Raw genomic sequence first — 461,373 nt, 5'->3', positions numbered from 1 at the left:
CGATCGCTCAGGCGCTGCTCGCTGAGCTGGGTGAGCCACTGATGAGCGTCAGTCTCATTCTGCCTGGGGAGACCGAGCCGATGAGTGATCCTTATGAAATGCGTGATGCGCTGGAGCATCAGGTAGACCTGATCATCGACGGCGGTTACGGTGGCATCGAAGCTTCAACGGTGATCAGTCTGGTAGATGGCGATCCAGAAGTGCTGCGTGTCGGTTGCGGCGATCCCGCACCCTTTATCGTCTGACCCGCTTTTTTCGAAATTTACGAAGGAAACCCTTTTGAGTTCCATGGAATCGCAGCGACGTGTGGTGTCCGGTATGCGGCCCAGCGGCCGTCTTCATCTCGGTCATTACCACGGCGTGCTGAAGAATTGGGTAAGGATGCAGCATGAGTATCAGTGTTTCTTCTGCATCGTCGACTGGCATGCCCTGACCACCGACCACGCGGCGGGTAGCGATATCGCGCGCAATGTGCAGGAGATGGCGATCGATTGGCTGGCGGCGGGCGTCAGTCCAAGCTCGGCGACCATGTTCATTCAGTCCCAAGTAGTCGAGCACGCCGAGTTGCATCTGCTCTTGTCGATGATCTGCCCGTTGCCTTGGCTGGAGCGCATACCCTCCTACAAGGAGCAGCAGCTCGATTCGCAGCAAAAGGATATCGATACGTACGGCTTCCTCGGTTACCCGCTGCTCCAGGCTGCAGACATTCTTGCGTACCGCGCCGGAGTCGTGCCGGTGGGGGCGGACCAGCTGCCGCATATCGAATTCGCTCGTGAGGTCGCGCGGCGCTTCAATCACCTCTACGGCAGCGAAGAAGATTTCGAGGTAAAAGCTGAAGCGGCGATTCGCAAACTCGGTAAAAAGAGCTCCAAACTCTACGCCAGCCTGCGCAGGAGTTATCAGGAGCAGGGCGATCTCGATGCACTGAACACCGCCCGTGCGCTGCTCAAAGACCAGCAGACCATCACCATCGGTGACCAGGAGCGTCTGTTTGGATATCTGGAGGGGAGCGGCCGACTGTTGTTGCCCGAGCCCCAGGCGTTATTGAGCGATTCCCCCAAGCTGTCGGGCCTGGACGGCGGCAAGATGGCCAAATCGGCCAGTAATTCCATCTTCCTGCGTGACACGCCTGCCGAGATCGAAGAAAAGATCAAGCGCATGCCTACCGACCCGGCACGGGTACATCGTCACGATCCCGGTGAGCCGACGCGTTGCCCGGTGTGGTCGATGCATCTTTCGCATTCGGCGGAGGATGTCTGTCAGTGGGCCGAACAGGGCTGCCGCAGTGCGGGTATTGGCTGCCTGGAGTGCAAGGCACCGCTGATAGAAGCGATCAAACTCGAGCTGGCGCCGCTGCAGGAGAGGGCTCAGGACTACGAGCAGAATCCGGATCTGGTGCGAAGCATCCTTGCCGAGGGCGCCGAGCAGGCCCGCGATGAAGCCCGCGAAACCTTGGTGGTCGTGCGTCAGGCAATGGGTCTGAATTACCGCTAGAGCACAACAGGACGGCCGGCATAAGCTTGCGCCGCTTCCGATGTCGTACATTTCATGGAGAGAGCATGCAGGACCCCCAGGCCGAGGTTGCGATCGATCCGCCCGGCGAGCAGCTGCGGCTGGCGCTTGTCTACGGCGAGGCTTTCAACGACCTGCCGCAGGACCTCTACATTCCGCCGGATGCGCTGGAGGTTTTTCTCGAGGCGTTCGAAGGGCCGCTGGATTTGCTGCTTTACCTGATACGCAAGCAGAACATCGACATCCTCGATATCCCGGTGGCGGAAATCACCCGCCAGTACATGGGCTACGTCGAGCTGATGAAAGCCGTGAGGCTGGAACTGGCGGCTGAGTATCTGGTGATGGCGGCGATGCTGGCTGAGATCAAGTCACGCATGCTGCTGCCGCGTTCGGCCGAGGTCGAGGAGGACGAGCTCGACCCGCGTGCCGAGCTGATACGCCGCTTGCAGGAGTACGAGCGCTTCAAGTCTGCTTCGGAGGATATCGACGAGCTACCGCGAGTTGGCCGCGAGCTGCACGTGCCGCGGCTGGATGCGCCGGACGCACGGGCGCGCAAACTGTTGCCCGAGGTCAGTCTGGAGGAACTGCTGATTTCCATGGCCGAGGTGCTGCGTCGTGCCGATATGTTCGAAAGCCATCAGGTAACGCGCGAGACGCTGTCGACTCGCGAGCGCATGAGCGATGTACTAGAGCGCCTCAAGGGCGGGGTATTCGTGCCTTTCGTCGCGTTGTTCACACTAGACGAAGGCCGGCTCGGCGTGGTGGTGACGTTCATGGCCGTGCTTGAGCTGGTCAAGGAGTCGCTGGTTGAGTTGGTGCAGAATGAACCCTTCGCACCCATTCACGTTCGGGCTCGGGTCGAATAATGTCGCGCACGGATGAGTCGAGGTAATTCAGGTTGAATCTTTCCGATCCCAAGGATCTCGCTTCGCTGCTCGAAGCTTTCCTGCTGGCTTCCGGCAAGCCGATGTCCATCGAGCGGATGTCCGAGCTGTTCGATGAAGCCGAACGCCCGTCGCCATCATTGCTGCGCAAGGCGCTGGGCGTGCTGGAGAAATCCTGCAAGGACCGTGCTTTCGAACTCAAGGAAGTCGCCAGTGGCTATCGCCTTCAGGTCCGCGAGCGTTTTTCGCCCTGGGTGGGTCGGCTCTGGGAAGAGCGGCCGCAGCGCTATTCGCGCGCGCTGCTGGAAACGCTGGTGTTGATTGCTTATCGCCAGCCAATCACGCGTGGCGAGATCGAAGACGTTCGTGGCGTCGCGGTCAACAGCCAGATCGTGAAGACGCTGCTGGAACGCGAATGGGTGCGCGTGGTTGGTCATCGCGACGTGCCGGGGCGGCCGGCGATGTTCGCTACTACCAGGCAGTTTCTCGACCACTTCAATCTGAAGAGCCTCGATGAGCTGCCGCCGTTAGCGGTGCTGCGCGAAATGGAACCCGCCCCGCTGCCGGTCGATGTCGAGGAAGCGCCCGTGCCTGATGCGTTGCAGGCGCGCGCCGATCTGGAGCTGCAAGCTGAAGCGCCGCGCGAGCAGACCAGCTTCCGCAGCCTGCTGGCAGAGCTCGACAGCATGGAGACTGGCCTAAAGACGGACTTCGACGACCTGCGCGACGCTGCCGAAGTCGATGAAGATCAGCGCATTCCAGACGACAATCTGTAGGCTTGATGAGCCTATAACTGGCGCCCTGCCAGGTAGCTGCTGTAGTCCGGAATCCTCAGGCTGTGGGCCTGATTGAGCAGCGGGCTGGAGAGCAGATAGTCGGCACTGCTCTCGTTGGCCGCCAGCGGAATGTTCCACACCGCGGCGACCCGCAGCAGCGCTTTGACGTCCGGGTCGTGCGGCTGCGGCTCGAAGGGATCCCAGAAGAACACCAGTACATCGATTCGTCGTTCAGCAATGCGCGCGCCGATCTGCTGGTCACCGCCTAGCGGACCGCTGATCATGCACTCCACCGGCAGGCCCAGGCGCTGCCCGAGCAGCAGTCCGGTGGTGCCGGTCGCGAGCAACTCGTGCTTCGCCAGCTGCTCTTTCTGCCGCTTCGCCCAGTCCAGCAAGCGCTCCTTGCAGTGGTCGTGCGCGACCAGCGCAATGCGCTTGCGGGCGGGCAGTGTCGCGGTGACGAAATCGATGCGATTCATTTTCTTCTCTGGTCTACCGAGTCGATGCTGAGATCTGGTCGCTGATCATGCTGCTTCGTAGAGCGCGCGGCAGGTGTCCAGCATCCGGTTGGAGAATCCCCATTCGTTGTCGTACCAGGCCATCACTTTCAGCAGGCGTCCGCTAACCTTGGTGTGGTTGGTGTCGAAGATGGAGGACATCGGGTTGTGGTTGAAGTCGCAGGAAACCAGCGGCAGCGAATTACAGGCCAGTATTGGCGAGCGCTGACTGGCGTCCAGCATCAGTGCGTTGACCTCGTCCACGCTGGTTTCGCGGCTGAGCTCCAGGGTCAGGTCCACCAGCGAGACATTGATCACCGGCACACGTACGGCCATGCCGGTCAGCTTGCCTGCCAGTTCCGGCAGCACCAGGCCAACGGCTTCGGCGGCGCCGGTCTTGGTTGGAATCATCGACTGCGTAGCCGACCGCGCACGGTAGGGGTCGCTGTGGTAAACGTCGGACAGATTCTGGTCGTTGGTATAGGCATGGATGGTGGTCATCAGGCCATGCTCGATGCCCAGCTCCCGTGACAGCACCTGGGCGACCGGAGCCAGGCAGTTGGTGGTGCACGACGCGTTGGAAATGATCTGGTGCGACTGACGCAGAATGTCATGGTTGACGCCATAGACGATGGTGGCATCGGCGCCGGAGGCCGGAGCGGAAATGATGACCTTGGCGGCGCCGGCTTCGAGGTGAGCGCTTGCCTTTTCGCGAGAGGTGAAGAGACCGGTACACTCGAACACCACATCGACCCTGTGCTGGCGCCAGGGAAGCTCGGCCGGGTTACGGATCGCGGACACGGCAATCGGATCGCCATTGACCACCAGACGATCTTCGCCGACCTCGATTTTTGCGTCGAAATGGCCGTGAACGCTGTCGTACTGCAAAAGGTGGGCATTCATCGCCGAGCTGCCGAGGTCATTGATCGCCACGACCTGCATATGTTCGCGGTAGCTCGAGCTGTAAAGAGCGCGAAGAACATTGCGTCCGATACGACCGAAGCCGTTGATGGCGATGCGAATAGTCATAAATGGGTCCTGATGGGAATTTGTTGTGGGAATGACAAGATTATTCCTGTCAGAATAGAAATCAAGCCCGTATTCACGTTGTTTTGTTGATAAAACCAAAGATTAATATGCAGGAGTGATGGCATGCACCCGCGGATTCAAGAGGTTACCGAACGTTTGATCGAGCGCAGCCGGCCAACCCGGCAGCGCTACCTTGCCCAGATGGCCGGCGCGGCGAGCGATGGGCCTCAGCGCGGCAGACTCCAATGCGCCAACTTCGCACATGGTGTGGCGGGTTGTGCATCCGCTGGCGACAAGCAGAAGCTGCGCCTGATGGACGAGGCCAACGTGGCGATCGTCTCGGCCTACAACGACATGCTGTCTGCGCACCAGCCGTACGAGCACTTTCCTGAAATCATCAAGCAGGCGTTGCGTGACGTCGGTTCGGTCGGACAATTCGCCGGCGGCGTGCCGGCCATGTGCGACGGCGTCACCCAGGGCGAGGCGGGGATGGAGCTGAGCCTGGCCAGTCGTGAAGTGATCGCTATGGCCACTGCCATCGCGCTGTCACACAACATGTTCGATGCGGCGCTCTACCTGGGTATTTGCGACAAGATCATCCCGGGCCTGATGATCGGCGCCTTGCGCTTCGGTCATCTGCCGGCGGTATTCGTGCCTGGCGGGCCGATGCCATCGGGCATTCCCAACAAACAGAAGGCCGAGGTTCGTCAGCGTTACGCCGAAGGCAAGGCCAGCCGCGAGGAGCTGCTAGAGTCGGAAATGCTTTCCTATCACAGCCCCGGCACCTGCACCTTCTACGGCACGGCGAACACCAATCAGGTGGTGATGGAAATCATGGGCCTGCACTTGCCGGGCTCGTCCTTCGTCAATCCCTACACGCCGCTGCGTGACGAGCTCACCCGCGAGGCGGCGCGCCAGGTGACTCGCCTGACGCCGCAGTCCGGCGACTACCTGCCGCTGTGCAAGATCGTCGACGAGAAGGCGATCATCAATTCGGTGGTGGCACTCAATGCCACCGGTGGTTCAACCAACCACACGCTGCATATTCCCGCATTTGCCCAAGCCGCCGGCATTCAGCTGACCTGGCAAGACATGGCTGACATTTCAGCGGTGACGCCGACCTTGGCGAAGGTCTATCCCAATGGCCAGGCCGACGTGAACCATTTCCATGCATGCGGCGGCGTGCCGTTCATGGTTCGCACGTTACTCGACGCCGGCTTGCTGCATGAGGACGTTTACACGGTCGTGGGTCAGGGGTTGAAGCGCTACACCCAGGAACCTTTCCTTGAAGGCGATGCGCTGGTTTGGAAGGAAGGTCCGGCTAACAGCCTCGACGAAGCGATCTTGCGCCCGGTTGAACGTGCCTTCTCTCCCGAAGGCGGCCTGCGTGTGCTGGAGGGCAACCTCGGCCGTAGCGTGACCAAGATATCGGCGGTCGCACCGGAGCACCGCGTGGTTGAGGCGCCGGCTCGAGTGTTCAGCGACCAGAGCGAACTGGCCCAGGCGTTCATGAACGGCGAGCTAGAAAAAGATTTCGTTGCCGTGGTGCGCTTCCAAGGACCCAAGGCCAACGGCATGCCGGAGCTGCACAAGCTGACGCCGTTCCTCGGTGTCTTGCAGGATCGCGGCCACAAGGTGGCGTTGGTTACCGACGGTCGCATGTCTGGCGCGTCGGGCAAGGTGCCGGCAGCCATTCACGTCAGCCCCGAGGCGCTCGATGGCGGACCGCTGTGCCGCTTGCGTGACGGTGATGTCATCCGGGTCGACGGCGAGACGGGCGAGTTGCGCGTACTGGTTGATCAGGTTGAGTTCGATAGCCGTGAGCCTGTGACGGCGCCCAGTGATCTGGGGATCGGCTGTGGTCGCGAACTGTTCGGTTTCATGCGGGCGGCCTTCAGTCCGGCTGAGAAAGGCGCGAGTGCGTTTACCGAAGGGCTGGAGGTGCTCAAGTGACGGCACTGGTAGGCGATATTGGCGGCACCAATGCCCGCTTCGCACTCTGGCGCGACCAGCGAGTCGAGTCGGTGCGGGTGCTGCCGACCGTTGAGTATCCGCGTCCGGAAGACGCCATTCGTGCTTACCTGCACGGTGTCGGTCAGAGTGTCGAGGCGCTTCAGGCGGTTTGCTTGGCCTGTGCCGGGCCGGTTTCTGGCGATGAGTTCGCATTCACGAACAATCACTGGCGTCTGAGCCGCAAGGCTTTTTGCGAAGATCTTGGGCTGAGCGATCTGCTGCTAATTAACGATTTCACGGCCATGGCGCTGGGCATGACCCGCCTGCGCGATGGCGAACTGATCGAGGTGTGCCCCGGGCAGTCCGAGGCGGGCCGTGCACGCCTGGTCATCGGACCCGGCACCGGGCTCGGAGTCGCCACATTGTTGCCATTGGCAGATGGAGACTGGCGAGCGCTGCCGGGGGAAGGCGGGCACGTCTGCCTGCCGATCGGCACGACCCGTGAGGCCGCATTGTGGGCGCACCTGCATGAAAAGCTCGGTCATGTGAATGCCGAGGCGATCCTCAGCGGGGGCGGGTTGTTGGAGCTCTATCGAGCCAGTTGCGCGCTCGATGGTGAGGCGCCTCGTCTGACTACACCCGCCGAGGTTACCGCCGCTGCGCTGGCGGGCGATGCATACGCCGAGGCGGTGCTGGAACAATTTTGTGCCTGGTTGGGTCGGATCGCCGGTGACAACGTGCTGACGACTGGCGCACGCGGCGGTGTCTACATTGCCGGGGGCATCGTGCCGCGCTTCGTCGAGTTCTTCGCGCGCAGCGGCTTTAGCCAAAGTTTTCGCGACAAGGGCTGCATGAGCCGGTACTTTGACGACGTTCCGGTCTGGGTGGTGACAGCCGAATACCCGGGACTGGAAGGCGCAGGCGTTGCCTTGCAGCAATTGTTGGGGGACACACCGGGCGAGCGCTGAGCCGCATCGAAACGAGAACAAGAGAAGGGACGCAGAGTGAACCAGGCCGGACGATCCATTTTGCTGGTCGATGACGACCAGGAAATTCGCGAACTGTTGGACACCTACCTCAGCCGATCTGGCTTTCATGTGCGCACCGTGGCCGATGGCGCGCAGTTTCGCGAGGCGATGGCCGACGATCCGGCCGATCTGGTCATTCTCGACGTGATGCTGCCGGATGAAGATGGCTTCAGTCTTTGCCGCTGGGTTCGGGGTCACCAACGTCTGGCCCAGATGCCGATCATCATGCTGACCGCCAGTTCCGATGAGACCGATCGGGTCATCGGGCTGGAGCTGGGCGCCGACGATTACCTGGGCAAGCCTTTCAGTCCTCGTGAGTTGCTGGCACGAATCAAGGCGCTGCTTCGCCGCGTCAACTTCGGCCAGGAGCGCACTGGCGACGTGCTCGCATTCGACGAGTGGCGGCTGGATATGGTCAGCCACCGGTTGTTTCATCAGGACGGGGAAGAGGTGTTGCTGTCCGGCGCTGATTTCGCATTGTTGAAACTCTTTCTCGATCATCCGCAACAGATTCTCGACCGCGACACCATTGCCAATGCCACGCGCGGTCGTGAAGTGCTGCCGCTCGAGCGCATCGTCGACATGGCGGTCAGTCGCCTGCGCCAACGGCTGCGCGACACCGGCAAGTGCCCTCGATTGATCCGTACCGTTCGCGGTAGTGGTTACCTGCTCGCCGCCCAGGTTGCGCCGCATCATGACTCGCTTGGCTAAGCGCCGATGGTTGCCCGTGCCGCGCTCGCTGCTCGGCCGGATGCTCTTTCTGACACTGCTGGTCGTGCTGGTGGCGCAGGCGTTGTCGAGTTTCATCTGGGTGTCGCAGCTGCGTGCAAGCCAGATGGAAGGCTTGCTGACCAGTGCTCGAAGCCTGGCGCATTCCATGTCCGCCAGCGTCAGCTATTTCCGCTCGCTGCCGCTGGGCTATCGACCGCTGGTGCTCGATCAGTTGCGCAGCATGGGCGGTACGCGCTTCTTCGTATCGCTGAATGACAAACCTTTGGACATGCGGATTCTGCCGCCGACCGAGCGCAAGCAGGCGGTGCTGGCGGAGGTGGACGCCGTGCTTCGCGAGCGCCTCGGCAACGACGCGGACATGTCGGTCAACTTCGTCAGTCCCAATGATCTGCGGATTTTCAACGGCGGGCTGAAGCTCGACGAGTTGCCGCGATCCTGGGCGCATTACGCGCTGAGTCTGGAACCCCTGAATCCACCCGTGCTGGTGACGCAAATTCAAATCGCGCCTGGCGAGTGGCTGTATCTCGCGTCGCTGATGCCGGCGCCCTACGTCAGCCTGGAAGACGAGGGCATCCCGAACCAGCAGCTCTGGTTCATCTTTCTCACTACCAGCTTTCTGTTGTTGTTCATCGGCATTCTTGTGCACTGGCAGAGCCGCCCGCTCAAGCGACTGGCGCAGGCGGCGCGGGAGATGTCGCTGGGCAGCGAAGTGGAGCTGCTGCCCGAGGCGGGCGGCAGCGAGGTGGTAGAGGTCAGCCGGGCATTCAACAGTATGCGCGAGCGCATCGGGCGTTACCTGACCGAGCGCGCCCAGCTGTTCAGCGCCATCTCGCATGACCTGCGCACGCCGATCACCCGGTTGCGTCTGCGGGTGGAATTGCTGGAGAACCCGGCCCTGCAGCACAAGTTCAGCCGTGATCTCGATGAGCTTGAATTGCTCGTCAAGGGTGCGCTGCAATGCGTCAAGGACACCGACATACACGAAAATATCGAGCCGCTGGATCTGAACCTACTACTCGATTGCGTCACCGAACCTTACCTCGCGCCCGCTGGCAACGGCCGTGTCACGGTGCACGGCCAGGCGGTCACCGCCTATGCGGGCAAGCCGCTGGCGCTCAAGCGCTGTATCGGCAACTTGCTGGATAACGCGCTGAAATATGGCGAGCGAGCGCACCTGCGTATCGACGATGACGGCGAGACCTTTGTGCTGCATGTCGACGATGAGGGGCCCGGCGTTCCGCAGGCATGGTTGCAGCAGGTGTTCGAGCCGAATTTTCGTCTAGCGGCCAAGCAGCCTGGGTATGGCCTCGGTCTTGGCATCGCCCGCAACATCGCACACGCCCATGGCGGGGAAATCGGCCTGCGCAATCTCCCCGAGGGTGGGCTTCGCGTGACCTTGAGCCTGCCGCGACATGCTGAGTGAGCCGCCTTCAATCAACGCTTGTTGCGGTCGTTACACAGGCAACCGCTTTGTAACCAAGCGGTGACCATTCGCTATCCCTTCGTTACCTGCCGCTCTCTCTGGCGCGCCTAGAATCGGTGCAGCGCAAGCAGAGACTTGCACCGAAAACAAAAAGAAAAAGGAAGACAAATGAACACGATCCATCGTCTGGTTACCGCTGTTTCCCTCGCTTCTCTCGTTCCCTTCGCTCACGCCGGTGAGGTCGAAGTCTTGCATTGGTGGACTTCTGGAGGTGAGAAGCGCGCCGCCGATACGCTGCAGCGACTTGTCGAAGAGCAAGGCCATACCTGGAAGGATTTCGCTGTCGCCGGTGGCGGTGGTGAGGCCGCCATGACGGTGCTCAAGACGCGCGCCGTCTCCGGTAACGCACCGGCTGCCGCTCAGATCAAAGGGCCCGATATTCAGGAGTGGGGCGAACTGGGCCTGCTGACCGATCTAAACGATGTGGCCGAGCAGGCCAAATGGGATGAGCTGCTCCCCAAGCAGGTCTCGACTGCAATGAAGTACGACGGTGACTACGTGGCGGTGCCGGTCAACGTACACCGGGTCAACTGGCTGTGGATCAACCCCGACGTCTTCGAGAAAGCCGGTGCGAAGCCGCCGCACAGCCTCGATGAGTTTTTCGCTGCTGCGGACAAGCTCAAAGCCGCCGGCTTCATGCCCCTGGCTCATGGCGGCCAGCCTTGGCAGGACGGCACCGTTTTCGAAGATCTGGCATTGGCGGTCCTCGGTCCGGAGGACTTCCGCAAGGCGTTCGTCGATCTGGACCGTGATGTGCTAACCGGCGACAAAATGGTCGAGGCGTTCGCCGCGCTGAAAAAGCTGCGCAGCTACGTCGACAACAACGCCGCGGGCCGCGACTGGAACAGCGCCACCGCGATGGTCATGAACGGCAAGGCCGGCATGCAAATCATGGGTGACTGGGCCAAGAGCGAGTGGAGCGCGGCGAACAAGATCGCTGGTGACGATTACCAGTGTCTACCGTTCCCCGGTACCGAGGGCAGCTTTACCTACAACATCGACTCGTTGGCGATGTTCAAGCTCAGCAAGGACGAGGATCGCCAGGCGCAGAAGGATCTGGCACGGACGGTTCTGGAACCTGAGTTCCAGCAGTTCTTCAACCAGAACAAGGGCTCAATCCCCGTGCGTCTGGACCAGGACATGAGCGAATTCGACGTCTGCGCCCAGCAGTCGATGAAAGACTTCAAGGACTCTGCGCAAGGTCCGGGTCTGGTACCGAGTCTGGCGCACGGCATGGCGGCCTCCAGCTATGTGCAGGGTGCGGTGTTCGACGTGGTCACCAACTTCTTCAACGATCCGTCTGCCGATCCGAAGAAAGCGGCGCAGCAACTGGCTGCGGCGATTCAGGCAGTTCAATAGCGTATTGGCCGCTTCGGCGGCCTTTTTTCCTGACGCATCGAACCTCACGGCCAGCCCCTCGACTGGTCGTGACGGGCAAGTCGTGCCCATGAACAACGATTGGAGCCGCTTTATGGATCCTGTACCCCCACGGAGCCAGACATGAGCTCAACTGCTGTCTTCACCAAAGCCTCACCGCTGGATGCCTTGCAGAACTGGCTGCCCAAACTGGTGTTGGCGCCGAGCATGCTGATCGTGCTGGTCGGGTTCTACGGTTACATCTTCTGGACGTTCCTGCTCTCGTTTACCAACTCGCGTTTCATGCCCAGCTACAAATGGGTTGGGCTGGCGCAATACGAACGTCTCTGGAACAACGACCGCTGGTGGGTGGCCAGTAAAAACCTGCTGGTGTTCGGCGGGTTGTTCATCACTATTAGCCTAGTCATCGGCGTACTGCTGGCGGTGCTGCTGGATCAGCGCATTCGCCGCGAAGGCTTCATTCGCACCGTCTACCTATACCCCATGGCCTTGTCGATGATCGTCACCGGTACGGCCTGGAAGTGGCTGCTCAATCCCGGGCTCGGGATCGACAAGATGCTGCGCGATTGGGGCTGGGAAGGGTTTCGCTTCGACTGGTTGGTGGATCCGGATCGCGTCGTCTATTGCCTGGTAATCGCCGCGGTCTGGCAAGCTTCCGGCTTTGTCATGGCGCTCTTTCTTGCCGGTTTGCGTGGTGTCGATCAATCCATCGTTCGGGCTGCGCAGATCGACGGGGCGAGCCTGCCGAGTATCTATCTGCGAATCATTCTACCGAGTCTGAGGCCGGTATTCTTCAGCGCCTTGATGATCCTCGCGCATATTGCGATCAAGGCATTCGATCTCGTGGCGGCAATGACTGCGGGCGGCCCAGGCTATGCCTCTGATCTGCCGGCGATGTTCATGTACGCCCATACCTTCACCCGCGGGCAGATGGGGCTGGGCGCGGCCAGTGCGATTCTCATGCTCGGTGCGGTGATGGCGATCGTCGTGCCCTATCTCTATTCGGAACTGAGGAACAAGCGCCATGACTAGCCTCGTAGGGCGAAAGCGCCTGACATTCAGCCGGGTGGCGATCTACGCGACGCTGTTGGTGGCGGTGGCGATGTATCTGGTGCCGCTGGTGGTCATGCTGCTGACCAGCTTCAAGACGCCCGATGACATCCGGACCGGCAACCTGTTGTCGTGGCCGGATGTGATGACGGTCATCGGCTGGGTCAAAGCCTGGGACGCGGTTGGAGGCTATTTCTGGAACTCGGTAAAGATCACCGTGCCCGCCGTAATCATCTCCACGCTGCTTGGCGCGCTCAATGGCTACGTGCTGGCGATGTGGCGCTTTCGCGGGTCGCAGCTGTTCTTCGGCTTGCTGCTGTTCGGATGCTTTCTACCGTTCCAGGTGATCCTGCTGCCGGCGTCCTTCACGCTGGGCCAACTCGGCCTGGCCAACACGACGCCGGGGCTGGTGTTGGTGCATCTGGTCTACGGCCTGGCGTTCACTACGCTGTTCTTCCGCAACTTCTACGTCAGCGTGCCGAACGCCCTGATTCGCGCCGCACGGCTGGACGGGGCGGGTTTCTTCACGATTTTCGGCAGGATTCTGCTGCCCATGTCCATCCCGACCATCATGGTCTGTCTGATCTGGCAGTTCACTCAGATCTGGAACGACTTTCTGTTCGGTGTGGTGTTCGCCAGTGGCGATACCCAGCCGATTACCGTGGCGTTGAACAACCTGGTTAACACCAGCACGGGTGCCAAGGAATACAACGTCGATATGGCTGCGGCGATGATCGCCGGGCTGCCAACGCTGGTGGTGTACATCCTCGCCGGCAAGTATTTCCTGCGCGGGCTTACGGCCGGCGCGGTCAAGGGTTAGGAGAACGACCATGGCTGCACTTGAACTCAGCAACGTTCGCAAGAGCTACGCCGGAAGCAACAATGACACCCTGAAGGATATCGACCTGAAGATTGGCGATGGAGAATTCCTGATCCTTGTTGGCCCTTCGGGTTGCGGCAAATCAACCTTGATGAACTGCATCGCCGGGCTGGAGGACATCACGGGGGGCGAGATTCGCGTCGATGGCGCTGACATCAGTACCGCCAGTCCCAAGGATCGGGACATCGCCATGGTGTTCCAGTCCTATGCGCTGTATCCGACCATGACGGTGCGGGAGAACATCGCCTTTGGCCTGAAGATGCGCAAGGTGCCGGCGGCCAAGATTGAAGAGGAAGTGTCGCGCGTTGCCCAGTTGCTACAGATCGAGCACCTTCTGGAGCGTAAGCCCTCGCAGCTGTCCGGCGGTCAGCAGCAGCGTGTGGCCATGGGTCGCGCATTGGCGCGGCGGCCGAAGATTTATCTATTCGATGAGCCGTTGTCCAACCTCGACGCAAAACTGCGGGTCGAGATGCGCACGGAGATCAAGTTGATGCATCAGCGATTGAAGACGACGACGGTCTATGTCACTCACGATCAGATCGAGGCGATGACGCTCGGCGACAAGGTCGCGGTGATGAAAGATGGTGTCGTCCAGCAGTTCGGGACGCCGAAGGACATTTATAACAACCCGGCCAACCTATTCGTGGCGAGTTTCATCGGTTCGCCGCCGATGAACTTCGTGCCGCTGCGCTTGAGCAAGCAGAGCGGTGGCTGGAGTGCGCTGCTGGAAAGCGGTCAGGATCGCTGCGAACTACCGCTGAAGCTTGCCGACGGCGAATCGCTGGAAGGGCGGGATGTGATTCTGGGTATCCGGCCCGAGCAAATCGGCATTGGTGCCGCAGGTGATTTGCCTTCGCTGCGTGCAGAAGTGCAGGTGATCGAGCCGACCGGGCCGGACACCATGATCTTCGTAAGCCTTAACCAGACCAAAGTATGTTGCCGCCTGGCACCGGACGCGGCGCCAAACCCCGGAGAAACATTGACGCTGCAGTTCGAGCCGGACAAGGTCCTGCTGTTCGATGCGCAGACGGGTGAGCGGCTGGGCGTCGCGCCGGGGAATGGAGCGGCGGGGCGCAACGGAACGGTCGCACGGTTGGTCGCCCGCTGAGTGGGCGCTTTGCTCGGATGAAAAAAGCCCGGTGGCGGGGTGTCTGCGTACCGGCGCCGAACGCGTCCAGATGGTATTCATGCATTGCTCCAGCGGTTGCAGCGAACACCGCTGGGCATGACGACTCGAACCGCAGTGAGCATGAGGCTGACATGCGGGTCGGAAAGGAGAGCCTTCACCGGCTCAATCCAACGGCAGTAACAACAATAAGAGCTAATTGGAGCGGATATGAAAAAAACCACACGCCTGGGTCTCGCGGTAGCGCTGGGCAGTCTCGCCATTCCGTTTACCGTTCAGGCACTGGATTTCAATGGTTACGTGCGCAGTGGCATTGGAGAATCGAGCGGTAGCGATTCGCAAGCCTGTTTCCAGTTGCCTGGAGCCCCGTCCAAGTATCGCCTCGGCAACGAGTGCGAACAGTACGCGGAGCTGGGTTTGAGGCAGGACTTGTTCACGCTCGACGATGGTTCGGTGCTGAGCGTGGAGGGCATGGCGGCGCTCTACAACGAATATGACCATACGCCGAAATTCACCGGGGACCATGGTTGGGCGAGGTTGGTGCAGGCCTATGCCGAATGGAGCAAGGTGCCGGCACTCAACGGAGGTTCGCTGTGGGCAGGGCGACGTTTCTATAAGCGAAATGACATCCACATCTCCGATTTCTACTACTGGAACCAGAGCGCCACTGGTGCCGGCATCGAGGATATGGAGATCGGCGGGCTGAAATACAGCTACGCCTTTTCACGCAAGGACAGCGTGTTCCAGGACAACTACATCAATCGCCACGATTTCAACGTCGGCGGCTTCGACAGCAATCCGGGCGGCGAACTGGAGTTCGGTGTCAGCTATATCGACGAGCCGGACCGTGACGACGCCAATAGTGGCTGGGCCGTTACCGTGCAGCACAAGCAGATCGGATTCCTGGGAGGCAGCAATACCTTGGCTGTGCAGTACGGCGAAGGGCCGGGCACGGGTCTTGGGTATACCGGCGACGTGACGCTGGGCAGCAGCGACACGAGCTGGCGAGTGGTCGAGTTCTTCGACTGGCAAGTGACGCCGCGTTTCGGTGGGCAGTTCCAGGCGGTGTACCAAAAGGACAAGCGCCAGAACGGTGGCGATCAGGACTGGATATCGGTTGGCGTGCGCCCGGTCTATGCCTTGACTGAGCAATTCAAGCTGGTCGCCGAAGTCGGACATGATCAGATCGACGCACCGGAAGGCACCCGAAAGCTAACCAAATTCACTGTGGCTCCGACCTGGTCACCGGCAGGTCCTGAGTTCTGGGCTCGTCCGGAGGTGCGCCTGTATTACACCTATGCTCAGTGGAACGACGCGGCGCAGGATGCGGCCAATCTGATGGCTGCTAGCTCCGCGCTGTCGGACACCGGCGCTTTCGGCGGCGATCAGCATGGGTCGAACTTTGGCGTGCAGGTCGAATACTGGTGGGACTGATCACGCTGATAGCCTGATTTTGTTAGAACCTCTGGGTGAAGAGGGCTTCTACTGACCCGAGCGGTAGAGTCCTCAACTGAACCGGAGGTGGCTTTGAGCGACAAGGCGAAGAACCCTTGCATCAGCGTTTGTAAGCTCAAGGACGACATCTGCATTGGCTGCGGACGCAGCCGGGACGAGATGAAGGCCTGGAAGGGCATGAAAAACAAGGAACGCAAGGCGGTCAACGAGTTGGCCGCCGAGCGGCTGAAAGCGCTGGGGAAGGCAAGGAAGAAAAAGAAGTGATCAGCTCTCTTCGGTTGGATAACGGGTCGCCATCAGACTTTCCTTGATCTTTCGCAGGTGTGGCTGGAAATCGACACCCCGGCGCAAGGTCACGCCAGCGGCCAGCGCGTCGAGCACGGTCAGTTGAATGATCCGTGAGGTCATCGGCATATAGATGTCGGTGTCTTCAGGTAGAGGTATGTCCAGGCTCAGCGTGCAGACCCTGGCCAGTTGGGAATCCGCAGCAGTCATTCCCAGCACCGAAGCACCATTGTCGCGTGCGATCGTTGCGGCCTCCACCAGTTCGCGGGTACGCCCGGTATAGGAAATGATCACGAAAAGATCCCCGGTATGCGCTACCGACGCCAGCATGCGCTGCATGAGCACGTCGCTGTGGGCGGTCACCGGAAGGTTGAAGCGAAAGAATTTGTGCTGTGCATCCAGCGCGACGGATGCAGAGGCGCCGAGTCCGAAGAAATGAATCTGGCGTGCCTGAATCATCAAGTCTACGGCGTGGCTGATAGCCTGAGGGTCGATAGCCTGACAGGCGCTGTCGAGCGAAGCGATAGTGCTGCCGAAGATTTTTCGTGTATAGGCTTCTGGGCCGTCGTCGGCCTCCACTGCGCGACTGACATAGGCAGCGCCGCTCGCCAGGCTCTGAGCCAGTTGGATCTTGAGTGCGGGATAACCTGCTGCGCCGAACGAACGGCAGAAGCGGTTTACCGTAGGCTCACTGACCTTGGCCGTCTGGGCCAGCGCCGCAATGCTGTAACGAGTGGCCTGCTGCGGGTCGCTCAGTATCACCTCCGCGACTTTCCGCTCCGCTTTGTTCAGCTCGTCGAGCTGATTTTTTATCTGTTCCAAGAGATTTTTCATGCGATCCATGTCTCTTCTTTCAAGGGGTCGCGCCTTCAGCTCTTCAAAAAGCTGATACGAGGCGCGAAAAAATCGGGTTATGTTGTTTTAATGACAACATTATCTGCTTAAACTGCACTTACAAAACCTGTAACGCAGCCTAATTTGGTTAATACAAAAAACATGCCTGCTATTACCGTTGACGCAACTACCTTTGCTTTGTTCGGCGCCTTAGGCGACCTGGCGCTGCGCAAGCTGTTTCCGGCACTTTACCAGCTGGATCGAGCGGGACTCCTCAACAGCGATACGCGCATATTGGCGCTTTCTCGCGATAAAGGAGAGCCTTCGGCTCATCTGGAGCGGATTGATCAGGCGTTACGCCGATACATTCCTGCCGCACAGCTGGACGAAACGGCGCTCTCGCGGTTTCAAGCGCGGCTGGAGTACATCACGATGGACTTCCGCAGCGCCCAGGACTACGCAGCGCTGGCCGAAACGGTGTCGCGCGACATGCCGCTGATCGCCTATTTTGCTACGCCGGCGGCGGTTTATGGCGCGATATGCGAGCACCTCGCGGCGGTCGGACTGGCTGAGCAGACCCGCGTGGTGCTGGAAAAGCCGATCGGCCATGATCTCGAATCATCTCGGGTGGTTAACGACGCGGTTGCGCAATATTTTCCCGAAACGCGTATCTACCGGATCGACCACTATCTAGGCAAGGAGACGGTCCAGAACCTGATTGCGCTGCGCTTCGCCAACAGCTTGTTCGAGACGCAGTGGAACCAGCATCACATCTCGCACGTCGAGATCACCGTCGCGGAAACCGTCGGTATCGAAGGGCGTTGGGGCTATTTCGATCAGGCCGGACAGCTGCGTGACATGATTCAAAACCATCTGTTGCAGCTGCTGTGCCTGATTGCGATGGACCCGCCAAGCGACCTCACCGCCGACAGCATTCGCGATGAGAAAGTGAAGGTGCTCAAGGCGTTGGCGCCGATCACGCCGGAGCGTCTGGGTAAACAAGTGGTGCGCGGTCAGTATGTGGCTGGCTCGGTCGGCGGCAAGGCTGTGCCGGGCTATCTGGAAGAGGAAAACTCCAACGCCGAAAGCAGCACCGAAACCTTCGTCGCGCTGCGTGCCGATATCTGCAACTGGCGCTGGTCCGGTGTGCCGTTCTATCTGCGGACCGGCAAGCGCATGGGCGAAAAGGTTTCGCAGATCGTCATCCATTTCAAGGAACCGCCGTTCTACATCTTCGCGCCTGAGCAACGTTCGCTGATCAGCAACCGCTTGATCATCCGCTTGCAGCCGGATGAAGGCATCTCGCTGCAGGTTATGACCAAAGAGCAAGGGCTCGATAAGGGCATGCATCTTCGTAGCGGGCCGTTGCAGCTGAACTTCTCCGAGACTTACAAGAGTTCGCGGATTCCGGATGCATACGAGCGCCTGCTGCTCGAAGTGATGCAAGGCAATCAGAACCTGTTCGTTCGCAAGGATGAGATCGAGTACGCCTGGAAATGGTGCGATCAACTCATCGACGGCTGGTCGCGCCTTGGTGACGCGCCGAAGGCTTATCCTGCTGGGTCCTGGGGCCCGGTCGCGTCCGTTGCCCTGATTACACGTGATGGGAGGTCCTGGTATGGCGATCTCTGAACTGGAACTGCCGTCGGGGGTGGTTGCCCATAGCCTGCCCGATCCCGACCAGTTGGCACAGGTATTGGCTGACCGCGTTGCCGGGGCGCTGAGTTACGCTGTCGATACTCACGGCAGCGCTAGCCTGGTGATATCGGGTGGACGCAGCCCGATCGCGTTCTTCGAAGCATTGTCGACGCGTCGGCTGGACTGGGCGAAGGTGCAGGTCAGCCTCGCTGACGAACGCTGGGTCGATGTCGACGACCCCGATAGTAACGAAGGTCTGGTGCGGCGCCATCTGTTGCAGAACGCCGCGGCTGATGCGCAGCTGCTCGGCCTTTATCAGCCGGCCGAAACGCTGGAGCAGGCCGCGCAGTTGGCGAATCATCGATTGGCTGACCTCAGCCAGCCTATCGATGTGCTGGTGCTAGGCATGGGTAATGATGGGCATACCGCTTCGTTGTTTCCTAACAGCCCATTGTTGGAGCAAGGGCTTGAGCCCAGCGGCAGTGATCGTTGCCTGCCGATGCTCGCGCCCACTCCGCCGATGCAGCGCCTCAGCATGACCTACCCGTTGCTGGCATCTGCTCGGGTTCAGTGTCTGGCGATCCAGGGCTCGTCCAAGCTGGAGACGCTGCGTCAGGCAATGCGCCTCGAAACCATGCAAATGCCCATCCGTGCATTCCTGCATTCCCCTCTAGAGATCTATTGGTGCCCCTGAGGCCCGAGGACTTTCCATGACCATGGACCAAAAAAACGCACTGATCGAAAAGATCTGTACCGAAGCGCGCATCCTTCCGGTAATCACCATCGGCAGCGAAGAGCAGATCCTGCCGCTGGCCGACGCGCTCGCTGCAGGCGGACTGACAGCACTCGAGATCACCTTGCGCTCGAAACATGGGCTCACCGCCATCCGCCGGTTGCGAGAGGAGCGACCCGACCTCTGTGTGGGGGCTGGAACGGTACTCGACAAACGCATGATGGACGACGTCGAAGCAGCGGGTGCGCAGTTCATCGTCTCGCCGGGCTGCACGGACGAGCTGCTTGAAGCAGGCGTCAACTGTTCCGTACCGCTGCTGGCCGGGATCAGCAACGCATCGGACATCATGCGTGGTTATGCACTTGGTTATCGCCGCTTCAAACTATTTCCCGCTGAAATATGCGGAGGCGTCGCTGCCATCAAGGCGCTTGGCGGTCCCTTCGCTGATGTGCGCTTCTGCCCGACCGGAGGCGTCAACGCTGCCAATGCCGCCCAGTATCTGGCGCTCCCCAATGTAATGTGTGTAGGCGGCACCTGGATGATCGACGGCGCAGCGCTGAAGAACGGCGATTGGGCCAGCATTCAGCAAGCCACGGCTGATGCGCTAGCTGCGCTGGACAAACGCTAAGCCGCCTGACCGCACGGCGCGCCACGCTCCGTGCGCGCCTGGTTCTGGCTGCTAAGCTTCCTAGTGCTTTGGCGAATCGGTGCGCGTATAGTGCGCGGCCTTTCAATCGGAACTGCCACACCGGGAGGTGCCTAGATGACCGAACACGAAGATACGACCCCTCATATTGCCCACGGCGAAAAGCTGCAGAAGGTTCTGGCCCGCCTTGGCCTGGCCTCGCGCCGCGACGTGGAAAGCTGGATTGCCGCTGGCCGAGTCAAGGTTAACGGCACGATCGCAACCCTCGGACAGCGTGTCGATCTGCATGATGCGATCGCCGTAGATGGCCGTCTGCTCAAGCGCGAAGAAGCCACCGAGGTGGTCCGCCGCGTCCTGATTTACAACAAGCCGGACGGCGAGATTTGCACCCGCGACGATCCAGAAGGGCGTCCGACCGTATTTGATCGCTTGCCCCGTCCGAAAGAGGGGCGCTGGATCAATATCGGACGCCTCGATATCAACACGACCGGCTTGCTGCTATTCACTACGGATGGCGAGCTGGCCAACCGTCTGATGCATCCGTCCTATGAGATGGATCGGGAATACGCGGTGCGGGTGCGCGGTGAGGTCGATGACGAGATGATCGAGCGCCTGAAAACGGGCGTCATGCTCGAAGACGGCCCGGCGCGTTTCACCGATATCCAGCAGGCACCCGGTGGCGAAGGCTTCAACCACTGGTACCACTGCGTGGTGATGGAGGGTCGTAACCGCGAGGTGCGCCGTCTGTGGGAATCGCAGGGGCTCGTCGTCAGCAGACTGAAGCGTGTGCGGTTCGGGCCGGTGTTCATGACTTCAGACCTGCCCATGGGGCGCTGGCGGGAGATGACTCAGAGCGAAGTCGACATCCTCAGCGAAGAGGTCGGTCTCAAGCCGGTGGCGTTGCCGGGAATGAAGGCCAAAACCAAGGACAAGCTCGACCGCATGCAGCGCAAGGTGGCCAAGCCTCTCGGGCGCGGCGAGCGACGTCCAAGAGTTTTGCGTTCGGCCCATGACGCTGATGTGCCGAGTGGCGGCGAAAAAGGACGTCGCTCGCGCGATGACCAGCCTGCACGCAAGCCACGTGATGCAGATGAGCGCAGCAAACCTGGCCGCGGCACCCCAGTGGCGGAGCGCCCGAGCACTGTTGGTCGCAATCGTGGCAAGCCATCGCCAGCCAAGCGCAATGGCCCGTCCAATACCGAGGGACAGCGTCCTGGTTTTGGACGCGGTGACCGTCCCAAGCGTCCGTGACGAATAGAGCTTGAAGCGATGAAGGGTGAGATCGTAGTGACCTCACCCTTTTTTCGTTTGGTTGCCCGTGATTTTTGCTATACAGCAGCAGCGGCTCTGATCCGGTTGCGGCCGTCGCGTTTGGCCTGGTAAAGCGCTTGGTCGGCTCGCAGCAGCAATTCTTCGTGAGATTCGTATGGGCGATAGGTCGCGCAACCGAGGCTGGCCGACAGCCGAACCTGCTTTTCTCCGATGAGAAAGAAGAGGTTCTGAATGGCGGCTCGAATGCGTTCGGCTACGATGGCCGCTGCCTCGGGGCCGGTGCTGGATAGCACGAGCACGAACTCCTCGCCGCCAAACCGGAAAACCATATCGACGTTGCGCAGTTGTTCCTTGAGCAGCAGCGCTGTCGCTCTAAGCGCGGCGTCCCCAGCTTGATGTCCGTAGCGGTCGTTAAGATTCTTGAAATAATCCATGTCCAGCATGATGACCGACAGGGCTTGGCCATGGCGCCGGGACAGTTCGGCTTCCCGTGTCAGGCTTTGCTCCAGTGCTGCACGATTTCCCGTACCCGTCAGCGGGTCTTTGAGTGACGCTTGAATGGCACGCCGATACAGCAGCGCATTGCGCACCGGGAACAGCATGCAGTCAATTGCGCGTTCCAGCTCGCTCAGCGTCCACTCGCAAAAGGGCGCATGGTTGAACACGCGCAGCTCGCCGAGGCAATCACCTTGATTGGAAAGTGAATAGCTCATATCGAACTCCGTCGTCTCACCAAGCTGAAGGTGAAAGTCGGTGTCGGCGTGGCGGTAGCTAAGGGCACACGACGGGATCACATGATGGATTTCATCCAGGAAGAACTTCCATAGCCGATCGATTTCTAGACTGGTCTGCAAGCGTGCCGCTAGATTGTCCAGACTAAAAAGGTTGAGTCGTGGCGGAGAAAAGGTTTCGTTGACACTAATGTCCAGACGCCTTGCGCGGGCAGTCCCGATATCGACGGTGGTGTTGTTCTGCTTGTCTGCCAACATGAAAGGACCTCGGACGCAATCTGCGCTATTAGAGGTTCCATGCGAATTCAGTGCCAGAATGTAAAATCGTTATTTATCAGCAGGTTGCAAGTTTAACGCCTGCGCTGCGGTAATCATTTGCCAGCGAAACGGCAGGATGATGCCAATTTGGCATGCCTGCCGGTGCTGTTGCGACGGGAAACAGGCGCTATAGGCTAGTTCGAATCACTGAGCATCGAGTGCTTGCCCGTTGATGCCAGTGCTATCTGGCCCCATGAGGTAGAGATAGACCGGCATGATGTCGGCCGGTAAGGGATTGACGGCCGGATTCTCGCCGGGATAGGCCTTTGCACGCATGTCGGTGCGTGTCGCGCCCGGATTGATGCTGTTGCTGCGGATCGAGCCAGTGCCGTCGAGTTCATCCGCCAAGACCTGCATCAGTCCTTCGGTTGCAAACTTCGATACGGCGTAGCCTCCCCAGTAAGCCCTGCCTTTGCGCCCGACGCTGCTCGACGTGAAGATCACCGAGGCGTCATTTGCCAGTTTCAACAACGGCAACAGCGTGCTGGTGAGCATGAAGGCGGCGTTGACGTTAACTTGCATGACTCGCATGAAGTTATCGCCGGACAGCTGCTCGACCGGCGTACGCGGACCAACGATGCTCGCGTTATGCAGCAGGCCATCCAATCGTCCGAACTCTCGTTCGACGGTCGCCGCGAGTTCGTCGTACTGATGCGGCAATGCGGTTTCCAGATTGAAAGGGATTACTGCCGGTTGCGGCCAGCCGGCGGCTTCGATTTCGTCGTATACCCGGTTGAGGTTTGCCTCGCTTTTACCCAGCAGCAGAACGGTTGCGCCGTGCGCTGCGTAGGCTTTGGCTGCAGCTTCGCCTATTCCGCGTCCGGCACCGGTGACCATGATGATCCGATCCTTGAGCAGGTCGGGGCGGGCTGAGTACTCGAACATCTGAAGCCTCATATACAGGACGTGGGCAGTCGCCCATCGATAGTGATCGGAAGAAGGTAATCAGGCTTGAGCTGTTAATTACTCCAAGCCGTGCGATCCAGTAAGGCACATAGTTCCAGAGGATGGTCGACAACCACGTCCGCCCCCCAGGTGTCGGGATCGTCATCGGGATGGATGTAGCCATAACGCACTGCGGCCGTACGACTACCTGCCGCGCGTCCTGATTCGATATCGCGCAGGTCATCGCCAACGAACAGTACGGTGGACGGATCGAGATCTAGTTGACTGCATGCCAGAAGCATCGGCTCCGGGTCGGGCTTGCTCTTGCTGACATGATCCGGGCAGACAAGCACGGCAGAGCGCGATGCGAGACCTAGCTGATGCATGATTGGCTCAGCGAAACGCAACGGCTTATTGGTGACGACTCCCCAGATCAGGTTCGCTTGCTCGATATCGATCAGCAGTTCCGACATGCCGTCGTAGAGCTGACTTTCGACCGCGCAATGGTGCTGATAGCGATCCAGAAACTCGAGTCGCAACGACTCGAATTCATCCGATAGTGGATCGACGTCGAAGGCGCTGAGCACCATCGCCCGGGCTCCACCTGAAACGACATTGCGCACGTCTTGGTCCGGAACTCGAGCGAGGCCTCGTGCCAGGCGCATCGCTTGTGCGACAGCGATGAAGTCCGGAGCGGTATCGAGCAGCGTACCGTCCATGTCGAATAACACCGCGCGCAGACGCATCATGCCTCCCGGAGTGTCTGGATCATATAGTTCACATCTACATCCGGTGACAGCTTGTAGTGTTTCGTCAGCGGGTTGTAGGTCAGGCCTATGATGTCTTTGACTGTAAGTCCGACATCACGGCTCCAAGCCCCCAGTTCCGACGGGCGAATGAACTTGCGATAGTCGTGGGTGCCACGCGGCAATAATTGCAGCATGTATTCGGCGCCGATGATGGCAAATGCGTAAGCCTTCGGGTTGCGGTTGATGGTCGAAAAGAACACCTGTCCGCCAGGTTTTACCATTTTGTAGCAGGCCCGGATGACCGAGGCGGGGTCGGGTACGTGTTCAAGCATTTCCAGGCATGTCACGACATCGAATTGCTCCGGCATTTCCTCGGCCAACGCCTCGGCGGTGATCTGCCGGTAAACAACTTCCAGGCCTGATTCGAGTAGATGCAGTCTGGCAACGGAAAGTGGAGCCTCGCCCATGTCGATTCCCGTCACCGTGGCGCCGCGCAGAGCCATGGCCTCGCTGAGAATCCCTCCGCCGCAGCCGACGTCCAGAACACGCTTGCCAGCCAGCGAGATGTGCTCGTCGATCCAGTTGACCCGAAGCGGATTGATTTCATGCAGCGGCTTGAACTCGCTTTCGCGGTCCCACCAGCGGTGGGCGAGTGCTTCGAATTTAGCGATTTCGGCGTGGTCGACGTTGCTCATGATCTGTTCCGTTTGAAAGCTTGGATGAGAGGCTTGTCCGAGTTGCTGATGTTGCCAGCTTCGGTCAGCAAAGAAGCTCTGATGGCGCGCTTCGTATACGTCAGTTTGTCGCGGCGAGCGGTGGAAGCGTACCCGGCTCAATGCTTGGAACGGATTTTTTCTCCCCATTCCTTGGCGGTGGTGATTAGACGCTCTTCGTCCATACGAACCAGCCGACGATCATCGAGTAGCTGTTTGCCGCCCACCCATACATGGCGTACGCAGTCGCGACTGCTGGAATAGATTAGCTGAGACACCGGGTCGTAGACGGGCTGCTGCGCAAGGCGGGACAAATCGAATGCGACCATATCTGCAAACTTTCCAATCTCCAGCGATCCGGTGTGATCATCCAGCCCAAGCGCACGAGCACCATTGAGCGTGGCCATGCGCAGTGCACGGTGGACATCGAGGGCGGTAGCCGAATTCGCGACCGCCTTTGCAAGCAGGGCGGCAGTGCGAGTTTCGCCCAACAAATCGAGGTCATTGTTACTGGCTGCGCCATCGGTACCTATCCCGACATTAACCCCGGCTTCCCATAGGCGTTCGACCGGGCAAAAGCCGCTTGCCAGTTTCAGGTTCGATTCAGGGCAATGAATCACACTGCAGTTGTGTTCAACCAGCAGGGCAATATCTTCATCATTTATCTGAGTCATGTGAACGGCCTGGAAGCGTGGCCCTAGGAGCTGAAGGCGAGCCAGGCGGGCAAGGGGACGCTCGCCATGCTGCTTCAGTGCCTCTTCTACTTCATGTGCGGTTTCGTGGACGTGCATATGAATGCCGATATCCATCTCAGCCACTAATGTACGTATGTTTTCCAGCTTGTCGTCCGATACTGAATAAGGTGCATGCGGCCCGAAAGCGATGCTCAGGCGCGGGTGGTGCTTGAGGTCATCGAACAGTGATACCCCTTTGCGAAGCGCCTCATCGGCGTCGCGTGCTCCCGGGATAGGGAAGTTCATCACTGGGATCGTTATCTGCGCCCGAATTCCGTGCTTATGCACAAGTTGGCTGACCACTTCGGGAAAGAAATACATGTCGGAAAAGCAGGTAATGCCGCTCTGTAACTGCTCCGCGATTGCCAACTCGCTACCTGCCGTCACAAACTCTTCGTTGACCCATCTGCTTTCCGCGGGCCAGATATGCTCGCGTAGCCAAGTCATCAGCGGCAGGTCGTCTGCCAGCCCTCGAAACAATGTCATGGCAGCGTGGCCGTGCGCATTTACCAGCCCGGGCGCTAGCAACATTCCTGAAAGGTCGCGTGTCTCCTTGACGGCGTATTTGGCGGCGTCCTCGCGAGGAGCTATTAGGACGATGCGTCCGTCGCGGATACCTAGCGCGTGGTCTGTCAGGACAACGCCCGCTGGCTCGACTGGAACGAGCCAAGTAGGAAACAGCATCAAGTCGAGCTGGTCGGCGGGCGTATAAGGCATATCGTCCATCTGATGAGTTGAGAGGAGCGCCAGTGTAAAGCCTGTCGAACTTGGTTTGAAGAATGAAGAGAAACCACGACGCCGACAATATATACAAGCACTTCGCAGCGAGGGCCCTTAAAGCTAATAACCTGGAATACCTGTTGACATGCATTTCTGGGTGCCTATAATGCGCACCTTCTCCGGCGCAGGCCCTTGGCGAAACCTCTTTTAAATCAAGAAGTTAGCTAAATTTAGGGCTTGCACGGACGGCAAGTTCGAGTAGAATGCGCCGGGCTGGCAGGTGGTGGTTGGGTCCTGTTAGTGGCTTCGGTCAGGTTGATCGAAAGCGGTTTAACGAGGCGGTTGACAGCGGGTTTGAACGCTGTAGAATTCGCCTCCCGCTGACGAGGGGCTCTAGCTGATCGAAAGCGCAAGCGGTTGAGAAGAAAGAAAAACTTCTTCAAAAACAGCTTGACGAGAAACAAGGCTGCTGTAAAATGCGCGGCCTCGGTTGAGACGAAAGGCTTGATCGAAACGCTCTTTAACAACTGAATCAAGCAATTCGTGTGGGTGCTTGTGAGGTAAGACTGGTAGTCAGCAAGATTATCAGCATCACAAATACTCAACGAGAAATCATTGAGTGCTCTTCTTTGGGGTGACCTTGAGAAGAGATTGCGATTGCTGAGCCAAGTTTAGGGTTTTCTCAAAACCCAAGCAGTATTGAACTGAAGAGTTTGATCATGGCTCAGATTGAACGCTGGCGGCAGGCCTAACACATGCAAGTCGAGCGGATGAGGGGAGCTTGCTCCCCTGATTCAGCGGCGGACGGGTGAGTAATGCCTAGGAATCTGCCTGGTAGTGGGGGACAACGTTTCGAAAGGAACGCTAATACCGCATACGTCCTACGGGAGAAAGCAGGGGACCTTCGGGCCTTGCGCTATCAGATGAGCCTAGGTCGGATTAGCTAGTTGGTGAGGTAATGGCTCACCAAGGCTGCGATCCGTAACTGGTCTGAGAGGATGATCAGTCACACTGGAACTGAGACACGGTCCAGACTCCTACGGGGAGGCAGCAGTGGGGAATATTGGACAATGGGCGAAAGCCTGATCCAGCCATGCCGCGTGTGTGAAGAAGGTCTTCGGATTGTAAAGCACTTTAAGTTGGGAGGAAGGGCAGTAAGTTAATACCTTGCTGTTTTGACGTTACCGACAGAATAAGCACCGGCTAACTTCGTGCCAGCAGCCGCGGTAATACGAAGGGTGCAAGCGTTAATCGGAATTACTGGGCGTAAAGCGCGCGTAGGTGGTTTGTTAAGTTGGAAGTGAAAGCCCCGGGCTCAACCTGGGAACTGCTTTCAAAACTGGCAAGCTAGAGTATGGCAGAGGGTGGTGGAATTTCCTGTGTAGCGGTGAAATGCGTAGATATAGGAAGGAACACCAGTGGCGAAGGCGACCACCTGGGCTAATACTGACACTGAGGTGCGAAAGCGTGGGGAGCAAACAGGATTAGATACCCTGGTAGTCCACGCCGTAAACGATGTCGACTAGCCGTTGGGATCCTTGAGATCTTAGTGGCGCAGCTAACGCATTAAGTCGACCGCCTGGGGAGTACGGCCGCAAGGTTAAAACTCAAATGAATTGACGGGGGCCCGCACAAGCGGTGGAGCATGTGGTTTAATTCGAAGCAACGCGAAGAACCTTACCAGGCCTTGACATGCAGAGAACTTTCCAGAGATGGATTGGTGCCTTCGGGAACTCTGACACAGGTGCTGCATGGCTGTCGTCAGCTCGTGTCGTGAGATGTTGGGTTAAGTCCCGTAACGAGCGCAACCCTTGTCCTTAGTTACCAGCACGTAATGGTGGGCACTCTAAGGAGACTGCCGGTGACAAACCGGAGGAAGGTGGGGATGACGTCAAGTCATCATGGCCCTTACGGCCTGGGCTACACACGTGCTACAATGGTCGGTACAAAGGGTTGCCAAGCCGCGAGGTGGAGCTAATCCCATAAAACCGATCGTAGTCCGGATCGCAGTCTGCAACTCGACTGCGTGAAGTCGGAATCGCTAGTAATCGTGAATCAGAATGTCACGGTGAATACGTTCCCGGGCCTTGTACACACCGCCCGTCACACCATGGGAGTGGGTTGCTCCAGAAGTAGCTAGTCTAACCTTCGGGAGGACGGTTACCACGGAGTGATTCATGACTGGGGTGAAGTCGTAACAAGGTAGCCGTAGGGGAACCTGCGGCTGGATCACCTCCTTAATCGAAGACTTCAGCTTCTTCATAAGTTCCCACACGAATTGCTTGATTCACTAGCGAAAAGCGATTGGGTTTCGACCCGAGAGAGACGATTGGGTCTGTAGCTCAGTTGGTTAGAGCGCACCCCTGATAAGGGTGAGGTCGGCAGTTCGAATCTGCCCAGACCCACCAATTGTCATGGGATGTGGCCGATCTGTAGATGGGGCCATAGCTCAGCTGGGAGAGCGCCTGCTTTGCACGCAGGAGGTCAGCGGTTCGATCCCGCTTGGCTCCACCATTACTCGATAATCGCTGAAAGCTCAGAAATGAGTGCTCCGAACGGACGTTCGAGAGTATTGATTTCTGGTCTTTGCGCCAGAACTGTTCTTTAAAAATTTGGGTATGTGATAGAAATAGACTGAGTGATCACTTTCACTGGTGATTATTCAGGCTAAGGTAAAATTTGCGAATTGCTCTTTATGAGCAAGAATGCGGATTTTCGGCGAATGTCGTCTTCACGTTATAGACAGTAACCAGATTGCTTGGGGTTATATGGTCAAGTGAAGAAGCGCATACGGTGGATGCCTTGGCAGTCAGAGGCGATGAAAGACGTGGTAGCCTGCGAAAAGCTTCGGGGAGTCGGCAAACAGACTGTGATCCGGAGATGTCTGAATGGGGGAACCCAGCCATCATAAGATGGTTATCACACACTGAATACATAGGTGTGTGAGGCGAACCAGGGGAACTGAAACATCTAAGTACCCTGAGGAAAAGAAATCAACCGAGATTCCCTTAGTAGTGGCGAGCGAACGGGGACTAGCCCTTAAGTTGATTTGAGATTAGCGGAACGCTCTGGAAAGTGCGGCCATAGTGGGTGATAGCCCTGTACGCGAAAATCTCTTATCAATGAAATCGAGTAGGACGGAGCACGAGAAACTTTGTCTGAATATGGGGGGACCATCCTCCAAGGCTAAATACTACTGACTGACCGATAGTGAACCAGTACCGTGAGGGAAAGGCGAAAAGAACCCCGGAGAGGGGAGTGAAATAGAACCTGAAACCGTATGCGTACAAGCAGTGGGAGCCTACTTTGTTAGGTGACTGCGTACCTTTTGTATAATGGGTCAGCGACTTATTTTCAGTGGCGAGCTTAACCGAATAGGGGAGGCGTAGCGAAAGCGAGTCTTAATAGGGCGTCTAGTCGCTGGGAATAGACCCGAAACCGGGCGATCTATCCATGGGCAGGTTGAAGGTTGGGTAACACTAACTGGAGGACCGAACCGACTACCGTTGAAAAGTTAGCGGATGACCTGTGGATCGGAGTGAAAGGCTAATCAAGCTCGGAGATAGCTGGTTCTCCTCGAAAGCTATTTAGGTAGCGCCTCGTGTATCACTGCTGGGGTAGAGCACTGTTTCGGCTAGGGGGTCATCCCGACTTACCAAACCGATGCAAACTCCGAATACCAGCAAGTGTCAGCACGGGAGACACACGGCGGGTGCTAACGTCCGTCGTGAAAAGGGAAACAACCCAGACCGTCAGCTAAGGTCCCAAAATCCTGGTTAAGTGGGAAACGATGTGGGAAGGCTTAGACAGCTAGGAGGTTGGCTTAGAAGCAGCCATCCTTTAAAGAAAGCGTAATAGCTCACTAGTCGAGTCGGCCTGCGCGGAAGATGTAACGGGGCTCAAACCAGGTACCGAAGCTACGGGTTCATCGTAAGATGAGCGGTAGAGGAGCGTTGTGTAAGCCTGTGAAGGTGAGTTGAGAAGCTTGCTGGAGGTATCACAAGTGCGAATGCTGACATGAGTAACGACAATGCGAGTGAAAAAACTCGCACGCCGAAAGACCAAGGGTTCCTGCGCAACGTTAATCGACGCAGGGTGAGTCGGTCCCTAAGGCGAGGCTGAAGAGCGTAGTCGATGGGAAACGGGTTAATATTCCCGTACTTCTGGTTACTGCGATGGGGGGACGGAGAAGGCTAGGCCAGCTTGGCGTTGGTTGTCCAAGTTTAAGGTGGTAGGCAGAGATCTTAGGTAAATCCGGGATCTTAATGCCGAGAACTGATGACGATCCTTCTTTTAGAAGGAGAAGTGGTTGATGCCATGCTTCCAGGAAAAGCCTCTAAGCTTCAGGTAATCAGGAACCGTACCCCAAACCGACACAGGTGGTTGGGTAGAGAATACCAAGGCGCTTGAGAGAACTCGGGTGAAGGAACTAGGCAAAATGGCACCGTAACTTCGGGAGAAGGTGCGCCGGTGAGGGTGAAGGGTTTACCCCGTAAGCTCATGCCGGTCGAAGATACCAGGCCGCTGCGACTGTTTATTAAAAACACAGCACTCTGCAAACACGAAAGTGGACGTATAGGGTGTGACGCCTGCCCGGTGCCGGAAGGTTAATTGATGGGGTTAGCGCAAGCGAAGCTCTGATCGAAGCCCCGGTAAACGGCGGCCGTAACTATAACGGTCCTAAGGTAGCGAAATTCCTTGTCGGGTAAGTTCCGACCTGCACGAATGGCGTAACGATGGCGGCGCTGTCTCCACCCGAGACTCAGTGAAATTGAAATCGCTGTGAAGATGCAGTGTATCCGCGGCTAGACGGAAAGACCCCGTGAACCTTTACTATAGCTTTGCACTGGACTTTGAATTTGCTTGTGTAGGATAGGTGGGAGGCTTTGAAGCGTGGACGCCAGTTCGCGTGGAGCCATCCTTGAAATACCACCCTGGCAACTTTGAGGTTCTAACTCTGGTCCGTTATCCGGATCGAGGACAGTGTATGGTGGGTAGTTTGACTGGGGCGGTCTCCTCCTAAAGAGTAACGGAGGAGTACGAAGGTGCGCTCAGACCGGTCGGAAATCGGTCGTAGAGTATAAAGGCAAAAGCGCGCTTGACTGCGAGACAGACACGTCGAGCAGGTACGAAAATAGGTCTTAGTGATCCGGTGGTTCTGTATGGAAGGGCCATCGCTCAACGGATAAAAGGTACTCCGGGGATAACAGGCTGATACCGCCCAAGAGTTCATATCGACGGCGGTGTTTGGCACCTCGATGTCGGCTCATCACATCCTGGGGCTGAAGCCGGTCCCAAGGGTATGGCTGTTCGCCATTTAAAGTGGTACGCGAGCTGGGTTTAGAACGTCGTGAGACAGTTCGGTCCCTATCTGCCGTGGACGTTTGAGATTTGAGAGGGCTGCTCCTAGTACGAGAGGACCGGAGTGGACGAACCTCTGGTGTTCCGGTTGTCACGCCAGTGGCATTGCCGGGTAGCTATGTTCGGAAGAGATAACCGCTGAAAGCATCTAAGCGGGAAACTTGCCTCAAGATGAGATCTCACTGGAGCCTTGAGCTCCCTGAAGGGCCGTCGAAGACTACGACGTTGATAGGTGGGGTGTGTAAGCGTTGTGAGGCGTTGAGCTAACCCATACTAATTGCCCGTGAGGCTTGACCATATAACACCCAAACAATTTGATGTTTGCGTGTCAGACGGTTGAAGTCGACAAACAAACCGAAAAGACGCATCGCTCGCAAAGCGAACCAAAACACAGCAACACCATCACATGCCCGATTCGCTGCAGCGGCTAAATCCCGAGGCAGCAACCGAATTGCTTGACGACCATAGAGCGTTGGAACCACCTGATCCCATCCCGAACTCAGCAGTGAAACGACGCATCGCCGATGGTAGTGTGGGGTCTCCCCATGTGAGAGTAGGTCATCGTCAAGCTTCTACACCAAACCCCCGGCCCTCGTAAGAAGGTCGGGGGTTTGTCTTTGCGCCAGAGAAATTATTAAGCTGTAGAGACGGCTCTGTGCAAGGCCTGCGAAAACGTCACCAGCCATGCCGACGCCCTAGGTCCAACCCCAAGATCGAGTTTGAAAAGGTTCGCTTAGCAGGTACTGATCGTTCGGAATGCTTGAGAAATCGTTCCACTGTTGTTCAATCTGTTCACCGATAATGACGCGAGCAATCCTTCGAGAGAAATACAATTACTGCTAAATTGACGAACTCTGGCGGTCTCGGTGTGTTGGGGCTGCGGTTTTTGTTCAAGAGGTTCGCGTGGCCAAGAAAACCACATCATTCTCCAGTCTTGGCGGGCTGGTGTTTTCCACAGACGCAGGACGTCATTGCCCCGATTGCAATCAGCCGTTGAATGCCTGTATCTGCAAGCAGCAGGCGATTCCTGAAGGTGATGGTATCGCCCGCGTGCGTCGGGAGATCAAAGGGCGCGGCGGCAAGACCGTGACGACTGTTGCTGGCGTGCCCCTTGCGGAAGCGGAGCTCAAAGAGCTCGCCAGCGCGCTCAAGCGCCGTTGCGGTACTGGCGGCGCGCTCAAGGACGGGATCATCGAGATTCAGGGCGATCATGTTCAACTGCTGCTAGATGAGCTGATCAAGCTCGGATTCACGGCCAAAAAATCCGGCGGCTGAGTTCGATATCCGACTAATCAAATTTTGTGCTTATTACTTGGCGCACCGGCTGTCCAATCGGATAGCTTTCTGCCGTGCTCTACGCTCGGTAGGTAATCTCATATCAGGAGGCCTAGATGCCCGTACGACGCACACGTAGATGACGTCAACGCTCTTCCTGCTGGGCCTGTGGACGACTCGCTGACATTTACCGGCGACTATAGGAGAGATGAGCTTGTATGTGCGGCTGCTGTAGAGGGCTCATGCGGGAAACGCAGGAGAAGAGGTATCCATCGTATCTTTGAAGAGGCTTCGTTAAGCCTCCCCATACCAATGTGGCCCAGCAATGCAGGCTGTTCAGTTCCCGCTAGCTGCCTCGGTACTCACAGCCGCTAGTGCAAGTTTCATGGATGCGAATCCGAGACAATTCCGGTATCAGCGGCTTCAGCTTGTCCCATATCCATTTCGCCAGGTTTTCGCTGGTGGGGTTCTCCAGGCCTGGTAAATCGTTCAGATAGTTATGATCAAGCTGTTCGTAAATCGGCTTGAAGATCTGCCGTATCTCGCCAAAATCACGAATCCAACCAGCATGCGCGTCGACCTCACCCTCTAGGTAAATGGCGACCCGGAATGAGTGGCCATGCAGCCGACCGCATTTGTGACCCTCAGGTACATGCGGCAAACGATGTGCGGATTCGAACGTAAACTCTTTGAATATTTCCACTGGCCCATCCGAAGGTAAAAATTTCTGTGGCGGCATTTTACCGTTTTGTATCCAGGGTGTCAGTGAAACGGATCGAGTGAGCTTGCCTATAAAACCGGATGTCGTGAAAGGCCTTCGAGGCTCCAAACTTAATCGGCAGCTAGGAATATCAGAGTGACTTTTGCTAATGCTCCTTTAGTTCTTTGACACCACAGCAGGGTTGCGGCAAATTACCCGACTTTTTATCGGCATTCGCCGTTTCGGGGAGTTGAAATGAATGCAGTAGTGGCCGCAGTCGGCATTATGCTGATTCTTAGCCTGTGCAGAGTTCATGTTGTCGTAGCCTTGATTACTGGCGCTATTGCCGGCGGCATGTTGGGTGGGCTGGGAATCGAAGGTAGCCTTGCCGCCTTCAATAAGGGGCTCGGCGGAGGAGCGACGGTTGCGCTGTCCTATGCGCTACTCGGCGCGTTTGCGGTAGCAATCGGGAAAAGCGGGTTGGCCCATGCACTGGCCGATAAAGCGCTAGCAATCTTAGGGACGAGAGAGGTGCAATCGGGTGGTTCAGTCAAGTGGATGATGATCGGGCTGCTGCTTGTAGTCGCAGTGTCGTCACAGAATATCCTACCGATTCATATTGCATTCATTCCTCTGTTGGTTCCGCCCCTGTTGTACGTGCTAAGCAAGCTGCAGATCGACAGGCGATTGATAGCATGCGTGCTGGCGTTTGGCTTGATAACGCCTTACATGTTCCTTCCCGTTGGCTTCGGTAATATCTTTCTAACTGAAATTCTGCTCGCCAATGTCGCTAAGAGCGGTGTTGATATCACGGGGGTCAATGTAAGCCAAGCCATGCTGATCCCAGCTCTCGGTATGGCAGCAGGCCTATTGATTGCCATGTTTAGCTATCGCAAGCCGCGGGCGTACGTGCTGGCGAAGTTAGATCAATCGAAAGTGGAAAGCGTCAGCTATAGCCCTCTCACCTTACTGACTGCGGCGTTGGCAGTTGCGGCAGCGTTCATTGTCCAGTTGTGGCTGGACTCGATGATTATCGGGGCTCTGATAGGTTTCGTTATTTTCTCTGCCTCGGGGGTAGTGCGTTGGCGGGAGGCTGATGACCTCTTCACCGAAGGCATGAAAATGATGGCAATGATCGGTTTCATCATGATTGCTGCCGCAGGCTTCGCAGAAGTCATGCGTGAGACCGGTGAGGTGAAAACATTGGTCGATGCATCTGCAGAGTGGATAGGTAACAGCAAGGCCATCGGTGCGCTGATGATGTTGGTGGTGGGGCTGTTGGTCACCATCGGCATCGGCTCTTCCTTCTCTACGGTCCCAATCATTGCCGCTATCTTCGTCCCGTTAGGGGTGGAGCTCGGATTCAGTCCATTGGCTATCGTTAGCCTTGTAGGTACTGCGGGCGCGTTGGGAGATGCAGGTTCGCCGGCTTCGGACTCGACACTTGGCCCAACAGCAGGACTTAATGCCGACGGCCAGCACAACCATATCTGGGATACCGTGGTGCCGACATTCTTGCATTACAATCTGCCACTTCTTGCATTCGGCTGGGCTGCAGCCATGATCCTGTGACAGAGTGAGCACTAGCCTGTATATTTTTCAAACGCCGTCCTCGTAACGGCGTTTTGATTGTTTCTGCTCCATCGCCGAATCGGCACTCCTCGCGGCAATCGCTGACTAATAGACACAGCCGCAGCGAAAGGATGCAGACAGTGAATTCAACCCTTGAGCAAAAAGTGTTTCTCGCGCTGTTGCTCGTCGTCACTATCGCTTTCGGCTGGATACTTTTCCCTTTCTATGGCGCCGTCTTCTGGGCTGTCATTCTTGCCATCATCTTTGCTCCGCTTCAGCGACGCCTGCATCAATATCTGGGCAACAGACGGAATCTGACTGCTTTTATCACCTTGATGGTATGTCTGATCGTTGCGGTGCTCCCGGTTATTCTGATTACAGGGTTGCTGGTCCAGGAGGGTGCTTCGCTCTATAGGCAGATCGAAAGTGGTGAGTTGGATGTCGGTAGCTTTGTTGGAACTGCAAAGGAATTGCTACCCGCGTCATTGGAGCAGCAGTTGCGGCGGTTCGGGCTAGGTGATGTCGACCAGATGCGTGAGCGACTCGCAAGCTGGGCGTTAGAAGGCAGCCAGTTTTTGGCGACCAAGGCCTTCAGCTTTGGTCAGGGTACATTCCAGTTCCTGATCAGTTTTTTTCTAATGCTGTATCTGTTGTTCTTCCTCATTCGAGACGGACGAGACCTGGTCGTTCGGATTCGACGAGCACTACCTCTGAGCGATAATCAGAAGCGTAGGTTGTTCAGCAAGTTCACCCGTGTGGTCAGGGCTACGGTTAAAGGCAACATTGTGGTTGCAGCTATCCAAGGCTTTCTCGGAGGGGCGATCTTTGCAGTACTGGGAATTCCAGCGGCCGCGCTCTGGGGCGTTCTCATGGCATTCCTGTCGTTGCTTCCGGCAGTTGGGGCAGGGCTGATATGGACTCCGGCAGCACTCTATTTTCTGATGAAGGGCATGGTTCTGCAGAGCGTGATTCTTACGCTCTATGGAGTCCTTGTAATTGGCTTGGTCGATAACATCCTGCGGCCAATTCTTGTAGGCAGGGACACCAAGATGCCAGACTATCTGGTGTTGATTTCGACGCTGGGTGGGCTCGCTCTGTTCGGCCTGAATGGTTTCGTGATCGGCCCGCTCATTGCTGCCCTTTTTATGTCGACGTGGGGATTGTTCACTTCACCCGAGGGGAATCGCTAGTTAGCCGCGTCCGACTATGCCGGACGCGGCCGCAAACTAAATCACTCGACCGCCATCGTCACGGCTGATTATCACCGTGGCGGAACGTGGCCGGCGTCCCGCGCCATCGGGCCATGTGCTGGTGTACTCGGTGGAGGTTGAACCTTCGCCGGGATGTTGGATGTTGACGAACAACGTGCGGAAATCCGGCGTTGCAGTTATTCCCGTCACCTCGGCGCCTTGGGGACCCACAAGGAATCGCTTGGTTTCGCCTGTTCTGGGATCTGATACCAGCATTTGGTTGTTGCCAAACGGCCCGTCGCTCAGTTGGCTGCCGCTCATGTCGGTCTGTATCCAAAGCCGCCCGTCGTTGTCGAACCAGAGTCCGTCAGGGCTCGCCAGTATATTTTCCTCGGTCAACTGTTTGCCGCGAGGATCACGGCTGTCGTTTTGTGGGCCGGCGAGAAGATACAAGTCCCACTGAAACCGAACGCCGGTGTGGTTCCTCCCCCCTTCGCGCCAGCGAATGATATGTCCGTAAGGATTCGGCGCGCGTGGGTTTGCCGCGTCGGTGTCCCGCCGAGAGCTATTGTTTGTCAACGTGAAATACACCTCGCCAGTGTCAGGGTGTACGGCTCCCCATTCAGGACGATCCATTTTCGTCGCACCGACAATATCGGCAGCGAGGCGGGTATTGATCAACACCTCGCCTTGGTTGGCAAACTCAACATTGGCGGCAGCACAAGCCTGTTGAAAATCAGCGTTTTCAATGTCAAGCGGCAGCCAGTCACCGCTGCCGTCTGGGTTGAATCGGGCCACGTAAAGCGTTCCTTCATCAAGGAGCTGGCCGTCGCTGCGCAGCGGGCGATACCTATCGCGGCTTACATACTTATAGATGTATTCATTTTGCGAGTCGTCTCCTGAATAGCAGACCACCGGCCAGCCAGGCTTGACGGGCGCGAACACCAGTCCTTCATGTGCAAATCGGCCGAGTGCGGTGCGCTTTACTGGTGTGGAGTCGGGGTCGAACGGATCGATTTCGACGATCCAGCCAAATGTATTGGGCTCGTTGCGATAGTCGGCTCTGAAATCCTCTGCCGTTGCCGTTGCGTCGAAGCGCTGGAATTCATCACCCGGAATCGTTTCCCAGCCGTAACGGCTAGTCGAAGGAAGACCATAGCGCCGCAGGTGGCGGGGCAGTTCAGAATCGCGACTCGCGAAATAGCCCGCCCAGTTTTCCTCGCAGGTTAGATAGGTTCCCCACGGTGTGTAGCCGTTCGCGCAATTGTTCAACGTTCCTCGTGCAGATGTGCCGCTTGGGCTGTAGCGGGTCTTCATCAGATCATGACCTCGCGCGGGCCCTTCGATCCGCATGGGGGACGCGCCAGTGATGCGCCGGTTGCGGGCTGATGGCAATACCGCCCATTCGCCGCGGGCGTTGCGGCGAATCTCTACAATCGAAACGCCATGAGCGTTTATTTCCTTACGGACTTCATCGGCGTCGACGCGTTTGCCGTTGACGACAGTGGCGCCGTTGCGGTGTAGCAACGGTACATCTATGTATTCATGGTTAAGCGCGAGCAAGCCGTGATCGCTCTTGCGGCCCTTGAATTTGGCATCCATAGGGAAGAAATGCATGCCGTCGTGGTGCATGCCGGTCTGCTGTGCCTGATCTTCCGCGCTGTTGCTAGCGTCTTCGAGATACGCAGGATAGCTTCCGCAAATCGGCGTGCCCCAAGGAATGAACGCTGTTGCGGAGAACCCGGACGGCACTGTCACCGTGTCAGCTCTGGTAATGCTTACCGCACCAAATGGGAGTCGGGTCCGACGTTGGAAGGGCAAACCACGGTCAGTAGCTGGAGCTGCTGCGTTGGTAATCGCAGGTAGACCGCCGAGAAACGCAAGTGCGCCGACTGCCGCACCGCTGGTGAGCACCTTGCGCCGCCCCGCGTTGATGACATCCTGGATATGGGGATTGGCTGAACGATTGCTCGGCAATTCATCACCGTTGCCAAACATGAGGTTGTCGTTATTGTCAGTCACGATGCAGCTCCATAGGTAATCGACGGAACTGCGACGCTAGGCTGAACTCGCGACAGATTAATGACAATCCAACAGCGGCCGACAAGCGGTTCGCTTGATGATTTCCTGAACACAAACAAAAAGCCCCGGTATCTACCGGGGCTTTTTTCACACCACCAGCTCGGGCCGAGGCCCGAGCCAGAACCATTCTTAGTGGAACTGGTTCATGGTGTTGTCTTTACCGCTTGCCTTCAGAGCCGCTTCGCCAGCGAAGTACTCCTTGTGGTTGTCGCCAATGTCGGAGCCAGCCATGTTCTGGTGCTTGACGCAGGCGATGCCCTGGCGCAGTTCCTGACGCTGAACGCCCTTGACGTAGGCCAGCATGCCTTCTTCTGCGAAGTACCCTTTGGCCAGATTGTCGGTCGACAGCGCAGCGGTGTGGTAAGTCGGCAGCGTGATCAGGTGGTGGAAGATACCGGCGTGGACGGAACCGTCCTTCTGGAAGGTGCGGATCTTCTCGTCAGCTACCTGGGCCAGTTCGGTTTCGTCATACTCCACGCTCATCAGCTTGGCGCGGTCGTAGGCGGAAACGTCCTTGCCTTCGGCAACCATGGCATCGAACACCTGCTGACGGAAGTTCAGAGTCCAGTTGAACGACGGGCTGTTGTTGTAAACCAGCTTGGCATCCGGAATGGTCTTGCGGATTTCATTGACCATGGCCGCGATTTGCCCAACGTGCGGCTTCTCGGTTTCGATCCACAGTAGGTCGGCGCCGTTCTGCAGCGAAGTGATGCAATCCAGTACGCAGCGTGCCTCACCCGTGCCCTTGCGGAACTGGAACAGATTGGACGGTAGACGCTTCGGACGTAACAGCTTGCCTTCGCGCTTGATCACGACGTCGCCGTTGCCCAGTTCGGCTTCGGTGATTTCTTCGCAATCCAGGAAGGAGTTGTACAGGTCGCCCAGGTCTCCGGGCTCTTTGGTCACGGCGATCTGCTTGGTCAGGCCGGCACCCAAGGAGTCGGTACGCGCAACGATTACGCCGTTGTCGATACCCAGCTCGAGGAACGCGTAGCGAACGGCCGCGATTTTGGCGAGGAAGTCGGCGTGGGGAACGGTCACTTTGCCGTCCTGGTGGCCACACTGCTTCTCATCCGAAACCTGGTTCTCGATCTGGATGCAGCAGGCGCCTGCTTCGATCATGCGCTTGGCCAGCAGGTAGGTGGCTTCCGGGTTACCGAAGCCGGCGTCGATATCGGCAATGATCGGGACGATGTGAGTTTCGTAGTTGTCGATCTGGTTCTGGATTTCCGCTGCTTTGCCGCTGTCGCCAGCTTCGCGAGCGGCGTCCAAGGCGGTGAACAGCAGATCCAGTTCGCGGCTATCAGCCTGACGCAGGAAGGTGTACAGCTCCTCGATCAGGTCGGAGACGGCAGTCTTCTCGTGCATCGACTGATCCGGCAGCGGGCCGAACTCGGAGCGCAGCGCGGCAACCATCCAGCCGGAGAGGTAGAGGTAGCGCTTGTTGGTGGTCTTCAGGTGCTTCTTGATGGAGATCAGTTTCTGCTGACCGATGAAGCCATGCCAGCAACCCAGCGATTGGGTGTAAACGGACGAATCGGCATCATACTCAGCCATGTCCTTGCGCATGATGTCTGCGGTGTACTGAGCAATCTCCAGACCGGTCTTGAAACGGTTCTGAGCACGCATACGAGCAACGGATTCAGGGTTGATAGCGCTCCAGCTGCTTCCAGCTACTTCTTTCAGAGCGGCAACGGCCTTGATGTCGTTTTGATAAGCGGACATGGTCAATCCTTTCAAAAAATTCGTGTTTGGTTAAGCACCGACTGTTCCCACCGAAACCTACGTGCTAATCGCATGATGATGCGGGCGACACGCGGCAGAGCGTCGAAATACCGACCGGGACGAGGATTGAACCAAGAGAGGAGGGGTGTGCAGTTACGACCGCTGGAAGATTCGGCTAGCTGTGGAATGATCGTGGCATTCCGGCACACAGCGGCTTAGGCCGTTGGGCGACTCAGCAGAACTGGCGTCTTCGAGCTGATGCGTTAATCGCTTCCCCGTCCCTCAGGACGACTCGTTCCAGTCGCAACCTCGTCAGTCCGCCTTGTGGGCAGTACAGTCACGGATCCCTCAGCTGGTTGGCTAAGTATGACCCGGAGGCCCGTGACAGGGCCCCTGATTAGCGGGAGCGGGGCCATGATGCTCCGGCCAAAATGGTTCGTCAATTGTTTTGTAGTGAAATTTTCAGGGCACTACATTTTTTACAAATCATCGAATCTCTCTAAGCCGTTCTATTCCAGCATGTCGACTTTGAGTCGTAGCGACAGATTCTGGCGACCTTCAGTGGAGTAGCGTCGCAGCGTTGCGCTGTCATTGGAGCTGGCGGATTCGTCGATGCCGCCAAGCGATATCCACTCACCGAGTCGTCCGCTTACACGAGTATCGGTTTGCTGCACATTGATCGTATCCGGCCGATAGGCGCTTATCCGGTCGTTATGGCTGCTAACGGTGACCTGCACTTGATCACCATGAACCGTGGCAGTGGCGTAGAAGCCGCGCGTGACATTCCGATATTGGGTCTGCTGATAGATCTGGCCGTAGCCGTCGGCGCCAGTGGTGGTAATAGGCACGCTTTGGCCGACCTGTATCAAAGCAGGGTAGCCCTCGGTAACCTGAATCTGTTGAACGCCTCCGCCTTGGCTGTTGGTGCTGCGACGGATGATGCGGACCTGATCACTGCCTCTGGCTTCCCCGCGCCCGGTCTGGATTTCCACGTCACCGATACGGGCGGAGCCATCGACTCGATAGCCATTGTCACTACTCATCGCCGAGTTTTGCGTATCGACACTGATGAGCAATCGACGGGGCTCAGTATCGATCTGGGACAGCACGTCCTGCAGCTCAGCGATTACAGCGGAAGGCGCGTTCACGATCAGCTGATTCCCGTAAGCGTTTACCTTGCCTTGATTGCCGACTACCGATTGCGCGATTGGCAATACGTCTTCGGCCATACGGAATTCGAGAGGGATTACCTGTGTCGCGGCATGAAGCGAGAGGCTGACGAATGCCAGGAACACGGCGAGGAGATAGCGCTTCATAGCAGGAAACTCCGCAGGTCGGGGTCAGACAGGCTGTGGTCCCAGGCGTTGTCGAATAATCGCTGTCGCTGGCGGGCGCGACCGGGATCCCGGTATAGCGCATGGCCGGAAAATTGGTCTGGCTCAGGGCGAACCAGCACGCCACAGTTGTCGGCTATCAGGAAAGCGCACGCTTGCATCGGATAGTCCGGATGAAATTTGCGAATCGCCAGGTTGCTGGTCAATCGGCGCGCCAGCGTAACCAGACGATGCCCTTGCTTGACGGCGCGGGAGGAATCGCCGACCAGAATACGCAGGCGATTGCGTGGGTGTGCCAGAAGAAAGTGCGAGCAAGCCTGTTGAATACAGCTGTGGTTGTACAGCCAGGGCTCCAAGTCTGGCGTGTAAATATTCAGACTACGTCGGGCCTGTTCAATCAGCGCTAACGCATGCTGGCGAGCCTCAACCGCGCTGTTGAAGGCCTGAGCTGGGCTACTACCCAGAACGAATGAAGCAGAGCTCCATTGCTCCAGGCCTGTTGGCGATGCCGATGGGTTATTGATTTCGAAACGACCCGGTGAGTGAAAATCGATATCTGCCAACTCTGCGGAGGTGGCTGGTCGATCCGGGTCATTGCGATTCATGGTGGATCAGTTGCTCTTTCGAAGCATATCGACGTGGGGTAGGCCCGCTTCCAGGAACTCCTCGCTGATCACTTCAAAACCGAGGCGTTCATAGAACGAGGTGGCATGGACCTGGGCGGTCAGTCGTTGTTCGCGGAGACCACGACGTTCTGCTTCTTCGATCGCGGCCTTCATCAGCGTGCCTCCAACATGCATCCCGCGCCAGTCGCGTAGCACGGAGACGCGACCGATATGTCCATCATTCAGCAAGCGCGCCGTGCCTATGGGATAGCCACTTTCAAGGGCGAGGAAATGCACGGCCTCGGCATCGTCCGCATCCCATTCGAGCTCAGGCGGCACCGACTGCTCGGCGATGAAAACGGTCTCGCGAATTCGACGCAAATCGGCGTTGTCCTGCTGCCAGTCGGCGATGCGAACTTCTATATCACTCATCAGCAAACTCCAGACTTCCCTGCTTGACCAACTGCCACACCAGATTACGCCCATCTTCGTCGTTCAGCCACGGTGCGAGGTTTTCCGCATGTATCGCATCAGCCGAGCAGATCAGTTTCAAAAGATCTTTCAAATGCGAAGGCAGCAAGCGGCTCTGGCCGCTGGCGAACAGCAGAAGACCAATGTCGACCTCGCTCCAGGCCAGGCGCGCGCTGAGATTACGGATCAGGACCGCGCCATCTTTCAGCGCAACGAGTAGCGCATGCTCCTCTATGTCCGGGCCCTGCACGCGTTCCGGATAGCGAGGTTCGGTCATGAACTGGCCGAACCAAGTGAGCAGCAGGCGCTCATCGCCCATGTGTTCGGTGAGCATCGCCCGCAGCCGATCGAGCGCGTCGCCCTGGATCTGGTAGGGATCATCGGTGGGAGTGAGGTCAGCGTCGCTATAGCGTTCTTCGTCGGGTAGGAATTGAGCGAGAAAGTCGGTGAAGTGTGTCAGGACTTCAGCGGCGCTAGGCGCTCTGAAGCCGAGCGAATAGGTCATGCAGGCATCTTCGGCGGTGCCGAAATGCGCCAGCCGAGGTGGCAGATAAAGCATGTCGCCGGGTTCCAGAACCCATTCATCGGTGCCTTGGAAATCCGCAAGGATGCGCAAGTCGGCGTGTTGCTGCATGAGACTGTCGCCGTCACACATCTGTCCTACGCGCCAACGGCGTTGACCCTGAGCCTGCAGGAGGAAGACGTCATAGTTGTCGAAATGCGGGCCGACGCCGCCTCCCGGGGCCGCGAAGCTGACCATCACGTCGTCGATCCGCCAGTTGGGCAGGAAACGGAAATGTTCGATGAGCTCGGCGACTTCTGGAACCAGTTGATCGACCGCCTGGACCAGTAGCGTCCAGTCGCGCTCCGGAAGATGCTGGTAAGTATCTTCGCTAAACGGCCCGCGGCGCAGTTCCCAAGGGCTGTCGCCATGTTCGATGACCAGGCGCGACTCGACTTCCTCTTCCAGCGACAGCCCGGCTAGTTCGTCGGGCGAAACCGGACTTTCGAACGAGGGAATCGCCTGACGGATGAGCAGTGGTTTTTTTTGCCAGTAATCGCGCAGGAACTCGCGCGCGCTTATGCCGCCGAGAATTTGCAAAGGAGTATCGGAAGTCATACAGGTACCTTGCTCTGCTACAGAGCTGCAAATAAAAACGCCCGGCACAGCCGGGCGTGCAAAAAGAAGGCGTCGTTCAGATCCGCTTGGCCTGGGCGGCCGCGTTGCCGATGTAGCCAGCCGGGGTGAGCTTGCGCAGCTCGGCTTTGGCTTCGGCCGGTATATCCAGGCTCTCGATGAAAGTCTGCAGGGCCTCGGGGCTGATGCCTTTGCCTCGGGTCAGCTCTTTGAGCTTCTCGTAGGGATTTTCGATGGCGTAGCGGCGCATCACCGTCTGGATCGGCTCAGCCAGCACTTCCCAGCAATTGTCGAGGTCTTCGGCGATACGCGCCTGGTTGAGTTCCAGCTTGCCAATACCTTTGAGGCTCGCCTCGTAAGCGATGAGACTGTGGGCAAAGCCGACGCCAAGGTTACGCAGGACTGTGGAGTCGGTCAGGTCTCGCTGCCAACGGGAAATCGGTAGTTTGCTCGCCAAGTGCTGTAGCAGGGCGTTGGCGATTCCCAGATTACCTTCGGAGTTCTCGAAATCGATCGGGTTAACCTTGTGCGGCATTGTCGAGGAGCCGATTTCACCGGCAACGGTGCGTTGCTTGAAATAGCCCAGCGAGATGTAGCCCCAGATGTCGCGGTCGAAGTCGATGAGGATGGTATTGAAGCGCGCCACAGCATCGAATAACTCCGCGATGTAATCGTGAGGTTCGATCTGAGTGGTGTAGGGGTTCCAGGTCAGGCCCAGGTCATCTTCGATAAACGCGCGCGCGTTGGCTTCCCAGTCGACCTCGGGATAGGCAGACAGGTGCGCGTTGTAGTTGCCGACAGCACCGTTGATTTTACCCAGCAGCGGAACGGCTTCGACCTGTGCGATCTGTCGCTCGAGGCGATAGACCACATTGGCCAACTCCTTGCCCAGGGTGGTTGGCGAAGCGGGCTGGCCATGGGTGCGGGACAACATGGGAACATCGGCGTGCTCGACCGCCAGCGCGCGAATGGCATCGGCCAGCTGGCGCATCACTGGCAGCAGTACGTTGTCGCGGCCTTCACGCAGCATCAATGCATGGGACAGATTGTTGATGTCCTCGCTCGTGCAGGCGAAGTGGATGAATTCGTTTACTTTAGCCAGTTCTGGCAGTTGCTTGGCCTGCTCTTTCAGCAGGTACTCCACCGCCTTCACATCATGGTTGGTGGTGCGCTCGAACTCTTTGACCCGCTCGGCATGCGCCAACTCGAAGTTTTCAGCCAATTGATTGAGCAGCGCATTGGCTTCCGAGGAGAAGGGCGCGACTTCTGGGATACCGCTGTGCGCGGCCAGACGCTGCAACCAACGCACCTCGACCTGAACGCGGCAGCGAATCAGACCAAACTCGCTGAAAATAGGGCGCAGGGCGCTGGTTTTGCCGGCGTAGCGGCCATCGACGGGGGAAACCGCGGTGAGCGTGGAAAGCTGCATAAGAGGCATCTCGGCAGTCGAGCAACGAAAAGAGGGCGCAGATTATACACGAAAGCGGCGGGGTGACCGTCGCCGTGCCGCACCGATGGCGCTTATTCCGACCGGAGCATGGGGTACAGTGCATCAAGGAGTTTGCGGCGGCTGAACACCATTTGCCAACGATGTCCACCGAGCTGGCGCCACAGCCGCGCGGAACGAATTCCGGCCAGAAGAAGCGCGCGGATCTTGGCGGCATTGTCGGTTTGCTGAAGGTGACGCATGTCGCCTTGCACCTGGATGCGCTGCCGGAATGTGCTGAGCGTGTCCTGATAAAGACCGCCGAAGGAGGCGATCACATTTTCGTGAGTCAGCCCGAAATGGTCGGCCTGCTGTTGTATCTGATCGAGGCGACTTCCTATGACCTGTAGCAAGTCGCTGCGTTTATCCAGCTGACGCTCAAGGCCAATCATGGCCAAGGCATAGCGCAATGGCTCGCGCTGCAGGCTGCTGGTGTCGCGCTCCAGCGCACCGACGAGTGCTCGATAACCATCGCGTAGATTGAGGTCGTCGCCGCCATAGATTTCCCGTGCCGGCTTGTCCTCCCGAACGAGCAGGCTGCCTAGCATGCTGCCAAGCGCGGCGTTCGGGACCTGACCGGTGCGGGCGATCCGATCGACCAGTGCAGCAGCTTCGAATACCGCACCGAGCGCGACCAGCTGTTCCTGCAGGGGCGTCATGGGCGAACTCCGGCAAACCAGGGTTCGGCAGTTTCGATGACGCCACCACCGAGGCAGACCTCGCCGTCGTAAAACACCACGGACTGCCCAGGCGTGACGGCGCGTTGAGGGTCATCGAATATGGCTCGGTAGCCATTGGCTGTCTGCTCCAAGGTGCAGAGCTGATCGCTCTGGCGATATCGAACCTTAGCGGTGAGGCGTAGAGGTGCGGACAGCTCCAACGGATTGACCCAATACATCTCGGAGACGAGCAGGGCGCGGGAGAACAGCCAAGGGTGATCGTTGCCCTGTCCCACCACGAGTACGTTGCGTTCGAGATCCTTGCTCAATACGTACCAGGGTTCATCGCCGGCATCCTTGAGGCCGCCAATGCCCAGCCCCTGCCGCTGACCGATGGTGTGATACATGAGGCCGTGGTGGCGACCGATGGTTTCGCCGTCGATGGTCTCGATATCGCCGGGCTGGGCTGGCAAGTATTGCTTGAGGAAATCGCTGAACCGGCGTTCACCAATAAAGCAGATACCCGTCGAGTCCTTCTTTTTCGCCGTCGCGAGGCCATGTTTTTCGGCCAGGGCGCGGACGGCTGGTTTTTCCAGTTCGCCGACGGGAAACAATGTCTTGCTCAGCTGCTCGCCGCCCACGGCATGAAGAAAGTAGCTTTGGTCTTTGTTCGGGTCGAGGCCCTTGAGGAGCTCGCTGCGTCCGTCGGTGTCGCGGCGGCGTACGTAATGGCCAGTGGCGATCAGGTCCGCACCCAGCGCCAGAGCATAGTCCAGAAAGGCTTTGAACTTGATCTCGCGGTTGCACAGGATGTCCGGGTTGGGCGTTCGCCCAGCCTTGTATTCGGCCAAGAAATGCTCGAATACGTTGTCCCAGTATTCAGCCGCGAAGTTAGCGGTATGCAGCCTGATGCCGAGCCGATCGCAGACGGCCTGAGCATCGGCCAGATCCTCGCGTGCGGTGCAGTACTCGGTGCCGTCATCTTCCTCCCAGTTCTTCATGAACAGGCCTTCAACCTGATACCCCTGTTCGAGCAGAAGCAGAGCGGAAACCGAAGAATCGACGCCACCGGACATACCGACTATGACGCGAGGGTTTTCAGGAGCAACGGACATTGAATCAGACATAAAAACTCAGGGCTGACGGCAAAGAATCGAATTCTAACAGGCTGGCCAAGCCTGCGGTTAAGGCGGGTCAGTCGCGTACCACGGTCAGGTCGTATGTCGGCCCCGCCAGATAGTCGTCGATGCAGCGGAGGATGAGTTCGCTGCGCCAGCGTTCCGGCTGCGCTGACAATTCATCACGAGACATCCAGTGAGCGCCGACAATACCGGTGTCGAGTTCACGCTGCGGGTGATGATGAACCGGATTGGCCGCAAAGCAGACACGCTGATAGGTCACGCCATTGCTCGGCGCAGTGTAGAGGTAGATGCCAACCACGCCGTTCAGCTCGACCTCCCATCCTGTTTCCTCGAGTGTCTCGCGCACCGCTGCTTGCCGCAGCGTTTCGTTGGGTTCGAGATGGCCTGCCGGCTGATTCAGCACCAGTCGACCACCTTTCGATTCCTCGACCATGAGAAAGCGGCCATCTGCTTCGACGATGGTCGCGACTGTGATGTGGGGGTTCCAGGTCATGTTCGGGCTTGTCCTCTGGCTGAATAGAAGCGTCAGGGTGTGTTGGAAAAACGGAAAACCCCGGCACGAGGCCGGGGTTTCCATGTAACGCAACGGAGCTGGTTAGCGCCAGCCGTCTCAGACCATTGCGGCGAGTGCCGCGTTGAAGGTCGCGCTTGGACGCATTACCTGGCTGGTAAGCTCCGGGTTGGAGCGGTAGTAGCCACCAATGTTTACTGGCTTGCCCTGGACTTCTGCAAGTTCAGCAACGATAGCTGCTTCGTTTTCGTTCAGCTGCTTGGCCAGCGGTGCGAAGTGAGTCTGCAGCTCCATATCTTCGGTTTGTGCCGCCAGTTCCTGGGCCCAGTACAGCGCCAAGTAGAAATGGCTGCCGCGGTTATCCAGCTCGCCGGTGCGACGCGATGGCGACTTGTTGTTGTCGAGCAGCTTGCCGGTGGCGGCGTCCAGCGTTTTGCCCAACAGTTTAGCTTTCGCGTTGTCTGTCTTGATTCCAGTTTCTTCCAGTGATACCGCAAGCGCCAGGAATTCACCGAGCGAATCCCAGCGCAGATGGTTTTCTTCAATTAGCTGCTGCACGTGCTTGGGCGCCGAGCCGCCAGCGCCCGTCTCGTACATGCCGCCACCGGCCATCAGCGGGACGATCGAGAGCATCTTGGCCGAGGTGCCGAGTTCCATGATCGGGAACAGATCGGTCAGGTAGTCGCGTAGTACGTTACCGGTAACCGAAATAGTGTCCTGGCCGCGGACCAGACGCTCCATGCTGACGCGGATGGCTTCGTTGTAACCCATCATGCGGATATCCAGGCCGGTCAGGTCATGGTCTTGCAGATAGGTTTCAACTTTCTTCTGAAGCTCGCGATCGTGGGCGCGCTCCGGGTCGAGCCAGAAAATCGCCGGGGTATTCGACAGGCGGGCGCGGGTGACGGCCAGCTTGACCCAGTCGCGGATCGGCGCGTCCTTGGTCTGACAGGCACGCCAGATATCGCCTTCCTCGACTTCGTGCTGCATCAGCACGGTACCGTCGTTCAGCACGACGCGCATGGTGCCGTCGGCGATCATTTCGAAGGTTTTGTCGTGCGAGCCGTACTCTTCCGCTTTCTGTGCCATCAGGCCGACGTTGGGCACCGTGCCCATGGTGGTCGGATCGAATGCACCATTGGTTTTACAGAAGTTGATCATTTCCTGATAAATACGGGCGTAAGTGCTTTCCGGCATCACCGCCTTGGTGTCTTTCAGCGTGCCGTCCTTGCCCCACATCTGTCCGGAGCTGCGGATCATCGCTGGCATCGAGGCGTCGACGATCACGTCGCTCGGGATGTGCAGGTTGGTGATGCCCTTGACCGAGTCCACCATCGCCATTTCCGGGCGGCGGCTATAGCAGGCGTGGATATCGTCCAGGATCTCTTCTTGCTGCGAGACCGGTAGGCTCTTGATCTTGTCATGGACGCTGCTCAAACCGTTGTTCGGATTGACGCCCAGCTCCTTGAACAGGTCAGCGTATTTATCGAACGCTTCCTTGTAGTAGACACTGACGGCGTGACCGAAAACGATCGGATGGGAAATCTTCATCATGGTTGCCTTCACGTGCAGCGACCACATGACTCCGGTTTCTTTGCAATCCTGCAGCGTCTTCTCGAAGAACTCGCGCAGCTTCTTGCAGCTCATGAACATGCTGTCGAGGACTTCGCCCTCTTCGAGCGTGAGCAGCTTCTTGACCTCAACCTTACCGTCTTTGCCGACGAACTCGATGCGCACGTCACCGGCCTTAGCCATGGTGACGGATTGCTCGCTGGAGAAAAAGTCGCCGCCGCGCATGTAGTCCGCGTGGGATTGCGACGCCATGCTCCACTTGCCCATCGAATGCGGGTGCTTGCGAGCGAACGCCTTGACCGCGGCGGGCGCGCGGCGGTCGGAGTTGCCTTCGCGTAGTACCGGATTCACCGCACTGCCAAGCACTTTGCTGTAGCGTGCGCGTACCTCTTGCTCTTCGTCGGTCTGCGGGTCTTCCGGGAGGTTCGGGACGTTGTAGCCCTGAGCCTGGAGCTCGGCGATGGCGTTGCGCAGTTGCGGCACCGATGCGCTGATGTTCGGCAGTTTGATGATGTTGGCTTCTGGCTGAGTCGCCAGAACGGCCAACTTGGCGAGGTCGTCATCGATCCGCTTATCCGCGTCCAGTTGATCCGCGAAGGCCGCAAGAATGCGCCCTGCAAGAGAGATGTCACGTGTTTCGACGGAGATGTCAGCGGAAGCTGCAAAGGCTTCTACAATAGGCAGAAGCGAGTAAGTGGCCAGCGCCGGGGCTTCGTCGGTGAAGGTGTAAATGATCTTCGAGCGGGTGGACATGTAGAGTTAACTCTCTCTTGCTGAGCGTGCACAGAATCTCGAAACGCAGGTAGGCGGCCTGGCTACGTTCATTGAGCCAGCATCGAGATTCGCCGCGATGATGTTGGATGCAGCACCACTAGAGTGTTGAGTGTTCGATCCGTCCGGCTGCGGTTAGCAGCCTGGCGGTACAGGGCCAAGGGTCTCGTTGGCTCCTCATGACTCGTTAGTCACCTAAGCAGTATATCACCGCGGCTCGTTGTCAAAAAATGCCCGTGGCCATAGACCAATGAACAATATGGTTTCGGCTGATTCAACTGGGTTACTCTTCGGAGATGACCGCTGTTTAATGTTTAACCACAAAAACGGAGTCCAGCATGGGATACCAAAAGATCCAGGTGCCTGCCAACGGTGACAAAATCACCGTCAATGCCGATAACACCCTGAACGTTCCCGACAATCCGATCATTCCCTATATCGAGGGTGACGGGATTGGCGTTGATATCAGTCCGGTGATGATCAAGGTGGTCGACGCGGCTGTAGAGAAAGCCTATGGCGGCAAGCGCAAGATCGCTTGGATGGAAATCTATGCTGGCGAAAAAGCGACTCAGGTCTACGACCAGGACACCTGGCTGCCGAAGGAGACGCTAGAGGTCGTTCGCGACTACGTGGTGTCCATCAAGGGACCGCTGACCACGCCGGTTGGTGGTGGTATCCGTTCTCTCAACGTCGCGCTGCGCCAGGAGTTGGATCTGTACGTTTGCCAGCGTCCGGTTCGCTGGTTTACCGGAGTACCGAGCCCGGTCAAGAAGCCGGCCGATGTCGACATGGTCATCTTTCGCGAGAACTCCGAGGACATCTACGCCGGTGTCGAGTGGAAGGCGGGCTCTGCGGAGGCGGAGAAGGTCATCAAGTTCCTCACTGAGGAAATGGGCGTCAAGAAGATTCGCTTCACCGAAAACTGCGGCATCGGCATCAAACCGGTTTCGCTGGAAGGCACCAAGCGACTGGTGCGCAAGGCGCTGCAATACGCGGTAGACAATGATCGCAGTTCGGTAACCTTCGTGCATAAAGGCAACATCATGAAGTTCACCGAAGGTGCCTTCAAAGAGTGGGGCTACGAAGTCGCGCGCGATGAATTCGGTGCCGAGTTGCTGGATGGTGGGCCCTGGATGCAATTCAAGAACCCGACCACTGGCAAGAACATCGTCGTCAAGGACGCCATTGCCGACGCCATGCTTCAACAGATTCTGCTGCGTCCGGCCGAGTACGATGTCATCGCCACGCTTAACCTCAATGGCGACTATCTGTCAGACGCGCTGGCGGCGGAAGTAGGCGGTATCGGTATCGCCCCGGGCGCTAACCTATCCGACACCGTCGCCATGTTCGAAGCGACCCACGGCACCGCACCGAAGTATGCTGGTCAGGATAAGGTCAACCCCGGCTCACTGATTCTCTCCGCCGAGATGATGCTGCGCCACATGGGTTGGGTGGAAGCGGCAGATTTGATCATCAAATCGACCGAGCGCGCGATCGCTGCGAAGACGGTGACCTATGACTTCGAGCGTCTGATGGACGGCGCGAAACTGATGTCCTGCTCGGAATTTGGCGATGCCATGATCTCGCATATGTAACTGCGCAAGCGACACAAAAAGGCCGATCACAGATCGGCCTTTTTGTTGCCTGGGATCAGGCGTCTACGGTTGCGCTCTGTAAAACAGGTGCCGCTACATCCACAGTGGTCTGCAGCGACCTGATGTTGGTTGCATGCAGGCCCTTGGGACCTTGCAGAATATCGAACATGACCGCTTGCCCAGCTTTTAGAGTTCTGTACCCTTCCATTTGGATGGCCGAGTAGTGGGCGAACAGGTCCTCATCGCCGCCGTCTGCTACGATGAATCCATAGCCTTTGGCGTTGTTGAACCACTTGACCTTACCGCTTAGCATGCTGTTATCCCTCTGCAAAGGAGTCCATCACTGGAGTAACATCCATTTCATTCCGCGCTGATGCAGCACTTGGCCCATACGCGCAGCCCGTTGCCGTTGTGGCACATTACTGTTTGTATCATCGTTTTGCCGATAGTCAAGGCGACTCGTCAGGTGGCTGTGAAGCCTTTCCACTTACCCGGCCTCGGCGCCCCGATTTAGAACTGTCATACGCATGCGTGCATCTCCAACATTTCAACTAATATTCAATCAGGATCGTCCAAAACCGTTGGATGACGACTCTTCCGGCTTGGCGGTCGAAGAAGCCAAGCCGCAACTGAAGGCACCACCGATGTTCAAAGTTGTCATGTTTAATGACGACTACACGCCGATGGATTTCGTCGTGGAGGTGCTCGAAGGAATTTTCAATCACAATCGGGAGGTCGCCACCAGAATCATGCTGGCGGTTCATACCGAAGGACGAGCCGTCTGTGGTGTTTACACGCGAGACGTCGCAGAAACCAAAGCGATGCAGGTCAATCAATATGCAAGGGAGTGCCAGCACCCGTTGCTTTGTGAGATCGAGAAGGACGGTTAAACCCGACTGCTGGGTAAGAGGTGAAAGCTATGTTGAACCGTGAGCTCGAAGTCACTCTGAATCTGGCTTTCAAGGAGGCTCGTACCAAGCGTCATGAGTTCATGACGGTCGAGCATCTTCTGTTAGCTCTGCTGGATAACGAAGCGGCCGCAACGGTGTTGCGCGCTTGCGGGGCCAGCCTCGATAAATTGCGCCATGACCTACAGGAATTCATCGATTCCACCACGCCGCTGATTCCCCAGCATGACGAAGAACGCGAAACCCAGCCAACCTTGGGTTTCCAGCGAGTGCTTCAGCGGGCGGTTTTCCATGTACAGAGTTCTGGCAAGCGCGAAGTCACTGGTGCGAATGTGCTGGTTGCGATCTTCAGCGAACAGGAAAGCCAAGCGGTGTTCTTGCTAAAACAGCAGAACGTCGCTCGTATCGACGTCGTCAATTACATTGCTCACGGCATTTCCAAGGTGCCGGGTGATAACGGCAATCCTGACGGCGATTCGGAAATGCAGGATGAGGAGGGTGGAGAGTCCGCCACTTCGGGCAACCCGCTCGATGCCTATGCCAGCAATCTCAACGAGCTGGCTCGCCAAGGCCGTATAGATCCACTCGTTGGCCGAGAGCATGAAGTCGAGCGAGTCGCGCAGATCCTGGCGCGTCGTCGCAAGAACAATCCCTTGTTGGTTGGCGAGGCTGGCGTCGGTAAGACTGCGATTGCCGAGGGCTTGGCAAAACGCATCGTAGACAACCAAGTGCCGGAGCTGCTTGCCAACAGCGTTGTTTACTCTCTGGATCTCGGTGCCTTACTGGCCGGTACCAAATACCGGGGCGATTTCGAGAAGCGCTTCAAGGCGCTCCTGAATGAGCTGCGCAAGCGTCCCCAAGCCGTTCTGTTTATTGATGAGATTCACACGATCATCGGAGCTGGCGCGGCTTCGGGTGGTGTGATGGATGCCTCCAATTTGCTCAAGCCGCTGCTTTCGTCCGGAGAGATTCGCTGTATCGGGTCGACCACGTTTCAGGAGTTCCGCGGCATCTTCGAAAAGGATCGTGCTCTGGCTCGACGCTTCCAGAAGGTCGATGTGTCTGAGCCGTCCGTCGAGGACACCATCGGCATCCTGCGTGGCTTGAAGGGGCGTTTCGAGCAGCATCACAGCATCGAGTACAGCGATGAATCGCTCCGGGCTGCTGCAGAACTGGCTTCGCGCTATATCAACGATCGGCATATGCCGGACAAGGCGATCGATGTGATCGACGAGGCGGGAGCATTCCAGCGCCTACAGCCGGAAGATAAGCGCGTCGCTCGAATCGATGTGGAGCAGGTTGAAGATATCGTTGCCAAGATCGCGCGGATTCCACCCAAGCATGTCAGTACGTCTGACAAAGAGCTATTGCGCAATCTGGAGCGTGATCTGAAGCTGACCGTTTTCGGTCAGGACGATGCGATCGATTCGCTCGCCACGGCCATCAAGCTGTCGCGTGCCGGGCTGAAAGCGCCTGACAAGCCTGTGGGCTCATTCCTGTTCGCTGGCCCTACCGGCGTCGGCAAGACGGAGGCGGCGCGGCAGCTGGCGCGGGCGTTGGGTATCGAATTGGTGCGCTTCGACATGTCCGAATACATGGAGCGTCATACCGTGTCGCGGCTGATCGGTGCTCCGCCCGGCTACGTCGGTTTCGATCAGGGTGGGCTGTTGACCGAGGCTATCACCAAGCAACCGCACTGCGTGCTCCTCCTTGATGAGATAGAGAAGGCCCATCCAGAGGTATTCAATCTGCTGCTGCAGGTGATGGATCACGGGACGCTGACGGATAACAACGGCCGCAAAGCCGATTTCCGCAACGTCATTCTGATCATGACCACCAATGCTGGTGCGGAAACGGCAGCACGCGCTTCGATTGGTTTCACTCATCAGGATCACGCATCCGATGCGATGGAGGTGATCAAGAAGAGCTTTACGCCGGAGTTCCGCAACCGCCTGGACACCATTATCCAGTTCGGCCGCTTGAGTCACGAAGTCATCAAGAGCATCGTTGACAAGTTCCTCATCGAACTGCAGACGCAGCTCGAGGACAAGCACGTCACGCTTGAGGTGTCCGACGCAGCGCGTGGTTGGTTGGCCGAGCGTGGTTACGACGTCCAAATGGGCGCGCGGCCGATGGCTCGTCTAATTCAGGATAAGATCAAGCGGCCGTTGGCCGAGGAAATCCTTTTCGGTGAGTTGGCGGAGCACGGTGGTGTAGTGCACATCGATATTCGCGATGGCGAGCCATTCTTCGAGTTTGAAACCTCGGCTGAATTGGCTTAACGCATACTGGTATCGCAGCGCTGACAGAAACGCCCGGCATTGCCGGGCGTTTCTGTTTGGATCATCCGGCGAAATGCAGAAGGCGGGCGGGCCTGTGAGGACTGGTGATCGGTTGTGGCGGGCACAAACAAAAAAGCCCGGCATAACCGGGCATTCTTTCTCGCGTACCGTTAACGGGCGCGGTAGGTGATGCGACCTTTGCTCAAATCGTACGGTGTTAGTTCTACGCGAACCTTGTCACCGGTAAGAATCCGGATGTAGTTCTTGCGCATCTTTCCAGAAATATGCGCAGTAACGACGTGCCCATTTTCCAACTCCACACGAAACATGGTGTTGGGCAGGGTGTCGACGACAGTACCTTCCATTTCGAAGCTGTCTTCTTTCGACATTCAGTAAAGCCCTCGGTGTCCAATGATTGACCCGGCGCAAGCATGCGCGGGTAAAAGCGGCAAGCATTGTGCCTGAAAGGGCTCCGAGAGCCAAGGGTTCAGCTCAGAGTAATCCAGCGCTGATTGACCAGGAGTTCGATTGGACGGTACTCGGTTTTGTAATTCATCTTGCGGCAGTTCTTGATCCAATAGCCCAAATAAATAGCCTTCAAGCCTAGACGAGCTGCCTCGTGGACCTGCCAGAGAATAGCGAAGCGTCCCAGACTGCGGCGCTCCTCGTTGGGGTCGTAGAAGGTGTAAACCGCAGAGAGGCCATTGGGCAGCACATCGGTCACTGCCAGCGCCAGCAGGCGGCCTTCCAGGCGGAATTCATAAAAGCGGGAGAAGGGGAGGTCGCGGACCAGGAAGGTATGGAACTGGTCCCTGCTTGGCGGGTACATATCGCCGTCAGCATGGCGCTGCTCGATATAACTTGCATAAAGCGAATAATATTCTTCGGTGAACGAGGGGCGAACATCCGTCACGGACAAGTCAGCGTTGCGTTTAAGAATTCTTTTCTGCTGACGATTGAGTTGCAGCCCATCGGCAGGTATCCGTGCGGGGATGCAGGCGGTGCAGCGTTGGCAGTGTGGACGGTAGAGATGATCGCCGCTGCGGCGGAAGCCCATTTCGGACAGTTCTGCGTACACCTGTACGTCCATCGGCTGGCTGGGGTCGAGGAAGAGCGTCGTGGCCTGCTCGTCGGGCAGGTAACTGCACGCGTGAGGCTGGGTTGCGTAGAACTTGAGACGAGCCAGTGAAGTCATGGTCAGCTCTCGAAAATCTTGAACTCAGTGTAGGTCAGCTTGGCTTAGTCGACTAGGGCTCCCATCGGGCTGAGCTAGGTTCGTCCAGGTACTTGGTAAGCGTCTCGGCGAAGGCCTCGCGGGATATGGAGCGCGCGCCGAAACTGGCCAGGTGTTGCGTCGGCATCTGGCAGTCAATCATTTTGAATCCCCAATCTTGGAGGCGTTCCACTAATGTCACGAACCCAATTTTGGACGCATCGGTTGCCCGACTGAACATCGATTCGCCGAAGAATAGTCGACCCATGGCGAGGCCATAGAGCCCGCCGACTAATTGTTGGTCCTGCCAGACTTCAACCGAATGTGCGATGCCGAGTTGATGCAGCCTCACATAGGCGTTCTGCATCGTTGTCGTGATCCACGTGCCGTCGGCGTAGCTGCGCGGCGCGGCGCAGCCTTCGATTACTTCTCGAAATGCACGGTCGAAGGTGACACTGAATGGACCCTGGCGTAATTTCTTGCGCAGGCTACGCGAGAGATGCAGTTCCTCCGGATAAAGAACCGTGCGCGGGTCGGGTGACCACCAGAGCATTGGCTGCCCGTCCTGATACCAGGGAAAGCAACCATGCCGGTAGGCGGCCAGCAAGCGCTCCGGAGACAGATCGCCTCCAGCGGCGAGCAGTCCGTTGGGTTCGCGCAAGGCCTTTTCTAGCGGGGGGAACGACAAGTCGTCGCGCTGCAGCCAGGTCAGCATTATCGGTGCGTCACGAAGGGGCGGATACGCATACTATCCGCCCGGCTGTGGTCACTGATCCAGATACTTTTCGGCATCGAGCGCGGCCATGCAGCCGGCACCCGCGGACGTGATGGCCTGACGGTATACATGGTCGGCCACGTCGCCAGCTGCAAAGACGCCTGGGATAGTCGTGCAGGTGGCGTCGCCTTCGCTGCCGCTCTTGATCTTGAGGTAACCGTCCTTCATCTCAAGCTGACCCTGGAACAGATCGGTGTTGGGCTTGTGGCCAATGGCGATGAATACGCCCGACAGTTCAAGCTTCTGCTCTTCGCCCGATACCGTGCTCTTCAGCCGCACGCCCGTGACGCCGCTGGCATCGCCCAGAACCTCTTCCAACGTGTGATTCCAGTGCAGCCGGATATTGCCGTTGGCCGCTTTGTCCATAATCTTGTCCTGCAGGATCTTCTCAGAACGCAGCTTGTCGCGACGATGAATCAGATGCACTTCCTTAGCGATGTTCGACAGATAAAGTGCTTCCTCGACGGCCGTGTTGCCGCCACCGACCACAGCCACTACCTGATTGCGGTAGAAGAAGCCGTCACAAGTAGCGCAGGCCGACACGCCGCGGCCGGCAAACGCCTCTTCGGAAGGCAGGCCGAGATACTGAGCTGAGGCGCCTGTGGCAATGATCAACGCGTCACAGCTGTAGGTAGCGCTGTCGCCTTTGAGGATGAAGGGGCGTTGCTGTAGCTCAGCCGTGTGGATGTGGTCGAAAACCACTTCGGTATCGAAGCGCTCTGCGTGTTTCTGCATCCGTTCCATCAGCGCGGGACCGGTAAGACCTTCGACGTCGCCCGGCCAGTTGTCCACTTCGGTAGTGGTCGTGAGCTGACCGCCGGGCTGAATGCCGGTGATCATCACGGGCTTCAGGTTAGCGCGGGCAGCGTATACCGCGGCGGTATAGCCGGCCGGGCCCGAGCCGAGGATGATCAGACGTGAATGCTTGACTTCACTCATAAAAAGCCCTCATAAGCCTTTGTCGCAAATAGAGAAGCGTGCTCCAGTCGAGCCGCGCTGAAAAGCTGGGCGTTTATGCTACACCGAAGCATCGAGAAAAGCCCAAGCGGCACGGAACCGGAATGCCATCGAATCGACAAAGCCGTACAATGTCGGGGTTCAGGCTGACCACGGTTCATAGAGCGCGCCGCAGGCGCAGGAAATAAAGCGTTTTGAAGAATACCTCCTCTACCGCGCCGGCTTCCGTCTGGCGACAGCAATTGCATTACCGTCTCAAAGAGGGCGCGTTGATCGCGCTCGGCGCTTTGTGTGCCTATTTGTGGATGGCTCTGCTGACCTACGATCCGTCCGATCCCGGCTGGACGCACACCAGCAATGTCGAACAAGTTCAGAACGCAGCCGGCCGTGCTGGGGCCTGGTTCGCCGACGTACTGTTCATGGCGCTTGGCTATTTCGCGTTCCTGTTTCCCTTGTTGCTGGGCGTCAAGACCTGGCAGGTATTTCGTGCGCGTCATCAGCCTTGGACGTGGAACGGCTGGCTGTTTTCGTGGCGGTTGATCGGACTCGTCTTTCTGATTTTGTCTGGCTCTGCGCTGGCTTACATCCATTTCCAGTTCGCCAACAGTCTTCCTGCTTCGGCAGGTGGTGCATTAGGCGAGAGCCTCGGTCAGCTAGCCGAGGCCGCGCTTAACGTTCAGGGCAGTACGTTGTTGCTACTGGCTTTCTTCCTGTTCGGTCTCACGGTGTTCACCGATCTATCCTGGTTCAAGGTGATGGACCTGACCGGCAAGATCACGCTCGATCTGGTCGAGCTGATTCAGAGCCTTTTCAGCCGTTGGTGGTCTGCGCGCAATGAGCGCAAGCACATCGTTGCGCAGCTGCGTGAAGCCGATGAGCTGGTAAACGACGTGGCTGGTTCGCTACCCGACCATCGTGAGCGCGCAAAGGTGAAGGAGCGTTTGCTCGAGCGTGAAGAGTCGCTGAGCAAGCACATGAGCGAGCGGGACAAGCGTCCGGCTCCGGTGATTCCGCCGGCCGTTCCGCCGAAGCCGGTGGAGCAAAGCAAGCGTGTGCTGAAGGAAAAACAGGCCAATCTGTTCGTCGACCCCTTGATCGAAGGCAGTCTGCCGCCGATTTCCCTGCTCGATGCCGCCGAGAAGCAGCAGAAGCAGTATTCCCCCGAATCTCTGGAAGCCATGTCCCGGCTGCTGGAGATCAAACTGAAGGAGTTCGGCGTCGAGGTGATCGTCGAGTCCGTGCATCCGGGCCCGGTGATTACCCGCTTCGAGATCCAGCCGGCCGCCGGGGTCAAGGTCAGCCGCATTTCCAATCTGGCCAAGGATCTGGCGCGCTCGCTGGCGGTGATCAGTGTCCGCGTGGTCGAGGTGATTCCGGGCAAGACCACCGTTGGCATCGAGATTCCCAACGAGGACCGGCAAATCGTGCGCTTCTCCGAAGTGCTGTCGTCTGCACCCTATGACGACGCCAAGTCGCCAGTGACCATCGCGCTGGGCCACGACATCGGCGGCAAACCGGTGATCGCTGATCTGGCCAAGATGCCGCACCTGCTGGTTGCGGGCACTACCGGTTCGGGTAAATCGGTGGGTGTCAACGCCATGATCCTGTCGATCCTGTTCAAGTCCGGGCCGGAAGATGCGCGGCTGATCATGATCGATCCCAAGATGCTGGAATTGTCCATCTACGAAGGTATTCCGCACCTGCTGTGTCCGGTGGTGACGGACATGAAGGAAGCGGCCAACGCGCTGCGCTGGAGCGTTGCCGAGATGGAGCGCCGCTATAAATTGATGGCGGCCATGGGCGTGCGCAACCTGGCGGGCTTCAACCGCAAGGTGAAGGAGGCGGAGGAGGCCGGCACGCCGCTTACCGACCCGCTGTACCGCCGCGAGAGCATGGAAGACGAAGCGCCACTGCTGCAAAAATTGCCGACCATCGTGGTGATTGTCGACGAATTCGCCGACATGATGATGATCGTTGGCAAGAAGGTCGAAGAGCTGATCGCGCGTATCGCGCAGAAGGCTCGGGCAGCAGGCATTCACCTGATCCTCGCGACCCAGCGGCCGTCAGTGGACGTGATCACCGGTCTGATCAAGGCCAACATCCCGACCCGTATGGCATTCCAGGTCTCCAGCAAGATCGACTCGCGGACCATTCTAGACCAGGGCGGCGCCGAGCAACTGCTGGGCCATGGTGACATGCTCTATCTGCCGCCTGGCACTGGTCTGCCGATTCGCGTACATGGTGCCTTCGTGTCCGACGATGAAGTGCATCGCGTGGTCGAAGCCTGGAAGGCGCGTGGCGCGCCTGATTACATCGAGGAGATTCTGGTCGGTGCCGAAGAGTCCGGTAGCGGTTTCGACGGCGGTGGCGAGAGCGGCAGTGGCGAAGGCAGCGAGGAAGATCCGCTGTACGACGAGGCCGTGCGCTTCGTTACCGAAAGCCGCCGCGCGTCGATTTCCGCCGTGCAGCGCAAGCTGAAAATCGGCTACAACCGCGCCGCCCGGATGATCGAAGCTATGGAGATGGCCGGCGTCGTGACCTCCATGAACACCAACGGCTCGCGCGAAGTGCTCGCGCCGCCGCCTATGCGCGACTGAGTCGCACCGAGGAATTATGCAATTGATTCGTTTGCTGTTCGCCTCCGCTCTGCTGTTCGCTCTGGTTCCAGCCCAGGCCGATCAGGCTGCCTCCGTTCAGCGGCTCACCGGCCTGCTGCAGAAGGCCGAGACCCTGACGGGTCGCTTTTCGCAGTTGTCCCTCGATGGCACCGGCGCCCAACTGCAGGAAACATCCGGCGAAATGGCGCTGAAACGGCCGGGCCAGTTCCGCTGGAAAACCGACGAGCCGATGGCGCAGCTGCTGGTTTCAAATGGCAAGAAGGTCTGGCTGTACGACCCGGATCTGGAGCAGGTCACCATTCAGACCCTGGATCAGCGCCTGACCCATACGCCGGCGCTGCTGCTGTCCGGAGACGTTTCGGCCATCAGCGAGAACTTCCAGGTCTCGCACAAGGAAGCCGGCGAGGTCGTCGATTTCACGCTCGAGCCGAAAGCCAAGGACACGCTGTTCGATAGCCTTCGGCTGTCCTTTCGCAATGGCGTGATCAACGACATGCAGATGGTCGACGGCGTCGGTCAGCGCACCAACATCCTCTTCCATGGCGTCAAGCTGAACGAGCCGCTCAAGGCGGACCTGTTCACCTTCGAGATTCCCGAAGGAACCGATGTCATTTCCGAGTAAGTCGTAGAGCCTCGATGGACCTGTTCAGCCGTGCCCCCGTTGTCCAACCGTTAGCCGCACGCTTGCGTGCCGCCAGCCTCGACGAATACGTCGGGCAGGAGCACCTGCTGGCGCGCGGTAAGCCGCTGCGCGAGGCACTGGAGCAGGGCGCGCTGCACTCGATGATCTTCTGGGGACCGCCGGGCGTGGGCAAGACCACGCTGGCGCAGTTGCTGGCCAAGGTATCCGACGCCCATTTCGAAACCGTCTCGGCGGTGCTGGCCGGGGTGAAGGAGATCCGCCAGGCCGTGGAGATCGCCAAACAGCAGGCGGCCCAGTATGGTCGACGCACGATTCTCTTCGTCGATGAAGTACATCGCTTCAACAAATCCCAGCAGGATGCTTTTCTGCCCTATGTAGAGGACGGCACGCTGATTTTCATCGGTGCGACCACCGAGAACCCGTCCTTCGAACTGAACAATGCCTTGCTGTCCCGCGCGCGGGTTTACGTGTTGAAAAGCCTCGACGAAGCCGCCTTGCGCAAGCTGGTCGAGCGCGCGCTGAGCGAGCCGAAAGGGCTGGGCGACCTGCATCTGAGCCTGCCCGAAGAGAGTTTCCAGATGCTGGTGGCCGCGGCCGATGGCGATGGCCGTCGATTGCTGAACCTGCTGGAGAACGCCTCGGACCTGGCCGAAGAGGGCGGCGAGATCAGCGTCGAGTTGCTGCAAGATCTGCTGGGCGACAGCCGCCGTCGTTTCGACAAGGGCGGCGAAGCTTTTTACGACCAGATATCCGCATTGCACAAGTCGGTACGCGGCTCCAACCCGGACGCGGCGCTGTACTGGTTCGCGCGGATGCTCGACGGCGGTTGCGATCCGCTCTATATCGCGCGGCGCGTGGTACGCATGGCCAGCGAGGAAATCGGCAACGCCGATCCGCGAGCGGTCGGCCTGTGTCTTTCAGCCTGGGACGTCCAGGAGCGCTTGGGCAGCCCCGAGGGCGAGCTGGCGGTGGCGCAGGCGATCGTCTATCTCGCCTGCGCGCCGAAAAGTAATGCGGTCTACGTGGCCTTCAAGGCGGCCAAGCGCGACGTCGCCGAAAGCGGCTCGCAGGAAGTCCCGCTGCATCTGCGCAACGCGCCGACCCGCCTGATGAAGGAGCTGGGCTACGGCAACGAATACCGCTACGCCCATGACGAGCCGGACGCCTACGCGGCCGGCGAGGATTATTTTCCCGAGGCCATGGAGCCGCGCCAGTACTACCATCCGGTGCCACGAGGGTTGGAGAGCAAGATTCGCGACAAGCTGGAACACCTGGCCCGGCTCGATCGCGAAAGCCCACGGCAACGGAGAAAGACATGATCCGCCTGATGCTGGCCGTCGCCGCGGGCGGGGTGATCGGTACGCTGCTGCGCTTTGCCCTGTCGACCTGGGTATCGACGTACTGGCCGCGACATTTCCATCTGGCGACGCTTGCGGTCAACCTGCTGGGCTGCCTGTTGATCGGCTACCTGTACGCGCTGTTTCTCATGCGCCCGGACGTGTCGCCGGAACTGCGCGGTGGCTTGATCCTCGGTTTTCTGGGGGCGTTCACCACTTTTTCCAGTTTCTCTCTCGACGGCTTGCGGCTGCTCGAGAGCGGCCAGCTTGCCACGGCCTTCGGCTACATCTGCCTGAGTGTGCTCGGCGGCTTGCTGGCGACCTGGGCAGGCCTGGCCCTCGGCAGGTTATGAAGCTGGCCGCTATCGCAGTAAACTCCGCTTCCTCTTTGCCTTTCCTCAAAGCTTTCACAGACGAGACTCACCATGCTTGATTCGAAACTGCTACGCACACAGCTGCAAGACGTTGCCGATCGCCTGGCTACCCGCGGTTATCAGCTGGACGTGGCGCGTATCGAGGCGCTGGAAGCGCAGCGCAAGACCGTGCAGACCCGCACCGAGCAGCTGCAGGCCGAGCGCAACGCTCGCTCCAAATCCATCGGCCAGGCCAAGCAGCGCGGCGAAGACATCGCTCCGCTGCTCGCCGATGTAGATCGCATGGCTTCCGAGCTGGACGCTGGCAAGCAGGAGCTCGAAGGCATCCAGGCCGAACTGGACCAACTGATGCTGACGCTGCCGAACCTGCCGCATGAGTCGGTGCCGGTGGGCAAGGATGAGGACGAGAACGTCGAGGTGCGTCGCTGGGGTACGCCGGCCACATTCGATTTCCCCGTTCAGGATCATGTCGCCTTGGGCGAGCAGCATGGCTGGCTGGATTTCGAGACCGCCGCCAAACTCTCCGGTGCGCGCTTTGCCCTGATGCGCGGGCCGATCGCCCGCCTGCACCGTGCACTGGCGCAGTTCATGATCGACCTGCACACCCGTGAGCATGGCTACGAAGAGGCCTACACCCCCTATCTGGTCCAGGCGCCGGCGCTGCAGGGCACTGGCCAGCTGCCCAAGTTCGAAGAGGACCTGTTCAAGATCAGCCGCGAAGGCGAGGCCGATTTCTATCTGATCCCGACGGCGGAAGTGTCGCTGACCAACATCGTCGCCGGCGAGATTCTCGATGCCAAGCAGCTGCCCCTGAAGTTCGTCGCCCATACGCCGTGCTTCCGCAGCGAGGCAGGTGCGTCCGGCCGCGATACGCGCGGCATGATCCGTCAGCATCAATTCGACAAGGTCGAGATGGTACAGATCGTCGAGCCGAGCCAGTCCTTCGAGGCGCTGGAAAACCTGACGGCGAACGCTGAGAAGGTGCTGCAACTGCTGGAACTGCCTTATCGGGTGCTGGCGCTGTGCACCGGCGACATGGGTTTTGGTGCGACCAAGACCTACGACCTGGAGGTTTGGGTGCCGAGCCAGGACAAGTACCGTGAAATTTCCTCCTGCTCCAACTGCGGCGACTTTCAGGCACGCCGTATGCAGGCACGCTACCGCAACCCGGAAACCGGCAAGCCCGAGCTGGTGCATACGCTCAACGGTTCCGGTCTTGCGGTGGGTCGTACCCTGGTGGCGGTGCTGGAGAACTACCAACAGGCGGACGGCAGTGTACGTGTGCCGGAGGTGCTGAAGCCTTACATGGCCGGCATCGAGGTCATCGGCTGAAAGGCCGATTCCGGCGGTCCTGAGGTGCTGCCGGTGCGGTAAATTGCCCCGATATGCGCTGCTTCAGGGCTCGATCCGGACTCCTTGATTCCCGACAAGGGCCACCATCGGCGTAACGGCTGAGATGGCCCTTACCTTCATGGACACCAGGATTCACTGATGGATTTCTTGCCGCTGTTCCACAACCTCAAGGGCCGCTTGGTGCTGATCGTCGGCGGTGGCGATATCGCACTGCGCAAGGCGCGGCTGTTATCCGAAGCGGGCGCGGTGCTGCGTGTGGTGGCGCCCCAAATTGAGGCACAGCTGGCCAAATTGTTGCAGCAGAGCGGCGGGCATTCCTTCAAGCGTGGTTATGCGAGCGACGATCTAGCTGGCTGTGTCCTGGCGGTAGCCGCCACCGATGACGAGCCGCTCAACGCGCTGGTGTCACGAGATGCAAAGGCACTCGGCATTCCGGTAAATGTGGTGGATTCCCCCGAACTGTGCACGGTGATTTTCCCGGCCATCGTCGACCGCTCGCCACTGATGATTGCCGTCTCCAGTAGCGGCGACGCACCGGTGCTGGCGCGCCTGGTTCGCGCACGGATCGAAACCTGGATTCCCTCGGCGTACGGACAGCTGGCCGGGTTGGCGAAGAAATTCCGTGCCCAGGTCAAGGCGTTGTTGCCAGATGTGCAGCAGCGTCGGGTGTTCTGGGAGGACGTTTTTCAGGGGACCATCGCTGAGCGCGCGCTCGCCGGACAGGAACTAGAAGCCGAACGGCTGCTACAGGCCAAACTGTCAGGCGCGGCCCCTCGAAGCCTGGGCGAGGTCTATCTGGTCGGTGCCGGCCCAGGCGACCCCGATCTGCTCACTTTCCGCGCCCTGCGCCTGATGCAGCAAGCGGACGTGGTGCTCTACGACAGGCTGGTGGCACCCGCGATTCTCGACATGTGCCGGCGTGATGCCGATCGCATCTACGTAGGCAAGCAGCGCGCCGATCATGCCGTCCCACAGGAGCAAATCAACCAGCAATTGGTAACGCTGGCACTGCAAGGCAAGCGAGTGCTGCGTCTGAAAGGTGGTGACCCCTTCATCTTCGGTCGTGGCGGCGAGGAGATCGAAGAGCTGGCGGCCAACGGTATTCCCTTCCAGGTCGTGCCGGGCATTACCGCCGCCAGCGGTTGCGCAGCCTATTCCGGTATACCCCTGACTCATCGTGATTACGCGCAATCGGTCCGTTTCGTCACAGGGCATCTCAAGGACGGCAGTTGCGATCTGCCCTGGGCCGACCTGGTCGCGCCGAGCCAGACCCTGGTGTTCTACATGGGCCTGGTTGGCTTGCCGGTGATCTGTCAGCAACTGATCGCTCATGGCCGCGGCGCCGATACGCCGGCGGCGCTGATCCAGCAGGGCACCACCAGCAATCAGCGGGTGTTTACCGGAACGCTGGGTGATCTACCCGAGCTCGTCGCGAGCGAGCAGGTCCAGGCACCGACACTGGTGATCGTCGGTGAGGTCGTGACGCTTCGCGACAAACTGGCCTGGTTCGAGGGCATGGCCAAACCGGAGTAAATCAGCGCGACCAGATACCCTTGCCGGGCAGTCGTTCGCGATCATGTGCGCGGTCCAGCGACAGCTGCGGGCCCTTGGGAACGATGCCGTTGGCGTTGATTTGACGATGGCTTGCGTAGTAATGGCTCTTGATGTGGGTGAAATCGACGGTTTCGGCGATACCCGGCCATTGATAGAGCTCGCGTAGCCAGTTCGACAGGTTCGGATAATCCTCGATCCGCCGCAGGTTGCACTTGAAGTGGCCGTGATAGACGGCGTCGAAGCGGACGATGGTGGTGAAGAGCCGCCAGTCCGCCTCGGTGAGGAATTCACCGGTCAGGTAGCGCCGCTCCGCCAGGCGCTGCTCCAGCCAATCCAGTTCGCTGAAGACTTCGTTGAAGGCCGCTTCGTAGGCCTTCTGCGTGGTGGCGAATCCGGCACGGTAGACGCCGTTGTTTACTCTGGGGTAGATCCGCGCGTTGAGGTCGTTGATTTCCGCGCGCAGTGGTTCGGGGCAAAGATCCAGTTTCGAGCCGGTCAATCCGTCGAAGGCATTGTTGAAAATACGGATCAGCTCGGATGATTCGTTGTTGACGACCCGCTGCTGTTGGCGATCCCAGAGCACCGGCACCGTCACGCGGCCGGTGTAGCTGTCATCATCGATGATGTAGCGCTGGTGGAGATACTGCAGCCCATCGAGCGCATCACCGCTGGAGCCGGTGCTCCTGTCGAAGGTCCAGCCATGCTCGGCCATCAACCAACTGACCACCGATACGTCGATCAATGGTTCGAGCTGCTTGAGCTTGCGGTAGATCAACGTGCGGTGGGCCCAGGGACAGGCGAGCGAAACATAGAGGTGATAGCGCCCGGCTTCGGCCTTGACCGCCGGCCGACCATCGGGACCGGGCGAGCCGTCTGCGGTCACCCAGTCGCGACGTTGGGCCTGTTCGCGCTGGAACTCGCCGTCATCGCTGTTTTCGTACCACCGATCCTGCCACTGACCATCGACCAGAAGTCCCATGACTGCCTCCTCGTTATGAGCGTTAGGGGCACTCTAGGGGACAAGGTTCGATGGATGGAACCTAACAGACCGTTGAAAAACTACCTGCGTTGGCAATACTTCGTTAAAAACAGCCTCAGAATGCTCATTTACAACACCTAAACTCCGCTTCTTCGGCTGTTTTTGCCTCGTCTTGCCCGCCTCGCCTACGTTTTCAACAGCCTGCTAATGGCTGGACAAATCCATCGTTCAGTTCGATGAGTTCCTGTGCTGCCAATACTGCCTTGCCTGCGCGAATGCCTGTTCTCGAGTCTGACCCAGGCCGCGCAGGGCCAACGCCATGGTCGCCACGACGGCCAGTTCACCATAGGCGTCCTCGGTGCCATTCCACACAGCCAGCAGATGCTGCGGGTCCAGCTGTGCGGGCTTTACGTGACGCTGCGGCGACAGGGCCGGCCAGTCCTCATCCCAGCTGGAGCCGGTTTCGGTTCCGTACAGGTGAGCAATGCCGTCCGGGTTGACTTCGATTTCGCCGCCTTCGCCCTTGATGACGATTGCGGTGTCGCCCAGCAGGCGGCTGGCTTCGCGGTGATTGGCCTGGTAGCCGGGGTGGAAGATGCTCTGCAGGCCGCAACGGGCGCCGAGCGGGTTGAGAATGCGCGCCAGCGAGTGAATCGGCGAGCGCAGCCCGAGCACGTTGCGCTGATCGATCATTCGCTGCAGCACGGGCATCCAGGCACGCAACGGCATGAAGGCCACCTCGCCGCGATCCAACGTAGCGGCGACCGTTTCCCAGTCTTCGCAGCGGGTGATGCCGAGCAACTCGAGCAACTGCTCGGTATACATGCGCCCAGCGGTGTGGGCGCCGCCGCCATGCATCAGGATGCGAACGCCATTCTGCGCCAGACATTTCGCGGCAAGTAGATACCAGGGCAGATGCCGCTTCTTGCCGGCGTAGGTCGGCCAGTCGATATCCGTGGCAATGACGGGCGCCTGAATTCGCTCACGAACGGCTTCGGTGAAACCGGCGAGTTCTTCGGCACTTTCCTCCTTGTGGCGCAGCAGCATCAGGAACGCACCGAGCTGGGTATCTTCGACTTCGCCATCGAGTAGCATGCCCATGGCTTGACGCGCTTCCTCGCGGGTCAGGTCGCGTGCGCCGCGCTTGCCCTTGCCGAGAATCCGCACGAAAACGGCGAAGGGATGTTCTGCTGGCGTGACGGTGCTCATATGCAGTTGCTCGGTTTCGGCAGGCCTGCCAGCTTGGCTGCGAGCTTGGCGGGTGTGCCTTTGAATAGACGATTGAGGTGCATGCTGTTGCCCTTGTCGGGCCCCAGTTTCAAGGCGGTGTATTTGATCAGTGGGCGCGTTGCAGGTGACAGCTGGAATTCACCATAAAAGGCGCGTAACAGTTGCAGGATTTCCCAGTGCTCATCTTCCAGCGCCAGGCCTTCCTGTCGAGCGAGGGCCTCGGCCACCGGCTCACTCCAGTCGTTCAGGTCGGTCAGGTAGCCTTCCTGGTCGACCTCGATGGGCCGGCCGTTGACGATCAGAGCATTCATAGCCAGGCATTGGCCCTGTCATAGCGACAGCAGAGTTCGACGAAGCCGGCATAGTCGATCGTTTGCAAGCGCTCGGGCAGCGTCGCCAGGCCGCGCGCGACGACATCTTCCTCCAGTGCGAACAGCATAATGCTGACAGGCATCAAGTCCAGGGCCTGTCGCTGGGCCGTGCCGGCCTGCAGCGCATAAACGGCATCGCCACTGAGCAGCAGGGCATCCTCCGCCGAGAGCAGTTGCAGACAGCTGGCCAGGCGGCTATCGGCGAAAGGGGAGTGCGAAAGCAGGTGCAAGGTGGCCATTAGAGCGTTATCACCTGGTCGTAGCGGTTGATGAGGGCGCGCAGGGCGGTGTCGTCCAGTACTTCTACCGGTAGCGACAGCGCGTTCTGGTCCAAGCCGCGTTCCTGGAGGCTGCGCTGGGCTGCATACAATGAGTCGACGCCGAACATGGGCAATGCCTGCAGGTTGGCCGTTAGATCCTTCTGCTGCAGCTGCGCTGCTTGCTGTGCCTGCACCAGCTGAAACACACCATCGTCGAGAAACAGCAGGCCCAGGGGCAGCTCGAAGGCGCCGCCGGCCAGCGCGATATCCAGCGCTTCGCGCGCCGATGGCCCGGACCAGGGCGATTGCCGGGTGATGATCAGCATCGAGCGCGCCATCAGTGACCTCCGAAGCAGACGAGGCGATCGGCTTGTTGCGCCGCTTCGTGCAGCTGGCCCAGGCCGGAAAGCTCCCAGGCGGGCAAGAGGTTCGCAGCGGGGCGCGAATGGCGTTTGGCTTCGTGTTCGTCCAGTACGCCCCGGCGTAAGCCTGCGGCGATGCAGACGACGCCGTCGAGCGCATGGCTACGAACGAAACGCTCCCATTCACCGGCCAGGTCGAACTCATCCTGGGCAGTCACGATATTGGCCGAGGCACTGTGCACGCCGTCCTGATAGAGAAACAGCCGGGTTATCTCGTGCCCACCGGCCAGTACGGCCTCGGCGAAGCGCAACGCGCGCCGCGAAGCGGGGGAGTGGGCGGGTGAAAACAGAGCGATTACGAATTTCATGGTGCACCTTGCTAACTGGGCGACATGATACGCCAGCTGCAGAAACGAAAAAGCCCGCCGAAGCGGGCTGATTCGAAGAGCGACTATCAGTCGTCGCCACCCATGATACCCATCAGCTGCAGCAGGCTGATGAACAGGTTGTACAGCGAAACGTACAGACCGATGGTGGCCATGATGTAGTTGCGCTCGCCGCCATGGATGATGGCGCTGGTCTGGTAGAGGATGCAGACCGAGGAGAACAGTACGAAGCCAGCGCTGATCGCCAGCTGCAGGCCGCTGATCTGGAAGAAGAAGCTTGCGACCATCGCGCCCAGCAGGACGAAGAACCCGGCGGTGATGAAGCCGCTGAGGAAACTCATATCCTTGCGGGTGATCAGCACGAAGGCGGACAGACCGAAGAACACCAGCGCCGTCATCGATAGCGCCGAGGCGATCAGTTCACCACCGTTGGCGGTACCCAGATACATGTTGAGAATCGGGCCGAGCGTATAACCCATGAACCCGGTCAGCGCGAAAGTTGAAAGCAGACCCCAGGCCGAATTGCGCAGCTTCGCTGTGAGGAAGAACAGGCCATAGAAGCCGATCAGCACCACGAAGATGTTCGGGTAGGCCGCATTGGCCTGCATGGCCATGTAGGCGACCAGGGCGCTGAAACCGAGGGTCAGAGCCAGAAGGCTATAGGTGTTGCGCAAGACGCGGCTGACTTCCCGTTGTTCAACCTGCGTGTGCGTAGATGCGTACTGTTGCTTGAGCATTGCGACACTCCTGTAGATGTCTTCAGCCTGAGGCGAATTGACTCGGATCATAGCAGAGCTTTTGTTGCAGCCTAACAACAGAGTTTGACAGTGTGTTTCGTTCCGGTACTATTGCGCCCGCTCTCTGCGGAGGAGTGGCAGAGCGGTTGAATGCAACGGTCTTGAAAACCGTCGAAGGGGAAACTCTTCCGTGAGTTCGAATCTCACCTCCTCCGCCATATCGCACGTGAAGGCCCCGTTTCCGGGGCCTTCAGCGTTTCTGGGAAGAAGAAAGTAAGTGCTCCCATCTTCTTCCCAAGCAAGACAGAGCATCAGGCTGAATGCATCCTCGCCGGCTGTTCGACGTTAGCGCGGCAGGAATTCCGAAAGTCCGCATGGGGTTGCGGCGGGATGCGTGACAAATGTGACCCGCCATGGCGATATGCCGTCTAGATCGGACTGTAGGGAGGTAACCATGCGCGATCCTTTTGAAGAATCCTTGCGTGACATGCTTAACGCCCAGACCGCACATGATGACGACGCTTGTCTGGATCGCGTGTTGAAGACCGCCAACCGCCAGGTTGGCGCTGGCGACCTGTTCGGTCTGATGGGCCATTGTGTGCAGGCCGTGCTGATTGCTCTCAGCAGCGGTGCGCCACACACCTCGACTGTCGCGCGCCGCCGTTCTTCGTCCCATTCTTCTTCTTTCGATAGGGCTGACTGATCATGGAACTCGATCCCTGGAGCCAGAGCTTGCTGGGTGCGATGAGCGCGCTTTGGGCTCCTGTTGCTGCGTTCATACCGCGTTTGTTTGGCGCGTTACTGGTCGTAGCCGTCGGCTTTGTGGTTGCCAAGTTGTTGGACACCTTGCTATCCAAGGTTCTGGCGAAGGTGGGTGTGGACCGACTCGTTGCCGGCACCGGGGTAACCAAGTTGCTTGGGCGTGCCGGGATTCGCCTGCCGATATCGGCCCTGATCGGAAAGATCGTCTATTGGTTCGTGCTGTTGATTTTCCTTGTATCAGCTGCCGAATCTCTGGGTCTCGCTCGAGTTTCCGCGACACTCGATATGCTCGCGCTGTATGTCCCGAAGGTCTTCGGCGCAGGAGTGATTCTGCTTGTCGGCGTGCTGCTGGCCCAGTTGGTCAATGGCTTGGTTCGTGGCGCTGCAGAGGGTGTTGGTCTCGAGTATGCCAGCGGGCTCGCGCGGATCGCTCAGGGGCTGGTGATCATCATCATTATTTCGGTCGCAATCGGTCAGCTCGAAGTCAAAACCGAGCTGCTCAACTATGTGATCGCGATTGCTCTGATATCCGTTGGTTTGGCCGCAGCGCTGGCGCTGGGCCTCGGGAGCCGTGAACTGGTCAGCCAGATCCTTGCAGGCATTTATGTTCGCGAACTCTATGAAGTCGGCCAGCGGGTACGTCTTGAGGGATCGCAGCTGGAAGGCGAAATAGAAGAGATCGGCACAGCCAAGACCTTGTTGCTCACCGATGAAGGTGAGCTGGTCTCGGTCGCAAATAGAGTGCTGCTGGAGCAGCGCGTAAGCAGCCGTTAGGCCCGGTAATCTGCTAAAGTGCGCCGCCCCTTTTCGATGTCTACCGTGAACGGCGGCCACGACTTTTGCCGGTTCGAAGCGTCTTGACTAAAACCCATCCATCTACCACGAGCTACGATCCGCGCCAGCTTTCCGATGAAGAGCTGGTGCAGCGTGCCCATGCCGAGCTGTTCCATATAACGCGTGCTTACGAAGAGCTGATGCGAAGGTATCAGCGTACTCTTTTCAATGTATGTGCTCGTTACTTGGGAAACGACCGAGACGCGGATGATGTTTGCCAAGAAGTAATGCTCAAGGTTTTGTACGGTTTGAAGAACTTTGAGGGCAAGTCAAAGTTCAAGACCTGGCTGTACAGCATTACCTACAATGAGTGCATTACCCAGTATCGAAAAGAGCGGCGCAAGCGGCGCTTACTTGATGCGCTAAGTCTCGATCCGGTCGAAGAAGCTTCCGAGGAAAAAGCGCCGAACATCGAGGAAAAGGCGGGGCTAGACAAGTGGCTGGTTCATGTGAACCAAATTGATCGGGAGATTCTGGTTCTGCGTTTCGTAGCGGAGCTCGAGTTTCAGGAAATTGCCGATATTATGCACATGGGTTTAAGCGCAACGAAGATGCGATACAAGCGCGCACTGGATAAGCTGCGCGAAAAATTTTCGGGAATCACTGAAACTTAACGGCAACAAGCTGTCATATTGATAGCGAACAGCTTGGGCCTACAGACAGCCGGTTTCCTTAGATTGTTCTGATACTCACCACCAGATGGGGATTTACGGATGAAACTTAAAAACACCTTGGGCGTTGTAATTAGCTCTATGGTTGCAGCCACTTCGCTTAGCGCGCTTGCCCAAGGGCAGGGTGCAGTAGAGGTGGAAGCATTCGGCAAGCACTACTTCTCCGACAGCGCCCGTGGCTTCGAAGACGAAGGCGAGCTTTATGGCGCTGGCGTCAGCTATTTTCTCACCGACGACGTCTCCCTGGGCCTGTCCTATGGTGAGTATCACGACGTCACTTCGGACGATCCGGTAGCGGGCGGCGGCCACAAGAACATCAAGGGTAGCCTGACCTCCCTCGATGCGGCCTACCACTTCGGTCAGCCGGGTGTCGGACTGCGGCCTTACGTCTCCGCTGGTATGGCTCACCAGAGTATCGGCCAGGCTGATCGTAGCGGTCGTAACCACAGCACCTTCGCGAACATTGGTGCCGGTCTGAAGTATTACTTCACCGAGAACTTCTTCGCCAAAGCCAGCGTTGACGGCATGCACAACATCGATGCTGGTGACAGCGAGTGGATGGCTGGTGTAGGCGTTGGTCTGAACTTTGGTGGCGGTGCGCAGCAACAGGTTGCCCAAGTCGAGCCTACTCCTGAGCCCGCGCCGGCTCCGATCGTCGACAACGAGCCAGAGCCGGAACCAGAACTGGTTCGCGTTGAGCTCGACGTCAAGTTCGACTTTGACAGGGCCCGCGTACGCGAAGAAAGCTACAGCGACATCAAGAACTTGGCTGACTTCATGCAACAGTACCCGCAGACCAGCACGACCGTTGAAGGTCACACTGACTCCGTCGGTACCGATCAGTACAACCAACGCCTGTCCGAGCGTCGTGCTCAGGCTGTTCGCGAAGTCCTGGTCAATCAATACGGTGTTGAAAGCCAGCGTGTTGACTCGGTCGGTTATGGTGAAGCTCGTCCGGTTGCCGACAACAGCACCGACGAAGGTCGTCAGATCAACCGCCGTGTAGAGGCCGAAGTCGAAGCACAGGTTCGTTGATTCGTATCTGACTTCACGAAGCCCAGTGCCATAAGGCTGTTCCTCAGGTAGAACGGCCTTATGGTTCATCAAATGGGTATTCGGCTCTTCACCGTCCTTGGTCTTGAGGCCTTGGACGGTGACCAAACAGCACTCTGACTCCTCCCTCCTGCGCTGCCCAGTTCGGGCAACCATCACGATCGCTAAGGTGCTCGCTCATAGCAAAACCGCAGATCCTGCGGGCATTGCCGTCATCCTGTTCGCCTCCCTCAACTGCTCGCCCAAGCCTTTCTTGCGTTTCTGCAATGAGCGGCACGGTTGCTTCCAACGCCAGACCACAACGACGGTGCGTCACGTCTTGCTTCATCCCCGTTTCACATTGTTGAAAAGCCCGTAACTTCATGCGGAGACCAGGCTCAATTTAGATATGCGCCTCAACAACGAGCCGGTCTGCTTGCGAGTTTGGTGTCCGTCTGTAAGACCATTTTTGTATGAGCGAGACCGGGTCGGAATCGCTCACCAAGCCGAGCCTCAGTACCGATGATCCCTCCGGCTCGGCCAGGTGGCCGGGACGAACCCGGGAAACTGCACCGCTAAACAAAATGCTCTCTGTGCTTATTGTCCTCGCTGCGGCTATCTAGAATGGCTGCTCAAATGTCCGCGCCATGGTCGTTCTCATGTCTTCGCGCCGCTCATCGTTGTTGCTCGTGGGTGCTTTCCTCGCGCTCTATCTGATCTGGGGCTCGACCTATTTTGTGATCAAGGTGGGCGTGCAATCGTGGCCGCCGATGCTGCTTGCCGGGCTGCGTTTCGTCATTGCCGGTGGTTTGATGTTCGCTTGGCTGCGCTGGCGCGGTGTGCCTGTGCCGACGGCCAAAGAGTGGCGCTCATGCGCCATTGTCGGTTTCCTGCTGCTCAGCTGCGGTAACGGTGGCGTGACCATTGCCGAGCATCTGGGCGTAGCCTCGGCAGTGGCTGCGCTTGCGATCGCGACGGTGCCGCTGTTCGCATTGCTGTTCGGGCTGATCTGGGGCCAACGCACCGCTGGGCTGGAGTGGGGCGGCATTCTGCTCGGGCTGATCGGAATCGGCCTGCTCAATCTCGGTCATAACCTGCAAGCCAGTCCATTGGGCGCAATGCTGGTGCTGATCGCGGCGGCGAGCTGGGCGTTCGGCTCGATGTGGAGCCGGCATCTCAGCCTGCCGGGCGGCGCGATGGCGAGCGCTGCGCAGATGCTTGTCGGCGGAGTGGTATTGCTTCTCGGCAGCGCCGCGAGCGGTGAACGCATGCACCAGGCACCTGATTTCGCCGGCTGGCTTGCGCTTGGCTATTTGACGTTGTTTGGCTCCATCGTCGCGTTCAGCGCTTATCTCTACCTGCTCAAACACGTACGACCTGCCGCGGCCACCAGCTACGCCTATGTCAATCCGGTGGTTGCGGTACTGCTGGGCATCACCTTTGCCGGCGAGCGGATCGGTGCAGAGGAGTGGTTGGCGATGACGGTCATCGTAAGCGCCGTAGTGCTGATTGGATTGCCGCAATGGCGCCGACCGAGGGTTGCGGCGAGTGTGAAGTCTGCCTGACGCGCTGGTGTCACCAGCGCGCAACGGTTGTATGATGAGTTCGCTTTTCTGTGATTGAGCCTTCCGTGCCACTGTCTGGATAGCACTCCCGGCCTTGTCACCTAACTCGCGTTTCATCACCTCGACAGGCGAATCGATGCCCACTGCAAAATCTTCCGCCAACGACACGTTTTTCATCCTGTCGCTAGTTGTCTTCAACTTCATTTCCTTCATTTCGATCGGCATCCCACTCGCATCGCTGCCGGCCTATATCCACGAAAATCTAGGTTTCAGCACTGCCGTCGCGGGCATCGTCATCGGTGCTCAGTACCTCACTACCTTGCTCTGCCGTCCCTTGGCTGGGCGCCTTGCGGATGAGCGGGGCGCGAAGAAAACCGTGCTGACCGGCATGGTGTCCGGGCTTGTCAGTGGTGTGCTGCTACTGATTTCAGCATTGCTCGAATCCTGGCCGATGGTGGGTATCGGCGTGATGGTCATGAGCCGGCTCGTCCTGGGCTTCACGCAAAGCTTGATCGGTATTTCCGCTATCAGCTGGGGCATCACCCGTCTCGGACCGCAAAGCACGGCACGTATGATTTCCTGGAACGGTATCGCGGCTTATGGCGGCGTCGGTATCGGCGCGCCGCTGGGTGTGTTTCTTGCTCAATCGCTGGGGCTGTGGAGTCTGGGGGCGGTGACCATGCTGTTGGCTGCGCTCGGCTTGGCGCTGGCTTGGCGACGGGACGATGCGCCGCTCAATCCGGGGGAGCGGCTGCCGTTCGGTAAGGTGTTGTGGAAGGTCGCGCCGCCTGGCATCGGTCTGGCGTTGGCCACCATCGGCTACGGGACGTTAACGGCTTTCATTGCGCTGTATTACAACGCGCGAGGTTGGGATGGGGCCGCCTGGTGCCTGACGGCCTTCGCCTTCGCCTTCATCGGGACACGGCTACTATTTCCCAATCTGATCAACCGAGTGGGCGGCTACTCCGTCGCGGTGATCTGTTTAGCCGTGGAGATTCTTGGCCTGGTTATGCTTTGGCTCGCCGAGGCTCCGGGCGTTGCACTGGCCGGGTCGGCGCTGACCGGATGCGGCCTGTCCTTGCTCTATCCGGCGTTGGGCGTAGGGGTGGTGTCGCGTGTTGGGGTCGCCAACCGCAGTTCGGGACTCAGCGTGTTCGCCATGTTCTTCGATCTGGCACTAGGGTTGTCCGGCGCGATCATGGGGGCGTTGGCCGTTTACATCGGTATGCAGAGCATCTTTCTCGGTGCAGCGGCCATGGCATTTGCCAGCCTGGCGATCGTATGGCTGCTGCTGAAGCAGGAGCGCAGGCCACGGGCCGATTAGCGCCGGCTTCTCACGGCTCGCTGGCGGGTGCCGTCGATATATCGCCGTTTTCAATCTGTCCCAGGGCGATGGCTCCGAGATCGGCTTGCAGCTTACCCAGGTAGTGCAGAAAGTTGACGCTGTCATCGAAGCTGAAGCCCTTCAGCCCTTGCTCATAGAACTCCTGGATGCGTACCTGCAGTGTGTCCCAATAGGCTTGGCCTTGAGCGGTCAGTCTGACCAGCCGTGCGCGCCCATCGTCCGGATGCGGCACGCGCTGCACATGATGATCGCGCTCCATGCGCTTGAGTACACCGTCCAGGCTCTGGCGGCTGACCACCAGATACTCGGTGAGCTGATTGAACGAAATGCCATCCTCGTAGCCTGGCCGCGATAAAGCTCCAAGCACGGCCCATTGCACGGTGCTAATGCCCATCTCTTTCTGCACCTGTCGCTGCAATACGTTGCCGGTTTGAAACAACCGGAAGAAAAGCCGGTTGGGAATGCTCTTGGTTTCAATCGCGGTCATTTCGTTTCCTTGCGACCCATGGAGGAAGGCGGCGATGCGCAGCCGGCATGAGGGCGGGGTTATCGGGGCAGGTATTCGCGGGCGATGATATTTTTCATGATCTGCGCCGTGCCGTCACCAATCTGTAGCCCCAACACGTCACGCATACGCTGAGCGAAGGGCAGATCCTCGCCCCATCCGGTGTGGCCGTGGGCGAGCATGCACTGTTTGACCACATCGAACGCCAGTTTCGGTGCCCACCATTTGTTCATCGCGGCTTCGGCATTGTGCCGCTGACCGGAATCTTTCAACCACAATGCGTAGAAGCATTGCAGACGAGCCGCCTGCACGTAGGTCTGGTACTCGGCGAGCGGGTGAGTCAATCCCTGAAACGCCGCCAATTGCTGGCCGAACGCCTGTCTTTCGGTGAGCCACTGCCAGGTTTCGTCCAGCGATTGCTGAGCCACCGCGAGGCATTGCAGGCCAATCAGTGCGCGGCTGTAGTCGAAACCCTGCATGACCTGCTTGAAACCTTTGCCGTCGTCACCCAGCCGATGGCTGGCGGGCACCTCGACATTGTCGAAGAAGATCGAGCCACGTCCGATGGCGCGCTGTCCGGCATCTTCAAAGCGGGTGGTGCTGATACCGGGCAGGTTCATGGGTACGAGGAAAGCGCTGATGCCGTTAGCGCGCGACTCCTGAGTGCCGGTGCGGGCGAACACGACCGCGACGTCCGCTTGGTCGGCCATGGAAATGGAGGTTTTCTCGCCGTTCAGAATGTAGGTGTCGCCCCTGTTTTCGGCTTTCATGCGTAAGCTTGCCGCGTCGGAACCCCCGCTGGGTTCGGTCAGCGCAATGCAGACGATCCGACGCCCGGCAGTGATCTCGTTCAGCCATTCGCCAGCCAGTTCCGGGCTGGCGTGCTGGCTGATGATCTGGCCGTTGAGCGAGGCCAGCAACGGGATGTAGCCGACATTGAAGTCGCCACGGGAAATTTCTTCGATGATGATTCCGGCGGTCACGCAGTCCAGGCCGCTGCCGCCATACTGCTCCGGCAGCTCGCCGCCGAGCAGGCCCATGTCGCCCATTTGCTGGATGACTTCACGCTCGATGACGCCCGTCTGGTCGCGTTGGCGATAGCCGGGAGCGAGCACTTCGGCACTGAAGCGAGCGACGCTATCGCGGATGGCGTTTTGTTGTTCGTTGAAGGCGAAATTCATAAGGTTCTCCAGCACTGCTGCGCCGCTGTTCGATAGATTCGGCCGGGCGCCCCGGTTCCCGGAGCGTCCCGCGAGGCCGAATACGCCGCGTTATTTGTAGAACTTGCGGAAGTCCGGCTTGCGTTTTTCCTTGAACGCGGCGGTGCCTTCCTTGGCCTCGTCGGTGTCGTAATACAGACTCAGCGCCTGCATGCCGAGCCCGCCGATGCCGGCGATGTTTTCGCTGTCGGCATTGAACGAGCGCTTGGCGATGGAGAGGGCGGTGGGGCTCTTCTCGAGAATCTCGTTGCACCATTTCTGTACTTCCGCATCAAGCTCCTCGTGCGGCACCACGGCATTCACCAGCCCCCATTCCAGCGCCTGCTGAGCGCTGTACTTGCGGCACAGATACCAGATTTCCCGGGCGCGCTTTTCACCGATGACACGCGCCAGGTAGGCGGTGCCGAAGCCGGGATCGACCGAGCCGACTTTGGGCCCGACCTGACCGAAGACGGCCTGATCCGAGGCGATGCTGAGATCGCAGACCACGTGCAACACATGCCCGCCACCAATGGCGAAGCCGTTGACACGCGCGATGACCGGCTTGGGCACCTCGCGAATCAGCCGCTGCAATTCCTCGACCGGCAGGCCGATCAGCCCGCGGCCGTCGTACTGGCCCGCATGAGCGCTCTGGTCGCCACCGGTGCAGAACGCTTTGTCGCCAGCGCCCGTGAAGACGATAACGCCAACGGACTTGTTCCAACCTGCGCGGTTGAAGGCGTCGATCAACTCCATGCAGGTCTGGCCGCGAAAGGCGTTGTAACGGTCCGGGCGGTTGATGGTGATGGTCGCGACGCCGTCGTTTTCGGTGTAGAGAATGTCTTCGTAATTCATGATGAGTCTCCTGTTTAGCCGGCCATGGTCAGGCCGCCGGACACGCTGATGACCTGTCCGGTGATGAAATCGGCGTCGTCGCTGGCGAGTAGACAGACGATGCCTGGATAGTCTTCCGGCTGGCCGAGGCGACGCTTGGGTACGGCGTTCTTGAAGGCTTCGAGCAGTTTTTCCGGGTTGTTGGAAGTCGCCGCCACGCTTTTTAGCAGCGCCGTGTCGGTGGGGCCGGGGCAGACCACGTTGAAATTGATGTTCTTGCTCGCCAGCTCACGAGCTAGAGTCTTCGACAGACCAATCAATCCGGCCTTGCAGGCGGCGTAGACCGCCTCGCCGGACGAGCCGACACGCGCGGCATCGGAGGCGATGTTGATGACCTTGCCGCCGCCGGCTTCGAGCATCTTCGGTAGCACCACGTGGTGCATGTTGAGCGCGCCGGTCAGGTTGATGTCGATCAGTTGCTGCCATGTGCCGGGTTCGGTCTTGAGGAACGGCATGAAACGGTCGAAACCGGCGTTGTTGACCAATATGGTCGGCACGCCCAGTTCGCTTTCCACACGGTTCACCGTCTCGACGATCGCGGCGTAGTCGGTGATGTCGGCGGCGTAGGCCTTGGCCTGGCCAGCCGCTTCGACAATCAGTTCAGCGGTCGTCTGAGCGGCCGCTGCGTCGCGGTCGAGCACCGCGACACGGCTGCCCTCAGCGGCGAAACGCAGGCACAGGGCACGGCCAATTCCGCCGCCGCCGCCGGTGATGATCACGGTTTTTTCACGTAGGCCTTTCATGTGCGTACTCCAGTTGAAAACGTGTCAGGCAGGCCCGCCGAGAGGCAGATGCCCTTGGCCTGTTCGCGCAGTTTGAATTTCTGGATTTTTCCTGAAGGCGTGCGCGGCAATGCCGGGAGCACTTCAAGGTATTCAGGCAGGTAGTTGCGGGTGAGTTTTTGCTCGAGAAGAAAACTGACCACGTCCTGCAGGCTCAGTGATTGATGGCCTTCATGCAGCGTGACGTAGGCGCAAAGGCGTTCGCCCAGACGGGCATCGGGACAACCGACCAGCGCCACGGCGGAGATGGCCGGGTGCTTGTAGAGCAGGTTTTCGATCTCTACCACTGGCACGTTCTCGCCGCCTCGGATTACGACGTCCTTGGTACGGCCGGTGATGCGGATGTAGCCCTGTGTGTCCATGCGCGCCAGATCCCCGGTGGGAAACCAGCCGTGCTCATCCACGTCGTACAGATCAGGGCGTTTCAGATAGCCGATGAACAGACTGGCGCCCCGCACCAGGAGGTTGCCTTCCGTGCCGTGCGGCACCGGGTCGTTGTGTTCATCGACGACGCGCACCTCCATATAAGGCAGCGCCACGCCATCGGTGCCGATGGCACGTTCCGGGTCGTCTTCCGGGGGCGTCATGGTCACCGCGCCGTTCTCGGTCATCCCCCAGGCGGAAACGATCCGGGCATTAATGGCGGCACCGGCTCGCTCGACCAGCGCGCTCGGTATCGGCGCGCCGGCGGAGACGAAGATGCGTAGTGAAGCCAATTCTTCCCGATGCTTAGGCGCGACCTCGATCAGATCGGCCAGAAACGGCGTGGAGGCCATGGTGAAGGTTGGCCGCTCTGCCTTGGCGACCTGAACCGCGAATGCTGGGTCCCATACGTCTTGCAGTACGCAAGTGCCGCTCAGGTAGACGGGCATCATCAGGCCGTAGAGAAAGCCGGTCTGATGGGCCATCGGCGAGGCCATGAAGACGATGTCGTCCCGGCCCAGATGCAGCCGCTCGGCATAGGGGCGAATATTGCTCCACAGCGTATTGCTGCTGTGCAGAACGCCCTTCGGCTCGCCCGTGGTGCCGGAGGTATAGAGCAGCTGCACGACATCGTCGCCGTGCGGTCGCCGCTCGGCGAACAGCGCCTGGGTATCGAGTTCTTCTTCCCAGGCGCGATCCAACAGTACCTGTTGAAAACAGCGGTTTTCGTCCTGGCTGTCGATCACCAGCACATGTTCGAGCGCAGGCAGCTCGCCGCGCAGGCTATCCACCATCGCCGCATAGTCGAAACCGCGAAAGGAATGCGGGATGACCAGCACGCGGCTCTGGGCATAGCTGAGCATGAAGCGCAGCTCACGTTCGCGGAAGATCGGCATCAGCGGATTGAGCACCGCGCCGATGCGCACGCAGGCGAGGTGCAGCGCGGTCATCTGCCACCAGTTCGGAAGTTGGCAGGACACCACTTCTCCCTTGCTCACGCCAAGCGAGGCCAGGCCGGCAGCCATGCGATTAACGATTTGGTTCAGCTCCGCATAGCTGAGCGCGCGGCGCTCATTTTGATTCACGCGATAGGCGATGATGGCGGGGGAATCGGCTGCGCTGGCTACGGCTTGGTCTAGATAATCCGTAATGATCATGTCATTCCAGGCGCCGGATCCGAGCATCGATGCGCGGCGTTCGGCTGACACCGTTGCGGTGATATTCATGGATAAACCACCTCTTGTTTTGGGTAGCGTTGTTCTTGTCGTGGGCGAAGGGAACTGCTGATCGCTGAGATGGAAGATAAGATCGCATAGATAACTATGTCAATATGTTGTCTTTATTTTGGGCGTAGCTAGACTCGTTGCATACCGCTCAGCCACGCCCTGTGCAAAGCGGGACAACGGGAGAATGCTCTTGGAATACAACAACATCTTGACCGAGCGGCACGGTGCCGTTGGGCTCATTCGATTGAATCGCCCACAGGTACACAACGCCTTGAACGATCGGCTGATGACCGAACTGGGCACCGCGTTGCGCCGGTTTGAAAGCAATAGCGAGGTCCGAGCAATGGTCATCACGGGCAACGAAAAGGCTTTTGCCGCAGGTGCAGACATCGGCGAGCTGCAGCACAAGACATTCGTCGAGGCTTACCTGGAAGATGTCGTCACAGCCAACTGGGAGGAAGTCACGCGCTGTCGCAAGCCGGTCATCGCAGCGGTCGCCGGGCTGGCGCTCGGAGGCGGCTGCGAGTTGGCCATGATGTGCGACCTGATCATTGCGGCGGAAACGGCGCGTTTCGGCCAGCCCGAAATCAAGCTGGGCACTTTGCCTGGGGCTGGCGGGACCCAGCGACTGACCCGTGCGGTAGGGAAGGCCAAGGCGATGGACCTGTGCCTGACGGGCCGTACCATGGGTGCCGAAGAAGCCGAGCGTTGTGGGCTAGTCAGCCGAGTGGTGCCGACAGCCGCCCTGCTGGAAGAGGCCATGCAGATTGCGACCCTGATTGCCGGCTACTCGGAAGTAGCGGTGAAATTGAATAAGGAGGCCGTCAATCTGGCGTTTGAAACCACCTTGAACCAAGGGGTGAAATTCGAGCGCCGGCTGCTGCACGCAAGCTTCGCCACGGCGGACCAGAAAGAAGGGATGCAAGCGTTCACGCAGAAGCGAGAACCTCGGTGGGCTCACCGTTGATCGGTGCCGCCCGCTGCCCGAGCAATTGCAAGGCAGCGGATGCGGCAGGGCTATCTTCCCGTCGCGCACATGCCGAGATCCAGAGAGGCGCGTCTGGCCAGCGCTGCGGCGCTCGGGCGACAGCTGCTCTTGCCTCGTTGCAGTTGCTTCCAGAACTCAAGCGGCTGATTGACGCTCAGGTCAGACTGCTTCACCAGATTTTCCAGGGTTTTGCTGTTCATGCGGCCTCCAATAGCTCAATCCGAGTGGTTGGTGGTCCTTGAAAAAAGTCGCGTCCTTGCGCCAGCCGTCGCGGCTTTCCATTGATGCTGAGAATGCTTGCGGCGGGTTACAGCTTGTTGACAGCGTCATCGACCTCTTGGCCAAGGGACGAACGGTCCGTACGGAAGACGCCTATGCCACGCGGGGAAAAAGGAGGGTATACACGCAAAGGCTGATCAGTTCTGGTATTGCCGTTTCGTTGCTATTGAAATGCAACTAACAAAGTGTCATCGCATAGACATGTCTCGCCGTTTGGTTTCGTTTGGCTTATTTAAACCGTTCATCGTTTGTCGTGATTGTTTTCGAACTCTTAAGTGCGTGACGCCCTCCGAGATAGGGAGGCGACTGCACTGCGGACGTCAGTTTATTTAGCATTTATTCACACTGGAGATAGATCTCATGTCGAATGATAAGAGCGGAAATCCGGGTAACTTTGCAAACGATCGCGAGAAGGCTTCCGAAGCCGGTCAAAAAGGCGGTCATAACAGCGGCGGCAATTTCGCCAACGACCCACAGCGCGCTTCTGAAGCTGGCCAGAAAGGCGGCCAGAATAGCGGTGGTAACTTCGCAAACGACCGCGAGAAGGCGTCCGAGGCCGGCCAGAAAGGTGGCCAGAATAGCGGCGGCAATTTCGCGAACGATCGCGAGAAAGCCTCCGAAGCAGGCAAGAAGGGCGGCCAGAACAGCCACGGCGGTGGCCGTAACTCCTAGTATCAGCTAATAGTCGGTAAAGCGGAGCTCGTTAAGCGAGCTCCGCTTTTTTATGTGATTAAAAAGTTGGCATGGATTCCTGGGGCGAAACGTAATCCGAACTAACTGGCACTGATTGCGTTATTGTTTTTAAGTATATGCTTATGTCTATTAATTAATAGATCTAGTTGTATCGAAAGTATGTTGGGCAGTGCATGAAGGTTTCGCTCTTCTTGCAGATGGCTGGCCACGTACTATCCAAAGCAACGCGGCCAGCCAGTTTCAGCGACGTCTGTTACGGGCACTGGCCCGCTTCGTATAGACCTGGGCTGGATTCGCGAACCCAGGCATTGCTACCCGATATCTGACCCAGCGCGTCGTCACCACCCTGTGTGTAATAACCCATTTGGTAGTAGGCCCGGCCGGCTGACAAATGCTGAAGATTGGTGCTGTACCAGTCTTGGCAAGTGTGACCGTCGTTCCCGCCTTCGCCGGCACGACAGGCCTCCGGTTCTGCGGCATACCACGTGCCCGGCTCGCCCTGGTACAGCTTGACTGACGTCCAGGTATCGAAGGAACCACCGATGTCCTGACGGTCGGTCAGAGACAGCGCACGCAGGCTGGAAATACCTCCGGCGACGGCACGGCCGGCGCTGATATGAGCGTTGGGCGACGCGCTGGCAACCTCGCAGGTCGCGGTCGGTGCGTTGGGGTCGAACACCGAAACAGTGCGAGTCCGGGTGGCTGTATTGTTATCCGAATCGGTTACTTCATAGGTGCAGTTGTAGTCGCCAACGGTGTTGGTATCTACGCTGGAACAGTCGGCCGTAACCGTCAGGTCGCCGTCTTCGCGGTCGGAGGCCGTCGCACCCGGATCGGTGAAGGACCGGCCCAGTGCGACTTTCAGCGGGTTGTCACCCAGCACGGTAATCTTCGGCGTACCGTTCTCGCCGCCGCCATCACGGGCGTGGCGACTGAAGAAGTCCCAGATGATGTCTGGATAACTCGGGCCGGCGCGTACCGCCCAAGGGCCTTCGCTGCCGTTGGTTCCGCCGACCCAGTAATGTCCGTGGTTGGTGTCGGTGGTGTTGGCCGTGTTCTGCGGGCCGTTGAAGAACACCGTCTCGACGATGGACCGCCCGTCGCCTGTCCCGTAGCGGGTGTGCTGGCAGTTGTAGTTGTTCTGATGGTGGGGGCTGCAGGCTGCCTGGCTCTGCTGGGCCTTGGCCGGTGTGTCGTGACTGGTGCCGCCGAATACTTTCAGATGGGCGTCGCGAAGGTTGCGGCCGGCTGGCTGGATGACGGTGCAGTCGTTATTGCTCTGCAGCACCATCAGCGGAATCGCGTAGGTGTCGTTCAGCTCCGCCCGCATGTCGTTGGCGACCTGGTCGACATTATGAAACGTCGCATAGCCGGGGCACTGGCCGGACAACGAAACCGATGCGGCATCTTCACCATACGGCAGACCGGCGGCGCTCGCCGCAGCGGCCCAGTACTCGTTATGCGTCGTCGCCGCCACAACCGCCATCGCGCCGCCAGACGACAGGCCGGTGATGAATCGCCGGTTGGTGTCGATGCTGTGCTGCGCCTCGACCGCCTGGGCAATTCTCACCAAATCCTGCGGTTCGCCTGCACCTTCATGCTGGTGCTGGTCGAACCAGAAACCCCAGCAGTTCTGGTTGCGCAGGCCGTCGTAGCTGGTGATGAAGGGCGTCACCAGGATAAAACCATTTTGGTCCGCAGCCGCCTTCAAACCCCACTCGTCGAGCGCGTTGGCCTGGGTCTGGCGGCAACCGTGGAGCGCCATCACCATGGGGGCCGGTGTTGATAACCCGCTAGGGACATATACCTGGTACTGGCGCTCCCGCGAACCGGGATGACTGCCGGCCGGGAGCGAAGCGGAGGTGACGGTGCCCGCCTGTGCGGGCATTACGGCGGTATTCAGGGCGATCGCTGCGGTGATCGCAAGCAAACCTCGGATCTTCATAGCTTTTCCTTCCATCTTGTTTTTGTAAGGAATCGCGCGGACGGAACATCCCGCAGCGAAGCGGGCCATGCGCATGTTGTGCCATGAGCAGAAAGCATAGGAAAAACAAGGTGTTGCCATGCCCGTACCACGGGAGTGGCGAGCACGCTCCAATAATCTGGACATCGATGGGAGCCGCCCCATGCGCGGATGGTCGACCTAGAGCCCATCAGGCCATTTCATGGCCCGTCCGGATTTCCAGACACCGTCCGCTACGCTGGACAATTCGGCGCAAAGGCAACGACTGGAAATATCCTGACAGCCAATGCCTTTTGAAAACGACAGGGTTTATGAAACCTTACGGCGACATCCACGTAACGCAGAGAACCTTCTATGACTGAGGCCAAGCAGAGCGGGCAGGCGGGTCTGGAGCAGGTGATCGACGGGATCATCGAGCTTGGCAAGAGGCAGGACAAAGTCACCATCAGCGAGATTCAGGACAGCCTCGGGCGCCGTAGCTTTGGGCCTTTTCTGTTCGTTCCGGCAATCATCGAAATCAGCCCGGTCGGCGGGATACCCGGCCTGCCGACGGTGCTGGCTCTGATCGTTGCGTTGTTCTCGATCCAGATGCTGATGGGGCGCGACCATTTCTGGATGCCGGATTTCCTCGCCAAACGCACGGTCAGCGGCGCGAAGCTCGACAAGGGCCTGAACAAAGTGCGCCGGGTCGTGCGATGGTTGGACAAGATCAGCCGCGCACGCCTCGGTTGGGCCGTCCGCAAGGGGTTTCTGCGCCTGATCGCGGTGCTTTGCGTGTTGCTCGCTACTTCGGTTCCGCCGCTGGAGTTGATGCCGTTTGCCAGCACGGCGCCATTCGCGGCGATCGCGCTGTTCGGCCTCGGTATCACCACGCGGGATGGATTACTGGTGATCCTGGGACTGATCGTCACAGTCGGCGCGTTCGTACTGGTCGGCATGGGGCTGCTGGGCTGAGCATGGCCACGACAATCCAATGTGCCGCGCTCGCATGTCTCAATTGCGGGCGCGCCTCATGCAGGCCAGGTGCCGGTCGTTGACCCGGTTGGCGAACCAGGCGGTGGTCAGGTTGCGGGTGATTTTCGGACTCTCGAGACGGATGCCCGGAAGCACCGCTCGTGGCAGCGGTTTGCCTGCGCGCTTCTCCGCTAGCTCATACACGCGTTCGTAGAGCCGAGTTTTCTCGAAGCCGTGGGTGTCGCCACGTTCCAGCGCGTTGCGTATCGCGGTTTCGCTCATGTCGAGTTTGCCCGCCAGTGATCGTACCGCCGTCTCGGTCTGCCCAGCCTTGCTGCTGCCGTGAATGATCAGGTCACCATCGAGGGCCAGCTTGCTGCCGCTGGCCCGCGCCACCGCATTCTGGAACGCGGCGTTGCGGCTGGCGTACCAGCCGGCATTGAAGTCGGCGAAGCGATAGAGCGGCTGCGTGTAGCTGGTGGGATAGTCCAGCAGGTGAGCGATACCGAAGTACATGCCGCCCCGGCGAGTGAATACTTCGTCGCGGATCGAGCCCTTGTGCTCGAAGGGGTACTCCCAGCGGCGCGCTTCGGCGAAGGCGATGCTGACCTGCATAGGTCCGCCGGTCTTGACCGGGTTGAGCGTGCCGAACAACTGCTCGCCAAGCGGCACGATGCCAATGAAGTCATCGAAAATCGCGCTCAGTTGTTCTTCCGTGCGCACCGCATCCAAGCGCTCGTTGTAGGTCTTTCCGTTGGGCGAGCGTACATCCAGCGCAGCATTCACCACGAAGCGCGGAACATGCAGGCGTGCGGCGCGGCGATAAATCTCTTCACGCGAAATCTTGGCCAGGCCAGGCACTGGAGGCGTGGCCTGAAAAGTGGACTCCTGCACGGTAACCGCGAGCACTGCACAGAGATTTTCATCGCTCGGAAGAATTTCCAGCGCATCGAACGAGGCGTAGATGTCAGTGGCCCAGCCTTGGCGACCCGGAATGTCGCTGGGGATCAGACGGACGATTTTCGCCCGCACCTCATCGGGACGCGGTGCCGGTATTTCCGGCTGCCGGCTACCGCAGCCGGCCAGGCTCAAAAGTACGACGCTGCCCATAACGGCGAGCGCCCTATGCAAGGCTGCGGTATCGACCCGCCGCGCAAATGCAGTTAAGGATTCGATGGCCGCTGAAGCCTGCCGGTGAGGAAAGTGAAAAGCCATGCCGTTTCGTTCGTCTCGTGCTGTGGGGCTTGGACAATAAAACAGACGAAGCTGCTGACAAAAGCTGCGCCGCAAGGAAGTTTCCTACCAGCCGCTGAGCGTTATCCTGAACCCGGCGGCGCGACCCGCTACGAATGCTGGCTTTGATTTCAGTCAGATTTCTGCCGGAACTTGCCCTCTGCGCGTTGTCCCAACCAGACAGATCCGTCCGCACGCCGTGCCCGCACCCGTGCCAATAGAGCGTCTATTCATGAGCGAAAAGAACTTTGATATTCGGCGGCTTGAGCGCTACGGCAGCGATACCTGCGAGTACCTGCTGGCGATCATCACCGATGAGGACCATGCCTCTCTGGTGGAGCTGGACGACGGTGGAACCGGCTGGCAGTCCACGCTGCGTCACGATCGAATCTACCGCGAGGTAGATCCTCACACCGGCCGACCTCGTTATCGGTTCGAGGACATACCGGAGGATCAGGGCGGTCAGTATCGGCTGATCAGCCAGATCGCCGAAGGCGGGCGGGGCGCCGAGTTTTCCGAGCTTGTGATGTTCGGCAAACGCCTTGTGACCTTCGATGATCGTACCGGCCTGGTCTGCGAGATCCGCGATCAACGCCAGCTGGTGCCGCGGCAGATTCTGATGACTGGCAGTGGTGATGAGGCATTCAAAGGTTTCAAGAGTGAATGGGCGACGCTTTGGAATGATCGACTCGTCGTCGGCAGCCATGGCAAACGGCCGGCTGAAGAGTGGGTAAAAATGCTCGACCGCAACTATGGCGTGCGCAGCGTCGACTGGGCTGAGCGCTACCAGCGCATCCGCGATGCGCTCGGAGTAGGGCCGGACGGCTACGTCATTCACGAGGCGGTCGAATGGCATCCTTATCGCCGCGAATGGCTGTTCTTCCCTCGCAAGATTTCCACCTCGCCGTTCGATCAGGCGATCGACGAATGTGAACGCGGCGCCAATACCTTGATTATTGCCAACGAAGACTTCAGCGAAATTCGTACCGTGCAGGTAGGCGACTGCAATCCCGAACGCGGTATTTCTTCGTTCAAGATCCTGCCGGGGCATCCCGACGAATGCATCGGGCTCAAAAGCGTGGAGATCGGCGACCGCACCGAAAGCTACCTGTTCTGCTTTAACCTCGACGGTGAAGTGCTGCAGGACGACATATTCATCGGTGATTACAAATGCGAAGGGTTAGAAATTCTCTGAACTCCGGCTACGCTGATGCTTTCTCGAAGTAGCCGCAACAGACCGGATCATGAGCCTGCCGAACCGAACGCCCATAGCACCCATTTCCCAATTCTGGCGGGACGCGGCGCTGCCGTTTATCGAAGCACGCACCGTAGCTGACGGACGCCGCGTCTGCTACGCCCGACACAGCCATGAAACCTTTTCCATCGGTTTGATCGACAGCGGCTGTAGCACCTATATCAACCGCCATTATCAGTGCCGTATCGATGCAGGAACGCTGGTATTGATGAACCCGGGCGATGTGCATGCCTGCAATCCGATCGAGAACCAGCCCTGGGCGTATCGCATGCTGTACGTCGATGCCGGTTGGTTGGCTGGTCTGCAGGACGACCTGGAAATGGGCGGCACCGGCTTTCGCCGCTTCTCACCCATCCTGACGTGCGATCCGCTGCTCCAGGCGGGGTTTCGCCATTTCCATGGCGTCTTGACCGATGAGCTTGCCGAACCTTCGCACAAGCACGGCGCCGCGGTGGGGTTCTTCAGTCTGTTGCATCGGCGGTTGCGGCTGGACGTGGCCGTGCCGGTGAGCGACTCGAAGTTGCGGCGAGCTGCCGAACTCATTGCCGACAACTATCAACGCCCGCTCAGGCTCGACGAGATCAGCCATGCGGCCGGGGTGTCGCCGTCGAGCCTGATCCGCTCATTCAAGAAACACTTCGGGATGACCCCGCATGCGTATCTGACCAATCGCCGTGTGCAGTTCGCCCGTGCCGAACTGCGACGTGGCATACCCATCGCCGAGGTAGCGCTGGCGGCGGGTTTTGCCGATCAGGCGCATCTGCAGCGCGCTTTCAAGCAGTTGCTGGCGGCCACTCCTGGCCACTATCGCGGCGTACGTTGCGCTGATAGCGATCAGAACAACAGCAGATAAGCTGCGCAGCCCGATAGTAGTGCGGCCATGATGCGGTTGAACAATCGCACCCGCACGGGGTTGTTCAGGTAGTGCTGCAAAAAGGTCCCGGCATAGGCCCAGCAGGCCAGCGAGGCGTAACAGATCACGAAATAGATCGCCGCGAAGCGCCACACCGAGGGCGCATCCCCGGCCGCCGCGAACAAACCCATGCCGGCCACCGAGGCCAACCAGGCTTTGGGGTTGAGCCATTGCATCGCCGCGCCATAAAGCATGCTGGGCCGCACCGCCGGTTTGTCAGCGTTCAGACTCCCGTCGTCGATAGCCAGCCGAAATGCCATGTACAACAGAAACGCGACGCCGGCCAGCCGGATCGACTGGGTCAACCAGGGCCAGCGCAACAGCAGCTCGCTCAGCCCGAGGCCGATCAACAGCAGTAATAGGGTGAAGCCGATGGTCGCGCCACTGACGTGGCGCATGGCCTGACGCAGACCGAACTGCGCGCCGGCACTGAGGGCGACGATATTGACCGGGCCGGGCGAGATGGAAGAGGCCAGCGCAAAGGCCGCCATGGACAGCAACAGACTCATCGGTAACTCCTAGTTCACGCAGGGGATGTCAGCGCTAAGGCTAGGAGCGAACGCAGCGCTGGTATTGAACGAAATGCGCACGATGCTCGGATGATGGTGACTGGCGCAGCGAACGGCGTGCTGCAAGAACATTTGTCCCGGCTACCGGGCGCCGGTCGTCATTGGCCTCCGCGCCGATGCGGAAGAGTTGTCGGCATGCGCAACAGCAATGGATGCGACGCGCAATTGCCATCGAAGCGGCGTAAAACTCGGCATGCTTGGCGCAGTCCAAGCTGGCGCGGCGCTATTGCCGCGCGTCAATCACCAGGAGATCCGATGGCCACTATCGACCTGCTGATCAGCGATTGCGATGGCGTGATCGTCGACAGCGAGATCATCAGCCACCGCGTGCTGTTCGAGTCGCTGAGCCTCTATGTTCCGGCGGACCTGCTGGGCGATGCATTGGAAGGGACGTTCGGCCTGACGGTGCCGAGCATCATCGACCTCATCGAAAAGCGCTTCGATTTGAAGTTGCCGAAGACTTTCGATGAAGATCTGCGGCGTCACAGCGAGAAAGCGGTAGCCGAGCAAGTCCAGGCCATCCCAGGCGTACGTGACGCACTGCTTGCCATCGATCTGCCGCTTGCGGTGGCGTCCAACAGCCGTCTGCACAATGTCGAGTCGTCGCTGCGCCGCGCCGGGCTGACCGAGCGGGTTGCTGGGAATATCTTCTGCGCCGAAATGGTGGCTTCGCCGAAGCCCGCGCCGGATGTCTATCTGCTGGCTGCCGAGCGCATGGGCGTCGCGCCGGGGCACTGTCTGGTGGTTGAGGACAGCCCGACCGGTGTCCTGGCGGCACGCACCGCGGGCATGCAGGTGATCGGCTTTACCGGCGCGAGCCATATTCCCGCCGGGCACGATCAGGCGCTGCGGGAGCTGGGCGTGGCGACCGTGATCAACGACATGCGTGAACTGCCGGCTGCGGTCGCGGCGCTGGCGGGCTGAAACGAGACGGTCTACGAAGAAACCCCTTTTTTTCGCAACGGTGCGGTGACGCTCTTGTCTGTACTGAAACGGACCTGAGCGCGAGTCGCAGATGATCGAGCGTTGGAAGTGGTTTCTCATCCGCATCAGCAGGCGACCCTGGTTCAGGGCCAGCCTGTTTTCTGTCCTGGGCATCGCGGCTGCGCTGGTCGCATTGGCTGTGGCGCCCTATATCCCCGACGATGTCCCGACCAAGATCGGCTCCGATGCGGTCGATAACATCCTTGGCGTGCTGGCATCGAGCATGCTCGCGGTCACGACCTTTTCGCTGAGCATTATGGTGGCCGCCTACGGTTCGGCGACCAGCAACGTCACCCCGCGGGCCATCTCGCTGCTGGTGGAAGACCCCACGACGCAAAACACCCTGTCCACCTTCATCGGTTCGTTCATCTTTAGCCTGGTCGGCATCATCTCCCTGAGCACAGGGCTTTATGGTGATAAGGGCCGGGTCGTATTGTTCGCGGCGACAATCGTTGTCGTGGTTTTGGTGGTCTACGCGTTGTTGCGCTGGATCGATCAGCTGTCGGGGCTGGGTAGGGTCGCGGAGACCACGGCGAGGGTGGAGGACGCCGCAACCCGGTCGTTGTGCCAGCGCATGGAACAACCCTATTTGGGTGGCTGCCCGCTCGAGGTTGACCCCAAAGCACTGCCGGGCGCGCGTCCGCTGTACGCCCGGAAGATTGGCTTCGTGCAGCACATCGACATGCCGGCATTGGGCACGTTGACCGAGTCGGAGAGCAGCTCGGTCTATATCTGTGTGCTGCCGGGTACCTTCGTCGAGCCGACGCAGCCGATCGCCTGGTCCGTGGGTGTAGGCGAAGAGTGTGACGACGCACTGCGCGCGGCCTTCGTCATCGGCGCACAGCGAACCTTCGACCGCGACCCACGCTTCGGAATGACCGTCTTGGCCGAGATTGCGTCGCGAGCCTTGTCGCCTGGTATCAACGATCAGGGGACCGCAGTTGATGTAATCGGTCGCGGTCTGCGCGTGCTGTCGCATCTATCCAGGCCGACTCCACCGGAGGAGCCCAAATTTGACCGGATATTCGCACCTGGCCTGAGCGTGGCGGACATGCTCGACGACTTCTTTACACCCATCGCGCGCGACGGGGCTGCGCTGGTCGAGGTGGGCATATGTCTGCAGCAGGCGCTGGCATCGCTGGGGCGGCTGGGTGATGCAGCGGTCAGAATCGCGGCCGACCGGCATATCGAGCTGGCGCTTAAACGGGCAGAAGCCGCGCTCGTTTTGCCCGAGGATCATCTGCGTGTACGCCAAGCGGCCGAACAGGCCGGGTTCGAAACGACCGGCCTGGATGCGATCAGATAAACGATCCCTATCGGGAATTGCTGCGGCGAAACCTTACGGTTCCTTTACCTCCGCTTCACACGAAGCTGACTGTACAAGGCGTAGAGTTCTTCACAGGCTGACGGAACAGCTTGCTCCCTTGGGTGGGTTTGCCGTGGCCGGGCTGTTGAACAGCGTTCGAGCTCACGGCGGCCCGCTGCTTTTTTTTTTGGCTGGATGGCCACACTCAAGTTCGTTTAACCAATTTTCCATCGTGGGAGACCTGTCACCATGATCCTTCGTAAAGACCTTCTGGCAGTCGTAGCCGGCGTGGCGTTATTCGGACAGGCGCTGATCGCCTATGCGGATCTGCCGGATTTCACGCCGCTGGTCGAAGATGCCTCGCCGGCGGTCGTGAACATCAGCACCAAGCAGAACAAACCCGCGCGTGGCGCGCTGGCACAGACTCCGGATCTGGAAGGCATCCCGCCCATGTTCCGCGAGTTCTTCGAGCGTGGTATCCCGCAACGGCCCGAGCGCCGAGAGGCTCAGTCGCTGGGTTCGGGCTTCATCATTTCAGAAGACGGTTATGTGCTGACCAACAACCACGTGGTCGCCGATGCCGATGAAATCATGGTGCGTCTGCCTGACCGCAGCGAACTGCAAGCCAAGCTGGTCGGAGCCGACCCGCGCAGTGACGTGGCGCTGCTGAAAATCGAAGGGGACGATCTGCCGACGGTCAAGCTCGGTAGCTCCGAGGCGTTGAAAGCAGGCGAGTGGGTTGTCGCCATTGGTTCCCCGTTCGGCTTCGATCACACCGTGACGGCTGGCGTGGTCAGCGCGACCGGTCGCAGCCTGCCGAACGAGAGCTATGTGCCCTTCATTCAGACGGACGTAGCGATCAACCCAGGCAATTCGGGTGGCCCGCTGTTCAACCTCGACGGCGAAGTGGTGGGCATCAACTCGCAGATCTTCACCCGCTCCGGTGGCTTCATGGGGTTGTCGTTCGCCATCCCGATCGACGTCGCCATGGATGTCGCCAACCAGCTGCGTGAAGACGGCAAGGTCAGCCGCGGTTGGCTCGGGGTGGTCATTCAAGAGGTGAACAAGGATCTGGCCGAGTCGTTTGGTCTCGAGCGTCCAGCCGGTGCGCTGGTGGCGCAGGTCATGGATGGCGGCCCGGCAGCCAAGGGCGGCCTGAGGGTGGGTGACGTGATTCTGAGCGTCAACGGCAAGTCCATTGATATGTCCGGCGATCTGCCACACCTCATCGGCGCGATGAAACCCGGCACCACCGCCAAATTCGAGATCGTGCGTGACGGCGACCGCGAGACCTTGAGCATTGATGTCGGTGCCTTGCCCGCAGACGGCGATTTGCTGGCCTCGGCTGGTGGCGCGGGCGGTACTACCCATAGCGATAACCGCCTCGGTGTTTCGGTGACCGAGCTGACCGACGCACAACGTCAGGCGCTCGAAATCAACGGTGGTGTGGTGCTCAGTGAAGTCAACCAAGGCCCTGCGGCGATGATCGGCCTGCGTCCGGGTGACGTCATCACGCATCTGAACAACCAAGCCATCGACTCGGTAGAAACCTTCAGTCAGGTAGTCAAGGCGCTACCGAAGAATCGCTCCGTGTCGATGCGTGTGCTGCGCGACGGACGGGCTAGCTTCATTACGTTCAAGCTACCGAAATAACGACCTAGCCCTGAACACGAACTCCGGCCCGCTTCATGCGGGCCTTTTTCGTGCCCATGACTGTTTGGTTAGACGAGCGATGACGAAGATGCGCCGTTGGAACTTACCGAACGATAGGGGCCGGACTGCAACGTTGCGGCTTATATACGCGTTGTGTGGACGCCGGATTGTTAGCGAGTTTCGCAGCGGGGCGACGGGGGCGGGCCACCAGTTCGCCGCCGCAGTTGGGGCAGATGAAACCAAGTTTCGACTCTGCGCACTCCGTACAGAAGGTGCACTCGAAGGAGCAGATCAACGCTTGCGCAGATTCTGGCGGCAAATCAATGTTGCAGCATTCGCATCCAGGCCGAAGTTCTAACATGCAAATCTCCCAACGATTCAATTATCTGGCAGCGCCTTGCCACCTGAAGATGTGAATGAACTGGTCCGTAGCAAGGACCTCCAAGTGCTGATACTCGTCGCACGGATTGCTTAAACTAATGCGTGCCGCTCGGCGACGCACCGTTTCGCCGAGTTTTTTTACGCCTTGATTCCAATCAGGGTGTCAGGGGAAGAACTATTGAATCAGGCAAGAGCGAAACCGACCCGCTCGGTACCGTTGCGCAGCCGTCTGCTGACGATCGCGCTTGCCGGAATTCTGCCTCTGGCACTGGTCGCCGGGCTGGGTCTGGTATCGATAGTCAACGATCAGAAGCTACTGGCGAAGCAGCGCAGCCTGGAAGCCACACGCCTGGCCGCCACGGCAGTCGAGGTCGAACTCAGGCGCTCCCTGGACGTGTTGCAGGCGTTATCGCAATCAACGCTGCTCGATGAGGATGATATCGACAGCTTCGCCGGTATGGTCCATCGCGTATTGCCCTCGGTGCCTAGCTGGTATGCCCTGCTCGTCATCACACCGGAGGGCCAGGTCATCCGGCGTATTTCGCGGCACGACTCGCCCGCATCCGAGGCGATTGCCGAGCCGCGCAGTTTTGCTGAACTGATGCGCACCGGTGAGCCGCAGGTGGGCAATATGGGGCTGGGCCCCGGTGGGCTATGGGGGATTCCCATACGCGTGCCGGTCGATATCGAGGGGAACATTCGCTACGTCCTGACCGCGGTGCTCAAGCCTGAATCCATCGTCGAGGTCATCAGCGACCGTCGATTACCTCAGGGCTGGATCACCACAGTGCTGGATGCCAGAGGCATGCGCATCGCACGTTCTCAGCGGCACCAGGAAACCGTGGGGCAGCCGGCATCTCCGACTCTCCAGAGCATGCTCGTGGACAATCCCGCCGATGAAGGAGTGGGCATGGCCATGACGGTCGAAGGTGCTTCGGCGTACACCGCATTCGTCCGCCTGCGTCCGTCGAGGTGGGTCGTCGCCACGGGTGCGCCAACCGAAACGGTGGAAGCTGGCGCCGCTCGGGCTTTCACGCTCTATGGCGGCGGACTGTTGCTGTCCCTGATGTTTGCCGTCGCCGCGGCATTGTTCGCGACGCGGAGAATCAATGTGCCGATGCGTCAGTTGCGTCGGGCGGCGCAGGCCATCGGTCAAGGCCAGTCGTTACAACAGGTACCGGACAGCGAAATCGAAGAGGTGCGCGAGGTAGGCCAGGCACTGGCTGCCGCTGCGCAGGCGCGTAGGGCGAGCGAGGCCGAACGTGACAGCATGTTGTCGCAGCTGGAACTGGCTCAGCAGGACCTGACCGAGCAGATAAGCGATCTGAATTCACTGCACACGCTCGGTAACCGACTGCAGCAATTGCCGACGCTGGATGCTCAGCTGCAGGCGATTATCGATGTGCTGTGCGAGCTGCACGGTGCGACCCATGGCCTGCTGGCGCTAAGCGATGGCCAGTCGCCCTTGCGCATTCATGCGTCGAAGGGTTTTTCGCCGGCCTCGCTGGAACTCATGGACAACGTAGCGCCCGGACTCGGCGTTTGCGGCGCAGCGGTACAGGAAGGCTGTCGGGTGGTTGTGACGGACACCGAAACCGATCCGCGCTTCACCGAATTTCGTGCCGTGTCCCGTATCGAAGGGTTCCGCTCCGCTCACAGCACACCTATTCTGCATAGCGACGGCAGTGTCCTCGGCACTCTGACCGTGCAACTCAAAGAGACGCGGCCCCCGACCGAGCGTGAAATTCGCCTGGCCGATCTTGCGGCTGGCCTTGCTGCGGTATTCATCGACCGGGCACGGGCGCAGAGCAAGGCCGGCATGCTTGAGAGGCGACTGCAGGTGGCGCTGGATTCCTCCACCGTTCCGTTCGCCATTCTTTCCCCGCAGCTCAACGCTGCGGGCGAGTTACATGACTTCCGGCTGGACTTCATCAACCCGACCGGTGCCGAGAGCTTGCAGGGAACGGTTGTTGAACTGACGGGGCGGCGCATCAACGAAGTGCTCGGACCCAATGCCAATCCACAAGCGATCGACACCCTTGTGGCGGCGGCGACGCAGCAACAACCGCGTGACGTAGAGATGCGCAGCACTGCCTTTGCCAGCGAGCGCTGGGTGCGCCTGATCGCCACGCCTTTCGAGCACAGGCTCGCCGTCTGGTTCGCTGACGTGACCAAATCCAAACGTCAGGAGCAGGCGATCCTGGAGGCTGATCGGCGCAAGGATGAGTTTCTCGCGACACTGGCGCATGAGCTGCGTAACCCGCTGGCGCCCATTCGCCTGGCTGCTGGCCTTTTCGGCTCTCCCTCTGCATCCGAAGCCCAGAAGTTGCGTAGCCAGCAAATCATCGAGCGGCAGGTGCGACATATGGCCCTGCTGCTGGACGATCTGTTCGATATCTCCCGCATCACCCTCGGTAAGCTGGTGTTGCGCAAGGAATCACTGGATCTCCGAGCGGTGGTCGAGGCTGCCGTCGAAACTGCACGGGCCAAAATCGAGTCAAAACGACATGAGTTGATCGTCGAGCAGCCGACGGAACCGATCCTGCTCGACGCCGATCCCCTGCGGCTCGAGCAGATACTCGTCAATTTGCTGAACAACGCCGCCAAGTTCACCGCTCAGGGTGGACAGATCCGAGTTCGCGCCGCGTTGAAAGAAGGAATGGCAACGGTGTCGGTGGCCGATAACGGCTTAGGCATTGCTCGCGAGCATCTCCAACTGATTTTCGAACGATTCGCTCAGGTGCCAACGACCCAAACACAGGTCAATGCTGGCCTGGGCATCGGGCTGGCGCTGGCCAAGGGGCTGGCCAATCTTCATGGCGGCGACATCCGCGTGAGCAGCGAAGGGGTAGGGTTGGGGGCGGAATTCGAGTTGAATCTGCCGGCGCTGGCCCCACCGCAGCGCGACGCGCAGCCTGTGAAAGCCGGCGAGTCTGCGGCCCATACGCGGCGGGTTTTGGTCGCTGACGACAACCGGGATATCGCCGAAACCATGGCCGAAGTCCTCCGGTTGGAGGGCCACGAGGTACATCTGGCCTTCGACGGCGTCGAAGCCTTCGAGCGCTATCGGCAGCTCGAACCAGAAGTGGTGTTATTGGATATCGGCATGCCTGGCCTGCGTGGCGATGAGGTTGCTCGGATGATCCGCTCGTCGGATTCACGTGTTCGGCTGGTAGCGATCACCGGCTGGGGGCAGCCGAGCGACAAGGAAAATGCGCTGGCGGCCGGGTTCGATGTACACCTGACCAAGCCCGTCGATATCGCCCAGCTGATAGCACTGGTGGGCTCCTGAAATCATGCCTGTAACGCGGGTGATGGTTTCATGGCGCGCCGCTGAAGCGATCGACTGCATCGTTCCTTAGTCATACGGCAGAAAAAATTGTGTTGCAAAGGGGCCGTTTTCTGGCACCTTGAGCACGACTGCATCACTGGATCGATTTCGATCGGTCCGGCACATGAAGTATGTGGACTCGGGAGAGACTGCCGCGACATCGTCGCCGGCAGCGCCGAAGGAGCAACCGCCCCGGAAACTCTCAGGCAAAAGGACCGATTCCACAGGTTTGACTCTGAAGAGCCGTCGGGTGTCGTCGCCCGTCGCACCGAAGGAGCAAGCGGACTCCACTCGTTGGCGCTCGCGAAACTCTCAGGTCCAGAACAGAGGGGGCGTCTGATCCGCATGTCGCGGACGGACTCTGACCCTTGACGTTCTGGAGCGACACAATGAAAACAATCGCTGTCATTGGTGGCGGTATCACCGGCATCACCACCGCCTATGCGTTGGCCAAGCGCGGTTTCGACGTAACCCTTTTCGAAAAGCACCGCTACGCCGCGATGGAAACCTCCTTCGCCAACGGCGGGCAGCTCTCCGCCTCGAATGCTGAGGTCTGGACTCACTGGTCAACCATCCTCAAGGGCATGAAATGGATGCTCAAGAGCGACGCGCCATTGCTGGTCAACCCCAAGCCCAGCTGGCACAAGCTGTCCTGGTTCGCCGAGTTCATCGGTTCCATCCCGCAGTACCGTCAAAACACCATCGAAACCGCACGCCTGGCCATCGCTGCCCGTGAGCATCTGTTTGCCTGGGCTGAAGAAGAGGGCATCGACTTCGATCTGAAGAAAGCCGGCATTCTGCACATCTACCGCGACAAGGCGGGCTTCGAGCACGCTGGCACAGTCTCCACACTGCTGGCCCAGGGTGGGCTGCCGCGCCGCAGCGTGACGCCGGACGAGATGCGGGCCATCGAGCCAACGCTGGCGGGGCAGTACTACGGCGGCTATTACACCGAGTGCGATTCCACTGGCGACATCCACAGTTTCACCAACGGCCTCGCGGCGGCGGCCATTCGCCTGGGCGTCGAATGCCGTTACGGCCAGGATGTTAAAGCTGTGGCGACCAACGGCAGCCAGGCTAGCGTCATTCTCGGCACGCCAGGCGGCGACGAAACACTGGAATTCGACGGCATGGTCGTCTGCGCCGGTACGGCTAGCCGCGCGCTGGCTGCACAACTGGGCGATCGGGTGAACATCTATCCGGTGAAAGGTTATTCGATCACCGTCAACCTCAACGACGAAGCCAGCCGTGCCGCAGCTCCGACCGTGAGCCTGTTGGACGACGAAACGAAGCTGGTGACCAGCCGCCTTGGTGATAACCGCCTACGCGTCGCCGGGACCGCTGAGTTCAATGGTTACAACCGCGACATTCGGGCCGATCGTATCCGTCCGTTGGTGGACTGGGTCAACGAATGCTTTCCAGGCGTCAGCACTCAGAGCGTCGTGCCTTGGGCCGGACTACGCCCGATGATGCCGAACATGATGCCCAAGGTCGGCCGCGGCAAATCGCCCTGCATCTTCTACAACACCGGCCATGGCCACCTGGGCTGGACCCTGAGTGCCATTACGGCGGACATGATCGGTGACGTGGTAGGGCAATCGCTGGGCTCACAGGCGCCAATATCCACCGGAACCGGACAGGCTGCATTAGCCTGACCCCATACTGATAGTCGCGGCTAATGCCGCGACTATCACTCATCCCGAGTCAGCACTTCCAACAGCTCGATCTCGAAGAGCAGGTTCGAGTTCGGTTTGATGTGGTCGCCGATCTGTCGTTCGCCGTAGGCGAGATGGGCGGGGACGAAGAGTTTGCGTTTGCCGCCGACTTTCATACCCATCAGCCCGACGTCCCAGCCTTTGATGACGCGTCCGGTGCCGATTACGCATTGGAACGGCTTGCCGCGATCATAGGATGAGTCGAAGGTGGTGCCGTCTTCCAGCTGGCCTCGGTACTGAGTAGTGATGAGGGCACCCTTGACCACTTCTTTACCGTCGCCGGCCTGGATATCCTCGATCTGCAGTTCGTTGCTCATCGATTTCTCTTCTTATGCGTTTGACCAGCACCTGGCGGGCGCCGAGATGATCCTGCAGCGGGTGAACCTCATGTGCTGCCGGCGGGGGCAGGCATTGTACCGTCCTGCGTGGTGGATTCCTGCCCATCAGTGCTTTCACTGAGCGGGTGAATCGATGATGTCGTTCCAGTCCGGGTGCTTCTTCACATAGGCGGCGACGAATCCGCAAACCGGTACGATGCGCTTGCTGCGCTGGCGGGCATCGTCGAGTGACTGGCGAATCAGTACGCTGCCCATGCCTTGGCCTTCGAGGCTCGGATCCACTTCGGTGTGGGTAAACACCAGGCTGTCTCCGTCTTCGCGGTATGCGGCAAAGCCGAGTGTTTCGCCTTCGATGTCCAGCAGGTAACGCTGTTGATCTTTGTCGTGTCGAACCTTCGCGTTGTTATCGCTCATCGGTGGTTTCCTAGGATGGTAAGCAGGGCAGGGCGCGCCAGAAGGTGGCGGCCGATTCACTCTTGATCGACTTCGAACTACAGCTCATCGACCAGCCGTTTGCCCAATTCCGTGCCGTGCTCGAGCGCTTCGTCGAAGCTGCGGTAGTGCTGGGTCTGGTCCACGCTCACCGGGACGACGATCTCGCGATCTTTCACGACCTCGGCGCCCACCGCCCAAAGCGTCTCGCCAAAGGTTTCGTATTCATAACCGGTGAGATGCACGATTACGTCGTGGTCGCGATAGACCAGCCGGTGGCTGTGCGGAATCTGGTGATCGCTGCCGTTGGGGATGTGCGCAGGGGTTTCGAAGTAAGGTTGTTCGGCGTCCGGTTTGACTGCCTTGGTCATCGCTGGGCCTCCCATGGGTTGGCTAGGGTCTGTTGACGTTTCGTCGCAAGCCGCGTTGCTGCGCCAAATTTCGCCAGGCAAGGCGCGGGACGCAGGTAATGGTTGTTCCCTTGCCAAGTCCCGCAACGCCGCATGGCGATATTTGCCGCGCAACCCTTCGGGCCGGGCCTGTTTTTGCGCGATGCGGCGTTCCTCGTCGCTCATTTGGAACAACCAAACTTCACTCCTCGTGCCTTGCCTCGCGCAAAAACAGGCTCCGGCGCGGCCGCGACGAAACGTTAACAGACCCTAGATTGGGCCCGATATCGATGTGCATCGTTCCATCGTGAGGAGCGCGAGCGACGGGCGCATCGCTCTGCCGGCGTTTCCCCATCGCGGCAAGTGACCGATTAGTTCTGCAATAACGCATGAGCGATCTGCAGCATTTTCCTGTTGTTCTGCTGATTCATCCGGTTAGCATCGGCTGAACCGCCGCGCCGGATTGGCCGGAGCGACCCCCATTCAGCAGAAGAGAACCCCCATGACTGAACGCGAAATCGTCGTTGTCGGTGCGGTGCGCACGCCAATCGGCTCCTTTGGCGGCGCGCTGAAGGACATTGATCTGACCACCCTGGCGACGACCGTCTGCCGCGCAGTGCTGGAGCGCTCCGGCACGCCGGCGGATGCCGTTGGCCACGTGGTGATGGGCAACGTGATACCCACCGAGCCGCGGGATGGCTATCTGGCACGAGTCGCTGCGGTCGACGCCGGCATACCGCTGGAAACTCCCGCGTTCAACGTCAATCGCCTGTGCGGCTCAGGCCTGCAGGCAATCATTTCCGCCGCGCAGTCGATCCTGCTCGGCGATACCGATGTAGCCATTGGCGGCGGCGCGGAGAGTATGAGCCGCGGGCCGTTCATTGTGCCGAACATGCGTTGGGGCGCGCGCCTCGGTGATGGCGCTGTGATCGACTACATGAACACGCTCCTGCACGACCCCTGGGGCAAATTCCATATGGGCGTGACCGCGGAGAACGTAGCCGAGCGCTACGGCATCAGCCGCGAACAACAGGATGCCTTGGCATTGGAAAGCCAAGCGCGTGCCGCCCGGGCGCTGGAGAACGGCTACTTTCGCGAACAGATCGTTCCGGTCGAAATCCGCAGCCGTAAAGGCACCGCTTATTTCGACACCGACGAGCATCTGCGCGCCGACCTAACTCTGGAGCGCCTTGCGGCATTGAAGCCGGTGTTCAAGAAGGAGGGCGGCACCGTAACCGCAGGCAACGCGTCCGGACTGAACGACGGTGCCGCGGCGCTGATACTGGCCGAGGCGGGACGGGCGAAAGCACTCGGGCTGACGCCCATGGCGCGGTTGGTCGGTTATGCACATGCCGGCGTCGACCCGGCCTACATGGGCATCGGTCCGGTGCCGGCAGTGCGCAAGGTGCTGGAGCGTACCGGGATCAGTCTGGACCAGATCGATGTGATCGAGGCCAACGAAGCCTTCGCCGCCCAGGCCTGCGCGGTGATGCAGGAGCTCCGTATGGACCCGGCGCGGGTCAATCCCAACGGCTCTGGCATCTCGCTCGGGCATCCGGTGGGTGCGACCGGCGCGATTATCACCGTCAAGGCGATCCATGAGCTGCAGCGCATCCAGGGCCGCTATGCGCTGGTGACCATGTGCATCGGCGGTGGGCAGGGCATCGCGGCGATCTTCGAGCGCTGCTGACCGGGAGCGCGGTATTTAGCAGAAGCCGTTCAGATGACTGAAGATTTAGCCGTTCCAGCCGACAAGGCTCTAGCGAGGTGATATCTACGCCACGAGAACGGCTTTCCCACAGGATCATTCATGAATAACACATCCGCCACCGACTCCTTATCGCTTCTGCTGTTCACGCTGCGCAGCGGCAAGCAGATGGCGATCAACCTGTTGAAGGTCAGCGAGATCATTCCGACGCCATCGCTGACCCGGCTTCCAGAGTCGCATCCCCATGTGAAGGGCGTCGCCACGCTGCGGGGTCAGCCGTTGACGGTCATCGACCTGAGCTTGGCGATTGGCATGGCGCCGCTGCAGGACCCCAAGGGCGGTTGCCTGATCGTCACCGAAATCAGCCGCTCGAAGCAGGGGCTGCACGTTCAGGCGGTGGTGAAGATCGTCCACATCCAGTCTTCGAAAATCCTGCCGCCGCCGTACGGTGCGCGCAACAGCTCCTTCATTACCGGCACGGCTGAGGTAGACGGCGAGCTGATCCAGATTCTCGATGTGGAAAAGGTGATCCACACCGTCGCGCCTGCTCCCGCAGAGGCCGACATCTCCGACCTGGATGATCAGGACGCGCAGCTGCTTACCGAAACCCGCGCCCTGATCGTCGATGACAGCCAGGTGGCCGTGCATATGTCGGTATCGGCCCTGAGCAAGATGGGCGTCACCTGCCATGCGGTGCGCAGCGCCCGTGAGGCCTTCGAGAAGCTCGACAGCCTGAAGGACAGCTACGAAGCGATCAACGTGGTGGTATCGGATATCGAGATGCCGGAGATGGACGGTTACTCCTTCACCCAGGCGCTGCGTAAGCATCCCGACTACGCCTCTATTTACGTGCTGCTGCATACCTCGCTGGACAGCACCATCAGTACCGACAAGGCAAAGACGGCCGGGGCCAATGACATCCTCACCAAATTCTCCCCGCCGGAGATGGCCAAATGCATGTTGCGTGCGGCGCGGGTGATCCATCTGGGTGAGGACGTCGCGGCAGGCTGATCAGCCGTTCCGATGACGCCCGGCTGGTGATGGCGCTCCATCCGTAGCCCACCGAGCGGTTTTGCCGCTTCGGTGGGCTTCTCGTCAGCATCTGCCGTTCAATCCTCAGCATTTTGCGATGTATGAAATCCTGTTCTGTGCTCAAGCTTCATGGCTGGGCGCCGATACGGTGCGCGCGGGACCCAGGCTGGCCGCAAATAAAAACAATCATTCAACCTGAAAGACCCTGAATCGAATTTTTGAATGGACGTTTTTAATGAACAGCTGGTTTGGCAACATCGCGATCAACAAGAAGTTGGGGCTGGGCTTTGGCTCGGTGCTGATATTGACTCTGGTATTGGCCTGGAACGGTTGGGGTAGCCTTGGCAGCGTCATCCAGCGCAGCGGATGGATGACGGAAATATCCGCCTTGAATGACACGCTTACCGGGCTGCGGATTGCCCGGCTGCAGTTCATGCTGGCCAACGGCGATCAGGTTTCTACCGAGCGCCTTGACGACAAGCTCGAGATCTATCTGGCTCAGCAGTCGAAGCTCCTCGGCACCTTCAAGAACCCCATCAATGTGGAGATGCTCAAAGAGCAGAGCGGGTTCAACGACGACTATCAGCGTTCGCTCGACAAGATGCGCAAGGCCTACGTCGAAGCGAACGCCGCGCAAGGGGCGGTCAACGCCGCGGTGGGCGTTCTGGAAGAGCGGACGGGCGCGATCTATCAGCGAGTGATCGGCCTGTCGGACTATGACAGTTCCCGTTTTGCGCAACTGCAAGGCATCGCGCGGATAAGAGAAGAGCTGAAGCAGGTACGGTACTTATTCAGTGCCTATACCGCCAAGCCTACCGCCCAGAATGGCGATGCCATGATCGCTCAGCTGGATGCCGCGCAGTCTGCCCTGACTCAGTATGAACGGACGTTGGATGGCAGTGCGAATGATCTGAATGTGATCGAAACGACGCTCGGGCAGTACCGCTCGGCCCTGCTGAATTTCCGAACTGCGACCGACACGATTGCCGTTGCACGCCAGGAAATGACCGACGTCCAGGCCGAAATCGTCAGAATCAGCGACGCCTTGTACCAGTTTCAGCTGGATCGGCTAGACATCGAAAGCGGCGACGCGCGCACTCGCCTGATCGTCAGCACTCTGCTCGCGCTCCTGTTGGGCATCCTGGCGGCATGGGTGATCACGCGCCAGATCACACGTCCGTTGCAAGACACATTGAGAGACGTCGAACGTATTGCTGCGGGTGACTTGTCTGCGAGCGCGCCAGTGACGCGTCGTGATGAGATGGGCACCCTGCAAAAAGGTATTCAGCAAATGGGTTCGACGCTACGAGACCTCATCGGCGGGATCCGCGATGGCGTGACCCAGATCAGCAGCGCTGCCGAGGAGTTGTCTGCGGTTACCGAGCAGACCAGCGCCGGGGTGAACAGCCAGAAAATCGAGACCGACCAGGTCGCCACCGCCATGCATGAGATGTCGGCGACGGTTCACGATGTCGCACGCAATGCAGAGCAGGCAGCGTTTGCCGCGACAGAGGCCGACCAGGAAGCGCGAGCGGGTGATCAGGTGGTCTCGGAGGTTGTCACGCAGATCGAACGCCTGGCCGCCGAAGTGATTCGCTCTACCGAGGCGATGGCGGTTCTGCAAGGAGAAAGCGACAAGATCGGAAGTGTCATGGGTGTGATCAGGGCGGTTGCGGAACAGACCAACCTCTTGGCGTTGAATGCCGCAATCGAGGCGGCCAGGGCCGGCGAGGCGGGGCGTGGTTTTGCGGTGGTCGCTGACGAAGTGCGCGGCCTTGCACAGCGCACGCAAAAATCCACCGAGGAAATCGAAGGGCTGGTGGCTGGCTTGCAGAACGGCACCAAGCAGGTCGCGACGATCATGCTGAGCAGCCGTGAGCTGACGGACAGCAGCGTGGCTCTTACTCGCAGGGCTGGCGAGTCGCTGGAGAACATCACGCGCACCGTTTCGAACATTCAATCGATGAACCAACAGATCGCCGCAGCCGCCGAGCAGCAGAGCGCCGTGGCTGAGGAAATCAGCCGCAGCGTCTTGAATGTTCGAGACGTTTCCGAGCAAACCGCAGCGGCGAGTCACGAAACCGCAGCGTCTAGCGTGGAGCTGGCCCGCTTGGGTAATCACCTGCAAATGATGGTGAGCCGGTTCAGGATGTGACATCCGGCATCGGGCTGTTGCTCTCTATGAATTCTCGAAGGAGGGCGGCGATTCTGGGTTCAGCAAGAGCCTTGTGACATAACGAACAGCCCGAGCCGACAGGGTGGCTTTGCAGGCGCCACCCTGTCATTTTCGTCCTCTCAGGGCCTGGCCCCAGATATGCGCATGCCGAACGTAGCGTCTCGTGTATTGACGTACAGCGCGTAGATCGAATGGCTGCTCGCCATGAATAACCGATTGCCCTTGCTACCGCCGAAACAGAGATTGGCGCAGCGTTCGGGCAGCCTGATCTTGCCGATTGCGGTGCCCTGCGGATTGAAGATCATCACGCCGTCTAGCTCGGCGGTTTTCGCTTCAGGTGAGCCAGAACTGCCCCAGCCGCACCAGAGATTGCCATCCTCGTCGCATTTGATGCCGTCGAGCGCGCCGTGGATGGGGGCCTCGATGTGCTTGCGGCGCTCGCCTAAGGTGCCGTCATCGTTGACCGAGTAAGCCCAGACGAGACGATTGGGCTTCGCACGGCCTTCGACCACGTAGAGTTCCTTCTCGTCAGGCGAGAAGCAAATGCCGTTGGGGCCGGCAATCGAATCGATTACTCGGGTCACTGCACCGGTTTTTCCATCGATGCGGTAAACCGCGTCCGGCAGTTCGGTCTCGATCTTGTGCCCCTCGTAGTAATTGGCGGTCTGGAAGGGCGGATCGGTGAACCAGATCGAGCCGTCCCGTTTGATCGTCAGATCGTTGGGCGAATTGAAGCGCTTACCCTCGAAGTTGTCGGCTAGCACCGTAATGCTGCCATCCGGTTCGGTGCGGGTGACTCGGCGGCCCTGACCGTTGGTGGTCGAGCCTTCACAGACCAGTAGCCGACCCTGCAGATCGCGGTTCAGGCCGTTGGAGTGGTTCGAGGTCTCGCGATAGGCATCGAACGAGCCCGTGATTTCGTCCCAGCGCATGATGCGGTTCCCTGGAATATCGCTGACCAGCAGGTAGCGACCATCACCGACCCAGACCGGGCCTTCCGCCCAGCGCATACCAGTGGCGAGCTGCTCGACGCTGGCGTTGAACAGTCTGTATTTGGCAAAGCTTTCATCGAGGATCTCAACCAGCTCGTCTGGGTAACGCTGGGTCAGTGGCTGCGCAACCGCGAGTCGGGACAGGCCCAGACCGCCCATGGAGGCCACACCCGCCGACACCATCAGCGAGTTCTTTAGAAATGCACGGCGCGCGTTGCGCTGATCATCGGTAACGGAGTCATCGTTCGTAGTTGTCATGGCGGTGCGTCCTAACGTGAATGTCTTTTTATGGGCGAAGCAGCCCATACCCGCGAAATACAGATTGCGCGGATCGGGCGAACAGCGAGTTGCTAGCGGTTCAGACGAGGTGGGCTGTGTGCGTAGAGAAACTGAGACAGGAGCGTTTCCGGTTTCGGCATTAACGAAGGGGACATGGTGGATCCATTGTTATTGTTTGGCTTGAGTCATCGTACAACTTGGATGAGTATTGTTACCTTTTTAAGGTTGTCAAAGTAGAGACGCACTAAATAGCGGTTTCTAGCAGCCCTGCTTACCGAATGCCTACCCCTGTCATCGTATGACTTTCTCGGCTGCCGTTCCTCGCGCCTGTCCAGGCAATGCCACGTAGAATGAGCGCTTACGAGATAAATGGGGATGGCAAACGGTGGATTCACAGCAGGGCTTCGTCCTGACCCGGCACTGGCGCGACACGGCGGCCGGGACCGAGGTGGAGTTCTGGCTGGCGACCGATACGGGGCCGCGTCGGCTCCGCGTGCCGTATCAGCCTTCGGTTGCGTTCATTCCGGCGGCGCAACAGCGCAAGGTCGAACTGCTGCTCAAGGGCGAACGCGACGTCGAGCTGCGGCCGTTGAATCTGACCGATTTCCGTCATCGTCCGGTGCTCGGGTTCTATTGCAAGCAGCATCGGCAGCTGATGAATCTCGACAAGCGCCTGCGCGCAGCGGGCCTCGACGTCTACGAAGGTGATATCCGCCCGCCGGAGCGCTATCTGATGGAGCGCTTCATCACCGCGCCGGTCAGCTTCGTCGGCCAGCTGGACGCCGAGGGCATGCTGGTCGATGCGCAGCTCAAGCCCGCACCGGACTACCGGCCGCAGCTGAGGCTGGTCTCGCTGGACATCGAAACCACCATGCGTGGCGAGCTGTATTCCATTGCGGTGGAAGGCTGCGGGCAGCGTCAGGTCTATATGCTCGGGCCGGCCAACGGTGACGCCAGTACGGTGGATTTCCAGCTGGAATACTGCGACAGCCGCAAGCAACTGATCGAGCGGCTGAACGACTGGATGGCGTTGCATGATCCGGATGCGATCATCGGCTGGAACCTGGTGCAGTTCGATCTGCGGGTGCTGCGCGAACAGGCTCAGCGTTATCAGGTGCCGCTGCGGCTGGGGCGTGGCGGCGAAGAGATGGCTTGGCGCGAGCATGGCAGCCGCAACAATCATTTCTTCGCGGCGGCGGCGGGGCGGTTGATCATCGACGGCATCGAGGCGCTGCGCTCGGCAACCTGGAGCTTCCCCTCGTTCAGCCTGGAAAACGTCGCGCAGACGCTGCTCGGCGAAGGCAAGGCGATCGACACGCCATACCAGCGCATGGATGAAATCAACCGCATGTTCGCCGAGGACAAGCCGGCGCTTGCGCGCTACAACCTCAAGGACTGCGAGCTGGTCACGCGAATCTTCCACGAGACCGAAGTGCTGGCCTTCCTGCTCGAACGCGCCACGGTCACCGGTCTGCCGGCTGATCGCAGCGGTGGCTCTGTGGCCGCGTTCGAACATCTCTACATTCCGCTGATGCACCGCCAGGGCTTCGTCGCGCCCAATCTCGGCGAGCGCCCGCCCGAAGCCAGCCCCGGCGGTTTCGTGATGAATTCGCAACCGGGCCTGTACGAATCGGTGCTGGTGTTGGATTACAAGAGCCTTTACCCGTCGATCATTCGCACTTTTCTCATCGACCCGGTGGGACTGGTCGAAGGCATGCGGCACGAGGGTGACGATTCGGTGCCGGGCTTTCGCGGGGCGCGTTTTTCTCGAACGCGGCATTGCCTGCCGGCCATCGTCGAGCGTATCTGGGAAGGGCGCGAAGCGGCCAAGCGCGAGGGCAACAAGCCGCTGTCGCAAGCGCTGAAGATCATCATGAACGCCTTCTACGGCGTGCTCGGTTCCAGTGGTTGCCGCTTCTTCGATCCACGCCTGGCTTCGTCCATCACCTTGCGCGGGCACGAGATCATGCGCCGCACCCGCGAGCTGATCGAGGCCGAGGGCTACAGCGTGATCTACGGCGATACCGACTCCACCTTCGTCTGGCTCAAGCGCGCCCACGACGACGAGGACGCGGCACGCATTGGCAAGCGCCTGGTGCAGCGGATCAACGCCTGGTGGCGTGACCATCTGCAACAAGAGTACGGCCTGCAAAGCGCCCTGGAATTGCAGTACGAGAGCCACTTCAAGCGCTTCCTGATGCCCACCATTCGCGGTGCGGAGGAGGGCAGCAAGAAGCGCTACGCCGGGCTGGTCACGCGCCCCGATGGCAGCGATGGGCTGGTCTTCAAAGGACTGGAAACGGTACGCACCGACTGGTCGCCGCTGGCCCAGCAATTCCAGCAGGAGCTGTACCGGCGCATCTTCAACCGCGAGCCGTACCAGGACTACGTGCGCGACTATGTCCAACGCACGCTTGCTGGAGAGCTGGACGAGTTGCTGATCTTCCGCAAGCGATTGCGCAGACGGCTGGATGATTACGATCGCAACGTACCGCCACACGTGCGGGCTGCGCGGATCGCCGATGACTACAACCTGCAGCAGGGCCGCCAGCGGCAATACCAGAACGGCGGCTGGATCCAGTACCTGATCACCGTGGCCGGGCCGGAGCCGCTCGAAGTGCGGCGCGCGCCGATCGACTACGACCATTACGTGACCCGCCAGCTGCTGCCGATTGCCGATGCGATCCTGCCGTTCGTGGGTGACAGCTTCTCAGCGCTGATTGACGACCAGCTCGGATTGTTCTGAGTTGCGCTCTATCGTGATCAAAGCAAGCCAGTTTTATGGTCAGTTATACATATATGTATTTAATAGTTGAAATAATACATATGCGTAGTAATCTGTTGGCTATGCGATAACCAGGCAGAAGTAACGATGAAAACCGAACAGGCAATCAGCAAGCCGGACATCCATTCACCCGATGCGGGGCGAGTTGCGCTGACGTTCTTCTTCAACCTCATGCAACTGTGGGAGTGCAGCGCCGAGCAACAGCGTGTTCTGCTCGGTTCAGTGGGCAATACCACCTATTTCAAGTACAAGAAGCTTCCCGAAGTTCGTTTACCGCGCGATACGCTGGAGCGGATTTCCTATCTGATGGGCATCCACAAGGCGCTACGGATCATCTTCAGCAATCAGGCGGAGCGCGCGTACGAATGGGTGCACAAACCCAATGACGCCGCGCCGTTCAATGGCATGAGCGCGCTCGATTACATGCTCGGTGGGCAAGTGGTCGATCTGGCGGACGTACGTCGTTATCTCGACGGGGTTCGCGGCTGATGGCATGGCAGGAGGTTCTGCCGGCCTGGCGGCGGGCGTATCGCATCATCAATAGCTCGTTTCCGCCGTTGACGGTGTTCGAAGACACGCTCACCCCGGAGGATCTGGAGATCGCTTTTGCGCTTGAAGCCATGACCAACGACCGTTTGCGCGAAGAGGCGGGGCTATTGCAGCGCGTGGCGCCCGGTGACCGAGTCAGCGGGCCCGGCTCGACGCCGGTGATGGCAGCCTTTACCCATATCGGCAATGCCAGTCGGTTCAGCGATGGCAGTTACGGTGTCTATTACTGCGCCAGTTCCATCGATGCGGCTATCGCCGAAACCAAGTTCCATCTGGAACGTTTCCTGGCAGCCACGCGTGAGGCGAATGTGGAAATCACCATGCGCGCGTACGTGAACAAGATCGTCAAGCCGGTGATCGACATACGCGACATGCCTGAGTTGCATCAGCCCGATCCGGCCGCCTATGGCAACAGCCAGGCATTCGCCCGCGAACACCGTGACGGCAAGGCCTGGGGCCTGCTTTACCGAAGCGTGCGGTTGGACGGGCATGAGTGCGTGGCTGCATTTCGCCCGCAAACGGTCTCGCTGCCGGTGCAAGGCCCGCATTTTCGCTACGTGTGGGATACGCGTGCCGGCGCGATCACCCACATTCTGCAGATCAGCGAGGTACTGGTTTGAGCCTCAGCGGGGCGTTGTTGATCATAATCAAGTCCGCGCGGGGAATGGCCGAGTAGCCTGAGCGCTCAGCTAGCGCACAGAGGCCCGAACATGGCCAAGAAATTCCCGATGAATCCTCCACACCCCGAACGCATCTGTTGGGGCTGCGATCGCTATTGTCCGGCCGACTCGCTCGCCTGCGGCAACGGTGCCGGTCGTACCCAGCACCCGGCGGAAATGATGGGGGACGATTGGTACCTGTACGGCGATTGGGGTTTCGATCTGATCGCGACCGACAAACCGGACGAAAAGGCGGGTTGAGCGACCGAGCGAGTCGTGTCTGGTTTGTGTCGGTCTAGTTACGATTGAGCCGATTCGCCGAGGCCGTATCGAGCACTCGACGCACCTTGGCAAGTAGCTCGCTGATTTGAAACGGCTTGACCACCATATCCATACCTTCGGCCAGAAAGCGGTCGCGACGCACCGCATTTTCCGCATAACCGGTCATGAACAGCACTGGCAGGGCGGGACGATGGGTCCGCGCGACATCGGCTAGCTCGCGCCCCGAGAGCTGTGGAAGGCCCACATCCGTCAGCAGCAGGTCGACGCTTGGATCGTCCTGCAGCACCGATAATGCCGTCGCGACATCTCCCGCCTCGCTGCACCGATAGCCCGCTTCGCTGAGCATCTCGAGTACCAGCATGCGCACCGCCGGCATGTCTTCGACGATCAGCACATGCTCGCTGTTGCCCTTTGGCGTGTCGCCGATGGGGGCGGCGGTGTGGCCGATGTCAGTAGCTGCGGGCAATACCAGCGTCACTTCGGTGCCCTGGCCAACGACACTGTCGATCCGCGCCTCGCCACCTGACTGACGGGCGAAGCCATATATCGAAGACAGGCCCAGGCCGGTGCCCTGGCCGAGCGGCTTGGTCGTGAAGAAGGGGTCGAATACCTTGCCGATGACCTTTGCGGGGATCCCGGCGCCATCGTCCTTCACGCTCAGCGCGACGTAATTACCATCGGCAAGTTCGGTATTGCCTGTGGATCGCATGGATGCCGTACGGATGACGATATGGCCGCCGTCAGGCAATGCGTCCCGTGCGTTGATGACCAGATTCAGCACAGCGCTTTCCAGCTGATTGGCATCCACCTGTGCGATCGCTCCTTCCTCGCAGAGGTCTAGCTTCAGCTCGATGCGCTCGCCGATGGTGCGCTGCAGCAGCTCTTCGAGGGAGCGAATCTGATCGTTGATATTGGCGGGGCGGGCGTCCAGCGGTTGTTGGCGGGCAAAAGCCAATAGCCGATTGGTCATCGAGGCGGCGCTGCGTGCGGAGCTCAAGGCGGTGTCGGCGAAGCGCAATACCGCGTCGCTGCGGCCTTCCTGAAATCGCTGTTTGAGCAACTCGATGCCGGTGATGATGCCGGTCAGCAAGTTGTTGAAGTCATGTGCGATGCCTCCGGTCAGCTTGCCCAGAGCGTCCATCTTCTGTGCTTGCATCAGCTGCGCTTCGGTGCGCACACGTTCGGCCACCTCGCGTGCGAGTTCGCTGTTCACGCTGTCGATCTGTTGCAGTTGCGAGCGTTCGCGTTGGCGTTGCTCGGTGACGTCCTCGACGAACACGAGGCCAAGGTCAACGGCGCGATAGGGCGAAACCTGCCATTTGGTTTCACGCAGCTGACCGGCAACGTGCATGTTCAGCGTGCCCTGCCAGCGAGCACCGCTGGCCAAGCTTTGACGAAGCTGCTGCAGCTTGTCTTCCTGGTTATCGGCAAGGCGGGCGAGCAATGCCGAAGCACCGTCACGATCCCCCAGCAGCAGTTCGAATGCCGGGTTGCATTCATGGATCTGCAGCTGCGCATCGATCACGACAATCGGTGCGGCCACGCTGGTAAAGATTTCACGAAAGCGCGCTTCGCTTTCACGCAGCGCATGCTCGGTGTCACGGACGCGCAATAGCGTGCGCAGCGTGGCGAGCAACACGTCCGGGTCGACCGGATGAATGAGGTAGGCATCCGCACCGGCATCGAGCCCGGTGATGATGTCTCCGGTCTGGATCGACGCGGCAGATACGTGAACCACGGGCAGCAACTGGGTGCGCTCGTCGGCACGCAACTGCCGGACGATATCGAAACCGCTCATATCGGGCAGGTTCACGTCGAGAATCAGCGCATCGATTGCTTGCTCGGCGATGAGTGTCAGGCCTTCGTCGCCGGTTCCGGCTTCGAACACGTCATAGCCGTGCCGCTCCATCACCCGACGTATCGCGTAGCGCGTCGCGGCGTTGTCATCGACTACCAACAGTTTGCACTTACGCTCCATCAACCGGCTCCGTGGTAATAGATAGTGGAATGATGACGAAGAAGGTGGAGCCGACACCCGGTGTGCTTTCCACTCCGACTCGCCCACCGAGCAGTTCGGCGAACCGCTTGCACAGCGACAGTCCCAGACCGGTGCCGCGCAGACGCTTCTGCAGAGGCGTGTCGATCTGCACGAAATCTTCGAACAGGTTGCCGTGCAGGTCGTGCGGTATGCCGATACCGCTGTCGGTGACGGCGAAACAGACTTCGTGCTCGCCTTCGCGGCGTGCTGAAATGCGCACTTCTCCGCGCTGCGTGAACTTCAATGCGTTGGAAATGAAATTTCGCAGAATCTGCGCCAGCTTCTTGTCATCGGTATACAGCCGCGGGATGTCCTGTGGTTCTTCGAAGATCAGATCCACCGTCTCGGCGTCGACGATGGGGCGAAACATGCCGCGCAACGCGGCGAACAGATCGAGCATGTCGAACCACGCCGGCGAAATGCTGATTCGACCTGCCTCGATCTTCGCCAGATCGAGTAGATCGTCCACCATGTCGCTCAGCTCGGAGGCCGCACCGCTGATGAACAGGACTTGCTTGTGCTGCTCGCTGCTCAGCGGCCCGTCCAGCTCGTCGCTGAGCAAGCGCGTGATGCTGCGAATCGAACCCAGCGGAGTGCGAAACTCGTGGCTCATGTAGGACAGAAAGCGGCTTTTGAGATCGGAGGCCTGACGTAGCTGCTCGGCTTGAATGTCGAGTTCGGCATACAAAGCAAGAACGCCCTGATTGGTTTCGTCGAGCTCGGCGCGTAGCGACTCGTTCTCGCTGCGCAGCCGTTCCAGCTGGCTGAGGTCGGTATCGTTACCGCCGTTCGAATCAGTCACGCGTTGCCTCCAGAGCGATTACCAGAACGGTCGCATCGTCGCGTCCGCGACAATAATCACGGTGTAGTACCGTGGCAATGATGGCCGGGTGGCGGTGTGCCAGCCCCGGATAGTCGCGCAGATTCCAGCGAGATTGCAGGCCATCGCTATACATGATCAGCAGTTGAGCCCCCTCGACGGGATAGTCGAATGCGCGCGCTTTGCGAAACTGCGAACCGACTATTCCAGGATGCGAGGCCAAGCCCCGACTTTTTTCCGCGTTGAGCAGGCTGGCGCCAATGTTGCCAATCCCGGCGAAGCGCAATACCCCGAGGCGGGGGTCGAACAGCGCGACGGCTGCGGCGCCGCCGCGGGTTCCGTTCATTGCCTGATGCATATCGGCAATGCTGATTTCCGGCTCGGCGAAAGGCTCAGCGGCAAATACGCTGGCACCACATTTGCCGGCATGCTCCGCCTCTTCGCCGTGGCCGATGCCGTCGATCACCAACGCGCTGATTCGCTGTCCGTCGATAGCCACATGCCAGACGTCACCGCATGCGGGATCGTTATTTAATGAATGTTGGCTGACACCAAAGCGCACAGGCAGCGCTGCGACGCCGCGTCGGAATAGCTGTACGAGTACGACCGATCCTTTGTGATCCGAGTAGGCGTCGAAAACCTGCGCTTGGCGCATCAGCGCGCCCAGCCCTGTACCTTGCGTGCCGCCAGTGGAAAAGCCATCGGCCAGGCACTCGTTGAGTGAGAAGCCTGGCCCTCGATCCACCGCAACGATCTCGACACCACTTCCGTTTTCTGCCGTGATCGAGCGCAGGTGAAGGGCGCCCTGGCCGGCATGCTTGAGCAGGTTGGTGGCGAGCTCGGTAGTTGCCAGCGCGACACGTCCAGCATCGGTTTCATCGAAACCCAGGTCCGTGGCCAGGCGCTGCGCAACGCGGCGGGCATGGCCCACCTGGCTGCTGTCGTCGATGGGTAGCACCTGCGTCAGCGAGCCGGGGAGATTCATGCCCATCGGACGATACTGATTCGGGTACCGATGCCTGGAGTACTGTCGAGTTCGAACTCATCCACCAGCCGTTTCGCACCGGTCAATCCAAGACCGAGCCCACCGCCGGACGTCCAGCCATCGGTCATGGCCAGCTTGATGTCGGGTATTCCGGGGCCTTCGTCACGGAACGTCAGGCGAATACCGGTACGGGCGCTTTGCTCGATGATCTCCCAGTCCATATCGCCACCGCCGCCGTAGACAACGGTGTTACGGGCCAGCTCGCTGACTGCGGTTACCAGCTTGGTCTGATCGATCAGGCGCATGCCGCAATCCTGTGCGATCCGGCGGACCGCCTGACGCGCCAGTACCACATCCTGTTCGATGCGTACCGGCAGGCTGCCACTGGCGCGCACGGTCATTTATCGGCCATCCGTCTGTGCAGCAGTTGCATGCCTTTTTCGACATCCAGCGCCGTACTGACGCCCTGCAGGGTCAGGCCCAGTTCGACCAGCGTGATGGCGACGGCCGGCTGCATGCCGACCACGACGGTCTCGGCGTCCATGATGCTTGAGAGGCCGGAAATCGAGCTGATCATGCGGCCGATGAACGAGTCGACCATGTCCAATGCGGAAATATCGATCAATACGGCACGGGCCGAAGTCGCGCTGATGCGTTCGGCAAGGTCGTCCTGCAGGGTCATGGCCAGCTGGTCGTGCATGTCGACCTGAATGGTGACGAGCAGGAAGTCACCCATTCGCAGTATAGGGATGCGTTCCATCACACCGCCTTGGTTACAGTCAGGCCGGAGCGGCGCAAGGCCAATGCCAGTGCGTCGGCGAGGGATGCCTTGGTGACGATGCCCTGTAGATCGAGGCCGAGGTGAACGATGGTCTGAGCGATCTGCGGGCGCACGCCGCTGATGATGCAGTCAGCGCCCATCAGGCGGATGGCCGTGACGGTCTTGAGCAGATGTTGCGCCACCAGGGTATCGACGGTAGGCACGCCAGTGATGTCGATGATGGCGATTTCCGATCCGGTGTCGACGATGCGCTGCAGCAACGACTCCATCACGACCTGAGTCCGCTGCGAATCCAGCGTGCCGATCATGGGCAACGCCAGTACGCCATCCCATAGTTTGACGACCGGCGTTGAGAGTTCCAGCAGTTCTTCCTGCTGGCGCTTGATCACCGCCTCGCGGGACTTCTGGTAAGTGCGCACGGTATACAGACCGAGGTCGTCGATCAGTTCGGACAATGCCCAGAGCTGCTCGGCCAGCAGCGCCGGCTCGTCGGCGTATTCGCTCTGCAACAATGGCATCAGCGGGCGTTTGAGCGAAAAAATGAAGCCTGCGGTCTGCTGTGAATCGAAACCCAGCTGCACCCGGCTATGGGACAGTTTTTCCAGGTACTGACGCATCTCGTCCCAGCTGGCTGCCTTGACGTCACCCGACTCGGTTCTGCTGGCCCCAGCGATCAACAGGCGGATGAATTCTTCCGTTTGCTGGCGAAAATCTTCGGTTTTGATAGTGCGGTACAGGCCACTGGATTCCAGCTCGGCAGACCATTTGGTGAGCAGCTCTGACTGATTGCTGGCGATGACGTTGAACGTGCGTTGTTGCAATAGAGCCATTGGCGCTGCTTCCTGAGTAGACGCATGCTGGGGACGGCTGCGCATGCGGATATGATTCGAATGAATTGCTGACGTTCCGGCTGACGCGAGGAGTGTTGCCTCAGCGTTTGAACCGCAGCGATCCTGTTTGCCGGACCCTTCGAAACGCCGAATAGCCCGCATTTCGCCTCAAGTTGTGCACTGGGTCAAGGATTTTACACCCCTGATTCTGACTGGAAGGCTGGGTGTGGCTGCGCAAAACGCAAATATGGACTTGAGGGTTGTACCGAGGCCTATCAACTTGCCAGCGATGTCGATTGGCATAACGACCCACAGCAGCACGGCGTGCATTGGTCTGACCGGCGCTACCCGTTCGGCGGATATGTGTTGCCCGCTCTTCAGAAAACGTCTCAGCGAGCGATGAACTGGCATGTCGGTGAGGCCAGTGCAACGCAGCCCTTCGCAGGAACCCAAACCATGCTGGTTGGTAGCTATAACGAAATCCTGGTGTTCTTCTCGTTCCTCGTCGCTGTGCTTGCGTCCTACACCGCGCTCGACATGGCGGGGCGCGTTGCGACCGCTGAAGGTCGTGCGGCGCGCCTATGGTGGATCGGTGGCTCGTTTTCCATGGGGCTGGGCATCTGGTCGATGCACTTTGTCGGCATGCTGGCCTTCAGTTTGCCGATTCCGCTTGGCTACGACCCCTTGATCACCACGGCCTCGCTGGTCATCGCAATCGCGGCGTCTGCCTTGGCGCTCTGGCTGGTGTGCCAGCAGACGCTGCCCTGGCTGCGGCTCGCGCACGGCGCGGTTCTGATCGGCTGCGGTATCGCGGTCATGCACTACAGCGGCATGGCGGCGCTGCGAATGCAGCCGGGCATCGTGTATGACATGGGATGGTTGAGCGCTTCGGTGGCCGTCGCCATCCTGGCCTCGGCCGCTGCTCTCTGGCTCGCATTTCGCCTGCGCGCAAACGTTTTTCGCGTACGGTTATGGCGGGGCATCGCCGCAGTGATCATGGGGCTCGCGATCGCCGGCATGCATTACACCGGCATGGCTGCGGCGAGCTTTCCGGACGGGAGCTTCTGCGGCGCGTCCAATACCGGTCTGGATACCAACTGGCTGGCTCTGTTGGTGATCATGCTGACGCTGGCGGTCCTGGCAATCGCGCTGATCGTCTCGATACTGGACGGGCGCATGCAAAGCCGTACCTCGATGTTGGCCAGTTCGCTGGAAAAGGCCAACAGTGAGCTGATCCAGCTTGCCCTGCATGACAACCTGACCAGATTACCCAACCGTCTGTTGCTCGAAGATCGGCTAAGCCAGGCGCTCAAGGTCGCCCAGCGGGAGTCGTCCACCTTCGCCGTGATGTTCATGGACCTGGATGGCTTCAAGGCCGTGAACGACGCCTTCGGTCACCATATCGGCGATGAACTGCTGATGAGCGTTACCGAGCGGCTGCGCGCGTGCATTCGCGCCCAGGACACGCTGGCGCGGCTGGGTGGGGATGAGTTCGTGCTGCTGGCCGCCATCACCGGACCTGATGACGCCGCAACGCTGGCCGACAAGCTGGTGCAGTGCATCGATGAGCCCTTCGCGCTGTCCCGTTACCAGCTGCGGGTGTCGCTCAGCGTCGGCATTGCGGTGTACCCCAGCGATGGCGAAACCGAGCGCGACCTGCTGCTGCATGCCGATGCCGCCATGTATCACACCAAGAGTGCCGGCCGGAACGGCTACAGCTTCTTTGAAGCCTCGATGAACGCGAACGCGGCTGAGCAATTGCAACTGCTGCACGATCTGCGCATGGCTGAAGAGCGGAATGAGCTGCGCCTGCTTTACCAGCCGAAATTCGAAGTGCCGACCGGGGATGTGCAAGGCTTCGAGGCATTGCTGCGTTGGCAGCACCCGACGCGTGGCTTGCTCGCGCCCGACGTCTTTCTGCCGATGGCCGAGAAAACCGGCTTGATCATACCCATTGGAAAATGGGTGCTGGCCGAGGCGTGCCGCCAATTGCGCGAATGGCATCTTCAGGGGTTCAGCCATTGGAGTATCGCCGTCAACCTTTCAGCTGTGCAGTTCGAGCAACCGGGCCTGCTCGAGATGGTGGCCGAGGCGATCGACCGCCATTGCATCCCCGCTGCGAATCTGACCCTCGAAATCACTGAAACCGTAGCCATGCGAAACGCGGAAGCGACCATCGAAACCTTGAGGAGCCTCACCGATTTCGGCGTGAAAGCCTCCATCGATGACTTCGGTACGGGATATTCGAGTCTGCTTTATCTGAAGCGACTTCCAGCTAGCGAGCTGAAAATCGACCGTGCGTTCGTCAAGGAGATGAGCGTCGGTAACGAAGACTCAGTGATCGTCTCGGCGATCATTGCATTGGGTAAAGCGCTGGGCCTGGAAATTGTCGCGGAGGGCGTGGAAACGGCCGAACAGCGCGCGTTCCTCACCGAACTCGGTTGTGAAACGCTCCAGGGCTTTCTGCTCGATAGGCCAATGCCCGCCGCGCAAATTCTCGAGCGCATGATGCAGGCAGGGCCGGGTTGGTCATCGTCCGTGGCAGGCGTCACGAAGCGGATATCCGAACCCGGTTAGGTGGGCTAGAACCAACGGTCGTTGCGCTTGCGCCCGCGCGTCATGGCCGGAATGATCAACCCGGCCAGCAAGCCCGCGCCGGCGATGCTGCCGCCGTAAACCATGTAGCGCATCAGCACCTGATTGTTCTCGTCACCCAGCCGAGCCTGGGCGTCGCGCAGGTCCGACTCGGTAGCCGTGAGTGCTTCGTCGAGCGCTCTGCGGCGCGCTTCCAGCTCATCGATCAAGGCCTTGCGTGAGTCCAGGGTCTCTTGCATGCCTTGCACGCGGGCCTTCCAGTTGTCGTCGATTGTCTTCAATTCTTCACTGAGTTCGGCGACCTGCTGCTCGAGCTGCGGCAGACGCTCGGCCTGGCCGGGAATTTCTTGCAGATCACTGCTGCGGATCCAGACGCGATCGCCGTTCTCGCCGCGAACCTGGCTGTAGTCGCCCTGGGTATCGAGCAACTCGACTTTCTGCCCTGACGTAAGACTACCGACGATGCGATAGCCGTCGGTTGGGCCGCTGCGTACGTAGGTACTCAAGGTATCGCTGACCCAGCGATCGTTGGTCGCTTGCTGGGCTTGGGCCGGTGCGACGACGGCCAGCAGGGTGCCGAACACACCGACACGAACGACGCGGCTCTGAGTGGTCAACCAGGTGAAACGGGATAGAAGAGCGAGACGATGGCGAGATAAGGACATTGGCGGTCTTCGCGTTGAAAAATGAAGGCCCCGGTGAACGGGCCGAAAACAAACGACCCGGCGCTGGCGAGTTGACCAGCATGCCGGGATGGGCGAACAGCAGACGTACGGATGTGCCGATTGGGAGAATGTCTTATCCCAGGGGTTGGGCACGTGTCCCCCTGTAGGGCTGCAGACTGGACTGACAGCGGGACGCCTTGAGGGTTCATTAAATTTTCATCATTTCATGCAGTGCTTGGCGCGACCCGGCATGACGTTCGGCTCTGGCTTTAACCAAGCGGCGGGAAGGAGGCTGAACACCGTTATAGCCGCTCGACCGGATGCGCCTGGATCAACACCTGCTCCTGACGGAAGCGGGTTTCCAGCGAAGTTCGGTAGTCGCTCCACCAGGAGCGATTGAGTTCGGGCGTCAGCACTTCGTAAATGATCAGGTCGTCGCGCACGGCCGCGTTGTCATCCTCAAGCCACAACCCGTTGACTGGCGCGCGGGTGTGAGCGGTCAGGCCGCCGAACTGCTGCATGAGTTCGTCGCGCACCTCGGCGAACAGTGATTTAGGCAAGGCTTGCCCGTCATTGTCGTAAAGCGGGAGCAGTAGTTGGATCAGGTGCATGGGGCAGGTTCCAATGCGTAAGGGGATTTATCGTGTGCCGCCGGGACGGGATCGGGCCTCGCCGCCATTAGTGAGCGGAACGGACAAGCAGCCAGGCGCAAATCCAGCACTGTTCATCATCTGGCAGCCCATCGTGCGCGGACGTTCCGGCCAGGAGCCGAGCGGCAGTCGTCCTTAGAGGTTTGATGGCCTGGAATCGCCGTCAAATACCCTACCAGCGGCGCTGCGGTCTGATAGGCGGAGACGAATTCATCGACGCAGCCGGACTCCAAGCTAGACAAAATTCGCTGGAGGAGCCTGAAAAATGGAATCGTCTAACCCCTCGGTAACCGCCTTGCAACAGGCTCAGGACATCACATCGCGCTGGTCGGACGGGGAGTTGGGGGCCGAAGAAGCGCAGCAAGCCCTCAAGGCCGTGTTCGACAATTGGCAACCCGGCGTCCCTACGACCGAGGCCGAGCACGTTACGGAGGCGGCGCTGTCGGGCGCGCGGATCGCTTTTCAGGATTGGTTGCAGCGCGGCGAAAACTGCGAGGAGTTGGTCACCCAATTGCGCTGGATTCTCGACCCGTCGAAAGACGGCGTCACCGATCCTCAGCTCAACGTCTACGCGCCGCAGCGCTCCGAGTGAGGCATCGCAACGGGCCGAAAGTTTGCAGACCTCAACGCACCATCAGCACGACCACCGTAATGGCCAGCACTAGCGAAACGCTTTTCCAGAACAGCACCGGGTTGCGCTCCATCAGCGGCGGCCTGGCTTTGTTGAGAAAGGCCTGGTTGGGCTGGCGCAACTCGAACACGAACTCGGACAAGTCCTCGTAGCGCTTGTAAGGGTCAGGGTGCACTGCCTTGCGCAGTACATCATCGATCCACGCCGGTACCTCGCGGTCATGCTCGCGAATCGGGCTGTAGCTGAGCTTGTTCTGCGCCGCGCGGGTGCGACAGCGGGCGACCGCAGCGCCGTAGGGCAAATTGCCGGTGAGCATCTGATAAGTAATGACTGCCAGCGAAAACATATCCGAGCGGGGAGTGCCACTTTCGCCGAGGAAGTATTCCGGCGCGGTGTATTGAGCGGTGCCGAGCAGATCGCCGCGTTCGATGGGCGAAGCGATCTCCACGATGCCGGCGACACGGGTCGAGCCGAAGTCGATGATTTTCACCGTGCCGGTGGCGTCGATCATGATGTTCTCCGGCCGCAGGTCCTGATGCAGCATCTCCAGTCGGTGAAACGCGCGTAGCCCTTTGGCGATCTGCTCGACGATACCGCGAACCGTTTCCAGGTCCGGCCTGGGGTGGTCGATCATCCACTGGGTCAGCGTCTGGCCTTCGACGAACTCGGTCACGCTATAGAGAAAGTTGCGCTTGCGGGTCTGCAGGCATGGCTTGGCCACGTGGGCGCTCTCGATGCGCCGCGCGACCCATTCTTCGGTAAGAAAGCGTTCGAGGTATTGCACGTCCCGCTGCAGGTCGATCGATGGCGTCTTTATGATCACCGGCGTTTGGTTGTCGTCGTCGGTCGCCAGGTAAACATGACTGCGGCTGCTGGCGTGCACTTCGCGAACGATGGTGTAGCCGTCGAACGCAGCCCGTGCCTCGAGAATGGGCGGGAAGGGCAGTTCAGTGAGTTGCAGGTAGAGTTCGTCCGCCGCCCTGATCGGCAGCTCGTCGATACGCAGTATTTGAAGCGTGAGGTTGTCGTCGCTGCCCTGTTCCAATGCCTGGGCAACGATTTCCCGCGCGGCTGCATCGAGATCGTCCGGATTATCTGCGATGGCCTGAAGCATCGACGACGCGCTGACGAATTCGTAGACGCCGTCGGTTGCCAGGATAAAGGTATCGCCTACCTCGACCTGTTCGGCGCGATAGTCCAGATCCAGCTGTGGATGAATGCCCAGCGCCCGGCTCAGGTAGCTCTTGTCTTCCGTGACCCACATCCGATGATCGTTGGTCAGCTGCTCCAGCGCTTTGCCCTGGACGCGATAGATGCGTGAATCTCCGGCGTGGAAGAGATGTACGGTGGTCGACTTGATGACCATCGCGCTGAAGGTGCAGACGTAGCCGCGATCCTTGTCGTAACGGTACTGGCTCTGCTGGCTTTGCGCATGCAGCCAGGAGTTGGTCGCCATCAGTACGCGTTGCGCCGAGGTCTTTACCGTCCAGGCGTCGGAGGTGCAGAAATAGTCGGCAAAGAAGCCGGTGACCGCCGATTCGCTGGCGATATGACTGACGGCGCTGCTGCTGATGCCGTCGGCGAGCGCGATGGCGATGCCCTTGCTGCTCAGTTGGGGTTCTTTGGGAATGTAGACGCCGTGGAAATCCTGATTGCTTTCCTTGCGTCCCTTGTCGGTGTGTTGGCCCACCGAGACCTTGAGTCGACTGCCCATGAAATGCTGCGAACCTCGGACGTGTTGGGGTTCGCAGGGTTGCTCAGCGCAGCGCGCGCTTCGGCGCGGTCTTTACATGGGTGGTGTAGAGCGTCAGGCCAGTGAACGCCAAACCGCCCACCAGATTACCCAGCGCGGTGGGGATTTCATTCCAGATCATGTAATCCATGATCGAGAAGTCGCCGCCCATGATCATCGCCGACGGGAAGAGGAACATGTTCACCACCGAATGCTCGAAGCCCATGTAGAAGAAAAGCATCACCGGCATCCACATCGCGATGGCCTTGCCACCCACGGTGGTGGAAATCATCGCGCCCACCACGCCCATCGACACCATCCAGTTGCACAACATGCCGCGCAGGAAGATCGTCGCCCAGCCGGCCGCGCCGAACTCTGCATAGCCCAGGGTCCGTGCTTCCCCAATGTGAGAGATTTTTTCGCCGATCACGCCTGGATCGCTTGAAAAGCCGGTGGTGAAGACGAAGGCCATCATGAACGCCACGGTCAGCGCCCCAGCGAAGTTGCCGACGAATACCAGGCCCCAGTTACGCAGCACGCCGTTGACGGTGACGCCTGGGCGTTTGTCGAGCAGGGCCAGCGGTGCTAACACGAAGACGCCGGTCAGCAGGTCGAAGCCCATCAGGTAAAGCATGATGAAGCCGACAGGAAACATTACCGCGCCCAGCAGCGGTGAGCCGGTCTGGACGGTGACGGTCACGGCGAACACGGCGGCCAGCGCCAGGATCGCACCGGCCATAAATGCTCGGATCAAGGTGTCCCGCGTGGACATGAAAATCTTCGACTCGCCGGAGTCGACCATCTTGGTAACGAATTCCGAAGGAACGAGATAGGACATTTCTGATTCTCTGGTTGTGTTGGCAAAGCAGGTCTTGGCCTGCCGTTGGCGTATCGCTACTGGTTGTGTCGGGCCGCGGTCAGGCGGCGGCGATTTCCACCGCATCGCCGTTCAGGCGCACCGGCCAAACCTGCAGGTGCTGTTCTGGATATTCCAGACAGCTGCCGTCGGCCAGGCGGAAATGCTGTTTGTACAGCGGGGATGCGATCACCAGGTCGCCCTTGAGCTGGCCGAGGATGCCGCGGCCGATGACGTTGGCGCCGGATTTCGGGTCCTTATTGGCGATGGCGTACACCTGCTCGCCGGTCTCGGTGTCGGGCAGGTGGAACAGCGCCACCTGCTCGCCATCGATCCAGGCGACCACGCCTGAATTGGCGACCAGATCGCGGCGGCTGCATAGTGCCCGCCAGCTTGCGGATTCAATCGATTGCATGCGTACGGCGTTGGGCTGGCTCATCAGAGCACCTCCTCGGTTACGGGAATCAGGTGGAGTTCGGACGCGTGCACCGGACGGCGCTGGCCGCGTTCCTTGACGAAATGAATATCCGGGTCGCCGCGCTGGTCGTTGACGAACGTGCGGAAGCGCTTGAGCTTTTCCGGGTCATTGATGGCGTTGGCCCATTCGCATTCGTAGCGGTCAACCACCAGCTGCATCTGCGCCTCGAGCTCGGCGGCGAGATTCAGGCTGTCGTCGATGATGACGTCCTTGAGATAGTCGAGGCCGCCTTCGAGCGACTCGCGCCAGACCGAGGTGCGCTGCAGCTTGTCCGCGGTGCGGATGTAGAACATCAGGAAGCGGTCGATGTAGCGCACCAGGGTCTCGTCATCCAGATCGGTGGCGAACAGCTCGGCGTGGCGCGGACGCATGCCGCCGTTGCCGGCTACGTACAGGTTCCAGCCGTTCTCGGTGGCGATCACGCCGATGTCCTTGCTCTGCGCCTCGGCGCATTCGCGGGTGCAGCCGGAGACGCCGAACTTGATTTTGTGCGGCGAACGCAGGCCCTTGTAGCGGTCCTCCAGACGCAGCGCCATGCCGACGCTGTCCTGCACGCCGTAGCGGCACCAGGTGCTGCCGACGCAGGATTTCACCGTACGCAGGGATTTACCGTAGGCGTGGCCCGTCTCGAAGCCCGCTTCGATCAGCTCGCCCCAGATATCCGGCAGCTCGTGCAACTGAGCGCCGAACAGGTCGATGCGCTGGCCACCGGTGATCTTGGTGTAGAGATCGTATTTCTTGGCCACGGCACCCAGGGCGATCAGTTTGTCCGGAGTGATTTCACCGCCGGCGATGCGCGGCACCACCGAGTAGGTGCCGTTCTTCTGCATGTTCGCCATGAAGGTGTCGTTGGTGTCCTGCAGCGGAATCAGGCCTGGATCGGTGATCGGCTTGTTCCAGCAGGAGGCGAGGATAGAACCCACCGCCGGCTTGCAGATGTCGCAGCCGGTATGGCCGCGGCCATGCCTGGTCAGCAGCTCGTCGAAACTGATGATGCCCTCGACGCGGACGATGCCGTACAGCTCCTGGCGAGTGTGGGCGAAGTGTTCGCAGAGGCTCTTGTCGACCTCGACACCGCGGGCCATCAGCTCGTGCTCGAAGACTTGCTTGAGCAGCGCACTGCAACCGCCGCAGCCGGTGCCGGCCTTGGTGGCGGCCTTCAACTCGCCGAGGTCGGTGATGCCGGCGTCAACCTGGCAGCACACCGCGCCCTTGCTGACGTTGTGGCAGGAGCAGATGGTCGCCGTGTCGGGCAGGGCATCGGCGCCCAGGGTCGGCGCGCCGTCAGAGAGCGGCAGGATCAGGCTGGACGGATCGGCCGGCAGTTTGATGCCGTTCTGCGCGTATTGCAGCAGGGTGTCGTAGTAGCTGTTGTCGCCGATTAGCACAGCGCCAATGACGCGCTTGCCATCTTCAGACAGCACCAGGCGGCGGTAGCTGGCGTTGGCTTCGTCGATAAAACGGTAGCTCTTGGCGCCCGGCGTCGCGGCATGCGCATCGCCGATGGAGCCGACGTCGACGCCGAGCAGCTTGAGCTTGGTCGACATGTCCGCACCGCTGAAAGGCTGGTGCGGCTCGCCGGTGAGAAGCGCGGCGACGTTGCGCGCCATGGTGTAGCCCGGCGCAACCAGGCCGAAGACCATGCCGTTCCAGGAAGCGCATTCGCCGACGGCGAAGATCGAAGGGTCGCTGGTGCGGTAGTCGGCGTCGATCACTACGCCGCCACGCGGGGCTATTTCCAGACCGGCGCTACGGCCAAGCGCATCCTGCGGGCGGATACCGGCGGAGAACACGATGAGGTCGGTCTCAAGGAATTCGCCATCGTTGAAGTTCATCCGGTAGGCGTACTCCTCGCCGATGACGATCTCCTGCGTGGCACGCGAAAGATGCACGCCTACGCCCAGCGCTTCGATGCGGGCCTTGAGTGCAGCGCCGCCTTCTTCGTCCAGCTGTACCGGCATCAGGCGCGGGGCGAACTCCACCACATGGGCTTCGAGCCCGAGCGATTTCAGCGCATTGGCCGCTTCCAGACCGAGCAGTCCGCCACCGACGACTACGCCGCGTTTGGCGTTGCTGGCGGCGGCGCGAATGGCATCGAGGTCATCAAGGGTGCGGTAGACCAGGCGCGAGTTGCCTTCGGCACCTGGAATCGGCGGCACGAAGGGGTAGGAACCGGTCGCCAGGATCAGCTTGTCGTACGCCTTGCGGCCTTCGCTGGTGACCACTTCCTTGCGCTCTCGGTCGATCTCCAGCACTTGTACACCGAGGTGAATATGCACGCCGTGAGCGGCGTAATAGTCGGCTTCGCACATGGCGAGGGAGTCGGCATCCCGGTCGCCAAAGTATTCGGACAGATGAACACGATCATAGGCGCGCTGGCGCTCCTCGCCGTACACGTGCAGCTGGTACTGGCCCAGCGCGCCGCGCTCGATCAGTTGCTCGACGCAGTGATGACCCACCATGCCGTTGCCGATGATGACCAGCGTTTCACTCTTGATCGGGGTGACGATTGCGTTCATGACCGGTTCCTCCGTCGATGCCGCGTTGCGGCGCCGTCGTACAAAAACAAAAAAGGCGCCTGGAGCTGTCGGCAGCTCCAGGCGCCTTTGCCTGGTAATTCAAGAGTTGTGGGGGTGATGAATCGAGCGTCGTTGCCCGTAGCACCCGTCCCGTGCCTTTCGCGGCTGATGGTCATCGTTGACCGGCGGGAGGCTCTGCCGAATCGGTCGGCAGGCTTTGCATGTGGCATAGCAGGTTGCGTGCCAGCGACGGGTGAGATGTCAGGGCGGAGAGAGCCGCTGCCAAAGTGTTGGTGGGCTGAAGCCCACCCTACGGCACTGGAAGGCTCATGTAGGGTGGGCTTCAGCCCGCCGATAGCGCTAACGGCAGACACGTCAGGTTCCGCTTGCCAAAGCGCGGCGCTGACCCACAAGGGTGCGGTGCTCGCTCCACGTTCCCTTTTTTGGGGCGATACGCAGAGCGTTGTCATTTCGGCCGAGCTAACCTGGAGCGGATTCGAACCTTGCGCTGCGGGTTCGGTCAGTACCCACCTTAAAGCACTGCAGCCTAACCGCTGTTACATGTCCAATATCCGGTCAATCGTGGAGATCACTTGAACAAGGTCGTCGAACAACCCCTGTTGCTGGGCATGATGCGTCTGATGCAATACCCCGACCTGGCGCAGCCGAAAGCATTGCTGAGCTTTCTCGAGCGCTGCGTCGAACGTGGCGTGAGCGCTTTCGATCACGCTGACATTTATGGCGGCGGCGAATGCGAGGCGCATTTTGGTGCCGCTTTGAAATTACGCCCGGCGTTGCGCCAGCAGATTCAGTTGATTGGCAAGGCCGACATCGTGCCGGCAGCGCAGGACAGGTCGCGCTGGGGCGTCAAGCATTACAACACCCAGGCTGCGTATCTCACCGAGGCGGTCGAGGGTACCCTGAAGCGCTTGGGTGTCGAGCGCCTGGACGGCTTCCTGCTGCATCGGCCGGACCCTTTGCTGCAGGTCGATGAGGTTGCCCGGGCGCTGAACGACCTGGTCGGCAGCGGCAAGGTTGGTTGGCTCGGCGTATCCAATGCCGAGTTGCTGCACTGCCAAACGCTGGCGCGCGAACTGCCCCTGCGCTGCAACCAGATCGAGTTGTCGCTGCAAGCCCAGGAGACCGTATGGGACGGGCGCCTGCATGCCATGGAAAGTGAGGGCCTGCATGTGCTGGCATGGTCACCGTTGGCAGGTGGCCGTTTCAGCCCGGCGCTACAACAGGCGCTTGAAGAGGTCGGCGCGGCATCGGGCGCTACTGCCAATCAGGTCGCGCTGGCCTGGTTGCGCAAGCTGCCCGGCAAGCCAGTGCCCATCCTCGGCAGCCTGCGTTGGGATCGAATCGAGGAAGCCCTGGAGGGCGCCGAGCTGCGGCTGGATACTCAGGCCTGGTTCTATCTCGCTCAGGCGGCACGTGGACATGAGGTGGCCTGAGACGCCAGCTTGAGACCGAGTTGCATCGTGCAACTGAGTGGTCTAGCGTCAGCTTGCCGACGCTGCGTCAGTTTTAGCCATATTCCTGACACAGTCGCTTCCTAAGGTTGTTCTCCGATGCCAGAGCGTCGTGCATGTCGCGCGGCGCTGGCTCCGACCGGATGGAGACACTGACTCATGCGAATCCCGAAGCCGCTGGTCGTGGCGCTTGCCGCTGCGATCTCCGCCCCTGCGATGGCCGCCAACAACACCTTGGTAGGCTGGGCGATGATGCCCGCCGACACCTTTTCCGACGGTCCGACATCGGGTCAGATGGCCAGCGCCAACCCTTACGGCACCTTTGCGCCACCGTATGAGAATCGCCAGCCGGTGCAGGGCTTTTCCGCAGTGCTGCCGGGTGCGGATGAAAACAGCTTCATATTCATGACCGACAACGGCTTCGGTGGGCAGACGAACTCCGCCGACACGCTGTTGCGGCTCTACAGCGTGCGGCCCGATTTCCGTACCGCCAACGGCGGCAGCGGCAAAGTCAGTGCGAGCGACTATCTCAGCGGTGCGCCACTGGCTCGCTTCACCCACACGTCGCGCCTCACGCTTAACGACATCAACCAGAAGCTTGAGCTGCCGATCCAGGCCGATTACCGCTTTTATTACAACGACGGTTCCAAGCCACGCGTCGATAGTGCAATCGATTTCGGCCGCCTGCTGACGGGCGCTGACCTGGACATCGAATCGGTGCGCCGAGACAAGAATTGCGCGATGTGGTTTGGCGACGAGTTCGGGCCATACCTGATCAAGACCGATGCGTCGGGCACCGTCACTCGCAGCGCTATCTCACTGCCCGGTGTCTACGCGCCGCAGCATGCCGATGTGGTTGCGGGGCGAGCAACCGCCAACCTGGGCGGGTCCGGCGGTTTCGAAGGCATGGCGATCAACCCTCGCGGGGACCGGCTGTACGCGCTGCTGGAAAAGGCCGTCAGCGGTGATGCGGCCGGTACCTTGCGTATCAACGAGTTCGACATCGATCAGGAGCGCTACACCGGTAAGGTGTTCTTCTACCGCCTGCAGGAACCCGAACACGCCATCGGTGACATGACTGCGATCGATGAGACGCGATTCCTGATCATCGAGCGCAACAACGCAACCGCCACCAACGGCGCTCCGTTCAAGAAAATCTACCTGATCGAAACCCGCGGTGTCGCCAGTGGCGGGGAAGTGCGCAAGACCGAAGTCGTCGACCTCATGCAACTGGCCGATCCCGATGACCTGAACGGCGACGGGCAACGGACATTCACCTTTCCCTACGTGACCATTGAAAGCGTGTTGCCACTGGATTCGCGTACTCTGCTGGTGACCAACGACAACAACTTCCCGGGCGGCGGCGGGCGCGCACTGGCGGCGGACGTCACCGAGTTTCTGAAGATCCGCCTGGCTAATCCGATTCCTGGCGTCCGTCCGCCGCACCAGCAGCAGGCGAGAGATGCTCGCCGTTGCGATGTGTCGGCTGGGCTGAGCCAGGGCTGATTTGGTTTGAGGCGTAGGCGAGGGCTTTCCTGAAGACCACGCAGCGCTCAACAACAACTGTCCGGCGCTCACCGAGGCAGGGCGGACTTTTAGCTCACCAGGGAAAGCGCCGCGGCAGCAATGCCAGTTGGCAATGTCTAACGCGTAGGGTGGGCTTTAGCCCACCAAAATAAAGCGCCGCGGCAGCGGCAGGCTACTCAGGCATCGCCCACCTGCACCACCAGCTTGCCGAAGTTCTTGCCTTCAAGCAGCCCGATGAATGCCTCGGGTGCGTTTTCCAGCCCTTGCACAATCTGCTCGCGGTACTTGATCTTGCCCTCGGCATACCAGGCGCTCATGTCTCGGGCGAACTCGTCATAGCGATGGCCATAGTCGTTGAAGATGATGAAACCCTGCATGCGCATACGCTTTTTCAGGATGGTATCGAGTAGCAACGGCAGACGGTCCGGCCCGTCCGGCAGGTCGGTGCTGTTGTACTGCGCGACTACGCCACACACCGGCACTCGCGCGCTGGTGTTGAGCAGCGGTAGCACCGCATCGAATACCTTGCCACCCACGTTCTCGAAATAAATGTCGATGCCGTCAGAGCATCGCTCGGCCAATTGCTGGGCGAAATCGTCGGCGCGATGGTCGACGCACGCGTCGAAACCGAGCGTCTGCACGGCATGACGGCATTTTTCGGGACCGCCGGCAATGCCCACCACACGACAACCCCTCAGCTTGCCGATCTGGCCAACCGTGGCGCCGACTGGCCCGGTGGCGGCCGCCACCACCAGCGTTTCTCCGGGTTTCGGCTGGCCGATGTCGAGCAGCCCCATGTAAGCGGTAAAGCCCGGCATGCCGAGCACGCCCAAGGCATGGGAGGGGTGCTGCATTTCGCGACCGAGCTTGAGCAACCCTTCGCCGCCCGACAGGGCATAGTCCTGCCAGCCGTTGCCGCTGAGCACCCAGTCATCTTCCTGATAATCAGGGTGACGGGACTCGACGACCCGGCAGACCGTACCACCGACCATGACATCGCCCACTTCCATCGGTGGTGCGTAGGACGGCCCGGCGCTCATTCGGCCGCGCATGTAAGGGTCTAGCGAGAGATAGACGGTGCGCAACAACAGCTGACCGTCTTCGGGGCTCGGCACCGGGCTGGTTTCCAAGCTGAAGTTGTCCGGCGTGGGTGCGCCGTTAGGGCGTGAGGCGAGGCGAATGCTGCGGTTGTGTTGCGATTGCTGGGTCATCGCGGTCTCCAATGGATCGTCAGGGCAGTTCAAGGTGGGAGCGTGTGGGGCGCGTGATGTTCCATCGATACGGAGAACAGCAGCGGGTGTACGTAGAGGGCGAGGGGGATCAAGAGCCCCAAAATAGAACCGCCCCCATCGAGGGGGCGGCTACATCGCCGATAAAGCGCTACGCAGCGACGTCAGACGTCGAGCCAACCTTCATCGCGGAAGCTGTTGAACTCGTATTGGTTCCAGTCGCCGCCATTCGATTCACCCGGTGTCGCGGATTTGTGGTTTCGGCTGCGCGAGCAGGGTCAACGAAGCGAAGCGCCTTCGGGCTTGCACACCAGCAAGGCGATTGGTCCACCAGCGGAATATTTGCCCGGCACGCGCATGACCGCTTGCTCGTTAGGGCTGATCGAAACCGCCGGGGTCGCCGTCATCACGGTTTCTTCAGGCAAGGCGTGAAACTGGCACGAGGCTATTTCCTGGCTGCGATTGGTCACCTTGATGGCCGGGACGCCCTTCAGATCGACCTTGCTCGAGGACGCTTCCGGCACACCAAGTTCTTCCAGTTCGAGGTCCATGCCGTTCAAGCGTGTGGTTACCAAGGGTTCTTGCCCGAGGGCAGGGAGCGCGAACGCCAGACTGACCAAGGTCAATAAAGATCTTTTCATTCTGCTTCTCCGTCTTGGCTATCTATTTATGTGAACAGGGCTGACGCGTTGAGTTCGGGTCGCGTATGGGACGTCTGCGCGGAGTCCGTGTTGGCTGCGTCGAACGAGGCGTAACGTGATGGCGGCTTTGTGTAACCGAGTCCAGCGTGAGGGTTAGCCGGCCCGTTGCGTCTGCTGCTCAACAGGCCAGGCGTACGGCTGAAAGCGTTTGGCCACATTTCGTTGCACTTTACTGAACCCCGTTCTTCCTCCTAGGTCAGAGCTGAGCGCCATGGCCAAAGGCCCATGACGCCACCGCAGCGCACCCCTGCCGCTCATGCGATCGGGTCGTTGTTCGACTGTTCGGTTGGAATCCCCACCGCCTTCTTGACTAGATGCCGAGCGCCTCAATGGATCAGATATTCGCCGTCGTACTCTCGTACAAGCGCAAGGATTTGCTAGCGCGTTGCCTGGATGGGATCAATGCCCAGACCCGACCTTGCGACGGCATCATCGTCGTCGACAATGCCAGCAATGACGGGACCGAGGAGATGCTGCTCCAGACGGGGCTGGCGAACCTCAAGGTGTATGTCCTCTCGCACAACACCGGAGCATCGGGAGGCTTCAGTGCCGGATTCCGTCTCGCCTATCAGCAGGGCGCCGACTTCGTCTGGATGATGGATGACGATGTGATTCCCGAGCCGGACGCCTTGCAGAAGCTGCTCGAGGCCGATGAGCAATTGCGCGCTCAAGGTAAGCCGCACTCGTTTCTGGTCTCCAAAGCCCATACCAGCGAAGGGTTGTTGACCAACGTTCCGCGCATCGACGAACGGACCAATGAAATCGACTATGAAAACTGGCCGGAACTGCTCGACATCGGTGTGGTTCCGGTTCGTCCCGCAACCTTCGTCTCGATCCTGGTGCCCAGAGCATCGCTGCAACGCCACGGCTTGCCCATCGCGTCCATGTTCATGTGGGGCGACGATACCGAATTCACCATGCGTATCAGTCAGGACATACCCGGTTACTTGGTAACGGCGAGCAGGGTGCTGCATATGCGACGGGTCAGCGGCGCCATCGATATCCTTCGGGAAACCGACCCGAACCGGGTCGCGTTGCATCGGCATCTGGTGCGCAACGAGTTGTTCGTGGCGCGTAAATACTTTCGCAAGCGTCGCGTCCTGGGCTTGTTGTTTTCCCGCTTGGGGCAGGTGGCTCGCATGCTTCAGCGCGGTCAGTTCGCCAAGGCGAAGATCGTGGCGAAAGGTCTACTCGAAAGCGCCCGCTTCGCACCGGAGCCGGAAGCCGCCGATTCGCCGGTGGAAACGCTTGGCGTCAGCGTACGCGCGTTGATCCCAACGCCGAGGACCGTTACGTCGAAGGTCGTCGAGACTTCGCCGCTTCCGGCCATTGAATCAATCGAGGCTGATTGGGGCGCAATGCAATCAACCGATGCTGAATCGAAACAACCCCGATCGTTCAGAACGAACATGCGCGTGCTGGTATGCGGCGCAGGCGGGCAGGTGGGGCGCTGTCTGGTCAACCAAGCTCCGAGTTTTGGGCTGGAAGCCATCGGCCTGCTGCATAAGGACGTCGACATCACATCTTCTGAGCAAATTGCCCAGGCGATCGAGCGCTACCGGCCGGCGCTGATCATCAACGCGGCGGCCTATACCAATCTCGATCATGCCGAGGCGGAGGTCGCGCATGCCGAAGCGGTGAATCGCGACGGCGCTGGAAATCTGGCCCAGGCCGCCAAGCGGTTCGGCATTCCGCTGTTTCACCTGTCCAGTGAATATGTCTTTTCTGGTGATGGCTCGCAGCCTTATCGAGAGACCGACCCGGCCCTGCCGATCTGCGTCTATGGCAAAACGCGGCGGGCGGGGGAGATCGTCATCAGCGAAACCCTGGATCAATATCTGATACTGCGCACCAGCTGGATCTACGGCGAGCATGGCAACAACTTCGTGCAGACGATGCTTAATCTCGGCCGCAAAACGAACGAGATATCTGTCGTAAGCGATCAGGTCGGCTGCCCGACTCGCTCACGAAGCGTCGCCAGGGTATTGATCGAGCTCGCGCTGCGCTATTGCCGTGATGGTGATTTGGAATGGGGGCTGTACCACTACAGTGGATTGTCGTCGTGCTCGTGGGCCGAGTTCGCCGTCGAGATTTTCCGTGAAGCGGAACGGACCGGCTTGATAGACAAAGCGCCGCAGGTACTGCCGGTGACAAGCGGAAGCCTGCCGCGCGCCGCGGCCCGGCCGGCCTGGTCGGTTCTCGATTGCAGCCGGATCGAGGACACCTTTGGCATCAGACCTAAACCATGGCGCGAAGAGCTGCGGCATGTGATCAGACACATGAGTGACATCCCAGCGACGCTTTTCGGGCCGGCGCCAAGTCGCGTGCCGTTCCGGACTCACCCACAAAACGAGGCGGCTGGGCCATGCCTGACTCGCTTCGAGTGCGCGCAAGGAGCAAGCCAGCGGTAAAGCTACCCGTTTTAAACTTTTTCCAAATGTAACAGTCTGAGCTTCACGCAAAACCAAAGGGACTTTCGTTATGGGCGAATCAGCAGTTAGACGAGTGGGTGTTTCAGGCACAGGGATGATTTCGCATTGCTTCGTCCGGCTGATCATGCAGCACTGCAAGGATCTGCAGATCAGTCGGGTTCTGACTCGCAGGAACATTGGAACGCTGAGCGACTTCCCGCTGCGAGATACGTTAACCAACTCCGTTGATGAGCTCATTTCGAACTCGGACATCATCGTCGAGTGCACGGGCGACGTGTTCTTCGGGACGGAAGTCATCGAGCGCGCATTCGAAGCCGGGCTCCCGGTGGTCACGGTCAATGCCGAACTTCAGGTCACCACCGGTTCTTATCTATCAGGCAAGGGGTTGCTGTCCGAAGCCGAAGGTGATCAGCCGGGCTCTCTCGCTGCGTTGCGAGAAGACGCCTTGCAGATGGGCTTCAAGCCGCTCGTCTACGGCAACATGAAGGGCTATCTGAACCACAACCCGACACCCGAAGACATGGCCTACTGGGCCAAACGGCAGGGTATCAGCATCGAGCAGACCACATCCTTCACCGATGGCACCAAGGTGCAGATCGAGCAGGCGGTGGTCGGTAACGGTTTCGGCGCGACCATTTCCCGTCAAGGTCTGGAAGGGGTGGCTTCAACCGACCTGAACCTCAGTGCAAGCGTCCTTGGCTTGATTGCGGACGGCATCGGGCAGCCCATCGTCGACTACGTCGTGCCCAGCGGTTATCCGGCTGGTGGGGTTTTTCTGGTGTGTCGCCACGATGAAGCCCAGGCACCGGCGATCGAGTATTTCAAGCTGGGCCCCGGTCCGTATTACGTGCTGACGCGTCCTTTCCATCTATGCTCGCTCGAAGTCGGAAAAACTGTTCGTCGAGTGCTGGCCGGAGGCGGCGTACTGCTGAACAACGCGATCGAACCGACCCTGGGCGTCGCGGCGATAGCCAAGCGGGTCATGAAGTCGGGCGACGTGATCGGTCGTGGTATCGGAGGCTTCGATGTGCGTGGCGAAGCGGTGCGACTCGCCGATGAGCCTAACCATGTCCCCATCGGTTTGCTCCGCAACACGGTGCTCAAAAGAGCCGTCGAGCCTGGGCAGTTGATCACCTTCGACGACATCGACATTCAACCCAGCCGCGTGCTGGATATCGTGCTCCAGCAGCGCGAGAAAGTGATTCAGCGGATCGATGTATCGCCCGTGGTGGACGACATCCAGCAAGCACTCAGATGAGCAGGATGGGAGACGGAGCGCGCTGACAGATCGGCAACTGACCGGTTAGCTCGGCGCCGTTGCGCTCAGAGGGGCCGTGCAAAGCGCAGTCCAAACGCTCCGAGCAAGCTGAACGGCTGCGCCGCCAAAGGAGGCGGCTTCGTTCTGAGCTTCCTGCTCGTTATCGAACACCGCTAACACGCTGCCGTAGGAATAAACCACTCCCCAGTGTCCAGCTTCTTCGCCGTCGAGCTTTATAGCGTCCATTAGTGTCATCCTGAGAGTTTTACGAAATGTGACGAAATCACGTCGCATAAATACCATGCCGCCAAAATCCCGACAATTGCCGTTCGGCGGCGCTCTCGAACGCACTGGTGCGAAGCGGATTGCTGTAGCTTCAGTTAGAACTGCCCTTCCAAGTCGAGGACCCGTGCGTCAGCAAACTGGTCCGTCAACTTGAGCTGGCAGTGAATAACGATCGACCTGCCTGCGACGCTTTAGCTGGTGCGTTGCTCACCCGGGTGGGTTTCATGCCCCATCGGGGTGGTGTCCGGTAGCTTCACTTCGGGCTCTACGAAGTCTGGGCTGTGCACCTCCGAGTCGAGCGGCATATGGCTATAACGCTGTTTGTTGGCCAGGTCTTGAGTGCGATGCTGCTGTTCGGTCTCGGTCAGTATGCGCTTGGCCTCGCAGCGTCCGCTGATGCCACGTGCCAACGCCATGCCGCCCATTGCGAGCTGCAGCAAACCGCTGATGCCGCCGCGACGCAGCCCTTTGCCCAACAGCATCAAGCCGCCCGCCACTGACGCGGTGCGCTCCCAACCATGCACGTTTTGCGGAGCGGTCTTGTCGAAAAGCCGATTCATGGTGATCTCCTTTGCTCGCTTTCTCGTTGTGCTTTCGGCAACGCCACCCTGCGATTCGTTCTGGGCGGCGGATGAAAGGCTCGAGCGTTAGCGAAGGAGCAGGCCGATTGCTTTTTCGGTAGGCTCTGGCCCCTCCAATCAGGATGACTCGACATGTGGCATATCGATCCGGTATCGCTTCGGCTGTTCATCGCGGTGTGCGAAGAGGGAGCCATCAGCAAAGCCAGCGAGCGGGAGTTCATCGCGCCCTCGGCCGTCAGCAAGCGAATCGCTGACATAGAGGCGGATATCGGCACGCCGATGCTGTTGCGTAGCAAGAAAGGCGTGGTGCCGACCCCTGCTGGCCAGGCCCTTCTGCGGCACGCTCGGCAACTGTTGCGCAGTATGGAGCGCCTGCAAGGCGAGCTAAGCGAGTACGCCGAGGGCGCGCGTGGACACGTAAAGATTCTCGCCAACGTGTCGTCGATCATCGAGTTCCTGCCTGAGGAACTGTCGGATTTCATGCTGGAAAATGCGCATATCCATGTCGATATCGAAGAGCGCTTCAGTCCCGATGTGGTGCGTGGCGTTGCGGAGGGGCAGGCGGACCTCGGTGTGTGCCGCAAGTCCATGGTCGCTGGTGATCTCGAATTCATCGACTACCGCAGCGACCATCTAGCCGTCGTCGTCAACGGCGATCATCCCCTGGCCGGGCGCACTCAACTCGCCTTTGCCGAAACGCTGGATTACGACCACCTGGGCCTGTCCGCCTACGCCACGCTGAACGCCTACATGCAACAGGCTGCCGCCCAGGCGGGAGGCGAAGTGCGCTTTCGCACCCATGTGTCCTCGTTCGATGCGGCCTATCGCCTGATCCATGTGGGGCTGGGACTCGGCATCTTTCCGAGTGAGGCAGTGAGTCGCTACACGGACTTGTTCGATCTACGAGTCATTCCGCTGACCGATGATTGGGCACTCGGCCAATTCGTCATCTGCGTCCGCGATGCCGAGGCGCTGTCGCTATCGGCGCGTCGACTGCTCAATCACCTGCTGGCACGGGTACCCCGCTAGCAGCATGCCTGAGCTGGCCATCCATCGTGGTTTGCGATGGATAGAGGCTTGAATAACGTCTTTTCGCGGCGTGGCAGGCTTCTTAGTCTCTCCCTCAAGCGACATGCCTTGCGAGAGACCTCATGACAAAAATAATCATCAATGAGGTGGGATTGCGGGACGGCTTGCAAAGCCTCCAGCGCACCATGCCCACCGCCGACAAATGCAAGTGGATCGACGCGGCCTACGCCGCTGGCGTTCGCCACATGGAGGTTGCCTCCTTCGTGCCGGCCAAACTGCTGCCGCAGATGGCCGACGCCAGCGAAGTGGTGGCGCACGCGCTCACCTACACCGACCTCAATGTCACTGTCCTTGCGCCCAACCTGCGGGGTGTCGAAAACGCCCTGACTAGCGGTGCGCATCGGATCGTCGCGCCGATCTCGGTCAGTGCCGCCCACAGCCTCGCCAATGTACGCCGCAGCCCGCAGGAAATGGTCGAGGAATTCGGGCGGATGTGCGACTTGCGCAGCAGCTCCGGGCGTAACGGGGTTGTCATGGTTGCCGGTATGTCCACCGCCTTCGGCTGTACCCGCCAGGGTGAAGTGCCGCTTGCCGATCTTTGCGAGCTGGTTCGCCTGGTACTTGAGACCGGTTGCGATCAGGTTTCGCTGGGCGATACCACCGGTTATGCGACGCCGGGTCAGGTGGGTGAAACCATTGACGCCGTTCGCGCCATTGCCGGCGACAAGCTGCAAGCTGCGCATTTTCACGACACCCGCGGGCTGGCCCTGGCCAACAGCCTGGTCGCCGTGCAGCACGGCATCCGCGAACTCGATGCCTCGCTCGCCGGACTCGGCGGATGCCCATTCGCACCGGGCGCCTCGGGCAATACCGTCACCGAAGACATGGTGTTCATGCTGCAGAGCATGGGCTATGAGACCGGCATCGACCTGCAACGACTGATCGAGTCGCGCACGGTGCTTGAAGCCGCGTTACCCGGGGAAACCCTGTACGGCTACATCGCCCGTGCTGGCCTTCCGAAGAACTTCGTGGCGCCGCCTGCCGCCTGATCGCGCTTTCATTGCTGGAGTAAAGAAATGTCGAGTCTTCCACTTGACGGGATTCGTGTTGTCGAAATTTCCCACATGGTCATGGGCCCCACCTGCGGAATGATCCTGGGCGACCTGGGCGCCGAGGTGATCAAGATCGAGCCGACCAAGGGCGACGGTACTCGCCGCCTGCTGGGTGCCGGCGCGGGGTTCTTTCGCACCTTCAACCGCAACAAGCAAAGCATCGCGGTCGACGTCGATACGCCGGCAGGCAAGGATGCGGTCCTGAAGCTGCTCGACAGCGCGGATGTGTTTATCGAGAACTTCAAGCCTGGCCGGATGGATTCGCTTGGCTTCGGCTATCAAGCAGTCAAAGCACGCAACCCGAAGATCGTTTACACCAGTCTCAAAGGGTTCCTTGCCGGCCCTTACGACAAGCGCCTGGCCCTCGACGAAGTGGTGCAGATGATGGCCGGCCTGGCCTACATGACCGGCCCGGTTGGCCGCCCGTTGCGCGCTGGCAGCTCGGTCAACGACATCATGGGCGGCATGTTCGGTGCGATCGGCGTCCTCGCCGCGCTCAACGAGCGCAACCGCACCGGGCTCGGCCGCGAAGTGCAGAGCGCGCTCTACGAAAACTGCGTACTGCTCGCGGCGCAACACATGCAGCAGTATGTGGTCACCGGCGAAGCGGCGGCGCCCATGCCCAACCGCATCAGCGCCTGGTCGATCTATGACGTATTCACCTTTGCTGGCGGCGAGCAGATGTTCGTCGCGGCCACTGGCGATGGCCAATGGCGAGCGCTGTGCAAGCTGATCGGTCAGCAGGCGTTGCTCGATGATCAGAGCCTGGCTACCAACAACGACCGCGTACTGCAGCGTCCGCGGCTGCTGGCGCATCTCGGCGAAGTTTTCGCCACCTTCGACGCCCAGGCGCTGGCGCCGCAACTGGAAGCCAACGGCATTCCCTTCGCGCCGATCCGCAAGCCCGAGGAGCTGTTCGACGACGCGCATCTGATCGAAAGCGGCGGGCTTGCCAAGCTTCAGCTCGAAGACGGCTCCTACACCGACATGCCGCTGCTGCCCGTCTCCCTCGACGGCCAGCGGCTGGGCCCGCGCCGCTCCATCCCGCGTATTGGCGAGAACACACGCGAAGTCATGCGCGGGCTGGGTTACAGCAACGCACAGATCGACGAATTGCAGCATGCCGGCGTGTTCCGCGGCGAATGACTACCGCCGAGAAGGCAAGGAGATAGACATGGCGATTTATGAATTCGAAGGCCAGAGGCCGGAAATCCACGATAGCGTTTACGTAGCCGAGGATGCCACGGTAATCGGCAAGGTCGCGCTCGGCGAGGGCGCCAGCGTTTGGCCGCAGGCAGTGCTGCGCGGCGACAACGAGCTGATCGAGATCGGCAACGGCAGCAACGTACAGGAGGGCGCGGTGCTGCACACCGATCCGGGCTATCCGATGCGCATCGGCAGCGACGTGACCATCGGCCACCAGGCCATGTTGCACGGCTGCACGGTGGGCGAGGGCAGCCTGATCGGCATTCAGGCAGTGGTGCTCAACGGCGCGAAGATCGGCCGCAACTGCGTGGTTGGCGCTGGTGCGATCGTTACCGAAAACAAGGAATTTCCCGACAACTCGCTGATCCTCGGCGCGCCGGCCAAGGTGGTGCGCGAGCTGACCGACGAGGCCGCCGCTGCGTTTCGCCTCAATGCCAAGGATTACGTCGCCCGTGCGCAGCGACACAAGAACGGGCTGCTGCGCATCGGCTAACAGGCTCATGCCTGATGGCCAGGCATGCTCGGCTGCTTTCAATACGTTGGAAGCAGGCAACGCGTCCCCTTGGGACAAACCAATAATAAAAAAGGGTTGCACAACAATGATAAGAAAAGCGTCTCTTCCGCTCGCCGGGTCCTTACTGCTGTCATCGATGGTCGCCGTACCGTCCGCCTTTGCCGATTTCATTGGCGACGCGAAGGGCAGTCTGAACACCCAGAACTACTATTTTAGCCGCGATTTCCGCGACGGCGCGGGGCAGTCCAAGCGCGAGGAGTGGGCCCAGGGGTTCATCCTCAAACTCGAATCCGGGTATACCGAAGGCACCGTCGGCTTTGGCGTCGATGCGATGGGTATGCTTGGCGTCAAGCTCGACTCCAGCCCGGATCGCACCGGCAGCGGGCTGTTGGAGCGCGGTTCCGATGGGCGCGCCGAAGACGAATATTCAAAGCTCTCAGCCACCCTCAAGGCCAGGATGGGCGAGACCGAATTGCGGTTGGGTGGAGTCAGTCCAACCCTGCCTTTGCTGCTATCGAATAACAGCCGCCTGTTCCCGCAAATTTTCACGGGCGCTCAGCTTTTCTCGAACGATCTGGACAAATTCACATTTCATCTCGGACAGGTTCGGAAAGTAAAACAGCGCGATTCGGATGAGTCTGTCGACCTGACGACCATGGGCCAATTTGGCGCTTACGATGATTCGGTTACCAGCGACAGTTACACCTATGGCGGTGTCGACTTTGCCGTGGCCCCGCAAACGAAGTTGAGTTTGCACGCCAGTGAGCTGAAAGATTTCTACGTGCGGCAGTATCTGGGTTTCAAACATACCCATCCATTGAGCGAAAACAGCTCTCTCTTTGCTGAAGTTCGCTATTTCAACGCTTCCGAAACAGGCGCAGAGCGCGTGGGTGAGGTAGACAACCGCGCGCTTAGCACCTTGTTCGGTTATCAGTTAGGTGGTCATCGCATTAGCGGCGGCTATCAGAAACTCTGGGGTGACAGCCCGTTCCCTCTACTTAACGGCGCTGATACCTATCTTTTTGCACAGCAGAATACAAGTCTCTTCGCTCAAGCGAATGAGCGAGCGCTGCACGCACGATATGACTACAACTTCGCAGCCGTCGGCGTTCCCGGCCTGACGTTCACCCTGCGCTACGTCAAGGGCGACAATGTCGATCCGGAAAACATTGGTACGCCACAAGCTGCTGCACTACGTGCGGCCGGTGAAGAAGGGCGCGAATGGGAGCGCACCACCGATATCACCTACGTGGTACAGAGCGGACCGATGAAGGACGTCAGCCTGCGTTGGAGAAATGCCTCTAATCGTACTAACTACACCCGTAGTAACGACGAGAACCGAGTAATTATCGGATATGCCTTCAAGTTCTGATGATGAGGAAGGCCGCATTTATGCTAATTGCGCACCTGAGTAGGAACTCAATATGAAGATCATAAAAGAATACTTGCTGGCGGTTGTTGTTGGTTCTCTTACGGTGCCCGTGTTCGCAGCGGAGCAAAACATGGCGAGCGGTACTCGCGTATATACGGTAGGTACTGGCACGCCTGTACCTGAATCGGAACGTGCCGGTGCATCTGTAGCTGTGGTCTATGAGGATCGGTCGTTCCTGTTCGATGTCGGGTCGTCGGTTTCAAACCGTTTGATCAAGCTTGCCGAAGATGGCGAGAAGGCTCTGGCACCGCGAAACATTCAGCATCTGTTCATCACGCATATGCACAGTGATCACACCCTGGGGTTCGCCTCGGTAGCGCTAAATTTGTGGTGGTTGCGGGAGAAGCAGTTGCAGGTGTACGGCCCGGTCGGTACTCGTACTCTGGCCGAGCACATCATCAAAGCTTACGGACAGGACACTGAGATTCGCCAGGACACGGTTGTCGGAGGCGCCGGAAGAATCACCGAACCGACCCCTATGGTGAGCGAGATCACCGAGCCTGGTGTGGTTTACGACGATGGCGAGGTGAAGGTGGAAGCCTTCCTGGTTGACCATGGCGACATCGAGCCGGCTTATGGCTACAAGGTCACCACACCGGACAAGGTGACAGTGATTTCCGGCGATACCACATATGACGAACGAGTCGCCGCCCAGGCCAAGGACGCCGACTACTTGATCCATGAGGTGTACAGCGAAGCTGGCCTGCAGGCCAGCACCGATCCGAAGCGGCCGCAGCGTGCCGACTACCACCGCAACCAGCATGCTTCGGTTGAGCAGGTCGCGAAGATCGCTGAGCAGGCCCGGCCGAAGTTGTTGGTACTTTCCCACATCCTCAAATGGTCGGACTCCGTAGAGAACATGCAGGCGGAGATGGCGAAGCATTATGACGGCCATTTCGTTTTTGCGCGCGACGCCATGAAGCTGGAGTAGCCCGAACGACCCGTTATCGGACACCGGCTTGCGGGCGGGAGCTGGTCGGCCCGTCCACAGAACAAAACTACAAGAAGAGGCAATCATGAAAAAAACAGCCATAGCGTTAGCCGTCCTGCTCTCCGGTACGGCCTTGTCCCAGGCCCATGCAGCCGATTACACGATGCGCCTGAGCCATCAGTTGCCGGCGTCCCATCATGTCGCCAAAGCGCTCGAGCAGTTCGCCGAAGATGTAAAAACCAACACCAATGATCAGGTCGAAGTGCAGATCTTCGGTGGCGAGCAATTGTTCAAGGCAACTCAGAACCACGCCGCCGTAGCTCGTGGCCAGGTCGAAGCGGCCTCGGTGGTGAGCCTGCTGTGGGGCGGAACCGTGCCGGAGGTGCAGGTGTTCAGCATTCCGGGCCTGATGACGACCCGCGCCCAGATCGAGAATTTCTACGACTCGCCCGCCGAAACCTTTCTGAACGGCAAACTGCAGAAAAAAGGTGTGCTCAACATCGGCTGGCTCTTGGACGCCAACAACATCACATTCACCTCACAGAAACATCCGCTGATCGCGCCGGCAGATTTCGATGGCGTGAAGATCCGCGGCCTCAGTCGTCTCAGCGATGTCGGCTTCATTGCCTTGGGCGCGGCGCCGTCGACCATGCCGGGTTCCGAGGTTTACCAAGGGCTGCAGACCGGTGTGATCGACGCGGGCGCCAGCAGCGCCAGTGCCATCCATGCAAGGCGCTATTACGAGGTGCAGAAGTACGCCGTCGCGACGCCGTTGATCACCGTGTGGCAGAACCTGATCGTCAATCCGCGCTGGTGGGCATCCCTGCCGGCCGATGTGCAGGCGGGCATCGAGAAATCTGCCCAGGCTGCAGAGCGGCAACTGCTACCCGAGAGCGACCAGATCGATCCTGAGGGCATAGCCAAGCTCAAGGAGACGGGCATGGACGTGACGGTCGTTTCTGCGCAGCAGCTTCAGGAACTGGTGTCGATCATGCAGCCGCCCGTCGTGGAGGAATTCAAAAAGACCACCAAGGACGGTGAACAGCTGATCGAGATGATCAAGCAACTCTGACCGGTTGTGCGGGGGACGGGCGGAGCGTGGTTGGCTCGCGACGCTCGGCTCCCGCTCCTGTTGCATGCGTGCCGAGGTGAAGCCATGAATACCAAGCAAGCCTATCTGAGCAGCCAGATGAATGAGATCAACCCCCCGGCGTTCTGCCGAATCTTCAGCACGGCGGTGGCCGGGCTGTTCACCTTCGCCATGGCGCTCTCCGCCATCTGCGTGCTGGTCGCGTTGGCACTGATCGGCTACTCGATCGTGGTGCGTTATTTCGTTGGGCAGCCCTCGCTGTGGATCGACGAGGTGGTGGGCTTTCTAGTGGTCGGCATCGTCATGTTCGGTGCCGCCTGCGCCCTTCGGGAAGGTCGACACATCGGTGTGGACCTGGTAACCGAAATGATGAGCCCGCGCTGGCAGCGCTGGACGCAGGTATGGTCGATGTCCGTGGTGCTGGTGCTGTCGGTTTTTCTGATCGTCAACGGCTGGCAGACGGCGATGTTCTCCAAATCCATCGGCATGGTGACGCAGGGCTACCTTGAGCTGCCGATGTACCAGCTGCAGCTGTTGATTCCGCTGGGAGGCTTCCTGCTCGCGTTGGCGGCTATCGATAGCCTGTTGCGCCTGGCCTGTGGTGCCTCGGCCTTCGTGGCCCATGAAGAGGAGAAGCACTGATGCTCGCCATTTCCCTGTTGCTAGTGGGCTTGATCCTGCTGCTTCTCACCGGTTTGCCGATCTTCGCCGGGCTGTCGCTGTTCGGTGGTTTGCTGTTGATGGGCGAGCCGGGCGGCTTGGATATCGTTTCCGATATCGTCTTCGCCAAGACTGGTATGTATGTGTTGGTCGCTATCCCGCTGTTCGCCTACATGGCCCATGTGATGATTCGCGGGCGAATCGTCGATGACCTTTACAGCACGGCGTACACCCTGACACGGCACCTGCCGGGTGGTGTCGGCATCGCCACCATCATTGCTTGCATGATCTTTTCAGCGATTTCCGGCTCCAGTGTAGCGACAGCGCTGACCATCGGTGCGGTGGCGATTCCGCAGATGATTCGTTACGGCTATGACCCAAAAATCGCTTACGGGTTGGTCGCGGCCGGCGGCACCTTGGGCATCCTGATTCCACCGTCCGGGCCGATGATTCTCTACGGCGTGGCGACCGATACGTCCATTAGTGGGCTGTTTATGGCGGGCGTGGTGCCAGGCTTCATGCTAGCGGGAATCTTTTGCGTCTATTGCATGTTCCGTCAGCGCGGCGCGCAGCGTGAACCGCGTGCCAGCACCGGAGCAATGCTTGTCGCGATTCGCAAGTCCGGTTGGGCGATCACGCTCCCCGCTCTGGTGCTCGGCGGAATGTATGCGGGCGTGTTCACCGCCACCGAGGCGGCCGCGGCGGGTGCCCTGCTGGCCTTGGCGATTGCCGCGCTGATCTATCGCAGCATCGGCCTGCGCGACATCTGGGAATGTGCGAAAGACGCCGCGCGCACCTCGGCGATGCTGTTCATGATCCTTGCTTCGGCGGCAGTGTTCAGCTACGCGCTGACCAAACTGATGGTGCCGCAGCAGATCGTCGAGACGGTCACCGAGATGGATATGGGCGCACTCGGCTTCATCTTGGCGATGATGGTAATGATCTTCGTGCTGGGCATGTTTCTCGAGTCGATCGCGATCATCCTCATCACCTCGCCGGTGATCATGCCGGTAATGGCGCACCTGGGCATCGATCCGATCTGGTATGGCGTGCTGCTGGTGATCAACCTCGAAGTGGCGATGATCACACCGCCAGTGGGCATGAACCTGTTCACCATCAAGGCCGTTACCCAGTCGCCGATGGGGCCGATCATCCGTGGCTCGGCGCCATTCGTACTATTGATGCTGCTTGGCCTTGGGCTGGTGGTGGCGTTCCCGCAGCTGGCGACGATGTTGCCGCAAAGCATGATGAATCCAATGTGATAGCGCTTGATCGCCGTGCGGCCAGAACACGTTGGAGTAGTAGCTGATGCGCAACAGGAGTTGGCTGACGTCGCTGCCGCTGCAGTGGCTAGCACTGGTCCTTTGTGCCGGGGCGTTGGCTGGGCTGTTTCGGTTGATCGAGTTGCCGGCGGCGTTCTTTCTCGGGCCGATGTTTGCCGGGATCGCTTTCGGCGTGATGGGCAGTGCGGCGCAGGTGCCGTTGCGGGCTTATCAGTTTTCCATCGGCCTGGTCGGCGCGCTGGTAGCGCAGTCGATCACGCTCGGCGTGCTGGCATCACTGTTTCAGGATTGGCCGCTGATGCTTGGCGCCGCGGTGCTTACCGTGCTGTTGAGTCTGGTTGCAGGTTTGGCGCTCATCTGGCTTGGTCGGCTTCCGCCCAGCAGCGCATTGTGGGGAACGGCACCGGGTGCCGCGCCGGTGATGATGTCGATGTCGGAAAGCCACGGAGCCGATCCGCGCCTTGTCGCCACCATGCAGTATGTGCGGTTGATTTGCGTGATCGCTGTCAGCGCGCTACTCGGCCATCAGCTGGCGTCCGCACCGGATGTGGTCACGCAGGCTCCATCGACTCCGCCGAGTGTGCCTACTTACTTGCAGGATGTGGCGCTCAGCCTGGCGTTGGTGTTGGTGGGTGTCGTACTTGGATTGCGCGTGCCGGCGGGCTTGATGCTCTGTCCGCTCATGCTCGGCGTATTCGCTCAACTGAGTGGCGCGTTTCAGATCACGCTGCCAGGTGCGCTGATGGCGGTGGCCTATGCGTTGATTGGCGGTTACGTCGGGCTGCGCTTCGATCGCACCACGCTGGTTTATGTGGTGCGCAAGCTGCCGATGATGCTTGCAGCCGCGCTGTTGCTGATAGCGCTCTGCGCCGCTTCGGCGTGGTTGTTCGCGGCTTTGCTGGAGCGCGACTACCTGTCGATGTTTCTCGCTACCAGCCCGGGCGGCCTGGATTCGTTGTCAATCATCGCCATGGAGGCGGGCGGCGATGTTGGTCTGGTGGTGGCGTTGCAAACGCTGCGGTTGTTCGCCGTCGTGCTGCTCACGCCACCGCTGATCAAGCTCAGCCTGCGGCTATTCTTGCGTAAGGCCGAATCAGCTTCGGATCAGAAGGCTTGACAGTCGAATCTTGCTGACGCAGATTCCACTAAACGTAATTTGATTACGCAAAAACAATAATGCGCTCTGAAAATGAAGCGCGACCTTGCAAACAGCGTGGCCTCGAAATGGAACTACACACCTACTACCGCTCTACGTCGTCCTACCGGGTGCGCATTGCGCTTGCGCTGAAGGGCCTGGATTACCGCGCGGTGCCGGTCAACCTGATCCGTGACGGTGGCGAGCATCGCCAGGCGGCCTATCTCGCGCTGAATCCCCAGGGCAGGGTGCCGATGCTCCGCACCGACGAGGGCGAGCGGGTGATTCAGTCGCCAGCGATCCTCGAATATCTGGAAGAGCGCTATCCAGAACCGGCACTGCTGCCCCAAGACATCATAGCGCGTGCACGGCATCGTGCGGTGGCTGCGCTGATTGGTTGCGATATCCATCCGCTGCACAACGTCGCGGTGCTCAATCGCCTGCGCGGGCTGCAGGTTGGTGAAGACGAGGTGCTGGCCTGGATCGGCCACTGGGTAGGCGAGGGCCTCAAGGCGGTCGAAGCTTTGATCGGCGATGAAGGCTACTGCTTCGGCGAGCCCGGTATGGCCGATGTGTATCTGCTGCCGCAGCTCTATGCGGCGCGACGTTTCAATGTCGACTTGAGCGCACTGCCCCGCATTCTTCGCGTCGAGCGCCTGGCGCTGGTGCATTCGGCCTTCCAGCAGGCGCATCCAGATGTTCAACCAGACACGCCGCTGACATGAAAATTCTTGGCTTTCGACTGACCTTGGGCGACCACCTCGGGCGTAGCGTTCGCGGGATCTCCTGTGCGCCGCCGGGCTGACGTTCCCTTACGTCATTCCTAATCAATGCACAGCCAGTCAAGGAGCCAATCATGGCCGACCTATTTGAAAATCCCATGGGCCTCATGGGCTTCGAGTTCATCGAATTTGCCTCGCCCACCCCGAACGTCATCGAGCCGGTGCTGGAAAGCATGGGCTTCTCCCATGTCGCTAACCATCGCTCGAAGGATGTAGCGCTGTATCGACAGGGCGAAATCAACGCCATCGTTAATCGCGAGTCCAAGGGCTTGCCTGCGTATTTCGCCGCCGAGCATGGCCCATCGGTGTGTGGCATGGCGTTCCGCGTGAAGGATGCCCAAAAGGCGTATACCCGCGCGCTGGAACTGGGCGCTCAGGCCATCGAATTGCCTACCGGGCCGATGGAGCTGCGCCTGCCGGCGATCAAGGGTATCGGCGGCGCGCCGCTGTATCTGATCGACCGCTTCGGTGAAGGCAGCTCGATCTACGACATCGACTTCGTGTTCCTGGAGGGCGTCGATCGTCATCCGGTCGGTGCCGGCCTGAAGATCATCGATCACCTGACCCATAACGTGTATCGCGGCCGCATGGCCTACTGGGCGGACTTCTACGAGAAGCTGTTCAACTTCCGCGAGATCCGCTACTTCGACATCAAGGGCGAGTACACCGGCCTTACCTCCAAGGCCATGACGGCGCCGGACGGCATGATCCGCATCCCGCTCAACGAAGAATCGTCGAAAGGCGCGGGGCAGATCGAAGAGTTCCTCATGCAATTCAACGGTGAAGGCATCCAGCACGTGGCCTTTCTCACCGATGACCTGATCCAGACATGGGACAAGCTGAAAGCCAGCGGCACGGTGTTCATGACCGCACCGCCGGAGACCTATTACGAAATGCTCGAAGGGCGGCTGCCGAACCATGGCGAACCGGTCGATGAGCTGAAGTCGCGCGGCATCTTGCTTGACGGTGCGTCCGAGAACGGCGAGCAGCGTCTGTTGCTGCAGATATTCTCCGGCACAGTGCTGGGTCCGGTGTTCTTCGAATTCATTCAGCGCAAGGGCGACAGCGGCTTCGGCGAGGGCAACTTCAAGGCGCTGTTCGAATCCATCGAGCGTGATCAGATCCAGCGCGGTGTGCTCAGCACCGCCGAGTGATCGCATTGACGGCAGCCGGCTTCGGCTGCCGTTCGCCTTTAATCGGCTCGAATCGAGCCGCTACAACGGCCTGGGCGCGGCGGGTGCGCTTTCGAGCGCCTCCGCCTTGATGAAGTCGACGAAGGCCCGGAGCGGCAAGGGCATATGGCGGCGCCCATGGTAGTAGAGGTAGGGGCCGTCGAAGTGCTGCCACCAATCCTCGAGTATGGGCACCAGGCGTCCATCGGCGAGCGGCTCGCGCAGGAAATCCTCGAAGGTGTAGATGACGCCAAGGCCATTGATGGCCGAGCGGGTCTTCAGATCATGCGATGAGGTCAGCAGTTGCCCGCGTGGTGGAATGCGCAGGATGCGGCCGTCTTTCTCGAACTCGAATACACCCACCTTTCCGCTTTCGAAGCGATGGCCCAGCAGCTCGTGGCCTTCCAGCTCCTCGGGATGACGGGGCGTGCCGTGTGCCGCCAGATAGGCGGGGGCCGCGGCGGCGACGAAGCTTTGTCGGCGCGGCCCGATCGGCACGGCGATGGTGTCCTTGGCCAGGCTTTCCTCATAACGCACCCCAGCGTCATACCCACCAGCGTTCACGTCGATGAAGGTGTTATCCATCACTACCTCGACGCTGACGCCGGGGTAGAGCTTGAGGAAGCGTGCCAGCAGGTCCGGTAACAGGAAGCGCGCCACCGGCACCGGCACGTTCAACTTCAACGTTCCGACGGGGCGATGTGCTTCGTCGTCCAGGTCATTGAACGCGGCGTCGATTTGCTGCAGTGCCGGACGCAGGCGCTCAAGCAGCCGCTCGCCCGCGGCGGTTGGGGTGACGCTGCGTGTGGTGCGGTTCAGCAGGCGCAGGCCTACGTCACTTTCCAAGCGGCGCATGCAGTCGCTCAGCGATGAGGCCGAGAGGCCGCGCTTCTGTGCCGCAGCGCGAAATCCTCCGGCGTCCACCACGGCGGCGAACAGCGCGACATCGGTCAGGTTGGGTTGGCGCATGGCAGCTCCTCACTGTGGGTGAACTGTACGCCAGGCCGTACGGGGCATCCATGAATATCCGGCTTATCCTCGGATATCCGTACACCAATAATCCCTTCTAATCCGAATGCACCGGACATCCAAAAGACGAGAAGAGGATTTAGCCATGTGGAACCTACCCACCCTCCATTCGGCGAACAAGGCGAGCAGGTCTTGCCGCGTTTTGCAGATGGCCCGCGCGTTGATTGCAGGCGTCGCGCTGGCAGGGACTCTTGCCGCAGAGGCCACGAACCGTATCGCGCCAAAGCCCGACTGGTCGGCCAGCGACATCCCCAGCCAGCAGGGCCGCATCGTTCTGATCACGGGCGGTACCAGCGGCATGGGCTATGAAGATGCGCTGGCGCTTTCACGCGCTGGCGCCGAAGTGATCATTGCCGCGCGCAACCCCGAGCGTGGCCAGGAAGCGATCGCGAGCATCCAGCAAGCGGTACCCGATGCCCGCGTGCAGTTCGAAGCGGTGGATCTGGCCGATCTGGAGTCCGTACGGAGCCTGGCGAGCCGCTTGCAAGCGCGGCTCTCGCGGCTCGACGTGCTGATCAACAACGCCGCCATCATGGCTCCGCCGACTCGCGGCACGTCCGCTGACGGCTATGAGCTGCAGCTGGCGACCAACTATCTCGGGCATTTCGCCCTTACTGGCTTGCTGTTACCCATGCTGCGCGAAAGCGAGGACCCGCGAGTGGTCAGCCTGTCGAGCATCGCCAGCGCGCGGGGCCGCCTGAACTTCGCGGATCTACAGGCCGAACGGGACTACAACCCTTACGCCACCTACGCGCAGTCCAAGCTGGCCGTGCTCACGTGGGCTCTCGAGTTACAGCGGCGCAGCGATGCCGCCGGCTGGGGCATCCGCAGTATTGCCGCGCACCCGGGCGTCGCCGTCACCGGGCTGATCGCACGTGGCCCCGGGTTGAACAGCGAATTCGGCAAGCAATGGGCGCAAGACCGCGACGAATACCACTCCGCCGCGCAGGGCGCCTTGTCGACGTTGTATGCCGCTACAGCCCCTGACGCGTTCGGTGGCGGTTATTACGGGCCTACTGGCGAGGACGAGAAGCGCGGACCGCTGGGCTTCGCCCGGATGCCCCAGGCGGCAGCCGACTCCGATGCGGTTGAGCTGTGGCAGGTGTCGGAGCGACTCACCGGTGTGATCTATCCCTGAACGCCGCGGGTACGGCGATGTTCCATGCCCGCAACCACCGATCCTTCAGGAGCGCCCATGAACACGTCCTCTTTGATGCACCGTTTTAGCGTCATTCTCAATGCCGAAAATCACGAACTGCGCCCTGCGCTACATGGCTTCCTGCTGTTCGTCTGTCTTTTCGCGGGTTACTTCATGCTGCGCCCGATTCGCGAGTCCATGGGCATCTCGGCCGGGGTGGAGAATCTGCAATGGCTGTTCACCGCCACCTTCTTCGTCATGCTGGGGGCCGTGCCGCTGTTCGCCTGGCTCAGCTCTCACGTGCCACGGTTGCACTTCATCGACTGGGTGTACGGCTTCTTCTGCGTGAACCTGTTGGTCTTCGCGGTGCTGTTCCAAATGCAGAGCGACAGTCCGTGGATGGCTCGCGTCTTTTACGTGTGGATATCGGTTTACAACCTGTTCGTGGTGTCGGTGGCCTGGAGCCTGATGGCTGACGTATTCGACGGTGATCAGGCCAAGCGTCTGTTTGCCTTCATTGCCGCCGGCGCCAGTGTCGGCGGGCTGACTGGTCCGGCTCTCAGCGCCTTGCTGATCGGGCCGTTGGGCGAGTCCGGGCTGATGCTGCTGGCGGCTGTACTGCTTGGCATTGCCATGGCGCTCAAGCGTGTACTGATGCGCTGGAGGGAGGAGGGTGGTGCTGGCCGCCGCGGTGCGGTACCTACCGAAAGCACGCGCCGGCCCTTGCGCGGAAACCCGTTCAGCGGGCTGACCGCGGTAATGAAATCGCCCTATCTGCTCGGCATTGCAGGCTTCGTGGTGCTGTTGGCCACTGTCACTACTTTTCTCTACTTTGAGCAGGCGCGTCTGGTGGCTGAGCACTTTCCGAACCGCGAGGCACAGGTCCGCGTATTCGGCACCATTGATCTGGTGGTGCAGGCAGGCGCACTGCTGTCCCAGTTGTTCATCACCGGACGTGTCGCCCAGCGGTTAGGGGTGGGCGTGCTGCTGGCGCTGGTACCGCTGCTCGTCTGCGCAGGTTTCATCGGGCTCGCGCTCGCGCCCAGCTTTGGCTTGCTCGCGGCGCTGATGATCGTGCGCCGCATCGGTGAGTACGCCTTCGTTCGTCCGGGGCGGGAAATGCTATTCGCGCCGCTCGACGCCGAGAGCAAGTACAAGGCAAAGAACGTCATCGACACCGTCATCTATCGCGCCGGCGACGCCATCAGTGGTTGGGCGAAGAGCGCATTGGACATGCTCGGTCAGGGCATGGGCCTGGTAGCGTTGATCGGCGCGCTCTGCGCGCTACTGTGGGGGTATCTGGGCTGGGAACTTGGCAAAAGGGCTGACCAATGCAAGCGTGCGCCGGTGGTTGTGCCCGCGGTTACGTGATGGGCATTTTTTCACATCAGCGACCGGGCCACGATGTAGCGACTCCTTGATGGCTATCGCAAGGTTGGTCTCCGAAGTGACGGTGGGGTGTTGTCGGAGGCGCTTCCTCGCCACCTAGTCCTCAAAGCGACCAGTGGCGTCACGGTCGTGCTCATACCGTCTGGTGAGTGGAAACAGCGGCAACCAGGACTCGCGACGGACCGTCCAGCTCTCGTAGGTGGGCATCAGCTGGTCAGGGGCATCCAGGGATCCCAGGTTCACCTCGATTTCGTCCGCGGTGCGCGAGAAAACGGACGAGCCGCAGCGAGGGCAGAAAAACCGCCCGGCGTAGTGGTGTGTTTCGCCCTCGATCGTCACCGCATCCTGAGGGAACACCGCAGCAGCATAGAAGAGGGCGCCGTGGTGCTTGCGGCAATCGAGACAGTGGCAAAGGCCGACCCGGTACGGGCGTCCCGACGCCACAATTCGGACATTCCCGCAAAGGCAACCGCCAGTGAGTCGGTCCATGCTGCTTCTCCTCTGAGTCAAAGGTTCGGAATTATGCGAAGAGTCCCCGTCGGCACCGATGATGCGCCGCTCGTTCGTGCACGTCGCGAATGATCAGTATTTGGTGCTTGTGCAAATTCTGCTAAACGACTGCGAGATTTATTGCCGCGTTGGTTGATGAGCCTGCCCGGACTGGAACCGGCGGGCCGTCCTCACATGCGGAGGGGCAGGGCAGCACCGATCACGACGAAGACTCCCCCGCAGGCCTGGTTAAAGCGCCGCCCAACACGGGCCAGCAATGGCCGGACCCTGTGCGCCCCGCTCGCCAGCGCGAACTCGGTGATGATCTCGGTAGCCGCGAAGGTCGCGGCCACCACGGCAAACTGTTGCACCATGCTGCGCTGGGGATCGATGAATTGGGGTAGAAAAGCGCTGAAGAAGAGTAAGACCTTGGGATTGGTTGCGGCAGAGAGCAGGCCCTGACGAAACAGTAACCAGCCTTTCGCCTCGGCATATGCGCCGAGGGAGACAGAGATTGCAGGCGAACGCCAAACCTGGATACCGAGCCAGACAAGATAAAGTCCACCGATCCATTTCAAAGCCGTCAGCCAATGGAGAGAGGACTGAATCAAGGCCCCAATGCCAAACATGCACAGCGCGATGATCAGCACGAAGCCCAGCGCGCCACCGAGGATGGTAAAGCAGGTTTTGCGGCTGCCATGCATGGCGCCATGAGTGAGGGCGAGCAGACCATTGGGCCCCGGCGACAACGACAGGCCTACCGATGTCGCCAGAAAGACAAGCCAGGTTTCGAATTGCATATGTAAGAGCGTCTCTTCAGAGCCTGACGAGGAGGGCGGTTGGCGAAGTGTATGCCGGAACGCAGCCGCTGCTTGGGTGGTTAATGCTTTTGCCGAGACTTGGCATGCAAGGCCGCCAATGGCTGTTTCTGGCCGGGGCTGGGCAAAAAACGCTTCTGCCTGGACGCGACTAAATCGCGTCGTTACGTGCGTTGCCGGCATGAACAGAATATTGCGTTGCGCTGGCCCATTCCTGCAGTGCTTCTTCTGCCGAAGCATCAAATTTGATTTATACGACCCTCAACGGCGGCCGGTTCGATAGAAAGCATCGCTTCTCGCAGCTGCTCTATCAGTACTGTCACGGCCAGCGGCATTTCGCGCTCGGCATGGCAGCACAATGTCAGCTGAGCCTTCGCAATATGGCCATCGGCGAGTGGTTTGAACACCAGTTCTTCCCGAGCGAGCTCGCGAGCGATATCCAGCCGATTAAGAAACGCCACACCCAGCCCTGACCGAACCAGAGACTTGATGCTCAGGATCCGGTTGCACGCGGATAAAGAGGTAAGATCGACATCTGAACGCGCCAGCACCTGTTCGAGTGTCGAGCCGTGGAACATCTCGGTTCCCGGCAGGATCGTGGGATAAGAACTGAAATCCCGTAACCACACAGTCGGCTTTTGAGCCAACGGATGGGTGGGCGCCATGACCGCACCGAACTCTAGTCCGACCTGTTCGATAAACCGGACCCTGCGGGTTACTGGTGGGTTGATACAAATACCAATGTCAGCGTCGCCTATCAGCACTTGTTCCAGAATGGTTTCTGTCATTCCGGTGGCCAGTATCGAGCGTACACGCGGAAAGCGTTCATGAAACTTGAACAGGATGTCGGGCAGTAGCTGGTCAGTCAACGACTCCACCGTAGCGATCCTGACTTCAGCACACCCGGCACCCTTGATCTCCCCGAGTTGCTCCAGGAGTCGCCGTTCATCTCGCTGCCATTGCCGTACTTGTTGAAGTAATAGCTCGCCAGCCGGTGAGAGTCTCAGGCCTCGCGGGAGTCGTTCAAACAATGGCACACCAAGCTCATCCTCCAATTTCAGAATTTGGCGGTTGATGGCCGAAGCTGCCACATGCAGACGCTCCTCAGCCTTTCGTAGCGATCCCTGACGCGCCACCTCTTCGAAATAACGAAGCCCCGACATCAACAAATTCATCGTCCTGACCTTTCTTGACCGTTGCCGAATTGGCAACGAAGCAGCCGAAATATTGTTATAGACCAGAACAGTCGAGGCTACTAGGGTTCGCTCATAGGGCGGCTATGCCGCTCCCAGCGAGCTACCGAACACAAAAATAAAAGGACAGCTGCTATGAGAACGACCCAGACGCCTTTCGAAAAAAGCTTGGATCCAGTTGATGAGAGGCTTCCTTTACGAACCCTCATCATCTTCGGCCTGCAACACGTTTTGGTTATGGCAGCGGCGCCAATCACAGCGGCCTTTCTGATCGGTCACACGTTGGGGCTTTCTGATGATGTAACCATCAGTCTGATGAGCGCCATCTTCTTGGCCTGTGGACTCGGAACCATCCTCCAATCCACCGGTGTGGCCGGCTTCGGAGCCCGGCTTCCCTTCGTACAGGTGCCCGGCGGGGCACCTCTGGTGATTTTTCTAGGTATTGCCCAAGCCACTGACCTACAAACCGCCGCTGGTGCCGTCATCATGACTGGCTTGTTCTATTTTCTGGCGTTGCCATTTTTCACCAGGGCGCTGAGGTTCTTCCCGCCTATCGTCATAGGCACCATGCTGTTGCTGGTAGCCGTGAATCTGATCCGCATCTTCGGCGGCCTGATCACCGGCCGGCCGGGCTCGCCCGACTTTGCCAACATGACGAGTATTGCCTTAGCGCTGGCGACAATCGGATTCACCGTGCTCTTTGCTCGGGTATTTAAAGGGATGTGGCAGCGCATTGCGGTCATGCTCGGTTTGCTCGCAGGCGCCGCGGTTGCAGTAGCGACGGGAAGTATGACGGTTGAAAACGTGATGACCGGGGCCATGTTCGCGTTTCCCGAGCCGTTTCCGTTCGGCATGCCTAAGTTCGATCTTTTCGCTTCGCTTCCGTTGATCATCTTTAGCGTGGTTTCGATGACCGAAGCGACCGGTCAGACCATGGCCACCGCTGAGATCGTCGGCCGACATGGAGACCATCGCTCGATCGTACCGAAGAACATCCGCGCCGACGCGTTGGGGTCGGTATTCGGCGGCTGTTTCGGCACCTCACTGATCATTACCAGTGGCGAAAACATCGGAATCATCCGCGCAACAGGTGCTCGCTCCCGCTATGTCACGGTCGTGGCGGGCTGCATGCTCACGGTGATGGCGCTTTTCGTCCCGCTCGCCAGGCTGGCCTACGCAGTTCCGAACGCAGTAGTTGCCGGCACTGCCGTAATCGTCTTCGCCATCATTGGGGTGATGGGGATCAACATCCTGCGCAAGGTTGATTTCAACACCAACGGCAACTTGTTCACGCTTGCATCAGCGTTGGCCATGGGCCTGATACCGATTGTTGTGCCTGGCTTCTACAGCGCGTTTCCCTCCCACTTCCAGGTTGTCCTGGGCAATGGCTTGGCCATGGGAACCTTGACGGCCGTGCTCGTGAACATCCTTTTCCACCACATGGGCGGCAGCTCCTCTCTAGCTAAAACAGCCGAGGCAGATGTAGCGATGGCCCCCGCCGAACCTAATAAGGCTTCCGTCTCGGAATAGTCCCGCCTGCCTCCACATCCGAGCTAGCAGCGCCTGAAGCTTAGGCTGTAGGCCCGCTCGCTCAGAACTTGGATGACAACCGCGCTATTCGTGACAAGCACTTCACTGGCAACACGCAACTAATGATTCTTAAGGATTGATATGAACCCGGCGAAAGAACATCTACCGAACCAGGAGCAATTAATGGCTCCCGAACAATTGCTCGCGCCGGAGTGGCTATTGCTGCCTGAGGGCCCCCGCCAAGGCCACGCCGTATTGGTGACTGATGGATGTTTTACCGATGTAGGTCCCCTGGCATTGCTGCAGGGTCGTTATCCGGGTTTACCGGTACTACGCCTGGAGCGTCAGTTGCTGATGCCTGGGTTTGTCGATACGCATCACCACTTGAGCCAGAGCTTCGGCAAAGGACTTGTGTTCGGGGAGCCTTCCGAAATATTCAAGCGCATCTGGGTGCCGCTGGAAGGCAGCCTGAACGCTGAGCTGCTCTACCTCACGTCAAAACTGGCTGCCCTTGAGGCTCTGCGCGGAGGCTTCACAACAGTTTGCGATGCGGGAACACGCGCGCAGGAAGGGTTGGAAGCCATCGCAAAGGCTGCGAAGGAAACGGGCATCCGTTGCGTTCTGGCAAAAGCTTGCAGTGACCGTCGCGGCGAGGACGTCCTCGATTCCGCTCCCGTTCTTGCCGATGCCGAACGGCATCTATCTGCGTGGGACAACGACCCGCTGATCGTTCCGTCACTGGCAGTCCCGATCCCGGAAATTGCTACGGATGCCATGTTGAAGAGTGTGTATGGGTTATGCGCCGAAGCTGGGCGCGTGTTTCAAAGTCATGTCAATGAGCACCTGGTCGCAGTGGAACGGTCCCTCGAGCGCTTTGGCCTGCGTCCGTTGGAACATCTATACAAAGCCGGCGCTTTAGGCCCGCAGGCTTTGTTGGCTCATGCCACGCTGCTGACGCCTTCGGAGCTGTCCTTGCTGAGGAATAGCGGCGCGGCCGTTAGCTACAACCCTGTCGCTAGCGCATGGAAGGGCAACGCCGTCGCTCAGGCCCTGATGATGCACAGCCTGGGCGTGCCGTTAGGGCTTGGCACAGACGGAACACGCAGCGATGGATTCCGCTTGCTCGATTACGCCGAAGCAGCGCAGCGCTTCGCACATGGCCTCGCTGTCGGGGACTCGGTTTGCGGCTCTGGTCAAGTCTGGCTGGATGCAGGCACGCAAGGCGGCGCCAAGGTACTTGGTCTCGGTGAAGTGACCGGGCGCATCGCAACGGGTCTATCAGCGGACTTCCTGCTGGTCGATCTTGCTGTTCCAGAATTGCTGCCTTCATGGGACCTATCGTGGGAGCTGGTTCGCCTCGTCAACCGGGACCAGATCCAAGCGGTGGTCGTGCAAGGGCAGTTGCGGTTGTGGCAGGGGTGGCCAACGGACTGGGACGCGCAGGCGCTCATGTCTCAGGTCGATGCGTTGGCCAAAGACGTCATCGCTCGAGCGCCCATTCACAAGGTCAATCCCAGCCCTTTGAATCGGTGATCCCTTCCATCATTAACGTGTACGGATCCAGCCATGCCGATCGAATCGTTTTTCTTCATCGCAGTCGCCGTCGCCGTGGGTGCTCTCGTTCAGGGCACAACAGGTATGGGATTTGCCTTGATCGTAGCGCCGGTGATGGGGCTGTTAGAGCCAACATTGCTGCCCATCACCTTGTTGGCCTTGATGCTGCCGCTCAACGCCATCGTTGCGTGGCGTGAGCGTCACGCTATCGATCTGCGAGGCAGTTCGTGGATTACCTTGGGCCGAGTGTTCGGTACGTTCGGCGGGATATGGGTGCTCTTCTGGCTACCGTTGTCCCAGCTCAATGTGCTGATCGGCTTGTCGACCATTGCGGCTTGTCTTGCCACTTGGATGGCGCCGGTCTTCGTACCGGGTCGTTGCGCGTTCGTTTCCACCGGGCTCATAACGGGTATCACCGAGACGGCCACAGGTATTGGTGGCCCCCCACTGGCATTGGTTTACCAACATTCGCCGGTGGCTACCCTCCGCGGGTCCGTAGCCCTCTGCTTCCTGATAGGTGAAGTGATTTCCCTGGTCGTGCTCGCGGCAGGAAACCATCTGCATGTCGAGCAGTTCCCGCCCCTGTTGTGGTTGTTACCGCCGCTGGCGGTGGGCTTGGCGGCTAGCCACTGGGCTCGGAGTGTTCTCGACGATGCCCGTTTGCGTCGCTTCGTACTCCTGTTTGCCTTCGTCTCAGGATTGTTGCTCTTGGCTCAATAAGACGGCGTTGGCTTGAACGCGATGGTTGCTTGATTCCGGCTAGCGGTGGGAATCGAACAACACCAAGCCTTGATTAGTGCTGTGACTGACTGACCGCTACCGCAGACCTGTTTGCCGCCTGTGCGGCAGCACTACTCCCCCTCGCTTTCGACATCCGCAACGGCGGCGGGGAGCCCTCAACCTTGAAAAAGGAAAACAACAACAATGAAACACCACATCACCCAAGCAAGCCGCATCCTCGCACCCACCTCGCTCGCCGCAACCGTCGCCGCTTTTGTCCCGCTGACTGCCGGTGCCGAGGGATTCGCCGAAGACACTAAGATCACCGTGAACGCGCGCAACTTCTACATCGGTCGTGAGTTTCGCGACGACTCCATCACTCGCAGCAAGGCCGAGGAATGGACCCAGAGCTTCTTTCTAAATGCCCAATCCGGTTACACCCCCGGCCCGGTCGGCTTTGGCGTCGACCTGATTGCTGGTCTAGCGGTCAAGCTCGACGGCGGCCGCGGCACTACCGGTACGGCCCTGTTGCCGCGCGATAGCAACGGACGCCCGGTCGACGACTATGGTCGCTTGGGCGTAGCTGCAAAGGTCAAGATATCGAATACCGAACTGAGAGTTGGCGAAATGATGCCGGTACTTCCGATTCTGCGTTCGGACGATGGTCGCTCGCTGCCGCAGACCTTTCAGGGCGGCATGATCACTTCGCGCGAGTTCGATGGGCTGATGCTCTCTGCCGGCCAGTTCCGCCAGAACAGCGTGCGCGACGACGCGAGCATGGACGACATGAGCTTTGGCGGTGGCGTCTCAGACCGCTTCAACTACATCGGTGGCGAATACGCCTTCAATGACAAACGCACCACCGTGGGCCTGTGGACCGCTGAGTTGAAGGATGTTTACGAGCAGCAGTACGTACAGCTGCTGCATACCCAGCCGCTGGGCGCAGGCTTCGCTCTGACCGCCAACCTCGGCTATTTCCAGGGTGACGAAGATGGCAGCGCCCGTGCCGGCGAGCTGGACAACAAGACCTACTCCGGCCTGTTCGGCCTGAAGGCTGCCGGCAGCACCTTCTACGTCGGCTTGCAGAAGGTCAGTGGCGACGCATGGATGCGCGTCAACGGCACTAACGGCGGCTCGGTGGCCAACGACAGCTTCAACAACAGCTACGACAATGCTGGCGAGCGTTCCTGGCAGCTGCGTCACGACTACAACTTCGCCGCATTAGGCATCCCTGGCCTGACCCTGATGAATCGCTACATCAGCGGCGACAACATCAGAACAGCCAATACCGAAGACGGCGAGGAGTGGGGCCGCGATACCGAACTGGCTTACACCATCCAGAGCGGCCCGGCGAAAAACCTCAACATAAAGTGGCGTAACTCAAGCTTTCGCTCCGAGATTAACGCCCGAGACCTCGACGAGAATCGCCTGATATTCAACTTTCCGTTCTCGATCCTGTAGCTGCGGTTCTATTGCTCCCGCTGAACGAATTACTGCTGCGTGCTCTTGGCCCGCCATTGGCGGGCCTTTTTTCGTTCGCAAATCCGAATCAACCTAACCTAAATACAACCCGGTGCGCTTGCAGCGGCAGCACTCGCAGGCTGCCACGCAGCTTGAAGAAACCGCACAACCGCCTCGACGACAACCTCCGGTTGCTCGCGATGCGGGACGTGATGGCAATTATCCAGCAGCAATTTCTGCACGGGGCCGCGCCCTAGCTCGACGATGCGTTGTGGGTGCGTTTCGGAGCCGTATTCGTCTTCGAGACCATGAATGGCCAGCAGCGGGCAGGCGATGCTCGGCGCGGTTTCTTCCAGTGTCCAGTCGGCGTAGGTCTCGGACAGCCAGGTGTCGATCCAGGCCGAGAGCACCCATGCGGCCTTGTCGCCATGATATTTGCTCAGCCGTTCCATCTGGCCGGGTTCGGCGAAGGCCGCCTGGGCTTGCCGAATGCCCTCCAGCGTCCGCGCTTCGACGAAGGCTTGGGCCGACTCGGTGATCAAGGCGCGGCATTGGTGCGGGTAGCGCGCCGCGATGCTGGCCGCCATGGCGCCGCCGACGCTGTGGCCGAAGAGGATGAAGTGCTCAATGTCCAGCGCCTGCCTTACCGGCGGGAAAAAAAGCTCGGCCTCGTCGCGAATGAAGCGGTTCGACCAGCCGCCCGGATGCGGTGCGGAACGGCCGAAGCCCAAGCGATCGTAGGCGATGACATCGCGTGCGGTGGCCGCCGCGAGCCGCTCGGGAAAGTCGCGCCATAGTTCGACGCAACCGAGCGAGTCGTGCAGCAGGACGATGGGCGTCTTGCGCGAGTGGCTTGTACGCCAATGGCGGGTGAACACCTCGCCGTGCTCGGTCGGCAGGTAGCGATCTTCGGTCGAAACGTTCATGCATGTTCCTTACTACAAGTAATGCTCGCCCGATGCGGCCATGCCGGGCTGTGCGCCTACGGGGCGAGTGAGAAGCCTATTGCCAGACAGCTGAGGTGCTGGAAGGGGGAGCATTTAGCAGCTTGCGCGCAACCCGTCACGCCACGATGGCCAGCGTCTGCTCCCCGACCTCGGCTTCAGCTGGTTACCGTTGGCGATGGCTGTGTGGACTTTTCCCGATCACGCAACAGGAATCGCTGGATCTTGCCGCTCGGGGTTTTAGGCAGTTCGCTGACGAACTCGATCTCGCGCGGGTAGGCGTGGGCGGACAGACGCTGACGTACATGTTGCTGCAGCTGTTCGGCCAGCGCGGCGTCGCCCTCATGGCCGGCATGCAGCACCACGAACGCCTTCACCAGTTCGGTGCGCTCCGGATCGGGTTTGCCGATAACCGCCGCCTCGATCACCGTCGGATGCTCGACCAGCGCGCTTTCCACATCGAAGGGGCCGACGCGATAGCCGGATGTGGTGATCACGTCATCGGCGCGGCCTACGAAGCTGATGCTGCCGTCGGTATTCAACTCAACGGTGTCGCCGCTCAGGTAGTAGTCGCTAACGAAGGCTTTGGTTTTAGTGCCCACGTAGCCTGAGAACCAGAGCAACGGCGAGCGGCGACGGTCCAGCGCCAGCATGCCGGGCGTGCCTGGCTCCAACTCGCGCTGCTGTTCGTCCAGCACCACGACGCGGTGTCCGGGCATGGCGTAGCCCGCCGTTCCGATGCTGACCGGGTGGCTCAATGCGTGGTGATTGCACAACACCATGCCGAGTTCGGTCTGGCCGTAGTGGTCGTGGATGGTGCAACCGAGGCCGGTGCTGAACCAGCGGATGACCTCCGGAGTGAGCGGTTCGCCGGCACTGCTCACGGCACGCAGGCGGCCCTTGATCTGCGCTTCCACCTCGTTGCGAGCCGCCAGCAGCAAGCGGAATGCGGTAGGGGAGCCGGCCATGTTGGTGATGCCGTATTCGCGGACCACGCGGCAGGTGCTGTCTACGGTGAACCCGCCTTCATAGAACAGCGTGCTGTGCCCCATGGCGAGCGGGCCCGTGACGGCGTAATAAAGGCCGTACGCCCAGCCTGGATCGGCGATGTTCCAGAAGTTGTCTTCGGGCCGAAGGTCGACCGCGTCCCGCATGTAGGTGACGAATGCCACGATGGCCTTCAGCGGTACATGCAGTTGCTTCGCAGGCCCCGTGGTGCCGGAGGTGAACATCGCGAGAAAGGGTGCTTCGCCGCCCAGAAGCACCGGCTCGAACGCAGTCGACTGGTGATTCACCTGCGTCCAGAAATCATCAGCGCCGTTGCCCACGACAAGCCGGCGCGGCGCCGCTTCGATGGCGTCCAGCTTCTCGCTGTTGGTCGCGTCGGTGACGACCATTTTCGCGCCGGATTCCTTAATTCGATGTTCGACCGCTTTGGGGCCGAAGGCAGTAAATAGCGGCTGATAGATAGCGCCGACGCGCCAGGTACCAAGAATGGTGATCAGCAATTCCGGCGTGCGCGGCAGCAGACCTGCGACGGTGTCGCCCGGCTTGATGCCGTGGCTGTCCAGCAGATTGGCGAAGCGCGCGGCGGCTTCCTTGAGTTGCGCGAAGGTCCATGTGGCGCGCTGGCCGTCGCGGCCTTCCCAGACGAGGGCGACCTTGTCCGAGTCTGCGTGGCGGTCGCAGCACTCGACACAGGCATTCATGGCCGAGAGATCACCAGAAAGAATCGCCGCGACCGTTTGGTCGTAATCGAACTCGCTGGCCGCAGTGGCGTAGTCGCGCATGTCTGGCTCCTGGGTTTCTTGTTATTGGTCCTTGGATATTGGCTCCGCCTCGGCCCCGCAACAATGGCAAAAGCCATCAACCTCGATGAGCGGTTTGGACAAATATCACGGGCCCGACGCGGGGGGCTTCAGTGATCGATCACGCCATTGGTTGGGTCGCCCTCGGCAACCATCGCAGCGAGGCGCGCCCGTTCCTCGTTGCCCGGTATGACGCCGGTGGTTTCAGCTTCGAGGACGACTACGCCATCGGGATTGGTGGTGGTGACCTGTGCCCTGGCACGGCCGCGTTCGTCGATGTCAGTGATGATCCAGCGGCAGGAGAGAGCTTCGTCGGCATAGACCGGCCGCTTGAAGCGGAACGTCATGCCGGAGGCCAGCCAGCCGATCTGTCCGCCGATCTCGGTCAGCAGGCTGGCGGTCAGTAAACCGTGGGAAACCGGTGCCTTGAAGTTGCGTAGTTGTGCATAAGGTTCGTCGAGATGGACCGGATTGTAGTCCCGCGACAGGTGCGCGAACTGCAGAATTTCATCCGTTGTGAATGTGCGGGTCACGACGAACTCGTCACCTACTGCAAGGCCTTCGATGGCGCGTTGTCTGAGTTCTTTCATGACGTCTCCGGTTTGTCACTGCCATTTTTGGGCCGAAGGTTGTCGTTCCGATGACGAGCATAGCGGTTTCAGATAAATGGGCTGGCGGTGCGGGCGAGGTTGGCCGTCTCGTCGGGTCTGATGGGTACATCGGCCCGCTCAGGAACCTGACATGTTTGAAGATCTCGGCATTGAGACCTCGCTCTGGGAAATCGCCTTGCGCGGCTCGGCGGTTTACCTGCTGTTGGCCATAGTGTTGCGTCTGGCGCCCAAACGCCATTCGGGCAGCCTGTCGCCCAACGACATGATCGCGCTGGTGATCATCGGCAGCCTGGCGGCCGACGGCATCCGTGGGGATGCCATGTCGCTGGGTGATCTGCTGTTGATGGGGTTGGTGATCGTCGTCTGGGACTACATCTTCAATCTCGCCGAGTTCTATTTCCCGCGCCTGCGGCAGGTGACTCAGGATTCGCCGACTCTGCTGATTCACAACGGGCAGCTGCTACAGAACAATCTGCGCAAGGAAAAGCTGACCGAGCAGGAAGTCTCGGCAAATCTGCGCAAGCACGGCATCGAAGATATCGCCGAGGTGCGTTACGCCGTGCTGGAGGTCGACGGCCAGATCAGCGTGATCGAACATCAGTCGAAATCGGTTGAGTGACGAAGCGAGCCCTGACGCGCCTCAGCTATCGTGATTCGGCAGCCTTCGTCTAAATGACTCGCTGCGTTGGAAAGACGTACGCAGAACGCACCCGATTGCACAAGCCGCTATCGCCGAAACGACCACTACCGCACCGGCCGCGCCCCAGCCGAATGCTGCGGTTACGCTCCCCACGGCCACCGGGCCAAGCAGTTGCCCGAGATTGCTTCCTTGCATGATCAAGCCGACGGCGATCGGCACGAGCGCCGCGTTAGGGGAAAGCAGTGGTGCGGAAGCCAGCAACGTCGCGGGGATCAGCCCGCCCACTGCGGAAAAAAAGATGCACAACACGAACGTCGGTAATGCCGGGAAGAGGTCGAGAAATATGCCGAGCCCGGCCACCCCCATGACGCTGCTCGCACAGACGATGAGTGAAGCGCGGCCGACCCCACGCGCCATTAGATAACCGGCCGCAAGGTTACCGCTGGCGTTGATGGCGCTTGCCAGTGCGGCCAACAGCCCGGCGCTGTGGTGAGAGACGCCCATGCGCTCCATCAGCAAGACCGGCAAAAAGCTGAACAATGCGAAGAACATTAGGCTGTAGAGCGCAAAACAGAGTGCCAGCAAGGACGTTCCGCTGGAGGACAGCAAGCGGCGAATATCTTCAACCATGCGTCGCAGACGCTGGCCACCAGGCGTTGCGCCGCGCGGTACGCAAAAAACCACCACAAGTGCGACAGCCGCTGCGAGGCCCGCGCTCGACCACCAGAACGACTGCCATGTATGGAATAGCGGCCCGGTCAGCATCGCAATGGCCAGCCCGCATGGCATGAAGCAGCTCCAAAGCGAAAACGCCATATCGCGCTGCGAACCGGTCGTGAGACGCTGCAAGAGCGCCGGCCCGGCCACCGTGATCAGAAGAAAACCGAGCCCCTCCAAAAGCCGGGAGGCCAAGAGAATGGGATACGAAGGTGCGATCGCACCAGCCGCGCCTGCGAGGGTCATCACCCCCAGCCCCAGCAGCAACATTCTTCGATCACCGGCGGCCGTCACCAAGGCACCGGCCGGCACGCCGCCAAGCAGTCCCAGCACAGCGAATATCCCGGTAAGCCAGCCGACCTCGCCGAGGTTCAACTGCAGATCCACCTGAAGCATTGGCGTCGCGATGGCGGCCTTGCCTACATGCAAGGCCGCCACGACGCCACAACCCAGAATCACCCAGACGATTGCCCTGGTGGAGGCCTCGGCGTTCACTGCGGCACTCCGATGGGGGACGCCGCGAGCGCCGCTGCAACTCGGGCGACATGCCACCCCTGGAAACGAGCGCCGTCCAGCTCGTTGTCGCTCGGTTGACGGTTGCCACCGTTGCCGTCGTCAGCGAGTGTCGAAGCACCGTATGGCGTGCCTCCGGTAATCGCGTCCATCCGCAGTTGCCCTTTGAAGCTGTAAGGCAGCCCAACCACGACCATGCCCAGATGGAGCAGCACTGTGTGCGTCGCCAGGAGCGTGCTTTCCTGGCCTCCATGCTGGCTCCCTGTCGAAGTGAACGCGCCGCCCGCTTTGCCGACCAGTTTGTCCTCGAACCACAACCCGCCGCATTGATCGAGAAAGTTCTTCATCTGCGATGCCATGTTGCCGAAGCGCGTGGGCGTGCCGATCACGATGGCGTCGTAATCAGGCAGCTCCGACACGGTAGCTACGTTGGCAGGTTGGTTCAGCTTGTAGCCGGCCCGTTCAGTGACATGTTCGGGCACCAGCTCAGGGACGCGTTTGATTACCGCCGATGCGCCGGCCTGACGAGCACCTTCAGCGACCGCCTGGGCGAGCGTTTCGATATGGCCATAGGAGGAGTAATAGAGCACCAGTACTTTCGTCATGTCGGTCACCCGCTAGCGTTGTGGACTACGGGATTAGCCTATCCATTCCCAATGCTCTGCAAGAGTGATAAAAAACCGAACGTCTTGATCTACGGAGAAGATCATGCTGAACGGGTTAACGCTGGATCAGATTCGCACCTTCGTTACTGTGGTCGACAGTGGCAGCTTTCGTTCTGGCGCCGCGCGTTTGCTGCGCGTGCAGTCGGCAGTCAGCCATGCGATTGCCAATCTGGAGGGCGAGCTGGGTCTGCAACTGTTCGACCGCACCGGCTATCGGCCCGTACTGACGCCTGAAGGAAAAGCGTTGCTAGCCAATGCTCGCGACCTCCTTCTCAGAGCGGATGCCATGCGGGCACGTGCCCGCTCGCTGGGTGAGGGGGTCGAATCCGAATTGTCGCTGGTGGTCGACACCCTGTTCCCAATCGCTACGGTGGCGGCGGCGATGATCAGGGTGCGTGAGGACTATCCTGCAATCACCTTCAGCCTGGAGTCCTTACCGCTAGGCGGGCCGCTTGCAGCACTGGATGAGAAGCGCTGCACGCTCGCCGTCATTGTGGGGGAGGATTTCCGCAACCCGAGGATCGCTCTGGAAGCGATCGGCTCGGTGGCGCAGATTGCCGTGGTGCATCGCGATCATCCGCTCGCCACCAAATCGGCTGGCGGAGCGCTGCTAGGGTTACCGGATCTCGCCGACCATCAGCAAATCGTGCTAGCCGACCCGTCTCCATTGTCGGGAGGCCGAGCGTTCGGCGTCCTCTCGCCGTATACCTGCCGGGTAAACACGCAGGGCGTGAAGTTCGCGCTCATCCGCGCAGGCCTCGGCTGGGGCCGGTTGCCGGCATGGCAGGTGCAGGACGATCTCGACGCGGGCCAACTGGTACGCCTGGGTATTTCGGATCTCGGACGAAACAGCCAAGTGGCATATGAGGCCTACCTGGCGCACCGTCTGGACGAGCCGCTCGGTCCGGTCGCACAAGCCTTTCGCCGAGCCTTGGCCGAGCATCCAATGCCCTGAAGGGCTTATCTGCAGCCAGACACCCTCATTGAAAGGAAGCCCCCATCCGCTCACTGATCGCACGTGCCACCTTCAGCAACTGCTGCGCGGCTTCGCCATCCGCATCGGCCATGAAACCGGGCTCGGCGCCGACGATCGTGATGACGCCCGCCAATTGCTGATTGCCACTGAATATCGGCGCAGAGAGTGCATTGACGCCCGCCATCAGCAGGCCGTGCACGTGTTGAATGTGGGTGCGCTGCAGTTCTTTCATGGTCGCGGCCAGCGCTGCGGAGGAGGGCGCCGACGGCCGTTGCAGTTCCTCTTCGCGCAGCTCGGCAGTTTCCGCGTTTGGCATGAAGGCGTTGAACACCAAGCCGGTGGACGATCCCAGTAGCGGCAGCACCGAGCCGACCTGTGTCACCAGCGTGACGGCCCGCACCGCCTGCTCGACATGCACGACGGCCGGGCCGCGGTTGCCCCATACGGCGAGAAAGCAGGTTTCGTTGAGTTCGTCGCGCAGCTGCGCCAAGTGCGGGGTGGCCAGCTTCACGACGTCCAGCCGACCCAGTGCCGCCAGGCCGACGAACAGGGCGGCGCGACCCAGCCCGTAGTGATTGGTCAGCGGGTCTTGCTCGGCGAAGCCGCTGGCCATCAAGGCCTGCAGGTAACGATGGACCTTGCTGGCGGGCATGCCGACGTGTTCAGCCAGGCGCGACAGCGATGTCGCCGGGGCCAGTTCGGCCAGTGCCGTGAGGATGTCCGTGCCCACCTCGGCGGCCTGCACTTTCTGTCGGCGGGGCGCCGTGTCCGCGTTACTGTCTGCCATGAATGTGACTGTCCTTTCATTGCCAGCCTGGAGAAGGCGCTGTTTATAGCTTGACGCCTTGTCGACTTCAAATTACTTTTTGCGTAAACGCATTACGCTAAAAAGAGAGACGGCTATGCAACCACAACAAGAAACCTCTCGATACCTGTCCGGCTTCGGCAATGAATTCAGCAGCGAGGCGCTGCCCGGTGCGCTGCCGGTCGGTCAGAACTCACCGCAGAAAGTGCCGTACGGGCTCTATACCGAACTGTTTTCCGGCACCGCATTCACCGTGCCGCGCAGTGAAGCGCGGCGGACCTGGCTGTATCGCATTCGCCCCTCGGCCAACCACGGCCAATACCAGCGCCTGGGTCGCCAGCTCGGCAACGAGTTGGGGCCGGTCACGCCTAACCGGTTGCGTTGGAGTCCTGAGCCTTTCCCCGAAGCGGCGACCGATTTCCTCGATGGCCTGATGTGCATAACGGCCAACGCCGAACCCGGCCAGCCGGCGGGGGCGAGCATTTATCGTTACGCGGCGAACGTGTCGATGGAGCGGGTCTTCTTCAATGCGGACGGCGAGCTGCTGATCGTGCCGCAGCAGGGCGCGCTGAAGCTCGTCACCGAGCTGGGCGTGCTGAATGTTGCGCCGTTGGAGATCGCAGTGATTCCGCGCGGCATGCGCTTTCGTGTCGAGTTGCTCGAAGCGACGGCGCGCGGCTACGTTTGCGAGAACCACGGCTGCGCGCTGCGCCTGCCAGACCTTGGCCCGATCGGCAGCAATGGCCTGGCCAATCCGCGTGACTTTCTTACGCCGGTCGCCCACTTCGAGGAGCGCGACGAGCCGGTGCAGCTGGTGCAGAAATTCCTCGGCGAGCTCTGGATGACTGAACTCGATCACTCGCCGCTGGACGTGGTCGCCTGGCACGGCAACAACGTGCCCTACAAATACGACCTGCGCCGTTTCAACACCATCGGCACGGTCAGCTTCGACCACCCTGATCCATCAATCTTCACGGTGCTGACCTCGCCGAGCGCCATCCACGGCATGGCCAATATCGACTTCGTAATCTTCCCGCCGCGCTGGATGGTGGCGGAAAACACCTTCCGTCCGCCGTGGTTTCACCGCAACCTGATGAACGAATTCATGGGCCTGATCGATGGCGCCTACGATGCCAAGGCCGACGGCTTCTCGCCCGGCGGCGCATCGCTGCATAACTGCATGAGCGCGCATGGCCCTGATCAGGTTTCAACTGAACAGGCGATCAACGCCGAACTCAAACCGCACAAGATCGAGAACACCATGGCCTTCATGTTCGAGACCGGCCAGGTGCTTCGCCCCACACGCCAGGCGTTGGAGAGCCCGCAGCTGCAGAGCGATTACGATAGCTGCTGGGCCGGCCTGGCCAAGACCTTCGACAAGAATGAGAAATGACATGACCGGACACACAGAACTTTGCAGCTGGGTCGAGTCGGCCAACGGCCATTCGGACTTCTCCCTCGCCAACCTGCCGCTGGGCGTGTTCAGCCGTGACGGCGGCGAGCCGCGTGGTGGCGTCGCCATCGGCGATTTCATTTTCGATTTGGGCGCTGCCTGCGACGCCGGCTTGTTCGACGGCCAGGCGCTGGGGGCGGCGAAAGCGGCCAGTGGAAGCAGCCTCAACGCCTTCTTTGCCCTCGGTGCATCGGCTCGCAAGGCACTGCGCGGCGCGCTGCTGGAGCTGCTCGGTGAAGGCAGTGCGCAGCGTGAACGCCTGCAAGGCATGGGTGAGTCGCTGCTGAAGCCGATGAATCGCTGCCATATGCACATGCCGGCCAAGGTGGGCGACTACACCGATTTCTACGTCGGCATCCACCACGCCAACAACGTCGGCAAGCTGTTCCGTCCGGACAACCCGCTGCTGCCAAACTACAAGTACGTGCCTATCGGCTATCACGGCCGTGCCTCGACCATCGATGTGTCCGGCGCAACGGTGAAGCGCCCCAACGGCCAGACCATGCCGCCGGGCGCCAGCGAGCCGAGCTTCGGCCCGAGCAAGCGGCTGGATTATGAGCTGGAACTGGGCATCTGGATCGGCCAGGGCAACGCGCGCGGCGAGGCGATTGCCATTGGCGAGGCAGCCAGCCATGTCGCCGGTTTCTGCCTGCTCAACGATTGGTCCGCTCGCGATCTGCAGGCTTGGGAATACCAGCCGCTGGGTCCGTTCCTGTCCAAGAGCTTCGCTACCAGCGTGTCGCCTTGGGTAGTGACGCCCGAAGCACTGGAGCCTTTCCGCTGCGCCCAACCGACGCGCCCCGAAGGCGATCCGCGACCGCTGCCGTATCTGTACGACGAACAGGATCAGCAGCAGGGCGCGCTGGATATCGAACTGGAAGTCCTGCTGCTGACCGCGGCCATGCGTGAACAGGCCCTGCCGGCACAGCGAATCGCACTGAGCAGCACGACGAACATGTACTGGACCGTGGCGCAGATGGTCGCGCACCACAGTGTCAACGGCTGCAGTCTGCAACCGGGCGACCTGTTCGGCTCTGGCACCCTGTCCGGTGCGAGCGCCGACAGCCTTGGCAGCCTGCTGGAAATCACCCAGGGCGGCAAGCATGCGCTGGAACTGCCTAGCGGCGAGACGCGTACCTTCCTTGAGGACGGCGACGAGATCATCCTGAAGGCTCGTTGCCGTCGGGATGGGTTCGCCTCGATCGGCTTTGGCGAGTGCCGAGGGCGGGTGATGCCCGCGTCGCGTTGATGCCAAAAAGCGGGTAGGGGCTGAGCGGGCAAAGGGCTTCATCAATCCGAGTTCTGTCAAAAGCTTCGCCCCGAGGTCGGGCCTCCCACGAAAGTTAGAGGCGCGTCCCATACTTGTGGGAGGCGCGACTCGCGGCGAATGCTGTTGGAAGATTTCCGAAGGCCTATTGAAAGCCCGGTTGCCAGATGCGGCGACCGGGCTTTTCATCGTGACGGATCAGGGTGAGGAGGCGGTTTTCAGCATGGTTGGTGCCACCGGGCCGGCTTCGGCTCGGCGTATCTGCTCAGCCAGCGCCTCGGTAAAGGTCTGCGCAGCGGACCACCGTAGGTGCACCGCATCGACGAAGGAGCTCACCGGCGTGCTCCAGTCCTTGTCAGCGTTCCAGTAGGTGCCAGTGGCACCCAGCGCTGCGGCGATGCGTTTATCGAAGTCGGCGAGAAAGGTGCCGTCCGGATCGTATTGTTCTTTCCACTGCGGGTGCAGCGGGGTGGAGACGACCATCAGGCTGCGATCTTCGCGTTGCAGCCGTGCGCTCATTTCGCGCAGCGCATCGAAGCAGTTGTCGTCCAGCGCATCCGGACGGCCATACATCAGATGACGGGTGTTGCGGGTGATCAACGGACCATCACCGAAGCGATTGAATACCAACGGGTCCCATTCGATCTGGCCGGCGCGCTGCGCCTTGACGGTCAGGGCGTTACGCGCGAGGGATTTTGGCGCGAAATAGCGCATGTAATAGCCCCAGTGCGATGCGCCTTCATAAACGTAAGGGTCGACGTGCGCACGGTTGAACACCGCCGTCGGTACTTTCCAGCAGCCGGCGAAATCCTGCGGATCGGCGATCATGACCACGCTGCGGATGCTCGGCTCGCGGTCGAGCAGCCAATGCCCGACATAAACCGACTGGTTGGCGAACAGGCCGCAGAAGGCACCGTTCATGGGGCGTGTTTCTGGCAGCGCCTTGGTCAGGACATTGCCGTCCACATGCCGCCAGGCCACCGATGAGCCGATGATCAGCAGATTAGGCGAGCGAATCGGGTTGTTCCGCAGAAAATTAAGCTTCTCATCGACGCACAGGTTGTTGGAGAACGCCGGCGGCGGCAGGTTGCCGGTCCGGTCCAGGCCCAGCAGGCTCAGGCAGAACAGCGTCAGGGCACCGAATAGGCCGGCGAACAGCGACAGCAGATACCGCGAATTCACCCGCTCAGGTGCGCTGGCCGTGCTGCCTGCACCCTGTTGGGCGGTGCTCCCGTCCATGGATACCTCGGCGGTATGCGGCATTACCTACCTCCCTTCGAGCTTGGCGCTGATGATCTGGGCGAAGTGCCCGACGTTACGCAGCGACTCCAACTCCGCCGTGCGGAACTTGATGCCGAAGCGCTGTTCCGCAGCGACCGTGAGCATGACGTGGGTCTGGCTGTCCCAGCCCTCGATGTCATTGGCGGTCAGCTCCGGCGAGAGCACGATGCTGTCGTCGTCGAATACGTCGTGGAAAACCTGGGTGAGTGCGTTGATTACCTCTGCTTCGGTCATGCCTTTACCTCGATGAAGTGGCGGGGCGTGCGGGTGGAAGTGAGTTCGTAGCGCCAGAAGGTCGCCTCGCTGGCGGCATCGGCGGTAGATGTGTGCTGGACGAAGCCCAGCCGGGGATAGTGCTCGGCGACCATGCCGTTGCGTTCGGTGGCGCGGTATTCGCCGATCAGCGCGCGGTAGCCAGCCGCTTTGGCGGCCTCGGCGAGTACGTCGAGAACGGCTTCTTCGACCTGTCGACCGAGCACACGGCAGCTCATCAGCCAGCTGTCGATCAGCAGTTCGTCGTCGGCGACCGCCGCATCCGGTCTGGCCAGCACGACACTGATCAACCCGTTGTCGCCGAACTTGTCGGCCAGACGCATCGCTAATGCCACCGAGCGCGGGTCATTGGCGATGCGCTCGACCTCCGCCTCGCTGTAGCGGCGCGTCGTGAGGTTGAACTGGTTGGTCTTGTTGATCAGTTGCGTGCTGCGGGCGAGTTCGGCGGCGCCGATTGGCGTTGCGGTCAGCACCATTTCCAGGCCGCGCAGATAACCTTCCATGTCGGTGGCCTGGCTCATGGCCGCCTTGCGCTTGGCGTTCAGCGCGTAGTTGCGCCCGCGCGTGGCGTCGTCCGAGGTGAAGGAGGTCGCCTCGAAGTAGCCGGCCGCCGCGACACGCGCTGGATAATCGGCCACGTCGTCGGGCAATTCCGGGACGGCGACTTCGGGAAGTTCGCGACGCACGATGTCGCGCTCGGCCGGGTTGTCATCGACGAAGACCAGGCTGTCCAGCCCGATATCCAGCATCGAGGCGATACGCCGCAGGTTGCCGGCCTTGTCTTCCCAGTTTGCGACGAAGGCGGCGATATCGCTGCGCTTGAGCGCCATTTCTGGATGCTTGAACGCCGCCTCGGCGACGCTCGGATCGTTCTTGCTGCACACCGCGAGGATAATCCCGCGACGCGCCAGCAGCGCCGCGTAACGCTGGAAGGCGAGAAAGGCTTCGCCGTTGGGCGAGCCCTGGCCAAGATGAATGCCGTCGACGCCATCGTCACCGACCACGCCGCCCCACAGCGTGTTGTCCAGATCCAGCACCAGGCATTTGCGCGACAGGCCGATGCTGGCGGCAGCGATGCGCGCCAGTTGGTCGCCATACAGAGGCGCCAGGTTCGGGCTCACCAGCTGCTTGGCCTGATGCCAGCGCAGCGGTTCGGCCAAGCCATCGCCGTAGCTGCCGCGCGCCGCTTCCCAGGCGAGATCCATCAGCAGCACGCTGTCTTCTCGGGCGGCGCTGCGGATGGCTGCGTTAAGGCGCTCGACCAGAGCCCAGGGTGAGGCCGGGACCAAGGCTTCGAACGAGCCGAAGACCGGCGGATCGGCTGGCACGATGGTCTGCTGCACCACCTGTGCGGAATAGCGCTCGCGGGCGCGGCGCCAGAGCAGGCGCAGCTCGTCGACACGCTCGGTCACCGCTGCATTCACGTTCTCCGATGAGGCCTCCAGCGGCAGTTGCAGAGGCGCGTCGCGGGCATCCAGCGCCAGAACGATCAGTTGCGGAGCAAAGCTCGCCAGAGCTGGGTCGTCCATTAGCAGTGCCTGGCGGTACATGCCATAAGGCGCGACGTGAACTGAGGGTGCCAGCCGCCGTTGCAACCCGGCCACGCGAATCGCCGGCACCAAGTGATCGACCGTATGGGACGAGAGTAGGGCGATACGCAAAGGACGCAAGCCCGAGACGGACGCCTCGCCGCCGGCAACCGCTTGCAAGCCCTCGCTTGCCAACCTATCCAGGCGGGTCGTCAGGGTGAAGTCCCGCCGATACCCCGCGAGTCGTACAGCCGCTGCTAGGCGTGTGAGTGGGTCGGGTTCGCGCTTGGCCTCGCTGATCGCGGCGCTCAGGTCTGAATGTTCGGCTAGCCAGAGAAGCTGATCCATTAGCCATTAACTCCTTTTGCGTCAGCTGGAATGTCAGAACTGGAAGTAGAGAAACTCGGTAGGGGCGACGGAGAACGCCACGGCAAGGGCGAAGAAACCCAGCACGCCGATGGCGACGCCAATCACCGGAGTCGGATTCCAAGAGGCAATCGGTATCCAGCGCAGCAGCCAGCTTTCGTTCGGCTGTGCATCCAGGGTGGTGCGAAAGCGCGCCATCCACTGCTGCACGTTGGGCATGAACCAGACGAAGGCGAGCAGCAACGCGACGGTGAGATAGTCCGACTTGTCGAGCTTGGTATTCAGCTCGCTCAAGCCGGCCATGCCCGACAGGATCGCCATCGCCGCCGCAACGCTTTCGGCGCGGAAGAACACCATGGCCACGACCACGCAGAGGAAAGTCAGCAGCACGGCGCAACAGTGGTGCCAGAGCTTGTCGCTATCGAGCTGCAGGCCGCGGCGCGCCTTGTAGGCGCGAAAGCCATGGGCGACCACCAGGTAAAAACCATGCAGCAGGCCGAACACCACGAACTGCCAGCCCGCGCCGTGCCAGACGCCGGAGATGAACATGGTCAGCACGGTGGGATAGGCGACCAGCACGACGAAGGTGCTCAAGCTCATCTTGCCGCGACGAGGCAGCGGCTTGCCGATGGCCATCCGCGAGCGCGTGATCCGCATGACGATGGGGTTGTAGATATAGGCTGTGAGAAAGCGCGTCAGCGTCATATGCCAGCGCGACCAGTAGTCGATGAGGTTGTGCGCCTTGAACGGGCTGTTGAAATTCATCGGCAAGCGCAGGCCGAACATCAGGCCGAGCCCGATAGCCATGTCGCTGTAGCCGGAGAAATCGAAATAAATCTGCAGCGTGTAGGTGAGGGCGCCGAACCAGGCGTCGTACAGCGCCGGCACGGTGCCGTCGGCGGCAACGGCGAAGATTGGCGAGGCCTTGGCGCCTAGCGGGTCGGCGATGATTACCTTCTTGAACAGGCCGAGCAGAAACACCGTCAGTCCCAGGGAGAGGTTGTCCAGCCGAGGACGAAAGGTGCTGTGATCCTTGAACTGCTTGAGCATCTCGCTGTGGTGAGTAATCGGGCCGGCGATCAGCTGCGGGAAGAACGTGATGAACAGGCAGTAATTGACGAAGTCGTGCTCGCTCACTTCGCCATCATGGGCATCGACCAGATAGGCGATCTGCTGGAAGGTAAAAAAGGAAATCGCCAAGGGCAGGATGATGTCGCCCACCGACCAGCCCAGGCCGAAGGCATCGTCGAGCGTGCCGAACAGAAAACCGGTGTATTTGTAGTAGCCGAGCAACGCCACGTTGGCGGCGACACCCAGCACCAGTAGCGTGCGCGACGGCCGGCGCATCAGGTAGCCGCCGATCAGGTAGTTGAACGCCATGCTGCCGACCAGCAGCGGCACGTAAGCCGGGTTCCACCAGCCGTAAAACACCAGCGACGCCAGCGTTAGCCAGATGGCTGCAAGCCGTTGTCTACCACTGCCCGCAAGGAGGATGAAGCCAAGAAGAACCACCGGCAGAAACCCGGCGATGAACACCATGGAGTTGAAGAGCATCGTCCTTTTCCCTTTCCCTGAGTCTCTTCTGCTGCCCTTCGACATCAGGACAGCGACTGCCCGAGAGCTACCACAAAGCGGCTGCTATCGACGCGTTCGTCGAGGTATCCACACCTCATCCCAAACTCGACAGCCAATCCTTGCAGCTAGGATTTCAATCAATCGCTAGCGCAGGTGTTAAGCCTCGGTCCGTTAACTGCGACTCAGAGTTGTAAGAAAAAGTTGCACCGTTCATCTGTTCCGATCTTCAGGCAGACGAGCGGATATGACGGGGAAAAGAAGCGAAACGGTGATTCCAGAGCCTCTCCTAACGCCGGCAGCGTTCAATGTGCTCGTGATGAGACGGTAAGAAAGAAATCCAAGAAGACCAGCAGACGAAGCCGTGGAGGATTCATTCCTCTGACCCGGTCTCGCCATCGCCGAGTAGGGCCAGACGACTGTTCTGAACGTAGTATCGAACCCGTGGGGGAGAAGTTCAGAACCGGGTTGTCGGAGCCGCTTGGATTGCCGCGCGGTGGGAACCGAAAGGGCAGGGCCATTGCGGCGCCTGCCCTGTTTCTATCAGCCAAGGAAATAGAAGCAGCCGGAAATGACCAAGCCTGAGTACACCAAGATCAACAAGCAATAACCCATGATGTCGCGCGCGCCGAGGCCGACAATGCCGAGGATTGGCAGCGCCCAGAACGGCTGGATCATATTGGTCCAGGCATCACCCCAGGCGATGGCCATGGCCGTCACCGCCGGCGTCACACCGAGCGCCTGGCCGGCCGGCAGCATGATCGGTCCTTGTACGGCCCACTGGCCGCCACCAGACGGTACGAAAACGTTGACCAGACCGGCGCTGAGGAAGGCCAGCACCGGGAAGGTATCGGCCGACGACGAGGCGATGAACGACTCGGTGATCTGCTTGCCCAGCGACAGGCCCTCGGCGTTGGCGCCGACCATCATGCCCATGATTCCCGCGTAGAAGGGAAACTGGATGACGATGCCGCTGATCCCGCCAATACCGTCTTGCACTGCACGCATGTAGCGCTCGGGCGAGCCGTGCAGCAGCAGGCCGATGAAAAGGAACAGGCCGATGACGATATTGAGCGTCAGGGCGAAGCCGTTCTCGGCGAAGTAGTAAACGAAATACACCGCACCTAGCGCGACGATGATCAGGTTGAGGATGCGGCTGTCGTCCATGCGCTGGGCCAGCGTCTCGCGTGGCAGCGGCTGATGTTCCGGCTCCAGCAGCAGCGCGGGATCGGCAACTTTCGGCTGCTTGGGATGCATGGCCCAATTGAGGATCGGCAGGCCGATGACCAGCAGCGCGATGATGGTCAGGTTCAGCGTGGTGAACAGCGTATCGCCGACACCAATGGCACCGGTGATTACACCGCCGGTCATGCGCTCCAGGTCAGCGCCGCCAGTGGCGAGTGACAGCGGAACCGAGCCGGACAGGCCGCCATGCCAGATGAGGAAGCCAGAATAGGCAGCGGCCACCAGCAGTGGGTAGTCGACGCCTTTGACCTCACGGGCCAGCGCACGGGCGAAGACTGCACCGATCACCAGGCCGAAGCCCCAGTTGATCCAGGAACCGGCCAAGCCCACCAACGTGACCAGCACGATGGCGCGGCCAGGGGTGCGCGCGATGCGGGCAAGGCCCGCGAGTAGGCGGTGAATGGCCGGTGCGCTGGCAAGCGCGTGCCCGGTGACGAGAATCAGCGCCATCTGCATGGCGAAGGTGAGCAAATTCCAGAAGCCTGTGCCCCAGTGCTTCGCCATGGCCGGCAGGCCCTGACCGGTGACGAGCATGCTGGCGGCCAGCACGATGAGACTGAGAAGAATGGCGAAAACGAAGGGTGAGGGTAGGTATCGCTGTACGAGCTTTACGCTCAAAGAGGTAACGGCGCCGAGCATGGTTGTGATCCTGTGTTGTTTTCTTTGTTATGAGCGGCGCGCGTGCGTGGCGCGCGCCGTTATTTCATCGATGTATTCAGGCGGTTCTCAGGACCGCGGTTCAGAACCCTCCCTATGTGATTTGGTCTAGGGTCTGTTGCCGTTTCGTCGCGAGCCGCGTTGCTGCGCCAAATCTCGCCAGGCAAGACGCGGGACGCAGGTAATGGTGGTTCCCTTGCCAAGTCCCGCAACGCCGCATGGCGAGATTTGCCGCGCAACCCTTCGGGCCGGGCCTGTTTTTGCACGATGCGGCGTTTCTCGTCGCTCATTTGGAACAACCAAACTTCACTCCTCGTGCGATCTCCATGGATGGAGTGAATGCCGCAAGCCCGCCGGGAGCGGGCGCGGCCTTGCCTCGCGCAAAAACAGGCTCCGGCGCGGCCGCGCACGAAACGGCAACAGACCCTAGCGCCGTTCAGTTGCGTTCGATCGCCAGCGCAACACCCTGACCGCCACCGATGCACAGGGTGGCGAGGCCCTTTTTGGCGTCGCGGCGGATCATCTCGTGCAGCAGCGTCACCAGGATTCGGCAGCCCGACGCGCCGATGGGGTGACCGAGCGCGATGGCGCCGCCGTTGACGTTGACCTTGCTGGCATCCCAGCCCAATTCTTGGCCGACCGACAGCGCCTGTGCGGCGAAGGCTTCGTTGGCTTCGATCAGGTCGAGCTCATCCAGCGACCAACCGGCTTTGTCCAGGCAGCGGCGTGTTGCCGAAACCGGCGCGATGCCCATGATCGCCGGGTCGACGCCCGCATTGGCGTACGCCTTGATCCGCGCCAGCACCGGCAGGCCAAGCGCCTTGGCCTTGTCCGCGCTCATCAACAGCACGGCGGCGGCGCCGTCGTTGAGACTGGAGGCGTTACCGGCGGTGACCGAGCCGTCTTTCTTGAATGCGGCCCTGAGCTTGGCCAGCGCGTCGGCCGTGGTACCGGCACGCGGTTGCTCGTCGGTATCGAAGCGCAGCGGCTCGCCCTTGCGCTGAGGAATCTCGATTGGCGTGATTTCATCCTTGAAGCGACCGGCTTCGATGGCGGCGACGGCTTTCTGCTGCGACGAGGCGGCGAAGGCATCCTGTGCTTCACGGCTGATGCCGTACTTGTCGACCAGATTCTCGGCGGTGATGCCCATGTGGAAATCGTTGAAGGCATCCCAGAGACCGTCGCTGATCATCGAGTCGACCAGCTCGGCATGACCCATGCGCAAACCGGTACGGGCCTTGGGCAGGACGTAGGGTGCCAGACTCATGTTTTCCTGACCGCCGGCGATAATCACTTCGGCGTCGCCGCAGCGGATGGCTTGGGTGGCCAGGTGCAGCGCTTTGAGCCCCGAGCCGCAGACCTTGTTCAGCGTGAAGGACGGCACTTCGTGCGGCAGGCCGGCCTTGACCGAGGCCTGGCGCGCCGGGTTCTGACCGGCGCCAGCAGTCAGCACCTGGCCGAGAATCACTTCATCGACCTCGGAGGGATTCAGCCCAGTCTGTTCGAGCAGACGCTTGATCACGGCAGCGCCCAGGTCCGGCGCGGTGATGTTGGCCAGGGCGCCCTGAAAGGAGCCGATGGCGGTACGGGTGGCGGCAACGATGACGACGTCTTGCATGGCGAATCTCCTGGATTCAAAACGGGAAAAGCCCCGCGTGCGACCAGCGCACCGCGAGGCCCTGTTCGGCGCTTGATCAGCCGAAGGTCATTTCCGGTACATGATCAGGCACTACCAGTTCACCGGCGGTCTTGGCGATGATCTCCTCGACGCTCACGCCGGGGGCGCGTTCCTTGAGGATGAAGGCACCGTTCTCGATTTCAAGATAGGCCAGATCGGTCAGCACGCGCTTGATGCAGCCGGCGCCGGTCAGCGGCAGGGTGCACTTGGGCAGCAGCTTGGACTCGCCGTCCTTCGAGGCGTGGGTCATCAGTACGATGATGTTCTCGGCGCCAGCGACCAGGTCCATCGCGCCGCCCATGCCCTTGACCAGCTTGCCCGGGATCATCCAGGAGGCGATGTTGCCCTGTACGTCGACTTCGAAAGCGCCGAGCACGGTGAGGTCGATGTGCCCGCCGCGGATCATCGCGAAGGATTCGGCAGAGTTGAAAATGGAGGCGCCGACGCGGGCGGTGACGGTCTGCTTGCCGGCGTTGATCATGTCAGCGTCGAGCTCCTGCTCGGTAGGGAAGGCGCCCATGCCGAGCAGGCCGTTCTCCGATTGCAGCATCACTTCCATGCCTTCGGGCACGTAGTTGGCGACCAGCGTCGGGATGCCGATGCCGAGGTTTACGTAGTAGCCGTCCTGCAATTCATGAGCGACGCGCTGGGCCATTTGTTCGCGGGTTAAAGCCATGGTCTTGATCTCTTATTCTTTGAACCAAGGATGGATTTCAGCTGCGGACGGTGCGCTTCTCGATGCGCTTTTCGAAGGTGCCGCAGATGATGCGGTCGACGTAGATGCCGGGGGTATGGATCTGGGTGGGATCGATTTCGCCGGGCTCGACGATTTCCTCGACTTCGACCACGGTGATCTTCCCTGCGGCTGCGGCCAGCGGATTGAAGTTCTGCGCAGTGTGGCGGTAGATGACGTTGCCGTAGCGGTCGGCCTTCCAGCCTTTGACGATGGCGAAGTCGCCGGTGATGGCATGTTCGAGGATGTGCGGACGGCCATTGAATTCACGCACGTCCTTGCCTTCGGCGATGGGCGTGCCGTAGCCGGTGGCGGTATAGAAGGCCGGAATGCCGGCGCCGCCTGCGCGCATCTTCTCGGCCAGCGTGCCTTGAGGTGTCAGCTCGACTTCCAGCTCGCCATTGAGCAGCTGCTTTTCGAACAACGCGTTTTCGCCCACGTAGGAGGCGATCATCTTGCTGATCTGCCGGTCTTCCAGCAGCACGCCGAGGCCGAAACCGTCGACGCCGCAGTTATTGGAAACCACCGTCAGATCGCGAGTGCCCTTGCGCTTGATCTCGGCGATCAGGTTCTCCGGGATGCCGCACAGACCGAAACCGCCAGCCAGTACGGTCATGCCGTCCTGCAGCCCTTCAAGGGCTTCGGCATAGGTGCTGACGCGTTTGTCGAAACCAGCCATAAACCATTCCTTCTTGTTGTTGGTAGTCGTTGAATCCGAGTGTCTGCGTCGCGATTAGATTTGTTAAGTTGATTTTTAAGCGTTATTAATTGACTAAACAGAATAATCCAGCGGCTGCTGTTCGCTGCTGCACCTCGATCCGGATGCAAATCGATGACCATCAAACAGCTGCGCGCCTTTCTTGCCGTGGCGCATACCTTAAGCTTCGCGCAGGCCGGTGAGCGTCTACACCTATCGCAATCGGCGCTGAGCCTGACGATCAAATCCCTGGAGGACGGATTAGGCGGGCGGTTGTTCAGCCGCACCACCCGCGCGGTGAGCCTGACGCCGGAAGGTGAAGCCCTGTTGCCGCTGGCGCGTCGATTGCTGGCTGATTGGGATAACGCCGAGGACGAGCTGCGTCAGCGCTTCACTCTGAAGCAGGGGCGCGTGGTGCTGGCTTCGATGCCCTCGTTTGCCGGCAACCTGTTACCGGCCGTGCTCGGCACCTTTCGCCAGCAATATCCATCGATCAGCGTCACCGTGCATGACGTGATCAACGAGCAGGTGATGGACATGGTTCGCGACCGGCAGGTCGAGCTGGGCATCGCCTTCGAGCCCGAACCCACCACGCCGCTGAGTTTCACGCCGCTATACACCGATCGCTTCGTGGCTGTGGTGCCCGCCGACTCGGCGCTGGCGAGCCAGACCGAAGTGAGTTGGGAGGCGCTGCTGCAACAACCTTTCATCACCTTGCAGCGGCCCTCTACCGTGCGTTTCATGCTCGAGGATCATCTGCGGCAGCGCGGGCGTAACCTTCCGGTGCAGTTCGAAAGTCATCAGCTGGCAACGGTTGGGCGCATGGTCGCCAGTGGCTTGGGCGTGAGCGCCGTGCCGGCGCTGTGCCGCGAGCAGATGCTGGAAGTCGGGGCTTGTTGTGTCGCGCTGGGTGATCCGGTGATCGAGAAACCGGTGGGCATACTGACCAAGCCCGGCCACGAGCTCTCGGTCGCCGCCCAGGCCATCGCCGATACCCTGCGTGCCTCTACGAGTTATCCCGGCACGGCTTGAAGCGAGCGCTCCGCTGGTCGGGTAACGCCGAAAATGTGCGGTTACCGGCCGGTCGGCTGTTGGCCGTTGGTCCAATCACCTATTGTGCTCGGACGCGTTATCGTTGATTTGAATCAAGTCCGGGTGGCAGGGCTGCACCCATGGCTGGACTGGCGACCGGCAATCAATGCCGGCGTAACTATAAAAATAGCGAGTGCCTTGATGATGGATAGTCTGCTGAAAGAGCGAAGCATGATTTTCGATCGCGCCGATCCTCACGCGGTGTCCGAGTACGTCAATCAGCACGTCGGTTCGCATTGCATCCAGCTACCCCGCACCGGTAACCCCCAGGCCAGCCTGAGCCATTGCAAGTTCGGCAATCTCGACCTTTGCCAGTTGAGTTATGGCGGCAGCGTGCACGTTACCTCGCAGGCGCTGGAAACCATCTATCACCTACAACTGCTGCAGCGTGGGCATTGCCTCTGGCGTGGCCGTGGTCAGGAGCATTACTTCACGCCAGGTGAGTTGCTGCTGATCAACCCGGACGATCCGGTCGACCTGACCTATTCCGACGATTGCGAAAAACTCATCGTCAAAGTACCCGCATCCTTTCTGGAAAAGGCCTGTACCGAGAACCAGTGGCGAGCGCCGAGCGAAGGTATTCGTTTTGCCGCCAACCGCTACGAACTCAAGCAGCTCGATGGTATCGAAAGCCTGCTCGGACTGATCTGCCAGGAGGCCGAAGCCGAGCACTGCATCCCGCAATTGCAAGAGCAGTACAGCCGCATCATCGCCTCGAAGCTGCTGTGCACGCTGGCCAACAATATCTACCGCGAGCCCTTGAACGAGAGCTGCCCGTCATTCGGCCGCATTACCGACTATATAGACGAGCATCTGAAGAAAGACATTTCGGTCGAGCAGCTGGCGCAGCTGGCCAATATGAGTCCGCGCTCGCTGTACATGTTGTTCGATCGGAAGGTCGGCACCACGCCGAAGTCCTACATCCGCCAGCGCAAACTGGAGCAGATCCACGGACGGCTGAGCGACCCTTCGGACAAGGTGCGCAATATCACCGAGATCGCGATGGACTATGGCTTTCTGCATCTCGGACGTTTCTCGGAAACCTACAAGAGTACTTTCGGCGAACTGCCCTCCGACACCCTGCGCAAGCATCACTGAAGCGACTGCTCGGCTCCACAGGTGCGCCGAGGGCGCAGTTGAGCACTTTGGCTCGGCTTCACAACGTCACTCCTTTCTTTTAAATGCTTGGCTAACCATAATCCTGACCAAATCACTCGGGTGTAGGTACTTCCAATGCAAGGCATGGCATCTTCGGATGTGTCGATTACGGCGCCGGAGCGTTATCGGCTACTTATCGATGCAGTGACCGACTACGCCATCTATATGCTTGATGTCGACGGCAAGATTGCAAGCTGGAACACCGGTGCGAGACGCTTCAAGGGGTACGAAGAGGCCGAAGTGATCGGCCAGCATTTCTCCCGCTTTTATACCGACGACGACCGTGCCGCAGGATTACCTCAGCGCGCACTGGACATTGCAGCAGCCGAGGGTCGCTTCGAAGGGGAGGGCTGGCGTGTGCGCAAGGATGGCACGCGCTTCTGGTGTCACGTGGTGATTGATCCAATCTGGTCGCCCACTGGCAGTTTGCTCGGCTTTGCCAAGGTCACCCGCGATCTGACCGAGCGCAAGCTGGTCGAAGAATCGCTGAAGCAGAGCGAACAGCAGTTTCGCTTGTTGGTGCAGGGCGTCACTGATTACGCCATCTATATGCTTGATCCGACAGGGCGGGTGACCAACTGGAACATGGGCGCCCAGCGCATCAAGGGCTATCTGCCCGACGAGATTATCGGGCAGCACTATTCCGCTTTTTTTACTGCTGAAGACCGAGAGAACGGCGCCCCGCAGCGCGGTCTCGATACGGCTTTGCGTGAAGGGCGGTTCGAAAGCCAGGGCTTGCGTGTGCGCAAGGACGGCTCGCGCTTCTGGGCCAATGTGGTCGTCGACCCGATCCGCAGTGAGACGGGCACCCTTATAGGTTTTGCCAAGATTACCCGCGACATCACCGAAACCGTCGAGGCCCAGCGTGAGCTGGAAGAGGCGCGGGAGGCGCTGTTCCAGTCACAGAAATTGGAATCCTTAGGCCGATTGACCGGGGGCATCGCCCACGACTTCAACAATCTTCTGATGGCCGTACTGGGCGGGTTGGAGATTGTGCGCCGACGGGTGCCTGACGATCCGCGAATCGTCCCGTTGCTGGACAATGCCATTCGCGGGGCCCAGCGCGGCGTCTCCCTGTCCCAGCGCATGCTGGCCTTTGCGCGGCGCCAGGAACTCAATCTCGAACTGGTCGATGCGCCGGCGCTGATACGTGATATGGCCGATCTGCTCCAGCAATCGCTTGGCCCTCGGATTCAGATCGAAACCCGTTTTCCTCTCTCGCTCAAACCCGTCCTGGCGGATGCCAACCAGATCGAACTGGCGCTGCTCAACCTGGCGGTAAATGCCCGGGACGCCATGCCAGAGGGCGGCACCGTCACCATCTCGGCGCGTGAACACCGACTCGACTCAAAGGATGGCGGACTGGAACCCGGAGACTATCTCTGCCTGGCCTTGGCCGATGAGGGCGAGGGCATGGACGAGGCGACGCTCGAACGGGCAACGGAGCCGTTTTTCACCACCAAAGGCGTCGGCAAAGGCACGGGGCTGGGACTCTCGATGGTCCATGGGCTTGCCGCGCAGTCTGGTGGCGGTTTGGTGCTCAAAAGCGAGAAGGGGCGCGGCACCACCGCTGAGCTGTGGCTGCCGCTTGCCGCGGGTGGCGGTATGCCGGCTGAAGCTGAACAGTCGCAGACGTCCGAGTCGCATTGCCCTGTGGCGCTCAGCGTACTGGCGGTGGATGACGACCCCCTTGTATTGATGACGACCGGCGCGATGCTCGAGGAGCTTGGTTGCCATGTGTACGAGGCGGAATCAGCGAAGCAGGCGCTGGAAATCCTCGCGCAGAACAGGGTTCAGCTAGTGTTGACCGATCAGGCCATGCCGCAAATGACCGGCACACAACTGGCCGAAGTCATCAGGCAGCGGTATCCAGACCTGCCGGTGATCCTTGTCACTGGTTACGCCGACCAGCCAACCGGGTTGGCAGGCGACCTGCCCAGGCTCGGCAAGCCCTTCACTCAGGATGACCTGGCGCAGAGCATCGCTGCGGTGATGAGCCAATCCTGACGGTTAACCCTAGGGCCAGCCCTCACTGGGTTGGCCCAACGCCCCGCCTGTTTCACTCCTTCCGTTTATACCCCCCAGATTCTTCGCCATATCCGCTTACATGAGCGGATCGCTCCGCCTGTTGTTTTGCAGAAAACGGATAGAGGTCCTGCAGAAAACGGATATTGATACCCCTCCCAGCGCCTTAGCCTTCATCACGTAGAAACAATAACAATGGAGGCCCCGGCCATGGCTCTGGGATTCGATTACCTTGATTCGCTTGTTGAAGACGACAAAGAAAAAGGGATCTTCCGCTGCAAGCGCGAGATGTTCACCGACGAGCGCCTGTTTGACCTGGAGATGAAGCACATCTTCGAGGGCAACTGGCTGTATCTCGCTCATGAGAGTCAGATTCCCGAGAAGAACGACTACTACACCACCTACATGGGTCGTCAGCCGATCTTCATCGCCCGCAACAAGGACGGCGAGCTCAACGCCTTCATCAATGCCTGCAGCCATCGCGGCGCGATGCTCTGTCGCTTCAAGAGCGGCAACAAGGCCACCTACACCTGCCCGTTCCACGGCTGGACCTTCAACAACTCCGGCAAGCTGCTCAAGGTCAAGGACCCCAAGGAAGCCGGCTACCCGGACAGTTTCAACTGCGACGGCTCCCACGACCTGAAGAAGATCGCCCGCTTCGAGTCCTATCGCGGCTTCCTGTTCGGCAGCCTGCGTGAAGATGTCGCCCCGCTGGAAGAATTCCTCGGCGAGTCGCGCAAGATCATCGACATGGTGGTCGACCAGTCGCCGGATGGCATCGAGGTGCTGCGTGGCTCCTCCAGCTACGTCTTCGGCGGCAACTGGAAACTGACTGCCGAGAACGGTGCCGACGGCTACCACGTCACCGCCGTGCACTGGAACTACGCCGCCACCCAGAACCAGCGCAAGCTGCGCGAAGCCGGTGAAGAAATCCGCACCATGAGTGCCGGCGGCTGGGGCAAGAAGGGCGGTGGCTTCTATTCCTTCGAGAACGGCCACCTTTTGCTCTGGACGCGCTGGGACAACCCTGAAGACCGTCCGCTGTACAGCCGCCGCGACGAGCTGGTCGCCGAAGTCGGCGAGGCTCGTGCCGACTGGATGATCGGTAACTCGCGCAACCTCTGCCTCTACCCGAACCTCTACCTGATGGACCAGTTCGGATCGCAGCTGCGCATCGCCCGGCCGATCTCGGTCGACGAGACCGAAGTCACCATCTACTGCATCGCGCCTAAGGGCGAGAGTGCCGAGGCGCGTGCCCGCCGCATTCGCCAGTACGAAGATTTCTTCAACGTCAGCGGCATGGCCACGCCGGACGACCTCGAGGAATTCCGCGCCTGCCAGGCCGGCTTCCAGGGCCGCGCCATGGAATGGAACGACATGTCCCGTGGCGCCAAGCACTGGATCGAAGGCGCCGATGAGGGCGCCAAGGAAATCGATCTGCATCCCTTGCTCAGCGGCGTCCGCTCCGAGGACGAAGGCCTGTTCGTCATGCAGCACCAGTACTGGCAGCAGCAGATGATCAAGGCCGTGAAGGCGGAACAGGATCAGCTGATCCACGTGGAGGGCGCATAGATGACCATTTCCTATGAAACCGCACGCGATTTTCTCTACCGCGAGGCGCGCTATCTCGACGACAAGGAATGGGACGCCTGGCTCGAACTCTACGCGCCGGATGCCAGTTTCTGGATGCCGGCCTGGGATGACCGCGATCAGTTGACCGAAGACCCGCAAAGCGAAATCTCGCTGATCTGGTACGGCAACCGCAGTGGCCTGGAAGACCGCGTGTTCCGCATCAAAACCGAGCGCTCCAGCGCCACCATTCCGGACACCCGCACCACCCACAACATCAGCAACCTCGAGCTGCTCGAGCAGGCCGATGGCTTCTGCAAGCTGCGCTACAACTGGCACACCATGAGCTTCCGCTACAAGACGGTCGATCACTTCTACGGCACCAACTTCTACACCTTGGATGTGCGCGGCGAGAACCCGCTGATCAAGGCCAAGAAGGTCGTGCTGAAGAACGACTACATCCGCCAGATGATCGACGTGTACCACCTGTGAGGGCGCAGCCATGACCTACAACATCGCACTGAATTTCGAAGACGGCGTAACCCGCTTCATCGAAACCAACCTCGGTGAAACCGTGGCCGACGCCGCCTACCGCCAGGGCATCAACATCCCGCTGGATTGCCGTGACGGCGCTTGCGGTGCCTGCAAGTGCTTCGCCGAAGCCGGCCGCTACGACCTCGGCGAGGAATACATCGAGGATGCGCTCAGCGAAGATGAAGCCGAACAGGGTTACGTGCTGACCTGCCAGATGCGCGCCGAGAGCGATTGCGTGATCCGCGTACCGGCCTCCTCGCAGGTGTGCAAGACCGAGCAGGTCTGTTTCGAAGCCGCCATCAGCGGTGTCCGCCAGCTGTCCGAAAGCACCATCGCGCTGTCGGTCAAGGGCGAGGCCCTGAACCAGCTGGCGTTCCTGCCGGGGCAGTACGTTAACCTCAAGGTGCCGGGCAGCGATCAGAGCCGGGCCTATTCCTTCAGCTCGCTCCCCAGGGATGGCGAAGTCAGCTTCCTGATCCGTAACGTGCCAGGCGGGCTGATGAGCAGCTTCCTTACCGGCCTGGCCAAGGCGGGCGACAGCCTGACCCTGGCTGGCCCGCTGGGCAGCTTCTATCTGCGCGATATCAAGCGTCCGCTGTTGCTGCTCGCAGGCGGGACCGGCCTGGCGCCGTTCACCGCGATGCTGGAAAAGGTCGCCGAGCAGGGTAGTGCGCACCCGCTGCATCTGATTTACGGCGTCACCCACGATCACGATCTGGTCGAGATGGAGAAGCTCGAGGCCCTCGCCGCGCGCATTCCCAACTTCACCTACAGCGCCTGCGTAGCCAGCCCGGAAAGCGCCTATCCGCAGAAGGGCTACGTCACGCAGCACATCGAGCCCAAGCACCTCAACGACGGCGAAGTGGATATCTACCTCTGCGGCCCGCCGCCGATGGTCGAGGCGGTCAGCCAGTTCATCCGTGAACAGGGTCTGCAGCCAGCGAACTTCTATTACGAGAAATTCGCCGCCAGCGCCTAGTTCCCACGCTCCAGCGTGGGAACCCTGGTTGCGACGCACTGCCGGGACGTGGAGCGTCCGGGGCGGCATTCCACGCGGAGCGTTGGAACGATCAACGTCGCAGTTCAAATTTGTAGGGTGGGCTTCAGCCCACCAATGGGGTGCTGGCGGTGGGCTAAAGCCCACCCTACGGTACTGATTGAGACGCTCTGCGTCGGTTGCTAGAGAGCTGAGACGCGGAGCGTCCAGGGCTGGCGTTCCCACGCGGAGTGGGAACGATCAGCAAGCCGGCGGTGGCGTCAGCCGCGAAGATGTTACGAGCACTACGGATGTATCTGTTGAGGTAACCCAATGAACATGCGTTTCCAAAATAAAGTTGCGGTAATCACCGGTGCCGCCCAAGGCATCGGTCGGCGCGTTGCCGAGCGGATGGCCGAGGAGGGCGGATGCCTGCTGCTGGTCGATCGCTCCGAGCTGGTCCACGAACTGGCCGACGAGCTCGGCGCCAAAGGCGCGCAAGTCCTGACGATGACCGCTGATCTGGAGCAGTTCGCCGATTGCCATCGCGTGATGGACGCCGCCAAGACCCATTACGGCCGCCTCGACATTCTGATCAACAACGTCGGCGGCACCATCTGGGCCAAGCCGTTCGAGCATTACCAGGAGCACGAAATCGAGGCCGAAGTGCGTCGCTCGCTGTTCCCCACGCTCTGGTGTTGCCACGCCGCGCTGCCGCACATGCTGGAGCAGAGCAGTGGCGCCATCGTCAACGTTTCGTCCATCGCCACCCGCAGCCTCAACCGCGTGCCCTACGGCGCGGCCAAGGGCGGTGTGAACGCGCTGACCGCCTGCCTCGCATTCGAAAACGCCCAGCGCGGCATTCGCGTCAACGCCACCGCACCGGGCGGCACCGAGGCGCCACCGCGGCGCATTCCGCGCAATACGGCCGAGCAGAGCGAGCAGAGCGAGCAGGAGAAGGTCTGGTACCAGCAGATCGTCGATCAGACCATCGATTCCACGCAGATGAAGCGCTACGGAACCATCGACGAGCAGGCCGGCGCGATCCTCTTCCTGGCCTCCGATGACGCCTCCTACATCACCGGCGTGACCCTGCCGGTGGGCGGTGGGGATCAGGGCTGATCACGATTCCCGGCACTAACGACACGCAGTTTCTACAACAAAAACAATAGAGAGCCTTGCCATGCGAAAAGTAGATGTTCACGAAATCATCGATAACGCCCGCTTCAGCCAGTTTCACTGGCTGGTCATGTGCCTGTGCGCATTGCTGCTGATTTTCGACGGCTATGACCTGTTCATCTACGGCGTGGTGCTGCCTGTGATCATGCAGGAATGGGGGCTGACCCCGCTGCAGGCCGGCGCGCTGGGTAGTTACGCGCTGTTTGGCATGATGTTCGGCGCGCTGATCTTCGGCACCCTGGCTGACCGCATCGGACGCAAGAAGGGCATCGCGATTTGCTTTCTGCTGTTCAGCACAGCGACAGTGCTCAACGGCTTCGCCAGTACGCCGACCGAGTTCGGCATCTTCCGCTTTCTGGCCGGTCTCGGTTGCGGCGGGCTGATGCCCAACGTCGTTGCGCTGATGAACGAATACGCGCCGAAGAAGCTGCGCAGCACCCTGGTGGCGATCATGTTCAGCGGCTACTCGCTGGGTGGCATGTTCTCCGCCGGGCTGGGCATCTACATGCTGCCGCGCTTCGGCTGGGAGGCGATGTTCTTCGCCGCCGCCGTGCCGCTGTTGTTGCTGCCGGTGATTCTCTGGAAGCTGCCCGAATCGGTGGGTTTCCTGGTGCGCCAGGGCCGTACCGAACAGGCCCGCAAGCTGCTCAACCAGATCGAACCGAGCCTTGCTCTCAGCGCCAGCGACGAGCTGGTGATGAACGAAGTGAAGGGCAAGAGCGCTTCGGTGCTGGAGTTGTTCCGCGATGGCCGTGGCGTTCGCACGATCTCGATCTGGATCGCCTTCTTCTGCTGCCTGCTGATGGTCTACGCGCTGGGTTCCTGGCTGCCGAAGCTAATGGCCAACGCCGGTTACAGCCTGGGTTCGAGCCTGTCGTTCCTGGTGGCGCTGAATCTGGGTGGCATGTTCGGCGCGATTCTCGGCGGCTGGCTGGGTGATCGCTTCAACTTGGCCAAAGTCGTGGTGGCCTTCTTCGCAGTGTCGGTGGTGTCCATCAGCCTGCTGGGCTTCAAGACGCCGATGCCGGTGCTCTACGCGCTCATCACCATCGCTGGCGCCACCGTGATCGGCACACAGATTCTGCTGTACGCAGCCGCCGCGCAATTCTACGGCCTGTCGATTCGCTCCACCGGTCTTGGCTGGGCGTCCGGCATCGGCCGCAACGGCGCCATCGTCGGTCCATTGCTGGGCGGGGCGCTGCTGGGCATCAACCTGCCGCTGCAATTGAATTTTATGGCCTTCGCCATTCCAGGCGTGATCGCTGCGCTGGCCATGACCGTCTTCGCCGTTTCCGGGCAGCGCAACAGCGATGCCGTGCCAGCCGGTCTGTCGACGGCGAAAGCCTGATTACTGAACCAGAACTCCGGGAGCCGATATGAGCCACACCCTGATCGAAAGCATCGATGCCGTCATCGTCGATCTGCCCACCATCCGCCCGCACAAGCTGGCGATGCACACCATGCAGCAGCAGACGCTGGTGATCATCCGCGTGCGTTGCAGCGACGGTATCGAAGGCATCGGTGAGTCCACCACCATCGGTGGCCTGGCCTACGGCAACGAAAGCCCGGAGAGCATCAAGACCAACATCGACAGCCACCTCGGCCCGCTACTGGTCGGCCAGGATGCGGCCAATATCAATGCCGCCATGCTGCGCCTGGACAAGGCGGCCAAGGGCAACACCTTCGCCAAGTCCGGCCTGGAAAGCGCGCTGCTCGATGCCCAGGGCAAACGCCTCGGGCTGTCGGTCAGCGAGCTGCTCGGTGGGCGAGTGCGCGACAGCCTGGAAGTCGCCTGGACGTTGGCCAGCGGCGATACCGACAAGGACATCGCCGAAGCCGAGCAGATGCTCGACATCCGTCGCCACCGGATCTTCAAGCTGAAGATCGGCGCCAACGAAGTGAACGCCGACCTCAAGCACGTCATCGACATCAAGAAGGCGCTGGGTGAGCGTGCCAGCGTGCGTGTCGACGTTAACCAGTACTGGGACGAGTCCCAGGCCATCCGCGCCTGCCAGGTGCTGGGCGACAACGGCATCGACCTGATCGAGCAACCGATCTCGCGCATCAACCGCGCCGGTCAGGTGCGTCTGAACCAGCGCAGCCCTGCACCGATCATGGCCGATGAATCCATCGAGAGCGTCGAAGACGCCTTCAGCCTCGCCGCCGACGGTGCCGCCAGCGTTTTCGCCCTGAAGATCGCCAAGAACGGTGGCCCGCGTGCCGTGCTGCGCACCGCGCAGATCGCCGAAGCGGCGGGTATCGCCCTGTACGGCGGGACCATGCTCGAAGGCGCTATCGGCACCCTGGCGTCGGCCCATGCCTTCGTCACCCTTAAGCAACTGACCTGGGGCACCGAGCTGTTCGGCCCCTTGTTGCTCACCGAAGAAATCGTCACCGAGGCGCCGGTCTATCGCGACTTCCAGCTGGAAGTACCGCGCACGCCCGGCCTCGGCCTGATCCTGGACGAAGAGCGCCTGGCGTTCTTCAGCCGCAAGTAAAACGGAGGTTCGCAAGATGCTGTTCCACGTAAAGATGATCGTGAAGTTGCCGGTGGACATGGACCCGGCCAAGGCCGCCAAGCTCAAGGCGGACGAGAAGGAACTGGCCCAAGGCCTGATGCGCGAAGGCAAGTGGCGCCACCTGTGGCGCATCGCTGGGCAGTACGCCAACTACAGCCTGTTCGACGTGGCCAGCGTGCAGGAACTGCACGACACCCTGATGCAGCTGCCGCTGTTCCCCTACATGGATATCGAAGTCAATCCGCTGTGCCGCCATCCGTCCTCGATTCGTGACGACGACAGCTGATTGATTTTCCGGGCCGGGGTTTGCCCCGGTCGGTTATCGCGTAACGACAATTACAAAATGAGGCCTGAGCCATGACTGTGAAAATCTCTAATTCCGACCACGTCCAGAACTTCTTCAACGAAGCCAGTGGCTTTCAGAACGATGAAGGCAACAGCCGTCTGAAGACAGTGATCAACCGCATCCTGGTCGACACCGCAAAGATCGTCGAAGACCTGGAAATCACTCAGGATGAATTCTGGAAAGCGGTGGACTACATCAACCGCCTCGGCGGGCGTAATGAAGCGGGCCTGTTGGCAGCCGGGCTTGGCATCGAGCACTTCCTCGATCTGTTGGAAGATGCCAAGGATGCGCAGGCCGGCCTCACTGGCGGCACCCCGCGCACCATCGAAGGCCCCCTGTACGTGGCCGGTGCGCCGATCGTAGAAGGCGAGGCGCGCATGGATGACGGCAGCGAAGATGGCGTGGCGACCGTCATGTTCCTCCAAGGCAAGGTCACCGGGCCCGATGGCAAGCCGCTGGCCGGCGCCACCGTCGATCTCTGGCACGCCAACACCCAGGGCAACTACTCCTATTTCGACAAGAGCCAGTCGGAGTACAACCTGCGCCGGCGCATCGTCACCGATGCCGAAGGCCGCTACCGCGCGCGCAGCATCGTGCCGTCCGGCTACGGCTGCTCGCCGGATGGTCCGACGCAAGAAGTGCTCGATCTGCTCGGTCGTCACGGTCAGCGTCCGGCGCATATCCACTTCTTCATCTCCGCGCCGGGCCATCGCCACCTGACCACGCAAATCAACCTGGCGGGCGACAAGTACCTGTGGGACGACTTCGCCTACGCGACCCGTGACGGCCTGATCGGCGACATTCACTTCAACGACGATCCCGAAGCCGCCCATGCGCGCGGTGTGGAAGGGCGCTTCGCCGAGGTGGCATTTGACTTCCAGTTGCAGCAGGCGCCAGCGCCGCAAGCCGAGCAGCGCAGCAAGCGCCCGCGCGCATTACAGGAAGCCTGAGCCTGTCGGATGAGGCTCTTTACCATCCACTCTTCGCGGGCTCCGTGTGGTGGATGGGTGAAGCGATATCCACCCTACGCCAGTTCCGAGACTCGTAGGGTGGATGACGCTTCACCCATCCGCCGGCTCTGATGACTTCCCGCTCCACCGTTTAACCGCTCACCCAACAACAAGAGCGATCCGGACACCGTCACGGATAGCCAGGCCTGTCTTGCGAGGCGTCATGAAAACGCTACTCAGGGATTGCTCCCTATCCGCCGTGGTTGCCGGTTTCATCGCGACCATCATTTCCTACGCCGGCCCGCTGGTGATCATCTTCCAGGCAGCCAAGGCGGGCGGTCTGCCGCACGATGTGCTCTCGTCCTGGGTCTGGACCATCTCCATCGGCAGCGGTGTGCTCGGCATCCTGCTGAGCCTGCGCTACCGGGTACCGATCGTCATCGCCTGGTCGGCGCCCGGCTCGGCGTTGCTGGTGACCATGCTGCCGGACATCAGCATGAACCAGGCAGTGGGCGCCTACCTGGTATCGAACCTGATTATCCTGCTGGTGGGGCTGTCCGGCGCCTTCGACAAGGTGATCAGTAAACTTCCAGCGGCCATTTCGGCGGCGATGCTGGCCGGCATCCTGTTTCGCTTCGGTACCGACCTATTCGTGTCGGTGAAGGATCAGCCCTGGCTGGTGCTGGCGATGTTCGCCACCTACCTGCTGTTCAAGCGCGCCATGCCGCGCTACGCGGTGATGGCGGTGCTGGTGGTGGGTGTCGCGATGACGGTTGCCAGCGGCGAGCTGCGTAGCGAAGCGCTGGTGCTGGGCTTGGCCAAACCGGTATGGATCACCCCCGAATTCAGCTGGCAGGTGATGCTGGGCGTGGCGTTTCCACTGGTGATGGTGGCGCTGACCGGGCAGTTCGTGCCGGGCATGGCCGTGTTGCGCAATGCCGGCTACCAGACCCCGGCAAGTCCGCTGATCAGCGGCAGTGCACTGGGCACCTTGTTGCTCGCACCCTTCGGCTGCCACGGATTGAATCTTGCGGCGATCACCGCGGCGATCTGCACCGGCAAGGAGTCCCATGAAGATCCCGGCAAACGCTACATCGCCGGTGTCTCCGGCGGTGTGTTCTATCTGCTGCTGGGCATTTTCGGTGCGACCTTGGTATCGGTGTTCACCGCCTTTCCTTCGGCGTTGATCGCCGCATTGGCCGGGCTGGCGCTGCTGTCGGCCATCGGCGCCGCCTTGCATGGCGCCATGTCGGTCCCGGCGGATCGCGAGGCGGCGCTGATCACCTTTCTGGTCACCGCCTCGGGCATGTCGCTGCTGGGCCTATCCGCCGCCTTCTGGGGGCTGATCTTCGGTATCGCGGCGCACCTGCTGCTGACCCTGAGAAAACCGGCAAAGGCACAGGAGAACCAAGGCGCCAACCTCCAACGGGAGCAACCCGCGCGCTGAAGGCATTGCCTAGCGCACCAGCTAACGATCGAAAACTCTTGTCGCGCTCATCCGGCCACGCCGGAAGGGCCGGCAGCGTGCACCTTGAAAAACAACAACAATGAGGAAATCCATGAAAAACCAGACGCAGATATCACGCCTCTCGTTGGCGGTCGGCGTAGCGCTCAGCGCATGCGAAGTAGTTGCCGAAGACGGTTTCATCGAAGGTGCCAGCGCCACTCTGCAGGCGCGCAACTACTACTTCAGCCGGGATTTCTCCGACATCGTCGGCGCCAACCAGCAGTCGAAGTCGGAGGAGTGGGCGCAGGGCTTCATCCTCAACATCAAATCCGGCTACACGCCGGGTACGGTCGGTTTCGGCGTGGATGTACTGGGCCAGTTGGGCATCAAGCTCGACAGCAGCGCCGACCGGGTCAATACCGGCTTGCTGCCGACTGGCAGTGACGGCAAGGCGGCGGACGACTTCGGCCGCTTCGGCGCCGCGCTCAAGGCACGCCTGTCGAAAACCGAGCTGAAGGTCGGCGAGCTGACACCCAACCTGCCGGTGCTGACCTTCAGCGACATCCGCCTGCTACCGCCGACCTACCAGGGCGCCAGCATCGTCTCGCAGGAGATCGATGGGCTGACCCTGCAAGCCGGCCAGCTGCATTCCGGCAGCGTGCTCAACGAAGCCGGCGACGGCTCAATGCGTGCGAAGCTCGGCCATGTGCCGCAGCTGGGTGGCAACGCCGAAACCGACCGCTTCAACTATGCCGGTGCCGATTACGCCTTCAACGACAAGCGCACTTCGGCGGGCGCCTGGTATGCGCAGCTGGAAGATATCTACAACCAGCGCTTCTACAGCCTCAAGCACAGCGAGCCGGTGGGCGACTGGGTACTGGGCGCCAACCTCGGTTTCTACGACAGTAGTGAAGACGGCGACCGGCTGCTCAGCGATATCGACAACCAGGCGGCGTTCTCCCAGCTCTCTGCCAAATATGGTGGGCACACTTTCATGGTCGGCTATCAGGCCATGTTCGGCGAGGACGCTTTTCCGAGGGTGTTCAACAACGTCACGCCGCTGGGCAATGAAGTGCCCACCTATGAATTCGCCGGTGCCGACGAGCGCTCCTGGCAGGTGCGACATGACTTCGATTTCACTGCGGTAGGCATCCCCGGGCTGGTTTCCACGGTGCGCTACATCCGTGGCGACAACGTCGATACCGGCGCCGGCTTCGAGGGCGAGGAGTGGGAGCGCGACCTGGATATCGGCTACACCTTTCAGGGCGGTGTGCTGAAAGGTCTTGGCGTCCGGGTCCGCAACGTCACCGCGCGCTCCAACTACCGCAGCGATATCGACGAGAACCGGCTGATCTTCAATTACACCTGGCAACTGCTCTAGAACGTCATCGGCCTTGGTGATGTGCTTTGCGATTATCGAACTTGTGGACGATAATCGCCCATCGCTCTCGACAAGGCTGTCCGCCCATGAACGAAGAATCCCGCCCTAGCATCGCGCCCACCGCGCCGGCGATCATCGCGTCGCCGGCCAAACGCATCGAAGCCCTGACCGGCGACCCGAACTTCATGACCTCGCTGGCCCGCGGTCTGGCGGTGATTCACGCGTTCCAAGAGCGAAAACGCCATCTGACCATCGCACAGATCAGCCACCGCACGGAGATACCCCGTGCAGCGGTGCGGCGCTGCCTGCACACGCTGATCAAGCTCGGCTACGCCACCACCGACGGGCGCACCTATTCGCTGTTGCCCAAGGTGCTGACCCTTGGCCACGCCTACCTGTCATCGACGCCGCTGGCGGTCACCGCGCAGCCGATCCTCGACCGCCTCAGTGATCAACTGCACGAAGCCTGTTCCATGGCCACGCTGGAGGGCGACGAAGTGCTCTATGTCGCACGCTCAGCGACGCCGCAGCGATTGATTTCGGTGGATCTCAGCGTGGGCAGCCGTCTGCCGGCCTATTGCACCTCCATGGGCCGAATCCTGTTGGCGGCGCTTGATGACGCCGCTCTGGACGACTACCTGGAACACGCCAATCTGCAGATCAAGACCAGCCGCACGCTGCATACGCCCGAGGCCATTCGCGCGGCCATTGCCGAGATTCGCCAGCAGGGTTGGGTGATCATCGATCAGGAACTGGAGGTCGGCTTGCGCTCGCTGGCCGTCCCGCTGAAGGATTCTGCCGGGCAGGTGTTAGCCGCGTTGAACGTCGGTACTCATGCCGGTCGGGTGACACGGCAGGAGTTGGAAACGCGCTTTCTGCCGGTGTTGCTGGAGGCGAGCAAGGAGCTGAGTACGCGGCTGTTTCACTGACAGCGATGCCGCAGTCGGATCGGTGAAGCGTGCCCCGACTCTGGTCCAGCTGCCATCACCGGTGGGCTGAAGCGGAGCGCCGCCCGGCCCACCCTACGTCGCTGAACTCGAAGCGGACAGGCAGCCGGAGCGGGACCTTGGCGTGTTCTTCCGTAGGGCAATCCCGTCCGATTTCGCCTGCACGGGGTACGACCGTAGGGTGGGCTGGGCGGCGCTCCGCTTCAGCCCACCGCAGCGAGAACGGAGTCTTTACCCGCAGTAGAATCATTAACTCCTAGGCCATCATTCTGTTCGATTAACGAACGATTAATCGATTATCGGATTGTTCCAGGGCCTGGCGATGGTTAGTGTGGGTCGTAAGCACTCTCTAGCGGGTGCACCCACGACCACAAGAGACTGACCCATGGCCGAGCTTCTTTCCCTTGGCGAAGCAATCGATCGCTTCGTTAGCAATGGCGACACCGTCGCCCTTGAAGGCTTCACCCATCTGATTCCCACCGCCGCCGCCCACGAGCTCATCCGTCAGGACAAGAAGGATCTGACGCTGGTGCGCATGACGCCCGACCTGGTCTACGACCTGCTGATCGGTGCCGGTTGCGCAAAAAAACTGATCTTCTCCTGGGGCGGCAATCCCGGCGTCGGCTCGCTGCACCGCCTGCGTGATGCGGTGGAAAAGCAGTGGCCGCAGCCGCTGGAGATCGAAGAGCATAGCCACGCCGACCTGGCCAACGCCTACGTCGCCGGCGCATCAGGCCTGCCGTTCGCGGTGCTGCGCGCCTACCTGGGTTCCGACCTGCCGAAGGTCAATCCGATGATCAAGTTCATTGACTGCCCCTTCACCGGCGAGAAGCTGGCGGCGGTCCCAAGCGTGCGTCCGGACGTCACCGTGATTCACGCGCAGAAGGCCGATCGCAAGGGCAACGTGCTGATCCAGGGCATTCTCGGCGTACAGAAGGAAGCCGCACTGGCGGCCAAGCGCTGCATCGTCACCGTCGAAGAAATCGTCGACGACCTGCAGGCGCCGATGAACGCCTGCGTGCTGCCGACCTGGGCGCTGACCGCCGTCTGCCTGGTGCCGGGCGGGGCGCATCCGTCCTACGCCCACGGCTACTACGAGCGCGACAACCGCTTCTATCAGGATTGGGACCCGATTGCCCGCAGCCGTGAGTCCTTCACCGCCTGGATCGATGAATTCATCCGCGATACACCCGATTTCAGTGCATTCCAGGCCAAGCTGGCCGCGCAGCAGGAGGCCAAGTAATGAGCGCTCACGCCAATGACTACAGCACCAATGAGATGATGACCGTGGCCGCCTCGCGCCGCCTTGGCGATGGCAGCGTCTGTTTCGTCGGCATCGGCTTGCCGTCCAAGGCCGCCAACCTGGCGCGCCTGACCCATGCGCCGGAAGTCGTGCTGATCTACGAGTCCGGCCCCATTGGCGCCAAGCCCTCGGTATTGCCGCTGTCCATCGGTGACGGCGAGCTAGCCGAGACCGCCGATACCGTGGTGCCTACCGGCGAAATCTTCCGCTACTGGCTGCAGGGCGGGCGCATCGATGTGGGCTTTCTCGGCGCGGCGCAGGTGGACAAGTACGGCAACATCAACACCACGGTGATCGGCGACTATCACCAACCGAAAGTTCGCTTGCCAGGGGCGGGTGGGGCGCCGGAAATTGCAGGGTCGGCCAAGCAGGTGTTGATCATCCTTAAGCAATCGCACCGTACCTTCGTCGACAAGCTGGCGTTCATCACATCCGTCGGTTTCGGCGAGGGCGGCGAGCATCGCAAGCAGCTCGGGCTGCCGGGCAGCGGACCGGTAGGCATCATCACCGATCTGTGCATCATGGAGCCCGAAGCTGGGTCCAATGAATTCGTGGTGACTTCGCTGCACCCGGGCGTGACCCGCGAGCAAGTGATCGAGAACACCGGCTGGGCCATCCGTTTCGCCGACAATCTGAGCGAAACTGCGCCGCCCACCGAGACAGAACTGGAAGCTCTGCGTGCCCTTGAGGCCCGCACGGCCGCCGCCCACGGACAATCTGGAGGTGACGAGTGACACGCGAAGTCTTTATCTGCGACGCCGTACGTACGCCCATCGGCCGCTTCGGCGGCGCCTTGGCCGCCGTGCGCGCCGACGATCTGGCCGCAACCCCGATCAAAGCGCTGCTGGAGCGCAATCCACAGCTCGATCCGGCGGCCATCGAAGAAGTCTTCATGGGCAGCGCCAACCAGGCCGGCGAGGACAACCGCAACGTGGCGCGCATGGCCGCGCTGCTGGCCGGGCTGCCGGAAACCGTGCCGGGTGTGACCCTCAACCGTCTCTGCGCTTCGGGCATGGATGCGGTCGGCAGTGCCTTCCGCGCCATCGCCTGTGGCGAAATGGAATTGGCCATCGCCGGCGGTGTCGAGTCCATGACCCGCGCGCCCTATGTGATGGGCAAGGCCGATACTGCGTTTGGTCGCACGCAGAAGATCGAAGACACCACCATTGGCTGGCGCTTCATCAACCCCAAGATGAAGGAAATGTACGGCGTCGATGCCATGCCGCAGACCGCCGACAACGTGGCCGAAGAACACAAGATCAGCCGCGAAGATCAAGATGCCTTCGCTCTGCGCAGCCAGCAGCGTACCGGCAAGGCGCAGGCGGCGGGCTTCTTCGCTGAAGAGATCGTCCCGGTGGTGATTAAGGGCCGCAAGGGCGACACCGTCGTCGATACCGACGAGCATCCGCGCCCCGATACCAGTGCCGAAGCGCTGGCCAAATTGAAGCCGGTCAACGGGTCGGACAAGACGGTCACCGCCGGCAACGCCTCGGGGGTCAACGATGGTGCGGCCGCGCTGATCCTGGCCAGCGCCGAAGCGGTGCAGAAATACGGCCTCACGCCGCGCGCCAAGGTGCTCGGCATGGCCAGTGCCGGCGTTGCGCCACGGGTGATGGGCTACGGCCCGGTGCCGGCTGTGCGTAAGCTGTGCGAGCGGTTGAATGTGGCAGTAAGCGACTTCGATGTGATCGAACTCAACGAGGCCTTTGCCGCGCAGGCATTGGCGGTGACGCGTGATCTGGGGCTGGAAGACGACAGTCCGAAGGTCAACCCGCAGGGCGGTGCGATCGCTCTCGGCCACCCGCTGGGCATGAGCGGCGCGCGCCTGGTCATGACTACCGTGCACGCGCTGGAAAAGTCCGGTGGCAAGCTCGGCTTGGCGACCATGTGTGTGGGTGTGGGGCAGGGGTTGGCGCTGGCGGTCGAGCGGGTCTGACTTCTTGCGCGAAGGATGGTGGGCTGAAGCCCACCCTACGACAGTACTGAGTCTTTACGCTGCTGCGGTGGGCTGAAGCGGAGCGCCGCCCGGCCCACTCTACGAAGCCAACCCTTTGCGTGGAGGTCCGCTCCCGTAGGGTGGGCTTCAGCCCACCGTTACCCGTATCGCGGCACGCCGCAAGTCATCGTTTTTCGCTCGTTTGCGACTACCTTTAGACCGACTTCCTGGAGAGATTCCTATGCCCACCGTCAAACTCGCCGATGGCGAACTCAACTACCGTCTCGATGGCCCGGTCGATGCGCCGGTGCTGGTGCTGTCCAATTCCTTGGGTACCGACCTGCATATGTGGGATGCGCAGATTCCGGCGTTCAGCGAGCAGTTCCGCGTGCTGCGCTATGACACGCGCGGTCACGGCGGATCGGCCGTTACGCCGGGACCGTACAGCATCGAGCAGCTTGGGCAGGACGTCTTGGGCTTGGTCGATTCCCTCGGTATCGACCGTTTCGCGTTCTGCGGCCTGTCCATGGGCGGGCTGATTGGCCAGTGGCTGGGCATCAATGCTGGCGAGCGGCTGACGCGGTTGGTGATCTGCAATACCGGGGCGAAGATCGGCACTGACGACGTCTGGAACGAGCGCATCGACACCGTGCTCAAGGGTGGCGAGCAGACCATGCGCGACATGCGCGACGCCTCCATCGCACGCTGGTTCACCCCGGCATTCGCCGAGCAGCAGCCGGCACAGACGCAGCGCATCACACAAATGATCGCCAGCACCTCGCCCGAAGGTTATGCCGCTAACTGCGCAGCGGTGCGTGATGCTGATTACCGTGAGCAGCTGGGCGCGATCAAGGTGCCGACGCTGGTCGTTTGCGGCAGCAAAGACCCGGTGACCACGCCTGAGCATGGGCGCTTCATACAATCTCGCATCGAAGGGGCCGAGCTGGTGGAGTTCGAGGCTGCGCATTTGTCCAACGTCGAGGTTGGCGATGCTTTCACGCAGCGCGTGTTGGGGTTTCTTCGGGATTGATTTGAAAAAGGCAACGTTCATTGAGGGGGGCTTTGGGATTGAGCTTGAAGCCGGACTGGGAGGTTTATGTGTTCGCCCGTTTTGGCATTTGGTTGCCGCCTCGGCGTGTTCTAAAGCTCCTAGCTGCGCCCCTCAACCAGCTTTACCTCTCTCTGCTGAATGTTGTCATGGCGTCAGACGTGCGCTCAGTCGCCCCATCAGGAGGGTGAGCGGAATCGTTGCGCAGAGGGGCGAGCCGCAGGACGCGGCGAGAGTCGTAAAGGGCCATGGATGGCCCTTGTGCGACGGCCCTCGGAGCGGCGATGGAGTGAACGAACCCGGAGCGAAGCGCAGGGCCGGATGCAGGGGCAAGACTTTTTGGTTCCTTTTGGGGCGTTTGCCAAAAGGGACTCGCCCAGCAGGGCGAAACAGAAGTCATCGCGAAAACACGGCATAAGCATGTGCACCCGTAGTACCAAAACCAGAAACATAGTCAGTCCAACGGTTACACGCGTTCTATAACGCCAAAACCAAAAAAACCGGGCCATGGCAGGCCCGGTAAAACCAATGAGGAGCGGAGCGTTCAGTGCCGCTGCGCTGTTACCACAGCGCCATGGTGTAGCTGAGGATCAAGCGGGTTTCGTCCAGATCGCTGCCGAAGTTGCTGCGCACGGTCGCGTTGCGCACCTTCAGTCCGAGGTTTTTCAACGGTCCGCTCTGGACTACGTAGGCGACGTCGGTGTTGCGTTCCCATTCCTTGCCTTCGCTCAGCCCGGCACCGCGATCGACGTTGTCGCCGGTCACGTAGCGGGTCATCAGGCTCAATCCGGGGATGCCCATGGCAGCAAAATCATAGTCATACCGAACTTGCCATGACTTCTCATCTTCGTTGCCGAAGTCATTGATCTGCAACAGGTTGATCAGCGAATTATCGCCGCCACTGATGTAGGCAAAGCCGGTGTCGCCACTCATTTTCTGATAGCCACCGGTGAAGCCATGGCCACCGATCTTGTAGGTGAAGAGCGCGCCGAAGGCGTTGTTATCGACGTTGCTGCCGCCATCGTCGGTGGAGCGCACGTAGCGCAGATCGGTCTTGAAGCTCTGGTTATCACCGATCGGCAGCACGTGCACGACGTTGAAATTGTGCTGGTCGTAGATGCCATCCAGCCCGCCGTAGTAGTAGCTGCCGGTCAGTTCTGGAGTGAACTGGTAACGGCCGCCAGCGAACAGGAATTCGTCGCTGGTGGTCTTGTTGCCAAAGGTGATGTTGCGCAGACCGCCGTTGAAAACGGTCATGTCTTCGCTGTCCGACGAGTCGCGATAGCTGACATCGGTGAGCTTGCCGGCGTCGAGGGTGAGGCCGTCGATTTCCTTGCTCTGCAGCCAGGCGCCGCGATAGGTGTTGGGCAGCAGGCGGCTGTCGTTACGCATGATCACCGGCAGAACCGGCTGCAGCGTGCCGACATGCAGGGTGGTGTTGGACATCTTCGCCTTTGCCGTCAGGCCGGCGGAGCCGTAATCGTCCTGAGCGCGGTTAGGCGCCTCCCTGTCTCGCTGCAGGATTCCGGTACCCGTACGATCCGGGCTGGAGTCGAGCTTGACGCCGAGCAGGCCGAGGGCATCGACACCGAAGCCGATCGGACCTTCGGTGTAGCCAGATTCGAATTTCAGAATGAAGCCCTGAGCCCATTCCTCGGCCTTGGCCTGGGTGGACTCGCTGCCGCGAAAGTCGCGGTTCATGTAGAAGTTGCGCAGCTCGATGGCCGCTTTGCTGTCGTCGAAGAAAGCCGCGCTGGCGGGTCCGGCGACGCTCAGTGCGGCGCCTGCGCATAGCAGTTGGCAGATGGTCTTGCGGTCATGTTGCATGGGGTTTCCTCTTGTTGTTATGGGTGCAGCGTTGCGGATGAATCACTGGCAAAGTCGTACCGATTCAGGTCTGCGCCTATCTGGAACGATGGAACTGCTTGAGCGAATGCCGTGCCAGTCCCTTAAAACCAAGCGAAAAAAGATGAATGGAACCTGAAACAAGCGAGCCAGAGGGGTGCAGGCGGTTGGCCCGGCAGATGCGAAGAGGGCGAGGGGCGATCCATACTGTCCGCCATACTGGACATGTACTGAAATGGCGGGCCGCTGATGTCCAGCGAGTCGGACGCTTGCTGGTGATCGAGGGTGGATAACTGGAGCAGTCTGTGTCGCCGACAGGGGGCATCGTGCGCGCAGCCGGTGTCGCGCTCCATGCTCATGCAATGATCGCGACACCGGCTGCTTTAGTGAGATGGGCTCGCACCATCCCACGCTTAATTACCAGCCTTTCCGGCTTTTGACACAGGCGAAGCTCGAAGCCTTATTCACGTCGCGCTTGCTTACGTACTTCGGCCATGCCGGGTATTCGCACAGCGGACGGGTACGACCCGGCACTGCGGCGGTGTCGGTGACGATCTGCCGCTTGGGCACGATGCCCCGTTCGACCCAGTTCTCCAGCGCCGTCAACGAATCCCAGGAGGCGTTGAAAACCGTGCTGGCCGCATGGGCATAACCGGGGATTTCGTAATAGCGCATGAACCGTCGGGTCTGCCCAACGCCCATGTCTCGCTGCACGCGCTGGTAGTACTCGGCCGTAGCGCGGGTGCTGACCAGCTGATCCGAGGTGCCATGGGCCATGAGGATCTTGCCGCCGTTTTCGGCGAAGGCCGATAGATCGGTTTGGTTGACGTCCTGGCGCAGCGACAGCGCATCGATGCGTGCCTGCCAGGGGCCAAGGTTGGTCGGGTCCAGCGTCAGCGAATTGAAGGCCGGATTGCGCGTAACGAAGTAGCGCACCCACTCATCCCAGAATCCTGAAGGGTAAGGCGCGCCCTCCGCGAAACCGGTGCCGTGCACGGGCATCGGATAGTCCGGCTGCAATGTATTCAAGCCCAGCCGATTGACCACCAACTGCAACCCGTCGCCTGGACGACCCAGATCGGTGCCCCAGGTATTGAAGCCGGGATAGCCGCGCTCGCCGCTGGCCAGCGGCCGGCTGAAACGGATGGGCGTGTCGAACACCTTGAGCGCCTTGATCTGCGCATCGGACAGGCAGTCGTTGCCCGTATCGGCCCCGCCATGACAGCGCAGCGGACGGCCGTTGAGTTTGGCCTTGGCCGGATCGAACCGGGCATTGCAGGCGTTTTGATTGCTGATTACTCGGTCACGCGCACCGTCCAGTCCGTCGCAGGCCTGCATCGCGGCCTCCAGCAATGCCGCGCGTTTCTCCAGGCTGGGGAAGGCGCCAGGCGCCGCCAAGGCTCTGGTGATGCGACCGAATTGCAGATCCAGCGCCGCCGCGTTGTAGGCCGGGTAGAGCACGATTGCCCCCTGGAAGTCCTTTGGCCATTGCTGCACCACGGCCAGCGCCTCGCGCCCACCGGTCGAGCCGCCGGCGAAATAGCTGCGCAGCGGCTGGCGACCGTAACGCTGTTCGATCAGGTACATTGCGGTGTCGCGGGTTTTCTTCAGCGCATCGTGGGCATAGTTGGCCAGCGCTTCTTCGTTCCAAGCGAAATCACCGGGGTTAACCGGGTTGGCGACATGCCCCGAGTCGCTGGCGAATACGGCATAGCCACGGCCCAGCGGCGTCGGTTGGTCGATCGGTCCGGCCGGGACGTTGCCAGCCACGTTGGGGACGGTGCCGTTATAACCGCCACCGCCGTACATCATCGCCTTGTCGTTCCACTGCTCCGGCAGAACGATGCGCATCTTGATCGTCGGTGCGCTCGGGTCGACCGGGGCGATTTCCACGTTCAGGTCACAATGCGCGCCGAAGGTCTGCGGCGCATTGCCACCGCCAGCCACCAGGGTGGAGGACGTTACCCTGGCGCCGGATGTAGGTAATGCGATCGCCGCGCTTGGAATCTTGGCTCCGGAGAGTTCGTTGCAACTGGCGGCAAGAGTGGGTTGGGCAATTGCCGCTGCCAGTAGAGCGGGTGCGGCAAGCAGCAGACGCGACGACGCCGAGCGGCGTGCGTGGGTTGCACGGAGTGCTTTCATGGGGGCTTCCTTCTTCTTGTTGTCGTGCCCGCGGCAGACGCCACGAGGCGAGTGCGCCCGGGCGAAAGAATACGGCAGCGGCCAGGCGCATCAGATGGAGCCAAACGCGTGCCAGGCGCAAGCGCTGAGGCTCGGCTCCCGATAGCCGGTCGATCGTCTGGTGTCGCGCCGCTCTAGCTCGATGAAGATGAAATTTGGTTGGGGTGTTCGTCAGTGCGGATCGCTGTCCAGCGGAAGCGACATGCCGGGCTGTAATGTCCGCGTGAATGGACAGTCTGTCTTGCAGTCCGGATTGTTCGGCGGTGCGGTGCCAAGAGCAATCGGTTTCCGCCTGGCGAGTGACAGAAAGCCCTATTGGATGCAGTTCGCCTAGCAAGCTTCCGGCACTTATTGCGGGCTCTGGTGCTTCTGCCCAGGCAACGATTATTATCGCCGCCCATTTTTTTCATTTCGGAACATTGGAATGAATTGCCGTCCCGGTTGTGGTGCCTGCTGTATTGCCCCTTCGATCAGTTCGCCTATCCCTGGCATGCCTTTCGGTAAGCCGGCTGGAGCGCGTTGTTTGCATCTTTCCGATTCGAATCTGTGCGGGCTGTTTGGTCATCCTACGCGGCCGGCTGTTTGTGCTGCTTTCATGGCTGATCGTAGTGTCTGTGGCGATCATCGGGATGATGCGATTCGATTGCTTGGCTGGCTGGAGCAGGCGACTGCCTGATCTGTTCACCGGCTTGATCGTTCTTGCGCTCCCGCCTGGTTACGCCGATACCGATACTCGGAGTGTCTCTCCTTGGCTTTGTTGACCATTTGATCTCGCGTGAGGCCGCTACCTGATTGATGCTCTGAGTCAGCTGCGAGTGTCTAGCGCGCAGAGCGTCCGGAGCAACGACTCCCGCGCGGGAACATGGAGCGATCAAGATGGGTCAGGCTCTCTGGGGAGACAACAATTTACTTGCCCAGAAAAACGAAACCCCGCCGATTTGGCGGGGTTCGTTAGCAGTCCTGGACTGTATTTCCAGCTAACAACTCAGCGAGGTAGATCGCGCTGCGGGTGGCCGGTGTACAGCTGACGTGGGCGTCCGATCTTCTGGCCGGATGCGATCATTTCTTTCCAGTGCGAAATCCAGCCGACGGTGCGTGCCAGCGCGAAGATCACCGTGAACATGCTGGTCGGAATGCCGATCGCCTTGAGGATGATGCCCGAGTAGAAGTCGACGTTCGGGTACAGGTTGCGCTCGGCGAAGTAGGGATCGTTCAGCGCGATCTCTTCCAGCTTCATAGCCAGCTCGAGTTGCGGATCGTTGATGCCCAGCTCACCCAGCACTTCGTCGCAGGTCTGCTTCATGACCTTGGCGCGCGGGTCGAAGTTCTTGTAGACGCGATGGCCGAAGCCCATCAGTTTGAATGGATCATTCTTGTCCTTGGCCTTGGCCAGGAACTTCTCGATGTTCGATACGTCGCCGATTTCGTCCAGCATGGTGAGGACGGCTTCGTTGGCGCCGCCGTGTGCCGGCCCCCAGAGCGCTGCAATGCCAGCGGCAATACAGGCGAATGGGTTGGCGCCGGTGGAGCCGGCAAGGCGGACGGTAGAGGTAGAAGCGTTCTGCTCGTGATCGGCGTGCAGAATAAAGATGCGGTCCATAGCCTTGGCCAGCACCGGGCTGATCGGCTTCACTTCACAAGGTGTGTTGAACATCATGTGTAGGAAGTTTTCAGCGTAGTTCAGGTCGTTGCGCGGATACATCATCGGCTGACCCATGGAGTATTTGTAAACCATGGCGGCCAGTGTCGGCATCTTGGCGACCAGGCGCACCGCTGAAATTTCGCGATGCTTCGGGTCGTTGATGTCCAGCGAGTCGTGATAGAAGGCCGACAGCGCACCGACAACGCCACACATGATGGCCATGGGGTGTGCATCGCGGCGGAAGCCATTAAGGAAGGACTTGAGCTGCTCGTGAACCATCGTATGGTTTTGCACGGTGCTGATGAACTTCGCCTTTTCTTCGGCGGTAGGCAATTCGCCATTCAGCAGGAGGTAGCAGGTCTCGAGATAATCTGCTTTTTCGGCCAGCTGTTCGATCGGGTAGCCGCGATGCAACAGAACGCCTTTGTCACCGTCGATGTAGGTGATCTTGGATTCGCAAGAGGCGGTGGACATGAAGCCGGGATCGAAGGTGAAACGACCCGTGGAGGTCAAGCCTCGAACATCGATTACGTCAGGCCCTACGGTGCCGGTTAGAACGGGCAGTTCGATGGCGTCTGCGCCTTCGATGATCAACTGCGCTTTGTTGTCAGCCATGTATGGCCTCCTGTTTTATGCTTGGAATCATCATGGCCCCCCACGCAGGGCCCGCATCACTATAGTGAGATAAATCTCAAAGTCAATTTACGCGGGCGCCCTGTTACAGAGGGCTTTTACGGGTGAATTCGCAACCAGAAGATGCTATTTACGGCATTTGTAATCAGGGACGCCATGCGCCTTTAGTGGCACTTCACCACATTGTCATTAGCCACCTAACTGTTTATACTCGGCGACCGACCGGCAGGGGCCTAACAGGCAGTTTCCTGTGGGTTGTCACTCGTGGGTGGCGGGTACCGCTGCGTGCTCTTCCCAACAACTGCCCTGCGTTTTCGGGGGCTCTCAAGTGTGAAAAAAAGCCGTGAAAAGCCAACGACCTGTAAACCTAGATCTTAGGACAATAAAGCTCCCAATCACTGCCTACACCTCAATCCTTCACCGCATTTCCGGCGTGATACTGTTTGTTGGTGTGGCCATTCTGCTGCTTGCGCTGGATGTCTCGCTTTCTTCTGCCGAAGGCTTCGAAGAAGTGAAAGCGTATATCAGCAGTCCGCTAGCCAAGCTGGTGATCTGGGCGCTGCTTTCTGCATTGCTGTACCACCTGGTGGCGGGTGTGCGTCACCTGATCATGGACACCGGGCATGGTGAGACGCTGGAAGGCGGCAAGCTGGGCTCGAAAATCGTTCTGGCCGTTTCGGCGGTGCTGATCGTTCTGGCGGGAGTCTGGATATGGTAACTAACGTCACGAACTTCTCGCGTTCGGGTCTGTACGATTGGATGGCTCAGCGCGTCTCTGCGGTGGTTCTCGCGGCTTACTTCATTTTTCTGATCGGATACCTGCTTGTGAATCCGGGGCTGGAATACGCTCAGTGGCAGGGACTCTTTTCGTCCAGCTGGATGCGTATCTTCAGTCTGCTGGCACTGGTCGCCCTGAGTGTGCATGCATGGGTTGGTATGTGGACCATTTCCACTGACTACCTGACCAACATGGCAATCGGTAAGTGGGCTACCGGTGTGCGTTTCCTCTTCCAGGCAGTGTGTGGCATCGCCATGTTCACATTCTTCGTCTGGGGTGTGCAGATTCTTTGGGGTATCTGATCCATGGCTAGCATTCGTACTCTTTCTTATGACGCCATCATTATTGGTGGCGGTGGCGCGGGCATGCGCGCCGCGCTGCAGCTGGCCCAAGGTGGCCACAAAACTGCGGTGGTGACTAAGGTTTTCCCGACCCGTTCCCATACCGTTTCCGCTCAGGGTGGCATCACCTGCGCTATCGCTTCGGCCGATCCGAACGATGATTGGCGTTGGCATATGTACGATACCGTCAAGGGTTCCGATTACATCGGCGATCAGGACGCTATCGAATACATGTGTTCCGTTGGACCTGAAGCGGTGTTTGAGCTGGAGCACATGGGGCTGCCGTTCTCTCGTACCGAGCAGGGCCGTATTTACCAGCGTCCGTTTGGTGGTCAGTCCAAGGACTACGGCAAGGGCGGTCAGGCTGCCCGCACCTGTGCTGCGGCCGACCGTACCGGTCACGCGCTGCTGCACACGCTTTATCAGGCCAACCTGAAAGCCGGCACCTCTTTCCTTAATGAGTGGTACGGCGTCGACCTGGTGAAGAACCAGGATGGTGCCATCGTCGGCATCATCGCAATCTGCATCGAAAATGGCGAAACGGTTTATATCCGCTCCAAGGCCGTGGTTCTGGCTACCGGCGGTGCCGGTCGTATCTATGCATCCACCACCAATGCCCTGATCAATACCGGTGACGGTATCGGTATGGCGCTGCGTGCCGGTGTGCCGGTTCAAGACATCGAGATGTGGCAGTTCCACCCGACGGGTATCGCCGGTGCTGGCGTGCTGGTGACCGAAGGTTGCCGTGGTGAGGGTGGTTACCTGATCAACAAGCACGGCGAGCGCTTCATGGAGCGTTATGCTCCGAACGCGAAAGATCTTGCCGGTCGTGACGTCGTCGCTCGCTCGATGGTTAAGGAAATCCTGGCTGGCAACGGCTGTGGTCCGGACGGCGATCACGTGATGCTCAAGCTCGATCACCTCGGCGAAGAAGTGCTGCACAGCCGTCTGCCGGGTATCTGTGAGCTGTCCAAGACCTTTGCTCACGTCGATCCGGTCACTGCTCCGGTTCCTGTTGTTCCGACCTGCCATTACATGATGGGCGGCATCGCCACCAATATCCACGGTCAGGCAATGACCCAGGATGCCAACGGCAATGACAAGATTATCGATGGCTTGTTTGCCGTAGGCGAAGTGGCGTGCGTATCCGTGCATGGCGCCAACCGCCTGGGCGGCAACTCGCTGCTGGATCTGGTCGTATTCGGCCGTGCGGCTGGTCTGCATTTGGAAAAAGCGCTGAAGGACGGTATCGAGCATCGCGGTGCTACGGAAACCGATTTGGACGTGGCGCTGAATCGCCTGGCCAGTCTGAACGAGCGGACTGCTGGTGAAGATGTCGCTTCGCTGCGTAAAGAGCTGCAAAGCTGCATGCAGAACTACTTCGGTGTGTTCCGTACTGGCGAATATATGCAGAAGGGCATCGCCCAGTTGGCTGATCTGCGTCAGCGTATCGCTACCGTCAAGATTTCTGACAAGAGCCAGGCGTTCAATACCGCGCGTATCGAGGCGCTGGAACTTCAGAATCTGCTGGAAGTTGCCGAAGCGACTGCCATTGCTGCTGAAAACCGCAAAGAATCCCGCGGTGCGCATGCTCGTGAAGATTACGAAGAGCGTGACGATGAAAACTGGCTGTGCCACACCCTGTACTTCCCAGGTGAGAAGCGTGTAGCCAAGCGTGCCGTGAACTTCTCTCCGAAGACAGTTCCGACTTTCGAACCCAAGGTCCGGACTTACTGAGGTCGCCGATATGTTGCAAGTGAGCGTTTATCGCTACAACCCGGATAAAGACGAAAAGCCATACATGCAGGACTTCCAGATCAATACCGATGGTAAAGATCTGATGGTTCTCGACGTCTTGGCGCTCGTCAAGGAACAGGACGAAGGTTTCTCCTATCGTCGTTCCTGCCGCGAAGGAGTCTGTGGCTCCGATGGCATGAACATGAACGGCAAAAATGGCCTGGCCTGCATCACTCCGCTGTCGGCCGTGGTCAAGGGCAACAAGCTGGTGGTTCGCCCGCTGCCTGGTTTGCCAGTTATTCGTGACTTGGCCGTCGATATGGGCATCTTCTATAAGCAGTACGAGAAGGTTCGTCCTTATCTGATGAACGATACGCCTGCTCCGGCTATCGAACGTCTGCAGAGTCCGGAAGATCGGGAAAAGCTTGACGGTCTGTACGAGTGCATTCTGTGCGCTTGCTGCTCGACCAGCTGCCCATCCTTCTGGTGGAATCCGGACAAGTTCCTTGGCCCGGCTGCGCTGCTTCAGGCCTACCGCTTCCTGGCCGATAGCCGCGACACCGAGACTGAGAACCGTCTGACTGCGCTGGACGATCCGTTCAGTGTGTTCCGCTGCCGCGGCATCATGAACTGCGTAAGTGTTTGCCCGAAAGGGTTGAACCCGACCAAGGCGATTGGTCATGTGCGGAACATGCTGTTGCAGAGTGCAACCTGACGTGCCAAGGGTGGCCACGGTTACTTGAGTGACCGTAGGCCCCTAATGCTTTACCGCGACACCTGCGGCGCCGAAGTTCCAACGACGGCGCCGTAGTCTTAGTAGGAATCTCAGCTCACAAAGCCGGGATTTCGCTCTGAAAATTTGATGACCAGCAGGAGCATCCGGGGTGGTTCTCGGAAACTATCTGCGCGGTCCGTAGTGGCTTTACCTGGGTCGCTGCTTCAGAACTTGGGAAGTCATGCTGCGGTCTCCACGCTGGTGGTGTCTCCTTATCGAAGGTGACCAGACATGCAAGAAAGCGTAATGCAGCGCATGTGGGACAGTGCCCACCTATCCGGTGGTAACGCTGCCTATGTGGAAGAGCTTTATGAGCTCTACCTGCACGATCCCAACGCTGTGCCCGAAGAGTGGCGCACTTACTTCCAGAAGTTGCCCATCAGTGGCGGCGCTACGGCCGATGTTTCGCATTCGACGATTCGCGATCACTTCGTCCTGCTGGCCAAGAACCAGCGTCGCGCACAGCCTGTTTCGGCAGGCAGCGTCAGTAGCGAGCATGAGAAGAAGCAGGTCGAAGTCCTGCGTCTGATACAGGCATACCGGATGCGTGGCCATCAGGCTGCACAGCTTGATCCGCTCGGCTTGCAGCAGCGCCCGGCTCCGGCTGATCTTGCCATCAACAACTACGCTTTGACCGATGCCGACCTGGATACGGTTTTCCGCACCGGTGACCTTGCCATGGGCAGGGATCAGGCGACATTGCGGGAAATTCAGCAGGCGTTGCAAGAGACGTATTGTCGCACCATCGGTGCCGAATTTACCCATATTGTCGATTCCGATCAGCGCAACTGGTTCATCCAGCGCCTGGAAAGCGTCCGTGGGCGTCCCGTCTTCTCGTCGGAAATCAAAAGCCATCTGCTCGAGCGTCTGACTGCTGCCGAGGGCCTTGAAAAGTACCTAGGCACCAAGTATCCGGGCACCAAACGCTTCGGCCTGGAAGGCGGCGAGAGTCTGATTCCACTGCTCGACGAGATCATTCAGCGTTCCGGTTCGTACGGCACCAAGGAAATCGTCATCGGCATGGCCCACCGCGGCCGTCTTAACGTGCTGGTCAATACCTTCGGCAAGAACCCGCGCGACCTGTTCGATGAGTTCGAAGGCAAGAAAGTCGAAGGTCTCAGCTCGGGCGACGTTAAGTACCACCAGGGCTTTTCCTCGAACGTGATGACGCCAGGTGGCGAAATCCATCTGGCGATGGCCTTCAACCCGTCTCACCTGGAAATCGTTTCCCCGGTAGTCGAAGGTTCCGTTCGCGCGCGTCAGGACCGTCGTTCTGATTCGGTAGGCGACAAGGTGCTCCCGGTAACCATCCATGGTGATGCGGCGGTCGCCGGCCAGGGCGTGGTCATGGAAACCTTCCAGATGTCGCAGACCCGAGCCTATCGGACCGGCGGCACCATCCGCATCGTGATCAACAACCAAGTCGGCTTCACGACGAACAAGCAGGAAGACGCGCGCTCCACCGAGTACGCGACCGACGTTGCCAAGATGATCCAGGCGCCGATCTTCCATGTGAATGCGGATGATCCGGAGGCTGTTCTGTTCGTTACGCAGTTGGCTGTCGATTACCGCATGCAGTTCAAGCGGGACATCGTCATCGACTTGATCTGCTACCGTCGTCGTGGTCACAACGAGGCCGACGAGCCGAGCGGTACTCAGCCGCTGATGTATCAGAAGATCGCCAAGCAGCGCACCACCCGTGAGCTGTATGCCGATTCGCTGATGCAGTCGAAGGTGCTGGAAGATGCGCAGGTGCAGGCAAAGGTCGATGAATATCGCACCGCGCTAGACAATGGCTTGCACGTGGTCAAGAGCTTGGTCAAAGAGCCCAACAAGGAGCTCTTCGTCGATTGGCGCCCTTATTTGGGTCATGCCTGGACCGCGCGCCACGATACCCGTTTCGACCTGAAAGCCCTGCAGGAACTGTCCAGCAAAATGCTGGCTACTCCCGAAGGTTTTGTTGTTCAGCGCCAGGTTTCGAAGATTCTCGAAGACCGTCAGAAGATGGGTGCTGGCGCGCTGGCGATTAACTGGGGCTACGCCGAGACACTGGCTTATGCGACCTTGTTGTTCGAAGGCCATCCGGTGCGCATCAGCGGTCAGGACGTCGGTCGCGGTACCTTCTCGCACCGCCATGCGGCGCTGCACAACCAGAAGGATGGCAGCACCTACATTCCGTTGCAGCATCTCTATGATGGACAGCCGCGCTTCGACCTGTACGACTCCTTCCTGTCCGAAGAAGCGGTGCTTGCGTTCGAATACGGTTACGCCACCACCATGCCCAACGCGCTGGTGGTTTGGGAAGCTCAATTCGGCGACTTCGCCAACGGTGCGCAGGTCGTCATCGACCAATTCATCACCAGCGGTGAGCACAAATGGGGCCGTCTTTGCGGCCTGACCATGTTGTTGCCGCACGGCTATGAAGGGCAGGGGCCTGAGCATTCGTCAGCACGTCTGGAGCGCTATCTGCAGCTGTGCGCCGAGCACAACATCCAGGTTTGCGTACCGACTACGCCGGCACAGGTCTACCACATGCTGCGTCGTCAGGCGATCCGCCCGCTGCGCAAGCCGCTGGTGGCCCTGACGCCGAAGTCGCTGCTGCGCCACAAGCTGGCGACCTCGACGCTGGAGGAACTGACCCAGGGCTCGTTCCTGACCGTGATTCCGGAAATTGATCAGATCGAGCCGAGCAAGGTCGAACGTCTGGTCATGTGCAGCGGCAAGGTCTACTACGATCTGCTGGACAAGCGTCGTAACGAAGGTCGCGAAGATATCGTGATCGTTCGTCTCGAGCAGCTGTACCCGTTCCCGGAAGAGGATCTGGCCGAAGTGCTCGCGCCGTACCAGAACCTCAAGAGCATCGTCTGGTGTCAGGAAGAACCGATGAACCAGGGCGCGTGGTACTGCAGCCAGCACCACATGCGTCGTGTTGCCGTCGCGCACAAGAAGGAGCTCTTCCTGCAGTACGCGGGTCGTGAAGCTTCTGCTGCACCTGCGGTCGGCTATGCATCCATGCACGCCGAGCAGCAGGAGAAACTGCTGCAGGACGCCTTCACCGTTTAATCATTCTTGCAAGAGGCCGCGAAAACCGCGGCCTCGATGTAAAAACCGAATCAAATAGGACCCCAGCTAATGGCTATCGAGATCAAAGCCCCTCAATTTCCTGAATCGGTTGCTGACGGCACCGTTGCTACCTGGCACAAGCAGCCGGGCGATGCAGTCAAGCGCGACGAACTGATCGTCGACATCGAGACCGACAAGGTCGTGATGGAAGTACTGGCCGAAGCGGATGGCGTACTGAGCGAAATCGTCAAGAATGAGGGCGACACCGTACTGAGCGGCGAGCTGCTCGGCAAGCTGGATGCTGGCGCTACCGCCGCCGCGTCTTCGCCTGCTGCAGCCCCGGCTCAGGCCGCTGCCCCTGCTGCTGCGCCGGCACCTGCCGCGGGCGGTGAAGATGCCATCCTCGCTCCGGCCGCGCGCAAGCTCGCCGAAGAAAATGGCATCGATCCCAACAGCGTCAAGGGCACTGGCAAAGACGGTCGCGTCACCAAGGAAGATCTGGTTGCTGCCATCGAAGCCAAGAAGTCCGCACCCGCCGCTGCCGCCAAGCCCGGTGCAGCTGCTACCGCGCCCGTCGTTACTGCTGCCGGCGATCGCACCGAGAAGCGCGTCCCGATGACTCGCCTGCGCGCCAAGGTTGCCGAGCGTCTGGTCGAAGCACAGTCGAACATGGCGATGCTGACCACCTTCAACGAAGTCGACATGACCGAAATCATGGCCCTGCGTTCGAAGTACAAGGATCTGTTCGAGAAGACCCACAACGGCGTGCGCCTGGGCTTCATGTCCTTCTTCGTCAAGGCTTCTGTCGAGGCGCTGAAGCGCTTCCCGGCAGTCAACGCTTCGATCGACGGCACCGACATCGTTTACCACGGCTATCAGGACATCGGCGTGGCCGTCTCCAGTGACCGTGGTCTAGTCGTGCCGGTCCTGCGTAATGCCGAACTGATGAACCTGGCTGAAGTCGAAAGCGGCATCGCCACCTTTGGCAAGAAGGCCCGCGACGGCAAACTGTCGATCGACGAAATGACTGGCGGCACCTTTACCATCACCAACGGCGGTACCTTCGGTTCGATGATGTCGACGCCTATCGTCAATCCGCCGCAGGCCGCCATCCTGGGTATGCACAACATCCTGCAGCGCCCGATGGCCATCAATGGTCAGGTAGTCATCCGTCCGATGATGTATTTGGCGCTGTCCTACGATCATCGCCTGATCGACGGTAAGGAAGCGGTCAGCTTCCTGGTGACCATCAAGAACCTGCTGGAAGATCCGGCCCGTTTGCTGCTGGACATCTAATAGCAGCCGCAGGCTGCAGGTCGCGAGTTGCTAGTGATAGCAGTCCGTTCGATCTGTAGCTTGCAGCTTGCAGCTTTGCTTAAAGAGGATTCGTAATGAGCCAGAAATTCGACGTCGTCGTCATCGGGGCCGGCCCCGGCGGTTATGTAGCAGCGATTCGCGCCGCTCAGTTGGGTCTGAAGACCGCCTGCATCGAAAAATATCAGGGCAAGGAAGGCAAAACCGCACTGGGCGGCACCTGCCTGAACGTGGGTTGCATTCCTTCCAAGGCGCTGCTGGACAGTTCCTACAAGTTCCATGAGGCCCACGAGAGCTTCAAGGTTCACGGTATCAGCACTGGCGACGTCAAGATGGACGTTCCGACCATGGTGGCCCGCAAGGACCAGATCGTTAAGAATCTCACCGGCGGCGTTGCGGGGCTGTTGAAAGCCAATGGTGTCACCGTTTTTGAAGGCCATGGCAAGCTGCTCAGCGGCAAGCAGGTCGAAGTCACCAAGCTCGACGGTAGTACCGAAACGCTGGCAGCCGAGAACGTCATTTTGGCCTCGGGCTCCAAGCCGGTGGACATTCCGCCCGCACCTGTCGACCAGAACACTATTGTCGATTCCACTGGTGCGCTGGACTTCCAGAGCGTCCCGGCGAAGTTGGGCGTCATCGGTGCCGGCGTGATCGGCCTGGAACTGGGTTCGGTATGGGCTCGTCTGGGCGCTGAAGTCACCGTGCTGGAAGCGATGGACAAGTTCCTGCCGGCCGCTGACGAGCAGATCTCCAAGGAAGCTTTCAAGGTTCTGAGCAAGCAGGGTCTGAAAATCCTGCTGGGTGCGCGTGTCACTGGTTCCGAAGTGAAGGGCGATCAGGTCACTGTCAACTTCACCAATGCCGATGGCGAGCAGCAGCAGACCTTCGACAAGTTGATCGTTGCGGTTGGCCGTCGTCCAGTCACCACCGATCTGCTGGCTGCCGATGCCGGCGTCGACATGGACGAGCGTGGCTTCATCTTCGTCGACGACTATTGCGCTACCAGCGTTCCCGGCGTTTATGCGATCGGTGACGTGGTGCGTGGCGCCATGCTCGCCCACAAGGCCTCGGAAGAGGGCGTGATGGTTGCCGAGCGCATCGCCGGACACAAGTCGCAAATGAACTACGACCTGGTTCCCTCGGTCATCTATACCCATCCGGAAATCGCATGGGTCGGCAAGACCGAGCAGGCGCTGAAAGGCGAGGGCGTGGAAATCAACGTCGGTACCTTCCCGTTCGCTGCGAGCGGCCGTGCAATGGCTGCCAACGACACCGCTGGCCTGGTCAAGGTGATCGCTGATGCCAAGACCGACCGTGTACTCGGCGTGCATGTGATGGGTCCGGCTGCGGCGGAACTGGTTCAGCAGGGCGCAATTGGTATGGAGTTCGGCACCAGTGCTGAAGATCTGGGCATGATGGTGTTCTCGCATCCGACCATGTCCGAAGCGCTGCACGAAGCAGCATTGGCGGTGAATGGCCACGCCATCCACATTGCCAACCGCAAAAAGCGCTGATAGCGCCGCGGTAAAAAAGACGGATTGCATTGTTCCATCGGCACAGCGCAATCCGTCGATACCTTCACGCAAGGTATGACAGGTCTCTGAAAGGTGTTCTCGATAGTTTTCAGCGACTTGAGGCGACGCGGCATACATGCAACGTCTGATGCACATCAAACCGAACGGTAGCTAAGATGAATCTTCACGAATATCAGGGTAAGCAACTGTTTGCTGAGTACGGATTGCCAGTTTCCAAAGGCTACGCAGTCGATAGCCCGAAGGAAGCGGCGGAAGCCTGTGACCATATCGGTGGCACCGAGTGGGTGGTCAAAGCCCAGGTACATGCTGGTGGCCGCGGCAAAGCAGGTGGTGTCAAGCTGGTACGCAGCAAGGACGAAGCCCGTGCATTCGCCGAGCAGTGGCTGGACAAGCGTCTGGTGACCTACCAGACCGACGCCAACGGCCAGCCGGTCAGCAAGATTCTCGTCGAAGCTTGCACCGACATCGACAAGGAGCTCTATCTGGGCGCCGTGGTCGATCGCGCCACCCGCCGCATCGTGTTCATGGCGTCCACTGAAGGTGGCGTGGACATCGAAAAGGTCGCTCACGATACCCCTGAAAAAATCCTCAAGGCCACGATTGATCCGCTGGTCGGCGCTCAGCCGTTCCAGGGCCGCGAGCTGGCGTTCCAGCTGGGCCTGAAAGGCGATCAGGTCAAGCAGTTCGTGCACATCTTCGTAGGCCTGGGCAAGCTTTTCGTCGATTACGACCTGGCGCTGCTGGAAGTCAACCCGCTGGTCATCAAAAAAGACGGCAACCTGCACTGCCTGGATGCCAAGCTGAACATCGACAGCAACGCCATCTACCGCCAGCCGAAGCTGCGCGGCATGCAGGATCCCTCTCAGGATGACCCGCGCGAAGCTCACGCGGCCAAGTGGGAGCTGAACTACGTAGCGCTGGACGGTAACATTGGCTGCATGGTCAACGGCGCGGGTCTGGCGATGGGCACCATGGACATCGTCAACCTGCACGGCGGCAAGCCAGCTAACTTCCTCGACGTGGGCGGCGGCGCTACCGAAGAGCGTGTTACCGAGGCATTCAAGATCATTCTTTCCGACGAAAACGTTGCCGCTGTTCTGGTCAACATCTTCGGTGGCATCGTCCGCTGCGACATGATCGCCGAAGGCATCATCGGTGCGGTCAAGGAAGTCGGCGTGAAGGTGCCGGTGGTCGTTCGCCTGGAAGGCAACAATGCCGCACTTGGCGCCAAGATGCTGGGTGAAAGTGGTCTGAACATCATCGGCGCGACCAGCCTGACCGATGCGGCCATTCAAGTCGTCAAAGCCGCGGAGGGCAAATAATGAGCGTCCTGATCAATAAAGACACCAAGGTCATCTGCCAGGGCTTTACCGGCTCGCAGGGCACCTTCCACTCCGAGCAGGCCATCGAGTACGGAACCAAGATGGTTGGCGGCGTGACGCCGGGCAAGGGCGGCACTACCCACCTCGGCCTCCCGGTATTCAATACCGTCAAGGAAGCGGTGCAGGCGACTGGTGCCGAGGCGTCCGTCATCTATGTACCGGCGCCATTCTGCAAGGATTCGATTCTGGAGGCTGCGTTTGGCGGCATCAAGCTGATCGTTTGCATCACCGAAGGCATCCCGACCCTCGATATGCTTGAAGTGAAGATCAAGTGCGATGAGCTGGGTGTGCGTCTGATTGGCCCGAACTGCCCCGGCGTAATTACTCCGGGTGAGTGCAAGATCGGTATCCAGCCAGGTCATATTCATTTGCCTGGTAAGGTCGGTATCGTTTCACGTTCCGGCACCCTGACTTACGAAGCGGTCAAGCAGACCACTGACGCCGGTTTCGGTCAGTCCACCTGCGTCGGCATCGGTGGCGACCCGATTCCAGGCTCGACCTTCATCGACATCCTCAAGCTGTTCCAAGAAGACCCGCAGACCGAAGCGATCGTGATGATCGGTGAAATCGGTGGCTCCGCCGAGGAAGAAGCCGCAGCCTACATCAAGGCGAACGTCACCAAGCCGGTCGTTTCCTACATTGCCGGTGTGACGGCTCCCGCCGGTAAGCGCATGGGCCATGCCGGTGCGATCATCTCTGGTGGCAAGGGTACCGCTGACGAGAAGTTCGCTGCGCTGCAGGATGCCGGAGTCAAGACTGTTCGTTCGCTTGCCGATATCGGCAAGGCGCTTGCAGAACTGACCGGTTGGGAAGTCAAGCAAGGCTGATTTCTGACCTGCGACACGAGATGCCAGTCAGCCTGTCTGACTGGCATTTTTGTTTCCAGAGTCCTGCAATTGCAGCTGGTGCAGCTGACTCTCTTAGTCAGCTGGCTAACAAAGCGCAGCATGGAGCGTTAGCTGCATCGCTTAACTGAACGGCATTAGCGGTTTTCAGCGGAAACCGTTTTCTGATCGGATCGTACAGGGCTGAATTACGTGGCATGTGAGGGCGTGAACTGCCGGGGCGCTTTCCCGATTTCGTAATGCTCAGCTGTTTATGTGCCGTCGCCTCGGGGCGAAGTGGTTGGCTTTGTCAGCGCAACATCGTCGAAAATTGGCAAAGTCTCGCTCTAGAGCGGGAATTCCATTAAGGTGCGTCCTTTTTTCTCGCGTGGCTCGACGGATACTGTCCGCTTGCCGAGACGGATGCGCCTGGGTGCGTCCTTCGAACCAGAACCTCCTGCAGTGGTAATAAACGATGACTCGATTGAAAGGCCTGGATCTGCTGGCCCTTGGATTCATGACATTCGCGCTCTTCCTCGGCGCTGGCAATATCATCTTCCCACCAAGCGCCGGTATGGCTGCCGGGCATTCCATCTGGCCCGCCGCGATGGGTTTCTTGTTGACCGGTGTTGGGTTGCCGCTGCTCACCGTAATTGCGCTGGCGCGCGTTGGCGGCGGTATGGACAGGCTAACCGCGCCACTGGGGCGGGGCGCCGGAACGCTGCTAGCCGTTGCGGTATATCTGGCCATCGGCCCGCTGTTCGCGACGCCGCGCACAGCGGTGGTGTCCTTCGAAATGGGCGTGGCGCCGTTCACCGGAAACTCGGCCATACCGCTGTTCGTTTACACCGCGTTGTTCTTTGCTGCGACGCTGTTTCTCGTACTGAATCCCGGTCAGCTGGTTGATCGGGTCGGTAAATTCATTACGCCGGTGTTGCTTGCGGCTTTGCTGGTTCTCGGTGGGGCAGCTCTTTTCGCGCCAGCCGGTGAAATCGGCACCACAGCTGAGAGCTACCACAACGGCCCATTACTCAAGGGCTTTCTTGAAGGGTACCTGACGATGGATACGTTGGGTGCGCTGGTGTTCGGCATCGTTATCGCCACCGCCATTCGCGACCGAGGTGTGACGGAGCCCGCGCTGGTAACGCGCTACTCGGTGATTGCCGGAGCCATTGCAGCGGTTGGGCTCTCGCTTGTTTATCTGGCGCTTTTCTATCTTGGCGCGACTAGCCAGGGCATCGCAGGCGACGCGCAGAACGGTGTGCAGATCCTCACTAGTTACGTGCAGCACACATTCGGTACTACGGGCAGCTTGTTGTTGGCCGTGGTGATAACCCTGGCGTGTCTGACCACTGCGGTCGGACTGACAACTGCCTGCGGCGAATATTTCAGCGGTCTCCTTCCGGTCAGTTACCGGGTGGTGGTGGTCGTGTTCACTCTGTTTAGCCTGTTGGTGTCGAACCAGGGGCTGACTCAGCTGATCAGCGTTTCCGTACCGGTGCTGGTCGGACTCTATCCGCTTGCGATCATGCTGGTTGCGCTGAGTCTGCTTGACCGTTGCTGGGTCTCGCCGAGCCGTGTTTTCGTTCCGGTGATGGCCGTGACCCTTGTTTTCGGCGTTGCGGATGGTCTTTCGGCTGCCGGCTTCACGAATCTGGTTCCCGATATGTTCACCATGTTGCCGCTGGCGGCGCAGAGCATGGGTTGGCTGGTGCCGGTGCTGGTCACTCTGGCTATAGCATTTGTGATCGATCGGCTGCTCGGTACCGCTCGGACCGCCCAGCGTTAGCGAGCGCCCCTGGGACTGCAAGCCTGGGAGCCGAGGCGTCGGTATTGGCTGGCTATAATCAGGCGCGAGTGTTTGGAGGCGTTATGTCTATTCCGAGTCATCTGCTGCCGCACCTGATTGCCGTGGTCTGGTTCATCCTCTGTTGGGCCGGGTATACCCGGTATGCCAGTTGGCGAGCCAGGGATACGGCTTGCCTGGCCTCGGTACTGCATCTTTACCGTCAGGACTGGATGCAGCGCATGCTTATGCGTGACAACCGAATCGCCGATGCGAACGTGATCGGCAATCTGGAGCGCAATGCCAGCTTCTTCGCATCCAGTACGCTGATTATCCTGGCGGGCATCCTCACCGCGCTGGGCGCTTCGGACAGAGCGGTTTCGCTGTTGGCTGATTTGCCGTTCGCGCAACCAGTGAGCCGAGGGCTTTCCGAAATCAAACTGCTCTCACTGGGTGTCGTCTTCGTCTACGCCTTTTTTACCTTCAGCTGGTGCATGCGGCAGTACAATTTTGCCGCTGTGCTGGTCGCTTCGGCGCCCATGGCCGGTGAGCGCAACGTCAGCGACCAGGAGCGCAAATCATTTGCCGAGCGCTCCGCCCGGGTTATTTCGATGGCGGCCAACCAGTTCAACTTCGGGCTGCGTGCGTATTATTTCGGCATGGCCACGCTGGCGTGGTTCATCCATCCCTGGTTCTTCATGGGTGTGACGGCTGGAGTCGTGTTGATCCTCTATCGGCGCGAATTTCATTCCGACGTGCTGAAGGTGATGGTATTTACGCCAACCTTGCCTGCCGAGCTTCCCAAGGAATAGAGCGCCACGACCGACCCGGTTAATATGCTCGGCTTTTTTCCATTCGAGAGTTCGCATGAGCGATAGCCTGATACTGGAGCGCACCCAGCGCTTCCTTTCATTTTTACGTCACTGCCAAGTCCTCGGCATGAGCGTCGAACACGCCGATGCCAAAGGGCTCACACTGCGCCTACCGTACAGCGAAAAGATCGTCAGCGATCCTGAAAGCGGGCGTGTTCACGGCGGGGCGATCACTACGCTCATGGACACGACCTGCGGTATCTCCACGGCGTGTGCGCTACCCGAACTGGAAATCTGTCCGACGCTCGACCTGCGCATCGATTACATGCACCCGGCGGAACCGAATCATGATGTGTTCGGCTTCGCGGAATGCTATCGGGTCACACCGACGGTAATCTTCACGCGCGGGGTGGCCTACCAGCGCAATATCAATGAGCCGATCGCACACGTCGTCGGGGCATTTATGCGCATGGGTACGAACGCCCCGGTTCCGGTGCCGGAGGTGCCTCGATGAGCCGTCTGGATCTTGATGTATTGGTCAGCGAAGCTCACGCCAGCAACAATTACGATGCGCTGCTGCAAATGGTGCCGTATGCCAAGCTCATCGGCATCGAGTGTTTGCGGTTGGGCGATGAGATGGTATTCCGGCTGCCAAAGAACCTGGACAACATCGGTAATCCCACGCTTCCGGCTATCCACGGTGGTGTGATTGCAGGCTTCATGGAGCATGCAGCGATGCTCCATCTGTTGATGTTCATGGGCGCGCCACATTTGCCCAAAATCATCGACTTCTCGATAGATTATCTTCGGGCCGGTCACTATCGTGACACCTTTGCCGCATGCCAGGTCTGGCGTCAGGGGCGTCGGGTAGCCAACGTCGCCGTGACAGCCTGGCAAACGAATCAGGCCGAGCCAATAGCCACTGCACGTTGTCACTTCAAGGTCAACGAGCCCTGATACGTCTGGCGGTTGCCACTACAGATGTATGAAGGGTGTTGAATGGATGCGTTGCTGATACTGGGCGGGCTGCTGCTGATAGTAGCGGGTATCGTCTGGTTGATCGTTCTGGCCTTTGAAACGGGCTTGCTGTGGGGTGTTGGAAGCCTGCTTCCGCCGATCACTCTGCTCTACGTGATTCGATACTGGAGCGTCGCTCGAAAGGCTATCGGCCTCTCAGGGCTGGGATTCATACCTCTGGTTGTCGGGTTCACACTGCTCGCCAATCATGAGCCGGAACGAGTCGCGGCGATTGCCAGCCTCAAATGGCTTGAGCCGGACGAACACGCGCAGAGCCATGACCTGGCCATCCAACTGCGTGGCCAGCTTGATGGGCTCCCGTTCAATCCCCGCTCTGGCACGCTCATGGATGGCGTGCTGACGCTGCGGGAGGGCGATGGTCTATTCGCGTTGCAGGAGATCATCATTCGCCTGGGTGCCGCTCCGACGGGCGCGCTGCAGGTCGATGTGCTGCCCCAGGATGCCAATCCGATGCCCGAAATCGAGATCAACTGGATGCGTCCGGAGCAGGTGTTGCCAGAAGCGCGTACGATCAAGAGCGGCTACACCCTGCATCTCGATCTGCAACCGGTGCCACCGAACAGGTTGGCCGGCGGCTTTCACCTGGTTCTGCCAGCGTACTACCGCACCAGTATCAGCGGCCATGTCGAGCTTTTCACGGATGAGCTTCGTTATCGCTCGGGTCAGGTCGATCTGACTCACGACTCGACCGATACGCTCACTTATCTGGCCAAGGATTACCTGCAGAGACGTTTCCAGACGCCCGCCGTAACCATCGAATTGCTAGCGCCCGTCAGCTTTCCGGCCTCGGCTCTGGTTATCTCTGTGCAAGCAGAGGTGAAGGGGACGACCGACCGTTTCGAGCTGAATGTTCGTAAGGATGAACGAGGCTGGGCGGTCGAAAACGATGATTATCCACCTCTGCCTTTAGAAGTCGAAACACAACCCAAGGTGGAGGCAATCCGATCGGAAGTGCTTACGGACAGCACACCATTGCCTCGCACCGATCGCCGACAGCGGTTTTCCCTCGAGCGGTTACTGCGTAATCCAGCGCGCTATGAACATCTTCAGATGCGGGCACATACGGAACGCGGCGGGGTGGCCGAAGGGCGCTTCGTCGGTGTCGATCGAGACGGAAATTTGGCAATTCGGCGGATTCTGGAAGGGCCTGGAGAGGCTATCTACAATCTAGCGCCGGACGATATCGTCCTGCTCGAACTGCTTGAGCCGTAGCATCGGATCGCCGGCATCTGTCTGGCGGTTCCGGCTTCGAACTGAAGTAGAGGATGCCGCTCGACGCACTTGATTTTCCTCACCCAGCCCCCATCTGCTTGTCATTGCCGCAATTGCGGTCCCTGCCATTGACGATGTGGAGTTTGCAAGACGATGAGTGTGGAAACTCAAAACAAAGAAACCCTGGGCTTCCAGACCGAGGTGAAGCAACTGCTTCACCTGATGATCCATTCGCTGTACTCGAACAAGGAAATCTTCCTCCGCGAGCTGATTTCCAACGCGTCCGATGCCGCCGACAAATTGCGTTTCGAAGCGCTGGCCAAGCCGGAGCTGCTCGAAGGTGGTGCCGACCTGAAGATCCGCGTCACGTTCGACAAGGATGCCAAGACCGTTACCCTCGAGGATAACGGCATAGGCATGAATCGCGACGACGTCATCACCCATCTGGGCACCATTGCCAAGTCGGGTACCGCAGATTTCATGAAGCACCTCACGGGCGATCAGAAAAAGGATTCGCACCTGATCGGTCAGTTCGGGGTGGGTTTCTATTCTGCATTCATCGTTGCCGATCAGGTCGAGGTGTTCAGCCGCCGCGCTGGCACGCCTGCCGAGGAAGGCGTGTACTGGTCGTCGAAGGGCGAGGGTGATTTCGAGGTCGCCACCATCGAAAAAGCCGAGCGCGGAACCCGTATCGTTCTGCACCTCAAGTCGGGCGAAGAAGAGTTCGCCGATGGCTGGCGTCTGCGCAACATCATCAAGAAATACTCCGACCACATTGCGCTGCCCATCGAACTGCCCAAAGAACTCCATGGCGAGGAGGAGGACAAGCCGGCCGAGCCCGAGTGGGAAACCGTCAACCGCGCCAGCGCGCTCTGGACTCGTCCACGCACCGAGGTGAAGGACGAGGAATACCAGGAGTTCTACAAGCACGTCGGCCACGATTTCGAGAATCCGCTGGCCTGGAGCCACAACAAGGTCGAGGGGAAACTGGAATACACCTCGTTGCTCTACGTACCGGGCCGCGCGCCGTTCGATCTGTATCAGCGCGAGGCACTCAAGGGGCTCAAGCTTTACGTACAGCGCGTGTTCATCATGGATCAGGCCGATGAGTTCCTGCCGCTGTACCTGCGTTTCATTAAAGGTGTGGTCGACTCCAACGATCTATCGCTGAACGTTTCGCGGGAAATCCTGCAGAAGGACCCGGTCATCGACTCGATGAAATCGGCGCTGACCAAGCGCGTCCTGGACATGCTCGATAAGTTGGCCAAGGACAAGCCGGAGGACTACAAGAACTTCTGGAAACAGTTCGGCCAAGTGCTCAAAGAAGGTCCAGCGGAAGACTTCGCCAACAAGGAGAAGATTGCAGGACTCCTGCGCTTCGCTTCGACCCAGGATGCTTCCGGTGAGCAAAGCGTGTCGCTGGCCGACTACCTGGGTCGCGTGAAGGAAGGGCAGGACAAGGTCTACTTCCTGACCGGTGAGTCTTACGCCCAGGTCAAGAGCAGCCCGCATCTGGAAGTCTTCCGCAAGAAGGGCATCGAAGTGCTGCTGCTCACCGATCGTATCGATGAGTGGCTGATGAGCTACCTCACCGAATTCGATGGCAAGCAGTTCGTAGATGTTGCTCGAGGCGATCTCGATCTGGGCAAGCTGGACTCGGAGGAGGACAAGAAGGCTCAGGAAGAAGTCGCCAAAGCGAAGGAGGGGCTGGTCGAACGTCTCAAGGGCGCGCTAGGTGATGCCGTTGCTGAGGTACGTGTATCGCACCGTCTGACCGACTCGCCAGCGATTCTCGCGATTGGCGAGCAGGATCTGGGGCTGCAGATGCGCCAGATTCTCGAGGCTAGCGGGCAGAAGGTGCCGGAGTCCAAGCCGATCTTCGAGATTAACCCGCAGCATCCATTGATCGAGAAGCTGGACGCAGAGCCGGACGAGGATCGCTTCGCCGACCTGTCGCACATTCTCTTCGATCAAGCCGCGCTGGCCGCTGGTGACAGCCTCAAGGACCCAGCCAGCTATGTGCAACGGTTGAACAAGCTGCTGGTTGAGCTTTCAGCCTAAGTTACATATAGGCGTCTGGAAGGCCCGTCATTGACGGGCCTTTTGCGTTCAGGCCTGTAGTTGCTTTTTCGGACACTCTCCGCGTCATAAGTGGGGCTGGCCATCCCCAGAGCATGACCGACACCCGAGCCAAACCGCATTCGACTACTGAACCGCCACGCTGTAAGGCGGTCTATCCGCTTGGCTGTCAGGAGGTCATTGGTTGTTCAACTTACGAAACTGTTTTGTCGCGATGTGTCTGGTCGCCTTGATCGCACCGGTTCAAGCGCGGGACTATCGCTATAGCGACTCGCATCTGCATTTCGTTGATTTCTTCCAGGAAAGCGACGGCATGGCAAAGTTGCTCGAGGCCATGGACGCCGGTGATATCGACCATGTGATGATCAGTGGCATCCCCGTTGCCAAAAAGTGGCACGAAAACGAACCCAAGCGGCCTCGTTACTATGCTGGCGATGATGCGCCGGTTTATTGGTACAGCGCGACCGACGTGGTGGTTGCGGCGGCCTTGAAAGAGCTGAGCGACGAGCAGCGACGCCGTTTCCATCCGTTTCTCTCGGGTTTCAATCCCAACGACAAGAATGCCGATGCGCATATCCGGCGGATGCTCGAACTCGATCCGGGCCTCTGGCAGGGGTTGGGAGAAATATTCACGCGGCACGACGACGTCACTGCCTTGACCGAAGGCGATACACCTCGCGCCAACAACGAAGCGCTGACGCGTGTCTATCATCTGGCCGCCGAATACGATTTGCCCGTGATGCTGCATTCGAACATCACCTCCAAGCGTGAGCGTAACCCGCTGTATCTGGGCGAGCTGGAAGAGGCGTTGCGTAATCACCCCCATACTCGCTTCATTTGGGCGCATGCGGGGACGAGCATGGAGCTGCACCGTCATCAGGAAAAGCTCGATTTTCTTTTGGAGACGGTCACGCGGTTGCTGGATGACTATCCAAACCTTTACATCGATCTCTCCTGGACGATGCTCGATCCCTATCTCGTGAATGAGTCTGGTCAGCCAGACAGTGACTGGCTGGACTTGGTCGAGCGCCACCCCACGCGATTCATGCTGGGTTCCGACGTGGTCGGGCGGTTCGACAATCTGGGTGAGGGAATGCATGCATTCGACCCGTTTCTCGATGCGTTACCCGAGTCGATTGCTCACAAGGTTGCGCGTGACAACTTCCTTGATGTGCTGCCTCGCAAGCGGCAGGCTGAGGTTCGCTGAGATGTGGAGTAAGAACCGAGGCGAATTTGATGAATAGAACGCTGCGGTAGCAACCGCCGGTCGCGTTCTTTCCATGAAACGTGTTTTTCTGACGTCAATTTTTCAAGCTTATCGGTCGGGCTCCGATACCGAGGTAACCGCTGCGATGCTGCAGCGCTTCCTTTGGAGTAGTAAGCCCTCATGTCCATTCGACGTTTGAATATCTCCATCCGCTCGGCCATTGGCTTCGGCCTGATTGGTTTCATGGTTTTGGCGCTTGGCCTGTTTGCAATGAAACAGATGGCTGATATGCGCAAGGAATCCAGCCAAGTAGATCAGGTCTGGTTGCCGAGCCTCATCAGTTTGGGTGGTCTTGATATCGGCATGCAACGCACGCGTGCACTCACCATTCGGATGGTCACGCTAGACAGCAGCGAAGCGCTTAGCGCGACACGGCAGACACTCGACAAGCTCTCCGGTGATGTTCGTTCGATGCAGGCCGACTATGAGCGGCTGTTAACCACAGAGGAAGAGAAATCCGCTTATGAACGGTTCAAGGCGGCTCGAAGCCTTTATATGGTTGAGCAGGTAAAGGTGGTCGATTACGCAAGCAAGCGCGAGCGGGAACAAGCCCTGCAGGTCATGAACGGCTCTATCAATGCCCACGCCGATGCAATGACCAAGGCTTTAACCGACCTTCAGCAGATCAATGAGAAAGAAGCGGGGCGCGCTGCAGGCCGCGCGCTTGCTGCGTACGAAACGGCCTTCAACTGGGTGATCACCACCATTGTCATGGCTGCGTTGGTCACCGTGGCGCTGGCTGTTCTGTTTACCCGAAGTATCGTTCGGCCTTTGAGGCAAGCTGTCGAGCTGGCTGAAGCCGTCGCCTCGGGTGATCTCACTCGAGATTTCCTTATCGAAGGCAGCGATGAGCCGGCGCGCCTGCTGGCAGCACTCAAGGCGATGCAGGCAAGCTTGCGTAACACCATTCAGGGTATTTCCGATTCGTCCAATCAGCTCGCTTCAGCGGCGGAAGAGCTCAATACCGTGACCGAAGACTCAACTCGCGGTCTGCATCAGCAGAATCACGAGATCGAGCAGGCTGCTACTGCTGTGAATGAAATGACTGCGGCGGTGGACGAGGTCGCCCGCAATGCGGTGGCAACTTCAGAAGCTTCGCGTGAGTCGGACAAGACTGCGCAGCATGGCCGTGGACAGGTGATCAAGACAGTTGAATCCATCGGTATGCTGGCGGCTGATGTCACCACCACGGCCAGCCAGGTCGAGCAACTGGCAGGCCAGGTTCGAGACATCAGCAAGGTGCTGGATGTGATCCGTTCGATCGCCGAGCAGACCAATTTGCTGGCGCTCAACGCCGCCATCGAAGCGGCACGTGCTGGCGAGGCCGGACGCGGGTTTGCCGTCGTTGCGGATGAAGTAAGGGCGCTGGCGCATCGTACTCAGCAGTCCACTCAAGAGATCGAGCAGATGATCGGTGACGTGCATCAGGGCACCGATAAGGCCGTTCAAGCCATGCAGGCCAGTAACGAACGAGCACGCAGCACGCTCGACGTCGCTCGCACTGCAGGTGAGGCGCTTGAGGACATCACCAAGGCCATCAGCCAGATCAGCGAGCGCAATCTGGTCATAGCCAGCGCTTCGGAGCAGCAGGCCCAGGTGGCACGTGAGGTCGACCGTAATCTGGTCAATATCCGTGACCTGTCATTGCAGTCCTCGGCGGGCGCCAATCAGACCAGCGCAGCGAGCCAGGAGCTGTCGCATTTGGCGATCCGATTGAACGAGATGGTTGCGCGTTTCCGGATTTGACGGAGTCGCGACGCCCCGCCCGCCGGGGCGTCGCTGTACCGCAACCAATTCCGTGGCAGCCCTCGGTTCGTCTCAATGCTGGGCATATGGGCGTAGGATGCGTACTATTCGGCGTTTTTATTCGAACCTTCGCCTGCTCCAGTGCCAGGAAAGCCTTGGGTTCGCTCCAGCCTCTTACGCCGAGACTCTGTGATGTCCAACCTATCAACCCGTCTTTTCAGAGCTTATAACTGCGTCAGTCTGGTGACGCAGATCGTTGTCGGGCTTATCGCCGGTTGTCTGCTGGCCTGGTTGTTTCCGCAAGCGGCAAAGTCGGTCAGCTTGCTGGGTGATCTGTTCGTGTCTGGGTTGAAGGCTGTCGCCCCGATCCTGGTGTTTGTGCTGGTGACAGCGTCGCTGGCCAACCATAAACGCGGACAGCCGACGCATATTCGGCCGATTCTGATTCTCTATGCCTTGGGTACCTTGAGCGCCGCTGTGGTAGCGGTGACAGCCAGCGCACTGTTTCCAACGACTCTGATATTGACCAGCCAGGCGAACGATGTGGTGCCGCCCTCGGGCGTTGGCGCGGTGCTGCAAACGCTGATGTTCAACGTAGTAGACAACCCGGTACGGGCACTTATCGAAGGGAACTTCATCGGCATTCTGGCCTGGGCCATAGGCCTTGGATTTACCTTCCGCCATGCTCGTGACAGCACGCGTGACCTGATAACCGATATGTCGGAAGGTGTGACGCTGATCGTCAAGGTGGTGATCCGCTTTGCGCCGCTGGGCATCTTCGGTCTGGTAGCCGGAACACTTGCCGAGTCCGGGTTCTCGATGCTGACTGGTTACCTGAAACTGCTGCTGGTTCTGGTTGGCAGCATGCTGTTCATGGCGCTGGTGGTGAATCCGTTGATCGTGTTCTGGCAGATTCGCAAGAATCCCTATCCGCTGGTCTTCACCTGTCTGCGTGAGAGTGGCATCACTGCGTTCTTCACGCGCAGTTCGGCGGCGAACATCCCAGTCAACATGCAGCTGTGCGAACGTCTCGGGTTGCATAAGGACACCTACTCGGTGTCGATTCCGCTGGGCGCGACCATCAACATGGGTGGGGCAGCCATCACCATCACGGTGCTGACCCTCGCCGCAGTCAATACGCTGGGTGTCGTTGTAGATATTCCTACCGCCATTCTGCTCAGTCTGCTCGCCTCTATCTGCGCTTGCGGTGCTTCCGGCGTGGCTGGCGGCTCGCTGTTGTTGATTCCGCTAGCTTGCAGTCTGTTCGGAATATCCAACGATATGGCCATGCAGGTGGTTGCGGTCGGATTCATCATCGGTGTGGTGCAGGATTCGGCTGAAACTGCGCTGAATTCATCCACTGACGTGCTGTTTACAGCGGCGTCCTGTATGGCTCATGGCGATACAGTCGCAGTGACGGACGAAGGCTTGAGCTGAACCGTCCTGCGATTTACTTCAGCTTGAAACTTTGAAGTGCAAACGAAAACGCCCCGATCAGCTTGCTGATCGGGGCGTTTTCATTACTGCGGCTGTTCGGTCGATCAGCCTTTCCAGCGCTTGAGCACCAGGGTGGCGTTGGTGCCACCGAAGCCGAAGCTGTTGCTCATCACGGTGTCGAACTGAGCGTTCTCGCGGGTTTCGCGAACGATCGGCAGGTCGGCGACTTCTGGGTCCAGCTCGTCGATGTTCGCCGAGCCGGCGATGAAGTTACCCTGCATCATCAACATGCAGTAGATCGCTTCGTGAACGCCGGCGGCGCCCAGCGAGTGGCCGGACAGGCTCTTGGTCGAGCTGATGGCCGGGATCTTGTCACCGAACATGTTGCGCACGGCCTTGGCCTCGGCCACGTCGCCCACCGGGGTGGAAGTGCCGTGGGTGTTGAGATAGTCGACCGGGCCGTCGACCGTGGCCATCGCCTGCTGCATGCAGCGCAGCGCGCCTTCGCCACTGGGGGCGACCATGTCATAGCCGTCGGACGTGGCGCCGTAGCCGACGATTTCCGCGTAGATCTTGGCGCCGCGCTTGAGCGCGTGCTCCAGCTCCTCGACCACCACCATGCCGCCGCCGCCGGCAATGACGAAACCGTCGCGCTTGGAATCATAGGCGCGTGAGGCCTTTTCCGGCGTGTCGTTGTACTGGCTGGAGAGGGCGCCCATGGCGTCGAACAGGCAGCTCTGGCTGTAGTGCTCTTCTTCACCGCCACCGGCGAAGACCACGTCCTGCTTGCCCATCTGGATCTGCTCCATGGCATGGCCGATGCAATGCGCGCTGGTGGCGCAGGCCGAAGCGATGGAATAGTTGATGCCCTTGATGCGGAACGGCGTAGCCAGGCAGGCGGAAACCGTGCTGCTCATGGTGCGTGGCACCCGATATGGGCCGATGCGCTTGACGCCCTTGTCGCGCAGGATGTCGATGGCTTCCATCTGGTTGATGGTCGAAGCGCCACCAGAGCCGGCGATCAGACCGATGCGCGGATTGGAAATGTCATCGGCGCTGAGGCCGGAGTCTTCCAATGCCTGTTGCATGGCCAGATAGGCATAAGCCGCCGCATCGCCCATGAAGCGCAGGACCTTGCGGTCGATCAGCTCTTCAAGGTTCAGATCGACTGAACCCGAGACCTGGCTGCGCAGACCCATGTCCGCATAGGCCTGATTGAAACGAATGCCAGGGCGGCTGGCGCGCAGGTTGGCGGAAACGGTGTCTTTGTCATTGCCGAGGCAGGAAACGATACCCAGGCCGGTGATCACGACGCGACGCATGCGGAAGTCCTTCAAAAGCTATCGGTAGAGGTAAACAGGCCGACGCGCAAACCTTCGGCACTGTAGATCTCGCGACCATCCACGCTGACGGTGCCGTCGGCGATGCCGAGGATCAGCGAGCGACTGATGGTGCGCTTGATATGAATGTTATAGGTGACCTTCTTGGCGGTCGGAAGGACCTGGCCGAAGAACTTCACTTCGCCAGAACCCAGCGCACGACCACGGCCGGGGTTGCCCTGCCATCCAAGGTAAAAGCCGACCAGCTGCCACATGGCGTCGAGGCCCAGGCAGCCAGGCATGACCGGATCGCCTTCGAAATGACAGGCAAAGAACCAGAGATCAGGGTTGATATCCAGCTCGGCGACCAACTCGCCCTTGCCGTACTTGCCGCCCACTTCGCTGATATGAACGATGCGATCGACCATCAGCATGTTCGGCGCGGGCAGTTGCGCATTACCGGGCCCGAAAAGCTCGCCGCGGCTGCAACGGAGCAGATCTTCCCGAGTAAAGGCCTGTTGTTTGGTCATGCGTATTCCTCAATGGTCCCTTTATGGAGGGCTTGCTGCTTTTTATCTGACTCGAGATTGAAGAGTCCGATCATAAAGACTAGTCATAGACTGTCACCCTGCGCTGAAAGTCACAGCCCAAGGATACCGCTCGTTTCGACCAACTCGTAGGAAGACCATGGTAGAAACGGGCCGATACTTTAACACTCCTGATCTATGACAACGACCATGTGACGTTCTGTCCGTTATGGACCGATGAACAAAGTGTCATGACGATAGCGAGAGCTAGCCGAATAAAGCGGCTTCTGCCGGCTCAATATATCGCTGGAAACTGTAACCTGATGATTCGAATGACGATGGGCTTTGCACTGGCTGCGCGCTGACGGCTACGTATAATGCCGGCACTGCCACCGGGTGGCTCAAAACGGATACCCCATGACTGAACAGCAACCCATTGCGGTGCTTGGCGGCGGTAGCTTCGGTACCGCCATTGCGAATCTATTGGCCGAGAATGGTCACGGCGTGCGCCTGTGGATGCGCGATGCCGAACAGGCCGAGTGCATTCGCACGCAGCGCCAGAACCCTCGATACCTAAAAGGCGTGACGATCCTTTCTCAGGTCTGTCCGGTTACTGATCTGGGGCAGACGCTGGCGGATTGCTCGCTGGTCTTCGTGGCGCTCCCGTCCAGCGCGTTACGCCAGGCGCTAACGCCGTTCGCCGCTCAGCTGTCGGGCAAGATGCTGGTCAGCACGACCAAGGGCATCGAGACGAATGGCTTCATGCTGATGAGCCAGATCTTGGAAGAAATCGCTCCACAGGCCCGAATCGGTGTGATCTCGGGTCCGAATCTCGCTCGCGAAGTGGCCGAGCATGCGCTGACCGCGACCGTGGTGGCCAGCCACGACGAGGAACTCTGCCGATGCGTGCAGCAGGCTTTGCACGGGCGGACATTCCGCGTCTATGCCAGTGCCGATCGGTTCGGTGTCGAACTCGGGGGCGCGCTGAAAAATGTTTACGCGATCATGGCCGGTATGGCCGCCGCGCTCGGTATGGGTGAGAACACACGTAGCATGCTGATCACGCGTGCGCTCGCCGAGATGACGCGCTTTGCCGTCAGGCTGGGAGCCAATCCCATGACGTTTCTGGGGTTGGCGGGTGTCGGGGATCTGATCGTTACTTGCACCTCGTCGAAAAGCCGCAATTTTCAGGTGGGTCATGCGCTTGGTGAGGGCTTGAGCCTAGACGAGGCGGTGTCACGACTGGGTGAGGTTGCCGAGGGGGTCAACACCATCAAGGTATTGAAGACCAAGGCCGAGGAGCTGCAGGTGTACATGCCGCTGGTCACGGGGCTGCATGCCATTCTGTTCGAGGGGCGTACGCTGGAACAGGTAATCGAGCTGCTGATGCGCGGCGAGCCGAAGACCGACGTGGATTTCATCTCCACTGATGGCTTCTGACAACGACACCGGAGGTATGGATGAACACACCACAACGCAGCGCGGAGCGTGAGTCGCTGATCTTGCGCGCAATCTGGATGCTGCTTTTCTTTTTTGTCTGGCAAGTGGCCGAGCTGGTGCTGCTGGTTATCGTGGTGGCGCAGCTGGTCCTGCGGGCGGTAAACGGTAAGGTCAACGTGAGCCTGCAAGAGTTGGGTGACAGTCTCAGCCAATACGTGGCGCAAATAGGTCGCTTCGGCACGTTCAACACCGATCGCAAGCCGTGGCCGATGTCGGATTGGCCCAAGCCGCGTCCCGCTGACATTGAAACGGCATCGCCTGTCGCGCCCGAGGCCCCGAAGCAGGAGCCGCAGCCATGAAGCTGTGGCTCCTGCGCCACGGCGAGGCCGAGCCCAGAGCCCGTACCGATGCGGAGCGCAATCTGACTGGGGCCGGCCAACTTGAAGTGGAGCATGCTGCCAGTCATTTGCAGGGACAACCTCTTCAGGCCATCCTCGTCAGTCCGTACCAGCGAGCCCAGCAAACTGCCGAGATTGTCCGTCAGACGCTTGGTTTTACTGGAGCGGTCGAAACGGTACCCTGGCTGACGCCGGAGTCCGACCCGAAGGATGCCATGCTCTATCTCGACCGTCGTATCGAGCAGCATTTATTGCTCGTGACTCACCAGCCCTTCGTTGGTGTATTGGGCGGTTGGCTGGTCAGTGGCCATCGCGATGCGCCGCTGTCCATGGCCACGGCCAGTCTGGCCGAGTTGGAAGGTGATCATCTTGCGACGGGCTCGATGCGCCTTGCCGGGCTACGGCATCCCGAATGAACCAAGGCGTTTGCACGCTACGTCACCCCTGAATATCTCGAATAAAAAACCACGGAGAGCGTCACTTGAGCATTTGGCATCGTCCCCCGGACCTCGATCAATTCAATGCAAACCGCCAGAACACCATCGTCGAACTGCTCGACATTCGTTTCGAAGCGGTCGACGACCAGTCCCTTACCGCGAGCATGGTGGTCGATTCACGAACCCATCAGCCCTTTGGTTTGCTGCATGGCGGCGCCTCGGTAGTACTCGCCGAAACCGTGGGCTCCATGGCCAGCTTCCAGTGCATCGATCCGAGCCGATTCTATTGCGTTGGCCTCGAAGTCAACGCCAACCACATCCGCGCGCTGCGCAGCGGTCGCGTCACGGCGGTCTGCCGTCCTGTTCACCTGGGGCGTTCCAGCCACGTCTGGGATATCCGTCTGAGTGGCGATGACGGCAAGCTCAGCTGTATTTCCCGGCTGACCGTAGCTGTCGTGCCGGTGGGTGAGAAGAGCCCTCGGCCCTCAGAAGCGTCATAGATGCCTTGTTTGGCAGGACCGCCCTGGGTTCTGCCGCTCAGGCCGTTTGCCGTAAGGGGAAGGCGCCCAGAAAATAGCTGTCTTTCACTTATTTAATCGAGCCCATGACGCAACGCATCTTCTTCGCGCACGCCAACGGTTTTCCTTCGGGCACCTATCGCAAGCTGTTCGGCGCCTTGGCGCCGGAGTACACCGTTACTCATCTTGACCAGCACGGTCATGATCCACGCTTTCCGGTGGATGACAATTGGCAGAACCTGGTGCAGGAACTCATCGAACAGCTCACGGCGCTGAATGAGCCGGTCTGGGGCGTGGGTCATTCGTTGGGTGGCATGCTGCATTATCACGCTGCCTTGCAACGTCCCGAGCTTTACCGCGGGGTTGTCATGCTCGATTCGCCGATGACGACCTGGTTCGATCAGACCCTGATCTGGGTGGCGAAGCGTTTCGGCTTCATTGATCGGCTCACTCCAGCGGGTCGTACCATCGGCCGCCGCGAGGCGTTCAGGTGCGTGAATGAAGCGCGGGAATATTTCGCCAGCAAGACGTTGTTTCGTGCATTCGATCCAGAGTGCCTGGACGCCTACGTCGAGCATGGACTGGAGCCAACCGCTGATGGGCTGCGTTTGCGCTTCGACCCCGAAACAGAAATCCGTATCTACCGCAGCGTGCCGCATGTTACGCCTGGCTGGCCGCATGCTCTGAAGATTCCGCTTGCCGTGGTGCGCGGTAGCCAAAGCCGGGTGGTGCTGCCGCATCATGCGTATCTGCTTCGGCTGGTTGCGCATGGCGAGTCGCATACCTTGCCCGGTGGGCACATGTTTCCGCTCGAATATCCGAGCGATACGGCGGCTTTGCTCAAACAATTGTTCAGTCGCTGGAGCAATCTGAACAGAAGAGGTGCCGCATGACTGTCGTGTTTGAAGAGATTCGCCTGAGCCTACCGCATATCGAAGTCGCGGCGCATCTCTACGGTCCAGAGGATGGTCGGCCAGTCATTGCGTTGCACGGCTGGCTGGACAATGCCGCTACCTTTTCCCGTCTGGCGCCGTTGCTGAACGGCGTCCGTATCGTCGCGCTGGACTTGCCGGGACATGGTCATTCCGATCATCGTCCGGTCGGTGCCGCCTACAACATCTGGGATTACGCTCACGACGTGCTGCAGACTGCCGAGCAATTCGGCTGGCAGCAGTTCTCCCTGTTGGGTCATTCGATGGGGGCGATTGTGTCGGTGCTATTGGCCGGCGCCATGCCCGATCGAATCGAGCGTCTGGCATTGATCGATGGGGTGATCCCCTTTACTGGTGAGGCCGACACCGCGCCGCAGAAGCTCGGCGAATCGTTGCAGGCGCTGCTCTCCGTCGATGAGAAACGCAAACCGGTCTATGCCACTTTCGAACAGGCTGTCGCGGCGCGCATGAAAGGTGTCGGAGCGGTCAGCCTGGAGGCGGCCGAGCGCCTTGCCCTGCGGGGGTTGATGCCGGTTCCGGGTGGCTATACCTGGCGTACTGATGCCCGGCTCATGCTGCCGTCCCCAATGCGCTTGACGCGTGCGCACGCGCTGGCATTCGCTCAGCGGGTGGCCTGTCCGGCCAGCCTGATCCTGGCGGAGCAGGGGCTGATGACCCGGCCCGAAACGCTTGAGTTATGCGATTCCTTGCCGTTCACGTTGCATCGATTGCCCGGCGGGCACCATCTGCACTTGGATGATCAGGCAGGTGCCGAAGCGGTTTCGGCTGTTTTCAATCCCTTCTTCGCGTCTTGACTCAGGCGGTAGCGCAGTTACGCAAGAATCTGTCGCAAAGCCTTGCTTGACTTGCTTTTGCCAACTGGTGAGGCTGGGCAATCGCCTCAGCAGGGACCACCCATGATTGCCATCCATACACACCAAGCCCAAGGCCACACGGTATCCGTTGTGCTCGATGAACTCGGCCTGTCTTCTTGCACGCAGCTGCTCAGAAGCGCACCCGAATGTCTAGAAGCTTGCGGTGTGATTCGTTGAGGGCCGGTATGCGAGCTGCATGGGTTTTCACATTGGGAGCTTTTGCCGGTGTGGTGAGCGCTGCTGACCTTCCTGGTAGCCGGGATTTCGATTCGCTGCCACGCTATCCGCAGGCGCAGATCGTGGCGTTCAAGGAACAGCCGGTGCTGGAGCGGACCTACCCGTTGGATTCGATTCGGCGAATCAGCGGTCGCCTGCGGATGAGCGATCAGGTTACGGCGAGCGGCCAACTGACGGCCGTGACTTACCTGTTACCGGCGGTCCATACCGGTATCGAAGCATTCGAGCGGGCGCGCAATAGCCTGTTGGAAAGCGGTGCCGAATTGCTCTTCTGGTGCGAAGGGCGCGAGTGTGGATCGAGCAGTCTATGGGCCAATGAGATATTCGAGCGCTCGACGCTCTATGGCCCCGATGCCCGACAGGCTTATCTGTTGGCGCGCCTGCCTGGCGATTCCGACCGCTTCATGGCGCTTTATGGCATCACCCGTGGCAATGGTCGCCCTTATCTGCAAGTGGAACAGTTCAGTCCCGATGAGACGCTTGGCGTCATTTTGCCGAATCCGGCAACGTTGTTGCGCCAACTGAAGAGTACCGGCGAGCTCTGGCTGCCGCGGTTGCCTCAAGAACCCACGGCGGAGTGGGGCGCCCTGCTGGCCAATGTGCTGCGGCTCGACAGCACTATTCGAGTGGCACTGGAGGGCGAGGGGGCGGCGGAGTGGCATGAGGCCTTGACGCAGGAGCGAATCCGGGCGCGACGCCTGGAGGCCGAAGTGTCCGAAGAGAGTGGCTTGCGAATCAAACTGTTGCGCTGAAGGGCGTTTCAGACTGCAATGGCGCACTGCCCGGTGCGCTTTGCTCGCGCCACGTTTTTTTCGATAGGTAACCTGATGCTCAACAACGATCGTCTGCTGGTGCAGATTCTGCTCCTGGTACTGCTCGGTGCCTGTGTGTGGGTGCTGGCTCCGTTTGCTTCCGCGTTGTTCTGGGCAGCGGTGCTGGCCTTCGCGAGCTGGCCGATCATGCGCGTACTGACACGCTGGCTGAAAGGCAACTCTACGCTCGCCGCAACGCTGCTAACGTTTGGCTGGATGGTGTCGGTAGCGGTGCCGCTGGTGTGGCTGGGCTTCAACATCGCCGACCACATTCGAGAGGTCAACGTGCTGGTGCACAACCTTCAGATGCAAGGCTTGCCGCCGCCCCCCGAGTGGGTCGGTGAGTTGCCACTGGTAGGCGATCGTTTGTTAGCGCTATGGAACACTCTGGACGAACAGGGCACGGCCTTTTTTGCCACCATTCGGCCCTACATCGGCCAGGTCGGCAACTGGATGCTGGTGCGCAGTGCACGCATTGGCGGTGGGATGCTGGAGCTGGCGCTCAGCCTGGTGCTGGTGTTTTTCTTCTACCGCGACGGACCGAAACTCGCGGCCTTCATTCACAGCCTGCTGCATCGGTTGATTGGCGACCGTGCTGATCATTACCTAGAGTTGGTAGCCGGTACGGTACAGCGTGTCGTCAACGGTGTGATCGGTACGGCCGCTGCCCAGGCGATTCTCGCTTATGTGGGGTTCAGCATTGCCGGCATACCAGGCGCGTTGATTCTCGGCCTGCTGACCTTCGCGTTCAGCTTTCTGATGGTTCCGCCACTGGTGTGGGGGCCAGCGGTGGCCTGGCTGGCCTGGCAGGGCCAGTACGGTATGGCAGTGTTTCTCGGTGTCTGGGGCATGTTCATCATCAGCGGCGTGGACAACGTGCTGAAGCCCTACTTGATCAGCCGGGGCGGTAATCTGCCGTTGGTAGTCGTGCTGCTTGGCGTGTTTGGCGGCGTACTGGCGTTCGGTTTCATGGGCCTGTTCCTAGGCCCGACGCTGCTGGCGGTTGCCTACAGCCTGTTGGGTGACTGGCTGATCAAGGAAGTGCCGGAAGCCGCTAGCCCGGAAAAGCTGCCGGGCAGTGGATTCGATCAGACGCACTCTCGCTGAAAGGGCGATCAGCGGTGACTAAAGCTGTTCCTCCTCGTACTTGTCGAGCGTGTCTCGGGCGACGATCTGACCCAGCTTGATTAGCTCCGGCGCCTTGTAGAACTCGTAAAAGCGGCACGCGCGCTTGGGAATGTTGACCAGCACGTTCGGCGGATAACCGGCGATCTTGTACTGCGTTAACGAGGATTGCATGACTTCGAAGCTCTGGTTGATAAGCTCCAGCAAGGACGCTGGGCTACCCACATCCACGACCATCGATCCTTCTGCCGATTTCGGCGCGCTCTGCCCGGTGGGCGCTGCCGGCGGCTGGGTGCCATCGCCTTCTTCCGCAGCCTGAAGCTCTGCAAGTTGCTCTTCCAATCCCTTGCTGCGCCAGAACGGGATGTGCGAGCTGATCGAGTTGACCATCGCATCGAAGCGACCCGGACGGATTATCTCCGGCAGCGGGTACTGCCGATGGTTGTTGGCGTTGAGGTTGACCGCGATGATGATGTCGCAGTGGGCGGAAACCACCGGCACGATCGGCAACGGATTGAGGATGCCACCGTCCACCAGCATCCGGTTGCCCTGCATAACCGGCGTGAACAGGCTCGGGATGGCTGCCGAGGCGCGCATCGCCTGCTCCAGGTTGCCTTCCTGAAACCATATTTCCTGCTGGTTGGTCAGGTCGGCCGCGACGGCTGTGAAGGGGATCGGCAGATCCTCGATGTTGATCGAGCCCAGCATGTCGCGAATACGTCCGAAGATCTTCTCACCTCGTATCGCCCCGAGACTGAAACTTGGATCGACCAGGCGCAGCATGTCCAGGTAATCCAGGCTTTCGACCCAATCGCGATACTCGTCCAGTTTGCCCGCTGCGTAGATTCCACCAACCACCGCACCCATCGAGCAGCCTGCGACGCATTTGATTTCATAGCCCCGCGCCGTCAGTTCATCGATGACCCCGATATGCGCATAACCGCGCGCGCCACCCGACCCCAGTACCAGTGCGACCTTGTTGCCCATGCGATTCTCCCTATGGCAGGGGCAATAGCTTCAAGCTTCATGCCGCAAGCTTCAAGTTAAAGCCAAGCGTGCAACGAAAACATCACCCTCGCGGCGCAGCGAAGGCGGCTCTGGCCTTTGCTACAATCGGCGCCCGTTTTGCCAGCGTCATGAGGGCCTTTCCAGATGAGCGAACCCATTCGCCTTACTCAGTACAGCCATGGTGCCGGCTGCGGCTGCAAGATTTCCCCGAAGGTGCTGGATGTGATCCTCGCCGGCAGTGGCGCGCAGAATCTCGATCCGCGCCTGTGGGTCGGCAACGCCTCGCGTGACGATGCCGCCGTGTACGGCATCGACGAAGAGCGCGGCGTGGTGTCGACCACTGATTTTTTCATGCCCATCGTCGACGATCCGTTCGACTTCGGCCGCATTGCCGCTACCAACGCGATCAGTGACATCTATGCCATGGGCGGTGATCCGCTGATGGCCATCGCGATTCTTGGCTGGCCGGTCAACCTGCTCCCGCCGGAAGTGGCCCGCGAAGTGATCGCTGGAGGGCGAGCCGTCTGTGATGCAGCAGGAATTCCGCTGGCCGGCGGCCATTCGATCGACGCGCCCGAGCCGATCTTCGGCCTGGCGGTTACCGGTCTGGTGAACAAAGCCCAGATGAAGCGCAACGATACGGCGTCGGTCGGGTGCAAGCTTTATCTGACCAAGCCGCTGGGCATCGGCATTTTCACCACCGCGGAAAAGAAGGCCAAGCTGCGGGACGAAGACGTCGGCCGGGCGCGTGATCTGATGTGCACGCTCAACCGGCCAGGCAGCCGCTTCGGCAAGCTCGCGGGCGTTCGCGCCATGACTGACGTCACCGGTTTCGGCCTGCTCGGGCATCTGGTAGAAATGGCCGATGGCAGCGGCGTGACTGCGCGCATCGATTACGCCCGCGTGCCGCGTCTGGAAGGCGTCGAGTACTACCTGGAGCAGGGCTGCGTTCCCGGTGGCACCGGGCGCAACTTCGAAAGTTATGGCGACCGCATCGCCACGCTCGATGAAGCGCACAAGCAACTGCTCTGCGACCCGCAAACCAGCGGTGGACTGCTGGTGGCGGTGGCGCCCGAAGGCGAGGCGGAATTCCTCTCGGTCGCAGCCGAGCTCGGTCTGGCATTGGAACCGATCGGCGAGTTGGTCGATGCCGGCGCCTTTGCGGTCGAGGTCTGTTGATGCGCAGCGATACCAGCAACTTTCGCGAACTGTTTCTCAACGATGTTCCGATGATGGATGCCCGTGCACCCGTGGAGTTTGCCAAAGGCGCTTTCCCGGGCGTAGTCAATCTGCCACTGATGAACGACGTCGAGCGGCAGAAAGTCGGCACCTGCTACAAGCAACACGGCCAGCAGGCGGCGCTCGAACTCGGTCACCGCCTGGTCAGTGGGAAACTCAAGGCCGAGCGCATCCAGGCGTGGGCCGACTTCGCACGTCACAATCCGCAGGGCTACATCTACTGTTTCCGTGGCGGGCTGCGTTCGCAATTGGTCCAGCAATGGCTCAAGACCGAGGCGGGAATCGACTATCCGCGCGTGACCGGCGGCTACAAGGCGATGCGCCATTTTCTGCTCGATACGCTTGAGCATGCGGCGGCGCACGACGATTTCGTGCTGGTGGGTGGCATGACCGGTACCGGCAAGACCGAAGTACTGGCGCGCCTGGACCACAGCGTCGACCTGGAAAGCATCGCCAATCACCGAGGCTCGAGTTTTGGCAAGCGCGCCACGCCGCAACCGGCGCAGATCGATTTCGAGAACGCACTGGCGATTCGCTTGCTGAAGCTGCAGCACGCCGGTGTCAGGCAGTTCGTGCTCGAAGACGAGGCGCGGCTGGTGGGGCGCTGCTCGATCCCGCTGCCGCTGTTCCAGGGCATGCAGCGTTATCCTCTGGTGTGGCTGGAAGACAGCATCGAGGGGCGGGTCGAACGGATCCTCAAGGACTATGTGATCGATCTCTGTGCCGAATTCATCCATGAGCAGGGCGAGGAGGGCTTCACAGCATTCGCCGAGCGTTTGCGGCAAAGTCTGGTCAATATCAGTAAGCGGCTCGGTGGCGAGAGCTACAAGCAACTGGCTGCAATCATGGAACAGGCGCTTGCCGAGCAGGCCACTAGCGGCTCGGTCGATCTGCATCGCGGCTGGATCGAGGCATTGCTGAGGCAATATTACGACCCCATGTATGCCTACCAGCGCGAGAGCAAAGCGTCCCGAATCGAGTTCGCGGGAGAGCAGGACGCCGTGGTCGAATTCCTGCGCGAGCGCGCCGCAGGTAAGCACAATTGAGAGATGCAGCGATGAAAAATCTGATCTGTTTGTCCATTCTGGCGCTGGCCCTTACAGGCTGCGCCGCGAAAACCGCGTATCGCGATAATTGCGCCTCGCAACTGAACGCAGCATGGGAAGAGCAGAGCCTCGCGGAAGCGGAAGGCTTCGCCGGCACCGTGAGCTATTCCAAGGCGATGGCTCTTCTGACCGGCGCCAAGACCCAACAGCAATTCGAGGCGTTCCAGGGCTGCGTTGAAAAGGCCAAGAAGGCGCGCTTCTACCTGCGTGAATCACGGGCGGGGCGCTGACAGCACTTCCGGTGGCAGCTTTTATGGCTGCCACCCATTCTCTTCTGAGCCGATGTGCCGGTCGGCTCGAATCTCGATTCTGACGCCAACATGCGCGCGTTGCAGGCTGGCGTCGTCCTATCGCCGCTGGGTCTGATCAGGCTCCGGATCACAACTTCGTCAACAAAGATTGCAGCTGGCTTTGCCTGAGCGTACCGGGTCAGTAGCATCGCTGGACGAACAGAAGGAGAACGGCATGCGCACTAGATTGGACGTCTGTCTGCGAGCGGTGAATGAGGTGCTGCTCGGCAAACAATCACAGGTGCGGTTGGCCATGGCCTGTCTGCTGGCGAGAGGGCATCTGTTGATCGAGGACCTGCCGGGCATGGGCAAGACGACCCTCAGTCACGCCCTCGCCAAGGTAATGGGACTGGAGTTTCAGCGGATTCAGTTCACCTCCGATCTGCTGCCGGGCGATATCCTCGGCACCTCGGTATTCGACAAGGACACTGGCCAGTTCGCGTTCCATCCGGGGCCGATCTTCTCCGAGCTGATTCTGGCCGACGAAATCAACCGGGCCACGCCCAAAAGCCAGAGCGCATTGCTTGAAGCCATGGAAGAAGGGCAGGTGACCATCGAGGGCGCCACGCGGCCATTGCCCGATCCCTTCTTCGTCGTCGCCACGCAAAATCCGGTCAGTTCTGGCGGTACATTTTCTTTACCCGAGTCGCAACTGGATCGCTTCCTCATGCGGTTGTCGCTGGGCTATCCGGCCAAAGCCGCAGAGAAAGCGCTGCTGCTGGGCGATTCGCGTCGCGATTTGCTCGTTCGGCTGGAGCCTCTGCTCGATCGCGCCGCGCTGGTGGAAATTCAGGATGTGGTGGCGCAGGTTCGGGTCAGCGATGCGTTGGTCGATTACGTGCTGCGGCTGGTCGAGGCCACCCGCACGCAACCACAGTTCGCCTGGGGCCTGTCGCCGCGTGGCAGTCTCGCGATGCTGGCCGCGGCACGCGCCTGGGCCTTTCTCGATGGCCGCGACTACGCCATACCGGAAGATGTGCAGGCCGTGCTGCCGTCCGTGGTCGGCCATCGTCTGCGTGAGCGCGCCGATGCCACCGGCCACGGCGGCGGCGCCCTGGTGCAGTGGCTGCTGCGCGAAGTGCCGGCGCTCTGATGAGCAATCGCAGCAATTGCGCAAAGGATCAGCATGCGACTACTACCGCGGATACGTGATCGCTGGCTGCTGAAGCGCATCCCGCCGGGTCCGAGTATGCGCCTTGACCAGCGGCGAATATTCATCATGCCGACTCCGGTGGGCATGACCTTTCTGATTGCGTTGCTGCTGATGCTGGTTGCGGCGATCAATTACCAGAACAGTCTCGCCTACGCGCTGACGTTCCTGCTCGGTTCGGTCTACATGGTCGCGATCCTGCATACTTGGCGCAATCTGGCCGGGCTCACGCTGCATGCCGGTGGCTCGCAGGCTGTGTTTCTCGGTGAACAGGCGCGTCTGCAGGTCAGGCTGGAAAGTCGTGGACGTCTTTATCAGGCGGTTGCGCTGGGATGGCCGAAAAGCGGTCTGCAAGTGGTCGACGTACCGGCGGGTGGAACTTGCGAGGTCGACTTGAGCCTGGCGACCGAACGCCGTGGCTGGCTGCGGCCCGGGCGCCTGCGTGTCGAGAGCCGCTTCCCACTGGGCATTCTGGTGGCCTGGAGCTGGATCGACCTGCAACTGGCCGCGCTGGTATATCCCCGCCCTGCGGTTGGCGAGCTGCCAGAAGCAGGCGGGGTGGCCGAAGAAGAGCGTGAGGGAAGCCGCGCATCGGGGCCTGGCATTGACGATTACCAGGGGCTCAAGCCCTGGCAGCCGGGCGATTCACGGCGACGTCTCAACTGGAAGGCCTATTCCCGTGGGCAGGGCTTGCTGGTCAAGGATTTCACCGCCTTGCTCGGGGAGGAACCGCTGCTCGATCTGGATGCGCTCGACGGCGATCTCGAGGCGCGGCTGTCGCTGCTCTGCCATTGGGTCGTCGAGTTGTCGGCACGTCAGCAACCCTTCGCTTTGCGCATATCCGCGACAACCATCGGTCCAGACGCGGGAGTCGATCACCGAAATCGTTGCCTGCGCGAGTTGGCGCTGTTCGGCCTGGAGCAGGAGGGCCCCCAATGAGCACGCTCCAGACCATTCCACGAAACGGGTTGCTCTGGCTGCTGGTTGCGCAGGTGCTGGTGATCCTGCCGCATCTCGGCCATTTGCCGCTGTGGATCATCGGCCTCTGGCTGGCCTGTGCCAGTTGGCGGGTGCAGATCTTCCGCATGCGCGCTCATTATCCGCGCGGCTGGGTAAAAGCGCTGATGATGATCGGCGTGGGCGGCGGGGTGTACCTTTCACGCGGCAGCCTGATCGGGCTCGACTCCGGCGTGGTGCTGTTGATTGCCGCATTCATACTCAAACTGGTGGAGATGCGCAGCCGGCGCGATGCCTGGGTGCTGATCTTCCTCGGCTTCTTTGCAGTGACAACGAGTTACCTGTTCAACGACAGCCTGCCGGCCGGGCTCTACAGCCTGCTACCGGTAACCGCGCTGCTGGCGGCGATGATCGGCCTGCAGCAGAGCAGTACCGATACTCACCCCTGGCCAACGCTGCGTCTGGCCGGATCGTTGCTGCTGCAAGCCATACCGCTGATGCTTGTGCTGTTCGTGCTGTTTCCACGCATGGGGCCGCTCTGGTCATTGCCGCAGCCCAAGGATCGCGGTGTGACCGGACTTTCCGACAGCATGTCGCCAGGCGATATTGCCGAGCTGAGCCGGTCCTCCGAGCTGGCATTCCGGGCCAGTTTCGAAGGTCCGATTCCAGAGCGGGACCAGCTGTACTGGCGGGCCGTCACCTTCGAGCGCTTCGATGGCCGGCGCTGGTCCCAGTCGCTCGCATCGCAGTTTTCGCCTGCGCCTGAGTGGACGCCCGACGGCACTGCGGTGAGTTACACCGTCGTCATGCAGCCCAGTGGCCGATCATGGCTCTACGCGCTGGACGTGGCCCAGGTCGATGCCGACACCGTTCAACTGATGGCCGATTTCCATCTGCAGCGTCCGCGCCCGGTTCATCAGGCTTTGCTTTACCAGGCGACCTCGTGGCCCGAGTCGTTGCGCGAACCCGCCGCCGAGCCCGCCACGCTGGAGCGCGCCTTACAGCTTCCCGCGCAAGGCAATCCGCGCAGTCATGCCTGGGCTGCGGCGTTGCGCCGTGAGCATTCGGACCCCGAAGCCGTCGTGCAGGCGCTCCTTCAGCATTTCAATCGACAGCCTTATCGTTACACGCTGCAGCCTTCATCGGTCGGCGCCGATATCGTCGACGGCTTTCTGTTCGATACGCTGAACGGCTTTTGCATTCACTATGCCGGGGCGATGACCTTCGTCTTGCGCGCCGCTGGAATACCGGCCCGGGTCGTGGCGGGTTATCAGGGCGGCGAAATCAACCCGTCGGGCAATTACCTCTCGGTTCGTCAGCTCGACGCACACGCCTGGGTCGAATACTGGAGTGCGGATCGAGGCTGGATTGCGATCGATCCGACGTTCCAGGTAGCGCCCGAGCGCATCGAGCTGGGGCTGGAACAAGCGCTCTCCGAGGAAGACGCGCTGCTCGATGATTCGCCGCTGGCGCTGCGGCGCTATCGTGACATTGGCTGGCTGAACCAGCTGCGATTCGGCTGGGACAGCCTCAACTATGGTTGGCAACGTTGGGTGCTCGGCTATCAGGGCGAACGCCAGCTGGACGCTCTGAAAGGTCTGTTCGGCAAACTCGACGAACGCAGGCTCGGGCTGCTGACGGTCATCACAACCGCTGTGTTGATGATGATCCTGGCCTTGATGCTGCTGAAACCCTGGCGGCGTGAGCGCGACCCGCAGCTGCGTCTGTTTCGCCGCTTCGAACGGTTGCTGGCTCGTCATGGTACCGAGCGACAGGCGGGCGAGGGCGCGCGGGATTTCGCCGAGCGTGCAGCACATCAGCTTCCGGTAGCCGCCGGTTCGATTCTCGATTTTTCGCGGCTCTATGAGATGGCTCGTTATGCCGGCCGTCCGGCTGACAGAAGCGCGATGCAAGCGGCTCTTGCAAAGGTGAGACGTCAGCTGCCGTGGCGCTCCGGTATCGGCAGAAACAGAAGAACAGCCTCGCCCGAACGATAGTGATGCGCGATGGTGCGTTATCACCGAATGCCAATCGCATGCCGTTACTCGCGTGTCGGCGATAAGATGACCGACTGATAAGAACAAGCCGAGGTGGGCATGACCCTTTCCGAGTTGATACAAGCCGTGCGTGAAAACCCGAACAACCTTATCGTACCCGCCACATGGGGGCAGGGTCGTGCCGGCTTTGGCGGGCTGGTTGCAGCGCTGGTCTACGAGGCCATGCAGGCGCAGGTGCCGGAAGGTCGGCCGGTACGCTCGCTGGCTATTACCTTCGTCGGCCCGTTGATGGTTGATACCCCGGTGAGTTTCGAGGCTGAAGTGCTGCGCGAGGGCAAGGCTGTCAGCCAGGTGCTTGGGCGAGCTGTGCAGGACGGCCAGGTGGTGACCATCATCCAGGGGAGTTTCGGCGCGGCGCGGACATCGGCCATTCGGGTGGCTGCGGAACCAGCACCAGCGATGCCGGCGGTTGATGAGTGTCAGGAGCTGCCCTACGTTCCAGGCGTGGCGCCGGAATTTACACGTTATCTGGCGATGCGTTGGGGTATCGGTGGGCTGCCGTTCAGTGGCAATCCTTCACGCGAAATGGGCGGTTGGGTGCGGCTGCGCGGTGAAGTCGAACGCGAGCCTGTAACTGTCGCGCATCTGCTGGCATTGGTGGACGCCTGGCCGCCAGCGCCACTGTCGCATTTGAAGCGCTTCGCACCTGGCAGTTCGCTGACATGGACCATTGAGTTCATCCAGCCGGTACCGCAGTTTGACACCCACGAATGGTGTCGCTATCGCGCGGTGATCGAGCATGCCCAGGATGGCTACGGTCATTGTGCTGCGGCACTCTGGACAGCCGAGGGTGAACTGGTGGCGCTGAGTCGTCAGACGGTAACGGTGTTTGGCTGACCGATTTTCAGGGGCGGCCTCAAAAAATGGGCCGTCGAGGAGGTTGCTGAGAGCTGTCAGCTGTCGGCCCATCACCGGCGCAAGGTTAAGCTGATCTTGCGCCGGCGAGGATTTGTCACAGCTTGAATTGCTGAATCGCCTTGCTCAGCTCTCCAGAGAGTGCCGCCAGCTCGGAACTGGTGGTAGCCGACGCGGCGGTCTGTGTGACGGTCTGTTCGGTGACGTCACGAATGCCGGTCACCGAACGATTGAGCTCTTCGGCCACATCGCTCTGCTGCTCGGCGGCATCCGCGATCTGCGTGTTGCTCTCACGCATCTGCGCCACAGCCGCGGTGATCGCTTCCAGCGCCAGTCCCGCCTCACGAGCTTCGTTCACGCAATCATCGGCTTTCAACGAGCTTTCCTGCATGAATTCCACCGCATCGCGGGTCATGGCCTGCAGTCCCGCAATCATCTGAGTGATTTCGTCCGTCGACACTTGTACGCGTTTGGCCAGATTGCGCACTTCATCGGCGACCACCGCGAAGCCGCGACCCATCTCGCCGGCACGAGCCGCTTCGATGGCGGCATTCAGCGCGAGAAGGTTGGTCTGCTCGGCGATGCTGTGAATGACGCTGACGACGCCGTTGATCTTCTGGCTGTCGGCGGCAAGCTGGCTGATCGTCTCAGCCGTCTGCTGGACACCTTTGGACAGGCTGGAAATGGAGCGTTCGACGCGGGTCACGACACTGTGCCCGTCTCCTGCGAGGCGGTCGGCATGTTGGGATTGGTCCCGTGTTTCCCGAGCGTGATCGGCGATGTGGTGGACGGTCGCGGTCATTTCGTTGATCGCGGTAGCCGCCTGATCGGTTTCGCTCTTCTGGCCGAGCATGCCTTGGCGAACATCGCTCATGCTCGAAGCCAGGCGACTGGCTCCTTCATCCAGGCGTGTCGCAGCCTGGGTCACAGTACCGACGATGCGCTGGTAGCCGGCCTGCATGGCATTGAACGCGGCGGCCATCTGTCCCACTTCATCGCGGCTTTCCAGCGGTACTCGTACGGCAAGATCACCGCTGCGCTCCACATGCAGCATGACGTCTTTCAAGGTGTTGAGATGGCTGAGGAGGAAGCGAATCATCACCTGCGAAGCCGCCAGCAACGCCAACATCAGCACAGCGACCGCCAGCGCGTAGCTGAAGAAGTGCTCCTTCAGCAGCTCCAAGACGCTGGGTGTGCGAGCCAGAACCGCAAGGTGTTCGCCGCCTGGCCTGGCAATCAGCTGCGCGCCAATGACCGGGGTGGTCGCGAAAAAACGGTCGTGATCGACGTCCACCCAGCCCTGGCGCGGCGCGACGCTTTGGCCTTCGATGACTACCGGCTGACCTGCCGTAAACACCTGTAGATCAGGGTGCCGCGCAACCGCGCCTTCCTGCGGCCAGCTCTGCAGCACGCTGGCCATTTCTTGGGCGCTGGTCTGCGCATCTTGGCTGCGTGCCCGCTGCTCGAGCTGTAACGCGAACAACACCAGCAACAGGGTGGTGACGAAGGTCACCATATTCAGGGCCCAGAATTTGTACTTCAGGGAAAGATCGCGAATCCAAAGAACCATGAGCGCGCTTCTTATGTAGTGGCAGGAGGTGTTTGCTAAACGTTGAGAACCAGTTCTTATAACGGCAGGACAACGTCTGGCTTTAGGGCTGTACAGGCTCAGCCAGATACGAAATACCAAAAAACGTCTGGGCGCACGCGGTACTGGAGGCAGCCAGTTCCTCTTCGCTTACGCGGCAATGGCGGGCGACCTCACGCAAAACCTCCGGCAGAAAGGCGGGTTCGTTCTGACCACCCTTGGGTTTGGGCCGCAGCGTACGGGGCAGCAGGTAGGGCGCATCGCTTTCGAGCATCAGTCGTGCTGCAGGAATCTCGCGAACCAGTGGATGCAAGTGGGTGCCGCGACGCTCGTCGCAGATCCAGCCGGTGATGCCGATGTGCAGGTCGAGATCCAGGTAGGCATAAAGGGCACGTTTCTCCCCGGTGAAGCAATGCACGACCGCAGCGCTGAGCTGATCGCGAAAAGGTCGCAGGATTTCTACCAGGCGCTGATCGGCGTCGCGCTCATGAAGAAACACCGGCAGCCCGGTCTCCACCGCCAGCTGCAGATGCTCTTCCAAAACCCGATCCTGTTGAGCGCGAGGGGAGAAGTCGCGGTTGAAATCCAGGCCGCACTCACCGACTGCCCGAACCTCCGGCTCGCCGAGTAAACCTTTGAGTTGGGTGGCGGTTTCAGCGGTCCACTGGTTTGCATCATGAGGATGAATGCCCGCCGTGCAAAACAAGCGTTGCCGGCTTTCATCCAGTTCGCGGCAGAGCGCCAAAGCCGCTTCGCTTTCATCGATGCTGGTGCCCGTCAAAATCAGCTGTGCGACGCCGGCCGCGTAGGCGCGATCCAGGATCGCGCGTGGGTCGCGGGATAGGCTCGGGTGGGTCAGGTTGACGCCGATGTCGACAAGTTGCATGAAACTGTCTCGCTTATAAGATGAAAATATAACGTTATCTATCAATAGATTAGATTCGTTATCTAATGCTAGTTGAAAGCTATCGCTGGCGGCTCAGCAACGCCTGTGAGAACCTTCGCCACCTCTCGGCAGGGGTGGCCCATCCCTGCTTTTGTTCCGTTCGAGCGCATAAGCCTAAATGATCCGCCTATTGTCCCTGCTGTGTCTGCTGATGCTTGCATCCTGGCCAGCCGCTGCGCGCGTGGTTGGCCCGCAGGCATGGCAGCCGACGGAGACGGTACGCGATCTGGCCGAGATTCGCCGCAGCGGGACGTTGCGTGTGCTGGTCAATCAGAGCCGCAACAGCTCGGGCGAGGTCAAGGGCGAAGCCATCGGTGTCGAATATGTGCGTCTGCGTGCATTCGAGCAGTTTCTCAATCGCGGTTCGAAGGGCTCGATCACCCTGGAAATCATTCCGAAAGCCAAAGACCAATTGCTTGGCGCGCTGCAAAGAGGTGAGGGTGATCTGGTTGCGCCGGGAGAGCTCCTCGATCTTGGAGCGATGCGCAGGGTAAGTCGCAGTCGGGCTGTTGTCGACGAGGTTCCGATGGTGCTGGTGGGCCGACAGGGCGGCCATCGCTATAAGAGCTTCGAACAGTTGTCGGGGCGCAGTCTGGCGTTGCCGGCTGGCAGCGCTGCCGGCGCTGCGCTGGAAGCCATTAACCAAAGCTTGATGCAGGCTGGGCGTGCGCCGATTGCAGTCGAGTGGGTCGACCCAACGCTTGCTGTGGAGGATGTGCTGGAGATGGTGCAGGCCGGCGTCTACCCCGCGACCGTGGTCGAGCAGACCATCGCCGAACGCTGGGCAAAAGTGCTGCCGAAGCTGCGCATCGAATCGCAGCTAACGCTGGGTAAGCGCGCCGATATGCATTGGTTCATGCACAAGGAAGCGAGCACGTTGCGCGCAAACGTTGACCGCTTTCTCAAGGGCTACAGTGCACCGGATAACCAGGACGCCGCTTTCGTTCGGGTCTATCGGCGTCTCTACCGGGTGCAGTATCCACTTGATCGCGTCGGGCGACAGCGTCTGGAGAAGGTACGTCCGACTCTACAGCGGCATGCTCAGCAGCAGGATATGGATTGGCTCAACCTGGCCGCGCTGGCATTCAAGGAATCGACCCTCAACCCGGCGGCTCGGGGCGCATCCGGTGCTACTGGGCTCATGCAGGTCACCCCGGCCACCGCCCGAAGCATGGGCGTTAGCAATATCGGTAAGCTGGACAACAACGTGCTGGCCAGCGCGAAGTACCTGGCCAAGATCCGTCGCGAATTCTTCGCCAGCCCCAGGCTGAACGAACGCGAACGCATGGCGTTCGTCCTGGCTGCCTACAACATGGGGCCTCAGCGGGTGCAAAGCATGCGGGCCGAGGCCCGCCGACGTGGGCTGAACCCTGATCAATGGTTTTTTCAGGTCGAACGGATCGCCATGGAAACCATGGGTATGGGCGTGGTCAGCTACGTCAACGCGGTGAACAAGTACTACCTGGCCTATACGCGCGAGCGCTATCTGCTCGAAGGTGGGCCGCAAAGCGCCGCCAACTGAGCGCTTTGCCATCCTGTTTTTCCAGAAGCTGCTAGTCGCGTTCGACTACTGAATGTTCAGCAACCAGCAGGCGCTTGCGCTCGTTTTCATCGAAACGCTCTGCGGCCAAGCGCTCGATAGCGGCGCGTTTTTCTGTCTCGCCAAGGCCACGGCTATTTTCCACAAGGGCTTTTTCTTCGAGATAGGCTGTCACTCGTTGCTGCCATTGCTGTCTTTTTTGATCGAGCTGTTCCAGGCGCTCTGTTGCGGCATTGCCCAAAAGCTGCTGGCGCAGCTGACGCAGCTCCCCAGTAGCGCCGCTGGCTTGCAACGCTTGTGTCTGCTCGCGTAGCTCAGCCTGCAGCTGCGGAACGAGCGTAACCAGTAGGTCGGCCGGCAAGCTTTCTCGCAGGCGGTCGATGGCGGCTCCCTTCGCTGCGGCATCGAGCGTTGAATCATGTCGAATCGCCAGCCTTTCCAGCGTGAAACTATCGCTGGCTTCATCCAGGCCGAAAAATGCCTGATGGACGTGGTCGTCGAATATCCCGGCGCGCAGCAGCCGAACCGCGCTCAGGCGTTCACGCATGGCATTCAGATCGGCCAGTAGCACATGGTCCTTTTCAAGTATTAGCAGTTGCCGTTTGTAGTCGAGGTACTGGCCCAGCAGGCGCAGTGCCTGGCCTTCGGCGGGCTGCGAAAGCTGCTCTTCGACATGTCGACGCAGGCGGGTAACGCTGGCGTCGATCGACTCCTCGCCAATCGAGGCCAGGAAATAGTCGAAGACACGACGGATATCGCCGTCGATTATCAGCTCGCCATGGGAATCCGTTCGAAGTCGACCGTCGACTTCCGTGCCGGCGAAGGAGGCCGGAAGGCGGCGGGTTGCCTGGGTTTGCACCGTCGGTTGGGCTGGCGAGAGGCTTCTTGTCTGGGTCGGTGCGGATAATTTAGCGACCGGTAGCTCAGGCGTTACGGAGGTGGGCGCCGGCTCAGCCGTACTACGCCAATCGATCAGGACGCCAATGGCCACGGCGAGAACGAACAAGATCGCAAGTTTTTTCATCGATATGCCTTGTGTCAGAGCCGGGGCCGATTGGCCCCGGCCGCAGCTCATAGACCCGCGTTCTTGAGGCGGTTGGCATGCTGACGGTATACGGTCAGCGGATCGGTTTCGAACAAGCTGGTCAGCCCGAGAACCTGGTTGACCTCATCCAGATGGTTCATCCGATAGTTGTCGCGGATCACCATGCCAAGGTGAGAGCTGCAGCGCCCGACCAAGCCGTCGTTGGGCCCATCGAACGCGAGTGAACCGGCGCCCATCATGGCGTCGCTGATGTCCAACGGATTGGTCAGCGGGCTGGTACCGCTCCAGGAGTAGTAGCGCACGCCGTTGACCTTGTACGCTCCTTCGCCGCATTTGCTGGTCGGGATGCCCTGTGGGTATTTCGCGTTGAAGCGCGCTGCGCCCTCGCTGTTGAGCGATTCGAGTGACCCGAGCGAGTTCTGTGGCGCGGTGCTCGGGCTGCCGGAGAGGAAGTGAATCAAGGCGCCCATGGTATTGACCAGGCCGGCTACGATGGCCTCGCCGCCAGAGCCCTCCGGAATCTTGCGGATCAGATCGGCCACATCCGAACCCTTGTGAGGTGCGCCAACGGACGTGACCGACGCAACAAGATCGGGACGTACGGCGGCGACGTAACGCACTGTCGGGCCGCCGTGACTATGGCCGATCAGGTTCACCTTTGATTTGCCGCTGATCGCGACAATCTCCTCAACCTGATCCAGCAGTTCTTCGCCACGGAGTTCCGAGGTGTTGAGCTGGCTGACTTCAGTCACATAGACCTGCGCGCCGTCACGCCGAAGCGCATGCGGAATGCCATACCAATAATCGATCCCCAGAATGCTGTCGAAGCCGAGCATGCCGTGGGAAAGGACGATCGGGTAACGCGTCTGGGTGTAGCCGCTCGAGCCGAACAGGCCTGCATGCACTTGGCTGCTGGCCATGGCGGCACCGAGACATAGAGCGATCAACGTCTTCTTGTTATTCATGGATGCACTCAATCAGTAGGTGAATCGGGCATTGAGCAGTCCCTCGCCATTCACCGCGCGCTGCGCGTACTGCCGCCGAACAAGCGCAGCAATCGTGCCAATTCCACAATGATCGTGAGCGTCCGCTCTGGCGTGGCGCCCCCAGCGTCGCTGATATCGTTTAGCTATCGCAATGCGCCGATTCGCCTGTTACCGGACGGAACGCTGATGTGGGTAAGAAAGTGATGGTCTCGACAGTTAAAGACCATATCGAAGAAGTTCGAGAAGGATGTCGACTAGTTAGTCATGTAAAAACTGCTCGGTCATGGATAGGCGATGCCGATTATGTACCAAAGTTTCGGGCCGGTTGGCGTTTGCACCTGCACCTCGGCATCCAGTGCTTTGCCAACCAATGCTCTGGCCAACGGAGAATCAATGCTGATCAAGCCTTGGCGCAGGTCCAGTTCGTCCGGTCCGACGATACGGTAGCGGGCCTGTTCACCCTCTTCATCTTCTATGGTCACCCAGGCGCCAAAGTACACTTTGTCCGGATCGCTCGGCTTCTGGCTGACGGTCTTGAGTTTTTCCAATCGCTTGGTGAGAAAGCGCACGCGGCTGTCTATCTCCCTTAGCATTTTCTTGCCGTAGGTGTATTCAGCATTTTCGGAGCGGTCGCCCTGTGCCGCTGCTTCGCTAACCGCCTGGGTGACTTGCGGACGCCTGACATGCCAGAGCTCGTGCAGCTCGGCACGCAGCCGTGCCTCCCCCTCGGGCGTGATCAGTGGTGTGCCGGCGGGGCGGGGAGGTCGATAGCGGCTCATAGGTTATCCGGGGGAAGGCAAGAAAGGCACATTCTAAAAGCACTTGCGCTTCGCTGGCTTAGCTTTCGCGAAGCACACTAAGTGGGCTGGCGTTCAATGCCCGGCGCGTACCAAGCACGCCGGCTGAACCGACCAGCAGCGCGCCAATCGGTGGCAGCAGCAGGAGCCAGGGATGGGGCTGCCAGCGTAAATCGAAGGCGAAGTGATAGAGCAGGGCGCTGACCAGTTCGCAACCCAGAGCGGCAAGCAGACCACTGGCCGCGCCGAGTACACCGAATTCGGCACGTCTGGCTTTGAGCAACAATCGGCGCTCTGCGCCCAGCGCGCGCAAAAGTGCGCCCTGGCGGATGCGTTCGTCCAGCGTCGCCTGCAGCCCCGCGAACAGTACAGCCAGGCCCGCCGCCAGAACGAACATCAGCACATATTCCACCGCGAGTGAAACCTGCGCCAGGATGCTGCGCAGCTGACTGAGCAGGGCTTCGACCTGCAGTATGGTGGCCGATGGGAAGTCTCGTGCCAGCTGCACCAGCTCGCGATCCTTGCCTTCGGGCAGGTGAAAGCTGGTCATGTAGGTGGCCGGCACATCCTGCAAGGTGCCCGGCTCGAAGATCATATAGAAGTTAGGCTGGAAGCTGTCCCAGTTGACCTCGCGCAAGCTTGTTACGCTGACGTCTCGGGTCAGCCCGCCGACTGTGAAGCTGAGCCGGTCGCCCAGCTCCACCTGCAGACTTTCGGCCAGTTCGGCTTCGACAGAAACGCCCGGTAGCTCGCTGCGTTTACCGTCCCACCAATGGCCTGCCGTCAGATGGTTGTCGGAAGGGAGCTCAGCCGCCCAGGTCAGGCTCAGGTCCCGGCGAATCGCTCGCTCGCCCTGGCTTTCCTTGCTGACCAGCTGACGTACCGGCTCACCGTTGATCGCGACCAGGCGACCGGGTACCACCGGATATAAGGGTGCGCTGTGATCCGACAGGCTCTCGATACGTTCGGCGAACGCATCGCGGTCAGCCGGCAGAATGTTAAGGACGAAGTGGTTGGGTGCGTCGTCTGGTAGCTGGTCTTGCCAGGTATCGAGCAATTCGCCGCGCAGCAGCGCAATCAGCGCCATGGCCAGCAAAATCAGCCCAAAGGCCAGTGATTGGCCGGCGGCCGCAAGCGGGTGGCGGAGCAGTTGTCCAAGACCGAGACGCCAGCGCAGCGAGGCGCCCGAAAGGGTGCGGCGCAATCCGCGCAACGCCAGCAACAGCAGCCCGCCGAGTACGAGGGTGGCAAGCAAGCCGCCACCTAGCAATGCCAGGGTGATCTGCAAGTCCAGGCTCAGGCGCCACATGATCAGCCCTAGAGCTAACACCGCGGCTCCATACACCAGCCAGGAGCTAGGTGGGACCGGCAACATGTCACGGCGCAGCACCCGCAGTGGCGGCACGCGGCCTAACGCAGCCAGCGGCGGCAAGGCGAAACCAGCCAGGGCGACCAAACCTGTGGCGATCCCTGCCAGAGCAGGCCAGAGCGTGGCCGGTGGCACTTCGCTGACCACAAGGTCGCGCAGCAGGATAAACAGACCATGTTGAGCCGCCCAACCCAGCAACGCGCCGGCTACGCTGGCAACCAGGCCTAGATAACCCAGCTGCAATGTGTAGAGCGTCAGCGCCTCGCGCCGGGACAGCCCAAGGCAGCGCAGCAGGGCGCTGGCGTCGAAGCGGCGAGTGGCGAAACGAGCGGCGGACAAGGCTACCGCGACACCGGCAAGCAGCACTGCGGCCAGGCTGGCCAGGTTCAGGTAGCGCTCGGCGCGCCCCAAGGCACCACCGATCTGGCGATTGCCGTCCTTGGCTGTCTCGATGCGTTGATGCGCTTGCAGCTCAGGTTTAATCGCCTCTTCATAGGCTTTGAGCTGAGTCGCTGAGCCGCGCCAGAGTTCGCGATAACGTACGCGGCTACCGGGCTGCACGACGCCGGTCGAATCCAGGTCGTCGAGGTGCATCAAGACGCGAGGGGTCAGGCTGTAGAAATCTCCGACTCGGTCCGGTTCGTAAGTCAGCACTCGAGTCAGCTGCAGTGGCTTGTTACCGACCTCGATGTAGTCGCCGATCTGCAGATCGAGCGCGGCGAACAGGCGCGCTTCGGCCCAGGCCTCGCCTGGCTGCGGGCCGGGGCCGGATTGTTCCGGCTGGTAAGGCGCCGCCGCGCTGCGCAGTTCGCCGCGTAGTGGGTAGTGGCTGTCAGCGGCCTTGACGCTGGTCAGTTGCAGATTGTCATCGGTCGCGACGACGCTTGAAAACTCCACCACACCTGAGTGCTCGAGCTGTAGGCGCAGGCCAGCTTCAATCTGCGATGGCTCGGCGGGTTCGCTGCCCCGCAAGACCAGATCAGCACCGAGAAACTCGGTGGCGCGCAGCAACATCGCATCGTTCAGGCGTGCGCCGAAATAGCCGATGGCGGTGCTTGCCGCGACGGCGATCAGCAATGCGAAGAACAGCACGCGCAGTTCCCCGGCGCGCGCGTCCCGTAACAATTGGCGCAGCGCCAGGGCAGCCAGTCGGCTGGCGGGCACGCGCTTCATCGCGTCTGCTCGTCGCGCAGTTCGCGGCCGCCTTCCAGGCGGAGCAGGTGCTGGCAGCGCTGTGCCAGTCGCTCATCATGGGTCACCAGTACGAGTGTCGTGCCACGCTCCCGATTCAGTTCGAAAAGCAGTTCGGTGATGTTCGCGCCGGTGTGGCTATCGAGATTGCCGGTCGGCTCGTCGGCAAACAGTATTTTGGGTTCCGCGGCGAAGGCTCGGGCGACCGCGACACGTTGCTGCTCGCCACCAGACAGCTGGCGAGGATAGTGGTGCAGGCGAGCGCCGAGGCCGACTCGTTCGAGCAGTTCGGTCGCCTTCGTCTGGGCATCGCGGCGGCCATGCAACTCCAGTGGGAGCATGACGTTTTCCAGCGCATTAAGGCTGTCGAGCAGTTGAAACGACTGGAAAACGAAGCCGACATGTTCAGCACGCACCCTGGCGCGCTGATCTTCGTCCAGTTCGGTTAATGAATGGTCAACCAGTCGCACCTCGCCCGAACGGGGGAGGTCCAAACCGGCGAGCAGGCCGAGCAGGGTCGACTTGCCGGAACCTGAAGTGCCGACGATAGCCAGGCTGTCGCCCTTGTTCAGGCTCAGGGACACATCGTCGAGTATCGCCAGCTCGCCTTCCGCGCTGGGTACCGCTTTGCTAAGGTTCCGGGCGTAGAGAATGCTGGCGCTCATGGAGATTCCGATGCGAAATTGGCTTAAATGTGGAGTTCTGGTGCTGTTGTGCTGGGCTCAGGGAGCCTTGGCGGGAACGGTGCTGGTGGTCGGGGATAGTATCAGCGCCGCTTTCGGGCTGGAAACCAGCCAGGGGTGGGTCCATCTGCTTCAGCAACGTCTTGAAGATGAGGCGTTGGATCATCGGGTGGTGAACGCCTCGATCAGCGGCGACACCAGCGCCGGCGGGCTTTCCAGGCTGCCCGCGCTGCTCGATGAGCATGAGCCAGAGGTGGTGATTCTGGAGCTGGGCGGCAACGATGGGCTGCGTGGTCAGTCCCCGGCGCAATTGAAACAGAATCTTGCGGCGATGACCGAGATGTCGCAGCAGGCAGATGCCAAGGTGCTGTTGCTGGGCATGCGGTTGCCGCCGAATCTCGGCCAACGATACACCACGGCGTTCGCCCAGGCGTTCGACTCGCTTGCCGCCGACAAAGAACTGCCTTACGTACCGTTTTTTCTTGAAGGCGTAGGCGGGGTCGAAGGCATGATGCAGCCCGATCGCATCCATCCTACAGCCAGCGCGCAGCAGAGGCTGCTGGATAACGTCTGGCCAGTGCTCGAACCCTTGCTTTGAGGTGCGCGCGCGGCTACTGTCGCGGCCCTCGATTGGAGCCTCAGATGCCGCGCCCAGCCTGGACCCTATTTGCCTATCGCCTCATCGTCCCGGACGAGCAGTTCGACCTTTTCGCCTGTCGCGAGAATCGTCTGCATCTGGCGTTGCGTCAGCTCGAATTGAGTGGCCGGGGTGATCGTACGCTCTGTGGCGGTTTTCTGCCTGCGCGACCGCACTGGCAGGATGTCGAGCGCTCTATTCTCAAGAGTCGCCAGCTCTGTCCGGCATGCCGCGACGCGCTGAGCGCACAGCGCAAAGGCCTCTCGTCTGCCGTTAGCGCCTGGTAGCTCGGCTGCCGCCATCGCTTCGAGTACAATCACCGGCAACACGATCAATTTTTCCAAGGAACCCCTGATGCTCTCGCGTGCGTCTGTAGTCGCCTCCTGTTTGTCCTTCGCTGCTTTGCTGTTGGCCGGCCGCTCCGCTGCGCTGGAGTTGCCGTTGCCCCCGGAAGGCGAGGACGTGGTTGGGCAGATCCAGGTCATCAAGGCCAAATACGAAGACACCTTCGCGGCGCTGGGCGAGACGCATGATCTGGGCTATCTGGAGCTGGTTGCGGCTAATCCGGGAGTCGATCCATGGCTGCCGGGTGAAGGTACCGACATCATCCTGCCGACGCGCTTCATTCTGCCGCCCGGTCCGCGTGAAGGCATCGTGATCAACCTGGCTGAGTATCGGCTGTACTACTACCCGAAGGGCGAAAACGTCGTACACACCTTTCCCCTTGGAATCGGGCGGGAGGGATGGGGTTCGCCTGTAGGCAATACCCGCATTTCAGCAATGACCAACAATCCTGCCTGGTATCCGCCGCAGTCGATTCGAGACGAGCACGCCGCCGAGGGCGATCCGCTGCCGAAAGTCGTCCCGCCGGGGCCGGATAACCCGCTTGGCCCGTACAAGATGACGCTGGCAATGCCCGGCTACCTCATCCACGGTTCGAACAAGAAGTTCGGCATCGGCATGCGTGTCAGTCACGGTTGCTTCCGCATGCTCAATCACAACGTGCTAGAGCTGGCCGGGCGGGTCAAGGTCGGCACTGCGGTGCGGATCATTGACGAGCCCTACAAGTTCGGTGTGAGCCAAGGCAAGATCTATCTGGAGGCGCATACGCCGTTGCAAGACGAAGACAAGCACATGACGCTCATGGATAAGCACGCCGTAGTGGTCAATACGCTGCTTCAGCGTGATGAAGCGGCCGGTGTGCTGCAACTGGATTGGGAAATGGTGCGGGAGATCATTGCTGGTGAAGACGGCTTGCCGATTCAGATTGCCGAGCAGGGGCAGGCATTGGCCAGTCAGGACGACCCGATCTTCTGACAGCAGCTGCTAAATCGAGAGGTTAATCCGTCACCCATAAAAAAGCCGACCTGGAGCAGGTCGGCTTTTTTTATCGCCTGAAGCTTACTTGCGGCTGGCACGTTCCAGCATACGCAGCGCACGCTCATTGGCTTCGTCAGCAGTCTGCTGAGCCTTCTGAGCAGCCTGCAGAGCCTCGTCGGCCTTGCTGTACGCTTCGTCGGCACGGGCCTGAGCGCGGGCAGCGGCGTCTTCGGTCGCGGTCAGACGGGCTTCGCCTTCCTGAGTCATGCTGTTGCTGCACCCAGTAGCCAGAACTGCGGCGAAAGCCAGAGCAGAAAATTTCAGAACGTTGTTCATCGTGTTCCCCTTAAGGATGAAATCCATGGCAACTCCCGTTATGGAAAGTTGGCGCGCACATACTACCGATTAGTTGCGCTAAGTAAACTGAGGCAAGCAGCGGCTACCACAATTTTTCTGCAAGCTCATTCTTTCACGGCATATGCTAGCCAGATTGGCTGAAAAACAATCAGAACCAGCGTTGCACTCGTTACATGGACCAGTCGGGATGCTGAAAAGTTGCACTTCGCAGTGCTACGTAAATCAAAAGCATCAATCCCCCAGGCGTAGAGGCATCACTAGCTTTAAGCAATTGAAGCGACGTCTTACATAGCGGTAGCATGCGTCGTCAAACAAACAAGAAAATGGGGAATGTGCGGGCTCCGCATGCACCTCTCAAGTTGAAGGCAGCAAGCCTGCTGAGGAGGCTAGATGACCGACAAGCTAACCATCCACCATGACCGGACGAGCCACCAGTTCGAAACTACCGTGGACGGCTATCGCGCCTACCTGGCTTATGTAGATTTGGGTAAGCAGACCCTGGATATTTACCGGACGTTCGTGCCTGATGCGCTCCGCGGCCGTGGCGTTGCAGCTGTACTGGCGCAGCACGCGCTGGATTACGCCAAGCGCGAAGGCTATACGGTGATTCCATCCTGTTCGTACGTAGAGCGGTATATCGAGCGACAGGGCAACTCTACGGATACTATCGAAAGTGAATAAAAGGAAAACGCCGGCAAGCGGCGTTTTCTCGAACCAGAAATAGCCGTCAACCGCGGGCGCGCTTGGGCAATACATCCTTCAGCTTTGCATGCATGCCAAGAATGGCTTTCTCGGTGGCTTCCCAATCGATGCACGCGTCGGTAACGGATACCCCGTATTTCAGGTCCGACAGGTCTTTTGGAATAGGCTGATTACCCCAGCCCAAATGGCTTTCCACCATCAATCCGACGATTGAGTTATTCCCCTCGAGGATCTGGTTGGCCACGTTTTCCATGACCAAAGGCTGCAGCGCAGGGTCCTTGTTGGAGTTCGCATGGCTGCAGTCGACCATGATGTTGGGGGTAACGCCAGCCTTGTTCAATTCCTGTTCGCACACCGCCACGCTGACCGAGTCGTAGTTTGGCTTGCCATTGCCACCGCGCAGTACCACATGCCCGTAGGAGTTGCCCTTGGTGGTCACGATGGATACGCCACCGGACTGGTTGATACCGAGGAAACGGTGCGGGCTGGAAACGGATTGCAGCGCATTGATGGCGACGGTCAGGCTGCCGTCCGTACCATTCTTGAAACCCACTGCAGAGGATAGACCTGAGGCCATCTCGCGGTGTGTCTGGGATTCAGTGGTGCGGGCGCCGATTGCCGACCAGCTGATCAGGTCCTGCAGATATTGCGGTGAGATGGGGTCCAGCGCTTCGGTGGCGGTAGGCAACCCCATCTCGGCGAGGTCCAGTAGCAGCTTGCGACCGATATGCAGGCCGTCCTGAATCTTGAACGAGTCGTCCATGTAGGGATCGTTGATCAGGCCTTTCCAGCCGACGGTGGTGCGTGGCTTCTCGAAGTACACCCGCATGACGAGAAACAGGCTGTCGGACACCGTCTCCGCCAGGACCTTGAGGCGTTCGGCATACTCATGCGCGGCCTTGAGATCGTGGATGGAGCAGGGACCGATTACCAGAAACAGGCGGTGGTCTTTGCCGTCGAGAATGTCGCGGACAACCTGGCGCCCGTGTGAAACGGTCTGCAATGCCGTGGCGGTCAGCGGGAGTTCACGCTTCAGTTGCTCCGGCGTGATGAGGGTCACGTTGGATGCAACGTTTAGGTCGTCGATTGGTAGATCAGCCATCTGTCACTCGTCAGGGTCACGTGAGTCGTCCGCCAGCCATCCCGGTGCGGCGGAGCGGAGCGTTGGGGCGCAGCGGGGAGCGGAACCTTATCGCGTATTGCCTCGCCTCGACAATAATCTTGAAGCCGGACTGCACTGCGGTGTGCTCAATGTAGGTTCGCGCCCGGAAAGCGGGCCGCTAGCGGCGGCTGGGCGCTGCCTTGGGACGCTGATAAGGTGGCGACTGCAAGCGCGCCATTAATGGCGTCCCACTGAACCGTAGATGGAGTTCCTGCATGACCGCACCCAACCCTCGAATCGGAATCATCGGTACCGGTGCTATTGGCGGCTTTTATGGCGTGATGCTCGCCCGCGCTGGCTATGACGTGCACTTTCTACTGCGCAGCGAATACGAAACGGTCCTGCAGCGCGGGCTACGGATAAACAGTACGGTGCATGGCTCGTTGCACCTGGATGCGGTGCAGGCCTATCGCAGCGCTGCGGATATGCCCAAGTGTGATTGGCTGCTGGTTGGTGCCAAAAGCACCAGTAATCCAGAGCTGGCCCCGTTGATCGTGGAGGCGGCGGGAGAGGATGCCAAGGTTGTGGTCTTGCAGAACGGTCTGAGGGTTGAGGAGGACCTGCGTCAGGTTCTACCGAACAACATTCATCTGCTTGGTGGCCTCTGTTTCATCTGCGCGCACCGCTCGGCGTTAGGCGTCGTCGAGCATCAGGCGCTTGGCGGGGTCAACCTTGGCTATCACTCGGGTTCGGCTGCAACCCTAGAGCAACAGCAGGCGCTGGTCGAAGAGGGCGTGGCGATGTTCCGCGCGGCGGGAGTGGATTCCAACGCGGCCGACAATCTGGCGCAGGCACGCTGGCAGAAGCTGGTGTGGAACGTACCGTATAACGGCCTTTCTGTGCTTCTGAATGCCGGCACGGCGCCCCTAATGTCCAATCCGGACAGTCGAGCGCTGGTCAGGTCAATCATGCTCGAAGCCTGTGGAGCCGCAGCGGCTTGTGGTCATCCGCTACCTGACGTGCTCGTGGATCGGATGATGATGGCCACTGATCATATGCCCAATTATCTGCCGAGCATGTATCACGATCATGCGCACGGGCGCCCGTTGGAGCTCGATGCGATCTATGCCGCTCCGCTGACTGCAGCTGCGAATGCCGGGTTTGCGATGCCCAAGACCGAGGCTCTGTACCAGGCCTTATGCTTTATTGCTGGGCGCGCAGCCCGCTAGCCAACACACTTAGGGTAGCCTCTATCGGCCGTCCGGCAGGCGTTCGGCGCGGTAGTTTTTCTTGGGGCTGCTACGCTCAAACGACGCCGCGATATCCTTTAATGCTCGCGGCCTCGGCGTCTCTGGCTGCGATCACACTCTACGTTGCAAAGGTTGCCGCAACGTGACGTCGTCTGGATGCTACGAGCGATACATACGGAAATGACCTAGAATTCCGATTTTCTGGCGCAGAAGTTATAAAAGGTGGCGTTCAAGCGCCATTGGCATTTTGAGGGATCTCTATGAAGCTTCAGCAACTGCGTTACATCTGGGAAGTGGCGCATCATGACCTCAATGTCTCGGCAACGGCGCAGAGCCTGTTTACCTCTCAACCTGGCATCAGCAAGCAAATTCGATTGCTCGAAGATGAGCTGGGTGTCGAAGTCTTCGCTCGCAGTGGAAAGCATCTGACCAGAGTTACTCCGGCTGGTGAACGAATCATCACCACAGCCGGCGAAATCCTGCGCAAATGCGAAAGCATCAAACAGATCGCCCAGGAATTCTCCAACGAGAAGCGTGGCACATTGAGTATCGCGACCACTCACACGCAAGCTCGTTATGCCTTGCCGCAGGTGATCCGCACCTTCATCAAACAGTACCCCGACGTCTCCTTGCATATGCATCAAGGCACACCCATGCAAATTGCCGAAATGGCCGCTGACGGGACTGTGGATTTTGCCATCGCCACCGAAGGTCTGGAGCAGTTCGGCGATCTGGTGATGATGCCGTGCTATCGCTGGAACCGTTGCGTAGTCGTGCCGCAGGGACATCCCCTGACAGAACTGGACAAGCTCACCCTGGACGCGCTGGCGGAGCATCCAATCGTGACCTACGTGTTTGGTTTTACCGGGCGCTCCAAGTTGGACGAGGCATTCAGCCACCGGGGCTTATCGCCCAAGGTAGTGTTCACGGCGGCGGATGCAGACGTTATCAAGACCTATGTTCGGCTGGGATTGGGCGTAGGCATCGTGGCGCGGATGGCGGTCGATGCCAAGCTTGATCCGGATCTGGTGGTGCTGGATGCCAGCGAGCTGTTCGAAGCCAGCGTCACTAAGATTGGCTTCCGCCGCGGTACCTTTCTGCGTGGCTTCATGGCAGATTTCATCGAAACCTTCGCACCGCATCTCGATCGAGAAATGCTCGAGAAAGCCGTGCAATGCCGAAATAAGGTCGAGCTGGACGAATTGTTCCAGAACGTCGAGTTGCCGACCTATTAAGAGCAGCGGCACGCCTCAAGCCAAGGCTGCCGCTTTTGATTGTCTTTACTGCTTCGCGATCAGATTGCCGGCGTGCAGGCCGCATTCTTTCTGCGTGGATTCCTCCCACCACCAGCGGCCTTCGCGCTCGTGCTGGTTCGGCAGTACCGAGCGTGTGCAAGGCTCGCAGCCGATGCTGATGAAGCCACGCTCGTGCAGGCTGTTGTAAGGCACTTCCAACATGCGGATATAGCCCCAGACTTCCTCGCTGGTCATCTGCGCCAGGGGGTTGAATTTGTACAGTGTGTGTTCAGGCGTTGAAAAAGCACTGTCGACTTCCAGCACCGAAACCTGACTGCGAGTGCCTGGGCTCTGGTCGCGGCGCTGGCCAGTGGCCCAGGCGCGAACGCCGGACAGTTTGCGCCGAAGCGGCTCGATTTTGCGTATGCCGCAGCATTCGCCATGGCCGTCGCGGTAGAAGCTGAACAATCCTTTTTCGTTGATCATCGGCTGGAGCAGGGCAGGATTGGGCGTCATGATCTCGATCGCAATGCCGTAGTGCTCTCGCACCTGCTCGATGAAACGGTAGGTTTCGCTGTGCAGGCGGCCGGTATCGAGGCTGAACACTTTTACGTTTTTGTTCAGTTTCCAGGCCATGTCCACCAGCACGACGTCTTCAGCGCCGCTGAACGAAATCCACAGGTCATCTCCGAAGAGGTCGAAGGCGAGCTTGAGAATCTCTTGCGGGGATTTGCCGGCATAGGCCGCGGCCAGCTCGGCTACTTCAATTTGGTGAGTCATCAGGCGGCTTCCTTGATTGGCGCTTGGGCGCTCTGCTGGCCGCGGATGGTAACAAATAGGCTTTATGACGCTAAATAACGTTTGCTGAGGCGCCGCCTAACTTTAGTGAATAAGGCGTCGCGTTGCACCGCTCCGCCCTTGTCGTTAGAGTGCCGCTTCAATTTTTCTGCTTTAAGGAGTGGCCCGTGGAAATAGCCTGTCTTGACCTGGAAGGTGTGCTGGTTCCGGAAATCTGGATCGCCTTTGCCGAGGCCACTGGAATCGAATCCCTCCGGGCGACCACGCGGGACATTCCTGACTATGACGTGCTGATGAAGCAGCGGCTGCGCATCCTTGACGAGCACGGTCTGAAATTGTCGGATATCCAGGCCGTCATCGCGACCCTGAAACCGCTCGACGGCGCCGTCGAGTTCGTCGACTGGCTGCGCGAGCGCTTCCAGGTTGTGATCCTGTCGGATACGTTCTATGAGTTTTCGCAGCCGCTGATGCGTCAGCTGGGCTTCCCGACGCTGCTTTGCCATCGCCTGATCACTGACGAATCAGGGCGTGTCGTAAATTACGAGCTGCGCCAGAAAGACCCCAAGCGGCAGTCAGTGATCGCGCTGAAGAGCCTGTACTACCGCGTCATCGCGGCGGGCGACTCCTACAATGACACCACCATGCTGTCCGAGGCGCACGCCGGCATCCTCTTCCATGCACCGGACAACGTCATCCACGAGTTTCCGCAATTCCCGGCTGTGCATACGTTCGAGGCGCTGAAGCAAGAATTCCTGAAGGCGTCGAACCGAGAGCTATCGCTGTAAGCGCGACGGTTCAAGCGACGCAGCAGGAAGAATCGAGATCAGGTCGATGGCCAGCGACGAGCGGTGACAGGCTCGACTTGATCTTCGAGTGGCGTTTCAAGCTGCCGGTGAGTTGTGCCTCAGGCTCACACAGCTAGCGCATTACCAACTGTAAGGCTGCATCAAATGCCAGCATGTGCTGCTGTTTGATGCTCAGCCGCTGCTCACGCATTGCCTGCCAGACGGGCCGCCAACCACCTAGTTCAAGTTCATCGAGGTGCTTGCTTTGGCGGTATTGGCGCTCGAAATGATCGCGGTGGCTTCTCTCCATAAGCTTATCGCCGAGTGCGGGAATTAACAGGCCGCGGGCTGACATGCTGACCGCGATAACAAGACCCGCCGGATCGAAATCGGGAAAGACATGCAGACACACCGACTCGGGTAGTTGTGCAATCAGCTTTCGCGCGCCGCGAGCCAGTCCGCCATGGCCTCGGTACAACACCAGCGCGTCGTTGAGCGCTTCGGGGATGCGGTATTCCTGCCACTGGTCAAAGCTGTCCAGGTTCTCTACCAACACGAGATCGCGAACCTGTGCCAAGGCTAGTCGGTCCAGCGGGACTCGTAGGCTGAGTTCTGCGGGCGACTGCGGCAGAGGCGCGGGCAGGTTACCCTTGACCAGTACGAAGTTATCGCCCGGGCGTTCCGCTCCTCGCTTGTCATCTCGGAATTGGCGGGCAATCTCTGTGCGATTACCGGCAGGCGGTGGCGTTATCGGATCCCAGCCCTCAACTCGAAGAAAAAACGTACGCAGCGCCCGGTAATCGGCGTCGTTCAATTTTAGTTTTCCACTACGCGGTGTACCGATTTCAACGTGGCGGCGAATATCCTCCCAGATAGTACCGAGCGGCACCGCGAGTGGTTTGTTCCGCACCGCACGGTGGACAGCATTGAGATGGCGCATCTCTAGGCTAGCCACAAGGCAATGTCCCGCACGATGTAGTTGCCGCTGTAAATCGGATGGGACTCGCCCTGCAGGTCCAGTTCGAAATGGCTCTTCTGGTCATCGGGCAGGGCGTCGTAGCCGCCGATCACCTGATAGAGCCAGGATTCCGTTTCCCAGGGCAGCGCCTGTTGTAAATGCCAAGTCAGGGCTGTGACGGGGTGACCGTTCTCTATCACATGGCAGAGATAGTCCTGCACTGCTTCCTGAATCGGACTGGTTTGCACCTCGAAGCCTTCGACTTCCTGCAGCAGCAACTCTTCGGCTTCTGGCGGCGGGGTGAGCATATTCTCCGCTTGTTGCGAGGCCTTGATTTGTGCGAGCAGGGCGAGCAGGTCGGCTTCATGACTACTGGCATGGATGTTAACTGCGGCTGGGCCCAGGGTAGGCGGGGCCAGGCTGAAAAGCTGCGGCAACTGTGAGCGGGCCGTGTGGTTGCCGACCTGATAGTCCGGTTGCTGCTCGCCGTGCAGCAGCCAGCCCTTGAGCAGCAGGGTGCGGCCTTGAATCTTTCGGAAGCGGCCCAGCAGCTCCAACAAGCGGCCCTGGACGATACTCAGCTCCTGCGAACAGGCACTGACGCTGCGTTGCAGGCTGGCCACCAGTAGGCGGCGTAGCTCTCTTAAATCGCCCGCAGTATCTGCTAGCTCCTGGAAATCGATCATTTCCAGCCCATTGAGCAGTTCGCTCACCTGAGACTGGGCCAGCTCGTTTTCGCGGATTTTCGCAGTCAGGCTGCCGACATAGCCGAACTCGTTATTGATCCGGCTCCACAGCACTCGAATGCTGTGGCTCAGCCCTTCGGTAAAGCTGTAGACGTGCTCGCGTAAATCGGCCAGATAGGCGTCTGCCGCTGGAAAGTCACCCTGGTGATGGGCTTCCTTGTAATGCGCAGCCAAGGTCTTGAACGTAGCAAGCGTCGAGCCGGTGTTGGCGTCGATCTGCCGATTGCGGTCGTCGCGCAGCGCTTCCTCGAGTAACGCGCGCACCACACGGCGCAAGTGCAGATCGGAGCCAGGCTCGGGGCGATACAGAATGCCGTCCTTGATCAGGCGCTCCTGTACGCCGGGCTCGAGGCTCTGGTCAGGCACAGAGCCCGCCAGATAGGCGCCCATAATTGGTTCGGCATGGCGCCCCAGCTGGCGCAGGAAGCGCACGCCGGCCTGATGCAGGTTGTTGTTCATATCAGATTGCCCTGGCTGGAGGCTTCGGCACGCTCCTCCAGTGCCAGCCCTTCTGCTTCGTCGATGAAACGGATCACTTCGTAGAGGTAATCCAGCTTACCGGTGCCGAGAAATATCTGTTTGTCGGGATTTGGGCGCAACAGATAGCCTAGTTCGCACAGCTTTTTAAATACCTGCTTGATCTGAGCGTCGACGTTGCTACTGGTAGAGCGAAACAAGGCGTAATGGCTGATACGGTTGAGCTGCTCGCGGAACGCCGGCGTGTCTTCGACGATGCTTTGCAGTTCGTTGAGACGAATCGGGCTTCCTTCAGTCAGCGGGGCATCCTGAGCGCTGGCTTCCTGTACCAAGACCAGCCACTCCGCGAGCGGCGTCAGCGCATTGCAAATGTCGCGGAATTGCTGGCTGACGATCCGTCGCTCGGCGTCTCCCAACTGGCGATAGCCGCAGAAGAACACGTCGGCGTCGGCAGCGCCCCCGACCGTGGCGACAACTCGGTTGAGGGTGTTCAGGTACTCGTCCACTTGTTCGCGGTTGGCCGGGTTCTTCAAGAATCGCCAGCCTTCTTCATTGCTGGTCCGGCAGATGAAAGCCCCTTGCAGCAGCAATTCAATCACGTTGCCTTTGATGGATAACATTAGACGGTCTCCTCGGCCATGCGCGCCTTGAGGCGTTCGCCGATCACGTCCAGACGCGGTTTGACCACCTGCAGCTGGCGGGTCTGTTTGTTGACAATGTAGCGATTGGCAAACAGCGACAGCACTTCAGAGTCCGGGTTAGGGAAAGCGCCGAGGATGCGGATCGAGTTGTTGCCGCAAGCATCGAAGATTTTCTTCACGTTGGCGTGGTGTAAGGTGCCCAGCTCGTCGATCGGCCAATGAATAACCGCGGGCGCGTTACCTCGTAGCAGCCGAGTGAACGCCAGCAGAAACTTGCAGAGAATCAGATAAGCCATCCCGTGACTGGAGGATTCATTGAGCTGGCGGTCGGTGCGGATGACGAGATCGCTTCGACCTTCACGTAGACGCAGTTCGATTTCCAATAAACCTGCAATACCGCTGTTCAACGCAGAGCGGCCAAGAACTTCCAATGCGCGGCGCATGCTGCCGGTGTAGTCGCCATTGGGCAGCTCGGCAAAGCCGCTTTCTTCCCAGGCTAGGTAGGCACGAGCGAAGGCACGCAGCTCCGGCCAGAACTCCAGTTCGGTGATGCGTGAGCGAATCGTCACCGCGGAATTGGATACGCCTTCGAGAAGCAGGTCCTCGCTGACTTCCCGAGTGATGCGGGCGCTCTGGTTGGCGATGCGCTTATCGATGTCCGTCAGAATGTCGAAGAAGGTAAACAGCTCGTTACCAAAGATCCGCCCTTGCTCGCGCAGGCCGTTGAGGCTTTGCGGAACCAGCTTGTTGAGCAGCTCGTCGAGCGCCGGTACCAGGCGGCGATAATCCAAGCTGGGGATGCCACGTTCGTTGATTCGGCTGCATTCTTCACGGCTGCGCTCCCAGGTTTCCGCCAGGCTGGAGCCGGACTTGCTTGCGATGAGGGTGTCGAAGCGGTCCACGTGCTGTTTGATGGCGGCGAGCAGGGCGTCGCGGTGATGCAGTTGCTCCTGGCCGTGCCGCAGACGCTCATCGAGCTCGCCTTCTGCGAGCGTGCCTTCGCGCGGCAGCTTGAGCTCGCCCAAACGACGCAGCAGTGTCTTCAGGCTGTCCAGCTGGTCGCCGACAACGCCTTGGGCCTGCTGAGCCTGTTGCTTCTGCTTTTCCAGAGCTCCGCGGTTGGCCTTGAACCGGGTAGAGGCGGCATCTAGCTGCTGCTTGAGATCGGTGGCCAGTACTTTCTGGCTGGTCAGCTCATCCTGCAACCTGGGTTTGACCTTCAGCCAGCTCAACGCATACCACTCCTGGTAGCGGTTGACTTCGGCTCGGCGGGCTTCGGTGTCCCTGATGCGCTGGTCGAGCGTGCGCAGATCGGTTTTGAGCTGGATCAGCTGGGTTTCATCCACACCGCGAGATTTCAGTTCGTTCTGGTACCACTGTTCACAGGCCTCCAGTTCGGTCTTACCAGTGCGACGCTGGTTGTCGATCTGGGTCTTGAGCTGCGCCAGCCGTTGATCCAGATCGCCGATCACCTGCTGCCAATGCGCAAGAGTTTCCATTCGTGCTTCCTGGAATTGCGCTTCCAGCTCTTCCTGCAGGTTTTCCTGTTCCAGCTGGAGTTGTTTGATCACATTGTCCAGCTCACTGAGCTGTTTCTTGGCTTCAAGTCGCCGTTCGGCTAAGGCAGCCTCCAGACGCCCCCTGAGCGCAGCACGTTCTTCCTTAAGCCGCTGATGATCGCCCTTGCGGTTCTGAAGCTCGGTACGTGCTACCACAAGGCGGGGGTTAAACGCTTCCAGGACGGCGCTGGTTTCCGCCAGTTCCTGCTCCGACTGCTGCTGCTGATGCTGCGCATCCTGCAGGTTGTCTTCGGCGAGCTGCAGACGATGGCGCAACTCGGCTTCGCTAGCCGCATGCTCCGGTGTTTCCAAGGCAGCCAGTTCGAGGTGCACGCCATACAGGCTATCGCTCTGCAGCTCGCTGAGTACGGGTTTCAGGTCGGTTCGCTGCAGCAGGGCAGGCTCGATCACCTTCCCCAGCTGCAATTCCCAACCAGGCTGTTCGCGGCGCAGGAATTCGAGCAAGGTGTTCTGGCGTGGGTAGAGGAGCTGTTCGGCCTCGTCCCGCGTCCGCTGACGCTCGGCTACGCGGCGAGCGGCCAGGTTGAGTTGCTGGCTGCCTTCTTCTCGCTGTCGCAGTAGCTTGCGTTCTTCTTGAATCAGGGTATCCAGCGTCTGGCTGGCTTCTTCTCGCTTGTGTTCGGCATCATCCAGGCGGCGGTCGAAAATGTTCAGGCTAAGGACTTCTTCCTCGCTGTAGCTGAAACTGGCGATCTGCTGTTCCAGGCTGCGCTGCTCTAGCTGGACGGCGTGTTTCTGCTCGCGAAAGCGACCGTCAGCTTCCTGTTGGCGATTTCCAAAAGATTTCTCCAACTGGCCAATGGCGCTGTTCTTCTGCTGGTTGCGTGCGGCCAGCTCGTCGTGTAGCTGACGCTCCTGATCGTGCAGGCGCTCCAGCGCTTCCTGCTGTTGCTCTTGAATCTCCTGTTTGCGCTCCAGGTAGGCGTTTTGGACGTCTGCATGCTGCTCGGTAAGCAGTCGCAGCCGCTCCTTGAGATTGTTGAGTTCAAGCTTCCAGCCATCGAGCTTTTCCAGGTCGGCCTTGGCCTGATCGATATTGACGTCAAGGTAACCCTGATATTGCTCCTCGATGTGCGTCAGCTGAGTTTCTGCGCTTTCAATTTGGCCTTGGGCCTGGGAAAGCGAGAGGGAAAGTTCGTCGCGCTCGTCGCGCCACTTTTCTTCAAGCTGCTTGAGCGCGAAACCGGTCTGTTCGAGCGTGTCCTTGAGTTGTTCCTGGCGCGCAAACAGCACGGGCTCGTCAGTGCGATAGGCCAACAGCAGGCCGCTCAGGCGAGCCTCGCAGCTTTGCAAGTCCTGATGATCGCCTTCCAGCCGGGCGAACTCCGGTCGAATCGCATCGAAGCCCTGGATCAGCTGGCTGTCGCGAATCCAGTCCTCGACCCGCTGAGGGTTCAGGTGAGTAGTCGGCGGTGTCACACCATCCTCTTCGAGAATGGCCGCGATCATCGACTTGATAGTCTCCATCTTGCCTTCGCGCGAATGCACGGCGCGCACCAGCTTTTCGATATGCCGTAGAGAATGCTCGCCCGCGCACAGGGAGAACTGGCGAGCCAGACTGCGCAGCTCGCTGCGCTGGTTATCGGCAGCGAGCAGGCTGCGATCGTTTTGAATGATCGCGCGGAACTGACGAGTGTTCAGCTGATTGGTCGTGGCCACACCCATCTGTTTGAAGTGGCGGCCCAGCTCATTCATGGTCAGGCAGCTGATGCGGTCGCCCTGGCGGTTCTTAATGTAATCGTCCAGGTCGAACGCCTTGAGCACTAGGCGGTAGTCAACACCCTTGCCGTCACTGGCGGCTGCGAGCACGGCCTGACACAGCTCGTCGTCCATACGCCGGTATTCGAACACGATGAAGCTCTGGTCCGTAGGTAGATACCAGCGCTCGAAACTGTCGCGCGTTGAGGGCACTACGCGGCTCGGGTATTCGCCATAAAACACCGGTACCAGGCGCTGGAGGGTGGTTTTACCGGAAGCGTTGGTACCGCAGATGTTGGTGTGATCATCCACCACCAGCTCGACCACACCCTTGAGGTGGGTGTTTATGAGAATGATGCGATTCAGGCTGGGCATTGGGTTTCTTCTATCAATGGTTATGTGTCCGACCGTGGACGGCAATTCGAGCCATGCCTGGCGCATGGTTAATGAGGGATGGTTTCCAGCACTTCCATAAGCACCTTGACCTTGCCTATGGACTCCTCGTATTCCGCGTGCCAATCAGAGTCTGCGACGATTCCGCCACCGCCCCAGCAGGTAACCAACTGGTCTTTTATCAGTAGGGTGCGGATGGCGATGGAGCTGTCCATCTCGCCGCGAACGTCGATATACAGCAGAGAGCCACAGTAAATCGAGCGACAGGTGGCTTCCAGTTCGTCGATAATCTGCATCGCGCGGATTTTTGGTGCGCCTGTGATCGAACCGCCGGGAAAGCTGCCAGCAAGAAGACCGAACGCGTCCTGACCATAGGCCAGGGTTCCGCTGACGCAGCTGACCAGGTGATGCACGTTGGGATAGCTTTCCAACGCGAAAAGCTCAGGCACCTGCACGCTGCCGATTCGGCAGCTGCGGCCGAGGTCGTTGCGCATCAGGTCGACGATCATCAGATTTTCCGCTCGATCCTTGTCGCTTGCCAGCAGCGCCTGAGCTTGCTCCGCATCGGTGTGCGGGTCCATGCCCCTTTGGCGGGTGCCCTTGATCGGCCGGGTTTCGACGCGACCTTCCTTTAGCCGAAGAAAGCGCTCTGGTGAAAAGCTGGCAATAGCACCACCGTCGAGCGCGATAAAGCCAGAAAAAGGCGTGGGGCAAGCATTACGCACACGACGATAAGCATCCCATTCATCGCCCTGACAGGGCGCCTGGAAGCGCTGGGCAAAGTTCACCTGATAGCAATCGCCTTCCTGGATATAGCGCTGGATCTTCTCGACGGCCTGCTTATAGCCGTTAAGCTCGAGCTCGGCAGTGAACTTCGCTTGGAGCTCGAATGGCTCGTGTTCATATTCGGCATCGGTCTCGAATAACCGTATCAGGCGCTGGCGGTCTATATCGCCAAGGCTGGGATGAAATACCAGATGGCAGCGCTTGAGCTGGTGATCGTTGATCAGTGCCCACGGGTAGAGGCCGAACCGGGCGGCGGGTAGCGCCAGGTCATCCCGAGCACGGTTCGGTAATGCCTCGAGCCGTCTGCCAAAGTCGTAGGCCAGCAGGCCGATCAAGCCACCCGCAAAGGGTAGGGGGCAATCGTCAGGGATGTCGGCGCGGCCAAGCAGCTCGAGCGCCTGGCGCAGGCGCTGGAAAAAAGCTGCACCGGATTCGTTTGCGTCGGGCTCGAAGATGCTGAGCGGCCAGGCGCTGAGCAGATCATAGCGACCACGCTCGGCGACTGGCCTGCCGGAGTCCAGCAGCACCGCACCGTGGGCGTGACGAATTCGCTCGAACCAGCTCGCGGGGTCAGGTTTGTATTCGAGGGCGTATAGGGTGCAGACAGGCATTGGCAATGATCGGCTAGGCAGGAGCGCCCGACCGCTGAGGGCCGGGCGAGAGCGGTGAGCTAGTCGTGGGCTGGAATATGCCCGAACAGCTGTTGGGCGAATGCCACTCGCTCTTCCGGAGTCTCCTGGATGCCTTTTTCCTTAAGCTGGGCGATGCGCGATTCTACCGCATGCGCCCGGTGAGTCAGACCGCAGTCATTGGCAATCTGGATGTTCAGGCCAGGGCGTGCGTTGAGCTCGAGAATCAGCGGGCCCTTGTCCTGGTCGAGCACCATGTCGACGCCGATGTAGCCCAGCCCGCACAGCTCATAGCAGCCGGCGGCGAGCTTCATGAAACCGTCCCAGTTGGGCAGCTGCACGCCATCTACCGCGTTGGTGGTGTCGGGGTGTTTGGTGATCTTGTTGTTCAGCCAGGTGCCGCGCAGGGTGATACCAGTGGCCAGATCCACGCCGACGCCGATGGCGCCCTGGTGCAGGTTGGCCTTGCCGCCGGACTGGCGGGTCGGCAGGCGTAGCATGGCCATGACCGGGTAGCCCATCAGTACGATGATGCGGATGTCCGGCACGCCTTCGTAGCTGATGCTCTTGAAGATCGGGTCCGGCGTAACGCGGTATTCGATCAGCGCCCGATCGCGGTGTCCGCCCAGGGAGTAGAGCCCGGTGAGGATGTTGGAGATCTGATGCTCGATCTCCTCATGGGTGATGATCTTGCCCGAAACCGTCCGGTAGCGGCCCTCGAATCGATCGGCGATCACCAGAATGCCGTCGCCACCAGCGCCCTGTGCCGGCTTGACGACGAAATCGGGGCGCCCCTTTACGATGTCCTTGAGCTTCTCGATATCCTTCTCGGTCTCGATGATGCCGTACATTTCCGGCACATCGATACCGGCTTCGATGGCCCGTTCCTTGGTGATGATCTTGTCATCGACGATCGGGTACAGGTTGCGCTTGTTGTACTTGAGCACATAGTCCGCGTTGCGGCGGTTAATGCCCATGATGCCCTTGGCTTCCAGGGCCTTCCACGTCTTGATCAGACCGAACATGGCTCAATCCTTCAGAAAGGCTTTGAAACGGAACAGCTCGGTCAGGCGGTAGCCACGATAGCGACCCATAGCCAGCATGAAGCCCACCATGATCAGCAGCACTGCCGGGAAGGTGAAGATGAAGTAGGTCAGTTCCGGGATGTTCATCAGCATGAACGCCAGGCTTGCCGCGATCAGGGTGCCGACCGCCACCTTGAAGGCATGACCGCCACCGCGTTCTTCCCAGGTGATCGACAGGCGCTCGATGGTCATGGTCAGGATCACCATCGGGAACAGCGAGACGGAGAGTCCGCGCTCCAATCCAAGTTTGTGGCTCAGCAGGCTGATCACTGCAATCAACACGACGACGAACGTGAGTACGACCGAGAGACGCGGCAGCATTTGCAGCTTGAGGTGTTCGAGATAAGAGCGTAGGGACAGACCAAGCGCGGTAATGAGGGTAAACAGAATGATGCCGAAGCCAATCTGGGTTTCACGGAAGGCCAGGGCGATCAGTACCGGGGTGAAGGTGCCCAGCGTCTGCAGGCCGCCGAGGTTGCGCAGAATCAGAATCACCAGTACGCCGATCGGGATCATGATCATGATCTGGTAGGTCTGCTGAGTCTGCAGCGGCAGGCCATACAGCGAATATTCGAGGAAGTCCGCGTCGGTGTTTTCGTCCGTCAGCTTCGCCAGGCGAATGGCGTTCATCTCGCTGCTGTTGAGGGTGAACGTCACCTGTGCGTTACGCCCACCTTCGAGAGTCAGGAGCGGTTCGCCACCGGTCCACCAGACCAGACGATCCTTCGGCAGACCCTGCTCGCCGGTTTCCGGATTGAAATACAACCATTTGTCACCGTTGAAGCTGCGCAGCCAGAGCTCGGGCGTTTGCGCCATATCGGCGAGCAGTCGAACGGTATGCACGCGCTCCATCGGAACATGGGCGATGGACAGCAGCAAATCGATCACGCGGGCCTTGTTCGGGGTCGACGAGTCGCCGCCGAGCAGCAGCTTAACGTTGTCATCATCGACATTGTTTACACGCTTGATGGCTTCGCTGATGAAGGTCTCGACATCGGCCGAATGCTGGCGGATCGGTGAGAGCAGGGCCTCGGCAGCAATTTTTTCGGCCCCTTCGACCGGAATGCTGTCGCGGAAGATCGGGCCGGTGGCCGCGGTTTGTTCGCCGCTGTAGCGTCTGGTGAGCACCAGGCGGTAGTAGAGCGTCTGATTACCACTGGCGCGCCGCGCCGACCAGGTGACACGACGGTTGCCGTCGGCGCGGTTGATGCTGACACCGTAATTGTTGGAGATGAAGCTTTCGTTGAGGCTGACGAACTCCTGGTTCAGCGGAGGTACGTACATCTGCAGCTTCACGGGCTCGCGCGGGCTGGCCTGGAACTCGACTTTGGCGTCGATATTCCATAGGTCATCGGTTTCGTCTTCGGTAATCGGGATGCCGAGGACGAAAATCTGGTACGCGGTGATCGCGATGCCCAGCGTGACGAGCAGGAAAATCAGGACTTTGAGATGCAGGGTAAGGGCGCGCATGGAATTACTCGTCAGCGTCGGATTCGATAATGCAGCCGGGTTTGCCAGCAGCGTACTTAAGGCTTGGATCGACCAAGGCACCGAAGCGAGTAAGCGCATCGGAACCTATTAAAAGTGGATATTGGAATGCACTTCTGTCCGTGAGGTTCACTTCAATGCTGCGTTTGGCCTTGCCCATGCACAGCTCGAGCTCCACGACGGGGCGCGGTGTATAGGTTTTTTCTTCTTCTGGATCGAAGTCTCCAGCGCGACGTTTGATCTTGCTGATGCGCTGCAGCGGCAGCTCGATCGGGTGGTCATGAGCCTCGTCGACGGCGAGGTAGAAGCGAACCCATTCCTTCCCTTTGCGCTTGAAGTTTTCGATATCGCGCGCGCTGAGCGAGGCGGTCTGCGCGCCCGTATCGAGTTTCGCAGGCAGCTCGATACCAAAGTCGGGTAGAGCGACATGTTCGTTCAGGCCATAGATGGTTTTGCCATCCGCCTGGGCGAAGAGCGGGGAGGCCAGAAGGCACAGCGACAGAAGGAAGGGTTTGGCGCTCATAGGTCCAGGATTAGTCGAGTCGGAAAGCATGGGCGAAACGGCAGCCCGTGAGCTAGGAGGGCATGGCGAGGCGAGCGCCAGGCGCGGAATACCGGCGCATTCTACATGGCCGTTCGTTCCCCCGACTAGGCTTATGCCTTGAGCTCGGGCGCGTAAAGTCATCGATACCAATCGCGCCTCGCTGGCCGTATTGTCGACAATCTACTTTCGTCCCATTGACCATCTCGCGATTAATGGCGTAATTTATCGGCAATTGTTATCCGTGGTGTCAACAATATGCTCGATACCGTCGAAAACCTCCGTTCTGATCAATTAGATAGCGGAACCCTGTCCGAACACGTGTTCCGGCTGATTCAGGCGGCCATCGTCAAGGGCGATATCGCACCCGGCAGCAAGATTTCCGAGCCGGAGCTGGCGCGCACCTATGGCATCAGTCGTGGGCCGTTGCGCGAGGCGATCCACCGCCTGGAAGGGCAGAAGCTGCTAGTGCGGATTCCCCATGTGGGCGCACGGGTTGTTTCCCTCAGCCATGCCGAGCTGATCGAGCTCTACGAGATCCGCGAATCCCTGGAGGGCATGGCCTGTCGGCTGGCCGCCGAGCGCATGAGCGACGCCGAGATCGAAGAGCTGCGGCGCGTGCTGAGCACGCATGAGCGCGATGAGGCCTTCCAGGCGGGCGTCGGTTATTACCAGCAGGAAGGCGATTTCGATTTTCACTACCGGATCATCCAAGGCAGTGGCAATCGCACCCTGGCCAAGTTGCTCTGCGACGAGCTTTATCAGCTGGTGCGCATGTATCGCATCCAGTTTTCCACCACGCCGAACCGGCCGCATCAGGCCTTCGCCGAACATCACCGAATCCTCGATGCCATCGCCGAGCGCGATGGCGAATTGGCGGAGCTGCTGATGCGCCGCCATATCGCGGCTTCCAAGCGCAACGTCGAGCGTCACTTCCAGGGCGTTCTCGAACAAATACCATATGAAAGGGGCAATGCATGACTCTTCCTACTGCCGGTCAGCGTTTCCGTGACGCCGTGGCCAGTGAGCACCCGCTGCAGGTCGTCGGCGCGATCAATGCCAACCATGCGCTGCTGGCCAAGCGCGCCGGCTTCAAGGCCATTTACCTGTCCGGTGGCGGTGTCGCGGCCGGTTCGTTGGGACTGCCGGATCTCGGCATCACCGGGCTCGACGACGTGCTGACCGATGTGCGCCGCATCACCGATGTCTGCGATCTGCCGCTGCTGGTGGATGTCGACACCGGTTTCGGCTCCTCGGCCTTCAACGTGGCGCGTACCGTCAAGTCGATGATCAAGTTCGGCGCGGCGGCGATCCATATCGAGGACCAAGTTGGCGCCAAGCGCTGCGGCCATCGCCCGAACAAGGAGATCGTCTCCCAGCAGGAGATGGTTGACCGCATCAAGGCGGCGGTGGATGCGCGCACTGATGACAGCTTCGTGATCATGGCGCGCACCGATGCGCTGGCAGTGGAGGGGCTGGAGTCCGCCCTTGAGCGTGCCCAAGCCTGCATCGAGGCGGGCGCCGACATGATCTTTCCGGAGGCCATCACCGAGCTGTCGATGTACAAGACGTTCGCCGATCGCGTGAATGCGCCGATCCTGGCCAATATCACCGAGTTTGGAGCGACGCCGCTGTATACCACCGAGGAGCTGGCCAGCGTCGACGTCTCTCTGGTGCTCTATCCGCTATCGGCCTTCCGCGCCATGAACAAGGCGGCGGAGAACGTCTACACCGCGCTGCGCCGTGACGGCACGCAGAAGAACGTGATCGATACCATGCAGACCCGCATGGAGCTGTACGACCGCATCAACTACCACGCTTTCGAGCAGAGCCTCGATGCGTTGTTCGCTCAGAAGAAGAGCTGAGCGCGTCCGGTTCCGGCAGAACCGTCGGAGCCTTCCACCGATGTGCGATATCCAGAATAAATCCAATAAGGAGATAACCATGGCTGAAGCAAAAGTATTGAGCGGGGCGGGCCTGCGCGGTCAGATCGCTGGACAGACCGCTTTGTGTACCGTCGGCAAGGAAGGCGCCGGTCTGACCTATCGCGGTTATGACGTTCGCGATCTGGCTGCCGTGGCCGATTTCGAGGAAGTGGCCTACCTGCTATTCCACGGGGAGCTGCCCAATGTCGAGCAACTGGCGGCTTACAAGAACCGGCTGAAGACGCTACGCGATCTGCCGCAGGCGCTGAAGGAAGTGCTGGAGCGCATACCGGCCAGCGCTCATCCGATGGATGTCATGCGTACCGGCGCTTCGGTGCTCGGCACTCTGGAGCCGGAAGTCAGCTTCGAGCAGCAGCGTGACGTCGCCGAGCGCCTGATGGCCGCATTCCCGGCGATCATGTGCTACTGGTATCGCTTCACCCACGACGGCGTACGCATCGAGTGCACCAGCGACGAAGACACCCTGGGCGGGCATTTCCTCGCGCTGCTGCACGGCAAGAAGCCGAGCGACCTTCACGTCCGGGTGATGAACGTCTCGCTGATCCTCTATGCCGAGCACGAGTTCAACGCCTCGACCTTCACCGCGCGGGTCTGTGCTTCGACCCTCTCCGACCTGTACTCCTGCGTGACCGGCGCCATCGGTTCGCTGCGTGGCCCGCTGCATGGCGGCGCCAACGAGGCGGCCATGGAGCTGATCGAGCGCTTCAATACTCCCGAAGAGGCACGCGAAGGCCTGTTGGGCATGCTCGAGCGCAAGGAAAAGATCATGGGCTTCGGTCACGCCATCTACAGCGTTTCCGATCCCCGCAACGAAGTCATCAAGGTCTGGGCTAAGAAATTGGCCGAGGAAGTCGGCGATACCGTGCTGTATCCGGTATCGGTAGCTGTCGATGAGACCATGTGGGAGCAGAAGAAGCTCTTCCCCAACGCCGACTTCTACCACGCTTCGGCCTATCACTTCATGGGCATCCCCACCAAGCTGTTCACGCCGATCTTCGTCTGCTCGCGTGTCACCGGCTGGGCGTCCCATGTGTTCGAACAACGCAGCAACAACCGGATCATTCGGCCGAGCGCCGATTACATCGGTCCGGAACAGCGCAAGGTCGTACCGATCGCCGAGCGCTGATCGGAAGAGGGGAGGCCCGCAAGGGCTTCCCTTCCTTGCTTTACGGAACATTTCTGATTGAGTTCTTCCGGCATGAATACAGAACACCGCAAACTCCTGCCTGGCACCGTGCTTGACTACTTCGACACCCGCGAGGCAATCGAAGCGATCCAGCCGGGCGCCTACGACACGCTGCCCTATACTTCCCGCGTGCTGGCCGAACAGCTGGTGCGTCGCTGCGAGCCGGCGATGCTGACCGATTCGCTGAAACAGATCATCGAGCGCAAGCGCGACCTAGACTTTCCCTGGTACCCGGCCCGCGTGGTCTGCCACGACATTCTCGGCCAGACCGCGCTGGTGGACCTGGCCGGTCTGCGCGATGCGATCGCGGAGCAGGGCGGTGATCCAGCCAAGGTCAACCCGGTGGTGCCGACCCAACTGATCGTCGATCACTCGTTGGCGGTGGAACATGCCGGCTTCGATCCGGATGCCTTCGAGAAGAACCGTGCGGTGGAAGAGCGTCGCAACGAAGACCGCTTCCACTTCATCGAGTGGACCAAGACTGCATTCAAGAACGTCGATGTGATCCCGGCCGGCAACGGCATCATGCACCAGATCAACTTGGAGAAGATGAGCCCGGTAATCCAGGCGCGCGGCGGCGTCGCCTTCCCGGATACCTGCGTCGGCACCGATTCCCACACCCCTCACGTCGATGCCCTGGGCGTGATCGCCGTCGGTGTCGGCGGCCTGGAAGCCGAGACCGTCATGCTCGGCCGCCCCTCCATGATGCGCCTGCCCGATATCGTCGGCGTCCGGTTGACCGGCAAGCGTCAGCCCGGTATCACCGCTACCGATATTGTCCTGGCGCTGACCGAGTTCCTGCGCAACGAGCGCGTGGTCGGGGCCTGGGTGGAGTTCTTCGGCGAAGGTGCCGACAGCCTGTCCATCGGCGACCGCGCCACCATCTCCAACATGTGCCCCGAGTATGGCGCCACGGCGGCGATGTTCTATATCGATCAGCAGACCATCGATTACCTCAAACTCACCGGTCGCGAGCCGGAGCAGGTGGCGCTAGTCGAGAATTACGCGAAAACCACCGGCCTCTGGGCCGATGCGCTGATCAGCGCCGAATACGAGCGCGTGCTGGAGTTCGATCTGTCGACCGTGGTGCGCAACCTGGCCGGCCCGTCCAACCCGCATCGCCGCCTGCCGACCAGTGCGCTGCAGGAGCGTGGTATCGCCAGCGACGCTCAACTGGCGGCTGCCCAGGCGGAAGAAGCCAAAGGCCTAATGCCCGAAGGCGCGGTGATCATTGCCGCCATCACCAGCTGCACCAACACCTCCAACCCGCGTAACGTGGTCGCGGCCGGTCTGGTGGCGCAGAAGGCCAATGAACTGGGCCTGCTGCGCAAACCTTGGGTCAAGACATCCTTCGCGCCGGGCTCCAAAGTCGCCAAGTTGTACCTGGAAGAAGCCGGCCTGCTGCCGGAGCTGGAAAAGCTCGGCTTCGGCATCGTTGGCTACGCCTGCACCACCTGTAACGGCATGTCTGGTGCGCTGGACCCGAAAATCCAGCAGGAAATCATCGACCGCGACCTGTACGCCACGGCCGTATTGTCCGGCAACCGCAACTTCGACGGCCGCATCCATCCCTATGCCAAGCAGGCGTTCCTCGCCTCGCCGCCGCTGGTGGTCGCCTATGCCATCGCCGGCACCGTGCGCTTCGATATCGAGCAGGATGTGCTGGGCCATGACGCCCAAGGCAACCCTGTCACCCTCAAGGATCTGTGGCCGAGTGACGAGGAGATCGACGCCATCGTCGCAGCCTCGGTCAAGCCTGAGCAGTTCCATCAGGTCTACATTCCGATGTTTGACCTGGGCAATGTGGAAGAGGCCGAAAGCCCGCTGTACGACTGGCGCCCGATGTCCACCTACATCCGCCGTCCGCCGTACTGGGAAGGCGCGTTGGCAGGCGAGCGCACGCTCAAGGGCATGCGCCCGCTGGCGGTGCTGCCGGACAACATCACCACCGACCACCTATCGCCATCCAACGCCATCCTGCTGGATAGCGCCGCTGGCGAATACCTGCACAAGATGGGCCTGCCGGAAGAGGACTTCAATTCCTACGCGACTCACCGGGGCGACCACCTCACGGCGCAACGCGCCACCTTCGCCAATCCGCAGCTGGTCAATGAAATGGCCGTCGTCGATGGACAGGTGAAGAAGGGTTCGCTGGCGCGCGTCGAGCCGGAAGGCACCGTCATGCGCATGTGGGAAGCCATCGAAACCTACATGAACCGCAAGCAGCCGCTGATCATCGTCGCTGGCGCCGACTACGGTCAGGGTTCGTCCCGTGACTGGGCGGCCAAGGGCGTGCGCCTGGCGGGTGTGGAGGCCATCGTCGCCGAAGGCTTCGAGCGCATCCACCGCACCAACCTAGTAGGCATGGGCGTGTTGCCTCTGGAGTTCAAGCCGGGCACCGACCGCAAGACCTTAGGGATAGACGGCACCGAGACCTATGACGTGATCGGCGAGCGTACGCCGCGCGCAACGCTGACGCTGGTCATTCATCGTCGTAACGGTGAGAGCGTCGAAGTGCCGGTGACCTGCCGTCTGGATACTGCCGACGAAGTGTCGGTCTACGATGCGGGAGGCGTGCTGCAGCGCTTTGCCAAGGATTTCCTAGGGCAGGCCTGAGCGCGTTTTCGCTGATCGATCTCCTGCTGTCGACGACAGCAGAAAGATCGGTCTGGCAGAGACCGCATTCCATTCCCGTTGCCGCCGTGGCGGCAACGTTTCATGAGAACTCTTTATGGCTTGTGTGTCCCAGACCAAGATTCCCGCTACCTATATGCGTGGCGGCACCAGCAAGGGCGTGTTCTTCCGCCTGCAGGACCTTCCCGAGCGCTGCCAGCTTCCAGGCGCAGCCCGCGACAAGCTGTTCATGCGCGTGATCGGCGGCCCAGATCCTTATGCCGCGCATATCGACGGCATGGGCGGCGCCACCTCCAGCACCAGCAAGTGCGTGATCCTCTCGAAGAGCAACCAGCCCGATCACGACGTGGATTACCTCTACGGCCAGGTTTCAATCGACAAGGCGTTCGTCGATTGGAGTGGTAACTGCGGCAATCTGTCTACCGGTGCCGGCGCCTTCGCCATTCATGCCGGACTGATTGATCCGACGCGCATTCCCGAGAACGGCACCTGCGAGGTTCGCATCTGGCAGGCCAATATCCAGAAGACCATCATCGCCCATGTGCCGGTCAGTAATGGCCAGGTGCAGGAAACCGGCGATTTCGAGCTGGACGGCGTGACCTTTCCGGCGGCCGAAATCGTGCTCGAATTTCTCGACCCGTCCGATGATGGCGAGGAGGGCGGCTCTATGTTCCCCACCGGCAACCTGGTCGACGAACTAGAGGTGCCGGGCATCGGCGCGTTGAAGGCGACCATGATCAGCGCCGGTATCCCCACTGTGTTCGTCAATGCCGAGGACATTGGCTATCAGGGCACGGAGCTGCGCGAGGATATCAACGGCAACCCCGAGGCGCTGGCGCGTCTGGAGGCCATCCGCGTGGCCGGTGCGTTGCGCATGGGGCTAATCAAGACGGCGGACGAAGCGCTGACCCGCCAGCACACGCCAAAGGTCGCCTTCGTCTCCAAGCCGAAAACCTACGTGGCTTCCAGCGGCAAGACCATCGAGGCCGGCGAAGTGGACCTGCTGGTGCGCGCGCTGTCCATGGGCAAGCTGCACCATGCCATGATGGGCACCTGTGCAGTCGCGATCGGCACGGCAGCGGCGGTTCCGGGTACGTTGGTCAATCTGGCGGCCGGTGGCGGTGATCGCGAGGCGGTGCGCTTCGGCCATCCATCCGGCACCCTGCGGGTCGGCGCCGAGGCGAAGCAGGTAGATGGTCAGTGGACAGTGACCAAAGCAGTCATGAGCCGCAGCGCGCGCATCCTGATGGAGGGTTGGGTGCGCGTGCCGGGCGACTGCTTCTGAGCCGAGCCACTTTGGCTAGAAAGCCGAAAGTACTCCGCCGAGGCAGGCTGTTGGGTCGAGCCTCGGCGGGATGAAAGAGGGGGTTAGCTTCGCGTTGTCCGCCAGTCCTGCTTTTTGCTTCCAGAAGGAATCACTCAAAAAACCGCTATCGGTTGCACCTATCAGGCTTTTTGTTGTCTAGCGAAGCGGTGCTTATTTCAGTCTGCGCTCGACGCCTTTTTCCACCAGGATCTTGGCGGATATTTCTTCAACGGAGAAATGCGTGGAATTGATGTAATTGATGTTCTCGCGGCGGAACAGGTTTTCCACCTCGCGTACTTCGAATTCGCACTGAGCGAAACTCGCATAGCGGCTGTTGGGTTTGCGTTCGTTGCGAATGGCGGTGAGGCGGTCCGGGTCGATGGTCAGGCCGAAAAGCTTGTCCCGGTGAGTTTTCAAAGCGGTCGGTAGTTGCAGGCGCTCCATGTCGTCTTCGGTCAGCGGGTAGTTGGCTGCCCGGATGCCGTACTGCATTGCCATATACAGGCAGGTCGGGGTTTTGCCACACCGAGAGACGCCAACCAGAATCAGGTCCGCTTTGTCGTAGTAATGGGTACGGGCGCCGTCATCGTTATCCAGAGCGAAATTGACCGCGTCGATTCGCTCCATGTAGTTGGCGTTATGGCTGATCGAATGGGATTTGCCGACCGAATAGGAAGAACGTGACATCAGTTCATGTTCCAGCGGAGCAAGGAAAGACGAAAAGATGTCGATCATGAAGCCATTGGACTCGGCCAGGATGTCGCGAATCTCCTGGTTCACCAGCGTATCGAATATGATCGGGCGCGCGCCGTCGCTTTCCGCCGCTTTATTGATTTGCTGTACCATCAGCCGCGCTTTGTCGGCGGTATCTATGTATGGCCGAGTCAGCTTGGTGAAGCTGATGTTTTCGAACTGTGCCAGCAGGCTCTGGCCAAGTGTTTCGGCCGTGATGCCGGTACCGTCGGATATGAAGAATGCAGTTCGTTTCATTGCACCTGGGGCCTTAAGTCAAGAACGGTTCTCAGCTATAGTAGCCCCCTTCGCCGAGCCACAAGTGGCGGGCATTGTCACCCATTTTGCAGGGGCAGGCCACCGGATCGCGGATGGAGCCGACCGAGTTTCCAACACAATGTGGAGAGAGCACCTTGGTAGAGTACGTAGTTTCCCTCGATAAGCTCGGCAATCATGACGTTGAGCGTGTAGGGGGCAAGAACGCCTCCCTAGGCGAGATGATCAGCAACCTTGCTGGCGCGGGCGTTTCGGTACCTGGTGGTTTCGCCACTACGGCACAGGCCTATCGTGACTTCATGGAACTCAGCGGCCTGAACGAGCAGATCCATGCGCTCCTCGATGCGCTGGACGTAGACGACGTGAATGCACTGGCCAAGGCCGGTGCTCAGATTCGCGGCTGGGTCATGGAGGCTGAATTCCCTCAGCAGCTGGATGCCGATATCCGCGCAGCCTTCGCCGAGATGTCCGCCGGTAACGACAATCTGGCGGTAGCGGTGCGCTCTTCGGCAACGGCGGAAGACTTGCCCGATGCTTCCTTTGCAGGTCAGCAGGAAACTTTCCTCAATATTCGTGGCGTGGATAACGTGATCCGCGCTGCCAAGGAAGTGTTCGCCTCCCTGTTCAATGACCGTGCCATTGCCTATCGCGTGCACCAGGGCTTCGACCACAAGCTGGTCGCCCTGTCCGCCGGCGTGCAGCGCATGGTGCGCTCCGAAACCGGTACTGCTGGCGTGATGTTCACGCTGGACACCGAGTCCGGCTTCCGCGATGTGGTGTTCATCACTGGCGCCTATGGCCTGGGCGAGACCGTCGTACAGGGCGCGGTAAACCCCGACGAATTCTACGTGCACAAGCACACCCTCGAAGCGGGCCGTCCGGCAATCTTGCGCCGTAATCTCGGTAGCAAGGCGATCAAGATGATCTACGGCGAAGAAGCCAGCGCCGGCAAGTCGGTCAAGACCGTCGATGTCGATCAGGCCGAACGCATGCGTTTCTGTCTCACAGACGAAGAAGTCAGCAACCTGGCCCGCCAGGCGATGATCATCGAGAAACACTACGGTCGCCCGATGGATATCGAGTGGGCCAAGGATGGTGATGATGGCCAGCTTTACATCGTCCAAGCGCGCCCCGAGACCGTGAAAAGCCGCACCAGCGCCAACGTCATGGAGCGTTACCTGCTCAAGGAAAAAGGCACTGTGCTGGTCGAAGGCCGTGCCATCGGCCAGCGCATCGGCGCAGGTCCGGTGAAGATCATTCGCGACGTCTCGGAAATGGACAAGGTTCAGCCGGGCGATGTTCTTGTATCGGACATGACCGATCCCGATTGGGAACCGGTGATGAAGCGCGCCAGTGCTATCGTCACTAACCGCGGCGGTCGTACCTGCCACGCGGCGATCATCGCGCGTGAGTTGGGCATCCCGGCTGTCGTGGGTTGCGGCAATGCCACCGAGCTGCTGAAGGACGGTCAGCGCGTCACCGTTACCTGCGCCGAAGGCGACACCGGCCTGATCTTCGAAGGCGAACTAGGCTTCGATATCCGTCAGAACTCCATCGACGCCATGCCGGAGCTGCCGTTCAAGATCATGATGAACGTCGGCAACCCGGATCGCGCATTCGACTTCGCTCAGTTGCCGAACGAGGGCGTGGGCCTGGCCCGCCTGGAATTCATCATTAACCGCATGATCGGTGTGCACCCCAAAGCGCTGCTGAATTTCGACGGCCTGCCGACGGATGTGAAGAGTAGCGTCGAGAAGCGCATCGCCGGTTATGGCGATCCGGTCGATTTCTATGTGGAGAAGTTGGTCGAAGGCGTGAGTACGCTGGCTGCGGCGTTCTGGCCGAAGAAAGTCATCGTGCGGCTGTCGGACTTCAAGTCCAACGAATACGCCAACCTGATCGGCGGCAAGCTTTACGAGCCGGAAGAAGAGAACCCGATGCTCGGCTTCCGTGGCGCCTCGCGCTACATCAGCGAATCCTTCCGCGACTGCTTCGAGCTCGAATGCCGGGCGATGAAGAAGGTCCGCGACGTCATGGGGCTGACCAACGTCGAGCTGATGGTCCCTTTCGTACGTACGCTTGGCGAGGCCTCGCAGGTCATCGACATTCTCGGCCAGTTCGGCCTCAAGCGCGGTGAGAATGGTCTGCGCATCATCATGATGTGCGAACTGCCTTCCAACGCGCTGTTGGCCGACGAGTTCCTGGAGTTCTTCGATGGATTCTCCATCGGTTCCAACGACATGACCCAGCTCGCGCTCGGTCTTGATCGTGACTCCGGCATCATCGCTCATCTGTTCGACGAGCGTAATCCTGCCGTGAAGAAGTTGCTGGCCAGCGCCATCCAGGCGTGCAACAAGGCGGGCAAATATATCGGAATATGTGGGCAGGGCCCGTCGGATCATCCTGATCTGGCCAAGTGGCTGATGGAGCAGGGCATCGAAAGCGTATCCCTGAATCCGGATTCCGTGCTGGACACCTGGTTCTTCCTGGCCGATGCCGAAATCGACTGATCAGGGGCTGGGACGAAAGGGCGGATATTCCGCCCTTTTCTATGCGCAATATCTTATTTGGCGGCTTGTTGAATCGCGGTTTTGCTTGGTCCGCTTCGCTAGGTTCACGACGAGCGGAACGCCGACTAAACCAAGATGGTTTCAAAGGTGAGAGGAGATTCCCATGCAATATGTCACGCCTGATCTATGCGATGCCTACCCTGACTTGATTCAGGTGGTAGAGCCGATCTTCAGCAACTTTGGCGGTCGCGACTCCTTTGGTGGCCAGATCGTCACGGTCAAGTGCTTCGAGGACAACTCACTGGTCAAGGAGCAGGTCGAGCTCGACGGCACTGGCAAGGTGATGGTCGTCGATGGTGGTGGTTCGTTGCGTTGCGCCTTGCTGGGCGACATGCTCGCCGAGAAGGCTGCACGTAACGGCTGGCACGGCTTGGTCATCTACGGGTGCATTCGCGACGTGGATATCGTTGCGCAAACCGATCTCGGCGTGCAGGCACTGGCCAGCCATCCGTTGAAGAGCAACAAGCGTGGTGTCGGTGAATTGAATATCCCGGTGACCTTCTGCGGCGTGACCTTTCGTCCTGGTGAATACCTCTATGCCGACAACAACGGCATTGTCGTCTCGCCTGAAGAGTTGAAGATGCCCGAGTGAACCGAACATCCGGTTATGCCGTAATGCTGTTTACGTTAATGGAGCGGCTTTACGGTTACCGGTTAACGTTACCGCGTCTTTGAAACGCGGCCGTCCAGGCTTTGCATGCCTGGGCGGTTTTTGTACATCCCTCCGCAGCAACTCCTTTGCCGCAGTGATCGCTTCCCCGCTGACAAGGTTTTTTGAACAGATAGCAATTACTGCCGTTCTGGCTTGTACGAGTCAGGCTCAGCAGCCAATCGCGTTCAGAAAATCCACAGTCCTGTCAGGTGCGCTCTATGTTCCGACTCACCACTCCCTTGCAGATACCGTTTAACCGGGTCGGGGGTCTGCAATGTTCTGACTGAAGTACTCCGATCGGCGCGGACAGATTACCCAGGCCGGACCATCGTTATTGGTAAGGCAAAAAAAATCCGATGCCAAAGCTTGGCATCGGATTTCGAGGAGACCCGGCATTGGCTAATGCTAAGTGAAACAGCATTTAGCCGACGCGGGCTGTTTCCATCTTTACAGCGTCAGACAGCGACTACGTCGATCCTTGCCTTGGCCGCGGACTCGCGGAACTCAGCGATCTGATCGAAGCTCAGGTAGCGGTAGACGTCCGCTGCCATGGTGTCGATCTGAGCGGCGTAGACCAAGTATTCCTCAACAGTCGGCAGGCGGCCGAGAATCGAAGCGACCGCCGCCAGTTCGGCGGAAGCCAGGTATACGTTGGTCGCATCGCCCAGGCGGTTCGGGAAGTTACGGGTCGAAGTGGAGACCACGGTCGAGCCGGTTTCTACCCGTGCCTGGTTGCCCATGCACAGCGAGCAGCCCGGCATTTCCAGACGCGCACCGGCGCGACCGTAGATGCCGTAATAGCCTTCCTCGGTCAACTGATGCTGGTCCATCTTGGTCGGCGGCGATAGCCACAGACGAGTCGGCAGCGAGCCTTCGACCTTGTCCAGCAGTTTGCCGGCGGCACGGAAGTGACCGATGTTGGTCATGCAGGAGCCGATGAAGACTTCGTCGATCTTCTCGCCCTGTACGCTGGAAAGCAGACGGGCATCGTCCGGGTCGTTCGGAGCGCAGAGAACCGGCTCGGTGACTTCGGACAGATCGATTTCGATAACTTCGGCGTATTCAGCGTCAGCATCAGCAGCCAACAGCTCCGGCTTGGCCAGCCAGGCCTCCATCGCTTGTGCGCGGCGCTCCAGAGTGCGCGCATCACCGTAGCCCTCGCTGATCATCCAGCGCAGCAGGGTGATGTTCGACTGCAGGTACTCGGCAATCGCGCCTTCCGGCAGCTTGATGGTGCAACCTGCAGCGGAACGTTCAGCGGAGGCGTCAGACAGCTCGAACGCTTGCTCGACGGTCAGGTCGTTCAGGCCTTCGATTTCGAGGATGCGGCCAGAGAAGATGTTCTTCTTGCCCTTCTTCTCGACGGTCAGCAGACCTTTCTGAATCGCGTAGTAGGGGATGGCATGAACCAAGTCACGCAGGGTGATGCCAGGCTGCATCTTGCCCTTGAAGCGAACCAGTACCGATTCCGGCATGTCCAGCGGCATGACGCCGGTAGCAGCGGCGAACGCGACCAGGCCGGAACCGGCAGGGAAGGAGATGCCCATCGGGAAGCGGGTGTGCGAGTCACCGCCGGTACCTACGGTGTCCGGCAGCAGCATGCGGTTCAGCCAGCTGTGGATGATGCCGTCACCCGGACGCAGGGAAACACCGCCGCGGGTCATGATGAAGTCCGGCAGGGTGTGATGCGTGGTAACGTCGATCGGCTTCGGATAAGCGGCAGTGTGGCAGAAGGACTGCATCACCAGGTCGGCCGAGAAGCCCAGGCAAGCCAGGTCCTTCAGCTCGTCGCGAGTCATCGGGCCGGTGGTGTCCTGAGAGCCGACGGTAGTCATCTTCGGTTCGCAGTAGGTGCCCGGACGGACGCCTTTGCCTTCCGGCAGACCGCAGGCGCGGCCAACCATCTTCTGCGCGAGGGTGAAACCCTTGTTGCTCTCGGCGGGAGCTTCTGGCTTCTTGAACAGATCCGATGGACCCATGCCCAGTTCGGCGCGGGCTTTTTCGGTCAGGCCGCGGCCGATGATCAGCGGAATACGGCCGCCGGCGCGCACTTCGTCGAGCAGAACGTCGGTCTTCAGTTCGAAGGTGGTAACCAGCTCATCGCTATCGTGGCGGCGAACTTCACCCTTGTATGGGTAAACGTCGATCACGTCGCCCATGGCCAGATCGGAGCAGTCGAACTCGATCGGCAGTGCACCGGCGTCTTCCATGGTGTTGTAGAAGATCGGGGCGATCTTGGTGCCGAAGCAGAAGCCACCTGCACGCTTGTTCGGTACGTTCGGGATGTCGTCGCCGAAGAACCACAGCACCGAGTTGGTAGCCGATTTACGCGAAGAACCAGTACCCACCACGTCGCCGACATAGGCGACCGGGAAGCCTTTGGTCTTCAGTTCTTCCATCTGCTTGAGCGGACCAACCGAGCCGGGAACGTCGGGGTTGATACCGTCGCGGGCCATTTTCAGCATGGCCAGGGCATGCAATGGGATGTCCGGACGCGACCAGGCGTCAGGCGCTGGCGACAAGTCATCGGTGTTGGTTTCGCCGGTCACCTTGAACACGGTCAGGGTGATTTTTTCGGCAACCGGGGCGCGGTTCTTGAACCACTCGCCTTCGGCCCAGGACTGCATTACGGCCTTGGCGTTGGCATTGCCGGCCTTGGCTTTCTCGGCCACGTCATGGAAGGCATCGAACATCAGCAGGGTGTGCTTCAGTTGCGCTGCGGTGGTATCGGACAGTTCAGGATCGTCCAGAAGGTCGACCAGCGTGACGATGTTGTAACCGCCTTGCATGGTTCCCAGCAGCTCGACGGCATGCTGCTTGCTGATCAGTGGTGAAGCGGCTTCGCCCTTGGCGATAGCGGCCAGGAAGCCAGCCTTGACGTAGGCTGCTTCGTCCACGCCCGCAGGGACGCGGTTGGTGATCAGATCGAGGAGAAATTGTTCTTCGCCGGCTGGCGGGTTTTTCAGAAGTTCGACCAGGCCTGCGGTCTGCTCGGCGTTCAGCGGCTGGGGCACGACGCCCTGGGCGGCACGCTCTTCTACGTGTTTGCGATAGGCTTCAAGCACAGTTATATACCCTCATCATTGGTCCCTTGGGTGTCTCGGGACGCGCATCCGGAAGCTGTTTTCAAAGTTTTACGCCGGCGGCGTGTCGGGTGCGCAGGAGAGAGGGATCTGCGCACCCGACGGATGACCGGTTCAACTGTGCTCGTGACGCTTTGAAAACAGCTTCGTACGGATTGTGGCGCCGAAAACGGCGGAGCGATTCTACTGGAATGGGTCCGTAAAGTTAAGTGAAACGCCATGGCGCCCGAATATCGAGGGTTCTGTCGAGCGTTCGCGAAAGCCTGCTGGAGCGCCGGGCGGCGCGGGGTACACGGCCAGAAAAGAGGCGCTGCAGTGGATTCATTCGTGACCTGGCTTGGACAAAAGTCTAAGATGCGGCGCTGTTCATCGACTCACCCTCGCTATGTCCAACCAGCGCATCAAAACCCCTTGTGTGGGTCTCTGTTCCACTGTTTATGGTGATCTCGTCTGCCGTGGCTGCAAGCGCTTCCACCATGAGGTGGTGAGTTGGAATGCCTATGACGAGGAGAGCAAGCGCTCCGTCTGGCGGCGTTTGGAGCTGCTCCTGGCGCAAGTGATGGCCGCCAAACTTGAGATCTTCGATGCCGATTTACTTCGCCGCCAGTTGGAAAGCCGGCAGATCCGCTTCGTCGCGGAGCAGTCACCGTATTGCTGGGCTTATCAGCTTATCGCTCGAGGCGCACGGGTTATTCAGCAGCTCGATGCTTATGGAGTCGTGTTGCTGCCGGAGTTTCGCGAGTGGGCACTTCCCGAACTTCGCGACGCCATCGATCGGGAGTTTTTTCTGCTCTCCGAGGCGCATTACCAGCGCTATATCGCGCCTCGGTTTCTCAACGATACGGCTGAATGAGTTTCTGCCTTCACCGGAAGCGCGGCAGTATTCCGCTCGGGTGGATATGAATCAGCGATGGGCTACCAGCTCCTCAAGGTGGCCAATGATGTCTTCCGGTTTGAGAACCAGCACGTCGCTTTCCAGCGTATCGAGTACCACCTCGGCGGTATTGCCCATCAACGCGCCGGAAAAACCGGTGCGGGCAACCGTGCCGATGACCGTCACGACGGCCTGAATTTGATGGCAGACGCGTGGGATCAGCGCATCCGCAGGGCCTTCCTCGATATGCAGCTGCCCATCGGGGATGCCGTAGTCGGCCTGGAATTGCTTGCAAGCGCTGCGATAGCGTGCCTCGATAGTTTCTTTCAGTTGAAAAGCCGGATCGGCTGCCGACAGCATCGGCGAAGGATGGGCGCTGATGACATGCAAATTGCCTTCGGCAAGCGCGGCGATCTGGTAACCATGATTGATGATGCTCGAGTGCAACGTACGGTGTTCGATGTCGGCGTTACCGACGTCCACCGCGGCGAGAATATTGCCGCCGGTCCAGGGTGCCTCGGTTTTGACCATCAGCACGGGACAAGGGCAGTAGCGCAGCAGCTTCCAGTCATCGGGCGTCAGCAAGGCGCGCTTCAGTGGGTTGTCGGGCACGTGTTGCTTGATTACCAGACCGCAGCCTTCAGCTTGTTGCACCGTGACGATCGTGTGATGCAGGTTGTCATGCCAGGCTTGCTGCGTGGTAACGGTGTGCCCTTGCTCCTCCAGTTCTGTGCGGATTTTGGCGAGGTAGGCGTTGTGATCCTGCTTGGTATCGCAGACGAGTAGATGCAACTCCGATTGGCTGACGCTGGAAATGAGGCGCGCCCGCTTCAAAGCCAGGTTTTCAGGAAGTTTCGGGTCAATTATCACAAGGATACGGCGTATGGCTTGCATGATCGGCTCCGTTTCCAATATCGGTTGAACTCACTATAGACAACGCAAGCGCGCCGGCTACTGATCCATATCAAGCAGCTCTGGCTGTCTGTCGTTGGCTTCGTATAATGCGCCGCTGGCGGCAGCGCTGACGTCGATCGCCGCATCCATCACTTTTTTGCGAATACCAAGACCTCACCCATGCTCCCCGAATTGAACGAATTTCTTGGCTGTGCCACTCCGACCGCCTGGGTCGAGGTTGCGCTGCAGAACCAGGACGTGATGCTCATCGATCACGGCAACTGCGAGAAGAAAGCTGCCGGGGCCGCTTTTCAGCTTATGTTCCGGTATGTCGACAAGCCTGATCTGCAAAACAAGATGTCGCGTTTGGCTAGAGAGGAGCTGCGGCACTTCGAGCAGGTGCTTTCCATTATTCGCAAGCGCGACATTGGTCTGCGAAACATCGGCTCGTCACGCTATGCGGCGGGTCTGCGGGAGTTGGTGCGCAATCACGAGCCCTATCGACTGACCGATACGCTGGTGATCGGGGCGTTCATCGAGGCCCGCTCGTGCGAGCGTTTCGCGATGCTGGTGCCGCATCTGGACGAGGAGCTCGGCAAGTTCTATCACGGCCTGCTCAAGTCAGAAGCGCGGCATTTTCAGGATTATCTGAAGCTGGCTTATCTGTACGGTGACGCCGTCGACATCGACGCGACCATCGTCCGAGTGCGGGCGCGTGAGCGCGAATTGATTGAAAGCGCCGACAGTGAGTTTCGCTTCCATAGCGGCGTTCCGGTCGCCGCCTGAGCGGCTCAGCTCAGTTCGAACGGCGCCTGATGAGCGCCTGATTCATCGATCTGTAGCGCCCAACCTTGTCGGTCCCAGTCGCCCAGGACGATGCGCGTAGCGGGTTGACCGACAACCTGTAGCCTGTGGTTTGCTGGGCGGTGAGTATGGCCATGGATCAAGGTCCGGACGCCGTGACGCTGCATGACATCAATGACCTCATCAGGCGTGACGTCGACGATGTCGCTGGCTTTCATGCGCGTCTCTTCCTTGCTGCTCGAACGCAGTTTCTGCGCCAGCTTCTGGCGTCTGGCGAGCGGCAAATGGTGAAGGATGAACAGGCTGGCGGGATTACGCAGCCACCGTCGTAGACGCATATAGCCTTCATCGCGCGTACAGAGGGTATCGCCGTGCATCAGCAAGACCCGTTGGCCGCCGAGCTCGGCAACGTGCGTATCAGGTAGCAATGTGCAGCCCGCCTCGCGACAGAACGCCTTGCCGATCATGAAGTCGCGATTGCCGTGCATCAGATAGATGCGGGTTCCGCTTTCGCTCAGAACGCGGAGGGCAGCGGCGATCTCGTGCTGATACGGTGTCATACCGTCGTCGCCGACCCAGACCTCGAAAAAGTCACCGAGGATATAGAGCGCCTCGGCCTGGATTGCTCGAGTTTCGAGAAAACGAAGAAACGCCCGGGTGATGTCCGGGCGTTCTTCTTCGAGATGCAGATCTGAAATCAGCAGAATCAACGAGGCTTACTCGACGATCTCGGCTTTCTCGATGACCACGTCGTCCACCGGAACGTCCTGATGGCCGGACTTCATGGTGGTGGAAACGCCCTTGATCTTCTCGACCACGTCCATGCCCTCGACCACCTCACCGAATACCGCATAGCCCCAGCCCTGAACGGTCGGTGCGGTGTGATCCAGGAAGTCGTTGTCCTTTACGTTGATGAAAAACTGCGCGGACGCCGAATGCGGCTCCATGGTGCGCGCCATGGCCAACGTGCCGACCTTGTTGGAGAGCCCGTTGTTGGCTTCGTTCTTGATCTGTGCGCGGGTAGCTTTCTGCTTCATGCCCGGCTCGAACCCGCCGCCCTGGATCATGAAATTGCTGATCACGCGATGGAAGATGGTGCCGTCGTAGTGACCGCTCTTCACGTATTCCTTGAAGTTGGCCGTGGTTTCTGGGGCTTTGTCTTCGTACAGTTTGACGGTGATGACGCCGTGGTTGGTGTGGAGCTTGATCATTGGGAGTCTTCCTTATGAAGGGAATAAACCGCGCCGCAATAACAGGGCGGCGCGGCAACGGAGAAGGACCGCTGCTGCAGAGCGATGCGGCCAGGCGCTTTGCTCTGTCAGGGGGTTGACGGGTCCGCTATGATAAGCGCTTTGATTTGGTCGGCCTACCCTGAGCCGCGCACTCGCAGATCGTTAAGGACACCATGAGCAAGCCTGAGACTACCGCCGCCACCAATTTTCTCCGCCCGATCGTCCAGGCCGACCTGGATTCTGGCAAGCACGCCAGCATCGTCACGCGCTTTCCGCCCGAGCCCAACGGCTATTTGCACATTGGCCATGCCAAGTCGATCTGCCTGAACTTCGGTCTGGCTCAGGAATTCGGTGGCGTCTGCAACCTGCGTTTCGATGACACCAACCCGGCCAAGGAAGACCAGGAATACATCGACGCGATCAAAAGCGACGTGCAATGGCTGGGCTTCCAGTGGGCCGGCGAAGAGCGCTATGCCTCCGACTACTTCGACCAGTTGCATGCCTGGGCCATCCACCTGATCGAGACGGGCAAGGCCTACGTCTGCGACTTGTCTCCCGAAGAGGCACGCGAATACCGCGGCAGCCTGACCGAACCGGGTAAGAACAGCCCGTTCCGTGAGCGCAGCGTCGAGGAGAATCTCGATCTGTTCGCACGCATGAAGGCCGGCGAATTCCCCGACGGCGCCCGTGCGCTGCGGGCGAAGATCGACATGGCCTCGCCGAACATGAACCTGCGTGACCCGATTCTCTACCGCATCCGCCACGCCCATCATCACCAGACCGGCGACAAGTGGTGCATCTACCCTAGCTATGACTTCACCCATGGCCAGTCGGACGCCATCGAGGGCATCACTCACTCGATCTGTACCCTGGAGTTCGAGGACCATCGCCCGCTCTACGAGTGGTTCCTGGAGCAACTGCCGGTGCCGGCACAGCCGCGTCAGTACGAATTTGCCCGTCTCAACCTGAACTACACCATCACTAGCAAGCGCAAGCTCAAGCAACTGGTCGACGAGAAGCACGTGAGTGGCTGGGACGATCCGCGTATGTCGACGCTGTCCGGCTTCCGTCGCCGTGGCTATACGCCGGCTTCGATCCGCAACTTCTGCGACATGATCGGCGTGAATCGCGCCGGCGGTGTGGTGGATATCGGCATGCTGGAGTTCGCCATCCGCGAAGACCTCGATGCCAACGCGGCGCGGGCCATGTGCGTGCTCAAGCCGTTAAAGGTAGTGATCACCAACTATCCCGAAGGCCAGGTCGAGAACCTCGAACTGCCGCGCCATCCCAAGCAAGACATGGGCGTGCGCATGCTGCCGTTCAGTCGCGAGATCTATATCGATGCCAGCGACTTCGAGGAAGTCCCTCCGGCCGGTTTCAAGCGGCTGATTCCGGGTGGCGAAGTGCGTCTGCGCGGCAGCTATGTGATCCGCGCCGATGAGGCAATCAAGGATGCCGAGGGCAACGTCATCGAGTTGCGCTGCTCCTATGACGAGAACACCCTGGGCAAGAACCCCGAGGGTCGCAAGGTCAAGGGCGTGATCCACTGGGTACCGGCTGCGGAAAGCGTCGAGTGCGAGGTGCGACTGTATGACCGCCTGTTCCGCTCCGCCAATCCGGAGAAGTCCGTTGAAGGCGAAGGGCAGGGCGGCAGCTTCCTCGACAACATCAATCCCGAGTCGCTGGTGGTACTTGCAGGCTGCCGCGCCGAGCCGTCCTTGGCCAACGCGCAACCCGAAGAGCGCTTCCAATTCGAGCGCGAAGGCTACTTTGTCGCTGATCTCAAGGATTCGCAGCCCGGCAAGCCGGTGTTCAACCGGACTGTCACCCTGCGTGATTCCTGGGGGCAATGATGGCGCTATCGATCTACAACACCCTGACCAAAGCCAAGGAACCGCTCAAGCCGCTGATCGATAACCAGGTACGCATGTACGTCTGTGGCATGACGGTCTATGACTTCTGCCACATCGGTCATGCGCGGGTGATGGTGGCCTTCGACGTGGTCTCGCGTTGGTTACGCCAGCGCGGGTACGAGCTGACCTACGTGCGTAACATCACCGATGTCGACGACAAGATCATCCGTCGCGCTCAGGAAAACGGTGAAAGCTTCGAGGCGCTGACCGGTCGTATGATCGCCGCGATGCATGAGGACGAGGCTCGGCTCAATGTGCTGCGCCCCGACCTCGAGCCGCGTGCCACCGAGCACATCGTCGGTATGCACGGCATGATCCAGACCCTGATTGACAAGGGCTTCGCCTACGCGCCGGGTAATGGCGATGTTTATTATCGGGTCGGTAAATTCGTCGGTTACGGCAAGCTCTCGCGGCGCAAGATCGAGGATTTGAAGATCGGTGCCCGTATCGAGGTCGACGAAGCCAAGGAAGATCCGCTGGATTTCGTGCTCTGGAAAGCAGCCAAGCCTGGCGAGCCGAGCTGGGATTCGCCTTGGGGCAAAGGTCGCCCGGGCTGGCACATCGAGTGCTCCGTTATGTCCACCTGCTGCCTGGGCGAGACCTTCGACATTCATGGCGGCGGCCCGGACCTGGTCTTCCCGCACCACGAAAACGAAATCGCCCAGAGCGAGGCGGCGACCGGCAAGCTCTACGCCAACGCCTGGATGCACGCCGGTGCGGTACGGGTGGACGGCGAGAAAATGTCCAAGTCCCTGGGCAACTTCTTCACCATTCGCGAAGTGTTGGAAAAGTATCAGCCGGAAGTAGTGCGCTATCTGCTGGTTTCTAGCCATTACCGCAGCCCGATCAACTATTCCGAAGACAGCCTCAAGGAAGCCAAGGGCGCGCTGGAACGTTTCTATAACGGCCTGAAAGGCTTGCCCGAAGCGGCGCCCGCAGGTGGTGAGGAGTTCGCCGAGCGCTTCAGCGCCGCGATGGACGATGACTTCAACTCGCCGGAAGCCTGCTCTGTGCTGTTCGAGATGATCCGAGAGGTCAACCGCTTGCGTGACACGGATTTGCAATCCGCTGCTTCGCTGGCTGCGCGCCTTCAAGAACTGGCCTCCGTACTCGGCGTGCTGCAACTCGAGCCTGAGGCCTTCTTGCAGGCCGGGGCCGCAAACAAAGTGGATGCGGCTGAAGTTGAAGGCTTGATTGCTGCGCGCCTGCAGGCCCGCACCGAGAAAAATTGGGCAGAGTCCGACCGCATTCGCGATCAATTGGCGGCCATGGGCGTGGTGCTGGAAGACGGCAAGGGCGGAACGACCTGGCGTCTAGGTGAATAAGTTGCACACTCCATCGAGGCCGCCGCGTGCGGCCTCTTTTGTTTCCGGTAAGCGAACAGAAGCTTTCGTCAGGTGCGGATAAACAGGGCTGGATTACCGATCCCTGTCGACCGGTAGGGCCAAGCGGCGTCCGCTTCAGCCTCGCGAACCGTCAGCCCTCCACAATCGATCAGGTACTTCCGGTGGGCTGAAGCCCACCCTACGTCGCTGAACTCGAAGCGGACAGGCAGCCGGGGCGGGGATTCGAGCGCCGGTGTTCTTGTCTGGACGGGGCGATCCCGCCAGGGTTCGCCTGAACGAGGTAGAAGTAGGACGGGCCGGGCGGCGTTCCGCTTCAGCCCACCGCAGCGAGGACGGAGCCTTGGAACATTGGTGGGCTAAAGCCCCACCCTACGTCGAGCCGTACCGACTCAGGTCGTTGAAACGCACTATGCAGCGAACTTAACCTGGATAAAGACCCTCGGCGCGTAAGCGCTTGTAGAGAGTGTTGCGGCTGACGCCTAAATGCCGGGCGAGGTGCGAAACGTTGCCACGACAGGCTTCGAACTGTGAGCGCAGCGGCTGGTTCGTGGGTAACGAAAGCGAAGGCGCCATGCCGATAGAGTGGGTTGGCTCTGTTCTTCCGTTACTTTCGGCGCTTTCAATATCCACGAAGAAGTCGTCAGGCAAATGCTCCGGGCGGATTGGCTGATCGTCGGCCAGTACCAGGGCAACCTGAATGACGCTGCTCAGTTGGCGGATATTCCCCGGCCAAGGGTGACGTTCGAACAAGCGCTGCACTTCGGCGCTCAGTCCGGCCCATTGCCGAGGTTCTCGATGTTGTTCCCAGACGCGCTGGAAAAGCGCGAGCTTGTCGTGACGAGCACGCAAGGGCGGCAACTCCACGCTGAGGCCGCTGACGCGGTAAAACAGATCCTGGCGAAAGCGACCGCTATCGACGTCCTGGCGTAGCGAGCGGTTCGTGGCGCAGATCAGGCGAAAGTCGACCGGGAATGGTTCTCCGCCGCCGAGCGGTTGCACGCTGCGGTCCTGCAGTACGCGCAACAGACGCGCCTGCAGGCTCATCGGCATGTCGCCGATCTCGTCGAGAAACAGCACGCCGCGATCCGCCTTGCGAATCAGGCCGAGACTGCCTTTCTGGTGGGCGCCGGTGAAGGCGCCTTTCTCGTAGCCGAAGAGTTCGGCTTCGACCAGCTCGTTGGGGATCGCGGCGCAGTTCACCGCGATCAAGGGCGCATCCGCTCGCGAGCTGGCTGCATGCAGTGCCTTGACCAGGACTTCCTTACCGACACCCGTTTCCCCCTGTACCAGAATCGGAACGTCCTTTTCGAGCATGAGCTGTGCCTGGCGGATCACCTTATGCACCTGCGGATCGCCTTGATCGATGCTGGTCAGATCGATCAACCGTTCCCGCCCCGACGTCGTACGGAAGTCCCGCGGCTGGATGCATGGTTTCTGTGGGCGCCGAACGATGCCATGGAAGCGGTGGCGACCCATGGCCCGCAGCAGCAGGGGCTGATCTTCCGGTTGATTGATCAGTTGCAACAGCGGCACGTCGAACAGCCTATCGATGCGGGGCCGCGTCAGCTCCATGCCGAGCAGGTTGTCGGCGCGCCGGTTGGCCGACACGATGAGCCCGGATTCATCGAATATCAGCAGCCCGGCCCACTGGCTGTCGAGATTGTCCTGTCCGGTATTGAAAGTCAGCTGAAAGTAGTCATCGTGGAACAGGTTGAGAATCAGCCGATTCTCAACCGACTGGCTCATCATCTTCACCATGCCGAGCGTGTGCGATGGCGGAAGGTAGCTGTCGCTGGACACATCGAGCACGGCGATCAGCTGGCGTTGCGCATCGAAGATCGGCGAAGCCGCACCGGACAGGTAGCGGTTGGCCTTGAGGAAGTGCTCGTCGCGTTGGATATGCACGGCCTGCCCACTGGCCAGCGCGGTGCCGATCGCGTTGGTCCCCGTGTCGCGCTCCATCCAGCTGGCGCCCGGCTTGAATCCGCGTTGCTGGGTTGGCTCGACGAAGCGCCGATCACCCCACGATTCAAGCAATTGGCCACCGCTGTCCGCCAGCAAAATCAGACAGCTCGAATTCGAAAGAATGTTTTCGTAGTAGGGCAGTACTTCACGTTGGGTGGTTTGTACCAGACTGCGTTGGCGCTCCAACAGGGCGTTCACTTCCTGCGTGGCCGGCTGACCGAAGCTTGGCGTGCTGAGCGGATTCAGCCCGTAGCGCTCGCAGCGGCTCCAGGAATCTTCGATCAGCGTCTGGTGTGCGATGGACTGGGCTGGGTCGGCCATGTTGCCCTCTGAAGATGCAAATTCTTGTTGTTATTCGCTACTGCCGTAGCGCGCATCTTGAACAGTTTTGTTCATTTCTACGCGCTGTCAATGTTCAAAAATGTTCAGTTTGAACACTTGAGAAAACAGCACTTTCACCTCAGACCCGGCCTAGAGCCACATGCAGCATTGGCACGGATATCGCTTCCTATCCTTCACAACAATTAGAAGGATGCAGCATGTCCCTCACGCTGGAACACGTCAGCAAGACCGTCGATGGCCACGTGCACATCGCTGACGCTTGCCTAAACTTCGAACCAGGCTCGTTCAACGTGCTGATCGGGCGAACGCTGTCGGGCAAGACCTCGCTGATGCGGCTCATGGCGGGGCTCGACAAACCGAGCAGCGGACGCATCCTGATGAACGGCGCCGACGTTACCGGCGTGCCGGTCCGCAAGCGGAACGTGTCGATGGTTTACCAGCAGTTCATCAACTACCCCACGCTGAGCGTGTTCGAAAACATCGCCTCTCCGTTGCGGCAGGCGGGTGCTGGCAAGGCAGAGATCGAGCGAAAGGTTCGTGAAACCGCCGAGATGCTGCACATCGAAAACTTTCTGCAGCGATACCCGTTGGAGCTTTCCGGGGGCCAGCAGCAGCGCACCGCCATGGCCCGGGCGCTAGTCAAGGACGCGGATCTGATCTTGTTCGATGAGCCGCTGGTCAATCTCGACTACAAGTTGCGCGAAGAGCTGCGGCAGGAAATGCGCGAGCTGTTCAAGACGCGCCGCAGCATTGCCGTTTATGCGACCACCGAGCCCAACGAGGCGCTGGCGCTGGGCGGAACGGCGACAGTCCTGCATGAAGGGCGCGTCATCCAGAGCGGTCCCACGTCGGAGGTCTATCACCGGCCAAGCCGGATGCTCAGCGCCGAACTGTTCTCGGAACCGCCGATCAACTTGCTGCCGGGGCGTATCGCCGCCAACGAGGTCAGCTTTCAGGACTGCATGCACTTTCCGCTCAATGCGGACCTGCGAACCCTGAGCGAGGGCGATTACCGCTTCGGCATACGGCCCAGCCATATCGGCCTGGTGCCGTCCAACGACGACGACCTGGAAGTCTCCGGCACGGTCGAGCTGGCTGAAATCAGCGGTTCGGAAAGCTTCCTTCATGTGCGCAATGAGCACCTCAGCCTGGTTCTGCACCTGCAGGGGGTACATGACTACCCGGTGGATTCGCCGATTCGCGTGTACATCCCAACCCACAAGTTGTTCGTGTTCGATGCTGCCGGCGAGCTGGCTCAGGCACCGGTCCGACGCGTCTGAAGGAGCACACCATGTCGGAGATTCGATTGCAGAACCTTGCCCACAGCTATAGCTCGCAGCCGCAAGGTGCGGCGGACTATGCGATTCGCGAGATGGACCATGTGTGGGAGCAGGGCGGTGCCTACGCGTTACTGGGGCCGTCCGGCTGCGGCAAGTCGACGTTGCTCAACATCATCTCCGGCTTGCTCAGTCCATCCGAGGGACAGGTGCTGTTCGACGCACGCGAGGTGAACAGAATGACACCCGAGCAGCGCAACATCGCCCAGGTTTTCCAGTTTCCGGTCGTCTACGACACCATGACCGTTTTCGACAACCTGGCCTTTCCGCTGCGCAATCAGGGCGTTTCGGAGGCGCGCGTGACCAGCAAGGTGCACGAGATCGCCGAGGTGCTCGACCTGCATCCGCTGCTCAAGCGCAAGGCCCGCAATCTCACTGCGGACGAGAAACAGAAGGTGTCCATGGGGCGCGGCCTGGTGCGCGATGACGTATCGGCGATTCTCTTCGACGAGCCGCTGACGGTCATCGACCCGCACCTGAAATGGAAGCTGCGTCGCAAGCTTAAGCAGATCCATGAGCAGTTCAATATCACCATGATCTACGTCACCCACGATCAGTTGGAGGCCTCGACCTTTGCCGACAAGATTGCCGTGATGCATGGCGGGCAGATCGTTCAGTTCGGTACGCCGAGAGAGTTGTTCGAGCGGCCACAGCACACTTTCGTCGGATTCTTCGTTGGCAGTCCGGGAATGAATCTGATCGAGGTGCGTGCCGAGGAGGGCGGTGTTGGTTTCGGTGATTTGCATCTGCCGCTTTCCAGCGGATTGGCGGCGCGTTTGCCCGAGCTGGCGATGAGTCGACTGCAACTCGGTATTCGTCCGGAGTTCGTACAGGTTGGTGAGGAAACGGCTTCCGGCGGCATGCGGGCCGAGGTGGTGCGGGTGGAAGATCTGGGCACCTATAAAATTCTTACGCTTCGTCTGCAGGGACATCTGCTGAAGGCGCGTTTGCCGGAAGATCACCCCATCCCGAAAGGGCAGGCTTGGGTGAGCTTTCCCGCTCAGTGGCTGATGCTCTATGCCGACGACCGGCTGGTGGAGGCCAGGCCATGATCAAAATTCAGGATAACCGTGCCTGGTGGCTGGTGTTGCCAGTCTTTCTGCTGGTGGCTTTCAGCGCCATTCTGCCAATGATGACTGTGGTGAATTATTCGGTTCAGGACATCTTCGATTCCTCGACCCGGTTCTTCGTCGGTGCGGACTGGTATCGCCAAATCCTTCACGATCCTCGTCTGCATGACTCGCTGCTGCGGCAGTTCATCTTTTCCGGCTGTGTGCTGCTGATCGAAATTCCGCTGGGCATCGCGGTTGCGCTGACCATGCCGACTCGTGGTCGCTGGGCCTCGCTGTGCCTGATTCTGATGGCGATTCCGTTGTTGATCCCATGGAACGTGGTGGGCACGATCTGGCAGATTTTCGGCCGTGCGGACATCGGCCTGCTGGGCTACGGCCTTCGTGAGTTGGGCATCGACTACAACTATGCATCCAACACCCGCGATGCCTGGGTGACGGTGCTGGTCATGGATGTCTGGCACTGGACCTCGTTGGTCGCGCTGCTCTGCTATTCGGGCTTGCGGGCCATACCGGATGCCTATTACCAAGCGGCGCGCATCGACCGCGCCTCGGCCTGGGCCGTGTTCCGCTACATCCAGCTGCCCAAGCTCAAGAGCGTGCTGCTGATCGCCGTGATGCTGCGCTTCATGGACAGCTTCATGATCTATACCGAGCCCTTCGTACTCACCGGTGGCGGGCCGGGCAATGCCACAACCTTTCTCAGTCAGACGCTCACCAAGATGGCGGTGGGGCAGTTCGACCTTGGGCCGGCGGCGGCGTTCTCGCTGATCTACTTCTTGATCATCCTGTTGGTGTCCTGGCTGTTCTATACCGCCATGACCCACGGCGACCAGAAATGACGAGGGTCTGCTGAATGCATCTGCGCAAACGAATGGTATTGATCCTCTACATCGTTTTTCTGATGGTGCCGATCTACTGGCTGATCAACATGTCGTTCAAGAGCAACACCGAGATCCTGGGCGGCCTGACGCTTTGGCCTCGGGCTTTCACGCTGGACAACTACCGAGTGATCTTCACTGACCGTAGCTGGTACAGCGGCTACATCAATTCGCTGTACTACGTCTGCCTGAACACGGTCATTTCACTCACCGTGGCACTGCCGGCGGCCTATGCTTTTTCCCGCTTTCGCTTCCTCGGCGACAAACACCTGTTCTTCTGGCTGCTGACCAATCGCATGGCGCCGCCGGCGGTCTTTCTGCTGCCGTTCTTTCAGCTGTATTCGTCGATCGGGTTGTTCGATACGCATATCGCGGTAGCCCTGGCGCATTGCCTGTTCAACGTGCCGCTCGCGGTGTGGATTCTCGAGGGGTTCATGTCGGGTGTACCCAAGGAGATAGACGAAACCGCCTACATCGATGGCTACAGCTTTCCCAAATTCTTCGTGAAGATTTTCGTCCCGCTGATTGGCCCCGGCATCGGTGTGACGGCGTTCTTCTGCTTCATGTTTTCCTGGGTCGAACTGCTGCTGGCCCGCACGCTGACCTCGGTGGATGCCAAACCCATTGTCTCGGTGATGACGCGCACCGTCTCGGCTTCCGGTATCGACTGGGGCGTGCTGGCGGCCGCCGGGGTGCTGACGATCCTGCCGGGGATGCTGGTGATCTGGTTCGTCCGCAATCACGTCGCCAAGGGCTTCGCCCTCGGCCGGGTATAGGAGAATCACGTATGAACTGGATGGCCTGGACCACGCCGACCGCCGTATTTTTTGCCGTGATCGGCCTGACCCTTACATTGATGAGTGTCTGGGAACTGAAACGGCCTTGCGTTGCGCGCAAAGGTTTCCTGCCCATCGTCACCACGCGGGGCGATCGGTTGTTCATCGGACTTCTGGGCAGCGCCTATTGGCATCTTCTGCTGATAGGGCTGACCGACTGGAGCATCTGGATAGCGTCCGCGCTATCTCTCGTCTGGTTGTTTGCAGTGATGCGCTGGGGTTGAGCCGCGCGGCCCATCCCTCCGAAAAACCCAAAGGAGGTGTGTATGTTCGAGAATAAAAACAACACCCGACATTGCATGGCGCTCGCGGCCCTGCTGACGTTGTCCGGTACTGCAGGTACGGCATGGGGCGATGCCCAGGAGGAGGCGGCGAAGAAATGGATCGAGTCGGAATTCAATCCCTCGACCCTGTCGCCGGAACAACAGATGGAAGAGCTGCGATGGTTCATCAAGGCTGCCGAGCCGTTCCGCGGAATGGAGATCAACGTCGCGTCAGAGACCATTACCACACACGAATACGAGTCCAAGACCCTGGCGAAGGCGTTCAGCGAGATTACCGGGATCCGCCTGCGGCACGACTTGATGCAGGAAGGCGATGTCGTAGAGAAGCTGCAGACGCAAATGCAGTCCGGCAAGAACATCTACGACGGCTATATCAACGATTCCGACCTGATCGGCACGCATTTCCGCTATGGAAAAGCAGTCGCCATCAGCGACATGATCGAAGGCGAAGCCAAGGATTACACCTCGCCGACCCTTGATCTCGACGACTTCATCGGCATTTCGTTCACCACCGGCCCGGATGGCAAGATCTACCAGCTGCCCGTTCAGCAATTTGCCAACCTCTACTGGTTCCGTGCCGACTGGTTCGAGCGGGACGATCTGAAACAACAATTCAAGGAGCGTTATGGTTACGAGCTCGGCGTGCCGGTGAACTGGTCAGCTTATGAGGACATCGCCGAGTTCTTCAGCAAGCACGTCAAGGAGATCGACGGCCAGCGCGTCTACGGCCACATGGATTACGGCAAGAAGGATCCGTCGCTGGGCTGGCGCTTCACCGATGCCTGGTTCTCCATGGCGGGCGCCGGTGATAAAGGGCTGCCGAACGGCTTGCCGGTGGACGAGTGGGGCATTCGCGTCGAAGATTGCCATCCGGTCGGCTCGAGCGTCGCTCGCGGCGGCGCCACCAACGGGCCGGCTGCGGTCTACGCGACGCAGAAATACGTCGACTGGATGCGCGAGTACGCACCGCCGGAAGCTCAGGGTATGACCTTCTCCGAGTCCGGACCGGTACCGGCACAAGGCAACATTGCGCAGCAGATATTCTGGTACACCGCCTTCACCGCGGACATGACCAAGCCCGGCTTGCCCGTGGTCAACGAAGATGGCACGCCGAAATGGCGGATGGCGCCATCGCCGAAGGGGCCTTACTGGGAAGAGGGGATGAAGCTCGGGTATCAGGATGCTGGCGCCTGGACCTTCCTTGAATCGACACCCGAAAAGCGTCGTTTGGCGGCCTGGCTGTACGCGCAGTTCACCGTGTCGAAGACCGTGTCGCTGAAAAAAACCTTGGTCGGGCTAACGCCGATCCGGGAATCCGACATCAACTCCGATGCCATGACCGAAGCGGCGCCCAAGCTGGGCGGCCTGGTGGAGTTCTATCGTAGTCCGGCGCGCGTGCAGTGGACGCCAACCGGAACCAACGTACCGGATTACCCGCGTCTGGCTCAGCTCTGGTGGCAATACATCGCCGAAGCTGCCAGCGGTGACAAGACGCCTCAGGAAGCGCTGGATGGCCTTGCTGAGGCACAGGACACCATGATGGCGCGGCTGGAGCGTGCCAACGTACAGCCGAAGTGCGGGCCTAAGATGAACGAACCGCGCGACCCCGAATACTGGCTTAGCCAGCCTGGCTCGCCGAAACCCAAACTGGAAAACGAGAAGCCCCAGGGGCAGACCGTCAGTTACGAAGAGCTGATCAAATCCTGGAACCAGTAACGTTAAATCACGGATAGCGGTTGGAAGCGACAATCAAACGGCACCCTAGGGTGCCGTTTGATTTGAGACGCCGAAGATATTTACACCATCTGGAGATCTCGCCGAACCTCTGAAGGATACGGCTCCTCTGATGGCCGGCGTGATCAGTCGTGCAGATGCTCCGCGGCATGCAGCGTGTTTTCCAAGAGGCAAGCGCGCGTCATGGGGCCAACTCCGCCGGGCACGGGTGTAATCCAGCTGGCGCGCTGCACCGCCACGTCGAACTCGACATCGCCGACCAGTTTGCCATCGGCCTGTCGGTTGATGCCGACATCGATGACGATGGCGCCTTCCTTGATCCATTCACCTTTCACCAGCCCAGTGATCCCCGTCGCGACCACGATCAGATCGGCGCGTTTGACGTGCTCGGCCAGGTCATGGGTGAAGCGGTGGGTGACGGTGGTCGTGCAGCCTGCCAGCAGCAACTCCAGTGCCATGGGGCGACCGACGATATTGGACGCGCCTACAACTACCGCGTTGAGGCCGTGCAGGTCGACACCGGTGCTCTCCAGCAACGCCATGATGCCTTTCGGTGTGCAGGGGCGGAGCAGGGGCATGCGCTGCGCGAGGCGGCCGATGTTATAGGGGTGGAAGCCATCCACATCCTTGTCGGGCCGAATGCGTTCGAGCAGCTGCGAGGCGTCCAGGTGCTTGGGCAACGGCAGCTGCACGAGAATCCCGTCGATAAGCGGATCGTCATTGAGCTGATCGATGAGCTCCAGAAGTTCGCCCTGCCTGGTCGTCGCCGGCAGATCATGGGCAGTGGACTTGAATCCCACTTCCTCGCAGTCCTTGCGCTTGTGCGCGACATATACTTGCGAGGCCGGGTCCGAACCCACGAGGATCACTGCCAGCCCCGGAACTCTGAGGCCCTGCTGAGAGCGCTCGGCCACTCGGCCGGCGATCTGTAGGCGGATATTGGCAGCAATCTGTTTACCGTCGATCAGTTTTGCGGTCATGACGCGTGATTAACCATCGAGAAGGATTGAAAAAGGAGGCGCATTCTCTCACGGTGACACCGTCCGGCAAAGGCGATGCGGTGTCCCCTATCCGTAACTCCTTTACCTGCCTGAAATTTTTTCGGTTTAGCTGTTGACGGCCTGCGGACAGGCCATTAAGATTCGCCCCGCTTGTCGAGCACAGCTTGCTGCTGGGTAAGACGGCTTTTGGAGGTAAATTCTTCATTAGCCGGAGCTTGAAGTCTGCGCTCCGAATAGATTGCAGATAAAAGCGCCCGTAGCTCAGTTGGATAGAGCATCCGCCTTCTAAGCGGATGGTCGCAGGTTCGAGTCCTGCCGGGTGCGCCAGTTTCTGGGCTCTGGCACAAGCAATGCAATATGGTGGGCGTAGCTCAGTTGGTAGAGCACAGGATTGTGGCTCCTGCGGTCGTGGGTTCGAACCCCATCGTCCACCCCATATTCCGAAACGCCAGGCGTAGCCTGGCGTTTTCGTTTGAAAGACTGCGGACGTGGTGAAATTGGTAGACACACCAGATTTAGGTTCTGGCGCCGCAAGGTGTGAGAGTTCGAGTCTCTCCGTCCGCACCATCTACAACGCTGAAAGCCCCGTAATCCGGGGCTTTCGCGTATCTGAGGCAGCGTAAAAGGGCGTGTGTTTGTTCCCCGCGCGTTCCCATGGAAAGAGAGACGGCAGACCAAAAAAACCAAGCCGGGTAAAACCGCGATTTGGTTGAGCGTTAGTGCCTCATTTCTCAGCGTATTACCTAGAGTTTGTTCACCCGAGTGCACTATTCCAGCTACCAGAGCTTCGATAGGCGCTTGCACCAAGGTTGGGCCTATTGCTTGAACTCGGAGGAAAAACTTACGTCGTCACGGCGCGCTGGCGTTGGTCTAGCACGCCGGCCCATGATCGAGCCGATACGAGCCTTGGTTGCAGCACTAGGCTGTTAATCGGCTCGCCGAAACGACTTACTGACCCTGGGTAACGAAGGCCGAATTTCCAGTACCGTTTTGCATGATGAGCGCCGTTTCCTGAGTGACGCTGCTGGAGTTTCCGATCTGCACCAGCGATGCATAGTTCTCGGTGCCTGTCTGCTGGATGTCGCCGACACCGTAGTAACCCGTCTGGTCAACGTCGATCTCGTTGCGAGTACCGTTCTGGGCGATGGTCAGGCTGCTGCCGTCGAAGTCCTGACGAATGTCTACACGGTTGAAGTCGCCGGTGGAGGTGCCTTCTACCGTGGTCGAGCGACCACCGTGCTGGGCGGTCAGCTCATTTCCCGTTCCGTCCTGGGTGAAGCTGAAGCTGCCGAAGCCGCTGCTTTCCGATACGTCGGCAATATTGTCCGTGCCGATCTGTACCAGGCGCACGTCGCCTGCGCTGTATCGACTGGCTTGCTGTGAGAGGTTGACCTCGTTACCGGTACCGTTCTGACTGATTGAGGCAAAAGCGCCGGAAAATGCGCCGTCCTGATGAAAGTTGATGGCGTTGGCAGTCCCGGCCTGGCTTATATAGGCGGTCGTGTTCCCGAACTGCTCGACCAGAGCGGTGTTGCCATCGCCGGTCTGCTCCGCGTCGAGGTGGTTGGCCGTCATTTGTTGAGTCACGTCGATAGAGTTGCCTTCACCGTTCTGGTAAATATCCGAGACGCTGGCGGCCCCATCAATTTGCTCGACGTAGGCGAGATTCTGACTACCGATCTGCGAAAGGGTCACCGTATAGCCGACTTCCTCGTTAGTCTCCTGATAAACCGTGGCGAGGTTGTAGTTGCCGTCTTGCGAAACGTTCGCTTGGCTGTTCATCCCATTCTGCTCGATCGTCGAGATATTGCCCGCGCCGCGTTGCTCGCTAGAGGCTGACAATAGCGTCCCGCTCTGCAGTGTGTAGGAGACATTGGCGTCTCCATCCTGGAGCTGGCTGCTGTAATTGTCCGAACCGATCTGCTGCACCACATCGGCATAGTTATCGGTGCCGGTCTGGTCCTGTTGCGCATCGTTGAGGGCTGCGGCCTGATTCGCAATCAGTAACGAGATAGCGCCTGCTAGTAGTGTTTTTGTTTTAAGCATTTCAGATTCCTTTTGAAGGGGCGGGAGCCCGGCTTTTAACTGGCGCGTTCTCCGCTGGGAATAAGCCTCAAGGGCTATACAGGCTGAACGGCGAATTAATCCCAAAACGAATCGTGCTGAAAAGGTCTAGAAACCGTGCTCGACCAACAAAAAGGCCATCGTTGTGCTTTGTATTTTGTTGGAATAAAAAGGCTGATCGTTCAGTTGTTAAGAAATGATGCGGAGAAACCGCTCGAACTTTTCCGCCTATGCACGGACCATAGCCATCGATACCACCGCGCGCTTCTACGAGCGCGCCAATCGGAAAAAGAGGAAAAGCATGAACAGCAAGGTCGTATTCATCACCGGTGCCACATCAGGTTTTGGTCGCGCTACGGCTCGCCGTTTTGCTGAAGCAGGCTGGTCGCTGGTACTGACCGGTCGACGCTCGGAGCGACTAGAAGCACTGAAAGAAGAGTTGGCCGAAAAGGTTCCGGTGCATGTTGCAACGCTTGATGTGCGCAAGAGCGAGGCGGTCAAGAACGTCGTCGCCGAACTGCCCGAAACCTTCCGTGCCGTGACTTGTCTGGTCAATAACGCGGGCTTGGCACTGGCTCCGGAACCTTCGCAGAAGACCGATCTGAACGATTGGCACACCATGATCGACACCAATATCACCGGCCTCGTAAACGTAACCCATGCATTGCTGCCAACGTTGATCGAGACAGGAAAGGGCGCCAGCATCGTCAATATCGGATCCGTGGCAGGCCAATGGCCCTATCCCGGAAGTCATGTCTACGGTGCCAGCAAGGCATTCGTCCAGCAGTTCAGCTACAACCTGCGCTGTGACCTGATCGCCACGGGAGTGCGGGTCACCGACATCGCGCCTGGTATGGCCGAGACCGAGTTCACGCTGGTACGGACCAAGGGCAATCAAGCGGCGTCCGACGCGCTTTACAGCACCACCACGCCATTGTCCGCCGAAGACATCGCTGAGCAGATCTTCTATGTCGCTACGCTACCGGCGCATATCAATATCAACCGGTTGGAGATCATGCCGTCGCGGCAGGCCTGGGCGGGCTTTGCGATCGACCGCGACAAGTGAGTCGCAGCGACAAATAGAGTTGGCATGGCTGGGGCGAGCCTAGGCGGCTGACAAAGCCCACGCTTCGTTCCGGTTATGCTCGAGAGCAAATGTAGCGAGGAGTGGAGCAGGGTGCGCGACCGAGGCGGTCAACGCCAGGACAGGCGCTGCGTCCGTAAGGACGTCAGCGACCCGGTATCCGACATACGGATGGATTAGTTCACCGCATCCTTCAGCGACTTGCCTGGCTTGAAGCCTGGCAGCTTGGCTGCGGAGATCTTGATCGTTGCGCCGGTCTGCGGATTGCGGCCGTCACGAGCGGCGCGCTCCTTGACAGCAAAGGTACCGAAGCCAACCAGCGTCACGCTGTCGCCGTTCTGCAGGGTATTGGTCACGCTTTCGGTAAAGGCGTCCAGTACGCGAGTGGCGGTGCTCTTAGGGACATCGGCGGAGGCTGCGATCGCTTCAATCAACTCGGCTTTATTCACGGGTGTGGCTCCAGATTGGATGGGGGGACAGTATAAGCAGCGTCTCGCTCTGTCGCCTGCGGCAAATTTCCTCTTTTTTAAAAATATCCCGCGCGGGCCGACAAATCCGCATGCTGCGGCTGATTCGAACGCTTCTGTCTGGACAGCGGCTTTTCGGCTTCGGTTCATTCATCTGCAGCCCGGCCATCGGCAGCGCCGATGACTTGCGGCTGTTGCAGAAGTGTGACTGGGTAGACGTCCGACCAGCGCGTTTAGGTAGATGTGTGGGGTATCGAGAGCTATTGCCGCAGTGCTTTCATCGCTCTTGCCAGGCTGGCGCGTGACAGCTCGCCTAGATGGCTGCCGACTTGCCGACCGTCTGCGTCGTAGAACAGCGTGGTCGGCAATGCTTGCGAGCCGACGTGCTGTCCAAGGCGACCACCGCTGTCGATCAGCACGTTGCGTAATCCAAGGTCGTGACTCTGCAGAAATTGCCTGATTTCGCCTTCACCTTCGCCCTGGTTGACGAACAGAAAGGCCAGCTCCTGGTTGTTCGCCTGTGCCTCGGCGAGTACCGGCATTTCACGGCGGCACGGTGGACACCAGGTGGCCCAAAGATTGATGACCATCGGCTTGCCGCCGTAGTCGGCCAAGCTGACCGACCTGCCGTCTATGTCGCGCAGGGCTATCTCAGGCAGACGCGTCCCTCGTTCGAAGGCGTGCCAGCCAAAGCTGGCGAAGGTCCAACTGGCGAGTCCTACCACCAAGGCGAGGCCCAATGGTTTGCGCAGTTCTCGGTCACGCCATATCAGCCAACCACCGGCCAGTAATGCGGCTCCGATACCCGGCCAGGCGATGAAGCCGCCGTCGCGGATATCCAGTACTCGCCACCAGGCGCCGGAAAAATCTTCGATGTAGACCGCTACGAAGGACAGGCGCGCGACCAGCACAGCCAGCAGCATAAGCCGGAATATCTGTCGCTCGGGGTTCCGCCCGTGCGGTCGGTACGCCCACCAGCCGGTCAGCGTCGCCAGTAACAAACAGCCGACCAATATCAGATGGGGTATGCCGATCGTCAGCGGGCCCAGGCTCAGGGTAAGCATCTGTCTCGATCCTTTGCGTTGGTTGGTTTCGAATAGGGTCGCACTTTACCTGTCATGTCAGGCGGCTCTGTGTTCGACAGGTCGCCGGATGTTGCAGAAAGACGTATTCAGTCGGCGTGGCTCTGTGGGCGTAGCGATGCCATGCTAGAGGCCCGGCACTACCGTCCCGAGCCTGCATGAACAAGACCGATCTCCAAGCACTTATCATCGAAAAGCTGCAAGCCGATCTGACAATTGCCAAGGACGCGCTTAAGGCCTCTCACGAGGCGGCAACGCATGCCGAGAGCAAGGCGGAAAACAAGTACGACACTCGCGGGCTCGAGGCTGCCTATCTTGCTGACGGGCAGCGTCGCCGTGTGCATGAGATCGAGACGGCGCTGAGCCGCTATCGCAATCTTCCGGTGCGCTCGCAGGTCGATGAGCCGATCACGCTCGGCGCGCTGGTTTCGCTGGAGCAGGCCGGTATCGGGCGCTGGGTTTTCCTCGGCCCGGATGCCGCTGGGTTGAGAGTGGTTGTTGCAGAAGCAGAAGTACTGGTGATATCGCCGCGATCGCCGTTGGGCCACGCGTTGCTTGGGCGCTGCGATGGTGATGAGGTTGAAGTGCTCGTGGATGGGCGCCGCCAGCAATACGAAATCGTCGAGGTTCGTTAGTAGACTTTGCCTGTCTCTCTTATGCTGGTTTTATTGCATAAATCAACTTGTTAAGCGCAATAGCTAAAGTACTTTCAATGGTTATAGTCATCACGTCATGTCCGTATAGCCGGTGACTGATACCCCCTCTCGCTCCACCTCTTCTTAAACCAGCCGCAACCGCCTTAGACCTAACCGCCAGCAAACCGTCTCTGCGTCCCGCGAACAGAAATAATTTGACGCATCTGTCACCGATGACTATCGTTGCCGCCAGCAAATGATAATCAATCCCATTATTGTTATGTGGAGGTGGTGGTGAACGCATTGACTCGCGTCGCCTACGACGGACCAGGCGTGGGATACAAATTCCCGCCGTCGTATCGATTTTATTCACCGGCAGGCGGTATCGAAGCCAGCGGTTGTTTCAAGGCGATAGACACGCCGGCCGAAGGCGCCGGGCCGGGCCTGGAGCATGACGTTCAGCGGGCCTTCGCCGAAGCGCAGGCAGCCGGTTTGAACAATCCCGTGCTGGTTGGCGTGATTCCCTTCGACAAGCAGCAATCCTCCAGTCTGTTCATCCCGCGACACGTTTCCCATCTTCCTCCCGCGTCACCTCCGACCGCGATTTGCGGGTTCGCCTGTGGCGCGGCGCGTCAGTGCACCGAACAGCCCGATCAGGTTGGCTTTCAAAAAGCCGTTACCCGCGCGCTGGATGCGCTGCGCAGCGGTCGGCTGGATAAAGCGGTGCTGTCACGCCTGCTGCAGCTCGAGTTCGACGCACCACCCTGTGCCGCGACAATCTTCCAGGGGCTACGCCAGCAGAATCCCGAAGCGTTTCATTTCTTCACCGATCTGCCGGATGGCGGCGTTCTGATCGGCGCCAGCCCTGAGTTGCTGCTGCGCAAAACCGGTAAACGCCTGGAGACCAATCCGCTGGCCGGTTCCGCCAGGCGCTACGCCGATCCGGCAGCGGACGAACAGTCGGCGCGAAGCCTGCTCGATTCGGGCAAGGATCAGCATGAGCATCGCCTGGTGATTCGAGATATCGAACGCCAGTTGCGTCCGCTATGCCGCGACCTACAGATTCCAGCGGCGCCTTCGTTGATGAGTACCGCCAAGCTCTGGCACCTGTCGACGCGGATCGAGGGCGAGCTGGCCGCGCCGGTGTCGGCGCTGAGCCTGGCGTGTCAGCTGCACCCGACGCCAGCGCTCTGCGGCTTCCCCACGACTGCGGCCAAACAGCTGATCGCCGAATTGGAGCCGTTCGACCGTGGTGTGTTCGGCGGCATCGTCGGTTGGTGCGATGCGGCCGGCAACGGCGAATGGGCCGTGGTGATCCGCTGTGGCGTGATTGATGAACGCAAGGTCCGGTTGTTTGCTGGCGCGGGGCTGGTCTCGGCGTCGTGCCCCGAATCGGAATGGCGCGAGACGGGAACCAAACTCGGCACCATGCTCGCCGCGTTCGGACTTGATCAGGAGGCAGTATGAGCCTGGTTCCGTTCACCCGCTGGCCCGAAGCTTTTGCTGAGCGTTATCGCCGTGCCGGATATTGGCGGGGTGAACCGCTGAGCCAGATGCTCATCGAGCAGGCCAGCCTTCAGCCGGACGCCATTGCGGTAGTTTCCGGTAGTCGAGAGTTCAGCTACGCCGAGCTGGACGAGATGTCGACGCATCTCGCCCAACGGCTGGCCAACCGGGGCCTAGGGCGGGGCGATAGGGCGCTGGTTCAGCTCGGAAGTCAGGCTGAGCTGTACATCGTATTCTTCAGCTTGATGAAGGCTGGCATCGCCCCTGTCAATGCCTTGTTCAGCCACAACCGCCTGGAGTTGGTCGCCTACGCCGCGCAGATCCGTCCGCGGCTGCTGGTGGCCAGTCGCGAGCATGCGTTGTTTGCCAGCGATGTATTTCTCGATGAGTTGGCCGAGCTGATCCCTGAGCTCGACACCGTCCTGCTGCACGACGACCCGCAGCCGAAACTGCGTTTGGAAGGCTGGTTTGAGCCAGCAGCGGCAGAGCGCTCATTCGCTCCGACACCAGCCAGCGAAGTAGCCTTGTTCCAGCTATCGGGCGGTAGCACCGGCACGCCGAAACTGATCCCGCGCACCCATGACGACTACCTCTACAGCGTTCGCCGCAGCAATGAGATATGCCAGTTCGACCGCAGCACCCGCTACCTCTGCGCGCTGCCTGCGGCGCACAACTTCCCGCTGAGTTCGCCCGGCGCGCTGGGCGTGTTTCTCGCTGGTGGACGGGTGGTGCTCAGCGCCGATCCAGGCCCGGCCAGCTGCTTTCCGCTGATCGCGCAGCAACAGGTCAACGTCACCGCCCTGGTGCCGTCGGCCTTGTCGCTGTGGTTGCAGGCCGCGCCGGCACACCGGGACGAACTCGCCTCGCTGCAGCTGTTGCAGGTCGGTGGCGCCAAGCTGCCGGAGTCGCTTGCGCGCCGCGTGCCGCAGGATCTCGGTTGTCGCTTGCAGCAGGTCTTCGGTATGGCCGAAGGGCTGGTCAACTACACCCGTCTGGACGACAACGACGAGCGTGTCTACCTGACCCAGGGGCAGCCGATGAGCCCGGACGACGAAGTAAAAGTCGTCGACCGCGAATGCAATCCGGTGCCGGCCGGCGAGGTGGGAGCCTTGATGACCCGTGGCCCCTACACCATCCGCGGCTATTTCCAGAGCCCGGAATACAACGCCAGCGCATTCGATGCCGAGGGTTTCTACCGCTCCGGTGATCTGGTCCGGCAGCGCGAGGACGGCTATCTGGTCGTTGTTGGGCGGATCAAGGATCAGATCAACCGTGGTGGCGAAAAGATCGCTGCCGAGGAAGTGGAAAGCCTGCTGATGGCGCATCCCGCTGTTACCCAGGCGGCGCTGGTATCAATGCCGGACGCGGCCATGGGTGAGAAGAGTTGCGCCTTTATCGTCAGCCCCGAACTTCTCAAGGGCATCGTCCTGCGCAAGTTTCTGCGCGGCCTCGGTCTAGCCGATTACAAGCTGCCGGACCGATTCGAACACCTCGACGCACTTCCCATGACAGCCGTAGGCAAGGTGGACAAGAACCGCCTGCGTCGCCGTCTCGCTGAACAACTGACCGTTACCGAATAAGGATTCGCTTCATGGCTATTCCCACTTTGACGCCCTACAGCCTGCCCAGCGAATGGGCCGCGAACAAAGTCCAGTGGTCGGTCGATCCTGATCGCGCGGTGCTGTTGATCCATGACATGCAAGGCTATTTCTGCGACTTCTGGGGTGAAGACAGCGCCTTCATCGCCGCGCTGGTGGCACGCCTGGCGCTGGTTCGCGAATGCTGCAAAACCCTGGGCATTCCGGTCGTATACACTGCGCAGCCGGTCGAACAGGCCGCCGCGGATCGGGCGCTGCTCACCGACATGTGGGGCCCTGGCATTACCCAGCATCCCGAGCGCCAGGCCATCGTTGCCGGGCTGGCGCCTGCTGCCGACGACACCGTGCTGACCAAGTGGCGCTACAGCGCTTTTCAGCGCTCGCCGCTGCAACACATGATGGCTGAGCTCGGCCGCGATCAGTTGATCATCGGCGGAATCTACGGGCATATCGGCTGCCTGATGACGGCCTGCGATGCCTTCATGCGGGACATCCAGCCTTTCATGCTGGCGGACGGCATCGCTGATTTTAGCCAGGCCGAACACCTGATGGCACTGGACTACGTGGCAACGCGCTGCGGGCGGGTGATCCGCTGTCGTGACGTGCTCGACCTCGGTAAGCCACAGGCATCGCTGCCGACCCGTGAAGCACTCGAGGCGCGGTTGCTGGCGATGCTCGACGAGATGGACGAGCCGTTCGATCCCGACGAGAACCTGCTCGATTACGGTCTGGATTCGATCCAGATCATGTCGCTGCTCAGCGAATGGCGCGAGCAGGGCCTCGAACTCAGCTTCACCGATCTGGCGAAGACGCCGACGCTCAACGGTTGGTGGACGCTTATTCGTGAACACGGGGGTGCGCTATGAGACCGCAGGGTATCGCTCAGCAGGGGCTCTGGTACGCCTACCTGCTCAACGAAGACCGCGCCATGTTCAACACCGCCGAGTGCATTGCCTTCGCCGGCAAGATTGATGCAGCAGCATTGACCACTGCGGTGCAGCAGGCAGTGCGCGAATGCGAGGCATTGTCCGGTCTGTTCGTTGCCGATGAAGAAGCGGTGCTTTTCAAACCTTGTGAATTGCCGGTCGAGGTGCGAAAAGTCCAGGTGCCGACGGGCGAGGAGGCCGAACGCTGGGTGCGCGATTGGGCCATGCGTGACATCCGCGTCGCGCTGGATCTCGAACGCGAGCTGCCGTGCCGCTTCGTGTTGCTGCGGGCTGATGGAGGTGATTTTCTCTACAGCTGCGTGCATCACATCGCCCTCGACGGTTATGGCACCAACTTGTTGTACCAGCGAATTGCCGAGCTTTACGGTGCTGCGCTGAAAGGCGAAACCGCGCCGCCTAGCGGGTTCGGTCGTTATAAAGATGTGCTAAAGGAGGACGCAGAACGGGACGCCCAGGGCCGCACCGCCGCCGCGCGCGGCTACTGGCTGGAAACGTTGTCACGTATGCCGGAGCCTGTGAGTTTCAGCGAGCGCAGCGCGCCCATCTCCGCCACCTTCATTCGTCACGGCGCGACATTCCCAGCGCCGCTGTGGCAAGCCTTGAACGAAGTCGCCGATGCCCACAGCATCGGCTGGCCGGATCTGCTGTTGGCCGGCGTCTCGGCCCAGCTGCGGCAGGTCAGCGGCAGCCGGGCGCAGGTTCTTGGATTGATGGTGATGAACCGCATCGGCTCGGCGGCGTTCAACGTGCCTTGCATGCAGATGAACATCGCGCCTTTGTGCCTGGATTTGCCGGATGACGCTGATCTCATCGGCTGCGCGAAAGCCATCGGCAAGCTGCGCCGCAGCAGCCGCAAGCACCAGCATTACCGTTACGAATCGTTGAGGCGCGACCTCGGCCGAGTCGGTGGCGAACAGCGCCTGTTCGGCCCGCTGATCAACATCATGCCGTTCGACCGTCCGCTAGCGTACGGTGATTGCCCGGCCCGCACGCTGAACCTCAGCGCCGGCCCGGTGGAAGACCTGACCCTGGAAGTGCAGGTCGGCGCAGACGGCATGCCGGTGCTCGATTACGACGCCAACCCGGCCTGCTACAGCCTGGAGCAGGTGCGTGGCCTGCAGGAAGAACTGTTCGGCCTGCTCGAATGCTGGCTGGCCGCGCCGCAGCAGCCGCGCGACGTGTTGCTCGACGAGCTCTATGCCGTGCGGCGCGCCTGGCAGCGCCTGAGCGCACCGGCTGTTGGCAACCTTGGGCAGCCGGGCAGTGTGCTGGATGCGATACGCCAGCAAGCGCACGCCCAGCCGGAACGTATCGCGCTGATCCAGCATGAACAGGCGCTGAGCTACGGCGAGCTGCAAGCGCGTGCCGAAATGGTTGCCGCAGCATTGATGGAGCAGGGCATTCAGCCGGGCGAGCGGATCGGGGTGATGCTGAGCCGGTCGCCGCTAGCGATTCTGGCGCAGCTGGGAGTTCTGCTGGCTGGAGCGGTATACGTACCGCTCGATCCGGAGCAACCAGCGGATCGCCAACGGCTGATCTGCGCGAGCGCCGACCTTGCGTTGGTGATTACCGAGGCGGTCTACCGCCACAGGCTTGCCGATATCCATCGCGGCCCGATCCAGCTGATCGGCCTGCTGACCTCGGCCAATCGCGAGTACCGCCCACGCGATGGCGATGCGGCCAGCTACCTGATGTTCACGTCCGGCTCCACCGGCACGCCGAAAGGTGTGGAAGTCAGTCATCGAGCACTGGAGCACTTCGCCGTGGCGGCGCAACAGCGCTACGGGATCACTCCGACTGACCGGGTGTTGCAGTTCGCGCCGTTCAACTTCGATGCCAGCATCGAGGAGGTCTTCGTCAGCCTGTCCGCCGGCGCCACGCTGGTGTTGCGCACCGACGCGATGCTTCAGTCGATGACCGCTTTCGTGGAAAGCCTGGAGCAGCAGGCAATTACCGTCGTCGATTTGCCCACGGCGTTCTGGAACGAATGGGTCGTCGCACTGCGCAGTGACCAGGCGCGGATTCCCGCGCCGCTCAAGACGGTGATCATCGGTGGCGAAGCGGTGTACCCGGAGCAGCTGGCCGCCTGGCAAGGCATGAACCGGCCGGATGTGCGCCTGATCAATACCTATGGGCCGACCGAAACCACCGTGGTCGCCACCACTTGCGATCTGCAGCGCATCGACCCCAACCGCGAGCAGTTGCCCATCGGCCGGCCGCTGGCCGGCGTCGAGGCGCTGATTCTCGATCGCGGCAATCGCCCAGCATTGGAAGGCGAGCTGGTGTTGTTCGGCGCTCAATTGGCCAACGGCTATCTCAACAGCGATTCGCCGGCATTTGCCCATCTGCGTATCGGCGATGAGACGGCACGGATCTACCGCACCGGTGACCGAGTGCGACTGGTGGACGGGGAACTGGTGTACCTCGGTCGGCTGGACAACGAATTCAAGATCAGCGGCTATCGCATCCAGCCGGGCGAAGTCGAGGCCAGGCTGTTGGCACTCGATGGCGTCGACGAGGCCTGCGTGCTGGGCTTGGAACTGGGCGCCGGCGTGCGCCGGTTGGTGGCTTTCGTCGCTGGTCCGCGCGACGACATTCGCAGCATCAAGCGCGAACTGAGCGAAGTGTTGCCCGGCGCGATGGTGCCCACCGATTACCGTCACTTTTCCGCCTTACCGCGTACCGGCAGCAACAAGCTCGACCGCAAACGTCTGCACCAGGAATACCTGGGTGGCGCCCCGGAGCGCGCCTTGAGCGACGAGACCCAGCGCCGGGTCAGCGCCATCTGGCAGCAGATTCTCGGCGTCAGCGGCATTCAGCCTGAAGACAACTTCTTCGAACTCGGCGGCCAATCGTTGCAGACCATCCAGATCGTCAATCGTCTGGGCGCCGAATTCGGCGCTGCGGTGAAGGTTTCGGATGTCTTCGATCATCCGCAATTGGCGGACTTCTGCAGCTTCCTCGACAGCCGCATACAGCAGCGGGAAGAGCAGGTGGAAATGGTTTGGTAAGGGGCAGGCAGATGAACGATCAGATGGATTTCAGCGGTAGAAGCGTCTGGGTCACCGGCGCCGGGCAGGGCATCGGCCGCGCGGTTGCCGAGGGATTCGTGCGGCTGGGCGCACAGGTCACCGGTTTCGACCGAGCCTTTCCGGAACGGGATTACGGCTTCACCCCTTATGTGCTCGATGTCGGCGATGCCCACGCCGTGCAACAGGCCTGTAGCGAGCTGCTCGGCGCGCAGCAGACGGTGGATGTGTTCGCCAGTGTCGCCGGAATCTTGCGGCTGGCGCCCATTGAGGAGTTGAGTTCGGCCGATTGGGACGCGTCGATGCGGGTAAATGTCTCCGGTCCCTTTTATCTGCTGCGCGAGTTGATACCGCGCTTCAAGGCGCAGGGGCACGGCGCGGTCGTCGCCGTGAGCAGCAACGCGACCCACGTCCCGCGCATGCAGATGGCCGCATACAGCGCGTCCAAAGCGGCGCTTTCCAGCTTGATTCGTACCGCCGGCCTGGAGCTGGCGGAGCACGGCGTGCGCTGCAATTTGGTTTCGCCAGGTTCCACCGATACCGCCATGCAGCGCGGTATGTGGCACAGCGAAGATGCCCGCGAGCGCACCATTGCTGGCTTCCCGGAGCAGTACAAGCTGGGCATTCCACTGCAGAAGATTGCCACGCCTGAGGAGGTTGCCCGCACGGTGCTGTTCCTCGCATCCGACCTGGCCAGCCACATCACCCTGCAGGACATCGTCGTCGATGGCGGCGCCACCCTGGCAGCCTGAAAGGTAGAAGCAGATGCACAAGAACATCATCGGCCTGCTGAAGCACCTGGCTCAGCAGGGGGTGCAGCTTGCACTCAACGAACAGGGACAACTGGTTTCCCAATCGAGCAAGGACGCCGTCACGCCCGCCCTCGGCCAGCAGATTCGCGACAACCGCGACGCCATCATCGAATGTCTGCGCGCGCGACAGGCCTTCGAGGCGCCGATCGCACCGCGGCACAGCAGCGTCGGGCCGCTGTCTTCGTCGCAGAGCGGGCTGTGGTTCATCGAGCAGTACGAGCAGGACTCGCACCTGTACAACATGCCGGTATTCTTCCGGCTCACTGGCGAGCTGGACGTCGCGGCGTTGGAGTTCGCCTTCGATGCGCTGGTGGCGCGTCATGCCAGCCTGCGTACGCGCTTTCAACGCAGCGCCGAAGGACGTGGCGAGCAGGAGATTCTGCCGCACGGTGGGTTTCAACTGGTGCGCGAGGATCTGAGCGATCTTGAACCGCAGGCACGTGAGAAACGCGTGGCGCAGCGGGTACGCAAGGAAATCCAGCGCCCGTTCGACATCACCAGCGGCAAGCTGACGCGGGTCAACCTGCTGGAGCTGGGCGAGCGTGAGCATCTGTTGATGATCAACCAGCACCACATCATCTCGGATGGCTGGTCGGTGAAGAATATGTTCGCTGATCTGAAGACGGCGTTTCTCGCTTACCAGAATCGCCAGCCATTGAACTGGGACCAACCGCCACTGACCTACATCGATTACGCCCACTGGTTCAACTCGCCGTTGTTCCGCGATTACCACGAGCAGTTCAAGCCCTTCTGGGTCGAGCGCCTGGCTGGCATTCCCGAGGTGCACAGCCTGCCGCTGGACAAGCCACGGCCGGCCCAACCGGCCAGCGGCGGCGAAGTGGTGTTCTCGACTATCGACAACAGATTGTGGGAGCGCTTCAAGCAGCTCTGCCAGCACCACAACACCTCGCCCTTCATCGGCCTGCATGCGTTGTTCGCGCTGTTGCTGGCTCGGCACTCCGGTGAGCGCGACATCGTGGTCGGCACACCGCTGGCCTATCGCGAGCGAGCGGATATCGAGCCGCTGGTGGGCTTCTTCGTCAATACGCTGGTGCTACGCACGCAGCTGCCTGAGCAGCAGTCTTTCGTCGACTATCTGCGCCAATGCCGGACGGACGATCTGCAGGGCTTCGATCACCAGCTCTATCGCTTCGAGGCCTTGAGCGAAGCGTTGGGTATGGACCGCCACACGGCGATCAACCCGATTTTCCAGATCATGCTGGTGTACCAGGCGCGGGTGGATTTCAACGACCTGATTCCAGGCTGCGACGCGGTGGAAGAGACCTCGCCGGTGCTGCCGGCCAAAACCGATATCTCGGTCAAGGTCACCGAGTTGATGGATTCGGTCCGGGTCGACTGGCTCTACGCCACGGCACTGTTCGAGCGCAGCAGCGTCGAGGGTTATGCCAGCCGGTTGCTGCGCCTGCTCGAAGCGGTGTTGGCCAACCCGCAACAGGACATCTGGCAGCTGCCGATGCTCGATGAGTCGCTGCTGACGCAGACTGCCCGGCGGCTGAGCGAGCTGCCGGCCGCTTATCCCGACGGAGTGACGACCCTGTCGCTGTTCGAGGACATGGCCAGAGCGCATCCGCATCGGCCCGCGTTGCGGCAGGGCGAGGGCAGCGTGAGTTATGCCGAACTGGATGCTCGCGCCAACCGCCTGGCCCATTGGCTACGGGCTCAGGGCTGCGCGACGGGCGAGCTGATCGGTGTGCTCGCCCGTCGTGAAAATGCCTTTGCCGTCGCGCTGCTCGCCAGCTGGAAGCTCGGCGCCGCCTATGTCCCGCTGGACCCCGATTACCCGCAGGAACGGCTCTCGCACATCATGCGTGACGCCAATGTCCGAACCATTGTCGGCCAGGGCGCGGCGCCCTTTGCGCTGGGGGCGGACCAACGTTGGGTGGACCTCGGCAGTGCCGAGATTCAAGCTCAGCTGGACGCGCAATCCCCCAACGCACCGTTGAATGAGCACGATCCGCAGCGACTCGCGCAGGTGATCTACACCTCCGGATCCACCGGCGTGCCGAAAGGCGTGATGGTCGAGCACGGATCGCTGGCGAACCTGCTACTGGACCATGGCCGCCGGCTAGGCGTCGCGCCGGGCGATCGCATGCTGGACTGCATGTCGCTGTCGTTCGACGCCGGCAACATGTGCGCGCTGGTCCCGCTCGTCCACGGAGCCTGCCTGCTCTGGGCCGACCCCGGCGAGGGCCTGCTGGATGAGATCGAGCGAACCGAAACCACCCATATGATCTTTGCCACGGCGCTGCTGGCGACGCTGCCGGAGCGCCCGTTGCCAGCGATGAAAGCCGTGGGCTTCGGCGGCGAGGCTTGTCCGCCAGCGATTCCGCAACGCTGGGCCAGTCAGTTCCGCCTGATCGACATGTACGGCCCCACCGAGGCCACCGTGACCGCGCTGACCAAGACGCTGGTGCCAGGCAAGCGCCTGACCATCGGCGCGCCCATCGAGGGCATGCAGGCGGTGGTGCTGGACCGGCACGGCGCGCTGTGCCCGGTCGGCGTGCCCGGTGAATTGTGCCTGGCGGGCCTCGGTCTGGCTCGCGGTTACCTCAACCAGCCGGAGCGCACGGCCAAAGCCTTCCGTGGACATTGCGTGGCCGGCGTGCAGGTGCGCCTGTATCACACCGGCGACCGCGCGCGCCTATTGGCCACCGGTGAATACGAATACCTGGGCCGCCTCGATGCGCAGATAAAGCTACGCGGCTACCGCATCGAGCCGGGCGAGATCGAAGCCCAGCTGCACACCAGCTGCCCGAGCTTGCAGGAAATCAAGGCGATCGTCGCCAGCCAGGCTGCGCGCCAGACGCTGGTGGCCTACGCCACCGTCAAACCCGGCGAGCCCATTCCCGAGCCGGATACCGTGTTGCAGGCCGTGGCGCGGCGACTGCCCGAATACATGGTGCCGCTGAGGTTGATGCTGCTCGACAAGATGCCGCTGACCGCCAATGGCAAGCTGGATCAGAAGCGCCTGCCGCCGGTGGAACTGGCTGCGACAGAACAGCAGGTGGCACCCGTCGGGGAGCTGGAGCGTCAGGTGCTGGATATCTGGCAAGGCGTGTTGGAGCAACCGCTGGGCGTGGAAAGCGATTTCTTCCGGCTGGGCGGCGACTCCATCCTCAGCATTCAATTGGCCACACGCCTTCGCGACGCGGGTTACCCCTGCAGCGTCAAGGAAGTGTTCGAAGCCAAGACCGTGCGCCGACTCTGCCGAGTGCTGGCCGGTCCGCGCGAGGCGCAGGCGGTCCGCGCCGAGCAGGGTCTTCTGGCCGGCAACTTTGCCCTGCAACCGATCCAACAATGGTTCTTCGAGCAGCCATTTGCCCGCCCGCACCATTGGAATCAGAGCGTGGTGCTGCGCCTGCCCGGCAACGTAGGGACGGCGCAACTGATGGATTACATGCGCCAGCTGTTGCAACAGCACGACGCCCTGCGCCTGGTCGCCATCCCAACCGGTCAGTGCTATCAGCAATACCTGCCGTTGACCGAGCCTGCCCGGTTGAATGCGGCCGAACTGGGCGCAGCCGGGCTGCAGCAGGCATTGACCGAACTGCAGGCGCACCTGGACCCGGCCAGCGCACGGACCTTGGCCTGGGCGGTGATCGATGGTTTGCCGAACGGCGCACGTGGGCTGTTCATCGCCTTCCATCACCTGGTTATCGATGCCGTGTCCTGGCGCATCCTGGTGGAAGACTTGCAGCGCTTGGCGCGCGGTGAAACCTTGCCCGACAAAACCAGCAGCTACCGACAATGGGGCGAAGGGCTGGCGGCCTATGCCCAGCGTGCGGAGGCGCAGCTGCCGTACTGGCGCGAGCAGATCGCCGGGATGAACTACCGCATCGCCGCTGATTGGTCGTCGTCACAGCCGGCCGAGCCGCAGCTGTTGCAATTGAATGAAGCCACCACGCGTCAGCTCACTCAGTCCGCGACTCAGCATTTCGCGGCGGATGTTCGGGAGCTGCTGCTGGCGGCGTTGACGCGCGCGCTGGTGGAGTTGGGGCTCGGTGAGCAGCACTGGATCATGCTTGAAGGGCACGGGCGCGAAGCTATCGATCCCACGCTGGACGTCAGTCGCACGGTGGGTTGGTTCACCAGTATGTTTCCGGTCGCGGTGCAGAATCAGGCGGACTGGCCTGCGCTGGTGCGGCATGCCGCCGAGCAGCTGCGTCGGGTCCCGGACAAGGGCGTCGGTTATCTACCGCTGCGCAGCAACCCGGCCCACCGCGACAGCTTGCCGTTACCGCCGGTGGCGCTGAATTATCTGGGCGTCTATCAGAGCGGGGCAGGCGACTGGCAAGCCTTGCCGCTGCCGCCGGGTAATCCGAGCGATACCGGCAATCTGTCCGCCGAGCTGATCAGCCTGCACGGCGGCGTCTTCGACGGCCTGCTGACGCTGCGCCAGATCGGCAGCCTGCGTAACGACCTGAGCGCGCGTCTGTTGACGTCCATGCGTGACAACCTGCAGGCGTTGGCAGCGCTGGCCGAGGGTAAGCGATGAGCACGATCAACGCGCATTGTGCCGGACTGTTCGCCCGCCACGCCGCGCGACCCGCTCTGGGTTGTCTCGGCGCGAGCTTCAGCTATGCCGAGCTGCACACGCGGGTTGCGGCCATCGTGCTGCAACTGCGTGAACACGGGCTGGTCGCGGGCGATCGCGTAGGGCTTCATTTGAATCGTGGTCCAGACCTGATCGCCACGCTGCTGGCCTGCCTGCATGAGGGCTTGTGCTTCGTGCCGCTGGAGCCAGACTTCCCTTTGGAACGGCTGCAGGGCATCGCCGACGACGCGCAGGTGCGCTGGATCATTCAGGACGAGCAGGCGCCACGGGCGTTGACACCGTCCTTGCGTTTGCAGCCAGGATTGGCGCAGATGCCCGAGCCACCGCCGCTGAATGAGCGCTTGCCGGCTTATATGATGTTCACCTCCGGCTCCACCGGAAAGCCCAAGGGCGTGGTCATCGAACGCGCCGCACTGAGCAATTTTCTGGACGCCGCGACCCGGCGTATCGGCGTCAGTACGGCCACGCGCTGGTTGTTCACCACCACGCCGGCATTCGATATCGCTCTGCTGGAGATGCTCGGCCCGCTGTGGTCAGGCGGTTATGTGGAAGTGGTCTGCGCACCGACGCACAAGGACCCGGTGGCGTTGCTGCAATTGCTCGACAGCCGCCCGGACCTGAACACCCTGCAAGCGACCCCGGCATTCTGGCGAATGCTGCTCAAGGCCGGCTGGCAGGGCCGCGCCGAGCTGGTGGCACTATGCGGCGGGGAAGCTTTGGATGCGGGCCTGGCCATGCGTCTCGGCGGTATGGTGGGCCAGCTCTGGAACTGCTACGGCCCCACCGAGGCGACCGTCTGGTCGATGATGTCGCGCGTCGAACTGCCGCTCGGCGAGCAAGGCGTGCGGCTCAGGCAGTCGCTGGATGGCTATCGGCACCTGGTGCTGGATGAGCAAGGCGTTGACGTCGCGCCGGGCAGCGAGGGCGAGTTGTGCATCGAAGGGCGGTCGCTGGCGCAGGGTTACTGGCAGCGTAGCGACCTGACCGAGCAGGCCTTCATTGCATGGCAGGGCCGGCGCCTCTACCGGACCGGCGACCGGGTGCGGCGTATCGGCGAGGACGAGTTTCAGTATCGCGGCCGTCGCGATGATCAGATCAAACTGCGCGGTTTTCGCATCGAACTGGGTGAAATCGAAGCGAGCCTACGCCGCATCGAGGGTGTGCTGGAGGCTGCGGTGCGGCTGCTGGGGGAGGGCGATGAAGCCTGTCTGGTGGGCTATGTGGAACTGCGCAACGCTGGCCCGACTCGGTTGGAGATTCGCCGGCAGCTGCAGCGCGGTCTGCCGCATTACATGATCCCGAGCCGTATCGTGCGGCTCGATTCGTTACCCAAAACCACCAGCGGAAAGATCGACCGCAAGCGTTTACCCGAGCCGGTGTGAATATTGTTTCAGCGACCCCGTGCTCCACGGGGTCGCTGAATGCGATCAATCCTTCGCGACCGGCTCGGCATCGGCCTTGCCAATGATCTCCTCAATATCCTCGATCACCTGCATGGCCGCCATCGGGCCACCAACCGAGGTCCATAGCGAGCCGTCGACCGCGCCGAAGCGCTTGGTCTGGATGGCCGAGAGCTGACGGAACGCAGCGGTTTCCTCGGCCTGACGCATGGCTTCGACCGCTTCACCACTGGTCGCCAAAGTGCCGATCACCAGCCAGTCGGCGTCCAGCAGCTCCAGCGATTCCAGGCTCAGCGCCATCGAATGCGTATGGCCGGCGTCCTGCTGATGCGCCGGACGCACCAGGCCGACATCCTTGGCAACGGTGCTGGCGAAGGAATCCTTGAACATGTACGACGGACCCTTCGGATTCCAACGCACGATGCTGAAGGTTTCGCCCTGATGATCGCTCAGCCGCTCGCGAGCCTCGGCAGTACGGGCTTCATAACGCTGGAGAAATGCCTGGGCTTCGGCATCCTTGTTCAATATTTGAGCTGTGCGCTGCATGCTTTGCTGCCATGGCTGCCCCCAGTTGAAGGTGACCGCGGTCGGCGCGATCTCGTTGAGGATGGCCAGCTGCTCCGGCTTTACCGGGCCGGTGAGGATCAGATCCGGTTCCAGCTCCAGCAGCGTCTCCAGGTTGGGGTTGTCGAGATCGCCGACCACCTTGATACCGGAGGGCAGCTTGCCCTCCAGATAGCGCGGCGGCACGGCCTGGCCACGACCGTTGACGGTGCCGACCGGTGTCACGCCGAGGGTCAGCGCGGTATCCAGGTCGATCTCGCTGAGGGTGACGACGCGCTCGGGCGTGGCTGGAACGGTCACGCGGTTGCCAAGGGCATCTTCGATCTGGCGGTCTTCGGCATAAGCGTTGAGCGCCAGCACGGCGGTGAACAGCGCTGCGGTTAAGCGCCAGGGGTTTCGTTTGATCATGGGGTCGTGTCCTGTTGAGCGAGTTCATGCACCGCAGGGATGCGAGTAGCCAATGGAGTGGAAGCGGAAAGCGAACGGCGGCGCGGCACGATCACCGGTGCGCCGTCGCCAGGCGCGGGGAGGATGTCCACTTCTGTCTGGTAGAGGCGGTCCACCAATGCTTTAGTCATCACCTGGCGAGCCGGGCCCATGGCCTGGATATGGCCGTCGGCGAGCGCAATCAACTCGTCGCAATAGCGGGCGGCGATGCCCAGGTCATGGATGACGATCAGCACGGTGCGGCCCTCGGCAGCGATCCGGTGCACGGCTTCCATGACTTCAGCCTGGTGACCGATGTCCAGCGCGCTGGTGGGTTCGTCGAGCAGAATCAGGTCGGTGTTCTGCGCCAGGATCATGCCCAGCCACGCGCGTTGCGCCTGTCCGCCGGAGAGTGACGAGGCCTGGCGATGCCAGATGGCGTCGAGTTGCATCGCCGCTCGCGCACGGGCGACCTGGCGGGCGTCTTCCTCGCTCCACTGGTTGAACCAGCCCTGGTGCGGATGGCGACCGTACTGCACCAACTGTTCGACGCGAATCCCCTCGGCCATCACCGGTCGCTGCGGCAGAAAAGCCAGTTGGCGGGCCAGGCTCTTCATCGCATGGCGGAGCAGAGGCTGGCCGTGAATCTCGATCTCTCCACGCTGCAACGGCAGCTGGCGAGCCAGCAATTTGAGCAAGGTGGATTTGCCGCTGCCGTTGGGCCCGACGATGCCGATCAGCCGACCTTTGGGAAGGGAAAAGGACAGGTCGTCCAGAATCACCTTGTCCTGATAGGCGAAATGCAGGTTGCGTACGCTCAGTACCGTCATCAATCGGCCCCTCGTCTGTCCTTCAATAGCAGGCCAAGCAGCAGGATGCCGCCAAGCAGGCGCGTCATGATCCCGGTGGGGATTTCTTCCGGCTGCGCCAATACGCGAACCAGGGTGTCGCTGCCCAGCAATAGCACCGCACCGCAAATAGCAGACAGCCAGAGCGGGGCGAGGTTGTCGCGCGCCAGCCACGACGCGAGGATCGGTGCGGCCATGGCGATAAACACCACGGGCCCGCCGATCGCCGTGCCCAGTGACGCCACGAGAATCGCCAGACCGAGTACGCCGAGTTGCACCAGCGGCACGTGTATGCCGAGGTTTTGTGCCGTGGCATCGCCGAATCGCAGCAGCGCCAGCGGTCGGTTGAGCAGCGCCATCAATGGGCACAACAGCAGCAGTATCAGTGCGATGGGGCTGACCGTTTGGTAGCTGATGCCAGCGAAGTGGCCCATGGTCCACAGATAAATGCTGCCCAAGTGCACCAGCGGTTGGGTGGACATGGCGAAGTCGCCCAGCGCGCTGAACAGTTCGGACAGCGCAATGCCGATGACGATGAACAGATAACCTTGCTCGCCGGGGCGACGGCATAGGGTAAACAGCGCCGCCGCGGCCAGCATTGCGCCCAGCGGCGAAGCCCACCAGGGCCAACTGCCGAGCGTGAGATACAGGGAGAACCCCACCACCGCCAACGAGGCGCCTTCGTTCACGCCGATCATGTCCGGCGTGGCCAGGCGATTACGCACCAGCGTCTGGATCAGGCACCCGGCCATGCCCATGGCGAAGCCCGCGACGATGGCTGCGGCAACCCGTGGCATACGGATCTTGAACACCATGATTTCGTTCAGCTTGCTGCCATGGCCAAACAGGGTCGCGAGCACATCGCGCGTGCCCATCTGGCCCGAACCGAGGCTGCTCGCAAGAACCGCCAGTGTTGCCAGCACCAAGATGAGAAGGCCGCACATCAGCCAGTTGCGACGATGCAACAATAGACTCATGCCGCCCAGGCGCAGCGTCCAGACCCCGCTGGGAGTGATTGACGTCATGCTTACCTCACCGCCAGCAGGGAACGGAAGCCGCCGCGCAGCACGATGGCGATCAGCGCCGGCGCGCCCAGTGCGGCCAGCAAGGTGCCGACTGGCAGCTCGAAAGGTTGCAGCAGCCAGCGCGCGAGCACGTCGGCCGCCAGCAGAAACAACATGCCGAACAGCGTCGAGAACACCAATTGGCGCAGCAGCGCGACCGGTTCGATCAGCCTTGCGCAGTACGCCGCGAGGAAGCCGACGAAGCCGACCGGGCCGGCGAGGGAAATTGCGCAGGCAGTGAGCAACGTCGAGGCAACCAGCACGCCCAGGCGCACCCAGGTGGTGTGGATGCCTAGCGCCCGCGCCTGGCTGTCGCCCATCTGCATCAGCGTCAATTGTCGGCAGAGCAGGGCGGCCAGGAACAGGCCGATCACGGCGACCGGGGCCACGGTACTCACGGCGTCCAGGCTGGATGCCGACAATGATCCCAGGTTCCAGAAACGAAACTGCTCCAGCGCCACCCGGGTCTGGAGCAGCATGAAGTTGGAAAGCCCGCCGAAGATCGCGCCCAGCGCAACGCCGGCGAGGATCAGTTTCAGCGGGCTGGCCTGGCCCAGCATCAGGCCAACGCCCAGCACCACGAGATTCCCCAACAGCGCGCCGGCGCCGGACCACAGCAGATAGCCGCGAGTGGATTCGACGCCGAAGAAGATCAGGCCGATCACCAGACCCAAGACCGCGCCGGCATTTACGCCGAGCAGACCGGGCTCGGCCAGCGGATTGCGCGTCGCGCTTTGCAGCAGCGAGGCGGCAATTGCAAGACTGCCGCCGACCACCAGAGCCGCCAGAGTGCGCGGCAGGCGCAGGGTTTCGACCACCAGCGCGAGCTTGTCGTCCGCCACGGCAAGTGGATCGCCCAGCAGGTAATGCAGCACTTCGACTGCGCCGTAAACGCCGGCACCGGTGCTCATCGACAGGATCAACAAGCCCAGCAGCAGCCCGCCGCCCCCGAGGAGCACCGCTTGCTGGTAGTTGGGGAGTACCGCCTCGGTTCTGGTCATTGTCGCGCTGTAGTTCTCCAGGTAGTCCGGCGACGGGAGCCGCCGGGGCAGGTGGGTCAGATGTCGTAGCTGAAGCCGACGAAAGCCGTGCGTCCCATGAGGATGTGATCCACGGATTGGGCGACTTCGTCGCGCTTTTCGTTAGTGAGGTTGTTCATCCCAGCGTTGAACGTCAGCTCGTTGGTTGCATGGAACCGAGCTCCCACTCCCAAGGTGTGGAAGGCATCGGAACGCTGGCTGTCGGCAAGAGCCGGAACGTACACCATCTGGCTACCGGTGTACTGATAATCCAGATTCAGGTCGAGTTGGGGCAGCGCGCGCCAGTCGAGCCCTATATTGCCGACGTGCTTTGGCGTGTAATCCAGCTCATCGCCGGTGTCGCGGTCCTCGCTGTCGGAGTAGGTGTAGTTGGCGCGCATCGACAACGCATCGCTGAGGGCGTAGCGGCCCTGCAACTCGTATCCCTTTATGCGCGCCTGGGACAGGTTGTAATAGCTCAGTTCGGAACGCAGCGGGACGGGGCGGCCCAAGGTTGGGTCGAATACCAGGCGGGTGGTCTCGGTGATGATCAGGTCTTCGATGTCGTTGTGAAAGAACATCACACCGGCTTCGAGCCGTTCGTCCTGATACTGGGTGCCGAACTCATAGCTGGTGGACGTTTCAGGCTTGAGATTCGGATTGCCATACACCGTGCACAGACCACGGCAGGCCAACACGCCGTAGCTTGGGTCGGACTGGGAGATGCTCGGCGCCTTGAATGCCTTGCCGGCGCCGCCCTTGATGACCCAGCTGTCGCTCAGGTTGTAGACGCCATAGGCACGCGGGCTGAACTCGCTGCCGAAGGTTTCGTGGTGATCCCAGCGTCCGCCGAGTGTGATGTCCAAATCACCGAGCGAGAACTCGTCTTGTAAATAGATAGCTTTTTGGTCTACCTCAGTGTCAGCTCCGAGGTTCTGATTGTGGGTAAGCTCGGTGCGGCGGAATTCGCTGCCTAGCGTCAGCAGCTGATTACCAAGAAACGCACTGACCTGGCCATCGACGGTGTGGTTGGTCTGGTTAACGTCGCCTTCGACGCCACGCATATTGGTCATCAACTCAGAATCGTCCATGAGCTCGACGTCTTCGTAGTAATAGCGCAGGCGCGTATTGAATCCGTCCCATTGACCGTTATGCGTCAGACCCAGCGTCCAGCGATCCATTTCCTGCACATTGGTTGTCAGGGGCTGCGGAGCGCCAGCGTTGTTCCAGCGAGCCTTGCGGTCGTCTTCCCGATAGCTCATATCGAGATCCACGGTCTGACGCTCGTCCAGAATCCAGCTCAGCGTGCCCATCGCGCTGACGTTCTGGCGTTTTTCGGCGGCGTCGCTGCCTTCGAGCCGTAGTTGGTCCGATTGCCAGGCGGCTTGGTCCGTCGTATCCAGGATCAGATTGCCGAGCAGCTTGTCCTCCACGAGGGCGCCGCTCACATATCCGCTGGCCTTGTGGCTGTCGCCCGAGTTCCCCTCGGTCGGGTGTTCATAGCTGTAGGCGACGCCGGCCTCGGTCTGGTTGGTCGGTTGCCGCAGGATGACGTTGATCACGCCGCCCATGGCATCGGCGCCGTAGAGAGAGGTCATCGGGCCGCGGATTACCTCGATGCGCTCGACCGCGGCTACAGGAATAGCGGAAAGGTCGAAGTCGTTGGCGTAGTTGGAGGTCAGCGCGTCGCGTGAATTGATACGACGGCCATTGACCAGCAGCAGGGTGTAGTCTGAATCCAGCCCACGAATCTTGATTTCCTGGCGACCGTAAGTGGACGACGGATTGAGATGCACGCCCGGCAGGTATTTCACCGCATCGGCCAGGTTGTAGACCGGCCTCTTTTCCAGCTCCTCGCGGGTCACGACCGACACGCTGGCCGGGGCGCTGAGTTCACTGTGCGCAGTTTGTGTGGCGGTGATGACTTGCTGCTCCAGTGCCACGGGCTCGTTCGCCAGTGCGGCGAAAGGCAGAAGGCTGGCCAAGACGGTCAGGGATAGGTGACGAGGGCGGCTGATGCCCCGGTTGCTTACGATAGTCATTGCATGCTCCGTTGCTGCTCGGTGTTTCGAAATGGACTCATCACGTATCCCTCGGCGGGTTCATCCCGCCTGTTGTTCTGCTGCTGCTGTCGGGTTTGCGTCGCGCTGTTTGATGCCATGGATCAGGTACAGCACGCCCAGACCGGCCACGATGCCCAGCACTGCGTAGAGCGCTGCCAGCTCTTCGAAGCCGAGTAGTTGATGCTGTGACCCTTCGGTTAGATAGCGCGCTGAAAGCAGGCTGCCGAAGCCGGCTGCGATATTCGAAACTGTCCCCTGAAACGCCATGAACGCGGCACGCTGGTGCGCCGGCGGAATTCCTGCGGCGATGGTCATGGTGCTGTTGCTGCGCACGGCGCTCAGCGCCATGAACAGGGTGAAAACGACGTAGAGCGAAATGCCCAGCGGCGCAGCGAAACCCAGCAGGGTCACCAGTGCTAGGCTGCCGCTGCTGACCAGCGCGACCGTCACGGTACTGCCGCGATCAATCCAGGCGCCGCCAATGCGCATCGCCGCGATGCTCGCCAAGCCACCAAATAGATAGAGCAGGCCCAGGTTTTCGCGGGGGAAATCCACGTTGAACTGGAAGTAGGTGGCGAAGTGCGGCACCAGGAGGAAATGCCCGAACATCTGCAACGTGGTGATAGCCAGCGCCGCCAAACACAGGCGCGAGGCAAGCAACGGCCTGATCGAACCCGAAGGACGATGCGATGAAGCCGGTGCGGGAAAGAACAGCTGGCAAAGCAGCGCCAGAAACAAACCGGTGCAGCCGAGCAGCACGAAGGGCGTCGTCCAATTCCAGCGCATCGAGCATTCCAGCGCCAGAGGAATGACCAGAATCGCTGCCAGGGAAAACCCCATTCCGATGTAGGCAAGTTTTCGGCCGCGTTCGGCTGGCGGAATCAGATCCAGCATCGTGGCCATCAGGATCGCGCCCATGGGCCCGGCGACCAGCCCGGAAAGTACGAACAGCGCGATCAATTGGGTCGGGTCGGCCGCCAGCGCGCAGCTGAACAGCAAGGCAAAACGCAGCACCAGCAAGATGATCAGTGCGCGTTTTCGGTCGAAGCGATCCAGCCATGGGGCTGCGATAAGTGCACTCAGGGCGGCGGCGAGGGTGGCGCCGCCACTGATATAGCCGACGTGGCTAGCCTCCATTCCAAGGTGACGCACCAGATCCGGACCAAGCGGCATGACCATCATCAGGCTGCCCAGCGACAGCATGTTGATCAGCATCGCAAGGTGGACGGCGATCCTCGACTTGTCGGCAACATTCATAAGGTGCGGCACGCTCTGTTGGCAGGCGGGCAGCATCCTAAGGCATCGCAAACGCCATATCAAACACAAATCGTTCGCATTTATATTTTTACTAGGACAGGACGGTTCTCAGGCATATCGGCCTGGGGCATCTTCGCCAGCGAAGTGCAGGCGTGCTCAAACAAAAGGCCTGAGGGGGTGTGCCAGGCCTCGGCGGACGTAGCGAAGCGGAAATTACATTGGTTCGCCAATGGCCGCGCAGTTATTCGGTGTTGCGGCGTGCTTTCTCAGGATCGGCAGCTGCGGTTGCTCGGCGCCTCCCGATACGTCCAGCGCGAGGATGTACTTTCCCCACCATGGGCCGGCGGCCCAGTAAGTGATAGGTACGCAATTGTCACGCAGGTAGCCCAGCAGGTTATCCATCGCGACGATGGCATCGGGCGCATAGTTCGGGACGCCCATCTCGCCGATGAAGCCGCGCAGGTTGTTGGTTCGCAGCCAATCCACGAATGGCTTGGCGCGATTGATGCCCAGATCCGGTGCGAAGGTTTCGGTCTTGTCGACGTACATCCCCGAGGTATCGCGATCGAGGTACATGTGTGCTTCGAAGATCAGGTTGTTCTGCGGATCGCGCATCCAGGGATCGGCGATGAGCTGAGTGTTGGATTGCGGCCAGTGCCATGCGCTGGAGAATCGGTCGCCGGCGACATAGATCCAGTTGGTCTTGTCCACCGTGCGGATTTCCTTGGCTGCGGCCAGCGCTGCTTCAGGCCAGAGCCCTTTGGTGTTCGGCTCGTTCATCAGGCCATAACCGCTCAACGCGGGATGGTTGCCGACTTTCAGTGCGATTCGCTTCCAAGTATTAGCGAACGATTTGATCGGCACGGTTTCGGAGCCGATCGGCTGCTTGTAGTAGCGGTAATAGTTGTGCATGTCGAGCACGACCTTGACGCCGTGCTTCTGCGCGAAATCGAGCGATTGGGTGAGCAGAGCCAGTTGCGCGGCGTCCAGCTCGGTATCCAGTTGCGGCTGTATACGCTCCCAGAGGAACGGCAAACGAACCAGCTTCAACCCTTGCTCAGCGTATTTCTTGTAATACGACTCGGCCGGATAGATGTAGTTGGTGCCGTGCTTGCCGGGCAGAACCGAAGGTCCGAAAGCGGCACCGGAAAGGGCAACGCCCACCAGTTGCACGGGCTCGGTCGTTGAGGGCGTTGTCTCTGTAATCGGATCTGGAGACAGGGCTGGCCGGGACGCCGGAGGTGCGACCAGGCTGAGCTTGTTCGGGTAGCCAATGATGTTGCCGTCGAGCACGGGACCGTCCATGAATACGGTCAGCGCGCCGCTTGCAGGCTTGATCGAGGTGACGGTACGTACCTGGCCGTCCGCCGTGCGTACCGATGCGCCGACGACAAAGGCCGCGCTGTTCTGCGCGGTAGCAGCGACCGAAACACCGGCCGATGCTCGCCAGGAGCCGTTCAGCCAATAGCTGTTGGTGAATTTGTTGATCAGCGCAGCGTGGGTCGGCGCTGCGACCGGCGCGCTATCCGGTACGGTGACGTCCGGCTTCGGGCTTGCCACGTTGCTGACGCTGAGCCGGTTGGGATAACCGATCACGCTGCCGTCCAGCACTGGCCCCGTCAGGAAGACCGTCAACGCACCGCTGGCGGGTTTGACCGAGGTGACGGTGCGTATCTGGCCATCAGCTGTTCGTACCGAGGTGCCGACACGAAAAGCGGCGAGGTTCTGCTCTGTGGCAGCGACCGAAACGCCAGCCGATGCGCGCCAGGAACCGTTCTGCCAATAACTGTTGGTGAACTTGTTGATCAGCGCCGAGTAGGAGATCCCTGACGTGCTGGTGCCGCCAGCGGCTGCCGCGCTGACATTGCTGTTAGGGAAAAAGCTCAGCAATGCGGCCAGGGCGATTGCAGACATGAGGCCTTTACGGGCGCTCGGAAAAACTGTGACGGACATTTCGGCTCACCGTGACTATGAACGTCCAAACGCGATACACGGGACGTAGTGACAGGGAGGTTGATCAATAAGAGGGGCTGCCCAAGGAGGCGAATTTCCACAAAGACCGAACCAGAGGCGAGACGGGACCCAGGCGGCTCTTCGTTTCGCTGGCGCTTTTATAATTTGTTTTTCTAATGATTTAAACAGCCAAAGACAGAATAACGTCGCCAATAAATTGTCTTTTTTAAGCAAATGGTAACGTTTGTCATCCGTCGATAGGCAGTTCCGTAAGCCAACACCGCATGTACGGCGCCTCTTGGAGTTTGCGGCGCCATTTTTTTGAACAACACACCGTGACGATTCGTTTATGTTTCCGATAAATGGTAGGAACTATTCGAGCAGGCACACCATGGCTGTTTCGCTACCGATTTCTCATCAAAACTACGAAGGGTTATCGAGTAGAGCCGGGCTTTGTAACGCTTGTAATGCATTCCGGCTTCGGGCAGGGTCGATGCCAGCTCTCTTGCTGCGGAGTGAACCCATGTCAGACCTTTTTTCTCGTGTCGATCCCGATGGATTGATTGAATATTCGGTCGTGTACACCGACCGTTCGCTAAACCATATGTCCCGGTCGTTCCAGACTGTCATGAACGATATCTCCACCACACTCAAATCCGTCTACAACGCCCACGCGGTCGCTGTGGTGCCGGGCAGCGGTACGTTCGGTATGGAGGCGGTGGCGCGTCAGTTGGCGCATGGCCGCAAATGTCTGGTGATTCGAAATGGCTGGTTTAGTTACCGCTGGACGCAGATTTTCGACATGGGTGGAATTCCCGCATCGTCCACCGTGCTCAAGGCGCGGCCGCAGAGCCAGGCTTCCCAGGCTGCATTTATCCCGCCACCCATAGATGAGGTGATCGCAACCATCGCCGCGCAGAAGCCTGATCTGGTGTTTGCGCCTCATGTGGAAACTTCGTCAGGGATGATCCTGCCGGACGACTATCTACGTGCGGTGGCAGATGCCGTGCATGCGGTTGGCGGGTTGTTCGTTCTCGATTGCATCGCCTCCGGCGCGCTCTGGGTGGACATGCAGGCAAGCGGCGTCGATGTGCTGATCAGTGCGCCGCAGAAAGGTTGGAGCGCTTCGCCTTGCTGTGCGCTGGTGATGCTCAGCCAGGCTGCGCAGTCTCGTGTCGAAGCGACCCAGAGCAGCAGCTTCGCCTGCGACCTCAAGAAATGGCTGCAGATCATGCAGGCTTACGAGAAGGGCGGGCATGCCTATCACGCGACCTTGCCGAGTGATTCCTTGATGCGTTTTCGCGACGTCATGCTGGAAACACGGGACTACGGCTTCGACGTCCTTCGTGCCGACCAGCTGGAGCTGGGGCGGCGGGTGAGGGCGCTGCTGGCTGAAAAAGGATTCAGAAGCGTTGCGGCCGATGGCTTCGAGGCGCCGGGCGTGGTGGTCTGCTACACCACTGACAGCGAAATCAGGAGCGGCAGCAAGTTTGCGGCGCAAGGTTTGCAGATTGCCGCTGGCGTCCCCCTGCAATGCGACGAGCCAACCGACTTTCAAACCTTCCGCATCGGCCTGTTCGGATTGGAAAAGCTGAGAAACCTGGACCGCACCGTCGAGATTCTCCGGCGCGCGCTGGACAAGATTCTCGGAGCGGATCGTTGATCCACTGACATCAAACGTCGCCGCGTGTCGCCATGGCTGGATGTGACGTCACGGTGACGGCACTGCTGATCGATCCGTTGGCGTTAACGGAACTCTCGGAAAAAATCGCTGTAACCGGCGTGCTAGACACATTAATGACACAAAAATATGGTTGCGCATGCGCGCAGGGTAGCTACGCTGAAGCTTGTACAAGGCGATTAAAACAACAAAGAGGGGCTCAGTATGATCAACAACCAGAATGCTCAGGTCGTTGCACTCGAATTGTGGCGCTTCTGTGCACATTGCATGGCCATACTCGTCGTCGTTGGAGCTGTATTGATCGGGTTCCTTGGATCCTGGGACCTCGCGCTCAAGGTGGGCGTGCTGCCACTACTGGCCCTTGTGGCCGCCGACGCGCTGGCCAAGCGCAAAGAACAGGAAATTCTGCTTCGAAACTTCTGATCCCATGATCACCCTGCGCAAACCGACACGGGGCTTGCGCAGGGTCAACGAGTCCGAGTACATGCCCAGCCGGGGCATAGGCGCAAACAGTGATTTTCATCCTGCGCCAATCCCGATCTCCAAAAGCCCAATACTGATTAGTCAGCCTTGCATACCGCCACGGCATCAGGGGTCAACGCTGTCCGCCAGATAATCGGTGTAGTAATCCAGAGCAGCAAGATTCTTGTCCTTGGCCTCGAACATCATGTCGAAGCGGTCCAGGAATTCGCGGGCGTACAGGTTGGTCCAGTGATTCCACATGCGCTTGCTGTGGCTGTAGAGATCGCGCTTGCTGACGTGTTGGAGGAGGGTCAGCATCTCCAGCTTCTGTTCCGGTGAAAAGCCACGTTCAATCAGGCTTTCGGGTGGCTGCGAGTAGTGCATGGCTGGGCGCACACCGCGCCAACTGTCGATGATTCGGGCAACGCGTGGGTCATGCGGGTCGATGTAGCGTTCCTCATTGATCCAGCAATGATGGATGTCCAGCACCACCGGCGCGAGGTCTGAGAGTTGCAGGCAGTCGTCGACCCCGTAGGTCTTTTCTTCATTTTCGAAGGTGATGCAGTTTCGCGCTTCTTGCGACAGGCGCGGCCAGACTGTGCGAATCCCATCGACGCCCAGCCGCCCGGCGATATGCACGTTGCACTTGAAGTCCTGAAACTGCCGGCCAAAGCCCATCATGCGAATCATGTCGGCGTGATATTCGAATTCCGCCAAGCTGTTTTCCACCACCTGCGGCTTGTCCGAGCCGAGCACGCAGTACTGCCCTGGGTGTAACGAGAGGCGGATGCCCAGCGCCCGAGCGCAGTCACCGATCTGCGCAAAGCCCTTCTCGATCACATCCCGCACCTCGGTCTGGCGATAGAAATCGGATGCTTCCGGATGGCTGTAGAAGGGCAGCAGATCGCTGCTCAGCCGTAGCATGTGCAGCTCGTTCGGCAGCGTCCCGACGTATTCGAGTAGCCGCAGCTGCGCAGCCAGGTTGTGTTCGATGATGCCGTTCAGCTTTTCGCGAGCCGCGTCCTGGGACACGCTGTTGAGCCAGCGCAATGTGGTCGAACGCGGGTTGAAGGCACGCTCGATGGCCTCCAATTCCTTCAGCGATTCACTGTGGCCGGGATGGCGATACATGCAGGCGAAACCGATTCTGTGCATAGAAACCTGAGCAGCCGGTTATATGGATGAGATTCCATTTAGTGACCCGCACGCGCGCAGAGGTGCGGAGCAACCGACGAACGCATCGCGTCAATTTGCGTTGGAAGCCAGACGTCAACGAAAAACCCTTACCATATCAGCCACTTGTTCATGTCTGGTTGATCGTCATGTTGTCTGCCGTCAAACGCTACAAGCGCCTGGTTTCGGGAGCATTGGCGCGTTGCTTTCCACGCACCTCGGCCTATTTGCAATCGGAAGAAGAGTTGATCCTGCACCGTTGGCCCGGCTCCGCTCCCAAACAGGCCGGCAAGCGAGTCGCCAAACACACCGGCAAGCCGCCCGCCGCAGTCGGTCGCAAGGTCAAGCAAGCAGATGCAGCCGCCAAACCCAGAGCGAAACCCCGCAAGCCCGCCAGCGAAGGTATCTACGGGCCGGCGAAACTGTCGGTCGAAGATCAGCAGATCCAGGCGATGCGCCTGCGGGGTGGCCGTGCTGTCGACGCCGGGGTGATCTGCGCGCCGTCCGAGGAACAATGGGGGATGATCCTCAGCGACAGCCCGGTAACGCGGATCTTCGCCGGTGCCGGCTCGGGCAAATCCACCACGCTGGTGCTGCGCGTGGTGTTCATGCTCTGTCACCTGGAGATCCCACCGGAGCGGCTGACGGTGATTTCCTTCACCAATGCCTCCTGCACGCAGCTGCGCGAGCAGTTGGTGCGAGTGCTTGGCTTCTGGAACTTCGCGTTCGACCCCGCTAGCGCGCGCCAATGCGTACGGACCTTTCATTCGGCGATGGCGGTGCTGACCAAGGACGTGCTGGGCAAACCGGTCTGGTTCGAACAGCTGGACGACAAGGGCGCCTCGCCCACCGAACTGGACAATCCGCTGGCCGCCTCGCGTTTGCGACCGGCGCAGCAGCGGCTGCTGAAGCAGGCCTACCAGAGCTGTTATGCCGAAGAGGAAGGCTTCCGAACATTGGTGCACCAGTTACTCGACCTGCCATCGCCGGTTGCCGATCAGCGCAAAACGCCAAAAGCGCCGCTGGATGCGTTCAAGCTGGCGGGTGAATTCGTCGCTGTCCCGTTGTTCGAAGCGTTCTATGCGCAGGCGGGTTTCATCGAGAGCATCGGCATCCGCATCGAACAGATGCAGGCCGGCCGGATGACCTGCTCGGAACGTGAACGCTGGTTCATCGATGCCCTGGTCCTGTTCTGGAAGCATTTTCAGGCAGCACTGCAGGCGCAGGGGCTGATGACCTTCAACGGCGCGTTTCAGCAGCTTACGCAGCGTCTGGCGGCGGGAGGGAAAGGTGCTTCGGTCGATGCCTTGGCACCGTTCAGCCATTTGCTGATCGACGAGTTTCAGGACATCTCACCGCAGATCGTCCAGTGGTTGCAGGCGACGCATCGGTCGTTGGCCGGTCTGGGCGAGCCGATCAGTCTCATGGCTATCGGCGACGACTGGCAGTCGATTTACGGCTGGCGCGGTAGCTCGCCAGAGCTGTTCATGGATTTCGACAAGTATTTTCCTAGCAAAGGCGCGTCGAAGAAGAGCCTGGTGCTGATGCTGGAAACCAACTATCGCTCCATCGAACCGATTATCCGCGATGGTGAGGCGGTGCTGGCCGGCGTCGAGTTCAAACAGAACAAAACCAGCAAAGCCGGCAAGGCCACTCAGCCAGGCGATCACGGGGTGAAGCTGGTGACAGGCTTCGACCTGAAAGCCCGCCTGCCGGACCTGATCAGGCAGATCGAGGCGCAGTGCGCGCATGTCGAAGCCCGGCCAGACGCCGATCGCAACGCCGTGCTGGTGCTGAGCCGACGCAACGAGCCGTTGCGCGCCATTCAGGCCAAGCTGGACAAGAAGTTGCCGGTCAAGACCTACACCATTCACCGCGCCAAGGGATTGCAGGCGGAGGTCGCGATCATCGTCGATGACTGCTCACCGCCGGAAAAGCACCCGCTGCGCAACGCACTGTATGCCTATTCAGGTTTTTTCCGAAACAGCTATGACCAGGCCATGGCCGACGAGAGTCTGCGCCTGGCCTATGTGGCGATCACCCGGGGCGTCAGCCGGGTGCTGTGGTTCACCCAGAAGGCGCAAGGCGCAACGCGTTTGCTCAAGGCGCGAAGAAAAGCCCTCTGAGCGGCTTGAACGTTGCGGGCGACATAAAATGCGCTAGGGTTTGGCCCCGGCGATGAACGCCGAACCGACGGAGGACGATTGCATGTTGAAGCTATGGGGCCGAATCAATTCGACCAACGTGAGGAAGGCGCTCTGGTGCCTCGAAGAGCTTGGCGTCCCTTACACCCGCGTCGATGCGGGAGGCGCATTTGGCGTGGTGGGAGAAGCCGAGTACATCGCAAAGAATCCGAATCGCCTGGTGCCATGCCTCGAAGACGGCGAGCTGGTGCTATGGGAATCGAACACCATCGTTCGCTACCTCGCCGCACAGTATGGCGAGGGCACGCTCTGGAGCACCGATCCGCGCCAGCGCGCCGGCGCTGACAAATGGATGGATTGGGCGACCTCATCCCTGGCCACATCCTTCCGCCCGTTGTTCTGGAACATCGTGCGCACCGCCCCGGAAAAGCGGGACATGACCGCCGTGCAAGCAGCGCTGGAGGAGTGCGGCAAGCTGCTCGCCATCGCCGACCGAGCCTTGGCAGAGCAGCCGTACCTGTCGGGTGATTCATTCGGCATGGGCGATATCCCCCTAGGTTGCTTCGCCTACGCCTGGTTCGAGATGCCCATCGAACGACCAGACCTGCCGCATCTGCGGCACTGGTATGAGCGGCTGCAACAGCGCCCTGCGTATCAAACCGCGGTGATCACGCCCTTGACCTGACAGGCCTTAGCGACTGACGGCCTCGCTGTTCAGCCAGTCGAAGAAGGCTTTGACCGGTGGGTGCCGGTCACGCCCGGTACGCAGAGCGTCATGTAGGTTGCGCCGGGCATGGTGGCTCCGGCGCGGTCGGACCAGACTTTGCGACACCTTCACATTGCGAGTTCGCCGGGATGGCGTTCGCCGATTCCTATCAGGCGGCGCAGCCGGCTTTCAGTCTCTGGAGCTTCCAAACGTCTCCTGTATGAGTTCAGGCAACTTTTCGCCAGCCGGGCCAGCCAATGCGTATTCCCGTTTACCGTGGCTGGCCATGGCCTGGGGATTGACGTGGATGACAGTCGCACCGGCACGCCAGGCCAGCCCTGGCATTTCTGCCGCCGGGTAGACTAGGCCGGAGGTGCCTACCGATATCAGCACATCACAGTGCTCCGCCGCAGCGAATGCGGTGTTTAGCTGATCGACCGGCAGGCTCTCGCCAAACCAGACCACACCGGGGCGCAACGGGCCATCGCAGACCGCGCATCGAGGTGGCTGTACTCGGCGGCCGCCTTCCGGTTCGTCGGGCATGCCGAGCGGTCCGTTCGGAGCTTCGCCGCATTCGAAACAGCGCGGCCGATGCAAACTGCCATGCAGATGAACGACCTCATCGCTGCCGGCACGCTCATGCAGATCGTCGACGTTCTGAGTGATCAGCGTGAGGCGCGGTACATGCCGGCTCAGCTCGGCAATGGCCCGGTGCGCCGGGTTAGGCTGAGCTTGCAGAACCTTCATGCGGCGCCATTCGTACCAGCCCCAGACCAGTTCCGGGTCCGCGCAGAAGGCCTCGGGTGTGGCCAGCGAGGCGGCGTCGAAGCGTTCCCAGAGCCCGGTCAGCGAGTCGCGGAACGTTGGAATACCGCTTTCGGCCGAGACGCCCGCTCCGGTGAACACAACGATGTGCTGGGCGCTGCGCAAGGTTTCGATCAACGGGGCGGGGATCATCGGCACGGCTCCTATTGGTTACTGATGGCAGAAATGCACAAGCGCCCATCAGACCATTTAAATATCGCCGATTCCAAACCCTGTGATCGCTTCAGTTCAGGGCAAAGCGGCCGCTGAGCGAGCCTAGCCGCGAGGCCAATGCGCTGAGATCGCTGCTGTCCTGATCGAGCCGATTCGCATCTGACGCATTCTGATCGGCGATCTGCTGGACGCTCTGCAAGTGACGGGCAACATCCGCCGATACGGTGGTCTGCTGATGAGTCGCTGCGGCAATCAGTTCGTTCATCTGGCTGATCGCATCGATTTCCTGCGCGACCGCTGCCAGCAGCAAGGTCGTCTGCTGACTGTCTGCGACGCAGCGGCCGACGCTGTCACGGCTTTGCTGCATGGATTCGACGGCCTTGCGGCTGTCCTGTTGCAGGCGGCTGATGATTTCGTGGATTTCGCCGGTGGACTCGGCTGTCTTGCTCGCCAGGTTACGCACCTCTTCGGCGACCACAGCGAAACCCCGCCCTTGCTCGCCGGCCCGCGCCGCTTCGATCGCGGCGTTGAGCGCGAGCAGGTTGGTCTGATCGGCAATGCTTCGAATCACATCCAGCACGCGGCCGATCTGTTCGGACTGGACGGCCAGGTCCTGCATCGTTGCATCGGTGGCGTCGATGCGCCGGGCGAGCCCGGTGATTTCCTTCAGGCTGGTCGACACGGCGGCTCGCCCCTGTTCGGCCTTCATATTGGCCGAGTGTGCGGCCTGGGCAGCCCGGTCGGCGTGGCTCGCGACGTTATCAATGGCGGTCGACATCTGCTGCATGGCGTTGACCATGTAGGCGGTCTCTGCAAGCTGCCGATCGGCACCCTCGCGCATGTCGCGAGTAGCTTGGTGCAGGTGGCTGGCGGTGTCGTCCAGGCCCCGTGTATCACGGACCGTTGCGCCAACCAGCTCGGCGAGCTGATCGAGAAAGTGGTTGAAGCGCTGGGCGATCGGCCCGCTGGCACCGCTGCGTTGGCGCAGATCGATCTGCACGGGATCGCGCGTAATGTCGGCAGCGGCACTTAGCAGCGCTTCGCCTTCGCGCGCCTCGGCATTGGCGCGCACGGCCAGATAGATCAGGATTGCGCTCTCCAGCACCACATAGAACGCATGCAGCATCACCACGCCCCAGCTGCCGTCGGGCATCACGAATACGCCAGCCTGCTGCTGTTGCAGAGCAAAGAAGCTCAGGTGATGAATAGCAATGGTGGTGGCCGCCACGACGATTGGCAGCCAGTCTCGGTAGTACACCAGAAAGGCAAGCAGCGCGAAGATGCCGAAGTGCATTTCCAGCATGCCGTGGGCGAGGTTGATGTGCAGCGCGGCCATGACCATGAAGCCTGCACCGATCAGACAGCGCAGCAGACGCTCTCCGGCAATCAGGCCATGCAGCAGCGTCATGGCCAGTGCCGTACCGCTGCCGATAGCAATGGCCTGCGCCCAATTGCCATACAGCGTGGCCAGGCCGAGCGCGTAGGCGGTCAGAAACCACAGCACACCAAGCATGATGCGATCGGCTTTGCGGTAGTGATCCTTAAGCGTGAAGGTGTCGCTGGACATGCTATGTCTCCGAGACGAGTCGCGTGGTGTTTGCAGTACTGAAATAGCGCTTCGGCGTGACATTCGCGGATCAGTCATAAGCGCTTTGCCAAATGTCTGAAGGCAGACAGGGCGCGCTCACGGCTAGTCGCCAACTCGGTGATCGGGTGTGGGTAGCCGTTGAGATGAAGGCCCTGGCGGAAACTCGGGTCATGGATGTCGCGATCGTTCAAGTGCGCCAGCTCAGGCAACCACTGGCGGAGGAAACGGCCTTGCGGATCGAATTTCGCCGACTGGCTGAGCGGATTGAACAGGCGGAAGTAGGGCACCGAGTCGGTGCCGGTCGAAGCGCTCCATTGCCAGCCGCCGTTGTTCGCGGCGAGGTCGCCATCGATCAGGTGCCGCATGAACCAACGCTCGCCTTCGCGCCAGTCGATCAGCAGGTTCTTGCTCAGAAACATGGCGACCAGCATGCGCAGGCGGTTATGCATCCAGCCGGTCGCCAGCAGTTGCCGCATGGCCGCATCGATGATTGGAAAACCGGTGCGCCCCTGCTGCCAGGCAGCCAGCTCATCGGGCGCGTTGCGCCAGGGCAGGGCTTCGGTTTCAGGGCGAAAGGCGCGCCCCATCGATACTCGCGGATAGCCCACCAGCACATGTTTGTAGAATTCGCGCCAGAGCAGTTCGTTGATCCAGGTGACAGCGCCCGGATTACCGCTGTCGAGCTCGCCCCGGTTCGTTGCCAGAGCGGCGTGAAGACATTGCCGGGGCGAAATGACGCCGGCGGCCAGGTAGGGCGACAGCTGACTGGTGCCAGGCTCGGCGGGAAGGTCGCGGCGCTGCTGATAATCGGCCATGTCGTCTTCGACAAAGCAGGCCAGACGTGTACGTGCGAAGTCTTCGCCGGCGGGCCAGAACGAGCGCAGTTGCTCGGTAGGCGGCGCGAAGCCTTCTATCGTCATTGGGAGCGGATCGCGTGACACGGGCAGCCACGCTTGCGGCGCGGGTACCGGCAAGCAGCGCGGCAGTGAATGGCTCAGGCGTGAATAGCAGCCCTTGCGGAACGGGCTGAAGACCTTGAAGCCCTGGCCGGCCAAGGATTGCACGCTGCCTGGTGCAAAAAGCAGCTGGTCCAGATGCTGTCGCAGCGACGCGCCCGTGTGGAGGAGTGCTGCGGCCACCGCCTCGTCACGTCGTTGCTCGTTCACGCCATATTCGTCATTGATATGCACGCTGCCGATTTCGTGCTCGCGGCAGAGATCGGCGACAAGCGCGGGCACGGCTTGCCAGTCATCGACGCAGCGGATCAGTAGCGGCACGTTCAGCTCGGCGAGACGTGCCGAGAGAGCGCCCAGGTTGCGCAGCCAAAAATCGACCTTGCAGGCCGCGTCGCCATGGGCGAGCCACTGCACGGGCGTGATCAGGTACAGCGCGATGGTCGGGCCAGCGTTCATCGCGGCGGACAGGGCGGTATTGTCGGTCACGCGCAGATCGCTGCGCAGCCAGATCAGCTGATTCATGTGCAAGTATTCAGATCCCGTTGCGCAAGCTGAGGTCTTCAGGATGCGGCTGCAGATAGGCCTGGCTGGCTACGTAGCGATCCGGATGCCGGCGGAAGTGGTGTTTAAGCAGCGTCAGTGGCACGATGAGGGGTACGATGCCTTCGCGATACTGGGTTATCAGGCGCTGCAGTTCCTGTTTGTCGTCGCCTTCGAGATATTTTTTTAGATAACCACTCAGGTGCTGCAAAACGTTGCTGTGGTTGCCGCGCGAGGCGTTCTTTTTCAGCGCCGCCATCAGCTGGCTGAAGTAAGCCGGTGCGAATTCCTCCAGCGATATATTGCCGACGCCCCCGACCATCCGACCGAGCGCTTTGTATTGCAGCGGGTCGCTCGCCATGAGCTGGTACTTGTGGCGTGAATGGAAATTCACCAGGGCCTTGCGTGTCAGGCCCGTACGCAGCAGGCGCTGCCATTCGGCATGGGCATATATTCGCGTCAGAAAGTTCTCGCGCAGCACCGGGTCATTGAGTCTGCCAGCCTCTTCGATCGGCAGATCTGGCCGCATCCGCATCAGGCCCTGGGCAAACAGGCCGGAGCCGCCGCCTTCGGCCGGATGGCCGCTGGCCTGGTACACCTTCACCCGCTCCACGCCGCAGGAGGGGGATTTCTGCATCAGGATGTAGCCACTGATGTCATCCAGCTCGGTGGCGATCCGCTCGCCATAAGCAACTAGCGCATCAGTGACATCCAGCTCCAGATGCACCGTGCCGACCGCGCGCGGGTGCTCAGGGGCGCCAACCAGCCGGATTGGCTCGCGAGGCGTGCCCAGCCCGATGGCCACTTCGGGGCAAATCGACACGAACTGGAAGTGACGAGCCAGCGTTTCGCTGCATAGACGCGACTCCTTGTGCCCGCCATTGAAGCGCACCGGATTGCCAAGTAGACAAGCGCTGATACCGATCTTGATGACAGTTGACGTAGACATCGGGCTGGCCTCGATACGTACCTGTACAAGGCGTTTTGTTTGTACAGTATTTGCCGGCATCTTAAAGTCGGCCTTGTACAAGTCAACCTGATTTGTACAATTCAAGCCGCGCCGGGCATCGCTAGCCGTGACAGCCGTACCACGTAGAAAGGCGTTTCGATGCAACGTGTGCGTAACCAGAGCGAACGAATTGCTCTGATAGATTTTCTGTTGCAGCAGCCCCCTGCGTACGGCCCCTACAATGCCTGCTCGCCGCAACCGGTGCGCAACGCGCTATTGCCAGGGGACGAACGTGCCGACTTCCCGGCGTTGGGGTTTCTGGATGCGGCATTGGCGGACCTGCGCAAGCTGTGGTCGCCTGTGTGAAAATGGCGCGCCGCCCGGCAGGGCTGTGTAGTTGTTCAATCAGTAGTCAGGAATGTGCATGTCTGAGCAGGCGTTGTTATTGGTAAACCTGGGGTCACCGGCTTCCACCGATGTGGCGGACGTGCGTCGCTATCTCGACCAGTTCCTGATGGACCCTTACGTCGTCGATCTGCCATGGCCGGTTCGCCGCTTGCTGGTGTCGCTGATTCTGCTTAAACGCCCCGCGCAGTCCGCTCATGCCTACGCATCAATCTGGTGGCCGGAAGGATCACCGCTGGTGGTGCTCAGCCAACGGCTGGCCGATGCGGTGCGCCCTCACTGGACAGAGGGTCCGGTGGAGTTGGCGATGCGCTATGGCGAGCCCTCGATCAAGCGCGCTTTGGTCGGGCTGGCGAAGCGGGGCATCAAGCAGGTGACTTTTGCGCCGCTGTATCCGCAATTCGCCGATAGCACCACGACGACCGCCATCGAGGAAGCACGCCGGGTCATTCGAGACAATCGCCTGGATATCAGGCTGTCGATCCTGCAGCCCTTCTACGACCAGCCCGAATACCTCGATGCACTGGTCGACAGCGTGAAGCCATACCTGGCGCAAGAATACGATCATCTGCTGCTGAGCTTTCACGGCCTGCCCGAGCGTCATCTGCACAAGACCGATCCAACCGGTTCGCACTGCCTAAAAGGCGCCGATTGCTGCCAGCGGGCCGAGGGCGCCGTACTCGCAGGTTGCTATCGTGCTCAGTGCATGCAAAGCGGCGCTGCGTTTGCCGAGCGCGCCGGATTGCGTGCGGAGCAGTGGTCGGTGTCGTTCCAGTCGCGGCTCGGTCGTGCCAAATGGATCGAGCCTTATACCGAAGCGCAGCTGGAAGAATTAGCGGCCAAAGGCGTCAAGAAGCTGCTGGTGATGTGCCCGGCATTCGTTGCGGATTGCATCGAGACACTGGAAGAGATCGGCGATCGTGGCCGCGAGCAGTTCATCGCTGCGGGTGGGGAAGAGCTGCACCTGATTCCCTGCCTCAATACTCATGAAAGCTGGGTGCAGGCACTGATCGCCCTGTGCCGGCGCGCCCCGCAGGCACTGTGAAAACCGCAGTCATTGCTTCAGTGTGGCGAGCTGTTCCTTGAGTCGCCGCACTTCGGCTTCCAGTTCGACTACGCGCTGCCTGGCCTCGACCTCACGGCTGACATCCTTCTGGATACCGATGAAATAGGTCAGTTGGTCAGCTTCGTTGAACACTGGAGTAATCGAAAGCTCGTTCCAGAACGCGCTGCCATCCTTGCGGTAATTGCGAAGCGTCTGGCGACACGGCTGGTGGCTTCTGATCGCTTTGCGAATCGCCGCGATCCCGGGCTGGTCGCGGTGGCCGGCCTGTAGAAAACGACAATCCTGATAGAGAGTATCGTCCACATCGTAGCCGGTCAGCCGCTGAAAGGCGGGGTTAGCGTAGATGAGAATGTTGTCGTCGCCTTCCTGCTCGGCGACCACGATCCCGTCGTTGGAGGCTTCGATTACCAGTTGCAGCAGTTTGGCATTGATCATCTGGGTGGCTCTTGTCTGTGTTGCGACATTCTAGGGCAGGTTCGGCATGCGCGGCATAACGCCCTTGGTACCGGTTCGTGCGGTCCATGCGCAACCCTGAGCTACAATGCGCCAATCCTTCTACATGAGCTGCCGCGTCATGACTCAACTTGACCGTGCTTGCACGATGCCTGCTTTGGATCCGCTCAAGCGGGACGAACTGTTCCCCATTGGGGAAGTCTCGCGCCTGACAGGCGTCAACGCGGTCACGCTGCGAGCATGGGAGCGCCGCTACGGCCTCATTCAGCCCACTCGCACCGAAAGCGGCCATCGCCTCTATTCCATGGCCGATATCGAAGCGATTCGCAGCATCCTGGCCTGGATTGACCGCGGCGTCGCGGTAAGCAAAGTGGGCAGTATCCTGTCTCGCGACGCTGCAAAGTCTGAGGGGCGGTGGCATGCGGACGCAGCCGAGTGGGGCGATTGGACGGCGCAGGTGCAGCGTGCCGTGGGCAGCTTCGATCACTCCTGGCTTGAACAGATCTACGGGCAGCTCATTTCTACTTATTCGCTGCTGATAGTCCTTCAGGATGTGATGCTGCCGTTGTGGCAGCGGTTGTCGCTGCGTCAGGGCGAATATGGCCAGACCAGCGAATGGCTGTTCCTCGATGCCTTTCTCCGTGCCCGCGTGCTGCAAAGCTTGCAGCTTGATCGCGATCAGGCGAAGAGTCGGGTACTGCTGGCTGCGGTCCCGGGGCAATGTCGTGAGCTGGAACTGCTGGTCACTGGCCTGTTGCTGTCCAGCGATACGGTTGCGGTCAATGTGCTGGCAGTCGGTCAGCCACTGAACGAGTTGCCACTGGTTTGCGAGAAAACTCGCCCGAGAGCGTTGGTGCTGTATTCCAACGTACCGCCGAACGCGGTGTTGCTGCGTCAACTGGCCAAACTCGCGTTGGGGCTCGATTGCCCATTGGCGTTAGCAGGCGAGGCGGCCGAGTTTTCAGAGCAGAGCTTGCGAGGCTCACCGATTGCGCGCCTCGGTAATTCGGGCGAACTGATGCAGCGCCGTCTGCGGCAGTTTCTCGATGGACGTCTGGATACCTGACGTTTTGCTGAGCGGAGCATCGGTTCCGCTCCTGAATCATTGTGTCTAACTCCAGTTGGCGCGATGCTCAGTGACTTCAGCCGAAACACGATGCCGTCATGCACCAGTTTGCCGATCTAGCCCAACGCCCGCTGCAACTGACTCTGACCAACGGGTTGCGAGTGCGTCTGGTGCGGCTGCCGCACAGCGCGCAGGCCGCGGCCATGATACGGGTGCATGCCGGTTCCCATGACGCGCCCCGAACCTATCCGGGGCTCGCCCATTTTCTCGAACACCTGCTGTTTCTTGGCAGCCGGGATTACCCGGTGGCGCAGAGCCTGATGCCCTTCATCCAGGCCTGCGGCGGGCAACTGAACGCATCGACGCGAGAGCGATACACTGACTTTTTCTTCCAGCTTCCGGCTGGCCAGCTCGAGGAAGGCTTGCGCCGTCTGCTGGATATGCTGGCGTATCCGCTGCTCGATCCAGACGCTCAATTGCGTGAGCGCGAGGTGTTGCACGCCGAGTTCCTTGCCCGCGCTAAGGATCGGGAGACGCTATCCGATGCGGCGTTGGCCCGCGCAATCGACTCCACGCACCCAGCCAGCGGCTTTCATGCCGGCAACCGGGAAACCTTGCCGGTAGATGAACCAGATTTCCAGCAGGCGCTGCACGGCTACCATCAGCGCTTCTATCGGACAGGGCAGATGGAGCTGCTACTGGCCGGGCCGCAGAGTGAAGCTGTATTGCAGCGCCTTGCGGAACAGGCCGACATATCGCTGATCGCAGGTGCTGCCGTGCGGCGATCCCCGCCCGTGTTGCACGCTCGCACTGAGGGATGGTCGAGGCTGCAACTGGAGCAAACCCAGCCGCGTTTGCTGCTCGCCTTCATTGTCGACGGTTTGGATGAGCACGCCTTGCCGGCGCTGGATTACCTCGCAACCTGGATCGCCTCCGAAGCGCCGAATGGTTTGCCGCAGCGCTTGCAGGCGGCGGGTCTGTGCCAGGCGCTGTCGCTACGGGTGCCATACTGGTTCGCAGGGCAGGGCGTGTTGGCCATCGAGGCATCGTTGACGAGCAAGGGCCTGGCGCAGCGAGCCACTGTGGTCGATGCGCTGACGGATTGGCTGCGCTTCTTCGTTGAACCTTCCTGTTGGCAAGCGTGCTGGGATGAGTACCGACTGATAGCCGAGCGCAGCCTGCACGGCGCCGAGCCTTTGAAGCTACTGCGCCATTGGGTGGAGCCGCTGGCCTGGGCCGCCGACTCCAATGAAGCCGGCATAGGTGATGCGCTGCGCACCCTGATAAAGCGAATGACGGACATTGGATCTGTGGTTCTCACCGTCGATACGGCTCCGTGCGGCTCGGTCACTAGCGATGGATTTCCGTTGCGCATGGCTAGCGAGCCGCCATTAACCGCCCCGCGCCGCGACTGGCACTGGCAGATTCCACAAGCCAATCCCTGGTTGAAGACCGCCGTGTCGGATGGCAAGGCTGCCAACCCCGTCGCCGCATTGCGCTGGCTGGAACAGACAGAGGAAAGCAACAAGGCTGCATTGATGCTGCGTTGGCGCTTCGCTGAACTGCCGGTGTCTGCACTCTGGCATGGGCTGTCGCATGCGTTGCAAAGATGCGTCTGGGCAGCACGGCAGGCGGGCGTGGAACTGCGATTCGAGGACATGGGGCATAGCTGGACGCTGAGCCTGCGTGGTTTCGCTGAAGCCGTGGCACCCATTCTTGGCGACATTGCCTACTTGCTCGCCAAGCCTCCCGAGGCGTCGCTTGCCCAGTGTGCGCGGTTGGCAGAACAGCACCGTTCGCTGGGGCAGGATGAAATGCTGCTTCGTCAGTTACTCAACCGCCTGCCACGTCTGGTTGCGGGAATGCACCAGTCAGCCGAGCCGGCCAGATCAGTTAATCGCGAACAGCTTCACGCCGCCTGGAGTGATGCGCGCTGGGATGGGCTGGCGGTTGGTTTCTCGTCGCAGACCTCTACGGCGCTGCTGGCATCGGTCGGCGCGCTGCCTGGTCAGCCTGCGCTGGGCAAGGATTGGCTTGAGGCGCCGCCTACGGAAAGTCACTGGCATCAGGTTGGAGACGGGGCGGTCACCAGCGACACGGCATTCATCCTGTTCTGTTCCCTCGCTGATCGCGGCCTTGAAGGCGAGGCGGCGTGGCGTGTGCTGGGGCGTTTGCTGGAGGGCGAATTCTTTCGTCGGATTCGCAGTGAGCTACAGCTGGGTTACGCGGTGCTCAGCCGGTTCTGCCAGTTTGCCGACCAGCCAGGCATGCTCTTCGCGGTGCAGTCGCCGACCGCTTCGGCGACTGAAATCCTCCGCCAAATCGAGGCGTTTCTGGATACCTTCGCGCTGCAGCTGGCAGAGCGCTCGACAGAAGATCTGACAGGGATCGCCCATGCGACAGCCGATCAGCAAGCCGCTGCTTCTGCCGATCTCAATGGCCATGCCGAACGAGCCTGGCAGGCGGTGCTGGCCGGGCATGAATGCGATCGGATCGGGCAAGTGATCAGAGCGATGCGCGAGCTGCGGCCAGCGGATCTTATGGCGGCCTTGCATGACCTGCGCGGTGGCGCTGGCCGGCTGATCGTAACCAATGCGCCTGCGCCGAGTGGTTGGGGCCGATAGGCAGCGCTGCCATTTTCAACACCGGATGCACTCGGTCTGTTCCCGAGAGACTCGAACATCGCTGACCCGCGCGATCAGCCGCCCAGGCTAGGGTCCCTTTCGTTTTCGTACGGTTCATTCGGAAACTGAATCAGGCAAAAGCCGTTGCCGAATGGGTCGCTCAGCGTGACCAGCTTGCCCCAAGCGAACACGCGTATCGGTGTTTCCTGGCGTGCACCGGCCGCTACCGCGCGTGTGGCGGATGCTTCGATATCGTCAACGACGAAGTCGGGATGAATGGGCGTCCAGTGGCGGTCATAGGTACGAATGCCATCGCCGATTGCTGTGGCCGGTTCCGATCCGGCGTGCTCGATCAAGTAGATGCGGCAGCCAGCACCCAGCATTTCCGCTGCCGCCCCGTTGAACAGGGAGCGCGTATGGCGCAAGCCGAGGGCGTCCCGGTAGAAGGGGATCGCCTTGTCCAGATCTGCGACGTCGATGTTCAACAGAAGCTCCATTGTCGTTCGTCTCCGTCATACTTTTGAACAGCTAAATCTGTACGTCCTGAGGGCTTGGTGTTCTCACGCAGACTGGCTTGCCGACCCGGTGACGATACGGTCCGCCGGCAGCTGCCCGGCGCTATCGCCTAAGGCTAGGTATACCTGTAGCGCGGCGTAGGCGTCGTTTGCGGCGTAATACCGTTGTGCATCGGTCAATGTTCGATTCGCCCAGTTGGACGTAGAGACGCTGCGAGATTTACTCACCCGAGCGCCCAGCACCGCTGCGACCGCGCCGCGCAATCCGACCTGGCCTTTCTTGCCCTGATAGCGCAGCGTCGTGCCAAGGTCGATGTAATGCCGCAACTCTATGCCCAGGCGACTGCGCAATCGGCTTCGATCCGAGCTCAGGCCAAAGCCGACCTTCAGTAATTGGTTCGACTCCAGCACGGCTTTAGCTGCCTCGACGCAACCGTCCACGCCGACCTGAAACAGGTAGGTGGTTTGCGGCGTGGCTAGCTGGATCACGTGAGGTCCGGTGGAAGCCTCGCCTATCTTGAAGGTGGGTTTGGATTCGGTATCGAAGCCGATCTGCGCGACGCTCAGGAGGTCATCGACGGCTTGGGAGAACTCCGCCGGTGTCGAAGGCGTGACGATGCGGTCGAGCGTGAGTCCTTCGAAGCGGGGCAGGCCGTCGACTGCCAGCTGTGGGATGCGGATGATGATAGACCTCCATTTCAGAACGCCGCTGCGATCAAGGGTGAGCGGACGGCTTTCAGTATTAAAGCGCATGGCTTGTCAGCCGCGCAGGCATGACAGTTGTTTTCCTAACTGGTGATCAGCCTCACCAGTCGGCCAGGGCAGAAGGCTCCCAGCGGAGCCGGCCCAATTCTTTGGATTTCGCTCACCTCGAAACGTGACCTGCCCTCGTTCAGCCAGCGAAGCATTCCGTCGGAAAATACTAAGCCAATAGGTATGACGTCATACATTTAATTGACGCTGCATCGGGCTTGCCCAGACTCCGAAACGCCGTTTTCACATGAAAATTCGGTGAAAAGCAATAGCGATGTATGACAACAGCAAAAATAAGGATAAGAAAATGAGAAATGTTGCAGCAGTTATGACGATCTCGTTGGGCATCGGTCTTTCCTCAGCACCGGCCGGTGCGTCGGTGGTCGTCAATGCCGGCCTTGCCGGAGGAAGAATTCCGCTGGAGCGGCAGACGCTGCCGATGCGCGATGGATTTGCCTCGATGGGCGGTGGGACCAGCGGTGGTGCCTACGCGGTGCCCGGCCGTGTCTACGATGTCACCACGCGCGCTCAATTGAAGTCGGCGTTCGATGAAGCGGGGGACGAACCCAAGATCGTTCGCGTTCACGGCGCGCTTCTTGGCAACTCGGATGATTCAGGCAATCCGCTGACGTGCGAAGACTATGCGCGGGGGACCGGATATACCCTGGACAGCTACCTGGCTGCATACGATCCAGCGGTCTGGGGATGGGATACGGAGCCCTCCGGTGGTCCGGAGAACGCGCGTCGCCAGTCCGCAGAGAATCAGAAAAACACCATGGTGATCGAGGTGCCGAGCAACACGACGATCATCGGAGCGAACCCCAAGGCGAGCTTGATAGGGTTGTCGTTGCGGATAGACGGCGAACGCAACGTGATCGTGCGTAACCTGAACCACAAAGCCGTCAGCGACTGCTTCCCGCAATGGGACCCGACCGATGGCTCGGACGGAAACTGGAACAGCGAATACGACATGGTTCAGATCATCAACGGCGCGTCCAACATCTGGATCAATCACAACTACTATACGGACGACCCGAACTTCGACGACCAAGCGCCGATGTATTTCGGCAGACCTTTTCAACAGCATGATGGCTCGGTCGATATCACCTATGGGTCGGACCTTGTCACGGTGTCCTATAACCGCTTCGCGGATCGGGACAAGCTGATGCTAGTCGGTTCCACCGATTCTCCGACGGCGGGAGATCCGGGCAAGCTGCGGGTGACGATTCACCACAACGAGTTCATCAATATCGGCCAGCGCGCCCCGCGCCTCCGCTGGGGGCATGCGGACGTCTACAACAACCATTTCATTCGCAACGACGACGCACGTGTCCCCTTCGGTTACGCCTTCGGCGTTGGCTATGACTCGCACATCTGGGCTGAAGCCAACGCCTTTACCTTTGGCCCCTCGGTGGACTCGACGCGAATCATCAAGCATTGGAAAGGGCAGGCGATCACAACCATTGGTAACGTCATCAACCGTCGCAAGGTCGATTTGCTCGCGGCTTATAACGCCAACGCCGCAGCCGAGCTGCAGCTAGTGAGCGATAGCTCTTGGCGACCGACGCTACGCACCAGGGTCCATCCGGCGCAGGCTATCCCGGGTCTGCTCAAAAGGAAGGTCGGGCCGGTCTTGACGCTGGATAGGGGGCGCAAGCGGCACCGTTAATACATAGCGCCGGGCTCCAGCCTGAATGGCTTGGCAAACGGAGCGGCAAGCTGACAGGAACGCCACTACCGCGGTGGCGTTCTTGCACGACGGACCGGCAGTCTGAGGCGCGGCGGTTCAGGCCGACCGCATCCGTGGATGCCGGAAAAACCAGATTGCCAGCGGCGAGGCGATCACGATCACGCATAGCCCCAGCAGCGTGATCGCTGCGGGCAGGCCGTGGTGGTCGGCAATCCAGCCTGCGGCGATCAAGGGCGCGATGCTGCCGACGTAGCCGCAAACCAGGTAGGTCGAAATCAGCCCTGAGCGCTCGGTTGGTGTGGCGATGCGGTTGACCATGCTGATGCCGGCCAGCAGGCACATGCCATGTCCTGCTGCCGCGGCGCAGACGCCGACGATGAACACGATGGGCGATCCGAGCTTGAAGTTGAGCACGAGCATGGCGTTGCTGAGCACGACCGCCAGCAAGCCGAGAAATCCGCACCAACGCAAGCTCATCCTGGCGCACGCCAGCTGCATCATGGCCGAAGCCAGCAGGATGACGCCGATGGATGTACCGCTCACCACCGGCCCATGCCAAGGCAGGATCTTCTCCAGAAATAGCGGGGCCATCGACGCGTAGATGCCGAACACACCGAAGGCGAAGAACGGGCAGGCACAGGTGAGCGTGAACGCCAGCGAATCGCTGCGGCCCGTCCACGCCAGGCGCGGCATGAAGGTTCGCCAGCTCGGCGATGCGGTCGCCAATTCATCTGTATGCGGTTTCAGTTGCACGCGCATCAAGGCATACACCGCCAGCACACCCAACAATAGTGAGGGTACGTAGGTCACCATCAGCGGGTTCGGTAGCCACTGACCGGTGATGCCGCCCGTTATCGGACCCAGACCAAAGCCAAAGGCGAGCAGGAAGCTGGTGATCATCGATATCCGTTGCGAAGCCCCGTCGCGCGAGATCTGTACCAGTCCGACCGTGGCGCTGGTGACGATCAGACTGGACGACAGGCCTACCGCGAAGCGACCCGTGTTCAGGCTCGACAGGTCCCACGCGAGCATCGTCAGCAGGGTGCCGCCCCAACCCAGCAGCAGGCCGGCCAGCATCACCTTGCGAAAGCCCAGTGTGTCCGACAGGCGCCCCATGAACAGCAGGCCGAACAGCGCGCCCACCATGTAAACCACGTAAATCAGCGAGACGTCACTGGTACGCAACTGCCAGGCCTGCTGGTACAGCGGATAAAGCGGCGAAATGAGCGCTGTGCCCATCACACCCACGCACATGGCGAAGCAGACCCAGGGGAAGGCCGACCAGTTTTCTTTCATTTACACGCCTGCATAACGAAAAGTGAGTGGAAACAATCTCGGTGGCGTTTCCATGAGCAGCCTAACGGTTTTTCGTCGGTGGAGCGATTGCCGAGGCCAACGTTTACGCGACTGCAATCGCAGCGAGCCTGAGAGACAAGGCACCGAATCTGTCCGATGACGCTGAGCTGGGGCGGCACTTCCGCTAGAGGTGTTCCGCCGATGACGAGGCGACGCGCTGGGCACTACCCGGACGCTGCGTTGTCTCCTTCTGTGCCATTCTGCTTTTCAGTGGACTAGGGTGTTCAATAGGCTGTCGGGCCAATCCGCAGCCGTAAATAGAGGGGATCGAACCATGTGGACCAAACCTGCTTTCATCGACCTGCGTATCGGTTTCGAAGTGACCATGTACTTCGCCAACCGCTGATTTTTCGCCCCGGCCCAGGCCGGGGCTTCGTTTTAAAGGACTGCAATGTTCATCCAGATTCTCGGTTCTGCTGCCGGCGGCGGCTTTCCTCAGTGGAACTGCAACTGCGCCAATTGCGCCGGGTTGCGTAACGGCACCTTGCGCGCACAGGCGCGTACCCAGTCATCCATTGCCATCAGTGATGATGGCGAGCATTGGATACTGTGCAACGCCTCGCCGGACATCCGTGTGCAGCTGGAGTCGTTTCCCGCCCTGCAGCCGGCACGTGCGCCGCGCGATACGGCAATCGGCGCGATCATCCTGCTCGACAGCCAGATCGACCACACCACCGGCTTGCTGACGCTGCGTGAAGGCTGCCCTCATGAAGTCTGGTGTACCGAGATGGTTCATCAGGACCTCACGACCGGTTTTCCGCTGTTCAAGATGCTCGAACATTGGAATGGTGGCCTGCGCTGGAACCCCATTGCACTGGAAAACAGCTTCCGCACTCCGACCTGTCCAGATCTCGAAATTACGCCAATTCCGCTGCGCAGCGCCGCACCGCCATACTCGCCGCATCGCAACGACCCGCATCCGGGCGACAACATTGGCCTGCTGATCGAGGATCACAACACTGGCGGCAAGCTGTTCTACGCACCGGGGCTGGGCAAAGTCAGCCCCGAGCTGCTGGAACTGATGCGCGGCGCCGATTGCTTGTTGGTCGACGGCACGCTCTGGCGCGATGACGAAATGCGTGTGCGTGAAGTGGGGACCAAGCTCGGGTCCGAGATGGGTCATCTCCAGCAGAGCGGCCGCGGCGGCATGATCGAGGTGCTCGATGGGATGCCGGCGGCTCGCAAGATCCTCATCCATATAAACAACACCAATCCCATCCTCGATGAAGACTCGGCCGAGCGTGCAGCCCTCGACGAGCACGGCATCGAAGTAGCCTTCGATGGCATGAGCATCGAGCTGTAGTGCGCAGAGCGCACCCTATGAGAGCAACCCTTCCCGCGTTGTGCATTGCCGCAGCGGGAACAGCAAAGGAAGCCGCGATGACCCTGCCAGCCATGACCCGCGCTGAGTTCGAGCAGGCGCTGCGCGCCAAGGGCGACTACTACCACATCCACCACCCGTTCCACCGCGCCATGTACGAAGGCCGCTCGACCCCTGAGCAGATCCAGGGTTGGGTGGCGAACCGCTTCTACTACCAGGTGTGCATACCGGTGAAGGATGCCGCGATCCTGGCCAACTGCCCGGATCGCGATACCCGGCGCGAATGGGTACAGCGCATCATCGACCATGATGGTGTGCCCGGCGAGGAGGGCGGCATCGAAGCCTGGCTGCGGTTGGCTGAAGCCGTGGGGCTCGAACGCGAACAGGTGCTGTCGCAGGAACTGGTGCTGCCGGGCGTACGTTTTGCGGTGGATGCCTATGTCAACTTCGCGCGTCGTGCGGTCTGGCAGGAAGCGGCGAGCAGCTCGCTGACCGAGCTCTTCGCTCCGACCATCCATCAGTCGCGCCTGGATGCTTGGCCGCAGCATTACAGCTGGATCGATCCGTCCGGTTACGACTATTTCCGCAAGCGCCTGAAAGAAGCGCGCCGCGACGTCGAACACGGCCTACGCATCACGCTCGAGCACTACACCACTCGTGAGAGTCAGGAGCGCATGCTGAACATTCTTCAATTCAAACTCGACGTCTTGTGGAGCATGCTGGACGCCATGAGCATGGCCTACGAACTGGACCGCTCGCCGTACCACACCGTGACCCGCGAGCGCGTCTGGCACAACGGCATTACGTTTTGACACTTCGGTAGGTCGGGCCGGCGGCGCTTCGCTTCGGTAGTAGGGTGGGCTTCAGCCCACCACGAAGCCCGCTCAAACGAATCGATTCACAACCAGGCTAAGCCACCGCCTGTCCACTGGCGAGACAACGGACCATGAGTGACATCCAACTGACCCAGATCCCTGCCTTGCGCCGCGGCTTCCGCTTCCAGTGGGAACCTGTGCAGAAATGCCACGTGCTGCTCTATCCCGAAGGCATGATCAAACTCAACGAGAGCGCCTCCGCGGTACTGGCTGAAGTTGACGGCGCGCGTACCGTCGGCGCCATCGTCGCCGATCTGCAGGTGCGCTATCCCGAGGCGGAAGGGATCGAAGAGGATATCGTCGCATTCTTGGAGGTAGCCGTTGAGCGGTTCTGGATCGAGCTTCGCTAAGCCGGGCTGCGAACCCGGTCCGCCGCTATGGCTGCTTGCCGAGTTGACTTATCGCTGCCCGTTGCAGTGCCCGTATTGCTCGAATCCGCTGGATTTTGCCCGCAGCCGTGACGAGCTGAGCACTGCCGAGTGGATCGAAGTATTCCGCCAGGCGCGCGAGATGGGTGCGGCACAGCTGGGATTCTCGGGAGGCGAACCGCTGGTGCGTCAGGACTTGGCCGACCTGATCAAGGCGGCGCGGGACCTTGGCTACTACACCAACTTGATCACGTCGGGCATCGGCCTGACCGAGGAAAAGATCGCCTCGTTCGCCGACGCTGGCCTCGACCACATCCAGATCAGTTTCCAGGCCGCCGACGAAGAGGTGAACAACCTGCTCGCCGGCTCGAAGAAGGCTTTCGCGCAGAAACTGGCCATGGCGCGTGCGGTGAAAGCCCACGGCTATCCGATGGTGCTCAACTTCGTCACCCATCGGCACAACATCGACAACATCGAACGCATCATCCAGCTGTGCCTGGAGTTGGAAGCGGACTTCGTTGAACTCGCCACCTGTCAATTCTACGGTTGGGCCGAGCTGAACCGCGCCGGGCTGTTGCCGAGCAAGGCGCAGCTGGAGCGGGCCGAGCGCATCACCAACCAGTGGCGCGACAAGTTGGCCGCCGAGAATCACCCCTGCAAGCTGATCTTCGTCACGCCCGATTACTACGAAGAGCGGCCGAAGGGCTGCATGAACGGCTGGGGCAACCTGTTTCTCGACATCACGCCCGACGGCACTGCGTTGCCATGCCACAGCGCGCGTCAGTTGCCGATCAGCTTCCCCAACGTGCGCGAGCAGAGCATCGAGCAGATCTGGAAGCACTCGTTCGGCTTCAACAAGTTTCGCGGTTTCGACTGGATGCCTGAGCCTTGCCAATCCTGTGACGAGAAGGAGAACGACTTTGGCGGCTGTCGCTGCCAGGCTTTCATGCTTACTGGCGATGCCGCCAATGCCGACCCGGTGTGCAGCAAATCCGCCCATCACGGCGTAATTCTCGCCGCGCGCACCGAGGCCGAGCAGACGCCGCGCGGGCTGGATGAGCTGACCTTCCGCAACGAGAAGGCATCGCGGCTGATCCTCAAGGTTTGAGACCGTTACGTTACCGCCGACCGGAGCCAACCGAACGATGAACAAAATCCCATACGGCTTCTGGCCCAGTGACTGGACTGCCGAGAAAGCCGCCTCGGCGAGCCGAGATTTCGCCGAGATCAGGGCAGGGCACGGCGGGCTGTTCTGGATCGAGTATCAGCCAACGGATGCTCGCTGCACCCTTTGGTACTGGCGAGACGGGCGGGCTGTCTGTGTGACACCGCCAGACGTATCGCTTCGCAGCCGGGTCTATGAATATGGTGGCGGAGCCTTCTGCCTGACGGATGCAGGCGTTGCGTTCGTCAATGAGAAGGATCAGCAGATCCATCTGCAGACCATCGCGGACGACGCACACGAGCCCCTTGCACTCACGCAGCGGCCCGATTGCCGCTACGGTGATCTGCAGTTCGATTCTCAGCATGCCGCCATCGTGGCGGTCGAGGAGGACCACGCCGGCGAGCGCGTGGAGCATCGGCTGGTCAGTTTCTCGCTGAGTGCCGGCCAGCGCAGCGTTATCGCCGAAGGTGCAGACTTCTACTCGTCGCCAACGCTCGATGCCGAAGCCCGGCGCATGGCCTGGATCCAGTGGCAGCGCCCCGAGCAACCCTGGACCGCAACCAGCCTCTGGATGGCCGAGCGCGACACCGATGGCACATGGCAGACGCCGCAATGCCTGGCCGGACGCGAAGGTGATGAATCCCTGCAACAACCACGCTTTGCATCGGATGGCACGCTTTACTGCCTGAGCGACAAAGCAGGCTGGTGGCAGCCCTGGCGGGAGCAGGATGGCCGATTGGTCCCGGCGCTCACGCCTGCGAATGGCGAGTCCGGGCCCGATGTGGTTGGCCCGGCGCAGCTGGCATTCGACCATGCGCCCGCCCCGTGGCAGTTGGGCACAAATAGCTATTTGCCGCTTGCCGAAGGCGGCCTGCTACTGACGCGCATGGTCGACGGCTACGGCCTGCTGTTCGAGCGGGACGCCGGGGGCTGCGAGCGCCAACTGGCGATGGCATTCAGCCGGTGCCGGCAGCTGGCTGCCGATAATCGGAACTACTACTGTATCGCCGCAGCCGTCGATCGCGCGCCAGCGCTGCTGGCCATAGACCGGCGAACCGGCCAGGCCAACATCATCGCGGGTGGCGAGCAGCCGCTATCGACCGACGCCTTGTCGCGTCCGCGGTCGCTCAGTTTCGTCACCGGGCGTGACGAAACTGCTCACGCATTCTTCTATCCGCCGCGCAATGCCAACTGCCGGAGCCTGGACGGCGAGCGCCCACCGCTGGTGATCTTCTTGCACGGCGGGCCGACGTCGGCCTGCTATCCGGTATTCGATCCGCGGATCCAATACTGGACCCAGCGAGGATTTGCCGTGGCCGATATCAACTACCGAGGCAGCAGCGGTTTCGGTCGCGCTTACCGGCAGCGGCTGCGCGGGCAATGGGGTGTTGTCGATGTGGAAGATGCACGCGCCGCCGTCAGTGCGCTGGCTGAGGATGGGCAGATCGATCCGGCCCGCACCTTCATTCGCGGTTCGAGCGCCGGCGGCTTTACCGCGCTCTGCGCGCTGGCATCCGATGCCGGCTTCAGTGGTGGCGCCAGTCTTTATGGTGTCAGCGACCCGTTAGCGTTGCGGCGCGTCACGCATAAGTTCGAGGCGGACTATCTGGACTGGCTGATCGGCGATCCGCAGCGTCATGCCGAGCGTTACCGTCAGCGCGCCCCGCTGCACAATGCGGCGCAGATCAAGGTGCCGGTGATCTTCTTTCAGGGCGGGCAGGACTCGGTGGTGCTTCCCGAACAGACCGAATCAATGGTGGCGGCGCTTCGTCAGAGAAACATCCCGGTCGAGTACCGTCTTTATCCGCAAGAACATCATGGTTTCCGGCAGGCAAGCAATCTGGCGGATGCGCTGGAGCGTGAGTGCCGTTTCTATCAGGGGCTGCTTGCTAAGCGTGCGGCGGAGCGGCCATAAGTCGGCTCTAGCTCAGGTCGCTCGCGGTGCGAACATGATGATTGCCATGCCGAGGAAGGCGACTGCACAGCCGAGCAAATCCCAATGAGTTGGCCGAACGCCATCCACCAGCCATAACCAGAGCAGCGCTACGCCCACATAAACGCCGCCGTACGCGGCATAAACCCGGCCCGCGGCGGTCGGGTGCAGTGTCAGCAGCCATGCAAAGAGTGCTAGCGACAACGCGGCGGGCACCAGGAGCCAGGCGCTTTTGCCGTGCTTGAGCCAGAGATAAGGCAGGTAGCAACCGACGATCTCGGCAACAGCTGTGACGGCAAATAGTGCGAAGGTTTTAAGCATGAAAGTCTCTTGGTGACCCGTTGCGTTGATCGAAGTCCTGGGGGGAGTGCACCGCCCGAATCCGTGCTCAACAGTATCAACCAGCCTGTGCCTTACGTGAGCGGCGTGGTTGTGATGGCTGAATCGAATGTCGAGTAGTCGTGGTGTCACGGATCAGCTGACATTCTGAAATCCGAGCAACAACAGCGAATAACCGACCGAGCCGATGAGAAAGGCGCCGAAGCGGCTGTTGCGCTCTTCCGGCAGCTCCTCTTTGAGCACGTTCAATATGATCGAGCCACCAATAAATGCGGTCAGCGCCGAAACGGCCAGTTCTGAAACATCGGTCATGGCCCCGAAGCCCCACCCAGCCAGTGGCATCATCGCGAGTACCCAGCGGCCCCGGCGTTTGAACAGATCTTTGTGGTCGCTTTGCAGCGCGAAGTCATTGACCAGAAAGTGCATCCCCATCGCGACGCAGTAGAGCAGCAGCGAGTACGGTTTGTCATTCGCGCCATGCGTCAACAGGTAACCAATCAGCCCGTTATAGAGGGCGAAGGCAGCGATGTGCAGCCAGAACAACCCGGCATGGGACTCTTCATGTTCCTCCAGCTCGCTCCGGTGCTTCTTTATCAAGCGCTCCAAGCCATAAAAAGTGGCGAGGCCAAGCAATGACAGCAGATAGGCGTGATGCTCGAGGTAATTGAGTAGCCAGATATCGCTACCGTCTATCACTTCCTGACCTCGGGCCAGTTCCGGCAAGAGGTGAGCGAAGACATATGCCACCGAAACGCCACCGGCCAACGAAAGCCAACGGCTACGAGGCAGATGGCCAAGTGTGCGCAGGCGCCCTGCGAGCAGGTGGACGGCAGCCAGGAGGAGGGCTGCAATGAGACTTTCGAACAAAAAGAGGTACCGGTGACGAGAGCGATATTGACCATAGTTCGGACTGGTACGCCTGCCTATCCGTTCACACAGGGTTCCTGACACTAGGCCAAGGGCGTGATGTCATCTGGCCATTTTGCGATGTATGGTCTGGGTAAGGCGGTGAGTTTTTGTTAAAGTCCGCCGCTTATGAAGCGAGCAGTCAGCCAGCTTTGAATTTGCACTGAAGAGGTGTCTGCTTGATTAGGGTGCTGGTGGTCGATGACCACGATCTAGTACGCACAGGCATTTCCCGAATGCTCGCCGATATCGATGGCCTGCAGGTGATTGGGCAGGCTGAATCGGGCGAGGCGGCGATCAAGAAGTCGCGTGAACTCAAGCCGGATGTGGTCCTGATGGACGTCAAGATGCCGGGCATCGGCGGCCTTGAAGCCACCCGTAAGCTCCTGCGCAGCCATCCTGATATCAAGGTCATCGCTGTCACCATCTGCGAAGAAGATCCCTTCCCGACGCGACTGCTGCAGGCAGGTGCCGCCGGGTATCTAACCAAGGGCGCGGCGCTCGATGAGATGATTCAGGCGATCCGCATGGTATTTGCGGGTCAGCGCTACATCAGCCCGCAGATCGCCCAGCAGCTGGCGCTCAAGTCATTCCAGCCCAAGGTCAACGGATCACCTTTCGATCTTCTCTCCGAGCGAGAAATCCAGATCGCCCTGATGATCGCGAACTGCCAGAAGGTCCAGGCCATCTCTGACAAGCTGTGCCTGTCGCCGAAAACCGTCAACACCTATCGTTACCGTATCTACGAGAAGCTTTCGATTACTAGTGACGTCGAGCTGGCGCTGCTCGCTGTCCGTCACGGCATGGTCGACACCATCAATTGATGAGCGGCTTCGATTCCTCCGCATTTCTGGCTTCGTGCAGCGGGCGTCCCGGCGTCTACCGAATGTTCGATGCTGACGCCAAGCTGCTTTATGTAGGCAAGGCGAAGAATCTGAAGAAGCGCCTGGCGAGCTATTTCCGCAAGACTGGGCAGGCGCCGAAAACAGCCGCGCTGGTGGCCAAAATTGCCCAGATCGAAACCACGATCACGGCGAACGAAACCGAAGCGCTGTTGCTCGAACAGACTCTGATCAAACAGTGGCGCCCGCCGTACAACATCCTGCTGCGCGACGATAAGTCCTACCCCTATGTATTTCTTTCGAGCGGGGACTTCCCCCGTCTCAGCATCCACAGAGGTGCGAAGAAGGAGCCGGGACGTTATTTCGGCCCGTACCCCAGCGCCGGTGCGATTCGCGAAAGTCTGAGCTTGCTGCAGAAGGCGTTCTTTGTGCGTCAATGCGAAGACAGCTATTACCGCAACCGCACCCGACCCTGTCTGCAGTATCAGATCAAGCGCTGCAAGGCGCCCTGCGTGAATCTGGTCGACCCGGAAGAATATGCCGATGACGTCCGGCATTCCGTGATGTTTCTGGAAGGGCGCAGCAATGCGCTGGCCGAGGAACTGTCGAAAAACATGGAAAAAGCGGCGATGGCGCTTGATTTCGAGCGCGCCGCGGAAATCCGCGACCAGATCGGCATCCTGCGTCGCGTGCAGGATCAGCAGAGCATGGAAGGCGGTAGTGGCAACGTCGACATTGTTGCGGCGGTCGTAAGCCCAGGCGGTGCCTGCGTGCACCTGATCAGCGTACGTGGCGGACGAGTACTGGGCAGTAAGAATTTCTTTCCACAGGTCGCCATTGAAGAGAGCGTCAGTGAGGTCCTGCAGGCCTTTCTCGAGCAGTATTACCTTGGCTCCATGGAGCGCGATTTACCGTCGGAGCTGATCGTCAATACGGTCCATGAAGACTTCGATACGCTGATTAACGCGATTTCAGAGCTGCGTGATGTGGAGCTAACCATCAGCCACCGTGTTCGCGGCACGCGCGCACGCTGGCAACAGCTGGCGCTGACCAACGCCGAGCAGGCGCTGGGTGCGCGCTTGGCGAATCGTCAGCATCTGGCTGCACGGTTCCAGGCCCTGGCCGAGGCGTTGGATCTCGAGGAGCCGCCGACACGGCTGGAGTGCTTCGATATCAGCCACTCCAGCGGCGAAGCGACCGTCGCGTCCTGTGTAGTGTTCGGTCCGGAAGGGCCGCTGAAGTCCGATTACCGCCGTTACAACATCGAAGGCGTTACCGCGGGCGATGACTATGCGGCGATGCACCAGGCGCTCTCTCGCCGGTTCAAGAAGGCCGTCGAGGGGGAGGGCAAGCTGCCTGACATATTGCTGGTTGACGGTGGCAAAGGGCAGCTCAACATGGCCCGCGAGGTGCTGCAGGAGCTCGCCGTGCCGGAGCTGATCCTGCTGGGCGTGGCCAAGGGTGTTACCCGGAAGCCGGGTCTGGAAACGCTGTATCTCAACGACGCAGCCCATGAATTCACCTTGCCAGGCGACTCCCCGGCACTGCACCTGATTCAGCAGGTTCGCGACGAGGCCCACCGTTTCGCCATTACAGGCCACCGCGCACGACGTGGAAAAGCACGAATGACTTCTACGCTTGAAGGTGTGGCAGGGATCGGGCCGAAGCGCCGCCGCGAACTGCTGAAGCACTTTGGAGGTCTTCAGGAACTCAGCCGCGCCAGTCTCGATGAAATCGCCAAGGCGCCCGGTATCAGTAAAAAGCTTGCCGAGTCGATTTATGCCGCTCTGCACAGTGAGTAGAATCACCCTCTAAATCCGCGGATCAGTGGTATCGATGAACATTCCAAATATTCTCACCGTGCTGCGTGTGCTGCTGATACCCATCATCATCCTGCTGTTCTATCTCCCATTTCAGTGGAGCTATCTGGCGTCGAGCGCGGTGTTTGCCATCGCAGCGGTAACCGATTGGCTGGATGGTTATCTCGCTCGCAAGCTCAAGCAGAGTACCCCCTTCGGTGCGTTCCTCGATCCGGTCGCAGACAAGCTGATGGTGGCGGTAGCCCTGGTGCTACTGGTCGAAGAGCATTCCAACCTCTGGCTGACTTTGCCGGCGGCCATCATCATCGGTCGGGAGATCGTGGTATCAGCCCTGCGAGAGTGGATGGCCGAGCTGGGTGCGCGAGCGCAGGTAGCCGTATCCAACCTGGGCAAGTGGAAAACTGCGGCTCAGATGGTTGCGCTCATCATCCTGCTGGCCAACCCGCCACTGGCGACCATCTGGGTCGGGCTTGGCTACGCATTGCTGATCGTCGCCGCCGCTCTGACGTTGTGGTCGATGGTCAATTACCTGATGGCCGCCTGGCCTCATCTCAGCCCTACGGAAAAGAAATAAAACTTTTTAATCAAAGGCTTGACGCGGCGTGCTGAAACTATAAAATGGCGCCCGTCATCAAGACGACGCGGGAATAGCTCAGTTGGTAGAGCACGACCTTGCCAAGGTCGGGGTCGCGAGTTCGAGTCTCGTTTCCCGCTCCAATTTGTTGACGATGGCGCCGCAGTATGCGGCGTCTTCGTTTTGAGGCCGGTTGGCAGAGTGGTTATGCAGCGGATTGCAAATCCGTGTACGCCGGTTCGATTCCGACATCGGCCTCCATTAATAAAAAAACCGTAAGCGCAAGCTTGCGGTTTTTTTATGTCTGCGATTCAGCGCGGACGCTAGGTAACTACTCGCCACCGATAGAACATTGCCTGCTCCACGAGGCTTCGACTAGAGCGACCACGACATACGGATGTCCGAGTCAGGATCAGCAAGGAATATCTGCGCTGAAGAGATACGCCAATCAGTGTCTGGAAACTGGTGTGGTCAAGCGCCGTTCGGGTTGCACCTGGGCGGGGGGCTGGTTATAGTCCTGCGCCGCGATCACGCATCGCGCTCCGTCCCGCCCGGATGGCGAAACTGGTAGACGCAAGGGACTTAAAATCCCTCATCCGAAAGGGTATGCGGGTTCGATTCCCGCTCCGGGCACCATGGACGTGGTTAGCACGATGTGCACGCTGATAGAAACCGGCCTTTGCAGCCGGTTTTTCCGTTTCTGCGGTCCGCTGAATGCTCGCGGGCTGCAGTGACCAACGGCACCTATCTGCTTGAACGCAGAAGCCCATCAATCCTCTTATCTGTACAGAACAACAGCAGAGGTGAGTGATGAGCGTCGATAGTCAAGATCAGCAACCGCTGAACGAACCCCGTACGAATGCCCAGGCCGAGGGCGACGATGGCATGGTGATTCCTGGTTCTGCGCCACCGTTGAGTCCCGGGCGCACCGATGTGAATCCGGATGACCAGGCGGGCGTCGACGAGCTGCCAGGAAATGAACTGGAAACTCCGCGGGATGGGTCGGATGTCCCCATCGAACGCGAGACACCTGATATCGACGTTGACAATGCCGAGATGGATGACGCACCTGACCCACGCTAGCGTCAGTGCCCGATGCAACGAAAAACCCGCAAGGATCGCTGTACTTGTCCCGAGCCGCGTCTGACGGTAGCAGCCAATGAGGCCCGCCGAGCCGCAGGTGCCGGGCGGCCAGTCTCGCTCAACCACATCGAGCCGAATTATCAATGAATAGCCTAAGCAGGCAATGCGCCGTTATCCTCGCTCCGGCGGTCTTGCTGATCGGCTGCAGCGCCATTGAAACCGTGTCCCCGGCAGACGGCACCGACGAATATGTATTCACTTGCACCAAGGTTGCGGGACAACCGGGCTGCGCGACGCGTGCGCGCGAAGTCTGCCCGGAGGGCTACGAAACCCTGAGCAGAGAAGAAAACTTCGATCGCAAGGAACTACGGGTTCGCTGCACCGGCGAGGGCGGCGAGGAGATCTGACAGCCGCACCGAACAGCCGCCGATGTGGCAGATGCTCGGTGGTGAAGGCGGAGGGCTATTCTGCTATGCCGAGCAAATCCTGGGCCTCTCCCAGCACCTCGAGCGATTGTTCATGCTCACCAGCCTTATGCAGCGCCTCTCCTTCGGCGCGCAGCTCTTTGACACGGGTCAGAGTAGCGGGGTCGCTTGGCGGATTTGTTTTCAGGTGCTCGTCGATCTTTGCCATGTCCATCGGGCAATGCATCGCCCAAAGGGGCATGCTGACGACGGCGGCTGCGATGGACAGAATGATGCGGCGCATGGTGTCGATCTCCTTAGAGGGGGCTTCATCAGTATAGGAGCCGCCTGGGAGCGGTGCGGTTTTCAGATATAAGGTTGGGACAGAGAATTAGGGTCGCCGCATAGTTATCGTACAACTACTGGGCTATGATACGGCTTACTTCGCTTCAAAGAGATCGATGTGTCCATGGAAAACCAGAGCATCCAGCCACGCGTTCGCCGAAAGCATCGCAGCCTTGCACAGGAGTTGGTGACCGAATTGTCCCAACAGATACGCGATGGCGTTATCAAGCGTGGAGACAAGCTGCCTACCGAATCTGCAATCATGCAGGCGCAGGGGGTGAGCAGGACGGTGGTGCGGGAAGCGATTTCACGGTTGCAGGCGTCCGGGCTGGTGGAAACTCGCCATGGCATAGGTACTTTCGTGCTCGACACGCCGAGTACGACTGGGCTGCGCATCGATCCGGCGACCATCGGCACGCTGCGTGACGTGCTTTCGATCTTGGAGCTGCGTATCAGCCTGGAGGTCGAGTCGGCAGGATTGGCGGCGACACGCCGAACACCGGAGCAGTTGGCGGCGATGCGGGCGTTTCTGGATTCGCTGCAGCAGAGTGCAGCGCTTTCCAGCGAAGCCGCCGTGTCGGACTTTCAATTCCATCTGCAGATTGCCGAGGCGACCGGTAATCGTTATTTCACCGACATCATGAATCACCTGGGTACGGCGATCATCCCACGCAGTCGCCTCAACTCGGCACGCCTGGCTCACGATGACCAGCCGCACTATCAACAGCGCCTCGGTCGCGAGCATGAGCAGATCTACGACGCCATCGCGCGCCAGGATGCTGAATCCGCCCGCGCCGCGATGCGTCTGCACCTGACGAACAGTCGCGAGCGGTTGCGCCAGGCGCACGAGGAAGCTGAGACCGAGCCCAACTGAGAGATTTCGCCGCTGTCTCTGGGTAGCTCCGAACCGGTTCCTACAGGGGCTTCGTTCGAGCGGGCGGGCTCCAAAAATTAACTTCTGGCTTCGCCACTCACCAAAAGCGGGGTGTTGCTCATGAGCAACACCTGATCTTCCCGCTGAAGCTCATTCCTGCCTGGCTACTCCCTGCTGGCGCGAAGCCGATACCGTCAGGCCTTCTTCATCGACCAGTAGCTTGGCCTGAACAGATCCCGTTCACCGAGCAACACCACGCCCGCCGCGAAGGCACACAGCATCAACGCGATGTACAGGCACAACTGGAGCAATCCGTGCGGCGTGGGTAGCCAGTGCAGTAGAGCCGCAACGGTAACGCCTGTGGTGATCCAACGCAGGAGTACGCTCGGAGCCAGGCCCGTCGGCGATGCACGATAAACATATAGCCCCATGAACAGCGCCTGCAGTGCCGCTCCGCTGGAAAAAGCGAACGCCAGGCCTTCAGCACCGTATGGGCCGTAGAGCAGCGCATCGAGGCTGATGGTGAGCGCAGAGCTGACAAGCGTGATCACCAGAAACAGCCGTGACTGATGCTGAGCAAGCAGGGTGCGGCCCCATAACAGCGCCAGTCCCATCGCCGGCAGGCCAAGTGAATAGAGAACCACCAGCGATGCAGTGGCATCTGTTTGCGCAGCGCCGAATTGGCCTCGCTCCAGTAGCACCGACACCACGGGCTGCGGAAATGAGCAGAGCACCACCGTGGCCGGGACCAGGAAGAGCAGAGTGGCCAACAACCCTTTGCGTATCACTGCGGCGTGGCCAATGTAATCACCGTCATTCCAGCTCGAGACGAAGCGGGGGAACAGCACCGATAGCACTGACAACGCGTAGAGCGTAAGCGGGATGGTGACGATGCGGAATGCAAAAGACAGCATGGTGATGCTGCCTTCGTCGAGATAGGAGGCGAACATCCGTTCGGCAAGAATGCAGCCTTGTTGTGCCCCAGCGGCTAGCAGGACCGGCGCGAAGGCCAGGCCGAAGCTACCGCGGTGCCCCTCCGTTTCAACGCTTTCACTTCCACGCAGATAGGCAATCCGCCTGTGCTGCAGCCAGATCAGCGCAAGCTGCGGCAGCAGCATGCCGATGAAGATCACCATCCCGGTGGGCTGGAACAGCAGAATTCCGATGATCGCACCGGCGTTGAGCAACACCGTGCGCGTCATTGGCAGAATGAAGATCTCATCCATGTTGAGGAGTGCGCCCTGGCAATACAGAACGGCCTGAACGGCAATCAGCGCTGCACCTACACAGAACACAATCTGGCCGGTGGCTACCTGAGCATCGGACCAACCGGGCGCCAGAAGATTGAGGATCCAGTAGCTGCCTGCGATGGCGACGGCACTTACCGCCGCCCCCATTCCCATCACGCGCCAATAGAGCCAGCGGCTGACGGTCTCGAACAGGGCTTGGGATTGACTGCGCAACTTCTGTAAGTACGGGATCATGGCGTCGCGAAGGGCGAGGCCGAGGAAGTTCTCGAAGAACATCGGCAGGATCAGCGCAACGAAAATCAGGTCGGCTTCCCAGCTCAGGCCGAAGGCCTTGGCGATGAACAGGTCGCGCAGAAAACCGAGAAGAAAGCTGGCGACAGTCAACGCCAGGATTACCAGTGATGCGTTCATTCCTTGATCCTGTGCAGGCCATTATCGGACGGCCTGATGAATAGCGGCATATCGCACCAGATGCGATGAATCGACAGAAGCCAGGTTCGCCAGCTGTCGAGTGAACGGTACATAGACTGGATGGCTCAAACATGGTTCCTGAGGCTGAAACGCACGCTTCGAAAGCCATGTTTGGCATCGACAAGCTCGGTTACGTAAAAATGCCGTAAATCCGCTTTCCCAGCGGGGCTCGACTGCTTATGGTTCACCCTCATTTCCAGGCGAACCCAGTTCATGTCCGAGGCAAACACTTCTCGCGCCGGCGCCTTGCAGCGCTGGCTGATCATTGGCGTCGTGGTCATCGCTATTGCGCTCCTGCTTTGGTGGCTATGGCCTAGCGCAGCGGAACAACCCCAACAGCAGCGAGCCGGTGGTCGTCCGGCATTCGGAGCGTTCGGCGGGCCAACGCCGGTGCGGGTTGCTCCGGTCGAGCAGGGGCGATTCGAGGTGTATTCCAAGGCGCTCGGCACTGTCACACCGTTGAACACGGTAAACGTACGCAGCCGTGTGGCAGGAGAACTCGTTGAGGTGCGCTTCGAGGAGGGCCAGCGCGTCAAGGCTGGCGATCTGCTCGCGATCATCGATCCGCGCCCCTACGAGGTGGCGTTACAGCAGGCGGAAGGCACTTTGCAGCAGAACCGCGCATTGCTGCAAAACGCGCAAGTCGATCTCAAGCGTTATCGGGGATTGTTTGCCGACGACAGCATCGCCAAGCAGACGCTCGACACCCAGCAGGCACTGGTCAACCAGTACCAGGGAACACTTGCGGCCAACCAGGCAGCGGTCAATGAGGCCAAGCTGAACCTGCAATTCACTCAGATTCGCGCGCCGATCGATGGTCGCGTCGGCCTGCGACAGCTGGATCAGGGCAACCTCGTCGCGGCCAACGACACCACGCCGCTGGTCGTCATCACCCAGACCCAGCCGATGGCCATCAGCTTCACGTTGCCTGAAGGCGAGTTGCCGCCCGTCATCAGCCGTTTCCGTCGCGGTGACGAATTGTCGGTTCAGGCGTGGGACCGCAGCGAACGAGTCCTCTTCGGCGAAGGCGTGCTGGAGAGCGTCGATAACCTGATCGACACGACCACCGGCACCCTGAAGATGAAAGCCCGCTTCGACAACGAAGCCGAGCTGCTGATACCCAACCAGTTCGTCAATATCCGCTTGCGCGTGGAAACGTTGGAGGATGCCGTCCTGATCCCCTCCGCAGCGCTTCAGTTCGGCTCGCGCGGAAACTTCGCCTATGTGGTAGGCGACGATTCGAAGGTCGAGCTGCGTGTCCTCGAAGTAGGGCCGAGCAATGGTGAGCATACCGTCATCACCAAGGGCCTGAGCGTGGGTGAGCGCATCGTCATGGAGGGCACTGACCGCCTGCGTGATGGCAGCGAAGTGGAAGTGGTGGATCGCCAGAAGCTCGCTGAAGAAGCGGCCGAAAATCCCAAGGTCGACCCACAGAATGCCAAGGAGCGCCCGGCGCGATGAACATCTCGCGGCTGTTCATCCTGCGGCCGGTGGCGACCACGCTGACGATGATCGCGATTCTTTTGGCCGGCCTGATCGCCTATCGCATGCTGCCCGTATCGGCGCTGCCACAGGTGGACTATCCAACCATCCGGGTCATGACGCTGTATCCCGGTGCCAGTCCCGAGGTCATGACCAGCGCCGTAACCGCGCCGCTGGAGCGCCAGTTCGGTCAGATGCCGGGACTGACCCAGATGTCCTCGACCAGCTCGGGCGGGGCATCGGTGATCACGCTGCGTTTCTCCCTCGAAGTCGAGCTGGACGTGGCCGAGCAGGAAGTTCAGGCAGCTATCAATGCCGCAAGCAATCTGCTGCCCAACGATCTCCCGGCGCCGCCGGTATACAACAAAGTCAATCCGGCTGACACGCCGGTGATGACCTTGGCGGTGACGTCGGAAAGTCTGGCGCTACCGGAAATGCATGATCTGGTCGATACGCGCATGGCGCAAAAGCTGGCGCAGATCAGCGGCGTGGGCATGGTCAGCATCGCCGGCGGTCAGCGCCCTGCGGTACGCATTCGGGTCAACCCCGAAGCGCTCGCATCGTACGGATTGTCGCTCGCCGACGTTCGTTCGCTGGTGACCAGCTCCAACGTCAACCAGCCCAAAGGCAATTTCGACGGCCCGACTCGGGTATCGATGCTCGACGCCAACGATCAACTGAAAACGCCGGAGGAATACGCCGAACTCATTCTGGCGTACGAAGACGGCGCAACGCTGCGCTTGAAGGATGTCGCCGACATCATCGATGGCGCCGAGAACGAACGCCTCGCCGCGTGGGCCAACGAAACCCAGGCCGTGCTGCTGAACATCCAGCGCCAACCCGGGGCGAACGTGATTGATGTGGTCGAACGTATCCAAGCGTTGCTACCTGAAGTCACCGCCAGCATGCCGGCCGGACTCGACGTGGTGGTGCTCACCGACCGTACGCAAACCATTCGTGCCGCCATCACCGACGTGCAGCATGAACTGCTGATGGCTACGGTCCTCGTGGTCATGGTCACGTTCGTATTTCTCAAGCGACTGTCGGCGACGATCATTCCATCGATTGCCGTGCCGCTGTCGCTGGTGGGCACCTTTGCAATCATGCATCTCGCCGGCTTCTCCCTGAATAACCTGACGCTGATGGCGCTGACCATTGCCACCGGCTTCGTCGTGGACGATGCCATCGTCATGCTCGAAAACATTGCCCGCCATGTGGAGGAGGGCGAGACGCCGCTTCAGGCAGCGCTCAAAGGGGCCAAGCAGATCGGTTTTACCCTGATTTCGCTGACATTGTCCCTGATCGCCGTGCTCATTCCGCTGCTGTTCATGCAAGACGTGGTAGGACGCCTGTTCCGCGAGTTCGCGATCACCCTGGCGGTCGCCATCCTGATCTCGCTCGTGGTGTCCCTGACGTTGACGCCAATGATGTGCGCCAAGCTGCTCAAACCGGCCACCGTGGATGAAGCCAAGCCGGACTGGGTCGAGCGGCTCATCGGCGGCTACTCGCGCTGGCTGACCTGGGTGTTGGGGCACCAGACACTGACCCTGCTGGTTGCCGTGTTGACCTTGGGATTGACAGTGGTGCTTTACCTGGCCGTACCGAAAGGCTTCTTTCCGGTGCAGGACACTGGTGTGATTCAGGGCATCAGCGAAGCGCCGCAATCGATTTCCTTCCGTGCCATGAGCGAACGCCAGCAATCGCTTGCGCGAGTGATTCTGGACGATCCGGCGGTGGAGAGCCTGTCGTCCTATATCGGCGTGGACGGTGACAACGTCACCCTCAATAGCGGTCGTTTGCTGATCAACCTCAAACCCCACGGTGAGCGAGACGTCACGGCCAGCCAGGTCATCGATCGGCTACGACCGGAACTGGCGAAGCTGCCGGGTATCGATTTGTACATGCAACCGGTGCAGGATCTGTCGATCGAAGATCGGGTCAGCCGTACGCAGTTCCAGTTCAGCCTCGAGTCGCCGGATGGTGAGCTGCTGCAGGAATGGGCGCCGCGACTGGTTGCGGCACTCCGCGAGCGCCCGGAGCTGACCGATATCGCCAGTGATTTGCAGAGCAACGGTCTGCAGATTTATCTGGACATCGATCGCGATGCCGCAGCTCGCCTGGGAATCGAGGTTTCGGACATCACCGACGCACTGTATGACGCCTTCGGTCAGCGGCAGATTTCGACGATCTTCACTCAGGCCAGCCAGTACCGCGTGGTATTGGAAGCCGAGTCGGGCAGCCGTCTTGGCGCACAGGCGCTGGAGGAGCTGTTCGTGCAGAGCGAGGGCGGCACGCCGGTGCGGCTGTCGAGCTTGGCGACGCTGGAACAGCGTAATGCGCCGCTGCTGATCAACCATATCGGTCAGTTCCCTGCAGTCACTTTGTCGTTCAACCTGGCCGATGGCGTCTCATTGGGCGAAGCGGTGGAGGTGATCGAAGGCGTTGAGGCCGAAATCGGCCTGCCCGCTGGCATTCAGAGCCGTTTCCAGGGCGCTGCCGAGGCTTTCCAGGCTTCGCTGTCGAGCACGCTGCTGCTGATTCTCGCCGCAGTGGTGACCATGTATATCGTGCTCGGCGTGCTCTATGAGAGCTATATCCATCCGATCACCATTCTCTCGACGTTGCCGTCGGCGGCCGTCGGCGCCTTGCTCGCGCTGTTGCTGACCGGCAACGACTTGGGGCTGATCGCGATCATTGGCATCATCCTGCTGATCGGTATCGTCAAGAAGAACGCGATCATGATGATCGACTTCGCGCTGGAGGCTGAACGTCAGCAGGGCATGAGTCCGCAGGATGCGATCTACCGGGCCGCGCTGCTGCGTTTCCGTCCGATCCTGATGACCACATTGGCCGCATTGTTCGGCGCGGTACCGCTGATGCTCGCTTCCGGCTCCGGGGCCGAGCTGCGTCAGCCGCTGGGTTTGGTCCTGGTTGGTGGTCTGCTGTTGAGCCAATTGCTGACGCTATTCACCACGCCGGTGATCTATCTATTCTTCGATCGGTTGGGTCAGCGGTTTGCTCGTAAGGATGCGGCTGGGCAGGAGGCTCGCGTATGAGCGCTGAGCTGGAAGTTGGAAGTTGGAAAGCAGAGCAATCGGTGCAGCGTGGAGGGCACCTAATATCGGCTGAACTGAGTAATCGTCCCGTTCTGCTAGCAGCAATAGGCATCCCCGCAAACAGAGCCTTCAACTTTCCGCTTCCCGCTTCCCGCTTCCTGCCTGCCACTGGCTTACAGCTATGAACTTGTCCGCCCCCTTCATCGCTCGCCCAGTCGCGACCATGCTTCTGAGCCTGGCGATCTTGCTGTTGGGCGGGGTCAGTTTTGGCTTGTTGCCAGTGTCGCCACTGCCGAATATGGATTTCCCGGTCATTACCGTACAGGCCAGTTTGCCCGGTGCCAGCCCGGAGATCATGGCCTCCAGCGTGGCGACGCCGCTGGAGCGGTCGCTGGGCAGCATCGCCGGCGTCAACCAGATGAGCAGCCGCAGCAGCCAGGGCTCGACGCGGATCATCATCGAGTTCGATCTCGACCGCGACATCAACGGCGCCGCGCGTGAGGTTCAGGCGGCAATCAACGCCGCGCGCAATCTGCTACCCAGCGGTATGCGCAGCATGCCTACGTATCGGAAGGTCAACCCGTCGCAGGCGCCGATCATGGTGCTGTCGCTGACCTCCGATGTACTCGACAAAGGCCAGCTCTACGACATCGGTTCCACGGTGCTCGCGCAGAAGTTATCGCAGGTGCCCGGCGTGGGTGAGGTGCAGGTCGGTGGCAGTTCGCTACCGGCGGTACGCGTCGAACTGCAACCGCAACAGCTCGAGCAGTACGGCGTGTCTCTCGACGAGGTTCGTCAGACCATCGCCTCGGCCAACGTACGCCGGCCCAAAGGCATGGTCGAAGACGATCACCGTCATTGGCAGGTACAAGCCAGCGACCAACTGCACGAGGCGGCTGATTACCTGCCGCTGATCATTCGCTACCAGGACGGCGCCGCGTTGCGCCTGAGCGACGTGGCCAAAGTCAGCGATGCGGTCGAGGATCGCTACAACGACGGATTCTTCAACAACGAACGCGCCGTGCTGCTGATCATCAACCGCCAGGCTGGCGCCAACATCATCGAAACCATCGAAGGCATTCGCAATGAATTGCCGGCCCTGCAAGCAATCGTGCCTGGTAGCGTCAAGATGGCGGTGGCGATGGATCGTTCTCCAGTCATCCGCGCGACGCTGCATGAGGCCGAGCGCACATTGCTGATCGCGGTGGGGCTGGTCATCGTGCTGGTGTTCCTCTTTCTCGGTCGGCTGCGCACGGCGTTGATCCCGGCGCTGGCGGTGCCGGTATCGCTGGTTGGCACCTTCGCCGTGATGTACCTGTTCGGCTTCTCGCTCAATGTGCTGTCGTTGATGGCCTTGATTTTGGCCGCCGGGCTGGTGGTGGACGATGCCATCGTGGTGCTGGAAAACATCGCACGACACATCGATGACGGCGTCCCGCCAATGCGCGCCGCGTACATAGGGACGCGGGAGGTGGGCTTCACGCTGCTGTCAATGAACCTGTCGTTGGTGGTGGTGTTCGTTTCGATCCTGTTCATGGGCGGGATCGTGGAGCGGTTGTTTCGCGAGTTCTCCATCACCCTGGCGGCGGCCATCCTGGTCTCGCTGCTGGTCTCGCTGACGTTAACGCCGATGCTCTGCGCACGTTGGTTGAAGCCCCACGACGCATCGCAGGAAGGGCGCCTGCATCGCTGGAGCCACGACGCCCATCAATGGCTGCTGCGTCACTACGACCGATCCCTCGGGTGGGCGCTGCGGCATCACCGGATCATGCTGTTCACCTTGTTGGCGACCATCGGGCTCAACGTTTTCCTCTATATCGAGGTTCCGAAAACCTTCCTGCCCCAGCAAGACACAGGCCAGCTGACCGGCTTCATCCGCGGCGACGATGGGCTGTCGTTCCAGGTCATGCAGCCGAAAATGGAGATCTACCGCCAGGCGGTGCTGGCCGATCCTGCGGTAGAGAGCGTGGCCGGTTTCATCGGCGGACAAGGCGGCATCAACAACGCCTTCATGATCGTTCGCCTCAAGCCGCTGGCTGAACGCAAGATTTCCGCGCAGAAAGTCATCGAGCGCATTCGTGCCAATCAGCCGAAAGTCCCAGGCGGGCGCATGTTCCTCATGGCTGATCAGGATCTGCAGTTCGGCGGCGGGCGACAAAGCAGTTCGGCGTACTCCTACAGCTTGCTGGCCAGCGATCTGGCCGATTTGCGCGCCTGGGTGCCGCAGGTGACGCGCGCGCTGATGGCGTTGCCGGAGCTGACCAGCATCGATGCCAACGAAGGCGAGGGCGCGCAGCAGATCAGCCTGCAAGTGGACCGCGACGCGGCCAAGCGCTTGGGTATCGATATGAGCACGGTCACCACCTTGCTCAACAACGCATTCAGCCAGCGGCAAATATCCACTATTTACGAATCGCTCAACCAGTATCAGGTGGTGATGGAGATCGACCCGGCATACGCCCAGCATCCTGAGGTGCTGGAACAGATTCAGGTGATTACCAGCGATGGTCGGCGGGTGCCCCTGGCCGCTTTCGCAAGCTATGAGCGCAGCCTCGAAGAAGACCGCGTCAGCCATGAGGGGCAGTTCGCCGCGGAAAACATCGACTTCGATCTGGCGCCCGGTGTGAGTCTCGATCAGGCGACACGGGCGATCGAGCGTGCGGTTGCCGCCATCGGCATGCCCAGCGAGGTGCAGGGGCGTCTGGGCGGTACCGGAGATGTCTTCAAGGCCACGCAGGAAGGGCAGCCGCTGATGATTCTCGGTGCCTTGCTGCTGGTGTATATCGTGCTCGGCATCCTCTACGAGAGTTACATCCATCCGTTGACGATTCTTTCCACGCTGCCTTCAGCGGGTGTCGGCGCGTTGCTCGCAATCATCCTGATGCGCGAACAGTTCAGCCTGATCTCTCTGCTCGGTCTGTTCCTGTTGATCGGCGTGGTCAAGAAGAACGCGATCCTGATGATCGATCTGGCGCTGCAATTCGAGCGCAACGACCACTTGTCTCCGCAAGAGTCGATTCGCCGTTCCTGCCTGTTGCGCTTTCGCCCAATTCTGATGACTACCATGGCCGCGATCCTCGGCGCCTTGCCGTTGCTCATGGGCGGTGCCGAAGGCGCCGAGATGCGCCAACCGCTGGGCCTGACCATCGTCGGTGGGTTGATCCTCAGCCAGATCCTCACGCTCTACACCACGCCGGTCGTCTATCTGTATCTCGACCGCGCGCGTCATCGCTTCAACCGCTGGCGTGGTGTGCGCACCGATGCCGCTCTGGAAAATCCGCTATGAATTCGTCGTATTTGAAATCCCCCTTGCGCCCGCTGGCCATGATGGTCATGGCGTTTTCGCTCGGCGCTTGTACCTTGGGTCCTGACTACCAGCGGCCGGATCTGCCCGTTGCCACGGAGTTCAAGCAGGCCGAGGGATGGAAGACCGCCGCGCCGGCGGACGTCTTGCAGCGTGGCGATTGGTGGGCGCTTTACGGCGATGCCGAACTGAATGCGCTGGTTGGCCGGCTGAACGTTTCCAACCAGAATCTGGCGGCAGCCGAAGCGCAGTACCGCCAAGCGCGTGCTTTGGTAAGGGGGGCGCGCTCGCAACTGTTTCCCATCGTGGGGGCCAGTGGCGGTGTGTCGCGCGGGGGGCAGGGTAGCTCTGGAAATAGCTCCTCGCAGTACATCGGTAGCAGTAGCGGTGTAAGCGAGAGCTACGAGATTGGCCTCGACGCCTCTTGGGAGCTCGACATCTGGGGACGCCTGCGCCGCAATCTGGAGGCCAATCGCGCCAACATGCAAGCGAGTGCGGCGGACTTGGCGGCGGTCCGCCTGAGTCTGCAATCCGAACTGGTCCAGACCTATCTGCAATTGCGCGTAATGGACGAGCAGCAGCGGTTGCTGGACCAGACGGTCGAGGCGTTCGCCCGCTCGCTGCGCCTGACAGAAAACCAGTACGAAGCTGGCATCGTGCCCAAGTCCGATGTCAGTCAGGCGCTGACCCAGCTTAAAAGCACCCAGGCCCAGGCGATCGACCTGCGCTGGCAGCGGGCACAGATGGAGCATGCCATCGCGGTGCTCGTTGGCGTGCCGCCCTCGGAGCTGACCATTGCCGAGCGCCGCGACATCCCACAGTTGCCCGAGGTGCCACTGGCTTTGCCGTCGCAATTGCTGGAGCGCCGACCAGACATCGCCTCGGCCGAGCGCCAAGTCATCGCAGCCAATGCGCAGATAGGCGTGGCCGAAGCGGCCTGGTATCCAGACCTGACTCTGAGCGCCAGTGGCGGCTATCGCAACAGCAGCTTCAGCGATCTGATCAGCGTGCCCAACCGCTTCTGGTCGCTGGGCCCTCAGTTGGCGCTGACGCTGCTCGACTTCGGCGCTCGCCGTGCCGAACTGGAACAGGTGGAAGCCAGCTATGACCAGACCGTGGCCAACTATCGCCAGACGGTGCTCGATAGCTTCCGTGAAGTCGAGGACAACCTCGTGCAACTCCGCGTCCTGGCCGAGGAGGCGGTTGTACAGCGAGAAGCGCTGGAAGCGGCGCAGGAGTCGCTGCGCCTGATCGAAAACCAGTATCGCGCGGGCACTGTCGACTTCCTCAGCGTCGCGACGGTGCAGACCACTGCATTGAACAACGAGCGGACCAACCTCTTGTTGCTGGGCGATCGGCTGACGGCCAGCGTACAGCTGATTGCGGCGCTTGGCGGTGGTTGGGGCGAGGCTCAACTGGAGCAGGAACCGGTGTTCGAAGGGCCGGAGCGCTGAGTGTTTGGCGCCTGTGGTTACCGGTGATGGATGACGGGGGTTCGTCCAATACCTGACCCGCGATGCAGAGCGTTCGATTAAAAAAACGAAACCCCGCTATCGCGGGGTTTCGTCAGATCAGGCGAGCGCCTGGGTGAACTGGTAGATCAATCGCGCTGCTTGCGATTCACCGTCTGTGCCGCTTTGATGATGTCGGCACCGATCACCGGCTCGAACTCCTTCCATACCGGCCGCATGGCTTCACGCCAGGCTTCGCGCTCGGCAGCGGTGAGCTCGATGATTTGCGACGTGCCGGCCTGGCGGATGCGCTCGCGATGGGCCTGGTTGGCCTCTTCGGCCGCGCGGTTCACCGCGTAAGTCACCTCATCGATGATGCCTTCGAGTTCGGTACGAATGCTGTGTGGGATGCCGTACCAGAAGCGCGTGTTGCTCACCAGCATGTAGTCGAGCACGCCGTGGTTGCTCTCGGTGATGTACGGCTGCACGGTGTGCATGTTCTTGCTGTAGATATTCGACCAGGGATTTTCCGCGCCCTGAACGGTGCCGTTCTGCAACGACGCGAAGACATCGGCAAAGGCGATTTTCTTGGTGGGTGCCCCCACCTGGGCGAACTGTGATTCCAGAACCGCCGACGGCTGAATGCGGAAGGCCAGGCCGTTCGCATCGCTCGGCAAGCGCAGCGCCTTGGTAGCCGACAGCTGTTTCATGCCGTTGTGCCAGTAGGCGAGGCCGGTGATGTTTTCTTTCTCCATCGAGCGCAGCAGCTGACGCCCCTTGGCGCGTTTTTGGAAGCGATTGACGGCGTCCAGATCGTCGAACAGGAACGGCAGATCGAAGACCTGCACCTGCTTGGTGTACTGCTCGAACTTGGCCAGCGAGGGCGCGAGCAGTTGGACTTCGTTCTTGCTCAGGGCTTCCAGTTCGTCGGCATCGCCATACAGCGTGGAGTTGGGGTAGACCTCGACGGTTACCTGACCCGGCAGGCGCTCTTCGACCAGTCGTTTGAACAGCAGGGCGCCCTTGCCCTTGGGGGTTTCTTCGGCGACGACATGGGCGAACTTGATAACGATTGGCTCTGCTTCGACCACTGTCGCGGTCAGTGCCAGCATCAGTCCTGCGAGGGTGATGATCGGCTTGATCATTTGAAAGGCTCTTTATTTTTGGTTGGTTGGCATTACATCCGGGAGCCGAATGCGATTGAGCTTCAACGCGACGTTATGCCAAATAAGCCGAACCACCTAAAGCGCTTTCTCGCAAAATTCATAATTGAAAGAGCGGGAGCGGGAATACATCACAATTTGTCCATCCCATGCGCCGCTGCTTTACCTAGCAAAGCAGCGGCGCAGAGCTATCCGCGTGTCAGCTGTTGGATAGCTGCCAGCCGCCACCCAAGGCTTTGTAGAGCGCGACGACACCCCGGTAAAGCTCGACTTCAGCCTGTGCCTGGGCATCTTCGGCGGCGAGCCGTTCGCGCTCGGCGTCCAACAGTACGAGGAAGTCCACCGTGCCCTCGCGGTAGCGAATTTCCGCTTGCTGCGCCGCCGCTCGGCTGGCGCTGGATTGACGCAGCAGTGACAACAACCTTTCCTGAGCACGGGCGTAGTCGCTGAAGGCGTTCTCCGACTCTTCCAGCGCCAGCAACACCTGCTGTTCATAGCTCGCCAGCGCGCCCTCGGCATCGGCCTCGGCACCGCGCAATCTGGCTCGCACGCTGCCCATGTCGAACGCCGCCCAGCTGATGCTCGGTGCGGCTCCCCAGGCCTGCGCGGCGCTGGAGCCAATCTGCGAACCGCGTCCGGCGATGAAACCGAGGAAGCCGGACAGGCTCACCCGCGGAAACAGATCCGCCGTTGCGACGCCAACACTGGCGGTGGCTGCGGCCAGTTGGCGCTCTGCCGCCCGGATGTCTGGACGACGGCGCAGTAGTTCGCCGGGGTCGCCAATCGGTAGCGCTTTGGCAATCGCCGGCAGTTCACGTGGCGACAGGTCGATGCTGAGCTGATCGGCGCGCTGGCCGAGCAGCGTAGCGATGCGATTGCGCGCGCGGCTTTGGGCCGCCTGAAATTGCGGCAGGCTGGCCTCGGTGGCGGCCAAACGAGCATCGGCGCGCAGCACATCGAGTTCGCTACCCATACCGGCTTCGCGCAGCTGTTCGGTCAATTGATGCGAGTCGCGCTGATTGTCCAGGTTCTCCCGAGCGATGCGCTCGCGCAGCTGGGCGCCGCGCAGCTGCCCATAGGCATCCACCAGTTCGGCGATCAGGCTCACTTGCAGTTGGTAGAGCTCGGCTTCGGCGGCTTCAGTCTGTGCTTCGCTGGCTTCGATACGCCGCTGGATACGCCCGAACAAGTCCAGCTCCCAGGCCATATCCAGGCCCAGGTCGTAGCGCTCGATGTTGCTGCGCTCTTCGCTGAAACCAGGCTGCTGCGCTTTGCCGTATTCAGCGCTGGCGCCGGCTGTCACGGTAGGCAAGCGATCATTGGCGGCATCGTCACGGATCGAGCGCGCCGCACGTAGCCTGGAGAAGGCGATGCGCAGCTCTCGGTTTTCGGCCAAGGCCTGACCGACCAACGCGTCCAGCGTGGGGTCTTCAAACTGGCGCCACCAGGCGGATTCGAACCGTGAGCGGTCGAAGTCTTTTGCGGCGGAGCGATCAATCTCTGCCGGCGCCGTTTCTGGCGTACGGTAATCGGGCCCGACCGCACAGGCGCTGAGGGCCAATATTGCGGCTAGCAGGAGCGGGGTGGTGATAACAACCTTCATGCATGGATCTCCTTCAGTACAGCCTTTTTCTCCTCGCGCCGTTCGACGAAAGCGCGAATCACCAGATAGAACACCGGGGTCAGCAGTAGCCCGAAGAAGGTCACGCCGAGCATCCCGCTGAACACCGCCACTCCCATGGCATGGCGCATCTCGGCACCGGCACCGCTGGACAACACCAGCGGCACCACGCCCATGATGAAGGCGAAGCTGGTCATCAGGATCGGGCGCAGCCGTAGCCGGCAGGCTTCGAGTACTGCAGCCAACCGATCCATGCCTTCTTCCTGCTTATCCTTGGCGAACTCGACGATGAGGATCGCGTTCTTGCACGCCAGACCCACCAGCACGATCAAGCCGATTTGGGTGAACACGTTGTTATCACCGCCCGAGAGAATTACTCCGACGATGGCCGACAGCAGCGTCATCGGCACGATCAGGATCACGGCCAGCGGCAGGCTCCAGCTCTCGTATTGCGCCGCCAGTACCAGGAAAGCCAGCAGCACGCAGAGTGGGAAGACGAACATCGCGGTGTTGCCGGCGAGAATCTGCTGATAGGTCAGCTCGGTCCATTCGTAACTCATGCCGTTCGGCAGCTCGGCCTGGAGCAAGCGCTCCATGGCGTCTTCGGCTTGACCGGAGCTGTAGCCCGGAGCCGCAGCACCATTGATTTCCGCCGTGAGGAAGCCGTTGTAATGCATCACACGATCCGGTCCGGCGCTGTCGCTGACCTTGACGAAAGTCGACAGCGGCACCATCTCGCCACGGTCGTTGCGAACCTTCAGCTGGCCAATCTGGTCAGGCGTCAGGCGAAACTTCTGCTCAGCCTGGACGTTGACCTGATAGGTGCGGCCGAAGCGGTTGAAGTCGTTGGCATACAGCGAGCCCAGGTATACCTGCATGGTGTCGAAAATCTGGTCGATCGGCACGCCATGGGTCTTGGCTTTTTCACGGTCGATGTCGGCATCGATTTGCGGCACGTTGACCTGATAGCTGGTGAACAGCCCGGCCAGCTCCGGATATTCAGCGCTCTTGGCAATGACGTTCTGGACCTGCTTGTAGAGCTCTTCGTAGCCAAGGTTGCCACGGTCCTGCACTTGCACGCGGAAACCGCCGATAGTGCCCAATCCCTGTACCGGTGGTGGCGGGAAGATTGCGAGATAGGCTTCCTGGATACCTGAAAACTGACCGTTAAGCACAGCGGCAATGGCTCCGGCGGACATGTCATCGTCCTTGCGCTGATCGAAGTCCTTCAGGGCAACGAAGACGATGCCGCTGTTCGGGCTGTTAGTAAAACCATTAATCGACAGGCCAGGGAAGGCGATGGTGTTTTCGACGCCGGGGTGCTTACCAGCGATTTCCGACATTTGCTTGATTACGTCCTCGGTACGGTCCAAGGTCGCGGCGTCCGGCAACTGAGCGAAGGCCACTAGATACTGCTTATCCTGCGGCGGCACGAAACCTGTCGGCGTGCTGGCAAAACCCATGTACCCCAAGCCCACCAAGCCGACATAGACCACTAGGGCGATACCGCTGCCACGCAGGATGCGCTTCACCGCGCCCACGTAACCGTGGCTGGCACGCTCGAACACACGGTTGAACGGCGCAAACAGCCAGCCGCCGAAGAGCTTGTCCAGCAAGCGCGAGAAGCCGTCCTTAGGCGCGTCCTGGCTGCGCAGCAGTGCGGCCGCAAGTGCCGGAGACAGGGTTAGCGAGTTGAACGCCGAAATCACCGTTGAGATAGCGATGGTCAACGCGAACTGCTGGTAGAACTGCCCGGTAAGGCCAGAGATGAATGCAGTCGGAATGAAGACCGCGCAGAGCACCAGGGCGGTGGCGATAATCGGACCGGTCACCTCCTTCATGGCCTGCTTCGTGGCTTCGACCGGCGACTTGCCGAGGCCGATGTTGCGTTCGACGTTTTCCACCACGACGATGGCGTCGTCCACCACAATGCCGATGGCTAGCACCAGGCCGAACAGTGACAACGCATTGAGCGAGAAGCCGAGCATGTGCATGACGGCGAAGGTGCCGATCAGCGACACCGGCACGGCGGCCAGCGGAATGATCGAGGCGCGCCAGGTCTGCAGGAACAGGATCACCACGAGCACCACCAGCACGATGGCTTCGAGCAGCGTGTGCACCACCGCCTCGATGGAACCGCGCACGAAAATGGTCGGGTCATAGACAATTTCGTAGTCCACCCCCTCAGGAAAATCCTTTTTCAGCTCGGCCATGCGGGCCCGCACCGAGTCGGAAATTTCGATGGCATTGGAGCCCGGACGCTGGAATACCGGGATGGCGACGGCGGGCTGGTTGTTCAGTAGCGAGCGCAGGGCGTATTGGGCGGACCCCAGTTCGATGCGTGCGATATCCCTGAGGCGAGTGATCGAGCCGTCTTCGCCTGCGCGAATGATGATGTTCTCGAATTCCTCCTCGGTGACCAGTCGGCCCTGAGTGTTGATCGAAAGTTGGAAATCAGTCGCCCCCGGTGCTGGCGGCGCACCCAGCGAGCCGGCCGCGACTTGACGGTTCTGCTCACGGATAGCGTTGACTACATCGGACGCAGTGAGATTGCGCGAGGCGACCTTGTTCGGGTCGAGCCAAACGCGCAAGGAATAGTTGCCCATGCCGAACAGTTGCACGTCGCCGATTCCGTCCAGGCGCGCCAGCTCGTCCTTGACGTTGAGCGCCGCGTAGTTGGACAGGTAGAGCATGTCGTAGCGCTCATCCGGCGAGGTCAGGTGGACCACCATGGTCAGGTCCGGCGATGCCTTGTCGACCGTTACACCGAGGCGCTGCACCTCGGTGGGCAGGGTCGGCATGGTACGGGTCACCCGGTTCTGCACCTGCACCTGGGAGTTGTCCAGATCCGTGCCGAGCGCGAAGGTGATGGTCAGGGTCAGCTTGCCGTCGGCGGTGGCCTGAGACGACATGTAAAGCATGCCCTCGACGCCAGTGATGGCCTGTTCCAGCGGCGAGGCGACGGTTTCACCGATCACCTTGGGGTTGGCGCCGGGGAATTCGGCGCGCACCACCACGGTAGGTGGCACTACTTCCGGATACTCGCTGATGGGCAGCTGGAACAGCGATATGGCGCCGCCAATGAGGATCACCAGGGAGAGCACCGCCGCGAAGATCGGCCGCTGAATGAAGAATTGAGAGAAATTCATGACGCACTCCGGGGGAGAGGGTGCTCATCACGCACCCTGACGGAATCGGTTTTCGGGGTGTGCGCCGGGGCGCACTTTCGACTGGCTGCGGCGTTGGCTCAGCTATTTGGGCGCCGTGTCACGCTGCGGTCGACCACCTCGGTCTTGAACGCCGCAGTAATGGCGCGATGCTGCTCCTTGAGCGCGGCGAGGGTTTCGGCGTCCGCCATCGGCACGGTTTTCGGCTCAACCGCGTTGCCCGGGCGGACACGCTGCAGGCCGTTGACGACGATGGTTTCCCCTTCGTTGAGACCGCTGCGGACGATGCGCAGCCCTTCGAGTTTCGGTCCGAGCTCGATGGAGCGGTAATTCACCTTGCCGTCCTCGAGCACCAGCACGAACTTCTTGCCCAGATCGGTTCCCACCGCGACGTCCTTGATCAACACCGCATCGTAGGTGGCGCTGCCAACAAGCTTCATCCGCGCATAAAGACCAGGCGTGAAGCGCCCGTCACGGTTGTCGAACACGGCGCGCCCGCGGATGGTGCCTGTACGCGGATCGACCTGGTTGTCGATGAAGTCCATGCGGCCGAGGTGCGGGTGACCGTCTTCACTGGAAAGCCCGAGGTAGACCGGAGTCGCCTCGCCACGTGTGCCGTTGCGGGCCAGCTCGCGGTACTTCAGGTAGGTACGCTCATCCGCCTCGAAGTAGGCGTAGACCTCGTTGGTGGAAACCAGCGTAGTGAGCAGCGCCTCGCCAGCGTTCACCAGATTGCCGGCGGTGATCATGGCGCGACCCGCGCGGCCATCGATGGGTGCAGTGACGCGGGTAAAGCTGAGGTCCAGCTTGGCTGCGTCCAGTTGTGCCTGTATGGCCGCGACTGCGGATTTCGCTTCGCTGGCGGCGCTGACGCGAGCGTCGGCCAATTCAGCGGAAATAGCATTATTGGCCCGTAGCCGCTCGCCGCGCTGGGCTTCGCTGGCGGTGCGTTGCTGCGTGGCGCGCGCCTGTTGCAGTTCGGCCTGCAGACGCTTGACCTGAGCCTCGAACGGGCGCGGGTCGATCTGGAACAGCAGATCGCCTTTCTTGACCAGTGCGCCTTCTTCGAACGCGACCTTGTCGATGAAGCCGGAAACCCGCGGGCGGATATCGACCGACTCCGGCGCTTCCAGACGCCCGGTGAGCTCGTCCCATTCGGTGACCTGTTGCTCGATGACTTCAGCGACGCTGACAGCCGGCGCCGGCATCGCCGCCTCGGTGGCTTCAGGCGCCTGCCCACATGCACTGACAAGCGCAGCTACAACTGCAACCAGTGGGTAACGCAGGGCGTTGAATGAACGTTCCATGCTTGACTCCGCAACTCGGTTTTTTATGTTGGGCGAAGTGTGCGGGGCAGGTTCTCGATGCAGAAATCGAACGAGGCGAATGTGAATATCATTCCCGATGATGTTGCAGACTGTTTCATCAATGGCGGGATGGGCGTTCTCGTGGGCTGAAGCCCACCCTACGGAAGGTTTCGCGCTCTTATAGTGATTGTAGGGTGGGCTTCAGCCCACCACAGCGGGCGAAGCGCCGCTGGCCCACACGACAGAAAACGCGGCGATCAGAGACTATCCGGATCGCCGACGAACATTTGAATCCGCGAGCGCAGCCAGCGTTCGGCGGGGTCGTTGTCCTGGGCGCCGCGCCAGGCCATGGAGAGTTCGAAGTCCTGGCTGGTCTCGAAGGGTAGCGGCTCGGCGCGAACGCCACCGTTGGCGGCCAGGGCAGCAGCGGCGTAATCCGGCACGGTCGCGACCAGATCGGTGCCGGCCAGCAGACTGGCCAGTCCATTGAACTGCGGCACGGCCAGCACCACCTTGCGCTTGCAGCCGTGCAGCGCCAGTTCTTCGTCGATGTAGCCGTTCAGGTCGCCGGCGAAGGACACCATCGCGTGCGGGCGCGAGCAGTAATCGTCCAGGCTCATGCGGCCTGGGATGCTGTCGGCGCGCAGCAACATGGGCTTCGGCCGTCTCAACACCTTGCGCTTGGCATTGGCCGGCAGCTCCACCGTGTAGCAGACGCCCACCGAGATTTCCCCGGATGCCAGCAGGCCCGGCATCAAAAGGTAATTGGCGCGCCGCACCACCAGCACCACACCCGGAGCCTCGGCGCGTATGCGCCTGAGCAATTGAGGCAGCAAGGCGAATTCCACCTCGTCGGTCAAACCGATGCGGAACACCAGTTCACTGGTCGCCGGATCGAAAGTCGAGGCGCGGCTGACCGCGGTGGAAATCGAGTCCAGCGCAGGCGAGAGCAGGCCGGCGATTTCCTGTGCGCGAGCAGTGGGCTCCATGCTGCGGCCCGTGCGCACGAACAGCGGATCGTCGAACAGCGTGCGCAGACGAGCCAAAGCGGCGCTGATCGCTGGCTGGCCGAGAAACAGCTTTTCAGCCGCCCGCGTCACGCTGCGCTCGTGCATCAGCGTTTCGAAGACGATCAGCAGATTCAGATCCAGGCGGCGGAGGTCGTTGCGATTCATGCCATTCATTCACGCGTGTGTGGCCACGCAAGATGCTGCGGGCTTCGGAGGGTGCGTCTGCATTCTAGACAGATCGGGGTGACGCCGGCATGTCCATTTCCGCTTTGCAATGACACAAACCTGCAGGACGGGATGCGGCTTTACGTACAGCCGAACATCATTGGCGCGCATGGCGACTATCGAACGGAATGCGGGCATCGCGACTGGAGTTGTGCCGACAGTGCAGATAGAGTCGCTAATACAGTAGTAATCGAGGGGTCTTTCAATGTCCCGCATGATCCGTTTCCATCAGTTCGGTCCTGCCGAAGTGCTGCGTTATGAACAGCAGGACGTGCCACGGCCAGGTCCTGGTGAAGTGCTGATCGGCGTGAACGCGATCGGCATCAGCTGGAGCGATGTGCTTTGGCGGCAAGACCTTGCGCCACGCCATGCACAGTTGCCCGCCGGGCTCGGCTGCGAAGTCGCCGGTGAAGTGCTGGCGGTGGGCGATGAGGTGGATGGTTTTGTCGTCGGTGATCGGGTGGCGAGCTTTCTTGCTCATGACCTCAACCGGTATCCGTTGTACGGCGAGAAGGTGCTGCTGCCTCAGTTCTCTCTTGTTCACTATCCGGACATGCTCAGCCCGGTTGAGGCCTGCGTGCATTACATGCCGGCGTTGGTCGCGTACTTCGCATTGGTCGAACTGGCGCAACTCGAACCCGGACAGTATGTCCTGGTGACCGAAGCGAGCCATTGCACCGGACCGATCGCCGTGCAGCTGGCCAAGGCGTTGGGCGCTCGGGTGATAGCCACCTGCGAGACCGCCGAAGATCGGGACTTTCTCCGCACGCTGGGCGCCGAAACGGTGATCGTCACCGAAGAGGAAGACCTGGTTGGCCGCCTGCAGAAAATCACCGCTGGCGCGGGCGTCGAGGTGGTACTTGACGCCTGTGGCGGTCCTCAGATGAAGCTGCTGGGCGATGTCATCGCACCACGCGGCAAGCTGATCCTCTACGGGCTCAACGGCGGCAACGAGACAGCCTTTCCTGCGTGCGCGGCGTTCAAGAAAAACTTCAAATTCTTCCTTCATTGTTTGTGCGATTTCACCGGCCAGCCGGAATTGGGCATCGAGCAGAACCGTGACGCGCTCCGGCGCGCGCTGCTGCACATCAACCAGCTCACCGCCGACCGGCTGATCACGCCCCAGGTCGACAAGGTATTCGCGTTCGATGAGGTGGTTGCCGCCCACCGGTACGTCGAGAGCGGTATCCCGCGCGGGCGGGTCGTGCTCGGCGTCGAATGATGGAGGCGCTGCGCAGGGGGCCTCTCATCGCTTCATAGAAACTTTCCACTCTCCGTCCAAGTCCTCCGAAGACAGGTAATTCACTCGACGGAGGAAAAGCACATGGGCGAAGAAAACCAGACCTTGCCACCTCAGGAGCAACCGGAGCCCGGCAAGGAAGGCTTGATGAACCCGCGCCCGGAGTTCAAGGGCGAAGACTACAAGGCAGCCGGCAAGCTGCAGGGCAAGGTGGCGATCATCACGGGCGGCGACAGCGGCATTGGTCGCTCGGTGGCCGTGCTGTTCGCCCGAGAAGGCGCCGATGTGGCAATTCTCTATCTCGACCAACACCAGGACGCGGACGAAACCCGCAAAGTGGTCGAAAGCCATGGCCGTCAATGCCTGACCTTTGCTGGCGATGTGGCCGATCGTGAGGTCTGCCGCAAGGTCATCGACGAGACGCGGGCCAAGTTCGGCAAGCTCGACATCCTGGTCAATAACGCCGCCGAACAGCATCCGCAGGAGCGCCTGGAAGACGTCAGCGAAGAGCAGTGGGAGAAGACCTTCCGCACCAATATCTTCGGCATGTTCCAGATGACCAAGGCGGCGCTGCCGCACCTCAAGCAGGGTGCGTCCATCATCAATACCACCTCGGTAACGGCCTACAAGGGCAGCCCGCAGCTGCTCGATTACTCGGCCACCAAAGGCGCTATCACTGCGTTTACCCGCTCGCTGTCGATGAACCTGGCCGAGCGCGGCATCCGTGTGAACGGCGTAGCGCCAGGCCCGATCTGGACGCCGCTGATTCCGTCGACCTTCGATGCGGACAAGGTCGCGAAATTCGGCGCCAACGTGCCGATGAAGCGTCCTGGCCAGCCGGACGAAGTGGCGCCGGCCTATGTCTATCTCGCCAGCAGCGATTCGTCCTATGTCAGCGGCCAGGTGATGCATGTGAACGGCGGTACGGTGCTCAACGGCTGAGCACCAGTCGACAGGAGAAAAGCTTATGCCTCGCACGATCTGGAAGGGCGCCGTCAGTTTCGGCTTGGTTCATATTCCCGTCGCGCTGGTGCCGGCCACCACCCGCACGGGAATCGATTTTGATTGGCTGGACAAACGCAGCATGGACCGGGTCGGCTACAAACGCATCAACAAGACCACCGGCGAAGACATCGACAGCGAGAACATCGTCAAGGGCGTCGAATACGAGAAGGGTCACTACGTCGTGATAAGCGACGATGAGATCAAGGCCGCGCACCCGAAGGCGACACAGACGGTGGATATCGTCGCCTTCGTCGATGCCAAGGACATCTCCTTTCTTTATATCGATACGCCGTACTACCTGACGCCCGACCGGCGGGGCGAAAAAGTCTACGCACTCTTGCGTGAAACGCTGATCCAGACCGGCAAGGTCGGCATCGCCAATGTGGTGCTGCGCAACAAGCAGCACCTGGCGGTGGTGATGCCACTGGGCAAGGCGCTGGTGATGAACACGCTGCGCTGGGCCGATGAGGTGCGCGGCGTGGAATACCTGGAGATGAAGGACGAAGCGCTCAATGCCGACCTCAACCCGCGCGAGCTGGACATGGCCAAGCGACTGGTCGAGGACATGAGCGACGAGTGGAACCCCGACCAGTACAAAGACACCTTCCAGGACCAGATCATGGACCTGGTGGAGACCAAGGCACGCGAAGGCAAGCTCGAAGCCGTGGGCGGACCGGAAGAGGCGGTCGATCGTCGCAGCGCCGATGTCATCGACCTCACCGAACTGCTCAAACGCAGCCTGGCTGGGAAACCTGGCAAAAAAACAGCGCAGGCCGAAGAAGTCGACGACGAAGACGACACCGAAGAGCAGGCGCCGCGCAAACGCACGGCGAGCAAAAGCGCCGCCAGCAAGCCCAAGGCACCGGCCAAGTCCACGGCGAGCAAATCCTCCGGCAGCAAGTCGTCCACCACAAGCAAGAGTGCCGCCAGTAAGTCCACCAGGAAGAAAGCCAGCTGATTCAGGCCGTGTGAAAACGTAGCGAGCGAAGGTTAGGCGGGGCCGCCCAGGCAAGAACTGGGCGGCCCCATAAAAACAGGCGAAGAAGCGGACTGGGCTCGCACTCGAGTTTACGAGTTGTAAATGAGCATTCCGACTGGGCTCGCATCCGAGCCTGTTTTTAACGCCGCATTACCGAGCGCAGTAATTTTCACATGGCCTGGATCCACGAGGAGCCTCATGTCAGCAACACCCGGCAAGAGCAAACGCCCCGATGTGGGCGGCATCGGTATCAGCAGTCCGCAACGCGTCATCGATGCGCAAAGCGGCGCCACCAAGTTGCAGCTGGCGGAATACTATCTGTCGGTGGGCAATTGGCTGACGCCGCATCTGGCCGGACGCCCCCTGTCCATCGTCCGCGCGCCGGACGGGGTGGATGGAGATAGTTTCTTTCAGCGCCATTGCGGCCGACTGAAAATGCCGCACATGCGCGTGCTGGACAAATCCCTCGACCCTGAACACGCCCGCCTGATCCAGGCCGACAGCATCACGGCAGTGGTCGAGGCGGCGCAGATGGGCACCGTCGAGTTTCATACCTGGAACGCCCGCAGCGACCGTATCGATCGACCGGACCGAATCGTCTTCGACCTCGATCCTGACCCGGCGCTGCCGTGGTCGAGCATGGTCGAGGCGACCTGTATGACACTCGATCTGCTCGACGAGCTGGGTCTCAAGGCCTTTCTCAAAACCAGTGGTGGCCGCGGTATGCACGTGGTGGTGCCGATCGATCGCCGTCAGGGTTGGGATTGCATCAACGAGTTCGCTCGTGGCGTGACGATGCGCCTGGCGCGAGAGGCGCCAGATAAATTCGCGGAGAAGATGGGGCCGAAGAATCGAATCGGCAAAATATTCGTCGACTATCTGCGAAATCAGCGCGGCGCCAGCACAGTCGCGGCTTACTCGGCTCGTGCGCGGCCCGGCTTGCCGGTGTCGGTGCCTATCGGTCGCGACGAGCTGGAGCAGATCGCCGGGGCGAACCAGTGGAACATCCTCAACCTGCATCAACGCTTGGCGTAGCAGTCTGGCGATCCTTGGTCTGATTACGCATCGACTCGCCAATCCATATCGGCATCGTTGCTAAAAGCACTCGCGCAAGACGGGTGACCTTTCTTTTGCCGAATCTCCAGCTAGCCTTTGAACTAGCGTAGCGAACATGCACCTAACCCATCAGCAGTCTGCAATAACCGCCGTAGAGCGGTTGCAGATGTGATAGGCAGAACATAACGAGTAACAGGAGATACCGATGACCGTGCGAGTATCCCGGCGACAGTTCCTGAAGTTCGGTGCGACCGCTGTAGGCGCATCGAGCATGGCCATGATGGGGTTTGCGCCTGATGAAGCCGTCGCGTCGATTCGTCACTTCAAACTGACCGGCGCCAAAATTTCTCGCAATATCTGCACCTACTGCTCGGTAGGTTGCGGCATGTTGCTCTACTCACGTGGAGACGGCGCCGCCAACGTGGTCGATCAGATCTACCACGTCGAAGGCGATCCGGACCATCCGGTCAGTCGTGGCTCGCTCTGTCCAAGAGGCGCAGGCGTACTCGACTTCATCAACAGCGAATCCCGGGTCAAATATCCGGAAGTGCGTGAGCCGTTCACCAACGAGTGGAAGCGCATCAGCTGGGATGAAGCCTTCACGCGCATCGCGCGACACATGAAGGACGACCGCGACAAGAATTTCGAAACCCATGACGAGCAGGGGCGGCTGGTCAACCGCTGGTTGACGACCTCCATGGTGGCGGCCTCGGCCTGTACCAACGAGACGGCGTACATCACGCAGAAGATCACCCGGGCGCTCGGCATTCTTCAACTCGACAACCAGGCGCGCGTTTGACACGGACCAACGGTGGCAGGTCTTGCCCCAACATTTGGTCGCGGTGCCATGACGAACCACTGGGTCGACATCGCCAATGCTGACGTCATTCTGTCCATGGGCGGCAACTCGGCCGAAGCGCATCCCGTGGGATTCCGCTGGGTCATGCATGCCAAGGAGCGCAGCAATGCGATCCTGATTTCCATCGATCCACGCTTCAACCGCACCACGGCGGTGGCGGACTATCACGCTTGGCTCCGTACCGGCACGGACATCGTGTTCCTGGGTGGTTTCATCAACTACCTGATCGCATCCGACCGTTACGCCCACGAATACGTGCGGGAATACACCGACGCCAGCCTGATCGTCGCCGAAGGTTTCGGTTTCGATGACGGGTTGTTCGTGGGTTACAACCCCGAAGATAAGACCTACAACCGCGAAACCTGGAATTTCGAGCTGGATGAGCGCGGCTTCGCTCGCTCCGATCCAAGCCTCGAACATCCACGTTGCGTGTTCCAGCTGATGCGCGAGCATTACAGCCGTTACACCATCGAACAGGTGGAAAACGTCTGCGGCATGCCCAAGGCCAAGGTGCAGGAGTTGTGGGATCTGATGGCGCAGACATCTGCGCCCGACAAGACCATGACCATCCTCTACGCACTGGGCTGGACGCAGCACACCATCGGTTCGCAGATCATCCGTTGCGGTGCGATGGTGCAGCTGCTGCTCGGCAACATGGGTATGCCTGGTGGCGGTGTGAACGCTTTGCGAGGCCACTCCAACATTCAGGGCCTGACCGACATCGGGCTGCTGTCCAACCTCCTGCCCGGCTACCTCAACCTGCCATCGGCAAACCTGCAAACCTACGCCGACTACATGGAGACGCGCATCAAGGCGCCGCTGGTGGAAGGCGAGGTGTCGTACTGGAAATTCTACGAGCGCTTCTTCGTCAGCCTGATGAAAGACTGGTACGGCGACGTCGCCACGGCGGAAAACAACTGGTGCTACGACTGGTTGCCGAAACTCTCCGTGCCGATCTACGACGTGCTTTACGCCATCAACGACATGACGCTGGGCAAGATGACCGGTGCGTTCTGCCAGGGCTTCAATATCCTGGCGGCGTTTCCGAACAAGGCCAAGGTCATGGATGGGCTGTCGAAGCTCAAGTACTTCGTGATCATGGACCCGCTCACGGTGGAGACCGGAGAGTTCTGGAAGAACTTCGGCGAATACCACGATGTCGATCCGTCGCAGATCGGTACTGAAGTATTCCGCCTGCCGACCACCTGCTTCGCGGAGGATGACGGCTCCATTACCAACAGTTCGCGCTGGCTGCAATGGCATGAGAAGAGTGCCCCAGGTCCAGGCGAGTCAATGACCGATACCGAAATTCTCGGTGAGGTCATGTTGCGGTTGAAGCACATGTATCAGGAGGAGGGCGGTGCGTTCCCGGACCCGATCCTGAACATGAGCTGGAACTACAAGGATCCGAATTTTCCGAAGCCCGCCGAATTGGCTCAGGAATACAACGGCAGGGCGCTGGTGGATCTCACCGACGAAGCGGGCAATGTAGTCCGCCGCAAAGGCGAGTTGCTGAAGGACTTCAGCGAGCTGCGTGATGACGGTTCGACGGCCTGCGGTTGCTGGATCTATTCCGGTGCTTGGACCGAAGAAGGCAACATGATGGCCCGGCGCGACAACTCCGACCCGTACAACACCGGCAATACGCTGGGGTGGGCCTGGGCTTGGCCAATGAACCGGCGAATCCTCTACAACCGCGCTTCAGCCCGGCCAGACGGCACACCATGGGCACCCAACAAAGCGTTCGTCTGGTGGAATGGCGAACGCTGGACCGGGGCGGATGTGCCTGACTTCCCGCTCACATCGCCGCCGTCCCAGGGCGTCGGCCCCTTCATCATCACCCAGTCTGGAGGCGGGCACTTTTTCGCTTGCGAATGGCTGAACGAAGGGCCATTCCCGGAGCACTACGAGCCGATGGAGAGCCCCATCGATCGCAACCCGATGAGTCCAAATAACCCGTTGGCGATGAACAATCCGATCGCTCGTGTCTTCGAGCAGGATCGAGATTCGTTTGGCTCCAACAAGGACTTCCCCTATGCGGCGACGACTTATCGTCTGACCGAGCATTTCCATTACTGGACAGTCCATGCGCGACTCAATGCCATCGCTCAGCCGGAGAAGTTCATCGAGATGGGTGCGGTGCTGGCTGAGGAACTGGGCATCGCTGCGGGCGACCGGGTGCGGGTGACGTCCAAACGGGGCTATATCACCGCCGTTGCGGTGGTGACCAAACGGTTGGTGCCGTTGCAGATCGACGGACGCACCGTGCATCAGATCGGCATCCCAATTCACTGGGGCTTCAAAGGTGTGGCGAAGAAGGCGCACCTGACCAACACCCTCACCCCATTCGTGGGTGACGGAAACACACAGACACCGGAGTTCAAGTCGTTTCTGGTGAACGTGGAGAAGATTGGAGGAGCCGTCTGATGGTTGGTGACCAGATCAATCTGCAAAACATCATCGCCCGCTCGGCGACCACCACGCCCTCGCCGCAGGTGCGGCACGGGGGCGTGGAAAAGGTCACCAAACTGATCGACGTGTCGGTCTGCATCGGCTGCAAGGCCTGCCAGGTCGCTTGTTCGGAATGGAATGACCTGCGCGACGATGTCGGGACCTGCGATGGCACCTACAACAACCCGCAGGACCTGACCGCCGAGTCGTTCGAGGTCATGCGCTTCAGCGAATACGAGGATGAACAGGGCAACCTGGAGTGGCTGATCCGCAAGGACAACTGCATGCATTGCGCCGAGCCGGGCTGCCTCAAGGCCTGCCCATCGCCTGGTGCCATCGTGCAGTACGCCAACGGCATCGTCGATTTCAACTCCGAGCACTGCATCGGCTGCGGCTATTGTGTCGCCGGTTGCCCCTTCGATATCCCGCGAATCTCGAAAAAGGACAACAAGGCGTACAAGTGCACGCTGTGTTCCGATCGGGTGTTCCATGGCCTGGAGCCGGCGTGTGTGAAGAGTTGCCCGACCTCGGCGATCATGTTCGGCACCAAGGAGGACATGCTCGATTACGGCGCTCATCGGGTCCAGCACCTCCAGGGGCGCGGCTACGAAAACGCCGGTATCTACGACCCGTCCGGGGTTGGCGGCACCCACGTGGTTTATGTGCTGCAACACGCCGACAAGCCGGAAATCTACAGTGGCCTGCCGAAAGATCCGCATATCAGCCCGACCGTGGAGCTGTGGAAGGGCGTGACCAAGCCGATCATGTCCGTAGCGCTGGGTGTGTCAGTGCTGGCCGGCTTCTTCCATTACGTCATGAAAGGGCCGAAGGAAGAGCCGGAGGATGATCCGGACCCAGAGCTGGCGGCGGCTGATCGCGAACTTGATCGTCGTGGGGAGGACCGGCTATGAGCCATTCCAACGTCAAATACGGCATTCTGCGTTACGGTTGCTGGGCACGGGTCAACCACTGGCTTATCGCGATCAGCTTCGTATTGCTCACGCTGAGCGGCCTCGCGCTGTTCTATCCGGCCTTCTTCGGGCTCACTGCGCTGTTCGGTGGTCCGGAGCCGACGCGAATCGTGCATCCGTATATTGGCGTGTTCATGTCGCTGTTCTTCATCATCCAGGCGGTGCGCTTCTTCGGCGACAACCTGATACGCCGCCACGATGTGCAGTGGATGAAGCAGATCGGCGACGTGCTCAGCAACCGCGATGAGCGCTTGCCACCGGTAGGCAAGAACAACGCCGGGCAGAAACTGGTGTACTGGATCTTCCTGGCCACCGTACCGGTGCTCTTGATCACAGGCATCGTGCTCTGGCGCCCTTGGATCGCTGATGACATGCCAATCTGGGCGCTGCGCTGGGCCGTGTTGATTCACGCGATCGCTGCATTCATCGCCATCATCACGCTAGTCATTCACGTCTACTCGGCCATCTGGGTCAAAGGCTCGGTGCGGGCCATGACGCAGGGCCGCGTCAGCCACGCCTGGGCGCGTCACCATCACGGGCTGTGGTACGAAGATGTCGTGCGCAACGAGAAATCCGATGCGCAAGCCACGTCGCCCACCAGCGAAGTGCAGGACCGCCGTAGATGAAAGGAGCTGAAGTGAATCATTCGTATGGAAGCGCGCCGTCCGGAATCATGGATGCGCCCCACGTGGTGCTGCCGGATGCCAAGGTGTTTAGCAAACGCGCGACGCGGCTGAGAGAACTGGTCATGCAGGTGCCGTCGCTGGATGAGTTCCTAGCGTTCATGGCCCGTCTGGTACAGGCCCAGCATCAGGTACTGACCGAGCACGAACCTGCCTGGCGACCGGCGCCGGATGCCTTCGATCAAGCGTTGAAGCATGACATGCCACCGTTGGGGTTCCAGGCATTGCGACGAGACGTGCGTTGGTACGCCGATTTGCTCGCCATTCTCGATGCGGTGGAGCTGCACGTGGGCGAACGCCAGCGGCCGTTGCTCGCCGCGCTGCGAGAGATGCCCGCTGAGCGACTCGATGAGCTGGCCGATGACGTGTTCGAAATGCGTCCCGGCAATGAGGCGACTCGCGCGCTATTGCCATTGGTCGCTGCGGCGCTGCAGGTCACCTGGGCACGCCTGGCCATCGGACTACCCAACGCGCCGGCGCGTCCCATCGGTGAGGCGAAGGCGCTTTGCCCGTGTTGCGGTGCCGCACCCGTGGCCAGCGTGGTGCACAACGAGCGTAATCGCAGTGGCGTGCGCTATTTGCATTGTTCGCTTTGCGCGACCGAATGGCATCTGGAACGTGTGAAATGCAGCGTGTGCGACACCGGCGGCAAGCTGCTCTATTTGACGCTCGATGAAGGGCAGGGCAAAGCATTTCTGCCGGTCCAGGCAGAAGCCTGCAACGAATGCCACAGCTACCTGAAAGTCATGCAGCGCGAGCTCCATGGGCGCGCAGACCCGGTTGCCGACGATCTGGCCAGCCTCGCGTTGGACATGCTGCTGGCCGAGCAGGACGAATACGCACGCAGTGGCTACAACCCGTTGCTGGTGATGGGGGCTTAGGCCTTTCCGCGATTGCGGGACTCGGTAGGAAACGACTCTTATCGGTGTCCCGCCACGAGTCTGCAACAGCCGTAAAGCGCCTCGAAGACTACCCAAGTGGGGCACAAACGCATCGGCAGTGTTCCGATGCGATTTCCTTCTGTTTTCTCGACCTTTTCTTGCGCGCTCACCTCGCAACTCAACGTCCGTCAGACAGCCGTACGCAGCGGCTCTCAAGCGGGCTTTCGTGCTGAACTTTTACAGCCTCCTTTGGTTCGGAAGAACAGAGCCCGTGAAACCCGCAGCGGGGTTTCACGACGACAACCCCAACCTTGCCGACGCCGCTCGCGAAGCGGTTGGGTTGCCGTATCGCAATGATTTAGGCCCCAGGAGCCCGTTCGATGAACGACGCACAGCCCCACGCAACCATCCATCCCCGACTTGAACAAGCATTGCAGATGCCGCGTATAGCCATCGAGGCGACCGAGCCGGTGCTCGACGGTGGTCGATTCGCTGCCAAGGCCATCATCGGCCATCCGGTGACCGTGACCACCAAGGTATTCGCCGATGGCCATGATCAGCTGGCCGCCGCGATCTGCTGGCGGACCAACGATGAAAGCGGCTGGCGTCGCGCTCGTCTCAAGCTGCTCGGCAACGACAAGTGGGAAGGTCATTTCACCCCAACGCAGGTGGCAGGCCACGAGTTCATGATCGAGGCCTGGTGGGACGTCTATGAAACCTACCGCTACGAGCTATCGAAAAAACATGCGGCGGGTGTTCCGGTGCAGTTGGAGCTGGAAGAAGGCCGTCTATTGCTGGAGCGCGCCAGCGGGCGGGCCATGGGCGAAACCAAGGCAATCATTGATGATCTCTTGCACCGCCTGAGCATGGCGCATCTGGACGACGAGCGTGTTTCGGTCATGCTGGCCGACGAGACGGCTGCGGCAATGGCTGATGCCGACCCGCGTGAGCATTGCAGCCAGAGCCCGGTATTCCCGCTTGAAGTGGAGCGCCCTCTGGCTCAGTTCGCCAGCTGGTATGAACTCTTCCCGCGCTCGGAGACCGACGACCCTAACCGCCATGGCACCTTTCGCGACGTGCACAAGCGCCTGCCGTCGATCCGTGACATGGGCTTTGACGTGCTCTACTTCACGCCCATTCACCCCATCGGGCGCCAACATCGTAAGGGCCGAAACAACACTCTGAACGCCGGACCCAACGATCCGGGCAGCCCCTATGCCATCGGCAGCGAAGACGGTGGCCACGATGCGGTCCATCCGGAGCTCGGCACGCTTGGCGACTTCCGCGATCTGGTAGCGGCGGCGCGCGACCACGGACTTGAAATTGCGCTGGATTTCGCCATTCAGTGTTCCCAGGACCACCCCTGGCTAAAAGAACATCCGGGCTGGTTCTCCTGGCGCCCTGACGGGACCATCCGCTACGCGGAAAACCCGCCGAAGAAGTACCAGGACATCGTCAATGTCGACTTCTATGCCGAAGACGCCATGCCCGATCTTTGGATCGCCTTGCGCGACGTGGTCTGGCATTGGGTGGAGCAGGGCGTGAAGATCTTCCGCGTCGATAATCCGCACACCAAACCCCTGCCTTTCTGGGAATGGATGATCGCCGATATTCGCGAGCGCGACCCGGACGTGATGTTCCTGTCCGAGGCCTTCACCCGGCCGGCGATGATGGCGCGTCTGGGCAAGGTCGGCTTCAACCAGAGCTACACCTATTTCACCTGGCGCAACAACAAGGCGGAGCTGAGCGAATATTTCACCGAGCTCAACGAGCCGCCGTTGCGCGATTGCTACCGGCCGAACTTCTTCGTCAATACGCCGGATATCAACCCCTTCTTCCTGCATGACTCCGGTCGCGCCGGATTCCTCATCCGTGCGGCGCTGGCGACCATGGGGTCCGGTCTCTGGGGCATGTACTCGGGCTTCGAGCTGTGCGAATCCGCTGCGATTCCCGGCAAAGAGGAATATCTGGACTCGGAGAAGTACGAGATCCGTCCGCGCGACTACCACGCGCCGGGCAACATCATCGCCGAGATCGCTCAACTCAATCGCATTCGGCGCCAGAATCCGGCCCTGCAAACCCACCTCGGTTTCCAGGCCTACACGGCCTACAACGACAACATCTTCTATTTCGGCAAGCGCACGGCGGATCGCTCGAACTTCATTCTGGTCGCGGTGAGCCTTGATCCAAATAACGCCCAGGAAGCGCATTTCGAGTTGCCGCTCTGGGAACTCGGCTTGCCCGATCACGCTGAAACCCGCGGCGAAGACCTTATGAATGGGCATCGCTGGACTTGGTATGGCAAGACCCAATGGATGCGGATCGAGCCCTGGCATCTGCCATTCGGTATCTGGCGTCTGAGCGCTGGGGCCCCAGATCCAGACCTCAAGTGATTTATTAAGAACAAGGCTATAACCCTATTTATCAGTAGGTTAAAAGTAACAGTTGATCTGATTTGTTACGCCTACTGGTGACCTTTGCCGCCTCGGCTGGAATTCCGCGTCCAGTCTTGAGGCAGAAAAAAGGAACGAGACATGGCCAAATCACGCAAGCCAGCCGCCTTCATCACTGACCCGCTCTGGTACAAGGACGCAGTGGTTTATCAAGTCCACTTGAAATCCTTCTTCGACTCGAACAACGACGGGGTAGGTGACTTTCAGGGTTTGATCGAGAAGCTCGATTACATCGCCGACCTGGGTGTGAACACCGTTTGGCTGTTGCCGTTCTATCCCTCGCCGCGGCGTGACGATGGTTACGACATTGCCGAATACCGTGGTGTGCATGCGGACTACGGCACTATGGCCGATGCCAGACGCTTCATCGCCGCAGCGCATAAGCGCGGGTTGCGGGTGATCACCGAACTGGTCATCAACCACACTTCGGACCAGCACCCTTGGTTCCAGCGTGCGCGCAAGGCGAAAAAGGGTTCTGCAGCACGCGACTTCTATGTTTGGTCGGACACGGACGATAAATACGACGGCACGCGGATCATCTTTCTCGATACCGAAGTATCGAACTGGACCTGGGACCCGGTCGCCCAGCAGTACTTCTGGCATCGCTTCTATTCGCACCAACCGGATCTCAATTTCGACAACCCGCAGGTCATGAAGGCCGTGCTCAGCGTCATGCGCTACTGGCTCGACCTTGGCATCGACGGATTGCGGCTCGACGCTATCCCGTACCTGGTGGAGCGCGACGGCACCAACAACGAGAACCTGCCCGAAACCCATGTGGTGCTAAAACAGATACGCGCCGAGATCGACGCCAATTACCCCGACCGCATGCTCCTGGCCGAGGCCAACCAGTGGCCGGAGGATACCCAGCTGTATTTCGGCGGCGAAGACGGTGGCCCGGGCGACGAATGCCATATGGCCTTTCACTTTCCGCTGATGCCGCGCATGTACATGGCCTTGGCGCAGGAAGACCGCTTCCCGATCACCGACATCCTGCGCCAGACGCCCGACATTCCGGAGAACTGCCAATGGGCAATTTTCCTGCGCAACCATGACGAGCTCACGCTGGAAATGGTGACCGACAAGGAGCGCGACTACCTCTGGAATTACTACGCCTCGGACAAGCGCGCTCGGATCAACCTTGGCATTCGCCGCCGGCTGGCACCGCTGCTGGAACGTGACCGTCGCCGCATCGAGCTACTCAACAGCCTGCTGCTATCGATGCCTGGCACCCCGGTGATCTATTACGGCGACGAAATCGGCATGGGCGATAACATCTTTCTCGGTGACCGCGACGGTGTGCGTACGCCGATGCAATGGTCGGTGGATCGCAACGGCGGCTTCTCCCGAGCCGATCCGCCGAGTCTGGTGCTGCCACCAATCATGGACCCGCTGTACGGCTACCAGGCGATCAACGTCGAGGCACAACAGCGCGACCCGCATTCGTTGCTCAACTGGACGCGGCGGCTGCTCTCGATCCGCAAGCAATTCAAAGCGTTCGGACGGGGCACGCTGAAAATGCTCGCACCGAGCAACCGACGGATTCTGGCGTATTTGCGCGAATACACCGGGCCCAACGGTGATACGGAAGTCATCTTTTGCGTTGCCAACGTATCGCGCTCGGCTCAGGCCGCAGAACTGGAACTGTCGCATTACGCCGGCATGGTGCCGGTGGAAATGGTCGGCGGCAGTGCCTTCCCGCCGATCGGCCAATTGCCGTATCTGCTGACGTTGCCACCTTACGGCTTCTACTGGTTCCAGCTGGCAACCAGCCACCAGATGCCCAGTTGGCACCAGGAACCGGTGGAAACCATGCCCGACTTCCAAACCCTCGTGCTCAAGCGCCTGGATACGCTCACCGCAGCGAATAAGCGCATTCTCGAAACCGAGTCGCTACCGGCTTACCTGCCGAAACGGCGCTGGTTCGCCAGCAAGGATGCCGCGATCGACTCGATCAAGATCTGCTACAGCGTGCCGTTCGGCGATCCACAGCGACCGGTACTGCTTAGCGAGATCGCAGTGGCGACGACCGGGCGAACCGACCTCTATCAGCTGCCGCTGGGCTTCCTCGACGAAGGCGACTTCGACATCGCGCTGCCGCAGCAACTGGCCATGGCACGGGTGCGACGTGGCCCGCAGGTGGGTCTGCTGACCGATGCCTTTGCGCTCAAACAGTTCGTCCTCGGCGTGATTCAAGGATTGCGCGACGAGCAAGTACTGCCTTGCGGAGAAGGCGAGATTCGCTTCGGGCCGATCGGCAATCTTGCCGACGTGGAGTTGCCGGCCGACGCCGAGGTGCGTTACCTCACGGCTGAACAATCCAATAGCTCGGCCATCATCGGCAGCAGCATGATGATCAAGGTGCTGCGCCGGGTTTCGGCGGGCGTGCACCCGGAACTGGAAATGGGCCGCTTCCTGACCGAGCAGGGCTTCCAGCACATTTCGGCGATGCTCGGCCAGGTTGCGCGCGTCAACAAGCGGGGCGAGCCGCATGCGCTGATGGTCGTGCAGCGCTTCCTCGACAATCAGGGCGACGCCTGGGAATGGACGTTGAACACCCTGGACCGCGCCGTCCGCGATCAGATTGCCGGCGGTGTGTCCGAGCACGAAAACCAGTTCAGTGCCCTCGCTGAAGTCGAGGCATTCAATCGCCTGCTTGGGCAGCGCCTGGGCGAGATGCACATGACGCTGGCGACGCAGACCAGCGATCAGGCCTTCGCCAGCGAGCCGACCCGTCCGGCTGATAGCAAAGAATGGATCAAGACCATATCCGCACAGGTGGAACGCGCGCTGGAACTGCTGCAAGCCCGTCGCGGCGATCTCGACCGCAAGGCCGCGTCGCTGGTGGATCAGCTGCTCGGGCAACGTGAACAATTGCTGGCCGAAGTCAAACGGCTTGCCGAACGATCCGTTGGCGGTCTGCGCACGCGTGTGCACGGTGACCTCCACCTTGGCCAGGTGTTGGTGGTTCAGGGCGATGCGTACTTCATCGACTTCGAAGGTGAGCCGGCGCGCTCGCTGGAAGAGCGCAGAGGCAAGCTGAGCCCGTTCAAGGATGTCGCCGGCGTGCTGCGTTCGTTCGAATACGCAACTGCCATGACCCTGCGTAACGCGCAGATCAGCGACAGCTCTGAAGAGGCGAATCTAGCCCGCCGCACTATTTCCGACACCTACCAGCAGAGCGCCCACGATGTGTTTCTCGAGGCCTACCGCGAGGCGACCGCGCAGATGCCGCACGCCTGGAAGGATGCCGCCGGCGCTGACGCTGCGCTGGCGCTGTTCAGCCTGGAAAAAACCGCCTATGAAGTGGCCTATGAGGCAGAGAACCGCCCGGCCTGGCTATCCGTTCCGCTTCAGGGACTGGCGAAGCTGGCACAACAGATTTCCGATGGAGATTCCCGATGAATGATCGTCCGGCCGTGACCATGCCCGGTGAAACACTGCTGCCAACCGATGCCGACGTCGACGCGCTGGTGCGCGCCGAACATGGCAACCCATTTTCGATACTTGGCCCGCACCCTGACGGCGATGGGCTTGTGGTGCGCGCCTATCTGCCCAACGCGCTGGGCGTCGAAGTGCTCGAACGCTCCAGCGGTCGCCTGCTGGCAGCGATGGAACAGGGCCAGGTGCCCGGCTTCTTCTTCACCCGGCTAACCCACCAGCAGCCTTATCTGCTGAACATTCGCTGGGCAGGGGGAGAGCAGATCACCGAAGACCCTTACAGCTTCGGGCCGCAACTCGGCGAGATGGACATGTATTTGTTCTCCGAAGGCAACCATCGCGAGATCGGCCGCGTATTCGGCGCTCAGCCAATGGAAGTCGATGGGGTCCAGGGCGTGCGTTTCGCCGTGTGGGCACCCAATGCGCGGCGCGTGTCAGTAGTGGGTAGTTTCAATGACTGGGACGGGCGTCGGCATCCCATGCGTTTGCGCATTCCTTCCGGCGTGTGGGAAATCTTCATCCCGCGCTTGCAGCCTGGTGATAAGTATAAATACGAGATTCTGGGGCAGAACGGTGTTCTGCCGCTGAAGGCCGATCCGATTGCGCTGGCGACCGAGCTGCCACCCGGCACCGCTTCGGTGATTTCGCATCCGCTGGACTATGAGTGGAAGGACGAGGCCTGGCTGCAGCATCGCGCGGCGCGCCAGTCTTATACCGCGCCGATGACCATCTATGAGCTGCATGCCGGCTCCTGGCGCAAGGAGGGCGGCGATAACGGGCGGCTCTACGATTGGCACGAACTGGCCGAACGGCTGATCCCGTATGTCGTCGATTTGGGTTTCACCCATATCGAGCTGATGCCGATCATGGAACACCCCTTCGGCGGCTCCTGGGGTTATCAGCTGCTGTCGCAGTTCGCGCCCAGCGCCCGCTACGGCAACGCGCATGACTTCGCCGCCTTCGTCGATGCCTGCCACAACGCCGGCATCGGCGTGATCCTCGACTGGGTACCGGCGCATTTCCCGACCGACGCGCACGGGCTGGGCGAATTCGATGGCACGGCGTTGTACGAATATGCGCACCCCTTCGAAGGCTTCCATCAGGACTGGGATACCTACATCTACAACCTGGGCCGCACCGAAGTGCACGGCTTCATGCTTGCTTCAGCGTTGCACTGGTTGCGTGAATTCCACGTCGACGCACTGCGTGTCGATGCGGTCGCCTCGATGCTCTATCGCGATTATTCGCGCAAGGAAGGCGAGTGGATCCCCAACCGTCACGGCGGTCGAGAGAACCTCGAAGCGATCGACTTCCTGCGCCACCTCAACGACGTAGTAGCCACCGAAACGCCCGGCGCGTTGGTTATCGCCGAAGAGTCCACGGCCTTTCCCGGTGTCAGCAAACCAACCTCCGATAGCGGGCTGGGTTTTGCCTACAAGTGGAACATGGGCTGGATGCACGACACCCTCAAGTACATTCAGGAAGACCCGGTCAACCGTCAGTACCACCACGACAAGCTCACCTTCGGCATGGTTTACGCCTATTCGGAGCACTTCGTGCTGCCGATCTCCCACGATGAAGTGGTGCACGGCAAGGGTTCGCTGATCGACAAAATGCCCGGTGATCGCTGGCAGAAGTTCGCCAATTTACGGGCCTACCTGTCCTTCATGTGGACGCATCCGGGCAAGAAGCTCTTGTTCATGGGCAGCGAGTTCGGCCAGTGGCGCGAATGGAGCCACGACCGCGAGCTTGATTGGCATCTACTCGAAGAGGCCGACCATCGCGGCGCGCAAAATCTGGTCAGAGATATCAACCGTTTGTACGCACATGAGCCTGCCTTGCATGAGCTGGACAGTGATCCGCAGGGTTTCCAGTGGCTGATCGGTGACGACCGCTCCAACAGTGTGTTCGCCTGGCTGCGCAAGAGTTCGACGGGGTATCCCCTGTTGGTTGTGGGCAATTTCACGCCGGTAGTACGTGAGGGCTATCGGGTAGGCGTTCCCGGGGAGGGACGCTGGGAAGAAATCTTCAACAGCGATGCCGGATGCTACGGCGGCTCCAACGTAGGCAACGGCGGCGGCCTGCTGGCCGAACAGGTGCCGTCCCATGGGCAGGACGTATCGCTGATGCTCACGCTTCCGCCGCTTGGGGTAGTGATACTGCGACCACAGGAGTAGCGGTCGTTACGAATGGGGCACCATACTTAGGCGTCCCAGTCCATCGGTCCTCACTCGGCGTCCTGCCTCGCGTCCCCTGTGCACTACGTCCACTCGGCCTCTTGATGGGAACGAAGTCCGTACCGCCTGGAAGATGGCTTTTATTATTTTTAGAACGAACTGTCAGACAACTCCAGACGCCCCATCAGGAGGGTGAGCGTAATCGTTGCGTAGAGGGGCGAGCCGCATGGATGCGGCGAGAGCCGTATTGGGCCATGGATGGCCCTTGTACGGCGACCCTCGGAGCGGCGATGGAGTGAACGAACCCGGAGCGAAGCGCGGGGCCGGATGCAGGGGCAAGCGTTTTTGGTTACTTTTTCCGCGTCTGGAAAAAGTGACTCGCCCAGCAGGGCGAAACCAAGCTTTCAAGCGACTCGCTAACTGCGCCATGAACGCAAAAAGTTCTTTCACACACCCAATCTTGCCAGCTCGTCATCAAGCTTTTGCGTCCCTGGAAAAGCGCGATGTAATACGAAAAGCCGGAGCGTCGCTCTGGCTTTTTCGTATCCGTTTCCGCTACCGGCTGACGGCTTTTTCTGCGTTGGGCTCTTCCGGCGATTCTTCGTTGGGTTGCGCCTCGTTGCCGGAGCGCAGCTTCTTCGCCCGCGCTTCCAGCACGACGTAGAGAATAGTGGCGAAGAACAGCGGTACCAGGAAATACACGACGCGATAACCGATCAGTCCAGCCACGATTGCACCTTTACTGAGTTCGCCACCCAGCATGGCCACGAACACCGCTTCGATCACACCCAGCCCTGCCGGAATATGAGCAACTACACCAGCGATGCTGCTGATCATGAGAATGCCCAAAACCTCGGGGTAGGGCGCTTTCTGCGACAGCATGAAATAGACCACCAGCGCCATCAGCGACCAGTTGGCGGCGCCCAGCAGCATCTGCACGACGGCCAGTCGCAGCGAGGGCAGATGGATTTCATGCTTGCGTATGGTCCAGTGACGGCGCTTGGAGAAACCACAGGCCCATAGATACACCGCCGCTGCCACCAGCAGACCAACGCCGAGCACACGCAATGCGGTGTGGCCTATTTCCCAGGAATCCGGTGGGGTGATCCAGCCCATGGCGAAGATCAGACCGGCCAGCCAGATGTAGCCAAGCCAGTTGGTCAGCACGCTCATGGTGAACACACGGGTGATTTGGGACGCGCGCAATCCAAGCCGGGAATAGAGGCGATAGCGCAACGCGATGCCTCCGACCCAGGCGCTCAGGTTCAGGTTGAACGCGTAGCACACGAAGGTCACCGGGATAATTTGCCGAACCGGCAGGTTGTGCTGCGCATACCGCTTGCCGAGCACGTCGAAGAAGCAATAGACGACGTAACTGGCGAAGGCCGCAGCGCCGGCCATCCACAGCGTCTTGGCGCTGTAGTTGCGCAAGGTGGTGTAGACCTCGTTCCAGTCGACGTTGCGGGCAAGGCCGATCAGCAAGCCGGCAACCAGAATGAAGAAGATGTAGGTCAGGATCTTCTTGATCTGCGGCCAGCGACGTCGCCAGCCACTGCGTGGCTCAGCGTGGTTGGACTCGGTCATTGCTGATCTCGCTGCAAGGGGGCTGAACGGGCTCCAGCGGCTCGGCATCGAGAAGCTGCAGCTTGGGTCGGTGTGCGGGGAACAGGCCCACCATTTGTGGGAAATGACGGAGGAAATGGAAGATGAAGAAGGCCAGCGGCGCACGCCACCAGTAACCACGAACCATGCGCTCCAGCGGAATACGCCGGCAGTCGTCCTGGAGTAGCTGGTCAAGCTTCTCGTGCAGCTGCCGGTTGAAATTGTGATCGCGAATGATCAGGTTCGCCTCGAGGTTCAACGAGAGGCTGAGCGGGTCGAGGTTGCTCGAACCCACCGTGGACCACTCGTAGTCCGCCAATGCGACCTTACCGTGCAGCGGCCGACGGCAGTACTCATGGATCTCCACGCCGTCGCTCATCAGGTAGTTGTAGAGAATGCGCGCGCCGAACTTGGCGATCGGCATGTCCGGCTGGCCCTGAAGGATCAGCCGCACCCGCACACCGCGGCGGGCTGCGTTACGGATTTCGCGCAACACCCGATAACCGGGGAAGAAGTAGGCATTGGCGATCACCAGCCGCGAGCGTGCATCACGTATCGCTTGCAGGTAATGCTGCTCGATATCGGTGCGGTGTTCGTTGTTGTCACGGGTCACGAACAGCGCACGCGCCTCGCCCCGGCTGACACCGACGTACCCATTGCTTTGCGTGCGCACCCGACGCTGCCACCAACGCCGGTTCGCCTGCTCTGGCGCGATGGTGCTGAGGGCGAAACGATGGATGTCGTGAATGATCGGACCTTCGACCCGCAGAGCGTAGTCCTGCTTGGCGCCTGGCCCGTAGTCGCCGAGGTGATCGGCGGAAAAGTTGATTCCGCCGATGAAGGCGAGGTCGCCATCCACCACGACGATTTTGCGGTGCATGCGACGGAATACGTTGAGGCGCCAGCCCATCAGTCGTTTGCCGGGATCGAACACATGAATGCGCACCCCGGCGTGGGTCATCGCCGCGGCAAAATCACCGTCCAAGTCCGCCGAGCCATAGCCATCGACAGTAACGTCGACGCTGACACCGCGCTCGGCGGCGGCGATCAGCACTTTCTGCAGCTCCTGACCGACCTTGTCCTTGAAGAAGATGAAGGTTTCCAGCAGGACTTCTTTTTTTGCGGCCGCGATGGCCTCGAACACGGCGGGAAAGAATTCCTCGCCGTTTTCCAGCAACTGAAGGCGGTTACCGTCTCTCCAGTGAAAATTCATAGATGTATCTCCACCGCCAAGGGCAGATGATCGGACAAGTGCGTCCAGGGTTTGTTACCAAGTATTTGCGGTTTATGGCTGGTGGCATTACGCACGTAAATGCGATCCAGACGCAGCATGGGCCAGCGGGCCGGGAAGGTTTTGGCGACCTTGCCCTGGGAAACCGCGAACACTTCGTGCATACCGGCGCAGCGATCCAGCACCTGAGCGCCTTTGAGCCGCCAATCATTGAAGTCTCCGGCCACGACCACGGGCGCATCGTCGGGCAAGGAGTCGAGCAGGTCGCACAGCAGGCGAAGTTGCTGCTGGCGATGGGACTCACGCAAGCCTAGATGCACGCAAATCGCGTGGAACTGGTCATGCCCCGGCACCTGTAGCACGCTGTGTAACAAGCCACGGCGCTCCGGTCCGGCGATGGAGATGTCGAGATTCTCGTACTTGGTGATGGGGAATTTCGACAGCAGCGCATTGCCGTGATCGCCGTCGGGGTAGACGGCGTTGCGGCCATAGGCGAAATCGGTCCAGATGCTGTCAGCGAGAAACTCGTACTGCGACATTTTTGGCCAGTCATGAAAGCGCAGGGCATGCTTCTCATGAGTGCCCAACACTTCCTGCAGGAACACGATATCGGCGGAAACGGCCCTGACCGCTTCGCGCAGCTCCGGGAGGATGAATCGCCGATTCAGGGCGGTGAAGCCTTTGTGGGTGTTGACGGTCAGCAGGCGGACGGAACTGACCGCCGTGGACATGTGCGCGTCCAGGTCACTGCTGTCGAGTGGATGATTCTTGTCCAGGTTCACACCAGTACTCCTTCCAGATGGCCCGGAGTGGTTTCCAGGTCTTCCTCCAGCCCGAGCCGGCGCAACAACTGTCTCGCGTCGTATGGCGCCCGGACCTTCACGTCGTTATCGAAATAGCAATAAACCGCTCGCGCCTTGCGTGGCCGGGGTTTGGTGGCAGAGATGAGTTGCGCGTCGTCGGGTTGCCGTCCCTCGCTCCAGCGCGTGATGCGTCGGCACCAGTTATCCAGCGCCTCGTCGCTGTAACCGCTGGTGTAAAGCTCCTCGGCGCCGTGCAGGCGGATATAGACGAAATCGCTGGTCAGATCCTCGCGATAGGGCCATTTGCCGGCGGTATCCGCCACCACTAGCGCGACCTTGTACTTGCGCAGCAGCGCAACGAACGCGGGGTCGACAAAGCTTTCGTTGCGGATCTCCACGGCGTGTCGCAACTGGCGCTTTCGATCGATCTGCAGATAACTGCGACCTTCCATGCGCGCCTCGCAGCCCTTGGCCATTTCCAGCGCCGCTTCGGTGTCGTGAGGTAGCAGTTTGAGAAAGGTCTCGAACAGCTCGGGGTCGAACTTGAACGACGGCGGAAACTGCCAAAGCATCGGTCCGAGCTTGTCCTTGAGTGCCAGTACGCCGGAGGCGAGGAAGTTGGCGATGGGCTTTTCCACGTCGCGCAACCGCAGAATGTGCGTGATGTAACGCGGCGCCTTGACGCTGAAGACGAAGCCCTTCGGGGTTTCGTCATACCAGCCGGCATACAGCTCTGGCCGTTGCAACGAATAGAAAGACCCGTTGATCTCGATACTGCTTACGGCACGTGACGCGAACTTCAATTCGTTCTTCTGGGTGAGGCCCTTGGGATAGAAATCTCCGCGCCAAGGTGCGTAGCGCCAGCCTGAAATTCCGATATGGATGGCTGCCATCGCCTGCTCCTTTGATTATCGCGGGTTCTGCATGCTGGTCGGATCGCTGGCCGGGAAGGTATCGGCAACCGCCTTGTCGATCACTGTTTCTTCCGACCCGGCGCCGGAGGGGTTGCTGCGCTGTGGCTGCAACTCAACCTTGATCCAGCCGCGCTCGCGCCGATCGAAGGCCTCGAACGCAGCGATGACGTCGGTCATCGGCTTTATTTGAGTCAGTATCTTCGCCGGGTCGATGCGCCGCGCCTGGATCATTTCGATCAGCCGAGGAATGTATTTGCGATGGTGGCAGTTGCCCATGTTCATGGTGATGTTCTTGTTCATCGCCATGCCGATGGGAAAGGTCATGGCATCCGGCGGATAGACACCGATGATCGACAGCGTGCCGGCCTTCGCCAGGCTCTGGACCGCCCATTCCAGCGCTTGCGAAGGAGCGTCGCCCGGCTGCCACTGGCCGCCTTGATCCGCCTTCGCGCCGTCGGCCGGCTTGCCTCCGCAACAGCCATGTTCGGCATCGATGCCCACTGCATCGATGACTCGATCCACACCGATGCCCGACGTGAGGCGCTTGAGTGTCTCGACCGGCTCTTCCCGGTTGAAATCGATGATTTCTGCGCCCTGATGCTGGGCCATGCGTAGCCGATCCTCGAACTGGTCGATGGCAAATACCCGACCGGCGCCCAGCAGCTTGGCGCTGGCTATCGCGAACTGGCCGACCGGACCACAGCCGAACACCGCGACCGTATCGCCGGGTTTGATCTCGGCCATTTCGGCACCGAAGTAACCGGTCGGGAAGATGTCGGAGAGGACGATCGCCTGGTCATCGCTGACCTCGGGTGGCAGCTTGACCAGACCGATGTTGGCAAACGGGATGCGCGCCTTTTCCGCCTGCAACCCGTGGAACGGGCCGGTAGCGGATGGGCCGCCATAGAAAGCCGTGCCGGCCTCCTTGCCGTTGGGGTTGGCCACGTCGCATTGAGCGAAATAACCCGAGCGGCAGTAGGAGCAATTACCGCAGGCGATGGTCGACGGGATCACCACCCGGTCGCCGATCTGCAGGTTGCGCACGTCCGCACCGAGCTCTTCGACGATGCCCACGGCTTCGTGCCCCAGGATGGTGCCGGGCTTCATGCCGCTGAACGTGCCCCGCACGAAGTGCAGATCGGTTCCGCAGATGGCCGAGGCGGTAATGCGCACAATGGCGTCGGTTGGGGCTTCGATGCGCGGGTCGGCTACGTCTTCGAGACGGATGTCGCCCACACCGTGATAAACAACAGCTTTCATAGCGTCTCCGGGGCGGCGGCGCGATGCCGCAGAGGTGAATCCGGCCTTGCGCGCGGTCCGCGCCAAGGTCAGGTGATGCGGAGCCAACCAGGCCCCTCGCATCTATTCCGACTGGCGTCGCCAGCGGCAGTTCACCTTTTGTCGTCTGCGCCCGGTAGGAGATTTGGCGCTATAGCGCCCAGGGCTGAGCGCCAGAGAAGGCTTCGACGAGATAGTCGATCATCACCCGGACCTTGGCCGGCGGGCGCCGATCGGGCGGGTAAAGGATGTAAATGCCGTCGATGATCAGCGCCGGATGATCCAATTCCAGTACGACCAGTTCGCCACGGCGCACCGCATCTGCGGCGATGAATTGTGGGCCGTAGAGCAGCCCTTGTCCACGCACGGCCGCGGCGAGCAACGCCTCGCCATTGTTGGCCAGCAGGTCGCCATCGACCTTGGCCCGTATGTCGCCGTTGCGTCCGAATACCCATTCATGCGCGCTAGTGGATGTCGACAGGCTGTAGGTCAGGCAATTGTGCTGCGCCAGATCGGCGACTCGGCGCGGCACGCCACGGGCGTCCAGATAAGCGGGCGCAGCGCACAACACCAGCGGGACGTCACCGAGCTTTCGGGCCTGAAGCGAACTGTCGCCGAGCCGGCCGATGCGTACCGCCATGTCCCAGCCGCCATCGATGAGATCGACCTGGCTATCGGACAGCCCCAGTTCCACCTTCACCGCCGGATGCCGGTGGCTGAACTCGAACAGTAGCGGGGCGATGTAATGAGTGCCGAACACCAGCGGCACGTTGAGCCGCAGCAGTCCGGTCGCCTCGACGCGTTGCGACGCGATGCCGGCCTCGGTTTCGTCAATGTCGAGCAGAATTCGCTGGCAGGCGTCGAGGTAGCGATTACCGGCTTCGGTGAGCGTCAGCCGCCGCGTGCTGCGGTGAAACAGCTTGACCCCCAGGCGTGCCTCCAGCGCATCGACATGCTTGGTCGCCATGGCCGGCGACATGCCCAGATGACGTGCCGCGGCGGACAGGCTGCCGGCACTGGTCGTACGCACGAATACGCGCATGCTGGTGATACGGTCGAGCATATTGGCTCCTACTCCTGGTAATAAGTGCTAGCCGTTTATGACAGGTTCTAAGATTACTGATGGTAATCCATACTGCTCGCACATTCATTCAAGAGGGCATGTCCCATGCAGACGTCCAGCGTTTCAGTGAACGGCAAGCGCATGCCGACCCTGTTCGTACCGCACGGCGCGGGGCCGTGTTTTTTCATGGACTGGAATCCGTCCCACGCCTGGGACGCCACGGCAAAATTTCTCAAGAGCGTCGCCGCGAGCCTGCCGGCGAAGCCGAAGGCGATCGTGGTGATTTCGGGGCATTGGCTGGAAGACGAGTTCCGTGTTACCGGCGCCGCACATCCGGGCTTGATCTACGACTACAACGGCTTTCCGGCGCACACCTATGAATTGCGCTATCCGGCGCCGGGCGATCCCGCCCTGGCTGCACGGATTGTCGAGATGCTGGGCGCAGCGGGAATGGCCGCGAGCCGGGACGACGAGCGCGGCTACGATCACGGCGTGTTCATTCCGCTGAAGCTGATGTTCCCCGAGGCGCAGATCCCGGTCGTGCAGTTGTCGCTGCGCAACGATCTCGATCCGCAGGCGCTGCTCGATGCAGGCCAGGCCTTGGCCGGGCTGCGTGATGAGGGCGTTCTGATCGTCGGAAGCGGCATGAGTTTTCACAACATGCGCGGCTATGGCGATGCCCGTTTCGGGCCGATTTCCGATGAGTTCGACGCTTGGCTGAGTTCAACGGTCGAATCGGAGCCGACACACCGCAACGCAGCACTTTTACATTGGGAACAAGCGCCTTCGGCGCGCCTGTGCCACCCGCCGCGTGGCGAGGAGCACCTGTTGCCGCTGTTGGTTGCGGCCGGAGCGGGCGGTGATTCCACCGGACACAAGCTGTTCAGTGACCGCGTCATGGAAACCACGCTCTCGGCGTTCGGTTTTGGTGTTGAATAGCGCCAGCCTCTACGATGCCAGACCGTAACTAGAAATCGGCTACGAGAACCGGACCCCTAATATCTGCCTGTATGCTCCTTTGCAACAGGCCAGCGCAACCACGGACGCGGCATTGCGCGTCGAAGGAGGAATAGTTGAAAGCATTACCTGAAACGGCGACCGCCACGGTCGCGACCGAGAAGCCATCTCGACTGATCAACCGGCTCTGCAAGCACTGGGGCCACAAGTTTCCCGTACAGCACGATGAGCAGCAGGGGGAGATCGAGCTGCCTATCGGCAATTGCCGGCTACAGGTCGCAGAAGGCGGGCTGCAGGTCGTGGTCGAAGCCGAAGACTCAGAGCAGCTGCAGAAGCTGCAACAGGTGGTTGCTGATCATCTGGAACGCATGGCGACCGGCGAAGCTCTGAGCTTTACCTGGCAGTGATTCAAACGAACGACGTTGGAGCAGAAGCGATGATTCACGACTCGAGAGAGCGTTACGGAAAGGTCAGTAAATGGTTTCACTGGCTGATGGGCGGGCTGATCATCTGGCAGCTGCTCAAGCTCGGCGACCGCATCAGCGAAGGCGAGCATTGGATTGGCCAGACGCTCGTACCCTGGCATGTCTCCATCGGCTCGCTGCTCCTGGTGCTGATCGTTCTGCGCATTTTCTGGGCATCAAGCCAGCTCAAGCAGCGGCCGCTGCATGATCCGGCGACGGCGTTCGTGGTCAAGGCGGGGCATTTCGCGTTGTACCTCGGCATGCTGTTGATGCCGATTACCGGCGTGCTGACCATGCTGGGTAACGGTTATGGACTGAAAGTGTTCGGCGTGCAGTTGGTCGCCAAAGGCCCGGAAATCGCTTGGGCAGCGAGCATCGGCAGCCTCCACTCACCGCTGGCCTGGATAGTGGTGCTGCTGGTGGTCGGGCATATCGGCATGGCGTTGCTCCACCATTTCGTCAAGCGCGACGACATCATGCGGCGGATGCTGTAACTCCAACTTCAACGCTCGCTGAGGGCGAAGTTGGGCAGCGACTCCACTGGCTGGGTAAAACGGAAGGGGACAGATATCAGGCTGTCCTCGATTTTTTTCTGCACCACGAAATGCAAATGCGGCCCCGTGCTGCGTCCGGTGTTGCCGGATTGTCCCAACAGGCTACCGATCTTCACCTGCTGACCCGATTTCACCTGCACCGAACCACGCTTCAAATGCAGGTACGCACTGTGCGTACCGTCATCGTGGAGAATTCGCACATAGTTCCCCGCCGGGTCCGGCCGACGTCCGTGCTGGTCATTGCGTATCTTCACCACCGTACCCGCACGTGCTGCAACGATCGGCGTACCTACCGGCATGGCGATATCCACGGCAAAGCGGCCTTTGGGCGAGTTGTGGCTGAAATCGCCACCGGCCCCCTGTGATATACGGAACGGACCGCCTTTCCAGGGCAGCGCATAGGCGTAGCCGCCCACCGAACCTTTCTTGCCCGGCTCCGGCGAGTAGATCAGCGAATAGCTGAACGACTGCTGATACATCAACGGATAACCCGACTGGCGCTTGCGCAAGGTGGCGATGCGCATGCGGGTGCGAGCGGGAACCGTCTTGCGCACCACACCCTTGCCAACGCCCGCGACATTGACCATTCGCGTCAGGCGCAGCACCACCTCGACCGGCACGTCCGTATCGTTGCGCACGTCCATCGCCTTGCCGGAGCCGACGCGGTTCACGAACAGCCGGACGGTACCGGCTTTGCCCGCCGGGAGCGTCGCATTGGTGATGGCACCACCGGCCAGAACGGGCAGGGCGCTGATGGAAATGAAGATCAGCAGAGCAAGTGAAACGATCAGCCGAGTCGAAGCCATAAGGTGTGATCCGTCACGGAAGGGACAACCCGCCTGCGGCTGGCAGAACAAATCCGTCGAGTTTCGTGAGTGCCGCGCTGGGGGTTGGGACTGGAGACATTCGCGAGGGTTCATACCGCACGTCGAGAACCATCGAAGGGTTGAGTAGCTGCCGGCGTGGCCTTTAGATAAGTCGAAGCCCCGATGTCGGGGCTCCGCGATTGGCGATGGCTCGGCGTTATTCCTCTTCCTTGATCAACTCGAACAGCAGCAGCGAGCGGCCGGTCAGTCCGTATTCATCACTGAATTCGAAACGCTCGGCGCGTGCGACGGGGTTGTTGGTGTCGATCAAGCGGTTCCAGTAAATGCCTTGCGGTACTTCCGGTAGGGTGAAATTCACGATGTCGTGATGTGAGTTGACGATCAGCAGCAAGGTTGCGTCCGAACCGGCCTTGCGAATGCCGGTCGCCTGCGCGCGGCCATCGAGCAGCATGCCCATGCAGCGGTTGTTGCCGTCTTCCCAGTGCTCGACGGTCATCTCTTCAGCATGCGGCGCGAGCCAGGTGACGTCCTTGACGCCCAGTTCCTCGTTGTAGGCGCCGACCAGGAAACGTCCACGACGCAGCATCGGGTAGCGCTGGCGCAGGCGAATCAGTTTGCGAACGAAGGCCTGCAAGGTCCGGCTATCTTCGGGGATATCCCAATTCACCCAACCGATTTCACTGTCCTGGCAGTAGGCGTTGTTGTTGCCGTGCTGGGTCCGCGCAAACTCATCGCCGGCAACGATCATCGGCGTGCCTTGCGAGAACAGCAGCGTGGCGAAGAAGTTACGCATCTGACGGAAGCGCAGTTCGTTGATTTCCGCATCATCGGTCGGGCCTTCGACGCCGTGATTCCAGGAAATGTTGTTATCGCTGCCGTCGCGGTTGTCTTCGTCGTTGTCCTCGTTGTGCTTGTGGTTGTAAGACACCAAGTCCTTGAGCGTGAAACCGTCGTGTGCCGTCACGAAATTGACCGAACTGAACGGCCGGCGGCCGCGCTGGTTGAACAGATCACCCGAGCCGGTAAGACGGCTGGCGAAATCGGCCAGCTGGCCGTCGTCACCTCTCCAGAACGCTCGCACGGTGTCGCGATATTGATCGTTCCACTCGGCCCATCCGGGTGGGAAACCACCGACCTGATAGCCGCCAGGCCCGCAGTCCCAAGGCTCGGCGATGAGCTTGGTCTTGGCCAGTACCGGGTCCTGACGACAGGCGACGAGGAAGCCATGGCGTTCGTCATAACCATCGTGCTCACGACCCAGAATGGTCGCCAGATCGAAGCGGAAGCCATCGACGTGCATTTCTTCAGCCCAGTAGCGCAGGGAGTCGGTGACCATCTGCACCACGCAGGGATGGCTCATGTCCAGCGTGTTGCCAGTGCCGGAGTCGTTGATGTAGTAGCGCTTTTCGTCCGGCATCAACCGGTAGTAGGAGACGTTATCGATGCCGCGCATGGACAGGGTCGGGCCCAGCTCGTTGCCTTCGGCGGTGTGGTTGTAGACCACATCGAGAATGACCTCGAGGTCGGCATTGTGCAGGTGCGCGACCATTTCCTTGAACTCGCTGATCTTGCCGCTGGCCAGGTATTTCGGATGCGGCGCGAAGAAGGCGATGCTGTTGTAGCCCCAGTAGTTGCTCATGCCTTTCTCCAGCAGATGCTGGTCCTGGACGAAGGCATGAATGGGCAGAAACTCGATAGACGACACGCCGAGTTTGCTCAGGTAGTCGATCACTTCTGGCGTCTTGAAGCCGCCAAAAGTGCCGCGCATGTCTTCGGCTACCGACGGATGCCGCATGGTGAAGCCACGCACGTGGGTTTCATAAATGATGGTGCGATCCCAGGGGACCTGTACCGGGCGGTCGTGGCCCCAGGTGAACGCCGGATCGATGATCTTGCATTTTGGGACGAAGGGCGCGCTGTCTCGCTCGTCAAAGCTGAGGTCGGCGTCGGGATGGCCGATGGTGTACCCGAACAGCGCCTCGGACCATTTCAGCTCGCCCACCAATTGCTTGGCATACGGGTCGATCAGCAATTTGTTGGGATTGAAACGGTGACCAGATTCGGGCTCGTACGGGCCGTGCACGCGATAGCCATAGATCTGCCCCGGATGGGCGTCTGGCAGGTAGCCATGCCAGATCTCGTCGGTATATTCGGGCAGTTCGATGCGCTCGAGTTCGGTTTCGCCATCGGCATCGAACAGGCACAGCTCAACCTTGGTGGCGTTCGCGGAAAAGATCGCGAAGTTGACCCCAAGCCCGTCCCAGGTGGCGCCAAGCGGGAAGGGGAGGCCTTCGCGAATACGCGAAGAGGTCAGAATCTGAGGCGCCGCAGGCTTTTTTCTACTCATGAAATCTCCGATGGCAGCTCGTTGCTCGTGCTCTTGATTGAGGTTGAGGCTGTGCAAGACGATCGAACACCTCGGTCGCCCGACTCTCCGAGGGAGCCGGGCTGCGCCGCAGTGCTGTTCAGGTTTCTTTCTTGGCGCGAGGGGCGCGGTTCTTCTTTACGCCCTCCGGGGTGCCTTCGGCGGCATCGGTGCCGGCCTTGGCCTTCGGGCGTGCAGTGCCTTTGGCGGCGGACGCAGCCTTGGCAGGTTTGACATCTTTCGCGTCCTCGGCATCTTTCGCGGTTTTCGTCGCTTTCGAGGATTTAGGAGCGGGAGTCGCATCGGTCGGTTTGGTGGCGGTCTTGCGGGCGCGGCTTGCGGGTTTATCACCCGGCTTGGCCTCTGCCTCGGCGAGCTTGCGGGCCATTTCCCAATGACGTTCGTCCTCGCCGTGCGGGCGGCCCTCCGATACCCATATGTCGTACGCGAGTTCGCGGATGCGCTGCTCGTTCTTGTTCATCGTTCTGATTCTCCTGTTGAACTGATCGTTACCTGTAAAACCGCCACCGGCAGTTGCTGCAAAACCTCTGTCGCACTCAGAGCCGCTTGTTTGGGTGTGACTGTCTTTCCGTCAAAAAGTCGCTCCAGGGCATGACCGCTCAGCGCATCGGGCAATCGCACCCGCGTATCGCCCCAGCGCTCCGCAGGAATCTGTGGTGTCTGACTGTCAGCGAGCAGACTGCTGGCCAGTCGCGCCGCCACCACGATGAGCCAGTTGCCGTCGAGCTCACGGGCGAAGGCGATCAACTGATCGGCGTGCTCGCCCTCGACGTGCAACGGCAGGTGGCGTCCCTCGTTGAACAGCCGTGGCTGTGAACGCCGCAATCCAAGGGTCCGACCGATCAGCCATTGTTTGATGCGACCGTCCTGCCAACTCGCTAGCAACTCGGCCGGTTGCGCCTGCAGGTCGAAGGTGGCGCGACGACGGTCGAAATCGACGGGGCGACGGTTGTCCGGATCGACCAGACTGAAATCCCAGTAATCGGCACCTTGATACAAATCCGGCACGCCGGGCGTGGTCATGCGCAGCAGCGCTTGAGTCAAGCTATTCAAGGCCCCGGCCGGGGCCAGTTCGAGGGCTGCCTCGGCAATCTCGTTGCGTAGCGTCCTGCATTCCTCGCCGAGCAGCAGAGCCCGTAGATAGTGCTGGCAGGCGCTTTCGTAATCGCTGTTGGGATCGGTCCAGGTGCTGCGCAACTTGGCTTCGCGCACGGCCTTTTCCTGCCACTTGATGATCCGCTCGCAAAACGCCTCCATGGCTGGCTTGTCATCGGCGTTCAGGTCCAGCGGCCAGCAGCCAAGCAGTATCTGGAACAGCAGCATCTCGTCGCCCGCCGAAGGCGCCGGCCCGTCGGCCAACTCTTGACGCTGGCCGTAAGCGAGTTGTCGCCAGTGGCGCACCTTGGCGGCGAACCATTCGGCGCGTTCGCTGATCACCGTCATACGAGCGCGGGTGTCTTCGCCGCGCTTATGGTCGTGGGTCGCGGTGGTCAGCAGGTTGCGCGGAAAGTGTTCGGCACGCTCCAGACAAGCAGCGTGAAAAGCCTGCACCGGTGCGCTGAAGGTCTGCGGATCGAACCCCACGTCGTTGCGTGACAGCAATGCACCGGAGCGATAGCAGGCGGTGTCTTCCACGGCCTTGGCAGCCGCAGGCGAGGTGAGCTGCTGAAAGCGCGTGCAGGCATAGCGACGGATTCGCCGGGCCGGGCCTGGCGGCAATGCGCGCAGGCTTTCGCCGCCGAGCCAGCGATCAAGCAGATCCAGCAAAGGCCAGTCCGCCTCGCCAAGCGTTGTGCGTGCGCCGGCCAGCGCCTGCTGGAAGAACGGCTCGTCAGCCTCGCGCCGGCCACGGGCACCGACATAGGTTCGGTACACCGGGAAGTGCACGATCAGCTCCAGCAGCGCGCGGCGGATCGCGCCAAGCGTGATGTCCCGCGTCATCACGTCGTAGCGCGCTACTTGCAGCAGTGCCTGGGCGACGGCCTCGAAGTCGCCGGCCAATGGCCCGGTTAGCACCAACTGCCGCGCCTGCCGCACTTCCTCCATGAAATCCGCAGGGCGTTCGGCGGTTTCGCTCCATAGCCCGCAGAGCACGGCCTTGCCGGCGGGATCGTGCTGCAGCAGCGAAATCTGATTCATGAATTCGTAGCCAGTGGTGCCATCCACGCCCCAGTCGTCGTGCAGGCGTTCGCCCTCGGCGAGGATTTTTTCGACGTAGATGGGTACGTGATCCTGTGCCGCTTCCACAGGCCGAGCAGCGTTCAGGCGGTCCACCCGGCGTCGCAGCCGACGGCAATAACCACGCGGATTGGCCAGCCCGTCGATGTGATCGATGCGCAAACCATCTACCAACCCTTCGGCGAGCAATTCGAAGATCTTTGCGTGGGTTTCCTCGAACACCACCGGCCGCTCGACACGCAGGCCGCCCAGCTCGTTGATATCGAAGAAACGCCGCCAGTTGATGTCGTCGCCTGCGGTACGCCAGCTGGCGAGGCGGTAGTTCTGCCGTTCGAGCAGTCCGTGAAGACGTTTGAAGCCTTCCTCGGTGGTCGAGTCGTAGTGTCTGAGCGCGTCTTCGAGGGTTTGCCGTAGTGCGCTGTCTTTCAGTAACTGCGCCAAATCGGCGCGCAGCTGACGAGCAGTCTGATAAGGCGCCGGCTCGGTTTTAAGCGCATCGAAATGTTGCGCCAGGGCGCGCAGCTCCGGGTTATCGGTCAGCCGTAGGATCTCGCCGTAGCTGGGTGGCGTAATAGGGAAGCGGTGCTCGTAGTGTTCGGCATGGAAGGCGCCGTTTTCCACATCCAGCCGCAGCGGAATCTTGCCGTCCTGCAGGGCCTCGCCATAGTCGCAGCCCAGGAAGGGGACCAGCAGTTGGCCTTCGAGCAAGGGATCGGGCGAATTCCATTGGATATCGAAGAACTGTGCATAAGGGCTGCGGCGGCCCCATTCGAGCACGTCCAACCACCAAGGATTGCCCGCGCCGCCAACGGCCATGTGGTTGGAGACGATATCGAGGATCAGCCCCATGCCTTTGGCGCGTAGCGCGTCGACCAGACGGCGCAGGGCCGGCTCGCCGCCAAGTTCAGGATTGATGCGGGTCGGGTCGATGACATCGTAGCCGTGCATCGAGCCGGGCCGCGCCGTCAACAGGGGCGATGCGTAGAGGTGGCTGATACCGAGGTCGGCGAAGTAATCGACCAGAGCGGTCGCATCGTCCAAGGTGAAGTCCCGATGAAATTGCAATCGCAGGGTGGCGCTCAGGTCTTTCATCGATGATCGCTTCCAATGTTCTGCTTACGGGCTTCAGCAAGGATGTTCAGGCGACGCGTGCATGCCGGCTCGTCGAGCAGCGTGGCGCTGTCGCCGGGGTAGCGGCGACGCCAGTTGGGGTGGGCGTCGGTGGTGCCTGGCATGTTCGGCTGTTCCAGCAGGCACAGCGCATCCTCGACCGAAAACAACACCAGCGGCGCTGGCGTGCGTCCGAGGAAGGCCGCGCAAGCGTCGGCCAGCACTTGCGGGTCGCTAAGATCGCCTTCGACATCCGGCGCGTACTCGCACAACAGACGAAGCAGGCCGGCCCGTTCGCGCTCGCGTTCTTCCAGTTGCGCCGGCCGTTCATGCTCCTGGTGCTGGCCAACCTGGATGCGCCAATCGATGTCGTGGCCTTGCCACCAGCCGTTGATGGTTGGCAGGTCGTGGGTGGTGGAGGTGGCCAGCGCACTGCGCGGCCACTGCATCGGTGGTTTGAAGTTGCCGTTATGGTCGCGCTCGAAGAACAGCACGCGCATGGCCAGCAGGTTGCGCGCCGCCAGTTTCTCGCGCAGCCCCTCCGGTACGGTGCCCAAGTCCTCGCCGAGGATCACCGCATTGCGCCGCCAGGCTTCCAGCGAGAGCAGCCGCAGCAAGTCGTCGAACGGGTAATTCAGATAGGCGCCTTCAGCAGGCCCTGCGCCGGAGGGCATCACCCACAGACGCATCAGGCCCATCACGTGATCGATGCGCATGCCGCCGGCGTGCGCCAGGTTGGCGCGCACCATCTCGATGAAGGCGCGATAACCGTGGGCCTTCAGACCCCAGGGCGAAAATGCGGAAATGCCCCAGCTCTGACCCTGGCGATTGATGATGTCCGGCGGCGCGCCGACGCTCAGTGCGGCCAGTACTTCGTCCTGCCGGCTCCAGGCCTGACTGCCGCCGCCATCGGCGCCGACGGCCAGATCGCTGATCAGGCCGATCTTCATCCCGGCGCTCTGCGCTGCGGTCTGCGCACGCTCCAGCCCGCGCGCGATCAGCCACTGGCAGAAGGCGTAATAGCTCACCTCGTTGGCGTGTTCCTGGGCAAATTGCTCGACACCAGGGCTCTGTGGGGTGCGGTACTGCTCCGGCCAGTCGCGCCAGTGTTGCGGATGTCCGTCGGGACTGAGCAGCGTTGCGTGCAGGGCCTCGAATCGACAATGGTTCTCCAGCGCCTCGCCGCCTGCTTCGCGGAAACTATCGAAGTCGGCCTGCTGGGCATTTCCGCCCGTGCAGAAATCGTCGTAAAGCGCACGGAGCAGGCACTGACGGGTCCTGGACACAGCGTTCCAGTCGATCAGCTCGAGTTGTTCCAGACGCTGCAGTTCTTCGCCCAGGCCGCAGGTTTCGACGGCGATCCGCACGGGCTTCTCACCGAGCACCGCTTCCGGTGCGCTATGCAGAATGTTGTAGAACAGCCGGCTGGAGGGTGAATACGGGCTGTACTGACCACTATTGCCCGGGAACATCGCATGGATCGGGCTGATGCCCAGCGCTGAAGCGCCATGCGCGGCGGCGTTACGCACCAGGGTTTCCAGCGCCAGGGTATCGCCCAGCCCACCATCGCCGGGGCGGCGTAGGCCGTACAGCTGAGCAGTAAGCCCCCAAGCGTTGGGGCCGGCGACGTCTTCGACACTGGGGCAGGCATGCGGCGCCACCGCGATAGTCAGTCGTTGGCCGGCGATTTCCAGTTGGTGGTAGCCAGGCGTGTCGATCGCGGCCAGGCGGGCCTGACCATCCAGCGTTCCGTCATGCAGGCTGCCGTCTTCCAATTCCAGGCGGTAGGGCGTGGACGGTTTGCAGTATTGGCCCAGCTCCAGTGCGGCCCCCTGATCCAGGGTGAGCAAGGGCGGCAAGTTGGCGCCGTCATTGATAGCATCGAGCTTTTTCAGGCTGCTCTCGATTTCTTCATCGCTACCGGCCGCTAGTCCTAATCCGTTGAGCACGGCGCGCAGCACATCAGGGTTTACCCGTTGATCGCGGCCGTCGGCGTCTACCCAATTGATGGACAGGCCGGCTGCCTCGGCCAATCGGTTCAGTCGTTCATCGCTCATCTGCAGTCTCCAAATACATCCTGGCGGAGCGCGCGGGCAGCGTGCCGGGATTGGACGTATCGATGCTACGGCTGGCATGCAGCAGGCGCGCCGCGGCAGCGGGCGGAGTCAGCTCAACGTCGCGGTCGCTGAGATTCAATTCCAGGCGCAGTTCGCTACCGTCACCCAGACGCCAGCGGGCGAGGGCGACTGCCTCTCCAAGCGCTTGCGCGCCGAGGAACCGCGAGCCTTCGAGGCGCGGCATGATTTCGCGATGGCGGATTTGCAACAGTTGGCGATACAGCGCCAGCCACTCGGCATGTTCCGGCTGATCTCGCTTGCTGAAGTCAGGTTTGGACGCCTCGAACGTCTCCACTGCGTTCGGGTCCGGGATGCGCGCGCGGGTCTGCTCGTCGGCGAACTCGGAAAACTCGGCGAATTCGCCGCGGCGGCCTTCCCGAACGGCATCAGCCAGTTCGCCGTGGTGGCTGGTGAAAAACAGGAAAGGTTCGCGCGCGCCCCATTCCTCGCCCATGAACAGCAGCGGAATCATCGGTGATAGCAGCAGGATGGTGGTCGCCGCCTTCAAGGCATCGGGATCGGTAAGGCTGATCAGCCGGTCGCCGAAGGCACGGTTGCCGGTCTGGTCATGGTTCTGCAGGAACAGCACGAACGACGTCGGGGAAAGATGGCCACTGGGCTCGCCACGGGATTCACCGCGACGGTTCTGCTGGCCCTGATAGATAAAGCCTTCTCCGAGGAAACGCACCAGTTTGTCGGTCGAGTCCTGATGGTATTCCGCGTAGTAACCCTGGCTTTCCCCGGTCAGCAGCGTATGCAGCACGTTGTGCCCGTCGTCATCCCACTGGGCAGTGAAGCCTTGCGTAAGCAGGCTGGCGCGGTTGTCTTCGTTCTCCAGCACCAGATGTACATGACGGCCGGGCTCCGTTTCGGCGCGCACCCGCTCGGCGAGTTCGGTGAGGAAGGTGCGATCCGGAATGGCATGGACGGCATCCATGCGCAGGCCATCGAAGCGGTATTCCATCAGCCACATCAGCGCGTTATCGATGAAGAAATCGCGCACTTCACGGCGGCGGAAATCGATGGCGTCTCCCCAGGGCGTCTGCTGATCGTGGCGGAAGAAATGTTTGGCGTAGCGGTGCAGATAATTGCCGTCCGGCCCGAAGTGGTTGTAGACCACATCGATAAAGACCATCAGACCCAGACCGTGGGCCGTGTCGATTAGGTGCTTGAGCTGCTCGGGCGTGCCGTAGGACGCCTCGGGTGCATAGAGCAGAACGCCGTCGTAGCCCCAGTTGCGATCACCGGGAAATTCGGCGAGCGGCATCAGTTCGATGGCGGTGACGCCCAGTTCGGCAAGGGCAGGAAGGCGCTGCTCGATCTGCGCGTAGCCGCCGTATGCGGACACGTGCAATTCATAGAGCACGGTTTCGTGCCACGGCCGACCCTGCCAGTCACGGTTGCGCCACTGATAGGCATCGGGATCGACCACGACGCTGGGGTCGTGGATATCCGCTGACTGCGCGCGCGACGCGGGGTCGGGCACCGTCAGCTCGTCGTCGATCAGAAAGCTGTATTGCGAGCCGGCGGTTGCGTTCGCCTCGATGCTGTACCAACCGTCTTCGCCTTCCTGCATGGGCAGCGTATCGCCGCCGACCATCACCAGGCTGACGCGTTGCGCGTCGGGTGCCCAGAGCCTGAACCGGATACGCGAAGCGTCGAGTAGCACCGGTCCGTGTCGCCCGTCACGGGCTGGCCTGTTTTGCATTGATTGACCTCGTTAAAAGATGGCCTGGGCTTCGCGCCGCTCACCCAGCAACTGTCGATACAGCCGGTCATACGGTTCGATTGCGTGGCGCCAGAAGAAACCGCCGCTCATGGCTCGGCAACGCATCGCGTTTAGTAAGTGCGGGTTCTCATGTACTGCCAGCGCCCTTTCCACGGCTTGACGGTAGCTTGGCGTCGTCGCCTCGCTGAACAGAAAGCCGGTGACGCCGTCGTCGATGCTGTCCGCCAGCCCGCCGGTGCGGTGGGCGATGGGCAGCGCTGCGAAGCGCTGGGCGTACATCTGGCTCAGGCCGCAGGGCTCGTAGCGCGAGGGCATGAGCAGGAAGTCACTGCCAGCAAATAGCCGTCGGGCATCGGTCTCGTTGAAACCGATATGCGCGCCGACCCGACCGGGAAAGCGCTCCGTGAGCCGGCGCACCTCGTCTTCGATATGCGGCTCACCACGACCGAGAATGGCCAGCTGCCCGCCGTGCTGGACGATGGTTTCGGCGACCTCGATAGTCAGGTCAATGCCTTTCTGGTGCACGAGCCGGGACACCACGGCGAATAGCGGGCCCTCGCCCGGTTCCAGACCGAACAGGTCCCGCACGTGCGCCGCATTGGCCTGCTTGCCGGCCCACTCATGCGGACCGAACTGGCTGATCAGGTGCGTGCAGGTCTGTGGCTCCCAGCTCTCGTCGATGCCGTTCAGCAGTCCGCTTAGCAGGCCCTGGCGCGCTTTCATCGCAAGAAAACCCTCCATACCGCAGCCGAACTCGGGCGTCGTGATTTCTTCGGCGTAGGTCGCGCTGACGGTCGTGACCCGGTTGGCGTAGGCAATCCCTGCCTTGAGGAACGACAGCGCGCCGTAGAATTCCATTCGCTCCGGGCTGCAGGCTTCCTGGGGAATGCCCAGTTTGCGCCGTAGGCTCATGTCGATGTTGCCCTGATACGCCAGATTGTGAATGGTGAAGATGCTGGGCGTGCTCAAGCCGCGCCACTTCATGTACGCAGGCGTCAGGCCGGTCGGCCAGTCGTGCGCATGGACCAGATCAGGTGCCCAGCGAATGCAGGCGGTGCCCGCGGCGATGTCCGCTGCCGCCAGGCACAAGCGGGCGAAACGCACCGGGTTATCCGGCCAGTCATTGCCATGTTCGTCGCCATACGGCAGACCGTCGCGCTCGTACAGTTCCGGGCAGATCAGCACGTAGATGATCAGGCCGTCCGGCATGTCGAGGCGGCCGACTTTGCAGGGCGGCAGGTCGCTGTAGGCGTGCACGCTGCCAACGATGCGAATCGGTTCGCCGCATTCCATGACCTGTGTGTAACCGGGAATCAGCACGCGGACATCGTGCATATCGCCCAGCGCACGGGGCAGGGCGGCCGAAACGTCGGCAAGCCCGCCCGTCTTGATCAGATCGGTCAGCTCCGAAGTTACGAAAAGGATCTTTTTCTTATCGATCTGCGTGCTGCGAAGTTGCAGCACTGGTCGCTCGACGAGCACGCCCGGACGTTGGATTGTTTTGGGTCGAGCAGATTGGCCATTTACTGCAGCAATACTCATAAGCACTTTCCCCAGGTGACCGGTGTTGGCATGAGGCCGATCACAAGCACGTTTGTTTTCCAAGCAGCATCCCTCTGGAGCTGCAGATCATGAGCACGGCAAGAGTGGTTTCTTCTTTTTTTGGAGTCGCTTGTTACGCGGCGCAGAAGCGCGAAGGCCCTACCTTGAAAAAGACTCCGGCGCTATGAATTCGTTCTCAGTTTTCGACCAAAACCGCCAGGTGGAACTTTGCGCTCGAAGGCCGGCTCGGAAAACTGACGCGACACCGTTGTTTTATCGCTGCCAGTCGGAGCCAAGACCATGCAAGACCTTGCTGAAATCGTGCGGTTTTTTAGCGACAAAAAGATGAAATTGACCACGGCGGAATCCTGCACTTGTGGCCTGATGGCCTCGCTGCTAGGCGACATTCCTGGGTGCGGCCAAGTGCTCGACAGCGGCTTCGTCGTTTACTCGCCGAAGGCGAAGAACCGTCTGCTTCACGTCAGCTTCGAAACCATCGAAACCTTTGGCCTGACCAGCGAAGAGGTTGCCACCGAGATGGCGATCGGCGCGCTGAATGCCAGCGTCGCCAATGTCGCCGTCGCCAACACCGGCGTTGCCGATGACAGTGAAGAAGATGCCGGCGGCACTCAGTGCTACGCCTTTGCGTTGATGCAAGGCGAACGCCAGGTCAGCATCAGCGAGACCGTGCGGTTCGCCGGAGACCGAGTGGACATACGCAAGCAGGCCGCGCGCTACGGATTGGAGCAGTTGCCGATCAAATACGAGCAGCTGCTCGACAAACTACGCGAGCAGGACTGATCGACATAAGCGCTGCACCGATGTGGTAACCAGGCGCCCGCACTCGGGGCGAGCCGAGGGTCTCATCCGCCGCGTTCAAACCGGCGGCTGACGCTCCGGTTCCATGTGCTCCGGAACGGACTTGTCGATGTTCGGCTTGTGCCCAACGCTAAGGTCTGCCCGCAGTTGCGGCAGGCATTGCGGGTATTGACGCTGAACGAAGCCGATCAAGCCCTCACGTAAATGGCAGCGCAGATCCCAATTGCGCGACGAATCCGGGGAGCTCACCAGCACCCGCAGCTGAATGGATTTCTCACTAGTGTCTGTCACCTGCAGCACGATGACGCGGCCGTCCCACAGCTGCGGAACGTCTTGGCAGAGCCGTCGCAATTCCTCGCGCAACGGCTCCAGTGGCAGTGAATAGTCGACCCAGAGAAACACCGAGCCGATGATGCTGGAGTTGCGCCGCGTCCAGTTCTGGAACGGTTTCTCGATGAAGTACTGCAGAGGCACTACCAACCGGCGGTCATCCCAGATGCGAACGATGACGTACGTCCCGGTGATTTCCTCGATCCGGCCCCACTCGTTTTCAACGATCACCACGTCATCCAGACGAATCGGCTGGGTGATCGCAATCTGTATGCCCGCGATCAGGTTGGCGAGCACCGGACGCGCAGCGAAGCCCACGGCAAGGCCAGCGAGACCTGCCGAAGCGAGCAGGCTGGCACCGAGCTGGCGCGCCGCCGGGAAGGTCATCAGCATGCTGGCAGCGCCGATCAGCAGGACGAAAAAACCCAGTGTCCGTAGCAGCACGCGCGACTGCGTCTGGATTTGCCGTGCGCGCAGGTTATCGCTGACATCCACGGGGTTCTTCATTCGCACGGCCTGCTCAAGGCCGCGCAAAAGCCGTAGAGCGAGCCAGGTGAAGCAACCGATGATCAACAGGGCCGTTATGCGACGAGCCGCATCCAGCAAGGCGAATTCATCCCCGGAAGCCGTCAAGACTGCCTGCAGGCCAAGCAATGGAAGCAACAGCCGAATGGGCTTTTCCAACTGCTCGGACACTGCCTTGGTAAAAAGAAACCTGCGCCCCAATCGCAGCATCACCGCGGTCAGTACACGGCCAAACACGCTCAATACGACCACCACGAAGGAGGCCGCCAGCAGTATCCGCAATGCGGGCTCGTCTATGTAGTTCTCCCAGGGCATGGGCAAGGCGAGGGGTTCGATAAGCCAGCTCCGTATGAATGACTGCTTCAGATGACTGATGGCGGTTTTCCAAAGTTCATCAACGTGCATTCAGTCGGATGCGTGGAACTCCCTGTGGCGGCTCCTTTCACACTTACAAGGGTGTAGACCCAATCGGTATCCAACCCATGGGAGAAGCGACATGCAAAGTGCACAAACCGGAAACGACGTCCGCGTCGAACGTTTGATCGAATGGCTGCGCGATGCTCACGCGATGGAGGCTCAGGCCGAGTCCATGCTCAGCAAACAGGCCAGCCGCATCGAGCACTATCCCCAGTTGAAAGCGAGGATCGAGCAACACATTACCGAGACTCAGAACCAGGCCAAGCTGATCGAAAGCTGCCTACAGCGCTACGACAAGTCCTATTCGGGCCTCAAGGATCTGGGCGGCAAGATGATGGCCATGGGGCAAGCCATGGGCGGCATGATGGTCAATGACGAAATCGTCAAAGGCGCTCAGATGGGCTACGTCTTCGAGAATCTGGAAATCGCGTCCTACGAGATTCTGATCGCGGCCGCCGAGACCATTGGCGATACCCAGACCGCCGAGATCTGCACACGCATTCTGGCTGAAGAAGTGGCGATGGCCGAATGGATGCGCAGTCACCTTGCCGAGCTGACCCAGGCCTATCTGACCCGCGCGCAGACCCCCAACGTTGAGGCGAAACGCTGACAAGGCGCTGAGTAGCCGCGCGACATTCGGCTACTGCTCGGCGACTTTGTCGGAAAGCGAGGCGGTCATCAGGCCGCCTCGTGTGGCGTACAGCTCGAAGCGCAGTTCCTGAGCCAGCCGCACCAGATTCGCAGCGTCGCGGCACTGATCATCGGTGATGCCGAAAACGGTGAGCTCTTCGCCGTCCACGTGCTCTTCATAGAGCCGGACGGTGACACGGCTGTCTTCCTGAGCATGGCAGTCACAGCGGAAGGGATACAGGTAGTTGCGGAGGATGTTCTCAATCGTCAGCAGAGGTAGACGTGAAGCCATGATCCTTCCTCCTTTCGAGTCTCCAGAGTCGGCGAGCGTGCTCGCGGTCGGATGCTACGGTTTTGCGTCAGCGGCATCTAACAACGCTAGCAGGCCCTGTCCCGTTGTAAACATCACTTTGCCGCCGCTCGGCAGACCAGAAGCAAGCGGCGAAACTCGCGCCGTTGCGCTTGCCGACGGCTTCCGTCCCTCGAAATTCGGCGCTACCAACCAGTCTCGGAACTCGCGAGCCCACTTGCAGCGAGCGCCAATACCTGACGACGAGGAATCATCATGAAATCCATATTCGCATTGGTATTCGCAAGCCTCATGGCTTCATCCGCGTTCGCCCAGTGGCCTGCCGGCACGCCTGAAGACGAACGCGGTGCCCGTCCCAGCCCGATGGGCAACCCGACGCCTCAGGAAACGCTTGATACGCACAAGGACAGCCAGGGCCGTACCGTGACCGAAGACGGTGATCTTGTCAGCGAGCCTCCGGCGACTGAGGGTGAGGCCGATCAGGAGGCCGACGATGCATCAGTCAATCCAGGGCGTCACTCCAGCCACGGCGGCCCGACCGACTCGGCGTCCGATCCCGGCACGCTCGAATAAACCGGCGTCACGGAGCCGGCACCATGGCCCTCGACGAATACAACCGTAAGCGGGATTTCGCCGCGACGCCCGAGCCGGGCGGCGACACCCGAACGCGTCGCAAGCAAGACAAAAGCGGAGCGCTTCAGTACTGCATCCAGAAGCACGATGCGTCCCGGCTGCATTACGACTTCCGCCTCGAATTGGACGGCACGCTCAAGAGCTGGGCGGTGCCCAAAGGGCCGTCACTGGATCCCAAGTCGCGCCGGCTGGCGGTGCACGTCGAGGACCATCCGCTGGACTACGCCACCTTCGAAGGCACTATTCCGGCCGGCCATTACGGCGCGGGTGATGTGATCGTCTGGGACCGGGGCATCTGGATTCCGGAAGGCGATCCGCACGAGGGGTATCGCAAAGGCAAACTCAAATTCACGCTGGAAGGGGAAAAGCTCAGCGGCGTCTGGAACCTGGTGCGCACGCGCATGGACGGCGGCAAGGAACAGTGGTTTCTGATCAAGTCGAACGACGACGCGGCGCGCCCCGAGCAGGACTACGACATCGTCAAGGAACAATCCGACAGCGTACTCAGCGACCGAACGCTGATTCCGCGCAAACGCGGCAAGGCGAAGCTCGAAGTAGACGCCAAGCCGGTCAAGACGCCTGCGGCGCGCACTCGCAAGAAAGCCGCGCACACCACGCTGTCCGGCGCCAAGCCCGCGCCGCTCCCGGACAGCCTCAAACCGCAACTCGCGACCCTGGTCGAATCCGTGCCCGATGGGGATTGGCGCTACGAGATCAAGTTCGATGGCTATCGAATCATGGCACGCATCGAGTCGGGCAAGGTTCAGCTATTCACTCGCAACGGTCACGACTGGACGGCCAAGATGCCACAACAAGCCGAAGCGCTAGCGGCGCTCGGGCTCGAGTCGGCCTGGCTCGACGGCGAAGTGGTAGTGCCGAACGAGGAGGGCACGCCGGATTTCCAGGCGTTGCAGAACGCCTTCGAAATCGGGCGTAGCGGCACCATCCTTTATTACCTGTTCGATTTGCCTTTTTTGAACGGCATGGACCTGCGCGAAGTCCCGCTGGAAGAGCGCCGGGCGGCTTTGAGTCAGCTGCTGGAAGCCAATGACAACGAGCTGCTGCGTTTCTCCGCGGACTTCACTGAACAGCCTGAAAGCGTGCTGGACAGTGCCTGTCAGATGAAGCTCGAAGGATTGATTGGCAAGCGCGCTGGCAGCACCTATGTCTCCAAACGCAGCAATAGCTGGGTGAAGATAAAGTGCAAGAACCGCCAGGAATTCATCATCGTTGGCTTCACCGATCCAAAGGGCACACGCGCCGGCTTCGGCGCCTTGCTGCTGGGTCTGCATAACGATGAGGGCGAATTGCATTACGCGGGCAAGGTTGGGACCGGCTTCAATCAGGCCACGCTCAAGAGTTTGCATGCCAAGCTGAAGCCGCTGAAAGTCGACAAGAGCCCGCTGGCGAAGGCGCCGCCAGCCGCGGATGTGCGCGGCGCGCACTGGCTCAAGCCGGAATTGATGTGCGAAGTCGCCTTCGCCGAAATGACCCGGCAGGGCGTGATTCGTCACTCGGTCTTCCACGGGTTGCGCTCGGATAAGCCCGCACAGGCCATTACCCATGAGCGCCCGGCGAAAGCGCCCAAGACCAAGAGTAAAGCCGCTGATAAATCAGCAAGCAGCGCGGGCGGCAAGATCAAGATCTCCAACCCCGAGCGCATCATCGACAAATCCATTGGCGCAACCAAGATGGAACTGGCGCGCTTCTACGCCGAGGTGGCGCCTTGGGCATTGCCGCATCTTCGCCAGAGGCCGCTGGCACTGGTCCGCGCCCCGGAAGGCATCGAAGGCGAGCTGTTCTTTCAGAAACACACCGAGAAGCTGAGCATTCCGCACATTACCCAACTGGATACGGCGTTGTTTCCCAAACACGCCGCGCTGATGACCATCGACAGCGTCGAAGCCCTGGTCAGCGCCGCGCAGATGGGCACCATCGAGTTGCACACTTGGAACGCAGTCGCTCCGGTACTCGATCATCCGGACCGCTTCGTGCTGGATCTCGACCCCGACCCAGCGCTGCCTTGGAAGCGCATGGTCGAGGCGACCCAACTGACTCAGACGCTGCTGGATGAAATCGGCCTGCAATCCTTCCTCAAGACCAGCGGAGGCAAGGGGCTACACATTCTGGTACCTCTGAAGCCAACTCAGAACTGGAAGGAAGTAAAGGCGTTCAGCCAGGCGATCGCGCAGTACATGGCGAAGTTGCTGCCGCAGCATTTCTCTGCGGTCAGCGGGCCGAAGAACCGCGTCGGACGGATCTTCATCGACTATTTGCGCAACAGTCAGGGCGCCAGCACCGTCGCCGCCTATTCGGTGCGGGCGCGTGAAGGGCTTTCGGTGTCGGTGCCGATTCACCGCGACGAGCTCGCCGAGCTCAAGGGCGCCAATCTCTGGACCATCCGCAACCTCATGTCACGGCTGGAAGAGCAGGGCGACGACGACCCCTGGGCCGAAATCGACGAGACGGATCAAACGATTACAGCGGATATGCGCGAGCGGCTAGGGATGAAATGACCGATTGAGGGGATGGCGGACAGTCGATCAGTGATCGTTGCAGTCAGCGCCCTGGCGCAGATAGCTCATCACCTGAGTTTCGCCCTTGGAGTCAAGATAGGTCATCTTGGCTTCGACCACTTCACAGCCGCCGTTCGGTACTTCCATCGAGATGATCTCGGCGATGTCCAGCTTGTCGCCGTATTGATAAGGAGCGGGCTGCGGAGCAGCGATAGCCAGTTGAGCGAACACGGACAAGCCGGCAATCCAGAGCAGATTTTTCATAACGACCTCTTTGCGTTTTTGACGCCCGCCAGATGCGGCGAGCGCTTGGGGAATTAAAACTGGCTGCCAACGAGGAAAGGCAGCCAAAGATGACAGGGCATCGGTCGACCGAAAGGAGCGATCGTGCAACCGATGCAGCGCGGGATCGAAATCAACCGCCTACTGCCACGAGGCAAAGAATAAAGAATGCCGAACCGCGGAAAAATGGCGTTTCCGGAGAGGGATCGTTACCGCTGTGGTAACAATCTTCAGGCCCAGTATTTGGGGTTCTGGATGAGCTGGTGATAGCTGGCGAAGGCTTGCGGCAATTCCGCTTTAAGGAACTCGACCCAGGTCTTGACCTTGGCATCGAGGAACCGTCGCGACGGGTAGAGCGCGTAGATGGTTTTTTCCTGCAGACGGAACTGCGGCAACAGCCGCACCAGCGTACCGCGCTGCAGCGCCGGGACCGCCACGTAATCGGGCAACAAACACACGCCCATGCCCGCTTCGGCAGCCGAACTCATGGCTTCGGCCACGTTCACCTTGAAGGTTTCGCTGGGTTGAATCGTCTGCTCGATGCCATCGCCGATGAAGCTCCAGCTGTCGGCGAACACCGGATCGGCAAGCCGCAGGCAGCGATGCTGTTGGAGATCGGCCGGCACCTTCGGCGCACCGTGCTGTTCGATGTAACTCGGCGAGGCGCAGACGACGTGAAATACCGTACCCAGTCGCTGGGCAATCAACTCGGAATCCGGCAGCTCGCGCGACAGTGTGATGATCACGTCGAGGTTGTCTTCCAGCAAATCGGGTTGGCGCTGGGAGAGGATCAGGTCCAGATAGACATCCGGATAGATCTCGTCGTAGCGGCCGGCAAGCGTCGCCAGCAGCTGGATGCCCAGGCCGATGGTGGAATGCACCCGCAACCGCCCTCTGGGCACCAGATGCGCGCCGCTGGCTTCGACCCGCGCCAGCTCGACCTGATCAAGGATCGCGCGGCTTTGCTCGAGAAAACGCTGGCCCGCTTCGGTCAGAGACAGACGCCGCGTTGTGCGGTGCAGCAGACGCGCTTGCAGATGATTTTCCAGCTCCGACACCAGCCGGGAAACCTGAGCGGTGGAGGTATCGGACTGCAGCGCCGCCGCCGTGAAGCTGCCGGCGTCGGCTACCCGTACGAATACTCGCATCGCATGAAGTAAATCCATTGGTTACCTATCCTCTATGCCACTTGCCAAGTCCCGCTTGCTGACACCGGGCGCGACGAATGAAGCGGTTCTTTCTGTCATCTCACTCTGAGTCTGGAAAGCGTCATTTGTCCTGGCATCGCGCGATCAGCGTTGTGCAGATAGCTCAATGGGCAAGCTGGGTCGACGGCGTACGCTCAGCGTCTTCCCATCCGCCACCCAACGCCAGGAACAGGTTGACCTGATCCAGCGAAAGCTGTGCTTCGGATTCCGCCAAGGCGGCTTCGGCAAAGGCCAGGGTGCGCTCGGTGTCGAGGCTGTCGAGATAGGCCAAACGGCCTTCCTGGTAGAGCCGACGGGTGTGATCGGCAGCGCGGCTGGCGGCGTCGCGGGAATCGCGCAGGGCACGGTTGCGCTGCAAATCGTCGGCATACCGCGCCAACAGCGTTTGGGTTTCGCGCAGGGCGTTGAGTACCGCGCCGTCGAAACGCGCAAGGGCCGCGTCGGCGCCGGCTTCCATGGCACGGACCCGCGCGCGGTCGACTTTCGTCGGGATGTGCCAGGAAATGGACGGCCCGAATTCCCAACGACGGGTAATAGGATCGGCGATGTGTTCGAGCATGCCGGTATAGCCGGCCGAGGCGCCGAGGCTGATTTCCGGGTACATCATTGCGGTGGCGACCCCGATATCTGCGGTGGCAGCAGCCAGGCTGCGTTCCGCCGCGCGGACGTCCGGACGACGCTTGAGCAACGCCGCGCCATCGCCAACCGGAATCGGCTGGCTCAGCTGCGGCGCGTGGCTGCAGGTAATGACTGGTTCTGGCAAGTCACCGGGCGTGCGGCCGAGCAGGGCGGCGACTTGATAAAGCGCTGCGGATTTTTTCGTCTCGAACGGAGGAACCTCGGCACGCAGCGCCTCGACCTGAGCGCGTGCGCGAGCCACGTCTACTTCGTTGCCGCGACCGCCGCTGAACAGCCGCGTGGCCACATCCAGCTGGCGTTGTTGAATATCCAATGAATGCTTGGCGATCTTCAGTTCTTCGCCCGCGTGGCAGGCCTCGACATAATTGCGCACGACCTGAGCCACGACGGTGATACGGGCGGCATCGAGGGCCGCGGCGCTGGCATCAGCACTGGCTCCGGCTGATTCGGCGGCGCGCTTGAGCTTGCCGAACAGATCGAGCTGATAGCCGACCGAAAGCCCGGCATCGGCGAGGTTCATCACCGGGATTTTTTCCTGCAGTGCCAGTGACTCACTGGATAGCTGACCACGCGCGAGCGAGCCGGCACCACCAATCTCGATTTCCTGCGCGTGATGGGCCATCTGGAAGCCCTCGTAGGCGCGCCGCAGGTTGTGATAGGCCAGGCGCACGTCGGTATTGCGTTCCAGCGCCTCGCTCACCAGCCGGTCGAGGAGGGGATCGTCATAGAGTTTCCACCAGTCGGCGGGCAACTCGGCTTGTTCCACCTTCGCACTGCCAGCCAGATCGAACGGTGCCTGGGCTTCGGTACGTTGAATCGCGGCATCGTCCGGCAGCCGATAATCGGGCCCGACCATGGTGCAGGCACTGAGGGTGCCGACCAGAGCCAGCAGGGCAGTAAGGTTATGGCGTTTCATGGCGTTGCAGGCTCCACCTTGCCGGCTTGTGGCCAGGGCAGCACCGAGAGGGTCGCGGTTCGGCCGATGACCAGTCGGATGTCGGTTTCCTGGCCGTCTTCCAGCACCACGCGCACCGGTATTCGCTGGGCCAGTCGCACCCAGTTGAAGCTCGGATTGATGTTGGGCAGCAGCGAGTTTCCGCGCGCGCGGTCGCGGTCCTCGATGCCGGCGGCAATGCTTTGGACATGGCCACGCAGGTGCTGCGATTCCCCCATCAGCCGGATATCCACCGGCTGGCCGATCTCGATGGCGTGCAGTTTGGTTTCCTCGAAATAGCCTTCGACGCGCAGCGAACGGGTATCGACGATCGACAGCACCGGTTTGCCGGTGTGGACGTAATCGCCGACGCGCATGGTCTGATCGCTGAGATAGCCATCGACAGGGCTGAGCACACGGGTGCGCTCCAGGTCGAGCCGCGCCACGCCGAGGGCGGCTTCGGCGGTCTTCAGTGCGGCTTCGGCGCGCTTGACCTGGGTGTCGCCGATTTCGATGGTTTCCGCGGCGATCAAGTCTTTCAACACACGGTTGCGCTTGGCTTCCCGGCCCGCCTGAGCGAGCAGCGCACGGCGCTCCAGCACGGTCGCTTCGGCTTCTTCGAGGGCGAGTTCGAAGCGTGCCTGATCGATGACGAACAGCACCTGTCCACGGCTAACCTTCTGGTTGTCCCGCACGCGCAGCTCGGTGACCAGCCCGGACACGTCAGGCGCCACCTGAATGATGTCGGCATGCACATGGCCGTCGCGGGTCCAGGGCGCTTCCATGTAGTAGTCCCACAGATACACGCTCACCACGACGGCGATGGCGACGGCCAACAGGGTCAGCATCACCGAGCCGGCGGCAGGTATCCATTTCTTCACGATTCGACTCCCGGTATGAGGGTGGACAGGGCGCCCAGCACCATGACGTAGAGGGCGAGGTTGAACAGCGGCGGATGCCAGACCCAGCGGTACAGGCCCAGCCGGGCGAGGGCGATGCCCAGCAGGCTTTTGAGCAGATAGGCAGCAAGCATCAACACCAGCAGTACCGGCACGTAGACGCCATAGATATTCAGATGTCCAGTCATGCGGGGGCTCCGAGAGGGTCGTACCCGGTTGTGGTCGATAGCGGCGCGGTGGCAGGCGCATCCGCAGGGAACAGCGCGAGACGCAGGCCGTGCAGCGCCAGGCAGGCGTCGTGTGCAGCCTGGCCATTACGGCGGCTCCATAGGTAATACACGCCGTCATCCAGTTGCTCGCGCAGGCCATCCGGCGCGGACTGCGGATGACGGGCGCGAGCGCACACCTGGAAGTAATCGTGCAGCGCCAGAATGACCGGTTGCAGCCGTTGCTCGGCGTCTGCGGGCAGCGGCACTCGCTTGAGTTCCAGCAAGCGGAAGCACAGTCTCAAACCTCGGGTCGCGTCGTGCAGCGCCAGGCCCTGGTCGGCCAATTGGGCGAGGCGCGGCAGTAATTGAGCGGTACGGTCGATGACCTTGGAGGCGACGTCGTCGTGATCCTGTTTCGGCTTGGCCAGCGCAAGCCGCGAGAGACTGATCCAGCCGCTGCGAGCAAGACGCCGCGCCGCCCACTGCGTGCCGAATGGTCGGGTCAGGCGGGCCCAGATCAGCGCGAAGGTCACGCCCATGGCCGAGGACAGGGCGACATCGGCAAACCGCGAGAAATCGGCGGCGTAACGATCCTGAATGGTGAGGGTGGAAATGGTCTGAACCGCCAACAGAATCGCCGTCCCGGCATATTGAGGACGACCGGAAAAGGTACCCAACAGCAGCAACGGTGCGGCTAGGAGAATGGCCAGGCTGCCAAAGTCATGCACGTTGGGCATCAGTGCAAAGAGGTAGATGGCGGCGGCTACGGTGGAGATCAGCGTCGCCACCAGCATCGATTTGATGAAAGGCGCCGGGTTGTCCTGGCTGGCGAAGAAACAGCTGGCGACGGCCGCAAGGAACACTCCGGTGTAGCCGTGCGCCCATCCCGACCAGTACCACAGCAGACTGACCAGCAGTACGAGGATTCCAGCGGACAAGGCGCTGAACGCCAGCAACGGATAGTCGTAATGACGGGGGGCTCCGATCAACTGGCGCATTCGATAGCGCAGCATCGGCGCCTGCTCGGGATGGCCCAGGGCAAAGCACCGGCGCAGCTCCAGGGCATCCTGCCAGAGATCGATCAGTGCACGGATCTGCCCGAGCGCACCGGCCAGCGCCAAGTGCTGTTCCGGATAGCTATCGCTCAGCCATGTTTGCAGCTGCCAGCTGCGCTCGACGAGGCGATCAGCATCGAGCTGCGCATCCTCGCCCTGCAACCATTGGCCGACGCGCTGCAGATATTCTTCGAACTCCGGCAGCGGCTCCGGCAGTTCCTGGCGTAGCTGACGCAGCGCGTCGCCCATGGAGATCAGCTGCGGCGCGAGCATCGCCATGCGTGCGCGGAATTCCCGGGCATGGCGGGTCGGGAGATGGCTGTCGGCGTCGTACTCAAGGTGCACGATCATGCCGTCGAGCCCCATCACGTCGATCATCAATTGGTGCAACGCACGCTGATCGAGGGCAGTCGATCCTGTTGCGCCGAGCATCTGCAATGCCCCGACGCGGGCGTCGGCGAGCAGCACCGTCATACGCGCATTCAGCACCGGTGCGATGCGGCTGGGAAAGAGCAGCGCATTGACCAGGCTGGCACAGACGATGCCCAGCAGAATTTCCTCGGACCGGGCCAGCGCTACATCGAAGATATGCTGCGGATTGTTGACTTCGGTGAGGCTGATCAACGGCACGGTGTAGGCCGCAAGCATGAAGATGTAGCTGCGCGGTGAGCGGTCGATCAGCGAAAGGTAGAGCAGGGTGGTGAGCCACAACGATATGACCAGGCTCAGCATCACCGGCTGCTGGCCGAACAGCGGCAATATCGCAACCGATGCCGCTGCACCGAGTACGGTTCCCAGAGCCCGGTAGATCGCCTTCGAGCGCGTGGCGCCCGACAGCGGGTGCGAAACGACGTAAACCGAGGCCATCGCCCAATAGGGATTGTCCAGCGGAATGGCGAGCGCGATGTAAAGCGACAGCAACGCAGCGGTCAGCGCTTTGGCTGAAAACAGCCATTCGCGCCAGGTAGGCATATTCATGGTTTTAGTTTTTTCACGAGGCCGCATCGCGGGGAGCAGAGCGCTACGGCATGTTGCACAATTTGTTACATTTAACGGCGTTTCGATGTGACAAATCGAACAACCAACAGGACAATTCGGATTTTAAAAACATGTACCCGTGATCGTTGAGCATCGCGGGGCGCGTAAAGCAGGCGGTCTGCCTGTCGAGGTACGATGAAGCGAATTCCCAACTACGGCCTATATGGCGAGACCGCCCAGCCCGCCTGGCGCGACATGCTGCACTGCGAATGGATCAACGAACGCAGCGAGCAATTTCAGTGGGAAATCAAACCGCATCAGCACGATGCGCTGCTGCAGTTGTTCTACATCCGTAGCGGTGGCGGCGAGGTTTCGCTGGAAAACCAGCACCTGCCGTTCACCGGCCCCTGCATCCTGGTCCTGCCGAACCGCACCGTGCATGCGTTCAGCTACCAACGCGACACCGACGGACCGGTCATCACCGCGGCACAACGGCCGCTGGAATCGATGGCGCGCATCGTGGCGCCGGGGCTGTTGGGCTTCCTGCAGCGCCCGAGCGTCGTGCCGTTACCCTGGCAGGCGGACGGCAGCGAACCCATCTGGCCACTGATCGAACTGATCCAGGCGGAAGCGCGAAGCGAGGCCCGCGGGAACCTCGCAGCGGGCCATTCACTGCTGCTGACGTTGCTGATTCATGCCGCGCGGCTGGACGTCTCCATCAACACCGCGCCACGGCCTGGCAAAAGCCGCCGTGCCGCCGTGCTAAGGCAATTCCGCGAATTGGTCGACAAGCACTTCCGCAACCACTGGACGCTGAGCCGCTACAGCGAAACCCTGGGAATGACTACAGCCACGCTCGGTCGCGTTTGCCGCGAAGAGGCCGGCGTTGCGCCCAGCGCGATCATCAACGAACGCATCGTCCGCGAGGCACAGCGGCAACTGGCCTACACGAGCCTGCATATCCAGCAGATCGCGCGTGACCTGGGTTTCGCCGACACCGCTTATTTCAGTCGATTCTTCCGCAAGCAGGCCGGACTCAAGCCCAGTGAATTTCGTGGTGCGTTCAAACGAGATGGTTGAGCACAAGCCGGGAGTAATGAATGCGTTTTGTAATCCATCACAGAAGTTCGCACATAGCAGATTTATGTTAAAGAGTTCGCATAATCTATATTATGTTAAATTAGCAATATGGACTGGCTATTGATTAGCCGTTGTGGCTCCTGGGAATAAAGGAGACAAATCCTGATTAAAGAAAATACAGAAAAATCAGCGAGTTCAGAGCTGTCTCGTTCTGGGGGTGCCTTCATTGCCCACCGATATGCAGCCGAAAAAGAAGACTCCTGAAGCATATTGGGGCAGTTCAAAAAAAATAAAAACAAGACTAAAAACCTTTGCTACGGTTAGAAAACGCAGCTTTGAACCGTACCACCGGCAGATGGAGTCTCCGATGCCAGCATACGCCAGAGACCCGCATCCACTCTTTGCCGCTCCTGAGTCCATGATTCTGGACCTTAAGCAGTATTATGCTTGCTACCCCTGCGTCGCAGCCTATCTGAAGAGTTTTTCAACTGAGCTTGACGTTGAGAAGGATTTCGCATGCGGACTTCATTTTCTAGCCCTCCATAATCGTGCAGCCGGAACCTTCGGTATTTACCGTACTTTTGTGGAGCGCCTGCTTCTATGGAGCTGGATTTTCGCTGATAAATCGGCTTTGACATTAAATCGGTATGAATTTGGTCAATTCGTTAATTTCTGCAAAAGGCCACCTCGGCCTTGGGTCGGAGCAGCACCTTCCGCGCGATTTATTCAAAACGACGGTAATTGGAAGTTCAACGAAGGCTGGCGGCCTTTCAACATCCGTAGTCAGCCGGAGTCAGAATCTTACAAACCATTCACCGGTACGGTAAGACAGATACAGAGCATCTGCAGTTCCTTCTACAATTTCCTACATGCAGAGGGTGCAGCCGCAGTCAATCCAGTCGTCGCGTCTAGATTGCAGAGTGGGAGTGCAGACAAAGCAGATCACCCTGCCCGACGCTTCCTAAGTTCAGATCAACTCTCTCGTGTTATGCAAATTCTAGAGTGCCGGGCATCAGGCGACCCTGCGGGTGAGCGCGCTCTTTTTATTGTAGCTGCGACGGTATTTCTTTGCCTCCGCGCGACTGATTTTGCAGCAATTGGTGATTACTGGCCAAGCATGAACTGTTTCTTGTTTGAGGACGGCACCTGGTGGTTGGTACTGGATATCCCCGGCACCCAGCCGCAAAGGCTCGCAGTCAACTCTAAGTTCTTGCCCTACTTGAAACGCTACCGGAAAAGCAGAGGACTATCACCGTTACCTGGACTAGATGACGGAGTTCCGCTTCTAGAGACAAGCCACGGGCGTCCGGGGCTTAGCGTTCGGCGAATTCGAGAAGTCGTTCGCGCAGCGCTCACACAGGTGCATGCAGATATTACTTTGGAGGAAGAGAACGGTGACCATTGGGAAGTTTTGCTTTCGTCAAACCCGAGGCTGCTGCGCGACAGTGGCGCAAAGAGTAGCGCTCAAACCCGCGTGCCCGCCAAACTGAAACAAGATCTACGTATTACGAGTCTCGCGTATACCTATGGTAGGTATTATCAGGATTAACTGTGACCGACCTCGTTCCACACAGTAATATCCGATAATCACCAGACCCGGATATTGCAGTAGACTGAGGTTAATTGCCGTGCAAGGCGCATCTACAAGGTTTCACAGTAATCATGTCGCAGCATCCCCAACCGCTTTTCGAAACCTTCGAGCGTTTCCGCCAACTTAACTTTCATAACCTCAATGGCGAGCTTCCTGTTGTTCGGGACTTCCTCCTCGGCTGTGACGATCAGCTACAGGCGGTTGAGAGCTATCGCGCCGTTCGCGGCTTCCTCAAGTCATACGCGGGTAACGAAGCCACCTTCAACTCTTATAGAACCCATGTAGAGCGCTTGTTGCTCTGGTGCCTCGTGGTCATTCGTAAGCCCCTCGTCGAATTGCGTCGACGGGACGCCGAAGCCTTCATGGAGTTTTGCCTGAACCCGCAGGATGGATGGATCGGCCCCGTTGTCAAATCCCGCTTCCTCCGCATGGGCGGACGCAAGAAGCTCGATACCGACACCTACATTATTAATGAGCACTGGCGGCCCTTCAGCCAGTCGGTGGCGAAGCGCGAGCGTAAGATCGCCGAAGAAACTGCAGTTGCTGTCCCCTCCCGTCGCTATCGCATGTCCCAAGGCTCGGTGGCGCAAGTATTCGCGGTATGTGGCAGTTTTTTCCAGCATTCCATCGATGAGGGCCTGACCGAGGTAAACCCCTTTCGGGCAGTGAAACAGAAATCTATCTACAAACAACGCAACACCTTGGATGTAGCCTCCCGCTCCCTGACCCAGCTGCAGTGGAGCTATGTTATCGAAACCGCCGAACAGATGGCGGCCGCGGATTCAGTGCACGAGCGTACTTTGTTCATCACCGCTACTTTATTTTCTATGTATTTGCGAGTGTCCGACATAGTCGGGAGAGATAACTGGACGCCCACGATGAGTGATATCCGTCGCGATAGTACGGGGACTTGGTGGTATCACGCGGTGGGCAAGGGCAACAAAGCGGCGAAGATCAGCATCCGCGACGACTACATTCACGCCTATCTAATGCGCTACCGTGTACACCTCGGGCTTCCTCCCCTGCCCTCCGCTCATGAGAGCACTCCGCTAATTGCCTCACTAAAAGGTCGAGCTGGGCTTTCTGACCGCCACATTCGATTGCTGCTACAGGAACTGTTTGATCGTTCGTTGGCTCGCATGTCTGAAGAAGGCTGGAGCGATGACGAGATTGATCAGCTGCGCTCGGCGTCGTTGCATTGGTTGCGTCATACATCCGCCACTTTCGATGCACCGCACCGTGACATGAAGGATCTCCAGGCCGACCTTCGTCACAGCAGTATGAGTACCACCCAGAATACCTATTACAACTCGCTAGATGAGCAGCGCGCTCACTCCGTAAAGGGGCTGAAAGTAAAACAGTAGCATCAAACTAGGTTATCGCTGGCCGAGCCCGCTCTCAACAGCCAGGACAGCCGCTCAGGCTGAGCGGCTGAGCCCTCTAACCTCCGGGGAAATCCTACCAGTCACTTCTCGGGAACGCGCTGCCAGCTAATTCACGGGCTACACTCACGGTTGTAGAGAAGTAAGAAATACAACGCAACCAGCGTGTCGCCGTTTCGGTAGCTTCAGGTCCGCTTCACTGGACGGTAGAAGACACATCATCCAGAGTGTAGGCTTGTTAATTTCTGCGGGCCGTCTGAAGCTCTAGCTTCCGCGACAATTGATTGATAGTAGGGGCTCAGGCATGTCAAATGACGATGGAAATTCATTATCAAAAATCCGCTCGGATGCCATAGACAAAATTCGTCGGCTGCAGCGATCACCGCGCTACCACAGCTTTTTCAACGCGGAGGCAATCGAAGCCTTTAATAAGATAGAGAGCTCTGCCCTAGCAGGTGAGTCAATTACGCATACCGACGAGATAGGCTCGAAGGGCAATGGCAGCACGTAACCTTCGGCCGTCTCATCAGCTCAAGGCGCTCATTCGTCCTTCCCGTTTAAATCTGCTGCTATCTTACCGAACGAACCCCAGCGACCGATCAGCTCATCGATTCGATCCGGAATGTGTTTAGTCTTGCTAAGCACTAGGCAGCGGGTCGTGCCTACATATTCCTCAAGCAGGTAAGCGTCCCCCACGTCGACATCCATCATTTGCAGAATTTCGTCGGGCAATCTTATAGCGCAGTCGTCGTCCTAGTCCTCGATATTCACACGCTGCGTCATCGCGATTCCCCAAAAACAGTCGGAATAGATGTCTGCAGGGGGGAGGCAGCGGCGAGCCGCTACCAGCAAAGTCCCGCAGCGCATGCCACCAGCTTAGCAACGACCGCTCCGCCTCCTAAGGATAGTAATGGGCGATGAGCCAGCCGCTAACGTTGCGATCAATACCCTTTAAAAAATATAAAACCGGAAACTGGACATACAACGCTTTCAAAGCACGCTAAGCGGATGCGTCAGATGGACACCGTGATCGACACTGGCTTTGAGCAGAGCAATACTACATACCCATGCAGCTTTTGATGCTAAGCGCAGTGTGGATCAAGCGGAGCCAAAGGTTTGTCGGTCGCATATGGAGGAGCTCTTTATGGTTAACGCCGCCAGGCGTGCCGATAAAACGGCACTCGCCGCCCGCAAGCCTACGGAGTACCTCCTCCGTAGTGACCCTGGACTGCTCAGTCCAACTATGGTTTACAAACTGACCGCCGAGGGGTTCGAGATGAAAGATGTGCAAGACATGCTTTCGATTTCCGGTCTCTACTCGGCGGAGAAGGTCCTTACCCGCATCGTGGGCAAATCCGCTAGGACGATTCAACGACAGAGCAAGGGAAATCAAACCGTGCGCCTCAGTTCTGTGCAGAGCGCTGTGGCCTTTCAATTCGCGACGCTCCTGGAGCGCGCGACCAAAGTGTTCGGTACTCAAAAGCTAGCCGAAGAATGGCTGGGTCGGCCCTGCAAATGTCTGGAAGGCGAAATACCTCTAGACGTTGTCAGCAATCCTGTGGGGTTTCAGGTAGTAAACGACTGCCTAGAGCGCATTGAGTACGGGGTTTATCAGTGAGCCAGTTGCGCGATCGGGCTCAAGCACGAACTGCAAGTAACAGTCCTAAGCTCGCGGCTGAAGGATCGCTCCACCTTCCTATCTGACGTAAACCATTTAAAGGTACTCATGTCTGTCGCGAAAGCTGTCTGGAGCCGAGTCAAGCACATGCGAAAAGGGAGGCCTTTTTCACGCATGGCTTTCGCACAGGTAGGTTCTAGAAAGGCGGTCGATAAGGCGCTATCAAACCTCGTGAAATCGGATCGCCTGGAGCGTGTCGCTCGCGGCATCTATATGCGACCGAAGATGAGCATATACACCGGCCGCAGGGTACGCGCTAACCCGCTGGACATAATGATGATTCGTGCCAAGGCAAACGGCGAGACAATCCAGATACACGGAGCGGAGGCTGTTCGGAGATTGGGCCTCAGCACGCAAATGCAGGTCGTGCCGACCTACTACACCAGCGGTACGACCCGCGAGATAAAAGTTGGCAACGCGGTGGTTCGCCTCAGGCATGTCTCTAATGCGCGCATGCAGTACGCCGGAACGAAGGTAGGAACGGTGCTCACCGCGCTCTATTACCTCGGAAAACAGGGGTTGTCCGCGCAGGTCATTTCCAGGATCACAAAAGCCATGAGTAGCGAAGAGTTGCGTAAGCTTAAAGGTTGTAGAATGCCAGTATGGATGCGATCGGCATTGCTTCTTGTGAATGAAGCGGCATTAGGCCCTGCTTCGAACGATCCGAGTGCGCTAAACACCAGATGCAAACTCTTGCCGCCTCGCAATACTCATTGATTTATAGCTGAAAGCACCTGTCCGCGCAGGGCGTATATGGCCAGTGCAGTATTCATCAGCGGCCCGCTGCCAACCGCCCCTCCATGACCGTCGAGCAAACCGAGGCGCCGGCGATGGCGCTGGGTAGCGCGCGGATGAACTATAGCCGCTAACAGGCATTCTTACTCGGGCCGGCTTCGATAACGCATAGTAGACCCAGTAGTTGCAGCAGCTCGCTCAATGATTTGTTCTTCGCTATAGGTCGCGCTAGATTTCGCCCAGTCCTTGCTGTTCCATTCGGAACTTGATGGCCTCGACGGGATCCGAAGGCGGCATTGGATAATGCGCCTCCTCGTATTTCTCAATTAACGCCGTGAGCTCTTCCAATTCATCACATTCTGACGAACCGATCTGCGCGCCCCACAGGTGCTCCAAACGCGCCAAAGCCGTAGCCAGGTCGCTTTCGCTACGAATCGGCTCGATTTTCATTACACTGCCTCTGCGTTGATTTGGTGCACTGCGCCTGCATTATCCAGCGTTACTTTCAGCTTCATTTTTCAATCTGATATTCCCATATAAGTCCGCGTTGCAGGCACTCCCTTACCCAGCGCGAGGACTTTGCTTCGTCACCTACGGTGTGGCTGAGCTCGCATCAGCGCTCTCGTCACAAAACATCGGATCTACGACAAGCCAAAGGCCAAGCGACGGATGCAGAGGACCATGCTTATCCTCTAATAGTCGTAGCTCGTATCGACGCCGTTCTTCAGCCCTACCAGCTAGCCAAACATCATCAGAGGTGGGGTAATGCCTCAATAGATGCTTTGCCTGACGACGTAAGGATTCAGGTAGAGATGATTCTCTAGACAATTCAAGAAGAAAATTTCGTGTCTGCACAACGGCGGCGGTACGTTCTTTTACCAAGCTCATAGGGGCAATGCTCCCGGATTATTTTGCCAGCGGGGAGACGGTGACCGCCCCAAGCGCAAACGTCAGTATAGCGAGCCGAATCCGTTAGCTACACCTACTGTTAGGAAGCCGTACTTTACCCACCGGCGGTATCCTGGCCAGCAACTCCACTTTACAAGTCCAACCCCCTCAAACAAACAAAGCCGAGGTCCCCACAACTCTTAAGGGATTAGACCTTCGGTTGTAAGACCACCGCCTGCCGCAATCATACGGCCACGGCAAAATCTCAAGCCATCCTACTAGGGCGGGCCGGCCATCAAAACGAGACGTCAAAGACCAGCGGTACGATTGTATAAAGTGCGATGATAATCAGCAGCAGTCCAATAACGTTCATCCATATACCAGCTCGAATCATGTGCCGGATAGGCAGGTCTCCTGTGGCGAAAGCGACGGCATTGGATGGCGTGGCCACGGGCAGCATGAAGGCGCAGCTGACTGCAAACGTAACGACAATGGTCATAAGCAGCGGATCGATACCAAGTCCTACCGCAATCGAACCCATGATTGGAAAGAACGCCGCTGCGGTAGCCGTGTTGCTCGTGAGTTCGGTTAGAAGGATGATGACCAAGGCTGTCACAATCAGGATAAGGATTGGGGGTAACCCGGCGAGTCCGGAAACGCTCTCGCCAATCCAGACGCTCAGGCCTGTAGCTGTGAATTGTGCTGACAAGGTCAAGCCGCCGCCAAACAAGATCAGGACACCCCAAGGAACATCACGCGTCGCTGACCAGTTCAGCAAAGCCCCCTGCCCTTTGGTTGCTGGAACCACGAACATAAGCACGGCAGCCAGAATCGCCACACTGGTGTCGTTAACATTGGTCAGCCATGGAAGTGCCCCTTCAATCAGCGGAATCCGTGCCAACAGCGGAAGGAATACCCAACAGAAGACGGCACCTGAAAATACCATCAGCACGCGGCTCTCTTCGGCTGATAACGGCCCCATAGTCTTCAATTCAGCCTAGATCATGTCGCGGCCACCCTTAATGTCACTTACCTCCGAGCGAAATATGATTTTGGTCAGCACCAGCCAGGCAAGTAGGAGCATGACCAGAGCAAACGGAACACCCAATAGCATCCAATGCCCAAACCCGATTTCTAGGGAAGGTCTGAAGTAACCCTGTATTTCCGGTCGACTTCAGCCCTCGCTGCTTTTGAAAGCGGGCCGTCGATCAAAATCGACCAGGTAACCCGCTCAGTTCTCCGTTTTTGGCCGCCGCGAGCACCTCGCAGCAGCCATTTTCCGCATTACAGGTGCACCTTTCCTGCGGTAGTCAGCAAATGTCGGCGCGCCATCCATAGGTTCGACAGCGCGAACAGCGTCACCAGCTGAGCGGTGTTCTTGGCCAGGCCACGGAAGCGCACCTTCACGTAACCGAACTGGCGCTTGATCACTCGAAACGGGTGCTCGACCTTCGCTCGCACTTGTGCCTTGGCCTTCTCGATCTTGCGCTTGGCTTTGTACAGGGCGCTGCGTTTATCGAGCTTCTTGTAGGTGCTGCGGCGTGCTGCGACCTGCCAGATCACTTCGCGGCCAGCATGTTCGGGGCGCTTTTCGACGCCGGTGTAGCCGGCATCGGCGCAGACGACGTTCTCGTCACCGTGCAGCAGTTTGTCGACCTGGGTGATATCCGCCACGTTGGCTGCCGTGCCTACCACGCTGTGTACCAGCCCCGACTCATCATCCACGCCGATGTGCGCCTTCATGCCAAAGTAATACTGGTTCCCTTTCTTGCTCTGGTGCATTTCCGGGTCGCGCTTGCCGTCCTGGTTCTTGGTCGAGCTGGGCGCGTGGATCAGTGTGGCATCGACGATAGTGCCCTGGCGCAGCGACAGGCCGCGATCCCCCAGGTAGCCATTGATTACGCCGAGGATGCCGGCTGCCAGCTCATGTTTCTCCAGCAAGCGACGGAAGTTGAGGATGGTGGTTTCGTCGGGAATGCGCTCCAGGCTCAGCCCGGCGAACTGACGCAGGATGGTCGTCTCGTAGAGCGCTTCTTCCATGGCCGGGTCGCTGTAGCCGAACCAGTTCTGCATCAGATGGATACGTAACATGGCCATCAGCGGATAGGCTGGACGACCACCTTCACCCTTTGGGTAGTGTGGCTCGATCAGGGCAATCAATCCCTTCCACGGCACTACCTGATCCATCTCGATCAGGAACAATTCCTTACGGGTCTGCTTGCGCTTGCCGGCGTACTCGGCGTCGGCGAAGATCATCTGCTTCATGGAAAAACTCGGCTGGCGGGATCGGCGTATTTCACCAGATTCGGGAAGTCTTTTTCAGACCTTCCCTAGCCCATGCGAATTGGCCAAATAGGCGCGCATGAGCGCCATTGGAGGCTGGCCAATCAGAGTTGCCATCGAGCCGATCGTAATGGCATAGGCGATACCAATCAGAACCGCCGCCGAGAACTTTGGGGTCGCGTCTTCATTTCCTAGCGACTTGACGAGAAGAATGATCGAACCACCAATAGGCATCATGATCACGGCTGTTGCCGTATTGCTCACCCACATGGTGATGAACCAACTAGCGGCCATCAAACCGAACACGATTTGCGCAGGTTTGGTACCCACCGACAGCACCGTGAGCAGAGCGAATCGACGATGCAAATTCCAGCGTTGCGTGGCTAGCCCTAGCAATACGCCCCCAAGGACCAGGAACACGATCGAATTGGCGTAAGGCGTTGCAGCGTCGTTGATCGAGGTGATGCCCAGAAACGGGAAAAGCACCAGTGGGAGCAGAGAAGTCACGGGAATCGGAATAGCTTCAGTGACCCACCATACCGCCATCAATATCGCAATGCCTGCGACTACCCTGGCGTTGGTATCGAGGGTGTCGGGGAGCAGCAAGGCCGCGGCAAGGGCTACAGCAATTCCTATGACAAGCGACAGCGGCTTCAAGCCGGAGCTTTCAGTATTCCCGTGGGACGTAATCACGTTTGGCTGATTCATTTCGGAGACTCTTGTTTTTATTCATGAGCAGCTATCGCCGTTGCAACGGTGTAGCCACTGGCGCAGGTTTCAGTGTTACTCACGACGACACGACGAAAAACTGATTCGACGTGAGGCCGTGGTTATCGCCGGCTCCTTCTAAAGCAGACATCTAGTGCTTACTTGCTTCGTTTGAGGCCCTAGCTAAATATCAGCTGTCGTCCTCACGGATCGAGGACGGATGACGGCACAGCGGGCTGACCTCGATTTCCATGTAGGGAAACAACGGCAGTTGCATCAGTGTGTCGTGCAGTTCCTGGACACTGGCGACATCGAAGACGCTGTAGTTGGCGTACTGTCCGGCGATGCGCCACAGGTGGAGCCACTTGCCTTCACGCATCAGCCCTTGGGCCAGTTCCTTCTCGTCGGCCTTGAGTTTCGCGGCCTTGGCCGGGTCCATGTCGACCGGCAGTTTTACGATCATCTTTACGTGGAACAGCATTTTTTGAGTCTCCAATTACTTGCGGCTGAAGAACGCCAGGCGCTCTTCATCGAGCGTCAGACCAAGGCCCGGCGTGCGCGGCACTTCCAGTTGGAAGTCGCGATAGACCGGCGCCTCGGTGACGATTTCTTCGGTGAGCAATAGCGGCCCGAACAGCTCGGTGCCCCAGGTCAGTTTGTTAAGGGTGACGAATGCGTGAGCCGAAGCCAGGGTGCCGATAGCACCTTCGAGCATGGTCCCGCCGTACAGCGCGATACCGGCCGCTTCGGCGATCTGCGCGGTGCGCAGCACGGCACGTGGCCCGCCGTTCTTGGCGATCTTCAGGGCGAAGATACTGGCCGCGCCGTCCGCTGCGAGGCTGAAGGCGTCCTCGACGCTCTCGATGGATTCGTCGGCCATGATCGGCGCCGGGCTGCGTTGATTCAGGCGCACCTGCCCGCTGCGGTTTATCCGTGAGATCGGTTGCTCGATCAGGTCGATACCATTGTCACCAAGAATCTGGCAGGCACGGATTGCCTGGGATTCGTCCCAGTACTGGTTAACGTCGACACGCACGCTGGCGCGGTCGCCCAGCGCTTTCTTGATCGCAATGACGTGCTTGAGGTCAGCGTTCACCTCGTTCGCACCGATCTTCAACTTGAAGATGCGATGTCGGCGAATGTCCAGCATCTGTTCAGCTTCAGCGATGTCCTTCTCGGTGTTGCCGCTGGCCAGGGTCCAGGCCACTTCCAGGCTGTCGCGCACGCGGCCACCCAGCAGCTCGCTGACGGGCAGCCCGAGGCGTTTGCCCTGTGCGTCGAGCAGCGCGCTTTCCAGGCCGGACTTGGCAAAGGTGTTGCCCTTGGCTGCCTTGTCCAGACGCAGCATGGCGGCGTTGATATTCGCTGCATCCTGACCCACCAGAAGCGGGCCGAGATGGCTGTCGATGTTCTGCTTAATGCTTTCAGGGCTCTCGTTGCCGTAGGCCAGGCCACCGATGGTGGTGGACTCGCCGATGCCTTCGATACCGTCGCTGCAACGCATGCGGATGATCACCAGCGTCTGCTTCTGCATGGTGTGCATCGCCAGCTTGTGTGGGCGGATTGTCGGCAAGTCGACGATGATCGACTCAAGGCTCACGATTCGGGGTGAAGTCATTTTGGCTTCCGTTTGCTATGAAATAGTGGTCCAAGAAACGATGCTTGATACCTGAAGAATCTTGTTTTCAGGCCGGTTAGAATCCCGCTACCGTGTATTCAAGGTCCAATATCGTTTTTATCTCGTACTATACCTAGGAGGTATCATGGAGCTTCGGCATGTGCGCTACTTCCAAGCCGTCGCCGAAACCCTGAACTTCACCCGCGCGGCCGAGCGCCTGAACATCGCCCAGCCCCCACTGAGTCGACAGATTCAGCAGCTTGAAGAGTTTTTGGGGACGGAGTTGTTGGAGCGCAGTCGCCCTCTCCAATTAACCGAAGCCGGCCGTTACTTTTATGAGCAGAGCGGGACGCTGCTACGCCAATTTCAGCAGGTATGCGAGCACACTCGGCGTATAGGTGAGGGGCAACGCCAGTGGCTGGGTATAGGCTTTGCCCCTTCTACACTTTATGCGGCGCTTCCTGAATTGATACGGGATCTGCGTCGAGACCCCGATCTCGAGCTGGGGCTGCATGAGATGACCACGCTACAACAGATTGAAGCCCTCAAAAGTGGACGTATCGATATCGGCTTTGGGCGAATTCATTTCGATGACCCAGCTATTCACCAGCAGGTTCTCAGTGAAGATCGTCTGGTAGCCGTTGTACCTGTTGGGCACCGTTTGCTGGATCAACCCGTCACGCTTGACCGGTTGTCCCGCGAGCCCTTCGTTCTGTATCCCGCAAATCCGCGACCGAGTTATGCCGATCACGTGCTGGCATTGTTCGCCAACCACGGGATGGGTATCCATGTGTCGCAATGGGCCAATGAATTGCAAACCGCTATTGGTCTTGTGGCGGCTGGTCTCGGCGTGACACTGGTGCCAGCATGTGTTCAACAACAGCACCGCGCTGATATCGCCTACGCAGCCATTGTGGAAAGGGAGGCGGTGTCTCCAATCATCCTCAGCCGGCGCGCGGGCGATATCAGCAACATCGTCCAGCGCTGCCTCAAACTGATGTCGATGACATAGGCCGTACGCCGTAGGTTAGTTATCAATGCACAAAGCGGGCGTAACCCGAACATCGATCCGATAAATGCAGAAAATTGATGCAGGTTGAATAATGGAACTACGCGACCTAGACCTGAACCTCTTGCTGGTTTTTAACCAGCTGCTTATTGACCGCCGAGTGTCGACTGCTGCCGACAGCCTTGGGCTCACGCAGCCCGCGACAAGTAATGCGTTGAAGCGATTGCGCAAAGCGCTGAACGACGAACTTTTCGTGCGCACCCATCACGGTATGGAGCCCACCCCCTACGCGTTACAACTCGCCGACTCGATCACCCTCGCCATAGAAACTTTGCGTGAAGCATTCAAGCATGAGGAGCAGTTCGACCCCTTGACGGCAAGGCGCACCTTCACACTGGCGATGACGGACATCGGCGAGATCTACTTCATGCCAAAGCTGATGAACGCACTCTCTCGCTTAGCGCCTCATTGCTTGGTGAGTACGGTGCGAAGCAACACCGATACGCTGGCTGAAGATCTGCAGAGCGGCGCTGTTGACGTAGCCGTCGGCCTCCTGCCGAATCTTCAAGCGGGTTTTTTCCAACGTAGGTTGTTCCATCACCAGTATGTTTGCCTTTGCCGACGCGATCACCCAGCTACGAAACAGCCGTTCACCCTGGAAGCCTATTCAAGCTATGAGCATGTCAGGGTCGTCGCGGCGAACACAGGGCATGGCGAGGCCGATGCGTTCATTCAGCGTGCCGGTGCCCAGCGCAATATCCGCCTCGAGGTGCCGCACTTCGTTGCAGTGGGACATATCCTGAAGCAATCCAATTTGATTGCGACCGTGCCGGAGCGATTCGCCAGCAGTTGTGCCGAACCGTTCGACCTCGTGCTGTTACCTCCACCTATGCCTTTGCCAGAAATTGCGATCAATCTGTTCTGGCACGCCAGGTACAACAAGGACCCGGCCAATCGCTGGATTCGCCAACTGATGTTTGATTTGTTTTCAGACTCGGCCGCGTAACCACCCGCCGGACCTCGCCTATTGCGTTCCGTCGCCGACGGTAGAGCTACATCGATCCTTTGGCAGACGCGTTTTAACCCTCTGTTAGGCCGCCTGATCTGCAGCGTTCCTTCGCCAATCCCACCGCGTAGAAAGGGAAAGCTCTGCCCAATTTTTATAGGCATCTCTGCGTCGACAAAACCTGACCTCTTCCAGGAAGAACACTTCGCAATATTCACAACCGGCATATTCAACATAGGCGTTGCGGTATTTACGGGGCGCGCAACACGACCAGATAGTGGAGGCATTCCAACAAAATAAATCCAATGAGAACCTTGCTATGCACCTGTCTTCTCCTCCTGCGATGCGTATTGGCATCGTTGGTGGCGGCATCGCCGGCGTCGCCCTTGCGCTAGATCTATGCCGTCATTCCCACCTTCACGTACAGCTCTTCGAGGCCGCCCCAGCCTTCGGCGAAGTGGGCGCTGGCGTCTCCTTTGGCGCCAACGCGGTTCAAGCCATTAAAGGGCTGGGTATCGGTGAGCCCTACCAACGAGTAGCCGACCGCACCCCTGCCCCTTGGCAGGACATCTGGTTCGAATGGCGCAAAGGCCAAGACGCCAGTTACCTCGGTGCCAGCGTCGCGGCAGGCGTCGGGCAATCCTCAGTGCACCGCGCAGACTTCCTGGATGTATTGGCCAGCGAGCTGCCTGATGGCATCGCTCAGTTCGGTAAACGGGCCGTTCGGGTCGAGCAGGACGGTAATCAGGCTCACGTATTTTTTACTGACGGAAGCAGCCACAGCTGCGACATCCTCATCGCTGCCGATGGCATCAAGTCCTCCATACGAGACCACGTTCTGGAAAGGCTCGGGCAGCCCTTGGCGTCACCGCGATTTAGCGGGACATGCGCCTACAGAGGCATGATCGATAGCCAGCAACTGCGCGAGACCTACCGTGCACGGGGCCTGGATGAGCATCTGGTCAATGTCCCGCAGATGTACTTGGGGCTCGACGCGCACATCCTGACCTTCCCGGTTAAGCAAGGCCGACTGATCAATGTCGTCGCCTTTGTGTCCGACCGCAGTAGCGACAAGCCAGTATGGCCGAGCGACGCACCATGGGTGCGCAATGCTTCGCAGCAGGAAATGCTGGAGGCCTTCGCAGACTGGGGCGATGCTGCCCGCGCGCTTCTGGAGTCCATCCCCCACCCTACCCTGTGGGCACTCCACGACCTCGAGGAATTGCCGGGCTACGTTCATGGACAGGTCGGACTGATTGGTGATGCCGCACATGCCATGCTGCCACACCAAGGCGCAGGCGCCGGCCAGGGTCTTGAAGACGCTTGGCTCCTGGCCCGTCTGCTCAGCGACCCGCAGGTACTTACCTCGACACCCGCTGATGTCCTCAACACCTACGACTCGATACGTCGGCCGCGAGCGTGCCGCGTGCAGCGAACGTCTTGGCAGGCCGGCGAACTCTATGAATTTCGCGACCCCGCTGTAGCAGATAACGAGGCGCTGCTCGGAAAAACACTGGCAGAGCGCTTCGACTGGCTATGGAGCCACGACATGCAATCAGACCTTCAGTCGGCGCGTGCGCAATTGGGCTGGTAAGGCCCACAGCAACTGAAGTCGATTCCGAGGCAGGCCAGCCGTGTGCCTGCCCTTAAAACTACCCATAAAAACAAAAGGTGCTTTGCTCATGACAACTCGTATCTCTCATCAGCCTGAAATTCAGCAGTTCTTTCACCAGGCGGCTGGTTTGGACAACGCCGGCGGTAATACCCGCAATAAAGAGATAGTCCTGCGGATCCTTCAGGAAACCGCACGAATCATCGAAGACCTGCAGATCACTGATGACGAATTCTGGGCTGGGGTCAGCTATCTGAATCGCCTTGGTGGAAGCAACGAAGCCGGGCTGCTGGTCGCAGGCCTTGGCGTGGAACATTTCCTTGATCTCTTGGCCGATGCACGCGACGAGGCTTCCGGTGTTTCCGGCGGTACTCCGCGGACGATTGAAGGTCCGCTATATGTTGCCGGTGCGCCGCTGTCCGAAGGCGAGGTGCGGATGGATGACGGAAGCGAGGACGATGTTGCGACGGTGATGTTTCTCGAAGGTCGCGTCCTGGATCTGCAAGGAAACCCCATCGCCGGCGCGACTGTCGACCTCTGGCAGGCCGATACCAAGGGCAACTACTCGTACTTCGACAAGAGCCAATCCGATTTCAACCTGCGTCGCCGGATTCTGACCGATGCCGAAGGCCGCTACCGCGCCCGTAGCATCGTACCGTCCGGTTATGGTTGTGATCCCGCCGGCCCGACCCAAGCCTGCCTGGACCAGCTCGGTCGACATGGTCAACGACCCGCCCACGTGCATTTTTTCATCTCGGCGCCAGGCTTCGAGCACCTCACCACGCAGATCAACCTTTCCAATGACGACCATCTTTGGGATGACTTTGCCTACGCGACCCGCGACGGTTTGATTGGCGAAATACGCTTTATCGAAGACCCCGCTCAAAGTGCTCAGCGCAATGTGGAGGGGCGCTTTGCCGAGATGAACTTTGACTTCCAGCTGCGACCAGCGCGCAGCGAGCAGGCCACCCAGCGCAGCCAGCGGCCGCGCGCCTTACAGGATTGAGCAGAAAAGCTGGCCGCCTACGCCCATTACCTGAGGAAAAGACAATGTCCCAGCTCAACGCTCAGCCGTTAACCGTTCAAGTCGCCGTTCTTCGCGAAGCCGGCGCTCCTTTGCAAATCGAAAGCGCCACGTTAGGCGCTCCTGCCCCTACCGAAGTCCGCGTGCGCGTGGTCGCTACCGGTGTCTGCCATACCGATATGGTGGTGCGGGATCAGCTGTTTCCCACGCCGTTGCCGATCGTCCTTGGCCACGAAGGGGCCGGCGTCGTGGAAGCCGTAGGATCGGCAGTGACCACCGTCGCCCCCGGTGACCATGTAGTGATGACGTATATGTCCTGCGGCCTATGCTCGCCCTGCGAAACCGGGCATCCAGCGCATTGCTCGCATATGCATCCGCTCAACTTCGGTGGCGGTCGGATCGACGGCAGCACCTCCAGTTGCAGCTGCGCCGATGAACATCCGATCCATGATCACTTCTTCGGCCAGTCGTCCTTCTCGACTCATGCAATGGCAAACGAGCGGAACGTGGTGAAGGTTCCCAAAGAGGCGCCCTTGGAGCTGCTAGGGCCATTGGGTTGCGGCATTCAAACCGGGGCAGGTTCAGTGCTTAACGCCCTTAGGGTTGAGGCTGGCTCAAGTTTCGTCGCCTTTGGCGCGGGCGCTGTAGGCCTGGCTGCAATCATGGCTGCAAGAGTCGCAGGCGCTACCACGATCATTGCAGTCGATGTGACGCCCAGTCGGCTGGAGCTGGCCCTCGAGCTCGGCGCTACCCACATCATCAACAGTCGCGAGGAAGACGCGGTACAGCGTGTGCACGCCATTACCGATGGCGGCGCCAACTACAGCCTCGAATGTTCCGGTCGTGCCGATGTGCTCCGTCAGGCGATCGATTCGATCAGCATCCTTGGCACCTGCGGCATCGTTGGCGCGACCAAGATGGGCACCGAAGCGTCCTTCAACATCAATGACGTGATGATTCCGGGCAAGCGGATCATGGGAATAGTCCAGGGCGACGTCGTGGCCAAAGCGTTCATTCCCAAGCTGGTCGACCTGTACCTGCAGGGTCGCTTCCCCTTCGACAAGCTCTGCAAGTTCTACCCATTCGACGAAATCAATCAGGCAATGGCCGACAGCGAGAACGGCGTGACGATCAAGCCGATCCTTCGCATGCCCAGCTCCACTACCGCCTGACCCACCTATTCATTCCGAGGAACCTTCATGACCGTTCAACTCACCATTGATAACAGCAAGCGTGATGCTTCTGACGGCAAGACCTTTCAGCGGATCGATCCGTTGAACGGCAAGACTGTCAGCGTCGGTGCCGCCTGCAGCGTTGAAGATGCATTGCAAGCAGCCGAATCCTCCGCGCGTGCATTTCGCACCTGGTCGAACAAAGGGCCTACCGAGCGCCGCCGCATCCTTCTAGCCGCCGCTAATGCACTGGAAGCCAAGATGGCCGACTTCTGCACTGTTATGGCGGAAGAAATCGGTGCGTCACAACTCTGGGCCCAGTTCAACGTAGGCGCCTCGGCAGGCTTGCTGCGGGAGGCCGCCGCGCTGACGACCCAGATAAAGGGTGAAACCATCCCAACCGACAAACCTGGCGCCTTGTCGATGACGTTGCGTCAGCCGGTAGGCACCGTGTTGAGCATCGTGCCGTGGAACGGCCCGGTTATACTCGGTGCTCGCGCCATTGCGTACCCGTTGGCCTGCGGCAATACAGTGATTTTCAAAGGCTCGGAAAACAGCCCGCGTACCCACGCGCTGTTAGCGGAAGCGTTCTATGAAGCGGGTTTGCCGGCAGGCGTGTTGAACTTCCTGATCAGTGCACCTGAAGACGCGGCAGCCGTGACCGAAGCGCTGGTCGCCCATGACAGCGTTCGCCGCGTCAACTTCACCGGCTCGACCAAGGTCGGACGAATGATTGCGCAAACCTGCGCTACCCATTTGAAGCGCTGCCTGCTGGAACTGGGGGGCAAGGCGCCCTTCATCGTGCTGGATGATGCCGATATAGAAGGCGCAGTGAACGCTGCCGTATTCGGTGCTTTTCTCTACCAGGGGCAGATCTGCATGTCGACCGAGCGATTCGTGGTCGATGAGCGCGTTGCTGACGACTTCGTATCGCGCTTTTCGGCGCGAGTGGCTGCGCTGGAAACCAGCGTGCCCAGCGAATCCGCGGCGTGTGTGATTGGCCCGATGATCGCTCAGGGTTCCGTGCAACGTATCAATCAGCTGCTCGACGACGCCATCGGTAAGGGCGCGCAGATTGTTGCTGGAGGCCTGGCTGAAAGCGCTTTGATGGCGCCGACATTGGTCGACCGAGTGACCCGGGACATGGACATTTACGATGAGGAAACCTTCGGCCCGGTAACCACCATCGTGCGCGTCAAGGACGCAGAGCAGGCTCTGGAAGTCGCCAACGACACCGCCTACGGCCTCTCCTCCTCAATCTTCAGTGCCAATGTCACCAAAGCGCTCAATCTGGCCGCACGTTTAGATGCCGGATGCGTACACATCAACGGTGCAACCGTGCAGAACGAGCCGCAGGCGCCCTACGGCGGCATGAAAAAAAGTGGCTACGGGCGTTTCGACGGAAGCGCCGTGATCGAGGAATTAACCGAGGTCAAGTGGGTCACGGTAGAACCTTCCGATCAGCCCTACCCGTTCTGATTCTGCAATTCGGGCCGACACCTGTGTCGGCCTTTGCCGCTACGTCGGCGAAGCAAGTGCGATTACCGATACGTCACCGACTACAACAATAAAGTGGTGCATATGAATGATCTCCTCTCTGTAATGCGTGCCCATTACAACCCCTTCTCGTGCCTGTTGGCAGGCACCGTTGCTGCCCTACTGTCGCCCATCGCATCCGCCACAGAAGGCGGCGGCTCCTCTTACCCGATGGGCGCAGAAAACTATATGACCGGGGCGATGCCGCCGCCCGGCTTTTACACGCAAGTGTTCGCCCAACGATACAGCGCCGACCGCCTTCGGGATGATCAGGGCCGTAACGCTGTGGCGCATTTCGATCTGGACGCCGCAGTCGTGGCGCCACGACTGATCTGGGTCACCGAACACAAGGTCCTGGATGGCGACCTGGCGTTTCACATCAATGTGCCGTTCGTGGATCTGAAGGTTCAGGTCAACGAGCGGAGTCAGCGACGTCGTGGTATGGGCGACATTATTTTCGGCCCCTCCCTCGGCTATCACTACAGCGATAAGCTGCATGCCATCTATGCGGTCGATTTCTTCGCCCCTACCGGGCGCTATGACAGGGATGACTTGGCCAATATCGGACGCAACTATTGGGCAGTACAGCCACTGGCCGCCCTGTCCTATGTCGATCCTGCTGGGTTGAATTTCGATGTGAAGCTGATGTACGACTTCAACTTCCGTAACCCGGACACCGAATACCGCTCAGGACAGGAAGCGCATGCCGACTATTCGGCCGGTTGGGGATTTGGTAACGGCTGGGTCGTAGGCGTTGGCGGCTACGTTTATCGACAGGTAACGGATGACAAACAATCTGGCGACACCGTAAACGACAACAAAGGCCGCGCATTCGCAATCGGTCCGTCGATTAAATACAGCGCAGACAGCGGCTGGTTTGTTACTACCAAATGGCAGCGCGAGCAAGCTGTGCGTAATCGGGCCGAGGGCGAGGCTTACTGGTTGAAATTGACCATTCCTCTCTAATCAGTCCGGCATGGACCGAGCAGCACCGTGCTTTCGGAATGTGATTCTCGCGGGGCCATATCCAGCGCTCTAGTAGGGATCCTGATTGGAGAATAAATCTCTACATACAGGCGATTGGCAGCGTGTTTATCGCCATCAGGATCTCTTCTATTCTTTTATTAGTACTCAGCGTTGCTATCGGCTAGCCGGGAGTACCGCGCGGCCAGCCCTGCTGAAGAGTCACCCACCCTGAAAGAGGATCACCCCATGCCTGTTGTACGAGTTAGCTGGTTTGAAGGAAAAGACCACGCCGCGAAAGAAGCCGTCGCGGCTGAAATCACTCAAAGTATCGTAAAAAACACCGGCACCGACCCGAACTATATCTATGTCATTTTTGAAGACGTGGCCCCATCTGACTGGGCAGGAGCCGGCAAGCTGTTTGGCGCCGATCCTGAGAGGAGTTGACGTTTCCGCGTCAAACCCAACGGGCTGCGAGACATCAGTTCTCGTAGCCCGTGCTTCAACTCTTCCTCACGGGGGCGTCCGATTCCCAATCGACGTGCTCAAATTGCTCGACCAGAAAATTGATGAATGCACGCACTTTGGATGGCAGGTGTTTGCGGGTCGGGTAAACCGCATAGATACCCAGTTCTATGGATCGATACGCCGGTAGCAGCTCTACAAGCGTGCCGTGGCGAATGTCCTCGCTCACCATGAAACTGGGCTGCAGCAGGATCCCG

The 461,373-nt window shown here is 60.2% G+C and carries 389 protein-coding genes, 9 tRNA genes, 3 rRNA genes, 8 pseudogenes and 1 riboswitch (2 of these 410 running past the window's edge); of the genes and pseudogenes, 239 read left to right on the top strand and 170 right to left on the bottom strand.

Translation table 11 applies throughout. The annotated features are described in order from the left end of the window. From GYM54_RS05150 to scpB, 4 genes are all read left to right on the top strand, one after another. Positions 1-245 carry the 3' end of an L-threonylcarbamoyladenylate synthase gene (locus tag GYM54_RS05150; protein WP_131650483.1) on the top strand. The gene continues 379 nt to the left of window position 1, outside the view, so 245 of the gene's 624 nt are visible here — the last part of the coding sequence; its start codon lies beyond the left edge, outside the window; the stop codon is at positions 243-245. 43 nt (positions 246-288) lie between these two features. Next, positions 289-1,494, top strand: coding sequence for a tryptophan--tRNA ligase (locus GYM54_RS05145; protein WP_197445759.1), 1,206 nt, complete (start codon positions 289-291; stop codon positions 1,492-1,494). A 185-nt stretch (positions 1,495-1,679) separates the two neighbouring features. Beyond that, a complete protein-coding gene (locus GYM54_RS05140; protein WP_197445760.1) occupies positions 1,680-2,378 on the top strand; it encodes a ScpA family protein in 699 nt (232 codons plus the stop codon). Positions 2,379-2,410: 32 nt separating this feature from the next. Then, positions 2,411-3,172: an SMC-Scp complex subunit ScpB gene (gene scpB / locus GYM54_RS05135; RefSeq protein ID WP_197445748.1), complete on the top strand. Its 762-nt coding sequence runs from the start codon at positions 2,411-2,413 to the stop codon at positions 3,170-3,172. An 11-nt stretch (positions 3,173-3,183) separates the two neighbouring features. Here the strand turns inward: scpB and GYM54_RS05130 are convergent, their stop codons facing one another. Beyond that, a complete protein-coding gene (locus GYM54_RS05130) occupies positions 3,184-3,651 on the bottom strand; it encodes a methylglyoxal synthase (RefSeq protein WP_197445749.1) in 468 nt (155 codons plus the stop codon). 45 nt (positions 3,652-3,696) lie between these two features. Further along, positions 3,697-4,698 (bottom strand): type I glyceraldehyde-3-phosphate dehydrogenase, encoded by a 1,002-nt coding sequence (gap, locus tag GYM54_RS05125; protein ID WP_181101420.1) that lies wholly within the window; start codon positions 4,696-4,698, stop codon positions 3,697-3,699. A 123-nt stretch (positions 4,699-4,821) separates the two neighbouring features. On the opposite strand from gap, the gene edd reads away from it, so the two are divergent. The 10 genes from edd to GYM54_RS05075 all read left to right on the top strand — a co-directional run bounded on the left by edd (position 4,822) and on the right by GYM54_RS05075 (position 16,046). Next, positions 4,822-6,651: a phosphogluconate dehydratase gene (gene edd, locus GYM54_RS05120; protein WP_197445750.1), complete on the top strand. Its 1,830-nt coding sequence runs from the start codon at positions 4,822-4,824 to the stop codon at positions 6,649-6,651. Further along, positions 6,648-7,619, top strand: a complete 972-nt coding sequence (locus GYM54_RS05115; RefSeq protein WP_131650489.1) for a glucokinase — start codon at positions 6,648-6,650, stop codon at positions 7,617-7,619. The genes edd and GYM54_RS05115 overlap by 4 nt, the downstream gene beginning before the upstream one ends. Before the next feature lie 36 nt (positions 7,620-7,655). After that, positions 7,656-8,390, top strand: a complete 735-nt coding sequence (locus tag GYM54_RS05110; protein WP_131650490.1) for a response regulator — start codon at positions 7,656-7,658, stop codon at positions 8,388-8,390. Continuing rightward, positions 8,374-9,834, top strand: coding sequence for an ATP-binding protein (locus GYM54_RS05105; RefSeq protein WP_269453445.1), 1,461 nt, complete (start codon positions 8,374-8,376; stop codon positions 9,832-9,834). Before GYM54_RS05110 ends, GYM54_RS05105 begins: the two co-directional genes overlap by 17 nt. A 168-nt stretch (positions 9,835-10,002) precedes the next feature. After that, positions 10,003-11,253, top strand: coding sequence for an ABC transporter substrate-binding protein (locus GYM54_RS05100; RefSeq protein WP_131650492.1), 1,251 nt, complete (start codon positions 10,003-10,005; stop codon positions 11,251-11,253). 141 nt (positions 11,254-11,394) lie between these two features. Continuing rightward, positions 11,395-12,303 carry a carbohydrate ABC transporter permease gene (locus GYM54_RS05095; RefSeq protein ID WP_131650493.1) on the top strand — a complete coding sequence of 303 codons (909 nt, stop codon included), beginning with the start codon at positions 11,395-11,397 and terminating at the stop codon, positions 12,301-12,303. Then, a complete protein-coding gene (locus GYM54_RS05090) occupies positions 12,296-13,141 on the top strand; it encodes a carbohydrate ABC transporter permease (protein WP_181101428.1) in 846 nt (281 codons plus the stop codon). Before GYM54_RS05095 ends, GYM54_RS05090 begins: the two co-directional genes overlap by 8 nt. 10 nt (positions 13,142-13,151) lie before the next feature. After that, entirely contained in the window at positions 13,152-14,309 is a 1,158-nt protein-coding gene (locus GYM54_RS05085; RefSeq protein ID WP_197445751.1) for an ABC transporter ATP-binding protein, read from the top strand. A 228-nt stretch (positions 14,310-14,537) separates the two neighbouring features. Next, positions 14,538-15,761 carry a carbohydrate porin gene (locus GYM54_RS05080; RefSeq protein WP_197445752.1) on the top strand — a complete coding sequence of 408 codons (1,224 nt, stop codon included), beginning with the start codon at positions 14,538-14,540 and terminating at the stop codon, positions 15,759-15,761. Positions 15,762-15,854: 93 nt separating this feature from the next. Then, positions 15,855-16,046 carry a DUF1289 domain-containing protein gene (locus GYM54_RS05075; RefSeq protein WP_197445753.1) on the top strand — a complete coding sequence of 64 codons (192 nt, stop codon included), beginning with the start codon at positions 15,855-15,857 and terminating at the stop codon, positions 16,044-16,046. Here the strand turns inward: GYM54_RS05075 and GYM54_RS05070 are convergent, their stop codons facing one another. Further along, positions 16,047-16,901, bottom strand: a complete 855-nt coding sequence (locus tag GYM54_RS05070) for a MurR/RpiR family transcriptional regulator (RefSeq protein ID WP_177493050.1) — start codon at positions 16,899-16,901, stop codon at positions 16,047-16,049. It lies immediately after the preceding gene. Between the two features lie 162 nt (positions 16,902-17,063). Here GYM54_RS05070 and zwf point away from each other — a divergent pair, with 162 nt between their 5' ends. From zwf to rluB, 4 genes are all read left to right on the top strand, one after another. Then, the gene (gene zwf / locus GYM54_RS05065) at positions 17,064-18,533 is read left to right on the top strand and encodes a glucose-6-phosphate dehydrogenase (protein ID WP_131650499.1); all 1,470 of its coding nucleotides are present in this window, start codon (positions 17,064-17,066) and stop codon (positions 18,531-18,533) included. Next, positions 18,520-19,233 (top strand): 6-phosphogluconolactonase, encoded by a 714-nt coding sequence (gene pgl / locus GYM54_RS05060; protein ID WP_181101434.1) that lies wholly within the window; start codon positions 18,520-18,522, stop codon positions 19,231-19,233. The genes zwf and pgl overlap by 14 nt, the downstream gene beginning before the upstream one ends. Before the next feature lie 16 nt (positions 19,234-19,249). Beyond that, complete coding sequence (locus GYM54_RS05055; protein WP_181101435.1) at positions 19,250-19,900, top strand: bifunctional 4-hydroxy-2-oxoglutarate aldolase/2-dehydro-3-deoxy-phosphogluconate aldolase; 651 nt, start codon at positions 19,250-19,252, stop codon at positions 19,898-19,900. Positions 19,901-20,035: 135 nt separating this feature from the next. Then, a complete protein-coding gene (gene rluB, locus GYM54_RS05050; protein ID WP_181101436.1) occupies positions 20,036-21,169 on the top strand; it encodes a 23S rRNA pseudouridine(2605) synthase RluB in 1,134 nt (377 codons plus the stop codon). Positions 21,170-21,246: 77 nt separating this feature from the next. Here the strand turns inward: rluB and GYM54_RS05045 are convergent, their stop codons facing one another. The 5 genes from GYM54_RS05045 to GYM54_RS05025 form a co-directional block, all read right to left on the bottom strand. After that, positions 21,247-22,179, bottom strand: coding sequence for a GGDEF domain-containing protein (locus tag GYM54_RS05045; protein WP_181101437.1), 933 nt, complete (start codon positions 22,177-22,179; stop codon positions 21,247-21,249). 204 nt (positions 22,180-22,383) lie between these two features. Beyond that, the gene (locus GYM54_RS05040; RefSeq protein ID WP_181101438.1) at positions 22,384-23,124 is read right to left on the bottom strand and encodes a YciK family oxidoreductase; all 741 of its coding nucleotides are present in this window, start codon (positions 23,122-23,124) and stop codon (positions 22,384-22,386) included. A gap of 74 nt (positions 23,125-23,198) precedes the next feature. After that, the gene (gene mupP / locus GYM54_RS05035) at positions 23,199-23,870 is read right to left on the bottom strand and encodes an N-acetylmuramic acid 6-phosphate phosphatase MupP (RefSeq protein WP_181101439.1); all 672 of its coding nucleotides are present in this window, start codon (positions 23,868-23,870) and stop codon (positions 23,199-23,201) included. Beyond that, positions 23,870-24,568: a bifunctional 2-polyprenyl-6-hydroxyphenol methylase/3-demethylubiquinol 3-O-methyltransferase UbiG gene (gene ubiG / locus GYM54_RS05030; protein WP_181101440.1), complete on the bottom strand. Its 699-nt coding sequence runs from the start codon at positions 24,566-24,568 to the stop codon at positions 23,870-23,872. The genes mupP and ubiG overlap by 1 nt, the downstream gene beginning before the upstream one ends. A 137-nt stretch (positions 24,569-24,705) precedes the next feature. Continuing rightward, positions 24,706-26,037 carry a TRZ/ATZ family hydrolase gene (locus GYM54_RS05025; protein WP_181101442.1) on the bottom strand — a complete coding sequence of 444 codons (1,332 nt, stop codon included), beginning with the start codon at positions 26,035-26,037 and terminating at the stop codon, positions 24,706-24,708. A gap of 704 nt (positions 26,038-26,741) precedes the next feature. Between GYM54_RS05025 and GYM54_RS05020 the strand changes: the two genes are divergently transcribed. The 6 genes from GYM54_RS05020 (at position 26,742) to GYM54_RS04995 (ending at position 32,676) form a co-directional block, all read left to right on the top strand. Beyond that, positions 26,742-28,280 (top strand): 16S ribosomal RNA (locus GYM54_RS05020). A gap of 91 nt (positions 28,281-28,371) precedes the next feature. After that, positions 28,372-28,448, top strand: a tRNA-Ile gene (locus GYM54_RS05015). Between the two features lie 30 nt (positions 28,449-28,478). After that, positions 28,479-28,554 (top strand) — tRNA-Ala (locus GYM54_RS05010). A gap of 256 nt (positions 28,555-28,810) precedes the next feature. Continuing rightward, a 23S ribosomal RNA gene (locus tag GYM54_RS05005) occupies positions 28,811-31,699 on the top strand. Between the two features lie 156 nt (positions 31,700-31,855). Further along, a 5S ribosomal RNA gene (gene rrf / locus GYM54_RS05000) occupies positions 31,856-31,971 on the top strand. Together the 16S, 23S and 5S rRNA genes with 2 tRNA genes alongside form the textbook arrangement of a ribosomal RNA operon. A 333-nt stretch (positions 31,972-32,304) precedes the next feature. After that, positions 32,305-32,676 carry a translation initiation factor Sui1 gene (locus tag GYM54_RS04995; RefSeq protein ID WP_181104427.1) on the top strand — a complete coding sequence of 124 codons (372 nt, stop codon included), beginning with the start codon at positions 32,305-32,307 and terminating at the stop codon, positions 32,674-32,676. Positions 32,677-33,022: 346 nt separating this feature from the next. Here GYM54_RS04995 and queD read toward each other — a convergent pair whose 3' ends face one another. After that, positions 33,023-33,379: a 6-carboxytetrahydropterin synthase QueD gene (gene queD / locus GYM54_RS04990; RefSeq protein WP_181104425.1), complete on the bottom strand. Its 357-nt coding sequence runs from the start codon at positions 33,377-33,379 to the stop codon at positions 33,023-33,025. Between the two features lie 252 nt (positions 33,380-33,631). Between queD and GYM54_RS04985 the strand changes: the two genes are divergently transcribed. Further along, positions 33,632-34,948: a Na+/H+ antiporter family protein gene (locus tag GYM54_RS04985; protein WP_131651955.1), complete on the top strand. Its 1,317-nt coding sequence runs from the start codon at positions 33,632-33,634 to the stop codon at positions 34,946-34,948. 131 nt (positions 34,949-35,079) lie between these two features. After that, on the top strand, positions 35,080-36,138 hold the full coding sequence (locus GYM54_RS04980; protein WP_181104423.1) for an AI-2E family transporter: 1,059 nt from the start codon (positions 35,080-35,082) through the stop codon (positions 36,136-36,138). 36 nt (positions 36,139-36,174) lie between these two features. Here the strand turns inward: GYM54_RS04980 and GYM54_RS04975 are convergent, their stop codons facing one another. The 11 genes from GYM54_RS04975 to GYM54_RS04925 form a co-directional block, all read right to left on the bottom strand. Continuing rightward, positions 36,175-38,136 carry a PhoX family phosphatase gene (locus GYM54_RS04975; protein WP_374105189.1) on the bottom strand — a complete coding sequence of 654 codons (1,962 nt, stop codon included), beginning with the start codon at positions 38,134-38,136 and terminating at the stop codon, positions 36,175-36,177. Between the two features lie 213 nt (positions 38,137-38,349). Continuing rightward, positions 38,350-39,945 carry an isocitrate lyase gene (locus GYM54_RS04970; RefSeq protein WP_181104421.1) on the bottom strand — a complete coding sequence of 532 codons (1,596 nt, stop codon included), beginning with the start codon at positions 39,943-39,945 and terminating at the stop codon, positions 38,350-38,352. Positions 39,946-40,454: 509 nt separating this feature from the next. Next, positions 40,455-41,261, bottom strand: coding sequence for a secretin N-terminal domain-containing protein (locus GYM54_RS04965; protein WP_131651959.1), 807 nt, complete (start codon positions 41,259-41,261; stop codon positions 40,455-40,457). Next, a complete protein-coding gene (locus GYM54_RS04960) occupies positions 41,258-41,884 on the bottom strand; it encodes a histone acetyltransferase HPA2 (RefSeq protein WP_181104419.1) in 627 nt (208 codons plus the stop codon). The genes GYM54_RS04965 and GYM54_RS04960 overlap by 4 nt, the downstream gene beginning before the upstream one ends. Positions 41,885-41,890: 6 nt before the next feature. Continuing rightward, positions 41,891-42,316, bottom strand: a complete 426-nt coding sequence (locus GYM54_RS04955; RefSeq protein ID WP_181104417.1) for a GNAT family N-acetyltransferase — start codon at positions 42,314-42,316, stop codon at positions 41,891-41,893. Then, positions 42,309-43,475, bottom strand: a complete 1,167-nt coding sequence (locus GYM54_RS04950; protein ID WP_181104415.1) for a cupin domain-containing protein — start codon at positions 43,473-43,475, stop codon at positions 42,309-42,311. Before GYM54_RS04950 ends, GYM54_RS04955 begins: the two co-directional genes overlap by 8 nt. Before the next feature lie 76 nt (positions 43,476-43,551). Beyond that, entirely contained in the window at positions 43,552-44,922 is a 1,371-nt protein-coding gene (gene purB, locus GYM54_RS04945; RefSeq protein ID WP_181104412.1) for an adenylosuccinate lyase, read from the bottom strand. Positions 44,923-45,014: 92 nt separating this feature from the next. Continuing rightward, positions 45,015-45,638, bottom strand: a complete 624-nt coding sequence (gene hflD / locus GYM54_RS04940) for a high frequency lysogenization protein HflD (protein WP_181104410.1) — start codon at positions 45,636-45,638, stop codon at positions 45,015-45,017. After that, on the bottom strand, positions 45,635-46,753 hold the full coding sequence (mnmA, locus tag GYM54_RS04935) for a tRNA 2-thiouridine(34) synthase MnmA (RefSeq protein ID WP_374105188.1): 1,119 nt from the start codon (positions 46,751-46,753) through the stop codon (positions 45,635-45,637). Before mnmA ends, hflD begins: the two co-directional genes overlap by 4 nt. Before the next feature lie 79 nt (positions 46,754-46,832). After that, entirely contained in the window at positions 46,833-47,273 is a 441-nt protein-coding gene (locus GYM54_RS04930) for an NUDIX hydrolase (RefSeq protein ID WP_181104406.1), read from the bottom strand. 117 nt (positions 47,274-47,390) lie between these two features. Further along, positions 47,391-49,616: an NADP-dependent isocitrate dehydrogenase gene (locus GYM54_RS04925; protein WP_181104404.1), complete on the bottom strand. Its 2,226-nt coding sequence runs from the start codon at positions 49,614-49,616 to the stop codon at positions 47,391-47,393. Between the two features lie 356 nt (positions 49,617-49,972). Between GYM54_RS04925 and icd the strand changes: the two genes are divergently transcribed. Further along, positions 49,973-51,229 carry an NADP-dependent isocitrate dehydrogenase gene (gene icd, locus GYM54_RS04920; RefSeq protein ID WP_181104402.1) on the top strand — a complete coding sequence of 419 codons (1,257 nt, stop codon included), beginning with the start codon at positions 49,973-49,975 and terminating at the stop codon, positions 51,227-51,229. Positions 51,230-51,284: 55 nt separating this feature from the next. Here icd and cspD read toward each other — a convergent pair whose 3' ends face one another. Next, entirely contained in the window at positions 51,285-51,542 is a 258-nt protein-coding gene (cspD, locus tag GYM54_RS04915; RefSeq protein WP_131651968.1) for a cold shock domain-containing protein CspD, read from the bottom strand. A 214-nt stretch (positions 51,543-51,756) separates the two neighbouring features. Here cspD and clpS point away from each other — a divergent pair, with 214 nt between their 5' ends. Both clpS and clpA read left to right on the top strand, forming a co-directional pair. Then, positions 51,757-52,119 (top strand): ATP-dependent Clp protease adapter ClpS, encoded by a 363-nt coding sequence (gene clpS, locus GYM54_RS04910; RefSeq protein WP_131651969.1) that lies wholly within the window; start codon positions 51,757-51,759, stop codon positions 52,117-52,119. A gap of 29 nt (positions 52,120-52,148) precedes the next feature. Next, the gene (clpA, locus tag GYM54_RS04905) at positions 52,149-54,419 is read left to right on the top strand and encodes an ATP-dependent Clp protease ATP-binding subunit ClpA (RefSeq protein ID WP_131651970.1); all 2,271 of its coding nucleotides are present in this window, start codon (positions 52,149-52,151) and stop codon (positions 54,417-54,419) included. A gap of 170 nt (positions 54,420-54,589) precedes the next feature. Here the strand turns inward: clpA and infA are convergent, their stop codons facing one another. The 4 genes from infA to trxB all read right to left on the bottom strand — a co-directional run bounded on the left by infA (position 54,590) and on the right by trxB (position 57,346). After that, entirely contained in the window at positions 54,590-54,808 is a 219-nt protein-coding gene (infA, locus tag GYM54_RS04900) for a translation initiation factor IF-1 (RefSeq protein WP_002553999.1), read from the bottom strand. A 98-nt stretch (positions 54,809-54,906) separates the two neighbouring features. Further along, positions 54,907-55,614, bottom strand: coding sequence for an arginyltransferase (locus tag GYM54_RS04895; protein ID WP_181104400.1), 708 nt, complete (start codon positions 55,612-55,614; stop codon positions 54,907-54,909). 52 nt (positions 55,615-55,666) lie between these two features. Further along, positions 55,667-56,347, bottom strand: coding sequence for a leucyl/phenylalanyl-tRNA--protein transferase (gene aat, locus GYM54_RS04890; RefSeq protein WP_181104398.1), 681 nt, complete (start codon positions 56,345-56,347; stop codon positions 55,667-55,669). Between the two features lie 51 nt (positions 56,348-56,398). Continuing rightward, on the bottom strand, positions 56,399-57,346 hold the full coding sequence (trxB, locus tag GYM54_RS04885) for a thioredoxin-disulfide reductase (RefSeq protein WP_181104396.1): 948 nt from the start codon (positions 57,344-57,346) through the stop codon (positions 56,399-56,401). Between the two features lie 212 nt (positions 57,347-57,558). Here trxB and ftsK point away from each other — a divergent pair, with 212 nt between their 5' ends. The 6 genes from ftsK (at position 57,559) to cysG (ending at position 65,222) form a co-directional block, all read left to right on the top strand. Continuing rightward, a complete protein-coding gene (gene ftsK, locus GYM54_RS04880) occupies positions 57,559-59,961 on the top strand; it encodes a DNA translocase FtsK (RefSeq protein WP_181104394.1) in 2,403 nt (800 codons plus the stop codon). Positions 59,962-59,977: 16 nt separating this feature from the next. Beyond that, a complete protein-coding gene (lolA, locus tag GYM54_RS04875; RefSeq protein WP_181104386.1) occupies positions 59,978-60,604 on the top strand; it encodes an outer membrane lipoprotein chaperone LolA in 627 nt (208 codons plus the stop codon). Between the two features lie 14 nt (positions 60,605-60,618). Beyond that, positions 60,619-61,944 (top strand): replication-associated recombination protein A, encoded by a 1,326-nt coding sequence (locus GYM54_RS04870; protein ID WP_181104384.1) that lies wholly within the window; start codon positions 60,619-60,621, stop codon positions 61,942-61,944. Next, complete coding sequence (crcB, locus tag GYM54_RS04865; protein WP_181104382.1) at positions 61,941-62,315, top strand: fluoride efflux transporter CrcB; 375 nt, start codon at positions 61,941-61,943, stop codon at positions 62,313-62,315. Before GYM54_RS04870 ends, crcB begins: the two co-directional genes overlap by 4 nt. Positions 62,316-62,387: 72 nt before the next feature. After that, positions 62,388-63,668: a serine--tRNA ligase gene (gene serS, locus GYM54_RS04860; RefSeq protein ID WP_197445191.1), complete on the top strand. Its 1,281-nt coding sequence runs from the start codon at positions 62,388-62,390 to the stop codon at positions 63,666-63,668. 159 nt (positions 63,669-63,827) lie between these two features. Further along, positions 63,828-65,222, top strand: a complete 1,395-nt coding sequence (gene cysG / locus GYM54_RS04855; RefSeq protein WP_197445190.1) for a siroheme synthase CysG — start codon at positions 63,828-63,830, stop codon at positions 65,220-65,222. A 1-nt stretch (position 65,223) separates the two neighbouring features. On the opposite strand, the gene GYM54_RS04850 is transcribed toward cysG, so the two are convergent. The 7 genes from GYM54_RS04850 to GYM54_RS04820 all read right to left on the bottom strand — a co-directional run bounded on the left by GYM54_RS04850 (position 65,224) and on the right by GYM54_RS04820 (position 69,568). Then, a complete protein-coding gene (locus tag GYM54_RS04850; protein ID WP_197445189.1) occupies positions 65,224-66,222 on the bottom strand; it encodes a glutathione S-transferase family protein in 999 nt (332 codons plus the stop codon). A 228-nt stretch (positions 66,223-66,450) separates the two neighbouring features. Further along, complete coding sequence (locus GYM54_RS04845; protein WP_197445188.1) at positions 66,451-67,431, bottom strand: glycosyl transferase family protein; 981 nt, start codon at positions 67,429-67,431, stop codon at positions 66,451-66,453. Beyond that, complete coding sequence (locus GYM54_RS04840) at positions 67,428-67,763, bottom strand: TusE/DsrC/DsvC family sulfur relay protein (protein ID WP_181104372.1); 336 nt, start codon at positions 67,761-67,763, stop codon at positions 67,428-67,430. The genes GYM54_RS04845 and GYM54_RS04840 overlap by 4 nt, the downstream gene beginning before the upstream one ends. Beyond that, positions 67,760-68,062, bottom strand: a complete 303-nt coding sequence (gene tusB / locus GYM54_RS04835; RefSeq protein WP_181104370.1) for a sulfurtransferase complex subunit TusB — start codon at positions 68,060-68,062, stop codon at positions 67,760-67,762. The genes GYM54_RS04840 and tusB overlap by 4 nt, the downstream gene beginning before the upstream one ends. Continuing rightward, on the bottom strand, positions 68,062-68,421 hold the full coding sequence (gene tusC, locus GYM54_RS04830; protein WP_197445187.1) for a sulfurtransferase complex subunit TusC: 360 nt from the start codon (positions 68,419-68,421) through the stop codon (positions 68,062-68,064). The genes tusB and tusC overlap by 1 nt, the downstream gene beginning before the upstream one ends. Continuing rightward, a complete protein-coding gene (gene tusD, locus GYM54_RS04825; RefSeq protein ID WP_181104364.1) occupies positions 68,421-68,813 on the bottom strand; it encodes a sulfurtransferase complex subunit TusD in 393 nt (130 codons plus the stop codon). Before tusD ends, tusC begins: the two co-directional genes overlap by 1 nt. An 86-nt stretch (positions 68,814-68,899) precedes the next feature. Beyond that, entirely contained in the window at positions 68,900-69,568 is a 669-nt protein-coding gene (locus tag GYM54_RS04820) for a Bax inhibitor-1/YccA family protein (RefSeq protein WP_181104362.1), read from the bottom strand. Between the two features lie 128 nt (positions 69,569-69,696). Between GYM54_RS04820 and GYM54_RS04815 the strand changes: the two genes are divergently transcribed. The 9 genes and pseudogenes from GYM54_RS04815 to GYM54_RS04785 all read left to right on the top strand — a co-directional run bounded on the left by GYM54_RS04815 (position 69,697) and on the right by GYM54_RS04785 (position 75,756). Then, positions 69,697-69,786 (top strand) — tRNA-Ser (locus tag GYM54_RS04815). Positions 69,787-70,022: 236 nt separating this feature from the next. Next, complete coding sequence (locus GYM54_RS04810) at positions 70,023-70,271, top strand: CrfX protein (RefSeq protein ID WP_131651667.1); 249 nt, start codon at positions 70,023-70,025, stop codon at positions 70,269-70,271. 2 nt (positions 70,272-70,273) lie between these two features. Then, positions 70,274-70,444: pseudogene (locus GYM54_RS21965) on the top strand (mechanosensitive ion channel family protein); the annotation flags it as partial. Positions 70,445-70,562: 118 nt separating this feature from the next. After that, positions 70,563-70,613 (top strand): annotated as a pseudogene (locus tag GYM54_RS21960) (hypothetical protein); the annotation flags it as partial. Continuing rightward, a pseudogene (locus tag GYM54_RS21955) lies at positions 70,610-71,104 on the top strand (mechanosensitive ion channel domain-containing protein); the annotation flags it as partial. The pseudogenes GYM54_RS21960 and GYM54_RS21955, both read left to right, overlap by 4 nt. 83 nt (positions 71,105-71,187) lie before the next feature. Continuing rightward, entirely contained in the window at positions 71,188-71,778 is a 591-nt protein-coding gene (gene sigX, locus GYM54_RS04800) for an RNA polymerase sigma factor SigX (protein WP_131651665.1), read from the top strand. Between the two features lie 99 nt (positions 71,779-71,877). Next, the gene (locus GYM54_RS04795; protein WP_131651664.1) at positions 71,878-72,870 is read left to right on the top strand and encodes an OmpA family protein; all 993 of its coding nucleotides are present in this window, start codon (positions 71,878-71,880) and stop codon (positions 72,868-72,870) included. A 656-nt stretch (positions 72,871-73,526) separates the two neighbouring features. Further along, positions 73,527-74,432: a drug/metabolite exporter YedA gene (gene yedA, locus GYM54_RS04790; RefSeq protein ID WP_197445186.1), complete on the top strand. Its 906-nt coding sequence runs from the start codon at positions 73,527-73,529 to the stop codon at positions 74,430-74,432. 136 nt (positions 74,433-74,568) lie between these two features. Further along, entirely contained in the window at positions 74,569-75,756 is a 1,188-nt protein-coding gene (locus tag GYM54_RS04785; protein ID WP_197445185.1) for an MFS transporter, read from the top strand. A gap of 10 nt (positions 75,757-75,766) precedes the next feature. Here the strand turns inward: GYM54_RS04785 and GYM54_RS04780 are convergent, their stop codons facing one another. The 5 genes from GYM54_RS04780 to GYM54_RS04760 all read right to left on the bottom strand — a co-directional run bounded on the left by GYM54_RS04780 (position 75,767) and on the right by GYM54_RS04760 (position 80,806). Continuing rightward, positions 75,767-76,264, bottom strand: a complete 498-nt coding sequence (locus tag GYM54_RS04780) for a MarR family winged helix-turn-helix transcriptional regulator (protein ID WP_197445184.1) — start codon at positions 76,262-76,264, stop codon at positions 75,767-75,769. Between the two features lie 59 nt (positions 76,265-76,323). Then, entirely contained in the window at positions 76,324-77,463 is a 1,140-nt protein-coding gene (aliB, locus tag GYM54_RS04775; protein ID WP_197445183.1) for a cyclohexanecarboxyl-CoA dehydrogenase, read from the bottom strand. A gap of 90 nt (positions 77,464-77,553) precedes the next feature. Next, positions 77,554-78,336, bottom strand: coding sequence for an enoyl-CoA hydratase-related protein (locus tag GYM54_RS04770; protein WP_197445182.1), 783 nt, complete (start codon positions 78,334-78,336; stop codon positions 77,554-77,556). A 14-nt stretch (positions 78,337-78,350) separates the two neighbouring features. Next, the gene (locus GYM54_RS04765) at positions 78,351-79,118 is read right to left on the bottom strand and encodes an SDR family NAD(P)-dependent oxidoreductase (protein ID WP_197445181.1); all 768 of its coding nucleotides are present in this window, start codon (positions 79,116-79,118) and stop codon (positions 78,351-78,353) included. Next, a complete protein-coding gene (locus tag GYM54_RS04760; protein WP_197445180.1) occupies positions 79,115-80,806 on the bottom strand; it encodes an AMP-binding protein in 1,692 nt (563 codons plus the stop codon). Before GYM54_RS04760 ends, GYM54_RS04765 begins: the two co-directional genes overlap by 4 nt. A 190-nt stretch (positions 80,807-80,996) precedes the next feature. On the opposite strand from GYM54_RS04760, the gene GYM54_RS04755 reads away from it, so the two are divergent. Beyond that, a complete protein-coding gene (locus GYM54_RS04755) occupies positions 80,997-81,773 on the top strand; it encodes an enoyl-CoA hydratase (RefSeq protein WP_131651656.1) in 777 nt (258 codons plus the stop codon). Between the two features lie 50 nt (positions 81,774-81,823). Here the strand turns inward: GYM54_RS04755 and GYM54_RS04750 are convergent, their stop codons facing one another. Further along, on the bottom strand, positions 81,824-81,994 hold the full coding sequence (locus GYM54_RS04750) for a hypothetical protein (RefSeq protein WP_165914266.1): 171 nt from the start codon (positions 81,992-81,994) through the stop codon (positions 81,824-81,826). A gap of 439 nt (positions 81,995-82,433) precedes the next feature. Here GYM54_RS04750 and GYM54_RS04745 point away from each other — a divergent pair, with 439 nt between their 5' ends. Beyond that, entirely contained in the window at positions 82,434-82,745 is a 312-nt protein-coding gene (locus GYM54_RS04745; protein WP_019339525.1) for a general stress protein, read from the top strand. Positions 82,746-83,019: 274 nt separating this feature from the next. Here the strand turns inward: GYM54_RS04745 and GYM54_RS04740 are convergent, their stop codons facing one another. Continuing rightward, positions 83,020-84,711, bottom strand: coding sequence for a PHB depolymerase family esterase (locus tag GYM54_RS04740; RefSeq protein ID WP_231752178.1), 1,692 nt, complete (start codon positions 84,709-84,711; stop codon positions 83,020-83,022). Between the two features lie 372 nt (positions 84,712-85,083). On the opposite strand from GYM54_RS04740, the gene GYM54_RS04735 reads away from it, so the two are divergent. After that, entirely contained in the window at positions 85,084-85,683 is a 600-nt protein-coding gene (locus tag GYM54_RS04735; protein WP_197445178.1) for an exopolysaccharide biosynthesis protein, read from the top strand. Positions 85,684-85,722: 39 nt separating this feature from the next. Here the strand turns inward: GYM54_RS04735 and GYM54_RS04730 are convergent, their stop codons facing one another. Then, on the bottom strand, positions 85,723-86,793 hold the full coding sequence (locus GYM54_RS04730) for a DUF1615 domain-containing protein (RefSeq protein ID WP_181104341.1): 1,071 nt from the start codon (positions 86,791-86,793) through the stop codon (positions 85,723-85,725). A gap of 355 nt (positions 86,794-87,148) precedes the next feature. Between GYM54_RS04730 and GYM54_RS04725 the strand changes: the two genes are divergently transcribed. Together GYM54_RS04725 and GYM54_RS04720 are read left to right on the top strand one after the other, a co-directional pair. Continuing rightward, on the top strand, positions 87,149-88,111 hold the full coding sequence (locus GYM54_RS04725; RefSeq protein WP_181104339.1) for a hypothetical protein: 963 nt from the start codon (positions 87,149-87,151) through the stop codon (positions 88,109-88,111). A gap of 49 nt (positions 88,112-88,160) precedes the next feature. Then, entirely contained in the window at positions 88,161-89,024 is an 864-nt protein-coding gene (locus GYM54_RS04720; protein WP_181104337.1) for an AraC family transcriptional regulator, read from the top strand. On the opposite strand, the gene GYM54_RS04715 is transcribed toward GYM54_RS04720, so the two are convergent. Then, positions 89,006-89,593 (bottom strand): LysE family translocator, encoded by a 588-nt coding sequence (locus tag GYM54_RS04715; protein ID WP_181104335.1) that lies wholly within the window; start codon positions 89,591-89,593, stop codon positions 89,006-89,008. The two genes, GYM54_RS04720 and GYM54_RS04715, sit on opposite strands and share 19 nt — an antisense overlap. Positions 89,594-89,908: 315 nt before the next feature. Here GYM54_RS04715 and GYM54_RS04710 point away from each other — a divergent pair, with 315 nt between their 5' ends. The 3 genes from GYM54_RS04710 (at position 89,909) to GYM54_RS04700 (ending at position 93,596) form a co-directional block, all read left to right on the top strand. Then, positions 89,909-90,577 (top strand): HAD family phosphatase, encoded by a 669-nt coding sequence (locus GYM54_RS04710; protein WP_181104333.1) that lies wholly within the window; start codon positions 89,909-89,911, stop codon positions 90,575-90,577. Between the two features lie 91 nt (positions 90,578-90,668). Beyond that, on the top strand, positions 90,669-91,943 hold the full coding sequence (locus GYM54_RS04705) for a DUF2254 domain-containing protein (RefSeq protein WP_131651648.1): 1,275 nt from the start codon (positions 90,669-90,671) through the stop codon (positions 91,941-91,943). A 249-nt stretch (positions 91,944-92,192) separates the two neighbouring features. Beyond that, positions 92,193-93,596 (top strand): DegQ family serine endoprotease, encoded by a 1,404-nt coding sequence (locus GYM54_RS04700; protein WP_181104331.1) that lies wholly within the window; start codon positions 92,193-92,195, stop codon positions 93,594-93,596. Between the two features lie 103 nt (positions 93,597-93,699). On the opposite strand, the gene GYM54_RS04695 is transcribed toward GYM54_RS04700, so the two are convergent. Then, positions 93,700-93,957: a DUF1272 domain-containing protein gene (locus GYM54_RS04695; protein ID WP_181104329.1), complete on the bottom strand. Its 258-nt coding sequence runs from the start codon at positions 93,955-93,957 to the stop codon at positions 93,700-93,702. 198 nt (positions 93,958-94,155) lie between these two features. Between GYM54_RS04695 and GYM54_RS04690 the strand changes: the two genes are divergently transcribed. Together GYM54_RS04690 and GYM54_RS04685 are read left to right on the top strand one after the other, a co-directional pair. Further along, entirely contained in the window at positions 94,156-97,269 is a 3,114-nt protein-coding gene (locus GYM54_RS04690; protein ID WP_181104327.1) for an ATP-binding protein, read from the top strand. A 169-nt stretch (positions 97,270-97,438) separates the two neighbouring features. Continuing rightward, positions 97,439-97,536, top strand: a riboswitch (glycine riboswitch). Positions 97,537-97,697: 161 nt separating this feature from the next. Next, positions 97,698-98,963: a D-amino acid dehydrogenase gene (locus GYM54_RS04685; RefSeq protein WP_131651644.1), complete on the top strand. Its 1,266-nt coding sequence runs from the start codon at positions 97,698-97,700 to the stop codon at positions 98,961-98,963. Positions 98,964-98,998: 35 nt separating this feature from the next. On the opposite strand, the gene GYM54_RS04680 is transcribed toward GYM54_RS04685, so the two are convergent. From GYM54_RS04680 to GYM54_RS04670, 3 genes are all read right to left on the bottom strand, one after another. After that, a complete protein-coding gene (locus GYM54_RS04680; protein WP_181104325.1) occupies positions 98,999-99,340 on the bottom strand; it encodes an FKBP-type peptidyl-prolyl cis-trans isomerase in 342 nt (113 codons plus the stop codon). 135 nt (positions 99,341-99,475) lie between these two features. Continuing rightward, complete coding sequence (locus tag GYM54_RS04675; RefSeq protein WP_131651642.1) at positions 99,476-99,775, bottom strand: GNAT family N-acetyltransferase; 300 nt, start codon at positions 99,773-99,775, stop codon at positions 99,476-99,478. Between the two features lie 77 nt (positions 99,776-99,852). Next, positions 99,853-100,164, bottom strand: coding sequence for a hypothetical protein (locus tag GYM54_RS04670; RefSeq protein WP_181104323.1), 312 nt, complete (start codon positions 100,162-100,164; stop codon positions 99,853-99,855). A gap of 520 nt (positions 100,165-100,684) precedes the next feature. Here GYM54_RS04670 and GYM54_RS04665 point away from each other — a divergent pair. From GYM54_RS04665 to GYM54_RS21945, 4 genes and pseudogenes are all read left to right on the top strand, one after another. Then, complete coding sequence (locus tag GYM54_RS04665; RefSeq protein ID WP_197445177.1) at positions 100,685-101,872, top strand: acetyl-CoA C-acyltransferase family protein; 1,188 nt, start codon at positions 100,685-100,687, stop codon at positions 101,870-101,872. Between the two features lie 120 nt (positions 101,873-101,992). Next, on the top strand, positions 101,993-102,901 hold the full coding sequence (locus GYM54_RS04660) for a chemotaxis protein CheV (RefSeq protein ID WP_131651639.1): 909 nt from the start codon (positions 101,993-101,995) through the stop codon (positions 102,899-102,901). Between the two features lie 256 nt (positions 102,902-103,157). Further along, positions 103,158-104,222 (top strand): annotated as a pseudogene (locus GYM54_RS21950) (methyl-accepting chemotaxis protein); the annotation flags it as partial. Further along, complete coding sequence (locus tag GYM54_RS21945; protein ID WP_371924094.1) at positions 104,214-105,077, top strand: methyl-accepting chemotaxis protein; 864 nt, start codon at positions 104,214-104,216, stop codon at positions 105,075-105,077. The pseudogene GYM54_RS21950 and the gene GYM54_RS21945, both read left to right, overlap by 9 nt. A 140-nt stretch (positions 105,078-105,217) precedes the next feature. On the opposite strand, the gene GYM54_RS04650 is transcribed toward GYM54_RS21945, so the two are convergent. Further along, positions 105,218-106,348, bottom strand: coding sequence for an SMP-30/gluconolactonase/LRE family protein (locus tag GYM54_RS04650; RefSeq protein WP_197445175.1), 1,131 nt, complete (start codon positions 106,346-106,348; stop codon positions 105,218-105,220). A gap of 406 nt (positions 106,349-106,754) precedes the next feature. Here GYM54_RS04650 and GYM54_RS04645 point away from each other — a divergent pair, with 406 nt between their 5' ends. The 4 genes from GYM54_RS04645 to GYM54_RS04630 all read left to right on the top strand — a co-directional run bounded on the left by GYM54_RS04645 (position 106,755) and on the right by GYM54_RS04630 (position 110,623). Then, entirely contained in the window at positions 106,755-109,115 is a 2,361-nt protein-coding gene (locus GYM54_RS04645) for a DNA polymerase II (protein WP_197445174.1), read from the top strand. Between the two features lie 126 nt (positions 109,116-109,241). Next, positions 109,242-109,643: an MbcA/ParS/Xre antitoxin family protein gene (locus tag GYM54_RS04640; protein ID WP_197445173.1), complete on the top strand. Its 402-nt coding sequence runs from the start codon at positions 109,242-109,244 to the stop codon at positions 109,641-109,643. Then, a complete protein-coding gene (locus tag GYM54_RS04635) occupies positions 109,643-110,323 on the top strand; it encodes an RES family NAD+ phosphorylase (RefSeq protein WP_197445172.1) in 681 nt (226 codons plus the stop codon). Before GYM54_RS04640 ends, GYM54_RS04635 begins: the two co-directional genes overlap by 1 nt. 90 nt (positions 110,324-110,413) lie before the next feature. Then, positions 110,414-110,623: a DUF3079 domain-containing protein gene (locus tag GYM54_RS04630; RefSeq protein ID WP_131651633.1), complete on the top strand. Its 210-nt coding sequence runs from the start codon at positions 110,414-110,416 to the stop codon at positions 110,621-110,623. A 34-nt stretch (positions 110,624-110,657) separates the two neighbouring features. On the opposite strand, the gene GYM54_RS04625 is transcribed toward GYM54_RS04630, so the two are convergent. From GYM54_RS04625 to GYM54_RS04600, 6 genes are read right to left on the bottom strand one after another with little or no spacing between them, the layout of a single operon-like run. Further along, entirely contained in the window at positions 110,658-112,622 is a 1,965-nt protein-coding gene (locus GYM54_RS04625; protein WP_197445171.1) for a response regulator, read from the bottom strand. Continuing rightward, positions 112,612-113,442, bottom strand: coding sequence for a sensor histidine kinase KdpD (locus GYM54_RS04620; protein ID WP_219853161.1), 831 nt, complete (start codon positions 113,440-113,442; stop codon positions 112,612-112,614). The genes GYM54_RS04625 and GYM54_RS04620 overlap by 11 nt, the downstream gene beginning before the upstream one ends. Before the next feature lie 34 nt (positions 113,443-113,476). Continuing rightward, entirely contained in the window at positions 113,477-114,487 is a 1,011-nt protein-coding gene (locus tag GYM54_RS04615; protein ID WP_181104437.1) for an ATP-binding protein, read from the bottom strand. Then, positions 114,484-114,888 carry an anti-sigma regulatory factor gene (locus GYM54_RS04610; protein ID WP_181104298.1) on the bottom strand — a complete coding sequence of 135 codons (405 nt, stop codon included), beginning with the start codon at positions 114,886-114,888 and terminating at the stop codon, positions 114,484-114,486. The genes GYM54_RS04615 and GYM54_RS04610 overlap by 4 nt, the downstream gene beginning before the upstream one ends. After that, positions 114,885-115,247, bottom strand: coding sequence for an STAS domain-containing protein (locus GYM54_RS04605; RefSeq protein ID WP_131651629.1), 363 nt, complete (start codon positions 115,245-115,247; stop codon positions 114,885-114,887). The genes GYM54_RS04610 and GYM54_RS04605 overlap by 4 nt, the downstream gene beginning before the upstream one ends. Next, the gene (locus tag GYM54_RS04600) at positions 115,247-116,098 is read right to left on the bottom strand and encodes an STAS domain-containing protein (RefSeq protein ID WP_181104295.1); all 852 of its coding nucleotides are present in this window, start codon (positions 116,096-116,098) and stop codon (positions 115,247-115,249) included. The genes GYM54_RS04605 and GYM54_RS04600 overlap by 1 nt, the downstream gene beginning before the upstream one ends. 456 nt (positions 116,099-116,554) lie before the next feature. Between GYM54_RS04600 and GYM54_RS04595 the strand changes: the two genes are divergently transcribed. Continuing rightward, positions 116,555-118,675 carry a bifunctional diguanylate cyclase/phosphodiesterase gene (locus tag GYM54_RS04595; protein WP_197445170.1) on the top strand — a complete coding sequence of 707 codons (2,121 nt, stop codon included), beginning with the start codon at positions 116,555-116,557 and terminating at the stop codon, positions 118,673-118,675. A gap of 5 nt (positions 118,676-118,680) precedes the next feature. Here GYM54_RS04595 and GYM54_RS04590 read toward each other — a convergent pair whose 3' ends face one another. Further along, entirely contained in the window at positions 118,681-119,358 is a 678-nt protein-coding gene (locus tag GYM54_RS04590) for a TIGR04211 family SH3 domain-containing protein (protein WP_197445169.1), read from the bottom strand. Positions 119,359-119,660: 302 nt separating this feature from the next. Next, positions 119,661-119,969 carry a hypothetical protein gene (locus GYM54_RS04585; RefSeq protein ID WP_197445168.1) on the bottom strand — a complete coding sequence of 103 codons (309 nt, stop codon included), beginning with the start codon at positions 119,967-119,969 and terminating at the stop codon, positions 119,661-119,663. Positions 119,970-120,273: 304 nt separating this feature from the next. Between GYM54_RS04585 and GYM54_RS04580 the strand changes: the two genes are divergently transcribed. Beyond that, a complete protein-coding gene (locus tag GYM54_RS04580; RefSeq protein ID WP_131651624.1) occupies positions 120,274-120,600 on the top strand; it encodes a hypothetical protein in 327 nt (108 codons plus the stop codon). Positions 120,601-120,631: 31 nt separating this feature from the next. On the opposite strand, the gene GYM54_RS04575 is transcribed toward GYM54_RS04580, so the two are convergent. From GYM54_RS04575 to nirB, 4 genes are all read right to left on the bottom strand, one after another. Further along, complete coding sequence (locus GYM54_RS04575; RefSeq protein ID WP_197445167.1) at positions 120,632-122,353, bottom strand: bifunctional protein-serine/threonine kinase/phosphatase; 1,722 nt, start codon at positions 122,351-122,353, stop codon at positions 120,632-120,634. Between the two features lie 43 nt (positions 122,354-122,396). Next, positions 122,397-123,209, bottom strand: coding sequence for a formate/nitrite transporter family protein (locus GYM54_RS04570; protein ID WP_197445166.1), 813 nt, complete (start codon positions 123,207-123,209; stop codon positions 122,397-122,399). A 79-nt stretch (positions 123,210-123,288) separates the two neighbouring features. Continuing rightward, the gene (gene nirD, locus GYM54_RS04565) at positions 123,289-123,666 is read right to left on the bottom strand and encodes a nitrite reductase small subunit NirD (RefSeq protein ID WP_197445165.1); all 378 of its coding nucleotides are present in this window, start codon (positions 123,664-123,666) and stop codon (positions 123,289-123,291) included. Beyond that, positions 123,666-126,224: a nitrite reductase large subunit NirB gene (nirB, locus tag GYM54_RS04560; protein ID WP_197445164.1), complete on the bottom strand. Its 2,559-nt coding sequence runs from the start codon at positions 126,222-126,224 to the stop codon at positions 123,666-123,668. The genes nirD and nirB overlap by 1 nt, the downstream gene beginning before the upstream one ends. A 629-nt stretch (positions 126,225-126,853) precedes the next feature. Here nirB and GYM54_RS04555 point away from each other — a divergent pair. Together GYM54_RS04555 and GYM54_RS04550 are read left to right on the top strand one after the other, a co-directional pair. After that, positions 126,854-127,678 (top strand): aldo/keto reductase family oxidoreductase, encoded by an 825-nt coding sequence (locus GYM54_RS04555; RefSeq protein WP_197445203.1) that lies wholly within the window; start codon positions 126,854-126,856, stop codon positions 127,676-127,678. A gap of 177 nt (positions 127,679-127,855) precedes the next feature. After that, complete coding sequence (locus tag GYM54_RS04550) at positions 127,856-129,202, top strand: esterase-like activity of phytase family protein (protein WP_197445163.1); 1,347 nt, start codon at positions 127,856-127,858, stop codon at positions 129,200-129,202. A 197-nt stretch (positions 129,203-129,399) separates the two neighbouring features. Here GYM54_RS04550 and GYM54_RS04545 read toward each other — a convergent pair whose 3' ends face one another. Both GYM54_RS04545 and GYM54_RS04540 read right to left on the bottom strand, forming a co-directional pair. Then, the gene (locus GYM54_RS04545) at positions 129,400-130,434 is read right to left on the bottom strand and encodes an NADP-dependent oxidoreductase (RefSeq protein WP_181104275.1); all 1,035 of its coding nucleotides are present in this window, start codon (positions 130,432-130,434) and stop codon (positions 129,400-129,402) included. 296 nt (positions 130,435-130,730) lie between these two features. Then, positions 130,731-131,093 (bottom strand): hypothetical protein, encoded by a 363-nt coding sequence (locus GYM54_RS04540; protein WP_131651617.1) that lies wholly within the window; start codon positions 131,091-131,093, stop codon positions 130,731-130,733. A gap of 389 nt (positions 131,094-131,482) precedes the next feature. Between GYM54_RS04540 and rfbD the strand changes: the two genes are divergently transcribed. Together rfbD and GYM54_RS04530 are read left to right on the top strand one after the other, a co-directional pair. Beyond that, positions 131,483-133,564: a dTDP-4-dehydrorhamnose reductase gene (gene rfbD / locus GYM54_RS04535; protein ID WP_181104273.1), complete on the top strand. Its 2,082-nt coding sequence runs from the start codon at positions 131,483-131,485 to the stop codon at positions 133,562-133,564. Positions 133,565-133,679: 115 nt separating this feature from the next. Further along, positions 133,680-134,843, top strand: a complete 1,164-nt coding sequence (locus tag GYM54_RS04530; protein ID WP_181104271.1) for an NAD(P)-dependent oxidoreductase — start codon at positions 133,680-133,682, stop codon at positions 134,841-134,843. A 45-nt stretch (positions 134,844-134,888) separates the two neighbouring features. Here the strand turns inward: GYM54_RS04530 and GYM54_RS04525 are convergent, their stop codons facing one another. Beyond that, positions 134,889-135,089, bottom strand: a complete 201-nt coding sequence (locus tag GYM54_RS04525) for a hypothetical protein (RefSeq protein ID WP_131651614.1) — start codon at positions 135,087-135,089, stop codon at positions 134,889-134,891. A 230-nt stretch (positions 135,090-135,319) separates the two neighbouring features. Then, positions 135,320-135,688, bottom strand: a complete 369-nt coding sequence (locus GYM54_RS04520) for a YgaP-like transmembrane domain (protein ID WP_181104269.1) — start codon at positions 135,686-135,688, stop codon at positions 135,320-135,322. Between the two features lie 153 nt (positions 135,689-135,841). On the opposite strand from GYM54_RS04520, the gene GYM54_RS04515 reads away from it, so the two are divergent. The 12 genes from GYM54_RS04515 (at position 135,842) to hppD (ending at position 148,037) form a co-directional block, all read left to right on the top strand. Continuing rightward, complete coding sequence (locus GYM54_RS04515) at positions 135,842-136,738, top strand: LysR substrate-binding domain-containing protein (protein ID WP_131651612.1); 897 nt, start codon at positions 135,842-135,844, stop codon at positions 136,736-136,738. A gap of 122 nt (positions 136,739-136,860) precedes the next feature. Next, the gene (locus tag GYM54_RS04510) at positions 136,861-137,787 is read left to right on the top strand and encodes a hydroxymethylglutaryl-CoA lyase (protein WP_197445162.1); all 927 of its coding nucleotides are present in this window, start codon (positions 136,861-136,863) and stop codon (positions 137,785-137,787) included. A gap of 27 nt (positions 137,788-137,814) precedes the next feature. Next, positions 137,815-138,996 (top strand): CaiB/BaiF CoA-transferase family protein, encoded by a 1,182-nt coding sequence (locus tag GYM54_RS04505; RefSeq protein ID WP_197445161.1) that lies wholly within the window; start codon positions 137,815-137,817, stop codon positions 138,994-138,996. A gap of 28 nt (positions 138,997-139,024) precedes the next feature. Further along, positions 139,025-139,549: a gamma carbonic anhydrase family protein gene (locus GYM54_RS04500; RefSeq protein WP_181104263.1), complete on the top strand. Its 525-nt coding sequence runs from the start codon at positions 139,025-139,027 to the stop codon at positions 139,547-139,549. 157 nt (positions 139,550-139,706) lie between these two features. After that, complete coding sequence (locus GYM54_RS04495) at positions 139,707-140,942, top strand: OprD family porin (protein WP_231752176.1); 1,236 nt, start codon at positions 139,707-139,709, stop codon at positions 140,940-140,942. A gap of 52 nt (positions 140,943-140,994) precedes the next feature. Then, the gene (locus GYM54_RS04490) at positions 140,995-141,933 is read left to right on the top strand and encodes an MBL fold metallo-hydrolase (RefSeq protein ID WP_197445159.1); all 939 of its coding nucleotides are present in this window, start codon (positions 140,995-140,997) and stop codon (positions 141,931-141,933) included. 85 nt (positions 141,934-142,018) lie between these two features. Then, positions 142,019-143,005 carry a TRAP transporter substrate-binding protein DctP gene (dctP, locus tag GYM54_RS04485; RefSeq protein ID WP_197445158.1) on the top strand — a complete coding sequence of 329 codons (987 nt, stop codon included), beginning with the start codon at positions 142,019-142,021 and terminating at the stop codon, positions 143,003-143,005. A gap of 84 nt (positions 143,006-143,089) precedes the next feature. Further along, complete coding sequence (locus tag GYM54_RS04480; RefSeq protein WP_131651606.1) at positions 143,090-143,665, top strand: TRAP transporter small permease; 576 nt, start codon at positions 143,090-143,092, stop codon at positions 143,663-143,665. After that, the gene (locus tag GYM54_RS04475; RefSeq protein ID WP_197445157.1) at positions 143,665-144,945 is read left to right on the top strand and encodes a TRAP transporter large permease; all 1,281 of its coding nucleotides are present in this window, start codon (positions 143,665-143,667) and stop codon (positions 144,943-144,945) included. The genes GYM54_RS04480 and GYM54_RS04475 overlap by 1 nt, the downstream gene beginning before the upstream one ends. A 46-nt stretch (positions 144,946-144,991) precedes the next feature. Further along, positions 144,992-146,083, top strand: a complete 1,092-nt coding sequence (locus tag GYM54_RS04470) for an AbrB family transcriptional regulator (protein WP_197445156.1) — start codon at positions 144,992-144,994, stop codon at positions 146,081-146,083. A gap of 107 nt (positions 146,084-146,190) precedes the next feature. Then, positions 146,191-146,826 carry a maleylacetoacetate isomerase gene (gene maiA / locus GYM54_RS04465; protein WP_197445155.1) on the top strand — a complete coding sequence of 212 codons (636 nt, stop codon included), beginning with the start codon at positions 146,191-146,193 and terminating at the stop codon, positions 146,824-146,826. Between the two features lie 131 nt (positions 146,827-146,957). Continuing rightward, positions 146,958-148,037: a 4-hydroxyphenylpyruvate dioxygenase gene (hppD, locus tag GYM54_RS04460; protein ID WP_181104248.1), complete on the top strand. Its 1,080-nt coding sequence runs from the start codon at positions 146,958-146,960 to the stop codon at positions 148,035-148,037. A gap of 60 nt (positions 148,038-148,097) precedes the next feature. Here the strand turns inward: hppD and GYM54_RS04455 are convergent, their stop codons facing one another. Continuing rightward, positions 148,098-149,024 carry a LysR family transcriptional regulator gene (locus GYM54_RS04455; protein WP_197445154.1) on the bottom strand — a complete coding sequence of 309 codons (927 nt, stop codon included), beginning with the start codon at positions 149,022-149,024 and terminating at the stop codon, positions 148,098-148,100. A 145-nt stretch (positions 149,025-149,169) separates the two neighbouring features. Between GYM54_RS04455 and GYM54_RS04450 the strand changes: the two genes are divergently transcribed. Both GYM54_RS04450 and GYM54_RS04445 read left to right on the top strand, forming a co-directional pair. Further along, the gene (locus tag GYM54_RS04450) at positions 149,170-150,222 is read left to right on the top strand and encodes an SDR family oxidoreductase (protein ID WP_197445153.1); all 1,053 of its coding nucleotides are present in this window, start codon (positions 149,170-149,172) and stop codon (positions 150,220-150,222) included. A 57-nt stretch (positions 150,223-150,279) separates the two neighbouring features. Next, on the top strand, positions 150,280-151,593 hold the full coding sequence (locus tag GYM54_RS04445; RefSeq protein WP_197445152.1) for an NTP/NDP exchange transporter: 1,314 nt from the start codon (positions 150,280-150,282) through the stop codon (positions 151,591-151,593). Positions 151,594-151,707: 114 nt separating this feature from the next. Here the strand turns inward: GYM54_RS04445 and GYM54_RS04440 are convergent, their stop codons facing one another. The 3 genes from GYM54_RS04440 to GYM54_RS04430 all read right to left on the bottom strand — a co-directional run bounded on the left by GYM54_RS04440 (position 151,708) and on the right by GYM54_RS04430 (position 154,093). Beyond that, complete coding sequence (locus GYM54_RS04440) at positions 151,708-152,100, bottom strand: GFA family protein (RefSeq protein WP_181104241.1); 393 nt, start codon at positions 152,098-152,100, stop codon at positions 151,708-151,710. Between the two features lie 191 nt (positions 152,101-152,291). Then, complete coding sequence (locus GYM54_RS04435) at positions 152,292-152,900, bottom strand: LysE family translocator (RefSeq protein WP_131651597.1); 609 nt, start codon at positions 152,898-152,900, stop codon at positions 152,292-152,294. 257 nt (positions 152,901-153,157) lie between these two features. Next, positions 153,158-154,093: a LysR family transcriptional regulator gene (locus GYM54_RS04430; protein ID WP_197445151.1), complete on the bottom strand. Its 936-nt coding sequence runs from the start codon at positions 154,091-154,093 to the stop codon at positions 153,158-153,160. A 153-nt stretch (positions 154,094-154,246) separates the two neighbouring features. On the opposite strand from GYM54_RS04430, the gene GYM54_RS04425 reads away from it, so the two are divergent. From GYM54_RS04425 to GYM54_RS04410, 4 genes are all read left to right on the top strand, one after another. Beyond that, on the top strand, positions 154,247-155,641 hold the full coding sequence (locus GYM54_RS04425) for a uracil-xanthine permease family protein (protein ID WP_197445150.1): 1,395 nt from the start codon (positions 154,247-154,249) through the stop codon (positions 155,639-155,641). 183 nt (positions 155,642-155,824) lie between these two features. Continuing rightward, complete coding sequence (locus tag GYM54_RS04420; RefSeq protein ID WP_231752175.1) at positions 155,825-157,174, top strand: amidohydrolase family protein; 1,350 nt, start codon at positions 155,825-155,827, stop codon at positions 157,172-157,174. A 33-nt stretch (positions 157,175-157,207) separates the two neighbouring features. Beyond that, complete coding sequence (locus GYM54_RS04415) at positions 157,208-157,915, top strand: sulfite exporter TauE/SafE family protein (RefSeq protein WP_131651593.1); 708 nt, start codon at positions 157,208-157,210, stop codon at positions 157,913-157,915. Positions 157,916-158,119: 204 nt separating this feature from the next. Beyond that, positions 158,120-159,376 carry an OprD family porin gene (locus tag GYM54_RS04410; RefSeq protein ID WP_197445149.1) on the top strand — a complete coding sequence of 419 codons (1,257 nt, stop codon included), beginning with the start codon at positions 158,120-158,122 and terminating at the stop codon, positions 159,374-159,376. Positions 159,377-159,474: 98 nt separating this feature from the next. Here the strand turns inward: GYM54_RS04410 and GYM54_RS04405 are convergent, their stop codons facing one another. The 3 genes from GYM54_RS04405 to GYM54_RS04395 all read right to left on the bottom strand — a co-directional run bounded on the left by GYM54_RS04405 (position 159,475) and on the right by GYM54_RS04395 (position 162,718). Continuing rightward, complete coding sequence (locus GYM54_RS04405) at positions 159,475-160,302, bottom strand: alpha/beta fold hydrolase (protein ID WP_197445148.1); 828 nt, start codon at positions 160,300-160,302, stop codon at positions 159,475-159,477. A 176-nt stretch (positions 160,303-160,478) separates the two neighbouring features. After that, positions 160,479-162,110: an AMP-binding protein gene (locus GYM54_RS04400; protein ID WP_197445147.1), complete on the bottom strand. Its 1,632-nt coding sequence runs from the start codon at positions 162,108-162,110 to the stop codon at positions 160,479-160,481. A 128-nt stretch (positions 162,111-162,238) separates the two neighbouring features. Beyond that, the gene (locus GYM54_RS04395; RefSeq protein WP_131651589.1) at positions 162,239-162,718 is read right to left on the bottom strand and encodes a MaoC family dehydratase; all 480 of its coding nucleotides are present in this window, start codon (positions 162,716-162,718) and stop codon (positions 162,239-162,241) included. Between the two features lie 151 nt (positions 162,719-162,869). On the opposite strand from GYM54_RS04395, the gene GYM54_RS04390 reads away from it, so the two are divergent. Beyond that, positions 162,870-163,358, top strand: a complete 489-nt coding sequence (locus GYM54_RS04390) for a DUF421 domain-containing protein (protein WP_181104221.1) — start codon at positions 162,870-162,872, stop codon at positions 163,356-163,358. 21 nt (positions 163,359-163,379) lie between these two features. Here the strand turns inward: GYM54_RS04390 and GYM54_RS04385 are convergent, their stop codons facing one another. Both GYM54_RS04385 and wrbA read right to left on the bottom strand, forming a co-directional pair. Next, a complete protein-coding gene (locus GYM54_RS04385) occupies positions 163,380-164,591 on the bottom strand; it encodes a CynX/NimT family MFS transporter (protein WP_231752174.1) in 1,212 nt (403 codons plus the stop codon). After that, entirely contained in the window at positions 164,588-165,214 is a 627-nt protein-coding gene (gene wrbA / locus GYM54_RS04380; protein WP_197445146.1) for an NAD(P)H:quinone oxidoreductase, read from the bottom strand. The genes GYM54_RS04385 and wrbA overlap by 4 nt, the downstream gene beginning before the upstream one ends. A gap of 103 nt (positions 165,215-165,317) precedes the next feature. On the opposite strand from wrbA, the gene GYM54_RS04375 reads away from it, so the two are divergent. Further along, positions 165,318-166,229: a LysR family transcriptional regulator gene (locus GYM54_RS04375; RefSeq protein WP_181104213.1), complete on the top strand. Its 912-nt coding sequence runs from the start codon at positions 165,318-165,320 to the stop codon at positions 166,227-166,229. Between the two features lie 25 nt (positions 166,230-166,254). Here GYM54_RS04375 and GYM54_RS04370 read toward each other — a convergent pair whose 3' ends face one another. Further along, positions 166,255-167,037 carry an IclR family transcriptional regulator gene (locus GYM54_RS04370; protein WP_181104211.1) on the bottom strand — a complete coding sequence of 261 codons (783 nt, stop codon included), beginning with the start codon at positions 167,035-167,037 and terminating at the stop codon, positions 166,255-166,257. 115 nt (positions 167,038-167,152) lie between these two features. On the opposite strand from GYM54_RS04370, the gene hmgA reads away from it, so the two are divergent. Both hmgA and fahA read left to right on the top strand, forming a co-directional pair. After that, positions 167,153-168,448, top strand: coding sequence for a homogentisate 1,2-dioxygenase (gene hmgA / locus GYM54_RS04365; RefSeq protein WP_181104209.1), 1,296 nt, complete (start codon positions 167,153-167,155; stop codon positions 168,446-168,448). 1 nt (position 168,449) lies between these two features. Further along, on the top strand, positions 168,450-169,757 hold the full coding sequence (fahA, locus tag GYM54_RS04360) for a fumarylacetoacetase (RefSeq protein WP_181104206.1): 1,308 nt from the start codon (positions 168,450-168,452) through the stop codon (positions 169,755-169,757). A gap of 216 nt (positions 169,758-169,973) precedes the next feature. On the opposite strand, the gene GYM54_RS04355 is transcribed toward fahA, so the two are convergent. From GYM54_RS04355 to GYM54_RS04320, 8 genes are all read right to left on the bottom strand, one after another. Continuing rightward, a complete protein-coding gene (locus tag GYM54_RS04355) occupies positions 169,974-171,038 on the bottom strand; it encodes a hypothetical protein (RefSeq protein WP_374105181.1) in 1,065 nt (354 codons plus the stop codon). A 3-nt stretch (positions 171,039-171,041) separates the two neighbouring features. After that, positions 171,042-171,290 carry an acyl carrier protein gene (locus GYM54_RS04350; protein WP_181104204.1) on the bottom strand — a complete coding sequence of 83 codons (249 nt, stop codon included), beginning with the start codon at positions 171,288-171,290 and terminating at the stop codon, positions 171,042-171,044. Continuing rightward, positions 171,287-173,206: an HAD-IIIC family phosphatase gene (locus tag GYM54_RS04345; RefSeq protein ID WP_181104202.1), complete on the bottom strand. Its 1,920-nt coding sequence runs from the start codon at positions 173,204-173,206 to the stop codon at positions 171,287-171,289. The genes GYM54_RS04350 and GYM54_RS04345 overlap by 4 nt, the downstream gene beginning before the upstream one ends. Positions 173,207-173,239: 33 nt before the next feature. Beyond that, a complete protein-coding gene (locus GYM54_RS04340; RefSeq protein ID WP_181104200.1) occupies positions 173,240-174,778 on the bottom strand; it encodes an MBOAT family protein in 1,539 nt (512 codons plus the stop codon). A 561-nt stretch (positions 174,779-175,339) separates the two neighbouring features. Further along, positions 175,340-176,680, bottom strand: coding sequence for a short-chain fatty acid transporter (locus GYM54_RS04335; RefSeq protein ID WP_131651575.1), 1,341 nt, complete (start codon positions 176,678-176,680; stop codon positions 175,340-175,342). A 454-nt stretch (positions 176,681-177,134) separates the two neighbouring features. Then, on the bottom strand, positions 177,135-178,316 hold the full coding sequence (locus GYM54_RS04330; protein WP_197445145.1) for an acetyl-CoA C-acetyltransferase: 1,182 nt from the start codon (positions 178,314-178,316) through the stop codon (positions 177,135-177,137). Between the two features lie 76 nt (positions 178,317-178,392). Beyond that, positions 178,393-179,052, bottom strand: a complete 660-nt coding sequence (locus tag GYM54_RS04325) for a CoA transferase subunit B (protein WP_131651572.1) — start codon at positions 179,050-179,052, stop codon at positions 178,393-178,395. A gap of 37 nt (positions 179,053-179,089) precedes the next feature. Beyond that, a complete protein-coding gene (locus GYM54_RS04320) occupies positions 179,090-179,788 on the bottom strand; it encodes a CoA transferase subunit A (protein WP_131651571.1) in 699 nt (232 codons plus the stop codon). Positions 179,789-179,941: 153 nt separating this feature from the next. On the opposite strand from GYM54_RS04320, the gene GYM54_RS04315 reads away from it, so the two are divergent. From GYM54_RS04315 to pcaD, 18 genes are all read left to right on the top strand, one after another. Next, entirely contained in the window at positions 179,942-180,838 is an 897-nt protein-coding gene (locus GYM54_RS04315; protein WP_197445144.1) for a LysR family transcriptional regulator, read from the top strand. Between the two features lie 204 nt (positions 180,839-181,042). Continuing rightward, positions 181,043-181,996: an AraC family transcriptional regulator gene (locus GYM54_RS04310; RefSeq protein ID WP_131651705.1), complete on the top strand. Its 954-nt coding sequence runs from the start codon at positions 181,043-181,045 to the stop codon at positions 181,994-181,996. 144 nt (positions 181,997-182,140) lie between these two features. Then, the gene (locus GYM54_RS04305; RefSeq protein WP_197445201.1) at positions 182,141-184,063 is read left to right on the top strand and encodes a PAS domain-containing sensor histidine kinase; all 1,923 of its coding nucleotides are present in this window, start codon (positions 182,141-182,143) and stop codon (positions 184,061-184,063) included. A gap of 228 nt (positions 184,064-184,291) precedes the next feature. Continuing rightward, on the top strand, positions 184,292-185,653 hold the full coding sequence (gene benA, locus GYM54_RS04300) for a benzoate 1,2-dioxygenase large subunit (RefSeq protein ID WP_197445143.1): 1,362 nt from the start codon (positions 184,292-184,294) through the stop codon (positions 185,651-185,653). Further along, a complete protein-coding gene (gene benB, locus GYM54_RS04295; RefSeq protein ID WP_197445142.1) occupies positions 185,654-186,142 on the top strand; it encodes a benzoate 1,2-dioxygenase small subunit in 489 nt (162 codons plus the stop codon). It abuts the gene before it with no gap. A 10-nt stretch (positions 186,143-186,152) separates the two neighbouring features. Beyond that, entirely contained in the window at positions 186,153-187,163 is a 1,011-nt protein-coding gene (gene benC, locus GYM54_RS04290) for a benzoate 1,2-dioxygenase electron transfer component BenC (RefSeq protein WP_197445141.1), read from the top strand. Positions 187,164-187,493: 330 nt separating this feature from the next. Beyond that, positions 187,494-188,282, top strand: coding sequence for a 1,6-dihydroxycyclohexa-2,4-diene-1-carboxylate dehydrogenase (locus GYM54_RS04285; protein WP_197445140.1), 789 nt, complete (start codon positions 187,494-187,496; stop codon positions 188,280-188,282). 61 nt (positions 188,283-188,343) lie between these two features. Continuing rightward, positions 188,344-189,687, top strand: a complete 1,344-nt coding sequence (locus tag GYM54_RS04280; RefSeq protein WP_197445139.1) for an MFS transporter — start codon at positions 188,344-188,346, stop codon at positions 189,685-189,687. A 28-nt stretch (positions 189,688-189,715) separates the two neighbouring features. After that, the gene (locus tag GYM54_RS04275; protein ID WP_197445138.1) at positions 189,716-190,837 is read left to right on the top strand and encodes a muconate cycloisomerase family protein; all 1,122 of its coding nucleotides are present in this window, start codon (positions 189,716-189,718) and stop codon (positions 190,835-190,837) included. Between the two features lie 16 nt (positions 190,838-190,853). Beyond that, positions 190,854-191,144 (top strand): muconolactone Delta-isomerase, encoded by a 291-nt coding sequence (gene catC, locus GYM54_RS04270; protein ID WP_197445137.1) that lies wholly within the window; start codon positions 190,854-190,856, stop codon positions 191,142-191,144. Between the two features lie 71 nt (positions 191,145-191,215). After that, entirely contained in the window at positions 191,216-192,154 is a 939-nt protein-coding gene (gene catA / locus GYM54_RS04265; protein ID WP_197445136.1) for a catechol 1,2-dioxygenase, read from the top strand. A gap of 223 nt (positions 192,155-192,377) precedes the next feature. Continuing rightward, positions 192,378-193,601, top strand: coding sequence for a benzoate/H(+) symporter BenE family transporter (locus GYM54_RS04260; RefSeq protein ID WP_197445135.1), 1,224 nt, complete (start codon positions 192,378-192,380; stop codon positions 193,599-193,601). 112 nt (positions 193,602-193,713) lie between these two features. After that, entirely contained in the window at positions 193,714-194,982 is a 1,269-nt protein-coding gene (locus GYM54_RS04255) for an OprD family porin (RefSeq protein WP_197445134.1), read from the top strand. Between the two features lie 86 nt (positions 194,983-195,068). After that, entirely contained in the window at positions 195,069-195,911 is an 843-nt protein-coding gene (locus GYM54_RS04250; protein WP_131651559.1) for an IclR family transcriptional regulator C-terminal domain-containing protein, read from the top strand. Positions 195,912-196,314: 403 nt separating this feature from the next. Then, on the top strand, positions 196,315-197,172 hold the full coding sequence (locus tag GYM54_RS04245) for a CoA transferase subunit A (protein ID WP_131651558.1): 858 nt from the start codon (positions 196,315-196,317) through the stop codon (positions 197,170-197,172). Beyond that, entirely contained in the window at positions 197,172-197,966 is a 795-nt protein-coding gene (locus GYM54_RS04240; RefSeq protein ID WP_197445133.1) for a CoA-transferase subunit beta, read from the top strand. Before GYM54_RS04245 ends, GYM54_RS04240 begins: the two co-directional genes overlap by 1 nt. Continuing rightward, positions 197,963-199,168: a 3-oxoadipyl-CoA thiolase gene (gene pcaF / locus GYM54_RS04235; RefSeq protein WP_197445132.1), complete on the top strand. Its 1,206-nt coding sequence runs from the start codon at positions 197,963-197,965 to the stop codon at positions 199,166-199,168. Before GYM54_RS04240 ends, pcaF begins: the two co-directional genes overlap by 4 nt. Before the next feature lie 241 nt (positions 199,169-199,409). Then, complete coding sequence (gene pcaD / locus GYM54_RS04230) at positions 199,410-200,198, top strand: 3-oxoadipate enol-lactonase (protein WP_197445131.1); 789 nt, start codon at positions 199,410-199,412, stop codon at positions 200,196-200,198. Between the two features lie 579 nt (positions 200,199-200,777). Here pcaD and GYM54_RS04225 read toward each other — a convergent pair. After that, a complete protein-coding gene (locus GYM54_RS04225; RefSeq protein WP_181104162.1) occupies positions 200,778-202,043 on the bottom strand; it encodes an OprD family porin in 1,266 nt (421 codons plus the stop codon). Positions 202,044-202,478: 435 nt separating this feature from the next. Further along, positions 202,479-204,203, bottom strand: coding sequence for a tannase/feruloyl esterase family alpha/beta hydrolase (locus GYM54_RS04220; RefSeq protein ID WP_197445130.1), 1,725 nt, complete (start codon positions 204,201-204,203; stop codon positions 202,479-202,481). Positions 204,204-204,666: 463 nt separating this feature from the next. Between GYM54_RS04220 and GYM54_RS21690 the strand changes: the two genes are divergently transcribed. Beyond that, on the top strand, positions 204,667-204,918 hold the full coding sequence (locus GYM54_RS21690) for a YkgJ family cysteine cluster protein (protein ID WP_131651552.1): 252 nt from the start codon (positions 204,667-204,669) through the stop codon (positions 204,916-204,918). Between the two features lie 309 nt (positions 204,919-205,227). On the opposite strand, the gene gltA is transcribed toward GYM54_RS21690, so the two are convergent. Then, a complete protein-coding gene (gene gltA / locus GYM54_RS04215) occupies positions 205,228-206,499 on the bottom strand; it encodes a citrate synthase (RefSeq protein ID WP_131651551.1) in 1,272 nt (423 codons plus the stop codon). Between the two features lie 361 nt (positions 206,500-206,860). Between gltA and sdhC the strand changes: the two genes are divergently transcribed. The 18 genes from sdhC (at position 206,861) to sstT (ending at position 229,643) form a co-directional block, all read left to right on the top strand. Then, positions 206,861-207,235, top strand: coding sequence for a succinate dehydrogenase, cytochrome b556 subunit (gene sdhC, locus GYM54_RS04210; RefSeq protein ID WP_131651550.1), 375 nt, complete (start codon positions 206,861-206,863; stop codon positions 207,233-207,235). Further along, entirely contained in the window at positions 207,229-207,597 is a 369-nt protein-coding gene (gene sdhD / locus GYM54_RS04205; protein WP_181104146.1) for a succinate dehydrogenase, hydrophobic membrane anchor protein, read from the top strand. The genes sdhC and sdhD overlap by 7 nt, the downstream gene beginning before the upstream one ends. A gap of 3 nt (positions 207,598-207,600) precedes the next feature. After that, entirely contained in the window at positions 207,601-209,373 is a 1,773-nt protein-coding gene (sdhA, locus tag GYM54_RS04200; RefSeq protein ID WP_131651548.1) for a succinate dehydrogenase flavoprotein subunit, read from the top strand. Positions 209,374-209,383: 10 nt separating this feature from the next. Then, positions 209,384-210,088 carry a succinate dehydrogenase iron-sulfur subunit gene (locus GYM54_RS04195; protein ID WP_131651547.1) on the top strand — a complete coding sequence of 235 codons (705 nt, stop codon included), beginning with the start codon at positions 209,384-209,386 and terminating at the stop codon, positions 210,086-210,088. A 291-nt stretch (positions 210,089-210,379) separates the two neighbouring features. Beyond that, a complete protein-coding gene (locus GYM54_RS04190) occupies positions 210,380-213,211 on the top strand; it encodes a 2-oxoglutarate dehydrogenase E1 component (protein ID WP_181104140.1) in 2,832 nt (943 codons plus the stop codon). Positions 213,212-213,280: 69 nt separating this feature from the next. After that, entirely contained in the window at positions 213,281-214,507 is a 1,227-nt protein-coding gene (gene odhB / locus GYM54_RS04185) for a 2-oxoglutarate dehydrogenase complex dihydrolipoyllysine-residue succinyltransferase (protein WP_131651545.1), read from the top strand. Positions 214,508-214,602: 95 nt separating this feature from the next. After that, positions 214,603-216,039, top strand: coding sequence for a dihydrolipoyl dehydrogenase (lpdA, locus tag GYM54_RS04180; protein ID WP_181104137.1), 1,437 nt, complete (start codon positions 214,603-214,605; stop codon positions 216,037-216,039). A 176-nt stretch (positions 216,040-216,215) separates the two neighbouring features. Continuing rightward, on the top strand, positions 216,216-217,382 hold the full coding sequence (sucC, locus tag GYM54_RS04175; protein ID WP_131651543.1) for an ADP-forming succinate--CoA ligase subunit beta: 1,167 nt from the start codon (positions 216,216-216,218) through the stop codon (positions 217,380-217,382). Continuing rightward, complete coding sequence (sucD, locus tag GYM54_RS04170) at positions 217,382-218,269, top strand: succinate--CoA ligase subunit alpha (RefSeq protein WP_131651542.1); 888 nt, start codon at positions 217,382-217,384, stop codon at positions 218,267-218,269. The genes sucC and sucD overlap by 1 nt, the downstream gene beginning before the upstream one ends. Before the next feature lie 472 nt (positions 218,270-218,741). Further along, a complete protein-coding gene (gene brnQ / locus GYM54_RS04165) occupies positions 218,742-220,055 on the top strand; it encodes a branched-chain amino acid transport system II carrier protein (RefSeq protein ID WP_181104135.1) in 1,314 nt (437 codons plus the stop codon). An 83-nt stretch (positions 220,056-220,138) separates the two neighbouring features. Next, positions 220,139-220,864: a DUF599 domain-containing protein gene (locus GYM54_RS04160; RefSeq protein ID WP_131651540.1), complete on the top strand. Its 726-nt coding sequence runs from the start codon at positions 220,139-220,141 to the stop codon at positions 220,862-220,864. Positions 220,865-220,919: 55 nt separating this feature from the next. Next, positions 220,920-221,378, top strand: coding sequence for a PaaI family thioesterase (locus GYM54_RS04155; RefSeq protein ID WP_181104133.1), 459 nt, complete (start codon positions 220,920-220,922; stop codon positions 221,376-221,378). Beyond that, positions 221,375-221,821, top strand: a complete 447-nt coding sequence (locus tag GYM54_RS04150; protein WP_181104131.1) for a PaaI family thioesterase — start codon at positions 221,375-221,377, stop codon at positions 221,819-221,821. Before GYM54_RS04155 ends, GYM54_RS04150 begins: the two co-directional genes overlap by 4 nt. Positions 221,822-221,863: 42 nt before the next feature. Beyond that, on the top strand, positions 221,864-223,114 hold the full coding sequence (locus tag GYM54_RS04145) for an MFS transporter (protein ID WP_181104129.1): 1,251 nt from the start codon (positions 221,864-221,866) through the stop codon (positions 223,112-223,114). A gap of 153 nt (positions 223,115-223,267) precedes the next feature. Beyond that, positions 223,268-225,175, top strand: coding sequence for a molecular chaperone HtpG (gene htpG, locus GYM54_RS04140; RefSeq protein ID WP_181104127.1), 1,908 nt, complete (start codon positions 223,268-223,270; stop codon positions 225,173-225,175). Positions 225,176-225,407: 232 nt separating this feature from the next. Next, positions 225,408-226,400: an amidohydrolase family protein gene (locus GYM54_RS04135; RefSeq protein ID WP_181104429.1), complete on the top strand. Its 993-nt coding sequence runs from the start codon at positions 225,408-225,410 to the stop codon at positions 226,398-226,400. A gap of 180 nt (positions 226,401-226,580) precedes the next feature. After that, positions 226,581-228,206 (top strand): methyl-accepting chemotaxis protein, encoded by a 1,626-nt coding sequence (locus GYM54_RS04130; RefSeq protein ID WP_181104125.1) that lies wholly within the window; start codon positions 226,581-226,583, stop codon positions 228,204-228,206. A 192-nt stretch (positions 228,207-228,398) separates the two neighbouring features. Then, positions 228,399-229,643, top strand: a complete 1,245-nt coding sequence (sstT, locus tag GYM54_RS04125) for a serine/threonine transporter SstT (protein WP_181104123.1) — start codon at positions 228,399-228,401, stop codon at positions 229,641-229,643. A gap of 104 nt (positions 229,644-229,747) precedes the next feature. On the opposite strand, the gene fabB is transcribed toward sstT, so the two are convergent. Both fabB and fabA read right to left on the bottom strand, forming a co-directional pair. Further along, positions 229,748-230,965, bottom strand: a complete 1,218-nt coding sequence (gene fabB, locus GYM54_RS04120) for a beta-ketoacyl-ACP synthase I (RefSeq protein WP_131651533.1) — start codon at positions 230,963-230,965, stop codon at positions 229,748-229,750. Positions 230,966-230,976: 11 nt separating this feature from the next. Next, positions 230,977-231,492, bottom strand: coding sequence for a 3-hydroxyacyl-[acyl-carrier-protein] dehydratase FabA (gene fabA / locus GYM54_RS04115; protein WP_045161538.1), 516 nt, complete (start codon positions 231,490-231,492; stop codon positions 230,977-230,979). A gap of 414 nt (positions 231,493-231,906) precedes the next feature. Between fabA and GYM54_RS04110 the strand changes: the two genes are divergently transcribed. The 8 genes from GYM54_RS04110 to GYM54_RS04075 all read left to right on the top strand — a co-directional run bounded on the left by GYM54_RS04110 (position 231,907) and on the right by GYM54_RS04075 (position 238,245). Beyond that, entirely contained in the window at positions 231,907-232,929 is a 1,023-nt protein-coding gene (locus GYM54_RS04110) for an NAD(P)H-dependent glycerol-3-phosphate dehydrogenase (RefSeq protein ID WP_181104121.1), read from the top strand. 20 nt (positions 232,930-232,949) lie between these two features. Continuing rightward, on the top strand, positions 232,950-233,288 hold the full coding sequence (locus GYM54_RS04105) for a DUF4389 domain-containing protein (protein ID WP_131651531.1): 339 nt from the start codon (positions 232,950-232,952) through the stop codon (positions 233,286-233,288). Continuing rightward, the gene (sixA, locus tag GYM54_RS04100) at positions 233,285-233,743 is read left to right on the top strand and encodes a phosphohistidine phosphatase SixA (protein ID WP_131651530.1); all 459 of its coding nucleotides are present in this window, start codon (positions 233,285-233,287) and stop codon (positions 233,741-233,743) included. The genes GYM54_RS04105 and sixA overlap by 4 nt, the downstream gene beginning before the upstream one ends. A 65-nt stretch (positions 233,744-233,808) precedes the next feature. Next, positions 233,809-234,264, top strand: a complete 456-nt coding sequence (locus GYM54_RS04095; protein WP_131651529.1) for a hotdog fold thioesterase — start codon at positions 233,809-233,811, stop codon at positions 234,262-234,264. A gap of 104 nt (positions 234,265-234,368) precedes the next feature. Then, positions 234,369-235,175: an alpha/beta fold hydrolase gene (locus GYM54_RS04090; protein WP_131651528.1), complete on the top strand. Its 807-nt coding sequence runs from the start codon at positions 234,369-234,371 to the stop codon at positions 235,173-235,175. Then, positions 235,172-236,029 carry an alpha/beta hydrolase gene (locus GYM54_RS04085; protein ID WP_131651527.1) on the top strand — a complete coding sequence of 286 codons (858 nt, stop codon included), beginning with the start codon at positions 235,172-235,174 and terminating at the stop codon, positions 236,027-236,029. The genes GYM54_RS04090 and GYM54_RS04085 overlap by 4 nt, the downstream gene beginning before the upstream one ends. A 245-nt stretch (positions 236,030-236,274) precedes the next feature. Further along, a complete protein-coding gene (locus GYM54_RS04080; protein ID WP_181104119.1) occupies positions 236,275-237,078 on the top strand; it encodes a DUF4892 domain-containing protein in 804 nt (267 codons plus the stop codon). A gap of 75 nt (positions 237,079-237,153) precedes the next feature. Then, positions 237,154-238,245, top strand: a complete 1,092-nt coding sequence (locus GYM54_RS04075; protein WP_181104117.1) for an AI-2E family transporter — start codon at positions 237,154-237,156, stop codon at positions 238,243-238,245. 18 nt (positions 238,246-238,263) lie between these two features. On the opposite strand, the gene GYM54_RS04070 is transcribed toward GYM54_RS04075, so the two are convergent. Further along, entirely contained in the window at positions 238,264-239,250 is a 987-nt protein-coding gene (locus tag GYM54_RS04070) for a patatin-like phospholipase family protein (RefSeq protein ID WP_131651524.1), read from the bottom strand. Between the two features lie 165 nt (positions 239,251-239,415). Here GYM54_RS04070 and selD point away from each other — a divergent pair, with 165 nt between their 5' ends. The 7 genes from selD (at position 239,416) to GYM54_RS04035 (ending at position 246,907) form a co-directional block, all read left to right on the top strand. After that, entirely contained in the window at positions 239,416-240,450 is a 1,035-nt protein-coding gene (gene selD, locus GYM54_RS04065; protein WP_181104115.1) for a selenide, water dikinase SelD, read from the top strand. Then, positions 240,450-241,556, top strand: a complete 1,107-nt coding sequence (mnmH, locus tag GYM54_RS04060; RefSeq protein WP_181104113.1) for a tRNA 2-selenouridine(34) synthase MnmH — start codon at positions 240,450-240,452, stop codon at positions 241,554-241,556. Before selD ends, mnmH begins: the two co-directional genes overlap by 1 nt. Before the next feature lie 11 nt (positions 241,557-241,567). After that, positions 241,568-241,846, top strand: coding sequence for a hypothetical protein (locus GYM54_RS04055; RefSeq protein WP_131651521.1), 279 nt, complete (start codon positions 241,568-241,570; stop codon positions 241,844-241,846). Positions 241,847-242,081: 235 nt separating this feature from the next. Continuing rightward, entirely contained in the window at positions 242,082-242,999 is a 918-nt protein-coding gene (locus tag GYM54_RS04050; RefSeq protein WP_181104111.1) for a MoxR family ATPase, read from the top strand. Between the two features lie 33 nt (positions 243,000-243,032). Next, the gene (locus GYM54_RS04045) at positions 243,033-243,995 is read left to right on the top strand and encodes a DUF58 domain-containing protein (RefSeq protein WP_181104109.1); all 963 of its coding nucleotides are present in this window, start codon (positions 243,033-243,035) and stop codon (positions 243,993-243,995) included. Next, a complete protein-coding gene (locus tag GYM54_RS04040) occupies positions 243,992-246,010 on the top strand; it encodes a DUF3488 and transglutaminase-like domain-containing protein (protein ID WP_197445129.1) in 2,019 nt (672 codons plus the stop codon). Before GYM54_RS04045 ends, GYM54_RS04040 begins: the two co-directional genes overlap by 4 nt. Before the next feature lie 99 nt (positions 246,011-246,109). Beyond that, positions 246,110-246,907, top strand: a complete 798-nt coding sequence (locus GYM54_RS04035) for an acyl-CoA thioesterase II (RefSeq protein WP_197445128.1) — start codon at positions 246,110-246,112, stop codon at positions 246,905-246,907. Positions 246,908-247,022: 115 nt separating this feature from the next. Here GYM54_RS04035 and GYM54_RS04030 read toward each other — a convergent pair whose 3' ends face one another. Beyond that, positions 247,023-248,495 (bottom strand): methyl-accepting chemotaxis protein, encoded by a 1,473-nt coding sequence (locus GYM54_RS04030; protein ID WP_197445127.1) that lies wholly within the window; start codon positions 248,493-248,495, stop codon positions 247,023-247,025. 82 nt (positions 248,496-248,577) lie between these two features. Continuing rightward, a complete protein-coding gene (locus GYM54_RS04025) occupies positions 248,578-249,399 on the bottom strand; it encodes a TatD family hydrolase (RefSeq protein ID WP_197445126.1) in 822 nt (273 codons plus the stop codon). Positions 249,400-249,577: 178 nt separating this feature from the next. Between GYM54_RS04025 and GYM54_RS04020 the strand changes: the two genes are divergently transcribed. Then, positions 249,578-250,981, top strand: coding sequence for a transglycosylase SLT domain-containing protein (locus GYM54_RS04020; RefSeq protein WP_181104098.1), 1,404 nt, complete (start codon positions 249,578-249,580; stop codon positions 250,979-250,981). A 31-nt stretch (positions 250,982-251,012) separates the two neighbouring features. Here GYM54_RS04020 and GYM54_RS04015 read toward each other — a convergent pair whose 3' ends face one another. The 5 genes from GYM54_RS04015 to GYM54_RS03995 form a co-directional block, all read right to left on the bottom strand. Continuing rightward, entirely contained in the window at positions 251,013-252,023 is a 1,011-nt protein-coding gene (locus GYM54_RS04015) for a lipase secretion chaperone (RefSeq protein WP_181104096.1), read from the bottom strand. Between the two features lie 47 nt (positions 252,024-252,070). Further along, positions 252,071-253,009: a triacylglycerol lipase gene (locus GYM54_RS04010; RefSeq protein WP_181104094.1), complete on the bottom strand. Its 939-nt coding sequence runs from the start codon at positions 253,007-253,009 to the stop codon at positions 252,071-252,073. Positions 253,010-253,311: 302 nt separating this feature from the next. Then, positions 253,312-253,809 (bottom strand): transcription elongation factor GreB, encoded by a 498-nt coding sequence (greB, locus tag GYM54_RS04005; RefSeq protein ID WP_181104092.1) that lies wholly within the window; start codon positions 253,807-253,809, stop codon positions 253,312-253,314. A 58-nt stretch (positions 253,810-253,867) separates the two neighbouring features. Next, positions 253,868-256,369: an ABC transporter permease gene (locus tag GYM54_RS04000; RefSeq protein ID WP_181104090.1), complete on the bottom strand. Its 2,502-nt coding sequence runs from the start codon at positions 256,367-256,369 to the stop codon at positions 253,868-253,870. Then, positions 256,366-257,052, bottom strand: a complete 687-nt coding sequence (locus tag GYM54_RS03995) for an ABC transporter ATP-binding protein (protein WP_197445125.1) — start codon at positions 257,050-257,052, stop codon at positions 256,366-256,368. The genes GYM54_RS04000 and GYM54_RS03995 overlap by 4 nt, the downstream gene beginning before the upstream one ends. 10 nt (positions 257,053-257,062) lie before the next feature. On the opposite strand from GYM54_RS03995, the gene GYM54_RS03990 reads away from it, so the two are divergent. The 3 genes from GYM54_RS03990 (at position 257,063) to GYM54_RS03980 (ending at position 259,024) form a co-directional block, all read left to right on the top strand. Then, the gene (locus GYM54_RS03990; protein ID WP_131651508.1) at positions 257,063-257,668 is read left to right on the top strand and encodes an arylesterase; all 606 of its coding nucleotides are present in this window, start codon (positions 257,063-257,065) and stop codon (positions 257,666-257,668) included. Positions 257,669-257,712: 44 nt separating this feature from the next. Beyond that, entirely contained in the window at positions 257,713-257,994 is a 282-nt protein-coding gene (locus GYM54_RS03985; protein ID WP_181104086.1) for a hypothetical protein, read from the top strand. 67 nt (positions 257,995-258,061) lie between these two features. After that, positions 258,062-259,024, top strand: coding sequence for a L,D-transpeptidase family protein (locus GYM54_RS03980; protein WP_181104084.1), 963 nt, complete (start codon positions 258,062-258,064; stop codon positions 259,022-259,024). An 84-nt stretch (positions 259,025-259,108) separates the two neighbouring features. On the opposite strand, the gene GYM54_RS03975 is transcribed toward GYM54_RS03980, so the two are convergent. Beyond that, on the bottom strand, positions 259,109-259,363 hold the full coding sequence (locus GYM54_RS03975) for an Lpp/OprI family alanine-zipper lipoprotein (RefSeq protein ID WP_131648997.1): 255 nt from the start codon (positions 259,361-259,363) through the stop codon (positions 259,109-259,111). A 411-nt stretch (positions 259,364-259,774) separates the two neighbouring features. Here GYM54_RS03975 and GYM54_RS03970 point away from each other — a divergent pair, with 411 nt between their 5' ends. Then, the gene (locus GYM54_RS03970) at positions 259,775-260,065 is read left to right on the top strand and encodes a GNAT family N-acetyltransferase (protein WP_131648930.1); all 291 of its coding nucleotides are present in this window, start codon (positions 259,775-259,777) and stop codon (positions 260,063-260,065) included. Between the two features lie 46 nt (positions 260,066-260,111). Here GYM54_RS03970 and GYM54_RS03965 read toward each other — a convergent pair whose 3' ends face one another. Next, complete coding sequence (locus GYM54_RS03965) at positions 260,112-261,188, bottom strand: 3-deoxy-7-phosphoheptulonate synthase (protein ID WP_197445124.1); 1,077 nt, start codon at positions 261,186-261,188, stop codon at positions 260,112-260,114. A gap of 275 nt (positions 261,189-261,463) precedes the next feature. Here GYM54_RS03965 and GYM54_RS03960 point away from each other — a divergent pair, with 275 nt between their 5' ends. Then, entirely contained in the window at positions 261,464-262,417 is a 954-nt protein-coding gene (locus GYM54_RS03960) for a putative 2-dehydropantoate 2-reductase (protein ID WP_197445123.1), read from the top strand. A 281-nt stretch (positions 262,418-262,698) separates the two neighbouring features. After that, entirely contained in the window at positions 262,699-263,673 is a 975-nt protein-coding gene (gene cysB / locus GYM54_RS03955) for an HTH-type transcriptional regulator CysB (protein ID WP_131648927.1), read from the top strand. Between the two features lie 45 nt (positions 263,674-263,718). Here cysB and GYM54_RS03950 read toward each other — a convergent pair whose 3' ends face one another. Then, entirely contained in the window at positions 263,719-264,453 is a 735-nt protein-coding gene (locus tag GYM54_RS03950) for a phosphoadenylyl-sulfate reductase (protein ID WP_197445122.1), read from the bottom strand. Between the two features lie 185 nt (positions 264,454-264,638). Here GYM54_RS03950 and thrH point away from each other — a divergent pair, with 185 nt between their 5' ends. Further along, entirely contained in the window at positions 264,639-265,256 is a 618-nt protein-coding gene (gene thrH / locus GYM54_RS03945) for a bifunctional phosphoserine phosphatase/homoserine phosphotransferase ThrH (RefSeq protein ID WP_197445121.1), read from the top strand. Between the two features lie 133 nt (positions 265,257-265,389). Here the strand turns inward: thrH and GYM54_RS03940 are convergent, their stop codons facing one another. From GYM54_RS03940 to GYM54_RS03905, 8 genes are all read right to left on the bottom strand, one after another. Beyond that, positions 265,390-266,196, bottom strand: coding sequence for a hypothetical protein (locus GYM54_RS03940; protein WP_197445120.1), 807 nt, complete (start codon positions 266,194-266,196; stop codon positions 265,390-265,392). A 2-nt stretch (positions 266,197-266,198) separates the two neighbouring features. After that, positions 266,199-267,419 carry a phosphoenolpyruvate carboxylase gene (locus GYM54_RS03935; protein WP_197445119.1) on the bottom strand — a complete coding sequence of 407 codons (1,221 nt, stop codon included), beginning with the start codon at positions 267,417-267,419 and terminating at the stop codon, positions 266,199-266,201. Further along, a complete protein-coding gene (locus GYM54_RS03930; protein WP_181104067.1) occupies positions 267,416-268,057 on the bottom strand; it encodes a hypothetical protein in 642 nt (213 codons plus the stop codon). The genes GYM54_RS03935 and GYM54_RS03930 overlap by 4 nt, the downstream gene beginning before the upstream one ends. Next, positions 268,057-271,731, bottom strand: coding sequence for an ATP-binding protein (locus GYM54_RS03925; protein ID WP_197445118.1), 3,675 nt, complete (start codon positions 271,729-271,731; stop codon positions 268,057-268,059). The genes GYM54_RS03930 and GYM54_RS03925 overlap by 1 nt, the downstream gene beginning before the upstream one ends. Positions 271,732-271,799: 68 nt before the next feature. Continuing rightward, on the bottom strand, positions 271,800-273,146 hold the full coding sequence (pabB, locus tag GYM54_RS03920; RefSeq protein WP_197445117.1) for an aminodeoxychorismate synthase component I: 1,347 nt from the start codon (positions 273,144-273,146) through the stop codon (positions 271,800-271,802). Between the two features lie 59 nt (positions 273,147-273,205). Further along, positions 273,206-274,189, bottom strand: a complete 984-nt coding sequence (locus GYM54_RS03915) for an alpha-L-glutamate ligase-like protein (RefSeq protein WP_131648919.1) — start codon at positions 274,187-274,189, stop codon at positions 273,206-273,208. Positions 274,190-274,192: 3 nt separating this feature from the next. After that, on the bottom strand, positions 274,193-275,719 hold the full coding sequence (locus GYM54_RS03910; protein ID WP_131648918.1) for an inactive transglutaminase family protein: 1,527 nt from the start codon (positions 275,717-275,719) through the stop codon (positions 274,193-274,195). A 4-nt stretch (positions 275,720-275,723) separates the two neighbouring features. After that, a complete protein-coding gene (locus GYM54_RS03905) occupies positions 275,724-276,260 on the bottom strand; it encodes an ATP-dependent zinc protease (RefSeq protein ID WP_181104059.1) in 537 nt (178 codons plus the stop codon). Positions 276,261-276,536: 276 nt separating this feature from the next. On the opposite strand from GYM54_RS03905, the gene GYM54_RS03900 reads away from it, so the two are divergent. The 5 genes from GYM54_RS03900 to prpF all read left to right on the top strand — a co-directional run bounded on the left by GYM54_RS03900 (position 276,537) and on the right by prpF (position 283,329). Beyond that, positions 276,537-277,259 (top strand): GntR family transcriptional regulator, encoded by a 723-nt coding sequence (locus tag GYM54_RS03900; RefSeq protein WP_197445116.1) that lies wholly within the window; start codon positions 276,537-276,539, stop codon positions 277,257-277,259. After that, on the top strand, positions 277,256-278,143 hold the full coding sequence (prpB, locus tag GYM54_RS03895) for a methylisocitrate lyase (RefSeq protein WP_131648916.1): 888 nt from the start codon (positions 277,256-277,258) through the stop codon (positions 278,141-278,143). Before GYM54_RS03900 ends, prpB begins: the two co-directional genes overlap by 4 nt. A 79-nt stretch (positions 278,144-278,222) precedes the next feature. Further along, entirely contained in the window at positions 278,223-279,350 is a 1,128-nt protein-coding gene (gene prpC, locus GYM54_RS03890; RefSeq protein ID WP_197445115.1) for a 2-methylcitrate synthase, read from the top strand. Positions 279,351-279,422: 72 nt separating this feature from the next. Further along, positions 279,423-282,026: a Fe/S-dependent 2-methylisocitrate dehydratase AcnD gene (gene acnD, locus GYM54_RS03885; protein ID WP_197445114.1), complete on the top strand. Its 2,604-nt coding sequence runs from the start codon at positions 279,423-279,425 to the stop codon at positions 282,024-282,026. A 115-nt stretch (positions 282,027-282,141) separates the two neighbouring features. Then, complete coding sequence (gene prpF, locus GYM54_RS03880) at positions 282,142-283,329, top strand: 2-methylaconitate cis-trans isomerase PrpF (protein ID WP_197445113.1); 1,188 nt, start codon at positions 282,142-282,144, stop codon at positions 283,327-283,329. A gap of 192 nt (positions 283,330-283,521) precedes the next feature. On the opposite strand, the gene GYM54_RS03875 is transcribed toward prpF, so the two are convergent. Next, the gene (locus tag GYM54_RS03875; RefSeq protein WP_131648912.1) at positions 283,522-284,340 is read right to left on the bottom strand and encodes a pyruvate, water dikinase regulatory protein; all 819 of its coding nucleotides are present in this window, start codon (positions 284,338-284,340) and stop codon (positions 283,522-283,524) included. A 155-nt stretch (positions 284,341-284,495) separates the two neighbouring features. On the opposite strand from GYM54_RS03875, the gene ppsA reads away from it, so the two are divergent. Beyond that, on the top strand, positions 284,496-286,868 hold the full coding sequence (gene ppsA, locus GYM54_RS03870; RefSeq protein WP_197445112.1) for a phosphoenolpyruvate synthase: 2,373 nt from the start codon (positions 284,496-284,498) through the stop codon (positions 286,866-286,868). Between the two features lie 163 nt (positions 286,869-287,031). After that, entirely contained in the window at positions 287,032-287,520 is a 489-nt protein-coding gene (gene rraA / locus GYM54_RS03865) for a ribonuclease E activity regulator RraA (protein ID WP_197445111.1), read from the top strand. Between the two features lie 515 nt (positions 287,521-288,035). Here the strand turns inward: rraA and acnB are convergent. Next, a complete protein-coding gene (gene acnB, locus GYM54_RS03860) occupies positions 288,036-290,645 on the bottom strand; it encodes a bifunctional aconitate hydratase 2/2-methylisocitrate dehydratase (RefSeq protein WP_181104030.1) in 2,610 nt (869 codons plus the stop codon). Positions 290,646-291,048: 403 nt separating this feature from the next. Between acnB and GYM54_RS03855 the strand changes: the two genes are divergently transcribed. Continuing rightward, the gene (locus GYM54_RS03855; protein WP_131648908.1) at positions 291,049-291,516 is read left to right on the top strand and encodes a DUF1289 domain-containing protein; all 468 of its coding nucleotides are present in this window, start codon (positions 291,049-291,051) and stop codon (positions 291,514-291,516) included. A gap of 51 nt (positions 291,517-291,567) precedes the next feature. Here the strand turns inward: GYM54_RS03855 and GYM54_RS03850 are convergent, their stop codons facing one another. Further along, positions 291,568-292,431 carry a universal stress protein gene (locus GYM54_RS03850; protein ID WP_181104028.1) on the bottom strand — a complete coding sequence of 288 codons (864 nt, stop codon included), beginning with the start codon at positions 292,429-292,431 and terminating at the stop codon, positions 291,568-291,570. Positions 292,432-292,611: 180 nt separating this feature from the next. On the opposite strand from GYM54_RS03850, the gene GYM54_RS03845 reads away from it, so the two are divergent. Further along, a complete protein-coding gene (locus GYM54_RS03845; protein WP_181104026.1) occupies positions 292,612-293,217 on the top strand; it encodes a tRNA-(ms[2]io[6]A)-hydroxylase in 606 nt (201 codons plus the stop codon). Positions 293,218-293,222: 5 nt separating this feature from the next. Here GYM54_RS03845 and lpxH read toward each other — a convergent pair whose 3' ends face one another. Further along, positions 293,223-293,945 carry a UDP-2,3-diacylglucosamine diphosphatase gene (gene lpxH, locus GYM54_RS03840; RefSeq protein WP_197445110.1) on the bottom strand — a complete coding sequence of 241 codons (723 nt, stop codon included), beginning with the start codon at positions 293,943-293,945 and terminating at the stop codon, positions 293,223-293,225. Positions 293,946-293,951: 6 nt separating this feature from the next. Beyond that, a complete protein-coding gene (locus GYM54_RS03835) occupies positions 293,952-294,446 on the bottom strand; it encodes a peptidylprolyl isomerase (RefSeq protein ID WP_131648904.1) in 495 nt (164 codons plus the stop codon). Between the two features lie 194 nt (positions 294,447-294,640). On the opposite strand from GYM54_RS03835, the gene GYM54_RS03830 reads away from it, so the two are divergent. Both GYM54_RS03830 and cysS read left to right on the top strand, forming a co-directional pair. Next, positions 294,641-296,320: a glutamine--tRNA ligase/YqeY domain fusion protein gene (locus tag GYM54_RS03830; RefSeq protein ID WP_181104020.1), complete on the top strand. Its 1,680-nt coding sequence runs from the start codon at positions 294,641-294,643 to the stop codon at positions 296,318-296,320. Beyond that, entirely contained in the window at positions 296,320-297,705 is a 1,386-nt protein-coding gene (gene cysS, locus GYM54_RS03825; protein ID WP_181104017.1) for a cysteine--tRNA ligase, read from the top strand. Before GYM54_RS03830 ends, cysS begins: the two co-directional genes overlap by 1 nt. Positions 297,706-298,146: 441 nt before the next feature. Here cysS and GYM54_RS03820 read toward each other — a convergent pair whose 3' ends face one another. Continuing rightward, positions 298,147-300,012: a sigma-54-dependent Fis family transcriptional regulator gene (locus tag GYM54_RS03820; protein ID WP_197445109.1), complete on the bottom strand. Its 1,866-nt coding sequence runs from the start codon at positions 300,010-300,012 to the stop codon at positions 298,147-298,149. A gap of 218 nt (positions 300,013-300,230) precedes the next feature. On the opposite strand from GYM54_RS03820, the gene GYM54_RS03815 reads away from it, so the two are divergent. Genes GYM54_RS03815 through GYM54_RS03790 form a run of 6 tightly spaced genes read left to right on the top strand, consistent with a single transcriptional unit; the run spans position 300,231 to position 306,157 of the window. Beyond that, positions 300,231-301,313, top strand: coding sequence for an ABC transporter ATP-binding protein (locus tag GYM54_RS03815; protein ID WP_131648900.1), 1,083 nt, complete (start codon positions 300,231-300,233; stop codon positions 301,311-301,313). Positions 301,314-301,324: 11 nt separating this feature from the next. Continuing rightward, on the top strand, positions 301,325-302,422 hold the full coding sequence (locus tag GYM54_RS03810; RefSeq protein WP_181104014.1) for an ABC transporter ATP-binding protein: 1,098 nt from the start codon (positions 301,325-301,327) through the stop codon (positions 302,420-302,422). Beyond that, complete coding sequence (locus tag GYM54_RS03805; RefSeq protein WP_131648898.1) at positions 302,419-303,282, top strand: carbohydrate ABC transporter permease; 864 nt, start codon at positions 302,419-302,421, stop codon at positions 303,280-303,282. The genes GYM54_RS03810 and GYM54_RS03805 overlap by 4 nt, the downstream gene beginning before the upstream one ends. A gap of 14 nt (positions 303,283-303,296) precedes the next feature. After that, positions 303,297-304,097, top strand: a complete 801-nt coding sequence (locus tag GYM54_RS03800; protein WP_131648897.1) for a carbohydrate ABC transporter permease — start codon at positions 303,297-303,299, stop codon at positions 304,095-304,097. Positions 304,098-304,108: 11 nt separating this feature from the next. After that, positions 304,109-304,381, top strand: coding sequence for a DUF2160 domain-containing protein (locus tag GYM54_RS03795; protein WP_131648896.1), 273 nt, complete (start codon positions 304,109-304,111; stop codon positions 304,379-304,381). Positions 304,382-304,423: 42 nt separating this feature from the next. Next, positions 304,424-306,157 (top strand): ABC transporter substrate-binding protein, encoded by a 1,734-nt coding sequence (locus GYM54_RS03790; protein ID WP_131648895.1) that lies wholly within the window; start codon positions 304,424-304,426, stop codon positions 306,155-306,157. A gap of 143 nt (positions 306,158-306,300) precedes the next feature. Here the strand turns inward: GYM54_RS03790 and folD are convergent, their stop codons facing one another. Next, positions 306,301-307,155: a bifunctional methylenetetrahydrofolate dehydrogenase/methenyltetrahydrofolate cyclohydrolase FolD gene (gene folD / locus GYM54_RS03785; RefSeq protein ID WP_181104012.1), complete on the bottom strand. Its 855-nt coding sequence runs from the start codon at positions 307,153-307,155 to the stop codon at positions 306,301-306,303. A 271-nt stretch (positions 307,156-307,426) separates the two neighbouring features. Between folD and GYM54_RS03780 the strand changes: the two genes are divergently transcribed. From GYM54_RS03780 to GYM54_RS03770, 3 genes are all read left to right on the top strand, one after another. Then, positions 307,427-307,503: transfer RNA gene (locus tag GYM54_RS03780), tRNA-Arg, on the top strand. A gap of 33 nt (positions 307,504-307,536) precedes the next feature. Beyond that, a tRNA-His gene (locus GYM54_RS03775) sits at positions 307,537-307,612 on the top strand. Positions 307,613-307,658: 46 nt separating this feature from the next. After that, positions 307,659-307,743: transfer RNA gene (locus GYM54_RS03770), tRNA-Leu, on the top strand. Between the two features lie 381 nt (positions 307,744-308,124). Here the strand turns inward: GYM54_RS03770 and GYM54_RS03765 are convergent. Beyond that, entirely contained in the window at positions 308,125-309,222 is a 1,098-nt protein-coding gene (locus GYM54_RS03765) for a hypothetical protein (protein WP_197445108.1), read from the bottom strand. 319 nt (positions 309,223-309,541) lie between these two features. On the opposite strand from GYM54_RS03765, the gene GYM54_RS03760 reads away from it, so the two are divergent. Then, on the top strand, positions 309,542-310,306 hold the full coding sequence (locus GYM54_RS03760) for an SDR family NAD(P)-dependent oxidoreductase (RefSeq protein ID WP_197445107.1): 765 nt from the start codon (positions 309,542-309,544) through the stop codon (positions 310,304-310,306). Positions 310,307-310,500: 194 nt separating this feature from the next. On the opposite strand, the gene GYM54_RS03755 is transcribed toward GYM54_RS03760, so the two are convergent. Together GYM54_RS03755 and GYM54_RS03750 are read right to left on the bottom strand one after the other, a co-directional pair. Further along, positions 310,501-310,941 (bottom strand): HU family DNA-binding protein, encoded by a 441-nt coding sequence (locus GYM54_RS03755; protein ID WP_231752173.1) that lies wholly within the window; start codon positions 310,939-310,941, stop codon positions 310,501-310,503. A 110-nt stretch (positions 310,942-311,051) separates the two neighbouring features. Then, a complete protein-coding gene (locus GYM54_RS03750; protein ID WP_197445106.1) occupies positions 311,052-311,855 on the bottom strand; it encodes a redoxin domain-containing protein in 804 nt (267 codons plus the stop codon). A 176-nt stretch (positions 311,856-312,031) separates the two neighbouring features. Between GYM54_RS03750 and GYM54_RS03745 the strand changes: the two genes are divergently transcribed. The 8 genes from GYM54_RS03745 to GYM54_RS03710 all read left to right on the top strand — a co-directional run bounded on the left by GYM54_RS03745 (position 312,032) and on the right by GYM54_RS03710 (position 326,358). Then, the gene (locus GYM54_RS03745) at positions 312,032-312,508 is read left to right on the top strand and encodes a GreA/GreB family elongation factor (protein ID WP_181104000.1); all 477 of its coding nucleotides are present in this window, start codon (positions 312,032-312,034) and stop codon (positions 312,506-312,508) included. 294 nt (positions 312,509-312,802) lie between these two features. Next, positions 312,803-313,975 carry an isochorismate synthase MenF gene (locus GYM54_RS03740; protein ID WP_197445105.1) on the top strand — a complete coding sequence of 391 codons (1,173 nt, stop codon included), beginning with the start codon at positions 312,803-312,805 and terminating at the stop codon, positions 313,973-313,975. After that, positions 313,972-315,594 carry a (2,3-dihydroxybenzoyl)adenylate synthase gene (locus tag GYM54_RS03735; protein ID WP_197445104.1) on the top strand — a complete coding sequence of 541 codons (1,623 nt, stop codon included), beginning with the start codon at positions 313,972-313,974 and terminating at the stop codon, positions 315,592-315,594. Before GYM54_RS03740 ends, GYM54_RS03735 begins: the two co-directional genes overlap by 4 nt. 11 nt (positions 315,595-315,605) lie before the next feature. Then, the gene (locus GYM54_RS03730; protein WP_197445103.1) at positions 315,606-316,478 is read left to right on the top strand and encodes an isochorismatase family protein; all 873 of its coding nucleotides are present in this window, start codon (positions 315,606-315,608) and stop codon (positions 316,476-316,478) included. Continuing rightward, positions 316,475-319,570 carry a non-ribosomal peptide synthetase gene (locus GYM54_RS03725; protein WP_197445102.1) on the top strand — a complete coding sequence of 1,032 codons (3,096 nt, stop codon included), beginning with the start codon at positions 316,475-316,477 and terminating at the stop codon, positions 319,568-319,570. Before GYM54_RS03730 ends, GYM54_RS03725 begins: the two co-directional genes overlap by 4 nt. A gap of 11 nt (positions 319,571-319,581) precedes the next feature. Further along, entirely contained in the window at positions 319,582-320,340 is a 759-nt protein-coding gene (gene dhbA, locus GYM54_RS03720; RefSeq protein ID WP_197445101.1) for a 2,3-dihydro-2,3-dihydroxybenzoate dehydrogenase, read from the top strand. Positions 320,341-320,353: 13 nt separating this feature from the next. Beyond that, complete coding sequence (locus GYM54_RS03715; protein WP_197445100.1) at positions 320,354-324,916, top strand: non-ribosomal peptide synthetase; 4,563 nt, start codon at positions 320,354-320,356, stop codon at positions 324,914-324,916. Then, on the top strand, positions 324,913-326,358 hold the full coding sequence (locus GYM54_RS03710) for an amino acid adenylation domain-containing protein (protein ID WP_197445099.1): 1,446 nt from the start codon (positions 324,913-324,915) through the stop codon (positions 326,356-326,358). Before GYM54_RS03715 ends, GYM54_RS03710 begins: the two co-directional genes overlap by 4 nt. A 45-nt stretch (positions 326,359-326,403) precedes the next feature. On the opposite strand, the gene GYM54_RS03705 is transcribed toward GYM54_RS03710, so the two are convergent. From GYM54_RS03705 to GYM54_RS03675, 7 genes are all read right to left on the bottom strand, one after another. Then, complete coding sequence (locus GYM54_RS03705) at positions 326,404-327,348, bottom strand: iron-siderophore ABC transporter substrate-binding protein (RefSeq protein ID WP_197445098.1); 945 nt, start codon at positions 327,346-327,348, stop codon at positions 326,404-326,406. Next, positions 327,345-328,196: an ABC transporter ATP-binding protein gene (locus tag GYM54_RS03700; RefSeq protein ID WP_181103448.1), complete on the bottom strand. Its 852-nt coding sequence runs from the start codon at positions 328,194-328,196 to the stop codon at positions 327,345-327,347. Before GYM54_RS03700 ends, GYM54_RS03705 begins: the two co-directional genes overlap by 4 nt. Further along, the gene (locus GYM54_RS03695) at positions 328,196-329,239 is read right to left on the bottom strand and encodes an iron chelate uptake ABC transporter family permease subunit (protein WP_197445097.1); all 1,044 of its coding nucleotides are present in this window, start codon (positions 329,237-329,239) and stop codon (positions 328,196-328,198) included. Before GYM54_RS03695 ends, GYM54_RS03700 begins: the two co-directional genes overlap by 1 nt. 2 nt (positions 329,240-329,241) lie before the next feature. After that, complete coding sequence (locus GYM54_RS03690; protein ID WP_257626592.1) at positions 329,242-330,279, bottom strand: iron ABC transporter permease; 1,038 nt, start codon at positions 330,277-330,279, stop codon at positions 329,242-329,244. 56 nt (positions 330,280-330,335) lie between these two features. After that, positions 330,336-332,339 (bottom strand): TonB-dependent receptor domain-containing protein, encoded by a 2,004-nt coding sequence (locus GYM54_RS03685; protein WP_181103452.1) that lies wholly within the window; start codon positions 332,337-332,339, stop codon positions 330,336-330,338. A gap of 60 nt (positions 332,340-332,399) precedes the next feature. Continuing rightward, entirely contained in the window at positions 332,400-333,617 is a 1,218-nt protein-coding gene (locus GYM54_RS03680; protein WP_181103455.1) for an MFS transporter, read from the bottom strand. 213 nt (positions 333,618-333,830) lie between these two features. Beyond that, positions 333,831-335,531 (bottom strand): glycoside hydrolase family 5 protein, encoded by a 1,701-nt coding sequence (locus GYM54_RS03675; RefSeq protein WP_181103940.1) that lies wholly within the window; start codon positions 335,529-335,531, stop codon positions 333,831-333,833. 562 nt (positions 335,532-336,093) lie between these two features. On the opposite strand from GYM54_RS03675, the gene GYM54_RS03670 reads away from it, so the two are divergent. Further along, positions 336,094-337,233 carry an aminotransferase class V-fold PLP-dependent enzyme gene (locus tag GYM54_RS03670; RefSeq protein WP_131648878.1) on the top strand — a complete coding sequence of 380 codons (1,140 nt, stop codon included), beginning with the start codon at positions 336,094-336,096 and terminating at the stop codon, positions 337,231-337,233. Positions 337,234-337,455: 222 nt separating this feature from the next. Then, on the top strand, positions 337,456-337,674 hold the full coding sequence (locus GYM54_RS03665) for a hypothetical protein (protein WP_177493025.1): 219 nt from the start codon (positions 337,456-337,458) through the stop codon (positions 337,672-337,674). 165 nt (positions 337,675-337,839) lie between these two features. Here the strand turns inward: GYM54_RS03665 and uvsE are convergent, their stop codons facing one another. Continuing rightward, positions 337,840-338,868: a UV DNA damage repair endonuclease UvsE gene (gene uvsE / locus GYM54_RS03660; protein WP_181103458.1), complete on the bottom strand. Its 1,029-nt coding sequence runs from the start codon at positions 338,866-338,868 to the stop codon at positions 337,840-337,842. A 167-nt stretch (positions 338,869-339,035) separates the two neighbouring features. Between uvsE and GYM54_RS03655 the strand changes: the two genes are divergently transcribed. Both GYM54_RS03655 and GYM54_RS03650 read left to right on the top strand, forming a co-directional pair. Further along, a complete protein-coding gene (locus GYM54_RS03655; RefSeq protein ID WP_197445096.1) occupies positions 339,036-341,012 on the top strand; it encodes a DEAD/DEAH box helicase in 1,977 nt (658 codons plus the stop codon). 82 nt (positions 341,013-341,094) lie between these two features. After that, positions 341,095-341,715 (top strand): glutathione S-transferase, encoded by a 621-nt coding sequence (locus GYM54_RS03650; protein ID WP_181103463.1) that lies wholly within the window; start codon positions 341,095-341,097, stop codon positions 341,713-341,715. 6 nt (positions 341,716-341,721) lie between these two features. Here the strand turns inward: GYM54_RS03650 and GYM54_RS21940 are convergent. From GYM54_RS21940 to GYM54_RS03630, 5 genes and pseudogenes are all read right to left on the bottom strand, one after another. Next, positions 341,722-341,819, bottom strand: a pseudogene (locus GYM54_RS21940) (LysR family transcriptional regulator); the annotation flags it as partial. Between the two features lie 106 nt (positions 341,820-341,925). Beyond that, positions 341,926-342,693, bottom strand: a complete 768-nt coding sequence (locus tag GYM54_RS03645; RefSeq protein WP_197445095.1) for an NAD-dependent deacylase — start codon at positions 342,691-342,693, stop codon at positions 341,926-341,928. 91 nt (positions 342,694-342,784) lie between these two features. Then, positions 342,785-344,281 carry a methyl-accepting chemotaxis protein gene (locus tag GYM54_RS03640; RefSeq protein ID WP_197445094.1) on the bottom strand — a complete coding sequence of 499 codons (1,497 nt, stop codon included), beginning with the start codon at positions 344,279-344,281 and terminating at the stop codon, positions 342,785-342,787. Positions 344,282-344,355: 74 nt separating this feature from the next. After that, the gene (phrB, locus tag GYM54_RS03635) at positions 344,356-345,780 is read right to left on the bottom strand and encodes a deoxyribodipyrimidine photo-lyase (protein WP_197445093.1); all 1,425 of its coding nucleotides are present in this window, start codon (positions 345,778-345,780) and stop codon (positions 344,356-344,358) included. Between the two features lie 10 nt (positions 345,781-345,790). Beyond that, entirely contained in the window at positions 345,791-346,747 is a 957-nt protein-coding gene (locus GYM54_RS03630; protein WP_181103472.1) for a DUF523 and DUF1722 domain-containing protein, read from the bottom strand. Between the two features lie 159 nt (positions 346,748-346,906). Between GYM54_RS03630 and GYM54_RS03625 the strand changes: the two genes are divergently transcribed. Together GYM54_RS03625 and hemH are read left to right on the top strand one after the other, a co-directional pair. Further along, on the top strand, positions 346,907-347,113 hold the full coding sequence (locus GYM54_RS03625) for a hypothetical protein (protein WP_131648870.1): 207 nt from the start codon (positions 346,907-346,909) through the stop codon (positions 347,111-347,113). 58 nt (positions 347,114-347,171) lie between these two features. Continuing rightward, the gene (gene hemH, locus GYM54_RS03620; RefSeq protein WP_197445092.1) at positions 347,172-348,197 is read left to right on the top strand and encodes a ferrochelatase; all 1,026 of its coding nucleotides are present in this window, start codon (positions 347,172-347,174) and stop codon (positions 348,195-348,197) included. Between the two features lie 9 nt (positions 348,198-348,206). Here the strand turns inward: hemH and GYM54_RS03615 are convergent, their stop codons facing one another. Next, complete coding sequence (locus GYM54_RS03615) at positions 348,207-348,653, bottom strand: PAS domain-containing protein (protein WP_131648868.1); 447 nt, start codon at positions 348,651-348,653, stop codon at positions 348,207-348,209. A gap of 139 nt (positions 348,654-348,792) precedes the next feature. On the opposite strand from GYM54_RS03615, the gene GYM54_RS03610 reads away from it, so the two are divergent. Together GYM54_RS03610 and pqqF are read left to right on the top strand one after the other, a co-directional pair. Continuing rightward, positions 348,793-349,737 carry a MerR family transcriptional regulator gene (locus GYM54_RS03610; protein ID WP_231752172.1) on the top strand — a complete coding sequence of 315 codons (945 nt, stop codon included), beginning with the start codon at positions 348,793-348,795 and terminating at the stop codon, positions 349,735-349,737. A gap of 98 nt (positions 349,738-349,835) precedes the next feature. After that, positions 349,836-352,361, top strand: a complete 2,526-nt coding sequence (gene pqqF, locus GYM54_RS03605; RefSeq protein ID WP_197445091.1) for a pyrroloquinoline quinone biosynthesis protein PqqF — start codon at positions 349,836-349,838, stop codon at positions 352,359-352,361. Positions 352,362-352,435: 74 nt separating this feature from the next. On the opposite strand, the gene GYM54_RS03600 is transcribed toward pqqF, so the two are convergent. Further along, a complete protein-coding gene (locus GYM54_RS03600; protein ID WP_197445090.1) occupies positions 352,436-352,858 on the bottom strand; it encodes a VOC family protein in 423 nt (140 codons plus the stop codon). 63 nt (positions 352,859-352,921) lie between these two features. Then, entirely contained in the window at positions 352,922-353,629 is a 708-nt protein-coding gene (locus GYM54_RS03595) for a 3'-5' exonuclease domain-containing protein 2 (RefSeq protein ID WP_197445089.1), read from the bottom strand. A 274-nt stretch (positions 353,630-353,903) separates the two neighbouring features. Here GYM54_RS03595 and GYM54_RS03590 point away from each other — a divergent pair, with 274 nt between their 5' ends. Beyond that, entirely contained in the window at positions 353,904-355,298 is a 1,395-nt protein-coding gene (locus GYM54_RS03590; protein ID WP_197445088.1) for a polysaccharide lyase family 1 protein, read from the top strand. 117 nt (positions 355,299-355,415) lie between these two features. Here the strand turns inward: GYM54_RS03590 and GYM54_RS03585 are convergent, their stop codons facing one another. After that, the gene (locus tag GYM54_RS03585) at positions 355,416-356,615 is read right to left on the bottom strand and encodes an MFS transporter (RefSeq protein WP_197445087.1); all 1,200 of its coding nucleotides are present in this window, start codon (positions 356,613-356,615) and stop codon (positions 355,416-355,418) included. 334 nt (positions 356,616-356,949) lie between these two features. Between GYM54_RS03585 and pqqA the strand changes: the two genes are divergently transcribed. The 6 genes from pqqA to GYM54_RS03555 all read left to right on the top strand — a co-directional run bounded on the left by pqqA (position 356,950) and on the right by GYM54_RS03555 (position 362,319). Then, positions 356,950-357,021 carry a pyrroloquinoline quinone precursor peptide PqqA gene (gene pqqA, locus GYM54_RS03580; protein ID WP_110660746.1) on the top strand — a complete coding sequence of 24 codons (72 nt, stop codon included), beginning with the start codon at positions 356,950-356,952 and terminating at the stop codon, positions 357,019-357,021. A gap of 45 nt (positions 357,022-357,066) precedes the next feature. After that, entirely contained in the window at positions 357,067-357,978 is a 912-nt protein-coding gene (gene pqqB / locus GYM54_RS03575) for a pyrroloquinoline quinone biosynthesis protein PqqB (RefSeq protein ID WP_197445086.1), read from the top strand. A gap of 77 nt (positions 357,979-358,055) precedes the next feature. Next, entirely contained in the window at positions 358,056-358,808 is a 753-nt protein-coding gene (pqqC, locus tag GYM54_RS03570; RefSeq protein WP_197445085.1) for a pyrroloquinoline-quinone synthase PqqC, read from the top strand. Positions 358,809-358,942: 134 nt separating this feature from the next. Beyond that, positions 358,943-359,221: a pyrroloquinoline quinone biosynthesis peptide chaperone PqqD gene (gene pqqD / locus GYM54_RS03565; RefSeq protein WP_197445084.1), complete on the top strand. Its 279-nt coding sequence runs from the start codon at positions 358,943-358,945 to the stop codon at positions 359,219-359,221. Next, positions 359,193-360,347: a pyrroloquinoline quinone biosynthesis protein PqqE gene (gene pqqE, locus GYM54_RS03560; protein WP_197445083.1), complete on the top strand. Its 1,155-nt coding sequence runs from the start codon at positions 359,193-359,195 to the stop codon at positions 360,345-360,347. The genes pqqD and pqqE overlap by 29 nt, the downstream gene beginning before the upstream one ends. 37 nt (positions 360,348-360,384) lie before the next feature. Continuing rightward, complete coding sequence (locus tag GYM54_RS03555; RefSeq protein WP_197445082.1) at positions 360,385-362,319, top strand: S9 family peptidase; 1,935 nt, start codon at positions 360,385-360,387, stop codon at positions 362,317-362,319. A 12-nt stretch (positions 362,320-362,331) separates the two neighbouring features. Here GYM54_RS03555 and GYM54_RS03550 read toward each other — a convergent pair whose 3' ends face one another. Together GYM54_RS03550 and GYM54_RS03545 are read right to left on the bottom strand one after the other, a co-directional pair. Continuing rightward, positions 362,332-362,658 (bottom strand): YnfA family protein, encoded by a 327-nt coding sequence (locus tag GYM54_RS03550; RefSeq protein WP_197445081.1) that lies wholly within the window; start codon positions 362,656-362,658, stop codon positions 362,332-362,334. A gap of 153 nt (positions 362,659-362,811) precedes the next feature. Beyond that, the gene (locus tag GYM54_RS03545; protein WP_131648989.1) at positions 362,812-363,543 is read right to left on the bottom strand and encodes a hypothetical protein; all 732 of its coding nucleotides are present in this window, start codon (positions 363,541-363,543) and stop codon (positions 362,812-362,814) included. Positions 363,544-363,761: 218 nt separating this feature from the next. Here GYM54_RS03545 and uvrY point away from each other — a divergent pair, with 218 nt between their 5' ends. From uvrY to GYM54_RS03505, 8 genes are all read left to right on the top strand, one after another. Next, on the top strand, positions 363,762-364,406 hold the full coding sequence (uvrY, locus tag GYM54_RS03540) for a UvrY/SirA/GacA family response regulator transcription factor (protein WP_131648857.1): 645 nt from the start codon (positions 363,762-363,764) through the stop codon (positions 364,404-364,406). After that, positions 364,406-366,226: an excinuclease ABC subunit UvrC gene (gene uvrC, locus GYM54_RS03535; protein WP_371924032.1), complete on the top strand. Its 1,821-nt coding sequence runs from the start codon at positions 364,406-364,408 to the stop codon at positions 366,224-366,226. The genes uvrY and uvrC overlap by 1 nt, the downstream gene beginning before the upstream one ends. Before the next feature lie 34 nt (positions 366,227-366,260). Further along, on the top strand, positions 366,261-366,818 hold the full coding sequence (gene pgsA, locus GYM54_RS03530; protein WP_131648855.1) for a CDP-diacylglycerol--glycerol-3-phosphate 3-phosphatidyltransferase: 558 nt from the start codon (positions 366,261-366,263) through the stop codon (positions 366,816-366,818). A 67-nt stretch (positions 366,819-366,885) separates the two neighbouring features. After that, positions 366,886-366,961, top strand: a tRNA-Gly gene (locus GYM54_RS03525). 44 nt (positions 366,962-367,005) lie between these two features. After that, a tRNA-Cys gene (locus GYM54_RS03520) sits at positions 367,006-367,079 on the top strand. 288 nt (positions 367,080-367,367) lie between these two features. Next, a tRNA-Leu gene (locus GYM54_RS03515) sits at positions 367,368-367,454 on the top strand. A gap of 174 nt (positions 367,455-367,628) precedes the next feature. Continuing rightward, positions 367,629-367,901, top strand: a complete 273-nt coding sequence (locus tag GYM54_RS03510; RefSeq protein WP_181103496.1) for a hypothetical protein — start codon at positions 367,629-367,631, stop codon at positions 367,899-367,901. Positions 367,902-368,044: 143 nt separating this feature from the next. After that, the gene (locus tag GYM54_RS03505; protein WP_131648853.1) at positions 368,045-368,308 is read left to right on the top strand and encodes a hypothetical protein; all 264 of its coding nucleotides are present in this window, start codon (positions 368,045-368,047) and stop codon (positions 368,306-368,308) included. Between the two features lie 55 nt (positions 368,309-368,363). On the opposite strand, the gene GYM54_RS03500 is transcribed toward GYM54_RS03505, so the two are convergent. Next, positions 368,364-368,609 carry a hypothetical protein gene (locus tag GYM54_RS03500; RefSeq protein WP_131648852.1) on the bottom strand — a complete coding sequence of 82 codons (246 nt, stop codon included), beginning with the start codon at positions 368,607-368,609 and terminating at the stop codon, positions 368,364-368,366. 165 nt (positions 368,610-368,774) lie between these two features. On the opposite strand from GYM54_RS03500, the gene GYM54_RS03495 reads away from it, so the two are divergent. Then, positions 368,775-369,524 carry a FadR/GntR family transcriptional regulator gene (locus tag GYM54_RS03495; protein WP_131648988.1) on the top strand — a complete coding sequence of 250 codons (750 nt, stop codon included), beginning with the start codon at positions 368,775-368,777 and terminating at the stop codon, positions 369,522-369,524. A 194-nt stretch (positions 369,525-369,718) separates the two neighbouring features. On the opposite strand, the gene murJ is transcribed toward GYM54_RS03495, so the two are convergent. Further along, positions 369,719-371,185: a murein biosynthesis integral membrane protein MurJ gene (murJ, locus tag GYM54_RS03490; RefSeq protein ID WP_197445080.1), complete on the bottom strand. Its 1,467-nt coding sequence runs from the start codon at positions 371,183-371,185 to the stop codon at positions 369,719-369,721. Between the two features lie 273 nt (positions 371,186-371,458). Here murJ and GYM54_RS03485 point away from each other — a divergent pair, with 273 nt between their 5' ends. The 4 genes from GYM54_RS03485 to GYM54_RS03470 all read left to right on the top strand — a co-directional run bounded on the left by GYM54_RS03485 (position 371,459) and on the right by GYM54_RS03470 (position 380,541). Further along, positions 371,459-372,706: an MdtA/MuxA family multidrug efflux RND transporter periplasmic adaptor subunit gene (locus GYM54_RS03485; RefSeq protein WP_197445079.1), complete on the top strand. Its 1,248-nt coding sequence runs from the start codon at positions 371,459-371,461 to the stop codon at positions 372,704-372,706. Then, positions 372,703-375,783 (top strand): MdtB/MuxB family multidrug efflux RND transporter permease subunit, encoded by a 3,081-nt coding sequence (locus GYM54_RS03480; protein ID WP_197445078.1) that lies wholly within the window; start codon positions 372,703-372,705, stop codon positions 375,781-375,783. Before GYM54_RS03485 ends, GYM54_RS03480 begins: the two co-directional genes overlap by 4 nt. Before the next feature lie 181 nt (positions 375,784-375,964). Then, entirely contained in the window at positions 375,965-379,069 is a 3,105-nt protein-coding gene (locus GYM54_RS03475) for an efflux RND transporter permease subunit (RefSeq protein WP_197445077.1), read from the top strand. After that, a complete protein-coding gene (locus GYM54_RS03470) occupies positions 379,066-380,541 on the top strand; it encodes an efflux transporter outer membrane subunit (protein ID WP_181103502.1) in 1,476 nt (491 codons plus the stop codon). The genes GYM54_RS03475 and GYM54_RS03470 overlap by 4 nt, the downstream gene beginning before the upstream one ends. Positions 380,542-380,687: 146 nt before the next feature. Here GYM54_RS03470 and GYM54_RS03465 read toward each other — a convergent pair whose 3' ends face one another. The 5 genes from GYM54_RS03465 to GYM54_RS03445 form a co-directional block, all read right to left on the bottom strand. Next, positions 380,688-381,680 (bottom strand): TRAP transporter substrate-binding protein, encoded by a 993-nt coding sequence (locus GYM54_RS03465; RefSeq protein WP_131648987.1) that lies wholly within the window; start codon positions 381,678-381,680, stop codon positions 380,688-380,690. 220 nt (positions 381,681-381,900) lie between these two features. Next, positions 381,901-383,304 carry an efflux transporter outer membrane subunit gene (locus GYM54_RS03460; protein WP_181103503.1) on the bottom strand — a complete coding sequence of 468 codons (1,404 nt, stop codon included), beginning with the start codon at positions 383,302-383,304 and terminating at the stop codon, positions 381,901-381,903. Then, positions 383,301-386,471 (bottom strand): efflux RND transporter permease subunit, encoded by a 3,171-nt coding sequence (locus tag GYM54_RS03455; protein WP_197445075.1) that lies wholly within the window; start codon positions 386,469-386,471, stop codon positions 383,301-383,303. Before GYM54_RS03455 ends, GYM54_RS03460 begins: the two co-directional genes overlap by 4 nt. Before the next feature lie 98 nt (positions 386,472-386,569). Then, the gene (locus tag GYM54_RS03450; RefSeq protein ID WP_197445074.1) at positions 386,570-387,796 is read right to left on the bottom strand and encodes an efflux RND transporter periplasmic adaptor subunit; all 1,227 of its coding nucleotides are present in this window, start codon (positions 387,794-387,796) and stop codon (positions 386,570-386,572) included. 257 nt (positions 387,797-388,053) lie between these two features. Next, positions 388,054-388,971 carry a LysR family transcriptional regulator gene (locus GYM54_RS03445; RefSeq protein ID WP_131648843.1) on the bottom strand — a complete coding sequence of 306 codons (918 nt, stop codon included), beginning with the start codon at positions 388,969-388,971 and terminating at the stop codon, positions 388,054-388,056. Between the two features lie 265 nt (positions 388,972-389,236). Here GYM54_RS03445 and GYM54_RS03440 point away from each other — a divergent pair, with 265 nt between their 5' ends. The 11 genes and pseudogenes from GYM54_RS03440 (at position 389,237) to glgB (ending at position 407,227) form a co-directional block, all read left to right on the top strand. Beyond that, positions 389,237-390,253 carry a zinc-dependent alcohol dehydrogenase family protein gene (locus tag GYM54_RS03440; RefSeq protein WP_197445073.1) on the top strand — a complete coding sequence of 339 codons (1,017 nt, stop codon included), beginning with the start codon at positions 389,237-389,239 and terminating at the stop codon, positions 390,251-390,253. Positions 390,254-390,355: 102 nt separating this feature from the next. After that, positions 390,356-391,213 (top strand): SDR family oxidoreductase, encoded by an 858-nt coding sequence (locus GYM54_RS03435; protein WP_197445072.1) that lies wholly within the window; start codon positions 390,356-390,358, stop codon positions 391,211-391,213. A 25-nt stretch (positions 391,214-391,238) separates the two neighbouring features. Further along, the gene (locus GYM54_RS03430) at positions 391,239-392,234 is read left to right on the top strand and encodes a Ku protein (RefSeq protein ID WP_197445071.1); all 996 of its coding nucleotides are present in this window, start codon (positions 391,239-391,241) and stop codon (positions 392,232-392,234) included. 219 nt (positions 392,235-392,453) lie between these two features. After that, positions 392,454-393,377, top strand: a pseudogene (gene ligD, locus GYM54_RS03425) (non-homologous end-joining DNA ligase). A 139-nt stretch (positions 393,378-393,516) separates the two neighbouring features. Then, entirely contained in the window at positions 393,517-396,597 is a 3,081-nt protein-coding gene (gene fdnG / locus GYM54_RS03420) for a formate dehydrogenase-N subunit alpha (protein WP_219232611.1), read from the top strand. Further along, positions 396,597-397,532 (top strand): formate dehydrogenase subunit beta, encoded by a 936-nt coding sequence (fdxH, locus tag GYM54_RS03415; RefSeq protein ID WP_181103510.1) that lies wholly within the window; start codon positions 396,597-396,599, stop codon positions 397,530-397,532. The genes fdnG and fdxH overlap by 1 nt, the downstream gene beginning before the upstream one ends. Further along, positions 397,529-398,218: a formate dehydrogenase subunit gamma gene (locus GYM54_RS03410; protein ID WP_197445070.1), complete on the top strand. Its 690-nt coding sequence runs from the start codon at positions 397,529-397,531 to the stop codon at positions 398,216-398,218. The genes fdxH and GYM54_RS03410 overlap by 4 nt, the downstream gene beginning before the upstream one ends. Beyond that, positions 398,215-399,156: a formate dehydrogenase accessory protein FdhE gene (gene fdhE, locus GYM54_RS03405; protein ID WP_371924031.1), complete on the top strand. Its 942-nt coding sequence runs from the start codon at positions 398,215-398,217 to the stop codon at positions 399,154-399,156. Before GYM54_RS03410 ends, fdhE begins: the two co-directional genes overlap by 4 nt. Positions 399,157-399,536: 380 nt before the next feature. After that, a complete protein-coding gene (locus tag GYM54_RS03400; protein WP_131648834.1) occupies positions 399,537-401,549 on the top strand; it encodes an alpha-1,4-glucan--maltose-1-phosphate maltosyltransferase in 2,013 nt (670 codons plus the stop codon). 141 nt (positions 401,550-401,690) lie between these two features. Continuing rightward, a complete protein-coding gene (gene treS, locus GYM54_RS03395; RefSeq protein ID WP_197445069.1) occupies positions 401,691-405,014 on the top strand; it encodes a maltose alpha-D-glucosyltransferase in 3,324 nt (1,107 codons plus the stop codon). Continuing rightward, a complete protein-coding gene (gene glgB / locus GYM54_RS03390) occupies positions 405,011-407,227 on the top strand; it encodes a 1,4-alpha-glucan branching protein GlgB (protein WP_181103517.1) in 2,217 nt (738 codons plus the stop codon). The genes treS and glgB overlap by 4 nt, the downstream gene beginning before the upstream one ends. A gap of 555 nt (positions 407,228-407,782) precedes the next feature. On the opposite strand, the gene GYM54_RS03385 is transcribed toward glgB, so the two are convergent. The 6 genes and pseudogenes from GYM54_RS03385 to GYM54_RS03360 form a co-directional block, all read right to left on the bottom strand. Further along, complete coding sequence (locus GYM54_RS03385; protein WP_131648831.1) at positions 407,783-408,811, bottom strand: lysylphosphatidylglycerol synthase domain-containing protein; 1,029 nt, start codon at positions 408,809-408,811, stop codon at positions 407,783-407,785. Beyond that, positions 408,808-410,042: pseudogene (gene clsB, locus GYM54_RS03380) on the bottom strand (cardiolipin synthase ClsB). Before clsB ends, GYM54_RS03385 begins: the two are co-directional and overlap by 4 nt. Further along, positions 410,039-410,842 (bottom strand): endonuclease/exonuclease/phosphatase family protein, encoded by an 804-nt coding sequence (locus GYM54_RS03375; protein WP_131648829.1) that lies wholly within the window; start codon positions 410,840-410,842, stop codon positions 410,039-410,041. The pseudogene clsB and the gene GYM54_RS03375 overlap by 4 nt, the downstream one beginning before the upstream one ends. Continuing rightward, positions 410,839-411,756: a DUF72 domain-containing protein gene (locus GYM54_RS03370; RefSeq protein WP_131648828.1), complete on the bottom strand. Its 918-nt coding sequence runs from the start codon at positions 411,754-411,756 to the stop codon at positions 410,839-410,841. The genes GYM54_RS03375 and GYM54_RS03370 overlap by 4 nt, the downstream gene beginning before the upstream one ends. A 15-nt stretch (positions 411,757-411,771) precedes the next feature. Then, positions 411,772-413,037 (bottom strand): zinc-dependent alcohol dehydrogenase, encoded by a 1,266-nt coding sequence (locus tag GYM54_RS03365; RefSeq protein WP_181103519.1) that lies wholly within the window; start codon positions 413,035-413,037, stop codon positions 411,772-411,774. Between the two features lie 169 nt (positions 413,038-413,206). Beyond that, positions 413,207-414,118 (bottom strand): LysR family transcriptional regulator, encoded by a 912-nt coding sequence (locus GYM54_RS03360; protein ID WP_181103521.1) that lies wholly within the window; start codon positions 414,116-414,118, stop codon positions 413,207-413,209. 105 nt (positions 414,119-414,223) lie between these two features. Here GYM54_RS03360 and GYM54_RS03355 point away from each other — a divergent pair, with 105 nt between their 5' ends. From GYM54_RS03355 to GYM54_RS03345, 3 genes are all read left to right on the top strand, one after another. Next, positions 414,224-415,057, top strand: a complete 834-nt coding sequence (locus tag GYM54_RS03355; protein ID WP_181103523.1) for a class III extradiol ring-cleavage dioxygenase — start codon at positions 414,224-414,226, stop codon at positions 415,055-415,057. A gap of 134 nt (positions 415,058-415,191) precedes the next feature. Then, positions 415,192-415,482 (top strand): DUF2218 domain-containing protein, encoded by a 291-nt coding sequence (locus GYM54_RS03350; protein ID WP_181103525.1) that lies wholly within the window; start codon positions 415,192-415,194, stop codon positions 415,480-415,482. A 29-nt stretch (positions 415,483-415,511) separates the two neighbouring features. Beyond that, positions 415,512-416,033, top strand: coding sequence for a cytochrome b (locus tag GYM54_RS03345; protein ID WP_131648824.1), 522 nt, complete (start codon positions 415,512-415,514; stop codon positions 416,031-416,033). A gap of 8 nt (positions 416,034-416,041) precedes the next feature. Here the strand turns inward: GYM54_RS03345 and GYM54_RS03340 are convergent, their stop codons facing one another. The 7 genes from GYM54_RS03340 to glgA form a co-directional block, all read right to left on the bottom strand. Continuing rightward, complete coding sequence (locus GYM54_RS03340; protein WP_181103527.1) at positions 416,042-416,899, bottom strand: M23 family metallopeptidase; 858 nt, start codon at positions 416,897-416,899, stop codon at positions 416,042-416,044. Between the two features lie 217 nt (positions 416,900-417,116). After that, the gene (gene glgX, locus GYM54_RS03335) at positions 417,117-419,267 is read right to left on the bottom strand and encodes a glycogen debranching protein GlgX (protein ID WP_181103529.1); all 2,151 of its coding nucleotides are present in this window, start codon (positions 419,265-419,267) and stop codon (positions 417,117-417,119) included. A 118-nt stretch (positions 419,268-419,385) separates the two neighbouring features. Beyond that, the gene (locus GYM54_RS03330) at positions 419,386-419,766 is read right to left on the bottom strand and encodes a DUF2934 domain-containing protein (protein ID WP_197445068.1); all 381 of its coding nucleotides are present in this window, start codon (positions 419,764-419,766) and stop codon (positions 419,386-419,388) included. Beyond that, positions 419,763-422,576, bottom strand: coding sequence for a malto-oligosyltrehalose synthase (locus GYM54_RS03325; protein WP_197445067.1), 2,814 nt, complete (start codon positions 422,574-422,576; stop codon positions 419,763-419,765). The genes GYM54_RS03330 and GYM54_RS03325 overlap by 4 nt, the downstream gene beginning before the upstream one ends. Beyond that, positions 422,573-424,651, bottom strand: a complete 2,079-nt coding sequence (gene malQ, locus GYM54_RS03320; RefSeq protein WP_197445066.1) for a 4-alpha-glucanotransferase — start codon at positions 424,649-424,651, stop codon at positions 422,573-422,575. Before malQ ends, GYM54_RS03325 begins: the two co-directional genes overlap by 4 nt. Then, the gene (treZ, locus tag GYM54_RS03315) at positions 424,641-426,419 is read right to left on the bottom strand and encodes a malto-oligosyltrehalose trehalohydrolase (RefSeq protein WP_181103533.1); all 1,779 of its coding nucleotides are present in this window, start codon (positions 426,417-426,419) and stop codon (positions 424,641-424,643) included. Before treZ ends, malQ begins: the two co-directional genes overlap by 11 nt. A gap of 12 nt (positions 426,420-426,431) precedes the next feature. Further along, positions 426,432-427,982 carry a glycogen synthase GlgA gene (glgA, locus tag GYM54_RS03310; RefSeq protein WP_181103534.1) on the bottom strand — a complete coding sequence of 517 codons (1,551 nt, stop codon included), beginning with the start codon at positions 427,980-427,982 and terminating at the stop codon, positions 426,432-426,434. 300 nt (positions 427,983-428,282) lie between these two features. Here glgA and GYM54_RS03305 point away from each other — a divergent pair, with 300 nt between their 5' ends. Then, positions 428,283-428,783 (top strand): CinA family protein, encoded by a 501-nt coding sequence (locus tag GYM54_RS03305; protein WP_181103535.1) that lies wholly within the window; start codon positions 428,283-428,285, stop codon positions 428,781-428,783. Between the two features lie 75 nt (positions 428,784-428,858). On the opposite strand, the gene GYM54_RS03300 is transcribed toward GYM54_RS03305, so the two are convergent. Beyond that, positions 428,859-429,971, bottom strand: a complete 1,113-nt coding sequence (locus GYM54_RS03300) for a mechanosensitive ion channel family protein (RefSeq protein WP_181103952.1) — start codon at positions 429,969-429,971, stop codon at positions 428,859-428,861. Positions 429,972-430,152: 181 nt separating this feature from the next. Between GYM54_RS03300 and GYM54_RS03295 the strand changes: the two genes are divergently transcribed. Continuing rightward, positions 430,153-430,683 carry a ferritin-like domain-containing protein gene (locus tag GYM54_RS03295; RefSeq protein WP_131648815.1) on the top strand — a complete coding sequence of 177 codons (531 nt, stop codon included), beginning with the start codon at positions 430,153-430,155 and terminating at the stop codon, positions 430,681-430,683. A 30-nt stretch (positions 430,684-430,713) separates the two neighbouring features. On the opposite strand, the gene GYM54_RS03290 is transcribed toward GYM54_RS03295, so the two are convergent. After that, positions 430,714-430,995 carry a DUF1652 domain-containing protein gene (locus GYM54_RS03290; protein WP_131648814.1) on the bottom strand — a complete coding sequence of 94 codons (282 nt, stop codon included), beginning with the start codon at positions 430,993-430,995 and terminating at the stop codon, positions 430,714-430,716. A gap of 273 nt (positions 430,996-431,268) precedes the next feature. Here GYM54_RS03290 and GYM54_RS03285 point away from each other — a divergent pair, with 273 nt between their 5' ends. Next, positions 431,269-431,586 carry a hypothetical protein gene (locus GYM54_RS03285; RefSeq protein WP_219853139.1) on the top strand — a complete coding sequence of 106 codons (318 nt, stop codon included), beginning with the start codon at positions 431,269-431,271 and terminating at the stop codon, positions 431,584-431,586. A 23-nt stretch (positions 431,587-431,609) separates the two neighbouring features. Further along, positions 431,610-434,162, top strand: coding sequence for a DNA ligase D (gene ligD / locus GYM54_RS03280; RefSeq protein ID WP_197445065.1), 2,553 nt, complete (start codon positions 431,610-431,612; stop codon positions 434,160-434,162). Positions 434,163-434,189: 27 nt separating this feature from the next. Here ligD (GYM54_RS03280) and GYM54_RS03275 read toward each other — a convergent pair whose 3' ends face one another. From GYM54_RS03275 to GYM54_RS03250, 6 genes are all read right to left on the bottom strand, one after another. Continuing rightward, on the bottom strand, positions 434,190-434,426 hold the full coding sequence (locus GYM54_RS03275; RefSeq protein WP_131648811.1) for a DUF2790 domain-containing protein: 237 nt from the start codon (positions 434,424-434,426) through the stop codon (positions 434,190-434,192). Positions 434,427-434,674: 248 nt separating this feature from the next. Continuing rightward, entirely contained in the window at positions 434,675-435,610 is a 936-nt protein-coding gene (locus tag GYM54_RS03270) for a LysR family transcriptional regulator (protein WP_131648810.1), read from the bottom strand. Positions 435,611-435,755: 145 nt separating this feature from the next. Further along, complete coding sequence (locus GYM54_RS03265; RefSeq protein WP_181103539.1) at positions 435,756-437,207, bottom strand: efflux transporter outer membrane subunit; 1,452 nt, start codon at positions 437,205-437,207, stop codon at positions 435,756-435,758. Beyond that, a complete protein-coding gene (locus GYM54_RS03260) occupies positions 437,204-438,106 on the bottom strand; it encodes an HlyD family secretion protein (protein WP_181103541.1) in 903 nt (300 codons plus the stop codon). The genes GYM54_RS03265 and GYM54_RS03260 overlap by 4 nt, the downstream gene beginning before the upstream one ends. Continuing rightward, positions 438,103-438,312, bottom strand: a complete 210-nt coding sequence (locus GYM54_RS03255; RefSeq protein WP_197445064.1) for a DUF1656 domain-containing protein — start codon at positions 438,310-438,312, stop codon at positions 438,103-438,105. Before GYM54_RS03255 ends, GYM54_RS03260 begins: the two co-directional genes overlap by 4 nt. Beyond that, on the bottom strand, positions 438,309-440,366 hold the full coding sequence (locus tag GYM54_RS03250) for an FUSC family protein (protein ID WP_181103546.1): 2,058 nt from the start codon (positions 440,364-440,366) through the stop codon (positions 438,309-438,311). The genes GYM54_RS03255 and GYM54_RS03250 overlap by 4 nt, the downstream gene beginning before the upstream one ends. 195 nt (positions 440,367-440,561) lie before the next feature. Between GYM54_RS03250 and GYM54_RS03245 the strand changes: the two genes are divergently transcribed. The 4 genes from GYM54_RS03245 to GYM54_RS03230 all read left to right on the top strand — a co-directional run bounded on the left by GYM54_RS03245 (position 440,562) and on the right by GYM54_RS03230 (position 444,930). Further along, complete coding sequence (locus tag GYM54_RS03245) at positions 440,562-441,446, top strand: helix-turn-helix domain-containing protein (RefSeq protein WP_197445063.1); 885 nt, start codon at positions 440,562-440,564, stop codon at positions 441,444-441,446. A 226-nt stretch (positions 441,447-441,672) separates the two neighbouring features. Next, positions 441,673-442,995, top strand: coding sequence for an integrase (locus GYM54_RS03240; protein ID WP_231752171.1), 1,323 nt, complete (start codon positions 441,673-441,675; stop codon positions 442,993-442,995). Between the two features lie 113 nt (positions 442,996-443,108). Next, positions 443,109-444,401 (top strand): site-specific integrase, encoded by a 1,293-nt coding sequence (locus GYM54_RS03235; RefSeq protein ID WP_197445062.1) that lies wholly within the window; start codon positions 443,109-443,111, stop codon positions 444,399-444,401. A gap of 322 nt (positions 444,402-444,723) precedes the next feature. Next, entirely contained in the window at positions 444,724-444,930 is a 207-nt protein-coding gene (locus GYM54_RS03230) for a hypothetical protein (protein WP_197445061.1), read from the top strand. Positions 444,931-444,959: 29 nt separating this feature from the next. Here the strand turns inward: GYM54_RS03230 and GYM54_RS21685 are convergent, their stop codons facing one another. Continuing rightward, complete coding sequence (locus GYM54_RS21685) at positions 444,960-445,130, bottom strand: AbrB/MazE/SpoVT family DNA-binding domain-containing protein (RefSeq protein ID WP_231752170.1); 171 nt, start codon at positions 445,128-445,130, stop codon at positions 444,960-444,962. Between the two features lie 433 nt (positions 445,131-445,563). On the opposite strand from GYM54_RS21685, the gene GYM54_RS03225 reads away from it, so the two are divergent. Together GYM54_RS03225 and GYM54_RS03220 are read left to right on the top strand one after the other, a co-directional pair. Next, positions 445,564-446,037, top strand: a complete 474-nt coding sequence (locus GYM54_RS03225; protein ID WP_197445060.1) for an antitoxin Xre/MbcA/ParS toxin-binding domain-containing protein — start codon at positions 445,564-445,566, stop codon at positions 446,035-446,037. A gap of 108 nt (positions 446,038-446,145) precedes the next feature. Beyond that, the gene (locus GYM54_RS03220; protein ID WP_219232608.1) at positions 446,146-446,814 is read left to right on the top strand and encodes a DUF6088 family protein; all 669 of its coding nucleotides are present in this window, start codon (positions 446,146-446,148) and stop codon (positions 446,812-446,814) included. Between the two features lie 258 nt (positions 446,815-447,072). Here the strand turns inward: GYM54_RS03220 and GYM54_RS03215 are convergent. From GYM54_RS03215 to GYM54_RS03190, 7 genes and pseudogenes are all read right to left on the bottom strand, one after another. Continuing rightward, positions 447,073-447,282: pseudogene (locus GYM54_RS03215) on the bottom strand (type II toxin-antitoxin system HigA family antitoxin); the annotation flags it as partial. Positions 447,283-447,423: 141 nt separating this feature from the next. Beyond that, positions 447,424-447,720 (bottom strand): BPSL0761 family protein, encoded by a 297-nt coding sequence (locus GYM54_RS21860; RefSeq protein WP_307876491.1) that lies wholly within the window; start codon positions 447,718-447,720, stop codon positions 447,424-447,426. A gap of 295 nt (positions 447,721-448,015) precedes the next feature. Then, on the bottom strand, positions 448,016-448,702 hold the full coding sequence (locus GYM54_RS03210; RefSeq protein ID WP_257626598.1) for an SLC13 family permease: 687 nt from the start codon (positions 448,700-448,702) through the stop codon (positions 448,016-448,018). 302 nt (positions 448,703-449,004) lie between these two features. Continuing rightward, a complete protein-coding gene (locus GYM54_RS03205; RefSeq protein WP_197445057.1) occupies positions 449,005-449,985 on the bottom strand; it encodes an IS5-like element ISPa16 family transposase in 981 nt (326 codons plus the stop codon). A gap of 54 nt (positions 449,986-450,039) precedes the next feature. Next, entirely contained in the window at positions 450,040-450,711 is a 672-nt protein-coding gene (locus GYM54_RS03200; RefSeq protein WP_197445056.1) for an SLC13 family permease, read from the bottom strand. A 190-nt stretch (positions 450,712-450,901) separates the two neighbouring features. Further along, on the bottom strand, positions 450,902-451,192 hold the full coding sequence (gene catC / locus GYM54_RS03195; RefSeq protein ID WP_197445055.1) for a muconolactone Delta-isomerase: 291 nt from the start codon (positions 451,190-451,192) through the stop codon (positions 450,902-450,904). A gap of 15 nt (positions 451,193-451,207) precedes the next feature. Beyond that, on the bottom strand, positions 451,208-452,329 hold the full coding sequence (locus GYM54_RS03190) for a muconate cycloisomerase family protein (RefSeq protein WP_197445054.1): 1,122 nt from the start codon (positions 452,327-452,329) through the stop codon (positions 451,208-451,210). Between the two features lie 145 nt (positions 452,330-452,474). On the opposite strand from GYM54_RS03190, the gene GYM54_RS03185 reads away from it, so the two are divergent. The 8 genes from GYM54_RS03185 (at position 452,475) to GYM54_RS03150 (ending at position 461,098) form a co-directional block, all read left to right on the top strand. Further along, on the top strand, positions 452,475-453,341 hold the full coding sequence (locus GYM54_RS03185) for a LysR family transcriptional regulator (protein WP_197445053.1): 867 nt from the start codon (positions 452,475-452,477) through the stop codon (positions 453,339-453,341). A 91-nt stretch (positions 453,342-453,432) separates the two neighbouring features. Next, positions 453,433-454,344: a LysR family transcriptional regulator gene (locus tag GYM54_RS03180; protein WP_197445052.1), complete on the top strand. Its 912-nt coding sequence runs from the start codon at positions 453,433-453,435 to the stop codon at positions 454,342-454,344. A gap of 319 nt (positions 454,345-454,663) precedes the next feature. Beyond that, entirely contained in the window at positions 454,664-455,938 is a 1,275-nt protein-coding gene (salA, locus tag GYM54_RS03175; RefSeq protein WP_231752169.1) for a salicylate 1-monooxygenase, read from the top strand. Positions 455,939-456,026: 88 nt separating this feature from the next. Continuing rightward, a complete protein-coding gene (catA, locus tag GYM54_RS03170) occupies positions 456,027-456,962 on the top strand; it encodes a catechol 1,2-dioxygenase (RefSeq protein WP_197445051.1) in 936 nt (311 codons plus the stop codon). Positions 456,963-457,006: 44 nt separating this feature from the next. Further along, positions 457,007-458,152, top strand: a complete 1,146-nt coding sequence (locus tag GYM54_RS03165; protein WP_197445050.1) for an NAD(P)-dependent alcohol dehydrogenase — start codon at positions 457,007-457,009, stop codon at positions 458,150-458,152. Between the two features lie 27 nt (positions 458,153-458,179). Further along, a complete protein-coding gene (locus GYM54_RS03160; protein ID WP_197445049.1) occupies positions 458,180-459,631 on the top strand; it encodes an aldehyde dehydrogenase in 1,452 nt (483 codons plus the stop codon). Between the two features lie 102 nt (positions 459,632-459,733). After that, a complete protein-coding gene (locus tag GYM54_RS03155; protein WP_374105180.1) occupies positions 459,734-460,654 on the top strand; it encodes a transporter in 921 nt (306 codons plus the stop codon). A 246-nt stretch (positions 460,655-460,900) separates the two neighbouring features. Then, positions 460,901-461,098: a 4-oxalocrotonate tautomerase family protein gene (locus tag GYM54_RS03150; protein WP_197445048.1), complete on the top strand. Its 198-nt coding sequence runs from the start codon at positions 460,901-460,903 to the stop codon at positions 461,096-461,098. A 55-nt stretch (positions 461,099-461,153) separates the two neighbouring features. Here GYM54_RS03150 and GYM54_RS03145 read toward each other — a convergent pair whose 3' ends face one another. Continuing rightward, positions 461,154-461,373, bottom strand: the end of a protein-coding gene (locus GYM54_RS03145; RefSeq protein WP_197445047.1) for a LysR family transcriptional regulator. 701 nt of this gene lie beyond the right edge of the window; 220 of the gene's 921 nt are visible here — the last part of the coding sequence; the start codon falls outside the window, past its right edge — the gene reads right to left on this strand; it ends in the stop codon at positions 461,154-461,156.

The sequence above is a fragment of the Pseudomonas sp. MTM4 genome (assembly GCF_019355055.1).
GTDB lineage: Bacteria > Pseudomonadota > Gammaproteobacteria > Pseudomonadales > Pseudomonadaceae > Stutzerimonas.
Note: the sequence above shows the minus strand (reverse complement) of the source record. Positions and strands in the feature narration are given on the sequence as shown.

Coding starts and splice junctions, on each gene's coding strand:
- zwf (WP_131650499.1), top strand. CDS start 17,064: ATGCCTGCTATTACCGTTGACGCAACTACCTTTGCTTTGTTCGGCGCC.
- nirB (WP_197445164.1), bottom strand. CDS start 126,224: ATGAACGCAATCGTCACCCCGATCAAGAGTGAAACGCTGGTCATCATC.
- GYM54_RS04280 (WP_197445139.1), top strand. CDS start 188,344: ATGCGAAAAGTAGATGTTCACGAAATCATCGATAACGCCCGCTTCAGC.
- GYM54_RS03295 (WP_131648815.1), top strand. CDS start 430,153: ATGCAAAGTGCACAAACCGGAAACGACGTCCGCGTCGAACGTTTGATC.
- GYM54_RS04395 (WP_131651589.1), bottom strand. CDS start 162,718: ATGAAAGAACTCAGACAACGCGCCATCGAAGGCCTTGCAGTAGGTGAC.
- GYM54_RS03150 (WP_197445048.1), top strand. CDS start 460,901: ATGCCTGTTGTACGAGTTAGCTGGTTTGAAGGAAAAGACCACGCCGCG.
- GYM54_RS03610 (WP_231752172.1), top strand. CDS start 348,793: ATGACTCAACTTGACCGTGCTTGCACGATGCCTGCTTTGGATCCGCTC.
- GYM54_RS03255 (WP_197445064.1), bottom strand. CDS start 438,312: ATGACTGGACATCTGAATATCTATGGCGTCTACGTGCCGGTACTGCTG.
- GYM54_RS04310 (WP_131651705.1), top strand. CDS start 181,043: ATGGATAGTCTGCTGAAAGAGCGAAGCATGATTTTCGATCGCGCCGAT.
- GYM54_RS03765 (WP_197445108.1), bottom strand. CDS start 309,222: ATGCTTAAAACAAAAACACTACTAGCAGGCGCTATCTCGTTACTGATT.
- GYM54_RS04630 (WP_131651633.1), top strand. CDS start 110,414: ATGGCCAAGAAATTCCCGATGAATCCTCCACACCCCGAACGCATCTGT.
- GYM54_RS04090 (WP_131651528.1), top strand. CDS start 234,369: ATGACGCAACGCATCTTCTTCGCGCACGCCAACGGTTTTCCTTCGGGC.
- selD (WP_181104115.1), top strand. CDS start 239,416: ATGAGCGAACCCATTCGCCTTACTCAGTACAGCCATGGTGCCGGCTGC.
- htpG (WP_181104127.1), top strand. CDS start 223,268: ATGAGTGTGGAAACTCAAAACAAAGAAACCCTGGGCTTCCAGACCGAG.
- GYM54_RS21690 (WP_131651552.1), top strand. CDS start 204,667: ATGAATTGCCGTCCCGGTTGTGGTGCCTGCTGTATTGCCCCTTCGATC.
- GYM54_RS04315 (WP_197445144.1), top strand. CDS start 179,942: ATGACCATCAAACAGCTGCGCGCCTTTCTTGCCGTGGCGCATACCTTA.
- GYM54_RS03500 (WP_131648852.1), bottom strand. CDS start 368,609: ATGCGCCGCATCATTCTGTCCATCGCAGCCGCCGTCGTCAGCATGCCC.
- GYM54_RS04845 (WP_197445188.1), bottom strand. CDS start 67,431: ATGAGCACCGTCACGCCAGCAGAACATCCCTTCGCCGTTTTCGTGCGG.
- GYM54_RS04490 (WP_197445159.1), top strand. CDS start 140,995: ATGAAGATCATAAAAGAATACTTGCTGGCGGTTGTTGTTGGTTCTCTT.
- clpA (WP_131651970.1), top strand. CDS start 52,149: ATGTTGAACCGTGAGCTCGAAGTCACTCTGAATCTGGCTTTCAAGGAG.
- crcB (WP_181104382.1), top strand. CDS start 61,941: ATGATCCGCCTGATGCTGGCCGTCGCCGCGGGCGGGGTGATCGGTACG.
- GYM54_RS03205 (WP_197445057.1), bottom strand. CDS start 449,985: ATGAAGCAGATGATCTTCGCCGACGCCGAGTACGCCGGCAAGCGCAAG.
- GYM54_RS03760 (WP_197445107.1), top strand. CDS start 309,542: ATGAACAGCAAGGTCGTATTCATCACCGGTGCCACATCAGGTTTTGGT.
- GYM54_RS04650 (WP_197445175.1), bottom strand. CDS start 106,348: ATGACAACTACGAACGATGACTCCGTTACCGATGATCAGCGCAACGCG.
- GYM54_RS04435 (WP_131651597.1), bottom strand. CDS start 152,900: ATGCAATTCGAAACCTGGCTTGTCTTTCTGGCGACATCGGTAGGCCTG.
- GYM54_RS03675 (WP_181103940.1), bottom strand. CDS start 335,531: ATGTCTGCAATCGCCCTGGCCGCATTGCTGAGCTTTTTCCCTAACAGC.
- GYM54_RS03910 (WP_131648918.1), bottom strand. CDS start 275,719: ATGCGCGCCCTTACCCTGCATCTCAAAGTCCTGATTTTCCTGCTCGTC.
- GYM54_RS04525 (WP_131651614.1), bottom strand. CDS start 135,089: ATGGACGCTATAAAGCTCGACGGCGAAGAAGCTGGACACTGGGGAGTG.
- GYM54_RS03385 (WP_131648831.1), bottom strand. CDS start 408,811: ATGACCGAGTCCAACCACGCTGAGCCACGCAGTGGCTGGCGACGTCGC.
- murJ (WP_197445080.1), bottom strand. CDS start 371,185: ATGAACGCATCACTGGTAATCCTGGCGTTGACTGTCGCCAGCTTTCTT.
- catA (WP_197445136.1), top strand. CDS start 191,216: ATGACTGTGAAAATCTCTAATTCCGACCACGTCCAGAACTTCTTCAAC.
- GYM54_RS04345 (WP_181104202.1), bottom strand. CDS start 173,206: ATGGATCAGCTTCTCTGGCTAGCCGAACATTCAGACCTGAGCGCCGCG.
- cysG (WP_197445190.1), top strand. CDS start 63,828: ATGGATTTCTTGCCGCTGTTCCACAACCTCAAGGGCCGCTTGGTGCTG.
- GYM54_RS03925 (WP_197445118.1), bottom strand. CDS start 271,731: ATGCCCAGCCTGAATCGCATCATTCTCATAAACACCCACCTCAAGGGT.
- GYM54_RS03995 (WP_197445125.1), bottom strand. CDS start 257,052: ATGAGCGCCAGCATTCTCTACGCCCGGAACCTTAGCAAAGCGGTACCC.
- GYM54_RS05045 (WP_181101437.1), bottom strand. CDS start 22,179: ATGTTGGCAGACAAGCAGAACAACACCACCGTCGATATCGGGACTGCC.
- GYM54_RS04660 (WP_131651639.1), top strand. CDS start 101,993: ATGAATAACACATCCGCCACCGACTCCTTATCGCTTCTGCTGTTCACG.
- GYM54_RS04250 (WP_131651559.1), top strand. CDS start 195,069: ATGAACGAAGAATCCCGCCCTAGCATCGCGCCCACCGCGCCGGCGATC.
- GYM54_RS03845 (WP_181104026.1), top strand. CDS start 292,612: ATGCTCCCCGAATTGAACGAATTTCTTGGCTGTGCCACTCCGACCGCC.
- GYM54_RS03800 (WP_131648897.1), top strand. CDS start 303,297: ATGCATCTGCGCAAACGAATGGTATTGATCCTCTACATCGTTTTTCTG.
- GYM54_RS04750 (WP_165914266.1), bottom strand. CDS start 81,994: ATGAACAGCAAAACCCTGGAAAATCTGGTGAAGCAGTCTGACCTGAGC.
- GYM54_RS04240 (WP_197445133.1), top strand. CDS start 197,172: ATGAGCGCTCACGCCAATGACTACAGCACCAATGAGATGATGACCGTG.
- GYM54_RS04925 (WP_181104404.1), bottom strand. CDS start 49,616: ATGTCCACCCGCTCGAAGATCATTTACACCTTCACCGACGAAGCCCCG.
- GYM54_RS03220 (WP_219232608.1), top strand. CDS start 446,146: ATGTCTGTCGCGAAAGCTGTCTGGAGCCGAGTCAAGCACATGCGAAAA.
- GYM54_RS03965 (WP_197445124.1), bottom strand. CDS start 261,188: ATGGCTGATCTACCAATCGACGACCTAAACGTTGCATCCAACGTGACC.
- tusB (WP_181104370.1), bottom strand. CDS start 68,062: ATGGCCACCTTGCACCTGCTTTCGCACTCCCCTTTCGCCGATAGCCGC.
- GYM54_RS04305 (WP_197445201.1), top strand. CDS start 182,141: ATGGCATCTTCGGATGTGTCGATTACGGCGCCGGAGCGTTATCGGCTA.
- GYM54_RS03820 (WP_197445109.1), bottom strand. CDS start 300,012: ATGGCCGACCCAGCCCAGTCCATCGCACACCAGACGCTGATCGAAGAT.
- catC (WP_197445055.1), bottom strand. CDS start 451,192: ATGCTGTTCCACGTAAAGATGATCGTAAAACTGCCGGTCGACATGGAC.
- mnmA (WP_374105188.1), bottom strand. CDS start 46,753: ATGTCCGTTGCTCCTGAAAACCCTCGCGTCATAGTCGGTATGTCCGGT.
- GYM54_RS04425 (WP_197445150.1), top strand. CDS start 154,247: ATGAGAACGACCCAGACGCCTTTCGAAAAAAGCTTGGATCCAGTTGAT.
- GYM54_RS03165 (WP_197445050.1), top strand. CDS start 457,007: ATGTCCCAGCTCAACGCTCAGCCGTTAACCGTTCAAGTCGCCGTTCTT.
- uvrC (WP_371924032.1), top strand. CDS start 364,406: ATGAGCGGCTTCGATTCCTCCGCATTTCTGGCTTCGTGCAGCGGGCGT.
- GYM54_RS03365 (WP_181103519.1), bottom strand. CDS start 413,037: ATGAAAGCTGTTGTTTATCACGGTGTGGGCGACATCCGTCTCGAAGAC.
- GYM54_RS04575 (WP_197445167.1), bottom strand. CDS start 122,353: ATGGGCAGTCGACTCAAGGTCTCGGTGGGCCAACACACCGACAAGGGA.
- pabB (WP_197445117.1), bottom strand. CDS start 273,146: ATGCCTGTCTGCACCCTATACGCCCTCGAATACAAACCTGACCCCGCG.
- GYM54_RS04610 (WP_181104298.1), bottom strand. CDS start 114,888: ATGACCGTGCGCGCCAGTGGCAGCCTGCCGGTACGCATCGAACAGGAT.
- GYM54_RS03665 (WP_177493025.1), top strand. CDS start 337,456: ATGATCAACAACCAGAATGCTCAGGTCGTTGCACTCGAATTGTGGCGC.
- GYM54_RS03275 (WP_131648811.1), bottom strand. CDS start 434,426: ATGAAAAATCTGCTCTGGATTGCCGGCTTGTCCGTGTTCGCTCAACTG.
- GYM54_RS04130 (WP_181104125.1), top strand. CDS start 226,581: ATGTCCATTCGACGTTTGAATATCTCCATCCGCTCGGCCATTGGCTTC.
- GYM54_RS04715 (WP_181104335.1), bottom strand. CDS start 89,593: ATGAGTCTGTTGCTGTCCATGGCGGCCTTTGCGCTGGCCTCTTCCATC.
- pqqC (WP_197445085.1), top strand. CDS start 358,056: ATGACCCTGCCAGCCATGACCCGCGCTGAGTTCGAGCAGGCGCTGCGC.
- GYM54_RS04605 (WP_131651629.1), bottom strand. CDS start 115,247: ATGGAACGCATCCCTATACTGCGAATGGGTGACTTCCTGCTCGTCACC.
- GYM54_RS04340 (WP_181104200.1), bottom strand. CDS start 174,778: ATGCTCTTCAACTCCATGGTGTTCATCGCCGGGTTTCTGCCGGTGGTT.
- GYM54_RS04640 (WP_197445173.1), top strand. CDS start 109,242: ATGAAAACCGAACAGGCAATCAGCAAGCCGGACATCCATTCACCCGAT.
- GYM54_RS03835 (WP_131648904.1), bottom strand. CDS start 294,446: ATGATCAAGCTCCACACCAACCACGGCGTCATCACCGTCAAACTGTAC.
- GYM54_RS04760 (WP_197445180.1), bottom strand. CDS start 80,806: ATGAATATCACCGCAACGGTGTCAGCCGAACGCCGCGCATCGATGCTC.
- GYM54_RS03600 (WP_197445090.1), bottom strand. CDS start 352,858: ATGGAGCTTCTGTTGAACATCGACGTCGCAGATCTGGACAAGGCGATC.
- GYM54_RS04840 (WP_181104372.1), bottom strand. CDS start 67,763: ATGAATGCTCTGATCGTCAACGGCCGGCCCATCGAGGTCGACCAGGAA.
- GYM54_RS04665 (WP_197445177.1), top strand. CDS start 100,685: ATGACTGAACGCGAAATCGTCGTTGTCGGTGCGGTGCGCACGCCAATC.
- GYM54_RS03670 (WP_131648878.1), top strand. CDS start 336,094: ATGTCAGACCTTTTTTCTCGTGTCGATCCCGATGGATTGATTGAATAT.
- GYM54_RS05095 (WP_131650493.1), top strand. CDS start 11,395: ATGAGCTCAACTGCTGTCTTCACCAAAGCCTCACCGCTGGATGCCTTG.
- icd (WP_181104402.1), top strand. CDS start 49,973: ATGGGATACCAAAAGATCCAGGTGCCTGCCAACGGTGACAAAATCACC.
- hemH (WP_197445092.1), top strand. CDS start 347,172: ATGTCTGAGCAGGCGTTGTTATTGGTAAACCTGGGGTCACCGGCTTCC.
- GYM54_RS03155 (WP_374105180.1), top strand. CDS start 459,734: ATGAATGATCTCCTCTCTGTAATGCGTGCCCATTACAACCCCTTCTCG.
- GYM54_RS03245 (WP_197445063.1), top strand. CDS start 440,562: ATGAAGCGAATTCCCAACTACGGCCTATATGGCGAGACCGCCCAGCCC.
- GYM54_RS03475 (WP_197445077.1), top strand. CDS start 375,965: ATGAACTTGTCCGCCCCCTTCATCGCTCGCCCAGTCGCGACCATGCTT.
- GYM54_RS03795 (WP_131648896.1), top strand. CDS start 304,109: ATGAACTGGATGGCCTGGACCACGCCGACCGCCGTATTTTTTGCCGTG.
- GYM54_RS04030 (WP_197445127.1), bottom strand. CDS start 248,495: ATGGTTCTTTGGATTCGCGATCTTTCCCTGAAGTACAAATTCTGGGCC.
- GYM54_RS03655 (WP_197445096.1), top strand. CDS start 339,036: ATGTTGTCTGCCGTCAAACGCTACAAGCGCCTGGTTTCGGGAGCATTG.
- GYM54_RS04930 (WP_181104406.1), bottom strand. CDS start 47,273: ATGACCTGGAACCCCCACATCACAGTCGCGACCATCGTCGAAGCAGAT.
- GYM54_RS04555 (WP_197445203.1), top strand. CDS start 126,854: ATGATGCGTCTGATGCAATACCCCGACCTGGCGCAGCCGAAAGCATTG.
- GYM54_RS03185 (WP_197445053.1), top strand. CDS start 452,475: ATGGAGCTTCGGCATGTGCGCTACTTCCAAGCCGTCGCCGAAACCCTG.
- GYM54_RS03435 (WP_197445072.1), top strand. CDS start 390,356: ATGGGCGAAGAAAACCAGACCTTGCCACCTCAGGAGCAACCGGAGCCC.
- clpS (WP_131651969.1), top strand. CDS start 51,757: ATGCGTGCATCTCCAACATTTCAACTAATATTCAATCAGGATCGTCCA.
- GYM54_RS03680 (WP_181103455.1), bottom strand. CDS start 333,617: ATGAATGTTGCCGACAAGTCGAGGATCGCCGTCCACCTTGCGATGCTG.
- GYM54_RS03235 (WP_197445062.1), top strand. CDS start 443,109: ATGTCGCAGCATCCCCAACCGCTTTTCGAAACCTTCGAGCGTTTCCGC.
- GYM54_RS04785 (WP_197445185.1), top strand. CDS start 74,569: ATGCCCACTGCAAAATCTTCCGCCAACGACACGTTTTTCATCCTGTCG.
- GYM54_RS04415 (WP_131651593.1), top strand. CDS start 157,208: ATGCCGATCGAATCGTTTTTCTTCATCGCAGTCGCCGTCGCCGTGGGT.
- mnmH (WP_181104113.1), top strand. CDS start 240,450: ATGCGCAGCGATACCAGCAACTTTCGCGAACTGTTTCTCAACGATGTT.
- GYM54_RS04285 (WP_197445140.1), top strand. CDS start 187,494: ATGAACATGCGTTTCCAAAATAAAGTTGCGGTAATCACCGGTGCCGCC.
- GYM54_RS04105 (WP_131651531.1), top strand. CDS start 232,950: ATGAACACACCACAACGCAGCGCGGAGCGTGAGTCGCTGATCTTGCGC.
- GYM54_RS05085 (WP_197445751.1), top strand. CDS start 13,152: ATGGCTGCACTTGAACTCAGCAACGTTCGCAAGAGCTACGCCGGAAGC.
- GYM54_RS04970 (WP_181104421.1), bottom strand. CDS start 39,945: ATGTCCGCTTATCAAAACGACATCAAGGCCGTTGCCGCTCTGAAAGAA.
- GYM54_RS04410 (WP_197445149.1), top strand. CDS start 158,120: ATGAAACACCACATCACCCAAGCAAGCCGCATCCTCGCACCCACCTCG.
- GYM54_RS03985 (WP_181104086.1), top strand. CDS start 257,713: ATGCCGCGCCCAGCCTGGACCCTATTTGCCTATCGCCTCATCGTCCCG.
- GYM54_RS04375 (WP_181104213.1), top strand. CDS start 165,318: ATGCTGAACGGGTTAACGCTGGATCAGATTCGCACCTTCGTTACTGTG.
- GYM54_RS04020 (WP_181104098.1), top strand. CDS start 249,578: ATGATCCGCCTATTGTCCCTGCTGTGTCTGCTGATGCTTGCATCCTGG.
- GYM54_RS03445 (WP_131648843.1), bottom strand. CDS start 388,971: ATGAATCGCAACGACCTCCGCCGCCTGGATCTGAATCTGCTGATCGTC.
- GYM54_RS04540 (WP_131651617.1), bottom strand. CDS start 131,093: ATGAAAAGATCTTTATTGACCTTGGTCAGTCTGGCGTTCGCGCTCCCT.
- GYM54_RS04670 (WP_181104323.1), bottom strand. CDS start 100,164: ATGACCAAGGCAGTCAAACCGGACGCCGAACAACCTTACTTCGAAACC.
- GYM54_RS04520 (WP_181104269.1), bottom strand. CDS start 135,688: ATGAATCGGCTTTTCGACAAGACCGCTCCGCAAAACGTGCATGGTTGG.
- GYM54_RS04320 (WP_131651571.1), bottom strand. CDS start 179,788: ATGGCTGGTTTCGACAAACGCGTCAGCACCTATGCCGAAGCCCTTGAA.
- lpdA (WP_181104137.1), top strand. CDS start 214,603: ATGAGCCAGAAATTCGACGTCGTCGTCATCGGGGCCGGCCCCGGCGGT.
- GYM54_RS03915 (WP_131648919.1), bottom strand. CDS start 274,189: ATGTTCGGTCTGATCAAGACGTGGAAGGCCCTGGAAGCCAAGGGCATC.
- GYM54_RS03930 (WP_181104067.1), bottom strand. CDS start 268,057: ATGTTATCCATCAAAGGCAACGTGATTGAATTGCTGCTGCAAGGGGCT.
- GYM54_RS04450 (WP_197445153.1), top strand. CDS start 149,170: ATGTGGAACCTACCCACCCTCCATTCGGCGAACAAGGCGAGCAGGTCT.
- GYM54_RS03210 (WP_257626598.1), bottom strand. CDS start 448,702: ATGGGGCCGTTATCAGCCGAAGAGAGCCGCGTGCTGATGGTATTTTCA.
- phrB (WP_197445093.1), bottom strand. CDS start 345,780: ATGAATCAGCTGATCTGGCTGCGCAGCGATCTGCGCGTGACCGACAAT.
- GYM54_RS04680 (WP_181104325.1), bottom strand. CDS start 99,340: ATGAGCAACGAACTGCAGATCGAGGATATCCAGGCCGGCGACGGTAAA.
- GYM54_RS04635 (WP_197445172.1), top strand. CDS start 109,643: ATGGCATGGCAGGAGGTTCTGCCGGCCTGGCGGCGGGCGTATCGCATC.
- GYM54_RS03630 (WP_181103472.1), bottom strand. CDS start 346,747: ATGTCTACGTCAACTGTCATCAAGATCGGTATCAGCGCTTGTCTACTT.
- GYM54_RS04870 (WP_181104384.1), top strand. CDS start 60,619: ATGGACCTGTTCAGCCGTGCCCCCGTTGTCCAACCGTTAGCCGCACGC.
- GYM54_RS03855 (WP_131648908.1), top strand. CDS start 291,049: ATGTCCAACCAGCGCATCAAAACCCCTTGTGTGGGTCTCTGTTCCACT.
- GYM54_RS04080 (WP_181104119.1), top strand. CDS start 236,275: ATGCGAGCTGCATGGGTTTTCACATTGGGAGCTTTTGCCGGTGTGGTG.
- GYM54_RS04405 (WP_197445148.1), bottom strand. CDS start 160,302: ATGAACGTTTCGACCGAAGATCGCTACCTGCCGACCGAGCACGGCGAG.
- trxB (WP_181104396.1), bottom strand. CDS start 57,346: ATGAGTGAAGTCAAGCATTCACGTCTGATCATCCTCGGCTCGGGCCCG.
- GYM54_RS04720 (WP_181104337.1), top strand. CDS start 88,161: ATGAGCCTGCCGAACCGAACGCCCATAGCACCCATTTCCCAATTCTGG.
- GYM54_RS04045 (WP_181104109.1), top strand. CDS start 243,033: ATGCGACTACTACCGCGGATACGTGATCGCTGGCTGCTGAAGCGCATC.
- cspD (WP_131651968.1), bottom strand. CDS start 51,542: ATGCTAAGCGGTAAGGTCAAGTGGTTCAACAACGCCAAAGGCTATGGA.
- gltA (WP_131651551.1), bottom strand. CDS start 206,499: ATGGCTGACAACAAAGCGCAGTTGATCATCGAAGGCGCAGACGCCATC.
- GYM54_RS03430 (WP_197445071.1), top strand. CDS start 391,239: ATGCCTCGCACGATCTGGAAGGGCGCCGTCAGTTTCGGCTTGGTTCAT.
- sdhA (WP_131651548.1), top strand. CDS start 207,601: ATGGCTAGCATTCGTACTCTTTCTTATGACGCCATCATTATTGGTGGC.
- GYM54_RS03790 (WP_131648895.1), top strand. CDS start 304,424: ATGTTCGAGAATAAAAACAACACCCGACATTGCATGGCGCTCGCGGCC.
- GYM54_RS03960 (WP_197445123.1), top strand. CDS start 261,464: ATGACCGCACCCAACCCTCGAATCGGAATCATCGGTACCGGTGCTATT.
- benB (WP_197445142.1), top strand. CDS start 185,654: ATGACCATTTCCTATGAAACCGCACGCGATTTTCTCTACCGCGAGGCG.
- dctP (WP_197445158.1), top strand. CDS start 142,019: ATGAAAAAAACAGCCATAGCGTTAGCCGTCCTGCTCTCCGGTACGGCC.
- GYM54_RS04055 (WP_131651521.1), top strand. CDS start 241,568: ATGAAAAATCTGATCTGTTTGTCCATTCTGGCGCTGGCCCTTACAGGC.
- GYM54_RS04500 (WP_181104263.1), top strand. CDS start 139,025: ATGGCGATTTATGAATTCGAAGGCCAGAGGCCGGAAATCCACGATAGC.
- GYM54_RS04160 (WP_131651540.1), top strand. CDS start 220,139: ATGTCTATTCCGAGTCATCTGCTGCCGCACCTGATTGCCGTGGTCTGG.
- GYM54_RS04070 (WP_131651524.1), bottom strand. CDS start 239,250: ATGGGCAACAAGGTCGCACTGGTACTGGGGTCGGGTGGCGCGCGCGGT.
- GYM54_RS04545 (WP_181104275.1), bottom strand. CDS start 130,434: ATGACCCAGCAATCGCAACACAACCGCAGCATTCGCCTCGCCTCACGC.
- rfbD (WP_181104273.1), top strand. CDS start 131,483: ATGGATCAGATATTCGCCGTCGTACTCTCGTACAAGCGCAAGGATTTG.
- GYM54_RS05145 (WP_197445759.1), top strand. CDS start 289: ATGGAATCGCAGCGACGTGTGGTGTCCGGTATGCGGCCCAGCGGCCGT.
- GYM54_RS05055 (WP_181101435.1), top strand. CDS start 19,250: ATGACCATGGACCAAAAAAACGCACTGATCGAAAAGATCTGTACCGAA.
- GYM54_RS03230 (WP_197445061.1), top strand. CDS start 444,724: ATGTCAAATGACGATGGAAATTCATTATCAAAAATCCGCTCGGATGCC.
- GYM54_RS04895 (WP_181104400.1), bottom strand. CDS start 55,614: ATGACTTCACTGGCTCGTCTCAAGTTCTACGCAACCCAGCCTCACGCG.
- GYM54_RS04850 (WP_197445189.1), bottom strand. CDS start 66,222: ATGGGACTTCTGGTCGATGGTCAGTGGCAGGATCGGTGGTACGAAAAC.
- GYM54_RS04025 (WP_197445126.1), bottom strand. CDS start 249,399: ATGCAACTTGTCGACATCGGCGTCAACCTGACCCACCCGAGCCTATCC.
- tusC (WP_197445187.1), bottom strand. CDS start 68,421: ATGGCGCGCTCGATGCTGATCATCACCCGGCAATCGCCCTGGTCCGGG.
- GYM54_RS03325 (WP_197445067.1), bottom strand. CDS start 422,576: ATGAAAGACCTGAGCGCCACCCTGCGATTGCAATTTCATCGGGACTTC.
- brnQ (WP_181104135.1), top strand. CDS start 218,742: ATGACTCGATTGAAAGGCCTGGATCTGCTGGCCCTTGGATTCATGACA.
- rluB (WP_181101436.1), top strand. CDS start 20,036: ATGACCGAACACGAAGATACGACCCCTCATATTGCCCACGGCGAAAAG.
- folD (WP_181104012.1), bottom strand. CDS start 307,155: ATGACCGCAAAACTGATCGACGGTAAACAGATTGCTGCCAATATCCGC.
- GYM54_RS03190 (WP_197445054.1), bottom strand. CDS start 452,329: ATGACTTCACCCCGAATCGTGAGCCTTGAGTCGATCATCGTCGACTTG.
- fahA (WP_181104206.1), top strand. CDS start 168,450: ATGACCGGACACACAGAACTTTGCAGCTGGGTCGAGTCGGCCAACGGC.
- rraA (WP_197445111.1), top strand. CDS start 287,032: ATGCAATATGTCACGCCTGATCTATGCGATGCCTACCCTGACTTGATT.
- GYM54_RS04770 (WP_197445182.1), bottom strand. CDS start 78,336: ATGAATTACGAAGACATTCTCTACACCGAAAACGACGGCGTCGCGACC.
- infA (WP_002553999.1), bottom strand. CDS start 54,808: ATGTCGAAAGAAGACAGCTTCGAAATGGAAGGTACTGTCGTCGACACC.
- GYM54_RS04400 (WP_197445147.1), bottom strand. CDS start 162,110: ATGCGCGACTACGCCACTGCGGCCAGCGAGTTCGATTACGACCAAACG.
- GYM54_RS04820 (WP_181104362.1), bottom strand. CDS start 69,568: ATGCTCAAGCAACAGTACGCATCTACGCACACGCAGGTTGAACAACGG.
- catA (WP_197445051.1), top strand. CDS start 456,027: ATGACAACTCGTATCTCTCATCAGCCTGAAATTCAGCAGTTCTTTCAC.
- GYM54_RS04595 (WP_197445170.1), top strand. CDS start 116,555: ATGCTGGTTGGTAGCTATAACGAAATCCTGGTGTTCTTCTCGTTCCTC.
- GYM54_RS04330 (WP_197445145.1), bottom strand. CDS start 178,316: ATGCAAGACGTCGTCATCGTTGCCGCCACCCGTACCGCCATCGGCTCC.
- GYM54_RS04470 (WP_197445156.1), top strand. CDS start 144,992: ATGCGCAACAGGAGTTGGCTGACGTCGCTGCCGCTGCAGTGGCTAGCA.
- GYM54_RS05130 (WP_197445749.1), bottom strand. CDS start 3,651: ATGAATCGCATCGATTTCGTCACCGCGACACTGCCCGCCCGCAAGCGC.
- GYM54_RS04050 (WP_181104111.1), top strand. CDS start 242,082: ATGCGCACTAGATTGGACGTCTGTCTGCGAGCGGTGAATGAGGTGCTG.
- uvsE (WP_181103458.1), bottom strand. CDS start 338,868: ATGCACAGAATCGGTTTCGCCTGCATGTATCGCCATCCCGGCCACAGT.
- cysS (WP_181104017.1), top strand. CDS start 296,320: ATGGCGCTATCGATCTACAACACCCTGACCAAAGCCAAGGAACCGCTC.
- GYM54_RS03200 (WP_197445056.1), bottom strand. CDS start 450,711: ATGAATCAGCCAAACGTGATTACGTCCCACGGGAATACTGAAAGCTCC.
- purB (WP_181104412.1), bottom strand. CDS start 44,922: ATGCAGCTTTCCACGCTCACCGCGGTTTCCCCCGTCGATGGCCGCTAC.
- GYM54_RS03755 (WP_231752173.1), bottom strand. CDS start 310,941: ATGAACCGAAGCCGAAAAGCCGCTGTCCAGACAGAAGCGTTCGAATCA.
- gap (WP_181101420.1), bottom strand. CDS start 4,698: ATGACTATTCGCATCGCCATCAACGGCTTCGGTCGTATCGGACGCAAT.
- nirD (WP_197445165.1), bottom strand. CDS start 123,666: ATGAGCCAGCCCAACGCCGTACGCATGCAATCGATTGAATCCGCAAGC.
- GYM54_RS04965 (WP_131651959.1), bottom strand. CDS start 41,261: ATGAAGCGCTATCTCCTCGCCGTGTTCCTGGCATTCGTCAGCCTCTCG.
- GYM54_RS04685 (WP_131651644.1), top strand. CDS start 97,698: ATGAAAACAATCGCTGTCATTGGTGGCGGTATCACCGGCATCACCACC.
- GYM54_RS04705 (WP_131651648.1), top strand. CDS start 90,669: ATGATCGAGCGTTGGAAGTGGTTTCTCATCCGCATCAGCAGGCGACCC.
- aat (WP_181104398.1), bottom strand. CDS start 56,347: ATGCTGACCTGGCTGCAGCGCGACGACTTGTCGTTCCCCCCGCTAGAA.
- pgl (WP_181101434.1), top strand. CDS start 18,520: ATGGCGATCTCTGAACTGGAACTGCCGTCGGGGGTGGTTGCCCATAGC.
- GYM54_RS03700 (WP_181103448.1), bottom strand. CDS start 328,196: ATGACGGTACTGAGCGTACGCAACCTGCATTTCGCCTATCAGGACAAG.
- sdhD (WP_181104146.1), top strand. CDS start 207,229: ATGGTAACTAACGTCACGAACTTCTCGCGTTCGGGTCTGTACGATTGG.
- dhbA (WP_197445101.1), top strand. CDS start 319,582: ATGAACGATCAGATGGATTTCAGCGGTAGAAGCGTCTGGGTCACCGGC.
- GYM54_RS04765 (WP_197445181.1), bottom strand. CDS start 79,118: ATGAAAGGCCTACGTGAAAAAACCGTGATCATCACCGGCGGCGGCGGC.
- GYM54_RS03745 (WP_181104000.1), top strand. CDS start 312,032: ATGAACAAGACCGATCTCCAAGCACTTATCATCGAAAAGCTGCAAGCC.
- GYM54_RS03625 (WP_131648870.1), top strand. CDS start 346,907: ATGCAACGTGTGCGTAACCAGAGCGAACGAATTGCTCTGATAGATTTT.
- fabA (WP_045161538.1), bottom strand. CDS start 231,492: ATGACCAAACAACAGGCCTTTACTCGGGAAGATCTGCTCCGTTGCAGC.
- GYM54_RS04325 (WP_131651572.1), bottom strand. CDS start 179,052: ATGGCTTTAACCCGCGAACAAATGGCCCAGCGCGTCGCTCATGAATTG.
- fdxH (WP_181103510.1), top strand. CDS start 396,597: ATGGTTGGTGACCAGATCAATCTGCAAAACATCATCGCCCGCTCGGCG.
- GYM54_RS04445 (WP_197445152.1), top strand. CDS start 150,280: ATGAACACGTCCTCTTTGATGCACCGTTTTAGCGTCATTCTCAATGCC.
- GYM54_RS03830 (WP_181104020.1), top strand. CDS start 294,641: ATGAGCAAGCCTGAGACTACCGCCGCCACCAATTTTCTCCGCCCGATC.
- malQ (WP_197445066.1), bottom strand. CDS start 424,651: ATGAGCGATGAACGACTGAACCGATTGGCCGAGGCAGCCGGCCTGTCC.
- sucC (WP_131651543.1), top strand. CDS start 216,216: ATGAATCTTCACGAATATCAGGGTAAGCAACTGTTTGCTGAGTACGGA.
- benC (WP_197445141.1), top strand. CDS start 186,153: ATGACCTACAACATCGCACTGAATTTCGAAGACGGCGTAACCCGCTTC.
- GYM54_RS03715 (WP_197445100.1), top strand. CDS start 320,354: ATGCACAAGAACATCATCGGCCTGCTGAAGCACCTGGCTCAGCAGGGG.
- GYM54_RS03690 (WP_257626592.1), bottom strand. CDS start 330,279: ATGACCAGAACCGAGGCGGTACTCCCCAACTACCAGCAAGCGGTGCTC.
- GYM54_RS04040 (WP_197445129.1), top strand. CDS start 243,992: ATGAGCACGCTCCAGACCATTCCACGAAACGGGTTGCTCTGGCTGCTG.
- GYM54_RS04220 (WP_197445130.1), bottom strand. CDS start 204,203: ATGAAAGCACTCCGTGCAACCCACGCACGCCGCTCGGCGTCGTCGCGT.
- prpC (WP_197445115.1), top strand. CDS start 278,223: ATGGCTGAAGCAAAAGTATTGAGCGGGGCGGGCCTGCGCGGTCAGATC.
- GYM54_RS04960 (WP_181104419.1), bottom strand. CDS start 41,884: ATGAATCGCAATGACCCGGATCGACCAGCCACCTCCGCAGAGTTGGCA.
- GYM54_RS04190 (WP_181104140.1), top strand. CDS start 210,380: ATGCAAGAAAGCGTAATGCAGCGCATGTGGGACAGTGCCCACCTATCC.
- GYM54_RS04550 (WP_197445163.1), top strand. CDS start 127,856: ATGCGAATCCCGAAGCCGCTGGTCGTGGCGCTTGCCGCTGCGATCTCC.
- serS (WP_197445191.1), top strand. CDS start 62,388: ATGCTTGATTCGAAACTGCTACGCACACAGCTGCAAGACGTTGCCGAT.
- GYM54_RS04390 (WP_181104221.1), top strand. CDS start 162,870: ATGTTTGAAGATCTCGGCATTGAGACCTCGCTCTGGGAAATCGCCTTG.
- GYM54_RS03355 (WP_181103523.1), top strand. CDS start 414,224: ATGCAGACGTCCAGCGTTTCAGTGAACGGCAAGCGCATGCCGACCCTG.
- GYM54_RS04585 (WP_197445168.1), bottom strand. CDS start 119,969: ATGCACCTGATCCAACTACTGCTCCCGCTTTACGACAATGACGGGCAA.
- GYM54_RS03340 (WP_181103527.1), bottom strand. CDS start 416,899: ATGGCTTCGACTCGGCTGATCGTTTCACTTGCTCTGCTGATCTTCATT.
- GYM54_RS03645 (WP_197445095.1), bottom strand. CDS start 342,693: ATGATCCCCGCCCCGTTGATCGAAACCTTGCGCAGCGCCCAGCACATC.
- pqqD (WP_197445084.1), top strand. CDS start 358,943: ATGAGTGACATCCAACTGACCCAGATCCCTGCCTTGCGCCGCGGCTTC.
- sstT (WP_181104123.1), top strand. CDS start 228,399: ATGTCCAACCTATCAACCCGTCTTTTCAGAGCTTATAACTGCGTCAGT.
- GYM54_RS03225 (WP_197445060.1), top strand. CDS start 445,564: ATGGTTAACGCCGCCAGGCGTGCCGATAAAACGGCACTCGCCGCCCGC.
- greB (WP_181104092.1), bottom strand. CDS start 253,809: ATGAGCCGCTATCGACCTCCCCGCCCCGCCGGCACACCACTGATCACG.
- GYM54_RS04255 (WP_197445134.1), top strand. CDS start 193,714: ATGAAAAACCAGACGCAGATATCACGCCTCTCGTTGGCGGTCGGCGTA.
- GYM54_RS04110 (WP_181104121.1), top strand. CDS start 231,907: ATGACTGAACAGCAACCCATTGCGGTGCTTGGCGGCGGTAGCTTCGGT.
- GYM54_RS04950 (WP_181104415.1), bottom strand. CDS start 43,475: ATGACTTCCGATACTCCTTTGCAAATTCTCGGCGGCATAAGCGCGCGC.
- GYM54_RS03695 (WP_197445097.1), bottom strand. CDS start 329,239: ATGACGTCAATCACTCCCAGCGGGGTCTGGACGCTGCGCCTGGGCGGC.
- pqqF (WP_197445091.1), top strand. CDS start 349,836: ATGCACCAGTTTGCCGATCTAGCCCAACGCCCGCTGCAACTGACTCTG.
- GYM54_RS04980 (WP_181104423.1), top strand. CDS start 35,080: ATGCAGACAGTGAATTCAACCCTTGAGCAAAAAGTGTTTCTCGCGCTG.
- yedA (WP_197445186.1), top strand. CDS start 73,527: ATGTCTTCGCGCCGCTCATCGTTGTTGCTCGTGGGTGCTTTCCTCGCG.
- GYM54_RS04975 (WP_374105189.1), bottom strand. CDS start 38,136: ATGTTTGGCAACGGTGATGAATTGCCGAGCAATCGTTCAGCCAATCCC.
- wrbA (WP_197445146.1), bottom strand. CDS start 165,214: ATGACGAAAGTACTGGTGCTCTATTACTCCTCCTATGGCCATATCGAA.
- GYM54_RS03650 (WP_181103463.1), top strand. CDS start 341,095: ATGTTGAAGCTATGGGGCCGAATCAATTCGACCAACGTGAGGAAGGCG.
- pqqB (WP_197445086.1), top strand. CDS start 357,067: ATGTTCATCCAGATTCTCGGTTCTGCTGCCGGCGGCGGCTTTCCTCAG.
- pcaD (WP_197445131.1), top strand. CDS start 199,410: ATGCCCACCGTCAAACTCGCCGATGGCGAACTCAACTACCGTCTCGAT.
- tusD (WP_181104364.1), bottom strand. CDS start 68,813: ATGAAATTCGTAATCGCTCTGTTTTCACCCGCCCACTCCCCCGCTTCG.
- GYM54_RS04135 (WP_181104429.1), top strand. CDS start 225,408: ATGTGTCTGGTCGCCTTGATCGCACCGGTTCAAGCGCGGGACTATCGC.
- GYM54_RS03900 (WP_197445116.1), top strand. CDS start 276,537: ATGCTCGATACCGTCGAAAACCTCCGTTCTGATCAATTAGATAGCGGA.
- GYM54_RS03935 (WP_197445119.1), bottom strand. CDS start 267,419: ATGAACAACAACCTGCATCAGGCCGGCGTGCGCTTCCTGCGCCAGCTG.
- GYM54_RS05070 (WP_177493050.1), bottom strand. CDS start 16,901: ATGAAAAATCTCTTGGAACAGATAAAAAATCAGCTCGACGAGCTGAAC.
- GYM54_RS04700 (WP_181104331.1), top strand. CDS start 92,193: ATGATCCTTCGTAAAGACCTTCTGGCAGTCGTAGCCGGCGTGGCGTTA.
- GYM54_RS03400 (WP_131648834.1), top strand. CDS start 399,537: ATGAACGACGCACAGCCCCACGCAACCATCCATCCCCGACTTGAACAA.
- glgX (WP_181103529.1), bottom strand. CDS start 419,267: ATGAGTAGAAAAAAGCCTGCGGCGCCTCAGATTCTGACCTCTTCGCGT.
- GYM54_RS05090 (WP_181101428.1), top strand. CDS start 12,296: ATGACTAGCCTCGTAGGGCGAAAGCGCCTGACATTCAGCCGGGTGGCG.
- GYM54_RS03300 (WP_181103952.1), bottom strand. CDS start 429,971: ATGCCCTGGGAGAACTACATAGACGAGCCCGCATTGCGGATACTGCTG.
- glgB (WP_181103517.1), top strand. CDS start 405,011: ATGAATGATCGTCCGGCCGTGACCATGCCCGGTGAAACACTGCTGCCA.
- GYM54_RS03250 (WP_181103546.1), bottom strand. CDS start 440,366: ATGAATATGCCTACCTGGCGCGAATGGCTGTTTTCAGCCAAAGCGCTG.
- GYM54_RS04495 (WP_231752176.1), top strand. CDS start 139,707: ATGGTCGCCGTACCGTCCGCCTTTGCCGATTTCATTGGCGACGCGAAG.
- GYM54_RS03285 (WP_219853139.1), top strand. CDS start 431,269: ATGAAATCCATATTCGCATTGGTATTCGCAAGCCTCATGGCTTCATCC.
- GYM54_RS04015 (WP_181104096.1), bottom strand. CDS start 252,023: ATGAAAAAACTTGCGATCTTGTTCGTTCTCGCCGTGGCCATTGGCGTC.
- GYM54_RS04570 (WP_197445166.1), bottom strand. CDS start 123,209: ATGTCCTATCTCGTTCCTTCGGAATTCGTTACCAAGATGGTCGACTCC.
- sixA (WP_131651530.1), top strand. CDS start 233,285: ATGAAGCTGTGGCTCCTGCGCCACGGCGAGGCCGAGCCCAGAGCCCGT.
- GYM54_RS03450 (WP_197445074.1), bottom strand. CDS start 387,796: ATGGAACGTTCATTCAACGCCCTGCGTTACCCACTGGTTGCAGTTGTA.
- GYM54_RS04590 (WP_197445169.1), bottom strand. CDS start 119,358: ATGTCCTTATCTCGCCATCGTCTCGCTCTTCTATCCCGTTTCACCTGG.
- GYM54_RS03615 (WP_131648868.1), bottom strand. CDS start 348,653: ATGATCAATGCCAAACTGCTGCAACTGGTAATCGAAGCCTCCAACGAC.
- cysB (WP_131648927.1), top strand. CDS start 262,699: ATGAAGCTTCAGCAACTGCGTTACATCTGGGAAGTGGCGCATCATGAC.
- GYM54_RS05080 (WP_197445752.1), top strand. CDS start 14,538: ATGAAAAAAACCACACGCCTGGGTCTCGCGGTAGCGCTGGGCAGTCTC.
- GYM54_RS21685 (WP_231752170.1), bottom strand. CDS start 445,130: ATGATGGATGTCGACGTGGGGGACGCTTACCTGCTTGAGGAATATGTA.
- ubiG (WP_181101440.1), bottom strand. CDS start 24,568: ATGAGCAACGTCGACCACGCCGAAATCGCTAAATTCGAAGCACTCGCC.
- GYM54_RS04530 (WP_181104271.1), top strand. CDS start 133,680: ATGATTTCGCATTGCTTCGTCCGGCTGATCATGCAGCACTGCAAGGAT.
- GYM54_RS04600 (WP_181104295.1), bottom strand. CDS start 116,098: ATGGCTCTATTGCAACAACGCACGTTCAACGTCATCGCCAGCAATCAG.
- GYM54_RS03455 (WP_197445075.1), bottom strand. CDS start 386,471: ATGAATTTCTCTCAATTCTTCATTCAGCGGCCGATCTTCGCGGCGGTG.
- GYM54_RS03805 (WP_131648898.1), top strand. CDS start 302,419: ATGATCAAAATTCAGGATAACCGTGCCTGGTGGCTGGTGTTGCCAGTC.
- fdhE (WP_371924031.1), top strand. CDS start 398,215: ATGAAAGGAGCTGAAGTGAATCATTCGTATGGAAGCGCGCCGTCCGGA.
- GYM54_RS03710 (WP_197445099.1), top strand. CDS start 324,913: ATGAGCACGATCAACGCGCATTGTGCCGGACTGTTCGCCCGCCACGCC.
- fabB (WP_131651533.1), bottom strand. CDS start 230,965: ATGCGTCGCGTCGTGATCACCGGCCTGGGTATCGTTTCCTGCCTCGGC.
- GYM54_RS03370 (WP_131648828.1), bottom strand. CDS start 411,756: ATGGCAGCCATCCATATCGGAATTTCAGGCTGGCGCTACGCACCTTGG.
- GYM54_RS04795 (WP_131651664.1), top strand. CDS start 71,878: ATGAAACTTAAAAACACCTTGGGCGTTGTAATTAGCTCTATGGTTGCA.
- GYM54_RS03270 (WP_131648810.1), bottom strand. CDS start 435,610: ATGGATTTACTTCATGCGATGCGAGTATTCGTACGGGTAGCCGACGCC.
- prpB (WP_131648916.1), top strand. CDS start 277,256: ATGACTCTTCCTACTGCCGGTCAGCGTTTCCGTGACGCCGTGGCCAGT.
- GYM54_RS03345 (WP_131648824.1), top strand. CDS start 415,512: ATGATTCACGACTCGAGAGAGCGTTACGGAAAGGTCAGTAAATGGTTT.
- GYM54_RS04985 (WP_131651955.1), top strand. CDS start 33,632: ATGAATGCAGTAGTGGCCGCAGTCGGCATTATGCTGATTCTTAGCCTG.
- GYM54_RS03750 (WP_197445106.1), bottom strand. CDS start 311,855: ATGCTTACCCTGAGCCTGGGCCCGCTGACGATCGGCATACCCCATCTG.
- hflD (WP_181104410.1), bottom strand. CDS start 45,638: ATGACGCCCCTGCAGGAACAGCTGGTCGCGCTCGGTGCGGTATTCGAA.
- GYM54_RS03990 (WP_131651508.1), top strand. CDS start 257,063: ATGCGAAATTGGCTTAAATGTGGAGTTCTGGTGCTGTTGTGCTGGGCT.
- catC (WP_197445137.1), top strand. CDS start 190,854: ATGCTGTTCCACGTAAAGATGATCGTGAAGTTGCCGGTGGACATGGAC.
- GYM54_RS04000 (WP_181104090.1), bottom strand. CDS start 256,369: ATGAAGCGCGTGCCCGCCAGCCGACTGGCTGCCCTGGCGCTGCGCCAA.
- GYM54_RS04010 (WP_181104094.1), bottom strand. CDS start 253,009: ATGAATAACAAGAAGACGTTGATCGCTCTATGTCTCGGTGCCGCCATG.
- GYM54_RS04195 (WP_131651547.1), top strand. CDS start 209,384: ATGTTGCAAGTGAGCGTTTATCGCTACAACCCGGATAAAGACGAAAAG.
- ligD (WP_197445065.1), top strand. CDS start 431,610: ATGGCCCTCGACGAATACAACCGTAAGCGGGATTTCGCCGCGACGCCC.
- GYM54_RS03470 (WP_181103502.1), top strand. CDS start 379,066: ATGAATTCGTCGTATTTGAAATCCCCCTTGCGCCCGCTGGCCATGATG.
- GYM54_RS04625 (WP_197445171.1), bottom strand. CDS start 112,622: ATGGAGCGTAAGTGCAAACTGTTGGTAGTCGATGACAACGCCGCGACG.
- GYM54_RS03725 (WP_197445102.1), top strand. CDS start 316,475: ATGAGACCGCAGGGTATCGCTCAGCAGGGGCTCTGGTACGCCTACCTG.
- GYM54_RS04155 (WP_181104133.1), top strand. CDS start 220,920: ATGAGCGATAGCCTGATACTGGAGCGCACCCAGCGCTTCCTTTCATTT.
- GYM54_RS04420 (WP_231752175.1), top strand. CDS start 155,825: ATGGCTCCCGAACAATTGCTCGCGCCGGAGTGGCTATTGCTGCCTGAG.
- GYM54_RS05100 (WP_131650492.1), top strand. CDS start 10,003: ATGAACACGATCCATCGTCTGGTTACCGCTGTTTCCCTCGCTTCTCTC.
- GYM54_RS05105 (WP_269453445.1), top strand. CDS start 8,374: ATGACTCGCTTGGCTAAGCGCCGATGGTTGCCCGTGCCGCGCTCGCTG.
- GYM54_RS04710 (WP_181104333.1), top strand. CDS start 89,909: ATGGCCACTATCGACCTGCTGATCAGCGATTGCGATGGCGTGATCGTC.
- GYM54_RS03510 (WP_181103496.1), top strand. CDS start 367,629: ATGAGCGTCGATAGTCAAGATCAGCAACCGCTGAACGAACCCCGTACG.
- GYM54_RS04675 (WP_131651642.1), bottom strand. CDS start 99,775: ATGAGCGATAACAACGCGAAGGTTCGACACGACAAAGATCAACAGCGT.
- GYM54_RS04695 (WP_181104329.1), bottom strand. CDS start 93,957: ATGTTAGAACTTCGGCCTGGATGCGAATGCTGCAACATTGATTTGCCG.
- GYM54_RS03360 (WP_181103521.1), bottom strand. CDS start 414,118: ATGCTCGACCGTATCACCAGCATGCGCGTATTCGTGCGTACGACCAGT.
- GYM54_RS04810 (WP_131651667.1), top strand. CDS start 70,023: ATGCGCGATCCTTTTGAAGAATCCTTGCGTGACATGCTTAACGCCCAG.
- GYM54_RS04745 (WP_019339525.1), top strand. CDS start 82,434: ATGTCGAATGATAAGAGCGGAAATCCGGGTAACTTTGCAAACGATCGC.
- GYM54_RS03585 (WP_197445087.1), bottom strand. CDS start 356,615: ATGAAAGAAAACTGGTCGGCCTTCCCCTGGGTCTGCTTCGCCATGTGC.
- maiA (WP_197445155.1), top strand. CDS start 146,191: ATGGAACTACACACCTACTACCGCTCTACGTCGTCCTACCGGGTGCGC.
- GYM54_RS04150 (WP_181104131.1), top strand. CDS start 221,375: ATGAGCCGTCTGGATCTTGATGTATTGGTCAGCGAAGCTCACGCCAGC.
- GYM54_RS05025 (WP_181101442.1), bottom strand. CDS start 26,037: ATGCCTTATACGCCCGCCGACCAGCTCGACTTGATGCTGTTTCCTACT.
- GYM54_RS04455 (WP_197445154.1), bottom strand. CDS start 149,024: ATGCGCCAACCCAACCTGACCGATGTCGCGCTGTTCGCCGCCGTGGTG.
- GYM54_RS05040 (WP_181101438.1), bottom strand. CDS start 23,124: ATGTTCGAGTACTCAGCCCGCCCCGACCTGCTCAAGGATCGGATCATC.
- GYM54_RS03410 (WP_197445070.1), top strand. CDS start 397,529: ATGAGCCATTCCAACGTCAAATACGGCATTCTGCGTTACGGTTGCTGG.
- GYM54_RS03505 (WP_131648853.1), top strand. CDS start 368,045: ATGAATAGCCTAAGCAGGCAATGCGCCGTTATCCTCGCTCCGGCGGTC.
- prpF (WP_197445113.1), top strand. CDS start 282,142: ATGGCTTGTGTGTCCCAGACCAAGATTCCCGCTACCTATATGCGTGGC.
- mupP (WP_181101439.1), bottom strand. CDS start 23,870: ATGCGTCTGCGCGCGGTGTTATTCGACATGGACGGTACGCTGCTCGAT.
- hppD (WP_181104248.1), top strand. CDS start 146,958: ATGGCCGACCTATTTGAAAATCCCATGGGCCTCATGGGCTTCGAGTTC.
- GYM54_RS03555 (WP_197445082.1), top strand. CDS start 360,385: ATGAACAAAATCCCATACGGCTTCTGGCCCAGTGACTGGACTGCCGAG.
- treZ (WP_181103533.1), bottom strand. CDS start 426,419: ATGCAAAACAGGCCAGCCCGTGACGGGCGACACGGACCGGTGCTACTC.
- GYM54_RS03940 (WP_197445120.1), bottom strand. CDS start 266,196: ATGCGCCATCTCAATGCTGTCCACCGTGCGGTGCGGAACAAACCACTC.
- GYM54_RS03265 (WP_181103539.1), bottom strand. CDS start 437,207: ATGAAACGCCATAACCTTACTGCCCTGCTGGCTCTGGTCGGCACCCTC.
- GYM54_RS03970 (WP_131648930.1), top strand. CDS start 259,775: ATGACCGACAAGCTAACCATCCACCATGACCGGACGAGCCACCAGTTC.
- GYM54_RS04510 (WP_197445162.1), top strand. CDS start 136,861: ATGACAAAAATAATCATCAATGAGGTGGGATTGCGGGACGGCTTGCAA.
- odhB (WP_131651545.1), top strand. CDS start 213,281: ATGGCTATCGAGATCAAAGCCCCTCAATTTCCTGAATCGGTTGCTGAC.
- GYM54_RS04780 (WP_197445184.1), bottom strand. CDS start 76,264: ATGACCGCGATTGAAACCAAGAGCATTCCCAACCGGCTTTTCTTCCGG.
- lolA (WP_181104386.1), top strand. CDS start 59,978: ATGCAATTGATTCGTTTGCTGTTCGCCTCCGCTCTGCTGTTCGCTCTG.
- treS (WP_197445069.1), top strand. CDS start 401,691: ATGGCCAAATCACGCAAGCCAGCCGCCTTCATCACTGACCCGCTCTGG.
- GYM54_RS03810 (WP_181104014.1), top strand. CDS start 301,325: ATGTCGGAGATTCGATTGCAGAACCTTGCCCACAGCTATAGCTCGCAG.
- GYM54_RS21860 (WP_307876491.1), bottom strand. CDS start 447,720: ATGAGCTTGGTAAAAGAACGTACCGCCGCCGTTGTGCAGACACGAAAT.
- GYM54_RS03640 (WP_197445094.1), bottom strand. CDS start 344,281: ATGTCCAGCGACACCTTCACGCTTAAGGATCACTACCGCAAAGCCGAT.
- GYM54_RS03460 (WP_181103503.1), bottom strand. CDS start 383,304: ATGAAGGTTGTTATCACCACCCCGCTCCTGCTAGCCGCAATATTGGCC.
- GYM54_RS04075 (WP_181104117.1), top strand. CDS start 237,154: ATGCTCAACAACGATCGTCTGCTGGTGCAGATTCTGCTCCTGGTACTG.
- GYM54_RS04145 (WP_181104129.1), top strand. CDS start 221,864: ATGGATGCGTTGCTGATACTGGGCGGGCTGCTGCTGATAGTAGCGGGT.
- GYM54_RS04735 (WP_197445178.1), top strand. CDS start 85,084: ATGACTGAGGCCAAGCAGAGCGGGCAGGCGGGTCTGGAGCAGGTGATC.
- GYM54_RS03550 (WP_197445081.1), bottom strand. CDS start 362,658: ATGCTTAAAACCTTCGCACTATTTGCCGTCACAGCTGTTGCCGAGATC.
- GYM54_RS03685 (WP_181103452.1), bottom strand. CDS start 332,339: ATGACTATCGTAAGCAACCGGGGCATCAGCCGCCCTCGTCACCTATCC.
- pgsA (WP_131648855.1), top strand. CDS start 366,261: ATGAACATTCCAAATATTCTCACCGTGCTGCGTGTGCTGCTGATACCC.
- GYM54_RS03735 (WP_197445104.1), top strand. CDS start 313,972: ATGAGCCTGGTTCCGTTCACCCGCTGGCCCGAAGCTTTTGCTGAGCGT.
- GYM54_RS03480 (WP_197445078.1), top strand. CDS start 372,703: ATGAACATCTCGCGGCTGTTCATCCTGCGGCCGGTGGCGACCACGCTG.
- GYM54_RS04335 (WP_131651575.1), bottom strand. CDS start 176,680: ATGCTCGGCGCCGTTACCTCTTTGAGCGTAAAGCTCGTACAGCGATAC.
- GYM54_RS04260 (WP_197445135.1), top strand. CDS start 192,378: ATGAAAACGCTACTCAGGGATTGCTCCCTATCCGCCGTGGTTGCCGGT.
- GYM54_RS03815 (WP_131648900.1), top strand. CDS start 300,231: ATGTCCCTCACGCTGGAACACGTCAGCAAGACCGTCGATGGCCACGTG.
- GYM54_RS04440 (WP_181104241.1), bottom strand. CDS start 152,100: ATGGACCGACTCACTGGCGGTTGCCTTTGCGGGAATGTCCGAATTGTG.
- GYM54_RS03975 (WP_131648997.1), bottom strand. CDS start 259,363: ATGAACAACGTTCTGAAATTTTCTGCTCTGGCTTTCGCCGCAGTTCTG.
- GYM54_RS04505 (WP_197445161.1), top strand. CDS start 137,815: ATGTCGAGTCTTCCACTTGACGGGATTCGTGTTGTCGAAATTTCCCAC.
- GYM54_RS03730 (WP_197445103.1), top strand. CDS start 315,606: ATGGCTATTCCCACTTTGACGCCCTACAGCCTGCCCAGCGAATGGGCC.
- GYM54_RS04370 (WP_181104211.1), bottom strand. CDS start 167,037: ATGGCAGACAGTAACGCGGACACGGCGCCCCGCCGACAGAAAGTGCAG.
- GYM54_RS04430 (WP_197445151.1), bottom strand. CDS start 154,093: ATGAATTTGTTGATGTCGGGGCTTCGTTATTTCGAAGAGGTGGCGCGT.
- GYM54_RS21945 (WP_371924094.1), top strand. CDS start 104,214: ATGGGTTCGACGCTACGAGACCTCATCGGCGGGATCCGCGATGGCGTG.
- GYM54_RS03495 (WP_131648988.1), top strand. CDS start 368,775: ATGGAAAACCAGAGCATCCAGCCACGCGTTCGCCGAAAGCATCGCAGC.
- GYM54_RS03850 (WP_181104028.1), bottom strand. CDS start 292,431: ATGCAAGCCATACGCCGTATCCTTGTGATAATTGACCCGAAACTTCCT.
- GYM54_RS03980 (WP_181104084.1), top strand. CDS start 258,062: ATGCTCTCGCGTGCGTCTGTAGTCGCCTCCTGTTTGTCCTTCGCTGCT.
- GYM54_RS04275 (WP_197445138.1), top strand. CDS start 189,716: ATGAGCCACACCCTGATCGAAAGCATCGATGCCGTCATCGTCGATCTG.
- glgA (WP_181103534.1), bottom strand. CDS start 427,982: ATGAGTATTGCTGCAGTAAATGGCCAATCTGCTCGACCCAAAACAATC.
- edd (WP_197445750.1), top strand. CDS start 4,822: ATGCACCCGCGGATTCAAGAGGTTACCGAACGTTTGATCGAGCGCAGC.
- GYM54_RS04515 (WP_131651612.1), top strand. CDS start 135,842: ATGTGGCATATCGATCCGGTATCGCTTCGGCTGTTCATCGCGGTGTGC.
- GYM54_RS04085 (WP_131651527.1), top strand. CDS start 235,172: ATGACTGTCGTGTTTGAAGAGATTCGCCTGAGCCTACCGCATATCGAA.
- GYM54_RS03590 (WP_197445088.1), top strand. CDS start 353,904: ATGTATGACAACAGCAAAAATAAGGATAAGAAAATGAGAAATGTTGCA.
- GYM54_RS04475 (WP_197445157.1), top strand. CDS start 143,665: ATGCTCGCCATTTCCCTGTTGCTAGTGGGCTTGATCCTGCTGCTTCTC.
- GYM54_RS04035 (WP_197445128.1), top strand. CDS start 246,110: ATGACCCTTTCCGAGTTGATACAAGCCGTGCGTGAAAACCCGAACAAC.
- GYM54_RS03595 (WP_197445089.1), bottom strand. CDS start 353,629: ATGCGCTTTAATACTGAAAGCCGTCCGCTCACCCTTGATCGCAGCGGC.
- GYM54_RS04350 (WP_181104204.1), bottom strand. CDS start 171,290: ATGACCGAAGCAGAGGTAATCAACGCACTCACCCAGGTTTTCCACGAC.
- GYM54_RS04740 (WP_231752178.1), bottom strand. CDS start 84,711: ATGAAGATCCGAGGTTTGCTTGCGATCACCGCAGCGATCGCCCTGAAT.
- GYM54_RS03705 (WP_197445098.1), bottom strand. CDS start 327,348: ATGATCAAACGAAACCCCTGGCGCTTAACCGCAGCGCTGTTCACCGCC.
- GYM54_RS04730 (WP_181104341.1), bottom strand. CDS start 86,793: ATGGGCAGCGTCGTACTTTTGAGCCTGGCCGGCTGCGGTAGCCGGCAG.
- GYM54_RS04615 (WP_181104437.1), bottom strand. CDS start 114,487: ATGAATCTCCCCGGCTCGCTGACGCAGGTGCTACCCATCGACGACAGC.
- GYM54_RS04580 (WP_131651624.1), top strand. CDS start 120,274: ATGGAATCGTCTAACCCCTCGGTAACCGCCTTGCAACAGGCTCAGGAC.
- GYM54_RS04480 (WP_131651606.1), top strand. CDS start 143,090: ATGAATACCAAGCAAGCCTATCTGAGCAGCCAGATGAATGAGATCAAC.
- GYM54_RS03905 (WP_181104059.1), bottom strand. CDS start 276,260: ATGAGCGCCAAACCCTTCCTTCTGTCGCTGTGCCTTCTGGCCTCCCCG.
- GYM54_RS03485 (WP_197445079.1), top strand. CDS start 371,459: ATGTCCGAGGCAAACACTTCTCGCGCCGGCGCCTTGCAGCGCTGGCTG.
- aliB (WP_197445183.1), bottom strand. CDS start 77,463: ATGAATTTCGCCTTCAACGAACAACAAAACGCCATCCGCGATAGCGTC.
- acnD (WP_197445114.1), top strand. CDS start 279,423: ATGAATACAGAACACCGCAAACTCCTGCCTGGCACCGTGCTTGACTAC.
- sucD (WP_131651542.1), top strand. CDS start 217,382: ATGAGCGTCCTGATCAATAAAGACACCAAGGTCATCTGCCAGGGCTTT.
- GYM54_RS03950 (WP_197445122.1), bottom strand. CDS start 264,453: ATGACTCACCAAATTGAAGTAGCCGAGCTGGCCGCGGCCTATGCCGGC.
- GYM54_RS04725 (WP_181104339.1), top strand. CDS start 87,149: ATGAGCGAAAAGAACTTTGATATTCGGCGGCTTGAGCGCTACGGCAGC.
- benA (WP_197445143.1), top strand. CDS start 184,292: ATGGCTCTGGGATTCGATTACCTTGATTCGCTTGTTGAAGACGACAAA.
- GYM54_RS03160 (WP_197445049.1), top strand. CDS start 458,180: ATGACCGTTCAACTCACCATTGATAACAGCAAGCGTGATGCTTCTGAC.
- GYM54_RS03305 (WP_181103535.1), top strand. CDS start 428,283: ATGCAAGACCTTGCTGAAATCGTGCGGTTTTTTAGCGACAAAAAGATG.
- GYM54_RS03330 (WP_197445068.1), bottom strand. CDS start 419,766: ATGAACAAGAACGAGCAGCGCATCCGCGAACTCGCGTACGACATATGG.
- salA (WP_231752169.1), top strand. CDS start 454,664: ATGCACCTGTCTTCTCCTCCTGCGATGCGTATTGGCATCGTTGGTGGC.
- hmgA (WP_181104209.1), top strand. CDS start 167,153: ATGCAACCACAACAAGAAACCTCTCGATACCTGTCCGGCTTCGGCAAT.
- GYM54_RS03290 (WP_131648814.1), bottom strand. CDS start 430,995: ATGGCTTCACGTCTACCTCTGCTGACGATTGAGAACATCCTCCGCAAC.
- GYM54_RS03180 (WP_197445052.1), top strand. CDS start 453,433: ATGGAACTACGCGACCTAGACCTGAACCTCTTGCTGGTTTTTAACCAG.
- GYM54_RS03440 (WP_197445073.1), top strand. CDS start 389,237: ATGTCCCGCATGATCCGTTTCCATCAGTTCGGTCCTGCCGAAGTGCTG.
- GYM54_RS04955 (WP_181104417.1), bottom strand. CDS start 42,316: ATGAGTGATATAGAAGTTCGCATCGCCGACTGGCAGCAGGACAACGCC.
- GYM54_RS03875 (WP_131648912.1), bottom strand. CDS start 284,340: ATGAAACGAACTGCATTCTTCATATCCGACGGTACCGGCATCACGGCC.
- GYM54_RS04245 (WP_131651558.1), top strand. CDS start 196,315: ATGGCCGAGCTTCTTTCCCTTGGCGAAGCAATCGATCGCTTCGTTAGC.
- GYM54_RS04355 (WP_374105181.1), bottom strand. CDS start 171,038: ATGCCGCATACCGCCGAGGTATCCATGGACGGGAGCACCGCCCAACAG.
- GYM54_RS04225 (WP_181104162.1), bottom strand. CDS start 202,043: ATGCAACATGACCGCAAGACCATCTGCCAACTGCTATGCGCAGGCGCC.